General features: G+C 71.1%; 363 protein-coding genes, 1 tRNA gene and 1 pseudogene (2 of these 365 running past the window's edge). 190 read left to right on the forward strand and 175 right to left on the reverse strand.

From position 1 onward, the window contains the following. Positions 1-1,160: the 5' portion of a short-chain fatty acid transporter gene (locus NR792_RS30275; protein ID WP_375756177.1), read on the reverse strand. It extends 187 nt beyond the left edge of the window; the window shows 1,160 of its 1,347 coding nt (coding positions 1-1,160); the start codon lies at positions 1,158-1,160; its stop codon lies beyond the left edge, outside the window. An 82-nt stretch (positions 1,161-1,242) separates the two neighbouring features. Between NR792_RS30275 and NR792_RS30280 the strand changes: the two genes are divergently transcribed. From NR792_RS30280 to NR792_RS30315, 8 genes are all read left to right on the forward strand, one after another. Next, positions 1,243-2,715 (forward strand): RAD55 family ATPase, encoded by a 1,473-nt coding sequence (locus NR792_RS30280; protein WP_375756178.1) that lies wholly within the window; start codon positions 1,243-1,245, stop codon positions 2,713-2,715. 14 nt (positions 2,716-2,729) lie between these two features. Further along, positions 2,730-3,119 carry a response regulator gene (locus tag NR792_RS30285; RefSeq protein WP_375756179.1) on the forward strand — a complete coding sequence of 130 codons (390 nt, stop codon included), beginning with the start codon at positions 2,730-2,732 and terminating at the stop codon, positions 3,117-3,119. Positions 3,120-3,147: 28 nt separating this feature from the next. Next, complete coding sequence (locus NR792_RS30290; protein WP_375756180.1) at positions 3,148-3,969, forward strand: hypothetical protein; 822 nt, start codon at positions 3,148-3,150, stop codon at positions 3,967-3,969. 126 nt (positions 3,970-4,095) lie between these two features. Further along, positions 4,096-4,500, forward strand: a complete 405-nt coding sequence (locus NR792_RS30295; protein WP_375756181.1) for a hypothetical protein — start codon at positions 4,096-4,098, stop codon at positions 4,498-4,500. Continuing rightward, complete coding sequence (locus NR792_RS30300; RefSeq protein WP_375756182.1) at positions 4,493-4,750, forward strand: DUF5985 family protein; 258 nt, start codon at positions 4,493-4,495, stop codon at positions 4,748-4,750. Before NR792_RS30295 ends, NR792_RS30300 begins: the two co-directional genes overlap by 8 nt. Position 4,751: 1 nt before the next feature. Continuing rightward, positions 4,752-5,027, forward strand: coding sequence for a DUF5985 family protein (locus NR792_RS30305; RefSeq protein WP_375756183.1), 276 nt, complete (start codon positions 4,752-4,754; stop codon positions 5,025-5,027). Between the two features lie 40 nt (positions 5,028-5,067). Then, on the forward strand, positions 5,068-6,021 hold the full coding sequence (locus NR792_RS30310) for an aldo/keto reductase (RefSeq protein ID WP_375756184.1): 954 nt from the start codon (positions 5,068-5,070) through the stop codon (positions 6,019-6,021). A gap of 156 nt (positions 6,022-6,177) precedes the next feature. After that, positions 6,178-9,024 (forward strand): GAF domain-containing protein, encoded by a 2,847-nt coding sequence (locus NR792_RS30315; RefSeq protein ID WP_375756185.1) that lies wholly within the window; start codon positions 6,178-6,180, stop codon positions 9,022-9,024. Here NR792_RS30315 and NR792_RS30320 read toward each other — a convergent pair. Continuing rightward, positions 9,005-9,394 (reverse strand): DUF779 domain-containing protein, encoded by a 390-nt coding sequence (locus NR792_RS30320; RefSeq protein WP_375756186.1) that lies wholly within the window; start codon positions 9,392-9,394, stop codon positions 9,005-9,007. The genes NR792_RS30315 and NR792_RS30320 overlap by 20 nt on opposite strands. Positions 9,395-9,403: 9 nt before the next feature. Continuing rightward, positions 9,404-10,930, reverse strand: a complete 1,527-nt coding sequence (adh, locus tag NR792_RS30325; RefSeq protein WP_375756187.1) for an aldehyde dehydrogenase — start codon at positions 10,928-10,930, stop codon at positions 9,404-9,406. Between the two features lie 230 nt (positions 10,931-11,160). On the opposite strand from adh, the gene NR792_RS30330 reads away from it, so the two are divergent. From NR792_RS30330 to NR792_RS30340, 3 genes are read left to right on the forward strand one after another with little or no spacing between them, the layout of a single operon-like run. Continuing rightward, positions 11,161-11,832, forward strand: coding sequence for a phosphoribosyltransferase (locus NR792_RS30330; protein ID WP_375756188.1), 672 nt, complete (start codon positions 11,161-11,163; stop codon positions 11,830-11,832). After that, entirely contained in the window at positions 11,829-12,530 is a 702-nt protein-coding gene (locus NR792_RS30335) for a dienelactone hydrolase family protein (RefSeq protein ID WP_375756189.1), read from the forward strand. Before NR792_RS30330 ends, NR792_RS30335 begins: the two co-directional genes overlap by 4 nt. Beyond that, positions 12,527-13,477 (forward strand): ribokinase, encoded by a 951-nt coding sequence (locus tag NR792_RS30340; RefSeq protein WP_375756190.1) that lies wholly within the window; start codon positions 12,527-12,529, stop codon positions 13,475-13,477. The genes NR792_RS30335 and NR792_RS30340 overlap by 4 nt, the downstream gene beginning before the upstream one ends. 34 nt (positions 13,478-13,511) lie before the next feature. Here NR792_RS30340 and NR792_RS30345 read toward each other — a convergent pair whose 3' ends face one another. Continuing rightward, complete coding sequence (locus NR792_RS30345; protein ID WP_375756191.1) at positions 13,512-13,865, reverse strand: hypothetical protein; 354 nt, start codon at positions 13,863-13,865, stop codon at positions 13,512-13,514. A gap of 176 nt (positions 13,866-14,041) precedes the next feature. On the opposite strand from NR792_RS30345, the gene NR792_RS30350 reads away from it, so the two are divergent. The 4 genes from NR792_RS30350 to NR792_RS30365 all read left to right on the forward strand — a co-directional run bounded on the left by NR792_RS30350 (position 14,042) and on the right by NR792_RS30365 (position 19,077). Continuing rightward, complete coding sequence (locus tag NR792_RS30350; RefSeq protein WP_375756192.1) at positions 14,042-14,686, forward strand: hypothetical protein; 645 nt, start codon at positions 14,042-14,044, stop codon at positions 14,684-14,686. 4 nt (positions 14,687-14,690) lie between these two features. Continuing rightward, a complete protein-coding gene (locus NR792_RS30355) occupies positions 14,691-15,173 on the forward strand; it encodes an SMI1/KNR4 family protein (protein ID WP_375761719.1) in 483 nt (160 codons plus the stop codon). Positions 15,174-15,837: 664 nt separating this feature from the next. Beyond that, positions 15,838-17,691, forward strand: coding sequence for a protein kinase (locus NR792_RS30360; protein WP_375756193.1), 1,854 nt, complete (start codon positions 15,838-15,840; stop codon positions 17,689-17,691). 75 nt (positions 17,692-17,766) lie between these two features. Beyond that, on the forward strand, positions 17,767-19,077 hold the full coding sequence (locus NR792_RS30365) for an ABC1 kinase family protein (protein ID WP_375756194.1): 1,311 nt from the start codon (positions 17,767-17,769) through the stop codon (positions 19,075-19,077). Positions 19,078-19,108: 31 nt separating this feature from the next. Here the strand turns inward: NR792_RS30365 and NR792_RS30370 are convergent, their stop codons facing one another. Together NR792_RS30370 and NR792_RS30375 are read right to left on the reverse strand one after the other, a co-directional pair. Then, on the reverse strand, positions 19,109-19,504 hold the full coding sequence (locus NR792_RS30370) for a response regulator (RefSeq protein WP_375756195.1): 396 nt from the start codon (positions 19,502-19,504) through the stop codon (positions 19,109-19,111). A gap of 162 nt (positions 19,505-19,666) precedes the next feature. Further along, on the reverse strand, positions 19,667-20,527 hold the full coding sequence (locus NR792_RS30375) for a sensor histidine kinase (protein WP_375756196.1): 861 nt from the start codon (positions 20,525-20,527) through the stop codon (positions 19,667-19,669). A gap of 594 nt (positions 20,528-21,121) precedes the next feature. Between NR792_RS30375 and NR792_RS30380 the strand changes: the two genes are divergently transcribed. Continuing rightward, positions 21,122-21,811, forward strand: a complete 690-nt coding sequence (locus NR792_RS30380) for a response regulator transcription factor (RefSeq protein WP_375756197.1) — start codon at positions 21,122-21,124, stop codon at positions 21,809-21,811. Positions 21,812-21,836: 25 nt separating this feature from the next. On the opposite strand, the gene NR792_RS30385 is transcribed toward NR792_RS30380, so the two are convergent. From NR792_RS30385 to NR792_RS30425, 9 genes are all read right to left on the reverse strand, one after another. Further along, a complete protein-coding gene (locus NR792_RS30385; protein ID WP_375756198.1) occupies positions 21,837-22,499 on the reverse strand; it encodes a dienelactone hydrolase family protein in 663 nt (220 codons plus the stop codon). Between the two features lie 295 nt (positions 22,500-22,794). Further along, positions 22,795-23,835 carry a methyltransferase gene (locus tag NR792_RS30390; protein ID WP_375756199.1) on the reverse strand — a complete coding sequence of 347 codons (1,041 nt, stop codon included), beginning with the start codon at positions 23,833-23,835 and terminating at the stop codon, positions 22,795-22,797. Further along, positions 23,832-24,971 (reverse strand): aminotransferase class V-fold PLP-dependent enzyme, encoded by a 1,140-nt coding sequence (locus tag NR792_RS30395; protein WP_375756200.1) that lies wholly within the window; start codon positions 24,969-24,971, stop codon positions 23,832-23,834. The genes NR792_RS30390 and NR792_RS30395 overlap by 4 nt, the downstream gene beginning before the upstream one ends. Positions 24,972-24,973: 2 nt before the next feature. Next, the gene (locus NR792_RS30400; protein WP_375756201.1) at positions 24,974-26,356 is read right to left on the reverse strand and encodes a tryptophan 2,3-dioxygenase family protein; all 1,383 of its coding nucleotides are present in this window, start codon (positions 26,354-26,356) and stop codon (positions 24,974-24,976) included. 273 nt (positions 26,357-26,629) lie between these two features. After that, the gene (locus tag NR792_RS30405; RefSeq protein ID WP_375756202.1) at positions 26,630-27,049 is read right to left on the reverse strand and encodes a response regulator; all 420 of its coding nucleotides are present in this window, start codon (positions 27,047-27,049) and stop codon (positions 26,630-26,632) included. Further along, positions 27,042-30,008 carry a response regulator gene (locus NR792_RS30410; RefSeq protein ID WP_375756203.1) on the reverse strand — a complete coding sequence of 989 codons (2,967 nt, stop codon included), beginning with the start codon at positions 30,006-30,008 and terminating at the stop codon, positions 27,042-27,044. Before NR792_RS30410 ends, NR792_RS30405 begins: the two co-directional genes overlap by 8 nt. 6 nt (positions 30,009-30,014) lie before the next feature. Then, positions 30,015-31,178, reverse strand: a complete 1,164-nt coding sequence (locus tag NR792_RS30415; RefSeq protein WP_375756204.1) for an FIST signal transduction protein — start codon at positions 31,176-31,178, stop codon at positions 30,015-30,017. A 27-nt stretch (positions 31,179-31,205) separates the two neighbouring features. Next, complete coding sequence (locus NR792_RS30420; RefSeq protein ID WP_375756205.1) at positions 31,206-33,068, reverse strand: cytochrome C; 1,863 nt, start codon at positions 33,066-33,068, stop codon at positions 31,206-31,208. Positions 33,069-33,336: 268 nt separating this feature from the next. Next, positions 33,337-35,193, reverse strand: coding sequence for an ATP-binding protein (locus tag NR792_RS30425; RefSeq protein WP_375756206.1), 1,857 nt, complete (start codon positions 35,191-35,193; stop codon positions 33,337-33,339). 341 nt (positions 35,194-35,534) lie between these two features. On the opposite strand from NR792_RS30425, the gene NR792_RS30430 reads away from it, so the two are divergent. From NR792_RS30430 to NR792_RS30450, 5 genes are all read left to right on the forward strand, one after another. Further along, positions 35,535-38,594: a helicase-related protein gene (locus tag NR792_RS30430; protein WP_375756207.1), complete on the forward strand. Its 3,060-nt coding sequence runs from the start codon at positions 35,535-35,537 to the stop codon at positions 38,592-38,594. A gap of 103 nt (positions 38,595-38,697) precedes the next feature. Next, positions 38,698-39,495 (forward strand): TadE/TadG family type IV pilus assembly protein, encoded by a 798-nt coding sequence (locus NR792_RS30435; RefSeq protein WP_375756208.1) that lies wholly within the window; start codon positions 38,698-38,700, stop codon positions 39,493-39,495. After that, complete coding sequence (locus NR792_RS30440) at positions 39,474-41,015, forward strand: pilus assembly protein (protein WP_375756209.1); 1,542 nt, start codon at positions 39,474-39,476, stop codon at positions 41,013-41,015. The genes NR792_RS30435 and NR792_RS30440 overlap by 22 nt, the downstream gene beginning before the upstream one ends. Beyond that, on the forward strand, positions 41,015-41,998 hold the full coding sequence (locus tag NR792_RS30445; RefSeq protein WP_375756210.1) for a hypothetical protein: 984 nt from the start codon (positions 41,015-41,017) through the stop codon (positions 41,996-41,998). The genes NR792_RS30440 and NR792_RS30445 overlap by 1 nt, the downstream gene beginning before the upstream one ends. Before the next feature lie 23 nt (positions 41,999-42,021). Continuing rightward, positions 42,022-42,717, forward strand: coding sequence for a hypothetical protein (locus NR792_RS30450; RefSeq protein WP_375756211.1), 696 nt, complete (start codon positions 42,022-42,024; stop codon positions 42,715-42,717). Between the two features lie 111 nt (positions 42,718-42,828). Here the strand turns inward: NR792_RS30450 and NR792_RS30455 are convergent, their stop codons facing one another. Together NR792_RS30455 and NR792_RS30460 are read right to left on the reverse strand one after the other, a co-directional pair. Next, positions 42,829-43,383 carry a hypothetical protein gene (locus NR792_RS30455; RefSeq protein ID WP_171435580.1) on the reverse strand — a complete coding sequence of 185 codons (555 nt, stop codon included), beginning with the start codon at positions 43,381-43,383 and terminating at the stop codon, positions 42,829-42,831. A 2-nt stretch (positions 43,384-43,385) separates the two neighbouring features. Beyond that, a complete protein-coding gene (locus NR792_RS30460; protein ID WP_375756212.1) occupies positions 43,386-44,147 on the reverse strand; it encodes a hypothetical protein in 762 nt (253 codons plus the stop codon). 144 nt (positions 44,148-44,291) lie between these two features. Between NR792_RS30460 and NR792_RS30465 the strand changes: the two genes are divergently transcribed. Continuing rightward, complete coding sequence (locus NR792_RS30465) at positions 44,292-44,978, forward strand: hypothetical protein (RefSeq protein ID WP_375756213.1); 687 nt, start codon at positions 44,292-44,294, stop codon at positions 44,976-44,978. Here the strand turns inward: NR792_RS30465 and NR792_RS30470 are convergent. The 3 genes from NR792_RS30470 to NR792_RS30480 all read right to left on the reverse strand — a co-directional run bounded on the left by NR792_RS30470 (position 44,947) and on the right by NR792_RS30480 (position 48,238). Continuing rightward, positions 44,947-45,915, reverse strand: coding sequence for a hypothetical protein (locus tag NR792_RS30470; RefSeq protein ID WP_375756214.1), 969 nt, complete (start codon positions 45,913-45,915; stop codon positions 44,947-44,949). The two genes, NR792_RS30465 and NR792_RS30470, sit on opposite strands and share 32 nt — an antisense overlap. Before the next feature lie 49 nt (positions 45,916-45,964). Continuing rightward, on the reverse strand, positions 45,965-46,360 hold the full coding sequence (locus tag NR792_RS30475) for a hypothetical protein (RefSeq protein ID WP_375756215.1): 396 nt from the start codon (positions 46,358-46,360) through the stop codon (positions 45,965-45,967). A 114-nt stretch (positions 46,361-46,474) separates the two neighbouring features. Continuing rightward, complete coding sequence (locus NR792_RS30480; RefSeq protein ID WP_375756216.1) at positions 46,475-48,238, reverse strand: ABC transporter ATP-binding protein; 1,764 nt, start codon at positions 48,236-48,238, stop codon at positions 46,475-46,477. A gap of 159 nt (positions 48,239-48,397) precedes the next feature. Between NR792_RS30480 and NR792_RS30485 the strand changes: the two genes are divergently transcribed. The 4 genes from NR792_RS30485 to NR792_RS30500 all read left to right on the forward strand — a co-directional run bounded on the left by NR792_RS30485 (position 48,398) and on the right by NR792_RS30500 (position 54,065). Then, complete coding sequence (locus NR792_RS30485) at positions 48,398-48,838, forward strand: hypothetical protein (RefSeq protein WP_120523638.1); 441 nt, start codon at positions 48,398-48,400, stop codon at positions 48,836-48,838. Positions 48,839-48,963: 125 nt separating this feature from the next. Next, positions 48,964-50,085: a molecular chaperone DnaJ gene (gene dnaJ / locus NR792_RS30490; protein ID WP_375756217.1), complete on the forward strand. Its 1,122-nt coding sequence runs from the start codon at positions 48,964-48,966 to the stop codon at positions 50,083-50,085. Positions 50,086-50,274: 189 nt separating this feature from the next. Then, positions 50,275-52,419, forward strand: a complete 2,145-nt coding sequence (locus NR792_RS30495) for an ABC transporter substrate-binding protein (protein ID WP_375756218.1) — start codon at positions 50,275-50,277, stop codon at positions 52,417-52,419. Continuing rightward, positions 52,416-54,065, forward strand: a complete 1,650-nt coding sequence (locus tag NR792_RS30500; RefSeq protein WP_375756219.1) for a WD40 repeat domain-containing protein — start codon at positions 52,416-52,418, stop codon at positions 54,063-54,065. Before NR792_RS30495 ends, NR792_RS30500 begins: the two co-directional genes overlap by 4 nt. Here the strand turns inward: NR792_RS30500 and NR792_RS30505 are convergent. Further along, positions 54,059-54,751 (reverse strand): NAD-binding oxidoreductase, encoded by a 693-nt coding sequence (locus tag NR792_RS30505; protein ID WP_375756220.1) that lies wholly within the window; start codon positions 54,749-54,751, stop codon positions 54,059-54,061. The two genes, NR792_RS30500 and NR792_RS30505, sit on opposite strands and share 7 nt — an antisense overlap. A 56-nt stretch (positions 54,752-54,807) precedes the next feature. On the opposite strand from NR792_RS30505, the gene NR792_RS30510 reads away from it, so the two are divergent. Then, a complete protein-coding gene (locus tag NR792_RS30510; RefSeq protein WP_375756221.1) occupies positions 54,808-55,593 on the forward strand; it encodes a transglycosylase domain-containing protein in 786 nt (261 codons plus the stop codon). Between the two features lie 7 nt (positions 55,594-55,600). On the opposite strand, the gene NR792_RS30515 is transcribed toward NR792_RS30510, so the two are convergent. From NR792_RS30515 to NR792_RS30535, 5 genes are all read right to left on the reverse strand, one after another. Further along, positions 55,601-56,083, reverse strand: a complete 483-nt coding sequence (locus NR792_RS30515; RefSeq protein WP_375756222.1) for a hypothetical protein — start codon at positions 56,081-56,083, stop codon at positions 55,601-55,603. Beyond that, entirely contained in the window at positions 56,080-57,783 is a 1,704-nt protein-coding gene (locus tag NR792_RS30520; protein ID WP_375756223.1) for a serine/threonine-protein kinase, read from the reverse strand. Before NR792_RS30520 ends, NR792_RS30515 begins: the two co-directional genes overlap by 4 nt. A 139-nt stretch (positions 57,784-57,922) precedes the next feature. Then, complete coding sequence (locus NR792_RS30525; protein WP_375756224.1) at positions 57,923-59,671, reverse strand: hypothetical protein; 1,749 nt, start codon at positions 59,669-59,671, stop codon at positions 57,923-57,925. A 14-nt stretch (positions 59,672-59,685) separates the two neighbouring features. Then, complete coding sequence (locus tag NR792_RS30530; protein ID WP_375756225.1) at positions 59,686-60,657, reverse strand: hypothetical protein; 972 nt, start codon at positions 60,655-60,657, stop codon at positions 59,686-59,688. A gap of 178 nt (positions 60,658-60,835) precedes the next feature. Further along, positions 60,836-62,557 carry a CpaF family protein gene (locus NR792_RS30535; RefSeq protein ID WP_375756226.1) on the reverse strand — a complete coding sequence of 574 codons (1,722 nt, stop codon included), beginning with the start codon at positions 62,555-62,557 and terminating at the stop codon, positions 60,836-60,838. 139 nt (positions 62,558-62,696) lie between these two features. On the opposite strand from NR792_RS30535, the gene NR792_RS30540 reads away from it, so the two are divergent. The 5 genes from NR792_RS30540 to NR792_RS30560 all read left to right on the forward strand — a co-directional run bounded on the left by NR792_RS30540 (position 62,697) and on the right by NR792_RS30560 (position 67,958). Beyond that, the gene (locus NR792_RS30540; protein WP_375756227.1) at positions 62,697-63,449 is read left to right on the forward strand and encodes a hypothetical protein; all 753 of its coding nucleotides are present in this window, start codon (positions 62,697-62,699) and stop codon (positions 63,447-63,449) included. Positions 63,450-64,126: 677 nt separating this feature from the next. After that, positions 64,127-64,807 carry a uracil-DNA glycosylase gene (locus NR792_RS30545; protein ID WP_375756228.1) on the forward strand — a complete coding sequence of 227 codons (681 nt, stop codon included), beginning with the start codon at positions 64,127-64,129 and terminating at the stop codon, positions 64,805-64,807. 40 nt (positions 64,808-64,847) lie between these two features. Beyond that, the gene (locus tag NR792_RS30550) at positions 64,848-65,477 is read left to right on the forward strand and encodes a hypothetical protein (protein ID WP_375756229.1); all 630 of its coding nucleotides are present in this window, start codon (positions 64,848-64,850) and stop codon (positions 65,475-65,477) included. Beyond that, positions 65,474-67,132: a TIM44-like domain-containing protein gene (locus NR792_RS30555; protein ID WP_375756230.1), complete on the forward strand. Its 1,659-nt coding sequence runs from the start codon at positions 65,474-65,476 to the stop codon at positions 67,130-67,132. Before NR792_RS30550 ends, NR792_RS30555 begins: the two co-directional genes overlap by 4 nt. 22 nt (positions 67,133-67,154) lie before the next feature. Continuing rightward, on the forward strand, positions 67,155-67,958 hold the full coding sequence (locus NR792_RS30560) for an acyl-CoA thioesterase (protein ID WP_375756231.1): 804 nt from the start codon (positions 67,155-67,157) through the stop codon (positions 67,956-67,958). A 3-nt stretch (positions 67,959-67,961) separates the two neighbouring features. On the opposite strand, the gene NR792_RS30565 is transcribed toward NR792_RS30560, so the two are convergent. Beyond that, positions 67,962-68,702 carry an endonuclease/exonuclease/phosphatase family protein gene (locus NR792_RS30565; protein ID WP_375756232.1) on the reverse strand — a complete coding sequence of 247 codons (741 nt, stop codon included), beginning with the start codon at positions 68,700-68,702 and terminating at the stop codon, positions 67,962-67,964. 228 nt (positions 68,703-68,930) lie between these two features. Between NR792_RS30565 and NR792_RS30570 the strand changes: the two genes are divergently transcribed. Next, positions 68,931-70,133: a tetratricopeptide repeat protein gene (locus NR792_RS30570; RefSeq protein ID WP_375756233.1), complete on the forward strand. Its 1,203-nt coding sequence runs from the start codon at positions 68,931-68,933 to the stop codon at positions 70,131-70,133. Between the two features lie 25 nt (positions 70,134-70,158). Here the strand turns inward: NR792_RS30570 and NR792_RS30575 are convergent, their stop codons facing one another. Both NR792_RS30575 and NR792_RS30580 read right to left on the reverse strand, forming a co-directional pair. Further along, positions 70,159-70,518, reverse strand: coding sequence for a response regulator (locus tag NR792_RS30575; RefSeq protein WP_375756234.1), 360 nt, complete (start codon positions 70,516-70,518; stop codon positions 70,159-70,161). A gap of 145 nt (positions 70,519-70,663) precedes the next feature. Then, positions 70,664-72,007 carry a M24 family metallopeptidase gene (locus NR792_RS30580; RefSeq protein WP_375756235.1) on the reverse strand — a complete coding sequence of 448 codons (1,344 nt, stop codon included), beginning with the start codon at positions 72,005-72,007 and terminating at the stop codon, positions 70,664-70,666. 273 nt (positions 72,008-72,280) lie between these two features. On the opposite strand from NR792_RS30580, the gene NR792_RS30585 reads away from it, so the two are divergent. The 3 genes from NR792_RS30585 to gyrA all read left to right on the forward strand — a co-directional run bounded on the left by NR792_RS30585 (position 72,281) and on the right by gyrA (position 77,007). Further along, positions 72,281-73,126 carry a class I SAM-dependent methyltransferase gene (locus tag NR792_RS30585; RefSeq protein ID WP_375756236.1) on the forward strand — a complete coding sequence of 282 codons (846 nt, stop codon included), beginning with the start codon at positions 72,281-72,283 and terminating at the stop codon, positions 73,124-73,126. Positions 73,127-73,186: 60 nt separating this feature from the next. Next, positions 73,187-73,924, forward strand: a complete 738-nt coding sequence (locus tag NR792_RS30590; protein WP_375756237.1) for a tetratricopeptide repeat protein — start codon at positions 73,187-73,189, stop codon at positions 73,922-73,924. A gap of 263 nt (positions 73,925-74,187) precedes the next feature. After that, positions 74,188-77,007 carry a DNA gyrase subunit A gene (gyrA, locus tag NR792_RS30595; protein WP_375756238.1) on the forward strand — a complete coding sequence of 940 codons (2,820 nt, stop codon included), beginning with the start codon at positions 74,188-74,190 and terminating at the stop codon, positions 77,005-77,007. Between the two features lie 92 nt (positions 77,008-77,099). Here gyrA and NR792_RS30600 read toward each other — a convergent pair whose 3' ends face one another. Further along, positions 77,100-77,741, reverse strand: coding sequence for a nuclear transport factor 2 family protein (locus NR792_RS30600; protein ID WP_375756239.1), 642 nt, complete (start codon positions 77,739-77,741; stop codon positions 77,100-77,102). Positions 77,742-77,921: 180 nt separating this feature from the next. Between NR792_RS30600 and NR792_RS30605 the strand changes: the two genes are divergently transcribed. Together NR792_RS30605 and NR792_RS30610 are read left to right on the forward strand one after the other, a co-directional pair. Further along, entirely contained in the window at positions 77,922-78,977 is a 1,056-nt protein-coding gene (locus NR792_RS30605; protein WP_375756240.1) for an ABC transporter ATP-binding protein, read from the forward strand. A 93-nt stretch (positions 78,978-79,070) separates the two neighbouring features. Then, the gene (locus NR792_RS30610; protein WP_375756241.1) at positions 79,071-79,364 is read left to right on the forward strand and encodes a YkvA family protein; all 294 of its coding nucleotides are present in this window, start codon (positions 79,071-79,073) and stop codon (positions 79,362-79,364) included. 3 nt (positions 79,365-79,367) lie between these two features. Here NR792_RS30610 and NR792_RS30615 read toward each other — a convergent pair whose 3' ends face one another. From NR792_RS30615 to NR792_RS30630, 4 genes are all read right to left on the reverse strand, one after another. Then, the gene (locus tag NR792_RS30615) at positions 79,368-80,003 is read right to left on the reverse strand and encodes a phospholipid scramblase-related protein (protein ID WP_375756242.1); all 636 of its coding nucleotides are present in this window, start codon (positions 80,001-80,003) and stop codon (positions 79,368-79,370) included. 41 nt (positions 80,004-80,044) lie between these two features. Further along, on the reverse strand, positions 80,045-81,232 hold the full coding sequence (locus NR792_RS30620; protein ID WP_375756243.1) for a hypothetical protein: 1,188 nt from the start codon (positions 81,230-81,232) through the stop codon (positions 80,045-80,047). 101 nt (positions 81,233-81,333) lie between these two features. Then, a complete protein-coding gene (locus NR792_RS30625; RefSeq protein WP_375756244.1) occupies positions 81,334-84,051 on the reverse strand; it encodes a VIT domain-containing protein in 2,718 nt (905 codons plus the stop codon). Further along, on the reverse strand, positions 84,048-84,536 hold the full coding sequence (locus NR792_RS30630) for a MerR family transcriptional regulator (RefSeq protein ID WP_375756245.1): 489 nt from the start codon (positions 84,534-84,536) through the stop codon (positions 84,048-84,050). Before NR792_RS30630 ends, NR792_RS30625 begins: the two co-directional genes overlap by 4 nt. 116 nt (positions 84,537-84,652) lie before the next feature. Here NR792_RS30630 and NR792_RS30635 point away from each other — a divergent pair, with 116 nt between their 5' ends. Then, the gene (locus NR792_RS30635) at positions 84,653-85,144 is read left to right on the forward strand and encodes a DUF2721 domain-containing protein (RefSeq protein ID WP_375756246.1); all 492 of its coding nucleotides are present in this window, start codon (positions 84,653-84,655) and stop codon (positions 85,142-85,144) included. Between the two features lie 139 nt (positions 85,145-85,283). Next, positions 85,284-85,799 carry a peptidylprolyl isomerase gene (locus tag NR792_RS30640; protein WP_375756247.1) on the forward strand — a complete coding sequence of 172 codons (516 nt, stop codon included), beginning with the start codon at positions 85,284-85,286 and terminating at the stop codon, positions 85,797-85,799. Positions 85,800-85,867: 68 nt separating this feature from the next. Here the strand turns inward: NR792_RS30640 and NR792_RS30645 are convergent, their stop codons facing one another. Beyond that, positions 85,868-86,689, reverse strand: a complete 822-nt coding sequence (locus tag NR792_RS30645; protein ID WP_375756248.1) for a slipin family protein — start codon at positions 86,687-86,689, stop codon at positions 85,868-85,870. Continuing rightward, positions 86,686-88,041: a nodulation protein NfeD gene (locus NR792_RS30650; protein ID WP_375756249.1), complete on the reverse strand. Its 1,356-nt coding sequence runs from the start codon at positions 88,039-88,041 to the stop codon at positions 86,686-86,688. Before NR792_RS30650 ends, NR792_RS30645 begins: the two co-directional genes overlap by 4 nt. Before the next feature lie 225 nt (positions 88,042-88,266). Here NR792_RS30650 and NR792_RS30655 point away from each other — a divergent pair, with 225 nt between their 5' ends. Further along, complete coding sequence (locus NR792_RS30655; protein ID WP_375756250.1) at positions 88,267-88,488, forward strand: hypothetical protein; 222 nt, start codon at positions 88,267-88,269, stop codon at positions 88,486-88,488. A gap of 11 nt (positions 88,489-88,499) precedes the next feature. Then, on the forward strand, positions 88,500-90,098 hold the full coding sequence (locus NR792_RS30660) for an amidohydrolase (RefSeq protein WP_375756251.1): 1,599 nt from the start codon (positions 88,500-88,502) through the stop codon (positions 90,096-90,098). A 3-nt stretch (positions 90,099-90,101) separates the two neighbouring features. On the opposite strand, the gene nhaR is transcribed toward NR792_RS30660, so the two are convergent. Continuing rightward, positions 90,102-91,001, reverse strand: coding sequence for a transcriptional activator NhaR (gene nhaR, locus NR792_RS30665; protein WP_120551277.1), 900 nt, complete (start codon positions 90,999-91,001; stop codon positions 90,102-90,104). Between the two features lie 124 nt (positions 91,002-91,125). Between nhaR and NR792_RS30670 the strand changes: the two genes are divergently transcribed. Both NR792_RS30670 and NR792_RS30675 read left to right on the forward strand, forming a co-directional pair. Further along, positions 91,126-91,926, forward strand: coding sequence for a sigma-70 family RNA polymerase sigma factor (locus NR792_RS30670; RefSeq protein ID WP_375756252.1), 801 nt, complete (start codon positions 91,126-91,128; stop codon positions 91,924-91,926). 90 nt (positions 91,927-92,016) lie between these two features. Then, positions 92,017-92,089, forward strand: a tRNA-Phe gene (locus tag NR792_RS30675). 62 nt (positions 92,090-92,151) lie between these two features. Here the strand turns inward: NR792_RS30675 and NR792_RS30680 are convergent. After that, positions 92,152-92,610 (reverse strand): hypothetical protein, encoded by a 459-nt coding sequence (locus NR792_RS30680; RefSeq protein ID WP_375756253.1) that lies wholly within the window; start codon positions 92,608-92,610, stop codon positions 92,152-92,154. A 74-nt stretch (positions 92,611-92,684) separates the two neighbouring features. Next, positions 92,685-93,026: a hypothetical protein gene (locus NR792_RS30685; protein WP_375756254.1), complete on the reverse strand. Its 342-nt coding sequence runs from the start codon at positions 93,024-93,026 to the stop codon at positions 92,685-92,687. Positions 93,027-93,488: 462 nt separating this feature from the next. Between NR792_RS30685 and NR792_RS30690 the strand changes: the two genes are divergently transcribed. The 5 genes from NR792_RS30690 to NR792_RS30710 all read left to right on the forward strand — a co-directional run bounded on the left by NR792_RS30690 (position 93,489) and on the right by NR792_RS30710 (position 103,016). Continuing rightward, the gene (locus tag NR792_RS30690) at positions 93,489-94,031 is read left to right on the forward strand and encodes a hypothetical protein (RefSeq protein WP_207052810.1); all 543 of its coding nucleotides are present in this window, start codon (positions 93,489-93,491) and stop codon (positions 94,029-94,031) included. A 136-nt stretch (positions 94,032-94,167) separates the two neighbouring features. Further along, complete coding sequence (locus NR792_RS30695) at positions 94,168-98,118, forward strand: DEAD/DEAH box helicase (protein WP_375756255.1); 3,951 nt, start codon at positions 94,168-94,170, stop codon at positions 98,116-98,118. 91 nt (positions 98,119-98,209) lie between these two features. After that, entirely contained in the window at positions 98,210-99,616 is a 1,407-nt protein-coding gene (locus NR792_RS30700) for a M16 family metallopeptidase (protein ID WP_375756256.1), read from the forward strand. 80 nt (positions 99,617-99,696) lie between these two features. Next, on the forward strand, positions 99,697-101,217 hold the full coding sequence (locus NR792_RS30705; protein WP_375756257.1) for an insulinase family protein: 1,521 nt from the start codon (positions 99,697-99,699) through the stop codon (positions 101,215-101,217). Positions 101,218-101,375: 158 nt separating this feature from the next. Next, positions 101,376-103,016: a fibronectin type III domain-containing protein gene (locus tag NR792_RS30710; RefSeq protein WP_375756258.1), complete on the forward strand. Its 1,641-nt coding sequence runs from the start codon at positions 101,376-101,378 to the stop codon at positions 103,014-103,016. A 21-nt stretch (positions 103,017-103,037) separates the two neighbouring features. Here the strand turns inward: NR792_RS30710 and NR792_RS30715 are convergent, their stop codons facing one another. Continuing rightward, positions 103,038-104,237, reverse strand: a complete 1,200-nt coding sequence (locus NR792_RS30715) for a DUF1615 domain-containing protein (protein ID WP_375756259.1) — start codon at positions 104,235-104,237, stop codon at positions 103,038-103,040. A gap of 258 nt (positions 104,238-104,495) precedes the next feature. Here NR792_RS30715 and NR792_RS30720 point away from each other — a divergent pair, with 258 nt between their 5' ends. Next, positions 104,496-106,715 carry a M4 family metallopeptidase gene (locus tag NR792_RS30720; RefSeq protein ID WP_375756260.1) on the forward strand — a complete coding sequence of 740 codons (2,220 nt, stop codon included), beginning with the start codon at positions 104,496-104,498 and terminating at the stop codon, positions 106,713-106,715. A gap of 122 nt (positions 106,716-106,837) precedes the next feature. On the opposite strand, the gene NR792_RS30725 is transcribed toward NR792_RS30720, so the two are convergent. The 3 genes from NR792_RS30725 to NR792_RS30735 all read right to left on the reverse strand — a co-directional run bounded on the left by NR792_RS30725 (position 106,838) and on the right by NR792_RS30735 (position 110,340). Next, on the reverse strand, positions 106,838-107,623 hold the full coding sequence (locus tag NR792_RS30725) for a hypothetical protein (protein ID WP_375756261.1): 786 nt from the start codon (positions 107,621-107,623) through the stop codon (positions 106,838-106,840). Between the two features lie 94 nt (positions 107,624-107,717). Then, positions 107,718-108,527 carry a hypothetical protein gene (locus tag NR792_RS30730; protein WP_375756262.1) on the reverse strand — a complete coding sequence of 270 codons (810 nt, stop codon included), beginning with the start codon at positions 108,525-108,527 and terminating at the stop codon, positions 107,718-107,720. Between the two features lies 1 nt (position 108,528). After that, positions 108,529-110,340: an acyl-CoA dehydrogenase gene (locus NR792_RS30735; RefSeq protein WP_375756263.1), complete on the reverse strand. Its 1,812-nt coding sequence runs from the start codon at positions 110,338-110,340 to the stop codon at positions 108,529-108,531. Between the two features lie 382 nt (positions 110,341-110,722). Between NR792_RS30735 and NR792_RS30740 the strand changes: the two genes are divergently transcribed. The 3 genes from NR792_RS30740 to NR792_RS30750 all read left to right on the forward strand — a co-directional run bounded on the left by NR792_RS30740 (position 110,723) and on the right by NR792_RS30750 (position 112,284). After that, a complete protein-coding gene (locus NR792_RS30740) occupies positions 110,723-110,920 on the forward strand; it encodes a hypothetical protein (RefSeq protein WP_375756264.1) in 198 nt (65 codons plus the stop codon). Positions 110,921-110,964: 44 nt separating this feature from the next. Continuing rightward, complete coding sequence (locus NR792_RS30745) at positions 110,965-111,714, forward strand: hypothetical protein (protein WP_375756265.1); 750 nt, start codon at positions 110,965-110,967, stop codon at positions 111,712-111,714. A 135-nt stretch (positions 111,715-111,849) separates the two neighbouring features. After that, positions 111,850-112,284, forward strand: a complete 435-nt coding sequence (locus NR792_RS30750) for a hypothetical protein (protein WP_375756266.1) — start codon at positions 111,850-111,852, stop codon at positions 112,282-112,284. On the opposite strand, the gene NR792_RS30755 is transcribed toward NR792_RS30750, so the two are convergent. Together NR792_RS30755 and NR792_RS30760 are read right to left on the reverse strand one after the other, a co-directional pair. Continuing rightward, complete coding sequence (locus NR792_RS30755; protein WP_375756267.1) at positions 112,241-113,032, reverse strand: FRG domain-containing protein; 792 nt, start codon at positions 113,030-113,032, stop codon at positions 112,241-112,243. The genes NR792_RS30750 and NR792_RS30755 overlap by 44 nt on opposite strands. Positions 113,033-113,218: 186 nt before the next feature. After that, complete coding sequence (locus NR792_RS30760) at positions 113,219-113,455, reverse strand: hypothetical protein (protein ID WP_120530553.1); 237 nt, start codon at positions 113,453-113,455, stop codon at positions 113,219-113,221. 274 nt (positions 113,456-113,729) lie between these two features. Here NR792_RS30760 and traC point away from each other — a divergent pair, with 274 nt between their 5' ends. Next, positions 113,730-115,544: an outer membrane exchange accessory lipoprotein TraC gene (gene traC / locus NR792_RS30765; protein WP_375756268.1), complete on the forward strand. Its 1,815-nt coding sequence runs from the start codon at positions 113,730-113,732 to the stop codon at positions 115,542-115,544. Positions 115,545-115,555: 11 nt separating this feature from the next. Here the strand turns inward: traC and NR792_RS30770 are convergent, their stop codons facing one another. After that, positions 115,556-116,809, reverse strand: coding sequence for an MDR family MFS transporter (locus tag NR792_RS30770; RefSeq protein ID WP_375756269.1), 1,254 nt, complete (start codon positions 116,807-116,809; stop codon positions 115,556-115,558). Between the two features lie 250 nt (positions 116,810-117,059). Here NR792_RS30770 and NR792_RS30775 point away from each other — a divergent pair, with 250 nt between their 5' ends. Next, positions 117,060-117,965, forward strand: a complete 906-nt coding sequence (locus tag NR792_RS30775; protein ID WP_375761720.1) for an AEC family transporter — start codon at positions 117,060-117,062, stop codon at positions 117,963-117,965. Between the two features lie 31 nt (positions 117,966-117,996). Here the strand turns inward: NR792_RS30775 and NR792_RS30780 are convergent, their stop codons facing one another. After that, entirely contained in the window at positions 117,997-118,206 is a 210-nt protein-coding gene (locus NR792_RS30780; protein WP_375756270.1) for a hypothetical protein, read from the reverse strand. A 268-nt stretch (positions 118,207-118,474) separates the two neighbouring features. Between NR792_RS30780 and NR792_RS30785 the strand changes: the two genes are divergently transcribed. Continuing rightward, positions 118,475-118,690 (forward strand): hypothetical protein, encoded by a 216-nt coding sequence (locus NR792_RS30785; protein WP_375756271.1) that lies wholly within the window; start codon positions 118,475-118,477, stop codon positions 118,688-118,690. Continuing rightward, the gene (locus NR792_RS30790; RefSeq protein WP_375756272.1) at positions 118,683-118,979 is read left to right on the forward strand and encodes a hypothetical protein; all 297 of its coding nucleotides are present in this window, start codon (positions 118,683-118,685) and stop codon (positions 118,977-118,979) included. Before NR792_RS30785 ends, NR792_RS30790 begins: the two co-directional genes overlap by 8 nt. An 85-nt stretch (positions 118,980-119,064) precedes the next feature. On the opposite strand, the gene NR792_RS30795 is transcribed toward NR792_RS30790, so the two are convergent. Further along, positions 119,065-120,252: a hypothetical protein gene (locus NR792_RS30795; protein ID WP_375756273.1), complete on the reverse strand. Its 1,188-nt coding sequence runs from the start codon at positions 120,250-120,252 to the stop codon at positions 119,065-119,067. Between the two features lie 104 nt (positions 120,253-120,356). Between NR792_RS30795 and NR792_RS30800 the strand changes: the two genes are divergently transcribed. From NR792_RS30800 to NR792_RS30815, 4 genes are all read left to right on the forward strand, one after another. Continuing rightward, positions 120,357-123,467, forward strand: a complete 3,111-nt coding sequence (locus NR792_RS30800; protein WP_375756274.1) for an MG2 domain-containing protein — start codon at positions 120,357-120,359, stop codon at positions 123,465-123,467. Continuing rightward, positions 123,464-125,830, forward strand: a complete 2,367-nt coding sequence (locus tag NR792_RS30805) for an alpha-2-macroglobulin family protein (protein ID WP_375756275.1) — start codon at positions 123,464-123,466, stop codon at positions 125,828-125,830. The genes NR792_RS30800 and NR792_RS30805 overlap by 4 nt, the downstream gene beginning before the upstream one ends. Before the next feature lie 209 nt (positions 125,831-126,039). Further along, entirely contained in the window at positions 126,040-127,077 is a 1,038-nt protein-coding gene (locus NR792_RS30810; protein ID WP_375756276.1) for a trypsin-like peptidase domain-containing protein, read from the forward strand. A gap of 58 nt (positions 127,078-127,135) precedes the next feature. Beyond that, the gene (locus NR792_RS30815) at positions 127,136-129,505 is read left to right on the forward strand and encodes a hypothetical protein (RefSeq protein ID WP_375756277.1); all 2,370 of its coding nucleotides are present in this window, start codon (positions 127,136-127,138) and stop codon (positions 129,503-129,505) included. A gap of 2 nt (positions 129,506-129,507) precedes the next feature. Here the strand turns inward: NR792_RS30815 and NR792_RS30820 are convergent, their stop codons facing one another. From NR792_RS30820 to NR792_RS30830, 3 genes are read right to left on the reverse strand one after another with little or no spacing between them, the layout of a single operon-like run. Continuing rightward, positions 129,508-130,308 (reverse strand): SDR family oxidoreductase, encoded by an 801-nt coding sequence (locus NR792_RS30820; RefSeq protein ID WP_375756278.1) that lies wholly within the window; start codon positions 130,306-130,308, stop codon positions 129,508-129,510. Positions 130,309-130,336: 28 nt separating this feature from the next. Continuing rightward, on the reverse strand, positions 130,337-131,122 hold the full coding sequence (locus NR792_RS30825; RefSeq protein ID WP_375756279.1) for a ZIP family metal transporter: 786 nt from the start codon (positions 131,120-131,122) through the stop codon (positions 130,337-130,339). Continuing rightward, the gene (locus NR792_RS30830; RefSeq protein ID WP_375756280.1) at positions 131,122-131,901 is read right to left on the reverse strand and encodes an alpha/beta fold hydrolase; all 780 of its coding nucleotides are present in this window, start codon (positions 131,899-131,901) and stop codon (positions 131,122-131,124) included. Before NR792_RS30830 ends, NR792_RS30825 begins: the two co-directional genes overlap by 1 nt. A gap of 88 nt (positions 131,902-131,989) precedes the next feature. Here NR792_RS30830 and NR792_RS30835 point away from each other — a divergent pair, with 88 nt between their 5' ends. The 3 genes from NR792_RS30835 to NR792_RS30845 all read left to right on the forward strand — a co-directional run bounded on the left by NR792_RS30835 (position 131,990) and on the right by NR792_RS30845 (position 133,527). Further along, complete coding sequence (locus NR792_RS30835; protein ID WP_375756281.1) at positions 131,990-132,526, forward strand: nuclear transport factor 2 family protein; 537 nt, start codon at positions 131,990-131,992, stop codon at positions 132,524-132,526. Between the two features lie 134 nt (positions 132,527-132,660). Further along, the gene (locus NR792_RS30840) at positions 132,661-133,062 is read left to right on the forward strand and encodes a hypothetical protein (protein WP_375756282.1); all 402 of its coding nucleotides are present in this window, start codon (positions 132,661-132,663) and stop codon (positions 133,060-133,062) included. Between the two features lie 54 nt (positions 133,063-133,116). Continuing rightward, on the forward strand, positions 133,117-133,527 hold the full coding sequence (locus tag NR792_RS30845; protein WP_375756283.1) for an SET domain-containing protein: 411 nt from the start codon (positions 133,117-133,119) through the stop codon (positions 133,525-133,527). A gap of 18 nt (positions 133,528-133,545) precedes the next feature. On the opposite strand, the gene NR792_RS30850 is transcribed toward NR792_RS30845, so the two are convergent. Next, the gene (locus NR792_RS30850) at positions 133,546-135,222 is read right to left on the reverse strand and encodes an amidase (RefSeq protein WP_375756284.1); all 1,677 of its coding nucleotides are present in this window, start codon (positions 135,220-135,222) and stop codon (positions 133,546-133,548) included. Positions 135,223-135,303: 81 nt separating this feature from the next. Here NR792_RS30850 and NR792_RS30855 point away from each other — a divergent pair, with 81 nt between their 5' ends. Both NR792_RS30855 and NR792_RS30860 read left to right on the forward strand, forming a co-directional pair. Further along, positions 135,304-136,431, forward strand: coding sequence for a BMP family protein (locus NR792_RS30855; RefSeq protein ID WP_375756285.1), 1,128 nt, complete (start codon positions 135,304-135,306; stop codon positions 136,429-136,431). Between the two features lie 105 nt (positions 136,432-136,536). Further along, positions 136,537-137,022 carry a VOC family protein gene (locus NR792_RS30860; protein WP_375756286.1) on the forward strand — a complete coding sequence of 162 codons (486 nt, stop codon included), beginning with the start codon at positions 136,537-136,539 and terminating at the stop codon, positions 137,020-137,022. A gap of 15 nt (positions 137,023-137,037) precedes the next feature. On the opposite strand, the gene NR792_RS30865 is transcribed toward NR792_RS30860, so the two are convergent. From NR792_RS30865 to NR792_RS30875, 3 genes are all read right to left on the reverse strand, one after another. Beyond that, positions 137,038-137,592, reverse strand: a complete 555-nt coding sequence (locus NR792_RS30865) for a hypothetical protein (RefSeq protein WP_375756287.1) — start codon at positions 137,590-137,592, stop codon at positions 137,038-137,040. Between the two features lie 29 nt (positions 137,593-137,621). Further along, positions 137,622-138,002, reverse strand: coding sequence for a hypothetical protein (locus NR792_RS30870; protein WP_375756288.1), 381 nt, complete (start codon positions 138,000-138,002; stop codon positions 137,622-137,624). A 210-nt stretch (positions 138,003-138,212) separates the two neighbouring features. Next, entirely contained in the window at positions 138,213-138,740 is a 528-nt protein-coding gene (locus NR792_RS30875; protein WP_375756289.1) for a YkgJ family cysteine cluster protein, read from the reverse strand. A 96-nt stretch (positions 138,741-138,836) separates the two neighbouring features. Here NR792_RS30875 and NR792_RS30880 point away from each other — a divergent pair, with 96 nt between their 5' ends. Beyond that, the gene (locus NR792_RS30880) at positions 138,837-140,975 is read left to right on the forward strand and encodes a DUF4038 domain-containing protein (RefSeq protein WP_375756290.1); all 2,139 of its coding nucleotides are present in this window, start codon (positions 138,837-138,839) and stop codon (positions 140,973-140,975) included. A gap of 7 nt (positions 140,976-140,982) precedes the next feature. Here the strand turns inward: NR792_RS30880 and NR792_RS30885 are convergent, their stop codons facing one another. From NR792_RS30885 to NR792_RS30910, 6 genes are all read right to left on the reverse strand, one after another. Beyond that, on the reverse strand, positions 140,983-141,267 hold the full coding sequence (locus tag NR792_RS30885; RefSeq protein ID WP_375756291.1) for a hypothetical protein: 285 nt from the start codon (positions 141,265-141,267) through the stop codon (positions 140,983-140,985). 126 nt (positions 141,268-141,393) lie between these two features. Next, the gene (locus tag NR792_RS30890; protein ID WP_375756292.1) at positions 141,394-142,125 is read right to left on the reverse strand and encodes an SDR family NAD(P)-dependent oxidoreductase; all 732 of its coding nucleotides are present in this window, start codon (positions 142,123-142,125) and stop codon (positions 141,394-141,396) included. Between the two features lie 781 nt (positions 142,126-142,906). After that, positions 142,907-144,043, reverse strand: coding sequence for a cysteine desulfurase family protein (locus NR792_RS30895; RefSeq protein ID WP_375756293.1), 1,137 nt, complete (start codon positions 144,041-144,043; stop codon positions 142,907-142,909). Then, positions 144,040-145,308, reverse strand: a complete 1,269-nt coding sequence (locus NR792_RS30900; RefSeq protein WP_375756294.1) for an MFS transporter — start codon at positions 145,306-145,308, stop codon at positions 144,040-144,042. The genes NR792_RS30895 and NR792_RS30900 overlap by 4 nt, the downstream gene beginning before the upstream one ends. Next, a complete protein-coding gene (locus NR792_RS30905; protein WP_375756295.1) occupies positions 145,305-146,045 on the reverse strand; it encodes an MBL fold metallo-hydrolase in 741 nt (246 codons plus the stop codon). The genes NR792_RS30900 and NR792_RS30905 overlap by 4 nt, the downstream gene beginning before the upstream one ends. Then, complete coding sequence (locus NR792_RS30910; RefSeq protein WP_375756296.1) at positions 146,042-146,743, reverse strand: ArsR/SmtB family transcription factor; 702 nt, start codon at positions 146,741-146,743, stop codon at positions 146,042-146,044. Before NR792_RS30910 ends, NR792_RS30905 begins: the two co-directional genes overlap by 4 nt. A gap of 325 nt (positions 146,744-147,068) precedes the next feature. Between NR792_RS30910 and NR792_RS30915 the strand changes: the two genes are divergently transcribed. Further along, a complete protein-coding gene (locus tag NR792_RS30915; protein ID WP_375756297.1) occupies positions 147,069-149,459 on the forward strand; it encodes a hypothetical protein in 2,391 nt (796 codons plus the stop codon). 32 nt (positions 149,460-149,491) lie between these two features. On the opposite strand, the gene NR792_RS30920 is transcribed toward NR792_RS30915, so the two are convergent. Both NR792_RS30920 and NR792_RS30925 read right to left on the reverse strand, forming a co-directional pair. After that, the gene (locus tag NR792_RS30920) at positions 149,492-150,259 is read right to left on the reverse strand and encodes a glucose 1-dehydrogenase (RefSeq protein ID WP_375756298.1); all 768 of its coding nucleotides are present in this window, start codon (positions 150,257-150,259) and stop codon (positions 149,492-149,494) included. Between the two features lie 33 nt (positions 150,260-150,292). Beyond that, complete coding sequence (locus NR792_RS30925; protein WP_375756299.1) at positions 150,293-151,279, reverse strand: zinc-dependent alcohol dehydrogenase family protein; 987 nt, start codon at positions 151,277-151,279, stop codon at positions 150,293-150,295. A 283-nt stretch (positions 151,280-151,562) separates the two neighbouring features. Here NR792_RS30925 and NR792_RS30930 point away from each other — a divergent pair, with 283 nt between their 5' ends. Next, positions 151,563-152,645, forward strand: a complete 1,083-nt coding sequence (locus NR792_RS30930) for a lysylphosphatidylglycerol synthase domain-containing protein (RefSeq protein WP_375756300.1) — start codon at positions 151,563-151,565, stop codon at positions 152,643-152,645. A 291-nt stretch (positions 152,646-152,936) separates the two neighbouring features. On the opposite strand, the gene NR792_RS30935 is transcribed toward NR792_RS30930, so the two are convergent. Next, complete coding sequence (locus NR792_RS30935; protein WP_375756301.1) at positions 152,937-155,123, reverse strand: molybdopterin oxidoreductase family protein; 2,187 nt, start codon at positions 155,121-155,123, stop codon at positions 152,937-152,939. 167 nt (positions 155,124-155,290) lie between these two features. Between NR792_RS30935 and NR792_RS30940 the strand changes: the two genes are divergently transcribed. The 7 genes from NR792_RS30940 to NR792_RS30970 all read left to right on the forward strand — a co-directional run bounded on the left by NR792_RS30940 (position 155,291) and on the right by NR792_RS30970 (position 164,767). Beyond that, positions 155,291-158,290 carry an ATP-binding protein gene (locus tag NR792_RS30940; RefSeq protein ID WP_375756302.1) on the forward strand — a complete coding sequence of 1,000 codons (3,000 nt, stop codon included), beginning with the start codon at positions 155,291-155,293 and terminating at the stop codon, positions 158,288-158,290. 135 nt (positions 158,291-158,425) lie between these two features. Continuing rightward, positions 158,426-159,022, forward strand: a complete 597-nt coding sequence (locus NR792_RS30945) for a chalcone isomerase family protein (RefSeq protein WP_375756303.1) — start codon at positions 158,426-158,428, stop codon at positions 159,020-159,022. A 117-nt stretch (positions 159,023-159,139) separates the two neighbouring features. After that, positions 159,140-159,952, forward strand: a complete 813-nt coding sequence (locus NR792_RS30950) for an OmpA family protein (RefSeq protein WP_120593056.1) — start codon at positions 159,140-159,142, stop codon at positions 159,950-159,952. Positions 159,953-159,982: 30 nt separating this feature from the next. Then, positions 159,983-162,604 (forward strand): TonB-dependent receptor domain-containing protein, encoded by a 2,622-nt coding sequence (locus NR792_RS30955; protein WP_375756304.1) that lies wholly within the window; start codon positions 159,983-159,985, stop codon positions 162,602-162,604. A 4-nt stretch (positions 162,605-162,608) separates the two neighbouring features. Beyond that, positions 162,609-163,502 carry a hypothetical protein gene (locus NR792_RS30960; protein ID WP_375756305.1) on the forward strand — a complete coding sequence of 298 codons (894 nt, stop codon included), beginning with the start codon at positions 162,609-162,611 and terminating at the stop codon, positions 163,500-163,502. 98 nt (positions 163,503-163,600) lie between these two features. After that, positions 163,601-164,233: a hypothetical protein gene (locus NR792_RS30965; protein ID WP_375756306.1), complete on the forward strand. Its 633-nt coding sequence runs from the start codon at positions 163,601-163,603 to the stop codon at positions 164,231-164,233. A 15-nt stretch (positions 164,234-164,248) separates the two neighbouring features. Then, on the forward strand, positions 164,249-164,767 hold the full coding sequence (locus NR792_RS30970) for a hypothetical protein (protein ID WP_375756307.1): 519 nt from the start codon (positions 164,249-164,251) through the stop codon (positions 164,765-164,767). A 39-nt stretch (positions 164,768-164,806) separates the two neighbouring features. Here NR792_RS30970 and NR792_RS30975 read toward each other — a convergent pair whose 3' ends face one another. The 3 genes from NR792_RS30975 to NR792_RS30985 form a co-directional block, all read right to left on the reverse strand. After that, complete coding sequence (locus tag NR792_RS30975) at positions 164,807-165,256, reverse strand: hypothetical protein (RefSeq protein WP_375756308.1); 450 nt, start codon at positions 165,254-165,256, stop codon at positions 164,807-164,809. Between the two features lie 138 nt (positions 165,257-165,394). After that, entirely contained in the window at positions 165,395-165,844 is a 450-nt protein-coding gene (locus NR792_RS30980) for a hypothetical protein (protein WP_375756309.1), read from the reverse strand. Positions 165,845-165,892: 48 nt separating this feature from the next. Then, positions 165,893-167,149, reverse strand: coding sequence for an Hsp70 family protein (locus tag NR792_RS30985; protein ID WP_375756310.1), 1,257 nt, complete (start codon positions 167,147-167,149; stop codon positions 165,893-165,895). Between the two features lie 159 nt (positions 167,150-167,308). On the opposite strand from NR792_RS30985, the gene NR792_RS30990 reads away from it, so the two are divergent. Next, positions 167,309-168,175 carry a hypothetical protein gene (locus NR792_RS30990; RefSeq protein WP_375756311.1) on the forward strand — a complete coding sequence of 289 codons (867 nt, stop codon included), beginning with the start codon at positions 167,309-167,311 and terminating at the stop codon, positions 168,173-168,175. Positions 168,176-168,274: 99 nt separating this feature from the next. Here the strand turns inward: NR792_RS30990 and NR792_RS30995 are convergent, their stop codons facing one another. Beyond that, a complete protein-coding gene (locus NR792_RS30995) occupies positions 168,275-169,165 on the reverse strand; it encodes an RNA polymerase factor sigma-32 (RefSeq protein ID WP_207052718.1) in 891 nt (296 codons plus the stop codon). Between the two features lie 325 nt (positions 169,166-169,490). Then, positions 169,491-171,638 (reverse strand): DUF4114 domain-containing protein, encoded by a 2,148-nt coding sequence (locus NR792_RS31000; RefSeq protein ID WP_375756312.1) that lies wholly within the window; start codon positions 171,636-171,638, stop codon positions 169,491-169,493. An 89-nt stretch (positions 171,639-171,727) separates the two neighbouring features. On the opposite strand from NR792_RS31000, the gene NR792_RS31005 reads away from it, so the two are divergent. Then, positions 171,728-172,057, forward strand: coding sequence for a hypothetical protein (locus NR792_RS31005; protein ID WP_375756313.1), 330 nt, complete (start codon positions 171,728-171,730; stop codon positions 172,055-172,057). Here the strand turns inward: NR792_RS31005 and NR792_RS31010 are convergent. The 10 genes from NR792_RS31010 to NR792_RS31055 all read right to left on the reverse strand — a co-directional run bounded on the left by NR792_RS31010 (position 172,054) and on the right by NR792_RS31055 (position 182,550). Next, positions 172,054-174,183, reverse strand: coding sequence for a DUF4114 domain-containing protein (locus tag NR792_RS31010; RefSeq protein ID WP_375756314.1), 2,130 nt, complete (start codon positions 174,181-174,183; stop codon positions 172,054-172,056). The two genes, NR792_RS31005 and NR792_RS31010, sit on opposite strands and share 4 nt — an antisense overlap. A 75-nt stretch (positions 174,184-174,258) precedes the next feature. Beyond that, positions 174,259-175,146, reverse strand: coding sequence for a CHAD domain-containing protein (locus NR792_RS31015; protein ID WP_375756315.1), 888 nt, complete (start codon positions 175,144-175,146; stop codon positions 174,259-174,261). Positions 175,147-175,152: 6 nt separating this feature from the next. Continuing rightward, on the reverse strand, positions 175,153-175,692 hold the full coding sequence (locus NR792_RS31020) for an inorganic diphosphatase (RefSeq protein ID WP_375756316.1): 540 nt from the start codon (positions 175,690-175,692) through the stop codon (positions 175,153-175,155). 90 nt (positions 175,693-175,782) lie between these two features. After that, the gene (locus tag NR792_RS31025) at positions 175,783-176,736 is read right to left on the reverse strand and encodes a hypothetical protein (protein WP_375756317.1); all 954 of its coding nucleotides are present in this window, start codon (positions 176,734-176,736) and stop codon (positions 175,783-175,785) included. 49 nt (positions 176,737-176,785) lie between these two features. Continuing rightward, positions 176,786-177,286: a hypothetical protein gene (locus tag NR792_RS31030; protein WP_375756318.1), complete on the reverse strand. Its 501-nt coding sequence runs from the start codon at positions 177,284-177,286 to the stop codon at positions 176,786-176,788. A 92-nt stretch (positions 177,287-177,378) separates the two neighbouring features. Then, positions 177,379-178,845 (reverse strand): YdiU family protein, encoded by a 1,467-nt coding sequence (locus NR792_RS31035; RefSeq protein ID WP_375756319.1) that lies wholly within the window; start codon positions 178,843-178,845, stop codon positions 177,379-177,381. Between the two features lie 18 nt (positions 178,846-178,863). Then, entirely contained in the window at positions 178,864-179,481 is a 618-nt protein-coding gene (locus tag NR792_RS31040) for a glutathione S-transferase N-terminal domain-containing protein (RefSeq protein WP_375756320.1), read from the reverse strand. Continuing rightward, a complete protein-coding gene (locus NR792_RS31045) occupies positions 179,478-180,350 on the reverse strand; it encodes an SDR family oxidoreductase (protein WP_375756321.1) in 873 nt (290 codons plus the stop codon). The genes NR792_RS31040 and NR792_RS31045 overlap by 4 nt, the downstream gene beginning before the upstream one ends. A gap of 101 nt (positions 180,351-180,451) precedes the next feature. Then, positions 180,452-181,015 (reverse strand): DNA starvation/stationary phase protection protein Dps, encoded by a 564-nt coding sequence (dps, locus tag NR792_RS31050; RefSeq protein WP_375756322.1) that lies wholly within the window; start codon positions 181,013-181,015, stop codon positions 180,452-180,454. A gap of 164 nt (positions 181,016-181,179) precedes the next feature. Next, positions 181,180-182,550 (reverse strand): flavin monoamine oxidase family protein, encoded by a 1,371-nt coding sequence (locus NR792_RS31055; protein ID WP_375756323.1) that lies wholly within the window; start codon positions 182,548-182,550, stop codon positions 181,180-181,182. Positions 182,551-182,629: 79 nt separating this feature from the next. Between NR792_RS31055 and NR792_RS31060 the strand changes: the two genes are divergently transcribed. Then, complete coding sequence (locus tag NR792_RS31060) at positions 182,630-183,121, forward strand: DUF4442 domain-containing protein (protein ID WP_375756324.1); 492 nt, start codon at positions 182,630-182,632, stop codon at positions 183,119-183,121. Between the two features lie 80 nt (positions 183,122-183,201). Continuing rightward, complete coding sequence (locus tag NR792_RS31065) at positions 183,202-185,118, forward strand: DUF4365 domain-containing protein (RefSeq protein ID WP_375756325.1); 1,917 nt, start codon at positions 183,202-183,204, stop codon at positions 185,116-185,118. Between the two features lie 24 nt (positions 185,119-185,142). Here NR792_RS31065 and NR792_RS31070 read toward each other — a convergent pair. From NR792_RS31070 to NR792_RS31080, 3 genes and pseudogenes are all read right to left on the reverse strand, one after another. After that, positions 185,143-186,060: pseudogene (locus NR792_RS31070) on the reverse strand (esterase/lipase family protein); the annotation flags it as partial. Between the two features lie 136 nt (positions 186,061-186,196). Beyond that, the gene (locus NR792_RS31075; protein ID WP_375756326.1) at positions 186,197-186,967 is read right to left on the reverse strand and encodes an N-acyl homoserine lactonase family protein; all 771 of its coding nucleotides are present in this window, start codon (positions 186,965-186,967) and stop codon (positions 186,197-186,199) included. Positions 186,968-187,102: 135 nt separating this feature from the next. Next, positions 187,103-188,245, reverse strand: coding sequence for an esterase/lipase family protein (locus tag NR792_RS31080; protein ID WP_375756327.1), 1,143 nt, complete (start codon positions 188,243-188,245; stop codon positions 187,103-187,105). Between the two features lie 129 nt (positions 188,246-188,374). On the opposite strand from NR792_RS31080, the gene NR792_RS31085 reads away from it, so the two are divergent. Further along, positions 188,375-190,453 carry a S46 family peptidase gene (locus NR792_RS31085; RefSeq protein WP_375756328.1) on the forward strand — a complete coding sequence of 693 codons (2,079 nt, stop codon included), beginning with the start codon at positions 188,375-188,377 and terminating at the stop codon, positions 190,451-190,453. A 52-nt stretch (positions 190,454-190,505) separates the two neighbouring features. Here NR792_RS31085 and NR792_RS31090 read toward each other — a convergent pair whose 3' ends face one another. After that, positions 190,506-191,375, reverse strand: a complete 870-nt coding sequence (locus NR792_RS31090) for a hypothetical protein (protein WP_375756329.1) — start codon at positions 191,373-191,375, stop codon at positions 190,506-190,508. A gap of 306 nt (positions 191,376-191,681) precedes the next feature. On the opposite strand from NR792_RS31090, the gene NR792_RS31095 reads away from it, so the two are divergent. Then, positions 191,682-192,293, forward strand: a complete 612-nt coding sequence (locus tag NR792_RS31095) for an adenylate/guanylate cyclase domain-containing protein (RefSeq protein ID WP_375756330.1) — start codon at positions 191,682-191,684, stop codon at positions 192,291-192,293. Positions 192,294-192,331: 38 nt separating this feature from the next. Then, positions 192,332-192,982: a glutathione S-transferase family protein gene (locus NR792_RS31100; RefSeq protein ID WP_375756331.1), complete on the forward strand. Its 651-nt coding sequence runs from the start codon at positions 192,332-192,334 to the stop codon at positions 192,980-192,982. A gap of 5 nt (positions 192,983-192,987) precedes the next feature. Here NR792_RS31100 and NR792_RS31105 read toward each other — a convergent pair whose 3' ends face one another. From NR792_RS31105 to NR792_RS31125, 5 genes are all read right to left on the reverse strand, one after another. After that, positions 192,988-194,220: a type II toxin-antitoxin system HipA family toxin gene (locus NR792_RS31105; protein WP_375756332.1), complete on the reverse strand. Its 1,233-nt coding sequence runs from the start codon at positions 194,218-194,220 to the stop codon at positions 192,988-192,990. Next, positions 194,220-194,495 (reverse strand): helix-turn-helix domain-containing protein, encoded by a 276-nt coding sequence (locus NR792_RS31110; protein WP_375756333.1) that lies wholly within the window; start codon positions 194,493-194,495, stop codon positions 194,220-194,222. The genes NR792_RS31105 and NR792_RS31110 overlap by 1 nt, the downstream gene beginning before the upstream one ends. Positions 194,496-194,590: 95 nt before the next feature. After that, positions 194,591-195,199, reverse strand: a complete 609-nt coding sequence (locus tag NR792_RS31115; RefSeq protein ID WP_375756334.1) for an HAD family hydrolase — start codon at positions 195,197-195,199, stop codon at positions 194,591-194,593. 16 nt (positions 195,200-195,215) lie between these two features. After that, positions 195,216-197,108: a methyl-accepting chemotaxis protein gene (locus tag NR792_RS31120; RefSeq protein ID WP_375756335.1), complete on the reverse strand. Its 1,893-nt coding sequence runs from the start codon at positions 197,106-197,108 to the stop codon at positions 195,216-195,218. Positions 197,109-197,184: 76 nt separating this feature from the next. Beyond that, complete coding sequence (locus NR792_RS31125) at positions 197,185-197,622, reverse strand: host attachment protein (protein ID WP_375756336.1); 438 nt, start codon at positions 197,620-197,622, stop codon at positions 197,185-197,187. 406 nt (positions 197,623-198,028) lie between these two features. Here NR792_RS31125 and NR792_RS31130 point away from each other — a divergent pair, with 406 nt between their 5' ends. Both NR792_RS31130 and NR792_RS31135 read left to right on the forward strand, forming a co-directional pair. Continuing rightward, positions 198,029-199,546, forward strand: a complete 1,518-nt coding sequence (locus tag NR792_RS31130; protein WP_375756337.1) for a serine/threonine-protein kinase — start codon at positions 198,029-198,031, stop codon at positions 199,544-199,546. Then, positions 199,515-200,249, forward strand: coding sequence for a tetratricopeptide repeat protein (locus NR792_RS31135; protein WP_375756338.1), 735 nt, complete (start codon positions 199,515-199,517; stop codon positions 200,247-200,249). The genes NR792_RS31130 and NR792_RS31135 overlap by 32 nt, the downstream gene beginning before the upstream one ends. Before the next feature lie 111 nt (positions 200,250-200,360). On the opposite strand, the gene NR792_RS31140 is transcribed toward NR792_RS31135, so the two are convergent. From NR792_RS31140 to NR792_RS31150, 3 genes are all read right to left on the reverse strand, one after another. Continuing rightward, on the reverse strand, positions 200,361-200,897 hold the full coding sequence (locus NR792_RS31140) for an FHA domain-containing protein (protein ID WP_375756339.1): 537 nt from the start codon (positions 200,895-200,897) through the stop codon (positions 200,361-200,363). 89 nt (positions 200,898-200,986) lie between these two features. After that, positions 200,987-201,841, reverse strand: coding sequence for a RimK family alpha-L-glutamate ligase (locus NR792_RS31145; protein ID WP_375756340.1), 855 nt, complete (start codon positions 201,839-201,841; stop codon positions 200,987-200,989). 76 nt (positions 201,842-201,917) lie between these two features. Continuing rightward, positions 201,918-203,525: a serine/threonine-protein kinase gene (locus NR792_RS31150; RefSeq protein ID WP_375756341.1), complete on the reverse strand. Its 1,608-nt coding sequence runs from the start codon at positions 203,523-203,525 to the stop codon at positions 201,918-201,920. 238 nt (positions 203,526-203,763) lie between these two features. Here NR792_RS31150 and NR792_RS31155 point away from each other — a divergent pair, with 238 nt between their 5' ends. Continuing rightward, on the forward strand, positions 203,764-208,395 hold the full coding sequence (locus NR792_RS31155; RefSeq protein WP_375756342.1) for a lamin tail domain-containing protein: 4,632 nt from the start codon (positions 203,764-203,766) through the stop codon (positions 208,393-208,395). Between the two features lie 138 nt (positions 208,396-208,533). Here the strand turns inward: NR792_RS31155 and NR792_RS31160 are convergent, their stop codons facing one another. From NR792_RS31160 to NR792_RS31185, 6 genes are all read right to left on the reverse strand, one after another. After that, the gene (locus tag NR792_RS31160) at positions 208,534-209,178 is read right to left on the reverse strand and encodes a TetR/AcrR family transcriptional regulator (protein WP_375756343.1); all 645 of its coding nucleotides are present in this window, start codon (positions 209,176-209,178) and stop codon (positions 208,534-208,536) included. A gap of 19 nt (positions 209,179-209,197) precedes the next feature. Then, a complete protein-coding gene (locus tag NR792_RS31165) occupies positions 209,198-210,457 on the reverse strand; it encodes a metallophosphoesterase (RefSeq protein WP_375756344.1) in 1,260 nt (419 codons plus the stop codon). Positions 210,458-210,549: 92 nt separating this feature from the next. Further along, entirely contained in the window at positions 210,550-211,158 is a 609-nt protein-coding gene (locus tag NR792_RS31170) for a hypothetical protein (protein ID WP_375756345.1), read from the reverse strand. A 259-nt stretch (positions 211,159-211,417) separates the two neighbouring features. Then, entirely contained in the window at positions 211,418-212,470 is a 1,053-nt protein-coding gene (locus NR792_RS31175) for an alpha/beta hydrolase-fold protein (RefSeq protein WP_375756346.1), read from the reverse strand. Between the two features lie 84 nt (positions 212,471-212,554). Continuing rightward, positions 212,555-213,463, reverse strand: coding sequence for a TIGR01777 family oxidoreductase (locus NR792_RS31180; RefSeq protein ID WP_375756347.1), 909 nt, complete (start codon positions 213,461-213,463; stop codon positions 212,555-212,557). After that, on the reverse strand, positions 213,460-214,023 hold the full coding sequence (locus NR792_RS31185) for a peroxiredoxin family protein (protein ID WP_375756348.1): 564 nt from the start codon (positions 214,021-214,023) through the stop codon (positions 213,460-213,462). The genes NR792_RS31180 and NR792_RS31185 overlap by 4 nt, the downstream gene beginning before the upstream one ends. A 120-nt stretch (positions 214,024-214,143) precedes the next feature. Here NR792_RS31185 and NR792_RS31190 point away from each other — a divergent pair, with 120 nt between their 5' ends. The 11 genes from NR792_RS31190 to NR792_RS31240 are packed head-to-tail and all read left to right on the forward strand — an operon-like array spanning position 214,144 to position 224,513. Further along, positions 214,144-215,232 (forward strand): polyprenyl synthetase family protein, encoded by a 1,089-nt coding sequence (locus tag NR792_RS31190; protein ID WP_375756349.1) that lies wholly within the window; start codon positions 214,144-214,146, stop codon positions 215,230-215,232. Between the two features lie 10 nt (positions 215,233-215,242). After that, entirely contained in the window at positions 215,243-216,787 is a 1,545-nt protein-coding gene (locus NR792_RS31195; protein WP_375756350.1) for a phytoene desaturase family protein, read from the forward strand. Continuing rightward, complete coding sequence (locus tag NR792_RS31200; RefSeq protein ID WP_375756351.1) at positions 216,784-217,824, forward strand: phytoene/squalene synthase family protein; 1,041 nt, start codon at positions 216,784-216,786, stop codon at positions 217,822-217,824. The genes NR792_RS31195 and NR792_RS31200 overlap by 4 nt, the downstream gene beginning before the upstream one ends. Further along, positions 217,821-219,272, forward strand: a complete 1,452-nt coding sequence (locus NR792_RS31205) for a phytoene desaturase family protein (protein ID WP_375756352.1) — start codon at positions 217,821-217,823, stop codon at positions 219,270-219,272. The genes NR792_RS31200 and NR792_RS31205 overlap by 4 nt, the downstream gene beginning before the upstream one ends. Then, the gene (locus NR792_RS31210; RefSeq protein ID WP_375756353.1) at positions 219,269-220,228 is read left to right on the forward strand and encodes a carotenoid 1,2-hydratase; all 960 of its coding nucleotides are present in this window, start codon (positions 219,269-219,271) and stop codon (positions 220,226-220,228) included. The genes NR792_RS31205 and NR792_RS31210 overlap by 4 nt, the downstream gene beginning before the upstream one ends. Then, the gene (locus NR792_RS31215) at positions 220,225-221,343 is read left to right on the forward strand and encodes a glycosyltransferase (RefSeq protein ID WP_375756354.1); all 1,119 of its coding nucleotides are present in this window, start codon (positions 220,225-220,227) and stop codon (positions 221,341-221,343) included. Before NR792_RS31210 ends, NR792_RS31215 begins: the two co-directional genes overlap by 4 nt. Then, a complete protein-coding gene (locus tag NR792_RS31220; RefSeq protein ID WP_375756355.1) occupies positions 221,340-221,723 on the forward strand; it encodes a lycopene cyclase domain-containing protein in 384 nt (127 codons plus the stop codon). The genes NR792_RS31215 and NR792_RS31220 overlap by 4 nt, the downstream gene beginning before the upstream one ends. After that, positions 221,720-222,067: a lycopene cyclase domain-containing protein gene (locus NR792_RS31225; RefSeq protein WP_375756356.1), complete on the forward strand. Its 348-nt coding sequence runs from the start codon at positions 221,720-221,722 to the stop codon at positions 222,065-222,067. The genes NR792_RS31220 and NR792_RS31225 overlap by 4 nt, the downstream gene beginning before the upstream one ends. Then, the gene (locus NR792_RS31230) at positions 222,064-222,741 is read left to right on the forward strand and encodes a lysophospholipid acyltransferase family protein (RefSeq protein WP_375756357.1); all 678 of its coding nucleotides are present in this window, start codon (positions 222,064-222,066) and stop codon (positions 222,739-222,741) included. The genes NR792_RS31225 and NR792_RS31230 overlap by 4 nt, the downstream gene beginning before the upstream one ends. Beyond that, a complete protein-coding gene (locus NR792_RS31235; RefSeq protein WP_375756358.1) occupies positions 222,738-223,598 on the forward strand; it encodes a MerR family transcriptional regulator in 861 nt (286 codons plus the stop codon). Before NR792_RS31230 ends, NR792_RS31235 begins: the two co-directional genes overlap by 4 nt. Positions 223,599-223,610: 12 nt before the next feature. Beyond that, complete coding sequence (locus NR792_RS31240; protein ID WP_375756359.1) at positions 223,611-224,513, forward strand: MerR family transcriptional regulator; 903 nt, start codon at positions 223,611-223,613, stop codon at positions 224,511-224,513. A 109-nt stretch (positions 224,514-224,622) separates the two neighbouring features. On the opposite strand, the gene NR792_RS31245 is transcribed toward NR792_RS31240, so the two are convergent. The 10 genes from NR792_RS31245 to NR792_RS31290 all read right to left on the reverse strand — a co-directional run bounded on the left by NR792_RS31245 (position 224,623) and on the right by NR792_RS31290 (position 233,774). Then, positions 224,623-225,219: an imm11 family protein gene (locus tag NR792_RS31245; protein WP_375756360.1), complete on the reverse strand. Its 597-nt coding sequence runs from the start codon at positions 225,217-225,219 to the stop codon at positions 224,623-224,625. Positions 225,220-225,231: 12 nt separating this feature from the next. Next, entirely contained in the window at positions 225,232-225,705 is a 474-nt protein-coding gene (locus NR792_RS31250) for an imm11 family protein (protein ID WP_375756361.1), read from the reverse strand. A gap of 293 nt (positions 225,706-225,998) precedes the next feature. Then, positions 225,999-226,628 (reverse strand): imm11 family protein, encoded by a 630-nt coding sequence (locus NR792_RS31255; protein ID WP_375756362.1) that lies wholly within the window; start codon positions 226,626-226,628, stop codon positions 225,999-226,001. Positions 226,629-226,631: 3 nt separating this feature from the next. After that, entirely contained in the window at positions 226,632-227,933 is a 1,302-nt protein-coding gene (locus NR792_RS31260) for an AHH domain-containing protein (protein ID WP_375756363.1), read from the reverse strand. A gap of 183 nt (positions 227,934-228,116) precedes the next feature. Beyond that, positions 228,117-228,593, reverse strand: a complete 477-nt coding sequence (locus NR792_RS31265) for a hypothetical protein (RefSeq protein ID WP_375756364.1) — start codon at positions 228,591-228,593, stop codon at positions 228,117-228,119. Between the two features lie 206 nt (positions 228,594-228,799). Further along, a complete protein-coding gene (locus tag NR792_RS31270; protein WP_375756365.1) occupies positions 228,800-230,275 on the reverse strand; it encodes a DUF2252 domain-containing protein in 1,476 nt (491 codons plus the stop codon). 123 nt (positions 230,276-230,398) lie between these two features. After that, a complete protein-coding gene (locus NR792_RS31275) occupies positions 230,399-231,274 on the reverse strand; it encodes an alpha/beta fold hydrolase (RefSeq protein WP_375756366.1) in 876 nt (291 codons plus the stop codon). Between the two features lie 89 nt (positions 231,275-231,363). After that, positions 231,364-232,725: a cytochrome P450 gene (locus NR792_RS31280; RefSeq protein ID WP_375756367.1), complete on the reverse strand. Its 1,362-nt coding sequence runs from the start codon at positions 232,723-232,725 to the stop codon at positions 231,364-231,366. Between the two features lie 91 nt (positions 232,726-232,816). Next, positions 232,817-233,341, reverse strand: a complete 525-nt coding sequence (locus NR792_RS31285; RefSeq protein WP_375756368.1) for a hypothetical protein — start codon at positions 233,339-233,341, stop codon at positions 232,817-232,819. A 34-nt stretch (positions 233,342-233,375) separates the two neighbouring features. Then, positions 233,376-233,774 (reverse strand): hypothetical protein, encoded by a 399-nt coding sequence (locus NR792_RS31290; RefSeq protein WP_375756369.1) that lies wholly within the window; start codon positions 233,772-233,774, stop codon positions 233,376-233,378. Positions 233,775-233,854: 80 nt separating this feature from the next. On the opposite strand from NR792_RS31290, the gene prpE reads away from it, so the two are divergent. After that, complete coding sequence (gene prpE, locus NR792_RS31295; RefSeq protein WP_375756370.1) at positions 233,855-235,834, forward strand: propionate--CoA ligase; 1,980 nt, start codon at positions 233,855-233,857, stop codon at positions 235,832-235,834. Between the two features lie 65 nt (positions 235,835-235,899). On the opposite strand, the gene NR792_RS31300 is transcribed toward prpE, so the two are convergent. Together NR792_RS31300 and NR792_RS31305 are read right to left on the reverse strand one after the other, a co-directional pair. After that, positions 235,900-237,693, reverse strand: a complete 1,794-nt coding sequence (locus NR792_RS31300; protein ID WP_375756371.1) for a M4 family metallopeptidase — start codon at positions 237,691-237,693, stop codon at positions 235,900-235,902. A gap of 231 nt (positions 237,694-237,924) precedes the next feature. Then, the gene (locus NR792_RS31305; RefSeq protein WP_375756372.1) at positions 237,925-238,563 is read right to left on the reverse strand and encodes a TetR/AcrR family transcriptional regulator; all 639 of its coding nucleotides are present in this window, start codon (positions 238,561-238,563) and stop codon (positions 237,925-237,927) included. A 149-nt stretch (positions 238,564-238,712) separates the two neighbouring features. Here NR792_RS31305 and NR792_RS31310 point away from each other — a divergent pair, with 149 nt between their 5' ends. Then, the gene (locus NR792_RS31310) at positions 238,713-239,348 is read left to right on the forward strand and encodes a hemolysin III family protein (RefSeq protein ID WP_375756373.1); all 636 of its coding nucleotides are present in this window, start codon (positions 238,713-238,715) and stop codon (positions 239,346-239,348) included. Positions 239,349-239,420: 72 nt separating this feature from the next. Here the strand turns inward: NR792_RS31310 and NR792_RS31315 are convergent, their stop codons facing one another. Continuing rightward, a complete protein-coding gene (locus NR792_RS31315) occupies positions 239,421-243,011 on the reverse strand; it encodes an Ig-like domain-containing protein (protein WP_375756374.1) in 3,591 nt (1,196 codons plus the stop codon). Positions 243,012-243,107: 96 nt separating this feature from the next. Beyond that, positions 243,108-243,473 carry a winged helix-turn-helix transcriptional regulator gene (locus NR792_RS31320; protein WP_375756375.1) on the reverse strand — a complete coding sequence of 122 codons (366 nt, stop codon included), beginning with the start codon at positions 243,471-243,473 and terminating at the stop codon, positions 243,108-243,110. A gap of 87 nt (positions 243,474-243,560) precedes the next feature. Here NR792_RS31320 and NR792_RS31325 point away from each other — a divergent pair, with 87 nt between their 5' ends. From NR792_RS31325 to NR792_RS31335, 3 genes are all read left to right on the forward strand, one after another. Continuing rightward, positions 243,561-244,580, forward strand: a complete 1,020-nt coding sequence (locus NR792_RS31325) for a zinc-binding alcohol dehydrogenase family protein (RefSeq protein ID WP_375756376.1) — start codon at positions 243,561-243,563, stop codon at positions 244,578-244,580. Positions 244,581-244,595: 15 nt separating this feature from the next. After that, positions 244,596-245,762: a sensor histidine kinase gene (locus NR792_RS31330; protein WP_375756377.1), complete on the forward strand. Its 1,167-nt coding sequence runs from the start codon at positions 244,596-244,598 to the stop codon at positions 245,760-245,762. A gap of 98 nt (positions 245,763-245,860) precedes the next feature. After that, the gene (locus NR792_RS31335; protein WP_375756378.1) at positions 245,861-246,643 is read left to right on the forward strand and encodes a LytR/AlgR family response regulator transcription factor; all 783 of its coding nucleotides are present in this window, start codon (positions 245,861-245,863) and stop codon (positions 246,641-246,643) included. 431 nt (positions 246,644-247,074) lie between these two features. Here the strand turns inward: NR792_RS31335 and NR792_RS31340 are convergent, their stop codons facing one another. Next, positions 247,075-248,595 (reverse strand): hypothetical protein, encoded by a 1,521-nt coding sequence (locus NR792_RS31340; protein WP_375756379.1) that lies wholly within the window; start codon positions 248,593-248,595, stop codon positions 247,075-247,077. 223 nt (positions 248,596-248,818) lie between these two features. Between NR792_RS31340 and poxB the strand changes: the two genes are divergently transcribed. The 4 genes from poxB to NR792_RS31360 all read left to right on the forward strand — a co-directional run bounded on the left by poxB (position 248,819) and on the right by NR792_RS31360 (position 252,299). After that, positions 248,819-250,558 (forward strand): ubiquinone-dependent pyruvate dehydrogenase, encoded by a 1,740-nt coding sequence (gene poxB, locus NR792_RS31345; RefSeq protein ID WP_375756380.1) that lies wholly within the window; start codon positions 248,819-248,821, stop codon positions 250,556-250,558. A gap of 128 nt (positions 250,559-250,686) precedes the next feature. Further along, on the forward strand, positions 250,687-251,205 hold the full coding sequence (locus tag NR792_RS31350) for an RNA polymerase sigma factor (RefSeq protein WP_375756381.1): 519 nt from the start codon (positions 250,687-250,689) through the stop codon (positions 251,203-251,205). A 30-nt stretch (positions 251,206-251,235) separates the two neighbouring features. After that, complete coding sequence (locus NR792_RS31355; RefSeq protein WP_375756382.1) at positions 251,236-251,751, forward strand: hypothetical protein; 516 nt, start codon at positions 251,236-251,238, stop codon at positions 251,749-251,751. Between the two features lie 83 nt (positions 251,752-251,834). Beyond that, entirely contained in the window at positions 251,835-252,299 is a 465-nt protein-coding gene (locus NR792_RS31360) for a DoxX family membrane protein (protein ID WP_375756383.1), read from the forward strand. A gap of 78 nt (positions 252,300-252,377) precedes the next feature. On the opposite strand, the gene NR792_RS31365 is transcribed toward NR792_RS31360, so the two are convergent. Further along, entirely contained in the window at positions 252,378-253,853 is a 1,476-nt protein-coding gene (locus tag NR792_RS31365) for a S28 family serine protease (protein ID WP_375756384.1), read from the reverse strand. Positions 253,854-253,960: 107 nt separating this feature from the next. Between NR792_RS31365 and NR792_RS31370 the strand changes: the two genes are divergently transcribed. After that, positions 253,961-254,974, forward strand: a complete 1,014-nt coding sequence (locus tag NR792_RS31370; RefSeq protein WP_375756385.1) for an NAD(P)-dependent alcohol dehydrogenase — start codon at positions 253,961-253,963, stop codon at positions 254,972-254,974. Here the strand turns inward: NR792_RS31370 and NR792_RS31375 are convergent. Together NR792_RS31375 and NR792_RS31380 are read right to left on the reverse strand one after the other, a co-directional pair. After that, positions 254,961-255,362 (reverse strand): TonB family protein, encoded by a 402-nt coding sequence (locus tag NR792_RS31375; protein WP_375756386.1) that lies wholly within the window; start codon positions 255,360-255,362, stop codon positions 254,961-254,963. The genes NR792_RS31370 and NR792_RS31375 overlap by 14 nt on opposite strands. A 20-nt stretch (positions 255,363-255,382) precedes the next feature. Continuing rightward, on the reverse strand, positions 255,383-255,994 hold the full coding sequence (locus NR792_RS31380) for a DUF2378 family protein (RefSeq protein ID WP_375756387.1): 612 nt from the start codon (positions 255,992-255,994) through the stop codon (positions 255,383-255,385). Positions 255,995-256,229: 235 nt separating this feature from the next. Between NR792_RS31380 and NR792_RS31385 the strand changes: the two genes are divergently transcribed. The 3 genes from NR792_RS31385 to NR792_RS31395 all read left to right on the forward strand — a co-directional run bounded on the left by NR792_RS31385 (position 256,230) and on the right by NR792_RS31395 (position 258,909). After that, entirely contained in the window at positions 256,230-256,613 is a 384-nt protein-coding gene (locus tag NR792_RS31385) for a hypothetical protein (RefSeq protein WP_375756388.1), read from the forward strand. A 33-nt stretch (positions 256,614-256,646) separates the two neighbouring features. After that, on the forward strand, positions 256,647-258,341 hold the full coding sequence (locus NR792_RS31390; RefSeq protein ID WP_375756389.1) for a sigma 54-interacting transcriptional regulator: 1,695 nt from the start codon (positions 256,647-256,649) through the stop codon (positions 258,339-258,341). A gap of 76 nt (positions 258,342-258,417) precedes the next feature. After that, positions 258,418-258,909, forward strand: coding sequence for a hypothetical protein (locus NR792_RS31395; protein WP_375756390.1), 492 nt, complete (start codon positions 258,418-258,420; stop codon positions 258,907-258,909). 34 nt (positions 258,910-258,943) lie between these two features. Here the strand turns inward: NR792_RS31395 and NR792_RS31400 are convergent, their stop codons facing one another. Beyond that, positions 258,944-259,579, reverse strand: coding sequence for a TetR family transcriptional regulator (locus NR792_RS31400; protein ID WP_375756391.1), 636 nt, complete (start codon positions 259,577-259,579; stop codon positions 258,944-258,946). 80 nt (positions 259,580-259,659) lie between these two features. On the opposite strand from NR792_RS31400, the gene NR792_RS31405 reads away from it, so the two are divergent. Further along, positions 259,660-260,565 carry an SDR family oxidoreductase gene (locus tag NR792_RS31405; protein WP_375756392.1) on the forward strand — a complete coding sequence of 302 codons (906 nt, stop codon included), beginning with the start codon at positions 259,660-259,662 and terminating at the stop codon, positions 260,563-260,565. Positions 260,566-260,788: 223 nt separating this feature from the next. Here the strand turns inward: NR792_RS31405 and NR792_RS31410 are convergent, their stop codons facing one another. Together NR792_RS31410 and NR792_RS31415 are read right to left on the reverse strand one after the other, a co-directional pair. Further along, positions 260,789-261,130, reverse strand: coding sequence for a VOC family protein (locus NR792_RS31410; protein WP_375756393.1), 342 nt, complete (start codon positions 261,128-261,130; stop codon positions 260,789-260,791). 659 nt (positions 261,131-261,789) lie between these two features. Then, on the reverse strand, positions 261,790-265,311 hold the full coding sequence (locus tag NR792_RS31415; RefSeq protein ID WP_375756394.1) for a protein kinase: 3,522 nt from the start codon (positions 265,309-265,311) through the stop codon (positions 261,790-261,792). 118 nt (positions 265,312-265,429) lie between these two features. Between NR792_RS31415 and NR792_RS31420 the strand changes: the two genes are divergently transcribed. The 4 genes from NR792_RS31420 to NR792_RS31435 all read left to right on the forward strand — a co-directional run bounded on the left by NR792_RS31420 (position 265,430) and on the right by NR792_RS31435 (position 269,425). After that, positions 265,430-266,236, forward strand: coding sequence for an alpha/beta hydrolase family protein (locus tag NR792_RS31420; protein WP_375756395.1), 807 nt, complete (start codon positions 265,430-265,432; stop codon positions 266,234-266,236). Positions 266,237-266,287: 51 nt separating this feature from the next. Beyond that, entirely contained in the window at positions 266,288-267,601 is a 1,314-nt protein-coding gene (locus NR792_RS31425; RefSeq protein ID WP_375756396.1) for an AAA family ATPase, read from the forward strand. Then, positions 267,598-268,449 (forward strand): hypothetical protein, encoded by an 852-nt coding sequence (locus NR792_RS31430; protein ID WP_375756397.1) that lies wholly within the window; start codon positions 267,598-267,600, stop codon positions 268,447-268,449. Before NR792_RS31425 ends, NR792_RS31430 begins: the two co-directional genes overlap by 4 nt. 127 nt (positions 268,450-268,576) lie before the next feature. Then, positions 268,577-269,425, forward strand: coding sequence for a DUF1206 domain-containing protein (locus NR792_RS31435; protein WP_375756398.1), 849 nt, complete (start codon positions 268,577-268,579; stop codon positions 269,423-269,425). Here NR792_RS31435 and NR792_RS31440 read toward each other — a convergent pair. Then, complete coding sequence (locus tag NR792_RS31440) at positions 269,422-270,861, reverse strand: glutamine synthetase family protein (RefSeq protein WP_375756399.1); 1,440 nt, start codon at positions 270,859-270,861, stop codon at positions 269,422-269,424. The genes NR792_RS31435 and NR792_RS31440 overlap by 4 nt on opposite strands. 240 nt (positions 270,862-271,101) lie before the next feature. Continuing rightward, positions 271,102-272,361, reverse strand: a complete 1,260-nt coding sequence (locus tag NR792_RS31445) for a C39 family peptidase (RefSeq protein ID WP_375756400.1) — start codon at positions 272,359-272,361, stop codon at positions 271,102-271,104. Between the two features lie 494 nt (positions 272,362-272,855). Between NR792_RS31445 and NR792_RS31450 the strand changes: the two genes are divergently transcribed. Then, entirely contained in the window at positions 272,856-275,210 is a 2,355-nt protein-coding gene (locus NR792_RS31450; protein ID WP_375756401.1) for an NACHT domain-containing protein, read from the forward strand. Here NR792_RS31450 and NR792_RS31455 read toward each other — a convergent pair. Further along, positions 275,173-276,764, reverse strand: a protein-coding gene (locus NR792_RS31455) for an IS3 family transposase (RefSeq protein WP_375756402.1) whose coding sequence is annotated in 2 segments (ribosomal slippage) — positions 275,173-276,273 and positions 276,276-276,764 — 1,590 coding nt in all. Because the reading frame shifts where the segments join, the coding sequence is not laid out codon by codon here. The genes NR792_RS31450 and NR792_RS31455 overlap by 38 nt on opposite strands. Here NR792_RS31455 and NR792_RS31460 point away from each other — a divergent pair. Together NR792_RS31460 and NR792_RS31465 are read left to right on the forward strand one after the other, a co-directional pair. Further along, a complete protein-coding gene (locus NR792_RS31460) occupies positions 276,754-278,886 on the forward strand; it encodes a hypothetical protein (RefSeq protein ID WP_375756403.1) in 2,133 nt (710 codons plus the stop codon). The two genes, NR792_RS31455 and NR792_RS31460, sit on opposite strands and share 11 nt — an antisense overlap. A gap of 133 nt (positions 278,887-279,019) precedes the next feature. Continuing rightward, complete coding sequence (locus tag NR792_RS31465; RefSeq protein ID WP_375756404.1) at positions 279,020-279,409, forward strand: helix-turn-helix domain-containing protein; 390 nt, start codon at positions 279,020-279,022, stop codon at positions 279,407-279,409. 14 nt (positions 279,410-279,423) lie between these two features. Here NR792_RS31465 and NR792_RS31470 read toward each other — a convergent pair whose 3' ends face one another. The 3 genes from NR792_RS31470 to NR792_RS31480 form a co-directional block, all read right to left on the reverse strand. Next, positions 279,424-280,110: a hypothetical protein gene (locus tag NR792_RS31470; RefSeq protein WP_375756405.1), complete on the reverse strand. Its 687-nt coding sequence runs from the start codon at positions 280,108-280,110 to the stop codon at positions 279,424-279,426. Next, complete coding sequence (locus tag NR792_RS31475) at positions 280,107-281,435, reverse strand: ferritin-like domain-containing protein (protein WP_375756406.1); 1,329 nt, start codon at positions 281,433-281,435, stop codon at positions 280,107-280,109. Before NR792_RS31475 ends, NR792_RS31470 begins: the two co-directional genes overlap by 4 nt. Positions 281,436-281,566: 131 nt before the next feature. Then, positions 281,567-282,379, reverse strand: a complete 813-nt coding sequence (locus tag NR792_RS31480) for a TetR/AcrR family transcriptional regulator C-terminal domain-containing protein (RefSeq protein WP_375756407.1) — start codon at positions 282,377-282,379, stop codon at positions 281,567-281,569. A 91-nt stretch (positions 282,380-282,470) separates the two neighbouring features. Between NR792_RS31480 and NR792_RS31485 the strand changes: the two genes are divergently transcribed. The 6 genes from NR792_RS31485 (at position 282,471) to NR792_RS31510 (ending at position 290,970) form a co-directional block, all read left to right on the forward strand. After that, entirely contained in the window at positions 282,471-282,878 is a 408-nt protein-coding gene (locus tag NR792_RS31485; RefSeq protein ID WP_375756408.1) for a VOC family protein, read from the forward strand. Positions 282,879-282,885: 7 nt separating this feature from the next. Continuing rightward, positions 282,886-283,401, forward strand: a complete 516-nt coding sequence (locus NR792_RS31490; protein ID WP_375756409.1) for a class I SAM-dependent methyltransferase — start codon at positions 282,886-282,888, stop codon at positions 283,399-283,401. Positions 283,402-283,483: 82 nt separating this feature from the next. Beyond that, positions 283,484-284,569, forward strand: a complete 1,086-nt coding sequence (locus NR792_RS31495; RefSeq protein ID WP_375756410.1) for an AAA family ATPase — start codon at positions 283,484-283,486, stop codon at positions 284,567-284,569. Then, entirely contained in the window at positions 284,569-286,887 is a 2,319-nt protein-coding gene (locus NR792_RS31500; protein ID WP_375756411.1) for a DUF5682 family protein, read from the forward strand. Before NR792_RS31495 ends, NR792_RS31500 begins: the two co-directional genes overlap by 1 nt. Next, entirely contained in the window at positions 286,884-288,101 is a 1,218-nt protein-coding gene (locus tag NR792_RS31505; RefSeq protein WP_375756412.1) for a VWA domain-containing protein, read from the forward strand. The genes NR792_RS31500 and NR792_RS31505 overlap by 4 nt, the downstream gene beginning before the upstream one ends. Beyond that, positions 288,094-290,970: a HEAT repeat domain-containing protein gene (locus NR792_RS31510; protein ID WP_375756413.1), complete on the forward strand. Its 2,877-nt coding sequence runs from the start codon at positions 288,094-288,096 to the stop codon at positions 290,968-290,970. The genes NR792_RS31505 and NR792_RS31510 overlap by 8 nt, the downstream gene beginning before the upstream one ends. Before the next feature lie 4 nt (positions 290,971-290,974). On the opposite strand, the gene NR792_RS31515 is transcribed toward NR792_RS31510, so the two are convergent. Beyond that, positions 290,975-292,003: a linear amide C-N hydrolase gene (locus NR792_RS31515; RefSeq protein ID WP_375756414.1), complete on the reverse strand. Its 1,029-nt coding sequence runs from the start codon at positions 292,001-292,003 to the stop codon at positions 290,975-290,977. Positions 292,004-292,246: 243 nt separating this feature from the next. On the opposite strand from NR792_RS31515, the gene NR792_RS31520 reads away from it, so the two are divergent. Further along, positions 292,247-293,008 carry a class I SAM-dependent methyltransferase gene (locus NR792_RS31520; protein ID WP_375756415.1) on the forward strand — a complete coding sequence of 254 codons (762 nt, stop codon included), beginning with the start codon at positions 292,247-292,249 and terminating at the stop codon, positions 293,006-293,008. 62 nt (positions 293,009-293,070) lie between these two features. Next, positions 293,071-293,634 carry a TetR/AcrR family transcriptional regulator gene (locus NR792_RS31525; protein ID WP_375756416.1) on the forward strand — a complete coding sequence of 188 codons (564 nt, stop codon included), beginning with the start codon at positions 293,071-293,073 and terminating at the stop codon, positions 293,632-293,634. A 25-nt stretch (positions 293,635-293,659) separates the two neighbouring features. Here NR792_RS31525 and NR792_RS31530 read toward each other — a convergent pair whose 3' ends face one another. Then, complete coding sequence (locus NR792_RS31530; protein WP_375756417.1) at positions 293,660-295,054, reverse strand: M20/M25/M40 family metallo-hydrolase; 1,395 nt, start codon at positions 295,052-295,054, stop codon at positions 293,660-293,662. A gap of 96 nt (positions 295,055-295,150) precedes the next feature. Between NR792_RS31530 and NR792_RS31535 the strand changes: the two genes are divergently transcribed. The 10 genes from NR792_RS31535 to NR792_RS31580 all read left to right on the forward strand — a co-directional run bounded on the left by NR792_RS31535 (position 295,151) and on the right by NR792_RS31580 (position 311,443). Next, positions 295,151-296,170, forward strand: a complete 1,020-nt coding sequence (locus NR792_RS31535; RefSeq protein ID WP_375756418.1) for a dipeptide epimerase — start codon at positions 295,151-295,153, stop codon at positions 296,168-296,170. Further along, positions 296,167-297,369: a DUF819 domain-containing protein gene (locus NR792_RS31540; protein ID WP_375756419.1), complete on the forward strand. Its 1,203-nt coding sequence runs from the start codon at positions 296,167-296,169 to the stop codon at positions 297,367-297,369. Before NR792_RS31535 ends, NR792_RS31540 begins: the two co-directional genes overlap by 4 nt. A 12-nt stretch (positions 297,370-297,381) precedes the next feature. Beyond that, positions 297,382-298,326, forward strand: coding sequence for a serine hydrolase (locus NR792_RS31545; RefSeq protein ID WP_375756420.1), 945 nt, complete (start codon positions 297,382-297,384; stop codon positions 298,324-298,326). Positions 298,327-298,585: 259 nt separating this feature from the next. Continuing rightward, positions 298,586-299,662 carry an NAD(P)H-dependent flavin oxidoreductase gene (locus NR792_RS31550; RefSeq protein WP_375756421.1) on the forward strand — a complete coding sequence of 359 codons (1,077 nt, stop codon included), beginning with the start codon at positions 298,586-298,588 and terminating at the stop codon, positions 299,660-299,662. A gap of 117 nt (positions 299,663-299,779) precedes the next feature. After that, entirely contained in the window at positions 299,780-301,081 is a 1,302-nt protein-coding gene (locus NR792_RS31555; RefSeq protein WP_375761721.1) for an AHH domain-containing protein, read from the forward strand. Positions 301,082-301,098: 17 nt separating this feature from the next. After that, positions 301,099-301,686 (forward strand): imm11 family protein, encoded by a 588-nt coding sequence (locus NR792_RS31560; RefSeq protein WP_375756422.1) that lies wholly within the window; start codon positions 301,099-301,101, stop codon positions 301,684-301,686. Between the two features lie 364 nt (positions 301,687-302,050). Then, the gene (gene rnk / locus NR792_RS31565; RefSeq protein ID WP_375756423.1) at positions 302,051-302,467 is read left to right on the forward strand and encodes a nucleoside diphosphate kinase regulator; all 417 of its coding nucleotides are present in this window, start codon (positions 302,051-302,053) and stop codon (positions 302,465-302,467) included. 220 nt (positions 302,468-302,687) lie between these two features. Then, positions 302,688-304,460, forward strand: coding sequence for an OmpA family protein (locus NR792_RS31570; RefSeq protein WP_375756424.1), 1,773 nt, complete (start codon positions 302,688-302,690; stop codon positions 304,458-304,460). Between the two features lie 60 nt (positions 304,461-304,520). Continuing rightward, positions 304,521-307,709 (forward strand): DUF4215 domain-containing protein, encoded by a 3,189-nt coding sequence (locus tag NR792_RS31575; RefSeq protein ID WP_375756425.1) that lies wholly within the window; start codon positions 304,521-304,523, stop codon positions 307,707-307,709. A gap of 128 nt (positions 307,710-307,837) precedes the next feature. Further along, complete coding sequence (locus NR792_RS31580; RefSeq protein ID WP_375756426.1) at positions 307,838-311,443, forward strand: protein kinase; 3,606 nt, start codon at positions 307,838-307,840, stop codon at positions 311,441-311,443. A gap of 23 nt (positions 311,444-311,466) precedes the next feature. Here the strand turns inward: NR792_RS31580 and NR792_RS31585 are convergent, their stop codons facing one another. The 3 genes from NR792_RS31585 to NR792_RS31595 all read right to left on the reverse strand — a co-directional run bounded on the left by NR792_RS31585 (position 311,467) and on the right by NR792_RS31595 (position 314,027). Further along, positions 311,467-311,847, reverse strand: a complete 381-nt coding sequence (locus tag NR792_RS31585) for a hypothetical protein (RefSeq protein ID WP_375756427.1) — start codon at positions 311,845-311,847, stop codon at positions 311,467-311,469. Positions 311,848-311,985: 138 nt separating this feature from the next. Continuing rightward, complete coding sequence (locus NR792_RS31590) at positions 311,986-312,357, reverse strand: hypothetical protein (RefSeq protein WP_375756428.1); 372 nt, start codon at positions 312,355-312,357, stop codon at positions 311,986-311,988. 26 nt (positions 312,358-312,383) lie between these two features. Continuing rightward, the gene (locus NR792_RS31595; RefSeq protein WP_375756429.1) at positions 312,384-314,027 is read right to left on the reverse strand and encodes a sigma 54-interacting transcriptional regulator; all 1,644 of its coding nucleotides are present in this window, start codon (positions 314,025-314,027) and stop codon (positions 312,384-312,386) included. Positions 314,028-314,237: 210 nt separating this feature from the next. On the opposite strand from NR792_RS31595, the gene NR792_RS31600 reads away from it, so the two are divergent. Beyond that, complete coding sequence (locus tag NR792_RS31600) at positions 314,238-314,951, forward strand: HAD family hydrolase (protein WP_375756430.1); 714 nt, start codon at positions 314,238-314,240, stop codon at positions 314,949-314,951. On the opposite strand, the gene NR792_RS31605 is transcribed toward NR792_RS31600, so the two are convergent. Together NR792_RS31605 and NR792_RS31610 are read right to left on the reverse strand one after the other, a co-directional pair. Beyond that, a complete protein-coding gene (locus NR792_RS31605) occupies positions 314,923-315,675 on the reverse strand; it encodes a hypothetical protein (protein ID WP_375756431.1) in 753 nt (250 codons plus the stop codon). The two genes, NR792_RS31600 and NR792_RS31605, sit on opposite strands and share 29 nt — an antisense overlap. A gap of 40 nt (positions 315,676-315,715) precedes the next feature. Continuing rightward, positions 315,716-318,919 (reverse strand): TonB-dependent receptor domain-containing protein, encoded by a 3,204-nt coding sequence (locus tag NR792_RS31610; protein WP_375756432.1) that lies wholly within the window; start codon positions 318,917-318,919, stop codon positions 315,716-315,718. A 220-nt stretch (positions 318,920-319,139) separates the two neighbouring features. Here NR792_RS31610 and NR792_RS31615 point away from each other — a divergent pair, with 220 nt between their 5' ends. After that, positions 319,140-319,634: a hypothetical protein gene (locus NR792_RS31615; protein ID WP_375756433.1), complete on the forward strand. Its 495-nt coding sequence runs from the start codon at positions 319,140-319,142 to the stop codon at positions 319,632-319,634. A 7-nt stretch (positions 319,635-319,641) separates the two neighbouring features. Here NR792_RS31615 and NR792_RS31620 read toward each other — a convergent pair whose 3' ends face one another. Continuing rightward, complete coding sequence (locus NR792_RS31620) at positions 319,642-320,223, reverse strand: hypothetical protein (RefSeq protein WP_375756434.1); 582 nt, start codon at positions 320,221-320,223, stop codon at positions 319,642-319,644. Continuing rightward, on the reverse strand, positions 320,220-320,699 hold the full coding sequence (locus NR792_RS31625; RefSeq protein WP_375756435.1) for a hypothetical protein: 480 nt from the start codon (positions 320,697-320,699) through the stop codon (positions 320,220-320,222). Before NR792_RS31625 ends, NR792_RS31620 begins: the two co-directional genes overlap by 4 nt. 136 nt (positions 320,700-320,835) lie before the next feature. Here NR792_RS31625 and NR792_RS31630 point away from each other — a divergent pair, with 136 nt between their 5' ends. Beyond that, positions 320,836-321,339 (forward strand): hypothetical protein, encoded by a 504-nt coding sequence (locus NR792_RS31630; RefSeq protein ID WP_375756436.1) that lies wholly within the window; start codon positions 320,836-320,838, stop codon positions 321,337-321,339. 3 nt (positions 321,340-321,342) lie between these two features. Here the strand turns inward: NR792_RS31630 and NR792_RS31635 are convergent, their stop codons facing one another. The 7 genes from NR792_RS31635 to NR792_RS31665 are packed head-to-tail and all read right to left on the reverse strand — an operon-like array spanning position 321,343 to position 328,137. Continuing rightward, positions 321,343-322,068 (reverse strand): SDR family oxidoreductase, encoded by a 726-nt coding sequence (locus tag NR792_RS31635; RefSeq protein ID WP_375756437.1) that lies wholly within the window; start codon positions 322,066-322,068, stop codon positions 321,343-321,345. Continuing rightward, positions 322,058-323,449 carry an FAD-dependent oxidoreductase gene (locus NR792_RS31640; protein ID WP_375756438.1) on the reverse strand — a complete coding sequence of 464 codons (1,392 nt, stop codon included), beginning with the start codon at positions 323,447-323,449 and terminating at the stop codon, positions 322,058-322,060. Before NR792_RS31640 ends, NR792_RS31635 begins: the two co-directional genes overlap by 11 nt. Next, positions 323,436-324,713 (reverse strand): kynureninase, encoded by a 1,278-nt coding sequence (gene kynU / locus NR792_RS31645; protein ID WP_375756439.1) that lies wholly within the window; start codon positions 324,711-324,713, stop codon positions 323,436-323,438. The genes NR792_RS31640 and kynU overlap by 14 nt, the downstream gene beginning before the upstream one ends. Next, positions 324,710-325,726 carry an amidohydrolase family protein gene (locus NR792_RS31650; protein ID WP_375756440.1) on the reverse strand — a complete coding sequence of 339 codons (1,017 nt, stop codon included), beginning with the start codon at positions 325,724-325,726 and terminating at the stop codon, positions 324,710-324,712. Before NR792_RS31650 ends, kynU begins: the two co-directional genes overlap by 4 nt. Then, positions 325,723-326,247 (reverse strand): 3-hydroxyanthranilate 3,4-dioxygenase, encoded by a 525-nt coding sequence (gene nbaC / locus NR792_RS31655; RefSeq protein WP_375756441.1) that lies wholly within the window; start codon positions 326,245-326,247, stop codon positions 325,723-325,725. The genes NR792_RS31650 and nbaC overlap by 4 nt, the downstream gene beginning before the upstream one ends. 1 nt (position 326,248) lies before the next feature. Beyond that, complete coding sequence (locus NR792_RS31660) at positions 326,249-326,677, reverse strand: RidA family protein (protein ID WP_014393721.1); 429 nt, start codon at positions 326,675-326,677, stop codon at positions 326,249-326,251. Positions 326,678-326,694: 17 nt separating this feature from the next. Then, complete coding sequence (locus NR792_RS31665; RefSeq protein ID WP_375756442.1) at positions 326,695-328,137, reverse strand: aldehyde dehydrogenase; 1,443 nt, start codon at positions 328,135-328,137, stop codon at positions 326,695-326,697. A gap of 186 nt (positions 328,138-328,323) precedes the next feature. Here NR792_RS31665 and NR792_RS31670 point away from each other — a divergent pair, with 186 nt between their 5' ends. Then, complete coding sequence (locus NR792_RS31670; protein WP_375756443.1) at positions 328,324-329,112, forward strand: 2-keto-4-pentenoate hydratase; 789 nt, start codon at positions 328,324-328,326, stop codon at positions 329,110-329,112. Positions 329,113-329,115: 3 nt separating this feature from the next. Here NR792_RS31670 and NR792_RS31675 read toward each other — a convergent pair whose 3' ends face one another. From NR792_RS31675 to NR792_RS31695, 5 genes are all read right to left on the reverse strand, one after another. Next, entirely contained in the window at positions 329,116-330,261 is a 1,146-nt protein-coding gene (locus tag NR792_RS31675; RefSeq protein ID WP_375756444.1) for a bestrophin family protein, read from the reverse strand. A gap of 160 nt (positions 330,262-330,421) precedes the next feature. Continuing rightward, positions 330,422-332,653, reverse strand: a complete 2,232-nt coding sequence (locus tag NR792_RS31680; RefSeq protein WP_375756445.1) for a hypothetical protein — start codon at positions 332,651-332,653, stop codon at positions 330,422-330,424. Between the two features lie 219 nt (positions 332,654-332,872). Next, complete coding sequence (locus NR792_RS31685) at positions 332,873-334,159, reverse strand: hypothetical protein (protein WP_375756446.1); 1,287 nt, start codon at positions 334,157-334,159, stop codon at positions 332,873-332,875. A 342-nt stretch (positions 334,160-334,501) separates the two neighbouring features. Continuing rightward, positions 334,502-336,016: an FAD/NAD(P)-binding protein gene (locus NR792_RS31690; protein WP_375756447.1), complete on the reverse strand. Its 1,515-nt coding sequence runs from the start codon at positions 336,014-336,016 to the stop codon at positions 334,502-334,504. A 139-nt stretch (positions 336,017-336,155) separates the two neighbouring features. Next, positions 336,156-337,007, reverse strand: a complete 852-nt coding sequence (locus NR792_RS31695; RefSeq protein ID WP_375756448.1) for a sterol desaturase family protein — start codon at positions 337,005-337,007, stop codon at positions 336,156-336,158. Between the two features lie 142 nt (positions 337,008-337,149). Here NR792_RS31695 and NR792_RS31700 point away from each other — a divergent pair, with 142 nt between their 5' ends. Beyond that, positions 337,150-337,860, forward strand: coding sequence for a TetR/AcrR family transcriptional regulator (locus tag NR792_RS31700; protein ID WP_375756449.1), 711 nt, complete (start codon positions 337,150-337,152; stop codon positions 337,858-337,860). Positions 337,861-337,873: 13 nt separating this feature from the next. Here the strand turns inward: NR792_RS31700 and NR792_RS31705 are convergent, their stop codons facing one another. From NR792_RS31705 to NR792_RS31715, 3 genes are all read right to left on the reverse strand, one after another. Beyond that, positions 337,874-338,863 (reverse strand): sensor histidine kinase, encoded by a 990-nt coding sequence (locus NR792_RS31705; protein WP_375756450.1) that lies wholly within the window; start codon positions 338,861-338,863, stop codon positions 337,874-337,876. 330 nt (positions 338,864-339,193) lie between these two features. Next, the gene (locus NR792_RS31710; protein ID WP_375756451.1) at positions 339,194-340,066 is read right to left on the reverse strand and encodes a hypothetical protein; all 873 of its coding nucleotides are present in this window, start codon (positions 340,064-340,066) and stop codon (positions 339,194-339,196) included. 358 nt (positions 340,067-340,424) lie between these two features. Further along, positions 340,425-341,813 carry a serine/threonine-protein kinase gene (locus NR792_RS31715; protein ID WP_375756452.1) on the reverse strand — a complete coding sequence of 463 codons (1,389 nt, stop codon included), beginning with the start codon at positions 341,811-341,813 and terminating at the stop codon, positions 340,425-340,427. Positions 341,814-342,073: 260 nt separating this feature from the next. Between NR792_RS31715 and NR792_RS31720 the strand changes: the two genes are divergently transcribed. Both NR792_RS31720 and NR792_RS31725 read left to right on the forward strand, forming a co-directional pair. Continuing rightward, positions 342,074-344,338, forward strand: coding sequence for a PAS domain S-box protein (locus tag NR792_RS31720; RefSeq protein WP_375761722.1), 2,265 nt, complete (start codon positions 342,074-342,076; stop codon positions 344,336-344,338). Then, positions 344,335-346,146: an OPT/YSL family transporter gene (locus tag NR792_RS31725; RefSeq protein WP_375756453.1), complete on the forward strand. Its 1,812-nt coding sequence runs from the start codon at positions 344,335-344,337 to the stop codon at positions 346,144-346,146. Before NR792_RS31720 ends, NR792_RS31725 begins: the two co-directional genes overlap by 4 nt. 49 nt (positions 346,147-346,195) lie before the next feature. Here NR792_RS31725 and NR792_RS31730 read toward each other — a convergent pair whose 3' ends face one another. Next, complete coding sequence (locus NR792_RS31730; protein WP_375756454.1) at positions 346,196-350,116, reverse strand: serine/threonine-protein kinase PknK; 3,921 nt, start codon at positions 350,114-350,116, stop codon at positions 346,196-346,198. Positions 350,117-350,481: 365 nt separating this feature from the next. Between NR792_RS31730 and NR792_RS31735 the strand changes: the two genes are divergently transcribed. Together NR792_RS31735 and NR792_RS31740 are read left to right on the forward strand one after the other, a co-directional pair. Then, positions 350,482-352,071 (forward strand): Tox-REase-5 domain-containing protein, encoded by a 1,590-nt coding sequence (locus NR792_RS31735; RefSeq protein WP_375756455.1) that lies wholly within the window; start codon positions 350,482-350,484, stop codon positions 352,069-352,071. A 12-nt stretch (positions 352,072-352,083) separates the two neighbouring features. Beyond that, positions 352,084-352,839: an immunity 52 family protein gene (locus NR792_RS31740; RefSeq protein WP_375756456.1), complete on the forward strand. Its 756-nt coding sequence runs from the start codon at positions 352,084-352,086 to the stop codon at positions 352,837-352,839. A 54-nt stretch (positions 352,840-352,893) separates the two neighbouring features. Here NR792_RS31740 and NR792_RS31745 read toward each other — a convergent pair whose 3' ends face one another. Then, positions 352,894-354,423: a trypsin-like peptidase domain-containing protein gene (locus tag NR792_RS31745; RefSeq protein WP_375756457.1), complete on the reverse strand. Its 1,530-nt coding sequence runs from the start codon at positions 354,421-354,423 to the stop codon at positions 352,894-352,896. A gap of 411 nt (positions 354,424-354,834) precedes the next feature. On the opposite strand from NR792_RS31745, the gene NR792_RS31750 reads away from it, so the two are divergent. Continuing rightward, positions 354,835-355,296 carry a response regulator gene (locus NR792_RS31750; protein ID WP_375756458.1) on the forward strand — a complete coding sequence of 154 codons (462 nt, stop codon included), beginning with the start codon at positions 354,835-354,837 and terminating at the stop codon, positions 355,294-355,296. A 62-nt stretch (positions 355,297-355,358) separates the two neighbouring features. Next, positions 355,359-356,162, forward strand: coding sequence for a glutaminyl-peptide cyclotransferase (locus tag NR792_RS31755; protein WP_375756459.1), 804 nt, complete (start codon positions 355,359-355,361; stop codon positions 356,160-356,162). A 20-nt stretch (positions 356,163-356,182) separates the two neighbouring features. Here NR792_RS31755 and NR792_RS31760 read toward each other — a convergent pair whose 3' ends face one another. Next, the gene (locus NR792_RS31760; protein WP_375756460.1) at positions 356,183-356,719 is read right to left on the reverse strand and encodes a metal-dependent hydrolase; all 537 of its coding nucleotides are present in this window, start codon (positions 356,717-356,719) and stop codon (positions 356,183-356,185) included. An 84-nt stretch (positions 356,720-356,803) separates the two neighbouring features. On the opposite strand from NR792_RS31760, the gene NR792_RS31765 reads away from it, so the two are divergent. Next, entirely contained in the window at positions 356,804-365,479 is an 8,676-nt protein-coding gene (locus NR792_RS31765; protein ID WP_375756461.1) for an amino acid adenylation domain-containing protein, read from the forward strand. A gap of 25 nt (positions 365,480-365,504) precedes the next feature. On the opposite strand, the gene NR792_RS31770 is transcribed toward NR792_RS31765, so the two are convergent. Beyond that, positions 365,505-365,738, reverse strand: a complete 234-nt coding sequence (locus tag NR792_RS31770) for a hypothetical protein (RefSeq protein ID WP_338265483.1) — start codon at positions 365,736-365,738, stop codon at positions 365,505-365,507. A 41-nt stretch (positions 365,739-365,779) separates the two neighbouring features. Between NR792_RS31770 and NR792_RS31775 the strand changes: the two genes are divergently transcribed. The 4 genes from NR792_RS31775 to NR792_RS31790 all read left to right on the forward strand — a co-directional run bounded on the left by NR792_RS31775 (position 365,780) and on the right by NR792_RS31790 (position 370,405). Further along, positions 365,780-366,883 carry a glycerophosphodiester phosphodiesterase family protein gene (locus tag NR792_RS31775; protein ID WP_375756462.1) on the forward strand — a complete coding sequence of 368 codons (1,104 nt, stop codon included), beginning with the start codon at positions 365,780-365,782 and terminating at the stop codon, positions 366,881-366,883. A 130-nt stretch (positions 366,884-367,013) separates the two neighbouring features. After that, a complete protein-coding gene (locus tag NR792_RS31780) occupies positions 367,014-367,520 on the forward strand; it encodes a MarR family winged helix-turn-helix transcriptional regulator (protein WP_375756463.1) in 507 nt (168 codons plus the stop codon). Positions 367,521-367,567: 47 nt separating this feature from the next. Continuing rightward, on the forward strand, positions 367,568-368,848 hold the full coding sequence (locus NR792_RS31785; protein WP_375756464.1) for an HlyD family secretion protein: 1,281 nt from the start codon (positions 367,568-367,570) through the stop codon (positions 368,846-368,848). A 6-nt stretch (positions 368,849-368,854) separates the two neighbouring features. Then, positions 368,855-370,405, forward strand: coding sequence for a DHA2 family efflux MFS transporter permease subunit (locus tag NR792_RS31790; RefSeq protein WP_375756465.1), 1,551 nt, complete (start codon positions 368,855-368,857; stop codon positions 370,403-370,405). 87 nt (positions 370,406-370,492) lie between these two features. Here NR792_RS31790 and NR792_RS31795 read toward each other — a convergent pair whose 3' ends face one another. Together NR792_RS31795 and NR792_RS31800 are read right to left on the reverse strand one after the other, a co-directional pair. Then, on the reverse strand, positions 370,493-372,028 hold the full coding sequence (locus NR792_RS31795) for an RICIN domain-containing protein (RefSeq protein ID WP_375756466.1): 1,536 nt from the start codon (positions 372,026-372,028) through the stop codon (positions 370,493-370,495). Between the two features lie 193 nt (positions 372,029-372,221). Then, positions 372,222-373,301, reverse strand: coding sequence for a polysaccharide lyase (locus NR792_RS31800; RefSeq protein WP_375756467.1), 1,080 nt, complete (start codon positions 373,299-373,301; stop codon positions 372,222-372,224). 514 nt (positions 373,302-373,815) lie between these two features. Here NR792_RS31800 and NR792_RS31805 point away from each other — a divergent pair. After that, positions 373,816-376,572 carry a CHAT domain-containing protein gene (locus tag NR792_RS31805; protein WP_375756468.1) on the forward strand — a complete coding sequence of 919 codons (2,757 nt, stop codon included), beginning with the start codon at positions 373,816-373,818 and terminating at the stop codon, positions 376,570-376,572. An 8-nt stretch (positions 376,573-376,580) separates the two neighbouring features. Here NR792_RS31805 and NR792_RS31810 read toward each other — a convergent pair whose 3' ends face one another. After that, positions 376,581-377,588 (reverse strand): cupin-like domain-containing protein, encoded by a 1,008-nt coding sequence (locus NR792_RS31810; protein WP_375756469.1) that lies wholly within the window; start codon positions 377,586-377,588, stop codon positions 376,581-376,583. A 146-nt stretch (positions 377,589-377,734) separates the two neighbouring features. On the opposite strand from NR792_RS31810, the gene NR792_RS31815 reads away from it, so the two are divergent. From NR792_RS31815 to NR792_RS31830, 4 genes are all read left to right on the forward strand, one after another. After that, complete coding sequence (locus NR792_RS31815) at positions 377,735-377,908, forward strand: hypothetical protein (protein WP_375756470.1); 174 nt, start codon at positions 377,735-377,737, stop codon at positions 377,906-377,908. Between the two features lie 112 nt (positions 377,909-378,020). Beyond that, positions 378,021-378,578, forward strand: coding sequence for an RNA polymerase sigma factor (locus NR792_RS31820; RefSeq protein WP_375756471.1), 558 nt, complete (start codon positions 378,021-378,023; stop codon positions 378,576-378,578). Beyond that, positions 378,575-379,408 (forward strand): tetratricopeptide repeat protein, encoded by an 834-nt coding sequence (locus tag NR792_RS31825; protein WP_375756472.1) that lies wholly within the window; start codon positions 378,575-378,577, stop codon positions 379,406-379,408. Before NR792_RS31820 ends, NR792_RS31825 begins: the two co-directional genes overlap by 4 nt. A gap of 129 nt (positions 379,409-379,537) precedes the next feature. Next, complete coding sequence (locus NR792_RS31830; RefSeq protein WP_375756473.1) at positions 379,538-381,175, forward strand: acyl-CoA synthetase; 1,638 nt, start codon at positions 379,538-379,540, stop codon at positions 381,173-381,175. Between the two features lie 36 nt (positions 381,176-381,211). On the opposite strand, the gene gndA is transcribed toward NR792_RS31830, so the two are convergent. Genes gndA through zwf form a run of 3 tightly spaced genes read right to left on the reverse strand, consistent with a single transcriptional unit; the run spans position 381,212 to position 384,865 of the window. Next, positions 381,212-382,639, reverse strand: coding sequence for an NADP-dependent phosphogluconate dehydrogenase (gndA, locus tag NR792_RS31835; RefSeq protein ID WP_375756474.1), 1,428 nt, complete (start codon positions 382,637-382,639; stop codon positions 381,212-381,214). A 22-nt stretch (positions 382,640-382,661) separates the two neighbouring features. Further along, complete coding sequence (gene pgl, locus NR792_RS31840; protein WP_375756475.1) at positions 382,662-383,327, reverse strand: 6-phosphogluconolactonase; 666 nt, start codon at positions 383,325-383,327, stop codon at positions 382,662-382,664. Then, positions 383,324-384,865, reverse strand: a complete 1,542-nt coding sequence (gene zwf, locus NR792_RS31845) for a glucose-6-phosphate dehydrogenase (protein WP_375756476.1) — start codon at positions 384,863-384,865, stop codon at positions 383,324-383,326. The genes pgl and zwf overlap by 4 nt, the downstream gene beginning before the upstream one ends. Positions 384,866-385,113: 248 nt before the next feature. On the opposite strand from zwf, the gene NR792_RS31850 reads away from it, so the two are divergent. Both NR792_RS31850 and NR792_RS31855 read left to right on the forward strand, forming a co-directional pair. Continuing rightward, complete coding sequence (locus tag NR792_RS31850) at positions 385,114-385,836, forward strand: lysophospholipid acyltransferase family protein (RefSeq protein ID WP_375756477.1); 723 nt, start codon at positions 385,114-385,116, stop codon at positions 385,834-385,836. A gap of 29 nt (positions 385,837-385,865) precedes the next feature. Continuing rightward, positions 385,866-386,999 (forward strand): hypothetical protein, encoded by a 1,134-nt coding sequence (locus NR792_RS31855; protein ID WP_375756478.1) that lies wholly within the window; start codon positions 385,866-385,868, stop codon positions 386,997-386,999. A 26-nt stretch (positions 387,000-387,025) separates the two neighbouring features. Here the strand turns inward: NR792_RS31855 and NR792_RS31860 are convergent, their stop codons facing one another. After that, a complete protein-coding gene (locus tag NR792_RS31860) occupies positions 387,026-387,709 on the reverse strand; it encodes a hypothetical protein (RefSeq protein ID WP_375756479.1) in 684 nt (227 codons plus the stop codon). A gap of 453 nt (positions 387,710-388,162) precedes the next feature. Between NR792_RS31860 and NR792_RS31865 the strand changes: the two genes are divergently transcribed. Together NR792_RS31865 and NR792_RS31870 are read left to right on the forward strand one after the other, a co-directional pair. Continuing rightward, positions 388,163-389,407, forward strand: a complete 1,245-nt coding sequence (locus tag NR792_RS31865) for an exonuclease SbcCD subunit D C-terminal domain-containing protein (protein ID WP_375756480.1) — start codon at positions 388,163-388,165, stop codon at positions 389,405-389,407. Further along, positions 389,404-393,204, forward strand: coding sequence for an AAA family ATPase (locus tag NR792_RS31870; protein ID WP_375756481.1), 3,801 nt, complete (start codon positions 389,404-389,406; stop codon positions 393,202-393,204). The genes NR792_RS31865 and NR792_RS31870 overlap by 4 nt, the downstream gene beginning before the upstream one ends. A 4-nt stretch (positions 393,205-393,208) precedes the next feature. On the opposite strand, the gene NR792_RS31875 is transcribed toward NR792_RS31870, so the two are convergent. Both NR792_RS31875 and NR792_RS31880 read right to left on the reverse strand, forming a co-directional pair. Next, on the reverse strand, positions 393,209-394,156 hold the full coding sequence (locus tag NR792_RS31875) for a serine/threonine-protein kinase (protein ID WP_375756482.1): 948 nt from the start codon (positions 394,154-394,156) through the stop codon (positions 393,209-393,211). Continuing rightward, the gene (locus NR792_RS31880) at positions 394,153-394,983 is read right to left on the reverse strand and encodes a TIGR02266 family protein (RefSeq protein ID WP_375761723.1); all 831 of its coding nucleotides are present in this window, start codon (positions 394,981-394,983) and stop codon (positions 394,153-394,155) included. Before NR792_RS31880 ends, NR792_RS31875 begins: the two co-directional genes overlap by 4 nt. Positions 394,984-395,245: 262 nt before the next feature. Between NR792_RS31880 and cglD the strand changes: the two genes are divergently transcribed. Further along, positions 395,246-398,656, forward strand: a complete 3,411-nt coding sequence (cglD, locus tag NR792_RS31885; RefSeq protein ID WP_375756483.1) for an adventurous gliding motility lipoprotein CglD — start codon at positions 395,246-395,248, stop codon at positions 398,654-398,656. Positions 398,657-398,739: 83 nt separating this feature from the next. Here the strand turns inward: cglD and NR792_RS31890 are convergent, their stop codons facing one another. Together NR792_RS31890 and NR792_RS31895 are read right to left on the reverse strand one after the other, a co-directional pair. Beyond that, positions 398,740-400,551, reverse strand: coding sequence for a M14 family zinc carboxypeptidase (locus tag NR792_RS31890; protein ID WP_375756484.1), 1,812 nt, complete (start codon positions 400,549-400,551; stop codon positions 398,740-398,742). A 31-nt stretch (positions 400,552-400,582) separates the two neighbouring features. Then, complete coding sequence (locus tag NR792_RS31895; protein ID WP_375756485.1) at positions 400,583-401,518, reverse strand: MBL fold metallo-hydrolase; 936 nt, start codon at positions 401,516-401,518, stop codon at positions 400,583-400,585. A 166-nt stretch (positions 401,519-401,684) separates the two neighbouring features. On the opposite strand from NR792_RS31895, the gene NR792_RS31900 reads away from it, so the two are divergent. Further along, positions 401,685-403,139: an ATP-binding protein gene (locus tag NR792_RS31900; RefSeq protein WP_375756486.1), complete on the forward strand. Its 1,455-nt coding sequence runs from the start codon at positions 401,685-401,687 to the stop codon at positions 403,137-403,139. Continuing rightward, complete coding sequence (locus tag NR792_RS31905; protein WP_375756487.1) at positions 403,136-404,542, forward strand: sigma-54-dependent transcriptional regulator; 1,407 nt, start codon at positions 403,136-403,138, stop codon at positions 404,540-404,542. The genes NR792_RS31900 and NR792_RS31905 overlap by 4 nt, the downstream gene beginning before the upstream one ends. A 6-nt stretch (positions 404,543-404,548) precedes the next feature. Here the strand turns inward: NR792_RS31905 and NR792_RS31910 are convergent, their stop codons facing one another. Further along, positions 404,549-405,013: a hypothetical protein gene (locus tag NR792_RS31910; protein WP_375756488.1), complete on the reverse strand. Its 465-nt coding sequence runs from the start codon at positions 405,011-405,013 to the stop codon at positions 404,549-404,551. 120 nt (positions 405,014-405,133) lie between these two features. Between NR792_RS31910 and NR792_RS31915 the strand changes: the two genes are divergently transcribed. Both NR792_RS31915 and NR792_RS31920 read left to right on the forward strand, forming a co-directional pair. After that, complete coding sequence (locus tag NR792_RS31915) at positions 405,134-405,709, forward strand: hypothetical protein (protein ID WP_375756489.1); 576 nt, start codon at positions 405,134-405,136, stop codon at positions 405,707-405,709. Positions 405,710-405,724: 15 nt separating this feature from the next. Next, a complete protein-coding gene (locus tag NR792_RS31920) occupies positions 405,725-406,303 on the forward strand; it encodes an RNA polymerase sigma factor (RefSeq protein ID WP_375756490.1) in 579 nt (192 codons plus the stop codon). A gap of 18 nt (positions 406,304-406,321) precedes the next feature. Here the strand turns inward: NR792_RS31920 and NR792_RS31925 are convergent, their stop codons facing one another. After that, complete coding sequence (locus NR792_RS31925; protein WP_375756491.1) at positions 406,322-408,376, reverse strand: hypothetical protein; 2,055 nt, start codon at positions 408,374-408,376, stop codon at positions 406,322-406,324. Between the two features lie 296 nt (positions 408,377-408,672). Here NR792_RS31925 and NR792_RS31930 point away from each other — a divergent pair, with 296 nt between their 5' ends. From NR792_RS31930 to NR792_RS31940, 3 genes are all read left to right on the forward strand, one after another. Beyond that, on the forward strand, positions 408,673-411,141 hold the full coding sequence (locus tag NR792_RS31930; protein ID WP_375756492.1) for a heavy metal translocating P-type ATPase: 2,469 nt from the start codon (positions 408,673-408,675) through the stop codon (positions 411,139-411,141). A 108-nt stretch (positions 411,142-411,249) separates the two neighbouring features. Next, entirely contained in the window at positions 411,250-411,663 is a 414-nt protein-coding gene (locus NR792_RS31935) for a four-helix bundle copper-binding protein (RefSeq protein ID WP_375756493.1), read from the forward strand. Between the two features lie 41 nt (positions 411,664-411,704). Continuing rightward, positions 411,705-412,796: a Rieske 2Fe-2S domain-containing protein gene (locus NR792_RS31940; RefSeq protein WP_375756494.1), complete on the forward strand. Its 1,092-nt coding sequence runs from the start codon at positions 411,705-411,707 to the stop codon at positions 412,794-412,796. Positions 412,797-412,800: 4 nt separating this feature from the next. Here NR792_RS31940 and NR792_RS31945 read toward each other — a convergent pair whose 3' ends face one another. Further along, entirely contained in the window at positions 412,801-413,760 is a 960-nt protein-coding gene (locus NR792_RS31945; protein WP_375756495.1) for a PLP-dependent cysteine synthase family protein, read from the reverse strand. Positions 413,761-413,935: 175 nt separating this feature from the next. Between NR792_RS31945 and NR792_RS31950 the strand changes: the two genes are divergently transcribed. After that, positions 413,936-415,396: an ATP-binding protein gene (locus NR792_RS31950; protein ID WP_375756496.1), complete on the forward strand. Its 1,461-nt coding sequence runs from the start codon at positions 413,936-413,938 to the stop codon at positions 415,394-415,396. 84 nt (positions 415,397-415,480) lie between these two features. Beyond that, the gene (locus NR792_RS31955) at positions 415,481-416,089 is read left to right on the forward strand and encodes a DUF2378 family protein (RefSeq protein ID WP_375756497.1); all 609 of its coding nucleotides are present in this window, start codon (positions 415,481-415,483) and stop codon (positions 416,087-416,089) included. Here NR792_RS31955 and NR792_RS31960 read toward each other — a convergent pair. The 4 genes from NR792_RS31960 to NR792_RS31975 form a co-directional block, all read right to left on the reverse strand. Then, positions 416,080-417,015: a pirin family protein gene (locus tag NR792_RS31960; RefSeq protein ID WP_375756498.1), complete on the reverse strand. Its 936-nt coding sequence runs from the start codon at positions 417,013-417,015 to the stop codon at positions 416,080-416,082. The genes NR792_RS31955 and NR792_RS31960 overlap by 10 nt on opposite strands. 93 nt (positions 417,016-417,108) lie before the next feature. After that, positions 417,109-417,846 (reverse strand): double-CXXCG motif protein, encoded by a 738-nt coding sequence (locus NR792_RS31965; RefSeq protein WP_375756499.1) that lies wholly within the window; start codon positions 417,844-417,846, stop codon positions 417,109-417,111. Between the two features lie 106 nt (positions 417,847-417,952). Continuing rightward, a complete protein-coding gene (locus NR792_RS31970; RefSeq protein WP_375756500.1) occupies positions 417,953-419,440 on the reverse strand; it encodes a PAS domain-containing protein in 1,488 nt (495 codons plus the stop codon). Positions 419,441-419,573: 133 nt separating this feature from the next. Continuing rightward, positions 419,574-419,762, reverse strand: coding sequence for a DUF1778 domain-containing protein (locus NR792_RS31975; RefSeq protein WP_375756501.1), 189 nt, complete (start codon positions 419,760-419,762; stop codon positions 419,574-419,576). Between the two features lie 397 nt (positions 419,763-420,159). Between NR792_RS31975 and NR792_RS31980 the strand changes: the two genes are divergently transcribed. From NR792_RS31980 to NR792_RS32005, 6 genes are all read left to right on the forward strand, one after another. Further along, a complete protein-coding gene (locus NR792_RS31980) occupies positions 420,160-424,503 on the forward strand; it encodes a DEAD/DEAH box helicase (protein ID WP_375756502.1) in 4,344 nt (1,447 codons plus the stop codon). A 65-nt stretch (positions 424,504-424,568) separates the two neighbouring features. Continuing rightward, complete coding sequence (locus tag NR792_RS31985) at positions 424,569-424,943, forward strand: hypothetical protein (protein WP_375756503.1); 375 nt, start codon at positions 424,569-424,571, stop codon at positions 424,941-424,943. A gap of 12 nt (positions 424,944-424,955) precedes the next feature. Next, positions 424,956-425,339 (forward strand): hypothetical protein, encoded by a 384-nt coding sequence (locus NR792_RS31990; RefSeq protein WP_375756504.1) that lies wholly within the window; start codon positions 424,956-424,958, stop codon positions 425,337-425,339. Positions 425,340-425,551: 212 nt separating this feature from the next. Continuing rightward, a complete protein-coding gene (locus NR792_RS31995; protein ID WP_375756505.1) occupies positions 425,552-426,943 on the forward strand; it encodes an ammonium transporter in 1,392 nt (463 codons plus the stop codon). A 273-nt stretch (positions 426,944-427,216) separates the two neighbouring features. After that, entirely contained in the window at positions 427,217-429,424 is a 2,208-nt protein-coding gene (locus tag NR792_RS32000; RefSeq protein ID WP_375756506.1) for a hypothetical protein, read from the forward strand. 255 nt (positions 429,425-429,679) lie between these two features. Beyond that, on the forward strand, positions 429,680-431,893 hold the full coding sequence (locus NR792_RS32005; protein ID WP_375756507.1) for a hypothetical protein: 2,214 nt from the start codon (positions 429,680-429,682) through the stop codon (positions 431,891-431,893). Positions 431,894-431,957: 64 nt separating this feature from the next. Here NR792_RS32005 and NR792_RS32010 read toward each other — a convergent pair whose 3' ends face one another. Beyond that, positions 431,958-433,418, reverse strand: a complete 1,461-nt coding sequence (locus NR792_RS32010; RefSeq protein ID WP_375756508.1) for a glutamate synthase subunit beta — start codon at positions 433,416-433,418, stop codon at positions 431,958-431,960. Between the two features lie 3 nt (positions 433,419-433,421). Beyond that, complete coding sequence (gene gltB / locus NR792_RS32015; protein ID WP_375756509.1) at positions 433,422-437,993, reverse strand: glutamate synthase large subunit; 4,572 nt, start codon at positions 437,991-437,993, stop codon at positions 433,422-433,424. A 276-nt stretch (positions 437,994-438,269) separates the two neighbouring features. On the opposite strand from gltB, the gene NR792_RS32020 reads away from it, so the two are divergent. The 4 genes from NR792_RS32020 to NR792_RS32035 are packed head-to-tail and all read left to right on the forward strand — an operon-like array spanning position 438,270 to position 442,771. Further along, positions 438,270-438,878, forward strand: a complete 609-nt coding sequence (locus NR792_RS32020; protein ID WP_375756510.1) for a biliverdin-producing heme oxygenase — start codon at positions 438,270-438,272, stop codon at positions 438,876-438,878. Further along, complete coding sequence (locus NR792_RS32025; protein ID WP_375756511.1) at positions 438,859-441,123, forward strand: ATP-binding protein; 2,265 nt, start codon at positions 438,859-438,861, stop codon at positions 441,121-441,123. Before NR792_RS32020 ends, NR792_RS32025 begins: the two co-directional genes overlap by 20 nt. Further along, positions 441,120-441,557: a response regulator gene (locus NR792_RS32030; protein ID WP_375756512.1), complete on the forward strand. Its 438-nt coding sequence runs from the start codon at positions 441,120-441,122 to the stop codon at positions 441,555-441,557. Before NR792_RS32025 ends, NR792_RS32030 begins: the two co-directional genes overlap by 4 nt. After that, entirely contained in the window at positions 441,554-442,771 is a 1,218-nt protein-coding gene (locus tag NR792_RS32035; RefSeq protein WP_375756513.1) for an ATP-binding protein, read from the forward strand. The genes NR792_RS32030 and NR792_RS32035 overlap by 4 nt, the downstream gene beginning before the upstream one ends. A 22-nt stretch (positions 442,772-442,793) precedes the next feature. Here the strand turns inward: NR792_RS32035 and NR792_RS32040 are convergent, their stop codons facing one another. Then, positions 442,794-443,363: a DUF420 domain-containing protein gene (locus NR792_RS32040; RefSeq protein WP_375756514.1), complete on the reverse strand. Its 570-nt coding sequence runs from the start codon at positions 443,361-443,363 to the stop codon at positions 442,794-442,796. Between the two features lie 175 nt (positions 443,364-443,538). On the opposite strand from NR792_RS32040, the gene NR792_RS32045 reads away from it, so the two are divergent. The 5 genes from NR792_RS32045 (at position 443,539) to NR792_RS32065 (ending at position 453,019) form a co-directional block, all read left to right on the forward strand. Beyond that, positions 443,539-445,503, forward strand: coding sequence for a DUF1585 domain-containing protein (locus NR792_RS32045; protein WP_375756515.1), 1,965 nt, complete (start codon positions 443,539-443,541; stop codon positions 445,501-445,503). After that, the gene (locus tag NR792_RS32050; RefSeq protein WP_375756516.1) at positions 445,503-446,174 is read left to right on the forward strand and encodes a hypothetical protein; all 672 of its coding nucleotides are present in this window, start codon (positions 445,503-445,505) and stop codon (positions 446,172-446,174) included. Before NR792_RS32045 ends, NR792_RS32050 begins: the two co-directional genes overlap by 1 nt. 17 nt (positions 446,175-446,191) lie before the next feature. Continuing rightward, complete coding sequence (locus tag NR792_RS32055; RefSeq protein WP_375756517.1) at positions 446,192-447,628, forward strand: DUF1501 domain-containing protein; 1,437 nt, start codon at positions 446,192-446,194, stop codon at positions 447,626-447,628. Between the two features lie 54 nt (positions 447,629-447,682). Next, on the forward strand, positions 447,683-449,197 hold the full coding sequence (locus NR792_RS32060) for a hypothetical protein (protein WP_375756518.1): 1,515 nt from the start codon (positions 447,683-447,685) through the stop codon (positions 449,195-449,197). 87 nt (positions 449,198-449,284) lie between these two features. Continuing rightward, a complete protein-coding gene (locus NR792_RS32065; RefSeq protein WP_375756519.1) occupies positions 449,285-453,019 on the forward strand; it encodes a VCBS repeat-containing protein in 3,735 nt (1,244 codons plus the stop codon). 9 nt (positions 453,020-453,028) lie between these two features. Here the strand turns inward: NR792_RS32065 and NR792_RS32070 are convergent, their stop codons facing one another. Continuing rightward, entirely contained in the window at positions 453,029-453,982 is a 954-nt protein-coding gene (locus tag NR792_RS32070) for a DMT family transporter (protein WP_375756520.1), read from the reverse strand. 74 nt (positions 453,983-454,056) lie between these two features. Continuing rightward, the gene (gene ligD / locus NR792_RS32075; RefSeq protein ID WP_375756521.1) at positions 454,057-456,666 is read right to left on the reverse strand and encodes a DNA ligase D; all 2,610 of its coding nucleotides are present in this window, start codon (positions 456,664-456,666) and stop codon (positions 454,057-454,059) included. A gap of 254 nt (positions 456,667-456,920) precedes the next feature. Between ligD and NR792_RS32080 the strand changes: the two genes are divergently transcribed. The 4 genes from NR792_RS32080 to NR792_RS32095 all read left to right on the forward strand — a co-directional run. Further along, positions 456,921-457,412, forward strand: coding sequence for a DUF2383 domain-containing protein (locus tag NR792_RS32080; protein ID WP_375756522.1), 492 nt, complete (start codon positions 456,921-456,923; stop codon positions 457,410-457,412). A gap of 44 nt (positions 457,413-457,456) precedes the next feature. After that, the gene (gene hutF, locus NR792_RS32085) at positions 457,457-458,839 is read left to right on the forward strand and encodes a formimidoylglutamate deiminase (protein WP_375756523.1); all 1,383 of its coding nucleotides are present in this window, start codon (positions 457,457-457,459) and stop codon (positions 458,837-458,839) included. Positions 458,840-458,908: 69 nt separating this feature from the next. After that, a complete protein-coding gene (locus tag NR792_RS32090; RefSeq protein WP_375756524.1) occupies positions 458,909-460,375 on the forward strand; it encodes a hypothetical protein in 1,467 nt (488 codons plus the stop codon). Positions 460,376-460,448: 73 nt separating this feature from the next. Then, positions 460,449-461,373: the 5' portion of a hypothetical protein gene (locus NR792_RS32095; RefSeq protein WP_375756525.1), read on the forward strand. Its footprint extends 521 nt past the window's final position; the window shows 925 of its 1,446 coding nt (coding positions 1-925); the start codon lies at positions 460,449-460,451; the stop codon falls past the right edge of the window.

The raw sequence follows: 461,373 nt of genomic DNA on the forward strand, positions 1-461,373 counted from the left end.
ACGCCCAGCCTCCCCGCCGCGTCCAGCAGGTAGGGCGCCTCGATGGCCCACTTGGAACCTCCAGAGGGCACGAAGTAGTTCACCACGCCGCTGTAGAGGTACACGATGGCGGGGAAGGTCTCCCGCGTGGACAGCGACACGAAGAGCTCCCCGAAGCGGTCCGTGAGCCCCGTGGCCTTGAAGATGCCGTAGATGCCCGCGTACAGCGGGAACTGCAGCACGATGCCGTGCAGCACGCTCGCGGCCTCCTCGCTCGCCTTGAGCAGCCGGGCGGGCGTGCCGTGCAGCAGCACCGCCAGCGTGAGGAAGGTGAAGTTCACCACGTTGAGGTTGAGCGCCTTCCAGCCGCCGTGCAGCCACAGGTGCCGCGCGAACCACACCAGGCCCAGCACGCCGAAGACGGCGTTGAGCAGCCACGCGTGGTCCAGCCACTCCGCGGGGCTCAGGCGGCCCTCTGGCTTCGTGGGCGGGACGAAGTCCCCCAGCTTCTCCAGCACCGCGGGCTCCACGCGCACGGTGCGCTCGGGTGACGGGTGCAGCGCCCACGCCAGCGCCGTGAGCAGCGCCACCGCGGCCAGCGTGAGACCCACGTTGAAGGGGGAGAACAGCGTCCGGTCAATGGGGATGACCCCCAGCTGCTTCTCCAGGAAGTGCCCCGGCGTCGCGACCAGCAGCGGGGCGGAGGCGGACAGGCCCGCGTGCCACGTGGCGCCCAGCCCGAAGTAGGCGCACGCCACCAGCAGCCGGTAGTCCACGTCCGGGCGCCTGCGCGCGATGAAGCGCACCAGCATGGCGCTGGCGACCAGCGACAGGCCCCAGTTGAAGTACGCGAGCGCCATGGACACCGCCGCCATCAGCGCGGTGGCGCTCCGGGGGCTCCGGGGCAGGCGGGCGACCCATTCGAGCAGCGCCTTGACCGGGGCGGTGAGCGCGAGCAGATAGCCAGTGAACATCACCAGGGCCATCTGCATGGAGAAGGTGAGCAGCTCCCAGAAGCCGCCGCCCCATGCGTCCAGCACCACCGGCGGCGCGGCCCCCACCCAGCCCAGGGCCAGCGCCATGGTGAGCAGGGTGAGCAGCACCGCGATGGCGAAGGCGCTGGGGACGAAGCGCGCGGAGAAGCGGCCCAGGCCTTCGGCGAACCGGACGAGGGTTTCCACGTTGAGGGCTCCAGGCGGTCAAGGAGGCCCCGGTGCAAACTCCCAGGGCGACACCCCGGCTTTTACGGTATGAGCGGTCGCCATGTCCCCTAGCGAGCAGCACTCCCCCGTCTTCGAGCGCATCGCGACAGGCGTGCCCGGACTGGACCCCATCCTGGGCGGTGGCCTGGTGGCGTCGGGCGTCTACATCGTGGTGGGGGAGCCGGGCGCGGGGAAGACCATCTTCGCCAACCAGCTCTGCTATTCGCAGGCCCAGCAGGGTACGCGCTGTCTGTACGTGACGCTGCTCGCGGAGTCGCACTCGCGCATGCTGGCGAACCTGCGCAGCATGGCGTTCTTCGACGCCTCCCAGCTTCCGCAGCGCATCTACTACGTCAGCGGCTTCCGCATGCTGGAGGAGCAGGGGCTGCCGGGCCTGCTGGAACTGCTTCGCCGGGAGATGCGCAACCACGGCGCGGGCATCCTGGTGCTGGACGGGCTGGTGCAGGCGCAGGAGGCCGCGGGCAGCAGCCGCGACTTCAAGAAGTTCATCCACGAGCTCCAGGTGTCCGCCGGCCTGTCGCGCTTCACCGCGCTGCTGCTCACGAGCAGCGTGGGCCCCGCCGTGCACCCGGAATACACCATGGTGGACGGCATCCTGGAGCTGCGCGAGCGCACGGCGGCCATGCGTTCCTGGCGCGAGTTGCAGGTGCGCAAGTTCCGGGGCAGCGCCAGCCTCAATGGCTCGCACCACTTCCGCATCTCCGAGGCGGGCCTGGAGGTGTTCCCCCGCCTGGAGTCCATGGCCAGCCGCGCGCAGCCGCCGGACTGGGGCACGCAGCGGGTGCGCTTTGGCGTGCCCACGCTGGACGCCATGATTCCGGAGGGCATCGCGGCGGCGTCCACCACGCTGGTGATGGGGCCGCCGGGCTGCGGCAAGACGCTGCTGGGCGCGAGCCACCTGGCCGAAGGGCTGCGCCTGGGCGAGCCCGGCCTGATGGTGAGCTTCTACGAGGGGCCGGACCGGCTGCTGCACAAGACGGCCAACGTGGGGCTGTCGCTGGGCTCCGCGGTGAAGGACGGCCGGCTGGCGCTCCAGTGGAACATGCCCGCCGAGTGCAACCTGGACCTGGTGGCGCACACCATGCTGGAGGACGTGCGCAAGCGTGGCGTGAAGCGCCTGTTCGTGGACGGCCTGAGCGCCATGGTGGAGACCACGAACGAGCCGGCGCGCATCAGCCCCTTCTTCGCCGCGCTGACGCAGGAGCTGCGACGCCATGGGGTGACGACCGTCTTCACGCTGGAGACGCCGCGCCTCTTCGGCCCGGACATGGACGTGCCCCTGGGCACCGGCCTGTCCGGCGTGGCGGAGAACCTGCTGTTCATGCGCCACCTGGAGCTCAATGGCCGCCTGAGGCGGCTGCTCTCCATCTTCAAGCTGCGCGACGCGGACTACGACCCGACGCTGCGCGAGTTCCTCATCACCTCGCAGGGAATTGAGATCCAGCCGCCGTTCCAGCCGTCGCCCGAGTTGCTGCTCACCGGCATCGCCCGCTTCCCGGGTAACCACTCCTGACCCCCAGAGGACCCGTGGTTCCCGCGACCGAGACAGTGCTGGTGGTGGACGACGAACAGGGCATCCTGGAGGCGCTCGCGGACCTCCTGAGGGAGGAGGGCTACCGCGTGCTCACGGCGTCCCATGGCCGCGAGGCCCTGGAGCGCATGGCGGAGGTGAAGCCGGACCTGGTGCTGACGGACTGGATGATGCCCGTGCTGGACGGCCCCGCGCTCATCGAGCGCATCCTCCAGGACCCGACGCTGCGCCACATCCCCGTGCTGGGCATGAGCGCCGTGGACGTCAACGGCCTCAAGCGCCTGCACCCGGCCATGGAGTTCCTCCAGAAGCCGTTCGACATCCGCGCCCTGATGAAGCTGGTCCGCAAGTCCCTGGACGCGAACACCCGCGTCCGGGGAGGGTGAGGCGCCGCGCGTGCCCGGAGGGTCCGCCATGTTCCACCTGCTGAAGCTGGGTCCGGTGCCCCTCTCCGTGGGCACCACCGGTGTCTACCTGCGCATTGGAGAGACGGGCGAGCCGTCCGCCCCCGTCTTCGAGCAGACGGACGCCGCTGGCGTGCGCGCCCTCATCGCCGGCCTGGAGCCGTCCCAGGTGTCCTGCGAGCCCGCGCTGGCGGACGCCGCCTCCGAGCTGGGCCTGGCCGTGGCGCCCCCGTCCCCCGCGGCGCTCTCCGCGCGGGCGGCCATCGCCACCTTCCTCGCGTGGGGGCAGCTGGGCGTGTCCGGGCTGGGCAGCGACAAGGCGCTGCTCTTCGTCCAGGCCGCCACCGAGTTCTGGGAGGCCCGGCCCTGGACGCACTGGGATGACAGCCAGGCCTTCGTCGTGGACGTGACGGGCGCGCACGAGCACACGTACGAGGGCTGCGTCTTCCACGGCGATGACGAAGGCCCGTCCGGCCTGGCCCTCTACCTGTCCCCCGGCGCGCTGGGGCGGCTGCTGGAGCTCCAGGTGCATGGCGCGGAAGCGGAGGCGAAGGCGCTGCCCGCCATCACCGTGTCGCTGGAGGCCCGCCCCGCCTACGCCGTGGAGGCGCTGTCCGCCGCCGGCCGCCTGCCCCGGCTGCCCCTGCCCGTGAAGGCCGGGCCCCAGGGGCTGGCGGTGCCCTCCAGCCTGGAGGCCCTCATCCTGGTGGCCGCCCTGCGCGCCGTGGCCCGCCTGTCCCCATCCCAGCCGGAGGCCCTGAGCAGTATGGTGGCCGGCGATGCCCGCATGGACGTCCGCGTCCGCGCCCCCGCCCCGCGTGTCCGCAACTAGGCGGAATCAGGAACCCCCTGCCGTGACGCACCCGGACCAGGCAGGGGACCGCTGGTGTGAAACTGTTAACAACCGCCATGAATAGAAAGGTTGATTCACAAAGTATCTGGGTTCATAGGTGGAGACGTGACTGACGCCGGCCTTTCATCACGGGTCCAGCGCTTCATCACGACGCACATCGATTCCATCGAGAAGCTGGAGGTGCTCCTCCTGCTTCGCGCCCGGACGGACCGGGCGTGGTCCGCGTCGGCGGTGGCCCTGGAGCTGCGCATCACCGAAGCCTCGGCGGCCCGCCGCATGGCGGAGCTGAAGACGGGAGGGCTGTTGCTCCAGGATGGGGTAGCGGACGCCTACCGGTTCAGCCCCGGCCGGTCGGACGACGTGCAGGACACGGCGGAGCTGGCGAGCGCGTACGCGGCGCGCCGCGTGAGTGTGATTTCGTTCATCTTCTCACGCCCGATGGACCGGGTGAGAGGCTTCGCGGACGCGTTCGTGCTCAAGAAGGACAAGGACGGCGACGGACATGGCTGAGGCGGTCTACATCCTGTGCGCGTTGACGAGCGCTGCGTGCGCGGTGCTGCTGTTGAGGGCCTGGCGGCGCACGCGGATGAAGCTGCTGCTCTACAGCGGCCTGTGCTTCTCCGTCTTGACGGTGAACAACGTGCTGCTCTTCGTGGACCTGGTGCTCATCCCGGCGGGAGACCTGTCGCTGGCGCGCACCGTCACGTCGCTCGTGGCGAGCGGCGTGCTGCTCTTCGGCCTCATCTGGGACGTGTCCTGAGATGTTGAAGACCTTGCTCGATGGCGCGGTGATGATGGCGTACCTGGCGTGCGCCCTGTTCTTCCTGCGCTTCTATCTCCAGTCGAAGGACCGGCTGTTCGCGCTGTTCTCGCTGGCCTTCACGTTGATGGGTTTGCACAACGTGCTGGGCACGGTGGTGGGGCCGGACCTGGACACGGAGCGCATCCACTACCTGTTCGTCGTGCGCCTGGTGGCCTACCTGCTCATCCTGGGGGCCATCTGGGACAAGAACCGCGCGGGGCGTGGAGCGCGGTGAGAAGCTGTTCTCCTCCTGGGCCTTTGGGAGGACCTTCTTCATGACCCCGACCTCGCTTCCCCGCTTCACCCCGCGCCGCCCGTTGGGGCGCACGGGCTTCACCGCGACGGCGGTGGGCATTGGCGACCTGGCGGACCGCACGGTGCCGCGCGAGGCGCTGGTCGCCACGCTGGTGCGCGCGCTGGACGCGGGGCTCAACGTCATCGACACCGCGCCGGGCTACGAGGACGGCCTGAGCGAGGAGGTGGTGGGCGAGGCCCTGCGCGGCCGGCGGGAGGGCGTGTTCGTCATCGACAAGGTGGACGTGCTGGACGCGCCGGTGGCGCCGCAGGTGGAGGAGTCCCTGCGGCGGCTGGGATTGCCGTCCGTGGACCTGTTCGCGCTGCACGCGGTGAAGTCGCTGGCGCAGTGGGAGGAGCTGGCCCGGCCGGGCGGCGCGCTGGAGCAGCTGGAGGCGTGCGTGGCGAAGGGGCAGGCGCGCTTCCGGGGCATCTCCTGCCACCACCCGGACGCGCTGGTGGCGGCGGTGCGCTCCGGGCGGTGTGACGTGGTGATGTTCCCCCTGGGGCCGTTCGTGGACGCGCGCTACGTGGAGCAGGTGCTGCCCCTGGCGCGTGAGAGGGGCGTGGGCGTGGTGTCCTTCAAGACGTTCGGCGCGGGCAAGCTCCTGGGGGACACGGAGGGCTATGGCCGGCCGCTCCAGGCACGTCCGCGCGGCAAGGTGGGCTCCGGCGGCGAGGCGCGCGACACGCCGGTGCTGCCGCACCTGTCGGTGGCGGAGTGCGTGCAATACACGCTCACGTTGGATCCGGACGTGATGTTGATGGGGATGGGCTTCCCGAACGAACAGGACGCCGCGCTCCAGGCGGCCGCGGCCTTCCGGCCCCTGGACGCGGCGGAGCTCCTGGCGGTGCGGGAGCGGGCGCACGTGGCCATCCAGGGCAAGGGCGCGGTGTGGTGGAACCCGCCTTCACTGGAAGTCACGGCGGGCTGAGGCGCCGGGCGCAGGCAGCCGGGCACCCGCGGGTTGCCTGGAGGACACTCGTCCTGGATCCCCGGGCCGGGGAGCCTTGTGGCCCCTGGGGGACCGTCATTATCGGAGCGTCCCTTTGGTGAGGCGCCATCCCCATGGCGCCGTGGCCCGCGCTCCATGCCCGAATCCTCCATCGAGCCTTCGACCGAGCCTGCCGGTGAGCCACCGCCGCCGTCCGCTGTCCTGACGAACGGCGTGGTCTCCACGCCGCCTGAAGCCCTGGCGGGCGCGGCCGTCACCCCTGCCGCCGTGGAGGTCGTGTCGCCCGAGGCCCTGGCCCGGGCCCGGGAGGCGTCGCGTGCCGCGGAGGAGGGCCGCTTCGCGTTCCTGGCCCGCGCGGGCGAGGTGCTGGCGTCGTCGCTGGATGAACCCACGGTGCTGCGCCAGCTGGCGGAGCTGGTGGTGCCGGGGCTCGCGGACTGGTGCGCGGTGGACGTCGTCACGCCTTCGCGCACGGTGGTGCGAAGGGCCGCGGCACACCGGGACCCCGCGCTCGTGTCCACCGTGTATGCCCTCGCGGAGCGCTGGCCCCATCGGACGGAAGGCCCCGAAGGCGTGGCCCACGTGCTGGGCACCGGCCAGCCCCGCCTCATTCCGGACGTGCCCGAGCAGGCGTTCCTGGAGGCGGCGCGCGGGAACGCGAGCCTGGAGGAGACCTGGCGCCTGGGCTGCCGCTCCGTGATGCTGGTGCCGCTGGAGGCGCGGGGGCGGGTGCTGGGATGTCTGTCATTGATGTCCGGCACCGCCGGCCGCTTTGGCGAGTGCGACCTGGAGCTGGCGCGCGAGCTGGCCCGCAGGGCGGCGCTGTCGCTGGACAACGCGCTCTTGTACGGCGAGGCCCGTCAGGCCCAGGCGCGCACGGCGCGGCTGCAGGCGGTGACGGCGGCCCTGTCCCGCGCGGCCACCGAGGACGCGGTGGCGCAGGTGCTGGCGCGCGAGGTGTGGGAGGCGAGCGGCGCCTCGCGCGTCGCGGTGCTGGCCCTGGAAGAGGACGGCCAGCTGCGCCCGCTGCGGGTGCTGGGCTACTCCGAGGAGGCGCTGGCCTCGTTCACCCGGCCGCCGGACCGGCCCGCCTCCAAGGGGTTCCCGGACATCCGGCGCGAAGCAGGGTGGTTCGGCACGCTGGAGGAGTTCATGGCGTGCTACCCGCAGGACGCGGAGCTCGCGAGCCGTCAGGGGGCTGGGGCGCGCGCGGTGGTGCCGCTGTGGGGTGAGACGCGCGTGCGCGGCCTGCTGCTGCTCGCGTGGCCGGAGCCGCGCGTCTTCCCGGCCGCGGAGCGCGCGTTCCTGGAGGCGCTGGCGCACCAGTGCGCGCAGGCGCTGGAGCGGGCCACGCTCTACGAAGCGCTGCGCGAGCGCACGGAGCGGCTGCGGCAGGCGCTGGTGACCGGCGACATGGGCACCTGGCGGTTGGACCTGGTGCGCGGCAGGGAGCTGCGCGACGCGTCGCTCAACCACATGCTGGGCCTTCCGGCGGTGGACTCGGTGGCGCCGGTGGGCGACATGCTGCAGTTGCTGCATCCGGAGGACCGGCCGCACGTGGAGGCGGCGTTCCACCGCTACCAGCGCGAGGCACCGGGCTTCTTCGAGCTGGAGTTCCGCGTCCTGCGCCGCGACGGCGCGCGCTGGATGCACAGCGTGGGGCAGTCCTTCGCCGGCTCGGACGGGAAGGTGACGGAGCTCACCGGCGCGATGGCGGACATCACCCGGCGCAAGGAGGCCGAGGAGCGTCTGCAATTGCTGCTGGACGCCAGCCGCGTGCTGGCGCTGCGCCTGGACGACGTGGAGGAGGCGCTGCCGGAGGTGGCGAGGCTGGTGGTGGACCACGTGGCCACCGGCTGCCTGGTGGACCTGGCCGCGCCGGACGGCAGCCTGCGCCAGGTGGCGGTGGCCCACCGCATGGCCGGACACGACGTGCTGCTGAGGTCCCCGCCGGGGAGGGCCCGGAGGGCCTCGCACCCGGCGCTCCAGTGCTTCCGGACGGGCGAGGTCTGCTTCCTGTCGCGCCTGGACGTCCAGCTCCGCGACGAGGTCTTCGCGACCGACGCGCCCCGGCCGCTGGTGGAAAGCCTGTCGCCCACGTCGGCGCTGTCGGTGCCGCTGCGCGCGCGGGGCCGCACGCTGGGCGTCATCACGCTGTTCACCGCCGACCCCCAGCGCACGCTGGTGGCCGCGGACGTGACCATGGCGGAGGAGCTGGCGCTGCGCGTGAGCGTGGCGCTGGAGAACGCGCGCCTGTTCCACGACGCCCAGTCCGCGGTGCGGCTGCGCGACGAGTTCCTCTCCGTGGCGAGCCACGAGCTGAAGACGCCGCTCACCAGCCTCATCCTCCAGCACAACCTCATTGGCCGGGCGCTGGAGAACGCGGGCACGCCAGGCCCGGTCTCCGGGAAGCTCAACACCGCGCAGCGGCAGGTGCTGCGGCTGACGGCGCTGGTGGACAACCTGCTGGACGTGAGCCGTCTGTCATTGGGCAAGCTGGCGCTGGAGCGCGCGGAGGTGGACCTGGCGCAGCTGACGCGCGACGCGCTGGAGCGGCTGGAGGACGTGTTCGCCCAGGCGCGCTGCCCGCTGAGGCTGGAGCTGCCGCGCACGCTGACGGGTCAGTGGGACTCGCTGCGGCTGGACCAGGTGCTGGTGAACCTGCTCACCAACGCGGCGAAGTACGGCGCGGGCCACCCGGTGACGGTGCGCGCGGGCGTGGACGCCAGCGACGAGGTCTGGCTGGAGGTACGCGACGAGGGCATCGGCATTGAAGCGGACGCGCTGCCGCGCCTCTTCGGCCGCTTCGAGCGCGCCGTGAGCGAGCGGCACTACGGCGGCATGGGGCTGGGGCTCTACATCAGCCGCCAGATTGTCGAGGCGCTGGGCGGCCGCATCGACGTGGACAGCCAGCCGGGGCAGGGCGCCACCTTCACGCTGCGGCTGCCCCGGAACATGGCCTTCAGTGCCGCGGCCCCTTGAGCGGGGGCCCTTCCTGCTCCAGCGCGCGGTACTCGTCGTCGGTGAACAGGCGTGAGCGGATGAGGAAGCGCACGCCTTCGGGGGCTTCGACGGAGAAGCCGCTGCCGCGACCGGGCACCACGTCCACGGTGAGGTGGGTGTGGCGCCAGAGCTGGAACTGCGGGCCGGACATGTAGAAGGGCGTGCCGACGATGTCGCCCAGGTACACGTCCTCCTGTCCCACGCGGAAGTCGCCGCGCGGAAAGCACATGGGCGCGCTGCCGTCGCAGCAGCCGCCGGACTGGTGGAAGAGGAGCGGGCCATGGAGGCCCTGCATCTTGCGGAGCAGGGCCTCCGCGGCCGGCGTGACCTCGACGCGCGGCACGGACATGGGTGGGTCCTAGAAGAAGCCCATGGGCTTCGGGTCGTAGCTGACGAGCAGGTTCTTCGTCTGCTGGTAGTGATTGAGCATCATCTTGTGCGTCTCGCGGCCGATGCCGGACTGCTTGTAGCCGCCGAACGCCGCGTGCGCGGGGTACAGGTGGTAGCAGTTCACCCAGACGCGGCCCGCCTGGATGCCGCGGCCCATGCGGTACGCGGTGCTGTTGTCACGCGTCCACACGCCGGCGCCCAGGCCGTAGAGCGTGTCATTGGCCAGCGCGAGCGCGTCCTCGGCGTCCTTGAACTTCGCCACCGCGACGACGGGGCCGAAGATCTCCTCCTGGAACACGCGCATCTTGTTGTTGCCCTCGAAGATGGTGGGCTCCACGTAGTAGCCCTCCGCCAGCGCGCCGGGCAGCGCCTTGCGCCCGCCGCCGGTGAGCACCTTCGCGCCCTCCTTCTTCCCGATGTCCAGGTAGCTGAGGATCTTCTCCAGCTGGTCGTTGGACGCCTGCGCGCCAATCTGCGTGGAGACGTCCAGCGGGTTGCCCTGCACGATGCGCTTCGTGCGCTCCACGGCCCTGGCGATGAACTCGTCGTAGAAGCGCTCGGCGACGAGCGAGCGGGACGGGCAGGTGCAGACCTCGCCCTGGTTGAGGGCGAACATGGCGAAGCCCTCCAGCGCCTTCTGGGCGAAGTCGTCGTCCTTGGCGAAGACGTCCTCGAAGAAGATGTTGGGGGACTTGCCGCCCAGCTCCAGGGTGACGGGGATGATGTTCTCGGAGGCGTACTGCATGATGAGGCGGCCGGTGGTCGTCTCACCCGTGAAGGCAATCTTCGCGATGCGCTTGTTGCTGGCGAGCGGCTTGCCGGCCTCGATGCCGAAGCCGTTCACGATGTTGAGCACGCCGGGGGGAAGCAGGTCGCCCACCAGCTCCGCGAACTTGAGGATGGTGACGGGGGTCTGCTCCGCGGGCTTGAGCACGACGCAGTTGCCGGCGGCGAGCGCGGGGGCCAGCTTCCACGCGGCCATGAGCAGCGGGAAGTTCCACGGGATGATCTGCCCCACGACGCCGAGCGGCTCGGTGAAGTGGTAGGCGACGGTGTTGTCATCCAGCTGGCTGAGCGACCCTTCCTGCGCGCGGATGCAGCCGGCGAAGTAGCGGAAGTGGTCGATGGCGAGCGGCAGGTCCGCGGCGAGCGTCTCGCGGATGGGCTTGCCGTTGTCCCACGTCTCGGAGACGGCGAGCATCTCCAGGTTCTGCTCCATGCGGTCGGCGATCTTCAGCAGGATGTTGGCGCGCTCGCCGGCGGCGGTGCGGCCCCACGCGTCCTTCGCCTTGTGCGCGGCGTCGAGCGCCTTCTCGATGTCCTCGGCGGTGGAGCGGGGAATCTCGCAGAAGGGGCGGCCGGTGACGGGGGAGATGTTCTCGAAGTACTGGCCCTTCACGGGCGGGACGAACTCACCGCCGATGTAGTTGCCGTAGCGGCTCTTGTACTCGACCTTGCTGCCCTTCTGACCCGGAGCTTCATAGACCTTCGACATGGGGGACTCCCTGCGTTGGGTTTTGACGCACGCGTGTGGGGGTTTGACGCGGAACAGACGATAGGCAGGTAACGCTCCGCGTTATGCGCGAAGGGTCGGAGGTAAATGTTTGTTAATGGTTGATCGCTGAATCGGGCGCGAAGTCACTCGGGCGTGATGCGAGCGGGCGGGCAGGGTGGCCTTGCTGCCGCCCGTCATGTCTTCCACCTCAAGAAGGTGGGGGACATGGCATGCAAATGTTCAGAGATCGCTTCGACGCCGGCCGTGCGTTGGGGCAGCGGCTGCGCGTCCTGCTTGGGGACAGCACGGATGTGTTGGTGCTGGCGCTGCCGCGCGGCGGTGTGCCCGTGGGATTCGAGGTCGCTCGGATACTGGGGGTGCCCCTGGACGTGTTCGTGGTGCGCAAGCTGGGCACGCCAGGGCACGAGGAGCTGGCCATGGGAGCGATCGCCACGGGCGGCGTCACCGTCCTCAACCAGGGCGTGGTGCGCAGGCTGGGGATCCCCCAGGCGGCCATCACGGCGGCCGCCGAGCGTGAGGCGCGGGAGCTGATCCGCAGGGAGCAGCTCTTCCGCGACGGCAGGCCTCCGGCGCGCGTCGAAGGGCGCACGGTGATCATCGTGGATGACGGGCTGGCCACGGGCTCCACGATGCGGGCGGCGCTCCAGGCGGTTCGCCACCAGGAGCCCGCGCGCCTCGTGGTGGGCGTTCCGGTGGGTTCGCCGGAGACGTGCGCGGCGTTCAAGCGAGAAGCGGACGCGGTCCTCTGCGTCCACACCCCTGCGCCCTTCTATGCGGTGGGTCAGTGGTACGAGGACTTCACCCAGACCACCGACGACGAGGTGCGCGAGCTGCTGGCGCGCGCGGCGCACGGTGGGGAGACTGCCCTGGAGGCGCCATGAGCAGGCGGAGAGTGTCGGAGCACGCGGTGCAGCTGGAGGCGGAGCCCGGCGTCTGGCTGAACGGGACGCTGAGCATCCCGGAGGCGGCTTCAGGCGTGGTGCTGTTCGCGCACGGCAGCGGCAGCAGCCGGTTCAGTCCGCGCAACCAGTACGTCGCGGGAGTGCTTCAGCAGGCGGGGCTGGCGACGCTGCTCATGGACCTGCTCACGCCGGAGGAGGAGGAAGCCGAGCGCCAGACGCGGCACCTGCGCTTCGACATCGAGCTGCTGGCGCGAAGGCTTCAGGGCGCGGCGCGGTGGTTGATGCAGGTGCCGGGGTTGGGAAGCCAGCCGCTCGGGCTGATGGGTTCGAGCACGGGGGCAGGGGCGGCGCTGGTGGCCGCCGGGCGAGCGCCTGAAGCCATCCATGCGGTGGTGTCCCGGGGCGGCCGGCCGGACCTGGCGGGCTCCGTCCTGCCGGCGGTGCGCGCGCCGACGCTGCTCATCGTGGGCGGTGATGACACGCAAGTGATTGCGCTCAACCGTCAGGCGCTGGCGGCGCTGCGTGGTGACAAGCAATTGAAGATTGTTCCCGGGGCGACCCACCTCTTCGAGGAGCCGGGGACGCTGGAGCATGCGGCGATGCTGGCCCGGGACTGGTTCCTCCAGCAGCTGGTCACGGCGGCACGGGAGGGTGCGTCCACCGGGGCTCCGCCATGAGCCCGCGCCCGGGCATCGTGGTGGTGGGAGGCGTGGCCACGGACTACCTCGTGCGCGGGAAGTCGTTCCCGGAACTGGGAGGCAGCGCCGAGGGCGACGTCTTCCAGGAAGCGCTCGGAGGGAAGGGGGCCAACGGCGCGGTGGCCGCCGTGAGGTTGGGAGCGGAGGCTGCGTTGGTGGCGAGGGTCGGGATGGACAGGCGCGGCCTGGAGCAGTTGGCGCGGCTGACACAGGAAGGTGTGTCGGTGGATTCGGTGGTGTCGGACCCGGAGCCGCCTTCGGGTGCGGTGCTGGTGATGGTGGACGGAAGCGGGAGGAAGCAGACCTTCTTCGCGCCGGGCGCCAATCACAGACTGACCCTGCGGGATGTGCTGCGAAGCGCGGAGCGGATCGCCGCCGCGGATGTGTTGCTCGTGCAGTTGGAGGTGCCCCTGGACGCGGTCCAGGCAGCGGTCCGCCTGGCGCGCGCCGCCGGAGTGCGGGTGGTGTTGGATCCCGCGCCGGCCGTGCCGCTGCCGGAGGTCCTGCTGGAGGATGTCCACGTCATCCGGCCGAATGCCAGGGAGGCCCGGACGCTGACGGGCATCACGGTGCATGACCGTGCCTCCGCGCGACGAGCCGCCCGCAACCTGCTGCTGCGAGGCGTGGGGGCAGCCATCATCGCGGCGCCCGGTGGAAGCCTCCTGGTGTCACGGGAGGAGGAGGCGTGGCTGCCCGAGCTGCCGGTGGACACCGTGGATACCACCGGAGCGGGGGATGCATTCGCGGCGGCGCTCAGTGTCGCCCTGGCCGAAGCCCAGCCGCTCCTCACCGCCGCGCGCTTCGCGCACGCCGCCGCCGCCATCGCGACGACGCGGCTGGGAGCGCAGGCGGGGCTGCCCTACCGGGACGAAGTGCTCGGAGTGCTCGCGGACGTGAGGCCAGACGTCCAGCCCGCGCCGCTGTAGCAAGGGCGTGCTGTGACGTCTTTGGGGTAGGGCGTCATTTCTTGGTCTGCTGCCGCTCCAGTGCCCGCCGTACGCGAGCTTCCTTCTCCTGCTTCTTCCGCAGCTTCTGCCGGACCTCGCCCTCGAACATGAGCTGCTCCAAGAACACGTTCAGTTCCTGCCGCGACAGGACCGGGCACTTCCAGTTCAGGTCCCGCATCCGCTGGAGGAATGCGTCCGGAAGCGCGACGCCGTAGCGCAGGACGTAGTACGGAAGGTCGGCCCGCCAGTGCCAGACGCCGTCCGTCCACGCGTGGTGGGGCGCGATGTTCTTCTCGCCCGTGAACCAGTCACTCAGCGCTCCCGAGCTGACCGCGAAGACGACGCCCGTCGTGAGATAGCGCGCCACCTGACTGCGCTCTGCCTCCGGAATCTTCCCCCGCGCTTCCACGATGGAAGGTCCTTCGTCGGATCTGAGGCCGAGCTCACGGAAGTTCCCTGCGGACTGGAGCAGCATGCCTCTTCCCTACCAGGGAGGCGGCGGTGGCGCACCGCAGTCGCCCGGCCTCGGCGTAGGGTGTATCGATGACCCTCAAGAACAACGAACCCGTCTGGCAGTTCAGGAGACTGCTGGTGGGGGCCTTGCTCATCACGGCATGTGCCGAAGGACCGACGCCCAATCCCACCAGCACGGCCCGGAAGTGGGTCGGCCCGTTGGTGAACGTGCCCGGTGGCGGCCAGTTCCGTACCGTCATTCATTACGGCCCATGGCAGTGCAGCGCCCAGATCATGGACTACTGCCGGGAGAAGTGCTCCGGAAGCGGCCATGTCCTCCAGGGCTGCATGTGGCTCGCCGACGTGAAGATGGACTTCGAGGGAACGATTGTGCGGGCGGGGAGCCGGTTCGGCATGACGCACTGTTGCTGCAACTACGGGACGCTCACCGCGGCCCAGAACGCCGCGGCCCGCGACCGTTGGGACAACATCCGTGACGGGTTCCGAGGCCGATGGGCTGAGCGCTTCGGCGCATGGCCAACCGAGGCCAATGGGAAGCCCTATCAGGGCCACCACATCCGGGACCTCAGCCATGGTGGCAACCCCACGGATTGGGACAACATCATCCCGTTCCCCAAGGACATCCACCAGACGCTGAATGGGCTCTATGCCCAGTGCTACGCGAACGAACCACCATGGACCGGCGTGGGCCCGAGCTATCCCTATGGCGAGTAACCCCCTGTCGATGACTGCCCTGCTCGAAGAGGTTTCACGCCTCCACCACGCACGTCCTCCCGCGACGCCCGCGCAGGTTGATGCCTTCGAGCAGCGCGTCGGATGGCGGTTGGACCCGGACCTCCGCGCCTTCTACCTGCACTGCGATGGCGCGGACCTGTTCGACCGCGTCGACCCCGCGTTCTCCTTCCCTCCACTGTCCGAGCTCCTCCGCGCGCGGGTCGTCATGAGCCAGGACGACACGGACAAGTCAGGCCCCGCGTCCTGGTACGCCATCTGTGAGGTTCGCGATGGGAACTACGTCCTGCTCGACGTGAGCCAGCAGCACGATGGCCGCTACCCCCTGCGCGACGGCTTCCGCGAAGGCTTCCCGGACCCAACGCAGTGCCTCCAAATCGCCAGCTCCTTCTCCGAGTTCCTGGCGGGCGCGCTCCGCTCCAACGGGCGCTGGTTCTGGCTGAAGAAGCTGATGCAGGACGAGCGCTGACCCGGGCCCCGCGACCGCGTCCCCACCGCACGCAGCCGCGTTCCGCCAGCAGCCTCGAAAGCCCCGCCATCCTCGCAGGCCGCTTCAATCCGGCCCCATTTGTCGCCGTTTCAACACCATGCGGATCCGCATGTCCCTCGCGCGGCCGCTGTGCCTTCCCGGCACCCGCAGGGAGAGTCGCAATCTCGGCTTTCTTCGAGAGCGGACGAGATGTTTTCCAGCCTGGGTGTCCAGGTCGCTGCGCACTGGAAACCCGCACGGCGTGCTGGCATCGTGAAGGGACTGTGCGTCGCGGCAGGAATGTTGGCGGTGAGTGGGCGGAAGTGGCCCAAGGTCTGGCGGACCAAACGTATTGGGATGTGCAGGGCGGAAAACGTTTCCGTCTCGGGGCTGTAAAAACTCCCCGAAACCAAGGGGTGTCTGCTGATGAGCTGGGACCCAGGACGCATCCGAGTGTCGCAAAAGCGAAGCGGATCAACCGGTTGGCGTGGCCGGCCGCGCAAGCCGGAAAACCCCGGCTCCTGGCACACGGCTCGCATCGGCCGCTGACGCTGTTCCACCCCCGCATCGCCTTCCCTGGTTCCGGTCCCTCGTGCTCGCCCAGTCGCCTCTCCTCTGTTCCTGCGGTCAGCCCCACTCGGACGCGGAGGCGTGTCCCACGCTGATGCGCGGGCTCGACCTCAACGGCGGCACGATGCTCTACGCCGGCACGCCGCCGCCGGGACCGGCCTTCGCGCAGCCCGTCACGCCCTCGCCCATGTCGTCTCCCACGCCCGTGGTGCCCTCCCTCGTGGGCCAGGAGTTCGGCCGCTTCCGTGTCGTGCGCGAGCTGGGGCGCGGGGGCATGGGCACCGTGTTCCTCGCGGAGCACACGCTCATCCAGAAGCGCGTGGCCATCAAGGTGCTCCACGCGCACCTGGCCCAGGCCCCGGAGCTCGTCGCGCGCTTCCTCTCCGAGGCCCGCACGCTCACGCTGGTGCAGCACGAGAACGTCGTCACCCTCTACGACCTGGACTCGCGCGACGGGCGCCCGTACCTCGTCATGGAGTACCTGGAGGGGGACAGCCTGGCCAACTTCGCCCGCGGCCCCATGGCCCCGGCGCTGGTGGTGGACCTGATGACGCAGGTGTGTGACGCCCTGGGCGCCGCGCACGCGCACGGCATCGTCCACCGCGACCTGAAGCCCGCCAACGTCTTCCTCGTCCCCAGCCCCAGCGGCAAGCAGCGCGTGAAGCTGCTCGACTTCGGCATCGCCAAGCTCTTGTCCCGCCCCGCCGGGGAGATGACCACGGAGGTCGGCGTCCTCCTGGGCACGCCGGAGTTCATGGCCCCCGAGCAGTGCGGCGACGGCGTCGTGGACGCGCGCAGCGACCTCTACGCGGCCGGCGTGCTCGCGTACCTGCTGCTCACCGGCCAGGTGCCCTTCTACGGCCGCACCGCCGCCGAAATCCTGGTGGGCCACCTGCAGAAGGAGCCCGTCCCGCCGCACGAGCTGAGCCCCGCCGTGCCGGAGGCCCTGTCGCGCGTCCTCCTGCGCGCGCTGGCCAAGCGTCCCGAGCACCGCTTCGCCTCCGCCGCGGAGCTGCGCTCGGCCCTGGAGGCGTCGCTCGCGCCGCCCCCCGCGCCCACCGCGCCGCCGCTCACCGCGCTCCTGCGCGGCAAGGGAACCCAGGCGGGCGTGGAGCTCAAGGGCGAGTGGGTGGGCCGCTCCGGCCTCTTCTTCCAGCTGGCCACCCCGCCTCCCGCGCTCCTGTCGGACGTGGCGCTGGTGCTGCGGCTGCCCGGCGGCGAGCTGCCCTGCACCGCGCAGGTGGTGCGCCACGTCACCGCCGAGCAGGCCCAGGCGTGGAACATGTCCCCGGGCTTCGGCGTGCAGCTGCGCGACGCCAGCCCCGCCTTCCAGGCCCAGCTGGCCCAGCTTCGCAACGGCACGCGCCCGGCGCCCACGGCCGCCACCGCCGCCATCCCCACGCCCGAGGACGCGCAGGCGGAGGCGGTGTTGCAGGGCTTCCGCCGGCGGCTCGCCGGGGACCCGTACGCCGTGCTGGAGCTGCCGCGCGACGCCACGCTGGAGGCCGTGCGCACCGCCGCCCAGCGCGCTCGCGGGGCGCTGGAGCTGCTCAAGGCCCGCCCGCTGTCGGAGGGCCAGCGGGCCCAGGTGGACCGGGCGCTGGAGCGCGTGGCCGGGGCGCTGCACACGCTGGGACACGTGGAGCGGCGCGTGGAGTACGACGCCACGCTGGGCAACGTGGAGGGCATCGAGCGGTGCCTTGCCGCGGGCCTCACCGCCACCATGCTGGAGCAGTGCCGCCGCCGCTTCCTCGCGGGCAACACCGGCCGCGAGGGCCGCGCCGCCGTGCACCGGCTGTCCGGAGACGCGCTGGCGTCCGTGGGCCGGCTGGAGGAGGCGCTCGCCGCCTACGAGCTGGCCGTGCGCGCGGACCCCCTGGACCTGGAGGGGCTCAAGCGCTGGCGCTTCCTCCGCGCCCGGGTGCGTGGCTCGGCCGCCCCCCGGTAGGGGAGCCGGGCTCGCATCCATCCGGGGGCCGTCTTGCGTATGGGAGAGGAGACCCCGTTAACTCTCTCCTCTTCCATGGCCTCCGAACCCGACGACAAGCTGCCGCCCCAGGGGCGCTTCAACCGCCTGCGCAAGCTGGCGGGCCTCTCCATGCACGTGGGCACGGAGGTGCTCAAGGCGGGCGCCAAACAGCTCTCCGGGAGCAGCCCCACGGACCTGCTCAGCCTGGGCACCGCGGAGAAGCTGGTGGCCACGCTGGGGGAGATGAAGGGCGCGGCCATGAAGCTGGGCCAGGCGCTCTCCATGGACCCGGACCTGCTCACGCCGGAGGTGCGGCAGATGCTGGCCCGGCTGCAGAACCAGGCCCCGGCCATGTCCTACGCGCAGGTGTCGCGCGTGATTCAACAGGAGCTGGGCGCGCCGCCGGAGGCGCTGTTCCAGGAGTTCTCCCCGGACGCGCTCGCCGCCGCGTCCCTGGGCCAGGTGCACCGCGCGGTGATGCACGACGGCCGCCCCGTCGCGGTGAAGGTGCAGTACCCCGGCATCGACGCGTCCATGGGCCACGACATGGACAACCTGGGCCTCGTCGTGAAGACGGTGTCCAAGACGTCGCGGATGATGGACGGCACCGCCTACTTCCAGGAGTTCCGCGACGAGCTCATGCTGGAGCTGGACTACCGCCGCGAGGCGAAGCTCGCCCAGGGCTTCGCCAGGAGCGTGGCGCGGCTGCCGGACCTGTACGTGCCCCAGGTCATCGAGGAGCGCAGCGCCCACCGCGTGCTCACGCTGGAGCTGCTGGAAGGCCAGACGCTCAAGGACTGGGTGACGACGTCGCCGGACAACGACGCGCGCTTCCGCGTCGCGCGCCAGCTCATCCGCGCCACCTACGGGCCGTTCCTGGACGCGGGGGAAATCCACGCGGACCCGCACCCCGGCAACTTCATGGTGATGCCGGACGGGCGCATGGGCCTTCTGGACTTCGGCTCCATCAAGCGCTTCAGCCCGGGCTTCGTCGCGGCCAACCGCCGCATGTTCCAGCAGGCGCTGCGGCTGGAGACGCTGGACGTGCTGGGGCTGTGCCGCGAGGTGGGCTTCTCCGTGGAGCTGCCGGAGGCGGAGGCGGAGGTGCTCTTGCGCGAGGTGCTGCACATCGCCGGGCGGCCCATGCGCAGCGCTCCGTATGACTACGGCACCTGCGACATCAACCGCGACATGCGCAACCACTTCACGCGCAACGCCGCGCGCATCATGCGCATCCGGCCGCCCCCGGAGGCGATGATGTTCTTCCGCGCCACCGGCGGGCTGGCGCAGAACCTGCGCCTCGTGGGCGCGCAGGGCGACTTCCGGCAGGTGTTCCTGGAGGTCGGCGCGCTCGTGGGCGAGTGAGCCCCCGAGGCGCGGGCGGGGCAGGGCGGCGCTACGTGCCCGCGGCGACGCGCGGGCGCTTGTGCAGCCGCTCCAGCTTGCGCGCCAGGTCCGCGCCCTGCGTGCTCTTGGACAGGTAGCCGTCCGCGCCCGCCGCCAGCGCCAGCGCGCGCAGCTTCGACTCGTCGGAGGCGGAGTAGAGGACGAAGCGCGTGTGCTCCGGCGCCTGCTGCCGGGCCAGCGTCAGCACCTTGTCGCCGCTCAGCGCGGGGATGTTCACGTCCAGCAGCACCAGGTCCGGCGCCGTGGTGCGCACCAGGTTGGAGACCCCCAGCGACGAGCGGTGGGTGCGCACCTCGAAGTTGTACGAGGACAACGAGCGCTCCGTCAGCGCGAGCTGGTCCGGGTCATCGTCCACGATGAGGACGCGAATCTTCGACTCCGACATGGTGGCTCCCCCTGGAACCGACAGTTGGGTGCCCCGGCCGGCAAGATGCCGCCCCAAGGAAGACAGTGGCCCGGGCACGTCCCGAGTATGACCCACCCCCTCCCTCCTTGCCAGCCTCCCTGGAATTTTACGGGTTTACTCTGCGCGAAATCACACCCTGTCTCAGCGGGCCTTGCGGCGCGTAGGGGCCTTCAGCGCCGGGAAGGTGATGCTGAACACCGCGCCCCCTTCCGGACGGTTGGCCGCGCCGAGCTTTCCGCCCGCGTGCGTCACCACGCCATGGGCCATGGACAGCCCCAGGCCCGTGCCCTTGTCGCCCTTGGTGGTGAAGAAGGGCTGGAAGAGGTTCGCCAGGTGCTCCTCGGGGATGCCGGTGCCCTCGTCCTCCACCTTGAGCCAGACGGTCTTCGAGCGGTGGCCCGCGCTCACGCGGATGGTCCCGCCGTGAGGCATCGCGTCGCGTGCGTTGATGAGCAGGTTGATGACGACATAGCGCAGCTCCATGGCGGAGCCCGCCACCAGCGGGAGCGCGTCCGGCAGCGCCAGCTCCAGGACGAGGGGGGCGCTGGTGCTCCGGGCCCGGTACTCGATGCCGCCTCTCGCGATGTCCACCGCGTCCCGGACCACCTCCACGAGCTGCACGTGCTCGACCTGGTGCGTGGGCTTCTGGCGCGTGAAGTCCTGGAGGCGCCCCACGCGGCCGCTCGCGTCGGACACGATGCACGCCAGCGCGTCCAGGTGGCGCTGGCTGGTCTCCGCGATGGCCGTGTCGCGCTGGAGCATCTCCAGCCGCAAGCGCATGGCGTTGAGCGCGTTGCGCAGGTCGTGCGCGATGCCCGCCGCCAGCTCTCCCAGGGCCCGGATGTGGGCCTGCTCCAGGGCCCGGATGTGGGCCTGCTCCACGCCCGCGTCGCGCGCGCCCACCCGCTCCTCTTCCGCGTGGGCCCGGGCCGGCGGGGTGCGCTCCTCCAGCTTGCGCACCAGCGCGGCGTGCTTCGACTCCAGCTCGCGGTCCTCGCGCAAAAGCCCAGGGCTCTCCACAAGCGCGGCATCCGGCGGCGCTGGCGGCTCCAGGGGGGGACGGCGGGCCCTCAATGGTTTCACCCGGCTCTTGAGCAGGCGGTTCTCCTCCGCGCTGTCACGGGAGGGCTTGGACGGCATGACCTACGAAGTAACGCAGCCCTCCTGGAGCATCAAGCCCGCATGCCCGGGAGCGGAGCCGTGAATCTCAAGGGTTGGAATGCGCCCCCTCTTGGCCCCGGGTCCAGGTCCGCGAGCCAGGGCCGCCCCCGGTTTTCAATCCGGGAGCACGTCTGTTTCTCCCCGTCGTGAAACCCGTGGCTGTGGGTCCATGCACTCGGGCGGGTGGTCGTCCGGGCGGGGGCCGTGACTCAATGCGCCAGCCCAAGCGTTGTCTTTCCGAGCCCCTGGAGGCGGTGAGGGTTTCCGCTCCTTGAAACGGCTGCTATGCATGTCCTCTGCCGAGGCATTCCTGCCTTGGGAGGCCGCGCTCCCGGGGGGGAGTCGGCTCGCGGGGGACGGAAACCAAATCCATTTGGGTGAAGCTCTTCGCCGGGAGGGACGGCAGCCGCTCCCCGGGAAGACGAGGCTGGCATCATGGATATGAGTTCGATGGGGGCGGAGATACGCGTGGCATTGCTGGAGGATCAGCTCATCTTCCGGGAGAGCCTGGTGGCCCTGCTGGAAGGCGCGGGAATGAAGGTGGTGTCCCGTTGCGCGGAGAGCAGCTCGTTCCTGTCCCAGGTGCGCGGTGCCGCCCCCCACGTCGCCCTCGTGGACCTCCGGCTGGAGCACGTGGGCCGGACCGAGGCGGAGGACGGCCTCGCGGTGCTGAAGCACCTGCACGACTTCCATCCCCACATCCGGTCGCTGGTGCTGTCGGGCATCCAGGCTCCGTCCACGGTGGAGAGCTGCTTCCAGGCGGGTGCGGCGGGCTACCTGTGCAAGCTGAACGTGAGCTGCGATGAGCTCATCCAGGCGGTGCGGCGCGTGGCCCAGGGCGAGCGGCTGCTGCCCGTGGAGATGCTCAACCCCAATGCCTTGCAGTTGAACGAGCTGTCCTCGACGGCCCCGGCCCTGTCGCGGCTCACGCTGCGCGAGCGCGAGGTGCTGGGCTACGTGGCGGCGGGCGCGGACAACCTGAAGATCGCCGCGCACCTGGGCATCACCGAGCGCACGGTGAAGGCGCACCTGACGAGCATCTACCGCAAGCTGGGGCCGGAGAACCGCGCCCAGCTCGCGGTGCTGGCGTGCGAGCTGGGCGTGCCGCGCCCCGTGCTGGCCTGAGGCCCGTGGGCCTCGGGCCCGGCCTTCAGGGCGCCGCGGCTTCCTCCCCGGCGTCCCGGGGAGCGCCCAGGTGCTGGAGGAACCACTCCCCGGCGAGCTCCGCCACCTGCTCCAGTTCGGAGTCCTCCTGGAAGTGGTGCGTGGCGCCCGGGATGACGTCCATGCGCTTGTCGGCGCGGAGCGCTTCGTAGGCCCGGCGGTTGATGTCCAGGCCCAGCGTGTCCGCGCCGCCCACCAGCAGCAGCGTGGGGGCCCGCACCTTGGGCAGCACCGCGCCCGCGAGGTCCGGACGGCCGCCGCGCGACACGACGGCCTCCACCTGGTCAGGCCGGAAGGCCGCGGCGGACAGCGCCGCGCCCGCGCCGGTGTGCGCGCCGAAGTAGCCCACGCGCAGGCCCTGGGTGGGGCCTTCACGCTGGAGCCACCGCGCCGCGCCCGCCATGCGCATGCCCAGGAGGCCCACGTTGAAGCGCAGCTGCCGCGTCCTGCGCTCCTCCATCTCCTCGCTGGTCAGCAAGTCCATGAGCAGGGTGCCCAGCCCCATCGCCTGGAACAGGCGCGAGGTCTGCGCGAGCCGGGGACTCTGGAGGCTGCTGTCGCTGCCGCGCGCCAGCACCACCACGCCCCGGGCGCCCGCGGGCACCGCCAGCCGTCCCCGGACGAGGACGGCGTCATCGACCGGCACCATCACCTCGCGCTCCAGATGGGTGCGCGCCGCCGATCTTCCACCACGCCGCGCTGGTGACTCCCGCGCTTCTTCCCACCCGTGGTCCTGCCCTACCGCCTTCAACCCCGTTCGTGACCGGGGACCTGTCATACAGGCTCCTCCCGTCTGCGTTTGGCTGTTTACAGCGTCTGGCTGAGACACAAGTTGACCACTGCCCCCGCCGCTGTGACCTGTCGGAAGGTGCAGGGTGTCCAGCGTAGGACAGGGCCGTGGGCGACGGGGAGGACGCCCCGGGGCGGGCGCCCGGGGCAGGACTTCAGGGCTTCGTGGCCACCACCAGCTCGAAGGGACCGGGGAGCACCTGCGCGTGCGTGAAGCCCGAGGCGGTGAGCGCCTCCAGGTAGAACTCCACCTCGCGCAGCCGGCTCACGCACGTGTCCACGCCGATGAGGAAGTAGGACCAGAAGAACTGGGCCGCCAGCCGCTCCGGGGTGCGGAACTCCTCGCAGATGAGCACGCGCCCGCCGGAGGGCAGGGCGGTGAAGGCGGCCTGCATGAGCGAGCGCGCCACCTCCGCGGGCCAGTCATGCAGCACGCGCACGAACGACAGCGCGTCGTAGCCCGTGGGCAGGGGCTCCTTCAGGAAGTCGCCACCCACGAAGCCCAGGCGCTCTTCGGACAGGCCCGCGCGCTCGCGCGTGCGCGTGACGAGCGCCTCGGTGGCGGGCAGGTTGTAGACGTCCACGGCGAGCGCCGGGTGCTGGCGCAAGAGGTGCTCGGCGAGCGTGCCGTCCCCGCCGCCCACGTCGAGCAGCCGCGCCCCGGAGGGCCACAGCGTGCCCGCGTGCGTGCGGAACGTCTCCAGGATGGGGCCCAGGCCCGCGGCCATGCTGGCCTCGAAGCCCTCCACCTGCTCGGGCGTGCGCGGGGGCCAGTCGAACGACGTGGCGGACATGGAGTGCTGGCCGCGCAGCGTCTCCGGCAGCCGGCCGTGCAGGGCCTTCCAGTCGTACTTCTCGCGGTCGCGCTCCAGCGAGTTCGCGCCCAGCACGGCCTCCGCCGCCGCGCGCAGGCCAGGGACGCCGCGGTAGCTGGCCGCCTCCAGCGCGTCCTGGGGCTGCTCGCGCTGCACGAGCCCCAGGCTCTCCAGGCAGTCGAGGAACTTGTAGAGCCGCTTGGGCACCAGGCCGTGCTTCGCGGACAGCTCGCCCAGTGTCACGGGCCCCGGCTCCAGCGCGTCCAGCAGGCCCAGGTTCAGGGCCGTCTGCACGACGTCCAGCGCGCGGGCGCCGTTGAACAGCAGGTGCAAGAGGGCGCGGGGTGACGGGGCCTCGCGGGTGAAGGGGGCCGGGCTCATGCGGACTCCTGGCGCTGCTCTTCGATGAGCGCGTCCATGAAGGCGTCGACTTCCTCGGGCGAGTTGTAGAAGTGCGGCGCGGCGCGCAGGTATCCACGGTGGCTGCAGATGAAGCCGCGCGCCACCAGCCGCTGGGTCACCTGGGCATCGCCCTGGAAGCGCAGCGCCACCACGCCGCCGCGCCGGTGCGGCTCGCGCGGCGTCACCACGTGCAGGCCCGCTTCGTCCGCGCGGGCCATCAGCCGGTCCGTGAGCTTCAGCGAGTGCTCGCGCACGGCGTGGATGCCCACGCCCTTGAGCAGCTCCAGGCCCGGACGGGACAGCAGCACCATGAGGGGCGCGGGCGTGCCGCCCATGAGGCGGCGGGCGTCCGGGGCGTAGTCCGTCGTCTGCTGGAAGCCGAGCGGGGACGCGCCCGCCAGCCACCCGGTGGCCGCGGGGCGCAGCGAGGGGAGCAGGTCCGGGCGCACGTACATGAAGGCGGCCTCGGAGCCGCCCAGCCACTTGTGCGCGCCGCCCATGAGGAAGTCCACGTCCAGCTGCCGCACGTCCACGGGGACGGTGCCCACGGTCTGGTACGCGTCCGTGGCGATGAGGGCCCCGGCCGCGTGCGCCGCCTTCGCGATGCGCGCGACGTCCAGCACGGCGCCGGTGGCGAAGGCGCCGTGGGCGACGCAGACGATGCGGGTGCGCGCGTCGATGGCCGCCTCCAGCGCGGCTTCATCCACGCGGCCGTCCTTCGACGGGACGACGACCAGCTCCGCCCCGTAGCGCGCGAAGCCCTTCCAGATGAAGGGCACCGTGGGGAACTCCAGGTCGGTGACGACGACGCGGCGGCGCTCTCCGGTGAACTCCAGGCACGAGGCCAGGCGCGACAGGTGCGCGCTCAGGTTCGTGTCCAGCGCCACGGAGCCGGCGGGCGCGCCGATGAGGCCCGCCACGCCGTCCGCGTACGCCTGCATCTGGGACAGCCACGCGTCCCAGGTGTCATCGCGCCACGCGCGCATCGTGTTCCAGTACTGCGCCAGCACGCCCTCCACCGCCCGGGGCAGCGCCCCGGTGGAGTTGCTGTTGAGGTACGTGCAGGTCTGGAGCAGCGGGTACTCCGCGCGCAGGGCTCCCGGGAGTGCCGCCACGGTCACGGCAGTCTCCGCAGCTCCTGGGCGTGGGCGTACGCCGAAGCATGCGCGGCGTGCGAATGCGAGTGCGGCCCGTGGGGCGTCGGAGCGTGGGCGGCCGACGCATGCGATGCCGGCGCGTGAGGCTGGGCGTGGGCCACCGGGGCATGCGGCACCGGCGTGTGATGCTGGGCGTGAGCCACCGGAGCATGGGCCGCCACGTGGGCCGGAGCGTGCGGAGCATGGGCCGCCACGTGCGCGGGAGCAGGCTGGGCGTGCGCCGCCACGACGTGCGCCGGAGCCGGCTGCGTGTGGGGCACCGCCGCGTGCGCCACGTGCGCCGGAGCCGGCTGCGCGTGGGCCACCGGGGCGTGCGCGGCGTGGACGGTGGACGCGTGCGCCGCCGAAGCGTGCTGCCCGTGCATCGCGTGCATCGGGCAGCCGCCACCGGTGCGCGCTTCGTGCGCCCCAGCCGCGTGCGCCGCCGAGGCGTGCTGCGCGTGGGCCATGGGCGCGTGGTGCATGTGCGGCGCCGGAGCGTGCTGGGCGTGGGCCACGGGCGCGTGCGCCGCCGGAGCCGGCTGCGCGTGGGCCGCGGCGTGCGCCTGGGCCACCGGCGCGTGCACCGCCGCGTCGTTCATCGCGTTGATCGCGGCCATCGGGCAGCCGCCACCGGTGCGCGCCTCACCCGGCGCGTAGCCACCCTCGCGCTTCCAGCCCGCGGTCAGCTCCACGCGCACGTCCCACAGCGCGCGGAACAGCGGCAGCGTCATCCGCGCCTGCAGCACCTGCGAGGGCAGCCCGTCCAGCGCCTTCACCGTGCGGTCGATGCCAATCGTCCGGCGCACCAGCTGGTAGTGCGCGTACAGCCATCCCTGGAAGCTCTCATCCACCGTCACCAGCTGCTCGCAGACGTGCTGCAGGTCCTTCGGCCCCCCAGCCGAATAGACCTGGAACAGCGTCAGCCCGCGGCGCTCCAGCATCCGCTCCATCGCGGCTTCCAGCCCGTCCGCCGCGTGGCGGAGCGTGTTGTAGCCCGGCGACTCCTGCCCGCTGCCGTTGCCCAGGCTGCGGCGGATGACCTGGTACTCCGCCGGCGTCATCGTCTCCAGGATGGCCATCTCCGAGCTGATGCCCGCGATGATCTTCTGCACCCGCGCCAGCCGGGCCACCACCGCCCACAGCGCGTCGCGGTCCATCTCCGCCACCACCTCCACCATCTCCCGCGACGCCAGCTTCAGGTACAGCTCCTGCGACTGGTGGACGATCTGGAACATCAGCTCGTCGTGCGACACCAGCTCGCCCTCCGGCGACTGCAGCGACAGCAGGGTGTCCGTGTGCAGGTAGCGCTCGTAGTCCAGCTCGCCCTTGCCCACCCACTTCTTCAACATGACGTTGAACATGGGTTGAGTCAGCTCATGCTTCAGCTTTTCCGCGTGGCTGTAATCGGTCGACGTATGCAAGGTGCCTCCGGGGGGACGCAGGCAGGTTCGTGGTGGGTGAGGCGCGCCCCAGCAGGGAAGAACAGTGAGCGCGTAAATCTCTAGAAGCGACTACCTTACAGCCCTTTTGGTGAACTTCAAGTCATACCAGGGTTGCAGGTTATCGATTCTTGAGATTCCCATCGTCCCGGAGGGAGGGGGTAGCCCGAGGGGTCGGGCGTACCCGGGGGTGAGTCAGTTCTCAACCGGTGAGGGATTCCGGTTCTGCGACGCCGGCCGCGGCTTCAGGCGCATGGCGTGGAGCTTCTGGGCCAGGTCGGCGCCCTGGACACTCTTGGAGATGTAGCCGTCCGCACCGGACGCGATGGCCAGCGAGCGCAGCTTGGCCTCGTCGGAGGCGGAGTAGAGGATGAAGCGGGTGCCGGGGGGCGCGTACTGGCGCGCCAGCCCCACCACCTTGTCCCCCTTGAGGGCGGGGAAATTCACGTCGATGAGCACGAAGTCCGGCTCGGAGGCGCGCACGATGTTGGACACGCCCAGGGCGGACGTGTGGGTCTGCACATCGAACCCGTACGCGCTCAGCGAGCGCTGCACGAGGTCGAGCAGGTCCGGATCGTCGTCCACGACAAGGACGCGCGGTTTTGCTTCAGCCATGGCTTCTCCCTAGGTACTGACGAATCGTCTCGATGAGCTGATCGCGGTCCAGGGGCTTGGTCATGTAGGCCGTGCAGCCGGCCGCCTGCGCCTTGTCCTGGTATTCGCGACCCGCGTGCGCCGTCACGGCGATGACGGGCACATTCTGCCCATCCGGCAACGCGCGGAGCCTGCGGGTGACTTCCCAGCCGTCGAGCCGCGGCAGGGACAGGTCCATGAGGATGAGGTCCGGCGCGTCGTTGCGGGCCCGCTCCAGCCCCTGCTCGCCGTCCTCCGCCTCGATGAGATCATACAGTCCGCCCAGGTAGCGGCGGACGATGTCGCGGTTCTGCTCGCTGTCCTCCACGTACAGCACGCGGGGCAGCTTGCCCGCGCTGGCCGCCCGCTGGGACATGAGCAGCCCCTTGGCCTGCGCGATGACGTCCTCCAGCGCGTGGCCGCCCTTGCGCACGAAGCCGGCGAAGCCGTCGCGCAGGAGCGTCTCCTCCTCGTTGGAGAGCGTCTTGCCGGTGAGCACCACCACCGGCACGGACAGCTTCTCCGCGCGCAGCCGGCGAAGCACTTCGAAGCCGTCCAGGTTGGGCATCATCAGGTCCAGCACCACCAGCGACGGCGGCGACACGCGCGCCTTGAGCAGCGCGTCCTCGCCGTTGCGCGCCTCGTTGGTGCTGAAGCCCGCGCGGCGCAGGTTGCGGCTGACCAGCTCGCGCGTGGCCGCGTCGTCGTCCACCACCAGCACGTCACCCGTGGAGGCGGAAGCGCCCGCGGACGCCAGGCTCTTCTGCACCACGTCCACCAGGCGCTCCGGCTCCACCGGCTTCACCAGGTACTCGCACGCCCCCAGGCTGAAGCCGCGCGCGCGTTGCTCCTCCACGGACACCAGGATGACCGGGATGGCGGCGAGCGCCGGGTCGCTCTTGAGCTGGCTCAAGACGGACCAGCCGTCCATGCGCGGCAGGTGGATGTCCAGCAGGATGGCCTGCGGCTTCACCTCGCGGGCCAGCTTCAGCGCGGCGAGCCCGTCATTCGCCGTCACCACCTTGAAGCCCGCGGGCTCCAATTGGCCGGTGACGAGCTGCTGGATGAGCACGTCGTCGTCCACCACCAGCACCGTGCTGCCCGGCCGCGCCATGGGCGCCAGCCGCTGGGCCACGTCCTGCACGGGCACCAGGCGCTCCGTGGCGTGCGGGCTGTCCGCGCCCACCGTCGTCGCCAGCACGTCCGGCAGCCGCACCGTGAAGGTGGAGCCGCGGCCCAGCGTGCTCTTCACGTCCACCGTGCCGCCCAGCACGCGGGTGAGCTCGCGCACGATGGCCAGCCCCAGCCCCGTGCCGCCCACCTTGCGCGTGGTGGTGCCGTCCACCTGGCGGAACTTCTCGAAGATGAAGGGGAGCTGATCCCCCGGGATGCCCACGCCGGTGTCCTCCACCGTCATCAGCAGCTCGCCGCTCCCCGCGGGCACCACCGTGAGCGCGACCTCGCCCGTGTCGGTGAACTTGGCCGCGTTGCTCAGGAGGTTGAGCATGATCTGCCGCAGCTTCAGCGCGTCGGTGCGGATCTCCTTCGCGTCGTTGTCCACGTTCACGGTGAGGGCCACGTCCTTGCCCTTCAGGTACTCCTTCACCGTGGCCATGCACTCGTCGGCCAGCTCCTGCACGTCCACCGGCTCGGTGACGACCTCCACGCGGCCCGCTTCAATCTTGGACAGGTCCAGGATGTCGTTGATGAGCGCCAGGAGCGTCTTGGCGTTCGTCTTCACCACGTTGAGGTCGCGCCGGCCGTGCGGCGTCAGGCGGTTGCCCTCCTCGCGCATGAGCAGGTCGCAGTAGCCGATGATGCCGTTGAGCGGCGTGCGGATTTCATGGCTGAAGTTCGCCAGGAACTCGCTCTTGAGGCGCACGGCGCCTTCCGCCTCGCGGGCGCGCTCCTCTTCGTTGCGCTTGGCGACGGAGAGCTCCTGGGCCAGCCGGTCCAGGTCCTCGTTCTGCTGGCGGATGATCTCCATCTGGAGCGCGCGCTGCTGGTAGCTGGCCAGGGAGCGGGCGGACACCGCGCGCGTCTTCTTGATCTCCTCCAGGCTGGCGGCCAGCTGCTTGTTGGCGGCCTCCAGCTCATCCCTGGAGGCGCGCAGGGCCTCCTCGTTCTGCTTGCGCTCGGAGATGTCCTCCGTGACGCCCATCACGAAGCGCGCGACGCCCTGGTCGTCCAGGAGCGGAATCTTGCGCGTGGCGAAGATGCGGTCCACGCCGTCCGCGCGGGCCACCTCCTCGAACGTCTTCATCCGGCGCGTCTCGAGGATTTCGGTGTCGATGGCGACGAACGACTCCGCCTGCTCCTTGGGGAAGTAGTCGTGGTCCAGCTTCCCCAGCAGCCACTCCTTGGTGACCTTGAAGGCGTCCGCGAACGTCTTGTTCACCACCACCAGCCGGCGCGTCTCCGCGTCCTTCACGAACAGCACGAAGGGCAGCGCGTCGATGATGTTGCTGAGCAGGTAGTTGGTGCGCTTGAGCTCCACGCCCGTCATCTGGTGCTGGGCGCGCTCGGCGTGCAGGCGCAATTCGCGCGCCACCACGAAGGGCAGGTGGCCGTAGCGGTCCTCGGTGACGTAGTCGCGCGCCCCGGCGCGCATGACGGCGGCGAGCGCGTCCGCGCTCCAGGTGGGCGCGCTCACCACGAAGGCCGTCTCCTGGCCGCGCTTCACCCACTCCGCCTGGATGTCCTCCCAGCCCATGCCGGGGAGCTCGGACCCCACCAGCACCAGCGCCCAGGGGCGCTCCAGCGCCTGCTCCAGGGCCTCCCGCGTGCTGACGGGCTCCAGCGTGAGCATGGAGAGGATGTCCTCCTTCTCCAGCGCGTCGCGCATGGCGCGCGTCTCACGCTCGCTACCCACCAGGAGCAGGGACAGGGTGTAACCGAGGGGCGCTTCCGCGTGGGCCACGTCGAACGGGTGGTGGGCCATGGTCTTTTAGTTGGAGCCGAACGCGAGCACGGTCAGCGTGGTGTTGATGTGGAACCCCGAGTAGATCTCGAAGTGCACGTTCATCCCAACGGCGGAAGGCGCGAGCTTCATGGCCTCGGAGAGCTTCGGCACCGTGCCAGTGGCTCCCGCGTACCACATGCGTCCGCTGCAGTGGAACAGGAGGGCGGCCTGGGGGTTCTGCACCCGCCTGGGCAGCTCCTCCTGGAAGAAGTCCCGCGTCATGCCCGCCAGGTCCCCGGCCTTCATCAGGTCCAGCTCGCTGCCCTCCTCCAGGAGGTTGGCGAAGAGGATGGAGCCGTCCTCCAGGGGCCGCCAGGCGGCGCGGATGAAGTATTCGCGGCCCACCTTGAGCGCGGTGGGGCGCGACGCGAAGCCGCCCGGCCGCCCGAACTCCAGGTCCGCGATGTTCTCCACGCCCAGGATGTCCGCGTAGCGCCGCGCGGCGGGCTTGCCGTCGATTTCGAGCGCGCGCGTGTGCGTCTCGTCCACCTTGGTGATGGTGAGCCGCTCGCCGGTGGGCACGTACCAGTGCGAGCGCAGCGCGGCCCAGGGGGCGTTCGTCTTGAACAGGGCCACCAGCACGCCGTCGCCGGCCACCTCGCCATCCACGTGGATGAGCGCGGACTGGCGCGCGGGGTCCGTCTCCGAGTCGCTGGCGCCGCCGCCCACGAGCACCAGGGTCTGGTTCTTCTCCAGGATGCCCAGCAGCAGCTCTTCCTTCTTGTAGCGGAAGCCGTCGTCAATCACGAGGCCCACGTACCGGCGCGCGTCCAGGTCCTGCTGGCGCACGCCCAGCTCCTCGCACGCGCGCTTGATGGCCATGGCGCCCGCGGCGATGGCGTCCCCGGCGAGCCCGCTGCCCAGGCCCAGGCCCACCTCGAAGTCGCCGGAGAGCGCGCCCAGCACTGCGCTGTTCTCGTGGATGCCGTTGTTGTCCAGCTCGCCGGCGGTGGTGGCGCCCACCAGCCGGGTGTCCTTGGGCAGCCGCTCACGCACCGCGCGGTTGAGCGCGCGCTGGTCCAGCTGGCGGGCCGCGAACAGCGTCACCAGCTTCGGCGGGGGACCGTGGAGCTGGCGCAGGAGGTCCTCGGCGACGGCGACCGGATCCGTGAGGGTGGAACGAGCCGTCTGCATCTTCACGTGCGCCATGAGGACCTCCGTGCGAACCGGCGGCGGCTAGAAGCCGGCGCCGGGGTGTGTCTTGTGACAACTGCCGGTGCACTGCTGGAACGACTCGCGGCCCCCGCCGACGTACATGCTCTCGATGGGGCCGAACTTCTCCACGTGGCTGTCGGGGTAGCTCTTGTGGCACGACAGGCAGGCGGCCTTGCTGGTGCGCTGCGTGGTCTCCTGCTTCAGGTGGCAGGACGAGCACTTCTCCAGGGGCGCGTCGAAGCGGTTGGAGCGCGAGTGGATGAAGTGCGTGCGCACGAAGATGGGACCTTCCAGTTCGAAGCCCAGCGGAGCATGGCACGACGCGCACGCGGCGCGGTTGTCGTTCGCATGCAGCACCTCGCTCAGCTCGCCGCCCTTGCTGTGGCAGGTGTTGCAGGGGCCGGTGGTGAGCGCCGTCTCCGTGTGCGTCTTCGTCCCCACCTGGATTTCGATGGTGCGCGACGCCGGCCGGTCCTCGCCCAGGTACACGCGGCGCGCCTTGGCGGTCACCAGGTAGGTGCCGGGCTTCGCGTTCGCGGGCAGGTGGTAGGTCCAGGTGTCGCTCACGGGCGCGTCCCAGCGGCCCTCGTTGGGGAAGAAGGCGCCGCCGAAGAGCTTGTTCGACGGGGGGAAGGTCATGAACTGCGCATAGACGCCGTCGCGCTCCGGGGTGGCGATGGTCTGCACGTCCTGCGAGTCATCCAGGAAGGCCTCCAGGTCGACGATGCTCCGGATGGGCTGGATGTCCTGCGCCGGCCCGATGAGCTGCGTCATCATCATCCGTTCCTGGTGCTTGCGGCGGTAGTAGGTCGTCGTGGGGTTGAAGAAGGCCTGATAGTACTGGATCCCCGCCGGATTGCCGGGAGCGCCCGGAGGTGCGACCTCATTGTAGGTTGGCAGGCTCCCGGCCGGGTGCAGCCGCTTGCCCTTGCCGTCCTTCAGCGTCATCTGGAAGGTGACGTCCGACCCGGGGGCATACGTGCCGTCCTTGCGGGGCTTCGTCACGGGCTTGATGTCGATGCCGAACCCGTAGCCGTACTCCGGCTTGGAGACCTGCGTGACAGGGATGTAGTAGGGGGCGAACGGGCGCAGGCTCCAGCGCAGGCGCAGACCCACCGTGCGGGAGGTGAAGGTGAGCGTCTTCTTCTTCGCGTGGTCGTACGCGTTGCGCAGCTCCACCAGGGCCTCTTCCTCATAGGCCCGGGCGCCCGTGCAGTCCGTGAGCGAGCGGCAGTCGCGCGTCCACTGGATGGCGCGCATGCGGCGGATGAAGAAGTCGTCACGCTCCGTGCGGCGGGTGTCGTCGCTGCCGATGTTCAGCAGCACCGGCGCGCCCGTCAGCACGCCGCGCGCGTCCACCGGCTCCACCGTGAAGAGGCTGGTCGCCTTCATCCACGCCGCGTCCCGGTAGAACCGGCGGCGGGTGAACGTGCCGTCCGGGTTCGACAGGCCGACGAACTCCTGGTCCGCCAGACGCACACCGCCCCACCCGATGGCCAGGAAGTCGCTGTTCTGGCGCAGGCCGTCCACGCCCTCGTCCTGCGTGGCGAGGATGGAGGCGCGCAGGTCAATCTGGTTCACCCAGAAGGTCTGGCCGGCCTTCACCTTCAGGGGGACGCCCTCGCCGTTGTCCACCTCCAGCGCCAGGCCCACGGGAGCGGAGGCGCCGTTGCTGCCACCCCTGCGGGCGTCGTCGTCGGAGAGCGCCTGGTCCTGCACCGCGAGCTCCGGCTCCAGGCCAGCGGGGGACGCCAGCTCCTCGGACTCCGGACCGCCGCACGCCACCGTCAGGCTGGCCAGGGTGGCCAGCAGGCTCGCGCGGCCCGCCGTGAACAGGCGGGGAGTGCGCGTACACCGCTCCTGAATCTTGTCAGCTCCACCCATGAGGGGACTCCTCCGAACGCGTATGTGCGGACGGCTGCCGGAGCAGCGTCGCGGCCAGTGGACCCGGGTGCCCTTGCGTCGGGGGGACGCTGGCGGAGGGTCGCGCTCAAATCCGGCTTTTGCCGAAAACGAGCAGTTCTAGCCGCACGGAGAATATCCACAATCAACAGAAGGATTCAACTTCTGAGAATAATTCTAGTCAGAGGCGAACTCGGACTGTTGGTGACTGGATGGGACGGGGTGCTGGGGCGCAACCCACCCGGGAGGGTCATGCGCGAATCGAGGAAACGATTTCTGACGGGGTTTCCGGGGTGAAAGGGAGTTCGACCGTGAACTCCGCGCCCTCTCCCAGCCTCGAGTGGACGCGGATGGTGCCGCCGTGGGCCTCGACGAGCTGGCGGACGATGTAGAGGCCCAGTCCGAAGCCCGGCGCGCGGCTGTCCGTCGTGACCCGCTCGAAGCGGGTGAACAGGCGCTGCTGGGCTTCCTGGGGGATGCCGGCGCCGTGGTCCCGCACCGACATGCGGATCCGGTGTGCGTCCTCATCCACGTCCACCTGCACCTCCACCGGCTGGCCCCGGCCGAACTTGAGGGCGTTGGAGACCAGGTTGGTGAGGACGCGGTCCAGGCGCTGGCGGTCCCAGCGGCCGCGGGCGCCGCTGGGGGCGTGGACGGTGAGGGCGCAGCCGGCGGCGGCGGCCTGGTCCTCGTGGCGGGCGGCCACCTCGTGCGCCAGCTCCGCCAGGTCCATGGGCTGGGCCTCCAGCACCAGCCGGCCGCCGGACAGGCGCGACAGGTCCAGCAGGTTGTGCACCAGCCGCCCCAGCCGCTTCGTCTCCTCCTCGGCCAAAAGCAGCCCCTCGCGCAGGCGCGAGTCCTCCGCGTGGGCGGGCGCGCACTGCAGGCGCACGCGGCGCAGGCGCAGCTGCAGCGAGCTCAGCGGGGTGCCCAGGTCGTGCGCCGCCACGCCGATGAGCTCCAGCGCGTTCTGCGTCGCCGCCATCAGGCGGGCGTTGTCCAGCGCCAGCGCGGCGCGGGCGGACAGCTCCTCCAGGAAGGCCTGGTCCACCGCGCCGTAGTGCCGGTGCGGCCGGGTGGACAGCAGGCACAGCGCGCCCAGCACGCGGTTGTCCACGATGAGCGGCACGCTCAGCGCGGAGCGCACGCCCAGCGCGCGCCACAGCCCCGCGTAGGGGCTGTCGCTGACGGAGGGCGGCAGCCGGTCCGGGTCCACCTCGGCGAAGCGCTCGGCGCGGCCGGTGTGGACGACGCGCGCGGGGCCGGACTCGTCCAACGACGGCCGGCGCATCAGGGGCTCCCACAGCCGCGTCTGGGTGGCCGAGTCCGCGCACGCCACCGCGCCGGGGCGCACGTCGCCGTTGCCGTCCGGCAGGTACAGCACGCACGCGTCCGCGATCTCCGGCACGCACAGGCGCGTGAGCGCGTTTCCCAGCTCCTTGGCCCCGGCCTGGGGCTGGAGCACGCGGCCGGCCTCCGCGAGCAGCGCCTGCATGCGCTCGGTGCGCTTGCGCTCGGTGATGTCGCGCGTCACCTCCGCGAAGCCCTGCAGCGTGCCCCCTTCCGCGTACAGCGCGGTGAGCAGCGTCTCCGCCCAGAAGCGCGAGCCGTCCTTGCGCAGCCGCCAGCCCTCCGACTGCAGGCGCCGCTCGCGCGCGGCCCGCTCCCGGTGGGACGCGGGCAGGCCGTGCGTCACCGCGTCCGGCACGTGCAGCACCTCCGAGCGCTGGCCCACGATGTCCGACGACGTCCAGCCGGTGAGCCGCTCCGCGCCCGTGCTCCAGCAGGACACCGTGCCGTCCGGCTCCAGGAAGCACAGCGCGTAGTCGCTCACGCCATCCATGAACAGGTGCAACCGCTGTTCACTCTGCAGCCGCTCCGCGTGCATGGGGCCCAGCGCGTTGCGCAGCACCATGACCAGCGCGACGAGGGCGCCCAGGCCCAGCAGGCCGACGAGGATGTCGGAGGCGTGATGGAGGAAGGCCCCATCGTCCACCGCCAGCGTGTGGGTCGCGGACACCAGGGTGGCGAGCAGGATGAGTCCGGCCAGAAGGCATACGGACAGACCCGCACCTACCCTCTGCGCGAAGGTCCAACGTCGCAACATGTGGCACTCCCCCCCGACGGCACCGAGCGCTTCTGTGCAGAAGGACCCTCAACATCACCGAAAAGGTGGGGTGAGCGACATCGCACTGCCGGGCAGGGTATCCTATAACCCGGTTTTTACCCGTTTGTCATGGAATCATGGAGCCTACCTGACAGGAGGGGAAGTTTCCGGCCGACAGGACGCGGCGGGGCTGTCTGGCGGAGGACAGGGCTCCGGGGCTGCCGGGAACTCGGGCCTGGAATCAAGGGGTTGGAGGGGGAGGAGGTGCTCGTGAAATGGCCTTCCGGGCGCCGGGACGTTATGCAGCGCCCCCCTCCTCGCATCCGGGTGTTGCACGGCATATGGCGTCTCTCGTCGAAGGTCTGAAGGTCCGCTACCTCCCGCAGCCCGAATGGGGCGTGGGGCATCTGGTGTCGCTGCAGGAGCAGGGGGCCAAGGCCCTCATCGCCTTCCCGTCCCGCGAGGATGCGCCGGTGCTGGTGTCCACGCGCGGCGGCGCGCTGGTGCCGTACCAGCTGCCCAAGGGCGAGCCCATCCAGACGCCGAAGGGGCGCAAGGCCACCATCCTGGGCGAGGAGCCGGGCGCGCGCGGGCTGCGCCGCTACGTGGTGCGCTTCGAGGACACGGGCGAGGAGGACGAGCTGCCGGAGTCCGAGGTCCGCGCGCTGGCGCCGCGCTCCGACCTCCTGTCCACGCTGCGCGACGGGCGGGTGGGGGACGCGAAGGCGTTCATGCTGCGCAAGCAGGCGCTGGTGCTGGACGACGAGCGCCGCGGTGACGCGCTGGGCGCGCTGCTGGCCAGCCGGGTGATGGTGAAGCCGCACCAGGTGGGCGTGGTGCAGCGCGTGCTGTCCGCGCGCCGGCCGCGCTTCGTGCTGGCGGATGAAGTGGGCCTGGGCAAGACGATTGAAGCGGGCATGGTGTTCAGCGCGCTGCGGCTGGTGGGCCTGGCGCGCCGCTGCCTGGTGGTGGCGCCCAGCCACCTCACCGTGCAGTGGCTGGTGGAGCTGTTCCACAAGTTCAACCAGCTCTTCACGCTGATGGACTCGGACCGCTACGAGCAGTCGCTGAAGGAGGCGCCGGACGTCTCCCCGTGGGCGCGCTTCCCGCTGGTGGTGACGAGCCTGGAGCTGCTCAGCCGCACGCGCGAGCACCGCGAGGAGGTGGCGGCCGAGGACGCCTTCTGGGACCTGGTCATCATCGACGAGGCGCACCACCTGAAGGGCGAGAAGGCCTTCGCCGCCGCGAAGGGGCTGGCCGCGAACTCGTGGGGCCTGTTGCTGCTCACCGCCACGCCCATGCAGCTGGACCCGGCGGAGTACCACGGGCTGCTCACCCTCATCGACGCGGCGACCGCGCCGTCGGTGAAGGGCTTCGAGGCGCGGCTCCAGCGCCAGGAGGAGCTGTCCACCGCGGTGCGCGCCCTCATGGAGGGCAAGGCCGACGGCAAGGACGCGAAGGCCGCCGTGGCCTCGCTGGCGAAGCGCTTCCCGGAGGACGCGCGGCTCCAGACGCTGAAGGAGAAGGAGGCGCTGCTCTCACACCTGGCGGAGACGTACAGCCTGTCGGACCGGCTGGTGCGCAACCGGCGCGCGGTGGTGGGCGGCTTCTCCACGCGCAGGCTCCACCGGCACCCGGTGCAGCTCACGCCCGAGGAGCTGAAGGCGCGCGATACGGCCCTGGCCACGCTGGCGCAGGGCAGCTTGCGCGGCGCGCCGCTGGCCAATGTCTTGCGCCGCCTGGAGTCCAGCCCCGCGGCGTTCATGGGCGCGGTGAAGTCCAACCCGGCGCTGAAGGGCGCGGACCTCAAGCTGACCGGCCGCGACGCGAAGCTCATCGCGTTCGTGGGCGTGCTGCGCGGCATCTGGAAGGCGGAGCCGCGCGCGAAGGTGCTGGTGTTCACGGAGAGCCGCGACACGCTGGACTCGCTCCAGTCGGAGCTGTCGCGCGAGGGCGTGGAGGCGCTGGGCTACCACGGCGACCTGCCGCTCGTGGAGCGCGACCGGCAGGTGGCGCGCTTCCGCGACCCGGAGGGCCCCCAGGTGCTGCTGTGCACGGAGGTGGGCGGCGAGGGCCGCAACTTCCAGTTCGCGCATCACCTGGTCCACTACGACCTGCCATGGAGCCCCTCCACGGTGGAGCAGCGCATTGGCCGCCTGGACCGCATTGGCCAGACGCACCCGGTGGAGATCCACGTCTTCGACCCCGCGGGCACGCTCGCGTCGGACGTGCTGATGCTGCTGGCGGACGCCGTGGGCGTCTTCGGTGAGACGGTGGGCGGCCTGGACGCGGTGCTGGAGGAGGTGGAGGACCGCATCGCGGACCTGGCCCTGCTGCCCCGCGAGGCGCGCGTGGACTACGCCTCCGAGCTGAAGGCCCGCGTGGAGGCGGCGCGGGAGCAGGTGAAGCGCGCGTACGACCCGCTCCTGGACGTGCGCAGCTTCGACAAGCCCGCCGTGGCCCGGCTGGTGGCGCGCGCGCAGGAGCGCATGGGCGAAGAACCTCCAGACGAGGACTCCGACGAGGAGGCTCCGCCGCTGGAGGACGGGCTGTGGAGCGTGGCGCGCGACCTGGACGAGCGCCTGGAGGAGACCGTCACGGAGCTGGCGCGCCGCGTGGGCATTGGCGTGGACACCGACGAGCAGGTGGAGGCCTTCCAGGTGGCCTTCCAGTTCGGCCACGCGCTCAACGTCGAGGGCCTGCCCGGCATCGACGTGATGCAGGACCGCACCGTGCTGGGCACCTTCTGGCGCGACACCGCCGTGGAGGCGGAGGAGCTGGAGTACTTCGCCACCGGCCACCCGCTGGTGGAGGCGCTGTTCGGCTTCCTCAAGGACGGCCCCTACGGCCGCAGCGGCTTCCGCCACATCGAGAAGCGCTCGGTGAAGAAGCCCGCGCGCGGCCTGGAGCTGCTCTTCCACGTCCAGCTGCCGGAGCCCCAGGACACGACCCCCGGCGCCCGCGTGCCCAGCCGCCAGCTGGCGCGCTTCCTCGCGCGCTCGCTGCTGCCCGTCGCCGTGGTGGACGGGCCCCAGGGCCCCGTGGCGGACGCGGCCGTGCTCCCCGCGCTGGAGGCGGACGGCAAGGCCCTGAAGGGGGACGAGGTCCACCAGGCCTTCCCCGGCTTCGGCGCCTTCGTGGACGCCGCGCTGCCCGTGGCCCAGGCCGCCGCCGAGGCGGAGCTGGGCCGGTCCGCGAAGAAGGCCCGGGCCGCCATCGAGGCGGAGCGCGACGCGGCCGCCAGCCGCCTGCGCCTCTCCCTCTCCCACCAGGGCCTGCCCCCGGAAGAGGTGGAGGCCCAGGTTGACGCGGAGCGCCATCACTATGAACGCCTGCTGGGGGCGCTCGCCGGGGCGAAGGTGGTGCTGGACGCGGCCTGCGGGTTCACCCTCAACAAGTGAACCAAACAGTCCTGTTGTAATGGAATGGGTCCTGGGGCGGCTCCGGCCATTTGACCGATTCCCCAATCATCGAGAATCTAGGAGGAAGGCAGCCTCCCCCTCTATGGCCTTCCCCCGTCCCCAACGTCGGCAGCACGAGTCCGGTCAGGCCGCCGTGGAAGCGGCGTTGTGCATGCCGCTGGTGGTGTTCATGGTGCTGGGCTCGCTGCAGCTCTTCATGCTGCTGCAGGGCCGCATCCTGGCGCAGGTGGCGGTGTACCGCGCGGTGCGCGCGGGCAGCCTCAACCACGGCAGCTGCGAGGCGATGACGCACGCGGCGCTGGTGACGATGCTGCCCACGGTGGAGCACACCCGGACGCCCGCGCAGCTGGCCAATGCCTTCGACGAGCGCAAGCGCAACTACCTGCGCGTGCGCGGCTCCAAGGGCACGCTCTTCACCGAAGGGCCCATGGTCGAAATCGTCCGCGAGTCCCCGGACGTGGGCTGGGTGCGCAGCCTCGCGGGCGACGAGGACCTGCTGTTCGACGCGCCCACGGACTCGGCCGCGGAGCTGCAGCGGCGCACGCTCGAGATCCGCATGGTGGCCTGGTACTACATGCGCATCCCGTTCGCGGACTGGGTGATGAGCCGGATGTTCCTGGCCCAGTTCCACCTGAAGAACTACACGAACGCGAACCCGCTCAACCCGGCGCAGAAGGAGTCCGACTGGTGGGCGGACACCGACGTGGAGCTGGGGCCGGATGACTGGCCCGGCGGCGACCTGGGCGAGCGGATGGTGCGCTGGAACGCGCAGGGCCACTACCTGTTCCCCATCCAGGTCCACGCGGCCATGCGGATGATGACCCCGGTGAAGGCGTCGAACTTCAATGGAGGTGCCGGATGCAGCCTGCACGGCTTCTGAAGTCCGGCGCGCGCGGCCAGGCGCTGGTGCTGTTCTCGCTGACGTTCCTCCTGTTGACGCTGATGGTGCTGCTCACGCTGGGCTTCGGCATGCGCGCCAAGGAGCGCGTCGAAATCCAGATGGCCGCGGACGCGGCGGCCTACAGCCAGGCGGTGTCCACGGCGCGCACGTTCAACGCCATCGCGGTGATGAACCGCGCGCAGATTGCCCACATGGTGGCCATGGCGGGCACGCAGTCGATGATCAGCTACGGCAGCCAGATGTACGCCGCGCGGCAGACGTCCGCGTGCCCCATGCCCGACCCGGCGTGGTCCGCCCTGGACCAGGCGGCGGCCATGCAGACGCTGTCCCTGCAGGGGCGCGCGGGCGACATGTTCCGCTCGTCGCTGGCCATCTACAACCAGCTCATCGGCACGCACCTGGCGAACCAGGGGCTGACGAACCTCATCGCCAAGGAGATCAACCCGGAGCTGTTCGCTCCGCCCGAGGGCGCCAACAAGTCGCTGGCGGAGGTGTCCGGCGGCGCGGCGGCCGGCTCCAGCTACGACGACCTGATGCAGCAGGAGAAGACCGGCACGGTGCCGGAGACCGCCGGCGCGGTGATGCCCACCGGTGGAGGCCAGGGCAACGCCACGCGCAACGCCACCATGGGCAGCCTGGGCTGGACCTGGGTGCACAACCGGCCCACCGGCAGCGCGGGCTTCGGCTCGGGCGCCGCCGCGCACAACCCGGGCTTCCAGCACTACGCCAGCGCGGCCGCGATGGACTCCTCCACCTACGAGACCATCTCCGGCCGCAACTCGTGGGCGCACGACCACGGCCGCGCCATCACGGAGACCTGCCCGGACGGCACCCCCATCACCGCCACGGCGACGGACGCGTGGGTGATGTCCGACGAGCGCCAGTCCAACGAGGACCAGCACGTCTACGGCGCGAACAGCCCGCCGCCCGGCCAGGGCGCGGAGAACAACACCACCGTGGACGAGCGCCACACGCTGGGCGAGTGCGTGGTGTGCCCCGGCATCTGGCCCTATTCGGTGGGCTTCAACGCGGCGCTCCTGCACGGCAACGCGGATGAGAACGACTACGGCCAGCCCAAGCTGTACGCGATGCTCCTGCGCGACTACGCCAGCGACGCGCGCCGTGCGAAGCCGGATCCCTGGAACCTGCTGTTCACCTTCAAGTTCGCGAACCAGGAGACGGAGTTCGACAACGCCGCGCCGCTGGGCCGCATCCAGCCCACGGGCCGCGAGGACGTGCAGCGCAACCAGGTGGCGCTGGCCGCGGGGCTCGCCTACTACCACCGGCCCCGGCCGGCGGCGGCGGGCGGAGGCTGGGAGGAGCCGCCCAACTTCCTCAACCCCTTCTGGCGCGCCACGCTGGTGAGCACCGAGGGCGCCCGCGACGACAAGCCCGCCCACCGCCTGCAGCAGGCGGGCTTCTCCGAGCACGCGGAAACCCTGCGCCGGCTGGACAGCGCCGGCTACCGGGGCGGCAGCAGCACGGGCGGGAGGTACTGATGCGCGCGCACGCTTCCAGGTCGCGCCGCGGACAGGCGCTCGTCGAGACGGCGCTCGGGTCCATGGTGTTCGTCACCATCCTCCTCTTCGGCATCTATTTCGCGGAGGTGGGCGCGCTGACGCTCAAGGTGCAGGAGGCCGCCAACTTCGCGCTGTGGGAGGCCACCGGGCACGTGATGCACAACCCGCAGAACGGCGTCTTCCAGCGCTCGAACGCGGAGGCGCTGGCGTCCTCGGAGGCCTCCGGGCGCTACCAGGACTTCGACGGCCGGGCCAGCCAGACGAGCAGCAGGATGACCTTCCAGCTGGCCATCGCGCGCGCCACGCGGGTGGAGGTGGACTGTGAGCCCACGCGGCCCACGGGCAGCCCCGTGGGCATCCTGGGCACCCGTCCGGAGGACGCGGATCCGGGCTCGGCGGCGCTGGGGCTGGCCATGGTCACCCAGTCCGACGGCATCTCCTGCAACGCGTCCACCACGCTGCGCGCGGAGCGGCTGGGCAACTTCATGGAGCCGGAGTTCTTCAAGGTGTCGCACCGGCTGGCCAGCGACCAGTTCCGCGTGTGCGCCGCCGGGCGCGCGTCCGGCGGGCGCTGCACGCGGCGCTTCTTCATGCTGCTGGACGACTGGGGACTCGGGGGCGTGGCGGAAGGGCGCGAGTGCCCGCTCAGCACCAACACCGGTGGCCCCTGCGCGAACGTGGACTACTACGGGTGGGCGGAGCGGGTGTACCGCGAGAACGGCGGCGGCGGGAACGCGGGCACCGCGCTGATGGCCGGCGTGGGCGCGGAGGGCGGCGTGAACGAGGACCAGTTCTTCATGAGCTTCCGCGGCGCGGAGAGCAACTACGAGCAGAGCATCGGCGCGTCGCACGCGGGCAACCAGACCGTCTGGGAGACGACCCCCTTCGTGGCGCCCAACGTCACCCCGAACTACCGGAGTGAAGGCCGGCGCAACAAGTGGCTGGGAGGCGTGCCGCATTGAGCCGGGCGGATGTCCGCGGGCGCGTGGCGGGCGGAGTGCTGGCGCTGATGATGGCGCTGTCCGCCGGGGCCCAGGTCCCGGACGCGGGCGTCCCGGACGCGGGCGTGCAGGCGGCGCCGCGCTTCGCGTGGCCCAGGCTCCAGGTCATCGCGCACGTGGAGTCCAGCGACATCGTGGAGGCGGGCGGCATCCCCGTGGCGCTGCGCGCGGTGCACGTGAAGGAGAACATCCGGGACCTGGTGCAGCGCTTCGCGGATGCGTTCCGCGACGGCGGGCTCTACGTGCCGCCCGGCAAGGAGCAGGCCCAGTACGCGAACAACGCGGCCATGCTCACCGCGTTGGATCCGCGCCGCCGCATCACCTACACGGTGGTGATGATGCCGCAGCCGGACGGCACCACCACGCTGTACCTGGGCGAGGCGAACCACGCGCTGGCGCGTCCACCGGAAGCCGCCGGGGACTTCGCGCCGCTGCCGCCGCGGGCCAACGGGGTGCTGCGCGTGAACGCGGAAGGGTCGCGCACGCTCAGCTTCCAGGTGCCGCTCACGGGCCCGGAGGTCCAGGCCTTCTACGACGACGCCCTGGCGAAGGCCGGGTGGAAGCGCGGCGACGAGGCCGGCCTGTACTCACGGCCCGGCGCGGAGCTGCGGCTCACGCACCAGCCCGGCAAGGACGGCCAGCGCGGCGTGGTGCTCGTCCACCAGCAGCGCGCACGCTGACTGCGTCAGGCGCGCGGGGCAGCAGCGCGCACGCTGACTGCGTCAGGCGCGCGGGGCAGCAGCGCGCACGCTGACTGCGTCAGGCGCGCGGGGCAGCAGCGCGCACGCTGATCAGGCGCGCAGCTTCTCGCGCAGCGCCTTCGCGCGGCCCTGCATGTCGGGGTCCAGGCCGGTGAGCTCGATGGACTTCAGCCGCTGGTCCAGGCTCTTGGGCAGCTTCTTCTGGAGCGTGCCCGCCTCCTGGAGCGCCTCCAGCTTCGCCAGCGCCTTGTCCACGATGCGCTCGCGCGGGTGGTCCAGCAGGCTGTCGAGGAAGTACGCGTCCTCGGGCATGTCCGGATACTTCTCCAGGTAGTCCACCACGCCCTTCACCCAGTCCGCGCGCGTCTCCGACTCCTGCACCTTGCGCAGCGCGTCCTTCTGGGCCTTGCGCTTGCCCTCGGGGTCGAAGGTCTTCGCCAGGCCTTCGGGCAGCTCGCCGCCGGTGAAGAGGGCGTCCGCGGCCGTCTTGTATTTCTGGTAGCTGGCGCTGCGCTCCAGCTTCTGCTGCGCCGGGTCGTCCTGGCGCGAGTGGTACTTGCTCTTGCCGCGCTGCGCGTCCAGCTCGCGGTAGGACTTGTTGCGCTTGCCGGTGAAGCCACCACCGTCGTTGTCGTCTCGGGCCATCTTCATCTCCCCTTGCGGGCGCGCCACAGCGCCGCCAGTCCCCGCCGGACGAGGGTGCGCACCTGCGCCAGCTCCTCGGGGGCGAGGGGGTGCTCCTCGTCCTGCTCCGCCTCGAACAGCGCCTCCGTCACGTATTCCTGGAGGGTGTCCGGCGCGGGCGGCGCATCCGGTTCCCTGTCCAGGGCCCTGGCATCCACGGCCGAGAGCCCCGGCGGCCAGCCCAGCTCCAGCATGGCGTGCAGCTCGAAGAGCAGGTGACGGGCGACCCCGTAACCTTCGTCCGTGAGGCCAGCGGCGTCAAGCGCACCCAGCAAGCCGTCCTGCCGGTTCTCGTAGGCATGCATCAGCCGCGTGCGCGCCTTGTCGTCGTCCTCCAGGTAACGCCAGGCGGCTTCGACGAATTCGCCGGAGGGCTCGCCGGGATGGAAGGGCGCGGGCGGCTGCAGCCGCTCCTTCTTCGGGCGCGGCGGACGGGGGCCGTCCTCCAGCCGCACCTCCTTGCCCTCCAGCACCAGGTCCCAGAGGCCCAGCAGGTTCTGGTACAGGCGGCGCGCCAGGTCCGGGTCCCGGAAGCGGGGCTCGCCGTCGAAGAGGGTGGGAATCACCTCGGTGTGGTCGGCGCCGTCGGCACGCGCCTCGCGCATGCGCTCGAGCACGTCGGCGGTGTCGCAGGGACTGCCGGCCAGCTCCAGCAGTCCGTCGAGCGTCTGTGCACCCTCGAACTGGCGGACGAAATCGGGGCCTCGGTTCTTGGAGCGGCTCATCGTGAAATGGACGGTAGGCACAAGGCGGGCATCCGCGCACGGGGCATTCACGCCTGGACGGCGCGGCTTCCGTTTCGGGCGCGGCGCCCCTACTCTGCGGCAGTCATGGCCGTGGAACCTTCGTCCGACCCCTTGAAGTCCGCGATGCAGGAACTCTATCGCGCGCGCGCGGTGGAGGGGCCCCTGGGGGAGAACGGCCTGCGCACCGTCTGGCACCTGTCTCCCCAGGGCGCGGAATTGATGTCGCTGGTGGACGAGGACGGCCGGGTGCGCCGCCAGGAGCTCACGCTGCTGGATGAGCACTGCATCTGGGCCAGCGGCCAGGGCGTGCGCACGGGCCGGGTGGAGGGCGGCGAGGCGCGCCCCGTGTCCACGGAGGTGCGCGCGGACCCGGAGCTGGTGCCGCAGCGGCTGGTGCGCGCCGCGCAGGCGCTCGCCACCTACGAAGGGCAGGACCGTTACATCCTGCACATGCAGCGCGTGCTGGCGTTGGCGCGCGAGGGGCTGGAGATGTCCAGCGTCACGTCGTCGGAGCTGCTGGGCCGGGGCCCTGGCTCGACGCGGGACACCGTGCCCACCCGGGCCGTGACCGTCACGCCGGTGGCGCCGCCGTCGCGGGAGGTCATTCCCGCCGCCGCGCCGGAGCCCGGGCCCCCAGCGGCCCCGGAGCCGGAGGAGCAGCCCGTGCTGCTGCGGTACGGCCAGCCGCTGCCCAACGAAGTCCTGCCTCCCGTGGTGCGCCGCTCGGAGGGGCTGGTGATGGTGGCCGTCTTCGGCTTCGCCGTCGTGGTGGGGCTCATCATGCTGTACGTGCTGACGCGGGGAAGCTGAGGCGCACGGGCGAGTGCTCGCCCATCAGGTGCGTCACGTCCGCGTCGGTGGGCACGGGGCCGGACGTGCGGCGCCCGGCGGTGACGCGCTCCGGGCCCAGCGTGGTGTGCAGCGGATGCGCGTCCAGCACCAGCAGGACGGCCACCGCGACGGTGAGCACCAGGCCGCCCACCCACTCCAGCGCGCGCGTGCGCCGGGCCTCCCGCGCGCGGTACGTCATCAGCCAGGTGAAGCCCAGCACCAGCAGGCAGGAGAAGCAGCTCCAGCGCACCGTGCGCAGCCGCGCCGCCTGCGCCATGCCCTCCGCCATCAGGTCGGGGCGCAGCGCGCCGGGGGCCCGCGACAGCCGGGACAGCAGCGTGAAGAGCTGGTGCGCCTCCAGCGTGCCCACCACCGCCATGCCCGCCAGCGCCGCGGACACCAGGCTGCCCAGCAGCAGGCTCCGGCGCGTGTTGGCGTCCTGACCCGAGCTCGCGTGGCTGATGCGCGCCACGCCCAGCGCCACCGACAGCGCGCCCAGCAGCACCGCGCTCGTCCAGGCGCCGAGCAGCCGGGGGGCCATCGCCTTGCCCATCCCCGCCGTGAGCGCGACGCCCGCGTCGGTCGCGGACACCAGGGGAAGCGCCGCCTGCATCCGCTCCAGCAGCATCTCCGTGCCCAGCAGGCCCAGCGTCCAGGGCACCGTCGCCATGCCCACCATGACCGCCAGCGGCACCGTCCGGCCCAGCAGGGTGGAGCCCGCCGCGAAGGTGAGCAGCGGCACCTCCACCAGCAGCGCCAGCCCCAGCAGCACCGCGAAGGGCCCCGCGGAGGTCACCACGCTCAACAGGCCGGAGGGACTGCCCAGCAGCGCGGGCAACGTGCCCCCCAACACGCACACCGTGGCGGGGACGGCCAGCGCCACGACGAACAGTCCGGGCGCGACGTGGGGTCTCACTGGAACAAGCATTTCCAGTAAGAATAGGGTGTCATCGATTCCTGGTAATTCAGACGGGGGGACGACCCACGAGCCAGTACACGACAGAGCAGACGGCGCCGGCCACGGGAGCCAGCACGATGCCCCAGAGGAGTGTCTGGCCGCAGTCAGGACCGTCGCAGCCGATGCGGCCGTAGGCGAGCACGCCGCCCGCGAGCATGGGCACGTGCATGCCGGCGATGAACATGCCCAGGCCGCGCAGCACGAGCCCCCGGTACCAGGGCCGCGTCCACAGCCGGAAGACGAGCGGGACGAGGACGAGGGTGCCGGTGAAGGCCGAGGCCAGCGCGAAGTGCCGGGCGGCCACCGCGACGCACGCGCCCGCGGCCAGCAGCAGGGCGGGCACCAGCAGAAGCGCGTTGAGCGACAGCGGCTCTCGTTCGCGGGGCGGCGGCGTCGGAGGCATGGGCCAGGGCGGAAGGGTCGCAGGGCATGCCCGGTCGCGCAAGGCCAGGAATGGGGGCACGAGGCAGGCGGACATCGACCCGGGGTCGAAGGGCATGGTCCCCCGGGGCGGCGTTCAGGCGGCGACGGCGCCTTCGCCCAGCAGCCGCGCGTAGCGGCCTCGCAGCGCGAGCAGCTGCTCGTGCGTGCCGGCCTCCACCACCTGGCCACCCTCCACCACGGCGATGAGGTCCGCGTCGCGCACGGTGCTCAGCCGGTGCGCGATGACCAGCACCGTGCGGCCCTTCATCAGCGCTGCGAGCCCCGCGCCCACCGCCGCTTCACTGGTGGCGTCCAGGGCGCTCGTGGGCTCATCCAGCAGCAGCAGTGACGGGCGACGCAGGAAGGCACGCGCCAGGGCCAGCCGCTGCCGTTGTCCGCCGGACAGCCGGCTGCCCCGCTCGCCCACGGGCTCATCCAGGCCGCCGGGCAGCGCGCGCACGAAGTCCTCCGCGTGCGCCAGCCGCAGCGCCTCCCACAGCGCGTCGTCCGTCGCGTCCGGCTGCCCCAGGCGCAGGTTGTGGCGCACGGTGCCGGAGAAGAGCACCGGCTCCTGCGGCACCCAGGCGACCTGGCCGCGCACGCTGGATGCCTTCAGCGACGACAGCGGCAGGCCGTCCCACTTCACCTCGCCGCCGCTCGGGGGCAGGAAGCCCAGGAGCACGGAGAACAGCGTCGTCTTGCCCGCGCCGGACGGGCCCACCAGCGCCACGCGCGAGCCCGCGGGAATCGTCAGGTCCACGCCGCGCAGCGCTTCCCGGCCGTCCGCGTAGGTGGCGCGCACGCCGGACAGCTCCAGGGCGCGCGACAGGGGCGGCGCCTCCGCGCCCACGTCCGGCGGCACCGGCGCATCCGCGAGCGCGAAGAGCCGCTCCGCCGCCGCCAGCCCCGTGAGCACCTGCGACAGCGTGCCGCTCAGCGACTTCACCGGTTGGTAGAGCAGCAGCGCCGCCGCCATGAAGGACAGGAGCCGCCCGGCGAGCGACGGATCCATGGACACCGCGCGAGCCCCCCACGCCACCGCCGCCGCCACGCCCACGATGCCCAGCAGCTCCACCGTGGGGCTGAACGCGCCGCGGATGAAGAGCGAGCGGCGCATCTCCGACAGGTACGCTTCCGCCTCCTGGTCGAAGGACTCCAGCGCGCGCGGCACCGTCCCGTACGCCTGCACCACGGGGAGGTTCTGGAGCTGCTCGGCGGTGATGGCGCTGAGCGCGCCCAGGTTCGCCTGTGAGCGGGTCGCCACCTTCTTGAGCGAGCGCGCGAACCGGTTGACCGGCAGCACCGTCACGGGAACGACGACGAAGGTGAAGAGAAAAAGTTTCGCGTCGATGAGAAAGCAGGTCGCCAGCAGTGCGCAGATCTGCAGCCCATCCCTTACGTACGATGACAGCGCCTGGGTGACGGAGAACTCCACCAGCGGTACGTCCGAGGTGAACCGGGAGACAAGCTCTCCCGAGTGCCGCTGCTCGAAGAAAGACGGCGGCTGGGCGAGCAGGCGGCCGTAGAGAAAGCCCCTCAGGTCGGCCATCACGCGCTGGCCCAAGCGCTGCATCAGGCCGCCCTGGAGGAACTGGGCGGTGGCCTTCACCAGCGCCACCGCGACGACCAGGAGGGGCAGCCGGGACAGCAGGGCCTCCGGCGACAGGGTCATCCCCGCGACGGTGACGGGGGCGCCGGTGAGGACGGCGCGCAGCAGGGGGCCGACGATCCAGGCGTACGCGGCGGTGGCGGCCGCGGCAGTCAGCGAGGCCAGCGAGCCCGCGAGGAGCAACCGGCGGTACGGGCTCAGGTAGCCCAGGAGCCGGCGATAGACGTGCGCGGAGGGACGGGGGGCCACGGGAGGGGGGGCACTCTGTCACCGAGGCGACGGTGCCGTCCAAGCCAAAGGGACGTGGGTCGCGGGCGTGCATGGCCGCCTGCCCCACGGCCGGTCAGGGAGCGCCCGCGCCCGCCTGCGTTGCCGCATCCCACACATGCGGACAGCTTGAGAGGCGCCATGGAAACCAACTCCGAGAAAGAAGTCCTGTTCAATCCCGGCTGCGAGTCGGTCGTGGATGACGAAGAGCGCCGCCGTCTGCTCTGGCTGATGGCCGAGTATTTCCGCACCATCGGTTACTCGGACATCAAAGCCCGGCTCCCTGGCTTCATGCCGCCGCCCGTGCTCTCCGGCACCATCGAGGATCACCGGCCGGACTTCACCTGTCGCCAGTCCGACTCCGCCCGCACGCCCATCATCCTGGAGATCGTCACCCCGGGCATGGTGGATGATCCCACCGCGGAGAACCGCTGGAGCCTGCTGGCGAGCGCCGCGAAGCTCTACAACGCGGAGCTGCACTTCGTGGTCCCCAAGTGGTCCATCAACGGCCCCGTGGACCCGGCCCTCAAGCGCCGGCTCGCCCGCATGGAGCTGACCGTGAACCGCGTCTGGACCGTGTAAGCACGGCTCCCTGCTTCACGTGGGTTGGACCCGGGCCTGGATTGCTGGCGAGTTTCGCTGCGTTATAGTGACTCCGATTCTCTACGCAGCTTGAAAACGCCAGCAAATTCCAGGGGTTCGATTCAATGGCAGGGGCCGCAGGGCAGAAGCGCGACTACTACGAGGTCCTGGGCGTCCAGAAGAATGTCTCGGCGCAGGACCTGAAGAGCGCGTTCCGGAAGGTCGCGTTGCAGTACCACCCGGACCGCAACCCCGGGAACCACGAGGCCGAGGAGAAGTTCAAGGAAGCCTCGGAGGCCTACGAGGTCCTGAGCGATCCAGACCGGCGCACGAAGTACGACCGCTTCGGACACGCGGGCAACCCCTTCGGGGACGCGGGCGGCGGCTTCCAGGGCGTCAACATCAACGACATCTTCGGAGAGATTTTCGGCGACATCTTCGGGGGTGGCGGCGGGCGTGGCCGGCAGCGCAACAGCCGGGGCGCGGACCTGCGCTACAACCTGGAGATCTCCTTCGAGGAGGCCGCGTTCGGCTGCCGCCCGAAGGTGACCATCCCCCGTCCGAAGAAGTGCGACACCTGCTCCGGCTCCGGCAGCAAGAGCGGCGCGGCCCCACGGCCCTGCGCGGCGTGCGGCGGCAGCGGGGAGCTGCGCTACTCGCAGGGCTTCTTCGCGGTGTCCCGGCCGTGCGGCGACTGCGGCGGCACCGGCGCCACCATCCCGGATCCGTGCGGCAAGTGCCGGGGCTCCGGGAAGACGCCGTCGGAGGAGGTCATCGAGGTCGCCATCCCGGGCGGCGTGGACAACGGCACGCGCGTGCGGCTGGGCGGCATGGGCGAGCCCGGCGACCGGGGCGGGCCTCCGGGTGACCTGTACGTGACGGTCATCGTGCGCGAGCACCCGCTGTTCCAGCGCGAGGAGTACGAGGTCTTCTGCGAGGTGCCGGTGTCCTTCACGCAGGCGGCGCTGGGCGCGAAGATCGACGTGCCCACGCTCGACGGCAAGGTGAAGATGACCATCCCGGCGGGGACCCAGTCCGGGAAGGTGTTCCGGCTGCGCGGCAAGGGCATCCCGCACCTGCACAGCCAGCAGCGCGGAGATCAGCACGTGCGCGTCATCATCGAAACGCCCACGGAGCTGACGTCCAAGCAGCGCGAGCTGCTGGAGCGCTTCGCGGAGGTGTCCGGCGAGGAGACCCATCCCCAGTCGAAGACCTTCTTCGACAAGGTGAAGGAGCTCTTCGGCTAGGAGGCCGGGCGTGCGTCCGGGGCCGCGCGAAGGCGTGGCTCCGGGGCCGCACGCGGTGGGGGAGGGGAGAGGGCTCCCCCTCGGTGACGCACGCGGGCATGCGCGGTGCACTGAAGCGGACGTTCCAGGGGAATCTTCCCCCCGCTCAAGTGTCGACGGAGCCGCACCCGCGCTGCTATGCACCTCGCCATGGAAGTCCTCTCCGCATCGCGCCGCGCGCTCGTCGCCGCGCTGGCCCTGACGTTGACCGCCTGCCCCAAGTCGCCCTCCCGCACCGACAGCCGGGACGACACCTCCGGGGGCGACTCCACCCAGCCCAACCGCCCGCGCGTGGAGGCGAAGCAGGACGCCACCGCGAACGCCGCGCTCGCGCAGGCCCGCACCCAGGCGCAGGCAAACCCGGACAAGAAGCAGGCCGCGGAGGCCTACCTGGCCGTGCGCAAGGCGTACCCCGCCACCACCGCCGGCCAGGACGCGCTCTACAACGCGGGCGTCCTCTACTTCGAAGCGAAGGACTACGCGAACGCGCGCAGGACCTTCAACGAGCTGCTCTTCGAGAACCCCCTCTACGCCCAGGCCGAGGACGCCAAGCACAAGCTGGCCGTCTCCGCCATGGAGGTGGGCGCCTACCGCGACGCGTACCAGACGCTCACCAGCCTGGCGGAGCGCGCGGAAGGGGCGGAGAAGGAGCAGCTCCTGAAGGAGGCCGCGCGCGCGGCCGAAGGCGCGGGCCTGTACTCGCAGGCGCTGTCGTCCGCCGTGAAAGAGGCCGGCGACGCTCGGACGGCGGAGGAGAAGGCCGCCGCGGTGGCGAAGGTGGAGCAGCTGGTGGAGGGCCGCGCCAGCTTCCTCGACATCGCGCGCGTGCAGGAGGGGCTGTCCACGTCCAACCCCGCGTGGCCGGTGCTCCAGTTCAAGCTGGCGCGCATCTACTACCACCTGCGTGACTGGACCCGCCTGGAGGAGACGCTCCAGACGTACCTGCGCGAAGCGCCCAACAGCACCTTCGCGCCGCAGGCGAAGGAGCTGCTCGCGCGCGCCACCCGCCGCGTGGAGGTGCGTCCGCGCACCGTGGCGGTGCTGCTGCCCATGACGGGCCGCTACCAGCCCATCGGCGAGGCGGTGCTGCGCGGCGTGAAGCTGGGCCTGCAGGGCAGCGACATCGAGCTGGTGGTGAAGGACACGCAGGGCGACGTCAACAAGACGGGCACGGCGATGGAGCAGCTGGCGTTCGACGACGGCGCCATCGCGGCCCTGGGCCCGCTGCTGGTGGACGACACCAAGCGCGCGGCGCTGCTGGCGGAGGAGCTCCAGGTGCCGCTGCTGACGCTGAGCCGTCAGGAGGGCATCACGGACATTGGCCCGTACGTCTTCCGCAACATGCTGACGAACTCCGCGCAGGCGCGCGCCATCGCGGACTACGCGATGAACGTGAAGGGCTACAAGCGCTTCGCGGTGCTCTACCCGAACATCCCCTACGGCGTGGAGCTGGCGAACGAGTTCTGGGACGACGTGGTGTCGCGCGGCGGCGCGGTGCGCGGCGCGGAGTCGTACTCCTACGACCAGACGACGTTCACCGGCGAGGCCAAGCGCCTGGTGGGCCGCTACTACCTGGAGGACCGCGGCGACTACGCGGAGGCCGTGCGCGACGTGCAGGACGAGAAGTTCACCGACGCGTACCGCCGCCGCAAGGCCATGGAGAAGGCCCGCAGCGGCGTGGAGCCCATCATCGACTTCGAGGGCCTCTTCATCCCGGACGACTGGCGCCGGGTGAGCCTGGTGACGCCCGCGCTCGCGGTGGAGGACATCGTCACCAACGCGTGCGACCCGCGCGACCTGGAGCGCATCCGCAAGACGACGGGCAAGAAGGACCTGAAGACCGTCACGCTCTTCGGCACCAACCAGTGGTCCAGCCCCAAGGGCCGCTCGGGCCTGCCGGAGCTCCTGGAGCGCGGCGGCAAGTTCGTCACCTGCTCCGTGTACGTGGACGGCTTCTTCGTGGACTCGCAGCGGCCCGCGACGCAGAAGTTCGTGAAGACCTACCGCGACGCGTACAAGGAGCTGGGCCGCGACCCGGGCCTGCTGGAGGCCATCGGCTACGACTCGGCGCGCATGGTGCGGCAGGTGATTGACAAGCAGCGCCCCAACTCGCGCGCGGCGATGCGCGAGGCCCTGGCGGGGCTGAAGGACTTCGACGGCGCCACCGGCCGCACCTCGTTCAACGACAAGCGGGAAGCGGACAAGCAGCTGTTCCTCCTGTCCGTGGACAACAAGGGCGTGAACGAGATCAACGTGGACAAGGAGAAGGCCGCCGTCCGCGGCTCGGGTTCATGAGCCTGCGTGCCGGGGGCTTCGTCCTCGCGGGCGCGCTGACGCTCACGGGCTGCGCGCACACGGGCGCGGGCCTTCCGCCGGACACGGCGACGCGGTTGGAGTCCACGCCCGGAGCCTTCCTCTCCGGCGCGGTGGAGGGCTTCGACGGCGCGCCCACGGTCCTCAACCGCAAGGACTTCATCTGGGCGTTGGACTTCGCGCCGAAGGGCCACCGCGTGGCGTACACGCGCCTGGGCGACAAGGCGTACCACGTCTCCGTCTGGGACCTGGCGCCCCCTTCCGCGAAGTCGGGTGACGCCAGCGCGCCGGTGCTGCGCGCGGATCCCCAGGTCAACGCGCAGCAGTACGACCTGGAGGGCGTGGCCTTCTCGCCGGACGGCGCGAAGGTGGCCACGGTGAGCCGCAGCGGCGCGGTGCAGCTCTTCGACGCGGCGACGGGCGCGCAGCTGGGAGCGCTCGCCACGGAGGAGCCGCTGGTGTCGGTGGCCTTCCATCCGGATGGCCGGTGGCTGGCGGTGGGCAGCGCGCAGGGGCTGGTGTCCCTGCTGGCCGTGCCGGAGCTGGCGTTCGGCGCGGAGGCGCGGCTGCACTCGGGGCCGGTGAGCGCGCTGGCGTTCGCGGCGGACGGGACGCTGTACTCGGGCGGCTGGGACGGGCACGTGCGCGCGTCGGACACGCCGGAGCAGGCGCTGCGGCCGGACGTGGCGCGCACGCACTTCGAGCGGCGCGGCGGCTTCGCGGCGGTGCAGGGGCGCGTGGACAGCGGGCCGCCGGTGGTGCTGGCGCTGGACTCGCGCACGCCGGTGGTGGTGCTCACCTCCGCGGCGGCGGCGGCGTCCGGCATCGACGTGGTGCTCCTGAAGGACACCGTCACCGTGCCGGGCGCGCTGGGCAACACCGTGGCGCGGCTGGCGCGAGGACGCACGCTGCGCTTCAAGGCGATGACGCTGCCGGGCGTGGACGTGGCGGTGTGCGACGCGTGCGTGCCCCAGGGCAGCCAGGGCGTGCTGGGCGCGCCCTTCAGCGAGCGCGTGGACACGGCCTTCGACGAGACGACCGCGGAGGCGGTGCTCACGCTCAAGGGCGGCGCGCCGGAAGGGGCCACCCCGGTGACGGGGCGGGCGCTCACGCCGCGCCTGGACTTCACCTTCCCGGCGCACGTCAACGACGTCACCGTGGACGCGCGCGGCAAGCGCCTGGGCGTGGCCTTCAGCCAGGAGAAGGCGGAGCGCAACCGCACGGTGTACGAGCGCGAGCGCAAGGGCGTGGAGGAGCCCCAGGGCCCGTGGAACGCGGGCGCGCTGGTGGACGCGGCCTCCGGCCAGGTCCTGCGCAAGTGGGAGCTGCACCACGGCGTGGTGTCCACCGCGGCCATCGCGCCGGATGGGCGCTCGCTGGCCTCCGGTGGATGGGACCGGCGCGTGTACCTCTTCGCCGACGGTGCGCCGGAAGCGAAGGGCGAGCTGGAGTTCGGCTGGTCCGTGCGGCGCGTGCGCTTCACGCCGGACGGGCGCCAGGTGGGCGTGGCCGCGTGGACGCCGCAGAAGGTCACCGGCAGCCAGGAGAGCGACCCGGCGGCGGTGGTGGTGGGCGTGCGCTACGCGTCTCCCACCGTGGAGCCGCGAGCGGCTCCGGCGGCTCAGTAGTTGAGGAACACGGCGCTCCTCGGGACGCCGCGCCGGGACAGCTGGGCCATCACGTCCTGCACCATGTCCGACGGCCCGCACACGAAGGCGATGGACTGCTCCAGCTGCTCCTCGCCCAGGTGGGCCTGCACGTAGCCGACGAGCCCCTGCCAGCCGCTGGCGCCAGGGCGGCTCACGGTGCACAGCACCTTCACGCCGTCCGCCTGCCACTGCTCCAGCTCATGCTGGTACGCGAAGCCGCCCGCCGTGCGCGCGCCGAAGTACAGCGTCACCTGGCCATACGCGCCGCGGTCCTGGCGCACGGCGGCGATGACGGGGCGGATGGCGGAGATGCCGGAGCCGCTGGCGAACAGCAGCAGGTCGCGGCCGCGCGCCTTCTCCATGGGGAAGCCCGGGCCCTGCGGACGCTTCACCTCCACACGCGCGCCTGGCGGCAGGCCCAGGAGCGCGGCCGGCAGCGAGCCGTCGTCCTTGAGCAGGAACTCCCACTGCGTGCCATGGGGGGCGGGCGGCGAGGCGATGGCGAACATGCCCGGCTCCCCACCGGGAAGGCGCAGCTGGACGTACTGCCCCGGGTGGGTGTGCGAGCCCACGAGCGGCGTCCCGCCGATGTCGAGCACCCAGTCGGTGAGTCCATCCGCCGCGGGCTTCCGGGCGGTGACGGTGGCGGTGTGCCAGTCGCTCATGAGGGCTTTTTAACCGGTCCTCCTGGCGCGTGCCTCCCCCTGCTAGAGTCGGCCCCGTGAAGACCGTTTTCTGGCTGTTCATGTTCCTGGTCGGCCTGGCCGGCGTGGTGATTCCGCTCACGTACCTGTACACGGCCAGCAAGCTGCCGCGGCTGGAGAGCGAGTTCGACGTCGAGAGCCAGCTGCGCCATCGCATCGAGGGCGACCGGATGAGCGTGCTGGCCGGCCGGATGGACCAGGGCGGCCGGGAGCGCACGGCGGTGACCTTCACGCGGCCGGACTTCTCGCGGATGCCCAAGGACCTGGTGGCGCTCTACATCCGCCAGATGGAATGCCCCACCTACTTCCAGACGCCGCGCGAGGACGGGCGCGCGTGGGCGTGGCGCCTGTTCGCCGGCGTGACGCTGGGCTCGTCGCCCCCCGGGGACGGGTCCTGCGAGCGGTGGCTGGCCATGCGCATCGCGCGGGAGATGGGCATCGAGGGCGACCTGCAGCTGTCCGTGGCGGCGCACCGGCTGCACGCCTTCTTCCAGAAGGACCAGCTCGTCGCCTACGACCTGTCCACCATCCGCTTCGAGCGCGGCGTCATCGGCGTGGAGGACGCGGCCCGCCAGCTCTTCGGCCGTGAGCTGGGCGAGCTCCAGCTGTCCGAGCTGGCGGAGCTGCAGCTCGCGTTGCCGCCGTACGGGTTCTACAGCGACCTCAAGGCCTGCAAGAACGCGAGCCTCATCCGGCAGAACCGCGACCTGCTGCTGCAGGACCTGGCGGGCTACGCGCTGGTGAGCGAGGAGCGCGCGCGCAACGCCATCGCGCAGCCGGTGGCGTGCCTGTCGGTGAAGTAGCGGGCCGTCAGCGCCGCACCTCGGCGGGGACCTGGGCAAGCCAGCCCACCTCCAGCGCGCCCCACAGGCCCAGCAGGATGGCCTCCGCGGCGTCGTGGCGCAGCGAGGTGGGGCGCGGCGCGCGGGACCAGTCGATGACCCGCCGCGCGAGTCCATCCGCGGCGTCCTTCGCCAGCGAGCCGCTGCGCTGCTCCCGCGCGTAGAGCAGCCGGTGGCGCCAGTCCTCCGCGGCCACGCGCAGCACGGGCAGGGCGCGGCGCAGGGCCTCGCGCTCCCAGACGTCCGCGATGGGGCCACCGCCCTCCAGCACGAGCCAGGCGAGCGGGGATGCGTCCTGGAGCACGGCGGGCACCGCGCGCTTGAGCCGCGCGTGCGTGCCGAAGTTCTGCGAGCGGTACCACCGCAGCCGCCCGTCCGCGCCGAAGCGCGCGAGCCCGCTGCGCAGTCCCAGGTCCACCGCGAGCAGCGCAGGGCCTGGGGGCGCGGTCATTGCGCCTGGAGGGCTTCCTTCTTGACGTCGTTGAGGTCCCGGACGATTTGCGCCCGCTCCTCGGCGGTGGATTCCTCGGCGTCCTGCTGGAGCTGATAGAGGAACCCGGCGAAGTGCTTCCGCTCCGTCTCGCCAAGCCGGGTGTTGTTCTTGATCCGGGTGGCGACAGCGCGGATCTCCGCCAGGAGCTCCTCCTCGGACGGAGCCCGGTTGCCACGGGGCACCGAGCGGCCCGTGCCAGAAGGGGTGGCCTTCGACGCGACCTTGGGGCTGGGCTCCGCCTGCTTCGGGGGTTCCTCCACGACGGGAGGGGGCGGCGGGGTCGCTTCCTGCACGGGCGCGGCGACGACCTCCGGCGCGGGCGGAGGCGGCGCGGGCTCGACCTTCGGAGCGGGAGGCGGCGTCGGGGCGGCGACGGCGGGCGGAGGCGTCTGTCCGCCACCGCGCGTGGCGGTGACGACACCCACGGCCGCGAGCAGCACGGCCGCGCCCACGGCGATGGGCACGAAGCGCCGAATCGACCGGGGCTCTTCCTCCTGCGGCACCATCAGGTCCTCGGGAGGGACCGGCGGCGGCACCTGGGTGGTGGGGCGGCGCGCGTCCGCGTCGCTGACGGCGACAGGGGCGGGCTTGGGCGGAGGCGCGGGCTCGACGGGGGCGGGCGCGGTGGGGTTGGTGCGCGTGGCGCGCAGGGTGCGGCGCAGCTTGGCCAGGTGCTGACGCAGGGCATCCGCGGAGTTGGGGCGCGTCTCCGGGTCCTTGGTGAGCATCTGCAGGATGAAGGCGTCCACGGCGGGCGGCAGGTCGGGGACGAACTCCGACGGCCGGGGCGGGCGTGCCTCCACGTGCTTCATGAGCAGGTCCACCGGGGAGCTGCCGATGAAGGGCAGCCGGCCGGTGACGATTTCGAAGGTGACGACGCCCATGGCGTACAGGTCCGTCATGGGGCCCACGGACTGGCCGCGGGCCTGCTCGGGCGCCATGTATTCCGGGGTGCCGACGACCATGTCGGTGCGCGTCTGCGCGGTGCGGCCGGTGGGCCCTTCGCCGCGCTTGGCGAGCCCGAAGTCCAGCAGCTTCACGTAGCGCGAGCCGTCCGGCTGGCGCACGAGGAAGATGTTGCTGGGCTTCAGGTCGCGGTGCACCACGCCCGCGCCGTGCGCGGCGCCCAGGGCGGCGAGCACCTCATCCAGCAGCGACAGGGCCTCCGGGACGGGCAGGCGGCCCTTCTCCGCGAGGATGGCGTCCAGCGGCTGGCCTTCCAGGTACTCCATGACGATGTACTGGCGACCGTCTGGGAGCTGGCCGAAGCCGAAGATGTCGATGATGCCGCGGTGGCGGATGGCGTTGACGGCGCGGGCCTCCGCGAGGAGGCGGGCCACCTGTTCGGACGAGTGCGCCAGCTCCGGGCGCAGCACCTTCACGGCAACGCGCTTGCCGATGAGGGGCTGGATGCCGTCGTAGACGAGCCCCATGCCGCCCACGCCGATGCGCGAGCGCAGCTCGTACTCGCCCAGCTTCAGGCCGATGAGGGGGTCGGTGATGGCGATGCCTTCGTTACCGGGGTGCTCCACGATGACCTTCGGTTCCGGTGGAGTCGGCTGGAACGACGACAGCACGACGGTGCCATCGCGAGGGCACACCGCCGTCTCGGACGGAACGGTGAGGCCGCAGGTTTCGCAGATCAGCTCGGAAGACATCTCCACCACGGGAGAGCGTAACAGGTGAAATCCCGGGAAGCGAAGTCACGGCCCGTGGATGCAGGGCAAGCAAACAAGCACCTGCCCCCGGGTCGCGTTTTCTCACCCGCCGCTGTCCAGCAGCGGGCGATGCAGTGGGTCAGGGCGTTCCGGCGTCGACGAAGGTGCAGTCGATGGACTCCGTGGAAAGCCCTGTTGCGGCACCTGCATCGCTACTACCGAGGCCGCCAAGTCCTCCTGGCGAGAGTTCCGTATCGAAGGATTGCTGCCGGGTGATGGTCGTGTTGACGCACCAGGTACCGACGGAGGGCCCGCCACCGCCGCCACCACCGCCACCCCCATTCCCGCCCTGACCACCATTGCCACCGCGGCCTCCGCTGCCGCTGGTGATGATGTAGACCTCCGTCGTGCCTGTTTCGCTGTTGGTGGTGGTGGAGGTGAGCAGCAACTGTTCTCCCCCTCGCCCGCCATTGCCGCCCTGCCCGCCATTGCCCCCGGCTCCGCCGCGCCCACCCTGGCCGCCGCCCCGGACGATGAGCTTCAGCTTGTGGTCGACGATCACTTGCGAGTTTGTGGCCAGGAGCCCGATGGATGCTCCACCCCCTCCACCGCCCTGGCCGCCAGTTCCACCGCATCCACCGCTGCCGCCACCACCACCGGCCGCACCTGTAGGATTCTTGATGTTGGTGTCGTTGAGGCCACCGCAATTGCCACCACCACCACCGCCGCCGCCTCCCTGACCGGGACCTCCAGGCTTCCCTTCTCCACCCTGCTGATTCGCCTCCCAGAGTGTCTCGGCCAGGATTCGTCCCGAGCCCTCTCCAGGAGAGCCACCGGTTCCCGCATCGCCGACGTTGCCAGAGGTGCCGACGCCGCCATCTCCACCCGTGCAGCTACAGATGTTGTTCGGGCAGGAATCCTTGGTGCCTGCGGCTCCCGCAGCGCCTCCGCTCGTAGCGGGCCTGCCGGAACTGCCCATGTTGCCGGTGCCGTTGCCGCCGCCAAGCCCACCGAGTCCGCCTGCGTAGCCACCGGAGCACTGAGGTTGAGCGCCATTGCCGCCCAGGTTGACGCCCGAGTCCGAGTTGGAGCCTGCGTTGCCATTTCCGCCGTCCGGGCCGTCAGAACCCCGCTGCCCATCAGGGCCAGGCGCGCCACGCCCCGCCTCTAGGACTACGTCGCGCAAAACGAGTTCGCGGACGTTTCGGACACGTAGCGCAATGGACGGCTCACCAGCGTCCTGCCCATCAGCGGATGCGACGTGGATCGCATCCAAGAGGATGCCTGCATCTTGAGTGGTGACGTCCTGGACCAGGAACCCGCGCGGGCTGCTGGCGAAGAACGTGCTGCCTCCGCCATCCTTGAACCGGTCCCAGAACGGGTTCCCGTTCTGGCGCCACGTGTATCCGCCGTAGAGCGAAACGGGCATGTCCACCGCGGGCGCCGGCTCGTTGTACGTGCCGGTGCCCAGGTACACGATGTTGCGTCCCGTGCCACCGTCGCGGATCTCCTGGAGCGCGCGAGCCAGGGTCTTGAACGGCTTCTCACGGGTCCCGTTGAAGTCGTCGTCCTTGCCGCCCACCGGATCCACGAAGAAGCCCGCGTCCGCGACACCGTCGATGCCGTCGCAGTCGTTGTCGAAGCCGGTCAGGTCGGGGTAGTCCACGCCGCCATCGCCGCAGGGAGGAGGCGTGATGTCTCCGCCGTCGCCCGCGTCCCCGGCGTCACTGCCACCGTCCTCGCTGCCACCGTCCGTGTCCACCTGCGGTCCGCAGCGGCCCTCGTTCTCGCAGTCTTCATAGGCCGCTTGGAAATCACTGCAGCCGCCCACGCCGAGCACCGCACCGAACACCGCGCTCAGCGCGCCAACCTTCCAGAGGTTCCGCATGGCTTTCCCCGTGCTCACTGCCACGTCCCGGCGAAGCTCAGACCACCGCCCTGCGGCGTGAGCGTCACGGACGGCTGAACGTTCGTCTGCTTCACCGGCAGGAAGTACATCAGCGCGCCCGCCGCGATGGCCGCCGCGCCCACGCCGATGCCCACCACGCCAATCGTCTGCGAACGCTTGCCGGAGTCGCGGACCTCTTGCGCCTCCTCCAGCGTGGAGAACTCGTTGTTGTTCAGGTCGTTGAGCTTCCCGCGCGACTGCACGAAGAACACCGTCCCCACGCCCGCCAGCACCACGCCGCCCGCCGCCGGCACCCACGCCCACTTGCGCCGTCCTGGCGTCTCCACCGTCGGCGTGTCACTCAGGCCCAGGTCCGTGGGCGGCTGCACGCCCGGCGTCAGGTCCGGTCCCGGCACGGGCTGCCTCTCTCCCGGCGTCACCTGCGGCGTCTGCTGCGCCACGGGCGGCGTCACCGGCGGCGGGGCCACCGGCTCCGGACGCAGGACCCGCATCGTGATGGGCACCACTTCATCCAGGGACCGCGTCAGCGCGTCCATCACCTGGTCCTTCTTCACCTCCGGCACGGAGTGCTCCGTGAGGGGCGCACCGTCCTGTGCCGTGTACACGCGCACGCCGGCCTTGTAGCCGTTGAGGTAGGGCAGCACCTCCGTCACCATCACCACGTCCGTCTTCGCCGCCGCGCCCAGCGACGCGATGCACGCCGGCTGCGTGCGCTTGCAACGCATCATCGCCGTGCGCTGCTTCTTCGTCAGCGTGCGCGTCACGTCCTCCACGCGGATCACCTCCAGGCCCCGGGCCTTGAGCTGCTCGGCCACGTGCTCCTGGGCGATTCCGATGAGGTAGCGCGGCGTTCCCCGCGTCACGTCCGTCGGCGCCAGCAGCACGGTGACGGGCTTCGCGGAGGAGGAGGGCGCGGGCGCCTGGGCGACCACCAGGGTGAGCGCGGCGAGGAAGGGGATCAACACGGGAGCACTTTCTCCCTGACCCGTCCTCCTCGCAAGGTCAGGATTCGCCGACCCGCGTGGTGGGACAGGGCCCCACCCACCCGGGGGCGACACCGGTGTCCGGCGCCGGGCGCCCCGCGCGGATGCGACACGTCACCGGTGCGCGAAGGACCCGGAAGGTCCCCACGCCACGGCGCGGCTAGCGGCGCGGACGCTCCGGCACGGGGCGGATCTGCGTCTTCTCCGACGTGTTCAGCTCCGTCTTCGGCCGGTCGTCGTCCTCGTCCTCGTCCAGGTCGTCGGAGGGCGGTGGCGGCGGACCCGGCGGACGGCGCGTGGGCGTCGCACCCGCGCGCAGGGTGTTGGACGGCGCGCCGGGGCGGGCAGGCGCGGGCGGCGGACGGCGCGGCGGCGGTGTGTTGCGCGGGGGCGGCACCTCCGCGAGCAGGTCCTCGGACACCTGCACCAGCGGCTCGGAGGCCGGAGTGGCGCGGGTGTCCTCCTGCTCCGCGAACGGGTTGCGCGTAGGCGGCGGCGTCTTGTCGTCGTCCTGCGGGGGCGGCGGGCGCGGCGGCAGCGAGGGGCGCAGCGCCGGGGCGGCCTTCGCGGGCGGCGGCGCGGCGGCGGGCTTGGGCGGGGGCGCCGCCGGCTTGGGGCCACCGACCGGGCCGTCCGGGGCCGCGTTGCGGAGCAACTGCTCGAACTTCGCCCAGTCCTCCTTGAAGTGCGCCGGGTCCGGCAGCCCCTGCTCGCGGTGCTTCAGGGACGGGGCCCAGCGCAGGGCGTACGCCTCGCCCACGTGGAAGCTGGGCGGGGGCGGCACGCCGTAGGTGGCGGGGTCGAAGAAGGCGTCGTCCAGGTCGTCGAAGCCGTACGCGCGCGCCTTCTGGATGAAGTTGGGGATGATGCCGGTGGGCGCGTGGTAGCCCAGGATGTTCTCGTGCTCGTCCTTGGCGACGGGCGTGAAGACGAAGATGTCCTGGGTGCGGTACTCGCCCTTCTCCGTGAGGGGCAGCACCTCCGACAGGGCAATCGTCTTGCGGCTGCCGTCGTGGAGGCGCTCGCAGCAGATGATGAAGTTGATGGCGCTGGCCACCTGGGCGCGCACGGCGACCATGGGCATTTCCACGGACGACATGAGGCACAGGGACTCGATGCGGCGCAGCGTGTCCGTGGGGGTGTTCGCGTGCGTGGTGGCCAGCGAGCCGCCGTGGCCGGTGTTCATGGCCTGCATGAGGTGGAAGGCCTCGCCGCCGCGCACCTCGCCCACCACGATGCGGTCCGGGCGCAGACGCAGCGCGGAGTGCAGCAGGTCTCCCATGTTGATCTCGCCCTTGCCGAACTTGTCGGCGGGGCGGGATTCGAAGGCCACGATGTGGGACTGGTTGAGCTGGAGCTCGGCGGAGTCCTCGATGGTGAGGATGCGCTCCTCGTCCGGGATGAGGGACGAGACGATGTTGAGCAGCGTCGTCTTGCCGGAGCCCGTGCCGCCGGCCACCAGCATGTTGAGCTTGGTGGCGATGCCGGCCTCGATGAGGCGCGCCATGGGCTTGGTCAGCGACTTGAACTTCAACAGCGAGTCGATGGTCAGCTTGTCCTTGAAGAACTTGCGGATGGAGATGGTGGTGCCGTTGCGCGCGATGGGCGGAATCACCACGTGGATGCGGCTGCCGTCGGGCAGGCGCGCGTCCAGGCGGGGGCGCTCCTCGGACAGGGGGCGGCCCACGAACTGGGCCATGTTGCGCGCGGCGCCGAGCAGACCTTCTTCGGAGAAGGCGGCATCCGTCTTGGTCAACCGGCCCTTGCGTTCGATCCACACATCGGTGGGGCCGTTGATCATGATTTCCGACACCGACTCGTCGTCCAGGTAGGGGAGGACGGGCTTGAGGAAGGCGCGGAGTGACTCGGTGTACATCGTCATGGCGGGCGCGAGGCTAGCGCGCCCCGGCCCGGGCCCCAAGCTCCCGCCCTGACTGCCTGCTCGCTTTCCAGTGCGGCGTTCCGGCACGATGCCCGCCCATGGGGGCCATCCGCCCTCCGTCTCCGAGGAAGGGGAGCCTATGCGCGGTCCCTGGTGGTGCTGTCTGGTGTCCTGGCTTGGGGGCTGTGCGTCTTCCTCCGCGCTCGATCCGGACCTCGTGCGGCCTGAGCCCGGTGCCCCCTTCCTGGAGGAAATTCCGGGACCCCTGCTGGGGCCATTCGAGTCAGCCTCGGATGCGCTCCTGGCCGCGTGCGGGAAGATCCTGTCGAAGCCCCACGCAAGCGCGGGCCGCCCGGATCACCCCAGCTTCAGCACCCACTGGCGCGTCTCCAGCGAATACTGCGCATGGCTGTACTACACGCCGGAGCATCAATACGTCGTCAGCCGGCTCACCGACCAGTCGCGGATCGATCCCGTGCAGCGGAGCAAAAGCTGCCTGCTGCCCTCCCGGGTCGCGGATGCGCGGTATCCCACCGACGCGCTTCGCTACATCTACGCCCTTCACAACCATCCCTACGGGAGTGCGCTGTCCCCGAATGACCTGCGCTTCATCGTTTCCGAAGGCAGGGTGCATGGCTTCGAAACCGAGACGAAGGGTGGACGCGTGAGGCTCTCCATCGTTGCGTTCTTCTCCAACGTGATGGAGCCGGCTTCGTGTGACGGCTTCCATCAGTACATTCCCCTTACGGGGCAGTTGCTGAAGTGGACGCGCACCGCATCGGCAGGATGGCGGTGCGAGCAGACCGGGCGCGTCACATGGCACGATGCGGAGGCATTGGACTTCACCATCCAGAAACTCCAGGGCCCTTGCATGAGGGGAGCGGGGCCATGAAGCGGCTGCTGCTCGTGGGCGCGCTCCTGTGCGCCGGGTGCGTGCGGCGCGAAGCGAATCCGCCCGACGCGCTGGTGTCGGAGGACCGCTCCATCATCTTCCCGGAGCTGTTCACGCAAGAGGCGCTTCCCGTCGGTGCGCCGGGGCAGCCGTATGCGTTGGAGGGAAGTCTGCTTCGAGCCATGGTTGTGGCGGCCGATGACTTCCTTCCCCGGGAGCAGGAAGGCCGCTCCTGCTGGAACAGGAGGGAGGCCCATCGCTTCCGGATCCTCCGTGAGGGAGACATCGCCTTCATTCGCATGGACCTGGACCCGCATGCCTGTGGCTCCGGTGGGCCGCCGCTGGACGGAGGCGCCACCTACGCGGTCCGCCTGTCGGATGGACGCATCCTGCGACGGCTCCATGATGGCGAGCCGGATGGAGCACTCGCACCTGGCAGCCCTGATGCGGGTGTGCCAGGGCCTTCAGACCCCACCATCCCCGTGGGCGATACCTCCTGGGGAGAGCCGCTCCCCTCATTTCCATCCCAATGGGTGGACGCAGGGAGTCCAGCACCCGTCCCTGCACCCTGAGCGGCCCGCCTCCGCTACAACGTTCGCCGTCCGGCACCTGGGTGCACACGCTTGCGCCTCCGGGCGCGCGCCCTGGTCTAGGGTGCGGCCCCACGGAGGGATGCAATGAGCCTGGCGGACGGGTTGCCCGAGGACTGGAAAGAGGTGCTGCATGACGCCATCCACGCGCCGTCGTTCAAGGAGCTGGAGAAGTTCGTGCGGCAGGAACGCAAGGAACACACCGTGTTCCCGTCGGAGGAGGACCTGTTCTCCGCGTTCCGCCTCACGCCCTACGCGGACGTGCGCGTGCTGCTCCTCGGCCAGGACCCCTACCACGGCCCGAAGCAGGCCCACGGCCTCGCCTTCTCCGTCCAGCCCGGCGTGCCGCCTCCGCCCTCGCTCGTGAACATGTTCAAGGAGCTCCAGAGCGACGTGGGCGCGCCGAAGCCGCGCGACGGGTCGCTCATCCCGTGGGCGAAGCAGGGCGTGCTGCTGCTCAACACCGTGCTCACCGTGCGCCAGGCCACCCCCAACAGCCACGCGAAGCACGGCTGGGAGCCGTTCACCGACGCCGTCATCCGCGCCGTCAGCGCCAAGGAGGACCCCGTCGTCTTCCTGCTCTGGGGCAAGCCCGCGCAGAAGAAGAAGGCCCTCATCGACGCGGACCGCCACATCGTCCTGGAGGGCGTGCACCCCTCGCCCCTGTCCGCCAGCAAGGGGTTCTTCGGGAGCAAGCCCTACAGCACCACCAACGCCGCGCTGAAGAAGCACGGACAGCACCCCATCGACTGGGAACTGCCCGCCTAGGAACGGGCCGCCGGTGGGTTGGCTATAGTGCCCGCCCACGATGGCCACGACCCTCCTCGAAGACGCCGCACGCACCCAGGCCGCCGAAGCCGTCGCGGCCATTGAGTCCCAGACCGCCGCCGAGGTCGTCGTGGCCGTGCGCCGCGCATCCGGCGACTACGCCCACACCGATGCCTGGCTGGGCGCGTGCATCGCCTACGTCAACCTGATGGTCCTCCTGTTCATCCCGCAGGAGATCCACCTCCTCGCCTTCCCGCCCGTGGTGGCGCTGTCCTACTTCGGCGGCGTGCTCCTGGGCCGCGCGCTGCCGTCGCTGCGCCGCGCGCTCACCTCGCGCAAGCGTCAGGAGGCGGCCGTGCGCACCGCCGCGCGGGCCGCCTTCACGGAGCTGGGCGTGTCACACACGTCGCGCCGCACCGGCATCCTGGTGTTCGTCTCCGTCCTGGAGCGCCGCGTGGAGGTCGTCACCGACTACGGCGTGGACCCCTCGCTCATGGGCGCGGAGTGGCAGGACGCGCTCACGCAGCTGTCCGCCGCGGTGGCCACGTCCACCGCGCCCGAGCCCTTCTTCCAGGCCCTGCGCCGCCTCCAGGCACCGCTGGCGCGCGCGCTGCCCCGCCTGGAGGATGACGTGAACGAACTGCCGGACATGCCCGGAGCCGCGGCGTGAGGCGCTCCCGGTCCGTCCTCCTCCTCCTCGCCGTCGCGCTGTTCCTGGGACTGAGCGTCGCCACGCTCCCCGAAGCGGAAGCGCGCCCCGGCGGTGGCAGCACCTACCGCGGTTCCAGCCGCAGCTCGTCGGGCAGCCGCAGCTCATCGAGCAGCAGCCGCAGCTCATCGAGCAGCCGCAGCTCCTCCAGCAGCCGCAGCTCGTCGTCCTCCTCCTTCGGCTCCGGCAGCAGCCGGTCCTCGTACAGCTCCGGCAGCCGTTCCTACAGCTCCGGCAGCTCCGGCGTGTCATATGGCCCGGAGGTGAGTGCAGGGCAGTTCGGCGGCTTCTGCCTGTTCATCGTCGTCGTGGGTGTGGGCGTGCTCGTGCTCATGAGCGTGAACAAGGGCTCGGAGGAGCAGGACTGGAGCACCCTCGCGCCGCACGCCCCGCCGCCGCCCCAGCGCCAGGGCTCGCTGCGCACGAAGCTCGCGGGCCTGGCCCGTATCGGGCCCAAGGGCTCGGACGGGTCGATGCAGCCGCTGGACCCGGAGTTCTCCATCGTCCTCTTCGAGGACTTCGTCTATTCGCTCTTCGCCCGGGTGCACGAAGCGCGCGGCGGCGACCGCCTGGACACGCTGGGCGGCTGGCTGTCCGACGAGGCCCTGGCCTCGCTGCGCGCGCTGGGCACGCCGGACGCGGTGAAGGCCGTGGTGGTGGGCGCCGTGACGTACGAGGACGTGAAGGGCGTGAACCCGACCAGCCGGCGCGTCCGCGTCGTCCTGCGCTTCGAGGCCAACTACACGGAGGCCTCCTCCGGCTCCGAGCAGAGCTGGTACGTCGCGGAGGAGTGGCAGCTGGAGCGCGACGCGTCCGCGAAGTCCCGGGCGCCCGAGGACGCGCGCGCCTTCAAGTGTCCGAACTGCGGCGCGCCGCTGGAGTCCGTGCACGGCCACAAGTGCTCGCACTGCGACACGGTGGTGAACACCGGCGAGTTCGACTGGGTGGTGACGCGCGTGTCGTCGCAGGAGCGCGAGCGGCGCGGCCCCCAGCTCACCGGCACCACGGAGGAGCAGGGCACGGAGCTGCCCACCGTGAAGGACTCGCGCGCGCAGGAGCGGCTGAACGCGCTGCTGCACGACGACCCGGAGGCGACGCCGCTGGCCCTGCGCAAGCGCCTGGAGTTCATCTTCCACGAGATGCAGACTGCGTGGGCGAAGCGCGAGTGGCAGGGCATGCGGCCCTTCCTCAGCGACAACCTCTTCCAGACGCAGCTGTACTGGATCAACGCCTACCGCCAGGCGGGCCTGCGCAACATCACGGAGAACGCGCACATCACGAACATGGTGCTCGCGCGCGTGACGCGGGACGCGTACTTCGACGCCGTCACCCTGCGCGTGTTCGCCGCCAGCCTGGACTACACGGTGCGGGATGGGGACGGACAGGTCGTGGGCGGCAGCCGTTCCCGCGAGCGCGCCTACAGCGAGTACTGGACGCTCATCCGCGGCCGGGGCGTGCACGGCAAGCCCTCCACGCGGAAGCAGTGCCCGTCGTGCGGCGCCCCGCTGTCCATCAACATGGCCGGCCACTGCACGCACTGCCAGGCGAGGGTGACCACCGGCGAGTTCGACTGGGTGCTCAGCCGCATCGAACAGGACGAGTCCTACCAGGGCTGATGCGACTAGGATGCGGTGCATCATGACCGCGCCCTTTCTCGCCGCCACCGTCGTTGAACCGCTGGAACCCGGGCACTACCGCTCGCGCTACGAGGCGGCCTGGTATCAGGGCCGGGGCGCCTACGGCGGCGTGGTGGCGGGGCAGGTGCTGCGCGCGCTGGAGCACCACCTGAACGACGCCCAGCGGGCGGTGCGCTCGTTCACCGTGCACTTCTGCTCGCCCGCGGCGGAGGGCGTGGCGGACCTGCACACGCGCATCGAGCGCGCAGGCAAGTTCGTCACCCACGCCACCGCGCGGGTGGAGAGCGGCGGCACGGTGGTGGCCGTCGCCACGGCGACCTTCGGTGCCGCTCGCGGTGGGGCGCCCGGGTACATGGACTTCGTCATGCCGGAGGTGCCCGCGCCGGGGACGCTCGCGCCCGTCCCCGACGACGCGCCCATGCCGGACTTCTGCCGCTTCTTCGAGTACCGCTACTGCGTGGGCTCGCCGCCGTACTCGGGTGGGCCCGAGGCGGAGGTGGGCGGCTGGCTGCGGCCTCGCGTTCCCACGGCGCTGGACCCGGCGCTGTGCGTGGGGTTGATGGACGCGTATCCGCCGTCCGTGCTGTCGCGGATGGAGGGCTTCCGCGCGGCGGCGTCGGTGGACTTCAGCGTGCAGTTCTTCCAGACGTTCCCGGTGAAGGGCATCGCGCCGGACGCGCACTACCTGCGCACCGGTCGCTCGCGCCACGCGGCGGAGGGCTACACGGAGGAGACGCAGCTCCTCTGGGCCCAGGACGGCACGCTGCTCGCGCAGTGCCGTCAGCTCGTCGCCGTGCTCGGCTGAAGGTCAGCCGTCGGTGGCCGTCAGCTCGGCCACCACGGCGTGGTGGTCGGAGACGGTGTCGGGCAGGCGCTCGTAGCGCGTGAAGCGCAGGGCGTGGGAGATGAGCACCCCGTCCAGGCGCTGGCGCGCGTTCGGAGCGGGATACGTGGGCTCGGCTCCAGCGGGCGTGTGCAGCCCCAGCTCCGCGCACAGGCGGGCCACGGGGCCCTGGCCCTCCACGTCCTCCGCGTTGAAGTCACCCATCACCACGCGAGGCCGCTCCGGCCGCTGGCGCAGGGCGTGGATGAGCTGGTCCACCTGCCGCTGTCGCACCGGCGCGGAGAACGGATCCAGGTGCAGCGACACGACCTCCGGCCCGCGCTCCCCCGCGAGCGTGGCGACGACGTAGCCCTTGTCCACCCGCCGGTCGCGGCCGAAGTGCGCCGTGTCGCGCGACTCCAGCGGATGCCGGCACAGGAGCGCGGTGCCCTGCGCGAACAGCCCCGGGACGCCGGAGTGCACGCCGTGATGCACGTGCGGATAGCCGGCCTGCTCCGCGATGCGCGCCACCTGATCCACCCGCCCGCTGAAGAGGCTGGACCGGTCCGCCTCCTGGAGCGCCACCACGTCCGCGGCCTCGCGGGAGAGCAGCGCCGCCACCCGGTCCAGCGTGCCCAGCAGCGCCGCCCGCCGGCGCAGGAAGGGCATGGGCACGGCGAACGGCGCACCGTGGGCCACGTTCAGGGTGAGGACCTTGAGTCGCACGCCCCCAGTGGGACCACGGAGTCCCGCGCGCGGGCAAGCCCGTCGTCTCGGTGCGCCAACCGAACCTGTCCGACAGTCGGACAGGTTTGGACCCCCTCGCGCCGGGCAGGCGGAAGGCTGTCCGCCTGTCTGCTACCCTGAAGGTCACGGACGGGCCGGGGGGCGGCGTCGTTCAACGTGAATGGGCCCCCATGCATCGCCCGGTGGGGTGCGCATCTTCCGTGGGGAGTGTCCGTCCTGAATCCTGTTCCGCGCCATGAAACGCTGTTCAAGGCGGGTGACCTGGAAGGAGCCCGTCGCGAGGCCCTGCTGGCACACGAGCGCGGTCCCTCCGACTGGCGCGCGATGCTCACGCTGGCGCGGCTGGCACTGGTGGACGGAGAGGAGGCGCTCGCGGAGTCCCTGTTGCTCGGCGTCACCCGGGCCGGCGCCGCTTCCCAGCCCGAGGCCCGGCTGGTGAGCGCGGCGCTGCACACGCGGCGCGGCGAGTGGCCCCAGGCCCTGGCCCTGTACCGCGCGCTCACGGAGGAGCCCGAGCCGCCCACCGAGGCCTTCTTCGGCCTGGGCTACGTGTGGATGGAGCAGGGGGACGCGACCGCCGCGTACCCGGCGCTGTCCCAGGCCGTGGCTCGCGAGCCGCGCGTGGCGCTGCACCACTTCCAGCTCGCGCGCGCCCTCTTCCTGCTGGACCGGCTGGAGGAGGCCTTCGCGCACCTGGAGCGGTCCCTGCACCTGGATCCATGGCACGCGCCCAGCTACCTCGTGTTCGCGCGCGCGCTGGAGGCGGGCGGGGAGCTGGAGGCGGCGGAGGACCTGCTGCGCCAGGGCCAGAAGGCGGTGCCGGATGACGTGGGCCTGCTCAAGGCGCTGTCGGACGTGCGGCTCGCGCGGGGCAACGTGCGCGGCGCCGTGTCCGCGGCGGAGGCGCGCGTGCGCGTGGAGCCCGAGGGCGTGGCGGCGCTGGGGCACCTGGCCCGCCTGCGCGTGACGGAGCGGCGCTTCCGGGAGGCCCTGGAGCTGTGTCACCAGCTGGAGGCGCGAGGCCTCTCCACCGGCCTCAGCCGCTCCGTGGAGGCGCTCGTCTTCGAGTCCCTGGAGCCGCCGGACGTGGAGCGCGCGCTCGCCGCGTGGCGTGAGGCCGTGCGGCTGTCCCCGGAGGACTGGATGCCCGCGTGGCGCCTGGGGCTGCTGCTCCTGCGTCAGGTGGAGGCCGGGCCCCCGGAGGCCGCGGCCCCCGCGCGAGCGCCCCTGGCGGAGGCCCACCGCCGCGCGCCCCACCGGCCGGAGCCCGTGCTGTCCCTGGCCCGCGTGGAGGCCCGGCTGGGCGCGAGTGACGCCGCGAAGGCGCGGCTGACAATGCTTCTGCGCGGACCCTCGCTGGAGCCCGAGTGGCGCGAGCGCGCGCAGGCCCTGCTCGCCGAGCTGGGCTGATGAAGACCCGCGCGAGGAGGTCCGCTCAGGCGGCGATCTGCTTGTGCAGCAGCCGCGTCAGCTCGGACGGATCCACCGGCTTGGGCAGCAGCTCCGCGCCGTAGCGGATGGCCACGGGCAGCAGGTCATCCAGCTCCGAGTGGCCGGTGAGGAAGATGAACGGCGCCCGGCACTCCTGCAGCTCGCGCATGGCGACGAGCACGTCGGAGCCGTTCATGTCCGGCATGTTGTAGTCGCACAGGATGGCGGCGACGCCGGAGAGGTCCAGGTGGAAGGCCTCGGCGGGGGACTGCACAGTGAGCACCGTGAAGCCCGCGCCCCGCAGGACATCCCCCACGGTCGCGAGCACGAAGAGGTCATCGTCGATGACCAGCACGGTTGGCATGGGCGGTCCTCCAGCGCCTGGGCGGCGCGGCGATACCGCCAAGTGTATCCGAGCCCACGCGTCCGCGCGCCACACCCCACCGGCCGGGTCTCCGGGGTCGGGACCACCCCCGTCGTAGGGTGTGGGCGCGGGGTGCTCAGGGGCCTCAGGGCTTCGCGGGCGTCGCGGTGGCGGCCGGGGATGGGATGAGGATGAGCTGCTCCTGGGGTGGGTTGAGGTACTCGGCGCCGGTGTCGGTGATGACGGCCATCTCCTCCACGGAGAGGATGCGCAGCGCGTCCGGGCTGCTGCCGTCCTTCCACGCGAAGAAGCCGTCGAAGGCGAACACCTGGCCAGGCTGGAGCTTGCGCAGCGCGGAGCCCGAGGGCGGCTTGCCGGACGCCGCGCCGGACAGGGCCGGGCCGGCGTCATGGGCCCAGTAGCCCACGGGATGGCCGGTGCCCCACATCACGGGCTCGGAGCCCGCTTCGCGCATCCAGTCGCGCTGGGCCTTGTCCACGTCGTAGCCGCGCACGCCGGGCTTCATCGCCGCGAGCGCGATGCGGCTGCCCTTCTTCGACTTCTCCCACTTCGCCAGCGCCTCCGCGGGCGGCTGCTTCTCACCCGGGGCCAGCACGTACGCGAAGCGCTGGATGTCCGTCACCCACGTGCCGCCCACGCGGATGCCGAAGTCCGTCTGGATGAAGTCCCCCGGCTGGATGACGCGGTCGGTGGCGTTCGAGTGCCCGCGCGTGGGGCCGCTGTTCACGTTGGGGTTCTGGTCCGGCTGCCACCCGTCCCCCACGCCCAGCTCCGCGATGCGCTTCTTGAGGAAGCGCGCCACGTCTGAGTCGCGCGTCTTGCCCGGCACCACCGTGCGGTACGCCTCCTCCTCCAGCTTCGCGGTGATGTCCGCGGCCTTGCGCATGATGTCCACCTCCTCGGGCGTCTTCACGGACAGCCACTCGGAGACGAGGTCCTCGGAGGACACCAGCTTCTTGCGCAGCGCGGGGGACAGCGCCGCCTCCAGCTTCGCGCGCTGCGTGGCGGACAGCCCGTCCGCGATGGACATCCGCTCCGAGGAGTTGATGGCCACCTTCGTCACCTTCGCCTTGGACAGCCGCGCGGCGACGAGCGCGTGCACGTCCGCGCCGCGCTCGAAGGCCACGACTTCATCCACCACGCGCATGTCCCGGAGCGCGGTGGCTTCACCTTCGGGAGAGAGCGCGGTGGAGCGCACCTTGTCGCCGTCGCGCAGGAACAGGAACGCGGCGGTGCCGCCCGCGTTCTCCCCGCCGACGTGGCCCGCGAGCGGGTCGTTGTCGTTCTCGCGGCAGAGCACCACCCACGCGTCCACGCCCGCGCGGGCCATGGCCTGGGGCAGCAGCTTCTGGAGCCGCTCCTTGCGCACGCGCGGCCAAGCCCCTTCCGCGGCGGGCACCGCGGGGGCCGCATGGGCGAAAGAGGCAAACAGCAGGGCGGAGAGGAGGACGGGCCGGACACGCGTCATGGATGCGCTCTTCCTGGTGGGGAGGTCGCGCGGATTGTTTCACGGCCGCGCCGCGCGACAACCCACCTGCCGTGCACCGCGTGGATGCTTCACCGGGAAGTCCCGGAATCAAGAGCCATGGCCGGGACGTAGGCCTGTCCGGCGATGGACGCGGCCCTGCCTTCCGGTCGCGGACGCGGATGGCTGTCTGTCATTGCCCCGGGACCGCCGGGAGGGCGCGCGGAACGCCCAGGCTTGCGAGCGTGCGCGCTGTCTCCAACCCCGGAGTCGCACATGCGCGTCGAGGAATCGGTAGCCACCGCGGACCATGCCCTGGGCCACGAGGACCGGGAGCTGCACCGGCTGATGCTCCAGGCGCAGGTGTACGCGCCGCTGACGGAAGGAGTGCTGCGCGGGGCCGGACTCAAGCCCGGCATGCGGGTGCTGGACGTGGGCTGCGGCGTGGGGGACGTGTCCTTCCTCGCCGCGGAGCTGGTGGGCCCCACGGGCGAGGTGGTGGGCGTCGACCGCGAGGCCCGCGTCCTCACCTGGGCCCGGCGCCGCGCGGAAGCGCAGTGCCTTGCCCACGTGCGCTTCCGGCAGAGCAGCCTGGAGTCCCTGCCCGTCGAGGGCTCCTTCGACGCCATCGTCTGCCGGCTGGTGCTGATGTACCAGCCGGACCCCATCTCGTTCGTGCGGCGCATGGCGGAGCACCTGCGCCCCGGGGGCGTGATGGCCCTGCACGAGCTGGAGCTGGCGGCCATGGGCCTGACGCACCCCAAGCTGCCGCTGTTCTCCCGCATCTGGGGCTGGATGCTGCCCACCTGCGAGCGCCTGGGCATCAAGGTCCACATGGGCCTGGAGCTGGCGTCCACGCTGCGCAGGGCCGGGCTGGTGGTGGATGACGGCGTCGTCGGCGGACGGCTGGGCGTGACGCCGGACTCGGAGTCCACGCAGGCCCTGGTGGAGACGGTGCGCACGCTCTTGCCCCACATGGAGCGGCTGGGCGTGGCCCTGGCCATGGAGGTGGACATCGACACGCTGGCCGCCCGCCTCACCGCCGAGCTTCGCGCCAACGGCGGCGTGCTGGTGCCCAGCCTCATGGTGGGCGCCTGGGGCCACCGGCCAGGCCCCGTCTAGCAGGGCCGTCTTCGCACGACTTCACGAGCGGCGGGGGAGTGGGTCGCTTAGAGTGGCCCCATGGCAAAGACGGCTCCCCGCAAGTCCCCGGCCAAGGCGAAGAAGCAGCCCTCGCGCCCGGCCGCTCCCGCGAAGGCCCCGGCCCGGCCGGTGAAGGCGAAGGTGGAGAAGGTGGACCCCCGCCGCGCCTCGGCGTCCCCGAAGCCCCCCGTGCTGGAGGCCGAGCCCGTCTTCGAGGAGGCCGCGCCCAAGAGCCTGCCCGCGGGCGAGCCGCAGGGCCGCGTGCTGCCCTTCGAAATCGACCCGGCCCAGCTGGAGGCCGGCTTCAAGAAGCTGCGCGGCGAGCTGGTCCACTGGACGAACAAGGGCCGCTACACCAAGGTCCGCTTCAAGTTCCGGGGCAAGCAGCTGCTGCCCGACCTGCCCCTGGCCGCCGTTGTCGCCGCGGAGGGGCTGTCGTTCTACTGGGGCGGCATCCTGCGCGTGCTCGTGGCCAACGTCGTGGGCAAGAGCGTGTTCGAGGTGGAGCTGGTCAACGACGCGGACAAGCGCGTCCAGGCGGGCCGCGAGGCGCTCTTGTCGGGTGACGTGGACCAGGCGCTCACGTTGTTCCGCGAGGCGCTCGCCATGGACCGCGACAACGCGTCCGCGCACCTCAACGTGGGCGTGGCGCTGAAGCTGCGCGGGGACCGCGAAGGGGCGCTCGCCGCGTTCGAGACCGCGAAGGCCAAGGACCCCGAGGGCGGTGTGGGCGCGGAGGCCGAACGGCTGGCCGCGAACCTCCGCCCGAAGGCCTGAAAAACGGGCTGGAAACGGCCTGGAAACGGGCCTGGAAGACAGGTCCGAAAAGGGCCTCCGGTGGGGCTGAAAACGCACCGCCCGGATGTTCCATCCGGGTGCCCCGGAAAGGGCCCTTCCGACCCCTGGAACCGGGCGGGCGGGCAGCCGTGGCGAATCCCCCCTGTTTCCCTTATTGACTGAGGGAAATCCGGGGGTTACGAACACTCTCCCATCGGGCGGAGCCCCCCACGTGAGGGGCCCGTCCGCACCTTCCAGAGCCCATGGCTGACGACACCACCGACACGCCGGCAACGCCCCCCGCGCCTCCTCCGTCGAGCGGCGCCGGAGAGCTCATTCCCATCAACATCGAAGACGAGATGCGCCGCTCGTATCTCGACTACTCGATGTCCGTCATCATCGGACGCGCGCTGCCGGACGTGCGCGACGGCCTGAAGCCCGTCCACCGTCGCGTCCTCTTCGCGATGAACGACCTGGGCAACCTCCACAACCGCGCCTACAAGAAGAGCGCGCGCGTGGTGGGTGACGTCATCGGTAAGTACCACCCGCACGGCGACTCGTCCGTGTACGACGCCATGGTGCGCCTGGCGCAGGAGTGGAGCCTCCGCTACCTGCTGGTGGACGGCCAAGGCAACTTCGGCTCGGTGGACGGCGACTCGCCGGCGGCCATGCGCTACACGGAAGTGCGCATGGAGCGGCTGGCGGAGGACCTCCTGTCGGACATCGACAAGGAGACCGTCGAGTTCGGCCCCAACTACGACGACTCGCTCGAAGAGCCGCTCGTCCTGCCGGCCAAGTTCCCCAACCTCCTCGTCAACGGCAGCAGCGGCATCGCGGTGGGCATGACCACCAACATCCCGCCGCACAACATGACGGAGGTCGTGTCCGGGACGCTGCACCTCATCGACAACCCGAACTGCACCGTCCTGGACCTGATGGAGTTCATCGAGGGGCCGGACTTCCCCACCGCCGCCATCATCACCGGCCGCGAGGGCATCCGCCGCGCCTACGAGACGGGCCGCGGGTCCATGACCATCCGTGCGCGCACGGAGATCGAGACGAACAAGAAGGGCGACCGTGAGGCCATCATCGTCACGGAGATCCCCTACCAGGTGAACAAGGCCCGGCTCATCGAGAAGATCGCCGAGCTGGTGCGTGAGAAGAAGCTGGAGGGCATCAGCGACATCCGTGACGAGAGCGACCGTCAGGGCATGCGCATCGTCATCGAGCTCAAGCGCGACGCCATCTCCCAGGTGGTGCTCAACAACCTCTTCTCCATGACGCAGATGGAGACGACGTTCGGCGCGGTGATGCTGGCCATCGACGGCGGGCAGCCGCGCACGCTCAACCTCAAGGAGCTGCTGGACCGCTTCATCGCGCACCGCCGCGACGTGGTGACGCGCCGCACGCGCTACGAGCTGCGCAAGGCGCTGGCGCGCATGCACATCGTGGAAGGCCTGCTCGTCGCGCAGGACCTCATCGACCTGGTGGTCAGCCTCATCCGCGCGTCGCGCGACCCGGATGAAGCGCGCTGGGGCCTGATGAACATCCTGTCGCCGGAGCTGTACACGCGCGAGCGCTTCCAGAACCTGGACCGCATCGACTACGCGAAGGCCAAGGCGCAGATGGAGCTGCTGGTCAGCCGCGCGCGCAACGAGGAGCCGGCCTACGGCGGCCTCGAGCACAAGTACGAGGGCGCGGGCTTCAGCGAGGACCAGGCGCAGAACATCCTGGAGATGCGCCTGCAGCGCCTCACCGGCCTGCAGCGGGAAGAGCTCTTCAAGGAGCTGATTGGCCTGGTGCGCGACATCGCGCGCCTGCGCGACATCCTCGCCAACGAGAAGAGCCTCCTGTCCGTCATCAAGGCGGAGCTGATGGAGATCCGCGAGCGCTACGGCGACAAGCGCCGCACGGAGATCACCGGCGCGGTGGATGACCTCACCAGCGAGGACCTCATCGCGGAAGAGACGATGGTGGTCACGCTGTCGCACACGGGCTACGTGAAGCGCTCGCCCCTGTCGGAGTACCGCGCGCAGAAGCGCGGCGGGCGCGGCAAGACGGGCGCGGGGACGAAGGAGGACGACTTCGTCACCAAGGTGTTCGTGGCCAGCACGCACGCGTACCTCATGCCCATCACCACCAAGGGCAAGCTGTACTCGCTGAAGGTGCACCAGATTCCGCAGGGCAGCCGCACGTCGCGCGGCAAGGCCATCGTGAACCTGGTGCAGTTCGGGGAAGGGGAGCGGCTGGCGCAGGTGCTGGTGACGCGCGACTTCCCGGAGAACCGCTACGTCTTCTTCGTCACGAAGAAGGGCGTGGTGAAGCGCACGGACCTGAGCGCGTTCGAGAGCGTCCGCGCCAGCGGCATCATCGCGTTGGGCATCGACGAGGGCGACGAGCTGGTGGGCGTCATGATCACCGACGGCACCAAGGACATCCTCCTGTCCACGGCCACGGGCATGAGCATCCGCTTCAAGGAAGAGGACGTGCGCTCCATGGGCCGTCAGGCCTACGGCGTGAAGGGCATCACGCTGGAGGACGGCGACGAGGTGGTGGGCGCGGACCTCCTGGACAAGGAGCCGGAGGAGGGCCAGGCGCCCGCGGAGCAGGGCAGCGCCATCCTCACCGTGACGGAGAACGGCTACGGCAAGCGCACGCAGGGCGCCGAGTACCGGCAGCAAGGCCGTGGCGGCAAGGGCATCATCGACATCAAGACCACCGAGCGGAACGGCCGCGTGGTGGGCGTGGTGCAGGTGAAGGACAGCGACGAGGTGATGCTCGTCACCAACGGCGGCATGCTCATCCGCATGAAGGTGAAGGAGATCTCCGTCATCGGCCGCAACACGCAGGGCGTGCGCCTCATCGCGCTGGAGAACGGCGAGGAGAAGGTCATGGCCATCTCCAAGCTCCCTGAGGGCGAGGAGTCCGAGGAGGAGACGGAGGCCACCTCGCCGGTGGAGGCGGCCGGCGCCGAGGGTGCGGAGGCGGAGGCGTCCTCGACGGAGGCTCCCGCGGACGAGGCTGGCGCGGAGGACTCCGCCAGCTCCGAGGGCGCTGAAGGCGAGCCCGGCTCGGAAGGCTGAGCCCAGGCGGTAGAGACACGGGAGGGCCGGGCACGGGACGCGGGATGCGCGCTCCGGGACCCGGCCCTCTTCGTGTGTGCGCAGCGGAGTGGCTACTTCTGGGTGAGGTCCTTGGGCACCTTGAGGCCGGCGGTGTTCTCGTCGATCCAGAAGATGTTCATGACCCACCAGCGCTGGCCGTCGTTGAAGAGCTGGATGCTGTTGACGCCCTTGGCGATGAGCGGCCCGTCCTGCGTGCCGCGCGCCTCATAGGTGCTCATGACCTGCACCAGCGCGCCGAAGGCGTGCGTCTGGCGCGCGGTCTCCTTTTCGAAGAAGCCGTGCGTCGCGGTGCTCTCCTGGCCCCACGTCACGTAGTCCTCCGGGGTGATGGGGCGCGCCGAGACCGTGGTCGCGCCCGGCGGCTTCACCAGCGGGATGAGCTGGGCGCCCGGGTAGAAGAGGGCGCGGAAGCGCTGCCAGTCGCGAGGCGTCCCCGCCGGCCCGCTGATGACGTCGTAGAGGGCCTTGAGGATGGCGTCCTGGGACTTCACGTCCTCGGGCTTCGCCTTGGGCACTTGCGCGAGCGCGGCCTGGGTGCGGTCCGCGGCGGCCTTCAGCGGGTTCGGCTTCGCCGGCGCGGCGGGGGCGGCCGGCGCGGTCGCGGCCTTGGGCTGCGACGGAGGAGCAGCGGGGGCCTGGGCGAAGGACGTGGCTCCCAGCAGGACGGCACAAGCGATGAGCAGGCGCGACATGGGGACTCCCGGACGAGGGAAAGAACGGGGCGGGAGCCTAGCCTCGCGGCGGGAAGCGCCGCAGCCGCTTCGGAGCGCCTGTCCAAACCTGTCCGACTGTCGGACAGGTTCCGGCAGTTCCCCTGCGCTGGGGCTCGGTGCTTGGCCCGGCTGGTGCCGCACCGTAGTGTGCCCGTCGTCATGGCCTTCCTCTCGCTCGATGCCCTCACCCTGAAGTTCCTCGGCGCTCCTGCCCCGGCGGTGCGGGACGTCTCGCTGGCGCTGGAGCCGGGCGACGCGGTGGCGCTGATGGGCACCTCCGGCTCCGGGAAGACGGCGCTGCTGCGGCTGGTGGCGGGCCTGGAGCAGCCGACGTCCGGCACCATCACCCTGGATGGCCGCGTGGTCGCCGGGCCGGACACGTTCGTGCCCCCGGAGCAGCGCCCCCTGCGCCGCGTCCTCCACGACGCCGAGCTCGAGTCCGGCCTCGCCGTGCGCGACGTGGTGATGGGCGTGCAGCCGAAGGGCGAAGGCCTGGCGCACGCGCGCGGCCTGCTGGCGCTGTTCCAGCTGGAAGACCTGGAGGCGCGCTCCTGCGGCACGCTCTCCCGCGGACAGCGGCAGCGGGTGCTGCTGGCCCGAGCGCTGGCCTCCGGCACGAAGCTGCTGGTGCTGGATGAGCCCTTCGCCGGAATGGACGCGGGCCTTCGCGCCACCGTCCTCGGGGAGTGGCGCCGCGTGCTCAAGGCCCGAGGCACCGCCGTGCTCTTCGCCACGCACGACGTGGGGGACGCGCTGGCCTTCGCGGACCGGCTGGTGCTGCTGCGCGCGGGCACGGTGGAACAGCAGGGCACTCCCGAGTCCGTCTACGAAGCGCCGCGCACCGCCTTCGCCGCGTACTTCCTGGGCGGCACCAACCTGCTGCCCGGCTCCGCCTTCGGCCGCGTCGCGCGCACGGCCCTGGGCAACCTGCCGCTGAGCAGCGATGCGCGCGGCGAGGTGATGCTCTCCCTGCGCCCGGAAGCGCTGCGGCTCGTCCCCGACACGGACGGCGTCGCGGTGGGCGGCGCGCTGCGAGCGGAGGTGCTGGAGCGCGCCTTCCGGGGCGCGCACGTGGACCTCACCGTGTCCTGCGCGGGCATGGCGCTGGTGGTGCGCACCGCCACCGCGTCCCCCTTGCGCGAGGGCAGCCGCGCCCGCCTGGAGGTCTCAGGCCGCGCGGACGTGCTGGAGGAGACACCCGGGCAGGCCCGCTAGCACACCGGGCGTGCAAGCGCCGGGCCGGGGTGATGCAATCACCCGCGTCCGCCATGCGTAGGGAGGGGTATGAACATCGCAGGCCTTCGAGGAATGGGGACCCGCTTCTTCCACTACGTTCGCGACCCCCGGGTGGCGACGTGGCGCAAGCTGTCCGGGCTGCTGGCCGTCCTGTACTTCGTGTCGCCCGTGGACGCGATTCCGGACTTCATCCCCCTGCTCGGCTGGCTGGACGACCTGGGCGTGCTGTCCGCCGCGGCGTTCTTCATGGTGCGCGAGGTCCAGCGCTGGCGCCCCGGCACGCTGGCCGGCGAGCCGGAGCTCGACGGCCTCCCGCGCGACGAGCAGGGCCAGCCGCGAGTGCCCACGCTGCGCCGGCACTCCTAGCCGTCACTCAGCGCCGCGACTGTTCTCGAAGTGCACGAAGTCGATGAGGAACGTCGCGGCCACCACCAACGTCCGCACGTGCGGGTCGTGCAGGCCGTCGAACCGGACGCCGAAGTTGTCGGCGTCCGTGAACATCTCCTTGCCGAACCCGCTCCAGCGCTTCGCGATGGTGCCCACCTCGCGGCCCTGCTGCTCCACGTTGAACGTCCACGGCCGGAAGAACGGCCCGCTCAGCCGGGCCAGCTCCTCGTCGCGGGGCCCCAGCACGTCGTAGGCGCGGGTGAAGAAGCGGAAGCGCTGCTGGATGGCGCCCAGGTGCCGCCCCTCGCCGTCCTCCACCTCCATCCGGGACAGCCAGAAGCGCCACGGGCGGCGCAGCCTCAGCAGCGTCTCTCCGCTCGCGGACTTGAGCTCCATCGTGAAGGGCCGCTTCGCCTTGAGGAAGCTGCGCAGGATGAACAGCCCCACGCCGCTGCCCACCTCGCCCGCGAAGAAGAGCGGGCCTCCGTCGTTGCCCACCACCTCGTAGCGGTTGCGGCCCTCGAAGCCGGTGAGGATTTCGCCCCACTCCTTCACCTGCCGCACGCGCAGCGTGTGCTCATCACGCAAGAGGGTCAGTGCCTGGGACTCGACGGGCATGGGCGGCTCCGGGACGGCGGAACGAAGCGGGCAGCTTAAGGCTAGAACTGGCCCAGCACCGCCAGCCCCAGCCCACCGTGGCGTCCCAGCGTCGCCGGGACGACGGAGACGGCCGGAGCATCGTCATCGGACGCATCGAAGTCGCGCGTGAGGAAGGTCGCGGTCCCCAGGCCGGCCACCACGCCCACGGCGGTGCCCACCAGCAGGGCGTCTCCGTGGTCGTCGTCGAATGCCAGGAACAGCGCGCTCAGGCCCACCAGTCCGCCCAGGAGGCCGCCCGCGTCGATGAGCAGCACCCGGCCCCGGGAGATGTCCAGGTTGCGCGACACCAGCGCGAACGTGAGCAGGCCCGCGCCCACCACGCCCTGCTCGATGCCGAAGAACGCGCGCGTGTCGCTGTCGTTCTGCGTGCCCATGAGCAGCGCCGCCACCACGCCCGACCACAGGCCGCCGGAGTTCGCCAGGGACACCTGTCCCGCGGTGGGCCGCGCCAGCTCCGCCACCAGGATGCCCAGCCCCGTGAAGCCCAGCGCCCCCGCCATCACCGCCCCCGTGGAGGCATCACCGTCCAGGTCGAACGACCCAATCGACGCAAGGCCGAACCCGAAGCCCCACACCGTGCCGGAGTTGATGGCCGCCGCCTGGCCCTGCGTCAGTCCGCTCCGCGTGGCGAGCAGGGAGATGGCCGCCCCCGCGCCGCCGCCCAGCAGTGACACCGCCACGTACGCGCGCGTGTCCTGGCAGTTGGAGATTTCACACAGCAGGATGCCCTGCGTGATGCCGTGCAGTGTCTGCACGATGGTCAGCGACGCCCGCGCCCCCTTCGACGGGCCCTCCACCGACGACACCACCGGCCGCGCCAGCGTGTCCTGGGCCAGCCGCGCGCCGGGCTCCAGCCGCGTCCGCGCCAGCCGCGCCAGCTCCGGCGCGTACGGATGGCGGGGGCACACCAGCAGCACCCGCTCCAGCAACTCCAGCGCCCGGGTGTCCTCGCCGCGCACCAGCGCGTCGAAGCCCGCCGCGTAGTCGGACTCGGCGGCGCACGCCTCGTCGCTCGCCACGAGCGGCGGCGCGGACACGGAGCCCGAAGACGTGAGGGCAGGGGCGTCAGCGGAGGGCGCGTTAGGAGCAACAGGCGCCGCGGCGCCAGGAGAGGCCGGGCCTCCCCGGGGAGGAGGCCCGGGCTGCGCGGCGACGAGGACGGCCAGGACGAAGGGCGCGAGGAACATGCGGGCGCCACCCTAGTCGACCCCCGTGAAAAGACGGGAGACCCGGGACCCCGGTCCTCCAGGAAGGGAGGCACGGAGCCCGGGTCACGCCACGCGGCGGCCTACCGCGTCGCCAGCGTCTCCAGGTGCTGCCGGAGCGCGGCCGAGTCCCCCATCCGCCCGCCCAGGCCGGGGAGGGGCTTCGCGGCCTGCTCGATGCGGCCCCGGGTGCGCGGGCCCGCGGCCACCAGCCACGCGACGCCCAGCGCCAGCTCCGCCACGTCCGGCGCCTGGGTGAGCTGCGCGGCCAGCGCGAGCAGCGCGTCCACCGCCTTCTTCACCTGCGCGCCGTGCAGCGGATGGCTGCTGGTGATGCCCTCGCGCAGGAGCACCAGCAGCACCCGCGCGGTGGCACGGGCCTGGCGCACCGGCTCCGGCCCTTCACCCGCGCCGGCCCACAGCCCGTTCGCGAGCTGCTGGCCCAGCAGGGAGCCCACGTCCTCGGCGGCGATGGGCGCTTCCGCCACGGACAGCGGCTGGACCTCCTCCTGCTCGTAGACCACCTCCGCCTTGTCCTTCCGCGGGCGCGGCGCGGCCTGGGAGGAGGGCCGCCCCTCCAACTCGGGGGCAGTGAGCAGCTTCGACGAGGCGGACATCAGCCGGCCGAAGAGGCCGCCCTTCTCCTTCTTCGCGGCCTCCTGCTCCCTGCGCTCCATGGGCGCGGCCCTGCCTCCCATGGGCCCGGCGCCATCCGCGAACTCCGCCTGGAAGGAGGACCCGGTGGTGGGCTCTGGCGCCAGCGCGGGGGCGGGCGCGGGCGCGGACATGCTCGGAGGAGACGGAGGCACCGCGCCGCCCCGGGAACGGCCCACCGCACCGGGCATCGCCCCAGGTGCGGGCATCGGCTTCGAGGCCATCCGCTTCGCCTTCTCCATGGGCATCCGCATTCCCGTGGGCGCCTTCATGAGCCCGCCCTCCAGCTCGTCGTCCGTGTCCCCCGGGGCCTGGCTGAACATGCTCCAGCCCGCGGGCGCGTTCACCGGCACCACGCGCGTCTCCGGCGTGCCCGACGCGCGACGGTCGCCCTGGCGCTCCTCCACCACCACGAAGGACGTGTACTGCGTGGCCAGCTGGTGCTCGATGGCCAGCCGCACGATGCGCTCCTTCATCGCGTCCGCGCGCCGGCCCACCAGCCCCGCGTCCATCCAGCCCCGGATGCGCTCGGCGGCCCACAACTTCTCCACCACCGGCCGGTCCGACAGCGAGGGCAGGTCCAGCCGCACCGTGAGGGAGAAGGGCTCCCGGCCTGACTTCCCCTTCAGCGTCACGCTGCCCGTGCCCGCCTGCGCATAGCGCCCGAAGAGCGTCCACGGCGTGCCGTCCACCAGCGGCGGCAGCGTGGCCGGAGCCAGCTCGCTGGCCTCCACGCCGTCGAAGCGCACCTCCAGGTCGGTGACGCGCGGCGCGAGCGCCCGAGAGAACTGCGCCACCACCTTCTCGTCGATGCGCTCCCCGGGGTGGATGAACTCCACCGCGCCGTCCGTGCGCCGCGCCAGGTCGCGCAACAGCGCGTCGCTCACGTTGGTGCCGATGCCGAACGAGAACACCCGCCCCGTTCCCCGCGCCGCGAGCACCGCGTTGAGGATCTCCGTCTCGTTGCCCACCTGGCCGTCCGTCAGCAGCACCACCACGCCGTCCGGCGCGGCCTTCATCGCGGTGACCATCGGCTCCAAGAGCTCCGTGCCGCCGTAGGCCTTCAGCCCCGCGACCCACGCGTCCGCCTGCTCCAGCGTGCGCTGGGTGAACGGCACCGTCTGCGCGGAGAAGGACCGGAACGCGTTCTCGAACGCGATGACGTTGAAGCGGTCGCCTTCACGCAGGTGGCGCAGGCACAGCCGGAGCGCGGCCTGGGCCTGGGGCAGGCTGTCCCCGGCCATGGAGCCGGACGTGTCCACCACGAACACCACCTCCTGCCGGGGCGGCGCCGCCGCCAGGTTCAGCAGGTCCGGCACCACCGTGAGCGCGAACGTGCCCGGCCCTTCCGCCTTGCGGTGGGTGACGACGGGCGTGAGCATCACGTCCGGGTTGGCGTTGCGCAGCGTGAGCACCACGTCCCGGTTCAGCTCCACCTCGTCGCCCGCGAGGTTCCTGAGCAGCGAGTCCCGCTGGAGGTTCACCCGCGTGCGCGTGCCCTCCTTCGTGACGGTGAGCCGGTGGGAGGGGCTCTCCACCACCACGTCACGGCCCACGTCGATGAGCAGGTCCATGCGCAGCCCGTAGTCCACCGGGCCCTGGGGCGGAGAGATGCGGTCCGCGTCCGGCACCCGCGTCGTCGGGGCCGCGCTGCCGTGGCCCGTGCGGTCGCCGTGCACCGGACCGGGGATGTACCGGGGCGCCACCAGCGTGGGCAGCATCCAGCGCACGCTGCCCTCCTCGGAGGTGAGCGTCTGGAGGAACTCCACCTCCACCAGCGTCTCCTCGCCTGGCAGCAGGTTGCCCACCTGCGCGGTGAAGACGTTGGCGCGCTCCTGGTCCAGCAGCGCCGCGCCGTGCCCTTCGGTGATGGCGTCGTCGTAGGCGCGGAAGGCCGCCTCGCGCTCCTTCACCACGCCGGCCACGCGCCGGCCCGCGCACGTCATGGAGAAGGCGCTGAGCGTCGCGTCGGAGGGCAGGGGGAAGGTGTAGAGGGCCTCCACCGGCTTCTTCTCTTCGTTGCGGTAGCGCTGCGCCACGCGCACCCGCGCGTGCCCCCCGAGCAGCTCACCGGAGACCTCCACCCCCTGCAGGGGCACCTGGGCCCCCTCACGCGTGAACAGCCCACACTTCGCCTGCTCGTTCATGACGGCGTTCCTTCCTGGGACTCCTCGATGAGGGCGCGCACCCGCTCCGCCAGCGCCCGGACCTTCGCTTCCGCCTGCTCCGACACGTGCAATTCCAACCCCGGCGCCAGGAGCCAGCGCTGGTAACGCGCCACCTCCACCGTCGGGTCTTTTCCCGGCCGCTTCGGGGGCATCCGGGGGACGTCCTCCGGGACTGGCAACGTCCCCGGGCCCACCGGCGTCTCCGCCAGCCGGCGCAGCTCCTCCGGCGACAGCCGCAACAGCTCCGCCTGGATGGCGTCCAGGGGCAGGAACCTCGCCTGGAGCACCCGGATGGCCTTGAGCCGCGCCCGGTGCTCCTCTCCGTAGACCGTGTCCGGCCCCTTGAAGGGCGGCGCGGGCAGGAGGCCCCGCTGGACGTAATAGCGGACCGTGCGAGGCGAGACGCCCACCTCCTCCGCCAGCGCGGCCAGCTTCCACTCCGTCTGTGTCTTGGGCGTGCTCACGAACCTGACAGTAGGTTGCGACAGTTCAAGTGTCAAGAAGTCGGTGGCGATTCGTCAGTGCCGGTGGCGGGATGCGGGGAGGTGGCGGCCGGGCGGGCGGTGGGACAGAAGGGGGCATGAACGTCGGCGTGGACGGCCTGGACCTCTCCTCCATCCAGCTCATCGGCACGGCGGTGACGCCCGCGGTGATGGTGTCCGGGTGCGGCATCCTGGCCACGGGCCTGGACAATCAAATCTCGCGCATCACCGCGCGCATGCGGGACATGGTCCGGGAGTGGCGCACGCTGCCGGAGGGCCATGCGCGCCGCTCGCTCCTGCGCGAAGAGGTGGCCATCATGGACCGCCGCCACGCCATCCTCGCGCGGGCCATCGGCTTCACCTACGCGGCGCTCTTGTCCTTCGTGGTGACGTCGCTCCTGTACCTGCTGCGCCGCAGCGTGCCGGTGCCGGAGGGGCTGCCGGTGATGTCCTTCTCCCTGGGCGTGGGACTGCTGGGTTCCACGGCGGTGCTGGCCCTGGCGTCGCTGCGGTTGAGCCGCCGCGCCATCACGCTGGAGGGCGCGGAGCTCTTCCGGGACGGGCAGCCGGGCGGCCCACCGAAGGCCTGAATTTGTTCCGCAGCGCACGCGAAGGTGCTAGCGGGTGCCTCCGAGACGCGCGGGTCTGGTACGTCCCGGCCCGCGCGCCTGGTATCGCGCTGGATTCCGCAGCCTCTGTGGCTCAACCCTCACCGTGGAGCACGTGAACATGGCAAACACCAAGGTCTTCTTCGACATGTCGATTGGTGGCCAGCCCGCCGGCCGCATCGTGATGGAGCTGTTCTCCGACGACGTTCCCAAGACCGCCGAGAACTTCCGCGCCCTGTGCACGGGTGAGAAGGGCGTCGGCAAGAGCGGCAAGCCGCTGCACTTCAAGGGCACGCCCTTCCACCGCGTCATCCCGCAGTTCATGTGCCAGGGCGGCGACATCACGCTCGGCAACGGCTACGGCGGCGAGTCCATCTACGGTGAGAAGTTCGCGGACGAGAACTTCAAGCACAAGCACACCGCGCCGGGCTTCCTCTCCATGGCGAACGCCGGTGCCAACACCAACGGCTCGCAGTTCTTCCTCACCACCGTCGCGACCCCGTGGCTCGACGGCAAGCACGTCGTCTTCGGCAAGGTCGTCGAGGGCATGGACGTGGTGAAGAAGATTGAAGGCGTGGGCAGCCAGTCCGGCGCGACGCGCCAGCCCGTGAAGATCGAGGACAGCGGCCAGCTGTAATCCCGCCGTCGCCGCGTCTCACCCGGAAGGTCCATCCGTGCCTCGCGCGCGGGTGGGCCTTCGTCGTTTCAGGACAGGCCGTGGGACGCGTCCTCGTCCTCCTCCTCGCGCGTCTCCTCCGGCCGGGAGGGCCGCGCGGGGATCGCGCCGAACGCGCGCAAGAGCTCCAGGGGAATGGGCAGGATGGTGTGGTTGCCGCCGCCGGTGATCTCCACCAGCGTCTGCAGGTAGCGCAGCTGGAGCGTGGCGGGGTTGCGGCTGAGCACGTCCGCGGCCTGGGAGAGCTTCTCCGCGGCCTGGTGTTCGCCTTCCGCGGCGATGATCTTCGCGCGGCGCTCGCGCTCGGCCTCGGCCTGCCGCGCGATGGCCCGCTGCATCTCCAGCGGCAGGTCGATGTGCTTCACCTCCACGTTGGAGACCTTCACGCCCCAAGGGTCGGTGCGCGCGTCGAGCACCTGCTGCAGCTCGTGGTTGATGCGCTCGCGCTGGGACAGCAGCTCGTCCAGCTCCACCTGGCCCAGGATGGCGCGCAGGGTCGTCTGCGCAATCTGGCTGGTGGCGTAGAGGTAGTCCTCCACCTGGAGCACGGCCTTGTCCGCCTGGATGACGCGGAAGTAGACGACGGCGTTCACCTTCACGCTGACGTTGTCCTTGGTGATGACGTCCTGCGGGGGCACGTCGCGCGCCACGGTGCGCAGGTCGATGATCACCATGCGTTCAATGAAGGGGATGAGCCAGCGGAAGCCCGCGCGCTTGAGGCCCACGTAGCGGCCCAGCCGGAACACGACGCCGTTCTGGTACTCGGTGACGATGCGCACGCCGGAGATGAAGAGGAAGAACAGCAGGGCCAGGGGGATGAGCCAGCCCAATGCGCCGAACAGCTCGTTCATGGCATCGACTCCGCGACGGTGAGGGTGAGCCCTTCCACGGCGCGCACCACGACCTGCGCGCCCTCGCGGATGGGAGTGAAGGAGACGGCGCGCCAGCGCTCGCCGTGGACGAACACCTCGCCGCCCGAGGGTGTGACGGGGCCCAGCGCCGTGCCCGCCTCGCCGACGAGCCCCACGTCTCCGCCCCGCTGAGGCAGCCTGCGCGTCTGGGCGCTGCGGTACGCGATGAAGGCCGCGGCCCCCGCGAACACGAGCGCCGTGGGCAGCATCACGCCCCATGACAGGCGGAAGGACGGCTCCACGAACCAGCCCGGTTCGAAGCGGTCCACCAGGAACACGCCGCCCAATATCAGCAGGCCCACGCCCGCGGCCCCCAGCAGGCCACTGGTGACGAACAGCTCCGCGAGGATGAGCCCCACGCCCACGAGCATCAACACCAGCGCGCCCGTGCGCACCGGCAGCGTCGCCGAAGCCATCAACGCCAGCACCAGCGCCACGCCGCCAATGAGCCCCGGCGCCACCGCGCCCGGATGGGACAGCTCCACCACCAGGCCCAGCGCCGCGGTGAGGAACAGCAGGTAGATGATGGAGGGCTGCGCGAGCGCATGCACCACCTGCTGTGACAGCCCCGGCTCCAGGGACACCACGTGGGCATCGCGGGTGGCGAGCGTCACGGTGTCACTGCCCGCCACCTCCACGCGGCGGCCATCGACGGCGTCGAGGAACGCGGCCTCGGTGGGCGCGACGAGCTCCACCACGCGAAGCTCCACGGCGCGGTCGGCGGGAACGCTGGCGCTGTCACGCACGGCGGCCGCGGCCCACTCCGGATTGCGGCCCCGCTGCCGTGCGATGCCCTCCGCGAAGGCGACCGCGTCGTTCTCCACCTTCCGGGCGAGCTGCTCGCCTCCGCTCTTCTCCACGTCCTCGCCCCCCAGCCCCACGGGGTGCGCCGCGCCGATGTTCGTCCCCGGCGCCATGGCGCTCACGTTCGAGGCCAGCGAGATGAACACGCCCGCGCTGCCAGCACGCGCGCCGGAAGGCCCCACCCACACGAGCACGGGGACGCGCGAGCCCAGGAACGCTCGCACCACGGCGCGGGTGGCCTCCAGCGAGCCGCCCGGCGTGTCCAGCCGCACGAGCAGCGCCGTGGCCCCTCCGTCCTCCGCGCGCTTCACGCAGTCCGCGAGGTACGCGCCCGACCCGGCATCCACCACGCCTTCCAGTTCGCATCGCGCGACGAAGGGCGTGGACGCGGGAGCCGCTGGAGCGACGAGGCCCGTGAAGAGGAACGCCAGGAGCCAGCCCCACAGGACGTGACGGCGCCAGAACCTCCTGTCGACGTGCTCCCGCATGTCCGCCCCCGGTGCGCGCCCCTCGCGCACACGCACTCGGACAACGATGTGCATCGCGCTTTGGGATGACCGGCGCCTGAAGCCGGGGGCCTGGAGGGCATGCGGGCAGGAAGGGCCCGGCGCCCTGCTTGTGCATCCAATGTTGGACGTTGCAGGGGATGCGCGTTGCTGGAGGAAGACGCACCTCCCTAGGGTCGGCCTCTCGATTTTCTCCCAGGAGGTTTCATGCGCCGTGCCGTGCTGCTCATCGCTGCTCTGGGCCTGTCCGCTGCTGGAGCGGTGGCCTGCAAGACCACCCAGCCCCCGGGGACGGAGGACCAGCGTCCCATCCAGGGCCCGGACACGGCCCGCGAGCCCATCCAGAACGTGCCCAACGACCCGGGCGGCCCCGCGGGCCCCATTGAAGCGCCCGGCGTGGACGGTGGCTTCCCCGAGGGCGGCGGGTAGTCTTCCGCGCCATGACGGCGGAGACCACGGTCTACAGGGCGGAGCGCGTCTGGACGTTGGATGCGGCGCGTCCGCGCGCGGAAGCATTGGCGGTGCGTGACGGGCGGTTGCTCGCGGTGGGCACGCTCGCGGAGGTTCGCGCCGCCGCGGGGCCCAGCGCGCGCGATGTGGACCTTGGCCGGGCCACGGTGGTGCCCGGCCTGGTGGACGCGCACGCGCACCTGCACGGCCTGGGGAAGAGCCTGACCACCGTGCGCCTGGAGAAGGCGCCCTCGGTGGAGGACGTGGTCCAGCGTCTGGCGAAGGCGCCCGCGTCGAGCTTCCAGGGGGACTGGTTGCTCGGCAAGGGGTGGGATCAGAACGAGTGGCCCGGCGCCGCGTTCCCCGGCCGCGCGGAGCTGGATGCGCGCTTCCCCACGACGCCGGTGTTCCTCATGCGAGTGGATCACCACGCGGCCTGGGTGAACGGCGAGGCGCTGCGCCGGGCGGGCATCACGCGGGACACGCCGGATCCGCGAGGAGGCCGCATCCTCCGCGACGCGAGGGGCGAGCCCACTGGCGTCCTCGTGGACAACGCGATGGACGTGGTGGAGGCCGCCATCCCCACGCCCACGCGCGAGCAACTGGAGATCCGGCTGCGAGCCGCGCTGGAGCGCTGCGCGCAGGTCGGGCTCACGGGCGTGCACGACGCGGGCATGGACCTCCACGCCTTCCGCACGTTGCAGGCATGGGACGCGGCGGGAACGCTGCCCCTGCGCGTGTACGCGATGGCGGCGGGGCAGGGCGAGCAGCGCCACACCTATCTGGAGCAGGGCCCCTGGCAGGGGCGTCACCTGGCGATGCGCTCGGTGAAGTTCCTGGCGGACGGAGCGCTGGGCAGCCGGGGCGCGGCGCTGCACGACGACTACAGCGACGAGCCCGGCCAGCGCGGCCTGTTGCTCCTCTCGCCGGAGGAACTCGAGGCCCGGGCACGGGCCTTCATGGCCCGGGGCTTCCAGGTGTGCATCCATGCCATTGGAGACCGTGCCAATACGTTGGTCGTGGACGTCCTCTTGCGAGGCGCGGAGCGGACGGGCACGCAGGCCCTGCGCCACCGCGTGGAGCACGCGCAGATCCTCCGGCTGGAGGACATCCGGAGGCTGGGCGCGGCGGGGCTGGTGGCCAGCGTGCAGCCCACGCACGCGACCAGTGACATGCCCTGGGCGGAGACGCGGCTGGGGCGCGAGCGGCTGAGGGGCGCCTATGCCTGGCGCACGTTGAAGGACGCGGGCGCGCACCTGGCGCTGGGCAGCGACTTCCCCATCGAGAACCCGGACGTGCTCGCGGGGCTCTACGCGGCGCGCACGCGGCAGGACGCGAAGGGTTGGCCGGAAGGTGGCTGGTATCCGGAGGAGCGCCTGAGCGCGGCGGAAGCGCTGGAGGGCTTCACGGTGGGGCCCGCGTGGGCGTCCTTCGAGGAGGCGCGGCGCGGAAGGCTGATGCCCGGCCTGGACGCGGACTTCGTCGCGCTGTCGGAGGATCCGCTGGAGGGGCCCGCGGCCGCGCTGGTGGACGCGCGCGTGCTGGCCACGGTGGTGGCGGGCGCGGAGGTGTTCCGGGCGGCGGGGTGAGCCTCAGCCGCCGAAGATGTGTGAACGCGCGGCCTCCGCGATGGCGACGACGGCGGGGTGGCGCAAGCGGCGCTCCACGGTGATGGCGTAGAAGCACTGCTCGATTTCGTCGGTGTGCCCGATGGCGGTGACGTTGAACTGCCGTTGCACCTCGGCGTCGATGATGGAGGGCATGGCGAAGATGCCGTGGCCCTTCTGGCCGAAGGCCTGGAGCAGCGCGCTGTCATCGAAGTCGCCCGCGATGAGAGGCCGGATGCCCAGCCGCTCGAACCACAGGTCCAGCGAGCGGCGCACCGAGGACTCCTCCGACGGCAGCAGCATGGGCGCGCCGTCCAGCGAGCGCGGGAAGTCCTTGCGCAGGTGGGCGAGCGGCTGGGCCGCGAAGAACGTCACGCCGCACTTGCCCAGCAGGTGGTTGAAGGAGCGGACGCTGACGGGCTCGGAGCCGGGCGCGTCCGCGAGCACCACGTCCAATTCATGCAACGCCAGCTGTGCAAGCAATTGGGGCAGGGGGCTCTCACGGCAGATGATGCGCAGCGAGGGGCCGGCCTCCAGCGCGGGCTTGAGCAGCTGCTCGGCGACGAGCTTGGGGATGACGTCGAGCACGCCCACGTTGAGGCGCAGCTGCTGGCCGGTGGGCAGGCCGGAGACGACGTTCTTCAGCTCGTTGCCCAGGCGGAAGATCTCATCCGCGTAGCGCATGACGGTGCGGCCCACGTCGGACAGGACGAGCTTGCGGCCCTTGCGCTCGAAGAGCTGGTGGCCCAGCGACTCCTCCAGCAGCTTGATCTGAGCGCTGATGGTGGGCTGGGCGAGGTGCAGCTCTTCACTCGCCTTGGCGATGCTGCCCGCCCGCGCAACCGTCCAGAAATACAGGAGATGGTGGTAGTTGAGCCACGCCATGACTTAGGTTTAATCGAAGGTTTTCATCCAAACTAGCTTATTTTTTTAAGAGTCGCCTCCGCTTATCTCTACCCCCGTCACCGCGCGATGGATGCGCGGGGGACTGATTGGGGAGGTTGCGTTCATGGAAGCCATCTACGAGGAGCGCGAGTCCACGGTGGAACTGGTGGAGGCCGAGGTGGACTCCGCGGAAGTGGAGAGGCGGGTGCGGGGGCACCTGGAGCTGGTCCGCCGGCTGGCCTGGAAGTACCGCTGGACGGGCCTGTCGTTGGAGGAGCTGATGTCGGAGGGCAACGTCGGCCTGGTGGAGGCGGCGCGCCGGTTCGAGGAGCGGGGCGTGCCGTTCGGCGCCTACGCGCAGCAGTGGATCCGCGCGCGCATCCGGGCGTACGTGTCCCGCACCTGGAGTGTGGCGGGGGGCCGCGCGCCGTGGATCGTCTTCCAGCTGAGGCGCGAGCGTGCGCGGCTGGAGGCCCGGTGGGGGGAGGGCCACCCGGAAGTGACGAAGCGGCTGGCCGAGGCGCTGGGCAAGCGGGAGGAGGAGGTGGCGCGGGGGACGGACGCCCTGGCGAAGGACGTGTCGTTGAACGCGCCCCTGGGGTGGGAGGGGGACGTGACGCGGCTGGACATGCTGGAGTCGGACGAGGACTCGGTGGAGGAGCTGGCGGACCGGGGGGCCTGGGCGGAGAAGCTGCGCCAGAGCGTGGCGGAGGCCTGGCCGGAGCTGGACGCGAGGGAGCGGGCGCTGGTGAAGGAGCGGATGCTGGCGGAGGACGGGGTGAGCGCGGAGTTCCTGGCGAAGCGCTTCGGGGTGACGGCGGTGCGCATCCGGCAGATCGAGCAGGGGCTGCGCCAGAAGCTGCGCCAGCGGCTGACGGCGGGGTGCACGGCCTGGGACAGCGAATCGCCCCGGCTGGCGGCCTGAGTGTCGGGCGAGGGGGAGGGTTGGTGGAAAGAGGTTGACGGCGCGGGCAAGTGACCGTAAATCGGCGCTGCCGCTCGCGGTGCGCGGTTCGCCCAAGTAGCTCAGTCGGTAGAGCAGGGGACTGAAAATCCCCGTGTCGGTGGTTCGATTCCGCCCTTGGGCACACCAGTACGAAGAATCTGAAGGGCGTCGGACTCCGGTCCGGCGCCCTTCTGCTTTTTGCGCTTACTTCGCGGCGCCAATGCGTGACGCGAACAGGCCGAACTTCTGGCTGTGACGCTCGCGCCGGCACCAGTCCTCGATGACGTTCAGGTCCACTTCCTTGCTTCGAGCATGGAAGACAGCGATGGCCTGCTCCAAGCCACTGAAGTCGTTCCAGAAGAGAAAGGACGCGAGTCGGTCACGGCAGGAGTCGGTCGGCGACAGGACGTGCAGCACCTCGTTGTCACGACGGACCGTGCTCCAGCTCTTGATCAGGTCGTCCCCTACCGCCAGTGGCCCAGGCGGAAACTCCAAAAGGAAGTGCGAGCGCGGGTGACGGTAGAAGTCTCCCTTCCGGGTAAAACCGAGCGCCGCAAGCGCCGCCTCGCCTCCTGTCCCCCTGAGGGTGATCACGAAATCGAGGTCTCCTGATTGGTAGGCCTCCGGCGCGTAGTAAGTCGCCGCGCTTCCACCCGTGAGCACTGCATGGAATCCCTTGCGATCCAGTGCCGTGCATACGGTGAAGGCAACGTCCGTGAGCGACGACGTGGGCCCGATCACAAGAGCCCCGGCTTGCCAGCGCGGCGGGGACGGCGCCGTCGCGCGGCGAGCATGGACTGAAGGTCCTTGTCTCGCTCCCCGAGTTTCCAAAGCAGCGCACTGAGTTCTGCGTGCGCGAAGTACCGAGGATTCAGGGAAACCATCCGCGTTCGCCCCATCAGCCGACTGACGATGACGGCTTCCCGTTCGAGCGACGCCAGAATGGATTGGACGGTGTACGGGCGTACGCCGAGCAGATCGGCCAACTCGCTGGGATAGGTTTCTTCGAGGAGACGAAGGGCCACAAGCAAGGTAGTCCGGATCTGACTGCCAAAAAGCTGAGAAGCTTCTTCGAGCACACATCGAATCTACCAATGCTTTTGGCGATATTGCCAAGTATCTTGGCGATATCGCCAAAATTCTTGGCGATATTGCCAAGATACTTGGCAATAAGAGGGAGCCGGTTGCGTCAGGACGTCTCATTGAACAGCCAGATGGCAAGCGCCTGCATCCTTTGTTGCAGTAGCTGAGTCACCAACAACGAGAGTGCGTGCCCTGACGTAGCTCGAGAGTGGGATGTGGGCTTGATTGTTCATCGTGAAGTCCGCGTCGTTAACGGGCTTCATCTTGAAATGATGTGAAAGCTCTTGGCTTTGGCGTCGTCTCAGTCATTGCCCTTGCGGCTTGCTTACTTCCACCAGCCGCTCATGACCGTCCTGCCTGTGGTGAACAGGCACGCCTCGCCTACTGGGAGGCCGACGCACCGGGTGCACATCCGGGCGCGACGCGGTAGATGGGTGTCCCGGAGGAACATCAACGCAATGGACGCGAACGTGGTGGCGGAGCTGGAGAAGGCGGGCGTGAAGGTGGAGGACCCCATGCGCCTGTTCATCCCCGTGGAACGGGACGAGCAGGGCCAGGTGAAGCCCGTGGGCGACGAGGTGCCCGTGCGCTTCGGCGACGTCACCGCCCACGTGCGCCTGCAGCCCATCGCCGCGCTGTGGACCGGGAACAAGCAGCCCCCCGACTTCACCCGGCCTCCCTTCCCCGAGTACGAGCCGTTCTTCTTCCTCGTCGAGGCCACCGCCGCCGGCTTCTGCCGCGACACCCGCCACGCGGAGGTCGACCAGGAGTTCTCCCAGCTCTACCGCCACCTCGCGCGCCGGCCCGACGGCCACCACAAGAACCCCCTCTTCTCCTACCTGCGCGCCGCCGCCCGCCTGTACCTGTCCCTGCGCGACGTCAGCCAGGCGGAGTTCGAGGCCGTCGCCCAGCGGCTCCACCAGTCCGCCAAGCTGCACGCGGGCCACATCGGCAGCACGAACTACTTCCAGTCCGTGCTGCGGCAGGTGCTGGGCGCGTAGCGGCCGTCCGCTGGGCGCGCATGCTGGCCTCCCTGGCAGTCGCGGCGAGAGGGCGCCCTGGGCTGCTTGAGACATGCGGGACATCCTGAGAGAGGGGCTCGTCGGCATCCCACTCCGTGGGTAGTTTTCCGGTTCCATGCCTCCGGCCCATTCCGCTCGCCCGTGGCCTTCCCTCCAGCAGCGACTGACGCTGTCGCATCTCCAGGAGGTCGCGGATGCGGCGCTGTTCGTCCAGGCCAAGAAGTGGCTCGCGAAGGGCGGGGTGACACTCGGGCCCGCCCGCCAGGACCGCGTCCAGGGAGCCGTGTCCGAAGGCCACGGGCATGTGTTCGATGCGGCCCTCCGCGTGGATCCCGACTCGGAGGGCCTCCTGCTGGATTGTGGATGCGGTGCGTACTGGGACGAAGGCGTCTGCGCACACGCGGTCGCTGTCGGGCTTGCATGGCTCCGGTCCACCGCCCCCCGCGCGCAGGGGCGCTCTCCCTCGACCGGTCGCAAGCCTTCATCCGCCCCTGCCCGCCACGCCCGAGCCTCCTGGCGGCCCTCCACGCCCGAGGACCTCCAGGCCTGGCTCGCGAAGCACCACGTGGGACGCGCCCGGACCGTCCCCGTGGCGGTGCTGGCGTCGCTGTTGCCCGGGACTTTCTCGCGACACACACTCCATGCGCTGCGCAAGACTTCCGTGGTGGACGCACTGGAAGGCACTTCGAAGCTCCGGCGCCTGAGGGGACATGAGCCGGACCTGCTCTCGGAGGCTGCATGGCAATGGGTCCAGCACGAGGCTGAGCGCGTGGCGCGGGGGCTGGCCCGCGAGGCTTCCGCGAAGCCTCGGCCTCCCACGGACGCACGCCTCTCGCCGCTGCGGGATTCGCTCGTGCGGACCCGTGAGGGCATTCGAGCCCAGTCCCTGCCGCGGCTCCTGGCGCCCGCGCCCATCGCCATCCTCCAGGAAAGTCCGCTGCGGCTGCTCGTGGCGGATCCAGAGCTGGCGGCATGGCGCCCCTCGCACCCTCACGAGCGCTTCGAGGACGCAAGCCACGTCGTGGTTGACCCTCGTGCCCTGTTGGAAGGACGGCCGGGAGTGTCCTGTCCGTGCAGCCCCGGGACCGCCGAGGCTTCCTGTGTCCATGCCCTGACCGCCGTGGACGCGGCGTTGGAGTTGCTGGTCCTGCGGAAGCGGGCCTCGCGCGCCGCACGGCTGGCGGAGCTGGTACTCGAAGCGCCTGGCCGCGAACTGCTCTCCGCGCTGACGACGTCGCTCCGAGACCCCGTGCCGCCTCAGGACAGTGCCGCCGTCATGGCGGCCGACGTCACCTTCCGGCTGGAGCCATGGAAGTCCAGCGGTTGGCGGCTGCGGCCCTTCCTCCACCTGCCCTCGAAGCGGGGCGGCCTGAGCGAGGGCCGCGCCGTCACCTGGTACGACCGCGACAAGGCCCTCCGGACGCTCACCCTTCCCGAGGAGCGGCATGCCTTCTCTCTTCTCGGCGCGGAGCAACGGATGGAGATGGGAGACGTCTACTACGACAGCGGCTCCCAGATGACGGAGGTGGCGTACGCCCTGGTGCTCCAGGCCCTGCGCTCGCTCTCGCGCAGCTCCCGGCTCCGCCTGGAGGGCCGGCCCGTCACCCCCGTGCGTGTGCAGGAGGCACCCCTGGGGTTCGCATTGAAGGAGGAGGGCCGGGCCCTGCACCTGAGGCCCGCGGTGGATGGACGCCCGGTGGCCGCGGAGGACCTGACGCCGCCGCCCGGTGGCCCGCGGACGTCCCAACCCTGGCTGCTCGTGGAGCCCGACGCCTCCTGTGTCACGTTGGTGTCCATTCCCTCGGAGGGGGTCGGCCTGCTTCACTCGCTAAGAACGCACGGCACCTACGTTTCCGAGCGCCAGCGCGACGCGCTCGTGGGTCACCTCTCCGCGCTGGAGGCGGCCTTCCCCGTGGCGCTGCCACCGTCCCTGGAGCCCCGCCCCGTGGAGGCCAGCCCGGGCCTGCTGGTACGGCTTCGCGCGGTGGAGGACTCCTCGTTGGAGGTTTCGCTCCTCGTGAGGCCCCTGCCGGAAGCGCCGCCCCAGCCCGTGGGCGAAGGCGCTCCCGTGCTCCGGGGCCAGCGCGGCAAGGAGCGCGTCATGGTTCAGCGAGGCCTGGAAGCGGAGCGCAAGGAGGCGGATGCGCTGCTCTCACGTCTGTCATTGCCGGCCGGGATGTATCACTTCACACGCGACACGGCGGAGGACGCGCTCCAGCTCCTGGAGGCACTGGAGCCGCTCGCGGGCCCGGACGTGCGCGTGGAGTGGGCGGAAGCGCCGTGGACGGTGACGCGCGTGGAGACCTCGAACGTCCGGGTCCAGGTCCTGCGGGAGCACGACTGGTTCGGCGCGAAGGGGGGCGTGGAGCTGGACGGCACGCGCGTGGAGCTGGCGGTCCTGCTGGAGGCCGTGCGCCGCCGCCAGCGCTACGTCCCGCTGGGGAAGGGGCGCTGGATGCGCCTCACGGAAGGACTGCGCGAGCAGTTGACCCCGCTCGCGGACGTGGCGCATCCGGGACGCAAGGGGCTGGAGGTGAGCGCCGCGGCGGCGCCCGTGCTGGACACGCTGGAGAAGGCCGGCGCGCGCGTCCAGGCGCCTCCGGACTGGCGCCGGTTGGCGAAGCGCATCCACGACGCCCACGCCCGTCCGGTGCGCGTGTCCCGGGGCTTGAAGGCGGAGCTGCGCGACTACCAGCGCGAGGGCTTCACGTGGCTCGCACGGCTGGCCTCGTGGGGCGCTGGCGCATGCCTCGCGGATGATATGGGATTGGGCAAGACGGTCCAGGCGCTGGCCCTGCTGCTGACCCGCGCGGCCGGAGGCCCCGCGCTGGTGGTGGCGCCCACGTCCCTGCGCGGCAACTGGGTGCGTGAGACCGCCCGCTTCGCGCCCTCGCTGCGTGTGCACGTCTGGCAGGACGCGGACCGGGACGCCCTTCCTGCCCGGCTGGGGCCCCGGGACATGCTGATCATCAGCTACGGGCTACTGGCGAGAGACGCCGCGAAGCTCGCGGACGTGACCTTCGCCACGCTGGTGGTGGACGAAGCACAGGCGGTGAAGAACCCGGACACGGCCCGGGCCCGCGTGCTGCGCGGCGTGAAGGCCGAGGCCCGCGTGGCCCTCACCGGCACGCCGGTGGAGAACCGCCTGTCCGAGCTGTGGAGCCTCTTCCACCTGCTCTTCCCCGGCCTGCTGGGCGGGCGCGAGTCCTTCCATTCGCGGTTCGCCGTCCCCATCGAGCGGGACCGGAACGCGGACGCGCGTGCGTCCCTGGCCCGGCTGGTGCGCCCCTTCCTCCTGCGCCGCACCAAGGCCCAGGTGGCGCGCGAGCTGCCCCCGCGCGTGGAGCCAGTGGTGCCCGTCACCCTGTCGGATGCGGAGCGGCGTCTGTATGACGACGTGCGGCTCGCGGCCCTGGCCCGGCTGGGCGAGGGGACTCCTGGTGGGGACCAGCGCTTCGAGATGCTGGCCGCGCTCACCCGGCTGCGATTGGCCGCCTGTCATCCGCGCCTGGTGGATCCGGACACGGGCTTGTCCTCCTCCAAGCTGGAGCGCGTGCTGGAGCGGGTGGAGGAGTTGATGGCGGAAGGGGGCCGCGCGCTCGTCTTCAGCCAGTTCGTGCGCCACCTGGCCCTGGTGCGCGAAGCGCTCGAGGCGCGGGGCATCGTGTTCCAGTACCTGGATGGGCGGACGCCCGCGGCGGAGCGGCAGGCCCGCGTGGAGGCCTTCCAGCGAGGGGAGGGCGCGCTCTTCCTCATCTCGCTCAAGGCGGGCGGCACCGGCCTCAACCTCACCGGCGCCGACCACGTGCTCCACCTGGACCCGTGGTGGAACCCCGCGGTGGAGGACCAGGCCTCCGACCGGGCCCACCGCATCGGGCAGACGCGCCCCGTCACCGTGTCGCGCTTCGTCTCCGAAGGCACCATCGAGGAGGCCATCCTCGCCCTCCACGCGGAGAAGCGGGAGCTGGCCGACAGCCTCCTCTCCGAGGCGGACGGCGCCGCCGCGCTGTCCCCCGCGCAGCTCCTGGGCCTGCTGCGTTTCGGCGCGGGGACTCCCGAGGACTGAACCGGAGCCGCACACCCCCGCGGCGTTTCTGGAATAGGGTGCACTGGCGCCCGTTCCCGGGCGCCGCCGTGGCCCCTCCCCAGGAGCAAGGATGTTCCGTCCGCCGTTGTCGTGGTTCGCCTGTCTGGCCCTCCTGGGTGCGCCCCAGGCCGGGGCCCAGGCCGCCTCCGAGCCGTCCGCGAAGCCCACCGCCGCCTCCACTCCCGCCGCGAAGCTGGGCTCCGACATCCAGGCCCGCACGCTGAAGAACGGGCTCACCGTCGTCGTCTGGCCGGACCACGACATCCCCAACGTGGCGCTCGCCAACTGGTTCCGCGTGGGCAGCCGCAACGAGCGCCCCGGCATCACCGGCCTGTCCCACTTCTTCGAGCACATGATGTTCAACGGCGCGAAGAAGTACGGCCCCGGTGAGTTCGACCGCGTCATGGAGGCCAACGGCGGCGCCAACAACGCCTTCACCTCCGAGGACGTCACCGTCTACCTGGACTGGTTCCCGGCTTCCGCGCTGCCCCTCATCCTGGACCTGGAGCACGACCGGCTCCAGTCGCTCGCCTTCGACCCCAAGGTCATCGAGTCCGAGCGCGGCGTCGTCTACTCCGAGCGCCGCTCCGGCGTGGACAACGACAACGGCGGCGCGCTGCAGGAGCAGATGCAGGCCACCGCCTTCGTCGCGCACCCGTACCAAATCCCCGTCATCGGCTGGCCGTCGGACATCGAGTCCTGGCGCATGGAGGACCTCCAGCGCTACTTCAAGACGTACTACGCCCCCAACAACGCCACGCTCGTCATCGCGGGCGACGTGGAGCCCGCCCGCGTCTTCGAGCAGGTGGAGGCCACGCTCGGCACCATCCCCTCGCAGCCCGCGCCGGAGCCCGTGCGCACGAAGGAGCCCGAGCAGCAGGGCGAGCGGCGCATCGTCGTGAAGCGGCTGGCCCAGTCCCCGCTGCTCCAGGTCGCCTACCACGGCCTCGCCGCCAACGACCCGGACGCGGAGACGCTGGAGCTGCTGGGCCTCATCCTCACGCACGGCGACTCGTCGCGCCTGCACCGCAAGCTGGTGGATGAAACCCGCACCGCCATCCGCGTCCGCGGCACCACCGCCGGCGGCTTCGACCCGACGCTCACGTGGTTCTACGTGGACCTGCCGCCGGGCGGTGACCTGGCGAAGACGGAGGCGCTGCTCACCGCGGAGCTCAACCGCGTGGTGAAGGACGGCGTCACCGACGCGGAGCTGAAGAAGGCGCGCAACGTCGCCCTGGCCACCTTCTGGCGCAAGCTGGAGACCAACGACGGCCGCGCCCGCGAGCTGGGCAACGCCGCCACCTTCCGAGGCGACTGGAAGGCCCTGCTCGACGCGCCCACGCGCTACGAGAAGGTCACCCGCGACGGCGTGAAGGCGCTGGCCGCCCGCATCTTCAACCCCGACCACCGCACGGTGGGCTGGCTCGTCCCCACCACCGGCTCCGCCACCCCGGCCCGCCAGGAGTCCGCGCGATGAGTGCCTCCTTCCGACTTCGTTCCGCGAAGCCTCACGCGACCCGCGTCTCCCTCCGTCCCGACCCGAGCAGCCCTCACCCGATGCTGACACCCCGCCCGCTGCGCTCCGCCCTCGCCGCGCTGCTGTTCGTCTCCGCGTGCGCGACCACGCCGGCGCCCGCTCCCGACTCCGCGCCCGTGCAGCCTCCGCCGGCACCGGAAGCCTCGGCGCAGGCTCCGGCCACCCCGGCCCCCACTGCCCCGCTGTCCACGAAGGGCGTGACGCTTCCGGAGGCGACCGCCGTCACGCTGAAGAACGGCGTGCGGCTGCTCCTCGTGGAGAAGCACGAGCTGCCGCTGGTGTCCTTCAGCGCGTGGCTCAAGGGCGGCGCCGTCACCGACCCCGCCGGCAAGGAGGGCCTGGCCGCGCTCACTGCCGAGCTGCTCCAGAAGGGCGCGGGCTCCCGCAGCGCCCAGCAGTTCGCCGAAGCCGTGGACGGCGTGGGCGGCGAGCTGGAGGTCGTGCCGGGCCGCGAGGCCCTCATCCTCAACGGCAGCTTCCAGTCCCGCGACACCGCGCTGATGGTGGAGCTGCTGTCGGACATGCTCGTGCGCCCGCGCTTCGACGCGCAGGAGCTGGAGAAGGCCCGCGCCCTGCGCGTGTCGGAGATCGCCTCCGCCAAGGACGGCGACCCGCGCGCGCTCATCGGCGTGTACTTCAATGCCTTCCACTTCCCCTCGCATCCGTATGGCGGGTCCTCGGTGGGCAGCGAGGCGTCCCTGCCCACGATTGGCCGGGGCGACGTGCTCGGCTGGGCGAAGGCGAACCTGGGCGGGGACCGGCTCATCCTCTCCGTGGTGGGGGACTTCGACGCGAAGCAGCTGGCCGCGAAGCTGGAGGCCGCGCTGGGTGGGTGGGCCCCCGCGGGACAGCCGCTCCCCACCGTGCCCGCCACCGCGCCCTCGAAGGGCCGGCACGTGCTGCTGGTGGACAAGCCGGACGCCACCCAGACCTACTTCGCCATTGGCAACACCGGCATCCGCCGCACCGACCCGGACCGCGTCGCGGCGGAGCTGGGCAACACCGTGCTGGGCGGCCGCTTCACCTCGCTGCTCAACACCGAGCTGCGCGTGAAGACGGGCCTCACCTACGGCGCCCGCTCCTCCCTGCAGCAGGCCCGCCAGCCCTACACCGTCGTCCTCACCTCCTATACCCAGACGGCCACCACGGGCCGTGCCATCGACCTGGCACTGGAAGTGCTCTCACGCTACCGCCAGGAAGGCATGGATGACGCCATGCTTGCCTCCGCCCAGGCCTACGTGCTGGGGCAGTTCCCCCCGACGCTGGAGACGGGGGACCAGCTGGCCATGAAGCTGTCGGAATTGGCCTTCTACGGCCTGGACGCCCAGGACGTGAACGGGTTCGCGGGCGCCGTGTCCGCCGCCACCCGCGACAGCGTGCGCACCGTGCTCCAGCGCGTCCTGCCCGCCCCGGAGGACCTGACGTTCGTCCTCATCGGCAAGGCGGAGGCCCTGCGCGACGTGGCCCGGAAGTACGGCCCCGTCACGGAGATGAAGATCTCCGACAAGCGCTTCACCCCGCCCTCGGCTCCGGGCCGTTGATGACAGACGGAGGTGGGCGCAAGCCTTGAAGCGCGCCTACCGGAATCAACCGTCGAAAAGCAAGTAGCCAGGAAGTCAGACCCTTCGCGTATAGATGGTGTGTCTGGTCGGGCCGGGACCGGACAATCATTGCCAACCACCTGTCACGAAGGGTTCTCATGTCCTTGCGACGTCTGTCGTTGTTGCTCGTCCCCACCTGCGCGGCCTGGCTGGGCTGCGGGGAAGCGCCTCCCACCGAGGAGGTGAACCCTCCCGGATTCACCCTGGACCCCCGAGAGGGAACGGCGGTCATCACGAACGAGGACGTCCTGCCGGGCTGCGGTGAGCCTGACGCGGGCTCCGGGCCGGTGGACGCGGGCTCCGGGCCGGTGGACGCGGGCACGTCCGTGCTGGTGACGGCGGACACCCGCTTCCACTCCAGCGCGGGGGTCACGGTGGTGCCCCAGAGCCTGGCCGGCCGCGACGTGGAGATCCTCATCCCCAACGGCGTCGACTTCGACCGTCGCACGGGCACGCCGGTGGCGGGAGGCCTGCGCTTCGACAACGTCCCGGACGGCGAGTACTTCCTGCGCTCGAGCCGGTACTACTACCTGACGCGCACGCGCCACTTCGACCTGGGCGTCAACCGCATCGGCCGTCCGGACGCCGTCTACGTGCCCCTGGCGGAGTCCCCCACGTCGGCGGAGCTCTTCAACCTGGCGCCCTGGCAGTACTACACGTCCATCTCCGAGCAGGGCACCTCGCTCCAGCTCATCAGCGCGGACGTGGACCTGTACAGCACGGTGTCCTACTCGATGGAGCCCGGAGAGGGCGACACGTCCTACGTCGATCCGTACGCCTTCACGTTCATCAGCACCGGCTACGGGGCGCCCGTCCTGGACGCGTCGAAGAACGACCGCATCTACGTGAACCAGCTCAACTCCGTGCAGGCCGGGACGCTGCCGAGCGGCGGGCCCCTGGCGTACCAGACGCTGGTGCGCAGCGCCCACCTGCCGTCGTTCTCGTTCACGCCGGACGGCACCACCTCGCTGCCGCTGGCGGCCACGCTGGCGCCCGTGACGCAGAAGCCCTTCTCCCTGGAGTGGCGCCTGAACGAGTTCACCCGCTGGCGCTCGGACTCGAACCCCACGGGCACGCTCAACTATCCCTCGCTGTCGCTGGTGCCCGCGCCGTTCGGCTACCAGGACGGCTGGGTGGGCTACCAGGGGGAGCTGTTCAACATGTGGCTGCCGCGCGGTGAGGACGGCGTCATCGCGCGCCGGCTGGCCTACGGCAATCCCTATCCGTCCAGCTGGGGCGTGGTGGGCACCGCCACCTATTCGTTCCGGTCCGCGGCGCCCGTCTTCGTGGGGAGCCGGGCCCACTATCCCAGCGGCAACATCTACGTCACGGACCGGCTGGACCACCTCGTCGCGGGCCCCATCCAGCCGCCGGTCTCTCCGCCTCGGGAGCTGCGCATCGACGGCGTGGACGCCTACGTGTCGCGCGTGGTGGGCTCCAACCAGCCCGTCATCAGCTGGCGCCCGCCCGTCCTGGGCACGCCCCGGCACTACACGGTGTCCGTCATCCAGTTGATCGACACCTACGCCGTCAACCCGACGCTGCGCTTCTACGTGCCCGGTGACCGGACGCAGGTCCGCCTGCCGCCGAACCTGCTCCTGCCCGGCACGACCTACTACGTGCGCGTGGCGGCGGACGTCTCGCCGCACTACGAGCCGGCTCGCGCTCCGTATGTCACCGCGGAGCTGCTGCCCGCGTACAGCGCGGACACGTTCAGCGCCGTCTTCACCACGCCGTAGTCCCAGCCGGAAGCAGGCCCGCTACCGCGCCGGCTGGCGGTGGCGGGCCATGCAGCGCTGGTAGCGGGCGTCCACCGACCTGGCGAACCACGCGGTGGAGCGGTCCCCGCTCAGCTTCACGCTCTTGAGCGTCACCTGGGGCAGCTGGGCGTAGGCGGGCGCCTCTCCCGTCTGCTTCGCGTAGACGCGCTTCACCGCGAGGTACGTGTCCGTCTTCTCGAAGTCCGCCGTCTTCTCCTCCTCCACGTCCCGGCGCACCCGGCGCTCGCTCAGGTCCGGCGCGTGGCGCTGACGGAAGAGGAGCAGCGCCTTGAGGGTCTGGCTGTCCTCGCCGCGGGGCTCGCCCTCCTTGTCATACAGTTGCAGGTCTCCGTCGGTTGCAAGTGCAACACCGGTGAGCCGGCTGACCTGGGCCTGCAGGGCGGCGTTGCGGGAGCTGTAGACGCCGGCGTTGTAGTCCGCGAAGCGGTAGAGCGGCGCGTCGTACGCGGCCTCGAAGCCCAGGAGCCGCGCGGTGCCGTAGCGCACGCCGCCCGCGCGCGTGTAGAGCGACTCGCGCACCGCCACCGGATCCGCGTCCGGGCCCGCCTTCTCCACCGCGTAGCGCACGCTGACCTGCATGGAGCCCGCGGTGGTGACGGGATTCTGCCCCGCGAACGAGGACGGACCGAACAGCGAGCTGGCCAGGTCCGCGGCCGCGTACGCCGCCGGGTACTCCTCCTCGTAGTACGCCAGCATGTCCCGGAAGAGCCGGTCCAGGTCCCGCTCCGTGCGCAAGGTGTCCAGCCGCGCGCCGAAGCTGCGCTTCGCCCCCTTCGCCTTCGCCGCGAGCACGTCATCCAGCAAACGCCGCCCCAGCGGGCCCAGCCGCCCCGCGGTGCTGTCCAGCTTCTGACGCACCAGCTTCGGGAGGCCCGGCACCGCGGGGTCCGCCTGGAAGCCGGACTCCTGTTCGATGATGGCCAGCACCTGACAGACCACCGGCGCTGAAGCAGGAATCGCCTCCGCGTCCAGCGCCGCCAGCACGTCGCGCGCCCAGCCCTCGCGCTCCGCGCCTCCCTTCACCTTCGCCGGCAGCAGGCGCGCCACCTGCGCCACCGACAGCGTGGGCGGCGCCGGCACCTCCGCCGCCACCGGCGCCCGCGACGCGCAGGCCGTAAGCGCCAGCAGTACCCCCACGCACAGCGCCCCCGCCCACCGGCGGCCAGCACCCCGCGTCATGTCAGCCTCCCCGCTCATGCTGCCACCCGTCTCGTGAAACATTTTTTGAGACATCCCCGGGGCAGGTCCGTTCACCTCGGAGACCCGCTGAAGAAGCGGAAGCAGCATGAAGTGAGATTAAGCTGCAATTCCAGATGTCCTGGCTTGGTCTGTAGGGCGTGGGAAAGTGACTAAACGTACTTTCTCTAAAAAGTAGTTGCTCTGATGATTTCAAGTGTGTCACGTATCATCCCGCTGTTTCTTCATGGAGGTATCGCGTTGGCTCATCGACTGTTGAAGACGATTGGCGCGGCCTGGCTCGGCGTGGCTCTGACGGCGTGCGGTACGCAGGGTTCCACGGGAGAGGAGACGCAGGCGCCTGAGCAGGAGAAGTCGGGCGAGGACATCCAGAGTTCGCTGAACGCGCTCGCGGGTGCCCAGGTGGTGGGCGTGCACGCGGACGGCATCCCGGACAACATCCGTGGCGAGCTGGGCCGGGTGGAGCGGACGCTGAGCACGCTGGCCGGCAGCCGTCAGGCCCTGGCGGGCGTGGCGCCGGCGTTCCGGCTGAACCCGGACGACATGGTGCTGCGCAAGTCGAGCATCGACGAGCAGGGCAACCAGCACCTGCGCTTCAAGCAGACGAAGAACGGCCTGGAGGTCATCGGCGGTGAGCTGGTGGTGCACGTGCGTCCGGACGGCACGGTGTTCCGCGCCAACGGCTCCGCGCGCGACGGCCTGAACGTTTCCGCGCTGCCGCGCATCGCGGCCGCTTCCGCGCGCGACGCGGCGCTGGGCGCGACGGTGGGCACGGGCCTGCAGGCCCAGGGTGCTCCCCGCCTGGTGTACGTGCGCACCGACGACGGCGCGCTGCGCCTGGCGTACGAGGTGACGGTCACGGGCGAGAACGACCTGATGCCCCTGCGCGACCGCGTCTACGTGAGCGCGGTGGACGGCTCCATCGTGCTGCGCGCGCCGGAGATCCACACGGCGCTCAACCGCAGGGTGTACAGCGCGAACAACGGCACCAGCACCCCGGGCACGCTCAAGCGCAGCGAGGGCCAGGCGGCCATCGGTGACTCGCACGTCGACACCAACTACGACATGCTGGGCTACACCTACAACTGCTACAAGACGCTGTTCAACCGCGACTCGCTGAACAACGCGGGCGCGACGCTCATCAGCACGGTGCACTACAGCACCAACTACGTGAACGCCTACTGGGACGGCACCCAGATGGTGTACGGCGATGGCGACGGCGTGAACTCCATCGAGCTGGGCAAGGACGCGGACGTCACCGTCCACGAGCTGACCCACGCGGTGACGGAGTACGAGTCCAACCTCACGTACTCCGGCCAGTCCGGCGGCCTCAACGAGGCGATGTCCGACACCTTCGGCGCCATCTGCGAGAGCTGGGCCTCCGGCACGTGGAGCACCGCCGCGGCCATCTGGATGGTGGGCGAGGACGTCTGGACGCCGGGCACGGCGAACGACGCCTTGCGCTACATGGACGACCCGGCGAAGGACGGCGTGTCCAAGGACTGGGCGGCCAACGTGACGTCCGGCACGGACGTGCACTACAGCTCCGGCGTGCCCAACCTGGCGTTCGCGCTGCTCTCCAAGGGTGGCGTGCACCCGCGCGGCCGCAGCACCATCAACGTGCCGGCCATCGGCGTCGAGAAGGCCGGCCGCATCTGGTACAAGGCCAACACCGACCTGTACACGGCGAGCACGAACTTCGCGCAGGCGAAGACGCTGACCATCCAGGCGGCGGCGGACCTGGGCTACGACCAGGCCACGCAGGACGCGGTGAAGGCGGCCTGGGAAGCGGTGGGCGTGGGCGTCGTGACGCCTCCCCCGACCTCCACCCCGCTGACCAACGGCACCGCGGTGACGGTGTCCGACACCACGGGCAACAACAAGTACTACTCGCTGGTGGTCCCCTCGGGCGCCACGGCGCTGTCGTTCACCATCTCCGGTGGCACGGGTGACGCGGACCTGTACGTGCGCTTCGGCGCCGCGCCGGACGCGTCCACCTACGACTGCCGTCCGTACGTCGGTGGCAACGCGGAGACGTGCACCATCACCAACATCCAGGCGGGCACGTACTACGTGATGCTGAACGCCTACGCCTCGTACTCGAACGTGTCGCTGAAGGGCAGCTACACCCCCGGCGGTGGCGGTGGCGGCAACGTGCTGCAGAACAACGTTCCGGTGACGGGCATCTCCGGCGCCTCCGGCTCCTTCACCAACGAGTGGATCACCCTGGACGTGCCGGCGAACAAGCGGGTCACCATCACCACCTCGGGTGGCACGGGTGACGCCGACCTGTACGTGAAGTTCGGCTCCTCGCCGACGACCACCTCGTACGACTGCCGTCCGTACGCCGGCGGCAACGCGGAGACGTGCAACATCACCAAGACGACCGCGGGCAAGTACTACGTGAAGATCCGTGGCTATTCGGCCTACTCGGGCGTGACGCTCAAGGCCGTCTGGTAGTCGCACCCGCATCCAGCCCGGCTCCCTTCGCGTGAAGGGAGCCCGGGACGAAGACAGGCACCCGGGGAGCCGCGAAGGCTTCCCGGGTGTCGTCGTTTCAGGCATTGGAAGCGCCGCGCGGGTTAGCGCCGCACCTGCACGTCGCGCGCGACGGTGCGGCCGCCCATGAGGACGAACTGAGCGCGCACCGGGGTGCCCTCCTGCAGCTCCTTGAGCGGCACGCGCTGGCCCTGGCGCAGGCCGCGGCTGCGCTGGTCGAGCTGGAGCTCGTAGACGGTGCCCTCGCCGTCGCGCACGTGCAGGGTGTCCCTGCCCACGCGCGTGACCCGGCCGTTCACCGTGCTGGACGCGATGACGACCTGCTCCAGCGGCCGGTTGGAGGAGTTGTTCGTCACAGCCGCCTGCGCCGCCTTGGCCGCGCCCTCGTACCAGGACTCGTCCTCGCTGGCCTGCACGGCCTGCGCGCCAATCATCACCCGGCCCTCGGCGGGCGCCTGCGTCGCGGGCGCGCCGTCCGGGTTGGCCTGGGCCTGCTGCCGGGCATTCGCGTTCGGTGCCGCCGTGCCCTGACGGGCCGGAGCATTCGCGGGGGCCTGCGCCGTGGCGCCCCGCGCGGGTTCATTCACGCGGGGCCTTGGAAGTGGCCGGGCGCCGGGGGGCGGTGCCGTGTCCGGGGGCACCTGCGCGTTCGTTGCCGGCAGCGCATCGCCGCTTCGGGGACGGTCGCCGTCCACCGTGCTCTGTGCCAGCGCGGGCGTGGCGGGCACCATCAGCCCGCCGCTCGCGGAGTCCCGGGCCTGCATGGCCGCCGGCGTCTCCGTCATCGTGTCCGCGGTGTCATGCTCCTGACAGCCGGAAGCGAGCGAGCACAGCCCCACCATCCCCATCCACATCCAACGTCCACCCATCCGCCAACCCTCCCGCAGGCGAACCTGCGGACGACCCTCTGCCGTTGCAAGCGCCCGGCCTCTGGATGGGTGTTGGCTTCTGGATGGCGGGGGCTTAAGCGGGGAAGGTGGCGGCCACGGCGCGCACGTGGTCGCGCACCAGGGCGCGGGCGGCGAGCAGCGCAGGCGCGTCCGAGGGCGTGTAGCCCAGGCACAGCACCACGTCGTCCTCGGGGGCGGCGCGCGTGCCCAGCGCCGCGTAGTCGAGCGAGCGCGGGGTGGGTTCGCCTTCCGGGTCATGGGCGAAGCGGCCGAACACGGTGGCCTGCCCGTCGCGGCCGGGGGCCGTCTCCTTGAGGGCGAAGAGGCGGCGCACGGCGGCGAGCGACTCGGGGCGCTCGCGCAGGACGTCCGGGGACGCGGGGCCTCCGAGCTCCCATTCCAGGAGCTTCAGGCAGCCGCGCACGAACTCCACGTCGGTGATGACCAGTCCGTAGAGGTACCAGTCCGCGCACGCGGCCTGGACCAGCCGGGCCTGCGCGTCGGTGAGCCAGCCGAAGGACGGACAGGTGAAGGTCTCACAGATGGTGGCGCGGTAGACGCCGCAGTCGCGCAGGTCCGTGCCACCCGTCACCAGGGGATGGCCCAGGCAGCCCACGCGCTGGTGCTCCGCGTCCAGGAAGCCCAGTAGGGGACAGACGCGCACGATGGGGAAGAGGGCCGGGGCGTCGCGGTTCGCGGTGAGCTCGCGCGCGGCTTCACCGTAGGCCTCGGGCGTGTGGGGCGTGCGGGAGAGCCGTTCCGTCTGCGCCGTGAGCCTGCGGGTCAGCGCCGCGCGCGAGTGGTCCCGGAAGTTGTAGAGGCCGCAGCAGGCGCCGCACGAGGCGCCCCCGCCGGGCTGGCACAGGTGGAAGGAGACGGACATGTCAGAACCAGTCCGGGCGCATGCGCGCGTAGGAGTCCTCGCCCGTGCGGCACAGGTGGGCGAGCAGCGGCACGCGCGGCACCTCCACCGCGAACCAGTACTGCGCGGCGGCGAGCTTTCCCTCGTAGAAGGCGGTGTCCTCCGCGTTCGTCGTGCGCGCGAGCCCCTCCTTCGCGGCGGCGGCCTGCGCGAGCCAGCGCCACGCCACGGCCACCACGCTGAAGAGCTCCAGGAAGTCCGTGCTGTGGCGGAGCATCACGTCCACCTCGCCCGCCATGCCTCGCGCGCCCAGCTCCAGCGTGAGGCCCGCGGCCTGCTGGAGCGCGTCCTCCAGCGCGTCGCTCCACGCGGGCTCCACGCCGGCGGCGCGGGCGCGGGCGGTGGTGGCCCGCACCTCCTCGTCGAGCGCGTGGAGCGCGGCGCCGCCCTCCGCCACCGCCTTGCGCCCGAGCAGGTCCAGCCCCTGGATGCCGGTGGTGCCCTCGTGGATGCTGTTGAGCTTCTGGTCGCGCAGCCACGCTTCCGGGAGGTACTCGCTGGAGTAGCCGTAGCCGCCGTGAATCTGGAGCGCGAGCGCGTTGGACTCGAAGCCCTTCTCCGCGGGGAACGACTTGGCGATGGGCGTGAGCAGGTCCAAGAGCAGGTGCGCGCGCTTGCGCGTGGCTTCCTCCGGGGCGTGGCTGGCGAGGTCCGCCTGCGTGGAGGTGGTGAGCAGGAGCGCGAGGCCGCCCTCCACGATGGCCTTCTGGCGCAGCAGCATGCGGCGCACGTCGGCGTGTTCGATGATGGGGGACTGGGCGCGCGTGGTGTCGCGGATGCCCGCGGGGCGGCCCTGGGGCCGTTCACGCGCGTAGGCGAGCGACTCCTGGTAGGCGACGGCGGCGGTGGACACGCCGTTGAGGCCCACCATGATGCGCGCCTCGTTCATCATCTGGAACATGCAGGCGAGGCCGCGGCCGGGCTGGCCCACGAGCCAGCCATGACAGTCATTGGCCTCGCCGAAGTTGAGGACGAGGCTGGGCAGGCCGCGCCAGCCAATCTTGTGGATGACGCCGGCCACCTGGACGTCGTTGGGCACGAGCGCGTCTCCTTGCGGCCTGCGCGCGGGCACGGCGAAGAGGGACACGCCGCGCGTGCCGCCCTCCGCGCCCTCGATGCGGGCGAGGGTGAGGTGCACGACGTTGTCGGTGAAGTCCTGGTCGCCGCCGCTGATGAAGATTTTGGAGCCCTGGAGGCGGTAGGAGCCGTCCGGCGCGGGCGTGGCGCGCGTCTTCACGTCCGCGAGGCTGCTGCCGGCCTGGGGCTCGGTGAGGGCCATGGTGCCGGTCCACTCACCGCGGTACAGCCGGGCCATGAAGGTGTCGCGCAGGAAGGGCGTGCCGAAGACCTCCAGCAGGTGCGCGGCGCCGAGCGTGAGGCCCAGGTAGCCATAGGCGCTCAGGTTGGCGGCCATGAGGTAGGCGCTGGCCACGGCGTGCACGGTGAGGGGCAGCTGCTGGCCGCCGACGTCGGGAGGACGGGTGGCGGTGAGCAGGCCCAGGTCGACCATGCCGGCGTAGAGCGAGCGCATGGCGGGATGCACGCGCACGCGGCCGTGTTCGAAGACGGGCGGGGCGGCGTCCATGGGCCGGTAGGTGGGGGCGAGCACCTCGCGGGCGAAGCGGCGGGTGCTGTCGAGGAGGAGCGCGAAGGTGTCGCGCGAGTGCTCCTGGAAGGCGGGCAGCGCGCAGAGGGCGGTGGTGTCCAGCGCCTCGTAGAGCTGGAAGTCCACGTCGCGGTCCGACAGCAGGGGGTTGGGGCGGGGCACGCTCATGCCCCGATTCCCTACCAGGACGCGATGGGGTCGTCGAAGTCGTCGTACGGCGGGCATTCACCGCCGGACGTGGGCGGGGCGGTGTCCGGGCGGGGGGCTTGGGGGTGGGGAGCAGGCGGGGGCTGCGAGGGCTGGTGCTTCCAGGCAGGGGGAGGGGTGTCGTGTCGCCCGTTGCCGGCGTCTTGCATTGGCGCACCTCCATGTGGGGCGTTCCGGCGGCGCTCCGACGAAGGTGCGTCTCTTGTCGGTCCATTGCCAGGCGGGGGGACCGGGGGCACGGGCAGGCGGGGACGGACGGGGAGGCAAGGTCCCGCAGGGTGTGTCGGCCCCGGCCTGCGGGAGGGGCGGGCGCGACGCACCGTTGGGAGTGGAGGTGGTGCACATGCTCATCGTCGGCGCGATGTTGGTGGGAATCCTGGTGATGTTGTTGCTGATAGGCGCGGTCATCTTCGGAGGCATGCTCGCGCACAAGGGCTTCCGCGCGGATGACGCGCGCTGGGCAAGGGACGCCGCGGAGCGCGAGGCCCGCCGTGACCGGGACCGCTCCGGCCCCATGGGTGGGGAACCCGTGCATGCGTGAATGCGTGGGGTGCTCTCCTCGCGTCGGTGCGAGGATGCCGCTCCGTGCGATTCACGCTGACGTCATTGCTGGTGCTGCTGGTGGGGTGCGCGGGGGCGGTGTCTGCTCCCACTCCCTTCGCGGCCGCGAAGACCGTTCGCGGCCCCTGGGCGGAGGTGCCTGCGGTCCCGATGCCCGCCGGGGACAACTCCATCCCCATTGAACTGATTCGGGATGTCGCGGACGCCTTGCTCAAGCGTCCCGGTGCCCGGACGTGCGACCCCGCGACGCTGCGCCCCATCCGGGGACTGTCCACGGAGTACTGTGCGACCGTCTACGTCACCGGCGGGCGAAATGCCTTGTCCTGGCGCGTGTCCGAGCCTGTTCGTGGAAGTCATGACCAGTGCTCCGCGCCATTACAGGTCGAGGATGAGGATCATCGGGCCTCGCAGGTCTGGGTGGTCGGGTTCATCCACAACCATCCATGTGGCAGCCCACCCTCTTCGGTGGACCTGCTGGCCTGGCCAACAGATGCGTTCGATCCGCTGACCGCCATGGCGGTGGTGCGCCTGGTTCCCGGCAACCCCGCCCCCGCCTTGTTCAAGGAACTGGCCATCGAGATGGCCTCCGCCCTGGTCGCGGAGCGCATGGACGGCAGCCGGGTCTACCTGCGCTATTTTCCCACGGGTGAGGTCGAGCAATGGAGTGAACGGCGGCGAAGGTGGACCTTCCTGGGCGCCTGCGCGCCGACACGGAGTCACCTGGGGTCGGCGCCCCAGTGCGCGAATGGGCCACTGCGGCTGCTGCGTGAATAGGGAGCATGGATGAGGGGCAGGGCACTGGCAGCGGGATGCATCGCGGTGCTCGCGGGATGTGCCGCGAGGCCAACGGCGTGGAAGACACCCATCGAATGGCCCGACGAGACCTCCGCCACGCTCGTGGGGCAACCCATGGAAGCCGGAGCCGCGGTGGCCGCGGCAGGCGCGGTGCGGGAGTTCGTCCGCACGAACCCCGACCCCACGTTGTTCCAGGGCTGCTCCAGCCCGGAGCAGGGCCTGGCGGTCGCCGTCTTCACCGGGGCGACCCAGGGGCTCTACTTCGTCGCGGTGCACCAGGACTTCGGTCGGTGTGGTGGGCCTCGCATCCGCGTCCTCGATGCGTGGGATGCCTATGCGGTCACTCCCCAGGGAGAGGTGATCGCCAAGGCTCCTCCACCGGCGGGAGATGCCTCCTTCGCGGTTCCCCCGCCAGCACCGGCTCCGGATACCCAGCCCCCTGTGACGCCTCCCGCACAGGAGGCTCCGCCACCCGCTCCTGCTCCGGAGCCGCAGGTGCCTGTGCCTACCGGGGACGGGGGGCGTAGTAGCGGCGCAGCCAGCGGCTGAGGCCGTCCAGGCCGGGGAAGAGGACCCGCTCGGTGATGTTCGCCTGGTCCAGCTTGTCGCGGATCTCCCACTTGAGCTTCGCCGGCACCACGAGCCTGCGCACCCCTTCGTGCTGGTGCCCCAGGAAGTCGTTGAGGCTCAGGTCCGGCCCGTTCATCACCGAGAACAGCGCGAACTGGTTCACGATGCGCGCGTCCAGCGACGGCGGCTCGAAGAACAACACGAAGGGTTGCTCCCCCAGCCCGTCGAACGTCGTCAGGTCCCCCGCCACCGACGCCAGCATCTCCGCCGTGAACACGTCCGCGCCCTCCAGCCGCAGCTGCTCCCGCAGCGGCCTGGGCAGCTGCTGGTTCGTCTGGTGGTAGTCCACGCACCAGATGGCGCCGTCCTGCTCCAGCAGGTCCATGCGCTCCGTCATGAAGTGCAGCGCCACATAGGGGCTGAACGTCCAGTCCAACAGCCGCGTGGGCATCCCGTGATGCTGCGCCAGCGCCAGCCAGTCCCAGATGGACGTCAGCCGCTCCGTGCCCGGTACGCCCCGCGCGTACTTGCGGAAGGCCCGCAGCAGGTCCCGCTCCTGGCGCACGAACGCACCCTGGCGGTTGAGCGTCGCCGTCAAGTCCAGCTTCGCGTCCGGAACCCCCCGGAACACGAAGCTCGTGCGGAACCGGCCCAGCGGCTCGTTCCACGAGCCCGCGAACAGCAGGTCCTGCAACTCCAACCACGATGTGACACGCCGCTCCTGCATCCGGTGTCCCCTCACCGCCTGACAAGGTGGGCCCTGTCCGTCAGGGAGGCAGTGTCCAGGGGTACAGGAAGCGGGGCCGGACGACGGGCGTCCCTCCAGCCCGCTCCCCCTCCCAGCAAAGAGGCGCGGAAGAGGGCAGGACGCCCGGCCGTCTCAATCACAGACCTTGAAACAAAGACGCCATGGCTACGGCTGCCCGAAGTTCGCGGGCTGGGTGAAGGCATACGAGCTGGCGCCTGGCGCCTTGTCCTGCTGGAACAGGGGGCACTTGGCGCAGGTGAAGCTCTCCCAGTCCTGACGGACCGCCACGTCGATGCAGCCGCCGTAGAAGCGGCAGTGGACGTTGCGGTACTCCTCGATGGAGAACGAGTCGGCCCGCAGCGGGAGGTGGAACTTGGTGGGACGCGGCTGTGGACAAGGCATTGGATTCCTCTAGCCCCCCTCGTGGGTGCTGATTCCCTCTACTGACTGGTGCGTCGCGTCATTCCCGGGCTCCCGCTGTCCGGACACTGAACGCCCGCACCCTGTCTCATTGCTGCCAGCAGAAGACGGTGTGGGTGTGACACATTCAAAAGGCACAACAGCCTAATGACGTCGGGTGTCCTTGGCCCGTCCCGCCAGGATGTCTGCCTTCACGAGGGCCAACCGGCCGGGCGGGCCGTCGGAATCTTCACGCCCGGCGCGCTTTCCCGCGAGAATGCGGCGCGTGAGCTCCCCCGCCCGAATCCCCCCTGCCCCCTCCCGCTGGCTGAGCGCCCTGGCCCTGCTGTCGCTGGTGCTGCTCAGTGGCTGTTCCGCTTTCTCCCGCGCGGTGCGCGAGGGTGACGGCGCCGTGAAGGAGCGCCACTGGGCGGAGGCCGAAGCCGCCTACCTGCGCGCCCTCGCCGCGGACCCGGAGGCCTCCGAAATCACCGTGAAGCTGCGCGCGGTGCGCAAGGAGTGGGGCGCGGAGGTGTACCAGGAGGCCGGCGCCGCCCACTCCTCCGGGGACCTGCCGTCCGCCACCAAGCTGCTGGTGCGCGTGCTGGAGCTGGACCCCGACCATGAGGGGGCTCGCGCGCTGCTCGCCCAGACGCTGGAGGCGCGCGTGGGGGTGGCCCTGGGGCTGCTCAAGGAGGAGAAGCTCCAGGATGCTCGCGCGGAATTGGACGCGGTGCTGGCCGTGGCGCCGGACCACGTGAACGCCCGCAGGGGCGTGGACGCGGTGCAGGTGGCGTGGGCGAAGCGCTTCTTCTCCAGCGCGGACACGCTGGAGAAGGCCGGCAAGCTGGGCAACGCGCTGGTGGCCTACGTGCGCGCGGACCAGGAGCGCGTGGGCGCCACCGCCGCCCGCGAGCGCGCGGAGGCCGTGCGGCAGCGGCTGCGCGACGAGGTGGCCTTCCTGGTGGTGGCCACCCCCGTGGAGGACAACGCCCAGGCCCCCGACGTGGCCCAGCGGCTGAGCGCGGGACGGCTGGCCGCGGCGCTGCCCACGAAGCTGCCCCTGAAGGTCGTGACGGAGGCGCCCCCGGGCCGCGTGGGCGTGAAGCTGGACCTGGCCCTGGAGCGCGTGCTGCCGCTCAAGGCGGTGGAGGACTCCCAGCGCAGCCAGCGCTACCTCGCGGGCAACCGCTCCGTGCCCAACCCCAAGCGCGGCGACTACGAGAAGAAGCTCCTGGAGACGGAGCGGACCCTGGAGGGCGTGGAGCGCAAGCAGGCCGCCGTGCTGCGCGAGTACCTCAAGGCCCAGGTGGAGCTGGGCACGCTGCGCGACGCCGCGGAGCGCTGCCGCGAGCGGGAGAAGCGCGAGTGCCGCGAGGCCATCCTGGAGTGCGGCGAGGAGGCTCGCGACGCGAAGAGCCCGGGGAAGATGCCCAGCGAGTGCGACCCGGAGCGGTGCTCGGGGCAGTGCACGCAGGACGAAGGCCTGATGGTGCAGAAGGCCAAGGCGGCGCGCGTGCTGGAGGTGGCGGTGCAGGCGGCGCTGGACAAGGCGGAGCTCCAGCGCGCCGAGGTGCAGCGCAACCGCGACGCCGTCTTCCGCGAGCCCATCACCGTGGAGGAGCCCATGTATTCGGACTTCGTCTACGACGTGCAGCTGCACCGGCTGACGGTGACGGCCACCGTGACGGCGGTGATGCGCGACCTGGTGGCGCCCCAGCAGGTGGCCGCGCCCAACACGCAGGACTACGCGGTGCTGCACGAGGACCTGGCGCACAAGGGCTATGACCGCTACGGCGTGCTCGCGGACCCGGTGCAGCTGCGCAACGAGCTGGAGCTGCGCGTGGACGCGGGCGACAAGGCCGTCGCGGACGTGGCGAAGCACGTGAAGGAGCGCTTCGACCTGTACCGCGGCAAGCGCGTGGCGGACGCCCGGCGCGGCATGGTGCGCCCCGGCGCCGAGGACGTGGTGGAGACCGCCGTGCGCGCGCTGCTGCTCACCGCGGACGCGCCCCCGCAGGACATCCTCCAGCCCGTCGCCCGCGCGCGCGGCCTCACGAAGCCCGAGGCCCTCCTCGGGTTCGGGCAGTAGGCGCCCGCCCTTCAGTCCAGGCTGGCGCTCATCTCCGGGCGCTCCAGGCGCAGCGTCTCCACGCGGCGCCTGCGCGCTCCCGCGATGGTGAGGTGCCACGCGGCCGCGGCCAGGCCCACGCAGAAGCAGCCCGCCCACAGCGCGGTGGCGCCCACGTGGCCCAGCATCGCGCCGCCCAGCGCCGGGGCGACGCTGGACGCGAGCCCCCACATCATGTGGTACGCGCCCTGGTAGCTGCCGCGCAGCTCCGGGGGCGCCAGGTCCGCCACCACCGACGGCGCCACCGGCGAGTGGACAATCTCCCCCAGCGTCCACACCGTCACGGCGGCCATCGCGAGCGGCACGCTCGCCGGCAGCGCGTGCAGCCCGAAGCCCACGCCGGTGAGCACGCCCGCCACCGCCAGCGCGGTGGAGCGCCGCACCCGTCCCACCCCGCGCACGACGAACGGCTGGAGCGCGACGATGAGCACCCCGTTGACGGACATCACCAGCCCGTACTCGGCGGGCGTCAGGCCCTGCTGGGTCAGCGTCAAGGGCAGGCTCAGGAAGCTCTGGTGGAAGAGCAGGGCCAGCGCGAACACCGGCAGGCAGAAGGCCAGGTACACCCCGTCGCGGAAGGGCGACAGCACCGCCCCCAGGGGGGAGTGGGACGCGTGGGCCGCTCGCGCCTCCGGGGGCCGCGTCTCCGGCACGAACACCCAGACGCAGCAGCCGTAGAGGAACGTGGTCACCGCGTCCGCGATGAAGAGCATCCGGTAGCCCAGCCCCGCCAGCAGGCCCGCCAGGGGCAGCGCGATGGCGAAGCCCAGGTTGATGACCCAGTAGAGCATCCCGTACGCGCGCGCCCGGTCGCGGGGCGGCACCACGTCCGCCACCGCCGCGGACACCGCCGGCCGGTACAGGTCCCCCAGGATGCCCAGCAGGAAGGCCGCCGCCGCGATCCTCCCCGGCGTCTCCGAGAAGCCGATGAACAGCATGGCCCCGGACCCCAGCCACAGGCCCCCCGCGAGCGTCAGCCTGCGGCCCACCCGGTCCGCGAGCATGCCCCCCAGGGGCGCCGCCATCACCGCGCCCGCGCCGTTGAGCGCCACGATGAAGCCCGTCTGCTCCACGCTGAAGCCGCGCTCGCGCGTGAGGTAGAGCGCCAGGAAGGGCGCGACGAAGGACCCCAGCCGGTTCACGAAGGTGCCCACCCACAGGACCCAGTACGTCCGTGGCAGGCCACCCCCGCCCAGCGCTCTCAACACCGTGGCAACGGGATTCATGGCGGATGCCCGACGGACGTGGGGAGGAAGGTCTGACCGCGGGCGCGCGACAGCATGCGCCCGCGCCCGGCGCGTTTCCATCCGCGCTCCGTCACGGGCAGGCGGTGGGTGCTGGTTGGAGCCTCATGCATTCCAGCCGCGCGCGAAACGCGACTTCCCCGCGTGTGCCCTCATGGCGCTGGACATCGCTTGCGGGCTCCTCCAGGTTGCCGCGCCAATCCACACCTGGGAAGGCGGGCGCGAGGCGGGCATGGGGCAGGTCATCGGACTTCTGGGAGTGTGCCTGGTGCTGGGCGTGCTGGCGCGCGGGAGCGGCCGGTTCCCCGAAGGGACGGCGCCCGCGTTCAACGCCTTCCTCCTCAACGTGTCCCTGCCCGCGCTGGTGCTGCGCTCCATGCACCGGCTGGAGTTCACGTCCGGGCTGATGGTGGCCGCCGCGGCGCCGTGGCTGCTCTTCGCGGGGGCGGTGCTGTTCCTGCGGCTGCTCGGGCCGCGGCTGGGCCTGCCGCGCGAGTCGGTGGCGGCGCTCATCCTCACCGCGGGGCTGGGCAACACGGCGTTCGTGGGCCTGCCCATGGCCACCGCGCTGCTGGGCCCGGCCAGCGTGCCGGTGGCGGTGGTGGCGGATCAGCTGGGGTCGTTCCTGGTGATGGCGACGCTCGCCACGCTGACGGCGGCGAAGGCCCGCGCCCAGGCGGCGGTGTCCGCGGGCACGCTCGTGCGCAAGGTGCTGGTGTTCCCCCCGTTCCAGGCGCTGGTGGTGGCGCTGGTGCTGCGGCCCTTCGCCTTCCCGGACTGGCTGGAGGCGGTGCTGCAACGGCTGGGCGACCTGCTCACGCCGCTGGCGCTGTTCATCGTGGGCTTCCAGCTGCGGCTGCGGGGCTTGCGTCCGCGCGCGCCGGCGCTCGTGCTGGGGCTGTCCTACAAGCTGGTGCTCGCGCCGCTGGCGGTGCTGGGCCTGCTGACGCTCGTGCCGGGGCTGTCGCTGGTGGTGAGGCAGGCGACGGTGCTTCAAATCGCCATGGCGCCCATGGTGACGGCGGCCATCCTCGCCGCCGAGTACGAGCTGGATCCGGAGCTGGCGGTGCTGATGGTGGGCGTGGGCATTCCGCTGTCGTTCCTCAGCGCGCCGCTGCTCCTGTCCCTGGTGCACTGACGCTCAGTGCACCAGGAAGGGACGCCCGGGTTCAGGCGAGCGCCGTGGTCTCGAAGGAGAGCTCGACGCCGTTGGGCTTCACCCGCATCTGCGGGCGCGACAGCACGTGGCAGTGGGGGCAGTAGCCATGGGCCCCCGCTGGCGTGGCCCGGATGGAGACCGCGCCGCCACACATCATGCAGCCCTCGGGAAGATCGAAGTCCGCGAACCGCTCTCCGTTCTGGGTCTCGAATTGGGTCATGCCATTGAGTTAACGCAGGATCCGCCCGACACAAGCAGACCGGCATCACCCCGCGAGGACCCGGTGTGGCGCCCCGCCCCACCTCTGGGGGACAGAAGGCGGCCCTCCAGGGCAGGCTGCAATCGTTACCGGTCCCCCTCCGACTGCTCACACGCTGACACCGCAACCCGTTGGGCGGGCTTGCAGGCGATGGCACGGAGATCGCACTTCCTCGGACGACAACGGGACGGGGGAGGCGTGGATGGGCGCAGGGAACACAGTGAAGGTCATGTGCGACCCGAAAGGCTGGCGGGTGGAGGTGGCCCACGCGGGGGGCGTGCGGCGGTACCGGTACGGCAGCGAGTCGCAGGCGCGCTACTTCGCCGCGGTGTTCGAGCTGGGGCCGAGCGTGCTGCCTCCCAAGAACCATGCGCGAAGGCGGCAGCAGCCCAGCTTGGCTCTACCCAATGAGGTCTCTTTCGGAGAGGCTTGGCTGCATGAGTGATGCTCCCAAGACCAAGCCCTTCATCCTCCCCAACCGGCAGCACGTCACCAAGGAGCCGGATCCCGGCGGCCGCTGGTCCGCGCAGTTCCCGGACACCATCGGCTACACCAGCCAGGGCGGCGGCAAGGTGCCAGCCGACTTCGGGTGGAACACCAACCCCAAGCAGTGGCAGGAGGAGATGACTCCGGACACGCTGGCGGCACGCTTCGAGGAGCTGCGCGTGCTGCCTCCGAAGAAGGACGTCCCCGTGCTGCCCGCGCCCACGCCGGCGTCGCCCACGAAGCCCTGAAGCTCCGGTGCAGCTCTGGTGAAGCGCCCGGCCGTTCGCTTCCAGGGCCCGGTGGCTCACCGGGCCCTGTCGAAGCCCTGGCCCGCTAGCTGAACGGCAGGCTGGCCAGGCGCTCGCGGAAGCGGGCCAGCAGGTCGCGCGCGCCGGCCTCGTTGAGCCCCTCCGCGGCCTCCTGACGGCCCTTGCGCAGGAAGGCGTCGAAGGGCGCCGAGCGGCCGGAGAGCGCGCCCGCCGCCGCCACCGCCTCCTCCAGGACGCGCGCCGCGCCCGGGGAGCCCAGCTCCAGGTGCATGTCCACCTGCTCCAGCCGGACGCCGCTCGCGGCCCACACGGCGCGGTCGTGCACGGTGAGCCACGTGCGCGTCAGCTCCTCCATCGCCTCGTCCAGCAGCGCGAGGAAGGGCTCCACGAGCCCGGGCAGCACCTCCGGCCCCAGCTCGGGCCGCGTGCCCGCCGCGCGCAGCCGGCCCCGCGCCGCGACGATCTCGCGCTTGGTGGGCGTCTTCAGCGCGAGCGACGCGGGCAGGGACACGAACGCGGCCAGGCTCTCCTCGGCCTGTCTGGCGAGCGCGGGGCGCTGCGCGTCCGTCGCCTTCGCGGCGCGCTCCAGCCGGCCCTGCAGTGAGCGGCGCAGGTCCGCCGCCGCGCCCCTGAGGGCCACGCGCGCGCCCACCTGGTTGGCGTAGCCGGGCACCACGTCCTCGCGGCGCACGTCCGCGAAGGCCGCGGCGGTGAGGTACACGAGGTCGCCGATGCGGTTGCGGAAGTCCGCGCGCGACGCGGCCAGTTCAGACATCAGCGTCCAGCGGTCGCTCACCACCTCCGGCCGGCGCATCTGCACGCCCAGCTCCTGCACGCGCCTGGCCAGACGCTCCGCGCTGGCGTGCAGCACGGCCTCCGCTTCCTGCGACAGGCGCTCGTCGGAACTCGCGGGGGGCGGGGCCCAGCCGCCGTCGTTGGACACGGCGGGGCGCGTGGGCGGGGGGAAGGCGTCGCGGATGGCGACCACCAGCCGGTTGACGTCCACCAGCGTCTCGCCGATGGCGGGCGCCATCGTCTCCCAGAGCGACAGGTCCGCGGCGTCGTCGGGCTCGGCGGTGGTGGGCTCGTACTTCACGATGCTCAGGTGTCCCAGCCGGTCGATGGCGACGGCGGCCGCCTGGTAGACCTTGCGCAGCCGCGTCGCGAAGTCGCGGTCCATCAAGGCCTCGAGCAGGGCATCGAGGCGGGGCGGCAGGGCATCCTGCGGAGGGCGGTTCTTCGGCGCGGCCATGGCGCGCCACCCTAGCCCAGCCACCCCGTGGATACGTCAACGGGGGGAGGTGGGGACCGGCTCCCGGCGTTCCGGCGTACAGTGGACAGACGGGGAGAAAACGCATGACAGGTGGCATCCAGCGCCGGCGATGGGTGGCCGGGGGGCTCGGGCTGTTGCTTCTGGGGGGAGGCCTGGCCTTCGTGGCTTCCGGGCGGTGTCTGTCCGCCTGGATGTTCCAGGGCGTGGACGTGGCCGCGTGTCCGGACGGCGAGTTCCGCCAGACGGTGGGCGTGTCCGCCACTGGCCTTGCGCGAGGCGCCTCCAGCCAGGTGAGTGTCTGGGCGGAGGCGCACGGGGTCGACGCGAAGGGCCGTGAGCTCGAGTCCCCCGTGGGCCGGGGCACCGCGGCGCTGTTCCTGGTGGACGCGGCCGGCCAGGAGACGCCGCTGCCGCTGGACGCCAAGGGCCGCTGGGCGCGTGACGGCTACGGTCCTCTGACGGCGCCGGTGACGCTGCCCCAGGTGCCGGATGGCGACTACCGGCTGCGCGCGCGCGTCACCACGCCGCTGGGCACCGACACGGTGGACGCGGCGCTGCCCCTGTACGCGCCCGCGCGGGTGCGCGTGCTGACGGACCGGCCCCTCTATGAGCCCGGGCACCGGGTGCGCTTCCGCGCGGTGGCCCTGCGCGCGAAGGACCTGTCGCCGCTCGACGGACGGCCGGGGACGTGGAAGGTGACGGACCCCGACGGAGAGGTGGTGCTGGAGGAGCGCGCGCCCGCGGGCCCCTGGGGTGTGGTGGCCGGGGAGTTCCCGCTGGACCGGGGCGCGCCCACGGGCACGTGGACGGTGGCGTGGACGAGCGGCGGCGCGGAGGGCTCCGAGTCCTTCACGGTGGAGCCCTTCACGCTGCCGCGCCTGCGGCTGGAGGCGCAAAGCCCCCGGCCCTTCTGGCGCGCCAACGACACGCCGGAGGTGACGGGGCAGGTGTCGTACGCGTCCGGCGCGCCGGTGGCGGACACGGACGTGACGCTGGCGTGGAGCCACGCGGGCGCATGGCCGCCGCCGACGGAGTGGCTCCGGGGCGAGCTGCCGACGAAGGCGCGCACGGATGCCTCCGGCCGCTTCCGCGTGACGCTGCCGCGCGTGCCCCAGGACCTGCGCGGCCAGGCCACGCTGAGCGCGAGCGTGGAGGCGAAGGACGCCACGGGTGAGCCGGTGCGCGGCGCCGTGTCGCTCCTCCTGTCCGAGGACGCGCTGGCCGTGTCCTCCGTGACGGAGCTGGAGGACGGGCTGGTGGCGGGCTTCAGCAACCGCGTCTACCTGCGCGCCACCACCGCGTCGGGCCAGGTGCTGCCGGGCGCGGAGGTGACGGTGACGCGCGCGTGGGACCCTCGCGACCAGGGCGTGAGCGCGGTGGCGGACGAGGACGGCGTGGCCGCCTTCCAGCTGGACCCGGGCCCCGCGGTGAACGTGGTGGTGCCGCCCCTGCCGGTGCGCGTGCAGCCGCGTCCGCCGCCCGTGTCGCTCGTGTCGTCCCGGGACCTGCTGGGCGCGCAGGGCGGACAGGCGTCGCTCGAGGACCAGGTCGCGCTGGAGGGGCTGCTGCCCGTCCTGCATCCCTGTGCGCGCTTCGTCGCGCCGAACTCCGGTGCCTCCCTGGCGGAGTTCGCGGTGCGGGTGGGCGCGTCCGGGCAGGTGCTGGACGTGGCCGGCGCGGAGGACGGGCTGGACGCGTGCATGGCGTCCGCGGTGCGCGCGAAGGGACTGCCGGCGGGCCGGGAGCGGATGCTCCAGCTGCGCTTCCAGGTGGTGGATGCGGGCCTGCCCTCGCTCCGCTGGAGCACCCAGGCCGCCTCGGGTGAGGAGCGGGGCGTGAACGACGGGCTGACGGTCGCCGCGCTGGATGCGCGGGCGTGTCTGCCCCCCGCGCTGGAGCGCGTCGCGACCGTGCCCGCCGTGCTGACGTGGCGGCGGTGGGCGGACCGTCCGGAGCTGGCGCTGTCCTGGGTGCAGGAGCCCGCGGGGGACGACGCGCTCCCCGCGGCGGTGCTGGCGTGCGTGAAGGAGCGCTTCGCGCGCATCCGCGTCCCGGCCTCGACGCAGGCGGAGCTGCTGGCGGGACGGAGGCCGGCGGAGGCCATGGGTGTGGTGCGCTTCACCGCGCAGCCCACGTATGGCGGCAACGGCGTGCCCCGTCCGCCGCGGGCCACCACGTTCCTGGGCTACGAGCTGAAGGTCCGGGCGAAGTGGGACGGCCAGGACATGGGCGAGACGAAGTTCGTGCTGCGCCCCGCGAGCCTGCCGCCGCTGCGCCTGCGCGCGACACCGGTGCTGGCGAAGGCGGGCGAGTCCGTGAAGGTGGAGCTCTTGCGCGGCCCGGGCTTCGAGGGCGAGCTGCCCCGGACGCTGGTGCTGGTGGCGGGGCAGGCGCGGCTCAAGGAGATGGTGGATCCGGCCACGCGCTCCGTGCGCTTCACGCTGCCCCAGGACTTCGAGGGCTGGGCGGAGGTGGAGGGCGTGGACGCGTCCGCGCGCGTGTACGTGGCACCGCGCGCGGCGCTGTCGGTGGAGGTGTCGCCGGACAAGCCCGCGTACGCGCCCGGGGAACTGGCGCACCTCCAGGTCCACACGCGCGTGGACGGCAAGGAGGGCCAGGCGGCGGTGGGCCTCTTCGGCGTGGATGAGACGCTGGCCCAGCTGGCGCCGCTGCCGGGCGCGGATGCGCTGGACGGGCTGCGGCCCTCGCCGTCGGTGGCCACGCCGGCCTTCGGCGTGCTGGACGGCCAGGCGCTGGCCATGGGCCGCATCCGGGGCGCGAACGCGGCCGCGGCGGCGCTGCTGCGCGTGACGGCGGTGCCCGCGCGGGAGGACCTGGAGACGCCGCTGACGGCGAGCGCCACGAGCCCCTTCTCGCCGGACGCGGAGCTGACGGAGCCGTTCTACGCGGTGCTGACGGAGCTGCACGCGCGCACGCGCAAGTGGGAGGAGACCGCGCCCGCGGGCGAGACGTTGGATCCGGCGGGGCTCGCGCGGCTGTGGGCGGAGTCGCTGGCCGCCTGTGAGCAGCGCGGACAGAAGGTGACGGATGCGTTCGGCCGCAAGCTGCGGTTGTCGCGGCTGCCGGAGGACCTGCTGGCCCTGACGGATCCGCGCGCGGTGGTGGTGAATGGAACGCGGTTGCCGGAGGACGTCGTGAACTGGGGCGCGTGGGTCGCCCGGGAGGCGCCATGAAGCAGCGCTCGTGGATGTCCGGGGCCGTGGGCCTCGGGGTGGGATTCGTGCTGGGCGGGATGACGCTCGCGCTGGTGGCGGGGGACATGCTCCGCCGCCTTTCGGGGAGTTCCGCCGCCGCGCTCGCGGGCGATGCGAGCTTCGACGGGATGGCGTCAGGCTCCCTGCAACGCAAGAAGATGAGCAGCTTCGGCTCGGCGAACTCGTACGACGACGAGGGGGGCGCGCCGCGAGGAGGCGGCGGCCGGGCCGAGCCCCCGATGCCCGCCGCGGCGCCCGTGGCCGAAGTGGCGGCACCTCCGGAGCCGGAGATGGAGGAGGCGCCGGGGGACGCCCTCGCGGACAAGGGGGGAGCGGCCGCGCCCACCCGCGCGTGGTTCCCGGAGACGTTCCTCTTCGAGCCCCTGGTGGTGACGGACGCGAACGGTCAGGCGACGGTGCCGGTGCGCGTGCCGGACCGGCTGACGCAGTGGCGGGTGCTGGCGCTCGCGCACTCGCGCTCCGGCGCGCAGGCGGGGGCGGTGACGTCCTTCGCGGGCACGCTGCCCACGTACCTGGATCCGGTGCTGCCGCCCTTCCTTCGCGCGGGCGACACCGTGCGCCTGCCGGTGCAGGTGGTGAACACCACCGACAAGGCCGTGGAAGCGGCGCTGAAGGTGGACGTGAAGGGCGCGCAGGTGGAGGCCGGCGCGCGCACGGTGCGGGTCCCCGCGCGCGGCAGCGTGGTGGAGATGGTGACGGTGAAGGCCGGAGACGCGGGGCCGGTGACGGTGCGCGCCTCGCTGGGCGACACGGACGCGGTGGTGCGCGACTTCGACGTGTGGGCCACCGGGCAGCCCGTGGTCCAGACGCGCGGCGGTTCGCTGGCGGCGCCGCGCACGCTGTCCCTGACGGGCCCCTCGGACGCACAGGCGGGCAGCGAGCGGGTGCGGCTGCAGGTGTACCCGGGCGCGCTGGGCGTGGTGCGCGCGGAGTTGGCGGCGGTGGAGCGCCGGCCGGTGGACGTGGCCGGAGACGCGTACGCGCTGCTGCTCGCGGGCCAGGCGCCGGAGCTGCTGAAGGCGCTGGGCGAGACGGCGGACCCCGCGGCGCTGAAGGCGCTGGCGCTGGTGTCGACGCAGCGGGTGCTGCGCGCGGCGCGGGCACCGTCGGTGGACGTGGCGACGCGGCTGGCGGAGGGCGCGCTGGCCCACCCGGACAACCCGGTGCTCGCGCGGCTGGGCGAGCGGCTGGTGGCGCAGGTGGCCCAGGCGCAGCGGCCGGACGGCACCTGCCAGGGCGGTGACGGCTGGACGCTCCAGCGGCTGCTGGTGGCGACGGCGGACTGCGCCCGCACGGTGCGCGCGGCGCAGGGCACCCCCGAGGGCAAGCAGCGCGCGGCGGCCTTCACCGTGCGCGCGTCGGGCGTCGTCGAGCGCTACCTGCCGCAGGTGAAGGACGGCTACACGGCGGCGGTGCTGCTGGCGGAGGGCGGGGCGGAGGGCAGCGTGGCGGACACCCTGCGCGCCCGCGTGCGCGAAGCGCTGAAGTCCGGCCCGGACGGCACCGCGTGGCTGCCGGTGGAGCCGGACACGGTGCGCGCGGACGGCCAGGTGCCCTCGGAGGCGGAGGCCACGGCGATGGCGGTGCTCGCCCTCCAGGGCGATGCGAAGGCGCCGCTCGCGGACCTGGGCGCCTGGCTGCTCGCGCACTACACGCCGGGCCTGGGCTGGGGGGATGGGCAGGCGAACCGCGTGGGCCTGCGCGCGGCGCTGGCCCTCTTCAAGGCCCCGCTGCCGGCCCAGGTGCGCGTGACGGTGGCGCGCGACGGACAGGTCGTCACCGAAGGCACCTACGACACGAAGGCGCTGCGCGAGGTGCTGGCGCTGGAGGCCGCCGCGCCGGGCTCGGCGGGGACGCACGCGTGGACCGTGCGCGCGGAGCCCGCGGTGCCGGGGCTGGGCTTCTCGCTGGCGCTGTCCGCGGCGGTGCCGTGGAAGAGCGAGGCGAAGGGCGGCCTGCAGCTGGCCGTGACGGGGCCGAAGGAGGCGCGCGTGGGACAGCTGACGAACGTGCGCGTCCAGGTGGGCGCGCCGTCCTCGCTGCCGCTGCGCTTCCAGCAGGACCTGCCCGCGGGCGTGCAGGTGGATCCCGCCAGCCTGGACGCGCTGGTGTCCTCCGGACAGGTGACCGGGTGGGACGTGCAGGACGGGGCGCTGAGCTTGAGCCTCGCCCCCCGGGAACAGGGCGCGCCGGTGCAGGTGGAGTTCCGCGTGCTCCCCACGCTCGCCGGGACGTTGCAGGCGGGCGCGGCGCGGCTGGGCGTCCCCGGCCGGCCGGACATCACCGCGTCGCTGCCGCCCTCCACCTGGGCGGTGCGCTGACGCACGCTGGCGCCGTGGGGTCATTCTCCACTCACGGCGCCGGTGCAGGCCCCTTCCGTCTGGCCGTGGGGGCGAGTGGAATGCGCGCGGGAAGCGCGGCAGGGGCCCGGCCCGCCAAGCGCTCCACGCCCGGTGCAATCGCTGCCCGCATGCGTACACTGCAAGTCACACAGCGGGTGTGAACATCGCGCGGCCGCGAGAGGAAACGGATGGAGCTTGAAGGCTCCGAACAGGAGGAACTGACCCACGCCCTCCTGGGCGCGTTCACCTCGGTGGAGGACCTCCACCGGATGGTCGAGGTGAAATGCGGCCGCAGCCTGGTGCCCCCCGTCGAGCGGGAGGGGGCGGCGCGGGCGCGGGCGCTCGTGCGCACCGCGGAGGCGGAAGGGTGGACGGACGTGCTGGTGCGCGGCGCGCACGCGGCGGCGCCGGGCCATCCGCGCATCCGCCGCTTCCTCCAGAGCTACCTGTCCTCCGTGCAGCGCAGCGTGTCCGGCAGCGCGCTGGCGCGCATCGTCCAGCAGTCCAGGCTGGCGTTGACGCCGGAGGTCTGGCGTGACCGGCTGACCACGCTGTCGCGGCGCGTGTGCCGCGTGGAGCTGGAAGGGGGCCGCGCGCTGGGCACGGGCTTCCTGGTGGCGCCGGACGTGGTGCTCACGAACTCGCACGTCATCGAGAACCGGCTGCTGGAGGCGCTGCGCGTGCGCTTCGACCTGAAGGTGCTGCCGGACCGCATCGCGGTGCACCCGGGCCGGGTGTACGCGGTGACGGCGTGCCTGGCGCAGAGTCCGCACAGCCCGGCGGACCTGATGCACCCGCGTCCGCGCGAGGCCACGCGCGACGAGCTGGACTACGCCTTCCTCCAGATTCAAGACGCCCCGGGAGAGGACCAGCTGGGGGACCGGCCGCGCGGCTTCATCCCGCTGGCGCCATCGGCGCCCACGGCGTTCGCGCCCGGTGCGCTGGCGCTCGTGGTGCAGCATCCCAAGGGCCGGCCCATGACGGTGGCGCTGGACACGTTCCAGGCGGTCAACCGTTCGCACACGCGCGTCACGTACTGTACGAACACGCACCCGGGTTCGTCGGGCTCACCGTGCTTCACGCCGGACCTGGACCTGGTCGCGCTGCACCACAGCGGAGATCCGCGCCCGGGCCACGAGTCCGCCGAGGACGACGAGGGCATCCCCCTGGACACCATCCGCGCCAGCCTGTCCTCCAGCGTGCTGCGCCGTCTGGGCTGGGACTGAGCTGTAGCGCGCGGTCGAACATGCGGGGCCAGGGGAGGGGGCTGCTATCGTCCCGCGCATGAGCCTTCCCGCTCGAAGCAACAGGGCCGCGAAGGTCCTGCTCCACACGGGCACGACGTTGGCGTGCGCCGTGCTCTGCCTGCTGCCCATGCTCGCGAGCGCCGCGCCACGCTTCGGCCTCGCGGGTCTGTCCTCGAACAACGAGGTGCGCCTGCGCACGTCCACCACGCACCTGGAGACGGTGCTGCGCGTGGACCTGCTGCCCGCGTCCACGGATGCGTCTCCGGACGCGGGCGTGGAGACCACGCGGGTGACGGTGCTGGTGGATCCGCTGCTCGCGGCGGACGGCACGCAGGTGCCGGTGACGGTGCGCGTGGGGACGACGGACGGCGCGGCGGAGGTGCCCATCTCCGTGCGGCAACCCGTGACGGTGACGCTGTCCGCGGACCTGCCCGTGCCCGGTGACTACCAGGGCCGCGTGGTGCTCCTGGGCGACGGCGCGCGGGAGGTCACCCCGCTCGTCGTGCAGCGCGTGGCGTCCGCGCCCACGGTGCAGTTCTATCCGGTGGCGCCCGCGCGTGGCTGGACGCTGGGGCCGTTCTCCGGCAAGGCCACGGTGCGGCTCACCTTCCGGGAGACGGCGGGCGTGGGCGGCGCGGTGGGGCCCGCGGCGGTGGTGCAGCTGGACCGCAAGGCCGGTGGCGCCGGGGATGGCGCGGCGCCCGTGCAGGCGCAGGATGCGAAGTGGTTCTTCCGCGGACCCGAGGGCCAGCCGCTGGGGCCGGGCGGAGAAGGCGTCCTCCAGGTGCCCGCGTATGGCACCGGCCTCCTGAGCCTGGACGTGGGTGACCTGCCGGAGTCCGGCGAGTACACCGGCACGGTGCGGCTGCTCGTGCCGGAGGGCGGTGCGGTGGAGCAGGCCTTCACCGTCTGGGTGAAGACGCCCGCGATGTTCGGCGCGTTCCTCATCTTCCTGGGCGTGGTGACGTCCGCGGCGGTGCGCTTCTACGTGCAGCGCGTGCGCCCGCGCGTGAACCTGCGCAGCCGCGCGGAGGCCGCGCGCCAGAAGCTCCAATCCCTGGTGCCCGCCCGTCCGCTGGAGCGCGAGGCCGCCGTGGCCGCGTCGCTGCGCCGCCAGGTGGACGCGCTCCTCGCGGACATCCAGCGGCCGCTGAGCGGGCTCGTCGTGCAGGACTCCGTGCTCGCCCTCTTCGAGGCGCGCCTCCAGCTCTTCTCCCTCTGGTCCGTGTTGCTGCGGCAGCTGGAAGGGCTCAAGGACGTGGCGCTCCTGGACGCGGAGCGCAAGCTCAAGGCGGTGGAGACGCTGCTCCAGAATGATCAGGCCACGGCCGCGGACTTCAGCGAACAGGCGCAGCTGATGCGCACGCTCGACCTGGAGGCGGTGGCCCGCGCGGTGCTGGAGTCTCGGCTGACGGAGCTGGAGCAGCAGTCGCGGACGCTGGCCTCGCAGCGCGGGGATGATCCGGTGAGCCGCCGGCTCCAGGGCGAGCTGCCCCTGTACGTGCTGCGGGCGCGTCAGCAGCTGCCCGGCCCCGACCTGGAGGCGTCACGCCGCCTGGTGGAGACCGCGCGCGAGGCCTTCCTCGAAATCCTCCTGACGGACCTGGAGGACGCCCTCTCCGCGAAGGAGCTGCCCGGCGGCTTCACGCAGGAGGAGTGGGCGGCGCTGCGCCTGCGCGTGAGCGAACAGCTGGCCCGGGCGCGGGCCCGCATGCACGCCAGCGTGGACGAGGCGTTCCTCTACTACCAGTCCGCGCACGCGCTGTACCTGCGCGAGCTGGTGGACAACCTGGAGAAGGCGCTGACGCAGCTCCAGGCACAGGCCGGCGGCGACCTGCACGCCCTCGCGGACTGGCAGACGGCGGTGGACGCGCGGCTGGCGGCGGCGCGCGCGCACCTGGACAAGGGCGAGGCGAACCTGGCCGCGCCGGAGTACCGCGCCGCGCACGACGACTTCGCGCGCCACGTCACGCCCGCGCCGCCCCCCGTCGCCATGGGCGGCCGGATGGCCCTGGAGCGCGTCCCCTCGGCCGTGACGTTGGATCCGTTCTCGCAGCCCGCCGCGCCGTCGCCCGCGCCGCCACCGCCGCTGCCCGGCGGGCCCGCCAGCGGGAACCTCTCCCCGCTGCCGCCGGCGTCCACGAAGGCGAGCACCGACGTGCTGGTGCACCTGGACTGGATTCCCCTGCCGCGCTCGCGCGACCTGTGGAAGGTGGAGCTCGCGGTGCTGGGGATGATGTCCATCATCGCGGTGCTGCTGGGGCTCCAGGTGTTGGACGTCTTCGCGCCCACCTGGGGCGGCTCCGGCGCGTGGATGACCGCCTTCCTCTGGGGCTTCGGCCTGCACCAGGTGGGCAACGCCACCTTCGACGGCCTGTGGGGCATGGTGTCGCGGATGGAGAAGTAACGTCAGGCCTGCTTGCCGCGGATGGCGCGCGCGGCCAGCCGGTCCACCAGCGCAGGTGCCACCAGCTTGAGCACCTGTCCCACGCGGCCGGTGAGCGTCATCACGACTTCACGCTCGCGGCGCTCCATGCCGCGCAGGATGAGGTTCACGCAGGTGTCCACGTCCATGGTGGGGCCCGCCTCGTCGCGGGGGCTCTGTCCCAGGGGCCGGCCCTCCGGGCCCAGCGCGTGCGCGCGGATGTCCGTGGCCACGAAGCCCGGCGACACCACGAGCACGTCGGTGCCGGTGCCCAACAGTTCGATGCGCAGCGAATCGAAGAAGCCCTGCATGGCGTGCTTGCTGGCGGCGTAGCCGGTGCGCATGGGCACGCCCGTCTTGCCCGTCAGCGACGACACGGCGACGAGCAGCCCCTTGCGCGCCTTGATGTGCGGCAGCGCGTGGAAGGTGCAGTGCACCGCGCCCAGGTAGTTGATGCGCATCAGGCGCTCGTAGAGGCCCAGGTCCTTCACGTCCTCGAAGCGCGAGTGCATGGTGATGCCCGCGTTGTTGACGAGCACGTCCACGCCGCCGAACGCCTCCACCGTGCGCTCCACCAGCCGGCGGCACGCCTCCGGGTCGCCCACGTCGGTGGGCACCGCCAGCGCCTTGCCACCCGCGGCCTCGCACCGCGCCTTCACGCGCTCCAGCGCCTGGGCATCCCGCGCCGCCAGCGCCACGTTCGCGCCCCGGCCGGCCAGGGCCACCGCCAGCGCCTCGCCGATGCCCGCCGAGGCACCGGTGACAATCACGGACTTTCCTTGCATGGCCCCATCCTCTCAAGGGCGCCGTCCTTCAGCCATGGCCTCCCGTGAACCGCTCCGCGAAGTGCAGCCCGCCAATGAGGAGCAGTCCACAGAGGAAGCCCACCACGCGCTGGCGCGAGTCCGGGCCCCGGCGCAGCTCCGGCAGCAGGTCCACCGCGCCGATGTAGAGGAACGAACCCCCGGCGATGGCCAGCACCGTGCCCTGGAGCGAGGGCAGGTATTCCGTGCCCAGCAGCACGCCCGCCGCGCCCACCGCCGCGGTGAGCTGCACCGCGCCCAGCGCGACGAGCGCCCGCGCCCGGGACCAGCCCGCGGCGCGCAGGAGCGCGTAGTCGCCCACCTCCTGCGGGAGCTCGTGGACGATGACCGCGAACGCGGTGGCGAAGCCCGCGTGCGGAGACACGAGGAAGGCCGCCGCGACCGCCGCGCCGTCGCCCACGTTGTGCAGCGCATCCGATGCGAGCAGCGCGCTGGGGAGCGTGGGCGCGCCCGGATGCGCATGATGATGGACGTGGCCGTGCGCGTGTCCAGCGGCGGCCTCCGCGTCGTGGTGGTGATGGCCCAGCGCCCACTCCACGAGCGCCAGCGCGACGAAGCTGGCGAAGGCCCACGCGAAGGCGGCCTCGCCCCGCGCCTCCACCGCCTCCGGGAGCACCTCCAGGAAGACGGTGCTCAAGAGCGTGCCGGCGGCGAACGCCACCAGCGCGGGCAGCCGCCGTTGCAGCCAACGCTCGGACAGCACGCCGCCCGCGAGTCCGGCCAGGCCGTCCAGCCCCACCGCGAGGAAGACGAGCAGGACGGTCCCTGAATCCATCAGGGGGCCATCAGCCACGCGAGCACGGCCTGGAGACCGTCCACGTGCACGAAGTGGCCGGCCTCCGGGAGGACGGCCACGGGGCAGCCGCCGGCCTCCAGCCGCCGCGCGCTCTCCTCCGACACGTACCGGCTGCGCCCACCCCGGATGCAGCGCAGGGGCGGGTGGACGGGGCGCTCCACCGCGGGCCACAGGTCCTCGCCGTTGACGCGCCGGTGCAGGCGGTGGAGGGCGTCGCGGTCGAAGCGCCAGCGCACGCCGTCACCGTCGGGCGTCAGGTTCATCAGGAGCCAGTCGGACAGTCCCTCCGACAGGCCGTTGCCGGTGAGGTTCGCGCGCAGGTCCTTGCGGCTGTCCGCGCGCGGCGGGGCCTTCAGCAGGATGTCGAGCACGTAGCCGCTCTCCGACAAATCCAGCGGCACGGGGCCGGGCGCGATGTCGAGCAGCGCCACGCTGCCCACACGCTCGGAGGCCTCCAGGCTCGCGGCCAGTGACACGCGGCCGCCCAGCGAGTGGCCCACCCAGTCCACCGCGCCGGTGAAGCCCTTCGCTTCGAGCGTGTCCACGACGTCGCGCGCGAGCGTGGTCAGGTCCGCGTCCGGGGGCAGGGCGGGGGAGGTGCCGTGGCCGGTGAGGTCCGGCAGGAGGATGCGGCGGCGCGGGTCCGCCTGGGTCCACGCGACGGCCAGCGAGCGCAGGTTGCGGCCCGTCCCGAGGAAGCCGTGCAGCATCACCGTGAGCACGTCGCCCGTGCCCACCTGGAAACTTTCGAGCACCACGCCACCACCGCCTTGTGTCGCATGCCTTGACCTGGGGGCACGCCTGCCGCTTCATACCGCGAACCCCCTTGGCGTCGAGGTGAACCCGATGGCTTCCGTCTCCTGGTTGTTGCTGGCGCTTGGCGCAAACCCCGTCGCGGCCCCGGCCCAGGCCGCCCCGGCGGACCCGAAGGTGGCGGTGGCCACCGTGCTGGATGACTGGCACCGCGCGGCGGCCGTCGCGAACGAGCCGCGCTACTTCTCCTTCTTCACGCCGGACGCGGTCTTCATGGGCACGGACGGCACGGAGCGCTGGACCGTGGACCAGTTCCGCGCGTGGGCGAAGCCCTACTTCACCAAGGGCAAGGCGTGGTCCTTCAAGTCCGTGTCCCGCAACGTGTTCCTGTCCAAGGACGGCCAGGTGGCCTGGTTCGACGAGGCGCTGGACACACCCAACCTGGGCCCCGCGCGCGGCAGCGGCGTGCTGGTGAAGGATGCGGCCGGCTGGAAGATTGCCCAGTACAACCTCTCCGTCCCCATCCCCAACGACTTGATGGGCGAGGTGACGAACCGCATCGCCACGTACTCGAAGGCGAAGCCCGCCACACCGCCCGCCCCAGCGCAGCCGCCCGCGAAGAAGCCCTGAGCGCTTGCCTGCCTGCGTCATGGCCGGAAGCCATGACAGAACCATGACAAACGCATGGCGGAGCTGAGGCCCTCCGCCATTTCCTACGCTGTAGGTTGGTGTCCTTCGCCGCTCTGCACCGGAGGCCTCAACCCATGCGTGTCATCACCCCCGACCTTCTCGTCGCGGCCGTGACGGAACTCTCCCGGGGAACGAAGCTGGTCCGACTGAAGGACGTGCTGGCCTGGTGTGAGTGGAACGGGGTGGATGCCCATGGCGACGGCCTGAAGAACCAGGCGCTCTTTGACGCGGAGCGAGCCGAGGCCCAGACGCAGCGCCGGCTGCTGAAGTTCAAGAGCGGCGAGTGCAAGCAGTCCCGGCTGGGCTGGGCGCTCGTCGCCCACGGCGCCAAGGCTCGCGAGCTGGCCACGGAGCTGCGCTGGTGCGAGCAGCTGTGGAATGGCGTGGACTGGGTCTGGCTGGGCGGCATCGCCCCCGTCCCCGAGCGCCGTCCCAACCGCGTCCGGGACGTGGAGCAGGCGCCCGCCTCCCCGTGACCTGGGGGCGTGCTTAGGTTCGGGCAGGCACCCTCCTTCCGGGAGGGTTTCTCCATGAACAATCCCGAACTCGATCGCCTGATCTCCGAGAACCAGTTCCATCCCAACATCGAATGGCGCCTCATCCCTGGAAAGGGACGGGGCGTCTTCGCGCGCCGGCTCCTGCCGAAGGGGACGCTCGTGGAGTGGGCGCCCATCAGCCGCTTCCCCGCGAGCGACCTGAAGCCGGCGGACCACCGCGACTGCCAGGCGCACCACCATGTCTTCACCTGGGGCACGGAGCCCGGGCGGGAGAAGGCGTACGCGTGGGGAATGCTGGCGCTCTACAACCACTCGAAGACGCCGAACGTGGAGCTCATCGACGGGCCGGTGCCGGACACCGGCGCCGCCGTGGCGCTGCGTGACATCCAGCCCGGCGAGGAGCTCTGTCTGGACTACGGCCTCACGTGGTTCGAGGCGCACTGAAGGCGCGCCCCGCGGGCTTCAGGGCAGAAGGTGGACGTGGATGCCCGGCGTGCGGCGCTCCGTCGCGCGCTCCACCACGCGCCCCAGGCGCAGCAGCAGGTGCTCTTCGTAGGGTCGCCCCATGAGGTGCACGCCCACGGGCAGGCCCGCGCGGTCGAAGCCCGCGGGGACGGAGAGGGCAGGGCAGCCGGTGAGGTTCGCCAGGCGGATGAAGCGCATCAGCGCGTCCACCACCGGCAGGTTGGACTCGCCCGCCGGGAGCGCCGCTTCGGGAATGGCGGGGGCGGTGCTGGCCGTCGTCGGCGTGACGATGACGTCCACGTCCGCCATGAGCGACAGCAGCTCCCGCGTCAGCCGGTGCCGGTGCCGCAGCGCATGGATGAGGTCCGTGGCCCGGAAGTGACGCCCCAGCGCCAGGTTGGTGCGCGAGTCGAGCCCGAACACCGACGCGCGGGCCTTCACCTGCGGCAGCATCGCCTCCGCCATCTCGCTCAGGATGATGCAGCTGTGCGTCCAGAGAATCGTGTTCAGGTCCGGCGCGGGAAGCTCCACCACCGTGGCGCCCGCGTCGGTGAGGGCGCGCACGGCGTCGCGGCAGCGCGCCACCACGTCCGGGTCCGCGTCCTCGAAGTAGGGCGTGCAGAGGCCCAGACGGAGGCCCTTGAGCGCCCCGTCCTCGTAGCCCGACAGGTGGTGCGGGGGCTGCTGCCGGGAGGCGACGTCGTGTCCGTCCGTCCCCGCGACAATCGCATACACCGCCGCGACGTCATCGACGGTGAGGCCCAGGGGGCCCACGTGCGCCACGTTCCAGCACAGCGGCGGCACGCCCGTCTCCGGGATGCGGCCCCAGGTGGCCTTGAGCCCGACGAGGCCGCACAGCGCGGCGGGGATGCGGATGGAGCCGCCGCCGTCCGCGCCGATGCTCGCCGGACACAGCCCCGCCGCCACCACGGCGCCGGAGCCGCTGGAGCTGCCGCCGGTGATGTGGCCCCGGTTCCACGGGTTGCGCGCGGCGCCGTGGTGCGGGTTCAACCCGATGGGGTTGATGCCAATCTCATGCATGTTGGCCTTGCCCAGGATGACGGCACCCGCGGCCTTCAAGCGCGCGGCGACGGTGGAGTCGGTCCGGGCCGGCTCGGTGCGGAACGTGGTGCCCAGCGTCGTGGGGAAGCCCGCCAGGTCCAGCTCGTCCTTGATGACGACGGGCACGCCGTCCAGCACGCTCAAGGGCGCTCCCGCGCGCAGCCGCTCCGCGGACGCCTCCGCCGCCCGCAGCACCTCCTCCGGCTTGCGAGCGATGAAGAGGCCCAGGCGGTCCGCGCCGCCGTCCAGCCGTTCAATGGCTTCGTGGGCCTTGCGTGTCACGGCCACCGGATCCGTGCTCCCGTCCCGGTAGGCACGAGCGAACGCCGCCACCGTCTCCCGCTTCGGCTCCACGGGCGAAGCGGCGGCCGCGCGCGCGGCCTGTTCCACGGGTGTCTGTGATTCGGTGGCGGGCGCCCCCGGTGGCAGCGGGTACTGGATGGGCGGGGCATCGCCAGCGGACAGCTCGCGCCACTGCTCGACGCCGCTGTCCCGCATCAGCTTCTCCACCAGCGCCGGACCCACGCCGCCCCGCTCCAGCGTGTTCACCATGGCCTTGAGGGCCATGCCAGAGAGTCGCGGAGCCTTCACCGGAGCGCGTCGGTAGGTCATGGCGGGCAGCCTACCTCCCTGTCACGTCTCGAGGGGCCGGTCCGGAGGCGGTCCCGGCGGCGTGATACACAAGGCAGTGTCATGAGCCCGCACCGCCGAATCATCTCCGTCGCCCTGTGTCTGCTGGCCGCCTCCACCGGTTGCAAGAAGGAGGCGCCCGCCGCGCCCTCCAAGCCCACCATCGGGCTGGTGCTGGGATTGGGAGGCCGTGGCGACCACGCCTTCAACGACTCCGCCCTGCGAGGGCTGGAGCTGTGGGCCGCGGGGGTGAAGTACGAGAAGGCCGGCTACCAGGAGGCCTCCCTGTCCGAGCGGCAGTCCTCGCTGGGGCCCGACCTGGCGCCCCGCGCGCAGGAGCTGGCCCCGCTGGGCATCACGCCGGTGGTCCTCCAGAGCCGCGTGGCGGAGGACTACGAGCCGAACCTCCAACTGCTCGCGGACCAGCACGTGTCCATGGCGATGGGCGTGGGCTTCATGCTGGAGAACGCCGTGGAGGCGGTGGCGCGGCGCAATCCGTCGCTGCCCTTCCTGCTGGTGGACAGCCCGCTGCTGGACGCGCAGGGCCGGGTCCTCACGCTGCCCAACGTGCGCACGGTGGTGTTCCGCGAGGAGGAGGGCTGCTTCCTCGCGGGAGCCCTGGCGGGACTGGCCACGAAGACGGGCCGGGTGGGCATGGTGGGTGGGATGAGGATTCCCCTGGTGGAGCGCTACGAGGCGGGCTTCCGGGCCGGCGTGGCCGCGACGAACCCGAACGCCACGGTGCTGGTCAACTACACCGGCAGCTTCACGGACTTCGCCCTGGGCAAGCAGGTGGGGCAGGACCTGCTGCTCAAGAACACGGACGTCGTCTTCGCCGCGGCCGGCGTGGACGGCCTGGGCGCCATCCAGGCGGTGAAGGAGGCGCGCGAGGCCGGCAAGACCGTGTATGTCATTGGCGTGGACTCCGACCCGTCCCACCTGGCGCCGCAGGCGGTGCTGTCCGCCGTCGTGAAGCGCGTGGACCTGGTCGTGTACGAGGCCATCCGCGAGCAGCGCCAGGGGCGCCTCCAGGGAGGGAACGTCTCGCTCGGCCTGAAGGAGGGAGGCGTGGGGCTGGCTCCCGTGCGGCTGGACTTCCCTGGCAAGGAGGACGCGCTGCGCACGGTGGACGCGCTCCGGGCCCGCATCATCTCCGGGGAGCTGAAGGTCCCCACGCAGCCTGCTCCCTGAACACAAGGCAGGGCTCGTACGACTGGGAGGGGGGAGGGCGGTCCGGCTTCGTGCTACTGCCTGGGGCCGGCACGGCGTCCACCGTAGCCCCAGGAGGAGTCCCCCATGGCCGTTCCCCAGAAGATCGTCACCTGCCTGTGGTGCAACTTCAACGCGGAGGAGGCTGTCGCCCTCTACACGTCTGTCTTCAAGGACTCGAGGGTCCTGAACGTCACCCGGTACACGGACGCGGGCCCCGCGCCCAAGGGCACGGTGCTGACCATCGACTTCGAGCTCGCGGGACAGCGCTTCATCGCGCTCAACGGAGGACCCGGCGTCCCCTTCACGGATGCCGTGTCGTTGAGCGTGGACTGCGACACGCAGGCGGAGCTGGATGAGCTGTGGGACAAGCTCATCGCGGGCGGAGGCAAGCCGGTGCAGTGCGGCTGGCTCAAGGACCGCTTCGGGCTGTCCTGGCAGATCGTCCCCACCTATATGCAGCAGGTGATGCTGGACCCGGACGAGGCGAAGCGGGACCGCGTCATGCGGGCGATGATGAAGATGGTGAAGCTGGACATCGCCGAGCTGAAGCGGGCGGCGGAGGCGCGGTAGCCGCGCCGCCTCCGTCTAGAAGGCGAAGAGCGGCCCGCGCGTGTCCACCTTCAGCTGGCCCTGGTTGATGGCCATGATGAGCCGGCGCAGCAGGTCCTCGCGCTGCTGCATCGTGAGGGAGGGGACGGACGCGGACAGCTCGCGCGCCTGGGCCTCACCCCACTTGCGGCCGGAGAGGGCCCGGTCCACCACCTCGTTGCCGCGAGCCCAGGCCGCGGCGTTCTGCGCTTCCGGCACGGGCGGCTCCTGGGACGGCCGGTCGTCGTCCTGGGGCCCGGGTCCGGAAGCCTGGGCCTGGGCCTGGGCCTGCAACGCGCGGGTCACGGCCTGCTCCAGGCGGGCGTCCAGGTCCGCCGGCAGCTCGGGCGCCCGGGCCGGCGCACCGGGCAGCGCGGCCACGGGTCCCTGGCGCTGCGCGAGCAGCTGGTTGAGGCGCCCCTCCATGCGCTCCAGCCGGGCCTCCAGGTCCTGGGCGCTGGCGGAGGCGCGCTGGCCCTGCACGAACAGGGCGAGCCCCGCGCCGAAGAACATCAGGTTGAGCACGACGAGCGTGCGGCTGGGTGAAGACATGGCGCGGGGCTGCCTCCAGGGAACGACGCTCAGGGCTGCTTGGGGTCGTGGTGGGAACCGGTGCCCACCAGGATGCTCGTGCAGGTTCCCGCGCTGTCGTAGGAGATCTGCACGTACGAGTCCGAGTTCAGCGAGTTGATCACCGACACCATGCCGGCATTGTTGGTGAAGCAGCTCGCGTTGGTGCCAGCCGCGTCCGTCGCCATGCACACGCCGTAGCCGGACGAGCTGATATAGCAATACAGGTTCTGATTGGAGTCCGCGCTGTTGCGGGCCGTCCCCATGCTCCCGTTGAAGTGGCGGTTCACGGTGTCAACGTAGACGGACATGCCGCCCTTGCTGCCGGCGAAGCTGGCCGTGGACAGACCCATGGCGACGCACAGACCCAACATCATTCCCGACTTCTTCATGTGGATTCCCCCTGCTCGATGAATGGTTGTCCTGGGCGCTCCAGGCGTTTCCAGGCGCGCGCGAGGATATGCCAGGGCACTGACGACTTCCAAGCTTTCAGGTGTAGTCCGGAAGCACGAAACCGGTGGCCGCGTGGGTGACGAGCCTCTCGACCACGCGCTCCAGCGGCTTCGTGGTGAGCAGGCCATGGATGTGGTTGCGCCAGGGGCTCACGGCTCCTGGCGCTGCCTCCGCGCGAACCACTCGGAGAGCGGGCGCATGGGGCCGCTCAGCCGCGCCACCGCATCCTCCAGGGCGTCCTGGTTGGCCCAGACGATGTCCGCGTCGCCGTGCTGGCCCACGAGGTCCAGGATGAAGTGGCAGAAGAGGCCGCCGTCGCGCGCGGCGGCGAAGCCATACGAGCGGCACGCCAGCGGCCGGTGCGCATAGACGCGGCACGCGCCCGTCTCGCGGTCCAGCAGCGGGCAGGCGTATGGGCGGGCCTCCTGCCGGGCCAGGGCTTCGACGCGGGCGCGGATCTCCTCCCGCGCTTCCGCTGGGAGCTGCTGGAGCCCTTCCTCCAGGTAGCGCCACTCCAGCTCCGTGAGGGGCAGGGGCGCGGCCAGGTGGCGGCAGCAGTGATCACAGCCACGGCGGCAGGGCCACCAATCGTGGGTGCCGGAGATGTCGGCCGCGCGTGCCTCCACGCGCTGGTACACGGCCTCCAGCGCGCGACGCGCTTCATCTGGCGTGCTCATCGGAGTTCCCTTCTTACCGCTGCCCGGGATCCGGCGCATCGGTCCGCACTGTCTGTGTTATGGCGCGCGGCTCCCCCTCTTCCAAGGAACCTCATCGTGAGACGCGCCTGGATGTCCCTGCTGTGCTTGTCCCTCCTGTCGGCGTGCGGGCCGGAGCCCGTGGTGGCCGGGCCGGACGCCCCCGTCACCGCTTCCTCCTCCCTGACCCTGTCGAAGCTGCGCGTGAGCAGCAACGGCCGCTTCCTGGTGAAGGCGGACGGCACGCCGTTCTTCTGGATGGCGGACACGGCCTGGCAGCTCATCCCGTACCTCAACCGCGACCAGGCGGCGACGTACCTCCAGAACCGCGCGGACCAGGGCTTCACCGTCGTGCAGGCCGTGGTGCTGGGGCCGCTCACGGGCCTGTACTCCAACGCGCAGGGCGACGTGCCCTTCCTCAACAACACCTTCACGACGCCCGCGGTGACGCCGGGCAGCGACCCGGCCAACGCCACCCAGTACGACTTCTGGGACCACGTCGACTTCGTCGTCGACCAGGCGGAGGCGCGCGGCCTCTACGTGGCGCTGCTGCCCCTGTGGGGCACGCTCGTGCAGGACGGCCACCTCACGCTGTCCAACGCGCAGGCGTATGGCCAGTTCCTGGGCAGCCGGTACGCGGGCCGCTCCATCATCTGGGTGCTCGGCGGTGACGTGAGCCCGGCGGGCTACGAGTCCGTCTGGCGCGCGCTGGCGAAGGGCATCGCCATCGGCACATCGGGTTCGGAGGACTACAGCCAGGTGCTGATGACCTTCCATCCGAAGGGTGGCGCCAGGTCCTCCACCTGGTTCCACAACGAGGCGTGGCTGGACTTCAACATGCAGCAGAACGGCCACTGCACGGACACGGACGTCTACAACCGCATGGCCAGCGACTACGCCCTGTCGCCCGCGAAGCCGTCGCTGGACGGAGAGCCGCTCTACGAGCAGTTCCCCATCTGCTTCAACGCCGCCAACGGCTTCTCCAACGACTACGAGGTGCGCAAGTACGCGTACTGGAGCGTGTTCGCGGGCGCGCTCGGCCACACCTACGGGCACAACGCCGTCTGGCAGATGTACGCGCCGGGCCGCTCGCCGCAGTTCAGCCCACAGAGCTTCTGGTACGACGCGCTCAACCACGCGGGCGCGGGCCAGATGCGCCACCTGCGCCGGCTCATCGAGTCGCGGCCCATGCTGGAGCGCACGCCGGACCAGGCCCTGCTGGCCTCCAGCGCGGGGACGGGCACCCAGCGCATCCAGGCCACGCGCTCCTCGAACGGCTCCTACGCCTTCGTCTACAGCGCGTCCGGGCTGGCCTTCACGGTGAACATGGGCCGGCTCTCCGGCGGGACGGTGCGCGCCACCTGGTACAACCCGCGCACGGGCGCGACGAGCGTGTCGGGCACCCATGCCAACACGGGGACGCGGCAGTTCACGCCCCCCAGCAGCGGGGCGGGGAATGACTGGGTGCTGGTGCTGGACGACACCACGCGCAACTTCCCGCCGCCGGGCGGCACGACGCCTCCGCCGGTGAACGAGGCCTACGCCACGCAGTCCGCGTCGGCGTCGCCTTCCACCGTGGCGCCGGGGCAGACGGTGAACCTGTCGGTGTCCATCCAGGCGGCGGGCGCGGCGTCGGGCCGCAACGTGAAGCTCAACGTGCGGGACGCGGCGGGCACCTACCTGGCCGGCGTGCCGTTCGCGAACCAGGCGTTCGCGCAGGGCGAGCTCAAGACGTACACGATGGCCTACGCGGTGCCGTCCACCCTGGCCAACGGGACGTACTGCCTGACGTCGGGCGTGGCGGATGCCACCTGGGCGACCTGGCTCTACTGGGACAACTGCGCGGCGTCGTTCACGGTGTCCAACGCGCCGGCGCCGCAGGTGGGCTTCACGCTGCTGTCCGCCTCCACGGCACCCACGACGGTGGCGCGGGGCGGCACGGTGCGGCTCACCAGCACCTTCCGGGCGGCGGGCGCGGCGAGCGGCGTGAACGTGAAGCTGGACGTGCGCAATCTGGCGGGCACGACCACGGTCGCCAGCAACCCCCTGGCCAACCAGGCGTTCACGCAGGGCCAGACGCGCACGTTCCAGGTGGACTACGCCGTCCCCACGACGCTGACCCCGGGCGGCTACTGCCTGGCGACCGGTGTCTCCACCGGGGACTGGTCCAGCTGGTACGTGTGGAACGGCTGCGCCGCGACCTTCACGGTGCAGTAGGAGCGCGTCAGTGGACGCGCTTGGAGGCGGCGCGTCCGGGGGTCTTCCGGGCCTTGCCGGCGGGCTTGCCCTTGGCGAGGGCGCCCGTCGCGCCCTTCTTCGGCGCGGCGGCCTTCCGGGCCTGCCGCGCCGGAGAGGCCGACGTCTTCGCGCTCTTGGTGGTGGCCTTGCGCTTCTTCTGCTGCGCGACCTTCTGGGTGTCCTCGTCGTTGCCGAGGCGCGGCCCCGACCCCTGCACACCCAGCATCGGTTGCTGTTGATGGAACGGATGTTCGCTGTAGCTGCGGCCCATGTCCGGTCTCCCGAGAAGCTCTCAGACCAACATGAAGTCGCTCTGCGTCCCTGAGGAGTGGGACGAGGGTCCAGGTCGGACGCCCGCCCACTCCGCATGCGGAAGTGCTTGCGGCGCGCGGGGGCTTCAGGCCCCGGCGGTCCAACCCCCGTCGATGTCGATGACCTGCCCGGTGGCGTACGCGCACGTCGCGAGGAAATACGCCGCGTCCGCCATGTCGTGCACCGTCCCCGGCTTCTTGAGCGGGACCTTGCTCACGAGCGCGTCCAGGAACGCACCCACCTGCTCCGGAGGGACGCCCCAGTCGATGGCCGTGTCGCGCGTCAGCCCAGGGGACAGCACGTTGACGCGGATGCCCCGGGGCGCGAGCTCCACGGACAGCGAGCGGCCCATGGCGTTGACCGCGCCGCACAGCCCCGCGCCGCCCGAGTAGTTCACCAGGGCCGTGTGACCCGCGATGCCGGAGCACAGGATGATGGCGCTGCCCGGAGCCATCTTCGGCACCGCGTGGTGGCAGGCGGAGAGCTGACCGAAGAACCGGTCGTTGAAGAGGGACCGCCACGACTGCGACGGCACGCTCTCCACCGCGCCGAACACGGCCCCCCCCGCGCACGTCACCAGCAGGTCCACGCGCGGCACGGAGTCGATGAGCCGCTTCACCTGCGCGTCGTCGCCCACGTCGGTGACGACGCCCCGGGCGCCCCGGCCAATCCTCGCCGCCGCGTCCTCCAGGCGCTGCTGGCGGCGCCCGGCGATGACCACCTCCGCGCCCTCGCGGGCGAAGCGCTCCGCGATGGCGAAGCCAATGCCCGTCCCACCGCCCGTCACGACCGCGATCTTCCCGTCCAATGCGCCCATGTGTGTGTCTCCCTGAAAAGACATACGGATGCTATGGGCACAGCTGGCAATAGGGCTGGTGCGCCTCGGTGAAAAGGAACGCTTGGGTGAAGAGGCTTGTAAGGCGTCTACCGCGTCGCCCCCAGCGCGGTCCAACTCGGCGGAGGCGGCGTTGAGCTCCCTGAGCGCCTCGATGTAACCGCGCCGGGCCTCCAGGCTCTCCCTGCGGAGGATGAGCAGCTCACCTTGCCGGCGCGGTAGGCCTCCGTCGACAGCTCCAGGTTCTCCTCCAGGGCTTGGAGGACGTCGCCAGCGTAGAGCTCCGCGGCGACCTCGCCTCGCGCCGACTGATGCTGGTTGAAGAGCGGGAGGGTGAGCCCGCCCATCCCCTGGACGATGGGCCTTCCGTCGTCACGCGCGTAGCTCGCGCCAATCGTCGGCGTGGGCAGCACCTCCGGGAGACGCGCTGCTGACTCTGACTCGCGCGGGCGGCCTCCAGGACTGACAGAAGGCCCGGAGGACCGCACGCCGCCCCAGTGCCTGGGCCTCGGCGTCCTCGGGCACCGGCTCCATCGCCTTTGGGAGCGCCAGCTGCCCTGCGCGCGCCAGCGGGGCTTCCGGCGGCATCCCCGGCAGCAGGCGCACCTCCGCCAGCGCCGCCACGAGCGCCTGGCTTGCTGGGGACCGGATGGCCGGACATCGCGGTGGGCGTGGCCATCTCCGCGCTCTTCCTCAAGGCCGCCGCGGCCGCCCTGCGTGACGCGAAGGCGGACCTCCGCGCCGCCTGGCTCCGGTGCGGCGTTCAGCGGGTCAGCTGCCGCCAGGATTGGAGGAGCGCGGCTGCGGCCTGTCGCACCTCCTCGGGCGTGGTGGTTCGGCCCAGCGTCAGTCGGACGGAGCCCAGCGCCTCCGCGGCGGGGACGCCCATGGCGAGGATGACCGCCGACGCCGTCTCATGCCCCGCGTGGCAGGCGGACCCTGTCGAGGCCGCCACGTCGGGCACCACCTCGAGGAGCGCCGGGCCCGAAACGCCCGGGAACCGCACGTTGAGCGTGTTGGGTAGGCGCAGCTCGCGGTGCCCGTTGAGCGCGAGCCCCGGGATGCTGCTCGCGAGCAGTTCCCACAGCAGGTCGCGCAGTCCCTTCATGCGCGAGGCCGCGGCGTCCAGGTCCCGGCCCACCGTTTCACACGCGGCGCCGAGCCCGACGATGGAGGCGACGTTCTCGGTGCCGGGCCTCAGCCCGCGTTCGTGGCTCGCGCCCAGCGCGAAGGGGGCGAGCGGAGTGCCGCGCTTCACGTAGAGCGCCCCGACTCCCTTCGGTGCGTAGAGCTTATGTCCCGCGACGGAGAGCAGGTCGACTCCCAGCTCACGCACCTGCACCGGCACCTTGCCCAGGGATTGCGCGGCGTCGGTGTGCATGAGGGCGCCAACGCCGTGGGCCAGCCGTGCGAGCGCCGCGATGGGCTGGAGCACGCCCGTCTCATTGTTCGAATGCATCACGGTGACGAGCGCGGTCTCACGGCCCAGGGCCTCGCGCGCCTCGGCTTCACGGGCGACGCCCTCGGCATCCACGCCGATGCGCGACACGCGGTGTCCCTTCTTCTCAAGCCACTCGCAGGGGACCGCCGTGGCGGGATGCTCGATGCGCGTCGTGACGACATGGCGCTCGCGGCCGAGGGCCTCGAGCACGCCGCGGATGGCGAGGTTGTTCGCCTCGGTGCCGCCCGACGTGAAAAGCACCTCGTCCGCGTCGCAGCCGAGCAGCGCGGCGACCTGTTCGCGGGCACGGGCCACGGCGCTGCGGGCGCGAAGCCCGTACACATGGCCGCTGGAGGGGTTGCCGAAGTGCTCGCGCAAGTACGGCAGCATCGCGTCGACGACCTCCGGGAAGAGCGGCGTCGTGGCGTTGTGGTCCAGGTAGATGGGGTCGCTCGTCATGAGAGTGCGGGCCTGTCCTCGGAAGCCGGGGCCGCAGGCCGGCGCAGCGTCTCCCGCATGCGCACCGCGACGGCGACCCCGGAGATGAACGTGATGGCCGGACCGAGCCACATGGCGCGCGATACGCCAACCGCGTCGGCGATTCCTCCCGCGACGACAGCGCCGACCGCGTAGCCGATGTCCCGCCAGAGACGATAGACGCCCACCGCGGAAGCACGCCACGTCGCATGCGCGACATCCCCGATGGCCGCGAGCAACGTTGGATAGACCATCGCGGTGCCAAGCCCGAGGAGGGCGGCGCCCAGCGCGAACCCTGGGAAGCCTCGGGACAGCAGCAGGCTGACGAGGGCGAAGGACTGGAGCCACTGCCCTCCGACAATCAGCCACTTGCGGCCCAGCCGGTCGGAGAGTGCACCGGTGAAGAGCTGCCCCATGCCCCAGGTCGCGGGATAGAGCGCCGCCAGCACGCCAATCTGGTCGAGCGACATCCCCGCCTCCGCGAAGAACAGCGGGAAGATTCCCCAGGCAATGCCGTCGTTCAGGTTGTTGACGAGCCCCGCCTGGCTGATGCTCGAGAGATTCCGGTCGAGAAACGAAGTGCGCCAGAAGACCTCGCGCTGGGTGGGTCTGTCTGCCGGAGGAGCCCCGTCCTGGAGCTTCGATTCGGCGGCGACGTGGTGCTTCGTCTCACGTACGGCGAACACGGAGAGCAGAAGCCCGCAGGCGACATAGCCGACACCGAGATAGAAGGGCTCGGGACGCAGGCCGTGGCGCGCGGCGACAAAGCCCGTCGCGAGGGCGCTCCCCGCGACGGCGAAGTAGCCGGCGAACTCGTTGAGCCCCATCGCGAGCCCGCGCTTCGCGGGTCCCGCGAGGTCGATCTTCATGATGACGGTCGTCGACCACGTGAGCCCCTGGCTGACGCCGAGGAGCGCGTTGGCGAACAACACCCATCCCCAGCCCGGCGCCCACATCAGGAGGAACGGTACCGGCGCGGCCACGAGCCAGCCTCCCACCAGCACGTGCTTGCGTCCCCAGCGGTCCGACAGGCGCCCGGCCAGATAGTTCGTGAGCGCCTTCGTGATGCCGAACACGACGATGAACGAGAGCACGGCGCTCTTCGCCACAAGGTGGAACTCGTGCTCGGCGATGGGCGGTAGGAGGGTGCGCTCCATGCCGACCATCGCGCCCACGAAGGCGTTCACGACGACCAGCAGTGAGAACTGGCCCAGGTTCTCGCGCAGCCCCAGGCGGACGGGCCTCACGGAGTGTCCTCTTCCCGTCCCTGGTTGACGCGGAGGATCCGCTCCATGGCCGCGGGCTTCGGCTGCACGTCCGAGAGCGCGTCGACGAAGTCGCCTCGCGACATCGAGAGCAGCGGGTTCCAGCGCTTCTCGAAAGCAAGGGTGCTCGACGGCTTGCCGCTCATGCCGGCGCCGCAGGCCGAGCCCGCGTAGTGGCCTGGATAGAGTTCCAGCTCGTCCGGCAACGTGAGGAGCTTCGTGTGGATGCTGGCGTAGAGCTCGCCCGCGTTCTCCCGGGCCCGGCCGGGAAGGTCCGGGCGGCCGACAGCGCCAACGAACAGCGTGTCTCCCGTGAGGACGAACCACGGTGCGGTCCCCCGCCGCAGGTCGGTGACGACCAGGCTGATGCTCTCGGGGGTATGGCCCGGCGTGTGGAGCACCTGAATGCGCGTGTTGCCGAGCTCGACCTCCTGCCCGTCGTGAAGCGGCTCGAAGGGGAGGGCCACGCGGGCGGACGCGTGCAGGCAGTAGGCGGCGCCGGCCTTCCTGGCCAGGGCGGGGCCGCCGCTCTTGTGGTCGGCGTGCACATGCGTGTCGATGACGTGCGTCACTCGCATGCCCTTCGACGAGGCGAACGCGAGATACGTGTCGACGTCCTCCTCGTGGGCATCGACGACGGCGCACCTGCCGAGGCCGCCACAGCCGAAGAGGTACGCGGCACAGCCAGTGGCGTCGTAGTGGTAGGGCTTGAAGATCATGCTGGCGGTCTCCTGCTCGTGTGGCGGGGGAAGAGGGGAGAAGCGTTGACGGGGAGGCCCGCGGCGTGCCACTCGGGGAAGCCCTCATGGAGCCGGCGTGCCTTGCGGCCGGAGGCGCGAAGCAGCTTCACAGCCTGGTCCGCGTAGACGCAGTAGGGGCCACGGCAGTACGCGACCACCTCGCGCCGTTTGGGAAGGTCCTTGAGGCGCTCCTCCAACTCGGCGAGCGGAATGGAGAGTGCCCCGGTGATGTGCCCGGCCGCGTACTCCTCGGCGGGGCGGACGTCGAGCACCACCACCTCGTGTGCACGGGCGCGCTCGAGGAGCTCCTCGCGGCCCACCGGCGCCATGCCGTCCCGGTCGCCCAGGTAGGTGTCCACCACGCGCTGGACGTCCGCCAGCTGCGCCTCCGCCACGTTCCGGACGCTCGAGAGGAGCATGAAGACGGCGGGGCTCGCCAAGCGGTAGTGCACGAAGACGCCTTCCTTGCGCGTCTCCACCAGACGCGCCTCCCGCAGCACCTGGAGGTGCTGGGAGGTGCTGGCCACGCTCATCCGCGTTTCCCGGGCGAGCCATTCCACGGTCCGCTCGCTTTGGGCGAGCAGGTCGATGAGCTCCAGCCGCTTCGGGCTGCCGAGCGCCTTGGAGACCCGGGAAAGCTGCTCGTACAGCGCGTCCTTGAAGGCTCGGCTACCCATGGATGACATCCTCAATAATTCAATTGAACATTTCTATATTGGGCAGGGGCTGTCCCGTCAAGGCAGCTCGTGCCCGATGGGGCCGTGTGCGCTGGGGACTGCGTCTGGCGTTGACATCCCGCGCGCCCGGACAGCTGATCCCTGGATGGAATCCGAATCGAGGAGTGCCGGCATTCCGTCCGGCAGCGGCGTGCGCCAGGGTGCGGAGGCACGCTGCCCCGGCTGCATCCGCTTCATCCCTCTTGACGCCGCGTGCCCGCATTGCCTGTGTGGTGCCATCCCGCCGGAGCGTTATGGCTCCGCGCGGGCGCTGCTGAAGTCCGGGGTGGACCGCTTCGCCCTGGCCGCGCGCACCGCCGCGCTGGAGCCCGCCCAGGTGGCGGTGCTGGAGGCGCGCTACGCACGGCAGTGGGGCGCGGTGCAGCGCCTCTCCGAGGACGCGCGGCGCATCGAGCCCCTCCTCGTGCAGCGCGGCTTCACGCGGGAGCTGGAGGACGCGTGGGCGCTGATATTGCCCATCGAGGAGTCCGCCCTGGAGGAGATGCTCGCGCCCTTCAGCCCCATGCCGGACTCGCTGGAGTGGCTGGCGGACAAGTCCCCGGATCCGACCCTGCGCCTCCTGGCCGCGCTCGCGTTGGTGCACCAGGGCAACGGGTCGCGGGAGGCCCGCTTCGCCGTGAGCAACCAGCTGCTGCACGGCGAGGGCCGCATGGCGGTGGAGGCCATGCTCGCCATGACGCGCTGGCGCCACGGCCTCCCCCCGCGGCTGGGCTCCGGGGAGCGCGAGCGGATCCGCGGCCTCGCCCTGGGCGTGCTCGACGTGCCGGAGCTGTCCTCGCGCGCCGCCGTCGCCTGGTCGCGGGTGTCACAGGCGGTGACGCCGGAGAGCGTCTCCGCCGCGCTGCACCGGGGCCTGTATGGCCATGACGCCGACGTCCGCTTCGAGTGCGCCCTGTGCCTTCACGATGAGATGGAGGTCGCCCAGGCGCTGGACTCCGCTGACGCGGAGGTCGTCCGCTTCGCGCGGCGCATCCTGAGCCAGTGGGGCTCGCGCCGGCTGCTCGCGCGGCTGCGGCAGGACGGCGACGCGGCCTTCGCGAAGGAGGTCCTCCGCGAGCTCCCCTCGCAGTTACCCGAGGACGCCCTGGAGGCGGCGCTCACCGTGTCCCTGCGCACGGTGGGTTCGCTCGCGGGCGAGCTGTTGTCCTTCGCGAGGCGGCGCCCCTTCCGCGCGTGGGGCCTGGAGGGCCAGCGGCAGTGGGCCCGCTGGGCGCGCTCGGTGCTGCGCGACCTGCCCGCGAAGACCGCGCTGGACTTCTTCGAGTGGGCCGCCACGCCTCTCCATGACGACCCCGAGGCTCCCGAAGAGGAGGAGTCCGAGGCGATGTGGGCCTTCCTGGAGGAGACGGTGCACGCCATCGACCGGGGGACGGCGAAGGACCGCACCGCGTGCTTCGGTGACTCCGCGTTCGCGCGTGTCCTGCACCACTCGGGCGTGGACGAACAGCGGCGGCTGAACGACTGGGCCCGTGACACGTACAGCGGAGAGGCCCTGCTGGAAGCGTTGATCATGTTCCCCGCGCGGGCGCGGAACCTGGGCCTCGTCCCGGACACCCGGCACGTGGAGAAGCACCCCGACCCGGGGCACGCGGGACGGCTGCTGATGGCCGTCTGGGAAGGGCCGGGCCAGCACCTCCTGGTGCCGCCGCTGTCCCGCGCGGTGCACTCCTGGAGCTCCCTCTCCGGCCGGGAGGTGCTCGTCGAAGCCGTCTGGCGCCGCTTCCAGTCCCATCCCGCCGAGCGCGGTGCCCTGCTCGCCGCCTTCGCGCCCTGGCGCGATGCGCTCTGGGAGCACCAGTGCGAGGTGGAGCCGGATGCCCTCGCGCGCTTCCAGTCCTGGTGGCGCGTGGACCCCGAGGGGCTCTTCCAGCAGACGACGCGACTGCTGGACGACGTGCCGGTGGACGCGCTGCCACGGCGGCTGCGCGCCCTCTGGGACGCGGCGGAGGAGCTGGTGGGCACTCGCCCGCGCACCGCGTCCCTCTCCGTGTCGAAGGGCGCCATGGCGCTGCGCAACGGCCTGGAGTCCCGCGACGCGGCCGCCCTCCCGGTGCTGGACGCGGAGCTGGACCACTTCGAAGCGTGGCTGCCCGCCTTCGAGAAGCGCGTGCTCGCCACGCCGTCCCCGGCGGAGGAGTCGAACATCCACCGCGACTTCCTGGACGACACGCACGGCGCGCTGCGGATGATGCGGGAGCGCCGCGAGCGCAGGCGCGAGAACGAGGAGCACGCGCGCCAGCGTGAAATCGACCGTCAGGTGGCCGAGTCCCGCCGCCGCGACCAGGAGCGCCGCGCCGAGGTTGCCCGCCGCGACGCCGAAGCGCGCGAGGCCCAGCAGGCCGTCGAGCGCGAACGGCAGGAGACGCTGGCCCGCGTGGAGGCGCAGCGCCTGCTGGTGACGCTCCAGCCGCGCGTGCCGCTCAAGCCCGTGGACCGGGAGGTGGTCTTCCCGGAGACGGCCTTCCCCACGCTCGTGGACTACGCGCGGATGATCAAGGCGATGCAGCGGGGCGGGGACGTGATGAAGCTCTTCGACACGCTGGGGCTCACCCCCGCCACCTGGGCCGCGCAGGCGACCGCCTGGGGGCAGGCGATGGTGGGCCGCATGGAATTGGGGATGCGCTTCGGGGAGCTGCTGACGGCGCCCTGGGAATGACTGCCCGGGCGCCGCCGTGAATGCATGCGGCGCTACTGCGCGGTGGCGCCGCCGTCGAGGACCATCTCCGCGCCGGTCATCAGCTTGGACTCGTCCGACGCCAGGTAGACGACGGCGTTGGCCACGTCGTCCGGCTCACCGAAGCGGCCCGCGGGGATGCCCTTGAGCATGCGCGCGCGCGTCTTGTCCGCCTGGCCGCCGGCCTGGGCCAGCGCCTCCACCATGGCCGTCTCCACGTAGCCGGGGTGGATGGAGTTGCAGCGGATGCCGTAGCCCTTGTACGCGCAGTGCAGCGCCACGGACTTGGACAGCATGCGCACGCCGGCCTTGCTGGAGCAGTACGCGGGGAACTGCGGCACGCCCACGAGCCCCGCGATGGAGGAGATGTTGATGATGGAGCCGTTCTGGGACTTCGACTCCCGCATCACGCGGATGCCGTGCTTGCAGCCCAGGAAGACGCCGTCCAGGTTGACCGAGTGCACGAGCTTCCACTCGTCCAGGGACATCTCCTCCACGTCCTTCACGATGCCCATGCCCGCGTTGTTCACGAGCACGTCCAGCCGCCCGAACTTCTCCACCGTGCGCGCCAGCGCGCTCACCCACTGGTCCTCGCGGGTGACGTCCAGCGGGACGAACAGGCCGGCCTCGCCCAGCTCCTCCGCCACCGCGCGGGCTTCGGCCTCGCGCCGGTCGGTGACCACCACCTTCGCGCCCTCGCGCGCGAGCATCCGCGCGGACGCGGCGCCCAGGCCCCCCGCGCCGCCGGTCACCAGGGCCACCTTGCCTTCGACTCGCTTCATGGTCGTCGTTCCTTCACGTGAGCGGCGGGTGCTTCACGCCGCGGGGTTGGGGGTGAGCAGGACCTTCCCGTTGCGGCCCGGCTCCAGCGCGCGCTTCACCGCGTCCTGGATGCGCTCCAGCGGATAGGTGCCGTCCACGGGCGCCTGGAGCGTGCCCACCGCCATCAGCTCCGCCAGCCGCGCGAGCGTGGCGTTCTGCTCCTCGCGCGGGGCATCGCGCAGCCAGCGCGTCAGCCAGAAGCCGCGCAGGGTGACGTCCTTGAAGATGCTGGCCGCCGCGGACAGCATGGGGCCCTTGCCGCTCATGGCGCCGTAGTTCACCAGCACGCCGCCCGTCGCCAGACAGTCGCCCACCCTGCGGGCGGAGTCGCCGCCCACCGCGTCGATGCCCAGCCGCACCTTCGCGCCGCCCGTGGCCGCGCGCACCTGCTTGGGCAGCTCATCCGTGTCCAGCAGCACCACGTCCGCGCCCTGGGCCTTGAGCTCGTCGGCCAGCTCCTGGCGGCGCACGACGTTGACGGTCTTCAGGCCCATCACCTGCGCCAGCGTGATGAGGTAGCGCCCCACCGCGGAGTTGGCGGCGTTCTGCACCACCCACTCACCCGGCTGGAGCGTCACGAACTGACGCAGCATCAGGTAGGCGGTGGGCGGGTTGATGAGCAGCATGCTCGCCTGGAGCAGGTCCAGGCCCGGCGGCACGGGCAACAGCTGCGCGGCGGGCGCGACGAGGTGGGTGCGCCAGGTGCCCGCGCCCAGCGGCAGGAACACGAGGTCCCCCACGGCCACGGCGTCGGTGCCGGCCACCTCCACCACGCGGCCCACGCCCTCGTTGCCGGGCGTGGCGGGCAGCTTGGGCAGCACGCCGTATTCGCCGGAGAGGGTGAGCAGATCAGAGGGGTTGATGGGCGTGGCGAGCACGGCCAGCCGCGCCTCGCCGGGCTTCAGCGGCATAGGCGACTCCTCCACCACCTGGGCGACGTCGGGGGGCGGCCCGAAGGCCGAGAAGCGCACTGCTTTCATGGCATTGCTCCCGCGCTGTGAAGGCGGCGCCACCCTAACCGCCTTCGGCGCTGCTGCCGAGCGTGCGCTGTCGCTCCACGCGCGGTGTGCATCCCTCGGGTGGAGGGATCCGCCCGGCCTGCATTCGTCGCCCGGGGGGCGCGGTGCTCTGTCCACCCGAGGACGCGAGGGGAAGGAGGCTACCGGCCGTCGACGATCGGGCCTCGCCATGAAGGTGGGGGCTGCACAGGTTCTGAAACGGACCCCTCGGTGGGGCGGGTGGGAACGGGCGAGGAGGGCGAGTGTGAGCAACGTGCACCGCGAAGGGGCCCTGGCCGGGCCGGGGGCCGTCGTCGGGGAGGGGCTTTCCGCCGCACCGTGCGTCTGGCGACGCAGGCTGCTCACGGTGCTCAAACCCGTGTTCGCGATGGCGGGCCTGGGCATGCTGGCCACCCTGGTGCACAAAGCCGGCGCCGGTGAGCTGAAGGCCACGCTCCTGGACGCGCTGCCGCTGCTCCCCTGGGTGGTCCTCATCGAACTGGGACGGCAGACCTGCGACGCCACGGCGACGCGCCTGTCCTACGGCGCCCGCTCGGGACAGGTGCCCCTGTCGGTGTTGGTGCGAGCGCAGCTGATTGGCACCGCGGTGTCGAGCATGGCGCCCGCGGGCCGGACGGCGGCGGAGGCGACGAAGGCGACGATGCTGACGCCCTACACCGGAGGCGCGGCTGCTGCCGCGGCGGCGGCCACGTCGCAGTCGGCGTCGCTGGGGGCTGGAGGGCTCATCTCCTTCCCGTGCGCGCTGGCGGCGTACGCGATGACGGGCTGGAGCGCCTTCACGGTGGCGATGCTGGTGCACGGCTTCGTGTTGCTGCTCGCGTCGTTGGGCGTGCGCGTGGCGCTCCGGGCGAAGCGGCTGGGCGCGTGGATGCGCAGGCGGTGCGGGAAGTGGGGCACGCACGCGGAGGCATTCCAGGCGTCGGTGTGCGCCGGAGGGCTGTGTCCGTGGCGGCCGATGCTGGCGTTCCTGGGCAGCCGTGTGTTGCAGGTGATGCAGTACGCGGTGCTGGCGCACGCGGTGGGCATCGACGCGACGGTGGTGCAGGCGCTGTTCACGCAGGGGCTCTACCTGGTGGCGCTGGCGATGGGCTCGCTGGTGCCCGGGCAGGTGGGCGTGACGGACGGGATGTTCTCGCTGGCGGCGGGCGTGATGGGGACCACGGCCGCGAAGGCCATGTCCATCGCGCTGCTCGCGCACACGGTGCAGGCGGTGTTCGTGCTGGTGGGGGCGCTCACGCCGCTGGTGTGGCGCGCCAAGACGAAGGTGACGGTCACGGTCGCCACGCCGGTGGTGCCGCCCGTGCTGCCCGCCCCGGTGTACCGCTAGGCCCGCGGACATGAAGCCTGTCCACATGGATTGAGAAGGTGAGAACCCCTCAGGGGACCGCCCATCGGCGGAGCACCGCACGAACCTGTCCGACAGTCGGACAGGTTGGGAGGACCGGGGCAGAGGGGGCGCCCGTTCCATCCGAGGCGCGGAAACCTGTCCGACAGTCGGACAGGTTGGGAGGACCGGGGCTGGGGCGCTGGCGCCGTCCGGGCAGCGGAAACCGGTCCGACAGTCGGACAGGTTGTGACCGGGCAGGGCCGGAGGTGGGCCGGACCGGGGTCCGGGAAATCAGGCCGGGCGCACCTGGACCGGAGTTCCGCTGAACGCGGCGTTGCCGCTGACGACGTCCAGCGCTTGATCATCCGTCAGGTCGTTGATGCTGGCGCCCGCATGCGCGCCGGCCACCTGGAGGCGGATGCCCGGACGCTGGTGGCCGTAGCCGTGCGGCAGGCTGACGACGCCGGGCATCACGTCGGCGGTGACGGCGACGGGCACGGTGACCTCTCCCACGCGCGAGCGGACGGTGGCGTTGGCCCCTTCGGCGAGGCCCAGGCGGGAGGCGTCATCCGGGTGGATCATCAGCGTGCAGCGGGGCCGGCCCTTCACCAGCCCCGGCACGTTGTGCATCCACGAGTTGTTGTCGCGCAGGTGCCGCCGGCCGATGAGCAGCAGCTCGCCCTCGCGAGGCGCCGCGTCGTCGGGGAACGCGGCGCGAAGCCGGGCCACGTCCGCGACGAGCAGCTCCGGCGCCAGCTGGATGCGCTTGGCGCGGTTGCGGAGCCGGCCGGGCAGGCTGGGCTTCAACGGGCCCAGGTCGATGCCATGCGGCGCGGCGCGAAGCTTCGCGAGCGACAGGCCGTGCTTCTTGAGCGGATGGAAGCGCGAGCCATAGGGCCCCATGCGAAGGCCCAGGTCGAGGATGCGCTCCGGCCCCAGCCGCTTGAGGGCCTGGTGCTGGAGCAGCGCGCGGACGCTCCGCCCCTTGCGCAGGGTCTCCAGCCGGTGCTGGAGCTCCAGGACAATCTCCCAGTCCTGCCGTGAGTCCGGAGCGGCGGGGAACACCGGCGGCGAGTACTTCGCGGTGTTGCGCACGGCGAGCACGTGGAAGACGAGGTCGTAGTGCCCACGCTCCAGCAGGGACGCGGGCGGCAGGATGTAGTGCGCGTGGCGGGTGGTCTCGTTGAGGTAGGGGTCCACGCTCACCATGAAGTCGAGCTGTCCCAGCGCGGTGTCCAGCTGGGTGCCATTGGGCGTGGACAGCACGGGGTTTCCGGCCAGGGTGATGAGCGCGCGGATGCGGCCCTCGCCCGGGGTGAGGATCTCCTCCGCGAGCGCCGCGACGGGCAGCTCCCCGGAGGACTCCGGCAGGCCGCGGACCCGGCTCTTCCAGCGGCCATGGCTGCCGGGGCTGACGCCAAACGCGCGAGGCCCGCCGATGAGGTCGAAGGCCGGAAGCGTGAAGAGGGCGCCGCCCTCCCGGTCCAGGTTGCCGGTGACGATGTTGAGGACGTTGATGAGCCATTGGCAGAGCGAGCCAAAGGGCTGCGTGGACACGCCGACGCGCCCGTAGCAGACGGCCCCGTCCGCGGCGAGGAAGTCCCGCGCGATGCCGCGAAGCACGTCCGGCGCGATGCCCGTGTGCGGGGCCGTGCGCTCCGGGGGGAAGTCCCGGACGAGCGGCACCACGGTGTCCAACCCGTCCACGAACGCCGCCAGCCGGCCCATGCGGTGCGCGTTCCCTTCGTTGCCCTCCAGGACGACATGCAGCAGGGAGAAGAGGGCGAGCGCGTCGGTGCCGGGCCGGATGAAGACGTGCTGGTCGGCGATGCCCGCCGTCTCGGTGCGACGCGGGTCGATGACGACGACCTTCCCGCCGCGCTCCTGGATGGCGCGCAGCCGGGCGCGCACGTCCGGCGTCGTCATCAGGCTGCCATTGGACGCGAGAGGGTTCGCGCCCAGCACGAGCATGTACCGCGTGCGATCGATGTCCGGGATGGGCACCAGCAGCTGGTGGCCGAACATGAGGTGGGCCGCGAGCTGGTGGGGCAGCTGATCCACCGAGGTGGCGGAGAACCGGTTGCGCGAGCGCAGCGCGCGAAGGAGCTGGGGCCCGAACATCATCGCGCCCAGGTTGTGGACGTTGGGGTTGCCCAGGTACGCGCCCACGGCGTTCGGCCCGTGCTCCTTCTGGAGGTCATGGAGCCGCTGGCTGATGTCGCGGAACGCGTCCTCCCAGGACACGCGCTCCCAGCCGGAAGCGGTGCGCTTCATGGGATGGCGCAGCCGGTCCGGGTCCTCGTGCAGGTCGCGGAGCGCCACGGCCTTGGGACAGATGTGACCCCGGCTGAAGGGGTCCTCCGCGTCCCCCTTGATGGACGTGATTCGCCCGTCCGCCACTTCAATGCGCACGCCGCACATGGCCTCACACAGATTGCAGGTGCGGAAGTGGACCTGGGGCGGGCTGGAAGCGCTCATGGGCGCGGAGCCTACGTCGGCTTCCCGGAGCGCGGGACCGTTGGATGAAGGACGGTCCAAACGCCCGGGAATCGGTCTTTCTCCTTGATGGCTCATACCGGGGTACTTATCTCCTCACGATGGCGCCGCTCCCCGGGAAGCTCGAATGGCTTGCAGGCGGGGGCGAGATGGCTGCCCTCATTGCCTCACTCGACTGGTCGAAGTCCCCCCTGGGGCCCATCGAGTCCTGGCCCCAGAGCCTGCGCACGACGGTGAGCCTCTGCCTCGCGTCGAACTTCCCCATCAACATCATCTGGGGCGAGGGCCACAACCAGATCTACAACGCCGGCTACCGCGTGGCATGCGGCGCGGCCCACCCCCGCGCCATGGGGGAGAGCTACCGCATCACCTGGGCGTCGGCCTGGCCAGCGATTGGCGAACCGTTCGAGCGCGCGCTCGCCGGAGAGACGTCCTATCTCGAGAACCAGCGGATGTTCCTCGAGCGCAACGGCTACCCGGAGGAGGCCTTCTTCACCTTCTCGCTGAGCCCCATCCGCGACGAGTCCGGCAAGGTGGTGGGCCTCTTCCACCCGGTAACTGAGACAACCGCCACGATGCTCGCCGAGCGGCGGACGCGGGCGCTGAGGGACATCGCCGACAGCGCGGGGCAGGCGCTGGTGTTCAGCGAGGCGTGTGCCCTGCTCCTCGCGACGCTGGGGGAGTACGCCCTCGACCTGCCCTTCGCGCTGCTCTACGTCACCGCTCCGGGCGGCACCGAGGCCCGGCTCCAGGGCCTGTGCGGGACGAAGGCGGGAAGGCCGTTCGCGCCGGACGTCATCCGCCTCACGGACACCGCCGACGATGAAACGTGGCCGTTGGCGCGGGCGGCGCAGAGCGGACGGGTGGAGCCCGTCCTGGACCTGGAGGCCCGCTTCGGCCCGGTCGTCGCGGGCCCGTATCCGGAGCCCGTGAAGGCGGGCTTCGTGTTGCCGGTGCGCGTCGCGGGCGTGGACGCACCGCTCGGATACCTGGTCATCGGCGTGAGCCAGCGGCTGCCGCTCGATGGCACCTATCGCGCCTTCGTGGAGATGCTGAGTGGGGCGGTGAGCGCGGCGCTCGGCAACGCACGGGCCTACGAGGCGGAGCGGCGCCGGGCGGAGGCGCTCGCGGAGATTGACCAGGCGAAGACGGCCTTCTTCAGCAACGTGAGCCACGAGTTCCGCACGCCGCTCACGCTGATGCTCGGGCCGGTGGAGGACCTGCTGGCGGGGCTGCGCGGGACGCTGCCGGAGTCAGCGCACGGCGAGTTGCAGGTCGTGCACCGCAATGCCTTGCGGCTGCTCAAGCTGGTGAACGCGCTGCTCGACTTCTCCCGCATCGAGGCGGGCCGCGCCCAGGCCACCATGGAGCCCACGGACCTGTCCGCCCTCACCCGCGACGTGGCGAGCGCGTTCCGCTCCGCCATCGAGCGCGTGGGCATGCGGCTGGTGGTGGACGCCGAGCCCCTGGGAGAGCCGGTCCACGTGGACCGGGAGATGTGGGAGAAGATCGTCCTCAACCTCGTGTCGAACGCGTTCAAGTTCACGCACGCCGGGGAGATCCGCGTCGAGCTGAAGCGGGAGGACGGCTTCGCGCGGCTGTCCGTGCGGGACACGGGCATCGGCATCCCGGAGGCGGAACTGGGGAAGGTGTTCCAGCGCTTCCACCGGGTGAAGGAGGCCCGGGGGCGCACGCACGAGGGCAGCGGCATCGGGCTCGCGCTCGTGCACGACCTGGCGAAGCTCCACGGGGGCTCGGTGGAGGTGGAGAGCGTGGAGGGGCAGGGGGCTGCTTTCTCCGTCCGCGTGCCGTTCGGGCGTGCCGTCTCCATGGGGGCGCAGGGGCCGGAGGCGGAGCGGCCTCCCGCCAATCCCATCCGCGTGGAGGCGTTCGTGCAGGAGGCGCTGCGCTGGTCCTTGGAGCAAGCGGCGGACGCTCCGGCACCGGTGGCGGCGGCCGGACCGCGACCGCGCATCCTGCTCGCGGACGACAACGCGGACATGCGCGACTACGTGCGCCGCCTCCTGTCGCAGCGCTACGCCGTGACGGCGGTGGCGAACGGGGCGGAGGCGCTCCGCTCGGCGCGGGAGTCGCGGCCGGACCTGGTGCTGTCGGACGTGATGATGCCGGTGATGGACGGCATCCAGTTGGTGAAGCAGCTGCGCGCGGACGAAGCGCTGCGCACGCTGCCGGTCATCCTGCTGTCCGCGCGCGTGGGTGAGGATGCCACGGCGAGCGGGCTGGAGCTGGGCGCGGACGACTACCTGACGAAGCCGTTCGCGGCGAAGGAGCTGCTGGCCCGCGTACAGACGCAGCTCACCATGGCGGCCATGCGGCTGCGGGCGTCGGAGCAGGACGCGCACGCGAAGCAGCTGGAGCAGCAGCAGCGGGGGTTGGAGTCGCTGCTCAGCGCCCGTGACGAATTCCTCTCCATCGCCTCACATGAATTGAAGACGCCCATCACGTCGCTGCTGCTGCAATTGCAGATGGCGGAGCGGTACGTGAAGCCGGTCGAGGGGCGTGTCGTGAGCCCGGAGCGGCTGCCGCGAGCGCTGAAGGTGTCACTGGCCCAGGTGGACCGGCTGACGCGCCTGGTGGAGGACCTGCTGGACGTGGCCCGCATCCGGACGGGCACGTTCGCGCTCGACGTTCAGCAGGTGGACCTGGCGCAGCTGGCCTCGGACGTGTTGGAGCGGCTGTCCGGGCAGCTCGCGCAGGCGGGGTGCCCGACGCGGCTGGACGCGCCGCACCAGCTGCCGTGGCACGTGGACCTGCACCGGTTGGAGCAGGTGTTGACGAACCTCCTCACGAACGCGATGCGGTACGCGCCCGGTGGGCCGCTGGTGGTGCGGTTGCAGGAGCAGGGAGACCTGGCGCGCATCGAGGTGCGCGACCACGGCCCCGGTGTTCCGGAGGCGCAGCGGGAGAGCATCTTCGACCGGTTCGACCGGGGGCTCGCGAACCGCAACACGGGCGGGCTGGGCCTGGGCCTCTTCATCTCCAAGCAGATCGTCGCGGCGCACGGCGGGACCATCTCCGTGGAGGCGCCGCCGGAAGGGGGCGCGTGCTTCGTGGTGCTGCTGCCCCGGAGCACGGCGCGAACGCAGGCCTCCGCGGACGTCGCGACGCTCGCCGGAAGCGGGGCCTGACGCTCCGCGCCATCCATCCTGTAGGCTTGCCAACCGGGGTGTCGCTTGTACCCCCAACGGCCTTGCCTTGGACGTCCGGTTGCCGTCCAATGGTGCACAAACCAATGATCGCGGCCGGTGGCGGTTTTGTAGAGCATGCGCACCGTTGCGATCACCGACTCAGGGGTGAAGGGGAAGGCGATGACGGGGACGGCGTGGAAGAAGGGGGCGCGAGGGTTCGCGCTGGGGATGCTCCTGCTCGTGGGCGCTGCCGCCCATGCGGGACAGGCGGGCGGGGTCAACATGCCGGATTCCCTCCAGGTGGAGGGGCGCACGCTCGCGCTCACCCACATGGAGCTGAAGAAGAAGCTCTTCTTCAACGTCTACGTCTGGAGCCTCTACATGGAGGAGGAGCCCTCCTGCTTCAAGGAGGCCGTGGCGTCCAACAGCCTGAAACGCCTGCACTTCCGCTTCCTGCGCACCATCACCAAGGACCAGCTCGTCGGCAGCTTCCGCGAAGGCCTGCGCCAGAACCCGGCCATGCGCGAGGACGCCCTCAACCAGTCCCTGGAGAAGCTCCTGTCGTCCCTCCATGACGTGCGCAAGGGGGACGACCTCGTCCTCACCTACCTGCCCGGCTCCGGCCTCCACGTCTCCGGCGGCGCGTCCGGCGGTGTCCACATCCCGGGCAAGTCCTTCGCGGACGCCCTCTTCAGCTCCTGGCTGGACACCCACCCCATCTTCCCCAAGTAGGCCGCTCGTCCAGCGGGGAAGTTTGGCCTCAAATTGGATGCGCGTTTCTCCTAGGCGGCGGGCCTGAGAGCGGTAATCTCAGACCCACCAACATCCTTGTCAGGAGGAATCGCACATATGCGGACACGTCTGGTTCTGGCTGCCCTCGTCGCCCTCTCCACGGGCTGCGTCTCGCAGGGGAAGTTCAACGAGAAGGCCCTGGAGGCGGAAGGGCTGACGAAGAACCTCACGGATGAGAAGGCGGCCCGCGCGGCGGCCGAGGCGAAGATCAAGGAGCTGGAGGAGAAGCAGGCCGCGCTGGAGCAGGAGAAGACCGCGCTGCAGACGCGCCTGGACGCCTCCGAGAACCGCCTCACCGGCGCCGCGGCCGAGCGCCGCGCCCTGGAGGAGAAGAACGCGCAGCTGGCCGCGCTCAACGACGAGCTGGGGCGCAACGCCAAGAAGCTGGCGCAGGCGAAGGAGGAGCTGGAGAAGAAGAGCTCCGAGTACGAGAACCTGGCCCAGTCGCTCAAGCAGGAGATCTCCGACGGCAAGATCGAGCTGTCGGAGATGAAGGGCCGGATGACCGTGCAGCTGAAGGACAAGATCCTCTTCGCGTCCGGCTCCGCGCGCGTGGGCAAGGAAGGGCAGGAGGCGCTCGTGAAGATCGCCGACGCGCTCAAGACGGTGAAGGGCCGCATCGTGCGCGTGGAAGGCCACACGGACGACGTGCCCACCGGCGGCGGACAGTTCGCCACCAACTGGGAGCTGAGCCTGGCGCGCGCGATGGCGGTGGTTCGTTCGCTGCAGGACTCTGGCGTGGATCCGACGATGCTGTCCGCGGCGGGCTACGGGCAGTACCAGCCGCTCGTGCCCAACGACACGCCGGAGCACAAGAGCCAGAACCGGCGCATCGAGATCGTGCTCGCTCCCAGCCTCGGAGGGCGCTAGGACGGCGCGCGGGAGACCCGCGCACCCGTCATGAGAACGCTCCTTTGCGTCGTCTGTGTATTGCTTGCGACCGGAGCCGTGGCACAGGCTCCGGACGCAGGAACCCTCGCCGGCGATGCTGGCGCTCCCACGGGCGTGCTGACGAAGCCGCCCGCCCTCCTGCGCCAGGTCGAAGCGGCCTACCCGCCGGACGCCGCTGCCCAGCAGCTCGAGGGCACGGTGGTGATGTTCATCGACATCTCGGAGACGGGCGCCGTCACGAACGTCGAAATCACCCAGCCCGCGGGCCATGGCTTCGACGAGGCCGCCACGGAAGCGGTGAAGCAGTTCCAGTTCGAGCCCGCGGAGGTGGACCACGTCCCCGCGCCGGTGCGCATCCAGTACGCCTACCAGTTCGTCTTCCGCGCGCCGGAGCCGCCACCGGAGCCCCCGTCCGCGGACGGCGGCGTGCAGGAGCCGCAGGGCCCGGTGAACTTCAGCGGCCAGGCGCTGGAGCGCGGCACGCGCAAGCCGCTGGTGGGCGCGGAGGTGGTGCTCACGGAGCTGGACCGCTCCGCCGTCACGGACGGCGACGGGCGCTTCTCCTTCCGGGGCGTCCCCGTGGGCACGCACCCGGTGGTCGTGGTGATGGGCAACTACGACCGCTTCAAGACGCAGGAGACCATTGAAGAGGGCAAGCTGACGCAGGCCACGTACTACGTGCAGAAGCGCATCTTCAGCCAGTACGAGACGGTGGTGCGCAGCGACCGCGAGCGCAAGGAGGTGACGCGCACCACCATCACGGTGGCGGAGGTGCAGCGCGTCCCGGGCACGCAGGGAGACACGCTCAAGGTGGTGCAGAACCTGCCGGGCGTGGCGCGGCCCGCGTTCAACGGCGGCGCGCTGGTCATCCGAGGCACCAGCCCCCAGGAGTCCGGCGTCTTCCTGGACGGCCTGCGCATCCCCATCCTGTACCACTTCGGTGGCCTCACCTCCGTCTACAACTCGGACCTGCTGGAGGCGGTGGACTACCTGCCCGGCAACTTCTCCGCGTACTACGGCGACATCACCGGCGGCGTCATCAACGTGCGCAGCCGCGAGCCCCGGACGGACCGCTACCACGCCACGGTGGGCATCAGCCTCATCGAGTCCAACGCGGTGATTGAGGGCCCCATCACGGACACGCTGAGCTTCGCGATTGGCGGCCGGCGTTCGTACATCGACCTGGTGCTCAAGGCGGTGCCGTTCGACGACGACAGCCTCCAGGTGGCGCCGCGCTACTACGACGCGCAGGCGAAGCTGGTGTGGAAGCCCAACAGCCGTCACACCTTCACGCTGCAGGGCCTGACGTCGCGCGACCGGCTGGCGCTGCTGTTGGACCAGCCGGCGGACGGCGACCCGTCCGTCAATGGCAGCCTGGACGTGACGACGGGCTTCAACCAGCTGCGCCTGCGGCACCAGTTCCGCGAGGGCAAGCTGACGCTCGACACGCACGGGCTCATCGGCAACACGCTCCTGGACTTCCAGATTGGCGAGCGCGGGCTGCGCATCGCGTCCACGGACCTGTTCCTGCGGCCCACGGTGGAGTACGCCTTCAACGACAGCGTGACGGTGGCGGGCGGCCTGGACGTGGTGACGAACCTGGCGAAGGTGACGGCCAGCATCCAGCAGCCGCCGCGTGAAGGCGAGCCGCCGTCGCCGCTGGTGACGGAGGACCTCATCAACATCGACGGGAAGTTCACCCAGTACTACCCGTCCGCCTGGGCGGAGGTGCGGTGGCGGCCCATCAAGGACCTGCTGGTGGTGCCGGGCGTGCGCACGGAGAGCTACATCTTCACGGAGCAGCAGGAGGTGAAGCGCAGTGTGAACCCGCGGCTCGCGGTGCGCTACGCGCTCACGGAGGCGCTGACGCTGAAGGGCGGCGCGGGCGTCTACCACAGCCCGCCGGTGCAGGATGAGCCGTCGCCGGGGTTCGGCAACCCGGACCTGGGGGCGAAGCGGTCGCTCCAGTACAGCGTGGGCGCGGAGTGGCAGGCGCGGCCGGAGTGGTTCGTGGGGACGGAGGTCTTCTACAACGACCTGGACGACCTCATCGTGCGCTCGGACGCGCGCGTCGAGCGCAATGGCGAGTCGGTGCCGGAGAACCTGAAGAACGGCGGCGTGGGGCGCATCTACGGCTTCGAGCTGCTGGTGCGCCGCGCGTTGACGGACCGGCTGTTCGGCTGGATTTCGTACACGCTCAGCCGCAGCGAGCGCCGGGACGCGCCGGGGGCGCGCTGGCGCCTGTTCGACAACGACCAGACGCACGTGCTGACGGCCATTGCCAGCTACAAGCTGCCGAAGGGCTGGGAAGTGGGCGCGCGGTTCCGCTTCGCGTCCGGCAACCCGACGACGCCGGTGCAGGGCTCCCGGCGCGACGACACGACGGACGTGTTCATCCCGTACTACGGCCTGGTCAATTCGCAGCGGCTGCCGTCGTTCAACCAGCTGGACATCCGCGTGGACAAGAACATCGTCTTCGACACGTGGAACCTGGACGTCTACCTGGACCTGACGAACGCCTACAACAACCAGTCGGTTGAAGGCGTGGCCTACAACTACAACTATTCAGAGCGCGAGTTCTTCAAGGGCCTGCCCATCCTGCCCGTGCTCGGCCTGAAGGGAGCCTTCTGACGCCATGCGCACTCCCGTCCTCGTGTGTGTCATTGCCTTGCTGGGGTTGAGCGCGTGCGGTGGCGCCGACTTCGATGAGCAGAGTGAGATTCGCAGCGTGCGGGTGCTGGCCATCAAGGCGGAGCCGCCGGAGCTGGCGTTGGACCCGGCCGCCTCCACGCTGCCGCCGCCGGTGACGTTCACCGCGCTGGCGGTGACGCCGGACGCGCGGCCGGTGACGGTGACGTACGCGCTGTGCCGGCCGGACGTGAACCCCTACGGGGACACGGCGTGTCCGGGGGACAGCGGGGTGGCGCTGCCGGCCGGCGTGCTGTCGTTGAGCGACCCTGCGGTGCAGGCGCTGCTCATCGAGTCGTTCCAGCAGGCCACGGGCAACACGGGGGGCGGGGACGGCGGCACGTTCGACTTCAACGACCCTGCGGTGCAGGAGGCGCTGCGGGTGGGGCTGCCGCTCTTCGTGGGGTACGAGGCGACGGACGGCAGCGGGACGCCGGAGGGCGTGGAGCGGGGCGTGCGGCGCATCACGCTGCGTTCGACGGACGCGCCCAACCAGAACCCGGTGATGCAGGACGTGCTGTGGAACGACGCGCCGCTGGCAGGGCCGCTGCCGCTGGACACGGAGGTGACGTTCACGCCGGTGCTGGGGGAGGGCAGCGAGGAGGTCTACGCCACGGAGGACGGGACGCGGACGGAGCAGGTCTTCTACAGCTGGTTCGCGACGGGCGAGGGCGAGGTGGGCGCGTTCCGTTCGCTGGAGCCGGTGGACGGCAAGCCCGGCGACCCGACGACGACGTACACGACGGCCGCGACCCCGGAGCGAATCACCGTCTGGGTGGTGGCCCGGGACGGGCGTGGAGGCACGGACTGGACGACGCGCACGGTGGACGTGGGGCCCTGAGGAACCGGGCCTTCATGGGGGCGTTGTGGGGCGCCCTGTCTCTGGGAGCGTGTGCTTCGCCGCCGTCCCCGGGCGTCGTGCGCTTCGATTCCTCGGGAATGCCTGCCCGACTGGAAGGCCCGATGCCGGGGACGCCGCTGTTCGAGAGCGCCTGGGATGCGCTCCTGGCGGCCTGTCCCCTCATCCTCTCCCAACGCAACGCCACGGCGGGGAACGCGGCGGCAGCGAACTTCGATGTGCGTTGGCGCATGTCGAAGGAGTATTGCGCCTGGCTGTATTACGTCCCGGATGACCGGTATGCGTTGAGCAAGCTGGTGGAGAGCTCCGATGCCACTCGGAGCCAGTTCGAGCAGGGCTGCCGGGCCCCCGCGTTCGTCGAGGACTCGCGGTATCCACCCAATAGCCTCAAGTACCTCTACTTCCTCCACAACCACCCCGCGACGCCCACCAACCTCTCGGAGCGGGACCTCGCAGCGCTGGCGAAGATGGTGCGGATCCACGGGGGATACGTCGAAACGAAGGCAGGACGGCTTCCCATTGGAATCGTCGCCTTCTTCTCCGAGGGTTCCTCAGGAAACTCCACGGGCTGCGACGGCTTCTACGAGTACACCTACGGAAGCACGGAAGTGGTGCGATGGACGCCCGATGCAGAAGGCCATTGGCGCCGGACGCGGGCAGGCTCCGTCACCTGGGACAGCGAAACGGAGTTCCGGTTCGTCCCGACACGCTAGGCAGGAGCACCGCGGATGCCACGACTGACGAGCGCGATGCGTTGCGGAGGGCTGACCCTGGTGGGCGGGGTGCTGGTGCTGGCGGGGTGCCTGCGCGGGCAGGGAACCCGGCCTCCTGACTGGGAGGGAGACCGGAGCCTCGCGTTCCCGTCGTTCTACGCGCAGTCCGCGGTGCAGGTGGGGGCCGACGGGAAGGCCTATGAACTGGACGGCCGGTGGCTTCATGCCGTCCAGGTCGCGGTGGCGGACTTCTTTCCTCCCCGGTCCAAGGACACGCCGTGCTGGGGAACGCCGGAGGCTTATCGCTACCGTGTCATCCGTCAGGGAGACCTCTTCTTCATTCTGATCCACGAGGCCCCGGACGCATGTGGCGACGCCTTCATCGGCGTGGACACCGGCGCTCGCTACGCGGTCAGCCTGGACGGTCGAATCCTGCGGCGCAGCGTGGGCGCGGAGCCGGAGCCCCCACCCGTGCCACCGGCCGAGGATGCGGGAGTCCTGGACGGGGTGGCGCTGGACGGTGGCACCCCGTAACCGGCCTCACCCTTCCGGTGGACGTGGGGCCCTGAATCGTCAGGGGACGATGGTTGGCTCACTGTCGAAGAGCGCGTCGAACAGGGTCGTCTGGGGTGGACGCGTCCACTCCACGGCGACGGGGACGGGAAGGGCTGCGACTTCGGGCGGGAGCGCCGTGACGTGGAAGTGGGCCTCGAGTTCCCGGGCGATGATGCGCGCGGTGTCACTCATGGCCGCGGGCAGGGGCGGCAGGTGCAGGTGGGCCTTGCCGCGCTTGCGTCCCTCGTAGTCGAACGTCAGTCCATACACCGTGTAGACCGGTGCCAGGATGCTCAGGCAACCCACGAGTACCCAGGGCACGGGGTGCATGGGGATTCCCTTCGCGGGATAGACGGCGCAGCGCAAGGAGGCCTGGGAGGTCGTGCTTGCTTCCGCCAGCGTGAAGTCTGGAAGCCGCATGCCCAGCTGCCGCCGGAAGTCCTCCCAGCGCTCGTCCTGCTGTCGCATCTGCGCCCATCGCTCTCGGCGACGCTGGAGCTCAGGGTGGGCGTCGTCCAAGGACTCCTCGTACGAAGCAGGCCAGTAGTGGCGAACGAGGGTCAGCAGTTCATTCGTGCTGGGTGGCATGGCGCGATGGCTCCAGAGTCAGAGATTCACGTTCCCGAACAGCACCGGAGGCGCCCGCTCATCGCATTGCGCCCTGAATCGGGCTCCGGCAAGGGACGCCTCGAAGGTCGTTCGCAGCTGTGCCTTCATCAACTCACAAAGCATTCCGAGCAGTGAGTCGATGGTGGCGGAGCTGAAGACCGCCTGGGAGGCTTCATTGATACGGTCCGCCGCGATGCGCTGCGCCAGCGGTAGGGAGATGACGCCCTCGTGGGTTCGCAGGGGCGTTTCAACGCCGAACCTGCACAGCACGGACTCGCTTGTGTTAGCGCGAGTAATCCGGATGTGGATGCATGCGGAGCGCTGACCGCCTTCTTCCCCTGGCGTCGCTTGCCTGAGCGTCACGAAGCGGATCTGCTTCGGGAGGATCCTCCCCGTGACCAGTGTCCGGTCCGTGGGCCCCACACACGCCAGGGACAGCGACAGCACGACCGCGACTTGAAGCCACCGTCGCCGTGCTGCCTGTCCTGGCATGGTTCACCCCGTCAGCCACGCGGACGCGCGGCCCAGGCCCTCCGCCACGGAGGTGAAGGCGTCCGCCGTGCGCACCCGCTCCTCTCCGAAGCGCTTCACGTACAGCTCGCGCACCGCCGGAATCTGCGACGAACCGCCCGTCAGGAAGACCGCGTCAATGTCCCTGGCCTCCGGGTACTTCGCCAACAGCCCTTCCGTGCACTGCGACAGTTCATCCAACAACGTGCGGCTCGCCGTCTCGAACTCCCCGCGCGTCATCGGCTCGTGCAGGTGGATGCGCGCCTCGTCGAAGTCGATGGTCGCCAGGTCCTCGCTGGACAGCTTCACCTTCGCCGCTTCAATGGACCGGAACAGCCGGTAGCCCAGGTTGTCCATCACCAGGTCGTAGAGCGCCTGGATCTCCGCCGGGTGGTCGCTCGTGTCGAGCATCACCTCCAGCAGCTCCTGCGTGGACTTCTCCCGGATGAAGGACATCTCGTGCCAGTTGAGCAGCTTCGCCAGCACGTGCTGCGGAATGGGCAGCCGCTTGTGGCTGAAGCCCTTCACCTTGTACGTGGACCCCGCCCCGAAGCGCGGCAGCAGCTTGTGCCGCATGATCTCCGCGTCGAAGCGGTCACCACCGATGCGCACACCCGTGGAGCCCACCACGTCCGGCCGCCGGTCCAGGTTCCCCCGCCGCGACGGCCCCAGCCGCATCAGCGTCAGGTCCGTCGTGCCGGCGCCGAAGTCCGCCACCAGCACCAGCTCGTCCTTCTCAAGCCGCGCCTCGTACGCGAGCGCCGCCGCGATGGGCTCGATCAGGAACTGCACGTGCGTGAAGCCCGCCAGCTCCGCCGCCTTGCGCAGGCGCTTCTCCGCCAGTGCGTCCGCCTCCGGGTCGGGCGTGAAGACCGCGGGCCGGCCCAGCACCACCGCGTCCGGCGCCTCGCCCAGGTGGGCCCCGGCCGCCTCGCGCACGCGGCGCAAGAGGATGGCCACCAGGTCCTCGATGGTGAACGTGCGCCCCTTCACCTGCGTGGCCCGGAAGGACGAGCTGTGCAGGAAGGACTTCACGGACTGGATGAACCGGCCGTTGTTGTCCTCCAGGTAGCGCTGGATGGCGTCCGCGCCCGTGAAGACCTCCCGCTCGTCCTCCGCGAAGAAGAGCACGGAGCGGAACAGCCGGGGCTCCGGGGTGTGGGGCTGCAGCGGCAACACCGTGCCGTCCGGCAGGGCCAGGGCGGTGTTGCTGGTTCCGAAGTCGAGTCCGCAGGCGCGCATGGGGGGGCGCCCCTTATCGCCATTCCTCCGGACGCGGTAGCCCCAAAGTGAGCGCCTGCCGCAGGGCGGGCGGACGGGCGGGCGCTCGCGGCGCCCCGGGTTGGCGCCCCGCGAGCCCTCGCCATCTTTGCCCTGTCATCCCTTTGACAGGAGAACCCCATGAAATCGCGCGCAGCATGGCTGGGTGCCGGAGTCGCCGCATTGCTGGTGGGCACCACCGCCTGCCAGGACCAAGACCGCTCTCGCCAGGACCAGGCGGAGAACACCCCTGAACACCAGGTGGAACAGGCCCAGGCCCAGTCGGAGAAGGCCTTCGACGACGCGCGCGACGCGCAGAAGCAGGCCTCCAGCGAGCAGCGCGAGGCCGCCCGCGCCCAGGAGGACGTGCAGCGCAAGCAGCAGGAGCTCCAGGAGGCCCAGGCCAAGGCCCAGAAGGAGGCCCAGGAGGCCCAGTCCAGCCAGCAGCAGGCCCAGGCGCGCACCCAGCAGGCCCAGTCCGTGGCCCAGCAGGCCCAGGCCAGCGCGCTGCAGGCCCAGCGCCAGGCGCAGCAGAACTTCGCCGCCCAGCAGCGGCAGGCCTCCAACGAGAGCGCCGCCGCGAACCAGCGCATCGCCCAGGAGAGCGCCCAGCAGCAGCAGGCCGCGAACCAGAACGCCGCCACGCAGCAGGCCGCCATCGCCCAGAACTCGCGGCAGGCCGCCCCCGCGCAGAACACCCAGGCGGTGCAGCAGGAGCAGCAGATCTCCGGTGACGTGCTGAGCGCCAGCGCCCAGGAGGTGCTGGTGAGCCAGTCCGGTGAGCCGCAGCTGCGCTTGAAGGTGGGCCCCAGCACGCAGGTGCAGGTGGACGGCCGGGCCGCGAGCGCGGCGGACATCCAGGAGGGCGCGCAGGTCCGGGCCTCCTACCGCACGGACGCGAGCAGCGGCGAGCCGCAGGCCCTGCGCATCGACGCCACGTCCCGCACGCAGCCGGCCACGCCCGCCGCGCCGGAGAGCGGCGAGTCCTCGCCCGGCGTGCCCCGGTAATACAGACGCCGGACATGCCACGGCCCCGTGCCTTCGCGCTTCCCAACGCGAGGGTCCGGGGCCGTGAAGTTGTCGCAGCCTTGAAGGCGCTCCCTGGGACTACGCGGCCAGCTCGGCCTGGTCCAGGCCGGCCTCGGCCATCAGGTTCGCCAGCTCCGCCTTCAGCTTGTCCTTGGCGCGGATCTCCAGCTGGCGGGCGCGCTCGCGGGAGAAGCCGAAGTGCTCGCCCAGCTCGCTCAGGGTCATCTCGGAGTCGCTCATCACGCGCTGCTCGATGATGAAGCGCTCGCGCGGGTCCAGGCGCATCAGCGCGCGCTGCACCAGCGTGCGGGTGAGGCCCGCCTGCTGCCGGTCGGCGACCTCGTCCGCGTGGGAGGCGCTCTCCGACTCCACGAAGTCCAGGTGCGTGGCGTCGCCGTCCTCGCCCACCGGCGCGTCCAGGGACAGGTCCCGGCCGCCCATGCGCTGCTCCATCTCACGCACTTCCGCGGGCTTCACGTTCAGCTTCTTGGCGATCTCATCCGCGTTGACGATGTGGCCACCCTCGCCGGCGCCCAGCTTCTCCAGCTCGCGGCGCGTGCGGGCCAGGCTGAAGAACAGGCGGCGCTGCGCCTGCGTCGTGCCCAGCTTCACCAGGCTCCAGTTGCGCAGCACGTAGTTCTGGATGTACGCGCGGATCCACCACACCGCGTAGGAGATGAGGCGGATGCCCTTCTCCGGGTCGAACTTCTGCACCGCCTTCATCAGGCCGATGTTCGCCTCCTGGATGAGGTCGGACATCTTCAGGCCGTAGGAGCGGTACTCGTAGGCGACCTTCACCACGAAGCGCAGGTTGCTCGTCACCAGGCGGTGGCCCGCGGACAGGTCGCCGGCGCGGAAGGCGCGGGACAGCGACTGCTCGTCCTGCGGGTTCAGCAGCGGGTACTGGTTGATCTCCGAGAGGTACGTGGAGAGCGAGTCAGCGGAAGAGAAGGAGTTGGAAGCCTGCATGGGGGTCTCTCTCGGGGAAGAGGGCGGGGTGTGTGACCGCCGTTTGCTGCGACGGGGAGACCTTTAGCAACGCACGGGCCAATGCCAGCCGACAGGCAACCTCAATGATTTCGCGCCGTTGCGCGAAACGGCTTCAATGCTTAGGACGGAACCCGGCAGTTTTTACAGCGGGGGGTTTCGACACTTCTTCCGGGTGCCCTGAAGGGAGGGTTGCCTGCCCTCCGACCCGGGCACAGGGCGGATCACATCTCCCAGGGATGTGGGCACGCCCCGGCCCCCACACCAGGGGACCGGGGCGGCGGGTGTGCGGAAGACGGCGCTTGGGTCAGGGCGCCACGGACGTGAGCTCGTAGCCCACGCTCACGTTCGTCACCGTGGGCAGGCAGGCGGGGGTGCCCCCGATATGGGACAGCCGCCAGCAGAGCTGGTTGCCGGACAGGTCGGAGACATCCACGGTGACGGTGTCCGTGCCGCGAAGCAGCGGCAGCGGGCGCCACGTGGGATTGGGGTTGGGCGCGCAGAAGCCGGGGCCACACACGTTGCAGTCGGTGGCCACCTCATAGGAGGGCGTCGGCAGGCCCTCACAGCCCGGGGGCAGGACATCCGTCTTCTGGAAGCGCACGCGGGACACGGCGCAGCCCGCGTCCGGGGGGTTCAGCACCTTGGAGCGCGCGGTGCTCCCCGCCAGGCCCTGGAACAGGACGACGAAGTCGTTGAAGTCGCGGTCGCCGCCGCCGTTGAGGTCCTCGAAGCCCAGCATCCACGGGGAGGGCTGGGTGCTGGGGGCCACCAGCAGCGCGTGCGGCATGTTGCCGTTGCCCGGCGCGGGGACGCTGGCGGCCTCCAGGGGCAGGGAGACCCCGCCATACGCGGGCGTCGTCAGGCGGTCGCGCACCTCCGAATCCAGCCAGCCACACAGCTTCTGGGAGGTGCCGTACACGGTGCAGGCCGTCGCGGAGGTCTGGGGCGAGTCCGCGCGGCACGAATCCGAATAGTTGCAGCCGATGTTGCGCTGCGCGGTGGGCACCGTGCCCAGGGGGTCCTGGTCCAGGTTCCACTTCGCCTTGGAGAAGAAGACGGACAGGGGCGTCTTCAGGTGCAGCGTGCACTGGCCGTTGGCCGCCTTGCGCAGGCAGGGGAAGACGGTGCCGTTGTCCACGTTGTGGGACATCTCGAAGGCGGTGACGAGGAAGAAGACCAGCTCCCTGCCACCCGGGATGACCCCCAGGTCCACGGTGCGGTCCGCGGCGGTGATGCCCGGATCCGGGTTGACGGCGCGCACCTGGCCCCGCAGGTCGTAGCGGGACACGTCGTAGTCCGGGATGCCGTTGGGGTCGGCGCTGGTCGCGTCCGGCACCAGGCCCAGCGCGCGATAGGTGTCCACGTTGAAGTCGTCGTCGGTGTTGAGGAAGACCAGCGAGCCCAGGCCCATGAAGTTGTTCGCCGCGTCGCGGGGCTCCAGCAGGTTGGGCAGCCGCCCGAAGAGGCCCTGGTCGGAGAAGCCCGCGCTCGGGGACGTGGCGGAAGGGGTGAAGGCCCCCACGACGTCGACCATGTAGTACTCGAAGGTGTGGCCGGGACGGGCGTCCGTGAGCTCCTGCCGGAGGAAGGCGGAGGTGCAGTTCGCGTTGAGCGCCAGCTCGGGCTGGCTGTACTGGAAGCCTCCCGAGGTGAAGGACGACGTACAGCGGCGGCTCACGCCGATGTACGGGCGCGCCTGGGGACCGGAGGTGGGGGCCAGGCCGTAGAGGTCCTCATGCAGGTCCAGGATGCCGTTGCCGTTGGCGTCCACCAGCGTGTCGTCCGCCGAGTCCGGCGTGCCCTGGGTGTTCACGTAGCCGCGCGCCACGAGGTCGTCGTAGTAGACGTACCCGAACGCGTGCGTGGCCCCGGCGTACTTGTCGACGAAGGTGACGCGCAGCAGCTGGTCCTGCGCGAACACGATGCGATCCGCGGACGTGGGCACCGAGGGCGCGGTCATCCGCAGCGTCTGCTGGGGCGTGACGGCCACGTTCACCAGGGACTCGAAGCCGGACGGGGTGAAGGGCGGCTGGCGGTTCACTGACAGGTCCTGGGGGACGCTGAAGGGGAACAGCGCGGACGTGGACAGGCCGTAGGCGTTGGTGACCGTGGCGGCCACCGGCGTGTCATCCGGTGCCAGGCACTGCGGCGCGGTCCAGGTCTGGCTGCTCGAGTTGCCCGTGTTCACGGGCGTGCCCAGCGTGCCCGCGCTGGCGCCCCAGGAGAACGTCAGCGGACTGCCCTGCGGATCCGTGGCCTGGATGGACAGCTGGGCGGTGCCGCCGGGCGCCAGGACCTCCGCGGACTGCGACGCGCCGGTGAGCTGCGGCGGCAGGCGGATGAGGTTGGCGGAACCGCCAGGCGTGGCGGCATGGGCCGCGCGGGGGGAAGGAATGACAGACAGCAGGCCCCCGGCCACGAGGGCCAGGAGGCGGATGGAATGGGAATGCAAGGACAGACTCCTCGGGATGGAGACGGCTCCGAAGGTCTATCAGAATTTGCCAGGAAGACGGTTCTGGCGGGGTGTGTCAGGCTCTGGCCATGAAGACGACCCGCATGCCCCTGTTCCTGGCGCTGTCCCTGGTGGTTCCGCTCTCGGCCTGTCTGACGACGGCGAGCCCGACACAGCTCCCGCTGCCCAGGGAGCGGGCCCAGGAGTGCGGCCAGCTCTGCGAGCAGATCGGCATGAAGCTGAGCGCGGTGGTCATCATCATGAACTCCTCCGGCTGCGTGTGTGAGCCGAAGCCGGAGGCGGGAACGAACGCGGCGGTGTCGGGCACCGCCGCGGCGTCGGGCGCCGTCATCCAGGCCGCGGCGAACGCGGCGCAGCGGTCGAACAACGCATCGGGGAGCCGCTCCTCAGCCCGTTAGGGCGTGACGGGCTCCGAGAGGTAGCCCACGTCCACGGAGCGGATTTCGGGCAGGCAGGTGGGGTTCGCCCCCTGCGTCACCTGGGCCTTCCAGCAGAGCTGCTGGCCGGGCGTGCCGGAGACGTCCACGACGGTGCTGGCCGAGCCCCGGGGCAGCGTCAGGGGGTGCCAGGTGGGCGTGGGGTTGGGGAAGCAGGTGCCCGCGCCGCACACGTTGCAGTCGGTGGCCAGCGAATAGGTGATGGCGGCCTGGGCGTCGCAGCTGGCCGGCAGGACGTCGAACTTGTTGAAGGACACCTGGGCCATCCGGCAGCTCGCGTCGTCCTGGCTGAGCACGCGCGAGCGCACGCGGCCCTCCGACTGCGCCGTGCCGCGCAGCAGGAAGACGACGTCATTGAAGTCGCGGTCGGCGCCGCCGGGAAGGTCCTCGAAGCCCATCAGCCACTGGCCCGAGGTGGCCGGCGGGGTGTTCATCATCAGGTGCGGCATGTTGCCATTGCCCGACGCGGAGACCGAGGCGGCGGTCTTGGGCAGGAAGAGGTTGCCGTACGTGGGCTCCCGCAGGCGCATGAGGACCTCCGAGTCCAGCCACCCGCACAGCCGCTGCGTGGAGTTGGCCACGGTGCAGGCCGTCGGGGAGCCCTGGGGATAATCCGGGTCGCACATGTCGTCGTAGGCACAGCCGATGTTCCGCTGCGCGGTGGGCGCCGTGCCCACGGGGTCCTGGTCCAGGTTCCACTTCGACTTGGAGAAGAAGACGTTGATGGGCGTCCTCAGGTGCAGCATGCACTGGCCGTTGGCCGCCTTGCGCAGACACGGGTAGACCCACTTCTGGTCCACGTCGTGGACCGCCTGGAACTGGGTCACCAGGAAGAAGACGAGCTCCCTGCCCGCCGGGAGGGTTCCCAGGTCCACGGTGCGGTCATGGGGCGTGATGCCCGGATCCGGGTTGACGGTGCGCGGCAGACCGTGGGCGTCGTACCGGGAGACGTCGTAGTCGGGGATGCCATCCGTGAAGTCGTCGATGTCCGCGACGGTGCCCAGCTGGCTGAAGGTCGCCCGGTCGTCGTCGTCGTCCGCCAGGAGGAACAGCAGGTGCCCCAGGCCGCGCTGGTTGTTCATCGCGTGGGCGGGCTCCAGCAGGTTGGGGATGCGCGGATGGAGTCCCAGGTCCGACCAGGCGCTGCTGTTGGGCGCGGTGCTCGCCGTGGGCGCGGTGCCGACGACGTCCACGGCGATGAACGGGTGCGCGCCGGGCCGGGCGTCCGGGAGGGTCTGGCGGACGAAGGCGGACGCGCAGGTGGCGTTGAGCGCCAGGTCAGGCTGGCTGTAGGTGATGCCCTGCGAGGTGAAGGGCCGGTTCGCACAGCGCCGGGTCGTCCCGACGTACGGGCGGGCCTGGGCGCCGGTGGCGGGGGCCAGGTTGTAGAGGTCCTCGTGCAGGTCCGCGATGCCGTTGCCATTGGCATCCACCAGCGTGTCATCCGCGGGGTTCACGTAGCCGCGCGCCACGAGGTCGTCGTAGTACATGTAGCCCAGCGAGTGGCTGGCGCCTGCGGACTCGTGGACGAACGTGACCGTCAGGTGCTGCTCGCTGGGGAACATGATGCGCTCGCTGGACAGCTGTCCCACGTGGGGGTTCAGGCGCAGCGTCCCCTCGTTCGTGAGCATCATGTTGGTGAGCTCATCGAACCCCGACGCCGTGAAGTCCGGCTGGTAGTCGAAGTCCAGGGACTGCGTGAAGCCGAAGTCGAACAGCGCCTGCGTGGCCAGCCCGTACGCGTTGATCACGGCGCCCGTCACCTGGGGCGGGCCGTTCGTCAGGCACTGCGGCGCGGTCCACGCCAGGGTGCTGGAGTTCGCGTCCGACACCGGCTTGCCGGTCGTGCCCGCGCTGGCGCCCCAGGAGAAGGTGAGCGGGCTGCCCTGGGGGTCCGTGGCCTGGAGCCGCAGCCACGACGTCTCACCCGGATGGACGGTGGCCGCGGACTGCGTGGCGCTGGTGAGCTGGGGCGGAAGGTAGACCGCCGTGGGCGTGCCCTGCGCGTGGGCGGAAGGGGACGGGGCAATGACACACACGGCGCTCCCGGCCACGAGGGCCAGGAGCGGGAAGCGATTCAGGTGCAAGGGCAGACTCCTCGGGTGGAGACAGCCCCGAGGGTCTACCAGAGCGGCCTGACAGGAGAAGGGGCCCCGGGTGCGTCAGGTCAATGCCTTGCGCAGACGCTTGGGAATGGCCTCCGCGTGCCAGCGCTGCACCTCGCGGGCAATCTCGGCGGACCGCTCCGCGCGCTCGTCCCGGGCCTGGGGTAGCAGCTTGCGCGCCACCTTGCGCTGGCCGGGCGGGGCCTCCGCGGCGGCGCGCTCGAACAGCTCCAGGCGCACGTCCGCGTCGTGCAGCTCTCCCAGTCCGTCCTGCAGGGGCACCAGGACCTCCAGCAGCGCGCCCACGGTGCGGCGGAAGGCGGGCTGGAAGATCTCCAGCTCATAGCGCAGCTTCTTCAGGTCCTTGCGCAGGGCGTGCGCGGACGTGGCGTCGGGCGCGTCCGCGTAGCGCTCCAGGCGCTTCTCCACGCGGCGCAGGCGCTGGCGCAGGTGGCTGCGCACGCGCTTGCCGGCGAAGCGGTGGGCGTCCTCCAGCGTGTCCAGCTTCTTCAAGAGCCGCGGCACGGTGCGCTCCGTCCAGCGCTCCAGCTCCTTGCGCAGCGTCTTCTCCTTGTCCTTCAGGCCGGACAGGTGGGACTCGCGCAGGTCGGTCAGGGCCTTGCCCGCGTCCTTCGAGTCCTTCGCGGCGGCGTCCAGCCACTTGTCCTGGACGTGCAGGTCCCTCACGTCGCCCAGCGCGTCCTGGAGGCGCTTCACGTCCGCCTCCAGCCGGGAGAGCTTGCCGGTGGCCTGGAACACCTGGAGCGCGGCGCGCAGGCGGCGGGTGGCCACGCGCATGTCGTGCACGCCGTCCTCGCCCAGCTCTCCGTCCAGCTGGCTTTCCGGATGGCGCACGTCGGCGAGCCGGCCGGCGAGGATGCGGCGTGCGGCGTCGCCCAGCGCGGTGTCGGGGCCCAGGCCCCGGATGGGAGTGGGAGGGGGCATGGCGTGTCAGTCCTCCTTCAGGGCGTACTGCTGGACCATGCGCTCCGCGGCGTCCGGGCCCGCCCAGCCGAGGATGCGCGCGTCCTTGTCCGCGAAGTGCACCACCGCGAGGAAGAAGTGCTCCAGCTCCTGGCGCTCGCGCTGGGACAGGTCTTGATAGGAATTGAGGTGGTCCGAACGGATGGCGTTCACCGGCACGAGCAGCAGGCGGTCATTGCGCTCGCGCTCGCCCTCCTTCCCGTTCTTCTTCTTCTGGTCCACCTGGAGCACGCCCAGCGCCCGGCAGGGCAGCACCACGCCGGGCCAGGTGGGCACGTCCCAGTACACCAGCGCGTCCAGCGGGTCCCCGTCCGGGCCCTTCGTGCTGGGGATGAAGCCCCAGTCGAACGGGTAGCGGAAGCCTCGCGTGAGCGGCCGGGACAGCGTGAAGGCCTGGAGCTTCGGGTCGTATTTGAGCTTCACCGTCGAACCGCGGGGCGATTCGACGACGACGTGCAACGCATCCTGTTCGCCGCGCAGCGGCAGGCGGGTGAAGTCGGTGGCCATGGACCCTCAGGCTGGGGTCGCCCTTCCGCCTCCGGCAAGTGCCTTTCCGCCCGGGCTTTCACTCGCCAACCCTGGAGGCGCGTCCGGCCGTCAGGGCCTGGAGCCCAGGCCGTACAGCGCGACGGTCAGGACCGTGCCCAGCCCGGTGAGGATGAGGCTGGCAATGGCCTTGCGCTGGTCGGCCCGGGATCCGCCCTCGCGCCGGGCCTTCACCAGGTTCACGACGTTGAGCACCAGTGACACGGGCTGGAGGATGAAGCAGAAGGGGAGGAGCGACACGAGCGCCAACTGCAGGCCCACGTTCGGCGCCGTGAAGACGGAGGCCGGGGGCTTCTCGATGGAGCGGATCCGCAGCTCCCAGCAGCCCGGGCACATCGGCGTCGCCTCCCGGCGGCTGCGGCGCTCACACCGCGGGCACATGAACGTGCCGCAGCGGAGACACGCATGGTTCGCGACGATGCCTTCGTGCCTCGCGCAGACGGCGCGAGCCGGAGCGTCGTTCGCGTCCAGGCCCGCCGCTTCATCCCCTGCCGGGGCGTGCAGCCCGGTCAGGAAGTGGCTCGTGAAGGCATGCGCGGCGAGGCCGTTGGGGATGGCGATCGAGAGGGTGTCCTTGTCGATGCGCCGCACCTGGGGCCCCCGGTTGCGCAGGAAGAACACCCAGGCGAGCACGGGGAGGGCCACGCTCGACGCCATCGCGACCAGGCCCTGCCACTCCGGCGCGTCGGACGCCAGCAGGGAGAACGACAGGATGAGCAGCGCGATGGCGACCACCACCGACACGGCCATGAGGACCTGTCCACGCCTCCACCGGCTCCAGGCCTCCTCCGTGAAGGGCAGGGTGCCCTTCACCCGCTTCGTCATCACGGACGCGACGATGATGGCGATGAGCAGGTTGAGGATCGCGAGAAAGCCAATCCAGCGCGGATACCAGGAGAAATGCACCGGCTTGAAGACCACGCCCTGCCGCTCACCCGTGACGATGCAGATGGGTGGCAGGTCGAACTCGTTCAGCTCCCCGGCAGGGATGTCGATGGGATGCATCGCGGGGATTTGTAATCCACCGCGTGCAACGCATTCCAGTCACCGGCCGCTAATGCAGGGGCCGGCCCAGGGGCAGCTCCGGCTGACGGCGCGCCATCAGCTTCCGCGTGGCGCGCGCCGCGGCCAGGCCTCCCAGCGTGTACCAGGCCACGGTGAGCAGCGACGTGGACGGACGCGCCTGCGAGGGCGCCCGGCCCAGGCCCAGCTTCGGGGGCAGCACCACCGCGCCCAGGCCGGCGAGCAGGCCCAGCATCGCGCCGCGCAGGTACGGGCGCTTCGGGCGCCCCAGCGCCACCAGCGAGAAGAAGAGGCCGTTGGACAGGAGGTCTCCCGCCAGCGTCTGGCGGTGCAGCCGGCGCCCCTTCGCGGGCTCGCCGCCGAAGAAGCGGATGCCCCTCTCCAGGGAGCGCATGCCCAGCACGTCCATGCGCGGCGGGTGCTTCAACACGCGCCGGGCGCTCTCGTGCACCAGCGTGAGCGCGACGGCGCCGTAGAGGCCGGGACCCAGGGCCCGGAACACGATGCGGGGGGGAGCGAGAGGTTCAATCATGGCCTCCAAGCTAGGCACCCCGCGCCGGGGATTCCCGTCCGGGTCCGCTTGCCCGCCTGCCCCCCTGTCCGGTGACCCGTTGTGCCCGTGCATCAGGAGCTGCAGCTCACCACGAGGTGCCGTCCCCACGTGGGCGGGGCCTCCGCGTAGGCCTCCTGGCCGGGGTGTTCGTCGAAGGGCGCGGACACCAGCGCGAGCACGCGGTCCACCTCCGCGAAGTCCCCCTCCTGCGCGCGGGCGATGGCCTGCTGCGCCACCCAGTTGCGCAGGACGTACTTGGGATTCACGCGGTCCAGGCTCGCCTGGCGCTCGCCGTCCACGCTCCCTTCCGCCGCCAGCCGCTCCCGGTAGCGCACGGCCCACGCGTCGAAGCCCTCCGGCGGGAGGAAGTGGTCGCGCAGGGCGTCGTTGCGCGCGTCAGGACTGGAGTCGAACCGGTTCAGCGCGCGGAAGAAGCGCGTGTAGTCCACGTGCGAGCCGGCCATCAGCCCGAACAGGTCCTGCACGAGCTCGCGGTCCTCGTCGCGCGCTTCCATCAGGCCCAGCTTCTCCCGCATGCGCGAGAGGAAGTGGCGGGCGAAGGTGGGCTGGAAGAGCGTCAGCGTGGCGCGCGCCTCGTCCTCGGAGATGAGCGTGAGCAGCGCCTCACCCAGACACGCCAGGTTCCACAGCGCGACGCGCGGCTGCTGGTCGAACGCGTAGCGGCCCTGGTGGTCGGAGTGGTTGCAGATGAAGCCGGGGTCGAAGTCGTCCAGGAACCCATAGGGGCCGTAGTCCAGCGTGAGCCCCAGGATGGACATGTTGTCGGTGTTCATCACGCCGTGCGCGAAGCCCACCGCCTGCCACCGCGCCACGAGCTGCGCGGTGCGCTCCACCACCTCCGCGTAGAAGCGCGCGTAGCGGCCCTCCTGGCCCACGAGCTGGGGGAAGTGCCCGGCGATGACGTGGTCCGCGAGCGTGGCCACGTGGCCCGGCTGCTCGGTGTGGTGGAAGTACTCGAAGGTGCCGAAGCGCACGTGCGACGGGGCCAGGCGCACCAGCATGGCGCCGGTCTCCACCTCCTCGCGGTACACCGGCTGCTGGCTGCCCAGGATGCACAGGGCGCGGGTGGTGGGGATGCCCAGCGCGTGCAGGGCTTCTCCGGCCAGGTACTCGCGCACGGTGGAGCGCAGCACCGCGCGGCCGTCACCGCCGCGTGAGAAGGGCGTGGGGCCGCCCCCCTTCAGGTGCAGGTCCCACTTGCCGCCGTCCGGAGCGCGCACCTCGCCCAGGAGCAGCGCGCGGCCGTCTCCCAGGCGCGGCACGTACACGCCGAACTGGTGTCCCGCGTAGACCATGGCCAGGGGCTCCATGCCGGGCAGCGGCGTGGCCCCGCCGAACACGCGCGCGAACTCCGGGCGCGCGGCCTCTTCCGCGTCCAGCCCCAAGAGCCGCAGGGCCGCCGGGTTCACGCTCACGACGCGCGCGTCCGGGAAGGGCGCGGGGGCCACCCGGGCGGCGAACCCGGGGGGCAGGCGGGCGTAGGTGTTGTCGAAGACGAGCTGTTCGAGCGAGGCCATGGTCTGGAAGAACAACCGTCAGGGGATCTGCATGCCCCGCTGGACCGCGGGGCGGCTGCCCACGCGGTGCAGGTACTGGGTGATGTTGTGCGTGTCGTTGAAGAGGTCCGGGAAGAAGTCCCGCGAGCCCTTCAGCCACGGGTACGTGGCGATGTCCGCGATGGAGTACGTGGTGGCCAGGTAGTCCCGCGACGCCAGCTGCCGGTCCACCACGCCCAGGATGCGCTTGGCCTCCGTCTGGAAGCGGTCAATGGCATACGGGACCTTGGTGGAGGCGAAGCGCCCGAAGTGGTTGAGCTGGCCCAGGATGGGCCCCAGGCCGCTCATCTGGAACATCAGCCACTGCGTCACCTCCGCCTTGCCGCGCGGGTCGGTGGGCATCAGCGAGCCCGTCTTCTCCGCCAGGTACAGCAGGATGGCGCCGGACTCGAAGAGGGCCAGGGGACGGCCTCCCGGCGCGTCGTGGTCCACGATGGCCGGAATCTTGTTGTTGGGATTGATGGCCAGGAACTCGGGCTTGAACTGGTCCCCCTTGGAGATGTCCACCGCGTGCGTCTTGTACGGGATGCCCAGCTCCTCCAGGGCGATGGAGACCTTGCGGCCGTTGGGGGTCTTGAACGTGTACAGGTCGATCATGCCTTCACTCCCGTGAGCTGTTCGCTCACCTGCCAGAGCCGCTCCGCGAGCACGTCATCCCGGGCGGCGGACGACGGCTTCGCCTTGCGGCATTTGATGAAGTACTCGCCGCTGACGCCCGCCACCTCCGGCGACGACGCCAGGTAGATGGACGTCCTCGCGCCCTTCTCCGGGGAGAGCATGAAGGGCGAGGCCAGCTTGATGAGGTGCTTGAAGAAGCCCTGGCTGTTGTGGCCGAAGCCCGTGGCCACCGCGCCGGGGTGCAGCGCGTTCGCCGTCACCTGCGTGCCGGCCAGCCGCTTCGTCAGCCCGCGCGAGAAGAGGATGTTGGAGAGCTTGGCGTTGCCGTAGACGCGGATGCCGTCGTAGCGGCGGTTCGCCGTCTGCGGGTCGTCCAGGAAGTCCCTGCTCGCGAAGCGGTGGCCTTCGGAGGACACGTTGATGATGCGCGCCTGTCCGCTGGCCACCAGCAGGTCGCGCAACAGGTGCGTGAGCAGGAAGTGGGACAGGTGGTTCGTGGCGAACGTGGCCTCGTAGCCGTCCACCGTCACCTGGCGCCGGTCGATGATGAGGCCCGCGTTGTTGAGGAGCACGTCCAGCCGCGAGTGGCGGGCCTTGAACGCCTGGGCCAGGTCGCGCACGGACTGGAGGGAGGACAGGTCCGCGAGCAGCGACTCCACCTGCGCACCGGGGGCGGCCGCTCGCACCGCGGCGACCGTGGCCGCCGTGCGGGCCTCATCCCTGCCGGACAGCACCAGCGTGGCTCCCCGCCGCGCCAGCGCCTTCGCCGTCTCCTGGCCAATGCCACCGGTGGCCCCGGTGATGAGGCACACCTTGCCGTCCAGACGGTCTTCGGGAAGCTCTGCCATGCGACGCGTCCTCCTGGAATCCGGGGACGCGTTCTATACGCTCCCAGCCTTCCCCGCGCAGGAGAACCTGCCCGGGGAAGGGGAGTGTGTCTTGGCTTGCGTCAGGTGGTGACCTGGCTGATGTCCTCGGCGGCGCGGCCCCGGCGGCTGCCGCCCTTGGTGGGCATCGTCATCCCGGCGCGCGCGTCGCCGTTGAGGTGGCTCTCCAGGAACCAGAGGTCCTCCTCCGTCTCTCCCAGGGTCTGGGTGAGGATGTCCGCGGTGACGGGGTCGTTCGCGTCCTCGGACTTGGTGATGCCGTCGCGGAGGCTGGCGGCGTAGCGGCCCACGCGCTCGACGAGCGCGCGGATGTGGGCCTCGCCGTCCACGGCCTGCAGGTCGTACTCGGGCAGCTCGCTGTTGTTGGTGGCCAGGCGGATGGTGCCCTGGGCGTAGCCGCCCAGCGCGCCCGCGCGCTCGGCGTAGGAGTCCGCGTGCTTGCGCGCATGCTTGGCCACTTCGTCGAAGAGCAGGTGGCGGCTGTAGAAGTGCGTGCCCCGGATGTTCCAGTGCGCCTGCTTCACCTGCCAGTGCAGGTCGATGGCGTTGGCGAGCAGCGTGTTGAGCATGTCGATGAGCCCTTCGCGCGCGTCCTGGGGAAGGTTCACGTGGCTGGTCGTGTACATGGTCCTGCTCCCTCGTAAGTGGTTTGCGCGCGGCAGGCCGTCGGCATGACGTCTCGGCGCTTCCCACAGGGTGGGGATGCAGGGGGCCGTTGGCCACGGCGCGGCACATGCCGCCTGGCTGCACGGCTGGCTCGGAGGGCAGGCGGCCGGGCCGCCGCGTGCGCTCAGCTTGCGTCAGGGGCGGTCAGCCGGGCGGCGACCTCCGTGGCGGCGCGCTCGCCGGACTCCACCGCGCCGTCCAGGTAGCCGCACCCCTCGATGGCCGTCTCGGTGCCCGCCCAGTGCACGCGGCCGAAGGGGGCCCGGAGCGCGTCGCCGATGGCGGTGAGGGCGCCGGGGCGGGGCAGGCCCACGTAGCAGCCGGTGCTGAACGCCTCCTGCTTCCAGTCCAGCGCCGTGATGGCCACGGGCGTGAGGGCCTGGGGGCCGAAGAAGCGGGCGAAGTCCGCCAGGGCCACGCGGTGGAGGTCCTCGGCGGGGCGGCCCGTCCACGCGCGGGCGGTGTCGCCCAGGAAGAAGCCCACGAGGGCGGGGTGGTGCCCCTGGGGGCCGCAGTCGTCGTAGCACAGGCGCACCGGGCCCACGTCGCTGAAGGCCTCGCCGGACAGGCCTGCTTCGCGCCAGAAGGGCGTGGCGTAGGTGGCCACGACCTTGATGACGCTGCCCATGGGGATGTCCGCGTGCGCGCGGCGGCGGCCCGCGGGGAGGTCCGCGCCAAAGTCGATGCGCTCCGCGAGCGCGGGCGGCGTGGCCACCACCGCGTAGCGCGCGCGGAAGGTCCGGCCATCCTCGGTGGTGGCGGTGACGCCGCGACCCTCCTGGAGCAGGGCCTTCACGGGCGCGGAGAGGAGGACGCGCTCCGGGGGCAGCGCCTCCGCCAGCCGCCGTGAGAGGGATTGCGCGCCGTCCACGAAGCGCTCCGCCTGGGCGCCGCCTTCGACTTCCGTCAGCGGCATGAGGCCGCCGTTGGAGTGCACGTAGGAGAGGAAGTGCAGGAAGGACAGCTCGGAGGGCTCCGCCGCGAACACCGCGCGCGTGGCGATGTCCAGCGCGGCGCGGGCGCCCCAGGTGGGCACGTGGCGCTGCTTCCACTGCTCCACGGTGAGGGCGTCCCACTCGGCGGCCTTCGGCGCGGCGGAGGGCTGCTCCCGGGGGACGCGCTTCGCCAGGCCATCCAGCTTCCAGACGATGCGCTGCAAATCCAGCAGGGACAGGAGGGGCAGGGACGGGACCTTGCCCTGGTACGTGCGGCGCTCGCCGCGCACCTCCAGCACCTTGGTGCCGTGGTGGTGCTGGGGGAAGCGCTGGAGGCCCAGGCTGTCCGCGAGCTTGAGCACGTGGCGCTGCCGGGGGCCCACCCACTGGCCGCCCAGGTCCACGAGGCCGCCGCCCACGTCGCGCGTGAGGGTGCGGCCGCCCACCCGGTCGCGCGCCTCCAGCACGGCGACGGTGGCGCCGGTGCGAGCGATGTCCCGGGCCGCGGTGAGTCCCGCGACGCCCGCGCCGATGACGAGCACGTCCACGCTTGCGTCCATAGGGCCGCGGACTCTACGCCGGACGCAGCGGGTGGATAGGATGCGCGCCGGAAGTCAGACGGGAAGGGTGGAGGACCGGATGTTCGCGTTGGAGCTGGTGGAGAAGGTGCGGCGGGTGTCACCGGGCGCGGCGAACGCGCTGACGACGCTCGCGGTGAAGAACATCGTCCCCCTGGCGGCGGCCATGGGCTACCGCATCGACGAGGTGACGGACGCGCGCGTGAAGGCCACGGTGCCGCTGGACCGCAAGACGAAGAACCACGTGGGCAGCGTGTACCTGGGCGCCCAGGTGACGGTGATGGAGTTGACGATGGGCGTGATGCTCTTCCGCCGCTTCCCGCCAAGCCAATACAAGATGCTGGTCAACCGCATGGAGGTCGCCTTCCACGCGAAGGCGAAGACGGCGGTGAGCGCGGTGTGCGAGCCCCCGGAGGAGCTGCTCGCGAAGCTCGCGTCGGAGCTGCGCGCGACGGGGGACAAGGCGGAGGCGTGGATTCCGGTGCGCCTGCTGGGCACCGACGGCCAGTGCGTCGCGGAGTCACGCTTCCTGGCCGTCTTCAAGCGCGGGTAGCTAGCGCGGTGTTTGTGTTTAGGTGTGGTGCTAAGCGCTAAAACTTGGGAGTGTTGATGCCAACCAGAAGCAGGCAGCATGTGATTGAAGAGGAGTCTAGGCGGGCATTTGAGAATGCCACTCCCGCTGAGTGGGTGGTTAGGTCTCAGGAGAGTGATTATGGGATCGATTTGCAGGTGCAGATTTTCGAGGATAATAAGGCGACAAATTTATTTTTCTTCGTCCAGTTGAAAGGTTCTGACTCACTCGATGTTGATGGTGAGGTCGCTGGTTATCGGTTCAAGACCGAGCGCTTGCGACACTATCTGGATTTGACAATCCCAGTCATGTTGGTGGCGTATGATGCCAAGAGTCGAAGGCTGTTTTATGATTGGGTTCATGCCGTCTGGGCCGGCTTGGACGCCGAGGGAGTAGGCAAATGGCACATGCAGGACAGTGTTGCCGTGAGGTTGTCGCATTTTCTGAGTCTTGAGAGTCAAAAGACAGTTTCGTCTGAGGTGAGGCAGTTTTATCGTGAGCGGGTTGGGGAAACGGCTGTCCTAGGGCCAGTTACAATACAGATTGTCGTGAACGGAGGAGCAACGACCGATGAGTCTCGTAGAGCCACTGCTGATTTAGCCTCATGGGCTGCGAAAAAAGATCGCAGTGGGAAACTTAGATTTGTGGAGCGTGATGCGGAAGTGGAGCTTGCCGTTGGGGTCGAAGAGCGCTGTTTGATATGGAGACGCCTTCGGTCATCCGGACGAATTGAGCTTGGTTCCGTGCGAAATGACCTCTCTGAGCCAGCTTTTATTGCGTTCGTTCGAGTTTATTTGTGTTTGATGCTTTCGGCTGCGGGGCTGAGAGATCTTGCGCTGGAACTGCTCCGCAGCATTGTTCTTGAAGAGAGCGGAGTCTTCTCCGAACCGTTGCTGGTTTTGATGCAGCCGCAGATCTCCACGTTGTTTGCCAAGGCGCGACGCTCCTATGAGGGGGTGGAATTGGCGGAATTTCTAATCGAGAAAGGGCATGTCGATGCTGCTGTCACTCTTGCTGTTGCCGTGGCGGCAAAAGGTACTGAGTACGTCCGGCAGACGTACAGGGGATTGCTTAAGAGAGCCTTAGGGTTGGTCGTTGAGGAGAGGAGAAAGGCGACCATTCTATATGGATTGGCTAATAGTCTGAGGTGCTCCGGTTGTTGCAGGGAGGCCTTTGTCACCTATCTTGCGGCCGCTCAGTCAGATCCGGACTACTACAGGAGAGAGTATTGGTGGTCAGAGACAGCAGGGAGCTTGTTTGTCTCAGGGCATCATCGGCTGTCTCGTGTTTATTACGAAGTAGCAGTTGCTCTTGCTGGCGAAGGAACTGCCGAGGGGCGAAGGATTGGCGCTCTCTTGGCTGATGTCTTGCTCGCGTTGGGAGATTACCCAGAAGCGCGACGTGTATTCGATGCGGCATTGAAGGATGAGGAGCGCCCAATCGCAGAGTTTGTGTTGAAGAGGTGGATGGCTGGATTTTTCGCCGAGAGATTCGGTCGGCAATTTCGGCGCAAAGGAGTCGCGTTGCGTATGGCGCAAGAGGCGTATAGGCGGCCGAATGAGCAGCAGGAAGAACTTTTGAGTAAAGTCTTGCCTGTGGATGCACTGTGCAGCTTTGCGTGGTTTAACTACGCGGAGGCTCTTGTGCAGCGCGGTGGCGAGGATGGGACTGGCGCCAGATTGGTTACGGCTATACTTAATTGGGACTGGGACTGTGAGGCGTCGGCACTCGCTGTTTTGATGCTGTTTCTAGCTGGAAGTGTTGGTGATTTGTGGCTGATGAGTGCGCTCCTCGATGAATCGGTGAGAAGGCAGGGAGGCGGCTTCTGGCATGCTCTTGAGAAGGCTATCCGGGTCCCGGCAGGTCGAGAAGGCCAAGCTCGTGAGATTGTGGAGAAGCTGCGGGAATTTGCAGAGAAGAGCACGCTGATGTTTAGGCATCCGTCTGATGACGCCGTTACGTTTAGGTTGATTGCGTAGGTCGTTGGCTATTGCTTTGGAAGTCTCCAGGAGGAAGTCGCCAATGGTCTTCCACATCGCCTCGAACTGGGGGCGGCGGAAGCCGGAGCCGGAGATGAGCCAGTCCACGTGCGGGGGCTGGTGCGCCGGCTGGTCGAAGTGGCCAATGGCATCCAGGTGGTCCGCGCGCACCGCGGCCAGCACGCGGCCGTACACCTGCGAGCGCGTGGGCACGATGCCGTCGCACGCGGTGGGGCCGGGCATGGCGCCGTAGGCCTGCACCAGCGCCGCCGTCTGCGCGGGCGTGTGCAGGGGCAGCTGCGTGAGCGGCATCCGCTGCGTCTGGCCGTACACGAACGCGTAGATGGTGTGCGTGAGCTGCGCGTACGGGTCCAGGCCGGCGGCCAGCCGCGTGCGCAGGGAAGGGGGCCGGGCCTGCGTCACCACGGAGCCGTAGCGCACGCCGGGCCGGTCATGCGTGCCGCCGTTGAACAGGTCGATGCCCTCCGGCGTGAGCTGCGGGATGAGCGACGTGTCACGGCCCACGTCCCACAGGAACTTCGTCACCGCGTCGCGCCGCTCGCTGGAGAAGTCCCCCAGCAGCTGGTCGAAGAGCTGATCCAGCAGCGTCGCCTTCCACCCCAGCTGGTTGTCCGCCCGCGCCATCAGGTGCCCGAAGCGGAACACCACGCTCAGGGGCAGCCGGCCAAAGCGCAGCACGTACATGGTGAACAGCGACAGGAGCTTCAGGAGCTGCTGGCCGAAGAGGCCCAGGAAGAACGTGGCCAGCGGGGTGCCCGCGTGGGGCGCGGACAGCGTCACCACCGAGCGCACGCGGCGCGCGAAGGGCTCCAGCTCCAGGGACTCCGACACCTGCGCGCCGGGGGAGACGAACAGCCGGGCATCCAGGCCGCCGGTGGAGTGGCCCACCAGGTGGATGGGGCCGTCGTCCCCGGAGGAGCTGCTCCAGAAGGTCGCGTCGGAGCTGCGCGCGACGGGGGACAAGGCGGAGGCGTAGATTCCGGTGCGCCTCTTGGGCACCGACGGCCAGTGCGTCGCCGAATCGTGCTTCCTGGCCGTCTTCAAGCGCGGATAGGGCCTACTCCAGCGGCGTGGGGAACGCGGGCAGCGCGGCGAAGTCCTCGGGCACGTGCTCGCGGATGACGCGGGCGTTGGAGTCCCTGGCCAGCGCCTCCACGCGCTTCATGGACTCCAGCGTCTGCTCGCGGTTGAAGTTGTACACGGGCACCAGCTGCCGCTCGCGCGACTGGGGCAGCGGCCACAAGTCACCCGTGAGCAGGACGGCGCCGGACTTCGCCGTCTTCACCAGCAGCACGGTATGGCCGGGCGTGTGCCCGGGGGCCTGGTGGATGGTGACGGCGCCGTCGCCAAACACGTCGTAGGGGGCGTCGCCTTCGATGCGCACGGTCTTCGCGTGCTCCAGCGCGCTGTAGTGGGGGACCTCACCGCGCTGCACGGCCTGCTCGGAGAAGGCCGCGTCGCGTTCCTCCGCATCCACGATCCACGTCGAGCCCGCGAACAGGTTGGCGTTGCCCGCGTGGTCGAAGTGCAGGTGGGAGAACGACACGAGCTCGATGTCGGCCGGCGCCAGTCCCAGCTCGCCCAGCGACGCGGTGAGCTTCTTCTTCAACTCGAAGCGCACGGGCTGGCCCTGCGGACGCAGGCCCCCCGGCAGGTCCGCGATGCTTTCGGAGAGGCCGCTGTCCCAGAGCAGGTCGCCCTTGGGATGGCGGATCAGGTAGCACGGGACGATGCCCTCGTTGGACACGCCCTTCAACGAACCGTCGTCCGCCATCATGCTGGCATCACCGAGCTGCACGTGGCCGCAGTCGATGGCGTAGAGCTTCACACTGGCCGGGGCTTCGGCGGAGGAGGGGCTCGAAGCGGTGTTCGTGCTGGCGCAGGCGGTGAGCGCGAGACAGGCGGACCACAGACGAAGGGTCTTCAGGGGCAGCTCCAGGGGTGGTGCGGCGGGCGAGGCTGGCTACCGCGGCGGCTCTTCCTCCAGGAGGAAGTCGCCAATGGTCTTCCACATCGCCTCGAACTGGGGGCGGCGGAAGCCGGAGCCGGAGATGAGCCAGTCCACGTGCGGGGGCTGGTGCGCCGGCTGGTCGAAGTGGCCAATGGCATCCAGGTGGTCCGCGCGCACCGCCGCCAGCACGCGGCCGTACACCTGCGAGCGCGTGGGCACGATGCCGTCACACGCGGTGGGGCCGGGCATGGCGCCGTAGGCCTGCACCAGCGCCGCCGTCTGCGCGGGCGTGTGCAGGGGCAGCTGCGTGAGCGGCATCCGCTGCGTCTGGCCGTACACGAACGCGTAGATGGTGTGCGTGAGCTGCGCGTACGGGTCCAGACCGGCGGCCAGCCGCGTGCGCAGGGAAGGGGGCCGGGCCTGCGTCACCACGGAGCCGTAGCGCACGCCGGGCCGGTCATGCGTGCCGCCGTTGAACAGGTCGATGCCCTCCGGCGTGAGCTGCGGGATGAGCGACGTGTCACGGCCCACGTCCCACAGGAACTTCGTCACCGCGTCGCGCCGCTCGCTGGAGAAGTCCCCCAGCAGCTGGTCGAAGAGCTGATCCAGCAGCGTCGCCTTCCACCCCAGCTGGTTGTCCGCCCGCGCCATCAGGTGCCCGAAGCGGAACACCACGCTCAGGGGCAGCCGGCCAAAGCGCAGCACGTACATGGTGAACAGCGACAGGAGCTTCAGGAGCTGCTGGCCGAAGAGGCCCAGGAAGAACGTGGCCAGCGGGGTGCCCGCGTGGGGCGCGGACAGCGTCACCACCGAGCGCACGCGGCGCGCGAAGGGCTCCAGTTCCAGGGACTCCGACACCTGCGCGCCGGGGGAGACGAACAGCCGGGCATCCAGGCCGCCGGTGGAGTGGCCCACCAGGTGGATGGGGCCGTCGTCCCCGGAGGCCGTCTCGCTCACGACCTTGAGCAGGTCCGCGGTGCGCTGGCGGATGGAGGCCGTGGGGTGGGAGATGATCGTCACCACCTCCGCGTCGACTCCCCGGCGGGCGAGGTCCTGCTTCAGGAACTCGTACGCGTGGCCGAAGTAGAGGAGCTCGCCCAGGTTGGTGAACCCGAAAAACCCGGGGACGAGGTACACGTGGTGCTTCACGGACATGGGCCCGCGAGCATAGCCCACGCTCCCGGGATGGGCTTGGAATACCCGGCGTCCCAAGCGGTTGACGCGCGCCCGGCCGCATTGACAAAACCGGCTGCCCGTTTCCCCTCCCACGAAGGAAGACTCCCCGTGTACCGCAGACTGCTCGCGCTTGGCCTGCTGTCGTCCCTCCCCGCCGCGGCGGAAGAGGGCATGTGGACCTACGACGCCTTTCCCGCCGCCCAGGTGAAGAAGGCCTACGGCTTCGAGCCGGACCAGGCCTGGCTGGACAAGGTGCGCCTGGGCTCCGTGCGGCTCGCGGGCGGCTGCTCCGCGAGCTTCGTGTCGCCGGACGGCCTGGTGATGACGAACCACCACTGTGTGCGCAGCTGCATCGAGGAGCTGACGACCGCGAAGGACGACCTGCTGGCGAAGGGCTTCCAGGCGAAGACGGCGAAGGAGGAGCGGCGCTGTCCCAAGATTGAAGCCAACCAGCTGGTGGAGATGACGGACGTCACCGAGCGGATGAACACGGCGACGAAGGGCCAGTCCGGCGCGGCCTTCAACACCGCGCTCAAGAAGGAGATGGCCGCGGTGGAGGCCGCGTGCACCACCGGCGCGGACGTGCGCTGCGACGTGGTGACGCTCTACAACGGCGGCAAGTACCAGCTCTACAAGTACCGCCGCTTCCAGGACGTGCGGCTCGTCTTCGCGCCGGAGTTCTCCATGGCCGCCTTCGGCGGCGACGCGGACAACTTCAACTTCCCGCGCTACGGCTACGACGTGGCCTTCATGCGCGTGTGGCAGGACGACGCGCCGGCCAAGAGCCCGGACTACCTGCCGTGGGCGAAGGAGGGCGCGAAGGAGGGCGACCTCGTCTTCGTCTCCGGCCACCCGGGCGGCACGGAGCGCAAGAGCACGGTGGCGGAGCTGGAGTTCCAGCGCGACGTGGCGCTGCCCCAGACGCTGCTCCAGCTTTCGGAGATGCGCGGCGCGCTGCGCGAGTTCACCAGCGCGTCGCCGGAGCGCTACCGCGTGGCGCGCTCCAGCCTGCGCGGCGTGGAGAACGGGCTCAAGGCGCTGAAGGGCCGGCAGGAGACGCTGGCGGACCCCGCGGTCCTCGCGCGCAAGCGGCAGGAGGAGGCGGAGCTGAAGAAGCGCATCGAAGCGAACCCCCAGGCCAGGGCCCTGACGCAGGGCATGTGGGAGGAGACGTCGCAGGCGCTGGATGCGTGGCGCCGGATGATGAGCGACTACCGCATGAAGGGCGCGGGGGACGCGTTCCGCTCGGATCTGTTCTCCTACGCCCAGGCGCTGGTGCGCGCGGCGGACGAGCTGCCCAAGCCCAACGGGGAGCGCCTGCGCGAGTACACCGACGGCCAGCTCCCGGCGCTGAAGCAGCGGCTGCTGCGTGAAGCGCCCATCCCGGCGGAGCTGGAGACGCTGACGCTGACGTTCGGCTTCAACAAGCTGCGCGAGACGCTGGGCGCGGACGACGCGTTCGTGCGGCGGGTGCTGGAGAAGGAGGCCCCGGCGGACCTGGCGAAGGCGCTGGTGCGTGGCTCCAAGCTGGGCGACGTGAAGGTGCGCCAGGCGCTGCTGGAGGGCGGCAAGGCGGCGGTGGACGCGTCGAAGGATCCGATGATCGTCCTGGCGCGCAAGGTGGACGCGGAGACGCGCGCGTCGCGCAAGCGCTACGAGGACACGGTGGAGGCGGTGCTCAAGCGCAACGGAGAGCGGCTGGCGAAGGCGTACCTGCTGGTGAACGGCACCGCGGGCGCGCCGGACGCGACCTTCACGCTGCGGCTCAACTATGGACAGGTGAAGGGCTGGGACGACAACGGCAAGGCCGTGCCCGCGCTGACCACGTTCGGCGGCGCGTACGGGCGCGACACGGGCAAGGAGCCCTTCAAGCTGCCGGCGCCGTGGGTGAAGGCGAAGGGGGAGGTGCCGGACGCGACGCCGCTGGACATGGCGACGACCAACGACATCATCGGCGGGAACTCCGGCTCGCCGGTGGTGAACCGCGACGGGCAGGTGGTGGGGCTCATCTTCGACGGCAACCTGCCGTCGCTGGGGGGCCGCTACCTCTACGTGCCGGAGACGAACCGCGCGGTGGCGGTGCACGGCGACGGCATCCTCGCCGCGCTGGAGCACGTCTACGGCGCCACCCGCGTGGTCAACGAGCTGAAGGGCGCGCAGGCGGCGTCCGCGGCTCCGGCCCGCTGAGGCGTCGACGCGATCCCGAACCTGTCCGACAGTCGGACAGGTTCGGGAGGATTCAGCGGTCCGGGGGCTTTCGGAGCCGGGCCGCCGCGGCTCTTCCGGTGTGGAACGCCGAGAGGTCGCTGCTCAGCAGTCCTTCCGCCTCCAGCGCGGCGCGCACGGAGGGGATGTGGCCCCGGTGCGCCTTGAAGCGCTGGAGGAACAGGCGCACCCAGTGCGCTGGCGGTTCCTGATGTCCCCAGTTGCGGACGACGTTGCCCCAGGGAGGCCTCGTCAGGGTGTCCAGGAAGGGAAGCACGTCATGCAGGCCCATGAGCGGCCGGTGCGGCGGAATGCCTCCACAGGGGCGCGACGCCGCGGTGCGCGGTGACGATGCCCAGGTGTGGCGTTCGCGCAGGAAGCGGTTGAAGGTGCGGTGGCCGTCGGGCTCCTGGAGGAGCGCGCGCAGAAGCCGCGCCTGCTCACCTCGATCCAACAGTGCCCCCTTGCGCCGCGCCTGCCTGAGCAGCCAGTAGTGATTGCGCCACGCCTTCTCGATGGGGTCCTCGAACGCGGTCGTGTACTCCACGTGGCCCAGCGCGTGCTCGCCAATGACGCCCCTGGGCAGCAGGCTGCGCACATGGCTCAGGCGATCCTCCCGGCGCATCTCGCGCGTGCGAGCGGTGGCCCAGCGAATGAACGGCATCACCTTGTCGCCGTCGCGCCGCCACCGCACCTCCCTGCTGATCTCCTTGCGCTCCCACGGCGCGAAGGAGGGCAGGTCGTGCTCCATGTCTCCGGCCTTCATCCACACCGCCAGCTCCTGACGGGCCTCCTGGCGGGCCGAGCGGTGGATGCGCGCCTTCGCGGAGCGCGCGGCCTCCCGGTTCTTCGACGGCAGCAGCGAACGCGCCATCTGCCGGACCTTCTCGTCTGAGTGGATCATGGCCCGCGGGCCCTCCGTGGCCGCCGCGGACGGGGCGCGCACCCATCACCTGACGCGCACTGGACGTCTGCCACCGCGACGCGTCGGGTGCCGGACAGCCGCGACCCAGAACCTCGTGGGTACTTGGTGCGCCGCGTCAGGAAGGCACTACCGTGGGAGTGCGGAACTTCAGTCCGCCTCTGTCTTCGCACGGTTGCGTTCCCCGGAACGTCGCCGTCCGGGCGCCTTCCCGGGGTGGTTGGGAGCCGGCGCCCGTCGTGCGGTAGCATCTCGGTTGTCTCACGCCGGGGGGAGGGAGGATGCACGATGGTGGTGGAGGCCCCGGAGCCCCGGACGATGTCGGCCATCATGTTCACGGACATGGAGGCCCCTGCAGGTCAACGCTGGCGGGATGAGTCGCTACAACAGGCGCTGCACGAGGAGCACGGTCAGCTGGTGCGCGGGTTGCTCGCGCGCCACGGTGGCCGCGAGGTGAAGCGGCTGGAGGAGGGTGGCTTCCTCCTGGAGTTCGAATCCGGCCTGCCCGCGGTGTCGTTCGCGCAGGAGTGGCGCGCCGCCGTGGATGCGCGCAACCGCGCCGTCCCCACCGAGCAGCGCGTGTCCGTCCGCGCCGGCGCGCACCTGGGCATGGTGGTGCACCGCGACGGCGACGTGTTCGGCGAGGGCGTCAACCTGGCGGCCCGCATCGAGTCCCTGGCGCGTCCGGGCACCGTCTACGTCAGCGAGACGCTGGCCGCGCAGCTGGAGGGCCGGCTGAAGGCGCCGCCCGTGCGGCTGGGCCGCAACGAATTGAAGAACATCCGGCTGCCGGTGGCGGTGTTCCGCATCGATCCGCCGGCGGAGCCCCGGAACGGGCGTGCGCTGCTGTCGCGCGTGCGTTCACTGCTGGGCCGTAAGCGCGCTCCCGCGGACGGTTGAGGCTGACGAACGGACGCGCGGCGGTAAGGTGCCGCGCCATGTCCGAGCTCACCCTGGTCGTTGGTTCCAAGAACTTCTCATCGTGGTCGCTGCGCCCCTACCTGGCCCTGGCCCACACCGGCCAGCCGTTCCGCGAGGTGCTGGTGCCGCTGGACACGCCGGAGACGGCGGCGCTCATCGCCATGCACTCGCCCAGCGGCCGGGTGCCGGTGCTCAAGCACGGCGACACCGTGGTGTGGGATTCGCTGTCCATCTGCGAGTACGTGGCGGAGACCTTCCCGGAAGCGAAGCTGTGGCCGGAGGACCGCGCGACGCGCGCGATGGCGCGCTCGGTGACGTCGGAGATGCACTCGGGCTTCACGGCGCTGCGCACGAACCTCCCCATGGACATCACCGCGCGCAAGACGGTGCCGGGCGTGGACGCGCCGGGCGTGCACGCGGACATCGCGCGCATCCAGGGGCTGTGGGCGGGCTGCCGCGAGCGCTACGGAAAGGGCGGGCCCTTCCTCTTCGGCGCCTTCAGCATCGCGGACGCGTTCTACGCACCCGTCATCACCCGCTTCATCACCTACGGCGTCCCGTTCCGTCCGGAGATCGCCGAGTACCGCGACGCGGTGCTGGGCCTGCCCGCGATGCTCAAGTGGACGGAGGCCGCCCGGTCCGAGCCGCCCCTGGCGCGCTACCGGTAGCAGGCCTATGGCTCGCGGAGTTCACGCAGGCGCTTGTGCATCGTCCGCCGCAGGAAGTCCGTGCGGCGCGCGTCGAAGCCAATCTCCTCCAGGCGCTCCAGCCAGGGCTCCGCGTGGGTGCACAGCTTGTCGAGCATGACGCTGACGGCTTTCGCATTCACGCCGTAGCGCTCGCCAAAAGCGATGAAGTGGGCGCGCCGGAAGTTGTCGTCGCGCCCCTCGAACTTCAGGGCCATGCGGTGATCGCCGTAGGGCAGGGTGGTGAGCAGGTCGTAAGCGGGTGACAAACGGAAGCCCCCTCCTGGGCCATCCGCCAGGATGCTCACGTTCTTCGCGTGCAGGTCCCCGTTTCCAATCAGGTAGCTGAACGCGAGGAGCTGGAGGAAGCGCGCAAGCTCGGGAACGGGCGCGGCGCAGTTCTCGCGAAGGCCCTCGGCAATGGCCGCGCACGTGATGCGGTACTTGTCGCTGGTATAGCGATCCAGGAACTGGCAGGCATCCTCCTGGTGCACGCGGCGCAGGCGTTTCTCCACCTTCATCCACCCGCGATCAAAGCGCTCGACGAGCAACCCGTCGTTCCCCTCACGGTCCTGGACGCGCCTCGTGGTGGCGACGCGCAGGCCGCACTCCTTCGCCATGCCCATGAAGAAGGATTCGTTGCGCACGAGCTCGGGCTTGTCGCGCGGGTTGAGCTTCAGGATGTAGTCGCGCTGTCCCGAGGACGAGACCGGAAAGGAGATGGTGGACGCGGAGAGCTTCTCCTGGACGCCTGGAATTGTCGGCTCGGTGTTCGCTGTCCCCAGGAGTGGGAGGCTCTGGGCAAAGAGTTCGGCGAAGAGAACGGACTCGGGCTTCCATTTCGCTCTTCGGGGGGCGGGTTCAGGGAAGGAGTCCCCTCGGGGAATGACGGAAAGGTCCCCAACGGTATCGGCCCCCGCCGCCACCAGCAGGCTGAGCAGATCGTCCTCCGACGTCTTGACGTTCTGAAGGAGGACCCGCAGGCGAAGTCCTTCGGGGAGGAGTCCCGCGAAGTAGGTGTGGAGATTGGTGCCCAGGGTCTCGGTGCGGCGCCTCGAATAGGGAAGGTGGACCGCGATGCCACCAGGCCTTGCCTCGTGTTGTTCGAAGAAGTCCGCCGTGTACTCGAAGATGGAGCCGTGAGCCGTTCGGGTAATGGAGCCGACGTGGGTGGATTCACGCCACACCTCCGCGACCTCGATGTCGGTCGGGCGGATCATCACGTTGGCTGGCTCACCCGCAGGCGGTGCTGGCCTGGCTCGAGTGACAGTTGAAGTCCCAGCACGTGAAGGACGTCCAGGAGCTTGTCCAGGCGCAGGGTGGCCTTCCTGCCGCTCTCCACGTCGTAGATGAAGACGGGGCCACATCCCGCCAGGACGCTGACCTCCTGCTGGGTCAACCCAAGCTTCGTCCGTTGGGTCCGGACCGCTTCCGCAAGGGGCTGAAGCCAGGAGGTCTCAGGTCGAGCCATGTGCCGGGAACTCCCAAAGTCCATGCGAACGGATGGATTCCAGACCGTGATGTATCGACATGGCCGGCTGTCATGTCAATATCCATGCGAGCGGATGGATTCTGCTCCCGCTTCGAGGCTCACAGCCCCAGCGACTTGAGCTGCGCGTCGAACGTGGGCGCGTCCGTGAAGAGGTGCCCGCGGATTCCCAGCGCCCGGGCCGCGTCCACGAACTCCGGCAGGTCGTCGAAGAAGGCGGCCTCCTGTGGCGCGCAGCCCGCCTTGTCCAGCGCGAGCCGGTAGATGGCCGGCTCCGGCTTCACGTGCCCCACCTCGCAGCTCATCACCCGCGCGTCGAAGCGCTGGAGCACGGGCAGCAGGGGCTTCAAGTAGGCCACGTGCAGCGCGTTGGTGTTGGACACCAGCACCAGCTTCACCCGCCCGACGAGCCCCTCCACGCGCGGCAGCACCGCGTCGTGCACCGTGAAGTGGCTGCTCCACAGCGGCGCGAACTCCGCCATGGGCAGGTCCACGCCGAGCGCGCCGCACACGTCCTGGCGGATGCCCTCCGCGTCCAGCAGGCCCCGGTTCGCCGCCGTCCACCCCGCGCCGGTGAGCCGCCGCGCGGCCTCCTGGGGCTCCAGCCCCGCCCGCGCCGCCAGCCTCGCGAAGAGCAGCGCGTTGTCGTGGAACACCAGCACGTTGCCCAGGTCCAGCAGCACGGCCTTCACGGCGGGGACGGCGGACACGAGGGGGCTCCCAGTCTCAGATGCGGTAGGACCGCGCGACGCCCTCCATCTGGCCCGCGACTTCCTGCAGCCGCTTCGCGGCGCCGGTGGTGGACTTCAGGCTGGTCTGCGTCTCCGTCATCATGGAGGACAGGTCCGTCACCGCGCTGAAAATCTGCGCGATGCCCGCGTTCTGCTGGTTCACCGCCCCGGCGATCTGCCGCGCCGCCGCGGCGTTGTCCTGGACGATGGTGGCCAGCTCCTTCAGGTGCTCGCCGCTGGTGCGCACCTGCTCCAGGCCCTCCGCGACGCTGGAGTGGCTCTGCTCGGTCATCTTCGCCGTGGAGATGATGGCGTGGCCCAGGTCCCCCAGGATGTCGCGCACCTTCTCCGTGGCCTGGATGGACTGATCCGCCAGGTTGCGGATTTCGCGCGCCACCACGCTGAAGCCCTTGCCGTGCTCACCGGAGCGGACCGCTTCGATGGCCGCGTTGAGCGCGAGCATGTTGGACTGGTCCGCCAGGTCCTTCACCGTCTGGGTGATGCCGCCAATCTGCTGCGTGCGCTCGTTGAGCTGCACGATGCGCATGGCCATCTCGCCGGACTGCTCGTGCAGGCCCTGGAAGCCGCCCAGGCTGTCGCGGATGGCGACCTCGCCCGCGCGGCCCACCTCCTCCGCGCGCGCCGCCACGCCCAGCACCGTCTCCGCCTTCTCCGCGGCCAGGAGCGACGTCTGCTTGATCTCCTGCGCCGTCACCTGCGTCTCCTGGAGCGCGGCGGCCTGCCGGGCCACGTTGCGCTCCTGGACCTCGGAGGCGAGGTTCAACTCCGCCACCGTCTCGCTGAGGACGTGGGTGCCCTCCTGGAGGCTGGTGGCCGTCTCGCGCAGGTTCTTCATCATCTGCCCGAAGGCCTGGGTGAGCTCGCCCACCTCGTCGCGTCCCGCCTGGACCTCCATCACCTGCGTGAGGTCGCCTTCCTTCACCACGCGGCGGACCACCTCGCTGAGCGCGCGCAGCGGCCGGGTGATGCCGCGCGCCAGCACCCACGAGCCCAGGCCCACCGCCGCCACGAGGAGGGCGGCCAGCCCCAGCACCAGCCGGCGCATCCCGTTGAGCGGCCCGTAGGCCTCGTCCGGGTCCAGCTGGGCCAGGAACCTCCACCCGTCCCCCACGTCGCGCACCTCCGCGCCGTTCACCGCGACCATGGCCACGCGGCCCGTGTCGTCGTGCTCGCCCTTGCGCGTGTCGAACAGCGTCCGGCCGTCCGCGCGCTGCAGCTCCAGGGAGAAGGAGGGGTGGCCGCGGTGCTGGGCCCGGGCGAGCGCGGGCTTCACCAGCTCCCCCACCTGGCCCCAGTCGAACGCCGCGAGCAGCACGCCCAGCCGCTGGCCGCGCTCGTCCATCACCGGCACCGCCAGGGGCAGCACGTGCACGCCGTAGATGGGGTCCTCCACCTCCACGCCCTCGGCGGTGGTGGCGCCGGCCTGCGCCTGGCGGAACCACGCCGCCTGACGCACGGCTTGCGCGCGCCCCGCGTACGCCCCCTTCAGGTCGGGCCTGCTGGTGGAGACCACCGCGCCGTCGTCGCTGAAGAGCACGATGCCGTTGAGGGTGAGATAGCGCCGCTGCAAGAGCGCCAGCATCGCGTCGCTGTCCGAGGCGTCCTTCGTGCGCAGCGCCTGGCGCAGGACCGGGTCCTCCGCCCAGCTGTGGGCGCTCGCCTCGCGCTCCGCCAGGGTGGACTCCAGCAGGTCCTTGAAGCCCTCCGCCTCCATGCGCAGCGAGGCGTCCAGCTGCGCCTCCGTCTGCTGGCGCATCAGCCGGTCCTGCAACCCGGTCAGCGCCAGGAGCGGCACGCACGACACCAGGGTCATGTACAGCAGCAGCCGCCCACGCAGCGTCAGGGCCGGCAGTTTGAAAGAAGGCATGGCACGCCGCGCGAAGAAGAGGACCCGGGTTCCTATACCAGAACCCGGGCCCTGAACCCCCCGGACGACTGGCCGCCTACAGCACGGGCACCCGGTCAGGCAGGTCCCGCGCGGGCAGGTTGGAGTAGTCCGCGTCCAGGTCCAGCCGCACCCGCTGCTTCACGCGCGTGCTCAGGAGCCCCCGGAGCAGCCCCAGGAACCCCGGCGGCGCCGCGATGACCAGCTGATCGAACAGGTGCGAGTCCACGCCCCGGTCCAGGCGGGCGGACAGCTCCCGCGCGAAGCGCTCGTGCTCCAGCTGCCGGCGGGCGTCCGGCTCGACCTCCGTCACCGGTTTGTGCAGCGTGCCCGCGTTGGGGTTGTCCGGCTGGTTGTACAAATCGATGGGCTTGGCCCGGCTCTCGTCATGCTGGAACTGCTCGATGAGGTCCCACTTCTCCGCCTTCGCATCCGTGGCGAAGAGCCGGGCGCGACTCGCGTTGGCCACCAGGATCCAGAGCCTCTTGTCCGCCATCTTCACGCCTCCTTGTCTCTTGAGGAGTGCGGACCCCCCCGGCCCCCGGCAAGCTTCCCCCAGCGAGCCGGCCCCCTGCCGCGTGCAGGCCAGGCAGCCCGCCCTCCGCCCCCTAAAGGAACGGGAACACTCCCCGTGCCCCCCGGTGCTGGCGACCTCCGCGCACGTTGACCAACCGCATCCAAGCGGCGACCATCCCCCGCCGGGGGAACAGGACGGGAGTGGGCTGTATGGAGAAGTATTTCAATGTCCGTGGACAAGAGGTGCGCGGTCGCCGCACATGCCACCTGTCCACGCGGCGCACGGCGGGTGAATCGTCACGTGCCGAAAGTTTTTCCGTCTCTCGCGCGATAGATGCCCTCCCGTGGGTTGCAGGGTCGCTCCGCCATGGAAACCTGATCCCCCCATGGGCACCGACGATCTCCTCGCTCACACCGTGCTGTCTGACTCGGGTGATGCCGTGACCGACAGTGGCGGGATGCCGGCTGTGATGTCGCCCCCTGGACAGGAGGTCCAGGAGGGCACGGTGCTGGGGAACTACCAGCTGGAGAAGCTGCTAGGCGAAGGCTCCATGGGGCGCGTCTTCCAGGCGCGGCACGTGCGGCTGGGACGCCAGGTGGCGCTCAAGGTGCTCAAGCCGGAGCACGCGCGGGACAGCTCGTTCGTGCAGCGCTTCTTCCAGGAGGCGCGCACCGTCAATCAGATCAACCACGAGCACATCGTGGAGGTCTTCGACTTCGTGGACGAGTCGCCCGACGGGCACGTCTACTGCGTGATGGAGCTCTTGCGCGGGCAGAGCCTGGCGGCGCTCCTGAAGGAGGAGGGGCTGACGCTCGAGCGCGTGCAGCGCATGGGCGTGCAGGTGTGCGCGGCGCTGGGCGCGGCCCACCAGGTGGGCGTGGTGCACCGGGACATCAAGCCGGACAACCTCTTCGTCACGCAGCGCTCCGGGCAGCAGGACTTCGTGAAGGTGCTGGACTTCGGCGTCGCGAAGCTCATCACCACACAGACGGGCGTGAGCCTCACGGGCACGCTGGACGGCACCATCATCGGCACGCCGGCGTACATGGCGCCGGAGCAGGCCGCGGGGCTGCCGGTGGACGCGCGCGCGGACATCTACGCGGTGGGCAACATCCTCTACGAGATGCTCTCCGGCCACCCGCCCTTCCAGGCGTCCGCCTTCGGGCAGCTGGTGGTGCAGATCATCACCCAGCCGCCGCCGCCGCTGCCCTCGCACCTGCCGTCGGGCGAGCGCGTGCCGCCGGAGCTGGCGGAGCTGGTGATGCGCTGCCTGGCGAAGGAGCCGGAAGGAAGGCCGCAGCAGCTGGCGGAGGTCACCACGGCGCTGCTCTTGATGCCCACCTCCGCGGCCGGGGCGCCGCGCATGGAGGCGCTGGTCGAGGAGGCGGAGCGGCCCACCCTGCGCATGAAGGTGCCGGGCATGCTGCGCGACCGGCGGCTCCAGGTGTCCGTGGGGCTGGCGGCGCTCGCGCTGGTGTCCGGCATCACCACGTGGACGGGGCTGCGCTCGATGCGCGCCTCCCAGGCGGAGCAGGCTCCGGCGGTGGCGGTGGCGGCCGCCCCGCAGCCGCCGGCTGCGGGCGCGATGGACGCGGTGACGCTGACGGTGCACTCGTCGCCGCCGGGCGCGAAGGTGGTCCGCGTGGACACGGGCGAGGAGCTGGGCACCACGCCGCTGACGAAGGCGCTGACCCGGCAGGCGGTGCCGCCACAGTTGCGCGTCGAACTGACGGGCTACGTTCCGCTGGAGCGGACGGTGGAGCTGAAGCAGGGTGCCGCCGCCGCCGAGCTGTCCGTGCCGCTCGTGAAGGCGAGCGCGGGGCCGCGCCGCGCCCCCGCGCGCGCGCCAGGCCGCAAGGGAGGAAGCAGGGATGCGGTCATTGATCCGTTCACGTCGCAGTGAGCACAAGGCGCTGAGCCTGGGGCTCGCGCTCGCGCTGGGGACGCCGTTCCCGGCGGTGGCGGCGGCGGAGAACGCGACGGCCACCGCCGCGGCGGAGGAGCAGGCGAGGGAGAAGTTCTCCGAGGGCAACCTGGCGTACGACCTGGGCGAGTTCGACCGGGCGCTCAAGGCCTTCAGCGAGGCGTACCGCCTCAAGCCGCTGCCCGCGTTCCTCTTCAACATCGCGCAGTGCCACCGGCAGCTGAACAACCCGTCGCGCGCGGCCTTCTTCTACCGGCGCTACCTGGCGCTGTCGCAGGAGGAGCCGGCGAACGCGGACGTGGTGCGCGAGCTCGTCGCGGAGATGGACACGAAGGCGCGCGTCCAGGAGGAGCAGCGCCGGGAGCGTGAGCGCTTCGCCCGGGACCGCGACCTGCAGCGGGCGCGGGAGCAGGCCGCGCTGGCGGAGGCCCGCGCCAACGAGGCGAGGCTCGCCGCCGCGAGCCCCGCCGCCGCGCCGGAGAAGAACGGGGCCTCGGAGGCCCTGGCCATGCAGGTGCCGGACGCGTCCGTGACGACGGAGGTCAGCCCGTCCAAGCCGTGGACGCGCCGCTGGTACGTCTGGGCGGGGGCGGGCGCGGTGGCGCTGCTCGCGGGCGGCGCCGTGTGGATGGCCACGGCGCCGAATCCCCGGGACACGACGCTTGGCACCGTGGGGCGGTAGGCGCCGCTCCGGCGCTTCCGCGGCGGGCGTCAGCGCGGAGGCGTGCGCCGGCATCCGCGCCACGCGATGCGGTGGCGGATGCGGCGCGTGCTCGGCGCCGGCGTGGCTGCTTCAGCGCGGCGGGGGCGGTGTGGCGGCCTGCGCCAGCACCTGCGCGGCGATGCGGCCGATGCGCGCGTGGAACGACGGGGCGTCGTGGAAGGTGAGGCGCACGTCGCCCACCTTCAGCTCGTCGCCCGTGCGCAGGAGGCGGTGCTGCTCGGCCTCCAGGGGCTCGCCGTTCACCGTCACCGGCCGGGACTGCGCCAGCCGCTCCACCTTCCAGCCGCCTTCCGGCGTGGGGTGCAGGGCGAACTGCTCGCGCGACACCGTGGCGTCGTTGACGACGAAGGTGTTGTGCGACGCGCGCCCCAGCTTGAGGGGGCCTCGGTCCGCCACCCCCATCAGCTCGAAGCACAGCGCGTCGCCCGCGGGCAGGCAGTCGCGCAGGTCCATCATGGGCAGCCGCGTGGCCGCCACGTTCTGCTCCTCGGGGACGTTCCACGCGCCCGCCTCCCACACCAGCCACGCGTGCGGGTACTTGGCGTTGAACTTCTCCTGGAGTGCCATGTGCTGCCGGATGAGCAGCGAGAGCAACAGGGCTCGCATATCTCCCGTCATAACCCCATCCGCCGCCTCCGCGTCGCCCTGATGGCCTCCCAGGTGTCCACGAGTGGGCGAAACGCCCCGTCCACTGACTACAACCGGGCGGCGACCGCCTTCGCCATCCGCTCCGGCGCGCCCGCGTCCATGGGCAGGAAGAGGCACGGCTCCGTCACCTCCACCTCCTGCAGGCGCGTGCGCCCCGCGTTGTCCGTGGCCACGTCCACGCGCGCGTACAGCAGCCGCGCGCCCCCGGACGCCTCCATCACGTCGTGCGCCACCTGCTGCTCCTCCGCGTTGTCCGGCGTGAAGCCGTGCGGCTCCGCGAAGCCCCGGGGCGCGGTGGACAGGGTGGGCGGACGGCGCACCGCGTGGCTGAAGACGCCGTTGAAGAAGATGTAAGAGCGCTCGCCCTCCGTCTCGAAGGCGCGCAGGTAGGGCTGCACCATCACGTCCCCCTCCTTCGCCAGCTCCGCCACCTTCGCGCTCGCGTCGTCCCACTGCTCGCGCCGGACGATGAAGACCTTGAGTCCGCCCGCGGCCACCGCGGGCTTGAGCACCACCGCGTCCCAGCCGCGCTCGCGCGCCGTCGCCGCCACGTCCAGCGTCCCGCCGGGCGGCACCCAGACGGTGGGCGTCAGGGGCAGGCCGCGCGCCTCCAGCGTCTTCAGATAGCCCTTGTGCGTGTTCCACCGGAGCACGTCCGCCGGGTTGAACAGCCGCGTGACGCTGCCCACGCGGTCCGCCCAGGCGAGGAACTCCTCGCGGCGCAGGTGGCTGTCCCAGGCGTTGCGCACCACCGCCGCGCGCACGCGGCTCCAGTCCACGGAAGGGTCGTCCCAGATGACCGGTTGTGCGTCCAGACCCAGCGCCCGCAGCGCGGGCACCAGCGGCGCGTCCAGCGGGTGGAGCTGCGGCAGTCCGGTGTAGGTGATGACGGCGATGTCCAAGGCGGAGGGCTCCAGGCGGAGGGAAACGCGCCGCGTTCTAACGCGCTCCTCCGTCCCGCGCAGCTGGAGTCCCGCGTCAGGCCGAGCGCACCACGGACGGCTTGTCCATGGCCACCGTCTCCACGGTCTCCAGCGTCAGCTGCTCCGCCAGCGTCTTCGTCTCGCGCACCACCCGCGCCAGCTCCGCCTGTCCATGGGGGAAGGGGGCCGCGGGGCCGTCCAGCGCCAGCAGCTGCTGACGCAGCGCCGCGCCGTTGGGCGTGCGCTTCCGCGGGTCCTTCTGGAGCAGCTGCATGACGATGAGGTCCAGCGCCAGCGGCACCGCGGGGTTGAGCTGCGAGGGCGGGACGACCTCCTGGTCCACCGCCGCGCGCAGCAGCACCTCCTCCGAGTGGCCGCTCAGCGCGCGCCGGCCGGTGAGGGCCTCGTGCAGCGTGAGCCCCAGGGCGAAGAGGTCCGCCCGCCCGTCGATGTCGTGGCCCAGCGCCTGCTCCGGCGCCATGTAGCCCAGCTTGCCGCGCACGCTGCCGGCCACCGTGAGGTTCGCGCGGACCGCGTCACGCGCGATGCCGAAGTCCGACAGCTTCACCTCGCCGATGCGCGACACCAGGACGTTGGGCGGGTTCAGGTCGCGGTGGACCAGGCGCAGCGGCACGCCGTCCGCGCTGGTGCGACGGTGCAGGTAGTCCAGCGCGGACGCCAGCTCCGCGGCCAGGAACGTCGCGGCGGACACGGGCAGCGGCCGGCGGCTGCGCGGCTTGAGCAGCGCGCTCAGGGGCATCCCGTCCACGTACTCCATCGCCAGGAAGTAGGTGCCGCCGTGGCGGCCCAGGTCGAACACCTGGACGATGTTGGGGTGGTAGAGCGACGAGCACAGCTCCGCCTCGCGCCGGAACATCGTCACGAAGGCCGCGTCGTCCGCGTACGACGGCAGGATGCGCTTCAGGGCCACCTGCTTCTCGAAGCCGCCCTCCGGGGAGTACGTGGCCCGGTACACCTCCGCCATGCCGCCGGCGCCCAGCCGCTCGTGCAGCACGTACTTGCCCATGACCTCCTGCTCGCGCAGCGCCGCGAGCGCGCTCTTCGTGCGCTCCAGGAAGTGCCGCGCCAGCGTCGCCGTCAGCGCCCCCGTGGCCACGAAGAAGAACGCGCGCACGCAGATGAACAGCGGCGCCAGGGTGACCAGGGGTTCGTCCGGTAGGAGCGGCCGCACGAAGCCGAAGTAGAGCGCCAGGTACTCCGCCGCCACCAGCGCGCCCGCGGCCAGCCCCAGGCGCGGGTTGCTGCGCAGGCCCGCCAGCGTCACCAGCGTGCCCCAGATGACCAGCGTGGGCGCGGTGAGCGCGTAGACGGGGCCCTGGTAGCGCAGGTCGAAGGTGAGCACCACCGCCGGGATGCTCACTTCAATGAACACGTTGAGCCACGGGATGGCCGGGTGGAACGCGCCGGAGCGCAGGACCCACCACATGCACGCGTAGTAGCCCGACAGCACCGTCGACAGCCCCATCAACGCGAACGTCAGGTCCCAGCCCATCGCGGGGCCCAGCGCCGCGGCCACCACCACGCAGATGGCGGACAGGATGCTCATGAAGCGCGCCACCGACAGCTCGCGCGCCTGCGCATCACGGCGCAGGTGCGCGTCCAGGAAGCGCGACACGGTGCTGGATGGATTCCGGGTGATCATGTCCCCCCCACTCTAGAACGTGGCAGGACGCGTCATCCGCCTGCTCCCCCACACGTTGGGTGCGCTCCTACCACACCTCCCGCCCTACGGTAGACCTTTGGAGCCCCATGAAGTGGACTTCATGGGTCAGGTATCGCTGAAATGTTGCACCCCCGCCCCACGCTGCGTGCGAGGCACGGGGGGCTTTCACGCCACACCGTCTCTTCCTTCACGGCACTGCCTTCGGGCAGGAGGCTTCATGCGCAGCTCCCGTTTATGGCTGGCCGCCCTGGGCGCGGTCCTAGTGTTGGGCAGTGCCTGTGGCTCGGAGGAACCCGAGGTTCGCGCGGTCTGCGGAGACGGAAAGAAGGAAGGCGCCGAGCAGTGCGACGACGGCAACACCACCGGCGGCGACGGCTGCGAGGCGGACTGCACCACCGCGGCGGCGACGTGCAACGGCAGCCCCGCGGGCAAGTGTGGCGACGGCATCAAGGACGTCAACGAGGCCTGTGACGACGGCAACACCACCAGCGGCGACGGCTGCGAGGCGGACTGTGCCGTCTCGCCCTCCAGGACGACGCAGTGTTGGGCTGCGGCCCCCGCGCCGCTTCCGGATGGCGCCACCTGCGCGGTGACGAAGCCGGGCACGGCGGGGAAGCTCTTCACCGGCGTGGTGCTCAAGGACGGCGAAACGCTGATGGGCGGCCAGGTGCTGGTGGACGCCCAGGGCATCATCCAGTGCGCCGCGTGCGACTGCTCGCAGGCGGCTGGCGCCGCGGAGGCGACGGCGGTGGTGTGCCCCACGGGCGTCATCTCCCCGGGCCTCATCAACCCGCATGACCACCTCACCTTCCCGGGCGCGCCCGTGGCGCGCATCAGCACGGAGCGCTACGAGCACCGCCACGACTGGCGCACGGGCGCCAACGACCACACCCGGGTGGGCAACTCCGCCAACTCCAAGACGGACGCGGTCCGCTGGTCGGAGCTGCGCCAGGTGATGGCGGGCACCACCTCCATCGCGGGCGCGGGCGGGCAGGGCGGCTTCCTGCGCAACCTGGACGTGTCCAACACCTCGCAGCAGGAGGGGCTCGCGGAGGGCTACGCCGAATCGGACACCTTCCCGCTGGGCGACAGCGGCGGCACCACGCTCGCGGAGGGCTGCGGCTACGCCTCCTTCCCGTCGTCCTCGAAGTTCGCGTCCCGCGCGTCCGCGTACCTGCCGCACATCGCGGAGGGCATCTCGGACACGGCGCTCAACGAGTTCCGCTGCCTGTCCACGGGCCCTGGCGACGTGCTGTTCCCCCGCTCGGCCATCATCCACGGCGTGGGCCTGACCGCGACGGAGATCTCCCAGATGGCGGCGCATGGCACCGCGCTCGTGTGGTCGCCGCGCTCCAACGTGTCGCTGTATGGCGACACGGCGATGGTGACGGCGTACAAGACGCTGGGCGTGTCCATCGCGCTGGGAACGGATTGGCTCCAGTCCGGCTCCATGAACCTGCTGCGCGAGCTGCGCTGCGCGGACCACCTCAACGCCACCCGCTACGCCAGGACCTTCACGGACGAGGAGCTGTGGCGGATGGTGACGGCCAACGCGGCGGACGTGGTGGACGTCCATGAGAAGGTGGGCCGCATCGCCCCGAAGAAGGTGGCGGACCTGGCCATCTTCCGGCTGGGGACCCACCAGGCGTCCCCGCACCGCGCGGTCATCGCCGCGGAGCCCCAGGACGTGGTGCTGACGATGCGCGGCGGCAAGCCGCTCTACGGCGACCAGGGGCTGGTGGACGGCCTCAAGGGCGCGGACGCCTGTGACGCGCTGGACGTGTGCGGCACGACGAAGGCCGCGTGCGTGCAGTCGGAGATCAAGATGAGCCTGGCGGCGTTCCAGGGCTCGTCGGACACGAAGGGCCTCTACCCGCTGTTCGCGTGCGGCACGCCGGACAACGAGCCCTCCTGCGAGCCCGCGCGCAACGCGGTGGGCACCGCCTTCCCCATCGCCGCCGTCAACGGCTCCACCGTCTATTCGGGCGTGGCGAGCGCGGAGGACGCGGACGCGGACGGCATCGCGGACGCCACCGACAACTGCCCCACCATCTTCAACGCCGTGCGTCCCATGGACAACGGGCGGCAGCTGGACACGGATGGCGACGGCATGGGGGACGCGTGCGACCCCTTCCCCCTCCAGGCGGGCGACAGCATCTGCGCCATGCCGCGCGGCGAGGACGACGACCACGACGGCGTGCCCACGTGGCGCGACAACTGCCCGTTCCTGACCAACGCGGACCAGAAGGACACCGACGGCGACGGCAAGGGCGACGCGTGTGACGGCTGCCCGGCGGACGCGACCTCGTGCTCGGCGGAGGACCGGTCCGACCTTGACTACGACGGCGTGGTCACCCCCGGCGACAACTGCCTGACCGTGGTGAACCCCGACCAGAAGGACGCCGACGGCGACGGCGTGGGTGACGCGTGCGACCCGTGCCCGGTGGCCAACCCCGCCGGCGCCGCGTGCAACATCTCCGTCTACGACCTGAAGACGACGCCGGCCTTCGGCAACAACTCCCTGGTGAACACCCAGGTGGTGGTGGACGACGTGGTGGTGACCGCGCTGGATGCCAAGTCGGACCGCGGCTACTGGGTGCAGGTGGCGCACTACCCGGCGGGCAAGGGCGCGGACGACTCCGGCCTCTTCATCTACAACGCCAAGGCGGAGGTGGCGGTGGGTGACAACCTCCGCGTGGAGGGCACGCTGATCAACTACTTCGGCCTGCTGGAGGTGGTTGACGCCACGGTGACGAAGCACAGCAGCGGCAACCCGCTGCCGGAGCCGGTGGTGGTGCGCACGGAGGCGATTCGCACGGGCGGCCCGCGGGCGAGGGCGCTGGAGGGCGCGCTGGTGGAGGTCCGCAACGTCTTCAACACCCGCCTGGAGAACCCCAAGCGCGAGTTCATCGTCGACGAGAACAAGGCCGGCGACCCGGCGGCCGCGGGCCTGATGGTGAGCGACCAGGGCTTCAACTACCCCACGCAGGTGCTGGGCACGGAGTACACCGCGCTGCGCGGCGTGCTGACGTTCGGCTTCAGCAACCACAAGCTGGTGCCCCGGAGCGCGGCGGACATGGCCATGCCCCTGCCGCCGCTGCCGGCGCTGACGGCCTTCGCGTCCGGCGGCTTCGTGCGCGTGGGCGGCACCCAGGCGATTCCCCAGCCCCTCACGGTGACGATGGCGAACGCCTACCCGGTGGACGTCACGGTGACCGTCGCCTCCAGCAACGCGGCGGCCCTGGTCGCTTCGGGTGGGCAGGTGGTGATTCCCGCCGGCCAGACGAGCGCCACGGTGGCGCTGGAGGCCAGGGCGGAGGCGGAGGCGGTGGAGCTCACCGCGACGCTGGGCACGTCCTCGCGGAAGGCCGCGCTGCGCGTGCTGGGCACGAACGAGGCGGCCAACGCCACGGACCTCACCCCGGCGACGGTGGGCGTGGCGCGGGGCGGCACGGCGCGCTTCACCGTGACGTTCGACCGGCCGGTGCCGGCGGGCACCACGCTGGCTCCGGAGGTGACGCCCGCGGGCTTCGGCACCCTCACGGTCCAGGCCGTGACGGCGGATGCGCTGACGGCCACCTTCGACCTGACGGTGGCTGAGGCCAGCACCGGCTCCGGCACGGTGACGCTGGGCACGCTGAGCGCCACGGTGAACGTCATCACGGACGTGCCGCGGCTCTTGTCGCTCACCCCGTCCACCGCGACGGTGAACGCGGGCGCGCCGCAGGTGTTCACGGTGACGCTGGAGTCCGCTCCGACGACGCCCGTGCAGGTGCTGCTGGCGCTGGCCGCTCCGGCCACGCCTTTCGGCGCGCTGTCCGCCACGTCGGTGACGGTGGGCGCGGGCGAGCTGTCGGCGACGGTGACGTTCACCGCCGCCGCGGAAGGGGAGGGGGGGGGCTCGGTGTCCGCTTCGCTCAACGGCATCACGCGCCAGGCGTCGCTGACCGTGCTGCCTCCGCCCGCGAAGCTCGCCAGCGTCACGCCGGGCGTGGCGACGGTGACGGTGGGCAAGACGCAGGCGTTCGTGGTGACGCTGGACCGCAAGGCCCCGGCGGGCGGCGCGACCGTGGACGTGGCGTTCTCGCCCTCGGAGCTGGGCTCGCTGTCGGCCGCGACGGTGACGGTGCCGGAGGGCCAGACGACCGCTTCCGTCGTCTTCACCGCCACGCAGGAGACGGGCACCGGCCAATTCACCGCGTCCTATCAGGGCGTGACGAAGCAGGCGGCCGTCACCGTGGCCGAGGTGGAGGGCCACGTCGTCATCAGTGAGATCGCCGGCCAGGGCCTCACCGTGAACGCGGACGACTACATCGAGCTGTACAACCCGACGGACAAGGACGTGACCCTCACCGGCTGGAAGCTGCTCTACCGCACGGGGAACACCGCCAGCACGGCGACGAACTACACGGTGCTGGCCACGCTGCCCACCGCGACCATCAAGGCCCACGGCTACTACCTGGTCGCGGCCGACACCTACTCCACGGCGGCGGTCCCCGCGGACCACAAGTGGGGAGGCACGGACATCTCCGGCAACACAGGCAACGTCCGCCTGGGCACGGCGGAGGTGACGCTGGACCCCACGGTCCTCACGGGCGTGGTGGACACCGTGGGCTTCGGCACCGGCCGCACCGTGGTGGAGGGCGCCGCTGCCCCCACGCCCGGGGGCAGGGGTGGCAGCCTCGAGCGCAAGGCCCGTGCGACGTCCACCGCCGCGACCATGGGCGCGGGCGGCGAGGACGCGCTCGCGGGCAACGGCCACGACTCCGACAACAACGCGTCGGACTTCGTGCCCCGCACCGAGCGTCAGCCGCAGAACTCGCAGAGCCCCATCGAGCAGCTGCCGTAGTCCCGGCTCCGCACCCCGCTCCCTTCACCCGGGAGCGGGGCGCTGAAGCCTCCCGCTGGAAATGAAAACGCCCGGTCCCTCATGCGGGGGACCGGGCGTCTTTCGTTCCGGGCCGCCCGGCCCGGTGGGGTCAGCGCATCAGCCCAGGGGGCCGCGCACGTGGAGGCCGCCGGAGAGGATCTGATCCAACGACGCCATCAGCGGGTCGTAGTTCACGGTGGCGCGGTACAGGTTGTGGTGCAGGAGGATGCCCAGGTAGCCGCCCATCATCGTGTGGGCCATGTGCACCGGGTCCACCTCCTGGCGGAACTCCTGCCGCTTCTGGCCGTAGCGGATCATCCCCGCCAGCACCGCCACGTAGAGGGAGATCTTCTCGCGCAGGGCCTCCGCCACGCGGTCGTTGGAGTCCGCGGACTCCGCGGACAGCATCCCGAAGAAGATGCCGTATTCGCGGTGGTAGCGCAGGAACTGCGACGTGCGCGACACGACGAACACCAGCTGCTCCCGGCCGGACAGGATGCGCCGCTCGGCGAGCAGCGGCGCGAACTCCATCAGGTAGCGGTTGTGCAGCTCCTCGATGGCCGCCAGCAGCAGGTCCTCCTTGGTGGGGAAGTGCCAGTACAGCGCGCCCGGAGTCATCCGGATGGCCTTCGCCAGGTCCGACATCGTCGTCGACAGGTAGCCCCGCCGGGCGAACAACGTGATGGCGGCCTCCAGGATTTCGACCCGCGTTCGCGCGGCCCGCTCCTGTTTGATTTCCCGCTTCGCTGGTTCCTTGCCCATTTCCGGGTAAATCTACACCTCACACTGCCAGTAGCGTCACCTTAACGATTTCCGAAGGCGCGGCGACGCGCAGGGGCGGGCCCCAGAAGCCGGTGCCACGGCTGACGTAGAGGGAGCTGTCGCCCTCCTGGAAGAGGCCGGCGTCGTGCTTCCAGATGGTGGAGACGGCGATGGTGAACGGGAAGAACTGTCCACCGTGGGTGTGACCGGACAGCTGCAGTCCCATGCCCGCCTTCGCGGCGGCGTCCCAGTTGGAGGGCTGGTGCGCGAGCAGCACCGCGGCGCGGTCGGGGTTCCTGCCCGCGAGCGCGGCGTCCAGGTTGTAGCCCCTGGGGCCGTTGCGCATGGACCAGTCATCCACGCCCACCACGTCGAACGCGCCGCCTGCGTCGCCCACGGTCACGTGACGGTTGCGCAACACGGTGACGCCCAGGCCGGTGAGCGCGTCCGCCCACTTGCTCGCGTTCCAGTAGTACTCGTGGTTGCCGGTGATGAAGTGCGTGCCCGCTCTGGCCTGGAGGTTCTGGAGCGCGGCGACGGAGTGGCGCAGGTCGTCCACCGTGCCGTCCACCAGGTCGCCGGTGATGGCGACCATGTCCGGCTTGAGCGCGTTGGCCCGCCGCACCAGCTCGTCCATGAAGCGGCGCTGGATGATGGGGCCCACGTGGATGTCGCTCATGTGGACGATGGTGAAGCCGTCCAGCGCCTTGGGCAGGCCGGGCAGCCGCACCGCGACCTCGTTGACCACGGGCGGATGGAACGCGCTCCAGATGCCGTAGCCGGTGAGGCCACCGGCCGCGAGCACCGCGCCGCCCGCGGTGGCCCGCGCGAGGAACCGGCGCCGGTCTTCATCCACCGGGGGCACGGCGGGAGGCGGGGGCGGCACGGTGACGGCCAGGTCCGCCAGGGACGGCGGCGCGGCGGGGTCCGGCGCGGGCGTGGCGAGCGGCGCGACGACGCCCCGGTGGCCCCGCGTGCGCGCCACGAGCCAGCGCACCCCGCCCAGCAGCGCCAGCGCGAGCAGCAGGTACACGGCCACGCCCATCCACGTCCACGCGAACACGGCGACGATGAACGCGGAGGGCACGATGCGCGTCACCACCCAGGACAACAGCAGCGGCAGGCACAGCGCCGTCAGCAGCACCTTGCCGGCGGTGCGCCAGGCGCGGCTCGTGGACGTGTCGCGGAAGAGGCGCCGGTACAGGTAGACGTGGACGTAGACCGACGCGACGCTGACGAGGAGGATGAACAGGATGATGCGCAACGGGCTTTCCACCATGGGAGGCCCATCCTGGCGCGCGCGCGTCCAGGCGCAACCGGCATGCGCGTGAAGAAGCGTGAAGCCGTGGGGGCCGGGGGCCTGGCGGGCGGCTACTTCCGGGCGTCACCCAGCGCGGCGCCAATCTGCTGCCACTCCTGGGCGTAGGTGCCACGGGAGAAGGCGCGCAGGTCGTCGCCGGTCACCGTGCCGCGAGAGAGCGCGGTGTCGAGCGCCTGCACGATGGCCTTCTTGTGCGGCTGCTCCACGTACGGGTTGTCCTCGCGGAACACCTCGCCGAAGAGCGTCTCCAGGCGGCCGTCCTGCTTCAGCCGCTCCACGATGCGGTTCTGCGACGCGGGCGCGTCCGAGTGCGCGTGCAGCATGGCGGACGCGATGCCGCTCTGCGCGTCCGCGTCCGGGAACTCCGCCAGAAGCCCCAGCTCCATGTCCGCCTGGGCAATGGACTCCGCCTCCGCGGGCGACGGCGGGGGCTTCACGGCCTGCGCCTGCGGGGGCGTGGGGCGGGAGGGCGCGGGGGCGGGGCGCGCGGGCTCGAAGTCGCTGCGGCCCTGGAACGAGCGCACGTTGGCGTTGGCGGCCGTCCGGCCCTGGGCCGTCCCCGGCTTGCTGTCGCGCGTGACGTCGCTCCGCTCGGACCGCTCGAACTCCGAGCGCTTCGGGGGAATGGACGGGCGGTTGCCACCATCGACGCGAGACATGAGGGGACTCCAGGAGCGGGGGAAGGGGCCCGTCGCGGTACTCGCGCCGGGTTGCGCACCTACATCCGTTATCGGATCGGCCTTCCCCCAGGTTGCGTGGCCTGGCGGTCCACAACCCCCGCCCGGCTGGCCGCCTGCCGCGTCAAGTGCCCCTCCCAATCCTGGATCATCCAGCCTTGGCCGCCTTCCTCCCGAGCCAAACCCTTGAATCCATGGGGCTTTCATCCCAGACGGAAATCCGGGGCTTCGCCGCGCCGCGTCACCCGGCGGTCGAGAAGATTTCTTCGAGGCCGGCCGGGAGGCTGGTCTGCCACGCGGGGTAATTATGGCCCCCGCTGTAGGGCCGGTACGTGACGCGGTGGCCGGCCGCATGGAGGACGGGCAGCAGGCGCTGGTTGCCGTCCTGGAGTCCCTCGAAGCGGCCGCAGTCCATCCAGACGTGCAGGGGCGGCTGGTTCGTGCGCCGGGCCAGGTCGAAGACGACCATGTCGGTGCCCTCGATGGAGAAGGCGCCGGACTGGGACAGCACGCGGCCGAAGACGCGCGGCAGGCGCTGGGCCGCGTAGAGCGCCATCAGGCCGCCCAGGGACGAGCCCAGCACCGCGTGCGCGCCCGGCGTGCGCTGCTCATCCACCAGCGACAGGTGCTCGCGGGCGAGCGGCAGCACGCGCTGCTCCAGGAAGGCCACGGTGGCCTCGCTGCACGCGTACTCGGTGGTGCGGGCCGGGCCGCCGTTGGCCACGAAGGCCATGGCCACCGGGCGCATGCGGCCCGCGGCGACCAGGTTCTCCACCAGCGTGGGCAGCTGCACGCGCTTGAGGTAGTCGTCGCCGTCCAGCACCACCATCAGCGGCACGGGGCCCTTCACGGGCGGCGCGTAGAGGGCCACCGCGCGCTTCCTGCCCACGGCCCACTCGTGCGTCTCCAGCTGGTGGCGCGTCACGCGGCCCTTCGGCACGTTCCGGATGCGCCGGCCCAGCGGCGTGGCTTCCCCCTTGGGCATCCAGAAGCAGTGGTTGAAGTCTCCGAAGCCGTTGTCGGAGCGGCGCGGGTTGAGGACGTCGCGCACGCGGCGGCCCTTCGCGTCCTGGAGTGCGTACTCGACGTAGGCGTCCTCGGGCAGCGCCAGGGAGCGCGCCCACAGCCCCTTGCCCACGCGCTCCAGGGGCAGCGGCGTGCCGCGCCAGTCCTGGAAGTCCCCCTGGAGGAAGACGGGGCGGGGCCCCTTCCACACGAAGGTGGCGGTGTCTCCGTCGATGAGCGGTGTGCCCTCGCGGCGCGCGCGGGCTTCCAGCGTCCGGGTGTCGTCCATGCGTGGCGCGCACTGTACGCACCCGCGCTCGGCGCCCGGGACCTGGCGCGGCGTCCCGTCCACCCGCCGACAGAGGATTGATGTTCAGGAGGGCAGCAGGTCGCGCAGCGCGCCGGCCAGCTCGGGGTAGCGGAACTGGAAGCCTGCCTCCAGCGCGCGGCGGGGCATCACCCGCTGGCCCTCCAGCGCCACGCGCGCCATCTCCCCGAAGCGCGCCTTGAGGACGATGCCCGGCACCGACAGCGCCGCGGGCCGGTCCAGCACCGCGCCCAGCGTGTGCGCGAAGGCCGCGTTGGTAACGGGCTCCGGCGACGTGGCGTTCACCGGGCCGGACAGCGTGGGGTGCTCCAGCGCGAAGCGCATCAACCCGAAGAGGTCCTCGCGGTGCACCCAGCTGACGTACTGCTGGCCGTTGCCCACCTTCGCGCCCGCGCCCATGCGGAACACCGGCAGCATCCGGTGCAGCACGCCGCCCTCCGGGTGCAGCACCACGCCAATGCGCAGCCGCACCGTGCGGATGCCGGACTCCTGCGCGCGCAGGGCCTCTGACTCCCAGCCCTGGCACACGTGGGCGAGGAAGTCGTCGCCGGGCGGGTCCTCCTCCGTCAGCGTCCGAGCCGCCCGCGCGCCCCCGTAGAAGCCCACCGCCGACGCGCAGACGAAGTGCCGCACGCAGCCCGCCTGCTTCATCGCCTCCACCAGCACGCGCGTGCCCTCCACGCGGCTGAAGTGGATGCGGTGCTTGGCCTCGTGGGTCCAACGCTGGTCCACCGGCTCCCCGGCCAGGTGCACCACCCCTTCCGCCCCCGCGAGCGCGTCCGGCGACAGCGGGGTGCTCCCGTCGAAGTAGGAGCCCGTCACCCCGGAGGGCAGCCGGCCGAGCGCGTGTTCCACGTTCCGGCTGAGCACGTGCACCGTGTGGCCGGCCTCCAACAAACCCTGGACAAGGCCTGGACCGAGGAAGCCGGTGGCGCCCGTGCAGGTCACCCTCATGGGAGGGCCTCCGCCTCACGCCCGGCCGTCAGGTCCTGGCCCACCAGCTCCCCCAGGGTGGCGAAGAAGCGGGCCTGGTCCTCCGGCTTCATGCGGCCGGAGTACCGGAAGACGAGCGCGCCCTCCGCGTCCAGCAGCATCACCGTGGACGTCTTGGTGGGCAGCTTCCACGGCGCCTGGCCCAGGGTGCCCTTCAGGTCCACCAGGATGGGCACGCCGGCCTTCTTCTCCTCGTCGCGCACGTACGACAGGGCAATCTCCCGGGCGGGGAAGAAGTCGTACTTCTCCAGGTTGGCCACGGCGACCACGAAGGCGCTCTGGAGCAGCCCCCGCTCCCGTCCCCGGGCGAACAACTCCGCCTTCAGAGGGGCGTTGAGTGTCGTGGAGTCCTTGTCCTCGTAGAAGAGGATGACGGGTTTCCCACGCCAGCGGGCCAGCTGGACGCGCTCACCCTTCGAGGTGCTTAACGTCGCGTCCACCGGCTCCGGATCCGGGGCGGCGCCACCCGCGCTCCCCGCCGCCAGGGTCACCGTCAACGCACCTGCGATCCATGCCTTCACCCGGAGCCTCCTGTGTACAAGGTTTTTGCAAACCTTAGACATAGCCTTGACAATCTCTGGACGCAAACGCTACCTCTAGGTGGAAAGGCTGCCGTGCTCCCGCCTTCGGAGATCCGCTGTATGGCCACCCTGCTTCCCAACGTGCAGCAGACCTCCTCCGGAGCGGCATACCCCGAGCAAGCCTGGCTGCAGCTCGTGCAGGCACAGGTGGAGGCCGCGCTCGCCCAGCTGTTCGAGCTGCCGGACGAACAAGGCCTGGACGCACGTTGGACACAGGCGCAGGCGCAGGCGCGGGCCTACGCGCTGCGGCCGGCGAAGCGGCTGAGGCCCGCGCTGGTGCTGGCGGGGCACGGGCTGGCGCGCGGGAGCACCTCGGTGCCGCCGGGGCTGTGGCGCTTCGCCGCGGGGCTGGAGCTGCTGCACACGTTCCTGCTCATCCACGACGACGTGGCGGACCAGGCGGAGCTGCGCCGGGGCGGGCCGGTGCTGCACCGGATGCTGGCCCCGGGCCGTCCGGGGGAAGACCTGGCCGTGGTGATGGGGGACCACCTCTTCGCGCGCTCGCTGGAGGCGATGCTGGAGTCGGGGCTGCCGGGCGCTTCCAGCGTGGCGCGCTACTACCTGGGGGTGTGCCGGCACACGGCGGCCGGGCAGTACCTGGACCTGGACCTGGCGCGCGTGCCGCTGGCGGAGGTGACGCTCTTCCAGACGCTGCGCGTGGCGCACCTCAAGACGGCGCGCTACGGCTTCTGCGCCCCGCTGGTGTGCGGCGCGATGCTGGGCGGCGCGGATCCGCTGCTCCAGCAGGGCCTGGAGCGGGTGGGGCGCTCGGTGGGCATCGCGTACCAGCTGCGCGACGACCTCATCGGCCTGTTTGGCGACGCGTCCGTGGCGGGCAAGGCCTCCGACGGCGACTTCATGCAGGCCAAGCGCACCTTCCCGGTGGTGGCCGCGTACGTGCGCGCCACGCCCGAGGGCCGCGAGGAGCTGGAGCGGCTGTGGGCGCTGCCGGTGGAGTGCAAGGACGACGCGGCGCTGGCCCGGGCGCGCGAATTGGTGGAGCACTTCGGTGGCCGGGCCGCGTGTGAGCGCGCGGTGGAGCGGGCGTCGCGCGCGGCGCGGCGGAGCCTGCAGACCCTGCCCAACCCGCATGGCATGAGGGACCTGCTGGACGCCCTCATTGGCCGGCTCGCGCGTCGCGCTTCCTGAGGACACCGTCATGAGCGCACAGGGCAAGCGGGTGGTGGTGGTGGGCGCGGGGGTGGGAGGACTGGCCGCGGCGGCGAGGCTCGCGCGGCAGGGCTTCGACGTCCAGGTCTTCGAGAAGACGCACGGTCCCGGCGGCCGCTGCAACCAGCTCCAGGTGGACGGGTTCACCTGGGACGTGGGCCCCACCATCGTGCTGATGCCGGAGGTGTTCGAGGCGACCTTCCGCGCGCTGGGCCGCCGCATCGAGGACTACCTCACGCTCATCCGCTGCGACCCGAACTACCGGGTGCACTTCCGGGACGGCTCCGACGTCACCTTCACGTCCGAGCTGTGCACCATGGGCCGCGAATTGGAGCGCGTGGAGCCGGGCAGCTTCCAGCGCTACCTGGCCTTCATGGCGCAGGGCCGCGACCAGTACCGCATCAGCCTGGACCACTTCGTGGGCCGCAACTTCAACGGCGTGAGCGACTACTTCTCCCCCGGGGTGCTGGCGAAAATCTTCAAGGCCCGCGCGCACCGCCGCATGTACGCGGACGTCAGCCGCTACTTCCAGGACGACCGGCTGCGCGCGGCGATGACGTTCCAGACCATGTACCTGGGCGTGTCTCCCTTCGAGTCGCCCGCGGTGTACGGCCTGCTGCCCTTCACCGAGCTGGGCGTGGGCATCTGGTTCCCGAAGGGCGGCCTGTATGCCATTCCCCTCGCGCTGGAGCGGCTGGCGCGCGAGGAGGGCGTGACGCTGCACTACGGCCAGCCGGTGGAGCGCATCCTCACGGAAGGGGGACGCACCACGGGCGTGCGGCTGGTGGGCGGCGAGGTGGTGGCCGCGGATGCCGTCCTGTGCAACGCGGACCTGCCCTATGCATACGAGAAGCTGCTCGACCCGAAGGACGCGCCGTTCAAGCGCGGGGAGAAGCTTCGCTTCACCTCCAGCGGCTACATGCTCTACCTGGGCATGAAGAAGCGGGTGCCGGGCCTCCTGCATCACAACGTGATGTTCGGCCGGGACTACGCGGGCTCGTTCGACGACATCTTCCAGCGCTTCCGCGTGCCGGAGGACCCCAGCTTCTACGTCAACGTGCCCACGCGCACGGACCCGTCGCTGGCGCCGGAGGGGAAGGACTCGCTCTACGTGCTGGTGCCCGTGCCGCACCAGCACCCGGGGATGGACTGGAAGGTGGAGGGCCCCAAGGTGCGCGCGAAGGTGTTCCAGCGGCTGGCGGAGCTGGGCTACCCGGACCTGGAGGCGGACATCGAGGTGGAGCGCGTCTTCACTCCGGATGACTGGGCGGGCACGTACAACCTGGCGCGCGGCAGCGCGTTCGGGCTGGCGCAGAACTTCTTCCAGATTGGCCCCTTCCGCCCGGCCAACGTCGACCCTCGCGTGAAGAACCTCTTCTTCGTGGGGGCCTCCACGCAGCCGGGCACGGGCCTGCCCACGGTGCTCATCTCCGCGCGGCTCGTCACCGAGCGGCTGATGGCGTGGGCGAACAAGCAGGGCGTGACGCTGTCTCCGCGCGAGGGTGTTCCCTCGGCGGTGGAGGTGGCGGCATGAGCGTCACCGCCTCTCCCGAGCTGATTGCGCAGGGCTACCAGCGCGCCCAGGTCGTCACGCGCCACCACGCCAAGAGCTTCTTCTTCGCGTCGTACCTCCTCTTCGGACAGCGGCGGAAGGCGGCCTTCGCGCTGTATGCCTTCTGCCGGCGGCTGGACGACCTGGTGGACGCGGGCGAGAGCGCGCTGCCGGGCGAGGCGCCCATGTCCCTGGCGACGCGGCTGGCCCGGGCGCGCGAGCGCGTGGCGGAGGTGTACCTGCCGCTGCCGGAGCTGGCGTCGCAGGAGCTGGGGCCGCCGTCCGCGCGGCAGCCTTCCGGGGATGCGCCGTCGCCGTGGGACCCGAGCGAGTTCGCGGCGCTGCGCCACACCATCCATCACTACCGGATTCCGGAGCAGCCCTTCCAGGACCTCATCTCCGGCATGGAGATGGACCTGACGAAGCAGCGCTACGACACCTGGGAGGAGCTGGACCTGTACTGCTACCGCGTCGCGGGCGTGGTCGGGTTGATGCTGACGCCGGTGCTGGGCTGCGAGGACGCTCGCGCGGTGGAGCCGGCGGCGGACCTGGGACGCGCGATGCAGCTCACCAACATCCTGCGCGACGTGCGCGAGGACCTGGAGCGCGGACGGGTGTACCTGCCCTCGGAGGAGCTGCGCGCGTTCGGCATCAGCGAGGACGACCTGCGCGCGGGCCGGGTGGACGCGAAGTGGCGTGACTTCATGCGCTTTCAAATCCAGCGCGCGCGGGCGTACTACGCGCGAGCGGCGGCGGGCGTGCACTACCTCACCGGCTTCGGCAGCCAGCGCATGGTGCGGCTGATGGGCGCCATCTACGGCGACATCCTGCGAGACATCGAGGCGCGGGACTCCGACGTGTTCAGCGGCCGCGCGCACACGACGACGGGGCGCAAGCTGGCGCTGACGGCGACCGTGTTCCTCCGGCCCCGGGCCGCGTTGCCGGAAGCCCCGCTGGCGCTGCCGGTTTCGCCCGCGCGGGCGCCGCTGCTGCCCACGGGCACGGGAGGTCCGCGATGAAGGCCTCGCGCGTGGCGGTGATTGGCGGCGGCATTGGCGGGCTGACGGCCGCGGGCCTCCTGGCGAAGGAGGGCCACGCGGTGACGCTGTTCGAGGGCAGTCCGTCCCTCGGCGGCAAGGCGCAGGCGGTGACGGTGGAGGGGCTCACGCTGGACACGGGGCCCACGCTGCTCACGTTGCCGGCGCTGGTGCGGAGCACCTTCGAGCAGCTGGGCGCGCTGGACCTCCTGCCGCCGTTCACGGAGCTGGAGCCGCAGTGCACCTACCACTTCACGGACGGGTGCGGCTTCACGGCGTACAAGGACCTGGAGCGCATGGCGGACAGCGCCGCGGAGCTGCGCCCCGTCGAGCGCAAGGGCGTGCACTCCTTCTACGCGGAGGCCGCGGCCATCTGGCGCGCGGCGGGAGAGCCCTACCTGGAGGCCCCCTTCGAGGGCATGGCCGGCTTCATGGCGCGCGTGGCCCGCCGGGGCATCGGCGCGATGCTGGCGGGGATGAAGCTGGACACGCTGCACACGCTGGCGGCGAAGCACTTCCAGACGCACCACCTGCGGCAGTACGTGGGCCGCTTCGCCACCTACGCGGGCGGGTCGCCATACGCATCCAGCGCGGCGTTCGCGCTCATCCCGCACATCGAGCATGCGTATGGCGTGCACCACGTGCGCGGCGGCATCGGCGCGCTGGTGGAGGCGCTGGGGCAGGCGGTGCGGCGGCTGGGCGTGACGGTGCACCTGGACACGCGCGCCCGCTTCGAGCGCATCACCGAGGGCTACCGCGTGGAGCCGGTCGCGGAGGTGTTCGACAGCGTGGTGGTGAACGCGGATCCGCTGGCGTCGCTGCGCCGCGAGTCGGAGCCGCTGTCGCTGTCCGGCTTCGTGCTGCTCCTGGAGGTGGAGGGGCGCACGGCGGTTCCGCACCACGCGGTGATGTTCGGCGGGGACTACCGCAAGGAGTTCGATGAGCTCTTCGCGGGCCAGCTCGCGGCGGACCCCACGGTGTATGTGTGCAACCCGTCCGCCACGGATTCGAGCATGGCACCGCTGGGCCGCACGGGGCTGTTCGTGATGGTGAACGCGCCGGCCATGCCGCTGGAAGAGGGCCGGGCGGAGCAGGCGCGACGCGAGTGGGAGTCCAGCGCGGAGCGCGTGCGCGAGCAGATGTTCGAGAAGCTCGTGCGGCACTACCCGGCGTTGAAGGGGCGCGTGCGCGTGGTGGGGCAGCGCTCGCCGGTGGACCTGGCGGCGCGCGGGGCCCCGGGCGGCTCCATCTACGGCTTCCTGCCGCACGGCCGCTTCGGTCCGTTCCGGAGGCCTCGCATCCGGGGCGGGACGCCGGGGCTGTTCTTCGCGGGCGGCGGCACGCATCCGGGCGGCGGGGTGCCGCTGGTGATGTTGTCGGGCCGGTTCGCGGCCCAGATGGCGTCCGCGCACCTGAAGGAGGGCGCATGAAGTCCGTCCTCGCGCAGAACGTCCTGTCCGACGCGGCGGAGTCGTGCGCGCTGCCTGCGTTGCCGGACAGGGCAGGGGCGTACCGCTGGTTCTACGCGGACGTGACGGCCGGGCCGTACAGCGCGGTGTGCATCTTCATGCTGGGGTCGCTGTTCTCGCCGCGCTACTCGGTGGCGGCGCGGCGCGGAGGGCATCCGCTGGCGTACAGCGCGGTGAACTTCGCGCTCTACCACCAGGGTGTGCGCAAGTTGTGGGTGCTGAGCGAGTACCCGCGCGTGGAGCTGCAGGGGCCGGGACGGCTGCGCATCGGCCGCTCCACCCTGACGCACGCGGTGGATGGCACGGTGCGCATGGACGTGGATGACGGGACGGCGCCGTGGGGCCGCTCGGTGCGCGCCAGCCTGACGTTGCGGCCGATGACGGGGCGGGGCACGGAGGTGCAGCTCATGCCGGGCCTGCCGCACTACTGGCAGCCGCTGGCGCCGCGCGCGGAGGCGACGCTGGAGGTGTCCTCGGTGGGCCTGAAGGCCGAGGGGCTGGGCTACCACGACACGAACCACGGCCACGAGCTGCTGGGCGCGCGGCTGTCCGGCTGGCACTGGGCGCGCACGCACCACGCGAACCACACGGTGGTGGACTACCACCTGCCAGACGGCGTGGCGCCGCTGCGCATGATGGCGGGGCCGAACGGCGTGGTGTGCGAGCGCGGCCCGAACCCCGAGGCGCGTCCGACGAGCCTGACGGGCTGGGGGCTGCGGGTCCCCGCGAGGCTGCACGCGGGCAACGAGGTGGTGGGCGAACCACGTCTGCTGGAGTCGTCGCCCTTCTACGCGCGGCTGGAGTCGAGGCGCGACACGCTGGACACGATGGGCGAGGTGGCGGACTTCCGCCGCTTCCACTCCCCCTTCATCCGCTGGATGGCGCACTTCCGCACGCGCGTGGGGCGGACGCCATGAACGCGCTCGGCTTCTTCACGCTCGGGTGGGCCGCTCTGGCCGGAGGCTTCAGCGCGGTGGCGCTGGCGCGGCTGTCCCGCCGTGCTCCCGTCGCGGCCACGGGCCCGCTGCCTTCCGTGCTGCTCCTGCGTCCCGTGGATGCGCCCACGCCGCTGGAGCTGGACAACCTGGAGCTCCCCATCAACTACGCGGGGCCGCTGGAGCAGGTGGTGCTGTCGCCCTACCGGCCGCGCCTGGCCGAGGATGTGCGCTGGCTTCCGAGCGACCCGGTGTGCCCCAACCGCAAGGTGGGCCACCTGCTCTACGCGCTGGAGTCGCTGGACGTGCGCGGCCGCGTGGTGCTCGCGGTGGACGCGGACGTGGCGGTGACGGGGGCGCTGGTGGAGGGCCTCGCCTCTCCGCTCGTGGCGGGCGCCGCCTTGAGCACCGCCGCCCCCACGCCCGTTGGCGCGGTGGACGCGGCCGGCCGTGCCATGGCGGGCCTGCTTCGCTACACGCACCACAGCTTCCGCGCGCTGCATGCGATGAGCGCGGGCGCGCAGGCCGTGTGCGGCAAGGCGCTCGGGCTGTCGCCGCGCGCGGTGGAGGAACTGGCCGGACTGTCGGACCACATCGGCGAGGACCTGGAGCTGGCGAAGCGGCTGCACGCGCGCGGCCTGGACGTGGCGCTGAGCCCCGCGCCCGCGTGGGTGCCCGTGGCCAACGGCACGTCCTGGCGCGTGCCGCTGGAGCGCTTCACGCGCTGGATGCAGGTGCTCGCGAGCCACCGGCCCGGCCTGTACCCCACCGTGCCGCTGCTCTTCACGCCCACCGTGCCGCTGGTGCTCCTGGCCGCGTGGCTTCACCAGCCCGCCGTGTGGCTCGCGGTGGCGGCCCTCGTCGCCGTGCGCACGCTCTTGTCGCTGCGCCTCGCGGCGCTGAGCCGCGTGCCCGCGGAAGCGGACTCGGGCCACGCGCTGACGGACTGGGTGCAGGGAGAACTGCTGCTGCTCGCGGCCTTCGCGGCCTCGCTGACGCGGCAGGGACGGGTGACCTGGCGCGGCCATACCTACGCGTTGGAGGCCGGAGGACGCATGGTTCGCGTGGCGCCGCAGTGGAGTGGAGGCCCGGGATGACCTACGCGCGCTTCCTGGGCATCTTCGTCGTGCTGCCCATCCTGTTCCTGCTCGTGCGCTACCGCCGCACGCTGTCGTGGCGGGGCCTGGCGCCCATGGGCCTGCTGCTCATCGTCGTCTACGCGGCCACGTCGCCGTGGGACAACATGGCCGTGAAGTGGGGCCTGTGGGGCTTCGACCCGGAGCGCATCTGGGGCGTGAAGCTCGGCTACCTGCCGCTGGAGGAGTACCTCTTCTTCGGCCTCCAGACCCTGCTCGTGGGCCTGTGGGCGCGCGACCGGCTGGAGCGCGTGCTCGCGAAGAAGCCCCGCCCCGTGTCGCAGGAGCAGAAGCCCGTCCGTGCGGAGCGGACCCTGGAGCCCCGCGAGGTGTCGCCATGATGGAGACTCGCTGGGCGTACCTCATCCACCTGCTGGCGTGGACGCTGCCGGTCATCGCCCTCCAGCTGGCGGTGCTCGTGAACCACTACAAGGCCCGCGCGGGCGAGGTGCTGCGCGCGGTGCTGCCCCCCGCGCTGGTCGTGGGCGTGTACCTGTCCATCGCGGACCACCTGGCCATCTCCACCGGCATCTGGAACTTCGGCGAGGGCCGCCACGTGGGCGTGTACATCGGCGCCGTGCCGCTGGAGGAGGTCCTCTTCTTCCTCATCACCAGCATCCTGGTGTCGCTGGGGCTCGCGCTGTTCACGGCGCTCCTGCGGCTCAAGGAGGCTCGGGCGTCTTGATTCGCGCGGCCAAGGGTGGGCCCTTCGGGTGGGCGGTGGACCGGTATATCGGGTGGAAGGTCCGCTCGACGTTCCGCGGCCTGTGGGTGCGCGGCGAGCTGCCCTCCGACGGCGTGGGCCGGCTCGTCTACCTGAACCACGCCAACTGGTGGGACGGCTTCGTGCTGCACCAGCTCTGCCAGGTGGCGGGCTGGGACGGCTACTGCCTCATGGACGAGGAGAACCTGCGCCGCTACCCCTTCCACACGAAGATGGGCGCGTTCAGCATCCGCAAGCAGGACGCGATGTCGTCGCTGTCCTCGCTGCGGTACGCGAAGGAGCTCTTGCGCAAGCCGCGCGCGGCCGTGTGTGTCTTTCCGGAAGGGGAGCACCGCCCCTTCGGCGTCTTCCCGCTCCAGCTGGAGCGCGGCGTGGAGCTGCTGGCTCGCGCCGCGAAGGCGGAGTGCGTGCCCATTGCCATCCGCTACGCCTTCTTCGAACACGAGCGGCCGGACGTGTTGCTGGAGGTCGGCACGCCGCACGAGGCCGGGCCGCTCGCGCGCTTCCAGAGCGGCCTGGAGTCGGTGGTGCGGCGGGTGTCCGAGGCGACGGGCCTGGAGGGCTTCACGCAGAAGGTGTCGGGGGCGCGAGGCGTGGCGGAGCGCTGGGACCGCGCGCGAGGCCTGGGCCCATGAGCCTGCGCATCCGCACCATCGCCCGGCTCACCGGCATCCGCGAGGCCACGCTGCGCGCCTGGGAGCGCCGCCATGGCTTTCCGCGCCCGGAGCGCAGCGAGAACAACTACCGCGTCTATTCACGCGACGAGGTGGAGGCCGTCCGCCGGGTGGCGAAGCTGATGGAGGAGGGCCTCTCGGTGAGCGAGGCCATCGCCCAGGTGCGCGACGAGCCCGCGCGGTCCGTCCCTCCGGAGTCGCGGCGGATGGAGCGCTTCTGGGCGGCGGTGATGGTGCTGGACGCGGAAGGAGCGGACGCGGTCCTGTCCGAGGCCCAGGTGGGCCTGGATGCCACCACCTATTGCGACACCGTCCTCATTCCGCTGCTGCGCGAGATGGCCTCCCGCCTGGACGTGGCGCGCGAGCACCTGGCCTCCGCGCTGGTGCGCCAGCGGCTGCGCCTGCTGCTGTCGGGGATGGAGCGGGTGGGCGAAGGGCCCCGGGCGCTCCTGGCGTGTCCGGCGAGGGACCACCACGAGGGGGGGCTCTTGGCGCTGGGCGTGCACCTCAAGGCGCGGGGCTGGCGGGTGACGCTGCTGGGGGCGGACACGCCCGCGGAGGCGTTGCAGGGGGCGTGCATGCAGCTGCGCCCGGACCTGGTGGCGCTGTCGTTCATCCGCCGGCGGGATGCGGAGGACTTCGTCGCGGTGTTGTCCGGAGCGATGCAGGCGTGCGCGCCCGTGCCGGTGGTGGTAGGCGGGCCGGGAGCGCGGGAGCACCTGAAGACGTTGTTCACGCTGGGTGCGCAGTACGCGGAGTCCGCGGAGGAACTCATCGCCGTCTGGCAACAGGCGCGAAACGCGCAGAACCGACCGTGAAGCACGCACACCATGGCTGAGCGCACCTATCGCATCCACATCGCCGCGGAGCTGTCGGGGGTCCGCGTGGAGCTCATCCGCGCCTGGGAGCGCCGCTACGGGGTGCTCGTGCCCGAGCGCACGCCCGCGGGCTACCGCGTCTACACCGACCGTGACGTGGCGCTGCTCAAGCGGCTCAAGGCGCTGACGGACGAAGGCGTGGCCATCAGCGAGGCGGCGAAGCTCCTGCCCCAGCTGCGCGCGGAGCTGGACGCGACGCCCCCACCGGCCCCCGACAGGTCGGAGGACCGGCTCGGGTCGCGGCCGGAGGAGTGGCGCGCGGAGGTGATGGCCGCGGCCGAGGCGTATGACCAGCCCCGCGTCGCGCGCGTCCTGGACGAGGTGCTGGCGGCGCTGCCGCCGCTGAAGGCCTTCGAGGACGTGCTGGTGCCGGTGCAGCGCGAGGTGGGCGATGCCTGGCACGCGGGAGTGCTGTCGGTGGCGCAGGAGCACCTGGTGACGCAGGTGGTGCGCGAGCGGCTGGTGAGCCTGCTGCACGGCGCGCCCCGGGGAGGGCACAAGCACGCGGTGCTGGCGTGCTTCCCGGAGGAGGAGCACGAAATCGGCCTGCTGGGAGCGGCGCTGCGGCTGCGCTACGCGGGCCTGCGCGTAACGCTGCTGGGACAGCGCGTACCGGCGCACGACCTGGGGGAGACGGTGGCCCGGGCGAGGCCGGACGTGGTGGGCCTGTCGGCGGTGATGAACCGGGGCGCCACGGTGTTCGAGGACGTGCTCACGCGCCTCAGGGACGCGCTGCCCAAGGGGCTGCCCCTCTGGGTGGGAGGCCCCGCCGCCCAGTCGCACGCGGACATCTGCGCGCGCCTGGGCGTGAGGCTCTTCACCCACGAGGACGACTGGACGCGGCTGGCGGGCTGAAGCACGCGGATGCCGCTCCAGGGCAATCCCGGTCTTGGTAGCCGCGGCCGTTCAGGGACGGCCATCCCCAAGAGAGGTATTTCAGGCCCTCTGGCCCGTGGAGTGCTTCTCACTCAGGGGGCGCGTCGCGTGGACCCGTCACGCGTTCGAACGACACGCCCAGGTTCCCCACCGCTTCGAGGGCGGCCTTGATCTCCTCGGAGACAATGAACGCGGTCTTGAACTTCTTGGGCCGCAAGACATGCGCGCCCCCAGTCTTCGAGGGGTCGATCCTCAGGCCGTAGATCCAGCGGTACTCCCCTGCATACTCAGGGAAAGGGTCGCCTTCGGCGTAGTGGTGCACTTCTCGGCACCTCGCTTCATCAATGCAATCCACGACCCGGGTTGCATTGACGACGAAATACAACTCGGGCTTCCCCTCTATCGACACCGGGAACAGTTGAACATCGCCTGGAGCGATGGTCCTGAAGGCATTCGCGATGGCTTCGCTGACGATGGGGGCCTGCTCTATCCCAGAGAACACAAATGCGCGCTTCTCACCCGGGTGCGAAATCTGGGCTCTGATGGGCCCAGGGTCCGGAAGAGGGTGGCCTTCCCCGAAGAACATCCAAGGCTCCTCGAACGCACCACCGCCCGCGGGTTCAGGAGTCCTGACCACCCACTGCGGTACGTCAGCGATACCCAACCAGTAGAAGTGACGCGCCATCTCACCCCTCGCCTATTCAGGGTGCGCGCTGCGCGGTCCCGTCACGCGGTTGAAGAACACTCCCGTGTTGCCGACTCTCTCAATCCCCTCCTTGATCTCCTCGGAGACAATCAAGGCCACCTCCCAACCCATTGGGCGGAAGACACGCGAATCTTCAATTTTCGAAGTGTCGATCCGCAGGCCAGAGATTGAGCGGTACTCGCCTACCTGCTCGGGTACGGCCCCGTCCGGAGGATAGATCTGGACCTCACGGCAATTGGCTTCGTCGATGCACTTGAAGCGCCGGGTCGCGTTGACGACGTAGTATCGCTCAGGCGTCCCCTCAATCTCGACCGGGAACAGCTGCACGTCGTCCGGCGCAAGTTCCCGGAAGACGCTCGCGACCTGCTCATTGGCAATGGGCGTGCGGTCCGCATTGGCTACTGAAAAAGTACGCTTCACATCAACGTGAAAGGGGGTTGTCTTGAGCGGCCCCGGGTCAATCATCGGCCTACCCTCCACGAACATCCAGGGGTCCTCCAGCACGCCTCCTTCCACGGGGACAGGTGTATCAAGGCACCACTGAGCTACATCCCCAATCTCCACTGCGTAGAACTCTCGCGCCATCTCAGCCCCCATGCGGCCCTTGATGGGCTTTCAAAGGCAACAACCCAGCTCATGGACTCCCCGAAGGTGCCCCCCGGAGAGTCGGGAGGCGCGGCATCCTGGGCCCCAGGACGCGACGACTTCAACGGAGCCCTTTCCTCGGGAGGGCATGCCGCCTCGCGTGCGTGCCCGGCTCAGGACCCTCCGCGCGCGGCTGGAACCTCTCGCGGTGGGGTCAATGGCTCATGCGGGCCCGTCACACGTTCGAATGACACTCCCAGGTTCCCCACCTCCTCAAGCGCCCTCTTGATCTCCGCAGATACGATGAGCGCGGAGGAATAGCCTTGTATCCGGAAGACCCGAGCTCCTTCTGTCTTGGCAAGGTCGATGCGCAGACCGTGGATTGCGCGGTACGTTCCAACTCTCTCAGGTGCAACTCCATCTGGAGGATAGATTTGCACTTCTTGGGATTTTTCTTCATCAACACATTTGAAACACTTTGTTGCATTGATGACGTAGAGACTCTTGGCTGCCCCTTCAACCTTGATGGGGAATGTCTGGACGTCGTCGGGCGCCAGCTTGCGAAAGGCATTCGCAACCTGCTCATCCGCGACAGGGGTTCTCCCTGAGTTCGCTACCGAGAAGGAGCGCTGCGGCCCCTCACGGAAAGGTCTGCTCGTGAGGGGGCCGGGGTCTGGCAGGCGCCTTCCGTCCCCAAACATCCAGGGGTCATCCAGCTCACCGCCAGATGCCGGAGCAGGCAGTTCCAGGACCCACTGATGAACGTCCGCAATCCCTATGTCGTAGAAGTTGTCATCAGACATCCATTAGCCCTCGTTGGGAGCAATCAGGCGCCGAAGCCCGGAATCCGGCGTCAGAAGGTCATCTGCGATCTTTGCAAGCTCCTCGACCAGCCGCCCTCGGCACACGTCTTTGTTCCTGCATTTTCCTAGCGCGTCATTCAGCCTCCGCAAGACAGCCTCATGGTACTCGCGCGGATGTGGCCCTTGGTGTCCGCCGAGACGAACTTTGTTGGCGACATCTTCCAAGGACAACCCAGCCCGGGCGAAGATTTCCTCACACGCTGGTGTCCAAGGCCCTCCGGATACAGCCGAAACCAGGTTCTTGTTCGTGCAGATGTGATGAACCGGCCCCTCGGCGTCACCTGGAATCTGGTTGTTCGAATACATCGCGAGCGCGGCAGCGGCCCCCGGCGCGAGCGCGACGTTGAGCACGCCCGCGGCGGGCAATGAGATGGAAGTCACGCCACCGTTCAGCGCCGCCCCCAGTGAGAATCCCGCCTCGGCCTGCCCCCGGAGCACGGCCTGGGGGAAGCCCGGGAGCTTGGGGCCCTGGGCGGCCATCGCGTTCTTGCCACCAAGCGCCGCCGTGACGAGCAGCACCAGGACGCGCGTTCCATTCGTGCCGAGCACCTTTCCGAAGCGGTGCCCGATGTCCTGGAGCTCGATGACGCTCGTCGCCGTCCCTGCCTCGTCCCAGAGCCGGACGAAACCTCGCCCCATCTCCCAGACCGGCACGATGCCCAGGTAGGCCACCATGGCGGCCGTCAGCATCACCGCGATGGCCTTCGTGACAGGCTCGGGCAGCGTCATGGTGAGAAGGACGCTCAGCGCGGCCGACGTCACCATGGCCTTGAGCGCCGCCGGGTTCAGCAGCTTGCCCACCTCGGCCGCGATGCCCTCCCACACGCTGTCGAGCGCGAAGGACAAGGCCATGAGCGTGCGGTCCTTGCGCGAGAACGTCAGCCCCGTGCCCCCCACCAGGGACAGGCAGTCCTCCGCGGCGGGACAGAGGCGCGCGTACAACGACTCAGGGGAGCTCCCCGAGCCGGAGTCCGCCAGTCCCGCCGAGGAGGCGAGCAGCGTCCTGGAGCGCACCCACCCTCGCGCATCCGCCGCTTCCGCCTCCCGGAACGCAACGTCCATGCGCAGGTCCAGGAGGAGCTGCGTGAGGGCGGACCTGAACGCGTCCTCGCCCACCTGGACCGGGGCAACCTCTACCGGCTCGTGGGCAACCCACTGACCGTTCCCGGTATCCAGCTGGACCACACGGGAGGTCGCACACCCTGACATCAGGAACAGCAGCGAAACGGCTACGACCCATCTCATGGCGTCCCCGAGGGCGCCTCCCGGAAGGTCGGGAGGCGCGGCATCCTGACCTTGGGGAATGACGACTGCAACGGAACCCCGGGCCGCCCAGGCGCACGCGGCCGTCCGCGTGCGCCTGGGCGTGAGGCTCTTCACCCACGAGGACGACTGGACGCGGCTGGCGGGCTGATGCGCCCGCGGGCGTCACGGCTGGCAGAGCGGCGGCAGCGAACGGGCCGCGCCCACCGCCGAGTCCACCTGCCCGAGCGCCACGGTGAAGACCTGCTGCGCGGCCCCGGGGTTCCCCGCCAGCAGCAGGGTGGTGGCATCGCGCAGGTTGTTGACGCCGGAGGTGGCCGTGGCGAGCGGCGCGCGCAGGTCCGTCGTCAGCGCAGAGGGCGTCAGCAGCGCCACCGCCGCTTCGGCCTGGGCGACCGCCACGAGCGCGGAGGCGTTCTGCTGGGTGGCCGCGAGGATGGTGAACAGGTTCAGCGTCGTCAGCGCATTCCGGGTGGTGGCCGCCGCGGTCTGCGCCGCGTTCACCGCCGTGGTGACCGCCGTGATGGCCACGGCCTCGGTGGAGTCCGCGTTCACGCACTGCAGGGACTGCGCGGAAGCCGGCACGACGTAGAGGGCCACGGACAGCACGGCGGCGGACAGCCAGTTCGTTCGGGTCGTCATGGGTTCGGTTTTCGCGCGACGGCGGACACCGCCCCTCCCTCCGCGACCGCGGGACGGGTTCCACCAGCCCGCGCGGCGAGTGGGGGTTGAGGGTGCTGTGGAAAATTACAGCCGGAGGGTGATGAATAACTGGGGCTGACCCTCGCATCCGTCAATCAATGGCAGACCTCGGGGCGAGTGGCTGTGCTCCGGGGACGCCTGTTTTCTCAATGTGCGAGGGCCCCGGCTGCCTTTGCCTGCGCGTCGATGAAGTTCCCGTAATCGGACTCCACCTGGTCCGAATAGGCACAGGCGAACTCCGCGATGGCTTCATCGAAGTGGTCGTTGCTGCCCAGGTATCCCGCGATGAGCGCGGCGTCGCCGGTGCGCGCATGCGCGCGGGCCAGGGTGGCTCCACAGGCGTCCGCGTAGTCCTGGAACACCGGTGCGTCCATCTTCTCCGCGTCCAGCGCCCCCTTCATGTCGCGCAGCTGGCGCACGTAGAAGGCGCCCATGCCCTCCACCTCCGTCCAGCCCAAGAACAGGTCGGAGAAGGCCTGCATGCGCCGCTGGCCCACCACCACGCGCTCGCCGGCGCTGCGGAACTCGCTGGGGCCCAGGTAGGGCTCCAGCACGGAGGACTTCGCCTCCTTGAGCTGCAGCACCAGCGGGTCCTCCCCGCCGTTGCCCTCACACAGCACGACGTAGGCCTGGAGCCCCACGCTGCCCACGCCCACGACCTTGAAGCCCCACTCCTTGCGCTGGTAGCGCAGACACAGGTCGCGCACCGCGCCGTCTAGCGACTCCAGGTAGCCCACCGTGAGCCGCTTGATGCGCCGCTCCAGCTCCGCTGGCGACACGTCCATCCTCACCGCCGTGAGCGGGAAGAGCAGGGGCGGCTGGTAGGCCAGGTGCCGCTGGCCGTTGCGCTCCACGGTGAGCTTCTCCACCGCGTGCGCGCTGGTGTGCCGCCGGGCCTTCTCCACCGCCTGGGCGGCGAGCCTCGCCGTGTCGCCGGAGTCCGAGTGCTTCAGCTCCTTCGCGTCCACGTGGAGCGACCAGACCTCCAGCAGGCTCTTCGTCGTCAGCTCCCGCATGGTGAGCCGGTAGGACTCCACGGCCTTGCGCGCGGCCTTCTTCCCGCAGCGGGCGCCCAGGCCGTTCTGCTTCGCCGCCATGACGAAGCTGGCGGCCAGGCGCTTCACGTCCCATTCGAAGGGGCCGGGCAGCGTCTCGTCGAAGTCGTTGAGGTCGAAGACGAGGTTGCGCTCGGGCGTGCCGAACAGGCCGAAGTTGGCCAGGTGCGCGTCGCCGCAGATTTGACTGCGCAGGCCGCTGTGCGGCGTGTGGGCCAGGTCGCGCGCCATGACGAAGGGCGTGCCGCGCAGGAAGGCGAAGGGGGACTCCGACATGCGCTCATGGCGCACGGGCACCAGCCACGGCAGCCGCGTGGCGTCGGACTCCTTGAGCTGCGCGAGCGGGTCGCGTCCCCGGAAGGGCTTCCAAGCGGCATGGCTGCCACGGGGGCAGTGCTTGCGCAGCGCGCGGCCCGCATCCATGCGCTCCTCCACGGAGCGGAAGTCCACCGCCTGGAGTCGCGAGGGCTTCAGCTTCCGGGGCGTGCGCCGCGTGCGCTGCTGCTTCTGGGTGGACACGAGGGGAACCTTCGCGGCTCCCAGCTCCGATGTGCCGTCCGCATCCATGGGGTGTGTGACTCCTCACCCCCAACGGTGGATCCGCCCCCCGGGAACCGGAAGCGGTCAGTGCCGGAAAATCGCTCGCCCCTGGAGACAGGGACAGATGCAGTGTTCACCCGTGAGCGCGCTTCAGGCCGCGGCGGACAGCAGGTCCCGGAGGATGTCCCGGGCGCGCGTCCAGAGCAGCGCGCCGCCCTCGTCCGGCAGGAAGTGGCGGACCGCGCGGGGAAAGCGCGTGGCGAGCAGCGCGCCCCCGTCCGGCGAGTGCACCGGGCTGGTGTCGCGCCCGCCGTACCACAGCCGCACGGGCACGGTGATGGCTTCGGGCGGGACGGGCCACCGGCCCATCGCCAGGGTGAGGTCGCGCGCGTAGCCCGCGGCGCCTTGCGCGAAGCCCTCGCGCAGCGCCTGACGATACGCCGACGCGAAGGCGGGCTCGCGGTAGCGGGCGCGGTCCTCCGGCCCGCTCATGCCGTCGACGAGCGCCCACATGCCGTCCGCGTCCGCGCGCGCCGCGAAGCCCGCCTCGAAGCCCTCGCGGTCCGCCTCGATGGCGGCGACCATCCCCGCGACCTCCGGCGGGAGCAGGGCCCGGGTCGCGGGATGGGCGAGCTCGTCCTGGCCCGCCACGAGCGCCATCGCGGACACCTGTCCCGCTCCCGCCAGGGCCACCGCGAACGGAGCGCCCTGGGAGAAGCCCACCACGGCGGGCCGAGACACACCCGTGGCCTCCAGCACCGCCGCGACGTCCGCCGTCCAGCGGGAGAAGTCCTTGAGCGGATCCGGCTGGGAGAGGCCCAGCCCCGCCCGGTCCACGCAGAGCAGCCGCACCCCCAGCTCGCGCACCGCCTCCGCGCCAAAGCCCAGGGAGCTGCTCGTCGCCGCACCCGTGCAGAAGAGGACCGGCACGCCGTCGGGCGAGCCCCACTCCGTCCACCCCACCCGCCGTCCGTGCTCACGCTCCAGGTGGTGACTGCGCTCCGGTGCCGTCAATGCAAGCGTCATGGACGCAAGCCTGGGAAACGCGCACGCAGACGTCCAGCGGATTCCCTCGCCCCCAAGGCACGAAGACCCTTGCGTGTCTGGAGCGCGGGTCACTGCTGGGGGAACACCTTCCTCGGCGTGAGCAGGATGCCGCCCTTCGGGCGCAGGGTGATGGCGGGGAGGACCTCCGGCGCGGGGCCTGGCGCGGCGTCGAAGTGGAAGCGCTGGAGCACCGTGGCCAGCACCAGGCGGATCACCATCAGCGCGGAGCCCGCGCCGATGCAGAGCCGGGGGCCTCCTCCGAATGGACAGTACGCAAAGCGCGGGAGGCGCCGCTCCAGCCCGTCCGCCCAGCGCTCGGGACGGAAGGACTCCGGGTCCGGGAAGTGGCGCGCGTCCCGGTGCAGCGCCCACTGGGACCACGCGACCACCGTGCCGGCGGGGACGTGGACGCCGTCCATCCGGTCGTCCTCCTCCGCCACCCGGCTCATGCCCCACGCGGGCGGATACAGCCGCAGCGACTCCTTCACCACCTGCTCGCAGTACGGCAGCGACGGCAGGTCCGCCACCGTGGGCTCGCGGCCTCCCAGCACCGTGGCCAACTCCCGCCGCAGCGCGGCCTCCGCCTCCGGGTGGTGCGCCAGCAACCACAGGCTGAGCGTCAGCGCGGCGGCCGTCGTCTCATGCCCGGCGATCATCAATGTCAGACATTCGTCGCGCAGCTGCGCGTCCGTCAGGGGCTCGCCGTCCCCGGCCTGCGCCTCCAGCAGCAGGCCCAGCAGGTCGTCTCCGGGGCCTCCCTGCCTCCGGCGGCGCTCCACCACGTCGTCCACGACGGCGTGCAGGGCGCGCATGGCGGCCTGGAAGCGCCGCTGTCCCGGAGTGGGCAGCCACGCGGGCAGCGGGATGGGGGTGTCGAAGAGGAACTGGGCATGCAGCATCACCGCCTCCATGGCCCGTCCCAGCTCCCGCGCTCGCGCGGAGAGGTCCGTGCCGAAGAGCGTCTCCGCCACCACCTCCAGCGTCAGCGCCATCATCTCCGGGTAGGCGTCGAAGGCCTCTCCCTCGCGCCGCGACCCGAGCCAGGTGTTCGCGGCCTTCACCGCGACGCTCCCGTGCGCGGCCAGCAGCTGCTTGTGGAAGGCCGGCTGCATCAGCCGCCGCCGCCGCATCCAGACGTCGCCATGGCTGGTGAACAGCCCCTGGCCCACCACCGCCTCCAGGGCGCGCTTCTGGAAGGCGTCCTTCGGGTAGTTGCGGAAGTTCTTCACCAGCACGTGCTCGATCGCATCCGACGTGTTGAGCAGGTAGATGGGCGTCCCCACGAAGCGGGTCCGCACCACCGCGCCCGCGCCCGCGTAGCGCAGGAAGAAGCCCAGCGGATCCCTCCGGTACTCCAGCCCCTGGCCCACCCACGGCAGCCCCGGGGGAAGCCGGGGAGGAAGGACCACGGAGTCAGAAGGGGCGTGCATGCGGCGGCTCCTGGATGGCGCGGAAGGGCCCTCCCCGAAGCCGCGACTGTACCTTCACCCCCCAGGTGGAGGGCCAGACGCTCACCGCGCGTCAGCGCTCGCCGTCGAAGACGGGGCGCAGCCGGCCGCTGTTGATGGCCAGCGACAGGCTTCGCTCCCGGGCCTCCACCTCCTCACGCGGGCCGGCGTGGATGGCCTGGTGGAAGCGCCGCTGGTCCTCTTCCGTCCAGCGGCCCCGGGCGATGGCGTCGTCCAGCACCCGCTGTCCCTGGCGGGAGGCCTCCACCTGTTCGGGCGTGGGGGCGGCACGCGACTCCGCGGGGGGCTCCATGGCCGGGGCCGCCGCGGGCTCCCTCGCCGCGAGCACCGCGAGCTGTTCGCGCAGGAGCCGCAGCTCCTCGCGGGTGTCCTGCGCCTGCACCACGACGGGCGCGGGCGCGGATGCGGGAGGGGCGTGGAGGAGTCCGCGCAGCTGGCGGGACTGCGCTTCCAGCTTCTGGTCCAGCATCCGCTCCACGCGGGCTTCCAGGGTGGCGAAGGTCAGCGCCACGCCCCCGGTGATGCCGAGCGCGATGCCCGGGACCTGTGACAGGAGTGTCTGGAGGAAGGTCTTCATCGTGAGTCTCCGGGGGCGTGACGCAAGGGCGTGCCTACGGCGCCTTCGGCTCCAGGTGCGAACCCTTGAGCACGTCGAAGGTCTGACAGACGCCGTTCACGTCCCAGCTGAAGGCGACGTAGGACTCATCCCCCGCGGCCTGCACGCTGCGGATGAGCACCGGCGAGCTGGAGCCGCAGGTCACCGTGACGTTCGCGGCGTTCGTCGCGTAGCAGCGCATGGACTCGCCATAGGTGGCGTCGGCGAAGGTGCGGCAGTAGATGCGCTGGATGGTGTCGGCGCTGTTGCGCGCGGAGCCCATCGAGCCCTCCGCGTAGCGGCTCGTCGCGCTGACGTTCAGGTTGAACGTCGTCTTCGAGCCCGCGTACGCCACGGGAACGGCCAGCAAGACCAACGCCACGGACATGCCCGATGCCTGCGTGAATCGCTTCATGTGGGAACTCCCCTTCGGTGGAATGGCTGAAGGGGTTACGCCCGGCCCCGCGTTTATTCCCGCGTGGCTTTTGGGCCCCTGTGCTTTCCACCTCCAAGGGCCCGCCACTATCGTCAGGGGACATCCCCTCCCGAAGGAGCGTCCGCATGGGCAGCTATCTGGACTTCTACCGCCGCTCCATCGAAGCGCCGGAGGCGTTCTGGGCGGAGCAGGCCCGCCTCATCGACTGGGAGCGGCCCTTCGACCAGGTGCTGGACGCCTCCCGCCCTCCCTTCGCGCGCTGGTTCGTCGGCGGGCGCACCAACCTGTGCCACAACGCCGTGGACCGGCACCTGGCCACCCGCGCGGACCAGCTGGCGCTTGTCTTTGAATCCTCCGAAACGGACCAGCGCCGCCAGTACACGTACGCGCGGCTGCACGCGGAGGTGAACCGGGTGGCGGCCATGCTGCGCTCGCTGGGCGTGAAGCGCGGCGACCGCGTCATCGTCTACATGCCCATGGTGCCGGAGGCCGTCTTCGTGCTGCTGGCCTGCACGCGGCTGGGGGCCATCCACTCGGTGGTGTTCGGCGGCTTCGCGGCGCACAGCCTGGCCATGCGCATCGACGACGCGAAGCCCGTCCTGCTGGTGACGGCGGACGCGGGCATGCGCGCGGGCCGGGTCATCCCCTACAAGCCGCTGGTGGACGAGGCCCTGTCGCTGGCCCGGCACCCGCCCGCGCACGTGCTGGTGCTGGACCGGGGGCTCGTGCCCGGCAGTCCCGTCACGCCGGGGCGCGACGTGGACTTCGCCACGCTGGGCGCGCGACATGAAGGCGCCCAGGTGCCGGTGGAGTGGCTGGAGTCCTCCGAGCCCAGCTACATCCTCTACACGTCCGGCACCACCGGGAAGCCCAAGGGCGTGCAGCGCGACACGGGCGGCTACGCGGTGGCGCTGTCGGCGTCCATGCGCCACATCTACACGGGCCAGCCCGGCGAGGCGATGTTCACCGCCTCCGACATCGGCTGGGTGGTGGGCCATTCGTACATCGTCTACGGCCCGCTCTTGAATGGCATGACGACGGTGCTCTACGAGGGCCTGCCCATCCGGCCGGACGCCGCCGTCTGGTGGCGCCTCATCGAGCACCACAAGGTGAGCGTGATGTTCACGTCACCCACCGCCATCCGCATCCTGAAGAAGCAGGACGCCGCGTTCCTCAAGCGCCACGACACCTCCAGCCTGCGCTACCTGTTCCTCGCGGGTGAGCCCCTGGATGCGCCCACGCACGCGTGGATTTCGGACGCGCTGCCGTCCACGCAGGTGCTGGACAACTACTGGCAGACGGAGACGGGCTGGCCCATCCTGGGGCCCGTTCCCGGGGTGGAGCCGCGCAAGCGCAAGCTGGGCTCACCGGGCACGGCCATCTACGGCTACCGCGTGAAGCTGGTGGACGGGCTGAGCGGGGAGGAGGTGACGGCGCCCAACCAGAAGGGCGTGCTTGTGATTGCGCCGCCGCTGCCACCGGGATGTCTGTCCACGGTGTGGGGCGACGACGCGCGCTTCGTCTCCACGTACTTCACGAGCTTCGACACGCCCCTCTACAACACCTTCGACTGGGCCACGCGTGACGAGGACGGGGACTACTTCATCCTGGGCCGCACCGACGACGTCATCAACGTGGCGGGCCACCGGCTGGGCACGCGCGAGATCGAGGAGGCCATCAGCGGCCACCCGGCCATCGCGGAGGTGGCGGTGGTGGGCGTGAAGGACGAACTCAAGGGCCAGGTGGTGATGGCCTTCGCCGTGCCCAGGGACCCCGCGCGCCTGCACCGCGAGGAGGACCGCGCCGCCCTCGCCCTCGAGGTGATGGACACGGTGGGCCGGACGCTGGGCGCCGTGGCCCGCCCCGCGGCGGTGTACGTGGTGGCGAACCTGCCCAAGACGCGCTCCGGCAAGCTGCTCCGCCGCAGCATCCAGGCGGTGGCGGAGGACCGCGAGCCGGGGGACCTCACCACCATCGAGGACCCGGGCGCCCTGGAGGGCATCCAGGCCGCCATGAAGGCGAGGCCCCTGAAGGCTTGAAACAGGAGGAGCCCCCGACGCGGTCGCCCGGGCCGGGGCGACCGCGCAGGGAGCTCGGGGACGGCCTACTGCCCGGAGCTCACCGTGAAGGTGGTGCCGGAGAACGCGCTGTAGCCACGGATGAGCACGTAGTACGTGCCCGACTGGGCGGCGTTGATGGTGCAGGACTCGTCGCTGGTGGCGCCCGCGGAGCGGCAGTCGTAGGTGGTGGTCGTGGGCGCGCTGCCGAACTTCACGTACAGGTCCGCGTCACCCGTGCCGCCCGCGAGCTGGAAGCGCATGGAGGTGGCGCCGGTGGGCTTGACGTAGCTGAGGTTCGTGTTGCTGTTGCGGGCGCCGGAGACGTTGGTCAGCGTCGTGAGGGTCGTCCAGACCGGCGGCGCGGCCACGCCCACGGCGGTCCACGCCTCGTTGACGGAGGCGACGGCGCTGGAGCCGTACAGGTCGGCGGCGGCCTGCGCGGTGGCGGCGCGCGCGTCGGAGAAGGTGCTGCCCGGCGTCAGGTAGACGGTGTTCGCGCGGTAGAAGATGGCCGCGCCCTTCTGGATGCTGGCGTAGCTGCTGGCGTCCAGCGCGGGCACCACGTTGCTCGTCTTGCCGCGCGGGTGCGTGCCGCCCTGGACCATCAGGTGGAACGCCAGGTTCGCGATGCCGGAGTTCCAGTGCACGCCGCCGCTGTCGGACGTGCCGGTGTAGCGCGTGGGGTAGTAGTCGTAGTCCCCCGCGATGGCCGGGTCGTTCATGTAGCGGAGCGCGTCGCCCGCGGTGCCCGGCGTCCAGCACTCCTCGCCAATCTTCCAGGTGTTGGCGTTGACGGCGCCGTCCCGGTACGCCTCGATGGAGGCGCCGAAGATGTCGGACATGGCCTCGTTCAGCGCGCCGGACTCGTTGGCGTAGATGAGCTCCGAGGACGTGTCGGTGACGGCGTGGGTCAGCTCGTGGCCGACGACGTCCAGCACCGTGAGCGCGTTGGACTGCGCGCCGTCGCCGTCGCCGTAGACCATCTGCGTCCCGTTCCAGAACGCGTTCACGTAGTTCTTGCTGTAGTGGACGCTGGAGGTGAGCGGCGTGCCCATCCCGTCGTAGCTGTCCCGGCCGAACACGTTGGCGTAGAAGTCATACGTGAAGCCCGCGTTGTCGTGGGCCTGGTCCAGCACCGCGTCGCCCGACGCGCCCTGGCCCTCGCTGCGCACCAGCGTGCCCGGCAGCGTCGTGCGGTTCTTCGCCGTGTACGTCTTGCGGTTGCGGCTGGTCTGCAGGTTGTCGAAGCCCCAGACGGTGTCGCCCGTCCGCGCGTCGATGAAGACGTTCGGCATGGAGGGCAGGCCGTCCACGTCCACCGTCTCCAGCTGCACGCGCCACGTCAGGCGGGTGTTCTTCGTGTCCGCGAGGATCTGCAGGTCCGCCCGGGGCGCGCCCGTGAGCACGCTGCCCGTGGCCTCCTGCGCCGCCACGGCGCGCTGGATGGCCTCGTCCGCCTTGAGCCGGGGCGTGGTCTCCACCTTGAGGTCGCGCACCAGCCGGTCCGTCACGCCCTCGACCGCGCCGTTCACGCCCAGGTGCACGATGGCCGCGGCGCCAAAGACAGGCACGCCCTGGAACGTCTGCGTGAGGCGCTCATGCGCCTGGCCCCGCGCATCCACGTGGAAGCGCCGCGAGGACAGCTCCCCCGCGCCCTTGAGGAAGCCGGGGCGCTCCGCCTGGAGCCGGCGCAGGCCGTCGCCGCGCACGGGCTTCGCCGCCAGCGCGCTGTCCTGCTGCGCCTCGGCCTTCGGGGTTTCGTCCACGGTTTCAGTCGGACCGCAGGCGCTTCCCAAGAGCAGGAAGGAAGCGAGCGAGGCGTAATGACGGATGCGCATGGGGGACTCCGGTTCGCGCGGTGAGCGCTTTCCAGGGGGTGTGATTTCACCCAGAAAGTAAAATTCCTGGGCAATTCAGGAGACTCGGGGAGCCGTGAAACGGCCACGGTCGCGACCCGAGGGCCCTGCTCACGCACGGGGTGTCCCGGTGAGACGCATCCTGAAACACGCGGTGTCTGGAATCCGGCCGGAAGGCTTGCAGGGGGAGATGGATGCCATTGCCCCGCGACTTCAGGCCCGGCGCTTCGGCTCGCGCTTCGCGCCGGGCGGGACGGGGTCCTTGGGCAGGTGGCGCAAGCCCATCCACCCGAGCGCCGCGACGTGGCGGGCCACGTTCTCCGTGGAGAAGGCCTTGCCCTCCGCGGCCCACCAGTGGCCCACCTGCGTCACCATGCCCACCAGCGCGTTGGCGTAGATGGGCGCCACCTTGGACGGGTAGCCGGCGCGCTCGAATTCGCTGCGGAAGACGTCCCCCACGCGCTGGGCCAGGTCGTCGATGACGCGCGTCAGCCCGCGCCGCGCCGCCGCCGTGGGCGAGTCCCGGGTGAGCACCGCGAAGCCCGCCGGTTCGTCCTTCACGTAGGCCATGAACGCCAGCACCGCGCCCTCGAAGCGCTGCCGGGGCGTGCCCTGCGCGATGCTCGCCGACACGCGCGCCACCAGGTCGTCCATCTCCCGGTCCACGATGGCCGCGTACAGCCCCTCCTTCGCGCCGAAGTGCTCGTAGACGATGGGCTTGGACACGCCTGCCTGCTGGGCAACCTCCTCGATGGAGGTCGCCTCGTAGCCCTTCGACGCGAAGGCCGCCCGGCCAATCTCCATCAACTGGACCCGGCGCTCGGCGCCCGTCAGCCGCTGTTTCTTCTTCAAGTTGACCTCGAACCTACCCACCGGTAACTTACTGAACCGAAACCTACCATCCCGTAGGTATGGCGAGGAGCCGGCACCGTCATGAAATGCTTCGTTTCGAAGGGTGTCGAGTCCACGCCGGGGTGCGCGTGAGGGAGGCGGTGCTCGGGATGGAGAAGCCGAAGCTGCGGGGCGTGCTGCACCAGTGGGCGGCGGCGTTCGCGGTGGGGGCGGGGGTGGTGCTGGTGGCGATGGCGCCCACGCCACGCACGGTGCTGGCGTCCGCGCTCTACGCGCTGAGCCTGGTGGGGCTGTTCACCATCAGCGCGACGTACCACCGGGTGAACTGGTCCCCGAAGGCCCGCGCGTGGATGCGCCGGGCGGACCACGCGGCCATCTTCCTGCTCATCGCGGGGACGTACACGCCGGTCATCCTGCTGGGGTTGCCGCCGGAGGTGGGCAACACGCTGATGGCGTGGCTCTACGCGGGCGCGCTCCTGGGCATCCTGCAGTCGCTGTTCTGGGTGGCCGCGCCCAAGTGGGTGACGGCGCTGCTGGCCATCGCGGTGGGGTGGACGATGATGCCTTACTTCGGCGACGTCTTCCGGGCGCTGGGCACCTCCGCCATCGTGCTCATCATCGGCGGAGGGCTGGCGTACACGCTGGGCGCGCTCGCGTATGCCTTCAAGCGGCCCAACCCCCGCCCCGGCGTCTTCGGCTACCACGAGGTGTTCCACGCCATGACGCTGGTGGGCGCGGGGCTGCACTTCGTGCTGGTGCTGCGCATGGTGCGCGCGGCGGGGTAGGGCGCTCGTCCTTCAGCGCCCCGCGACGGCCGGCTCCGCCTGGCGTGGGCGAAGCCGGCCTCGAGCCGGGACTCAAGGCTCCACGGCAAAGACCAGGTCGTCGTGGTCGTCGTAGCCGCCGGTGCTGCAGGGCGACGGGGCGCCTCCGTAGCGGAAGTTCGCCCGCACGGCCTGCAGGGTTCCTTGAGGCAGGGTGAAGGTGGTGGACAGCGTCTGCGACCCGGCGACGGTCGGGGCCAGCGTTCCCAGGAACACCCAGCTGGGGGCGTTGGCGTTGGCGGCGGTGTACAGGTCCAGCTTGTCCGAGCTGAAGCCCGAGTAGGCCCAGACCTTCACCTCCACCCGCACCGTCTTGCCCGGGGCGATGGCCGTGCCGTCCAGCGTGGAGACGGTGATGGCGTCGCTGGACTCGTCGGAGTGGTAGCCGCCAGCGGTTCCATCCGCGCAGCTGTTGTTCAGGGTGTTGGGCGCGTTCAGCTCCGGGCCCAGGCCCCCGCGGCCATTGAGCAGCGTCCCCGAATCACAGCGATTGAACCGCCCCGTGCACTTCGGCGCCTTCAGCGTGGCGTCATACGCGGCGGTGGCGGAGATGAGGGACGTCACCGTGACGGTGGCCGTGGCCGGGGTGGACGCGTTGCCAGCCGGGTCCCAGGCCCGGACCGACACCGTGTGGCTGCCGGTGAGGCCCGTGGTGTTCCAGGCCACCGCGTACGGGGACGTGGTGTCCGTTCCCAGGAGCACGCCGTCCACGGAGAACTCCACCCGCTCCACGGTGCGGTTGTCCGTGGCGGTGGCGCTCAGGGTGACGGTGCCCGCGACGGTGCCGCCCTGGGCCGGCGAGGTGAGGACCACCGTGGGCGGCGTGGTGTCCGGCGCTGACGGCTGGACCGGGAAGACCAGGTCGTCGTGGTCGTCGTACACCGTGTTGCCGCCGCAGGGCAGGTTGGCGGTGTTGGCGAAGTAGTAGCGGGCGCGCAGGGCCTGACGGGTGCCGGTGGGCAGGGTGTACGTGGCGGTGAGCGTCTGGAGGCCGGACGCGGTGGGCAGCACGGTGGCCACCCGGGTCCAGACGGGGGCCGTCGCATCCGGGGCGGAGTACAGCTCCAGCTTCTCCGAACCGGCGGTGTTGCTCACGAAGACGCGCGCCTCCACGCGCACGGACTTGCCCGCCTCCAGCCACTGGCCGTCCAGCGAGCGGACGAGCAGGGCCTCATTGGAGCCGTTCCCGTAGTAGCCGCCGAAGTTGCTGTCCGGGCACGCGTCCAGCGTGTTGGGCGCGTTGCGCTCCGGGCCCACGGTGCCGTGGCCGTTGAGGAGGAAGCCGGACTCGCAGCGGTCGGACGGCGTGTCGCACGCGGGCACCTTCAGCACGGCGTCGTAGCGCGCCATCCCGACGTTGTTCACGGTGACGGGGATGGCCGTGCTGAGCGTCGTGTTGTCCGTGCCGTCGTAGGCCTTGATGGTGAGCGTGTGGCTGCCGTCGGCGACGGTCTGCGAGTCCCACGTCACGCTGGTGTTGAAGGTCGTCGGGTACGGCGAGGACCCGGTGCTGTTGCCGGCGAGGACGCCGTCCACGTAGAGCTCCACCTTCTTCACGCCGCCCGCGTCCTGGGCGGATGTCTGCACCCCCAGCCTGCCGCGCACGGTGCTGCCCGCCGTGGGGGACGTCAGGGCGACGGTGGGCGGCGTGGTGTCCGGGATGAACACCGTGCGCTGGACGGTCGTCTCGTTGCCCGCGCCGTCCACCGCCTTGAACTTCAGCACGTGCGGCCCGGGCGTGGCGGTGCTGGCGTTCCAGATGACCTGGTAGGGCGGCGCGTACTTCGTGCCGAGCAGCATGGCGCCGTCGTAGAAGGCCACCGACCCCACCATCGTGTCATCCGTCACCTGGACTCCCACGATGACGTTCCCCGCCACCGCGCTGCCCTCCGTGGGGGAGACCGAGGTGAACACGGGGGGCGTGGTGTCCGGCGGGCCGTCCGCCACGGTGAGGACCAGGTCGTCGTGGTCGTCGTAGTAGTTGCTCGTGTAGCAGGAGGCCCCCCCGGCGTCGCCCGCGTGCACGCGCAGCACCTGCTGCTGCCCCGCGGGCAGGACGAACTGCGCCGTGAGCGTCTGCGCTCCGGAGGAGGTCATGTCCATCAGGGCGACCCGCCGCCAGACCGGCGCGGAGGCCGAGGGCGAGATGAAGATGCCCACCCCGCCGTAGATGGGCCCCCACACCCTCACGTCCACCCGCGCGGGCCGGCCCACCGTCAGCGGGCTGCCATCCAGGCTGGAGATCCGGACCTGCTCCACGGAGGCGCTCTGCTGGTAGGCCCCCAGCGAGCCGTCCACGCAGCCATCCACCGTGTTCGGCTGGTGGAACTCCGAACCCAGCGTGCCCCGGCCGGCCGTGAGGCCGCCGGAGTCGCACACGGCGCGGACGGTGTCGCACAGGGGCGCCTTGAGCGTGGCGTCGTAGCGGGCCAGCTCCGGGCCGTTGGCGATGGTCACCGTCACCGGGCTGCTGACGCCCATGTTGCCGCTGACGTCATACCCGCGCAGCTCCACGGTGTAGGTCCCGTTGGGCAGCGCGGTGGAGTCCCACTTCGGCATGGCCTGGTTGGCCACGAGCGTGCCGTCCACGTAGTACCCCCGCTCCTGCGCGATGCCGTACTCGTCCCAGACGGAGCCGGCGAACGTGACGACGCTGGAGACGGTGGCGCCCTGGGCGGGCGCGGTGAGGTACACGGAGGGCGGCGTGGTGTCCGGAAGGACGGTGAAGACCACGGGCGCGCTGGTGCCCACGTTGTTGGCGGAGTCGTAGGCCTTCGCCGTGAGGGTGTGGCTGCCCGGCGTGTGGAAGCGGGCATCCCAGGTGACGGAGGCGACGGGGTAGGGCGTCGTGTCGGTGGCGACCCGCGTGCCGTCGACGAAGAACTCCACCTTGGTGACGGAGCCGCCCACGTCCGTGGCGCTGGCCTCCAGGATGGCGTAGGTGCCTCCCACTCCGCCGCCAGGAGCGGGCTGGGTGATGGACACGGTGGGCGGCGTGATGTCTCCGGGGCTCACGCCGAAGACGAGGTCGTCATGGTCGGAGTTCGAACCGCAGGGGCCCGCGGTTCCCATGCCCGCCACGCGCATGCGGGCCCGCACGGCCTGCTGCGCTCCCAGCGGGAGGACGAAGGTGGCGGACACCGGCACGATGTTGGTGGTGGCCGGCGTCACCGTCTTCAGCAGCGTCCACTGGGGATTGGTGATGTTGGCGGTGTGGTACAGCTCCACCTTGTCGTAGCCCATCCCCCAGCCCGTGACCCAGGCGTCCGCGGTGACCTTCACCGTCTGGCCCTTCTCGAAGAAGCTGCTTCCGGACGTGGGCTCGATGCTCAGGGCGATGATCTGATCGCCCCCCAGGTACGAGTACCCCTGGGTATCCGCGCAGGACGCGTTCAGCGTGTTGGGCGCGTGGAGCTCGCCGTAGCCGCTGCCCCGGAGCTCGTCATAGGTGGCGCACGCCTCGGTGCCCGGGCAGGCCGGGACCTGGAGCGTGCTGTCGTAGCTCGCGAAGGCGAGCGGTTGGGATGTCTGGGCCAGCTCCGGGCCCAGGTCGTCTCCCTCTGGCGCGCCGCAGGACAGCAGCAGGCCGGTCAGGGAAAGACCCCAGAACAAACGGTTTCTCAAGATGGATGCCCCCTCGAAGACGCGCGAGCGCTCCCCGCGCGCCACGCCATCCACTGCCAGGAAATCCTCTTCCTGACAAAGGGGCTCCGCCGACTTTCAGCGCCCCGCGACGGCGAGCCTGCGCTTGGGGCTTTTCTGTCCCAGGTAGACCTCACCCCAGGACTTGAGGGCGGCAATCACGCCTCGCAGTGTCTGGCCTTGCGGCGTGAGGCTGTATTCGACGCGCGGAGGGACCTCCGCGTACACCTGCCGGTGCACGAGCCCGCTCTCCTCCAGCTCGCGCAGGTGCTGCGTCAGCATCCGCTGCGTGACGTCCGGGATGCGCTTGCGCAGCTCCCCGAAGCGCAGCGTGCCTTCGAGCAGGTGGTAGAGGATGAGCCCCTTCCACTTGCCCCCAATCACGTCCAGCGTCGCGGACACCGGACAACCGGAGGAGCAGTCATAGGTCTTGTGCCGGGCCATGGTTCCCTTTTTGTACGTATGGGCTGAAATCCTGCGTACTTGTCCGCTTCAACCTTCGGGACGATGTTGCACGCAAAGGAGCCCCCCATGCGAGCCGTCGCCCTCACGAAGTACCTCCCCAGTGACCACCCCGAAGCCTTCGTCGACGTGGAGCTGCCCGACCCCACGCCCGGCCCCGGCGACCTGCTGGTGCGCGTCCGCGCCGTGTCGGTGAACCCCGTGGACGTGAAGGTGCGCGCGCCCAAGGACAAGGTGGAGGCTTCACCGCGCGTGCTCGGCTGGGACGCGGCGGGTGTGGTGGAGGCCGTGGGCCGGGACGTGAAGCGCTTCCGTCCCGGAGACGAGGTCTTCTACGCGGGCTCCATCGCGAAGCCCGGCACGGACTCCGAGCTGCACGTCGTGGACGCGCGCATCGTGGGCCGCAAGCCGAAGGGGCTGACGTTCGCCCAGGCCGCCGCGATGCCGCTCACGTCCATCACCGCGTGGGAGCTGCTGTTCGAGCGCCTGGGCGTGCCCCGACAGAAGACGGGCACTCCGCGCGACGCGCTGCTCGTGGTGGGCGGCGCGGGCGGCGTGGGGTCCATGGCCATCCAGATTGCCAGCAAGCTGACGGACCTCACGGTCATCGCCACCGCGTCGCGGCCGGAGACGGTGGAGTGGTGCAAGTCATTGGGCGCGCACCACGTGGTGGACCACCGCCAGCCGCTGGCGGCGCAGGTGCAGGCGCTGGTGCCGGGCGGCGTGCGCTACGTGATGGCGCTCACCGCGACGGAGCAGCACTTCGCGCAGCTGGTGGAGCTGATGGCCCCGTTCGGGCACCTGGGCATCATCGACGACCCGCAGACGCCGCTCGACGTGAACGCGATGAAGCGCAAGAGCCTGGCGCTCCACTGGGAGCTGATGTTCACCCGCGCCCTCTACGACGCGGATCCGCTCTCCCAGCAGCGCCTGCTCGACACCGTGGCGGACCTGGTGGAGGCGGGGACGCTGCGCACCACGATGACCCAGGACTTCGGGCCGCTCACCGCGGCCAACCTGCGGCGCGCGCACGCGGCGGTGGAGACGGGCCGCACGCTGGGGAAGATCGTGCTGAGCGGCTTCCCTTGAGCGCTCCCGGAGGCCGTGAAGTCCGCCGCGCCCGCCGGTAGACTCGCGGTCCTCTTGGGCTTCGTGGAAGACACCTCCGGACAGACGTGGCGCGCCTGGGCGAAGCGGGCCGCCGCGTGGTCCGCGCCCGCGCTCTTCTCCGCGCTGGAGACGTACACCTTCACCCGGGGCATGCCCGAGCCGCCCGCGCTGTGGCGGGTGTTCGCCGCGCAGATGCCCGCCTGGTACGTGTGGCTGCCGCTCACGCCGTGGCTCACCCGGCTGGCGGCGCGTGAGCCCCTGAGCCCGCCGCGTCCGCGTCCGGTGCTCGTGCACCTGGCGGCGTGCCTGGGCGTGGGGGCCCTCTTCGCTGGCGTGTACGCGGTGACGACGGCCGGGTTCATGCCTACGCCCGGAAGGGACGCGGCCTGGGCAGAGCGCTGGCTGCGTGCGTGGTGGGGCTGGCTGCCGATGATGGGCATGGCCTACGCGACGGTGCTGGCGGTGGCCTCCGCCACCCGGGCCTCCCAGCGGGCGCGGGACAGCGAGCGGCAGGCCGCGACGCTCGCGGTGCAGCTGGCCGAGTCCCGGCTGCTCGCGCTCCAGACGCAGCTACAGCCGCACTTCCTGTTCAACACGCTCAACGCCATCGTGGTGCTGGTGCGCGACCGGGAGACGGAGGAGGCCGCGCGCATGCTGGTGTTGCTGAGCGACCTGCTCCGCCAGTTGCTCCAGCAGGGCGCCACCCAGGAGGTGCCGCTGCGAGACGAGGTGGCGGTGCTGTCGCGCTACCTGGAGCTCCAGCAGCTGCGCTTCGCGGACCGGCTGCGCGTGGAGTGGGCCGTGGAGCCGGACGCGCTGGAGGCCCGAGTGCCCCACCTGGTGCTCCAGCCGCTCGCGGAGAACGCGCTTCGTCACGGCATCGGCATGCGCTCCGCGGCCGGGGTGCTGCGCATCGGCGCGCGGCGGCGCGGTGACGCGCTGGAGTTGACCGTGCACGACGACGGTCCGGGACTGCCCGGGGACTTCAACCTGGAAGCGGCCCAGGGGATTGGCCTGTCGAACACGCGCGCGCGCCTGTCGCAGCTCTACGGTGAGGCAGGGCAGCTGCGCGTCGCCAACGCGGAAGGGCAGGGCGCCGTGGCCACCGTACTATTGCCGTGGCGCTCAGCGCCGAGCACCGCCAGGGTGGCGCATGGCTGAGCCGAGGGTGATGCGGGTGGACGACGAGCCACGGGTGCAACAGCGCACCGTGACTATGGGCCTCCTTCCGTGGCCCTCCAGTACGGCCAGGGTGGCGCATGGCTGAGCTGCGGGTGCTGCTGGTGGATGACGAGCCATTGGCCCGTAAGGGATTGCGGCAGGCCCTGGCGCGCCATCCGGACGCCGTGGTGTGCGGCGAGTGCCGTGACGGCCGGGAGGCGGTGGAGGCCATCCGCGTCCAGCGTCCCCACCTGGTGCTGCTGGACGTGCAGATGCCGGAGCTGGACGGCTTCGGCGTGCTGCGCGAGGTCGGCGCGGAGCACATGCCCGCCGTCATCTTCATCACCGCGTTCGACACGTTCGCGGTCAAGGCCTTCACCGTGCACGCGGTGGACTACCTGGTGAAGCCCTTCGACGACGCGCGCTTCGATGAAGCCCTGGCCCGGGCTCGCCAGCGGCTGCGCGCGGGCGAGGCCGCGGAGCTGGGACGGCGGCTGGCGGAGCTGCTCGCGGACGCGGGCCCGGCGCCAAGGCCCGCCGAGCCCCCCGCGGACCGGCTACTGGTGCGCGTGGGCCTGCGCTCCGTGCTCGTCCCGGTCACGGACATCGAGTGGATCGAAGCGGACGACTACTGCGTCACGCTGCACGCGGACGGCAAGGCCCACGTGCTGCGCGAGAGCCTGGCGGCACTGGAGGCGCGGTTGGATCCGGAGCGCTTCGTGCGCATCCATCGCTCCGCCATCGTCAACGTGGAGTGCATCCAGGAAGTGCACCGGCCCTCGCCTACGGAGCAGGTGGTGGTGCTGCGAAGTGGCCAGCGCCTGCGCGTGAGCCGCAGCCGCCGTGAACACCTGGACCGCCGGCTGGGGCGGGCCCGCTAGGCCCCCGGCCATGACCTCTGTCCACAGGGATTGAGAAGGTGAGAACCCGGCGGGGCTCCCCCGTCGGCGGCGCACCGCACGAACCTGTCCGACAGTCGGACAGGTTGGGAGAGCCGAGCCTGGGAGCCCCCGCCCCATCCGAGCCCTGGGAACCTGTCCGACAGTCGGACAGGTTGGGAGAGCCGAGGCTGGGAGCCCCCGCCCCATCCGTGCCGCGGAAACCTGTCCGACAGTCGGACAGGTTGGGAGAACTGGGGCCGGGAGCCCCCGCCCCATCCGAGCCCTGGGAACCTGTCCGACAGTCGGACAGGTTTGGAGAACCGAGGCTGGGAGCCCCCGCCCCGTCTGAGCCGCACGAACCTGTCCGACAGTCGGACCGGTTTGGACCGCCGTGTCGGGCGGGAGGTATCCCGCTGGGATGCCCGGTGGGTTCAGGGCGCGCGGGCCTTCTCCACGGCGGTGGTGAGCGCGCTCCAGTCCGTGGGCTTCAGGTGCATGCCGAACACGCGGGCCACCGGCAGCTTCTCGCGCGTGGCCACCTCCACGGTCTCGTCCACCTGCTGCACGTTGAAGAACGGGCCGTCCGGGTGGGGCTGCACCAGGTCCGACGTGTAGAGCAGCCGGTGCTCCGGCAGCCACGCGAACACCATCCGCTCCCCCGTCTCCGTGCGCACCGGGACGAGCTCCAGCCGGTTCTTCCCGCTGCCCAGCACCCGCCGCCCGTCCACGACCTGGAGCTTCGCGGCGCGCGGCTTCCGGGCGAGCACGTCCGGCAGCAGCGTGCGCGGCGACGCCACCAGCCGCTCCACCAGCGCGCGGTTGAGGTCCAGCACGTACACCGGGATGCCCCGCGCCACGTACTCCCGCAGCCCGCCGACGTGCGGCCAGGCGTCGCTGGTGGACACCACGGCCTTTACCTTCAGGCCCGGGAAGCGCTTCGCGGCCTCCTCCATCACGCGCGCCGAGTAGCTCGAGGCGAGCGGACCCTCCACCACCACCACGCCGTCGTCCTGCGCCACCAGCGCCACGTTCCACGCGCCCGGCAGCTGCACCACGCCCGGCGCCAGCTCCACGGGCGGCGCGTCCGGACGGAGCGCGGGCGTGTCGTCCAGCTTCCTCGAGCGACGTGCCTCGAAGCCCTGCTTCACGTCTTCCGCCACGGCGAAGTCCGCGTCCACGAGCGGCGGATCCACCGTCACCGCCGTCACCGTGACGGAGTGGTGCGGCTGACCGTTGCGCGCCCACTCCCAGTGGCGCGGATAGCGCAGGCCGCCGGACTCCAGGGACCACGCCTGGAAGGACAGCACGGTGCGCACGTCGCCCCAGACGCTCCAGAAAGGGTCTTCCGGATGCGTGTCCACCGTCTCCACCGCGGTGGGCAGGCCCGTGCGGGCGTTGAGGAACAGGCGCACGCTCGCGCGGTCCAGGTGGAAGGCGACGACGTGGTGGGGCACCTCCTGCAACACGGTGTCCGCCTGCGCGCGCAGGTCCTTCGCGTCCAGCGCCGCGAGCAGCACGTGCTCCGGCGCGAACGCCAGCCGCTCCCGCAGGTCCTGGAGCTGTGCGCCGCCCAGGGGCCGCCACTTCCCATCGAGCTCCGCCGCCGCCACGCCGTCGGCCAGCAACATCGTCACGCGCTTCCATGCGTCCATCACGATGCCGCGCCCTTCGGACTGCTGACGCAGGCGGCCCTGGCGCAGGTCGCGCACCTCGTCGAACTGCTCGTACATGACGAGGAAGGGCGGCGTGGGGCGCTCGGACTGCTCCAGCAGGTTCCAGTGGCCCACGCCCCGGAGGCGCAGGCCCGTGAGCGCGCGGAGCCAGGCCTCTCCGCCCATGGCCTCGGCGGCGGCGCGGACGTGGGCGCGGCCGGGATCCTCGGAGGCGGCGGTGGCGGGCAGGCTGAGCAACAGCAACGCGGCGACAGCGGACAGCAGCAGGGGTCTTCGCATGGACCCAGGATGTCGCGGCCGGAGACTGCCCTCGGGGGCCATGCCGCCAGTGACGCGAACGGCGCGGCGAACGGTGGGCGGAGCGCGGCGAATGGTGAAGGCCCGGCCGTCCCTCCCGCACCGGGCAGCCAGCCTGACACGGGGCCCGGCCGCACGGCCGGTCGCAGGGCGGTGGGACGGTGCACATCTTCGCCCCGGGTGAAGACGCCCAGGCCAGGGGTGGATGATGAAGCGGACGGCGGCGGATCAGTTCGTGGAGGTCCTCGCGCTCGCGGGGGTGAAGCGCATCTACGGGGTGGTGGGCGACAGCCTCAACGCCATCACCGAGTCGCTGCGCAAGCGCGGCGACATCGAATGGGTCCCCATGCGCAGCGAGGAGGCCGCCGCCTTCGCGGCCGGCGCGGAGGCGCACCTCACCGGGCAGCTCGCGGTGTGCGCGGGCAGCTGCGGCCCTGGCAACACCCACCTCATCAACGGCCTCTATGACTGCCACCGCAGCCGGGTGCCGGTGCTGGCCATCGCGGCGCAGATTCCCTCCGTGGAGCTGGGCACCGGCTACTTCCAGGAGACCCACCCGGAGAACCTCTTCCGCGAGTGCAGCCACTACTGCGAGCTCATCTCCGCCCCCAACCAGATGCAGCGCACCGCGGAGATCGCCGTGCGCAACGCCCTGGGCAAGCGCGGGGTGTCCGTGGTGGTGATTCCCGGCGACATCGCGCAGCAGAAGGAGGAGGAGGCCCGGCCGCCCACCGCGGAGTCCCTGCGGCTCTCCGAGCCCCAGGTGATGCCCTCCGCCGCGTCGCTGGACCAGATGGCCGCGCTGCTCAACGCCGGGGGCCGCGTGACGCTCCTGTGCGGCGCGGGCTGCGAGGACGCGGGGCCCCAGGTGGTGGAGCTGGCGAAGCGGCTCCAGGCGCCCGTCGTCTCCGCCCTCCGGGGCAAGGAGTTCGTGGAGAAGGACAACCCCCACTTCGTGGGGCTCACGGGGCTCATCGGCTACGCGTCCGGGTACTGGGCGATGATCGACTGCGACGTGCTGGTGATGCTGGGCACGGACTTCCCCTACCGTCAGTTCTACCCGGACGGCGAGGACACGCGCGTCATCCAGGTGGACGTGCGCCCGGAGAACATCGGCAAGCGCACGCGCGTGGACCTGGGCGTGGTGGGCAGCGTGGCCCCGACGCTCCAGGCGCTCCTGCCCAGGCTGGAGGCCCGGCGCGACGCGAAGCACCTGGAGCGCGCGCTCGAGCACTACCGCAAGACGCGCGAGGAATTGGACTCACTGGGGCAGGGCACGGTGGGCCGCAAGCCCATCCACCCGCCGCAGGTGGCCCGAGCGTTCGACCTCCAGGCGTCCGACGACGCCATCTTCACCTGCGACGTGGGCCTGCCCACGGTGTGGGCCGCGCGCTACGCGACCATGAAGGGCCGCAGGAGGCTGGTGGGCTCCTTCAACCACGGCTCCATGGCGAGCGCGCTCGCGCAGGCGATTGGCGCGCAGAAGGCCTTCCCGGACCGGCAGGTCGTCTCCTTCTCCGGCGACGGCGGCTTCACGATGCTGATGGGGGACGTCCTCACCCTGGTGCAGCTGTCGTTGCCCATCAAGATTGTCGTGTTCAACAACAGCTCCCTGGGCTTCGTGGCCATGGAGCAGCAGGTGGGCGGCATGCTCAGCGTGGGCACCGCGATGCACCCCACGAACTTCGCGAAGCTGGCGGAAGCGCTGGGCATGAAGGGCCTGCGCGTGGAGGACCCGGGGCAGGTGGATGAAGCCGTCCAGCAGGCGCTCGCGACGCCGGGGCCCGTGCTGGTGGACGCCGTGGTCAGCAAGGCGGAGCTGGTGATTCCACCGCGCATCACCGCGTCCATGGCCGCGGGCTTCACCCTGTTCGGCATCAAGGCCCTGCTCAACGGCCGCACCACCGAGGTGCTGGAGCTGGCGCGCACGAACCTCTGGCGGTGAGCTGAAAAGCCCTGTCGTTCCTGGAGGTTGGAAGGCCCCGGAGAAAAATCAGCAGGGCCGCGAATCCATTCGCCCCGTGGCCGCCTCTTAGCTCGCGAATGGGGATTTTCCCCGCCGCACGAGGTCCCATGGGTACCACCACCACCCCCGACGCGTTGCTGCTCGCGGCCCACGCCGGTGACCGCGACGCGATGGTGCACCTGCTCCAGCTCCAGCAGCCAAACCTGCGGCGGTACGCGCAGAAGCGCTGCCTCATCAGCGACGTGGACGACGCGGTCCAGGAGGCCCTGCTGGTGATGTCCCGCCAGCTGGCCGCCGTGCGCCAGCTGGCGTCGTTCTCAGGGTGGATGTTCCGCATCGTCCAGCGCGAGTGCCGCCGCCTGGCCCGCACGGTGCTGAAGCAGGACCCCTACGAGGAAGCGCTCGCGGACCAGTGGATGTCCGCGCACACGCCGGACTCGCTGCGGCTGGACCTGGCGTCCGCGCTGGAGTCGCTGCCCCCGCAGTACCTGGAGGTCGTCGTGCTGCGCGACTTCGAGGTGCTGTCCATCCGCGAGATGTCCGAGCGCCTGTCGCTGGACCCGGCGGCGGTGAAGAGCCGCCTGCACCGCGCCCGCGTGATGATCCGCGAATACCTGCTGGCCTGAGTTCCAAACCCTCTCATCCGGAGTCCTGTCATGGCGAACCCAATGTCCACCCTGGGCATCATCCACACGCTCGTGAGCGTGCCTCCCATCGTCTTCGGCGTCTGGGCCTTCGTGCGCGACGGGCGCATCGACCCGGGGACGCGCGTCGGCAAGGCGTACGTCGCCAGCATGGTGACGTCCATCGTGACGTCCTTCGGCCTGTCGAGCACGGGCGGCTTCAACCCGGGCCACGCGCTGGGCCTGCTGGCGCTGCTGCTCATGGCGGTGGGCGCGGCGGCCCCGGGCCTGGGCGTGTTCGGCCGCGCCACGGAGTACGTGCGGACCCTGACGTACTCCGCCAGCTTCATGGTGCTGATGGTGCCCGGCATCAACGAGACGCTGACCCGCCTGCCCGCGGACAAGCCCCTGGCCGACAGCCCCCAGTCCCCGCTGGTGCAGGCGGCCCTGGCGACGTGGCTGGGCCTGTTCCTCTGCGGCGCCACGTACCAGGTGCTCCGGCTGCGCGCCCGGGCGTACGGCCATGTAGGCGGACTGCAGCACCGATAAAAGCGGGGGGCGTGTCGATTCGTGGGCCCCTGATTCGACGTGGGAGTAGAAGCCCCGCGCTCTTACCCGCCACGGAGTACGCCATGAACGCCGCCCTGACCTCCTCCACCCCCGGGGTGGAGGCCACCCCGAAGAAGAAGTCGTTCGCCCGCCACCTGCCGACGGCGGCCCGCGTGTTCATGGGGCTGGTGTTCTTCGTCTTCGGCCTGAACGGGTTCCTGGAGTTCATCCCCATGCCCAAGGACCTGAACCCGGCGGACCCGGCGGTGGCCTTCGGTATCGCGATGAAGGCGACGGGCTTCCTGTTCGTCCTGGTGAAGGGCACGGAGACGGTGGTGGGGCTGCTGCTGCTGGCCAACCGCTTCGTCCCGCTGGCGCTGGCGCTCATCGCGCCGGTCATCGTGAACATCTTCCTGACGCACGCCTTCCTCGCGCCGTCGGGCCTGGGCATGGCGGTGATGCTCCTGGCGGCGGAGCTGTTCCTCGCCTGGTCCTACCGGGCGGCGTACCGCCCGATGCTCGCCATGCGCGTCAGCCCAAACTCCTGAGGTCGAGGACGAAGCGGTACCTCACGTCGCCCTTCCCCAGCCGCGTGAACGCTTCGAGCCGAAAGGAAGACCTGAGGCTCAGTCGCGCGGCGGGCCGTGGCGGCGGTCCACCACGCCCGTGGTGACGGGCAGCTCCGCGACCTTCGCGGTCCGGGCGCGCAGGCCCAGGGCCGCGGTGTCCTCCGCGGGCAGGCCCGCCCAGGTGCGCAGCCGCTCCAGCGCCACGGCCCGGTCCGCCTCCGGCAGGCCGGTGATGCTGGCGCCGTGGTTGCCGCCTGGCTGGAAGAACCGGTACGAGTCATTGCGCGCGCTCACGCTGAACGCGCCCGTGGACCACGGGTCGTTCTCTCCGTAGACCAAGAGGATGCGCTCGCCGAACGCCTTCACCCAGCCCTCCACGAGCGGCATGGCGAAGGGGTTGAAGGGGTACGGCCGCATGTCGAAGGGCACGAGCGCCCGCGGGTCGTAGCCCCGGGGATAGCGCTGGACGCCGCGCAGGTGGCTCTCGTCGGACGCGTAGCTGCCCAGCTGCGTGGCGGCCTGGAAGTCGTAGGGCGCGTAGTAGTCCAGGTCCGAGTCGCTCATGTACGTGAGGCCGACGACCGTATCCAGCGTGTCCACCAGCGCCTGCGCGGGCGCACCCTTCGGCGGAATCACGTCACACAGCGACGCGTCGCCGTACTGCCAGAAGGCGAAAGCGAACTCGAGCGCGGTGAACTCCAGCGCCTTGTCCACGCCCAGGAAGTCGTAGGTCCGGCCAGACGCCGCGCCCATCGCCTGGAAGAGGGGCTCCGTCTCCGCGCGCCGCTCCAGCACCTCGCGCTGGAAGACGCGGATGCTCTCACGGCACTCCGGGGTGCCCAGCTTGCTCAGGAACCGCACGTAGCGCGGGTCCTGCGTGCCGTAGCTGTTGGGCGCCACGTAGGCCACGGTGGCGTCCACGTCGCGCGGGAAGAAGGCCCGGTGGTAGAGCGACGTCATGCCGCCCTTGCTGCCGCCGGTGCTGATCCACTTGCCGGGGAAGAGCGGCTTGAGCGCCTGCACGATGCGGTGGTGGTCCGCCGCCGCCTGCTCGATGCTGAGCAGCTTCCAGTTCGCGGGCTGCGGGATGGAGGGCGTGAAGAAGCGGTGCTCCACCAGCAGCTGGTTGCCCTGCGTCAGGTAGGTGGGCTCCGTCTGGTACGGGAACGTGCTGATGCCATAGCCGGTGCTGGCCAGCACCGTGGGGGCCTCCGCGTTCCGGTAGAGCAGCGTCACCCGCTGCTGGAAGCGCGTGCCATTCGGGTGCAGGTGGTCCGCCGGCTGGTCATAGCTCAGCACGAAGAACCGGACGCCCGGCGCGGGCACCGGCCGCTCCTGCACCACCGTGAGGCCGGGAATCGCCTGCAATTGGGCCAGGATGTCCGGCGCCGCGTCCTGTGCAAGGGATTGCGCCTGGACCTCCGGCGCGCTCGAAGCCGCCGCCTCCGAGGGAACCTCATTGCCGCCACACGCTTGCAGCCCCAGCGCCATTGCACACGCGAGCACCAGGGGACGACCAAAGAAACGCGTCATATGGGAAATGCCTCCTGTCTTGGAAAGACGCTACGAAGATGCCGGGGTCGCATTTCATGAAGAAGGACTTCCCAGGTGCCCTGGATGCGGCCCTAAGTTCAGCGGCCATGAACGTCCATGAGATTCGCGGTGCCTTCGGTCTGGAGAACCTGGTGCGCGCGGAGCGGCCGGACCCCACGCCCGGACCCTTCCAGGTGCGCGTGCGGGTGAAGGCCACGAGCCTCAACTCGCGGGACCTGATGATGGTGGAGGGCCGCTACAACCCGCGCCAGAAGCTGCCGCTGGTGCCCAACTCGGACGGCGCGGGCGTGGTGGACGCGGTGGGCCCGGGCGTCACCCGCGTGAAGCCGGGCGACCGGGTGATGACGCTGTTCGCGCAGGGATGGCAGGCCGGTGAGCCCACGAAGGCCATCACCGCCACCACGCTGGGCGGCCCGCTGGACGGCGCGCTCGCGGACACGATGCTGCTGCACGAGGACGGCGTGGTGCCCACGCCCGCGTACCTCACCGACGAGGAGGCCGCCACGCTGCCGTGCGCGGCGGTGACGGCGTGGAGCGCGCTCGTCACGCAAGGAGCGCTCAAGGCCGGCGACACGGTGCTGGTGCAGGGCACGGGCGGCGTGTCCATCTTCGCGCTGCAGATTGCCCGGCTGTTCGGCGCGCACGTCATCGTCACGTCCAGCCGCGACGACAAGCTGGAGCGGGCCCTGAAGCTGGGCGCGCGGGAGGGCATCAACTACGTCACCACGCCGGACTGGGAGAAGGCGGTGCGCACGCTCACCGGCGGCGTGGGCGTGGACCACGTGGTGGAGGTGGGCGGCTCGGGCACCTTCGAGAAGTCACTCAAGGCGGTGCGCGTGGGCGGCACCGTGTCCGTCATCGGCGTGCTGTCCGGCGGGGCGGGCTCCGTGTCCCTGGTCCCCATCCTGATGCAGAACCTGCGCGTGCAGGGCGTGTTCGTGGGGCACCGTCAGTCCTTCGAGGCCCTCACGCGCGCGTTCACGCTCAATGACATCCACCCGGTGGTGGACCGCGTCTTCCCCTTCGCGGAAGCGCGCGCCGCCTTCGAGCACATGAAGCAGGGCGCGCACTTCGGGAAGATTGTCATCAAGGTGAGCTGACCCACGCGAAGTGGAAGTGCGCCTCCACCGTGGGCGTGGTGGTGCTCTTGGGCAGGGGCGGGAAGGGCGCCGCCTTCTTCACCGCGGCGAGCGCGGCGGCGTCCCACGCCTTGGAGCCGGACTCCGTGAGGATGGCGGTGGAGACCAGCTTGCCGTCCTTGTCGAGCACGGCCTGCACGATGGTCTTCTTCCCCAGCGCTGGCGTGCCCCTGGCGCCCGGCTGCTTCCAGCCCTTCGCGACGCGCTGGAAGGCCTGCTGCTGATAGGCGGGGCTGTCCACCGAGCCCTGGAAGTAGGTCTGCAACTGGGGACTGCCACCCGCGGCCAGCGCCCCGGAAGCGAGGGCCAGCGCGAGCACCACCACGGCGGTTTTCGTCAGACGGAGCATGGGCCGAATATAGGGCCCGTTCAGTTCCTCGGCTCGGGGCTCCGGGGCGGCGCCGCCTTCGTTTCGGGGGGCTTGCCCGCGCCCTTCTCCGGGAGCCAGGACAGGTCGTACACGGCCGCGTCGCCCGCGCTGCGCATCAGCACCACGGAGGCGCCGCGCGCGCCGCTCATCTCCAGGCCGGCCGCGAACAGGCCCCGGTAGAAGCCCGCCACCACCACCGGGCGGCAGGTGAGCACGTAGCGCGTGGGGCCCGTCTGCTCCAGCCGCGCCTCCAGGTAGTTGGTGCCCGTGCGCAGGTTGCGCGTCATCCGCTCCAGCATCCGGTGCGGCCCCAGGAGCCGCACGCCCGCCAGGAGCGCGCTGCCGATGAGCGTGGCCCCGTAGCCCTCCAGGAAGCGCCGGCCCACCACCTCCGCGCCGTCGTCCAGCGTGGCCGCGGGCGCGAGCACGGACGCCGCCAGCTTCAGCGACTCCACCCACACCTCCAGGGGATAGGCCACCGACAGCTTTCCACGCGGGTCGATGCCGGCCTCGCGCAGCTGCCGCGCGCAGGACTCGTCCAGGTGGTCACCCAGGGCGCGAATCAGCCCTTCGAAGCTCTGCTGGAACACGAGGCGTTCGGGACTCGGCATGCCCTCCCACGCTACCCGTGTGAGCGGGGCTCTCTCAACCCGGGAGGTTCCCAGACTTCAAGAACCTGGCGCGGATTGTTCGAAAACGCAGTGCGGCATGGGGCCCGACGGGTCGGTCGACGGGGTTTCGACGCGTCGAAGAGGGGGCCGGGGTGGCTCCTCCGAGGGAGGAGGGCGTGGCATCGCGGTTGCTCTGGGAGGGAGGCGTCACCTCACCCACCTCAGGAGCAAGACCATGGGCACTCCCTCCGTGATTTTCGTCGCCAACAACACCAGCGGCGCCAACTGGCTGCCGGGCACCCCCACCATCGACCATGGCGCCATCAGCCCGTCCACGCCGCCCAACGTGACGTCGCAGGCGGGCACGCAGAACCTGTTCACCGCGGAGCCCAACTGGGGGCTGATGGGGGATGAGGGGGCCGTGACGTACTCGTGCGGCGCCAGCCCGTCCACGGACCAGTTCGTGCTGTGGTGGGACAACCGCTGGTCGCACGCCTCCGGCCCGGGCGTCATCGCGAAGAGCGCCAACTACGACATCTCCTCCACGGTGTCGTTCAACCAGGGCTCCGGCAACTACACCGTCACGGTGAGCCTGGCGCCGAAGCCGGCGCGCCGCTGAGGTCCGCGGGAGGGTGGGGTAGGGTCGTGGGCCATGCCGCACGACCTCCTCGCTGACATCTCCACGGCCGCGATGCAGGAGCGCGGAGCCTCCCGGGGAGCTCCCCGCGTGGTGCCCGCGCTGACGGTGGTGTCCCATCCGGTGCCCCGGCGCGTGGGGGACCGGCGGCTGCTGGATGCGCTGGCGGCGGGCCGTCCGGTGGCGCTGTCGCGCAACGCTCCGGACTTCGCCAGGCCGGGCAGCTCGCTGGGGCTGCCGCTGGCGGATCCGTTCGTGAGCCGCAAGCCGCTGGAGTTCTCCGCCCTGCCGGACGGCGGCGTGCGGCTGACGGTGCCGGAGGACGGCACGCACGTGGTCGCGGCGGGCGCGCCGCTCCAGGGGGCGCGGGACTTCGGGCCGTCGGAGTGGAGGGACGGCGTGGCGCTGGAGCTGTCGGGCCGCGTGGTGCTGCTGCTGCACCCGGTGGAGCTGGACGGCGAGGGCGCGGCGGACACGCTGGGCATGGTGGGGGAGAGCGCGGGCCTGCGGCGGCTGCGCAAGCACATCGAGCGGGTGGCGGACCTGGACGTGTCGGTGCTCATCCGGGGCGAGACGGGCACGGGCAAGGAGCTGGTGGCGCAGGCCATCCACCGGCTGGGGCCGCGCAAGGCGGGGCGCTTCGTCAGCGTCAACCTGGGCGCCATCCCCAAGGAGCTGGCGGCGGCGGAGCTGTTCGGCTCGCAGAAGGGCGCGTACTCGGGGGCGACGCGGGACCGCGAGGGCTTCTTCCGCGCCGCGCACGGGGGCACGCTGTTCCTGGACGAGGTGGGCGAGGCCCCGCCCGAGGTGCAGGTGATGCTCCTGCGCGTGCTGGAGACGGGGGAGCTGTACCCCGTGGGCGCGAGCCATCCGGTGACGGTGGACGTGCGGCTCATCGCCGCGACGGACGCGCACCTGGAGGAGCAGATCCGCGACGGGCGCTTCAAGGCGCCGCTGCTGCACCGGCTGGCGGGCTACGACCTGCGCGTGCCCGCGCTGCGCGAGCGGCGTGAGGACGTGGGCCGGTTGTTCTTCCACTTCGCGCGCGAGGAGCTGGCGGCGCTGGGAGAGGAGGCGCGGCTGGACACGGAGGATCCGCACGCGGAGCCGTGGCTGTCCGCGCCGCTGGCGTCGAGGCTGGTGCGCGCGGCGTGGCCGGGCAACATCCGGCAGCTGCGCAACCTCACGCGGCAGCTCGTGATTGGAAGCCGGGGACAGGCGCGGCTCCAGGCGGACGCGCAGCTGGATGAGCTGCTGGGGATGCCGGAGGTCGCGGCGCCCGCGCCAGGGGCGAGGCCTCTGGAGGCAGCATCCGCGGTGGCTCCCGCCCGAGGGGCAGGGGCTCTGGAGGCGATGTCCGCGGCGGCTCCGGCGCGAGGGTCCGGTGCCTCGGAGGCACGCGAGGCGGCGGTGCCCCGGCGCAAGCCCTCGCAGGTGACGGAGGCGGAGCTGCTGGCCGCGCTGCGGGCGAGCGCGTGGGACCTCAAGGCGGCGGCGGACGCGCTGGGCATTCCGCGCCCCTCCGTCTACGACCTCATCGAGAAGAGCCCGAACCTGCGCACGGCGGGGGACCTGGGCGCGGATGAAATCACCCGCTGCTTCGAGGCGTGCGGCGGCGACCTGGACGCGATGGTGCGCACGCTGGAGGTGTCGAAGCGCGCGCTGGGGCGGCGGCTGAAGGAGCTGGGGCTGGTGGCGAAGGGGACGTGAGCGGGCGGCCGCGTCGCGTGGCACGCTGGCTGCTGAGTCATTGCGCCGTCAGTGCTCATCCTCCTGGAGGTTCCCCATGCGAAGCCGCGTCCTCTTCCCGCTGTGCCTCACCGGACTGCTGCTGGCCTGTGCCAGCGGCCCCCGTTCTGGTCCTGAAGCCCCGCTGACCGACACCGGCCCGGTGCAGCCCTGCACGTCGGGCGCGCCCACGCGGACCGAGGGCGGGACGGTGGTGGACATCACCGCCAGCTCGGACGGCAAGGTGCACTTCAGCTCCAATACGGTGCGGGTGCAGGCCGGTCAGCCGGTGACCTTCGTGTCCCAGGTGCAGCAGGACCGGTGCATCGGTGTGTCGCGCGGCTCGCTCCTGAAAGACGGCTCCCAGAACCCCCTGCTGGTGCCTGCCTGTCAGAGCGCCTCGTGGACGCTGAAGTCCGGGGATGAGCCGGGAACGACCACCCAGTGGTGGTCCTGCCCGACGAGCGATTGCTCCAAGTGCACGCAGCCCCAGGGCATCACCGAGACCATCAACGGCACGCTGGAAGTCACCGGTCGCGGCGAGGACTGAGCACGCGGCGCCTGCTTCCCCGGGGTGGGGCCCGTCAGCGTCTGGGGGCCTTCGCCCTGGCCGGCCTGACGGGCTGCCGCGGCGTAGCAGTCGGGGCCGCGGTGTCCATGCTCGCGGTGATGGCCTTGAGCGCGTCGAGGCCGGCCCGGATGTGCCGCGCGAGGTCCTGTGCCTTCGGGTCCTCGAGCCAGCGCTCGAACGCGACCTTGAAGACCGCGATGCCTGCCTCCGCGGCCAGGCTCGCCTCGGGTTCGGTGACGCCGCGCTCCCGCAGGGCTCCCGCCGCGGCCGAGGCGAGGGAGGCCAGCTTGATCAGCTCACGCTCCCGAAGCTCGGCGTAGGCGACGAGGAGCGCCTGGCGCGCCCGGGCATGGTCACGCCGGTCCTTGAAGACCGGGGCCATGGCCTCGAGGGCGGCGGCGACCACGTCGAGCGGCGCGGTCCCCTGGGGCGCCTCCGCGATGGTGGTGACGATGAGCTTGTGGAGGTCGTCCGAGCCTCCGAACAGGACCTCCCGCTTGTCGGTGAAGTAGCGGAAGAAGGTCCGCTCGGTGAGCCCCGCGCGCGCGGCGATGTCCTCCACCGTCGTCCGGTCGTACCCCTTCTCCTGGAAGAGGCTCATCGCGGCCTCCGAGAGCCGTCCACGCGCGTTGGGTTCCCAGCGGCCCATGGACGCCAGCATACCTGATTGCAGTCACTGACATCACTTGTTAGAGCTGATGTCAGCAGCTGACATCAAGGGGTTTTTCAATGCGCGTATTCGTCACGGGTGCATCGGGTTTCATTGGCTCGGCGGTCGTCCCTGAACTGCTGGGAGCGGGGCATCAAGTGGTGGGGCTTGCCCGCTCGGAGGCTTCGGCCCGGGCGCTGGAGGCGGTGGGGGCCGAGGTGCAGCGCGGCTCCCTGGAGGACCTCGACAGCCTGCGCGCCGGGGCGGCGAGGGCGGACGGGGTCATCCACCTGGCGTTCATCCACGACTTCTCGCGGTACCAGGACTCAATCCGTGCCGACACGCGCGCGATTGAAGTCCTCGGCGGTGTGCTCGAGGGTTCCCAGCGGCCGCTCGTCATCGCGGCGGGGCTGCTGGGCCTCGCGCCGGGACGCATCGCCATGGAGACCGACGCGGCGTCCCCGTCGGGGCGCGGCGTGTCGGAGGAGACGATGCTCGCGCTGGCGACGCGTGGCGTGCGCACGTCCATCGTGCGGCTTCCGCCGTCGGTTCACGGCAAGGGCGACCATGGCTTCGTGCCGCACCTCATCGCCTCCGCGCGCCAGAAGGGGGTGGCTGTCTACGTGGGGGAGGGGGCGAATCGCTGGCCCGCCGTGCACCGGCTCGACGCGGCCCGGCTGTTCCGGCTCGCGCTGGAGCGAGCCCCCGCAGGCGCGCGGCTCCATGCCATCGCCGACGAGGGCGTGCCCACCCGGGACATCGCGAACGTCATCGGCCGCCGGTTGGGGGTGCCAGTCGTCTCGAAGGCGCCAGCGGAAGCGAGCGACTTCCTCGGCTTCCTGGGGGCGTTCTTCGCGCTCGATGCCCCTGCGTCGGGGGCCCTCACGCGCGAGCAGCTTGGCTGGCGTCCCGTCGAGCCCGGACTCCTCGCCGACCTCGACAGCGACCACTACTTCGCGGTGGACGCCGGCGCGCAGGTGTCGTGAGCACGGCGAAGGCACGCTGGAGCCCCGGTGCCACAAGCCGGGGCTGAAGCGCGGTCGTCCGGGGGACTGAGGTGTCCATGACGCGTTGGCGCGCGAAGCTGGCGCGAACGCGCTGCTCGAAGGCGGCGTCCGCTGGCGTGAAGACCTGCGGTCCGAAGGGCAGCCTGGCAGCGCTCATCGAAGTGCTCCCATTCGAAAGGGTTCGGAACGCTCGAATGTACGGTCAGAGCGGGATGCTGCCGAAGCCGATCTCGTTCCCGTCGGGATCGCGATAGGCGGCCCTCCGGACGCCGTTGCCATACGTCTCCTGTTTCTCCGCGTTGATTCCCCGTTCGGCGATCGCGGCCACGAGTCCATCCAGGTCGTCCACGAAGATGGAGTGGTTCGCGTGGCCCGCGTGCTCGGGGCGCTCGTCGATGAACACGGAGCGGTGCTCCGCGAGATCCCACACCGCCTTCGTGGGGGTGGCGACGAACATGGGTGGCCCGCCGAACAGCCGGGAGTACCAGTCACGAGCCGTGGCGAAGTTCGAGACAGCGATCCCGGCGTAGAGGGCAAGGGGCATGCGCCGATGCTAACGCCCCGAACTTCCATGCCGCACACCTCCACCCGATGCGGCCCAAACCTGTCCGACAGTCGGACAGGTTTCCGCTGCCCGGCCGGAGCGGGAGCACTTCCAGCCGCGTGCGTCCAAACTGGTCTGCTTGTCGGACAGGTTTCCGCTGCCCGGCCGGAGCGGGAGCACTTCCAGCCGCGTGCGTCCAAACTGGTCTGCTTGTCGGACAGGTTTCCGCTGCCCGGCCGGAGCGGGAGACCCCAGGCCGCGTCTTTCCCAACCTGTCCGACAGTCGGACAAGTTTCCGCTGCCCGGATGGCGCGGGGCCCCCGGCTGCGTTCGTCCCAACCTGTCCGACAGTCGGACAGGTTCGTGCGGTTCGCCCTCGCCGCGGAGTCCCAGGAGGGTTCTCTCTTTCTCAGCGCGGAAGGCTGAGGTGCGTCGCGGTGGACCCGCAGCCACTCGGACGTTGCAGGTCCGTGCCCTCCACCGCGACGGCTCGTCGAGCGAGAGTCCGCGATGCCGTGCGGTGCGCCGGTGCGGTGGAGCCCCTCCCTCCATCGGCTGACGCTTCGAGCCACGAGCCGTGTCGGGTCTCGTGCCTCGGTTCCTTCTCGCCAGCTCACTCCACATGAAGTGGGCCAGCGAAGGTCGTTCATCCGGTGCGGTCAGTCCGGCGGCAGCTTCGCGAGGGCGCGCCGCAGGGCCTCGCGCAACCCACTGGCGTCCTTCCACCTCGGGCGTGCGGTGAGCACGGCTTCGGTGAGCGACAGGCCCTGCTGGAGGTGGGCACGTGCTTCCGGGCCGGAGGAGGTCGCGCCCCATTCACGCAGGAAGGCGCCGTAGGCGAGGCGTTGGTCCAGGTTCTCGGGCTCCAGCTCCAGCGCCTTCTGGAAGTCGCTCGCCGCGGCCTGGAAGGACGCGTCTGGCTTCACGCCCCGCCGGGCTTCCTCGCGAGCCTGGAGCGCCCGCGCTTCGCCCCGCCAGCGCCATGCCTGCGCGAGAGACGGGTTGAGCTTCAGCGCGCGCTCCAGCGCCTCCGTGGCCTGGGCGAGCACCGGACGTGGATCCCTTCCCTGCTTCAGGGTGTACGCGGCCACGGTGTGATGGACCTGTCCCAGGTTGGCCCACGGCTCGGCGAGTCCCGGCAGCAACGTGGTGGCCTGCTGGAGTTCAACCTGGGCCTCCTTCGCGCTCGCGCTGGGATCCTGGTCGCGCAGCAGCCGCCAGGTCGCGCGCCACATGCGCACCTCGCCCAGGTTGTTGTGCGCGAAGCCCACCTTGGGCGCGATGGCGATGGCCTGGATGAAGGCCTGCTCCGCCTGGTCCAGCAGGGGCTCCGGCGCGTCTCCCCGGTCCCACGCCTCACGGGCCTGGTCGAGCAGGACGGTGCCTACGCCGTTCCGCAACGGGGGCAGCTTCGGGTTGATGGTGATGCCGTGACGGTAGGCCTCCAGCGCGCGGGCAAGTCCCGGACCCGCTTCACCTCCGCGGTCGCGCAGGCGCAGGGCGAGCGCGCGATGCACCTCCGCCAGATAGAACCACGCGACGACGTGGCCCGGGTCGAGCGTGCTCGCGCGCTCCAGCGCAGTCCTCGCCTCCTCCAGGTCCGCGTCCTTCGACGGGGCACGTGGATGGTTGGCGCGGTTCACGTAGGCCGTGCCCAGGTTGATCCATGCATCCGGCCGCTTCGCATCCAGCGCCAAGGCGTGTCGATAGGACGTGATGGCCTGCCGCCGGAAGGGCAGCGAGTCCCCGCCGCGTCCGTCCTCGGAGTCCGCCCACACCTTGAAGACGAGTCCCAGGTCCAGGTGGAAGTCGTAGTCGCGCGCGGCCTCCGGAATGGACTCGAAGGCGGCGACGGCGGCGCGCAGGTGTTCGCGCGGATCCTCGTTCCGGTCTTGCCGGTAGCGGGCCCACTGCCACCAGCCCATGGCCAGCGCGTGGCGTGCCTCCACCTTGGACGGTTCGAGCCTCAGCGCCTCCTTCGCCGCGTCCAGCGTCCGGGTGAGGAGCGGCTCCACGTCGCCCCCGCTGCTCAAGCGCACCTGGGCGAGGCGCCGGTGGAGCCGGGCCTCCAGCACCCACGTCTCCGCTTCATCGGGAGCCGCCGTGCGCGCGCGTGACACGGCCTCCAGCCCGCGCGTGTACGCGGGCAGCACGTCCCCCTTGCCGGACAGCTCCAGCAGCAGGGCCTCCTGCTCCAGCTCCGCTCGAGCACGGTGCACAGCGGACACGCTGCGGCCAATCTCCGCCGCTGCCGCGTAGGCCCGCCGTCCGGCCTCCAGGTCGTCCCGGGCCGCGTCGCGTTCACTCGCCAGGGCATGGCGCACGGCGCGGGCGAGCAGGATGTCGCCCCGGAGCTGCGGCGCTTCGTGGAACCACGGCAGCCGCGTGCCCAGCGCATCCAGGGACTTCAGCGCGTCCTCGAAGCGCTCCTGGTGGAAGGCGCGAAGGGCCTCCGCGTATTCAGGGGCGGGCACCTCCGCGCCACGGCCCTGCTCCAGGAACGCCAGCGCCGGTTCGCGTGAGTGCGTCTGGGCTTCGCGGCGCTTCACCTCGCGGCTGGCCGCGTCCGGGTTGCGGTCCGCCTCCAGCCGTTCACGCTGATAGCGGTGGCCCAGCACCAATGCGAGCGCGTACGCCACACGGGGCTCGCGGAAGCCCTTCGCCCAGGCGGCCTCCAGGTGCGTGCGCGCGGCCTCCTCGTCTCCCAGCGCGAGGAACCCGCGTCCCAGTGCGTAGTGCCCCGGGCCCTCCGCGACGGGACCTGCGTCGCGCATGGAGGCTTCGATGTCGCGCATGCGGGCGCGCATCGCCTCGCGGTCCGGCCGCGTGTCGTGCAGGGGCGCCTGGCCGGAGTAGCGCGCCTGGGCCTCGATGCGTTCAACGCCTTCGGTGAAGCGCCGGGTCAGGGCCTCGCGTTGGGAGACCTCGCGCCGGGCCATCACGCCCTGGCCCACGGTGCCCGCGACCGCGAGCCCGGTGATGCCCGCGACGACGACCGCGACCCGGTGACGGGCCACCCACTTGCGCACGCGGTACGCGGGGCCGGTGCGCGCGAGGACCCGGTCGCCTTCGAGGAACCGCGTGAGGTCGTCCGCCAATGCCCGCGCGGAGCCGTAGCGCCGCGAGCGCTCCTTCTCCAGGCACTTGAGGACGATGGCCTCCAGGTCCGCCGGAATCTCCGCATCCAACTCGCGCGGACGGCGGGGCTCCTGGGTGGCGATGCGGCCGAGCACCTCCAATGCATTGGCACCGGTGACAGGCGGTTGGCCGGTGAGCAGGTGGTACAGGGTGGCGCCCAGGCTGTAGACATCCGCGCGCCGGTCCAGGCGGGACACTTCACCCCGGGCCTGCTCAGGGGCCATGTACTGGGGTGTGCCCAGCACGGTGCCGGTGGCGGTGGCGGCGTCGTCGCTGGTCCAGTCGCGCGCCAGACCGAAGTCCATGACGTAGGGGCGCAGGGCGCCGTCCTCGCCTTGCTCCACGAGGATGTTGGAGGGCTTGAGGTCGCGGTGCACGAGCCCGGCCAGGTGGGCCGCGTGCACGCCCAGCGTGGCGTCGCGCAGCACGAGCGCCTTCTGCTCCACGGACAGCGTGCCGGCCAGGGTGTGCAGCGGCGCTCCCGCGATGTACTGCATGGCGATGTACGCGCGGCCCTGGACCTCGCCGACCTCGTACACGCGGCAGACGCGTTCGTGGTCCACGCGAGCCTGGGCACGGGCCTCGGAGATGAAGCGACGAGACAGCTCCGGGTCCTCGTCGCGAACGAACTTCAGCGCCACGTCGCGGTGCAGCCTCAGGTCCCGGGCCAGGAAGACGCGACCCATGCCGCCCTGTCCCAGGAAGCGCACGGGCCGGTAGAGCGTCCAGTGCGGCACCGGGAACGCAGGCCCGTCCGTCACGGCAGCTGGCACCGCGCCCGGAGGCAACGTGTCGTCACCCGTGCCCTTGTGCGGAGGTGCGCCATCGGACACGGGCAGAGGCGGCGTCTCCGCCTCTGCCTCCATGCTCCGGCGCAGCGACCCGAGCGAACCCGGGCTGATCCGCCCCTGCTCCACGAGGAGCTGGAGCGGAGAGACACCGCGCCGCGCGGCCTCCTCGCGTACGGCCTCCACGTCCTCGCGGGAGAGGAGGCCTTCGGCCACGGCCATGCGCAGCTCCGCTTCGTTCGCCTCAACAAACACGCCAGGACGCTCCCATCACCCGGGGAAGCGTAGCGGAGCCCCCCGCTTCCACGCACTTCGCCACACGGCGGCGCGGCGCGACTTGCGGTGTCCGCCCGCCCGTTCCCAAGATGCGCGCATGAGCTCCATGTGGGTCCTGGAAACGCCGCAGCCGAAGCCGGACGCGCGCATCGCCTATGGCGAAGCCCCGCAGCAGTTCACCGAGCTGCGCAAACCCAAGGGCAAGGGCCCGCACCCCGTGGTCCTCTTCGTCCACGGCGGCTTCTGGCGCGCCGAGTACGGCCTGGAGCACGCGGGCCACCTGTGCGCGGACCTGACGAAGCGCGGCTTCGCGACGTGGAGCCTGGAGTACCGGCGCGTGGGCCAGGACGGCGGCGGCTTCCCCGGCACCCTGGAGGACGTGGCCTCCGCGGCGGACCACCTGGTGGACGCGGCCCCCTCACTGGGACTGGACCTGTCGAACGTCGTGGCCATGGGCCACTCCGCCGGCGGACACCTGGCCATGTGGCTGGCCGCGCGGCACCGCCTCACACCGAAGCAGGCGCTGTACCGCGATGCACCGCTGAAGCTGAAGGGCGTGGTGTCCCTGGCCGGCGTGCTGGACCTCGCGCAGGGCGCGGCGCTGGACCTGGGCAAGGGCATCGTGAAGACCTTCATGGGCGGCACCCCGGAACAGGTCCCCGAGCGCTACGCCGTGGCCTCGCCCGCCGCGCTCCAGCCGCTGAAGCTGCCGCAGGTCCTCCTCCACGGCACCGAGGACGACACCGTCCCCCTGAAGGTCAGCGAGGGCTTCCACGCCCGGGGCGTCCAGCAGAAGGACCCCGTGCACCTGGTCCCCCTGAAGGGCGCGGGCCACTTCGAGCTCATCGACCCGCGCTCCAAGGAGTGGCCCCGCGTGGTCCAGGCCGTGCGCACCCTGCGCTAGGCGCCGTCTCGTGGCACCGCTGCCGCCGCAGTCGCTGGTATCGTGTTGTTCATGTACCTGACCCGAATCTCCATCCGGAACTTTCGCGGCATCGACGCGCTCGATTGGGAGCTGCCGCCCAAGGCACCGCGGGCCGGGTGGCATGTCTTCATTGGCGACAATGGGGTGGGCAAGAGCTCCGTCCTGCGGGCCGCGGTGCTCGCGCTCGTCGGGCCAGAGGAGGCACCGATGCTGCGCCTCAACTGGGACGACTGGGTGCGTTTCGGGGCCAGTTCGGCTGACATCGACCTCCTGGTCGAGACCGATCCCAAGGTAGATCGGCCTGTTGGCCGACCCGCAGTGAAGGGGCCGCTGCGTGTAGGCGTCGACGTGTTCCGTCGCCCGAAGCCGCGGGTTGTCAGGTCATTTAAATGGAGAACGCGAGGCGCGCCGCCCGAGTCGAATATCTGGGGAAACCCGCACGGCTGGTTCGCGGCGTCCTACGGGCCATTCCGCCGCTTCACCGGAGGTGACCGGGAGTGGGAGAAGCTCCTGGAAACGCAGTCGCGCGTGGCTCGCCACCTCTCGATTTTCGGCGAGTCAGTAGCGTTGACGTCCGGTCTCAAGTGGCTGTGCGACCTCGCGCTGCTTGAGTACACCTCGGATGGACGAAAGAAGCCACGCGCCGCACCCGTCACGGTGGAGAAGGTGCGCAGGTTCGTGAATCAGCGCGGGTTTCTTCCCCACGGGATGCAAATCGAAGAGGTCACTCCGCACGAGGTCGTGTTTCGCGGTGCCTCCCAAGCGCGTGTGCCTGCCGAGAACCTGAGCGACGGCTATCGCGCCGTCCTCAGCCTCACGTTCGAATTGCTCCGGCAACTCTCGCTCGCGTATCCCAAGCTCGCGCTCTTCGATAGGTCAGGGCTCGTCGTGTCCCGTCCCGGCGTTGTGATGATTGATGAAATCGATGCACATCTTCATCCGACATGGCAGCGGGAGATTGGTCCGTGGTTCTGCAGGCTCTTTCCGAACATCCAATTCATCGTCACGACTCACAGCCCGCTGGTCTGCCAGGCAGCGGAGTCTGGCACCGTGTTCAAGCTCACAGCGCCGGGCGCTGACGAGGAATCGCGGTTCCTCACCGGCATCGAGCTGGAACGTCTCGTCTTCGGCAATGTGCTTGAGGCTTTCGGAACGGGTGCTTTTGGGCTGCAGCGGACGACCCGCTCGCGCACGTCGCAGGCGCGCGTCGACGAGCTTGCGGGCCTGAACGCCAAGGAGCTGACGGACGGACTGACGAAGAAGGAGATGGCGCGGCAGCAGGAACTCCGGCGGTCCTCCCCGACCGTCGCGTACGTCTCGGAGCTGCGGGAGCCGAAGGCATGATCCGGCTGCCCCCATTGCGCCTCGACACGAAGGTCGCGAAGCAGCTGAAGGCGTATCAGGGCGAGGTCCTGGGCCTTCGCGGCTACACCGCCCGCGTCGCGGAGGCGAAGCGGCTCTTCTCCCGGTACAATGCGAAGAAGAACGCGACCTTCACGAGCGTGAAGGAGGTTCTTACGCGGATGTGTTCTGGCGCGCGGCGCTGTTCCTACTGCGAAGACTCCGTGGCCGACGAGGTCGAGCACATCTGGCCGAAGGACCTCTATCCGGAGCGCGTCTTCGTCTGGGACAACTACTGTTACGCGTGCGGTCCCTGCAACGGTCCGAAGAACAACCAGTTCGCGGTCTTCGTCGGCACGAGCCGCAGCCCCACGCTGCTCGCCCATCCCAAGCGCAAGAAGGGCCAACCCGCGCCCACGCTCAAGAAGCCCGCCGCCGGCAAGCCGGTGCTCCTCGACCCGCGCAAGGACGATGCGACGCAGTGGCTGACGCTCGACATCCTCAACACCTTTGAATTCGTCGTGACAGCAAAGGGTGGAACGCGCGACGCGGCCCGGGCGCAGTACACGCTGGATGTCCTCGGACTCAATCGCACGCCCTTGCCGACTGCCCGCAAACAGGCCTTCGATGGGTATCGCGCAAGGCTGCGCGAATATCGCGAGGAGAAGCGCTCCCGCGCGCCTGCTGCACGCCTGACCCTGCTGCGAGACGCGCTCCTGCGGATCAGCCACCCGACAGTGTGGGTCGAGATGAAGCGGCATCACGCGAAGGTTCCCGAGTTGAAGTCGCTCTTCGCCGAGGTCCCCGAGGCGCTGTCCTGGGTGCCAATCCCGGGCGCTGGCGCTCCCTGAGCAGCCAGCCAGCCGGGCCCTCTGCTCCCCGTCCGGACGGGGAACCGGGGGAAGCGCCTTGCGCCCGCCCGCGCCGCCGGATGCGCACCCTGTCCTTCGGTCCAGGAGGCCGGGAGGAGCAGACCGCATGGCGACGATGGACGTGATGCGTGGGCCGGGCATGGAGCGGATGTCGCGCGGCGCGAAGGAAGCCGCGAACCACCCGTGGGCGAAGAAGCTGGGCCGCATGGGCTATGCGGCGAAGGGCGCCGTCTACGCCATCATCGGCGTGCTCGCGCTGAAGCTCGCGGCGGGGGAGGGCGGCCGCGCGACGGACAGCCACGGCGCGGTGGCCACCGTGGCGCAAGGCCCCTTCGGCATCGCGCTGCTGTCGCTGCTGGCGGTGGGCCTCGTCGGCTTCGTCATCTGGCGCTTCGCGCAGGCGTTCGCGGACACGGAGGACAAGGGCTCGGACGCGAAGGGGATTGCCGCGCGCGCCATGTACTTCATCAGCGGCGCCATCTACGGCTCGCTGGCGCTGTTCGCCGTGAAGACCGTGGTGGGCGCGTCACAGGACAAGGGCAAGGGCACCCAGGGCTGGACGGCGACGCTGATGGAGCAGCCCTTCGGCCGCGTCCTGGTGGTGCTGGTGGGGCTGGGCATCATCGGCTTCGCGCTGAAGCAGTTCCACTCGGCGTGGAAGGCGAAGTTCCGCGAGAAGCTCACGCTCACGGGCCTGGCGGCGGCGCATCAGCACCGGGTGGAGCGGGTGTGCCAGTTCGGCATCGCCGCGCGCGGCGTCGTGTTCACCGTCATCGGCGGCTTCCTGGTGCTCGCGGGCGTGGACGCCAACCCGGGTGAGGCCAAGGGCCTGGGAGAGGCCCTGGCCGTCGTCGCCCGCCAACCCGCGGGCGACGTGCTCCTGGGGGTGGTGGCGGCGGGCCTGGTGGCCTACGCCGCCTACCTGTTCCTCCAGGCGCGCTACCGGCAGCTCTAGAAGAGGTTCCAGAGGTACTGGTTCGTCACCTCATGGTGGAACTGGATCTCCGCGTCCTTCACGCGGGTGCCCAGCTGCTTGGGGCAGCGGTCCGCGGAGGCCACCTTCAGCTCCGCGTACTTGACCTGCACCTGCTCACCCAGCGTCTGCGCGATGAACTGGCTGCCCTTGAAGAAGCGCACCGCGTCGTAGATGTTGTCCGGCAGGAAGCGCGTGCGGCTGCGCTTGGTCTCCGCGTCCTCCTGCGGCTGCGGCCCCTCCAGGCCCGTCTTCAGGAGCGTGTAGAGGACCATGTACGGGTTCGCGTCCGGCGCCACGGAGCGGCACTCGACGCGCGCGCTGCGCTCGTTGCCGAACGGGATGCGCACCATGGCGCCGCGGTTGTTCGCGGAGGCCTTGATCTGGTTGGGCGCCTCGTAGTGCGGATCCAGCCGGCGGTACGCGTTCACGCTGGAGTTGAGCACCAGGCAGATGTCGTTCGCGTTGGTGAGGATGCGGTCGATGAAGTCCCAGCCCATGGCCGACAGGCCGTCCTGGCCGCCCTTGTCGTAGAACAGGTTCTTGTTGTTCTTCGACAGCGACATGTTGATGTGCATGCCGTTGCCGTTCACGCCCGTGACGGGCTTGGGCAGGAAGCTGGCCGTCAGCCCCTGCTGCGCGGCGACCTGACGGCAGAGCAGCTTGTAGAGCTGGATCTGGTCCGCGGCGACCAGGGCCTCGCTGTACGAGAAGTTCATCTCGAACTGGGAGGGCGCCACCTCCGGGTGGTCCTTCTCGTTCTGGAAGCCCATGGCGCGCTGCGCTTCCGCGGCCTTGTCGATGAAGGCTCGCAGCGCGTCGCCCGGCAGCGCGTGGTAGTAGCCGCCGATGGAGATGAACTCGAACTTGCCCTCTTCGTGGTAGTGGCGCTCGGCGTCACGGTTCTTGAAGAGGAAGCCTTCAATCTCCGGCGCCGCGTGGAACACGGTGCCGTCCTTCTGGAACAGCTGCTCGGTGGCGCGCTTGAGCTGCCCGCGCATGTCCGAGTGGTACGGCGTGCCGTCGCGCTCCAGCACCTCGCAGAACGCCAGCACCTTGCCGGGGCCGAAGATGTCCGAGGGCAGCCAGTAGAACGCGCTCCAGTCCACGTTCAGGCGCAGGTCGCTCTCCGCCTGCGCGGAGAAGCCGCGGATGGACGAGCCGTCGAAGGTGAGGTTGTCCGCGCTCTTGAGGAGGAACTTCTTGTCGTAGTCCAGCATGTGCAGCCGACCTTCCAGGTCGGTGAAGCACACGGTGATGGCCTTGATGCGCTTCTCGTCGGCCAGGTACTTGAGGCGCTCCTCGCGAATCTTGTCCGGCGACTCGCGGCGGAGGCGCTGTTCCTTCACCCGGAGGTTGAGCTCCTCCAGCTCGTCGTAGGGAATCTCCAGGAAGTCCCGCAGCGGCTTCTGCTCCATGGTCCTGCCTCCAGGCGTGTCCCCGGTTCCGGAATACCGGCGGAGACATCAAATGCACGGGCGCAGGTATTTACATTCCGCGACCCGAAATCAAGCCTAAATTCTGCGGACTGAAGGCTAAAGGGCTTGTCGGGTCGCTCACAGGGGACCAAACGTCAAGGGACGGGAGGCCTGATGCCCCGGCCAGTGGACACTGCGCGCCGCGCCGCGTTGGCCGCGTGTCCGCATCTGGACGGGGGGCTACGGGAGGGGCACGAGCCCCTGGGCGGGCAGGGGCGTGCCGGCCGGCCAGAGCACGTACGCGGCCCCCCGGGAGTGCTGCCAGGCACGCCACAGCGCGGCGCGGGGGTAGGTGGTGCTGGTGGTTTCGTTGGAGCCGAAAGCAGGGTCGTTGACGACGACGTCGCCTGTATCGGTGAAGCCCTTCACGACGATGAGGTGGCCGTCGGTGCGGCGGGAGGCGCCGCCGGGGAGCTCGCCGGGTTCGTAGGCGATGCTGATGCTGACGGGGATGCCGGCGGCGATGAGGCGCTCCACGGGGGCGAAGGAGTCGAAGCGGGCGACGAGCCCGTGCAGCGCGCCGTTGGCCATGCTGGCGGCGTAGGCGGTGTTGAAGCTCCAGTTGCCGGTGCCCTTGTAGACCCAGTCATAGGTGTGGGTGGCGGCGGTGGGCACGGGGTGTTGCAGGTCCGCGCGGCCCAGCTTCCGGCTCCAGTACCCGAGCAGCATGGTGGTGGACGTGGGGGAGCACCAGACCTCGCCGCCGTCGGGGTAGATCATCTGCGAGTAGCCCGGCACGTCGAGCACGACGCCCCACGCGGTGCGGTCGGACGTGGCGTCCTGGGGTTGGAGACGCGTGTCGGTGACGGCGGCGGCGAGCGCCCGGACGCGGGGGCTCGCGTCCGCGCGCTCGGAGAAGAGGTGGACGGTGACGCGCAGGGCGTCCGCGCGGCGCTTCAAGTTGAGGGTGTCGGTGAGGACGTTGCCGTCGGCGTCGCCCTGGCCCTCCACGCTGTGGCGCGCGACGGTGGTGGTGTCGAAGGCCCAGACGCCCAGCTCGTAGTCCTTGGTCCAGGTGCCCTCGAGGCGGGCGGAGACGGTGAGCTTCACCCAGGTGCCGGGAGGCGTCTGCGCGTCGAAGGACGGCACCACGCTGTCGAAGCCGCCGGGGACGGACTGGACCTCGGAGGTGGCGGTGCCGAAGCGGAAGGCGCCACCATTATAGAAGCTGCCGCCATCCAGCCAGCCGCCCGCGGGGAACGGGTCGGTGCCCTCCTTCGCGGTGGAGGGGTCCAGCTCCAGCGCGCCCTCGGCGGTGACGCGGGTGCCGTCGCGGGAGAAGCGCGCGAGGTCCCCCGCCACGGACGTCTTCTGCCACAGGCGCGCGGGCGAGCCCGCCTCCGGAGTCGCGTCCGGCGAGGCCGACGGCGGCGAGGAGGCGCAGGCCCAGATGCAGGAGGCCAGCAGGACGGCGGAGAGGACGCGAGCGCGGGCGTTCACGCCCGCGATTCTCTCAAACGCGGGTGCGCGGCCTCAAGGTGGATTCCTGGGAAGTCTGGTTGCGTCAGGGCACTAGCAGTGGCTGCCGGTCTGGATGCGCCGTAGATGGCCAACTCAGGTCAGAGGTGTACTTGCCCCCGCGCGGGCTGAAACGGGGTTGGTGCGACTTCGGTCTCTCAGACCTATGCGATATGAAAACAGATGCTTGCTTGCCTCCTCACAATTCTTTCAACGCTGGTGGGGCATCCACTTAGCGGAAACCAATCAAGTGCATTCTGGAATAGTCCCCGAGACTTAAGTACAGTGGGGTTCTCTAGTGTCTTTGCGCTCACAAGGTGGAAAGCATGCCTTTGCCCGGCGGAGCATCGGATAAGTTTGGTAATCGGTATGAAGGGTATTGGACGTCTCTATGCATGTGTGAAGTGCTAGGCGGTCGTGCAACGAGTATCCGACTGGAGCCACCGGGCGTAGAGGGAGAAGGCATCGAGTTCGTTGTGCGAGAAGGCGGAATTTTGGTTTGTCATCAAGTCAAACGACAGCGTTCAAAAGGAACGTGGAGTATCCAAGGGCTTGGAAGCTCTGGAATCCTGAAGAATTTCCTTGTGCATCTGAAAGCTGGTTCTCGGTGCGTATTTGTCTCAATGGAGGCGGCGAGTGACCTGCGTGAACTCACAGAGCGCGTTGCGAGCAGCACCTCATGGTCAGAGTTTGATCGCGAATTTCTGAAAGCTAAGGAATGGCGAACGCAGTTTGATAACTTGATTGAACAGTGGGGTGGCCTGCCGGAGGTTGAGGCTTATCAACTGCTTAAGCGCGTGGAAGTCCGTACTCTGGATGAGCGGTCTTTGAAAGATACTGTCAAAGATCGGTTGGCGCTCCTTGTAAAGGGAGACGCCTCGAACGCTATGGATATTTTGGCGCAGTTTGCGTTGGATTCCATTCATAAAGAGTTGAGTTCGGAGGCGTTATGGACTCACCTCCAGGGTAGAGGAGTTGAAGCTCGAGCCTGGAATGATGATCTTGAGCTGCGGAGAAAGCTTTTTGAAAAGATAGAAGGTGACTTGGCAGCCTTGGAGGGGCGTGGGATTACAGGGGAAATAATTCCTAGGCCTGAAGCTGAGCGAGCAATGGAGCACCTGCGAGCGGGGCGCCAAGTACTGCTAACGGGAGGGGCTGGCTCTGGAAAAAGTGGGATTCTTGCTCAAGTGATACGGAAGGCTCGTATCGAGCACTGGCCTGTGCTGGTTCTGCGCGCAGATCGCTCAATTGAGGGAGAGTCGCCCGAGCAGTATGGAGCTGCTCTTGGCTTACCTGGTCCTCCAAGTGCGGTTCTAGCAGGTGTTGCTGGAGAGGGAGATGCACTGCTGGTGGTTGATCAGTTGGATGCGGTAAGCCGGGCGTCCGGTCGGCACCCCGAGCGATTCGAAATTCTGTTGGAAATTATTCGACGCACCAAGAACTATTCGAGAGTTCATGTTGTGGTTGCGTGTCGAAAGTTTGATGTAGACAATGACGAGCGATTTCGTGATTTTTCGAAAAATAAAGATGTGACTGTTGTTGATGTCGAGAAGTTGGACGAAACCTCTATCGAACGCGTGCTTGGCGCCACGGGTGTCAAACTCGCCACTCTTGCTTCAAATCTTAAGTCGTTGCTTGAAGTTCCGTTGAATCTTAGGCTCTTTGTTGAGTTGGCTCGAGCCCAGGTTTCTGATGTGGGAAGGGTTCGAACCACCAAGGACCTATACGATAGATTTTGGGACCTAAAGCAGCAAGTGCTGAGAGAGAAACTGAGAGAGCCGGGCGACTGGAATAAAGTTATTGAGACTCTCTGTGATACGATGAGTGAGAGGCAGGAACTTTCAATACCATTGGCTCGGCTTGATGCGGCTGAACAAGCGTGGAAAGCAATGGCTTCGGAGGGTGTCCTGGTTAGGGACGGTCAACAGGTTCGGTTTTTCCATGAGAGCTTGTTTGATTATTCCTTTGCGAGACTTTTCGCTCGGCGAGGCAACTCGCTCAAGACGTTGCTGCAAACTGGTCATCAGGAACTCTTTCTGCGTGCCCAGATTCGCCAAATTTTGCTGCACGAGCGTGCTGCTGAACCGGGGCGTTACCTGGAAGATGCTCGCATGTTGTTGTGTGAAAACTGGGTGCGTCTCCACTTGCAGCTTGCAGCTCTGGCTCTTGTCTGTGCGATGGAAGACCCGACTGCTGACGAGTGGGCACTGGTTGCTTGTTTTGCGGAAAAGTCGGGCGATGTAAGAGGCTCAAAAGTATGGGGGGCTCTAGGTGGGAGCATCGCTTGGTTTGGCCTTGCGAATGCTGAGGGAGCTTGGGCTCGCTGGCTCAGAGCTGAGGCTAAGGATGTTGCGCAATCCGCGCTGGCGGCCCTTTTCAGGGCATACAGTCATTCGCCAGCCAAGGTGATGCCGTTAATTTTGAGTGGTCGTGAGACTGTTGATGGTTGGAGCAAAGAGGTTAGTGGGTTTTTGTACTTGAGTGGTGAGGCCTTGGCGCGTAATCGAGACCTTGGAACCCTTCTTTACCAAGCGTTAGAGGCAGGGGCGTATGATGGAGAGAGCCTAGAAGCCGGTGGAATGCTTTGGGAGCCGCTGGGCAAATTGGTACGGGTTGCTCCTGAAGAGGCAGTGAATTTCTTTGCAATTTGGCTGAAGAGGTTGAACGAGCTTGAGGATGTAAATGGGCAGGGAGATGCGGAGGAGCAGCGAGGCTTCATGAATTGGGGGAAGGGGCAAGCCGGTAGCGAGGACGCTATCGGTGAGCGTCAAGGTAGTTGTCGCGTGAGAGGGTTCAGCCGATGCGCTTCATCTCCTGCACTGCCGGGGTGAGGTTCGGAGAGGGGCCGAGACGGACAGGGCCCATCGGCGTCCAGTCGCGCGTGTCTCGGCTCCAGCGCTCGGGGTGACGGTCGCGAGCGCGTTGGTACACCTCGCGGCGTCGGGCCAGCAGCGCGTGCTCGCGGCAGAAGTGCCTGTCGTCGGGCGTGACGAAGCGAATAGCGGAGTGGCGGTGCTCGGTGTTGTACCAGGCCACGAAGCGCGTCACCCACGAGCGCGCATCCTCGACGGACGCGAAGGGGCGCCGCGGGAAAGAGGGGCGGTACTTCAGCGTACGGAAGAGGGCTTCGGAGAAGGCGTTGTCGTCCGAGACGCGGGGCCGGCTGAAGGAGGGCGTGACGCCCAGCCATTGCAGCGTCGCGAGCATCGTGGCGCCCTTCATGGGGCCGCCGTTGTCCGAGTGCAGCACCAGGCCCTCCGGGCAGCCGGCCTGCTGCCAGCAGCGGCGGATGAGGGCCGCTGCATGCTCGGACGACTCCTCCTCGTGCACCTCAAAGCCCATGATGCGCCGGCTGAAGACGTCCACCACCAGGTACAGGTAGAGGAAGGCTCCCTTCACCGGGCCCTTCAAGTAGGTGATGTCCCAGCTCCACACCCCGTTCGGCTCGGTGGCGGTGTGCTCGGCCCGGGGCCTGGGCGTGGGGGCCTTGGCGTGGCCTCGGTGGGCCAGCTGCCCTGCTTCGCGCAGCACCCGGTAGAAGCTTGCCTCGCTGGCCACGTACTCGCCCCGGTCGGCCAACCTGGGGACAATCTGCTTGGGCGAGGCGTCGCGGAACTCCTCGCTGTTGGCCACCGCCAGGATGCGGCGCCGCTCCAGCTCGGAGAGGCGGTTGGCCGGCTGGGTGCGTGGGCCGCACCGCCCGTCCTGGGCCGTTTCCGGCTTCCTCCAGCGCTGGATGGTGCGAGGGGCCACCCCGAGCCGCTCGCACACGGCCTCCAGGCGCACGCCCTTCTCCAGCGCCTCGTCGATGAGGGCGAGCCTCATTTCTCGCTCTTCTCGTCCGCTGCGTCGTCCTCGTCTTCCAGGGGCCGCTCGTCCCAGCCCAGCGCCTGAAGTTTTTTTTCGAGCACCAGCAGCGCCGCCGTCTCCGCCAGCGCCTTCTCCTTGCGGCGCAGCTCGCGCTCGAGCTCCTTCACCCGTTTCTCCGACGAGGCCAGCCGCCGACGCTGGCTGGCCGTTAGAGCTGCGGAGGAGGCCGTCTGCGCGCCTTGGGAAAGTGCTCCAGCGGCCGCGGCCCGCCACTCCCCCAGCTGCTCTTCATGCAGCCCTTCCCGGCGCAGAAGTGCTCCCAGCGCCTCGCCCTCCAGCCCGTGCGCTTCCGCCAGCACGCGCAGTTTCTCCTCGGGCGTCCACTTCTTCGGACCGGCAGGCTTCTTCTCCTCGGGCGGGGGCGTCATCGCCGCCAACTTATTCGCCTCCCGCAGCCACTGCGACAACGTCGGCTGCGAGACGCCCACCTGGCGCGCCAGCGCCGCGGCACTCACCGCGCCCGGGCCCACCATCCGCTTCACCATCTGAGACTTGAATGCATCCGTGTACGGCACTGCGTCCTGCCTGCTCTCGCCCCCAAGGCGCGGTCATCCCGGCCATTCAGCCGAGGCGACAACTTCCCTGACACAGGGGGCTATTGCGCTGTTGGACCCTATGGCAGAGAGCGCTCCTGAGGTCTTCCTGAAGCGCATTCTTCCATTTTTCTTCTCAGCCATGGCTGAGGGGGGGGCTGCACATGGTTACTGGCGATATCGTTCCACTCAAGTTGATTCGTTCGAAGGGGGGATACTTCGTGGTTTAGAAGTGGCAATGCGAAAAATGTCACTTCTGTCGGTGGAGAAGTTTCGTGTATTTGTTGATGAGCTTGTCGACAGTAAGCAAGAACCCGCGCTCTTCTTGGTCGCGCGCGCTTACTTAGGGAATCCTCAGCATTTTGCTGATGAAGCGGCTCAATGGCTGATCGACATGCCGAGCGCTCTCAAATTGGGATATTCTGCGTCGCCGCGATGGGCTTCGCGGGAACTCATTGAGACGATTACTCCATACTGTAGTGAAGAGGTGTTGGAACGATTGGTTCGAGTGCTCATGAGTGTTGACCCTTTGTGGGAGCGACAGCGTGAGGCTCGTAGCATGCGGGGAAGTGCGCAGCAGTTTCTCTTGAGTGCGGTTGTTGAATCTAGGCGAAGTATGGCTGTTAAGCAGCGACTGGGTGAGCTTCAGCGCAAATTGGGATTGGCAGATATAAGTCCGCCCAAGCCGCCGGAATTATTTTTTGTTGATTCGCCTATTGATGCGCGGCAAGCAGTGAAAATGTCGGATGAGCACTGGTTGAGTGCTATGCGGCAGTATGTGAGTAGCGGGAAGTGGCTACAGCGGGGTGATGCCCTCATTGGCGGCGCTGGAGAGTTGGCTCGTGTTCTGGAGAGCAGCGCAGGCCTAGAGCCTGTTCGATTTGCACATCTATTGCTCAGGATCCCGCAGGGGGTGGCTCCACGATATGTTGATGCTATTCTCCTGGGGTTGGTGAATGCGAAGTTGGATCCGGAGTTGTTGTTGCGTGTGTGCGTGTATGCACGGGCCGTTGGTGGTGAAGAGACCGGGCGATGGCTGTCTGATTTGGTGGGAAAGCATGCTGAGCTTGCGCTTCCTGGTGGTGTGATTTGTGTAATTTTGAGTTGTGCTGTTGATGACCCTGAGCCTTCTCGGGACGTGTGGAAGGACACTGCTCCGCGCGGTGGTACTTATTATGGCGGAGAGATAGATACGTTTGCTCTCAACTGTAATAGAGGACGGGCGGCCTCTACTATCGGTGAGTTGATTCGAGAGTCGCCGTCTCGCCTTACTCTGCTTCTTCCGGCACTGGAGAAGCTTGTTTTGGACCCAGTGCTCGCAGTTAGGGCTGCGACAATAGAGGCCCTTAAGTTCGTTATTGAGCCAAATCTGAATCTTGCGATTCGGCTGTTTCTTGAGGCGCTGGATGAGCAGGATGAGGTGCTGGGTAGTCACCATGTGGAGCAATTCATCTATTATGCTGCACGTCGTCGATATGAGTCGTTGAGTTCGGTAATACTTCGAATGGTGGATTCTCCAAATCCTAAAGTGGCCAAGGCTGGCGTTAGGCAACTTGCGTTGGCGGCTTATGACCGTGAGGAGCTTGATCCCCTTGTCGATCGTTGTATGGCTGGCTCGAAAGCTCAGCGACTGGCTGTTGCTGAGGTTTTTTCGACCAACTTAGTGAGGGGGCCAAGGCTAGAGAGAAGTTCTGAAGTTTTGGCTCGACTTTTTAGTGATGAGGACGAGGAAGTTCGCCGTGTTGCGTTGCGCAGTTTGTCTATGCTGCAAGATGTTTCGCTTGAGCGATATGGGGCGGTCGTTGACGCCTTGGCGGGCAGTCGGGCTGCCGAGGACGATATTGGTTTTTCGCTCAAAATGATTTTGCGGGCGCCCTCTCGACTTCCAGTCTCTGTGCTTGGTGTTTGTGAGCGTTGGGTTGAAGGTGGGTCGTCTAAGAGGAGTAGAGGCGGGAGAACTCGGGGTATTGTGGATGTTGTGTTGAAGTTTTATGCGCAGAATCGATCTGTTGAACTCAGAGGGAGATGTCTTGACTTGGTTGACCGCATGCTCTTGATGGGTAACTACGAGCTGGAGGGAGAGCTTGATTCCGTGTTCAGGTAGGTTGGGAGATGTGTCGTGGGTGCTACGTTGAAGGAGTTGGTTGTGCTTGTGCGTCCCTCCGCAGGGTTCTGTGCGGCCGAAATTGGGAGTGCACCGTCTTGGTTGTGGATGAAGTGAGATTCTGTGTCATCTCATGCGCACCCTTAAGAACCTGACTGCTTTCGTGGAGAAGGAAGCTGAGGCTGACGGGCCTGCTGCTCAAGCGGAACTGCAAGCCCAACGCGACTGTTTCCGCATCGCTCGGGAGTTGGCCCTGCTACGGAAGGCGCAGGGCCTGACGCAGGCGCAGCTTTCCGCGAGAGCGGGAGTGCCCCAGAGTGAGATCAGCAAGATTGAATCGGGAAAGGCGAACGCCACCGGGCTGACGCTCTTCCGGATGGCCCATGCGATGGGCCATGCGTTCCGGCTGGAACCCGTGGCGAGCGCCGTCACTCCCAGGAGTCCCCGCCGTCCCGCACCCGCGAAGCAGGGCCGCCCCGTGCGGAAGCGTGCGACCCGTTCACGCGAGCTTGAGCCCGCGTGAACGGCGGTGCTGGCTCAGGGAGGCGCGCCGGGCGTATCGCACGCATCCTTGCCCTCTTTCAGCACGTGGCTCTCCGTCTCGCGGACCTCTCCGGACGTGGACACGTGGAAGACGTGCTGCGTGATGGGGAGGTCCCGGTCGCACTCGATGCCCCGGAAGCCGATGACGTCGAAGCTGCCGTCCGCGTTTGTCTTCACGCCCCCCTGGTCCACGTCGTAGCAGATGAAGTCGTACCCCAACGCGTAGACCATGAGGACGGCCTCCTGCTCCGTGTCGATGGTCCCCAGCACCTCCCCGACAGAGGCCGGCGTGGAGTGGGTCCGCACCTGGTCCCCCTGTGTCGTGAGCAGGAAGCGGTAGGAGCAGGTGTCCGAGTAACAGGAGGAGTGGAAGCCCTCGGAAGGTCGCGCCGCATCCACGGCGGTCTGACAGGCAGGGACGTCGGTGGCGGTCGTGCAGGCCTGCCCCCAGGAGGCGATAGCGCCGGAGACCGGGCCCTCGGAAGGAGCCGGCTCGCGCGTGCTGCGAACCTGGACCGCATCCAGCCCCGCCGCAGGACGAAGGTCATCGAAAAGCGGATGGCGGCTCCACCAGTACTCGCAGTCGACCTCCCTGAAGCCGTCCGTGTCCGCCCTGGAGTCGCAGCCGGCCAGCAGGAGCGCCGCCACGCCCATCAGGGCTTTCGGGAAGAGGCCGCTCATGCCCAGAGGTCCTGCTCCAGCGTGTCCAGCAGCGCCAGGGCCGCCTCGGGCGTCGGCATGCCCGCCTCCGTGATGATGCTCGCGTCCAGCGGCACCGCGACCTCCTCCCGCAGGAGCGCCACCGCGCGCTTCTGCGCCTCGCGCAGGGCCTCACGCTGCTGCTCGGAGAGGCGCGGACGGGCCCACTGGTCGATGTCCCACGACAGCGCCGCGTGCCGCGTCTCGTCCTCCGCGATGCGGACCATGGCCTCGCGCACCTCCAGGTCGCGCGCATGCAGCGCCTGATGGTGCGCGAGCAGCGCGCCGTACGTCTCCCGCACGCAGCCCTCCACCGCGTTCTCCAGCGCCACTTCCACGAGCGAGCGCGGGGGCAGCTCCGCCACCACCGGCCGCTGGGGCGTGCCACCGAAGCGACGCGCCAACCGGTCCGTCACCCGGGCGTGCTGGACCTCCTCCATGGCGCTGCGGCGGGCCGCGTCCTGGAGGCCCACGTCCGCGCCGTGCAGCTCCAGCTCATCGCGCAGCCGCAGGAACGCATGGACCGACGCCGCCTCCAGGTGCGCCGCGTCCGCGAAGTAGCGCCCCAGCGCCTCCGGCGCATCGCACGCCTCGGCCACCTGGAGCCCCACCGGCCGCCGGCCGATGTTGCAGTTGGGGTCCCCCTTCTCCAGGACGCGCTTCTCCAGCTCCTGGACCTCGCCGGAGGCGGTCACCTTCACCACGTGCTGCGTCAGCTCCGTGCCCGGACCGCACGCATAGCCCTTCGTGCTGATGACGTTGAAGCTGCCGTCATCGTTCCGCTTCACCGCGCCCTGCTCCTTCTTCCCGCAGAGGAGGGAGTAGCCCGCCGCGAAGGTCTTGAGCACCGCCTCCTGTTCGGTGTCCACGGTGCCCAGCAATCCCTGGAGCTCCGCGAGCGTCGCATAGGTCTTCACCTCGTCACCCCGGGTCGTCACCAGGAAGGCGTCCGTGCAGAAGTCCAGGCAGACGTGATGGAAGCCGGCGGTGACGGTCGCGTCCTCCAGCGCCTCCTTGCACGTGGGGACGTCCGTGGCCGTCGCGCACGCCTCACCGGAGGACGATGACGGGGAGTAGGCCCCCATGGGCTGGCCCCCATTGGTGCCGATGTAACGGAGCTGCACGAAGTCCGGCGCCGGGGTCAGCGTGAGGTCGCTGACGGCAGGGCTGCCGTCGGTGCACTCAATCTCCGAATAGTCCTTCGTGCCCACGCTCCCTTCCGTGCCACAGCCCGCCAGCACCAGGGGCGTGGCGAGCGAGGCGTGCAGGGCCCGCGAGAAGAGACGGCGCAGTCGATGGCTGTTCACGGACGACTCCGAGGCAAACGGTGTGTCCGGGCCCTGAGCAATGCGGATGCCAGCGGCTCTTCCGAGGAGGGTCCCCTGTCCGTGCCGCTTGGAAAGCCGAGGAGGACTCGGAAAGTTGAGGGGGACAGGACCTAGCCGCCGCGCTTCCGGGGCGTCTTCCGGGCCGGGGCACGAGGGGCGCGCGGCCGTTCGATGAGCACGGCCAGTCCGTCCAGGATGCGCTCCAGGCCGAAGGCATAGGCATGGTCCGGGTCGTACGCGGCACCGTGGGCCGCGCCCGCCGCGGAGCCCACCCGGGACGCGGTGGGGTAGCGCTCGGCATCGAACATGCGCGTGAGCAGGGGCGCGTTCGCTTCCCACCAGGCGCCGTCACTCATCCGTGACCCCAGCCGCGCGGCGCGCTGGTCCGAGGCCGCCCGGGCGGAGGACTCCACGAAGCCCAGCACGAACGTCAACGCGGCGTCCTGGGCCACGTCGTCCAGGCCCACGCCTTCCAGCGCCTGGAGCTCGTACTCGTACTTGGCCAGCTGGCCCGGGCCCAGGGGCGGGCGCGTGGTGGACACGTCCGCGAGCCACGGGTGCTCGGTGAACAGGGCGCGGTTGTCATGCGCCACGGCCTCCAGGCGGGAGCGCCAGTCCCGGGCCTTCGGCTTGCGCCGGGCCATGCCCGCGTAGAGGGTGTCGAGCATCACGTCGATGAGCTCCGCCCGTCCCGGCACGTACGTGTAGAGCGCCATGGGCGCGATGCCCAGCTTCCCCGCCAGCGCCCGCATCGTCACCGCGTCCAGCCCTTCTGCGTCCGCCAGCGCCACCGCCGCCGCGACGACGGCGGTGACGGTGAGCGCCTGCTTCGGACCGCGCTGGCCCTTCGCGGGCAGGGACTCCCGCCACAACAGCTCCAGCGTCCGGGTGGGGTCTCCCATGCTGCTGCGATGCGATGCCATGCGCCGGATTCTTCCAACGCCGCGACCTTGACGTGCAACTCCGTACGTCGTACGTAGATTGAGCCATTGAACCCGTGGGGAGGAGCCGTCCATGCGAGTCACCGCTTCCGCCGTGTCCCTGAACGTCGATGACGTGGAGGCCTCCGCGTCCTTCCTGAAGCGCCACTTCGGCTTCACGGAGGCGATGTCCGCGGACGGCTTCGTGTCGTTGGCCCGGCCCGACGTGGGCTTCAACGTCTGCTACCTGCGCACGGGCCTGAAGTCGCTCAAGCCGGAGTCCCTGAAGACGCGCCGGGCGGACGGGCTCATCGTCGCGTTCGTCGTGGACGACATCGACGCGGAGTACGCGCGCATCCAGGCGGAGGGCGTGACCATCCTGACGCCCATCGAGACGGAGGCGTGGGGCGAGCGCTACTTCCAGGTCGCCGACGCGAACGGCGTCATCGTCCAGCTCGTCCAGTGGATGCACGCGCCGGGACAGCCCGAAGGCGTTGCATGATGCGCGCATGAGCACGGACCGCGTCACGCCCCGGTTCCTCTGGGCGATGGAGGTGCTGCCCCTCGCCCCGGGCCTGCGGGTGCTGGAGGTGGGGTGTGGCCACGGCATCGCGCTGGAGCTCGTGGCCTCGCGGCTGGGCGACGGATGCGTCCTGGGCATCGACCGTTCGGAGAAGATGGTCGCCCAGGCGCTGCGGCGGAACGCGGACGCGGTCCTCGAGGGCCGCGTCCTGGTGCGCACCGGGACGCTCGCGGAGGTGGACCTGGGGCGCGAGGCGTTCGATGTCGCCTTCGCCATCAACGTCAGCCTGTTCGCGGATGACGCGCACGCGGAGCTTTCGCGGCTGCGGGAGCGGCTGCGGCCCGGAGGGTCGCTCTTCCTCTTCCACGAAGCGCCCGTCGCCGCTCACGCGAAGCGCTTCGCCACTGCGGCGTCGCGGAACCTGGAGGCGCACGGCTTCACCGTCCAGACCCTGCCGGCGGCGCCGTCGCGCGCGTGCGTCGTGGGGCAGGTGCCTGGGTAGGAAGGCGCGGGGTTTCCAACCCGATGTGGGGAGGGGCCAAGGCGTTTGCCGGATGTCAGACCGAGTGGATAGCGTGCAGCTCATGCCGGACATCCGCCTGCCTGCCGAAGCGAAGTACAAGAACGAGCTGGACGCACTCGCAGCGCATGACGACAAGCCCCGCCCACCGGGTTGGGCGCTGTCGCCTCGCGCCGTGGAGACGTACATCCTGGGCAGCCCCAAGCCCGTGGGCGGCGTGGCCATCACGCCCAAGTACGTGGGCGACAAGGGGCTCATCCAGGTGTGCATCGCGACGCTCGCGTCGGACCGCGCGCTGATGCTCGTGGGCGAGCCGGGCACCGCGAAGAGCTGGCTGTCGGAGCACCTGTCCGCGGCCATCAGCGGCACGTCGGCGCTCGTGGTCCAGGGCACGGCGGGGACCAGCGAGGACCACATCAAGTACTCATGGAACTACGCGCTGCTGCTCGCGCAGGGGCCCACGCCGGAGGCGCTGGTGCCGTCGCCCATCCTGCGCGCCATGCGCGCGGGCAAGTTCGCCCGCTTCGAGGAAGTGACGCGCACGTCGCCGGAGATTCAGGACTCGCTCATCTCCATCCTGTCGGAGAAGCAGGTGTCGGTGCCGGAGCTGGGGGAGGTGACGAGCGCGCAGCGCGGCTTCAACCTCATCGCCACCGCGAACACGCGCGACCGCGGCGTCAACGAGATGAGCGCCGCGCTCAAGCGCCGCTTCAACTTCGTCACCGTGCCGGTGGTGGAGGACCTGGAGCAGGAGATTCAAATCGTCACCAAGCGTGAGGCGGAGCTGCGCACGGACTACCAGGTGGGCGTGCCGCCGCCGGAGGAGCTGTCGCGCGTGCTGCTGACGCTCTTCCACGAGCTGCGCAAGGGCGTGACGAAGGACGGCAAGACGAAGGTGCGCACGCCCGGGGCGGTGCTGTCCACGGCGGAGGCCATCAGCGTGCTGTTCAACAGCTCCATCCTCGCGCAGCAGTTCGGCTCCGGGACGGTGACGTCGCAGGAGCTGGCGGCGTCGCTGGTGGGCGCGGTGGTGAAGGAGCAGGAAGACGACGTGAAGGCGCTGCGCGAGTACATGGAGACGGTGGCCAAGAGCCGCACGGGCCCGTGGAAGGAGCTGTACACCGCGAGCAAGAAGCTCCTGAGGGGCTGATGGACTTCGCCCTGCTCTCCCGGGTGCGGCACTTCCCGGTCCGTCACCACTCGCCGCGCACCACCGCCGTGCTCCTGAAGTGGCTGGAGCGGGTGAAGCCCTCCGTCGTCCTGGTGGAGGGGCCCTGTGATGCCACCGCGCTGGTGGACGTGCTGTGCGACGCGCAGACCCGGCCGCCCGTGGCCATCCTGGGGTACCGCACGGATGGCACCCCGTCCTCCTCGCTGTGGCCCTTCGCGGCGTACTCGCCGGAGTACCAGGCGCTGAAGTGGGCCCGGGCGAACGGCGCGCGGGCGGAGTTCATCGACATCCCGGTGGGCGTCAGCCTCGCGGTGGACCGCCAGGCGCCCGGCCTGGGGGTGGAGTCGGAGTCGGAGTCCACGGAAGGGAGCGCGCCCGTTCCCGACGAAGCCATGCCGCTCACGGAGGCGTTCGCGCGCTCGCAGGGGCACCGCTCCTTCGAGGAGTTCTGGGAGGCGGCCTTCGAGGCGCCGGACTGGAGCCCGGAGCAGTTCCAGCCGCTGCTCGTCGCCTGGGCGGACGTGGTCAACGCAGGGCCCCGGTCGGCCTACCACCGCCAGCGCGACGCCTTCATGGCGCGCAAGGTGCTGGAGGTGGTGGCGGGCGGCGTGGCGCCGGAGAAGGTGGCGGTGGTGGCGGGCGCGGCGCACACCGCGGCGTTCCTGGCGGGGGACGTGGATCCGGCGGAGGAGGCGAAGCTGCCTGCGGCCGGGCCGTGCGCGGTGACGGTGATTCCGTACAGCTTCCCGCGCCTGTCGGAGCAGCTGGGATACGGCGCGGGCAACCGGGCGCCGCACTTCTACCAGAAGGCCCATGACGCGAACTGCGACTTCCGGCGCGCCACGCTGGAGGTGCTGCTGGACTTCGCGGCGCACCTGCGGATGCGCGGCTTCTCCGCGTCGCTGTCGGACGTGCTGGAGGCGTACCGGTTGGCGGTGACGCTGTCGGACCTGCGCGAGAAGAGCGCCCCGGGCCTGGATGAGCTGCGCGAGGCCACCGTGGCCACGCTGTGCCGCGGGGACGCGACGCACGTGGACGGCTTCCTGTGGAAGAGCGTCATCGGCCACGAAGTGGGGCAGGTGGCGAGCCGCATCGGGCAGAACTCGCTCCAGGCGGAGTTCTGGCGCGAGGTGGGCGAGCGGCGGCTGCCGCGCACGGACAGCCCGGAGACGTTCACGCTGCGGCTCAACAACCCGGTGGAGGTGGGCTCCTCCGTGTTCCTCCACCGGCTGCGCGTGGCGGGCATCCCGTACGCCACGCTGTCCGGCACGGGCGCGTCGCGCAAGCAGGGTGGGGAGGCGGAGGCCGGCGGCTACGCGGCGCTCACCCGCGTGCGCGAGGCGTGGCAGGCGCAGTGGACGCCGTCCACGGACGTGGCGCTGGTGGAGAAGATCGTCCTGGGTGACTCGTTGGAGGCCGTGACGACGCGCGTGCTCCAGGAGCGGCTGACCCAGGCGAAGACGACGGCCGGGGCGGCGGACGTGCTGCTGGAGTCCGTCATCACCGGCTGCTCCCAGACGGTGGCCCAGGCGCTCAAGGTCTGTGACGCGCACGCGGCCACGGACGCGGACCTGCCGTCGCTGGCGTCCGCGGCGCGGGCGCTGTCGGGGCTGATGGCCTATGGCACCTCGCGCGCGCACTCGGACGTGGGCGACGAGGCGGTGGCGGCCCTGGGGGAGAAGACCTTCAACCGGGCGCTCCTGCGCGTGCGCGACGCCAGCGCCTGTGCCCCGGAGGCGGTGCTCGCGGTGCTGGACGCGCTGCGCACGCTGCACGAGGTGGCGCTGTCCCAGCCGCGCGCGGACAAGGAGGGCTGGTTCGTGGAGGCGCGCGGGTTGATGGAGAGCCACGCGGTGCACCCCGCGACGTCGGGACTGGCCACGGGCCTGCTGTACCTGGCGCGCGAGCTGCCGGAGGCGGACGTGGCGCTGGAGGTGGGCCGGCGCCTGTCGGCGGCGGTGGAGCCCTCGGACGCGGCGGCGTACCTGGAGGGCTTCCTCCAGGTGAACGCGCTGGTGCTGGTGAAGAGCCGCGACGTGGTGAAGGCGCTGGATGACTTCCTCACCAGCGTGGAGCCGGAGCGCTTCCGGCAGACGCTGCCGGTGCTGCGCCGGGCGCTGGGCGCGCTGGGGGCCACGGAGCGCCGCTACCTGATGGAGAACGTGATGGGCGTGCGCCAGCTGAAGGACAAGGGCCGCGCGGTGAAGGCGGTGCTGGAGGAGAAGGACAAGGCGACGCTGAAGGACCTGAGCGCGGACCTGGGCAAGGCGCTCGACGACCTGGATGACCTGCTATGAGCGTGGACCCCAAGGACCTGGACCCGAAGGACCGCGACGCGCTCTTGCGCTGGCGGCTGGCGCTGGGCCCGGAGGCGGAGAAGACGGGCTCCTGCCCTTCCCTGGGCGCGCTGGGCTTGAGCGCGGACACCGTGGACCTGAAGGGCGACGACCTGGAGGGGCTGGATGACGCGCTCTCCTTCGTCTACGGCGAGCGCTCCGCGGGGCGGGGCGGCTCCAAGCCCTACCTGCCCAAGTGGCTGGGCGCGCTGCGCGACTTCTTCCAGGACGACGTCATCGCGCTGGTGCAGAAGGACGCCATCGAGCGCAAGGGGCTCACGCAGCTGCTCTTCGAGCCGGAGACGCTGCCCTTCCTGGACAAGAACCTGGAGCTGGTGACGACGCTGGTGAGCGCCCGGGGGCTCATCCCGGAGCAGGCCAAGGACACCGCGCGCGCCATCATCCGGGAGGTGGTGGAGGACCTGCGCAAGAAGCTGGAGTCCCCGCTGCGCACGGCGGTGCTGGGGGCGCTGAGGCGCGACCGGACGAGCCCCATCCCCATCGCGCGCAACATCGACTGGCGCCGGACCATCCGCTCCAACCTCAAGGGCTGGGACTCGGAGCGGAAGCGGCTCATCCCGGAGCGCTTCTACTTCTGGCCCAACCAGCGCCGTCACCACGAGTGGGACGTGACGCTGGTGGTGGACCAGTCCGGCTCCATGGCGGAGAGCGTGGTGTACAGCTCCGTGATGGCGGCCATCTTCGCGTCGCTGGACGTGCTGAGGACCAGCCTGGTGCTGTTCGACACGGAGATCGTCGACATGACGCCCGTGCTGGCGGACCCGGTGGAGGTCCTCTTCTCCGCGCAGCTGGGCGGCGGCACGGACATCAACCGGGCGGTGGCCTACGCGCAGGAGCACTACGTGCGCCGGCCGGAGAAGACGCTCTTCATCCTCATCACCGACCTGTACGAGGGCGGCAACGCCGAGGAGCTGGTGGCCCGGCTGCGGCAGCTGGTGGACTCGCGCTCCAAGGTGCTGTGCCTGCTGGCGCTGTCGGACAGCGGGCGGCCGTCATACGACCACGCGATGGCGGAGCAGCTCACCGCGCTGGGGATTCCGTGCTTCGGGTGCACGCCCCGCAAGCTGGTGGACGTGGTGGAGCGGGTGATGCGCAACCAGGACCTGGCGCCGCTGCTCGCGTCCGGCGACACGAAGGGGGAGCGTCATGGCTGAGGTACGGCCCGTCATCGGGATGGGCGGAATGACGGAGATCATCAGCGACAAGGCGGAGCTGCAGAAGGGCACGGAGCTCTTCGACGGCAAGCAGCTGACCAACCTGTCGCGCTACGAGAACCGGCTCTTCGCGGACGCGGCGGGCTCCGGGGCGACGCCGTACAAGGTCTCGCTGGTGTTCGGCGAGGCGCGCTCGGACGTGAAGGGGCGGTGCTCGTGCATGGCGGCGCGCTCGCGCCCCTTCTGCAAGCACGCGGCGGCGCTGCTGGTGGCGTGGGCCCGGGCGCCGCAGGCCTTCGTGACGGCGGAGTCGGCCCCGGCGGCGCCCGCGGGCTCCGGCGGCGCGAGGAAGAGCGTGAAGAAGGGCAAGGCGGAGACCGGCGACCTGATGAAGGCCGGCGTGGCGCAGGTGTCCACGCTGGTGCGGGAGCTGGGCCTGTCGGGCGTGGCGTCGCTGGGCGCGGAGCGGCCGGAGCAGGTGCGTGCATTGGGTGAAGCGCTCCGGGCCAACGGCCTGCGGCGGCTGTCCGCGCGGGCGGTGGAGCTGGCGGGCCTCCTGGACGCGGCGGCCTCGCGCACGGGCACCTTCGAGGCGCCGGTGTACACGGACCTGGTGGCGGACATGCTGCTCACCGCGCGCAAGGTGGAGAAGCACCTGGGCGGCGACGCGCTGGAGCCCCGCCACGTCGAGGAGCTCATCGGCAAGACGTGGACGAAGAAGGACCGCGCGCCCGTGGAGGGGCTCAAGCTGGTGGAGTACGCGTTCTCCTCGAAGGTGACGCCGGACCGGTTCATGGTCCGCGAGAGCCGCTTCGTGGACCTGGAGTCGGGCCGGCACTACAGCGAGAAGCAGATCCTCCCCGCCACCCTCAAGACGGTGGCGCCGAAGAACAGCCACGCGGGCGCCGTGCTCCAGGGCGCGCACGGCGGGCAGTACCCGGGCTTCGCGCCGCACCGGCTGGACCTGGAGTCGTGGAAGGACGCGCCGTCGGTGGACCGGGCGGCGCTGGAGCGGCTGGTGGAGGTGGCGCTGCCGGACGTGGGCGCGGTGATGACGGCCTTCCAGGAGCACCGCAAGGACGTGTTCGCGCCGGACCTGCTGCCGGTGTCCGTGCGGGTGGAGACGCTGCTCGCCAGCGGGGCCCGCTCGCAGTTCGTGGACGGCACGGGGCGCGGCCTCTTCCTGCCCGTGGACCCGTCGCTGGAGGAGCCGCTGGCGAGCGCGCTGGAGGACGCGAAGCTCCTGGTGGTGCTGGGCGACGTGGGCCTGGAGGCGGCGCTGCCGACGTTGTTCCCCTCGGCCGTCGTGGTGAGGACGCCGGAAGGGTTGGACCTGCGTCCGCTGGCGCGCGCCTCGGACGTGCCCGTGTCGCCCCGGCGGCGCGGCCGGGTCCGGGCTCCCGTGACGCCGAGCGCGCTGCCCCGCAGCGGGTGGGCGGACGCGGCGCGGGCGGCGGGTGCGTCGCGGGCGGCCATCGCGCTGGCGGAGGTGCGCGATGAGCTGGCGGATGCGTTCGCCAGCGGCCTGGCGGCGCTGGGCCCCCGGACGGTGGAGCCGCTGGTGTCGCGGCTGAAGGAGCTGGGGCTGGAGAAGCCGGGCGCGCTGCTGGAGGCGCTGGCGCAGCGGGCGGACCCGGCGGAGCGGCTGGACGACTTCATCAAGGTGTACCAGGTGCTGGGCATCGCGCTGGTGCGGCTGGCGGGCGCGGTGCAGGTGGACATGGCCGGATTGGAGTCCGTGCCCACGCACCCGAGCATCCACGTGCACCGCCCGGAGGAGGTGCTGAGCCCGGGCGAGGCGATGGTGCGCCGGGCGCGCGGGGAGCTGACGCGCTACGAGGCGGCGGCGCACGCGGCGCGCTACTACGCGGGCCTGGGGCCGGACGCGCTGATGCGGGAGCTCTACCCGGCGTGGAGCGATGGCTCGGCGAGCGCCTTCGTGGCGCGTGCGGTGGCGGCGCGCGGAGAGGAGGCGCTGGTGGTCGTGCGGGGCGCGCTGAACGAGCGCCACAGCCGCATGGTGCGCCGCACCGCCATCCGCGTGCTGGGCGCGATGGGCGGGGTGCAGGCGCGGCGGGAGCTGGACGCGTTGACGCGCGCGGGGCACGACATGGGCCTGCGCCTGTTCGCCCGGGAGACGCTGGAGGACGTGCAGGCCCGGGAAACAGGGGAGAAGGCCGTGGCGGAGCTGGCGCGGCGCCGCAAGGACAAGGCGGTGCCGCTGATGCAGGCGGCGCTGTCGGAGACGACGAAGGACGCGCGTGCCGCGGCCGTGGCCATGCTGGCGGACCTGGGCACCGTGGCGATGCCCGTGCTGCGCCAGGTGCTGCACTCGGACCCGGCGCGCGAGGTGCGGCGCGAGGCGGCGGAGGCGCTGGCCCGGATGGGGGACGCGGACGTGCTCGACCGGTTCGTCGACATGGTGCAGGGCCGCGGCCACGACGACACGGAGGCGAAGCACGCCGTGTACGCGCTGGGCATGCTGGGCGACGTGCGCGGCGCGGAGGCCCTGCTGCTGGCGTTCGCGGACGGGTGGAAGCCCGGCGTCGTCGCGGAGGCCATGCGCACGCTGGGGCTGGCCCTGCTGCGGCCCGCGCTGAACTTGGCGGAGACGCGCCCGGAGCAGGCGGACCGGCAGGCGCTGCGCGGCCTCTTCGACGCCTTCGACCCGCCCATCCTGGCGAAGGAGCTGCTCGACCGCGTGGTCAGGTCCAGCGGACACGTGGACCTGCGCACGCGCGCGGAGGCGTACCTCAAGGTCGCGTCCGTGAACCCCGCGGTGGGCAAGGTCGTGGCCGCGCGCCTCCTGGAGCTTCCCACCGTGGCCGAGGACAGGGCCCTGGCCAAGGCGGCGAAGAAGCTCCTGTGACGCTTCAGCTCGCCAGCTTCGCGGTGAGGTCGATGCTGGTGGGGGAGGACGGCACGGGGAAGGGCTTCCCGGCGGCGCCGCTGAAGTCCAGCGTCTTCAGGTTCACCGAGTACACGCAGGGGTTGGCGTAGAAGCGCACGGACAGCGTCTGGGCGACGAGGTCCTTCACGACGACCCACTGCGTGTAGTCCAGCTCGTCCTTGCCCAGCTTGTTCGTGGAGCGGCTGGTCCCCGCCGGGATGTCCACGGTGTTGAGGATGTGGAAGGCGAGCGTGGTGGCGTCCGCCGCCGTGATGAGCGGCTGCGAGTACTGCTTGAGGTACGCGGCGCGCACGAAGCGCGCGGGCGGCGTCGAGTCACCCGGCAGGCCGCGCATGCCGCTGCCGTGGCCGGCGGGCGCGAACGACCCGGAGCCCAGCTCCGTGGGCTTCGCGTCCCAGGGCGTCAGGTTCGCGTAGCCGCCCAGGTTCTGCAGCTGCTGGGGGAACGGCGGGTCGTTGGTGCAGACGCCCACGGGGTTGTCGTAGACGTTGAGCTGCCCGTTGGTGAACTCCACCACGATGCTGTTGCCCTTGGCGTCGTGGATGGGGAAGTGCAGTGGGAGCAGCTTCGCCAGCAGGTCGCCCTCCCAGACCTGCACGTTCGCCAGCGCGCTCTGGACGTCCGCCACGCTGCCGCACGTGCCCAGCGCCCAGCTCACGAAGTCCACCAGCGCCAGGGCCTGCGCCGGCTGGGTCACCTTCGGGTAGGAGGAGCCCGGCAGCCACAGCGCGCCCACGGACAGGCCCTGCGTGTTGAGGCCGTCCACGATGACCTTGTCCGTGAGCGCGGTGAGGCCCACGAAGCCATACGTCGACGTCCACTTCAGGCCCGGCTTGCCGCTGGGGCCCATGGACTGGAAGGACTCGCCCGAGGCGTGGACCATCAGCCGCGAGTCCAGGTCCAGCCCGAACTCCATGCTGCGGCCATTGACGGCGATGGGCCCGGAAGCGACGCGGGTGTCAGTGCCGGTGATCAGGAAGTCGGTGCACATGGGCGTTCCTCACTGCGTGGACTGCGATTCCTCCCACGATGGTGGGAGCGGTCCACGGTGCCGGGAGGCCATTGCACGGCGCGCACCAACTCCCCGTTAAACCTGGAACCCGCCAAATTCCAGGGGATTGCGTGAGGGCCCTGCGCGAAGGGGCCCCACGCGCGTCCGGACGGGAGGCAGGCGCGTCCCTGTCAGACGCGGGGCATTGCGCGGGCCCCGGAATCCAGCAAGCCTCCGCGCCGCATGACGGAACCCGCGCCGCCTCCCCAGCCCCCGCCGCGCCGCGACGACGCGCTGGACGAGTTCGAACTGCCGTTCCTCCAGCGGCTGTCGCTGCAGCTGCAGGGCATCGTCATCGCCGTCGTGCTGCGCGTCACCGACCTGCTGTTGCTCCTCGTGCGTCCCCGGCTCCTGAAGCCGTACCTGGGGTTGTGGTGGCAGCGCATCCTGCGCACGCCCTACAGCGCGCGGCGCACCTTCGAGATGGCGCGGGCGCTCCAGGCCACGGGCCAGTCATTCCGCGAGCTGATGTACGGCGAGACGCCGCTGGTGACGGCGCTGGCGTTCCTCAAGAAGGCGGGCGTGGAGCGCGGCAGCCGGGTGGTGGACCTGGGCGCGGGGCGGGGCCGCGTGCTGCTCGCGGCGCGCTGGTGGGGCGCGGGGGCACATGGCGTGGAGCTGCTCGCGGACCACGTGGCGCGCGTGGCGCCGTGGCTCGGGCCCGCGGGCATCACGTTCACGGTGGGTGACATGACCCGCGAGCCGCTGGCGGACGCGACGCATATCTTCTGCAACTGGGTGGCGTTCAGCCCGGAGACGAAGGCGCGGCTCGTCGCCCACCTGCGCTCATGCACCCCCGGCACGCGCATCATCACCGTCACCCGCCCCATCCAGGCGGAAGGCTTCACCTGCCACACCTCCCACTGGATGCTCTTCACCTGGGGCTTCGAGAAGGTCTGGCTCCAGGAGTTCCGCCCGGAGCCCATCACGGCACCGCCTGCTTGACGTCACTCGTGATTGGATGGGAACGACAGGCAGCGGCGTTCCCGTTGCGAGAGGTGATGGAGATGTCCCAGCGGAGCAACATGCAGCCTGACGTGACTCGAGAGCAGCTGCTTCGGGCGGCCGCGGACCTCATCCTGGCCCAGGGGCTTCAGGCCGTGACGCTCGATGCCATCGCCAGGCGAGCAGGCGTCACGAAAGAGGACCTGCAGCATCATTTCCAGACCAAGCCCATCCTGCTCGATGCGCTGTTCGACGACGCGACCCAGCGCTTCGCCGCGGCCGTCGCCGCCGAGATGGAGAAAGATCCGGACGCCAGGGGCCGGGGCACCCGCGCCTATCTCCGGGTGACGGTCTCCGCTCCCGCGGATGACGGCGACGCCCACGTCATGCGCTCGCTCATCGGGCTGATGCTCTCCGACCCGGAGGTCCGGGAGCTCTGGAGCTCCATCTGGGACGAGGCCCGGGAGGCGCAGCTCAGCCCCGAGGAGCAAGCGTCGCCGGAGCTCACGCTCTGCCGTCTGGCCATCGACGGGTTGTGGATGTCAGACCTGCTCGAGCACCGCACGGTCTCGAGCCAGACGCGCGCGGCGGTCATCCAGCGAATCGAAGAACTCACGCGCAAGTAGTCCTGGGGCTCACCGTGCCCCAGCGTCAGCGCGTCAGGTGCTTCAGGGTGAGATAGACGAACTCCGCGCCGGGCTGGAGCGACGCCACCGGGACGCGCTCGTTGGGGGCGTGCGCGGTGCGCGCGTCGTCCGGCGTCAGCGCGAAGAGGTCGATGCCGTACGCGTGGATGCCCGCGCGGCGCAGCGTGGCGGACTCGGTGGTGCCGGTGGACATGCGGGGAATCACCGGCGCCTTCGGCCACACCTTCGCCGCGGCGGCCTTCACCGCGCGGAACATGGCGTTGTCCCCCACGGGCGACATGGGCGAGTCCGGCGGTGACACGTCCATCTCCACCTGGAGGTCCTGGTCGTTCACGGCCGCGACGATGCGCTCGCGCACGGCCTTCGCGTCCGCGTCCGGCAGCAGGCGGCAGTTCACGGTGGCCTCGGCGGTCGCGGGAATCACGTTGGAGCGCGTGCCCGCCTTGAACACCGTGGGCACGCAGGTGGTGCGCAGCACGGCGCCCAGCGCGGGCTCCAGCCGGGCCACGGTGGCCACCGCGTCCTCGGGCGGCGCGTCCGGCGCGGCGGCGATGCGACGCAGCGCTTCTCCCAGCTCCCCGGGCGTCGCCTTCGCCCGGCCCTGCACGTGGAGCCGCGCGGCGGGCGTCAGGTGCGCGGGGAAGGTGAGGGCGCCCACTCGGGCCACGGCCGCGGCCACCCGCACCAGGGGCCCCGCGTCCACGGGCGGCGCGGACGAGTGGCCTCCAGGGCCCGTGGCCTTGAGCGTCACGTTGCGGGACACGCGCTCCGCGGCCTGGAGCGCCACGAAGCGCACCTCCTTGCGGTCCGGCGACAGCTCCGTGAGGCCGCCCTCGTTGAGCGCGAACTCCGCCTCCTTGAGCTCCGGGCGGTGCTCCATCATCCAGTCCAACCCCTGCCCGGCCCCCACCTCTTCATCCGCGCCCAGGTACAACAGGATGTCGCGCGAGCGCGCGCCGCCCTCCTGCTTCAGCCGGCGCAGCGCGAGGATGCTCGCCGCCGCCATGCCCTTGTTGTCCTGCACGCCGCGCCCGTAGAGCAGGCCGTCCTTCTCCGTGAGCGTCCACGGGTCGGTGGCCCACTCGGCCTTCACCGCCGGCACCGTGTCCAGGTGCGCGAGCACGAGCACCGGCTTCCCCTTGCCGTTGCCCTTCAAGCGCACCAGGAGATTCCCGCGCCCGGGGGAGGGCTCGATGAGCTCCGACTCGATGCCCGCCTCGCGCAGCCACCTCGCCGCCACCTGGGCCGCGGCCGTCTCGTTGCCGGGCGGGTTGGACGTGTCCGCGGCGACGAGCTCCGCGAGCAGCGTCCGCAGCTCATCCTTGGGCGCGGGACGGGATGACGCGGCGTGGCTTGGACCCAGCGCGAAAAACACGGCGAGAAGGGGCAGGAGACGCATGACCCCGAGGCTCGCGCCTTGGGCCCCGGAAGGCAACGGAAGCGGTGTTTGCCGGGAGTGCCGTGTTAAGGGTGGAGCCCTGGAGGGATTCCGCCCATGGCCTCGCCGTTGAGCTTTCGCACCGTGGAACTGCCGCTGCGTCACGCCTGGACCATTGCCCGGGGCACGAGCACGGTGAAGCGCAACGTGTTCGTGGAGGTGCGCTCCGGCGGGCACGTGGGCTACGGCGAGGCCGCCCCCAACGTGCGCTACGGCGAGTCGTGGGAGACGGTGGAGGCGGCGCTCCACACGTTGTCCCCCGTGCTGGAGGGCCGTGACCTGCGCCACTTCCGCGACGTGTCCGAGGCCGTGGACGCGGCGCTGCCGGACAACCCCGCGGCGAAGGCGGCGGTGGACCTGGCCCTGCACGACTGGGCGGGCAAGGTGATGGGCGTGCCGCTGTGCCGGATGCTGGGCGTGGACCCCCGGCGGCAGCCGGTGACGTCCATGTCCATCGGCATCGACGTGCCGGAGACGCTCGCGGTGAAGGTGCGCGAGGCGGCGGACTTCCCGGTGCTCAAGGTGAAGCTGGGCGCGGACCGGGTGCAGGAGGTGTTCGGCACGGTGCGCGCGTTGACGGCGCAGACCATCCGCGTGGACGCGAACGAGGCGTGGAAGCCGGACGAGGCGCTGGCGCACATCCAGTGGTTGTCCACGCAGGGCGTGGAGCTGGTGGAGCAGCCGCTGCCCGCGGCGGACGTGGAGGGCGCGAAGTGGCTGCGCGCGCGCTCGCCGCTGCCGCTGGTGGCGGACGAGTCGCTGACGAAGGCGTCGGACGTGCCGAAGCTGGCGGAGGGCTTCCACGGCATCAACGTGAAGCTCCAGAAGAGCGGCGGCATCCGCGAAGCGCTGCGCATCATTGAGACGGCGCGCGCGTGCGGCCTGAAGGTGATGCTCGGCTGCATGGTGGAGACGGGGCTGGGCATCGCGGCGGGCGCGCACCTGGCGCCGCTGGTGGACTGGGTGGACCTGGACGGCAACCTGCTGCTCGCGGAAGACCCGTACCGCGCGCACCCGGTGGTGCAGGGCCGCATCCAGCTGGGGGACGGCGCGGGCCTGGGCGTGGAGCCCCGGTGACGCCACCGCTCATCCAGGATCCGATGGCGGTGCTCGCCGTGCTGCTCGCGGTGCTGGCGGGGCTGTATGCCTTGCAGCGCTACCCGGCGGTGGAGCGGTTCTTCAACGTCGTGCCGCTGCTGGTGTTCGCGTACTTCGTGCCGACGCTGCTGTCGAACACCGGCGTCATCCCCACGCAGTCGGAGCTGTACCGCTTCACGCGCGTGTACCTGCTGCCCGCGAGCCTGGTGCTGCTGGTGCTGTCCGTGGACCTGCCCGCCATCGCGAGGCTGGGCCGCAACGCGGTGGGCGTGTTCCTGGCGGGCACGCTGGGCATCATGGTGGGCGGGCCGCTCGCGTATCTGGCCCTGGGGTGGCTGGTGCCGGCGGAGCTGGGGGACCAGGCGTGGAAGGGATTGGCGGCGCTCAGCGGGTCGTGGATTGGCGGCAGCGCGAACTTCGTGGCGATTGGCCAGAGCGTGGGCGCGCTGGACAGCACGTTGAGCATGCTGGTGGTGGTGGACGTGGGCGTGTCCAACGTGTGGACGGCGGTGCTGCTGTCCTTCGCCGGGCGGGAGAAGGCGATGGACGAGCGCATCGGCGCGGACCGGACGGCGCTGGACCGGGTGCGTGAGGAGTCCGCGCGGCTCCAGGCGGCGTCCGCCCGGCCCGCGAGCCTGTCGGATCTGCTGTCGATGCTGGCGGTGGCGTTCGGCGTGACGGTGGCGTGCACGGCGCTGGCGAAGCTGCTGCCGGACCTGGGCAACGTGGTGACGGGCTTCACGTGGGTGGTGCTGCTGGTGACGACGGTGGGCGTGGTGCTGTCGTTCACGCCGGTGCGCAGGCTGGAGGGCGCGGGGGCGAGCCGCCTGGGCTCGCTGTTCCTGTACCTGCTGGTGGCGACGATTGGCGCGCAGGCGGAGTTCCGGCGGCTGTGGGACGCGCCCGCGCTGGTGGCGGTGGGGGCGGTGTGGATGTGCATCCACGCGGCGGTGACGATGGGCGCGCGGCGGTGGCTGAAGGCGCCGGTGTTCTTCGCGGCGGTGGGCTCGCAGGCGAACGTAGGCGGGACGGCCTCCGCGTCCGTGGTGGCGGCGGCCTTCCATCCCGCGCTCGCGCCGGTGGGCGTGCTGCTCGCGGTGCTGGGCTACGTGCTGGGCACGTACTGCGGGCTGGTGACGGCGCTGATGCTGGAGCAGGTGTACCGGCTGATTCACTGAAGGGAGTCACGGATGCGGACGGTGCTGCTCTGGGCGGGGCTCGTGGCGATGAGCGGTTGCGCGACGGCGCCGGAGGCGAACGCTCCTCGTGAGTCCCTGAAGGCGGTGGTGGAGTCACTGGCGGGTGAGGCCGCGCGCCTGTCCCCCGGGACGGACCTGTCGCTGGCGGTGGTGGACCTGCGCACGGGGGAGACGGCGAGCGTCTCCGGCACGGAGCCGCACATCTCCGCGAGCTCCGCGAAGGTGTTCTGGGTCGCGGCGGCGCTGGGGCAGCGGGACCTGGCGACGGTGGCGCCGCTCGCGGAGAAGGTGTTCCGCACGTCGGACAACGAGGCGTCCGGAGAGGTCATCGACCTGGTGGGCGGGCCGGATGCCATCAATGTCTATCTCCAGAAGCTGGGGCTGGAGCACACTGCGCTGACGAAGTGGAACTACGGCCGCGAGCGCTGGGCGACGAACTCTCCGCGCGTGATGGGGAGGGACAACTACTTCTGCGCGGACGACATGGTGTCCTTCCTGGCGCGGCTGGAGCGGCGGGAGGTGTTGGAGGCGGAGCCCACGGCGCGGCTGCTGAAGTGGATGGAGTGGACGCCTCGCGACGGCTGCGGCGGTTGGCTGGGAACGCGCCTGCCCGCGAGCGCCCGCGCATCGCTCCAGCACAAGGGCGGATGGCTGCCGCCGGGATGCTGCGGGGATGACGCGCGCTACAACGTGCTCAACGAGGTGGGCCTGGTGACGCTGCCGGACGGTGGGCGGTACGCCGTGGCCATCCTGGCCTCGCGAGGACCGGACTGGCCGAAGCAGGCGTTCTTCGTGGAGCGCGCGTCGTGTGTCCTGTACCGGCACCTGGCGAAGGACGCGACGCTGGACTGTGGAGAGGCCCTGGCCCGGGCGGGCGGTCCTGCGCCCGTGGTGTTGGAGCCGGGAGCGCCCGCGCCGAACTACGACTGCGAATGAGAAGGTGAGAATCCGTCAGGGCTCCCCGTCGGAGGCGGACCGCAGAAACCTGTCCGACTGTCGGACAGGTTCGGGCAACGGAAACCTGTCCGACAGTCGGACAGGTTTGGACCCTGCCGGGTGGCGAGGGTCGGTCTGGATGCCCCTGACGCCTGGCATGGAGTGTGAAAGCAGGACTGATGCCTCCGGAGCGCTCGGCGCTCTCATGTGAAGCCGGGCCGTTAATGCTGTCCGACGTGAATCACGGGGAGGTGTAGCCATGATGGATCCGCGGGCGTGGCGCAGGTTCTCGGAGCGGCTTGGGGTGGCGCATTCGATCATCCAGGCTCCGATGGCGGGCGGCCTGACGCCGCCAGAGCTGGTCGCGGCGGTGTCCGAGGCCGGGGGCCTGGGCTCGCTGGGCGCCGCGTACGTCCAGCCGGAGGACATCGCCCAGCAGGCCCGCGCGGTGCGCTCGCTGACCTCACGGCCCTACGGCATCAACCTCTTCGCTCCACAGCCCGCGGTGGCTCCCGCGGACCCCGGGCCCACGCTCGCCATCCTTGAGCGATTCCATGCGGCGCTGGGGTTGCCGCCTCCCGTGATTCCTGCGGCCGCGATGCCGGACTTCGCGAAGCAGGTGGAGGCCGTGCTCGACGCGGCGCCCACGGTGTTCAGCTTCACCTTCGGCATTCCGCCCGCGCCAGTGCTGGAGGCGTTCCGGTCGCGAGGCATCCTCGTCGTGGGCACGGCGACGAACGTGCGCGAGGCCCAGGCGCTGGAGGCCGCGGGCGTGGATGCGATTGTCGCGCAGGGCTCGGAAGCCGGTGGACACCGGGGCTCCTTCGGCGGTTCGTTCGAGGCGGGCCTGGTGGGCACGATGGCGCTCGTGCCTCAGATGGTGGACGCCGTGCGGGTGCCGGTCATCGCCAGCGGCGGCATCATGGATGGACGCGGCATCGCGGCGGCCCGGATGCTGGGCGCGGCGGCCGTGCAGCTGGGCACGGCCTTCCTGCGGTGCCAGGAGTCCAGCGCGGCGGCGGCCCACAAGGTGCTGTTGCGCGAAGCCCGGGATGAGTCGTCACGCATCACCCGTGCCTTCTCCGGCCGCCCGGCCCGCGCGATTCCCAACGAGCTGACGACCACGCTGGAGGAGGCCGGGGCCATCCTGCCGTTCCCGCAGCAGCACGGTGCCACGCGCACGCTGAGGGCCGCGTCGTCGAAGCAGAACGACACGCGCTTCATGGCCCTGTGGGCGGGGCAGGGCATCGGCCTGTCGCGAGAAGGCCCCGCGGCGGACCTGGTGCGGGCCCTGGTCGCGGAGACAGACGCCGCACTGTCCGCCGTGCGCGGCTGACCCAGGACGGCGAGGGGGGCCTCGGCTCCGGGTAGGCTTTGCTCATCCATGCCACGCCCCTCCGTTCCGGATAACCCTCCGCGATTCACCGGCACTGTCGCTGTCATCATCGCGTGGATGCTGCTCGTGGGGACTGGCTGTACGGCGTCCCGGAGCGTGCGGCTCGACACGGGTCGGGGACCCACCCGTGTCCACACGCCCCAGCGGGACGTCCGGCCCGCGGCGCTGGATGAAGACGCCTTCGTGTCCGCGGTCGCCGAGCTCGCACGCGCCGCGCCTGTCTCCATGCACCCGATGGAGACGGCTCGAAGGCTGCTGGCGGCGTCGCTCCCATCACGCCCCTACGCCCACGTGCGTGGGCACCTGGGGCTCGTCTCCGTGCAGGAGCCAGGACGCGGGCACCTCCGGCTCAGGGATGCTCCGGATGCGGAGCTGGCGGCGGCGTATGGCCGGTGGTGCAAGCGCAAGGCGCTCTCCGGCGATTGTCTCCACCTCCTGGAGCGCGGGTCCACGCTGGACGAGGACGGCAAGCGCACACTGGCCTTCTCCATCGCGCTGGACTCGGTCTGGGACGAGACGGAGACCGCGCTGCGGGGCATGACGGATCGCGAGGCGGTGCTCTCGATGATCGTCACGACCAGTGCGTTGTATCTGGGCCTCTGGCTGTTGCCGGAGCCCGTGTCCAAGGGCGTCGCGGCGACGATGACGGCGGTGCTCATCGCCTACCTGGGCATCGACACGGTGTGGAGTCTCATCCATGGATGGATGCGGCTCTCGGAAGCGGTGGCGGAGGCGACGACCTTCGACGCGCTCCGGGACGCGGGCGAGCAGTACGGCAAGGTGATGGGAGAGAACGCCGCGCGGGCCTTCGTCATGCTGGCCACGGCGGCGCTGGGAAGCACCGCGGAGACGCTGGCCGCGAAGGTGCCCACGCTGCCCGGTTCGGCGCAGGCGTCACTCGTGGGCGTGGCGGAGGGGGGCTTCCGGCTGGGCGCGGTCGCGCAAGTGGAGTCCGTGGCCGTGTCCACGACGGGGGACATCCTCATCACCTTGGCGCCGGGCGCGGTGGCGACCGGTGGGCCCGTGGAAGTGAAGGGGCCGAAACACCACATCGCGTCCGACAAGTTCAGCACGTCCACCGCGAATGGAGGCCCGTGGACGCCGCGCTACGAGAAGATCTTCAGGCGTGCAGGGATGTCCCTGGATGACCCTGCGAATCAGGTCGATGTGCCTGGCCACCGAGGTCCGCATCCTCGCGAGTACCATGAGCGGGTCCATGGGGCGCTTGAACTGGCGACAGAGAGCTGCGAAACCATCGCGCAGTGTCGGGAGTCGCTGACGCGCACATTGCGTGTTCTGGCGGATGAAATCCTCCAGAAGGGAAGCCTCCTGAACAAGCTGGTGACTCGCACGGAGTGAGTCCAGGAGCTCGACCCATGTCTTCGCGATACTTCGATCTCAGCGACGACGTGTACCTGGAAGGACGTTGGGAACTGGGGCATCCACAAGATGCTCAGGGAAACGAACTCAAGAATCCCTGGCAGATTTTTAGAAAGGGCAGGCCGAGTTCCTGGGCAGGACGCGTGCGCATCCCCATTGATATTCCAGGCAGCGTTCTCGACTACTCTCACGCGTCAGGCAGCATCCCCGTGGTCACCTCGCGGGTGGCGGCCATCTTCGAGCGCCTGGCCCCGAATGACGTGCAGCTCTTCCCCGTGGACATCGAGGGGCAGCAGCCCGACGAGTTCTTCATCCTGAACGCCATTCGCCGCGTGAACTGCATCGACGACGTGGCTTCGGAGCAGGTGCGTTACTGGACGCCCGAGGACGGGCTCGCCGAAAAGGTAGGCACCTACACCTTCGTCTGGGGCATGCGCATCGACGCCACACGGCTTGGCAGCGCGCGGGTCTTCCGGCCCTTGCACTGGGAAGTGGTCCTCGTCATCCCGGAGGACATCAAGCTCGCGCTCGAATCCATCGGAGCCACGGGCGTGTGGTTCAAGGATGTGTCCCCGCTGCGCTGATTCCTCGCCTCCGGGCGTCACGGCGGCTGTTTGCCAGGCCGCCTGTTCTCCGAGGGGCGGTTGCAATCAGGGCTGGCACGGCTACATTCAGCACTTCACCGCAGCCGCAGCCCCCGGGTCCCTCGTCAGATGACGGTTTCGCTCACAGCCTGCATGCAGCGTGCTCCGCGACGGACGTCCGTCCGCCGGACGCTGCCCGCGCATGGCCGAGCCACCGCCTGGCTTGTCACCCACGCCGCCCGTCTCGCGTAGCTCACGACGGACGGCGTCCGCTCCACCCCCACTGAACCCCCACGCCACGCACTCCCGCCCTGTCGGGAATGCGCTTCGCCCCCATTCCTTTCCACGCAGGAGGCCACCCGCCATGACCCACGACCATCCCCTCATCGTCACCGACACCGACCTCCAGCGCCTGGAGCGCGTCGTCGAACAGTACGGCAACGCCCGCAACGCGGAGCTCGTGGAGCAGCTGGAGTCCGAGCTCGCCCGCGCCACCGTCACGTCCTCCACCGCCATCCCCCGCGACGTCGTCACCATGAACAGCACCGTCGTCTTCGAGGACGAAGCGGTCGGCGAGACGCGCGAAGTCACCCTGGTCTATCCCAAGGACGCCAACAGCGACGCCGGCCGCATCTCCATCCTCGCCCCCGTGGGCAGTGCCCTCATCGGCCTGTCCGTGGGCCAGACCGTGGAGTGGCCCCTCCCCAACGGCCGCACCCGGCGCCTGCGCATCGTCGCCGTGCCCTACCAGCCGGAGGCCGCCGGCGACTTCCACCTGTAGGTCCTGCGTCCTGCCCTGACGCGTCAGCGCCGTGTCCGCGTCCTGCCCTGACGCGTCAGCCGCCCGGGCCCGGCCCGGGTCCGGCTCGCATCCCCGCGCCATTGCTGAAAGTCGTGCTTCCGACACATCCTGGCCCCTCGCGTGCAACCGTCCGCGCACCCTTCGCCCCGCGAGGGGGCGCGGGCATCCCTAGAGCCCGCGAGTGCATGTGGAGGAACGCTTGTTCGCACGAAGGCATCACCTTGGGCTCGGAGGACTGGCCGTCCTCTGCGCCTTCAGCAGCGCCCAGGCCCAGAGCACCATCCCGGGCATCGAACTGGAGCGCCTGCAGCTCAACCCCGGCATGCGTGACAGCCTCGTGCTGTCCACCGGCGACCTGCTCCCCGCGGGGCAGTTCCGCGTCGGGCTGACCGCGCACTACGAGAACCGGCCCCTCGTCCTCGTGGAGGACGGCGACCGCCAGGCCGACGTCATCTCCAACCGCGTGACGGCGCACCTGAGCGCCGCGTACTCCTTCACGAACTGGCTGGAGGTGGGCGCCCAGGTGCCCATCGTCGCCCAGTGGGGCCCGGAGACCGCCAGGCTCGGCGTGTCCCGCCCCACCACCAGCGCGCTCGGCACCCCGTGGCTCCAGGCCCGCCTGGGCTTCCTCTCCGAGAACCGGGGCGGACCGCTGGACCTCGGCCTGCACCTGGGCGCGGCGCTGCCCCTGGGCAGCAAGGCCGCCCTCACCCGCGACGAGGGCTTCACCTTCTCCCCCCGCCTGGGCGCCGGCAAGCAGCTGGGCGGCACCTTCCGCGTGGGCGCGGACGTCGGCGCGCTCGTGCGCACGAAGACGTACGCCCTGACGCCGCAGACGCAGCCCTACCAGGATGAGATGGGCGTGGAGCTCAACGGCGGCGTGAACCTGTCCGCCGGCCTCTGGGGCCTGCGCGAGGAGATCCTCGTGCGCGGCACCGTCCCCACGCAGGACTCGCCCAGCTCGCTGGAGGCGCTGCTGGGCCTGCGCGTCCCCACCGCCGACGGCACCGAGGTGTACGTCATGGGCGGCCCGGGCTTTGGCCAGACGCCGGGCACGCCGCGCTTCCGCGTGCTCGCGGGCGTGTCCTTCGGCACGCCTCCCGCGCCCAAGGGCCCCGTCTGTATCGCGGGCCAGCCCCACGTGGCCTCCGAGTGTCCCGACCTGGACGCCGACGGCGACGGCGTGAAGAACCGCGACGACCAGTGCCCCACGACGGCGGGCCTCGCGCAGCTCCAGGGCTGCCCGGACAAGGACGACGACCAGGACGGCATCCCCAACCTGGCGGACAAGTGCCCCGCGCAGGCGGAGAACAAGAACGGCTTCCAGGACGAGGACGGCTGCCCGGACGACCCCGACTCCGACGGGGACGGCATCGTGGACTCCAAGGACGCGTGCCCCAAGGAGCCGGAGACGGTCAACCGCTACAAGGACAAGGACGGCTGCCCGGACGTGGAGCCGGACCGCGACGGTGACGGCGTGGTGGACCGCCTGGACAACTGCCCGGACGAACCGGGCACCGAGTCCAACGGCGGCTGCAAGGAGGCGCCCGTCGCGCGCATCGACTCCGGCAGCATCCGCATCATGGAGGCCGTGTTCTTCGAGAACAACCAGGCCGTCATCCAGAAGCGCAGCAACGCGGTGCTCGACAAGGTCGCGTCCATCCTCGTGTCCCACCCGGACATCGAGAAGGTGCGCGTGGAGGGCCACACCGACAACACCGGCAAGGCCCAGTACAACCTGGACCTGTCCCAGCGGCGCGCCGAGGCGGTGGTGGACTACCTCGTGGGCAAGGGCGTGCAGCGCGAGCGGTTGGAGGCGAAGGGCTTCGGGCCCACGCAGCCCATCGCGGACAACGCGAAGGCGGACGGCCGCGCGAAGAACCGCCGCGTCGAGTTCAAGATCGTCGGAGAGGCCGAGGGCGTGCAGACGGCGCCGGCCTCCTCCTCTTCCCCCGACACCCTTCAGAAGTAAGGCAGACCCTTCATGTTCATGACCCAGATGCATTCCTTCTTCCGGGGAGATTCACCCCGCATGGCCCTGCGCGCGGGCTTCCACGCGCTGGCCCTGTGTTCGCTGTTCCTCCTCGCTGGCTGCGAGCCGGCCAGCACCCACACGGAGCCCGTCCTCACGAGCCAGTCCTCGTCGCTCGTGGGCGACGGCCGGCTCCAGCCCGGCGAGCAGTGCGACGACGGCAACACGGTGAGCGGCGACGGCTGCTCGGCCACCGGCACCGTGGAGGCGGGCTACCTGTGCAACGTGCCCGGCAACGCGTGCTCATTGGCCAGCCTGTGCGGCAACAACACGGTGAACACCGGCGAGCTGTGCGACGACGGCAACACGACCAACGACGGCAACGGCTGTTCGGCCACGTGTGACCTGTCGCTGTGTGGCAACGGCGCGTTCAACAACCAGCAGTACCCGTCCTACGCGCAGGAGGTCTGCGACGACGGCAACCGCTTCGAGGGCGACGGCTGCAGCCGCCAGTGCGAGGTGGAGCCCGGCTTCGCCTGCGCGGGCAGCCCCAGCCGCTGCGTGGGCGCGGGCGTGGCGGTGTTCAACACCGGCGTGGACGCGCAGAACCGCCGCCTGCCCGAGGGCGCGGTGGATCCGCACTGGTTCTACGCCGGCACCACCACCGGCGCGGACACCGGCATTCGCGACGCGAACGACTGGCCGCTGGAGATGCAGACCGCGCGCTTCATGGCGGCCCAGGGCGCCGAGACGTGCGTGTACCAGGACTTCCTCATCCCCTCGACGACGAACATCGGGCAGTTCCGCCTGCGCCTGGCCACCTTCAACGACAATGAGTTCAGCACCGCGAGGGTGAACGGCGTGGCCATCATGCCCGTCACCGTGAGCGAGCCCGCTGGCCAGCCCTGGCAGAAGAACATCTTCCGCGAGTTCGGCACCAACGCGGCCTGGCACGTGGGCCTCAACCGCATCGAGCTGTGCAACGAGAACGACGGCAGCCCGCCGAACGCCTTCCGCTACCTCTTCGTGGACGCGTACGACGACCGCTGCGGTGACGGCGCCATCTCCCCGCGCGAGGAGTGCGACGACGGCAACACCACCAACAACGACGGCTGCAACGCCACCTGCGGCATCGAGCCCGGCTATGGCTGCACCGGTGCGCCCAGCACCTGCGCCCAGACGTGCGGCAACGGCAACCTGAACCCCGGCGAGCAGTGCGACGACGGCAACACCACCGCGAACGACGGCTGCAACGCCAGCTGCCGCGTGGAGGACGGCTATGCCTGCCCCACGCCGGGCCAGGCCTGCGCGGCCACCTGCGGCAATGGCGCCATCAACGCGGGTGAGCAGTGCGACGACGGCAACGTGTTCAGCTCCGACGGCTGCTCCGCGGCATGCCGCATCGAGACGGGCTACACCTGCTCCGGCGCCCCGTCCGTCTGCGCCCCGCTGTGCGGCAACGGCGTGCTCAACGCCGGCGAGCTGTGCGACGACGGCAACACCGCCCTGGGCGACGGCTGCTCCAACGCCTGCACCCTGGAGCTGGGCTACGCGTGCGCCACGCCGGGCCAGCCCTGCGCGAAGACGTGCGGCAACGGCAACGTGAACCCGGGCGAGCAGTGCGACGACGGCAACCTGACGTCCGGCGACGGCTGCGCCACCGAGTGCCGCGTGGAGGACGGCTACGCCTGCTCCATGCCGAGCACGGGCCCCTCCGTGTGCGACGATACGTGCGGCAACGGGGCGCAGGACCCGAACGAGACGTGTGACGACGGCAACGACACCTCCGGCGACGGCTGCTCCAACGGCTGCCAGGTGGAGACGGGCTACAGCTGCTCCGGCACGCCCAGCACCTGCAAGACCCTGTGCGGCGACGGCATCCGCACGGGCACCGAGGCGTGTGACGACGGGAACACCACGGCGGGTGACGGCTGCAACGCCACCTGCGCCGTGGAGCCGGGCTACAGCTGCCCCACGCCCGGCAGCGCGTGCGCCAGGACGTGCGGCAACGGCACGCGGGAGCCCGGCGAGCTGTGCGACGACGCCAACGCCGCCAACGGCGACGGCTGCTCCAGCGTCTGCGCCGTGGAGCCGGGCTACACCTGCAACGGCGCGCCCAGCGCCTGTGGCACCACGTGCGGTGACGGCATCCGCGCGGGCACGGAGGTGTGCGACGACGGCAACCTGGTGGGCGGTGACACCTGCTCGCCGCGCTGCCTGCTGGAGGTGGGCCAGACCTGCAACGCCTCCAACGTCTGCGAGGGGTTCTGCGACCCGTCCACCCAGAAGTGCGTGGCCCAGGACCCGGGCCCCGTGACGCCCACTCCGGTCATCACCGGCCCCGTGGCGAACACCACGGTGACCACCGCCACGCCCCCCATCACCGGCACCGGCGAGCCGGGCGCCACGGTGACGGTGCGCGAGGGCACCACCGTGGTCTGCACCGCCACCGTGGACGCGAGCGGCAACTGGACCTGCACGCCCACGACGCCCCTGGCGGACGGACCGCACTCCGTGACGGCCACCGCCCAGTCGCCCGGGAGCGCCACCAGCTTCCCGTCCACCGCCGTCCCGTTCGTCGTGAACACCCAGGTCCCGGCGCCGCCGGCCCCGGTCATCACCGGCCCCGTGGCGGACTCCACGGTGACCACCGGCACGCCCCCCATCACCGGCACCGGCACGCCGGGCGCGCAGGTGACGGTGCGCGAAGGCACCACCATGGTCTGCACCGCCACCGTGGACGCGAGCGGCAACTGGAGCTGCGTCCCCACGACGCCGCTTCCGGACGGTTCGCACACCGTGACGGCCACGGTCCAGACGCCCGGGGGCGGCACCAGCCCCGCGTCCACCCCGGTCCCCTTCACCGTGAACACCCAGGGCCCGGACACCCAGGCCCCGGACACCTCCATCGTGAAGGGGCCGCCGTCCTCCACCTCCAACCACACCGCGGACTTCGAGTACGCCTCCACGGAGGAGGGCTCGACGTTCGAGTGCCGCCTGGACGGTGGCGAGTGGGGCCCCTGCCAGGACCGCTACACCGTCGGCACCGGGGACCATGTCCTGGAGGTGCGCGCGGTGGACGGCAGCGGCAACCGGGATGAGTCCCCCGCGGAGTACACCTGGACGGTGGTGGGCGCGCGCGCCTTCGCGGGCGGCGGGTGCAGCACCGCGCCGGATGCCTCCTGGCTGGCCCTCCTGGGCCTGATGGGAGTGCCGGGCCTGCGCCGCCGTCAGCGCCGGACCGCTTAAGCCACGTCTCGCGGAGCCCGCCGGAGGGGCTGGCCTTCCCCCTTCCGGGAGCGGCCCCTCGCTCCCTCCCATGGCGCCCTTCCGGCGGCGCTCCCGCGTTCCCCCGCCTTCCCCGTATGCTCCCGTCCGTGAGCGGGGCAGGCCATCCAGAGGTCTATGAGGAGGAGGTCCTGCTCGCGCTGGACGAGGGGCTGCTGTCCTCCGACGAGGCGGCCGCCCTGCGCGAGGAGGCCCTCCGCCTGCAACGCGGGCCCCTGGAGCTGCTGAAGGAGCGGGGCCGGCTGACGGAGAACACCCTGGACCTCTTGCGGCAGGACCTGGTCCGAGGTCGCACGGACCGGGGTGAAGCCCCCATCCAGGAGGCCGCCACGCTGTCGACGGCGGTCCCGTCCTCGCTGGCCGTCGAAGGCGTGCCCGCCTTTCCGGTGCCCGGCTGGGACCGCTACGAGCCCGTGCGCTTCCTGGGGCAGGGCGGCATGGGGCAGGTGTTCCTGGCGTATGACCCGCTCTTGCGCCGCAACGTGGCCCTCAAGTTCGTGCGCGACGGGGACCCGGAGCTGGCCCGCCGCTTCCTGTCCGAGGCCCGCGCCCAGGCCCGCGTGCGCCACGAGCGCGTGTGCGAGGTCTACGAGGTCGGCGAGGTGCGCGGGCACGCCTTCATCGCCATGCGCTACGTGGAGGGCCCGTCGCTGGGACAGCTCTCCCACTCGCTCACGCTGGAGCAGCGCGTCTGGGTGCTGTGCCAGGCCGCGCAGGGCGTGCACGCCGCGCACCGCGTGGGGCTGGTCCACCGCGACCTGAAGCCCGGCAACATCCTGGTGGAGCGCACGGAGGACGGAGGCTTCCTCCCGTTCGTGATGGACTTCGGGCTCGCGCGCGACTGGCGCGAGGGCACCACCACGCCGAACGCGGTGCTGGGCACGCCGCACTACATGCCGCCCGAGCAGGCCCGGGGCGAGGGCCACCGCCTGGACCGCCGCGCGGACGTCTACGCGCTGGGCGCGACGCTGTACGCGCTGCTCACCGGCCAGCCCCCCTTCACCGGCGGCACGGAGAAGGAGGTGCTCGCGAAGCTCCAGTCGGAGCCGCCGCCGCGCCCGCGCCTGCTGGAGCCGGACATCCCGGAGGACCTGGAGGCCGTCGTCCTCAAGTGCCTGGAGAAGGAGCGGCCGCTCCGCTACGACTCCGTGCGCTCGTTCACCGAAGACCTGGAGCGCTTCCTGGCGGGAGAGCCGGTGCGGGCCCGCCATGGCGCGCGCTACTGGCTGGGCAAGAAGGTCCGCAAGCACCGCGCGGCGCTGGCGCTGGGCGGCACGGTGGTGGCGGTGGTGGCCGGCGCGCTCACGCAGGCGCAGCTCGCGCGCGGCGAGGTGGCCGAGCGCGAGCGGCTGGCCCGCGCCTTCACCGAGCGCGTGGAGCGCATCGAGTCCTCGGCGCGCTACTCCGCCCTGTCGCGCCTGCACGACACGCGCAAGGACCGCGAGGCGCTGCGCGCGAGCATGGCCGCGCTGGAGGCGGACATCGCCCGCGCGGGTGCACAGGCGGTGGGCCCCGGGGAGTACGCGCTGGGCCGCGCCCTGTTCGCGCTGGACGACCTGGACGGCGCGCGCGCGAAGCTGGAGTCCGCGTGGGCGCACGGCTACCGCGAGCCCCGCGTGGCGTGGGCGCTGGCGCAGGTGATGGGGCACCTCTACCGCGAGCAGCTCCTGCTGGACATGGAGCGCCGTGCCCCCGCGCAGCGCGAGGCCCGTCTCAAGGAGTTGAACGGGCGCTACCGCGACCCGGCGCTCGCCTACCTGCGCCAGGCGGAAGGGCCGGACGTCCCCGCGCCGCCGTCGTTCGTGAAGGCCCTGTTCGCCTTCTACGAGGACCGGCCGGAGGACGCGCTGGCGCTGCTGGACGCGCCGGGCTCGCAGTCGCCGTGGTTCTACGAGGCGCCGCTGTTGCGCGGGGACATCCTGCTCGCGCGCTCCATGCGGCGCTGGAACGGCGGGGACCGCGCGGGCTCGCAGGCGGACCTGGCGCTGAGCCGCGAGGCCTACGCCGCCGCGGTCGCCACGGCGGAGAGCCAGCCTGTCGTGCACTCGGTGCTGGGGCGGCTGGAGATGGCCGCGCTGGTGATGGAGCTGTACGGCGAGGGAAACATCCTGCCGCACTACGAGCGGGGCCTGGAGGCGCTGTCGCGCGCGCTCGCCGCCGCGCCGGACCACGCCCGTTCGCTGGCGCTGGTGGCGCGCTTCCACTGCCGGCTCGCGGAGCAGCGCACGAACCAGGGCGGCGAGGGGGTGGAGGCGCTGCTGGAGAAGTCCCTGGCCGCGCTGCGCGCCGCGGAGGCGGTGGCCACGCCGAGCGACCGCATCCCGTTGATTCGCGCCCTCACGCACCGGCAGTGGGCGCGCTACCAGCAGCTGCACGGGGAGGATCCGCGCGGACAGCTGAGGCTCGCGATCGCCTCCTTCGAACAGCTGCGCGCCGAGGACCGCGACTACGTGTTCCACGCCAACCTGGGCCTTGCGTGGCAGGGGCAGGCGGACGCGGAGGCCGCGCGAGGCGGAGACCCGGTCCCGCTCCTGGACAAGGCCATCGCCGCGTACCAGACGGCACTCCAGCTGAGCGAGCAGCAGCCGTACTCGTGGATCAACCTGGGCGTCGCGTACCGCAAGCGGGCGGACGTCCCGAACGCGCCGGATGCGGCGGGCGACCTGCGCCGCGCGAACAGCGCGCTGACGCGGGCCCTGTCGCTCAATCCGGACAACTTCGGCGCGTGCTTCAACGGCGCGGAGGTGGCGGAGCAGCTCGCGCGTGCCCGCTACCTGAAGGGCGAGGACGTGAGCGTGGACCTGGAGCGGGCCCTGGCGCTGTACCGGCAGGGGCTGGCGCTCAACGCGAAGCAGCCCGCGCTCCACAACGCGCTGGGCTCCGCGGTGTTCTGGCAGGCGGAGCTGCGCGCGGAGGAGGGCGGTGACACGAAGGCCCTGCTCGACGAGGCGAAGGCCTCCTTCGAGAAGGCCCGGGCCCTGGCGCCCACGCAGGGCTTCGCCTTCAACAACCTGGGCGAGTGGGAGGTCTTCCGCGCCGAGCTCCAGCTCCAGAAGGGCGAGGACCCCAGCGCCGCGCTGCGGGCCGCGGTGGACGACTACACGGAGGCGCTGAAGCGGCTGCCGGACGACGCGGACCTGCTGGCGAACCAGGGCAAGGCCTGGGTGCGCCGGGCGGCATGGGCGCTGTCGCGGGCGCACGACCCGGCGGTGGACCTCGCGAAGGCGGAGACGGCGCTGAGCCGGGCAAGAGCGCTCAACCCGAAGCTGGGCAATGCCTGGCGCTACCTCGCGGAGGCCGCGGGCATCCGGGCGCGCTGGCTGTCGCAGGGGCACGGCGCGGCGGGGCGGTCCACGCGCCAGGCGGAGGCCACGGGAGGAGGAGCGCAAGCGCTGGACGCGGAGGGGGAGTTCACGCGCGCGGCGCAGGCCTTCGAGGAGGCGATGAAGCTCGACCCGAGGCTGGAGTACCGGCTCGCGGCGGCGGACCTCCACGGTGCCTGGGCGCGGTGGCGCCTCCGTGAAGGGCAGGACGCGGCGGCTGGCGTGAAGCGCGGGCTGGAGCTGGCCGACGCGGTGGTGGCGGCCCGTCCCCGATGGATCCGGGCGCGCGAGCTGAGGGAAGGGCTGCTCACCCTTCGCGCCGGACCGCGCGCCCCGGCAGCGGGCCCCGTGGCCGACGCACCCGGGCCCTGAACGGGGCCCGGGCGGAGGCGGCCTTACCGGACGGCGGGGTCCTCCGGCGGCTCACTGGTCACGTCGATGCCGCCGTTCTTCCGGTCCCGCTCCTCGGGACCGCGAGGGGCGGTGCCCCGGTCGCGCGTCCCGTCGTCGATGACCGCGTTGAAGTCGTAGACGCCCTTCGCCGCCGTCATCGAGACGGTCAACGGCGAGGTCGAGGCCGTCAGGGGACTGCCTCCCAGCGTGTACGGGTACGGGACGGAGGTGGTGAGGCAGTTTCCGTCGGGGAACGTGACGGTGGCGGTGTAGGACGAGGGGTAGCTGCCCATCGAGAAGGTCACCGTGTCGCCGTGCTTCACTTCCGGGCCGGGGCTGTAGCTGATGGGATTCGTGGAGAGGTCGACTGTGATGTTGGCCATAGGTCCGCACAGCATTGCAGCCCGTGGGCCAGGGCGCATGTCCTGAACGCGCCCCTCGGATGTTTCACGGCTGCGACAGGAGACGCCCCCCGGACGCGTCAATGGCACGTCACGCCCAGGGGTTGACGTGTCCGGAGCCTACCGGCGGACCTGCTCCGGCGGTTCGCTGGTCACGTCGATGCCGCCGTTCTTCCGGTCCCACTCGTGGCCCTTGCGGGCCTGGGACTCATGGCCGCTGTTGAAGTCCACGTCGAAGGCGTAGACCCCCTTCGCCGCCGTCATGGATACGACCAGGGGCGCGGTCGACAGGGTGGGGCCTCCCAGTGTGTATGGCCCGGTCGTCGTGAGGCAGGTGCCGTCGGGGAACGAGACGGTGGCGGTGGCGCTGAGGGCGTCGCCCAGCGTGAACACGACCGTATCGCCGTGCTTCACATCCGGGCTCGGGTCGTAGCTGACAGGGGTCGTGGAGACGTCAATGGTGACGGTGTTGGTCATGGTGCCGGTGGGCATTGCAGACGCCGTACCATCGTGCCCGCTCAGCTCGCGTCCAGCCCCAGCTCGCGCACGCGGCGCTGGAGCGCGCGGCGGGACACCTCCAGCTTCTGCACCATGCGGTCCAGGTCGCCCTCGCACTCGTGGAAGCAGCGGGTGATCTCCTCCGGGCTCAGGTCGCGAGCGGTGCGCAGGAGCGAGCTCTTGTCGATGAGCACGTACACGGACGAGCGCGGGATGCCCAGCCAGTCCGCCGTGGCCTTCAAATCCCACGCGCAGGCGCGCAGGGCCTCCAGCACCTCCTGCTCGCTCACCTCCGACGGCTTGCGCCGCGCGGGCGCGCGAACCTCCGAGGGCGCGGGCGTGTCCTCCGAGGCAGGGGAGGGCGCCTGCGCCGTGAGGGGCTGGCCCGGGATGGGCAGCGCGCCTTCGTCCAGCGACTGCTCCAGCCGCGCATCCACGCGCAGCCCGGGCAGTCCCCGGCTCCCGATGACGAGCTGCCGCGCGACGTTGCGCAGCTGGCGCACGTTGCCCGGCCACGCGGAGCGCACCAAGCGCGCGGCGAGCGAAGCCGGCAGCCACGGCTCCGCGCGCGCGTCCGAGGAGTTGAGCCGCCCCGCCTCGCCCGTGGACTCCAGCTCCTGGCGGGCGAAGTGGAGGAACAGCGGCGTGATGTCCTCGCGGCGCTCACGCAGCGGCGGCACGGTGATTTCAAAGCCCGCCAGCCGGTGCAGCAGCGGGGCCTTGAAGTGGCCGTCGCGGATGCGCGCCTCCAGGTCCGCGTCCGTGGCGGTGACGAGCCGCACGTCCACACGCACCGGGGCCTGCCCGCCCACGGGGTAGACCTCGCTCGTCTCCAGCACGCGCAGGAGCGCCGCCTGGACCTCCGGGGGCGCCTCCGCCACCTCGTCCAGGAAGAGGGTGCCGCCGTGCGCGGCGCGGAAGAAGCCCTCCCGGTCGCGCGTGGCGCCGGTGAACGAGCCCCGCAGGGCACCGAACAGCTCCGAGGCGATGAGGTCCTTCGACAGGGCGCCCAGGTTGACGCTGACGAAGGGGCCCGCGCGGCGCGGGCTCCGCTCATGGAGCGCCCTGGCCACCAGCTCCTTGCCCGTGCCCGTCTCGCCCCGCACCAGCACGGGGACCTGGAGGTCGGCCACGCGCAGCACGTCCTCGCGCACGCGGACGATGCCCTCGCTGTCGCCCACCATGCCCAGCGCCGCCAGCTCCGACGGGGCACCTCCGCCGCGCACGGTGGCCTGGTGCAGCAGCAGCGCCACGCGCCCGGCGAGCACCAGCGGCACGCCCGCCACCAGCGCCTCCGCGGGGAACTCGCGCCCGCCGCGCACCGGCTCGCTGCCCACCCACACCGGCGTCCCACCCTCCGGCACCCGGAGCCGCACCCCGCCGCGCTCACCCGCCTCGAAGCGCACCGGCGTGCGGCTGAGGAACGGGTCTCCCAGGGGCAGCGCCAGCACGCCGCCCGGACGGCTGAAGTCCGGGGCGTTGCGCGACAGCGCCACCGCGCGCTCGCCGGAGAGCAGCCCCTCCAGCAGCAGCCGCTCCCCGATGCGCTGGGGCTGGGCGTGGCCAATGAGCGTCAGCGCCGGCATCACCTGGGCTGCCTGCGAGGGCGCGCCCTGCGTGCGGACGGCGGTCGTGGAGAAATCCGTGGAGTTCTTGGGCGACATGGATCTCCGAGAAAGCCTACAACGGGCGGGTCCCACCTGGGCCTGGCAGGCGGTTCCCCTCCTTACCTCCCATACCCCTGGCCGGGAACCAGTCCCACGGCTGCCCGCATGGTGGGCGGCGGCAGTGGGGCCAGAAGCCACGCCCGCGACCCACCTCGTGAATAGTGTTGAGACGCGTGCCGTGTGGATCTTCGAGAGAGCCCGACCTTCATGTTCCCTTCGACCTCGAACATCGCTTCCTTCGGCGCCGTCCTCTTCGACCTGGACGGCGTCGTCATCGACACGACGGAGCTGCACTACCGCGTCTGGGAGGAGTTCGCCCGCGAGCGGGGCTACGTGCCCACGCGGGAGGAGCTGCTCGAAACCAATGGCCGGCGGGCGGGGGAGACGCTGCGGGCGTGGTTCGGCGAGGAGCTGGACGACGAGCAGGTGGCCGCGCTCACGGATGACCGCGAGAAGGCCTTCCACCGGCTGCTCGACCACGAGCCGGTGTCCGCCGTCCCCGGCGTGGGCGCCTACCTCATGTCCCTGAAGCAGGCGGGCGTGCCCTGGGCCCTGGGCACGAGCGCGCTGGCCCAGAACGCGGAGCGGGCCCTGGAGCGCGTGGGGCTGGAGCACCTGTTCCCCGTGCGCGTGACGTCCACGGACGTCGTCCAGGGCAAGCCGGATCCGGAGGTGTACCTCAAGGCCGCCGCCGCGCTGGGCATCCCGCCGCACGCGTGCGTGGTGTTCGAGGACGCGGTGGTGGGCCTCAGGGCCGCGCGGGCGGCGGGCGCGGCGTGTGTCGCCGTCGCCACGTCCTTCCCGCGCGAGGTCCTGGTGCGCGAGCGGCCGGACTGGCTGGTGAAGGACTTCCGGGACCTGCCGCAGGCGCTGCGTCCCGGAAGTCACGGCCTCACGGCGCTGACGGCACCTCACCCGTGAGCACGCAGATGAGCGCGTCCGGGTCGCACTTCACGGGGAACAGCGGGTTGATGCCGGAGCCGCGCAGCCGCCCCGCGTCGTAGTCCGCGTACGGGTCGCACAGCGCGTCGTCCGGCAGCTTCGTCTTGCTGTTCTGGCACTTCACCACCGGCCAGATGCCCTTCACGGCGTACTCGGCGGCGCAGCCGTTCTCCGTGTAGACGAGGTCCGCGGTGAACTGCGTGCCCGGAATCTCCGGCGTGTTGTAGATGCGCAGGTTGCTCCACGCATAGCCGTAGTCCTGCGCGGGCAGCGCGCCGCCGTCGGGCGCCTGGCCCGCGGCCACCTCCAGCCGCGTGGGCGTGAGCTCCGGCACCGAGCAGAAGTGGTCCGCCCCTGGCGTCACGGACGCGAAGGGGCCCACCGCCGTGGCGGAGGCCTTCGAGTCCGCCGACAGCCGGGACGCGAAGTCCTCCAGCAGCTTGCCCAGCCGCGCGCTGCGCACGCCCACGGTGTCGGGCGCGGCCGGGTCCTGGCTGAAGAACTTCTGCAGGCCCAGCGGCTCCGGCTTGAGCCGCGCGCAGACGCTGTCCGGGTTCTGCCCGGACTTGAGCTGGTACGTCGCGGCGAACGAGCCGGTGGAGCCGTCCGACACGGCGCGCGCCACCACGCACTCGGGCTCCGGTTCGCTGCCGCACGCGCCCACGGCGACGGCCGCGGTCGCGATTCCTGCACTCACTGCCATCCAACGAAGCTTCATCGCGGGAGTCCTCATGGCGTCGGGCCTAGAAGCTGAGCTTCGCGCCCAGGCGGATGGAGCGCGGGGCCTGGTAGGCGGTGGGCCGCTTGAAGTTGGGGTTGATGTCCGTCACGGCGATGGGCAGCCCCGTGGCGGTGGAGATGACCTTGCAGTCGGGGTTGTTCGCGCTGAGGCAGGCGGTGAGGTCGTCCGGCTTGCCGCCCTGCTCGATGGGGTACACGCGCGCGGTGCTGAAGGTCTGGTCCACGTCCGTGTACTGCTGGAAGTTGAAGAGGTTGAACACGTCCAGGGACACCGTGAGGACGTAGTCCTTCACCAGCCGCTGGTTGACGCCCACGTGCCCGTCCACGCCGTGCACCCAGGGCAGCCGGCCCGCGCTGCCGCGCGGCAGGATGAACGTCTCCGAGCCGCTGCGGCGCGGGTGCGCGCCCAGGTAGTTGAGCGGCGTGCCGGAGCGCGCCCGGTAGTTGCCGCCCACGTTGATGCTGGTCCGAGACCCCAGCATGAACTCCTTCGCGGCGAACACCTTGAACGCGTGCGTGCGGTCCCCGGGCAGCTGACCCTCGCGGTTGACGGTGAGCGACACCAGGTCGAAGTCGCGCGTGAGGTTGGGGGACAGCTGGCCGGTGTCCGCGCGGAACAGGCCGGAGTAGTTCCCGCGCAGGCTGGACCAGGTGTAGCTGGCCTGGGCCAGCCACCCGTTGGTGAAGGCGCGCTGGAAGTAGAGGTTGACCGCGTCGTACTCGCGCTTCGCCAGCGGGAAGTCCGTGGAGTAGCCCTTGCCCGGGTTGCCCAGGAAGAAGGTGCTGCCGTCGTCGCGGCTCATGTCCTCGATGACGTCGTTGAGGTAGCGCCGGGTGTACGTGGCACCCAGGCGGCTCGCGGTGAAGAGCTCGTACTCACCGCCCACGACGAACTCGTCCGCGGACTGGGCGCGAATCTTGGGGTCCACCGGCACGCGGTCACCGCCCTGCGCGTCCCACAGCTGGTTGGGGCTCTCGCGGTTGCCAATGGGCTGGCGGTTCGCGTCCAGGGTGCAGTCCACCAGCAACGACCCCTCGCGCGACGGGTTGCACGGGGGCGCGTCGTAGGTGGCGGACAAGAGCTGCTGCTGCGGGAAGGACAGGTCCGCCATGTCCAGGGGGACGTTCTCGAAGAAGCGCGCGTAGTTGGCGAAGACCTTGGCGCGGCCGCTCTGCGTCGGGTCGTAGATGACGCCCAGGCGCGGGGACCACTGGTTGGGCAGGTGCAGGCCCACCTCGCCGTCCAGGCCGTAGAGCGTCTGCACGTCGTAGCGCAGGCCCACGTTGACGGTGACCTTGTCCATCACGGACCAGCTGTCCTGGATGAAGCCGCCCACGGTGGTGGACGTGGAGGTGCCCTCCTTGCTGTCCAGGAACACCGGCTGGTCCGGGCCCTCCAGGTAGCCGTACTGGTTGAGGGTGAAGAAGCAGGTGCCGTTGCCGCACTCCTGCCAGGGCGCGAGCCCCGTGCGCGCGCGGTTGTTGTAGAAGCTCATCCGCTCGATGTCCGCGCCGGCCTTGAGGATGTGGTGGCCCAGGGCCTCCAGCAGGTAGGTGCCCATCACCTTGCCCTGCACGCGGTCCAGCCGCTGGATGCTGATGGTGCCGGGGCCGCCGGTGGAATAGGCCGTCACCGGACAGCGCAGCATCTGCTCCTCGGGCGTGCTGCCACAGGCGTCCGCGTAGGGGAGCGGCTCGAACTCGTTGATGGTGTGGGGGCCCGGGTTGCTGGTGCGGCGCCAGGCGATGTTGGACTTCGCGGACAGGCCCTCGCCGGAGCCCAGGCCCGAGCCGTCCGACGGGAGGATGGAGTCGGCCTGGTGGTGCCAGCCGAGCGTCGCGTCCACGAGCAGCTTCTTGTCGAAGAAGGACGACGCCTGCTTCGCCACGATGTCCATGGCGCTGTTGCTGCGGCGGGTGGCGATGGCCTCATACGCGCCCTGCACGAAGCCGGTGCACGACAGGCTGGAGCACACCTCCGGCTCGCCGTCGTCGCTGAAGGAGTACCTGCCGCTGCCGCCGGACGAGCGCGGCGTGCCGAAGACGGACACGGACAGGCTGTGGTCCGGGTTGAAGTTGTAGGTGAGCTTGCCCAGGTACTGCACGCTGCGCTCGTCCGCGAAGCGGGACACGCGGCTGCCTTCGATGGGGGACACCTGGGAGAAGCCGGTGGTGGGGTCCTTGCGGCGGGCGCCCACGGCGCTGCAGCCGTTGGCGGGGTCCACCTCCGAGCACAGCTGATAGCTGCTGAGCTGGCGGTCCACCTGGATGCGATTGAAGGACGGCGCGACGCCCACGTAGAACCAGAGCTTGTCCTTGAGCAGCGGGCCGCCCAGGTCGAAGCCGAAGTCGCCCAGGTTGTGGGCGCTGCCCTGCGCGGAGATGACGCTGCCCTCGCGCAGGATCTCCTTGCCGGACGTCTGGAACGCGCCGGGGGCGTAGTTCGCGAACACGGAGCCGTGGAACTCGTTGGAGCCGGACTTGGTGACGACGTTGAGCACGCCGCCGGTGGAGCGGCCGTACTCCGGCATGTAGCCGCCGGTGATGATGTTGACCTCCTTCACGAACTCCACGGACAGGGGCGTGCCCAGCGTGCCCACGCCGGGGTCGTTCACGGACAGGCCGTCCACGACGTACTGGCTCTCCGGGGAGGAGCTGCCGCTGATGCTCACGCCGTAGCGGTCCTCGGTGGCGCCGGGGGCCAGCTCCGCCAGGCCCTCGAAGGAGCGGGACGCGGAGCCCTTGGTGCCGGGGCGGATGACGGCGATGTTGCGGATGAAGTCCTGGTCCACGGTGACGCCCGCGGCGCTGGAGCCCACGTCCACGCTGGGCGGCGTGCCCACGACCTCGAAGTCCGAGCTCATGGTGTCCGGCGCCAGCTCCGCGTTGAAGCGGATGGTGCGGTCGATTCTCAGCAGGACGCCGTCGCGGACGTAGGGCTGGAAGCCCTGGGCCTCGAAGCGCAGCGTGTACATGCCCGGCGGCAGCTGCGGGATGCGGTACAGGCCGCTCTTGTCGGAGAGGACGGTGCGCTCGCCCTGCAGCTGGGGCGAGGTGGCGGTGACGACCACGTTCTCCAGCCGCTGCTTGTCGAGCGCGTTCGCCAGGGTCCCGGTGATGACCGAGTTGCCCTGGGCCCACGCCCCGGCTCCCCACAACACGACCATGAGCCACAGCCCACGGATGAAACGGATTCGTCTGAGCACGTCTGCGCCCCTCCCGGAGAAGGCGGCGAACTTTGTCGCAAAACGTGAGAAATCCACCAGCCCAAATCAAAAAGACATTGCCGTCAGACGGGAAAACCCCTGACCCGCTGCGTCAGCAGACTGTGTCCGCACGGAGGGGCGGGGGCGGTGTGGTCCTGGACGGGGTGGCTTTGTCACTCTGCGCGTGGACGCGGTTTCCCTCCCCGCGCCATCGACCTGAATGAACTCACGACTCGTCCTGTTCGCGGCCCTGCTCTCCTGTGCTGTCGCGCTCATGGCGTGCGCCCTGGCGGGGCTGCGCGGAGTGGGGGGCGCCTTCGTGCTGGGGTTGGTGCCGGCCGGGGTCCTGCTGGGGCTGCTCATCGCGGTCCGCCAGCGGGCGTCCCAATGGCGGCGGGATGGATTGTTCCGGCTCTCCTCGGGCGCCTGGTGGAGCGGCTCGATTGTCGGAGGGCTGCTCGTGGCGCTCTGGGCGGTGAGCGAGGTCATCTCCTATCTCTTCGCGCCGGGAGGCTGCGATGGCGGCGCCTGCGGCGTGGCCATCGTCCTGGTGCCCGCGGCGTTCGTCGGCGGACTGCCGTTGGGGATGCTGGTGTCGTCCGCGGTGCTGGGGGCGGTCGGGATGGTGAAGGGGTTGAAGCCGGTGGCCGTGCAGGGCGTGCTCGCGGGCACGGCCGTCTTCGGGTTCGTGCTCTTCATGATGCTGGGGCGCTGAGCCGGGGTCAGAAGATGTTTTCGGGTTCGGAGGTGAAGAGTGCGTGGAAGAGGGTGGTCTCCGGCGGCCTCATGAAGTTGACGTAGAGGGGGACGGGGGTCTGCGCGACGTCGAGCGGCAGCGCGGTGGCGCCGAACTCGGCTTCGATGTGCTGGGCGACCGTGCTCGCGATGTCTTGCAACTCGAGCGGGATGGGGCCGAGGAAGGCCTTTGCTTCCAGGAGGTTCTTCCCCAGGAAGACCCGGCGAACACAGTGCACGGTGTAGAGGGGGGCCAGGATGCTGAGGTACCCGGAGACCGTCCAGCACGTCTGGGGACGCATCATGTCCCGCTCCTGATGCGGGTAGACCAGCACGCCGAAGCTGGGGTTCGCCAGGCCCGGCGCGTAGTCCCAGGCGTCGCACCCGGGAAGCGCTTCTCGAAGCCTCCTGACAAAGGCCCCCCAACGAGGCCTTTCCGCGTTCTTCTCCTCCCAGAGGGCCTGGTAGCGAAGATCCTCGGGACTGGGCTCCTGACGGAAGACATAGGCCTGGTCGGCACCCCAGTAGAGGCGGGCAATCGCGAGCAACTCCTCGGTGGAAGGCGTCATGGCTTCCTGGGCTCGGACTTGAGGGAAAGGGTTGCCGGGTGGCACGTCTGCCTGACGCGTGAGCCGAAAATGGCCCCGTCGAGCGCGGTCGTGAAGGTAGCCCTGAACTCCTCGCACGCGAGCCCGAGGGCCGTCACCGGAGTGGTCGAACTGAACACGGTCTGGGCCGCCAGATTGGCGCAGTTCGCCGAGATGCGTTGGGCCAACTCCACCGGCATCGGTTCCGAGCCTGTTACCTGAACGGGAACGCCGGCTCCCAGCGTGCACTTGAAGACCTCCCCCGTGTCACGCCGCAGCGGAACATGGACACAGGCTTCTCTCCAGCCTCCCGGCCCGGGCTCTGTCTGTTCAACGACCGTGACGAACCGGAAGTGCCGTGGCTGGAGGCTGCCCTCAACCACCGTGCCCGTACCCGTCGCGCAGCCTGTGAGCAGCCACGCCAATCCCAGGCATACCGCCCGCTTCGTCGCGTCCATGGCCTTCCCCCAGGAAGGCCACCGACGTCATCGCAAGGTCCTCTCAAGGCTCCATCGTCTCAGGGGGTGGTCTGTCCGCTGATATACTGGGAGTGAAGGCAACACCGTGCTCCCGTCCTCCGCGTCACCCTCCCTGATGACCTCTCGTCTCGCGCTCTTCGCGGCCCTGCTTCTTGGCTCCGTCCTCTTCGGTCTGTCGATGCTGGCGACGGCGCTCAGCCACGGCACCGCGCTCCCGGTGACGCTGGTCTTGGGCCTGGGCCTGCTGGCCCTCGTCATCGTCACCGTGCGCCGGGCACCACGCTGGCGGAGTGAGGGCGCCTTCACGCTCTCCGGAGGGGCCTGGCGGTGGCTGTCGTTGGCGGGGGCGCTGATCTCGGGGGTCGGCGCGACGGCCATCGTCCTCGACGCGCTCGCACTGCCACTGCCGTTCGGCGAGTGCCTGGGCTCGAGCTGCGAGGTGTCGTACGCGCTCACGCCGCTCGTGTTCGTGTCCAGCTTCCTCGGAGGATGGCTCGTGTCCGCGGCGCAGCTGGGCGTCTACGGACTGCTGCGAGCCATCTCTCCGAAGGCCGTGTGGGGCATCGCCGCATCCATGGCCGTCCTCACGTACCTGGTCGTGGCGGTGGTGTTCGTCTGACCTTCAGAACCCCTTCAGCGCTCCGCCGTCACAGGCGATGGACTGGCCGCTGATGTACGCGGCCGGCTCCGACGCCAGGAACGTCACCAGCGCCGCGAACTCCTCCGGCCTCCCCAGCCGCCTCGCGGGGATGTTCGGCGCGACCTTCTCGTCGGACAGGCCCAGGTCCTTCATCCGGTCCGTCGCGTGGTAGCCCGGCAGCGCCGCGTTCACCGTGATGCCGTAGGGCGCCACTTCATTGCTCAGGCTCTTCACCAGCCCCAGCAACCCCGCGCGCAGGCCGTTGGACACCGTGAGGTTGTTCATCGCCTCGCGCGCCGCCGTGGACGTCACCAGCACGATGCGGCCCCAGCCCTGCGCCTTCATGCCCGGCAGCGCTTCCTGAATCGCATCCACCGTGGCCAGCCACAGGCTCTGGAACCCTGTCTGCCATTGCTCCACCGTGATGGCCTCGAAGCCTCCGGACGGCGGGCCTCCCGCGTTCACCACCAGCACGTCCAGGCCGCCCAGCTTCTGCGTCACCTCGCGCACCAGCCCGCGCGCGGCTCCCGGCTGCGTCAAATCACACGGCACGGCGAGCGCCGCGCCCAGCTCCTTCGCCGCCTTCTGGAGCTTCTCCCCGCCTCGCGAGGACACCGCCACCGTCGCGCGCTCCTTCACCAGCGTGTCCGCGATGGCGCGCCCCAGCCCCGACGACGCGCCCGTCACCAGCGCCCGCCTACCCTTCAAGCCGAAATCCATCCGCGTGCTCCTCCATGAAAGGGGTCAGCCGGCCGCGAATGAGCTTCGCCGCCCGGTCCAGGTCCACGTCCTCCGGCCGCTTCAGGTCCTTCGCCAGCTCGGACACGATTCCGCCCGCGATGGCGCCCACGCCGTACGCCAGCCGGTAGGGCACGCGGCTGAAGCTCACCAGCGTGTAGCGGCTGACGAACTCGCCCGGGAAGGCGTTGAGCAGCACCTTCTCCACGCCCTTCTCCAACAGGAAGCGCGGATCCGCCGTGCTGTCGCGCATCTCGATGAAGTTCTCCACCGCCATGTCCGCGATGGCGTCCGCGTTCGTCTTGCGCAGCCGCTCGAACTCGCGGAACGCCTGGCCGAAGTCCGGCTGCTTCTCCAGCAGCGCGTCCAGCGCCACGCAGTCCTCGAAGCCGCAGTTCATGCCCTGCCCGTAGAACGGCACGATGGCGTGCGCCGCGTCGCCGAGCAGCAGCGTGCGTCCCCCCGCGTGCCACGGCGCGCACTTCACCGTCACCATGTGCCCGGTGGGCCGGGAGAAGAACTCCTCCACCAGCCCGGGAATCAGCGCCTTCGCGTCCGGGAACTGCTCCTGGAAGAACGCCTCCAGCGCGGCGGGCGTCTGGAGCGACGCGAAGCTCACCGGCCCCTCCCACGGCAGGAACAGCGTGCAGGTGAAGCTGCCGTCTTCATTCGGCAGCGCGATGAGCATGTACGTGCCGCGCGGCCAGATGTGCAGCGCGTGCTTCTCCATCTGGAAGCGCCCGCCCTCGCCCGGAGGAATCGTCAGCTCCTTGTAGCCATGCCCCAGCGTCTCCGAGTCCGACTGGGAGCCCGCCTGCGCTTGCAGCGCCTGCCGCACCGCCGAACCCGAGCCGTCCGTGCCGAACACCACCGCGTCGCGCACCTCGCGCGTCGCGCCCGTGGCCTCGTCCAGCACCGTGAGCGCCCCCGCCGCCGGGTCCGCCTGCGTCACGCGCTGGCGGAAGCGGATGGACACGCGTCCCGTGGCCTCCGCCTGCGTCATCAGGAACTTGTTCAGCCAGCCGCGCGACAGGGAGTTGATGTGCTGCGAGTCGTCCTTGCCATACGGCTGGAAGGCCAGCTCGCCCTTCACCGGGTGGATGACCCGCCCGCGCATGGGGATGGCGTGCTTCAGCGCCTCCTCCTCCAGGCCCACCTGTCGCAGGGCGTGCAGGCCGCGCGTGGAGATGGCCAGGTTGATGGAGCGCCCCGCGTCCAGCGTCTCGCGGCGCATGTCCGCCCGGCGCTCCAGCACCTCCACCGTGTGGCCCCGGCGGGCCAGGTACAGCGCCAGGAGCGAGCCCACGAGGCCCGCTCCCACCACCGTCAGCTTCGACTCATTCGAGGGCATGGGCTTCCAGCGCCTTCACGAAGCGGAAGACGTCCAGGTACGTGTTGTAGAGGGGCGCGGGCGCGGCGCGGATGATGTCCGGCTCGCGGAAGTCGCAGATGATGCCCGCCGAGGCCAGCCGGTGCAGCAGGCGCTTCGGCTCGCCCTTGAAGCGCAGGGACAGCTGCGCCCCGCGCTGCTTCAGGTCGCGCGGCGTGGTGATGGTGACGTACCCCGCGGGCAGCCGGTCCAGGAGGAACTCCAGGTAGCCCGTCAGCTGGTCGCTCTTGGCGCGCAGGGCCGCCATGGTCGCCTTGTCGAACAGCTCCAGCGACGAGCGCAGCGCCGCCAGCTGGAAGATGGGTGGGTTGGACAGCTGCCACCCCTCCGCGCCCGGCAGTGGGTCGAAGGTCGGGCCCATCTCGAAGCGCGTGGCCTTGTTGTGCCCCCACCAGCCCTCGAAGCGCGGAAGCTCCGGGGAGTGCGCGTGCCGCTCGTGCACGAACACGCCGCCCAGGCTGCCCGGTCCGCCGTTGAGGTACTTGTACGAACACCACACCGCGAAGTCCGGCCCGTCGTCGTGCAGCGACAGCTTCAGGTTGCCCGCCCCGTGCGCCAGGTCGAAGCCCACCTTGCAGCCCTGCGCGTGCGCCACGCGCGTGATCTCCCGCAGGTCGAACGCCTGCCCGGTGAGGTAGTTCACGCTGCCCAGCATGACGAGCGCGATCTCCTTCCCGTGCCGCTCGATGGCTTCGAGGATGTCCTCGGGGCGCAGCGTGTCCTCGCCCTCGCGGGGCGTGAGCCGGACGATGGCCTCCTTCGGGTCGTAGCCGTGGAAGCGCGCCTGCGACGCCACCGCGTACTGGTCCGACGGGAAGGCGCCGCCTTCAATGAGGATTTTGAAGCGCTCGCGCGTGGGCCGGTAGAACGACACCATCATCAGGTGCAGGTTCACCGACAGGGTGTTCATCACCACGACTTCCACGGGCTGCGCGCCCACCACGCGCGCCACCTGCTCGGTGAGCAGCTCGTGGTAGGGCAGCCACGGGTGGCGGCCGTGCACGTGGCCCTCCACGCCCAGCCGCTCCCAGTCCTCCATCTCCATCTGCACGTACTTGCGCGCCTTGCGCGGCTGCAGCCCCAGCGAATTGCCCGCCAGGTAGATGGTGGGCGCGCCGGAGGCGGCCGGGGGGAAGAGGAACTCGTCGCGCAGGGGGCGCAGCGGATCCTTCGCATCCAGGCCGTAGGCGAACGCGTCGGTGTTCTCGTAGACAGGGGCCGTCATGGTGCGAAGTCCTCGTGCGAGCGCCCCAGCCACTCCAGGGCGTTGCGATAGAGCAGCCGCTCGCGCACGGAAGGCGCCAGGTCCGTCAGCGACTCGATGAGCGTGCCGGGCCGCTCCTCGCCCAGCGGGAAGGGGTAGTCACTGCCCAGCGCGACCTTGTCCGCGCCGAACAGCTTCACGATGGCGCGCAGCGTCTCCGCGTCGTGCACCAGCGAGTCCACCCAGAACCGTCCCAGGTAGTCGCGCGGCGCGACCTTGTTGTCCACCGCCACCAGGTCCGGGCGCACCTCGAAGCCGTGCTGGATGCGGCCCAGCGTGCCGGGGAACGCGCCGCCGCCATGAGCGAAGGCGAGCCGCAGCTTGGGCAGCCGCTCCATCACCCCGCCGAAGATGAGCGAGCAGATGGCCAGCGACACCTCCGCCGGCATCCCCACCAGCCACGGCAGCCAGTACTTCGTCATCTTCGCCTCACCCATCATGTCCCACGGGTGCACGAAGACGGCGGCGCCCAGGTCGCTCGCCGCCTGGAAGAAGGGGAAGAGGGCGGGGTCGGAGAGGTTCAGGTCGTTGACGTGGCTGCCAATCTGCACGCCCGCGAACCCGAGCGTGCGCACGCAGCGCTCCAATTCCTTGACCGCGAGGTCGGTGGATTGGAGCGGCACCGTGCCCAGGCCCACGAAGCGCTTGGGCGCCGTCGCCACCGCGCCGGCCAGGTGGTCGTTGAGGAAGCGCGCCACCTCCAGGCCGTCCTGCGGTTTTGCCCAATAGCTGAACAGCACCGGCACCGTGGACAGCACCTGCACCTGGACGCCGTGCGCGTCGCACTCCGTCACGCGCTGCTTCGGGTCCCAGCAGTTGCTTTCAATCTCGCGGAAGAACTTCCCGTCGTCCCGCATCATCCGCGCGCGGCAGGGCGCGTGGTGGTCCAGCGTGATGAAGCCGCCGTAGCCGAAGCGCTCGGCGAAGCGGGGAAACTCCGGGGGGAGGAGGTGCGTGTGGATGTCGACCTTCACTGGGGCGCACCACCCCGTGTCACCTTCGTGCCGCACTTCTTGCACGTGCAGTTGTCGGCGTTGCCGTAGAAGTGCTCGAACACGGGCGGCAGCTGCGTCACCAGGTTGGTGACGTGCAGTGATTCTTCATAGAGCTTCTCGCCGCACTTCGGGCACAGCCACAGGAAGGAGTCCAGCTCCTGGGGCTGGCGGCGGCGCTCCAGCACCAGGCCGATGGTGCCCGCGGGCCGCTGCGGCGAGTGCGGCACCTTGGGTGGCAGCAGGAAGATTTCGCCCTCGCGGATGGGGACGTCCTGCACCTGCCCCTCGTCGATGACGCGCAGGGTGATGTCGCCCTCCAGCTGGTAGAAGAACTCCTCGCCCTCGTTGACGTGGAAGTCCGTGCGCGAGTTGGGCCCGCCCACCACCGTGACCATGAAGTCCCGGTCCGCCCACACCTGCTGGTTGCCCACGGGCGGCTTGAGCAGGGAGCGGTGCTCGTCGATCCACTTCTTGAAGTTGATGGGGGTCAGTCGGCCCATGTCACTCGTCTCCAATGGTGGCGATGCACTTCAGTTCAATGGCGATGGGCGTGGGCAGCGCGTTGATTTCCAGCGTGGTGCGGCACGGCGGGTTGTCCTTGAAGTACTCCGCCCACAGCCGGTTGTACGTGGGGAAGTCCCGCTTCATGTCCGTGAGGTACACCGTCACGTCCACCAGCCGCTCCCACGACGAGCCCGCGTCCTCCAGGATGTAGCGCACGTTGCGGAACACGGAGTGGCACTGCGTCTCGATGTCGTAGGAGACGATGTTGCCCGCCGCGTCCAGCTCCACGCCCGGGATGGCCTTGCTGCCGCGCTCGCGCGGGCCCACGCCGGAGAGGAACAGGAGGTTTCCCACCCGGCGCGCGTGGGGGTAGAGCCCCACCGGCTCCGGGGCCTTCTTCGAATCGATCCGCTCGCCAGCGCTCACGTGTGGCTCTCCAAAGCTCAAAGCTTGATGCAGACGTTCTTGGGCTCGGTGAAGAAGCGCAGCGCGTCCCAGCCGCCCTCGCGGCCCACGCCGGACTCCTTCACCCCGCCAAACGGCGTGCGCAGGTCGCGCAGCATCCAGGTGTTCACCCAGACGATGCCGCTGTGCAGCCGGGCCGCGAACCGGTGCGCGCGCGTCAGGTCCTTCGTCCACACGCTGCCCGCCAGCCCGTAGCGCGTGGAGTTGGCCCACGACAGCACCTCCTCTTCGTTGTCGAAGGGCATCAGCGTGGCCACCGGGCCGAAGATCTCCTCCTGGTTCGTGCGGCACGTGGGCGGCAGGCCCTCCACCAGCGTGGGCTCGATGAACCAGCCGTTGGCGCAGCGGCCGGGCACGCTCGCGCGCTGGCCGCCGGTGAGGAGGTTGCCGCCCTCCTGCTTCGCGAGCGCGATGTAGCCCATCACCTTCTCGAAGTGCTCGCGCGACACGAGGGCGCCCTGGTCCGTGCCCTCCACCAGCGGGTCCCCCACCTTGAGGGCCTTCGTGCGCGCGACCAGCGCCTCCTTGAAGCGCGGATACAGCGAGCGCTGCACGAAGATGCGCGGGCCGCACAGGCAGATCTGCCCCTGGTTGGCGAAGGACGAGCGCAGCGTGGTGGCCAGCGCCTCGTCGAAGTCGCAGTCCGCGAAGATGACGTTGGGGTTCTTGCCGCCCATCTCCAGCGACAGCTTCTTGAACGCGGGCGCGGCCACGCGGGCAATCTCCGCGCCCGTGCGCGTGCTGCCGGTGAAGGAGATGGCGCTCACGTCCGGGTGGCGCGTGAGCGGCCCACCGACGTGCGGCCCCAGGCCGTGCACCAGGTTGAGCACGCCCGGCGGCAGGCCCGCGTCGCGGCACACCTGCGACAGGAGGTAGGCCGTCATCGGCGTCACCTCTGACGGCTTGGCCACCACGCAGTTACCGGCCGCCAGCGCGGGGGCAATCTTCCACGTGAGCAGGTACAGCGGCAGGTTCCACGGCGAGATGCAGCCCACCACGCCCAGCGGCGAGCGCAGCGTGTAGTTGAGCGCCACGCCGTCCATGGGGTGCGCTTCGCTGGAGAACTGCGTCGCCGCGTCCGCGAAGAACTCGAAGTTGAGCACGCTGCGCGGGATGTCCACCGTGCGGGCCACCGCCAGCGGCTTGCCCGTGTCGATGGACTCCGCCCGCGCGAAGGCGTCCAGGCGCTCGTGGATGAGGCCCGCGATGCGGCGCAGGAACCGCGAGCGCTCCATGGCCGGCAGGGCGGCCCACGCGGGGAAGGCCCGGCCCGCGGCCTCCACGGCGGACTGGACGTCCTCCTCGCGCGAGTCCGGCACGTGCGCGTAGAGCTGGCCCGTCGCGGGCTCCGGCTTGTCCAGCCACTGCCCGCCCGCCGCAGGCACCAATTCGCCACCGATGTAGTTGAGGACCTTCTCCAAGGCAGCGCCCTCCTGAGGGGAGACGCGGCAATGTATGTCGCGGCCGTCCGCCGCCTCCAGGATTCCGAACGGTGGGCGTCGGATGGCGCTCGCTTGCGCGGCCGTCCGGCGCCCGGCGTCTCCGGGACCCGCTCCAGCGGTGAATCCTTGGTGGAATTGCGGGCCGGGCATGGAAAAGATTCGCGCATGACCTCGACAGTGGACGTAGCGGCCCTGGCTGGAATCCTGGACGCGGCGCGGCGCGAGCGGCGCGAGGTGCCGCCCCTGACGCACGCGCACCCGCAGCTGACCGTGCCGGACGGCTACGCGGTGCAGGCGGAGGGCATCCGGCTGCGCGAGGCCCAGGGCGAGCGGGTGGTGGGCCTGAAGATGGGCTTCACGTCGGAGGCGAAGCGCCAGCAGATGAACCTGGGCTCGCCCATCTTCGGCGTGCTCACGGACCGGATGCGCGTGCAGCCGGGCGGCGTGGTGCGCGTGGGCGCGGGCATCCACCCGCGCATCGAGCCGGAGATCGCCTTCCGCACGTCGAAGGAGCTGAAGGGCACCGTGACGCGCGACGAGGTGCTGGACGCGTGCGAGGCCGTCTTCGCGGCGATGGAGGTGCTGGACTCGCGCTTCGTGGGCTTCAAGTACTTCAGCCTGCCGGACGTGGTGGCGGACAACGCGTCGTCGTCGCTGTTCGTGCCGGGCACGCTGGAGCGCGCCCCGCGCGAGCTGGACCTCACGAAGCTCCAGATGCGCATGGAGGTGAACGGCAAGGTGGAGGGGGAGGCGCGCTCGGACGCCATCTCCGGCGACCCGGTGGTGTCCCTCATCCAGCTGTGCGCGCTGCTCGCGGAGCGCGGCCAGGTGCTGCCCGCGGGGAGCCTGGTGCTGTCGGGCGCGGCCACCGCCGCGTACCTGATGAAGCCCGGCGACCACGTGCGGCTCACCGTGGACGGCCTGGGCACCGTGGAGGTCACGGCCGCGGAGTAGTCCTCAGTACAGCAGGCCGTCCTTCGGCTGGACGGGCGGAGGCAGCTCGGATTCGCCCAGCATCTGCCGCAGGTTGATTTCAATGGTGCGGCACAGCGCCGTCATGGGCGTGTCGCTGACGGCGTCCTCGAAGGGGTTCTCCACGTCGCGGCCCACCGCGTCCAGGGCGATGAAGAGGAACGCGATGATGGCGGTGACCAGCGGCGTGAGCACGCCCAGGTCCGCGACGACGCCCAGGGGCAGCATGGCGAGGTAGGCGCGCACCATGGCGTGCGGAAGGATGTCGTACTGGCGGGGCAGGGGCGTGTTCTTGATGCGCTCGCACGCGCCCAGGTAGTTCGTCAGCTCGGTGAGCGTCTCGTCCATCGACACGCGCATGTAGACCTTCTCCGGATGGTCGATGTCGCTGTAGACGCGGCGCATGCGCACGCCCATCCACAGGAGGATGGCGGCGGGCACGTTCTGCTCGTCGCGCAGGGCCTCCAGCACGGACGGCCGGAAGAACGGCGTGATTTCCGGGAAGGGGTCCTGCCGCCGCAGGTGGCACCGGAGCGCGTTCACGAAGCCCACCTGCGCGTAGACCAGCTCGCGCGCGTCCTCGGTGATGCCCCCGAACATGCCGGTGATGCCTCGGGGAGACTCCATGGCCGGATGGATGAACGTGGCCAGATGCGCGGGCGGTGCACCCGGGCCGCGCAGGTCGCGCGCGTGGCCGAACTGGTCCCGCACCGCGCCGTCCCCCACCTTGGACCAGGCCGGCGCCAGCGCGGGCCCCTCCGGCTGCACGGCCATCTGGACCAGGCGGGACGCGGCGGTGGGCGTCTCCGGCGTGCCGTCGCTGCGCTGCGCCCGGGGCGCGGGCAGGAAGGTGAGCACCTGCCGGGCGAGCGTCCGTGACGCGTTCACCAGCCCGCCCCAGATGGTGCGCGCCTCCCACCAGCGCTCGTAGGCGGAGTTGTTGCGGAAGCCGAGCAGCACGCCCAGCGCCGCGGCCAGCAGGGTCACCGGCAGCGCGGGCACCGACAGCCACTTCGCGTCCATCACCTCGTAGCCCAGGGCGATGGCCAGCGCGATGGCGATGTGGACGACGACGGGGCGCCCCGTGTAGCGGATGATGATCCGCCAGGACAGCATCCGACCGACGATCATCTCCCGGGGCCTCTTTCGCGTCGCGCGTGCTGCGTGAGGAGCCGGATGTAGTGATGCCCCCGCGTCGGGGCAATGCAGCGCGTTACCTTCGTCCGCCGTCCGTCCGGAAGCCCGGTCCGCACGCCGGGTGAGCGTGCGGAACCGGACGGAAGCGCCGCCTTCAGGCCCGCGACTTGGAGAAGACGATGCTCGCGCCCGTCCCCGGCACCGTCACGGTGAAGGTGCGCTCCACGGTGGCCAGGCCGTTGCCGCCGCGCGCCGCCAGCTCCAGGAAGAACGCGCCCGTGGCCTTCAGGTGGAAGGACTGCGCCCACGACTGGGACAGCGCCTTGAACGCGTCCTTGAAGACGGTGGCCGAGCGCTGCTCGCTGTTGCGCAGGTCCAGGAGCCCCGCGCGCAGGTCGCGCCACTTGGACACGGTGCCGGGGTTCTTCTGGATGACCTCCGCGAACGTCAGCATGCCGTTGCCCAGCTGCCCTTCGGTGTACGCGAAGTGCCCGACGAGCGGGTTGTTCTTCAGGTTCGCGGCGGCCGTCCGGGCGGCGTCGGCGGCGGACCAGTTCTGCTCCAGGTACGCCTTCCACAGGGGGGCGTAGACGGACTCGCGCACGGCGGGACGGTCGCGGCACGGCACGCCGTACCAGGGCAGGGCCCGGGCCAGCGCGCGGGCGAAGGCGGAGTGGGCGTCCGGGTCCGCCGCGCGAGCGATGACGTCGCGCAGCGTCCGGTTGTCCAGCTTCAGCTCCACGCGCGTCTCCACCTCCTTGCCGCCGGACGCGTCGCGGATGCGCTTGAGGACCTCCTCCTCCTCCGCGTCGTCCAGCGCGCCCCAGATGATGGCCTCGTCCACGGCCTGGCGCAGCTCGTCGCCGGACAGCTTGCGCGCGTCACGGGCCAGGAGCAGGTACAGGCCCAGGTCGAAGTCCGCCACGGTGGGCGACTTGCGGAACTCCGCCATGTCCGCCTTGAAGTCCGCCGTCCAGCGCATGTACGGCGTGAGCAGCGTGCCGCTGTAGCTGCGCACCCCCAGGAACGAGATGCGCTGGGGCGCCTCCTTCTCCAGGCTGTTGCGCTGCACCACCTGGGTGAGCTCGCGCGTGTCGTTGCCGCCCAGCGCCCACTTGCCCAGCTTCAGGGAGAAGCCCCAGGCCTTCGACTCCTTGTTGACCTCCTTGAGCAGGCACTGCTCCAGCACCATGCCCTCGGCCTGCATGCGCTGCATCGCGCCGTCCATCCGCCCCGACACCAGCAGCGGGTGCAGGGCGCGGGCCTGGGCGTCGGTGCACACGGTGGACAGCAGCGTGGTCTGCTCGCGCAGGCGCAGGTATTCGTAGCGGAAGCCCAGCTCGAACTTGGACTCGGCCAGGGTCTGGATGCGCGTGCGCAGGTCCGTGCGGAGCTTCTCCCACTGCGTGCGCAGCGCCGTGGTGTTGGCCTCCAGCTCCCCGAAGCCCAGCCGGTCGAGGATGAGGCGCAGCACCTTCGCCTCGTTCTCCGACAGGGTGTGCGCCTCCAGCTTCGTCATCAGGGACTCGAACTGGGACAGCGGCACCGACAGGAGCCCTTCGAGGACGTGCTCCACCTGGGTGGCGACGGCGGCCGGGTCGGTGAGGCTCGCCTCCACGTGGAGGCTGGCCGTCACGCCGGCCTCGCGCGCCACCGCCTTCTTCACCTGCACGCGCACCTGGCCTGGGGCGGGGCGGGAGAAGACGACGGCGTAGTCGTCCACCACCTTCACCCTGGCGGACACGGTGGCGCCCGCCTTGGCCTCGAAGGCGAGCAGGGTGCTGGCGGACAGCAGCTTCGTCAGCGCCTGGAGGTTGGAGGTGTAGACGTCCGTCCAGTCCAGCGTCGCGGTGACGGACAGCTCGCCGCGCGCCTGGAAGGCGAAGGCGTCCCCCACGTCCAGCTTGTCCAGCGACGACGTGAGCAGGGGCAGCCGCAGGTTGGGCGCGTCCTGCTTCAGCGCGTCGCGCGCCTTCATGTCCTGGGGGTGCCGGTGGTAGTCCGCCATCAGCACGCGCACGTCGCCGTTGGCCGCGAGCGCCACGTAGGGCAGCGGGAAGCCGACCTCCGCCTTCACGCGCGCCTCCACCCCGTACTTGAGCCACGCCTGGTCACCGCCGTAGACGAGCGCCGGGGCCAGCTGCGTCGCCGCGTCGCCGGGGGACTCGCCCACCACGCCCGCCGCGTCCACGTCCGCCGGGGCGTCATAGCCCTCCACGAAGCCTCGCGCGGACACGTCGAACGCGAACGTCAGGGGGCCCAGCTTCTCTCCCGCGGGCAGCGCGTAGCTGGCGGTCGGCAATTCCACGCGGATGTCCGAACCCTTGAGGGGCGCATCCGGCAGCACCTTCGACACTTCGTCCAGCAGCGCCAGCTTCCACGACATGACGGCTCCCTCCCACGACGTCCACGGAAAGGCTGCATCCTACATCGCCGGTCCGACGTGGGAGGCTGGACGTGAAGCGGGCACGCGCGACCCACCAGGGAGGCGCCTACGCCCGCCGTGCCGGCGGCGCACCGCGGAAACCTGTCCGACAGTTGGACAGGTTTGGACAACCGCGTCGGGCTCCTCTCCGCTGACGGGCCCGGCTCCCGCGGCACCGGGTCAGGGCACGTCGAGGACCTGCCGGAGCGCGGGCGGACCGTCCGCCTTCACGACCAGGGGGTCGGGCATCAGGCCCTGCACGCACGAGCGGATGTGGACCTGGTTCTCGTCCACGGGCTTGAGCACCAGCGACGTCGTCCGGGTGGGGAGCACGCGCGGCCACTGGCCCTTCTCCGCGCGGGCCACGTCGACCTCCGCCAGGGCGATGAGCGCCTCGGAGCGCAGCGCGCGCAGGTCCAGGGCCTCCATGTCCTCGGGCGACAGGCGCACCCCCGGGGCCTCCGCCTGGCGGAAATACTCCCCGCCCTTGCGGGCCTCCAGCGCCGCCAGCGAGCGGCGGCGGTCCTCGGCCGGTTGATCCGCCACGGCGAGCAGCCGGTCCGCGTCCTCCACCCACTGGCGCCACTGGAGCTGGCGCGACAGGGCCCCGGGCAGCGCGGGCGCGTCGGACCACGAGGGCGGGAGCCCGGCGCGGGCTTCGTCGGAGAGCAGGTCGCGGAAGGCGTGGAGCTGCGCGGCGACGGCCTCCTCGTGCAGCGTCAGGGACACCGGCGGGAAGCCCTCCTGCAGCCGGGTCAGCTGCGAGATGGCCTGGCGCTTGCGGGCGAGAGAGGCCGCGTCGAGCGCGTCCGCGCAGGCCCGCCACGCGCGGGAGTAGCCGGTCGCGGACAGGCGCTGTCCCAGGAGCCCACCCCCCAGGGCCAGCTCCCGGCTGAGCGCGAGCGTGTCCACGCACGTGTCCACCGCTGCGTCCGCTTCACCCCGCGAGACGAGCAGCCGCGTCTCCAGCGCCGCTTCCTCCACCACGTGGCGCAGGGACTGGAGCAGCACGTCCCGCCGTGAGGCCTCCGGCCCGGACAGCGGGCGCAGGTCCTCCGGGAGGCCACCAGACTCCGCGTGGGTGGCGGCGAGCACCTGTCGCATCAGCGGACGGCCCTGCTCCAGGGCTTCACGGCTGGCGGCGGGGAGGTCCGTCACCGGAGCGCGTCCCTCCGTCACGGCCTCGCGGGTCGCGGCCTCCGCCGCGCTGGGGGCCGGGGTCTCGCGGGCCCGCTGGATGAGCGCGGGCCGCAGCGCCTCCACGGCCTCCCCGAAGGTGCCGGGCCGCGCGGGGGTGACGTGGACCGGACGCGGGTGTTCCGCGTGCGTCAACGTGTTCACCTCGCGCAGGAGCCGTTCCTCCAGCGCGTCGGTGCGCAGGTGCTGGTACGCCAGCGCCCCAAGGCTCACGAGGGCGGACAGGGACACGCCTCCCATGAGGGCGGGGAGGGGGCGCTTCAGGGCCATCAGGAAGGGACTCCAGGAGGGGGACCCGGAATGTCGCACGAAACACCGGGACCCCACAGCCTCCCCCGAAGCGGAGCCGTTGTCTGGCGGGCAGGAGGTCCCCGCCTCGGTCATCGGGCCTGTCAGGTCCGCTACCAGGCAAGCACCCCGGAGGGCACGCAGCAGAAGACGACCCGGTGGGCGGACGTGACCTGCGCGTCACCGCGCGACACACGGACGGCGCGGGACTCGCGGAAGGTGCGCGTTCCAAGGCGCCAGCGGCACGGGGCCTTCACCCCCGGTGGGACACCCCGCGAGCACGCGGGCCCCGGGGCCTTCGTCCTCCCGGTCAGGCGCCGTGGCTCAGGGCGACGCGGTGGAGGCCGTCTCGGACGTCGCGGTCCGGGACACGCCCAGCCGGCGCAGCAGGAGGTCCGCCAGGTCCCGGGCCTGGGAGCGGATCTCCGGCACGGCGGTGGTCTCCCAGAGGTCGCCCCGGCGCGGCGGGCCCAGCGTGAAGAGGTGGGCGGACGGCTGGCCGCGCGCGTCCAGCACCGCGCCGTCCAGCGCCGTCGCCAGGCCAATGCCCAGCGAGTCCGCGCGCGCCTGTCCCGCCTCCAGCAGGCCCCGCAGGACGGGCTGGCTGCGCGAGGCGGGGCTCGCCTCGGGGCCGGTGCAGTTGATGACGTGCTGCACGCGCAGCACCTGGGGTTCGCGCTCGCCCCGGCGCCGCAGGCGGACCGCCACCGCGTCCGGCTCCAGCTCGAAGCCGAGCACGCGGGCCGCGTGGAGCACCAGCCGCCCGTCGCTCCGCCACGCGTCCAGCGCGTCGTGGATCTCCGGCGCCATGCGGTGGCGGTGCACCTCCCAGTACGCCCGCAGGTGGCGCAGGAACCGCCGCCGCTCCGTCTCCGACAGCCGCTGCCACAGGGGCGTCGTCACCGGCCGCAGCGCATCCACCGCCGCGCGCCAGTCCGCGCCCGCGGCCGCCTGTGCGTCCACCTCCTGGCGCATCGTGCGCAGCACGTCGCGGATGCGCAGCGTGCTGAACGGCACCACGCCCTCCGGGGAAGGGGACGCGGTCTCCGCGTCGCGACAGCGGTCCATCTCCCGGCGCACCGAGCGCAACAGCTCGCGGATGCGCAGGGGCTCCGCCGCGGCGGGCGTCTTCGCTCCGTGCGCGCGGTGCGGGTGCGGCAGCAGGCCGTGCCGGGACAGCGCGTGCACCGGGCCCTGGTGGCCGCGCTCGCCCAGCGACAGCACCGTGTCCACCATGGTGAGCGCCGTGCCGATGAGCAGCACCGACTCCCCGGCGCCGATGCCCTCCAGCGCCCCGGGCATCCACGGCGAGCGGTGGTAGCGGGGGCTTGCGTACAGCCCGCCGTCCGGCACGCGCAGGTCCGCGGGCAGCGCGTTGCCCAGCGCCAGCACCACGCTGCGCGCCTCCAGGCTGGCGCCGCTCGCGAGCGACACCCTCACGCCGTCCGCGGTGTCCACCACCGCCGTCACCTCGTCGCGCGGCGTCTCCAACTGGACGCCCGGCGCGGCCCGCGCGGCGGACTCCTTCAGCACCGACTCGAGATACTGGCCGTAGCGGCGGCGCTCGACGAAGGCGGACGGCGGCGTGTCCGGCGCCTCCACGCGCAGCCAGCGCAGGAAGTGCTCCGGGTCCTCGACCCAGGCGCTCATTCGGCCGGCCGGCACGTTGAGCAGGTGACGCGCGCTGGTCGTCGAGTACGCGATCCCCCGCCCCAGGCGCTCCCCCCGTTCCACGAGGGCCACGCGCAGGGGCGAACGGGCGCCCCGCAAGAGACAGGCCGCCAGCAGCGTTCCGCTGGCGCCCGCGCCGATGATGATGACGTCCTGCCGGGAGTTCACCGCTCGATTCTAGGTCCGGCCCCCCCGGATGCCATCCCTCCCGGGTGTCGTCCCCCGCGTGGAGTGTCCGTCGGCCCACGGCTCCAGCGCCGCTCCAGCGCCTCGGGGCCCACCCTGGGACGTCGGGGTCCGGCGGACCTCAGAGCGCCTGGCGTACGTCGGGCACCTGGGGCACCACGGAGACGGCAGGGGCGGGGGGAGCAACCGCCAGCCGCTCCCCGATGCGCGTGAGCCCCTCGCCAGCGCGGGCGCGCGCATGCACGAGCGGATAGTCGGCGAACGCGGTGCCCAGCCACCGGTCCAGCACCACGGTGAAGAGGCCGTAGTGCCCCTGGTAGCGCGCATGGTGCAGCGCGTGGAACGTGGGGGTGAAGAAGACGCGGCCCACCCAGGACGTCACGAAGCGCTTCGGCAGCCACTCCGTGTTGCCGTGCCCGAAGGCGTTGAGGAGGTAGTTGGTCAGCATGTAGGCCAGGACACCCACCTGCGAGCCCGGCAGCAGGTGCATGGCCGCGAAGTGCAGGCTGAGCCCGCCGCCCATCAGCACCAGCCGCTCCGCCACGGAGAACGACAGCGCGGTGAGCGGCTCCGTCACCTGCGCCACGTGGTGCTGCGCGTGGAAGCGGTAGAAGCGCGGCAGGTGCAGCAGCCGGTGCGTCACGTAGAACCACACCTCGAAGCCCACGAACATCCACGCGTACGACCAGAGCGCCCTGGACAGGTTGAACGGCGCCACCAGCGGCCCGGTGAAGTGCCGGAAGGTCGCGAGCACCACCGCGTCCGTCAGCACCACGCCCACCGCCGCCAGCGCCTCGCTGCGCAGCTGCCCCTTCGCCAGCTCCCGCCGGAACACCCGGAAGCGCTCCGCCAGCCGCGTGCGCCACGCCAGCCACCCGCCCACCACCGTCAGCAGCTTGAGGGTCCCGCTGATCAACAGCACCAGCAGGAACAGCAGGGGCAGGGACGAATCCTGGGGCAGCAGCATCAGCATCACGGACCTCGCGAAGGCCAGCACACCCCCGGGCCAGTCACGCCCGGACACCCCATTGATAGTGACGACCCCAGCCCATTGTCAAATCTGACAATAGTGGCGCGCGTTGAAGGACGGAGCACGGTGGCTAGGATGCGCCGCGATGGCACCCAAGCGTCCCCAGGGCCGGGCTCCGGCCCGGCGCACCCCGGCTTCCCGCCGTCCCGCGAAGCCCGCCGCGCCCCGCAGGCGGCGCACCCCGGAGGAGGCGCGCGAGGCCATCCTCCAGGCCGCCGAGCCGCTGCTCGTGGAGCAGGGGCCGGACCGGGTGGGGCTCCAGGCGGTGGCGAAGGCGGCGGGGGTGAGCCACGCGCTGGTCACGCACTACTTCGGCACCTACGAGGCCCTGGTGCGCGAGGTGCTCCTGCGCCGCAACGAGCTGCTGGCGGCGTCCTTCCGGGAACAGCTGCTCACGCTGGACACGCCGCCCAGCGCCGGAGCGCTGCTCGAGCGCTTCTTCACCATCGTGCAGCAGGGGCAGCACAGCCGGCTGATGGCCTGGGCGCTGCTCACCGGGCGCACCGAGCACATGCCGCTGGCGAGCGCGCAGGGCCTGCGGCTGTTGGCGGACGCGCTGGAGTTCCAGGCGGGCCGCGTGGCGGAAGCGCAGGGCACGCCGCCGCCGTCGCGCGACGCGGTGGACATGACGCTGGTCGTGGCGCTGTGCGCGTCGCAGTGGTTCATGCTCGGGCGGGAGGTGCTGCTGCCCGTGCTGGGCCGCCCCGTGGACGCGGCGTCGGACGCGCTCTTTCGCGAGGTGCTGGGCGGGATGCTCCAGGGGGCCCTGGGGGTGAAGCTGCCCGGCGGAGGCTGAAGACGGCGCCGCTTCAGGTCCAGTCGGCCTGGGAGCGCGGCGACTGCACGAAGGCGCCCGCCACCGGCAGCGACACGCGGAAGACGCTGCCCCGGCCGGGCGCGCTCTCCATCGTCAGCGTGCCGCCCAGCGAGGTGACGATGCCATGGCACACCGCGAGCCCCAGCCCCGTGCCCACGCCCAGCGGCTTGGTGGTGAAGAAGGGGTCGAAGATGCGCTCGCGGTGCTCCGGCGCGATGCCGCAGCCGGTGTCGCGCACCTCCACCAACACGTGACCGGGCTCTCCGGGGCGCGCCACCACGCGCACCTCGTTGCCCTCCGCGTTCCCGGGGGAGATGGACTGCGCCGCGTTGAGCAGCAGGTTGAGGAACACCTGCCCCAGCCGCGAGCCGTTGCCCTGCACCGGCGGCACGCCGTCGCACTCCACCACCAGCCGCGCGCGGTGCCGCAGCTCGTGCATGGCCATCTTCGCCGCCGTGCGCACCACCGCGGCCAGCTCCGCGGGCCCGCTGCCCACGTCCTCCGCGCGCGACAGCGTCTGCAGGTCGCGCACGATGAGCCGGATGCGCTCCGCGCCGTCGCGCGTCTCCGCCAGCGCTTCCAGTATCTCCTGCCGGTCCTGCTCCGACAGGCGCTCCTTCTGCTGCAGCTCCTGGTGGATGTACTCCAGGTTGCTCAGGATGAAGGCCAGCGGGTTGTTGATTTCATGGCCCACGCCCGCCGCGATACGCCCCAGCGCGATGAGCCGGTCCGCGAAGAGCAGCTGGGTCTGCGTCGCGTGCAGCTGCTCCAGGCTGCTGGACAGCTTCGCGTTGGCGGCCTCCAGCGCCGCGGTGCGCTCGCGCACCGTCTCCTCCAGCAACCGGTTGTCCGCGCAGGGCGTCTCCACGGCGCACCGGCTCTTGGCGCCAGGGCCGGGGCCCAGGCGCTCGAAGGCCTGGCGGAGCATGCCCCGCCGCCGCGTCATCGCCGCCAACCGCCCGACCTTCGCTCGTAACGTCATCGCGGCCCGCTCCACCCGACTCCATCCGCGGCCGTCACCGCTCCTCGCAGCGGTGGTCCCTACCCCCGGGCCCGGCCTGTGCTGTGGAGGGCCATCCAACACCGCCGCCTCGTGCCCGGCAAGGTGCGCGCGAGTACGTGATGCCGTCGAGCGGACACCGCCCGGATTCACGTCCCGGCTGTCATTTTCCACTGGGGATTCGGGCGCGCGGAGGAGCACACCGCACGCCCGGATGCTTCTGGACACGCGGCCCGAGGTGGGGGCCGAGGCCGTCCATGTCCAGCACTTCACCGCCGGTCCGAACCGCCGGTCCGACAGGTGCGTCCTGCTTCAGGCACCGCAGTCCGCGCGGCAGCTGTCCGCCGTGGTGCCGGAGCCCGCGCGCTCGGTGAACTGGCACACGCCGTCGCCGCAGCGGAACAGCTCCGTGGGCTGCACGCGCGTGGTGATGGCCGGGTACGTCTTCCCGTTGTAGGTGCACTGCGTGTAGTAGGGCTGGCTCGGGTCGCCCTTCGTGCAGAACTGCGCGCAGCTGCCAACGTTGGTGATGGGCGCGCAGGTGTTCGCGTTCAGCGTGAGGCCGCACGCGCGCGTGGAGCTCTCCGCGGCGCTGAAGTCGCGATCACGCGCCGCGAACAGGCCCTCGTTGGTGAAGAGGTTGCCGAAGAAGCAGCCCTCCTTCGCGCTGTACTGGGACAGCTCCTCGGCGGAGTAGGGCACCACCGCGCCCTGCGCCGTGCGGCCCAGCACGGACAGCGCGACGTGCAGGCCGTACTTGTTCGCGTGCGCCGCCAGGCACGCGCTCACCGCCTGCTGCTCCGTCAGCGTCGCGGGGCTGCCCGACGCCCAGCCCGGCGCCAGACCCAGGCTGCCCTGCCACGTGTACTTCGCCCCCGTCGTCGGGGACAGGAAGGTGCGCGTCTGGCCCGAGGGCACCGCGCACTTCACGATGTACGCCATCAACGTCGGCGCCGTGTCCGCGTTCTGGTTGAACCAGTCGTTGAAGCCGTTCGTGGACAGGCCGTTGGTGGACAGGCCGTTGGTGGACAGGCCGTTCGTGGACAGGCCGTTCGTGGACAGGCCGTTCGTGGAGAGGCCGTTGTCCACGTGCTGCGCCTGATCCACCGACGCCAGGTCCGCCCCCAGGGCGTCCTCCGGCATCGCGCCGCCACAACCCACGAGGGCCAGCAGCGCCCCCGTCATCAACGCCGCCTTCAGGGGTTGGCGTGAGGCAACTCGGTTCCACCACTCGCTGCATCCACTTCCAGGCCGAAAAGCAGGGGTGAGGCGCATGTAGGGGGCTCCCGCTCGAGGGGAAGTCGGAGGACCGACTTCCAGAATGTCAGGCAGTCCAGGCTTTCAGCTAGAAAGGTGCTGAAACTGTCAGACAGGGGAATCGTGACGGATTCAGGATTGAAAATAAATACCGCTTCGTCAAAAAATTATTGTGTGGGTCCAATTCTCACGGAGGCAGACGTAGTCCAGTGAAGGGCGTGGAACCACAGGCTCAGGCGGGGTGCGACAGGGGGAGGAGGAGTGAAGAAGGGACGGCGGGGACGGCTCACTGCGGGGGAGGACCTTCAAGCAACTGTGCGGCGGGACGGGTGATGGCGAAACCACCGGGGTCCCTTACGTTCCAGGTTGCCACATGCGTGACCGGGCCGCCTACCACCTCGGCCTCACCGGACTCGCCGCGTGTCTCCGCCTCGCCATGGTGGATGCAGAGGTGGACGCGGGCGTGGGCGGACTCCGCCAGCCGCTGGGCCTCCGCGTGCAGGTCGCGCAGGGCATGGAGGGTTTGAGCGGGCGCGGTGTCGGCGGACAGGGGCCGCACGCCCAAGAGCGTGGTGCCCGTCTGGAGCGCCAGGAGGAAGCCCTCCGCGCGCAGGCCCTGCTCCAGCGTGTCCAGCACGCCCGCGAGCGCGGCGTACACGGTGTCGTCGTCCTGGTCCGTGGCGGGCAGCACCACCTCCGCGTTCACCGCGAGCACGGCGCGCGTCTGGCCCTCCACCTGGCCGGGCTCCTCGGCGGCCTCGCGCAGGGCGGTGAGGAAGGCGTTCACGCTGGGGTAGCGGCGGGTGGCGTCCTTGTCCAGGCAGCGCAGCACCACCGCGTCCATGGCGGGTGACACCGGCGCGCGCACGCTGGGGCGCGGCGGCGGGGCCTCCAGGTGCATCCGCTCCAGCTCCAGCCGGTCATCGGACTGGAACGGATAGCGGCCGGTGAGCAGCTGGTAGAGCAGCACGCCCAGCGCGTACACGTCCGTGGGCGGCCCGATGCGCCCGCCCCGGAACTGCTCGGGCGCCATCGCGTGCGCGGTGCCCAGGCGCTGGCCCGCGGTGGTGAGCCCCTCCTGCCCGGGCTCCTGTTGGATCAGCTTCGCGATGCCGAAGTCGAGCAGCTTCAGCCGGGGCTTCTCCCCCTCCTCCACGACGAGGATGTTGCTGGACTTCAGGTCGCGGTGCACGACGCCCGCGCGGTGCGCCGCCTCCAGCGCGCCGCAGATGGGCTCCAGGTACGCCAGCGCGCGGGACGCGGACAGCCGCCCGCGCTCCTGCACCACCTGGCTCAGGGTGCGCCCGGAGAGCAGCTCCATCACGTAGTAGGGGCTGCCGTCCGGCATCAGCCCGAAGTCGTAGACGTCCACGATGTTCGGGTGGTGGATCTGATTGACGACGCGCGCCTCGCGCACGAAGCGCTGGAGCATCTCCCCCTGGTCCGCCAGGTGCGAGTGCAGCACCTTCACCGCCGCGTGCCGCCCCAGGATGCGGTGCTCCGCCTCGTAGACGCTGCCGTGGCCACCGGCGGCCAGCATGCCCTTGAGCACGTACTCGCCCGCGAGCGTGCCCGGCCCGCGCTCGGGACGGAGGGGTGTGTCGTGCGCCTTGTCCTGGGCGTTCGCGGCCGCGCGCGCCTGGATGCGGAAGGTGCTCTCGGAGTCCGCCGCCATGAATGCCCCGCACCCTACCATCCACGGGGTGGGTCGCGAGTACCCATGCCTGGTGGCTCCCCTGCCTGCCTGTCTGCCCGTTCACCAGGAGTCACGCTGCCTGTCCTGGAGGTGTAGGGACGTTCATTGGAAGCCGTTGGGGTATGGTTGGGGTCCGGGCCAGGACTTCGGGCCTGCACGGAGCACGGCGTCATGCACGACAGGCGGCGAGGACATGGCCGGCCCGAGCGCAGGGGAACGCCAGGGGGCTGGCATACATGATGACGTTGGTGGACGAGCTCACGACCTGCGCGGGCCAGTCGATGACGGCCCCGTCCTCGACCGGGGCGTGCCTCATCCTCATCAGCACCACCACGCCGGCGGCCATCGGCAAGGCGTACAAGCTGGAGCCGGGCGAGCACGTCATCGGGCGCGGCTCGGAGGCGGAGGTGCGCATCGACGACCACGGGGTGTCGCGCAAGCACGCGCGCATCCTGCGCAAGCCGGATGGCTCGTGCCTCGTCACGGACCTGGAGTCCACCAACGGCACGTTCCTCAACGGGCTGCCGGTGTCCACCGCGGAGCTGCAGGAGGGCGACCGGCTCCAGGTGGGCACGGTGACGGTGTTCCGCTTCTCCCGGCGCGAGGTGCTGGAGCAGCGCGAGGAGCAGCTGCGCCAGGCGCTGTCCGCCGCGCGCGTGGGCATCTGGGACTGGAACGCGAAGAGCGGGCAGGTGACCTGGAGCGAGCACGTGGACCGGCTCCTGGGCCTGGCCGTGGGCAAGCTGTCCGGCCGCGCCATGGACCTGGAGGAGGTGGTGCACCCGGCGGACCTGCCCAGGCTTCGCGCGGGGCTGGCCACGGCGCTCCAGCAGCGCTCGCAGGTGGACGTGGAGTACCGCATCGAGCCCCCGGGCAGCGGCTTCCGCTGGATTTCGTGCAAGGGCGACGTGCTGCTGGACGCGGCGGGGCAGCCCGCGCGGGTGACGGGCACGGTGATGGACATCACCGCGCGCAAGCAGGCGGAGCAGGAGCTGCACCGCCAGGCGCTCATCTTCGAGAGCATCTCCGACGGCGTCGTCATCACGGACCTGGCGGGTGGCGTGATTGACTGGAACACCAGCGCGGAGCGGATGTTCGGCCGCAGCCGCAAGGAGGCCATGGGGCAGACGCTCTTCAGCGTGCTGCACCCGGGTGAGCCGGACCGGCTGACGGGCGCCATCCTCACCGCGCTGGAGGTGCACGGGCGCTGGAGCGGGGAGCTGGAGTTCCGCCGCGCGGACGGCATGGCGTGCGTCTGCGAGTCCGTGGTGGTGCCGCTGCGCGACGCCGAAGGGCGCGTCATCGCGAACATCATGGTGCACCGCGACCTGAGCGAGCGCCGGCAGCTCCAGGCGCGGCTGGTGGTGGCGGACCGGCTGGCCAGCGTGGGCACGCTGGGCGCGGGCGTGGCGCACGAAATCAACAACCCGCTGGCGTACATGCTGGTGAACCTGCACCTCATCCGCGAGGGGCTGGAGAAGCTGGAGGCTCAAGGCGCCCCGTCGCAGCCGGTGGCCTCCATCCAGCAGCTGGTGCGCGAGACGACGGAGGGCGCGGAGCGCATCGCGACCATCGTGCGGGACCTGAAAGTTTTTGCGCGGGGCGAGCAGGAGTCGCGCCCCATGCCGGTGGACGTGCGCCGCTCGGTGGAGCTGGCGTGCAAGATGGCGGACAACGTCATCCGCCACCGCGCGCGGCTGGTGACGGAGTTCGAGCCCGTGCCCGCGGTGGAGGCGAGCGAGGCGCGGCTGTGCCAGGTGTTCCTCAACCTGCTGCTCAACGCGGCGCAGGCCATCCCGGAGGACCCGTCCTCCGTCACCGAGCACGAGATTCGCGCCATCATCCGTCCGGGCGAGCCGGGCAAGGTGGTGGTGGAGGTGCGCGACACCGGCGTGGGCATGACGCCGGAGGTGCTGGGGCGCATCTTCGACCCGTTCTTCACCACGAAGGCGGTGGGCGTGGGCACGGGGCTGGGGCTGTCCATCTGCCACGGCATCGTGGAGTCCATGGGCGGCTCCATCCACGCGGAGAGCACGCCGGGCCAGGGCAGCACCTTCCGCGTGGTGCTGCGGTCGGCGGCGCACGAGGTGGACCTCTACCCCCGGCTGTCGGCGACGGCGCCGGCGGGGGCGCGGGCGCGCATCCTGGTGGTGGATGACGAGCCCAACGTGACGGTGGCGCTGCAGCGCTCGCTGGCGACGGAGCACGAGGTGTCCACGGCGAACAGCGCGCAGGCGGCGCTGCGGCTGGTGAATGAGGGCAGCCGCTTCGACCTCATCCTCTGCGACGTGATGATGCCGGGGATGACGGGGATGGACCTGTACTTCGAGCTGGGGCGCTCGGCGCCGGAACAGGCGGGGCGCATGGTGTTCATGACGGGTGGCGCGTTCACGCCGCGCACGACGTCGTTCCTGCGCGACGTGCCGAACCTCAAGCTGAGCAAGCCGCTGGACCTGGCGCAGCTGCGCGAACTGGTGGGACGCTCGGCGGAGGCGTCTCGATGAGCGCCTCCTCCGGCCACCCCGCGGCTCCTCCCGAGGTCGCGGTGGGGCCGGTGGACCCGGTGCCCGTGACGGAGCTGGGGCTTACGGGGGCGGCGGCCTCCCAGGGCCGGGAGTGGACGGCCCGGTCGCTGGGGATGGGGCTGCTCATCGGCGCGTTGCTGGCCGTCACCAACCTCTACATGGGGATGAAGACGGGCTGGTGGGACTCGGGTTCCATCACCGCGACGGTGCTGGGCTTCAGCGGCCTGGCGGCCTATGGGCGCAGGCGGGGCGTGCCGTACACGCCGCTGGAGAACAACCTCACGCAGACGGCCGCGTCGGCGGTGGGCGCGATGCCCGCGTCGGCGGGGTTGCTGGGCGCGCTGCCGGCGCTGGCCCTGCTGGGCACGGGCCTGCCGGGCTGGGGCATCGCGGCCTGGGGCCTGGTGCTGGGCGTGGTGGGCGTGCTGGTGGCGGGGTTGTTGCGGCGGCGCCTGCTGGAGCAGGAGGCCCTGCCGTTCCCCACGGGCATCGCCACGGCGGAGCTGATTTCGACGCTGCACGCGGCCACGCCCACGGAGGCCCAGGGCTCGCCCGCTGGCAGGGGCCGGACGCTGGTGGGCGCCGGGGTGGTGGCGATGCTGCTCACGTGGATGCGCGATTCGCGCGGGTGGCTGCCGGGGATGGTGGCGCTGCCGGGCCGCGTGGGCGGCGTCACGCTGGAGTCGCTGACGTGGGGCGTGGGGATGAGCCCCATGCTGCTGGCGGTGGGGATGATGACGGGCCTGCAGCTGGCGCTGAGCATGCTGCTGGGCTCGGGGCTGGCGTGGGGCGTGCTCGCGCCGGGGCTCGTGGACGCGGGCGTGGTGGCGGGCGCGGCGTACGAGCCGCTGTCCTCGTGGCTGATGTGGCCCGGCGTGGGGTTGATGGTGGGCGCGGCGGTGGTGTCGCTGGCGGCGCAGGCGCGGGACTTCCTGGGCGCGGCGAAGGACCTGCGCTCGGTGGGCGCGAGCCGGGGCGGGCTGCCCCGGTGGAGCCTGTGGGTGGCGGCGGTCGCGTGCGTGCTGGCGGTGGTGCTGGGCGGGGTGCTGTTCGGGCTGGGCGTGCCGTCGATGCTGCTGGCGCTCGCGCTGCTGGTGCCGCTGTGCGCGGTGTGTGCCCGGGGCGCGGGGCAGACGGACGTGTCGCCGGTGAGCCAGATGGGGAACCTCACGCAGGTCGTCTTCGGCGTGGTGCGGCCCGGGGAGCTGTCGCCCAACGTGGCGGCGGGTTCGGTGGTGGCGGGCGCCGCGGCGCAGACGGGCGTGAGCCTGTGGTCGCTGAAGGCGGGGCACCTGCTGGGCGCGTCCGCCTCCCGGCAGCTGGCCGCGCAGCTGGTGGGCGTGGCGGTGGGCGCGGTCGTGGCGGTGCCGGCCTACCTGCTGCTGGTGAAGGCCTACGGCCTGGGCACGGCGGTGTTGCCGGTGCCCGCGGCGGCGCAGTTCCGCGCGGTGGCGGAGGTGTCCGTGCGAGGCCTGGCCGGCCTGCCGCCGTACGCGGGCTGGGGCGCGCTGGTGGGCTGCGCGGTGGGCGCGGTGCTGACGATTGCCGCGAGGGGCCGGGCGGCGCGGTGGCTGCCGTCGCCGGTGGCGATGGGCATCGGCTTCATCACGCCCGCCTACTTCGCGGTGACGCTGTGCCTGGGCGCGGGGCTGGCGGCGCTCGCGCGGAAGTGGTCGCCCAGGACGACGGATGCGCACGTGCCGTCGTTGGGCTCCGGAGCGCTGGTGGGTGAGTCGCTGATGGGGCTCATCATCGCCGCGACGACGGCGCTCTCGCGGTCGGCGTAGCGCCCGTCAGGGCCTGGACGCGGTTCGCGTGCGGTGCGACGCCGGCGGGCTACGCCGCGGGCGTGAGGTCCCTCACCCGCTCCAGCGAGCGGCGGATGCGGTCCTCCATCAGGTTCGGCACGTGCGCCGCGCGGGCCAGCGCCTCTCCGAGCGCGAGCATCGCCTCCGCGAAGTCGCCCCGGCGCCAGGCCGCGAGGCCCATCATCTCCAGCACCTCGAGCGGCTCCTGCTCCACGGACGCCTGGGCGGAGCGCTCCCGCAGGGCGTGCCACTCCTCGGCCGTCGCGTCCCTGGCGGACAGCTCCACCATGGAGAACAGCACTTCCTCCGACGGGCTCAGGTTCACGCCGTGGCGGTTGTTCGCCATCGTCTGCCGCACCTGCTCCAGCAGGTCGCGCGCCCGGTCGTGCCGGCCCGTCCATGCCATGGCCCGCGCCTGGAGCAGCAGCGCCCACGGACGGTGCGCCACCTCCGGATGCCGGCGCTCCAGCACGATGGCCCGCGCGATGTGCGGCGCCGCCGCCTCCACGTCGCCCGCCTGGTAGTACAGCTCGCCCATGTTGTGCTCGGCGAAGTACTCCCAGCCCACCACGCCCAGCTCGCGCCCCAGCTGCATGAAGCGCTCCTGGTCCTTCAGCGCGTGCGTCAAATCCCGGCGTGCCACCCACAGGTTGCGGCGGTTGTTGATGGCCGAGCCCAGGTGGAAGCGGTCACCGCGCTCCGTGCACGCGCTGATGACCTCGTCCATCACGCGCTCGGCGCCGTCGATGTCGCCCAGGTTCGGCAGGATGACCGCCATCAGGAGCAGCGCCACCACCAGCGTCTCGTAGCCCGCGTCGCCCAGCTTGCGCGCCCGCTCCGCCGCGGCCTCCAGCGGCATCAGCGCGTCCAGCCACTCACCCTTGCGGAACTGCGCGCGGCCCAGCGCCAGCAGCAGCCGCGCCTGCACGTAGGGCGACGTCACCGTCTCCGCCAGCTGCTGCGCCTCCTGGGCCCGCGCCTCGCTGCGCGCGTAGTCGTTCACCCAGTCGAGCGCCATCGCCTCGTCGAGCAGCAGCTCCACCTCCGCGCGCGAATCCCCCAGGCCCCGCGCCCGCTCGCGCGCGATGGCGAAGTCCGTGAGCGAGTCCTCGTACCGGCCGATGCGGTAGCGCATCAGGCCGCGGCCCCGCAGCGCCGTGAGGCCGCGCAGCTCGTCCTCGGGCTCGATGAGCTCCAGGGCGCGCGTGTACATGGCCTCCGCGTCGAGGAACGCGTGACGGCCCCGCGCGGACTCCGCCAGGTCGATGGTCAGCGCCGCCGCCTCGTCACGCAGGCCCGCCGCCGCCGCGTGCAGCGCGAGCCGGGCCAGCCGCTGACGCTCCTGCGCGCCCGCCGGGCTCAGGTAGTGGCGGTACGCGGCGCGGTGGATGCGCGCCTTCTCCTCGGCGGGCAGGCCCGCGACCACGGCCTCGCGCACCAGCTCGTTGCGGAAGCTCAGCCCCTCCAGCCGGTGCTCCACCAGCAGCCCCGAGTCCAACAGCCGCCGCGTCGCGTGTCCCACGTCCAGCGGGAACTGCGCCGCGGCGCCGTCGCGCTCCAGCTCGCGCACCACGCCGTCCGCCGCCGTGGCGGTGAAGGTCGCGCCCAGCAGCGCGCACAGCCGGGCATGCGCGGCGAGCGCCGGAGGCAGCGCGCCCAGCTCGCGGTCCGCCAGCCACTCCACCAGCCGCAGCTCCGGCACGCGGTCCAGCTCGTCCGTGACGAGGTACCAGTTGCCGCCCGGCGACCGCTGCCGCACCAGCCCCTGACGCTTGAGGCCGCGCACCAGCTCCACCAGGAACAGGGGCACGCGCTGCGCGCGCTCGACGATGCGCTCCACCGCCTGCGCGGGCACGTTCTCCACCGGCTTGAGCAGCGTGCGGCACAGGGCCTGCGCGTCGCCCGGAGACAGGCCGGACAGGGGCAGGTCCAGCTGGCGCGCGGCGCGGGCGCCCCATGCGGGGCGGCTCAGCTCGAAGCCCGGACGCACCAGCACGCAGACCCACAGGGGGACGCTCGTCTCCGCGAGCGCCGCGTACTCCAGCGCGTCCAGCGCCGTCTCCTCGGCGAAGTGCGCGTCGTCCACGATGAGGCACAGCGGCCGTTCGCGGGCGCTCGCCGCCAGCAATTCACCCGTGGCGCGCAGGGCCAGTGAGCGCAGCGCGCCCGGGGCCGCGGCCCAGCTGTGCAGCTCCGGCCCGCCCGGCGCGTACCACCCGAGCGTCGCGGCCACGCCCGGCCACAGCTCCATGCCCAGCCGCGTCCCCAGCCGGTCGAGGATGGCGGTGCGGCCGTCCTCCTGCGTGTCGGTGTCGTCGCGGTCGAAGCCGTGCAGCGCCACGCGCAAGAGCGTGCGCAGCGTGCCTTCCGGGTCGCCCTGCACGGGCTCTCGCGAGCGCATGGAGTAGACGCGCGCGTGCGGCAGCGCGGCCCTCAGCCGCAGGCTCAGCGTGGAGGACAGGTGGCTCTTGCCGTGGCCCCGGTCGCCGCGCACGGTGACGATGGTGGGCGCCGCGTCCGACACCGCGGTGCGAGCGCTGTCCAGCAGCTGCTCCAGCTCCGCGTCGCGGCCCACCAGCATCGCGCTGCCCAGCTGCAGCACGGTGACGTCCGGCCGGGGCGCGGCGCCGGAGGGCGCGGGGCGCATCAGCCCGGAGCGCCCTGGCACCGGCAGGCACGGCACCTCCGGCACGGCCTCCGCGGCGGCGGGGGAGAGCAGGGGGCCTCGCAGCTCCGGCACGTGGGGATAGCGGTCCTCGCGCGCGAAGATGGCGCCCAGGTAGCGGGGCGCGCCGTCGCGGCGGCGCTGCACGGTGACGGTGGCCACGTCCACGAGCGCGGCGGGGGCGAGTCCCCGCTCGGCCAGGCCTTCGGCGGCGCGCAGCGCGCGGCGCACGGGGTTCTCCCCCACGTCGGGGTCGAAGACGCCCGCGAAGCGCTCGCCGTCCGTGAAGGCCATGTGGCCTCCGTAGGCGGCCAGGGCCTTCTGCACGGCGACGGGGTTCGCGCGCGAGGAGGTGAAGAACAGCACCGCTACCGAGCGGCGCGTCTGCGCGGGGCGCACCTCCGGCAGCAGGGTGAGCCGGGGCGCGGGCTGCACCGCGGACTGGCCCGCGTGGTCCAGCGCGGCGCGCAGCGCCTGGGCCACGGTGGCCGCGTCGCGAGGACGGCGCGCGGGCTCCTTGGCCAGACAGCGCAGCACGACCTCCTCCACCGGCGGCGCCACCGGGGCGAACTCCGACGGAGGCGGCGGCCGGAGCGACAGGTGCGCCTGGAGCACCTCCGTGAGCGAGCCGAAGAAGGGTGGCCGGCCGGTGATGAGCTCGTAGAGGATGATGCCCAGCGCGTACACGTCCGTGCGCGCATCCAGGGCCGCGTGGCCCGCGCACTGCTCGGGGGCCATGTATTCGGCGGTGCCGGCGAAGGAGGACGGGTCGCCGGGCGTGCCGTCGTCGGCGAGCGCGTCGGGGGCCGGACGCTGCACCAGGCCGAAGTCGAAGACGCGGGCGCGGCCGTGGGCGTCGTCCAGGAAGACGTGCTCGGGCTTGAGGTCGCAGTGCACCAGCCCGTGCGCGTGCACGATGGCCACCGCCTCCAGGAGCGCGCTGGCGCGAGGCCCGAACTCCTGCGGCGACATGGGGCCGGACACCTGGGCCAGCCAGTCCGCCAGCGTGGGCAGCGGCACGTACTCCATGGCGACGAAGCGCTGTCCGCCGGGCAACGTGCCGGTGTCGTGGAGCGCGGGCACGGTGGGCGGCCCGATGACGCGCAGGGCCTCCGCCTCGCGGGCGAGCTGCGCCTCCGCGAGCGCGATGCCGGGACGCGCCAGCTTCAGCGCGATGCGTTCACCCTCGGTGCCGTCGGCGGAGCGCTTGTGCGCGGCCAGGAGCACGCCGAAGCCGCCGCGCGCGATGACCTTCTCGCAGCGGTAGCCCGGAACGTCGGGCACGAGGAGCGAGGCATCGGACGGCGGAGCGATGGGAGGCGGGACGCCGGGCGGGCACGGCGCGTGAGAGCCCTCCCAACGCCGCCCGCATGTGAGGCAGCGCGGCACGACCGCCACTCTACGCCACCGCCGCCGTGATTTTCGAACCCCCGGAGTCGGTCAAATGACGGACGCGTGAAACACCCGTCAAAAGTCCTCCCCCTGCCCGGGGCTTCCAGGCGCCACGTCATGTGAACCGCGTGACACCGGACATCCGGGGCAGCCAGCGGGTCAGCGGGTCGCCCGCGCACTGGCCACGTCATTTCGCACCGCGTTGCGGCCAGGATGTCAGGACTCCCTGCTAACCCTGTTCACCAGGAGGAACGGGGATGAGAGGGATTCAGGCACTGCGTGGCAGGGGAGGGGACCGGCGCGCATGGCTGGGTCTGGTGCTCATCGCGGGTCTGGTGGGCTGCGCGGGGGGACGCGCCCGTTCCTTGCCGGTGGGGTTGCAGGGCTACGCGCGCTACCACAGCGCATCGCCCGCGCCGCTGCATGGGGATGTGTCCGCGGGGGCAGGCGGCACGGTGGGGGATGACGTTCCCGTGCGGCTGCCTCCGGGAACGGTGCTCCTCGGGAGCGCGGAGGAGCAGACGCGGCAGGCCGTGGAGCTGGGCCTGCTGGAGGTGGACGCGTTCGAGAAGCTGCTGCTGCGCGCCGGGCTGGAGGGCCTGGAGGAGCTGCCGGTCCGCCGCAATCCCTTCACGCCCGATGACGCGGCCGAGGTGCTGAACCGGCTGATGGAGAAGCCGGTGACGCCAGGCACCTATCCGCCCCGCATGGCGGCGGGCTTCCTGCTGCGCGAGGTGCTGGAGCGCGGCGAGGTGTCCCGCGATGAGCTGGTGCGCCGGATGGAGCGGTTCGTCCGGGAGCAGGTGGCGGTGCTGCGGCCGGATGGGTACCTGGCCTGGGCGCTCGATGGACGAACGCAGCAGAAGGTGGCGCCCGTGCAGTGGAAGGACGGGACCTTCCGCGCGGGCAACTTCGAGCTGGGGCGCTTCTACAGCGGCAGGGGCGGTGTCTTCCGCCACGTCGATGCGCGGCTGCGTGCAGTGGATTGGCGACCGCTCGCGGAGGTGTACGACGACGCGGACGTCCTCAGCCGCTCACTGGATGGCGCGGAGGATGCGTTCGCGGAGCTGTACCACGGCATGGGGCAGCTCCTGTCCCATCCCACGGACAGCATCGCGAGCCTGCGTCATCTCCCCGCGGGCGTCACAGCGCTCATCGCTTCATCGCCCGCGTACTGGGAGCGCTTCCGCTACATGACGGAGGGCGAGCAGATCCGCGAAGCGGCGCGGCTGACCACGAACGTCCTCATGCTGTGGGGCACGGCTTCCGCGACGACGCGCACGTTGACGCGAGCAGCGGCGGGAGTGGAGGCCACGGTGCCCGTGCTCGCGGTGTCCGCGGAGGGACTGCTGAGTGTCGAGCGCGTCGCGGTGCCAGTCGGACGCGCGGCGGCGGTGCTGAGCGGAGGACCTGGCGCGGCCCTCATCCTCCAGAAGGCCAACGTGGCGCCGGCTCCGGACGAGCCAGGGAAGTGGGGGCCCGCGAAGGAGTCGATGTCCCCACGGGCCCGGCGCTACCAGGAGCAGATCTCCGGGCACTCAGCGGACGAGGCGTACTGGGTGGGCGATGTGAAGTTCGACGGGTTCCGGGACGGGAGGCTACTCGATGCCAAGGGACCGGGCTATGCGAACAAGTTCTTGGATCACTTGGATCCGAAGCCGTGGTTCGAACGCACGGGAGCAGAAGCACTCGCTAAGCAGGCGAGACGGCAGCTCGAAGCCGTTCAAGGACTGGGGGTTCGCATCGAGTGGCATGTCGCCGAGGAGAAGGCCGCGAACGCAATCGAGATGCTCCTCAAAAACAAAGGCATTCAAGGGATCCGGATCGTGCACACTCAAGCACGCTAAGGAGGGAACGCTGTGACCGCCACGGACAGGCCCTGGACTCGGATCGAGACGTACTACGCAGGTGCCTATTGGGGTGTGCGCAGGGAAGTACCTGAAGACTGTGGACGGCGGACCGCGAGGCTCCTGGAACTGTTGGCTCCGTGCGACCCGTTTTTTGCTCACTGGTACAGGCCCACGCGGTCGCTCAAGGACGAGCGCAAATTTCCCCTGTCGTCATCGGACATGTCGACGCTCACCGAGATGTTCCGGCGAGGCGTCAACCGCGAGAAGGGGAAGCCGGTCATCGAGGAGCTGGGCTTCAATGTCTCCTTTGGTAATGGCGGAGGGGATTACGATAGATCGGCCCTGGGCATCCTCTGTGGGTGCTACTCCGAAGTCATCCCCAATAGCTGCGTGCTGAGCCTGCCCACGCTCGGGCGAAGTCCGAACGCGGAGCGGGTGATCTCCGCCCCTGTGCTTACGGAGGCTGTACGCAGCATGGCACTGGCCATGGACCCTGACTGGGCCGTTGCCATGTCCCATGCCCACCGGGACATGGATGACAATGACCAGCCAGTCCCCTGGGTCGGCTGGCTGACCTACTTCTCCAAGCAGCGCGGCACCGTGCCGCCGCTGCCCGCACCCGTGCGCATCGAACCGGTGGAGGACAAGGGCACCCTCATCGTCCTGACCCCGGAACGCTTCACCGTGGCCAACCCCGAACACGTGGCGCTGGCCCGGCGCGTGCGCGAGCTGCTCACCCGGGCCGGGCTGATCACCACCCGCTGAAAAACAACGGCGCGCTCACACCCGGCCGGTGGAGCGCGCCATTACAAATCCAAACTACCGCTGCGGCACTTCAATCGCGCGCAAGAGCGCCCCGTCCTGTCCAGGCACCCGCGCGCGCAGGAGCAGCGCGGCTCCTGGCTCCGCGGACGTCAGGGCCTGCGCCGCCTCCGCGACGCCGGACACCTTCTGGTCGCCCACCTGCGTCAGCACCATCCCGGGCACGAGCCCCGCGCGCTCCGCGGCGCTGCCGGACTCCACCGACACCACCTGCGCGCCACCGCTGCCGTCCTGCGCCTCCGACAGCCGCAGGCCCAGCCGCTTCGACAGGGGCGCGGGCGTCGCGTCCCGGGGCGTCACTTCCTCTTCACCCCGCTGCGTGGGCCGGGTGCCCAGCTTCACCGGCACCTCCATCGCCTTGCCGCCACGCACCACGCTCACCTTCACCTCGCTGCCCGGCTTGAGCAGCGCCACCGCGCGCGTCAGCGACCCGGCGGAGTCCACCGCGCGCTCGCCCACCGACGTGATGATGTCCTCCTCGCGCAGGCCCGCCCGCTCACCCGGCCCGCCCGCGGTGACGCCGGCCACCACCGCGCCCTTCGCCGCGTCCACGCGCAGCGCGCGCGCCAGCTCCGGCGTGAGGTCCTGCACCGCCAGGCCCACCCAGCCCCGGCGCACCACGCCCGTCTCCTGGAGCTGCGGCAGGAGCGCCTGGATGAGGTTCGCCGGCACCGCGAAGCCGATGCCCGTCGCGCCGCCGATGATGGCCGTGTTCATGCCCACCACCTCGCCCCTCATGTTGAAGAGGGGGCCGCCAGAGTTGCCCGGGTTGATGGCCGCGTCCGTCTGCAGGAAGTCGTCATACGGACCCGCGTGGATGTCGCGCGCCCGGGCGGACAGGATGCCCGCGCTCACGCTCGACGCGAGCCCGAACGGATTGCCAATGGCCATCACGGGGTCGCCCACGCGCAGGCCATCCGAATCCCCCAGCTTCACGAACGGCAGGTTCCCGGACACGCCCTTCAGCTGGAGCAGCGCCACGTCCGTGAGCGAGTCGCGGCCCAGCACCTCCGCGTCGAACGCGCGCCCGTCCTCCAGCTTCACCCGGACGACGTCCGCGCCCTCCACCACGTGGTTGTTCGTGAGCACCAGGCCGGACGGGTCGATGACGAAGCCCGACCCCACCCCCTGCTTCGCGGGCGCGCCGCCCTCGCCGAAGGGGTTCTGTCCGCCCGGCATGCCGAAGCGCTCGGCGAGGCCGGGGGGAAGGCCCTGCATCCTCCCGCCCATCGCGGGCCGGGCGCGGGCCTGCACCTCCACGTTCACCACCGCGCCCTTCACCGTGTCCACGAGCGGCGCCAGGGACATGAGCGCGCCGGGCGACCCCGGCGTGGGTGAATAGACCGCCGGCTCCACCTTCGCGCCCGAAGGCGTCGTGGCCGTCGGCGTGGGGGCTGCCCTGAGCGGCAGCGTGGGGCGGGAGGGAGGAGCCACGTCCGCTGCCGGCTTGCAGGCCCCCAGGGCGACCAGGGGCAGCAGCGTGAGCGCGCGGGCAAGGTGGCGGCGGGACGGAAGCGTGCGGACCATCGTGCGTTCTCCTTGGTGGCGGCCGGAAGCAGGCCTTCCGGACGGAGCGGGTAAAAGAGTCGAACCGGATGCGGTGGGCACCCTGGGAAGGAGGCAGCGGTCCCGTTCCACCAGCGACACCGGGAGCCACCGGTGGCCCAGCTGCCTGAAGGGAGCTCGTTGAGGAAGCCCCGCATCCGGTCCGACGCCCGGACTTCATTGCAGCCCGTGGGCCAACCCCTCCAGAACCCCCCTTCAGAGGGGAGCCCGGCCCCGGAAGACCTCCAGGCGCGGGGCAAAGTGCCCCAAGCGGGGCATTTCGCCCGGGGGCGGCATGCCCCAGGCCCCACCGCCACGGCGCCCTCCGGGCATGGCACGGCGGATGCTCATGGAGCCGGAGGTCCCCTCTCAACCCTTCAGGAGTCCACGCCCATGGTGCACGAGCAGACGGAAGGGGTCGCGCGCGGCGCGGCCTGGGAAGACCCCCACTCCGAGCCCGCCCGGGCCCCGCGCATCCTGGTCGCGGATGATCAGCTGGAGATGCGCACGCTCATCCGCAAGATGCTCGTGCGGCGCGGCTATGAGGTGGTGGAGGCGTCGGACGGGCCGGGCCTGGTGCGCGTCCTCATTGAAGGGCTGACGGCGGAGGAGTCGCGCGCGCCCGACCTCATCATCACCGACGTGCGCATGCCGGGCTTCACGGGCCTGGAGGTGCTCGCCCGGCTGCGGCGCGAGCAGTGGAACACGCCGGTCATCCTCATCACCGCCTTCGGCGACGTGCAGCTGCACCGTGAGGCCCTGCGCCTGGGGGCCGCCTGTGTGCTCAACAAGCCGTTCGATATGGATGAGCTGCGCGGCGCGGTGGAGGTGGCCCTCGGGGTGACGCGCGAGTGACGCCGTCCCGCTGGCTGGCGCGCTAAGGTGGCGGGGCCAAGCCGCTTGTCGCAAGGAAGCCCATGCGCCGCCTCTCCTGGACCCTGTCGTTGCCGCTCCTGTGCCTGGCGTGCGCGCCCACGCAGCGCCAGACGACGGACGCGGGCACTCCAGAGGCCACGCCCCAGCGGCTGGTGGCGAGCATCCTCCACACATATCCGCACGACCCCACGGCCTTCACGCAGGGGCTCCAGTTCCACCAGGGCCAGCTCTACGAGAGCACCGGTGAGAAGGGCGACCTGCGCCGCATCTCGCTGGAGCAGGCGGCGCCGCTGTGGAAGCAGTCCCTGCCGGGCGTGTTCCCGGAGGGGCTCGCGAGCGACGGCGAGCGGCTGTACCAGCTCACCTGGCAGGACGAGACGCTCTTCGTGTGGAACGGCACGCCGCCCGCGCAGGAGAAGCAGGTGTCGTACGACGGCGAGGGCTGGGGTCTGTGCTACTGGCGGGGCCAGCTGGTGCGTAGCGACGGCACGTCCACGCTGCGCTTCCACGACCCGAAGGACTTCCGCGTGAAGTCCCAGGTGCAGGTGACGTTGCAGGGCGTGCCGCAGGAGCTGCTCAACGAGCTGGAGTGCGCGGAGGACGGCGTCTACGCCAACGTCTGGCATTCCAACAACATCCTGAAGATCGACTACGCGACGGGCCGCGTGCTGGCGGTCATCGACGCGTCCTCGCTGGCGCAGGCGGTGCGCGGGCGGGTGCGCAGCTATGAGGCGGTGCTCAACGGCATCGCGCTGGAGCCCGGCACCGGCCGCCTGTTCCTCACCGGCAAGCTGTGGCCCGACCTCTTCGAAGTGACCCTGGTGGGGCCCGCCGCCACGCCGTAGGCCAGTCCAGCCCGTCCACTTCAGGCCGGGCCGGAATCCCCCTCTCGCAAGAAGCGCCGCCGCACCGTGCGGACCACCTCCGCGTCCCAGCGCGGTGACAGCAACTCCAGCACGGTCCGCCGGAAGGGCAGGGCGCACGCCAGGCACGCCAGCGTCGCGGCCAGTCCAATGAGCGAGTTCTGCCACGAGGCCAGGTTCCACTGGCCGGACCAGGACCACGCCTCCAGGCTCTGCGGCCACAGATAGTGGATGGGCCAGCCGGGACCGCTCCCGGCGAGGTCGCACAGCAGATGACCATGGAATGCAGCCACCGACAGCAGGGCCACGGCTGCTCGCTGCCGTGCCAACGCGGTGCAGACCGCCAGCGTGACGAGCGCTCCCACGTAGCCATGGAAAATCACGTGGTGATAACGCGAATAGAACTCTTCACCCGCCAGCAATGACAAACCATCCAAGTCCGGCGCCAACCCCGCGCAGGTGACCAGGAGGCGGTCACGCCGCTCGCGCAGGCCTTGCGCCAGAAGCCAGGACAGTTCGGCGTGCACGATGGGGCTCATGGCACTCCAGCGTACGTCATACCGGGGCCGGGGGCGAAGGTTCCCGGCCCTGTGCGTTGAGAAGGTGGGGGGCAATGACTCGTCATGAATTTCATCACCGCGCGCCCGGGGCCGGACCTCGCCACGTTGTTTGAGTCACACGCACGAGACACACCGGAAGCCGTGGCGGTGCATTTCGAAGGGGGCGTGGTCCGCTATGACGCACTCAACCGTCGCGCGAACCGGCTGGCCCGGCGGCTCCAGGCCCTGGGCGTCGGGCCCGACCAGCCCGTGGGCATCCACGTCGACCGCACACCGGAGACGCTGGTGGGATTGCTGGGCATCCTGAAGGCAGGAGGCGCCTATCTGCCGCTGGACCCAGGCCATCCCTCGGAGCGGCTCGCCGCGATGGTGGAGGACTCCGGGATGCGGGTCCTCGTGGGACGGCGCGAGGCAATCCAGGGGCTGCGCTTCCAGGGACACGTCGTCGCAGCTCCCACTCCGGATGAGCCTCCGGAAGAGCTGGATGCCGTGAACGTGAAGGGCGGGGCGGGGCCGGACTCGCTGGCGTATGTGCTCTACACGTCGGGCTCCACGGGCAGGCCCAAGGGCGTGTGCATCCCGCACCGGGGCGTGGCGCGGCTGGTGCTGGATGCGGGCTTCATGGGCTTCCGGCGCGAGGACCGCGTGCTCCAGGCCGCGTCGTATGCCTTTGATGCCTCGACGCTGGAGGTCTGGGGCGCGCTCCTGAATGGAGCGACGCTGTGTCTGGTTTCACGGGAGACCCTGCTGTCGCCTCCGCTCCTCGCGGAGAAGCTCCGGCGTGATGCCATCTCCGCCGCGGTGCTGAGCACGTCGCTGTTCCATCAACTGGCGGAGGCCATCCCGGACGCATTCGGCCTGCTCCGCGTCTTGATGGTGGGCGGTGACGTGCTGGACCCCAAGTGGGTGGCGCGAGTCATGGCGCGGGGAAAGCCCCAACGACTGCTCAACAGCTACGGACCCACCGAGTGCACCACCTCCGCGACGGCGTATGAGCTCCACGTGCCTCCAGAACCGGGGCGGTCCATTCCCATCGGCAGGCCGCTCGCGAACCTCCGGCTGCACGTCCTGGATGACGCGGGGAGGCCGCTGTCCGCCGGTGAGGCAGGCGAGCTGTACCTGGGCGGAGAAGGGCTCGCGCGGGGCTACCTGAACCGGCCTGCCCTGACCGGCGAGCGGTTCCTCCCGGATCCGTTCAGCGACGTGCCCGGAGCGCGGATGTACCGGACGGGGGACCGGGCGCGGTGGCTGGCGGACGGCAACCTGGAGTTCCTGGGGCGGGTGGATCACCAGGTGAAGATTCGCGGCGCGCGGGTCGAGCTGGGAGAGCTTGAAAGCGTCCTGCGCGCGCATGCCCGGGTGGGTGACGCCGTGGTCCGGGTGCACGAGGCGTCTCCCGGCGACAAGCGGCTCGTCGCGTATGTCTCACGGCGTGAAGGCGCGGCCCTGGAGGACACGGAGCTGCGCGCGTATCTGGGCTCGAAGCTGCCGGACTTCATGCTCCCGCATGCGGTCATGGTGCTGGACCGGCTGCCGCTCAACTCCAGTGGCAAGGTGGAGTCCCAGAAGCTTCCGGCGCCGCGCTTCGGGAGTGGGGACGGGGAAGCGCCGAGCACGCCGCTGGAGCGGGAGATCGCGCGCGTCTGGTCGGAGGTCCTGGGGACGCAGCAGGCCGGAAGGCAGGACCGCTTCATGGAGTCTGGTGGGGACTCGCTGCTCGCCATCCGCCTCATCGAGCGGCTGGAGCAGGCGGTGTCGGTCCGCCTGCCCGTGCGGACGCTCTTCGACAGTCCGAACATCGCGGAGCTGGCGCGGCTGGTGGAGCAGGAACGGAAGGAGGGGCGTCGCCTCGCCCTGCCGCCCATCGTCCCGGTGGACCGGACGCGGCCCCTGCCCCTGTCCGATGCCCAGCGGCAGCTGTGGCTGCTGGAGCAGGTGGCTCCCCGAAGCGCCGTCTACAACGAGCCCTTCACCCTGTACCTGCCCGGTGACCTCCAGCCCGATGCGCTGGAGCGTGCGTTTCTTTCCCTCATCGCCCGGCATGAAGTGCTGCGAACGACCTTCGGCTCCACGCCGGAGGGCCCCTTCCAGCGGGTGGAGGCCGGGGTGCCGTTCCACCTGCGACGCGTGGACCTGCGCGCCGTTCCCGTGAGCCTGCGGAGCGCGAAGGCGTCGCTGCTGGCCACCCAGGAGGCGCGTGCGCCCTTCGACCTGGAGCACGGGCCGCTGCTGCGGGCGACGTGGATCCGGCTGAGCGCGATGGAGAGTCGTCTCGTCCTGGTGATGCATCACCTCATCGTGGATGGCTTCACGATGGCGGCGTTCCTCCAGGAACTGCATCGGTTCTGCCTGGCGGAGGCCCCCGCGCTACCGCCCCCACGGCTCCAGTACGGCGACTTCGCCGTCTGGCAGCAGGGGGCTGGCTACCCGCAGGCCATCGCACCGCACCTCGGATGGTGGAAGCAGGCGCTCGAAGGGGCGCCGCACCTGGAGCTGCCCACGCAGCATGCGCGGCCTCCGGTCCCGACCTTCCGGGGGGCGAAGCACGTCGTGCGGATCCCCAGGGACCTGCTGGAGTCGGTGAAGGCGCTGGGACGCGGTGAGGACGCCACGCTCTTCATGACGATGCTGGCGGCGTTGGGGGCGTTGCTGCACCGCTACTCCGGCGCGGAGGACCTCCTGGTCGGAGGCGCCTTCTCCGGACGGAGCCGCGAGGAGTCGCAGGCCATCTCCGGGCACTTCGTGAACCTGCTGCCGCTGCGGCTGCGGTTCCCCCAGGGGCTGAGCGTCCGGGACCTGCTGGCGCAGGTGCGCCACGTCTGCCTGGAGGCGCTCGAACACCAGGACGCGCCGCTCCCGCGCATCGTGGAGGCGGTGAACCCGCCGCGCATCCCCGGCGCCAATCCGCTGTTCCAGGTGTGCTGCACGCTGGAGCCGCGCATCGCGGTGCCGGAGTCGGGCTGGCGGGTGGAGCCCCACGACATCGACACGGGGACGTCGAAGCTGGACCTCTCCATCGAGCTGGATGAGCGGCCGGACGGCATGTCCGTGCGGTGGGAGTACGCGCTGGACGTCTTCGAGCCCTGGATGATCCACCAGCTCAGCGACCACTTCTTGACGCTGCTGCGCGAGGCCGTGCGGACCCCGGAGCGGCCGGTGGCGACGCTGCCGCTGCTCTCCGAAGCGGAGCAGACGCGGCTGCTCGAATGGGCACAGGGACCCGTGGAGGACGTGCCGCACGCGGACTGCCTGCATCACCCGTTCGAAGCGCAGGTGGAGCGCACGCCGGACGCGCCGGCCCTCGTCTTCCAGGGCCGAACCCTGAGCTACCGGGCGCTGAACACGGAGGCGAACTGGCTGGCCCATCACCTCCTGTCGCAGGGCATCGGGCCCGGAGACTTCGTGGGGGTGTGCCTCCAGCGGTCCTTCGAGCTGATCATCGCCATGCTGGCGACGCTGAAGGCGGGCGCGGCCTACGTGCCGCTGGACCCCGCGTATCCGCGCGCGCGGCTGGAGTTCACGGCGCGAGACGCGGGACTGAAGTGCATCCTCGCGCAGGAGGCGACGCTCGCGCTCATGCAGGGCGCGGGCGTTCCGGTGATCGCGCTGGAGCAGGTGCGCGGTGGCTCGGAGGAGAATCCCCGGGTCCACGTTACCGGGGATGACCTCGCGTACGTCATCTACACCTCCGGTTCGACGGGCCAGCCCAAGGGCGTGCGCATCGGTCACCGGAGCGCGGCGCACCTGTCCGGGACCGTGGCTTCCGACTTCGGCTTCGCACCGGGGCTGCGCGTGGCGCAGTGCTCCCGGTTCGGCTTCGACTTCTCCGTGGGGGAGATCTTCCCGACGCTCTCCTCCGGCGCCACGCTGTGCCTGCTGGCCCAGGAGGACGTGGCCGCCGGTGAGGAGCTGGCGGACTTCCTGGAGCAACAGCGCATCCACATCGCGATGTTCACGCCGGCGGCGCTGGGTTCCATGGCGTGGCGGGCGCTTCCGGACCTGAAGACGCTCGCGATTGGTGGCGAGGAGCTTCCCGCGCGGCTCGTGGACACCTGGGCTCCGGGCCGCCGGTTCCTCCAGGTGTATGGGCCCACCGAGGCCACGGTCTTCACGACGAGCATGGAGTGCACCGCGGGCCAGGGCCCGTACGCCATCGGGACGCCGCTCCCGGGCTACGAGGTCTACCTGCTGGATGAATTCCTGGCGCCCGTCCCCGTGGGCGTGCGCGGCGCGCTCTACATCGGGGGCAAGGGGCTGGCGCACGGCTACCTGAACCGGCCCGAGCTCGACGCGGAGCGGTTCATCCCCCATCCCTTCAGCGCGGAGCCGGGCGCCCGCCTCTACAAGAGCGGCGACGTCGCCAGCCACCGGCCGGACGGCCGCATCGACTTCCATGGACGGTCGGATCGCCAGCTCAAGCTGCGCGGCTTCCGCATCGAGCTGGGCGAAATCGAGGCGGCGCTGCGCAAGCATCCCGAAGTTCGGGACGCCGTGGTCGAGCCCCGGCTGCTCGCGGGAGAGCGGCACCTCGTGGGCTACGTCATCCCCCGGGATGCCGCCACGGCGTCACGGTTGCTGACGCCCGCGTTCAGGGACTCGCTGGGCGAGACGCTTCCCCCTCACATGGTTCCCCGGGAGCTGGTGCTGCTGGAGGCCTTCCCGCTGGGGCCCACGGGGAAGCTGGACCGCGACGCGCTGCCGCTGCCCTCCGTCAGGGGCCGGGCCATTCCCGAAGCCACTCACTCCTCGGAGCGGGAGCAGGCGCTGGAGCGCATCTGGTGCCGGATTCTCGGCGTGGAACGCGTCGGCAGGCAGGAGGGCTTCTTCGACGCGGGCGGGAACTCGCTGCTGCTCGCGCGGGTCCAGTCCGCGCTGGCCTCGGAGCTGGGCATCCGCGTGAGCATGGCCACGCTGTTCCAGTTCCCGACCCTCGAAGCCCTCGCGCGCCACCTGGACGCGGACTCCAGCCCACGCCCGGTCCCAGTGGCTCTGGAGCCGGCACCGGAGCCCGAGCGACGCCCCGCGCGTTCGGAGCACATCGCCGTCATCGGCAGTGCGGGGCGGTTCCCGGGAGCCCCCAGCGTCGATGCGCTGTGGACGTTGCTGGTGGAGGGACGCGAAGGGCTCTCACGGTTCAGCCGGGAGGCGCTGCTCGCGGCGGGCGAGGATCCCCAGCTCCTGGACGACCCCGCCTATGTCCGGGCCTCGGGCCTGCTGGAGGACGTGGAGTCCTTCGACGCCGCGTTCTTCGGCTACAGCCCGCTGGACGCGCGGCTGATGGATCCGCAGCTCCGCGTGTTCCTGGAGTGCGCCTGGGAGGCGCTCGAGACGGCGGGCTACGACCCGAAGCGGCTGCCCGGCAAGGCGGGGTTGTTCGCGGGCTCGGGGGTGCCTCGCTACTGGCTGGACCAGGTGCTGCCTCGCTTCCGCTCCATGTCCGTGGCCTCGGAGTCGTACCGGTCCAGCCTGGGCAATCCGTGGCAGTTCCTCGCTACCGCGACGGCGTACCAGCTGGGCCTGCGCGGGCCCGCGCTCACGGTGCAGACCGCCTGCTCCACGTCGCTGGTGGCCGTGCACCTGGCCTGCCAGAGCCTGCGCACGGGCGAGTCCGACGTGGCCCTGGCGGGGGGCGTCTCCCTCTTCGCGTCCGGCCCGTCCGGCTATCTCCATGAGCAGGGCGGCATCACGTCTCCGGACGGCCACTGCCGTCCCTTCGACGCGAAGGGGCAGGGCACGGTGCCCTCCAGCGGTGTCGGCATCGTGGTGCTCAAGCGGCTGGAGGACGCGCTGCGGGACGGGGACTCCATCCAGGCCGTCATCCGGGGCTCGGCCATCAACAACGACGGCAACGCCAAGGTCGGCTTCACCGCTCCGGGCGTGGAGGGACAGCGGGACGTCATCACGCGGGCCCACGCCGACGCGGGCGTGGCCCCTCGCCACATCACCTACGTGGAGGCCCACGGCACGGCGACGCCGCTGGGCGACCCGCTGGAGGTCCAGGCGCTGCGGCTCGCCTTCGGAGCGCGGGAGGCGTCCGAGCCCGCGGTGGTCCTGGGGGCGCTCAAGAGCAACGTGGGGCACCTGGACTCGGCGGCCGGGGTGGCGGGGTTGATCAAGACGACGCTGGCCCTGGAGCACCGCTTCCTTCCGGGAACCGTCCACTTCGAGCACGCGCATCCGGAAGCGGGCCTGGAGCGTTCGCCCTTCGTCGTGAGCCGGGAAGGGCGGCCGTGGGCCGTGCCCGAGGGCTTCCCGCGCCTCGCGGGAGTCAGCGCGTTTGGCATTGGCGGGACGAACGCGCACGTCGTCCTGGAGGAGGCACCGCCCGCGAGAGTCCTCGCCGCGGGCACGGCGATGGAGGTGCTGACGCTCTCGGCGCGGAGCGGGGAGGCGCTGGGCGCGGCCTCGCGGCGACTCGCGGAGCACCTGGAGCGGCATCCGGGGCAGTCACTGGCGGACGTCGCATACACGTTGCAGGAGGGCCGGACGGCGTTCGGATACCGGCGCGCCGTCACGTGCGAGACACCCGAGGAGGCCATCGCGAAGCTCCGGCGGGACGGCTCCGCGCAGCTCGCTTCCACTCCGCTTCCGGAGGTGTGCTTCCTGTTCCCGGGGACGGGCACGCAGGAGGCGGGCATGGGCGCGGCGTGGTACCGGCGCGCTCCGGCGTATCGCGAAGCCTTCGACGAATGCGCCGCGCACTTCGGCCGGGAGCTGGAGCGCGACCTTCGCGCCGCGCTGCTCACGGACGAAGGCGGGACGCGAGCGGAGGAAGCGCTCCGTGCGCCCTCGCTGGGCATGGCCGCCATCTTCACGACGGAGTACGCGCTGGCGAAGCTGCTGGTCGCCTGGGGCCTCCACCCGGCGAGCCTCCTGGGCCACAGCCTGGGCGAATACGCCGCTGCCTGCCTCTCCGGCGTCCTGTCGCTGGAGCAGGCCGTCTCGCTGGTCGCGCTGCGCGGCCGGCTCTGCGACGCACTGCCGCCCTCCAGCATGCTGGCCGTGCCCCTGTCGGAGGCCGTGCTGACGCAGGAGCTGCCATCCGGCCTGTCCCTGGCCGCGGTCAATGGGCCGGGTCAGTGCGTGGTGGCTGGGACGCTGGAAGCGTTGGAGGGCTTCGCGGCGCGGTTGCTGGAGCGGGGCGTGAAGACGAAGTGGCTGCCGCGCACGAAGGGGTTCCACTCCGCGCTCGTGGAGCCGGCGATGCAGCCGCTCACGGAGCTGGCCCGGACGATGCGCCCGAAGTCCCCGGCGATTCCCCTGGTCTCCAACGTCACGGGCACCTGGCTGACCGGGGACGACGCGCACGACCCCACGTACTGGGCCCGCCACCTGCGACACACGGTCCGGTTCTCCACCGGCCTGGAGCTGCTGCTGGAGGACCGTGAGCGGATCCTCGTGGAGGTGGGGCCGGGCCGGACGCTCTCCACGTTGGCGCAGCTGAACCCCCGGGTGGGACGGGAGCGGCTGGTGCTGCACACGCTCGGCGCGCACGCGGGACGGCGTCACCCGCCGGAGAGCGATGAACAGGCGCTGCTCCAGGCCGTGGGACAGCTCTGGTCCGTGGGCTTCCCCGTGGACTGGAGCCAGGTGCGCGGAAGCGGACCGCGCAGGCGCGTCGTGCTGCCGACGTATCCCTTCGAGCGCAAGCGGTACTCGCTGGCGGAGAAGGCGCCACGGCCCGTGCAGCCTCCCGTCACGAGCAAGCCCCGGGCCCTGAGCCGCGAGGAGGTGCGGGCCGCCATGGAGGCGCTCTGGAAGGAGCTGCTCGGCGTGGACACGCTGACGCCGGACAGCCACTTCTTCGAGCTGGGCGGCACGTCCCTCCTGGTCGTGCAGCTCAACCGCGAGCTCAAGTCGCGGCTGTCGGTCAGCCTGTCGCTGCACGCGGTGCTGGAGCACCCGACGCTGGGCGCCTGGGTGCATGCGGTCCAGGAGGAGCTGGAGCGGACGGGGAGGCCGCTCCTCAAGGAGGCTCCGCTGCGGATGGAGCTCCAGGCGGGACGGCGTGGACGGACGCCGCTGTTCCTGGTGCAGCCCATTGGAGGCACCGTCTACACGTACCTGCCGCTGGCGAAGCGGCTGGGCACGGACACGCCGGTGCACGCGTTCCGCGCGTCGGGGTTGGAGCCTGGTGAAGTGCTCTACCGCGACGTGCCGGCGATGGCGCGCGCGTATGTGGACGAGCTGCTGGCGTTCCAGCCCCAGGGGCCCTTCTGGCTGGGCGGCCATTCGTCGGGCGGCGTCATCGCGTACGAGATGGCGGCCGTGCTGCTGGAGCGGGGCCACTCCGTGGCGGGCGTCATCCAGATCGACACGGTGACGGTGGATGACTCGCGCAGGCTGGGCATCCGGAGCGTGGGGGACGTGCTCCGGCTCATCGATGCGTTCCAGGAGATCTCCCCGCGCGCGGCGGAAGGGCTGCGCACGGCGATGGAGCTCGACGCGCGGCTGCGCGACGTGGTGCTCGCGACCAACGAGGCCATCGCGGCGTACGCGCCGGGACGTCACGCGGTGCCGCTCGTGTACCTGCGGGCCACGGAGCGGGACGCGGTGCTGGATTCACACGCGGCGGAGTGGTGGAAGGCGCTGACGACCGCTCCGTTCCAGGCCCACGACGTGCGAGGCAACCACTTCACCGTCATGGAGGAGCCCTCGGTGGCGGAGGTGGCGCGACTCATCCGGGAGCAGCTGACGGCGGGAAGGGACGCGGGACGCGATGACCTCGACGCGGGATGAAGGGAAGACGGGGCCGCACGGCTGATCACCCCGGAGGCAGGGGCGAGCGTCGCGGCGTGCCCAGCAGCTCCAGCGTGCGCAGCGCCACGTCCGCCAGTGTGGACGTGCACGGCATGCAGCCTCCGCCGCAGCACGGAGGCCAGTCACCCTCCGGGTCCCGCAGCAGCGGATACACGCAGCCGCGCAGGGACAAGGGCAGGCCCGCGTCGTCGCACGCCTGACGCAGCGCTGCCTGCACGGTGGCATCCTTCACGTCCATCGCTTCAGCTTCCTAACCGACCCCACGAGGGAAGGCAGCCCATGCGCACGGCATCGTTCACCCGGTGGTTTCCTCTCGGGATGCTCGCGGCGTGTCTCGCCGGCGCATGCACGCGGAACGGCCGCGCCTCCAGCACGCCAGCGGACGACCCCACGGTGCGCCTCATGGACACCTTGCGTGCGCACGCTCGCGGCAGGCCTCCCGTCTGCTCTCCAGATGCCCGGCTGCTCCAGCGCGGAGGCGGCATCGACCTGGAACGCCTCCGCGCCGCTGGTCATCCCGTCATCGTCTGGACCGTGAACGACCTGCCCACGATGCAGGCCCTGCTCCAGCGCGGCGTGGACGGCATCATCAGCGACCGGCCGGACCTCCTCGCTCAGGCAGTACGCGACTTCGACGCCAACGGGGATGGCACCCCGGGTGACCTGCTGGACGCGGACGGGCTCATCGACCCGAAGCGCTTTGATGCGCAAGGCCACCGGGGCGCGCGGAACCTGCGGCCGGAGAACACGCTGCCTGCCTTCGAGGCCGCGCTCGACCACCGGATGACCACGCTGGAGCTGGACACCGTCCTCACCGCCGACGGCGTCCCCGTGCTCTCCCACGACCCGGACCTGTCCCCGGCGAAGTGCCGCCACGCGGATGGAAGCCCGCTCACGGCTCCCATTCCCATCGCGACCCTCACCGTCGCGCGGCTCCAGACCGGCTTCGTCTGCGACCGGCTCCTCGCGGACCGCCCGGAACAGACGAACGACCGCGCCCGCTCGCCCGAAGCCGTCGCGTTCGCCGCCCGCACAGGACTTCCGCACCCCTACAGCGTCCCCACGCTGCGCCAGGTGTTCGCCTTCGCGGCGGACCAGGCGGACGCCGCGCACGAAGCCCGTGATCCGCTCCGCGCCCGGAACGCCCGGCGCATCCGCTTCAACGTGGAACTCAAACGGACGTCCGCGATGGCCGCCGTCAGCCCGGCGCACGGCGACGCGGTCGCCCGGGCCATCCTGGAGGCAGGGCTCGCCGATCGGGCCGACGTGCAGTCCTTCGACCTGCGCGCCGTGCGCTCCATGCAGCAACGTCACCCGGAGCTGCGCGTCGCTCTCCTCCTGGAGAGCCTTCCCACGGACGCGGAGTCGAAGGCAGCCGAGTAGCCAGACGGTCCATCTCCCGGTTGTGAAATCAAGGATTTAGTCAGGCGACGAAATCACCTTGCGCAAAATCGTTAGGGGCCTTACTAGACGTCGTGTCTTGGCTCCTCCCCGTCCCAGAAACGCCACGCCGATGAAGCTCGTGCCCCGGTACGAGCGGCTGAAGCAGATGGCCAGGCGGTTTCCCGCGCTCGACCCGAGCGCCATCGAAACCTGTCTGACGATGCTCCGTCTCTCCAATGAGCTGACCGAGGCCTATGAGGCGCACTTCGCGCGGCATGGGGTGTCCCACGGACGCTTCGTCGTGCTGGTGCAGCTCTTCGCGGCGGAGGACGCGGGGGAGACGCTGCGGCCCGCGGACCTCGCGGAGCTATCGCAGTGCAGCCGCGCGACCATCACGGGGCTCCTGGACACGCTGGAGAAGGACGGCTTCATCTCCCGCAGGGACCACCCCGAGGACCGGCGCATGTACTCCGTGCACCTCACCTCGAAGGGCCGCGAGTTCATCCTGAGCATGATGCCCGACCACTACCGCCGCATCGCCGCGCTCATGGCTCCCTTGAGCCTCGATGAGCGGGACACCCTTCGCGCCCTGCTCGCCAAGGTGTCCTCCGGCATCCCCGCCCTGCGGGACCCCTGAGCAGCCTTCCCACACCCCATCTTCCACAGCCGTCCCGAGCAACAACCATGACGACCCGTACCGCCTCGAACCTGGAAGCCGCTCCCGCCCCTGAAGCCCCCGCCGCGAAGCCCGCGAAGCGCTCCCGCGCCAGGCAGGTGCTGCCCATCCTCGTGGGCGTGGCGGTGCTGGGCGGCGGCGCGCGCTTCCTGCTCACCCACGGCCACGAGTCCACCGACGACGCCCAGGTCGAAGGCCGCATCGCCAACGTGTCGCCGCGCGTGGCCGGGCAGGTGGCCCGCGTGCTGGTGAAGGACAACCAGGCGGTGAAGGCCGGCGACGTGGTGGTGGAGCTGGACCACGCGGACCTGGACGCCCGCCTGGAGGTCGCCCGCGCCGACGTGATGAGCGCCGAGGCCCAGCTGTCCAACGCCCAGGCCCAGCTCACCCTCACGGAGGCCAACGCGGGCGCCAACCTGCGCCAGGCCCGCGCCGGCGTCACCCAGGCCTCCAGCGGCATCAGCTCCTCCAAGGCCGCGCTGGACCAGGCCCGCGCGGACGTGACCGCGTCCGAGGCACGCTTCAAGCTGGCGGAGACGGACCTGGGCCGCATCAAGCAGCTGCGCGAGCAGGGCGCCGTGGCCCAGGCGGACCTCGACGCCCGCCAGGCCTCCTATGACCAGGCCAGGGCCGCGTTGGACCAGTCCCGCGCGCGGCTGACCTCCACCGAGGCGGGCATCCAGAGCTCCTCCGGTGGCCTGGAGGCCGCGCAGGGCAAGCTCTCCGCCGCGGAGACGGCCCCCGTGCAGGTGCAGGCCGCGCAGGCCGCGCTGAAGCTGGCGGAGGCCCGCCTCAAGCAGACGCGCGCCGCGCTGACGCTCGCGGAGCTCAACGTGTCCTACGCCCAGGTGCGCGCCCCGGTGGACGGCGTGGTCAGCCGCCGCACCGTGGAGGTGGGGCAGATGGTGGGCCCGGAGCGCCCGCTGATGGCCGTGGTTCCGCAGAACGACATCTGGGTCGTCGCCAACTTCAAGGAGGACCAGGTCGGTGAGATGCGCCCGGGCCAGCCGGTGGAGCTGGAGGTGGACGCCTTCGGCAGCCACTCGTTCAAGGGCCACGTGGACAGCCTCGCGGGCGCCAGCGGCGCGCGCTTCGCCCTGCTGCCCCCGGACAACGCGTCCGGCAACTTCGTGAAGGTCGTGCAGCGCATCCCGGTGCTCATCCGCTTCGACGGTGACCTGAAGCAGCTGCCCATCAAGCCCGGCATGAGCGCCTACGTCACCGTGGACACGGACGCGAAGCCGGAGCCGCGGAAGACCGCGGCGGTGGACACCCGGAAGGCGGAGTAACCCCCCGTGGACGCACGCCGCGACGTCATCCAAGGTTCCAAGACGGGCATCACCATCGCGGCCATGGCCGCGGCGCTGATGTCCGTGCTGGACATCTCCATCGTCAACGTGGCCCTGAGCGACATCCGCGCGAGCTTCGGCACGCCGTTGGATCAGATCGCCTGGGTGTCCACGGGCTACATGATGGCCAACGTGGTGGTCATCCCGATGACGGGCTGGCTGCAGCGCCGCTTCGGCTACCGGAAGTACTTCACGTTCTCCATCCTCCTCTTCACGGTGGCCAGCGTGCTGTGCGGCCTGTCGTGGAACCTGCCCTCGCTGGTGGCCTTCCGCATCCTCCAGGGCATGGGCGGCGGCGCCATCATCCCCACGTCCCAGGCCATCCTCTTCGCCCGCTACCCGCGCGAGGAGCACGGCATGGCGGGCGCCCTCTTCGGCCTGGGCGCCGTGACGGGCCCGCTGCTGGGGCCCACTGTCGGTGGCCTCCTCATCGAAGCGGCCAGCTGGCACTGGATCTTCCTCATCAACGTGCCGGTGGGCCTCTTCGCCGCTTACATGGCGTGGCGCTCCATCGAGCAGCCCCACTTCGAACCGTCCACGGAGAAGGTGGACCGGAACGGCATCGCGCTCCTGGCGGTGGGCATGGCGTGCCTCCAGTACGTGCTGGAGGAGGGCAACCGCGAGGACTGGTTCGACAGCCGGCTCATCACCCTGCTGGCGGTCATCGCGGGCATCGCGCTCATCACCTTCGTCATCCACGAGCTGGAGACCCCCAGTCCCGTGGTGGACCTGCGCGTGTTCGGAAACCGCTCCTACTCCGCGGCTACGGGGGTGAACTTCCTCGTGGGCACGGCGCTGTTCTCCGGCTCGTTCCTCTTCAGCCTCTTCTGCGGCTCCGTGATGCGCTACGAGGCGTTGGACATCGGGCTCATCTTCCTCAAGGGCAGCGCCATCCAGGTGCTGCTGATGCCGCTCATCGGCAAGTTCGGCGGCAAGGTGGACGGCCGGTTCCTCATCGGCTTCGGCGTCCTGGGCGTGAGCCTGTCCCTGTGGACCAACGGCCACCTGTCCACGCGCGTGGATGAAATCACCCTCATCACGCCGGTGTTCATCCGCGCCTGTTCGCTGGGCTTCATCTTCGTGCCGCTGTCGGTGATGGCGCTCAGCAACCTGCGCCCGGAGCAGCGAGGCAACGCCGCGGGCCTCTTCAACCTCACCCGCGAACTGGGCGGCTCCATCGGCACCGCGTGGATGAGCAGCGCGCTCAGCCGCTCCACCCAGGCCAACGTCACCGCCATCACCTCGCACGTGGACGTCTACGGGCAGGTGGCCCAGGAACAGGTCGCCTCGATGACGGGCGCCATGGCCGCGAGGGGCGTGCTCAACCCCACGGGCGCTGCCTACGGCTTGTTGAGCCAGCGCATCAGCGCGCAGGCGCTGGTGCGGGCCTTCAACGCGAACTTCCTCATCCTCGCCGCGCTGTTCGTCTGCGCCCTCGTCCTGGTGTTCATGCTCCAGCGGGCGGACCCCAACGTGAAGGTGGAAGGCGCGCACTAGCCACACGGCCTCTGAAAACGACAAAGCGCGGGTCCCCGGTTGCGTTGGGGGCCCGCGCTTCTTCATTTCAGCAGGAGCAGGGGACGACTACCGGCGCCACTTCTGCGCGGCGGTGCCGTTGCACTCCCAGAGCTGCAGCGGGGTGCCGCTGGCGGAGTTGCCGCCCGTCACGTCCACGCACTTGTTGGCCTGGGGGTTCACCAGGTCACCGGCGCCGGAGAGGATGAACTGCTGCGCCGGGTTGCCGTTGCAGCTCACCAGCTGGATGGCCGTGCCGTTGGCGCTGGAGCCCCAGGCCACGTCCATGCACTTGCCGAAGGCGCGCACGGTGCCGTCCGACATGAAGGTCCACTTCTGCGCGTTGGTGCCGTTGCAGTCCCACAGCTGCAGGCGGGTGCCGTCGGCCGTGTTGGAGTTCGGCACGTCGATGCACTTGTTCGCCAGGCCGATGATGGGGCCGCCGGAGCCGCCGCTGCCGGTGGTGGTGAGCGACAGGCCGTAGGCGCCCAGGATGGGGTTGAGCGGCTGGAAGACGGTGTTGCCGCCGGAGGTGCAGTTGCCGCCCGCGCCGGACGTCACGCCCTGCGCCTGGTTGCCGGACAGCCACGAGCCACCGGAGTCGCCGCCCTCCGCGCACGCGCTGGACGCCGTCAGGCCGTACACCGCGCCCGCCGAGTAGTTCACCGTGACGTTCTTCTGCGTGATGACGCCGCAGCGCCAGCCGGTGGTGGAGCCCGAGCGACAGACGGACGCGTTGATGCCCGCCTCCTGCGACCCGTACACCAGCACGTTGCCGCCCGCGTAGTTGTTCACCCACGGCTGGGACCCCCAGGAGCCGTTGGTGCGCACCCAGGCGTAGTCGGCGCCGGGCCAGCTGGCCGCCACCACCGTGCCCTGCGCCACGCCGTTGAAGCCGCTGGTGGCCGTGCCCGGCCCGCCACAGTGGCCCGCCGTCACGAAGCCGCCCGCCACCGGGAAGCCGATGGAGCAGCGCGAGCCCCCCGGGTAGTACGCGTCACCGCCGCGCAGGTCGTACACCGGCTTGAACTCCTCGCGCGACGGCACCGTGCGCACCGCCGCGTGCTTCACGCCCGCCTTCGCCACGAAGTCCGTGCCGCCCGTCAGCGCGGAGTCCTGCGCCAGCACGACGACGCTGTTGGTCATCACGTCCACGTACCAGGCGTGCACCGTGCGGCTCGCCTCGCCACCATGCACGTCCAGCCGGGCCTTCACCGCCTCCAGCTCCGCCTGCGTGTACTTCACCTTCTGGGGCACCGCCCCCGCGCGGCGAACGGCCTCCGCGTCCGCGTCCGTCGTCACGCCCACCACCAGCGCGCTGCCGTCCGCGTTCATCCACGCGCCGCCAAAGCGCTCGCCCAGCTCCGCGCGCAGCGTCCCCTCCACGCGCACCGCCGCGGCCTCCGACGCCAGCCGCCGCTTCGCCCCGTCCGCCGTCAGCCCCAGGTCCCGCTGCATCGCGGAGAGCAGCTCCGGCGACACGTCGTGCGCGCGCGCCGCTTCATCCTGGGAGGCAGCCGCCAGCGCCAGCGAGGGAACGACGCTCAACGTGGCGCCGGCGAACAGCGCCGTCGCGGTGGAGAACAGACCGAGGGTCCGCTTCATCGGGTCCTGCCTTTCGTGCTGCGGGGAAGCCCGGAGCGAAACCCGACTGAGCCGCGAAGGTCAATCAATTCAAGAATTGCTTAAATTCTCCGACATTTTTGCGTGGCCGAAGAAAGTCCCTGGAAACAAGAAGGCCCGGTGCGTCACGAGGACGCACCGGGCCAGGAGAACTTGCTTCGGTGACGGGCGGAAGTCAGCGCTTCGCGCGCGGGGCCAGCGCGCGGGCGGGGGCCCGGCGGCGGCGCAGCACGGCGGCGCCCAGCATCAGCAGAGCGGCGGCGAAGGGCAGGGTGCCGGACGTGCCGGACGCGCTGCAGCCCCCCGCCATGGCGTCGGACGAGTCCGGCAGGCCATTGGGGTTGTTGGACACGGGCGTGGTGGGGACGCCGGGGGTCTTGCCGCCCACGGTGGGCAGCTGGGTGGTGGGCACGTCCGGCGTGGTCGTCGTCGGGGTCTCCGCCACCGGAGGCGTGGTGGGGCCCGGGGAGGTCGTGTCGCCCGGGGGAATCGTCGTGTCGTCCGGCACGGGAGTGGTGGGCGCGGGCTCCTCCACCGGCGCGGGCGCGGGCGGCATCACGTCCTCGAGCGTCGTCGCCATGGTGAAGCCGTCGTGGTAGATGAACCCTTCGGGCTTGATGGCGTCGTCGCGGTACAGACCCATCTTCAGGTAGTTCAGGTCCTTGCCGAACTGGTTGGCGCCGTAGGTCTTCGGCAGCACGTGCTGGCCGTTGTGCCACAGCTCCACGAAGCCGGCCTTCTTGTCCGAGGACCACTTCACGTGCAGCACGAAGTCGTGCCAGTTGCCCTTGTCGATGGACGTCTGCCACAGCACGGGCGTGGTGTTACCGCCCACGCGCAGGTTGATCTTGTCCCCGCGCACGAAGAACTCCAGCGGCGGCGAGCCACAGCAGCCTTCCTGGTGCCACTGGGTGATGACCTGCCACGAGTCATGCACCGGGTAGTTCGACGGGAAGAGCGTGCTCCACTTGTAGTAGTACTCCTTCCCCTGCGTCTCGTGGGTCAGGTAGAGCAGCTCGTTGCGGTTGCCGCTGGCGTTGATGGGATCATCGCCCTGCTTCACGGTGGCCTTGAGCGCGTACCTGCCGTCACGCACCACATCCGTCACGACCTGCAAGCGGCTGTTGGCAACACTCTGCTGCCGCGTCCACTGGGACGTGTTGCCGGTCTCGAAGTCGCCCTTCCAGATGATGCTGGCGGATGCGAGAGCCGGCATCAGGGAGGCCGCGGCAACGAGCTGAAGGAGTCGCTTCAAACAGGGGTCCTTTCGGTCCGGGTTGGGCCACGAGGACACGTGACGGAGAAAAAGCCTTCCCGCCCCGTCCCGCCTGCCAAGCCCCTGCCGCACGCGCGCTCGGCGGGACGCCCGCCGGGGCATGAGGGAGACAGGCCCCTGTCGCCCGCCACTTCCCCAGGCATGCCGAAGCATGTGATTCCGGGTGGATGCGGGCGCTCAAACCATCAGGTGAAGGCAGCCGTGCAGCCGAGCCCCCGAGCGTCATCCCCCCAACAACCTGACGTCCCGGCGTCCCGTCCCCCTCTTGCGGCCAACGTGGGAAGTGGCGCCTTTTTTCAAGATCGGCGGTGCAGCCCGTCTATTGGAGCGTGTGTCACCCAAAACATCCGATGCGCCTGTTTTCCCACCGGCTTGCTGCCCACCGCGTCATGGGACGCCTGGAGGCAGGACGCGAGGCCAGGTCGGCGTTCGTCGGAGGTTGGTGTAGAACGTCCCGGAAGGGCGGCAGGGGGGAGACGCCCGAGGGGACCGCATGGTGAAGCCGGCGAAGAAGAGTCTCTGGGCGCTGGCGCTGGCCATCCCCCTCCTGGCGGGGGGCATCGCGGCCGTGAAGCCCCGGGCGCAGCCGCAGTCCGTTCCCGACACCTTCTGGGCGGACCGCCGGGCCGCGGCCCGCATCGAAGCCCGCCTCACGCATCCAGAAGCGGACCGCTACCGCTCGCGCGCGCCCGCGGGCGGCTGCCCGGTGCCCGCCGAGCCGATGCCCCTGGGCCCGCTCGCCCGCATGGAGGCCCGGGAGGACTGGGGCGGCATCTCGGCGGCCTATGCCCTGGAGGGTGAGTGGAGCCAGGCGGCGTCCTTCCTGGAGCGCCTGCCGGCCTCCCCGGAGCGCGACAGCGACCTGGCGGCGGTGGCGCTCGCCCGGGGCGACCATGAGCGCGCGCTGCGCCTCTTGGACGGCGCGCTGGCCGCGAAGCCCGGCCTGACGCAGGCCCTGTGGAACCGCGCGCTGGTGTTCCGCGAGATGGGGCTGACGCTGCGCGCGTCGGAGCTGTTCGAGCAGGTGGCGAAGCGCAACGAGCAGGGCTGGGGCCGTGAAGCCCACGCCCAGGCGCTGGCCCTGCGCGAGGCCACGCTGGAGCGCCAGCGCCAGTGGAAGGCCGCGCGCGAGGCGACGCTGGCCCTGGTGGAGGACCCGAAGGCGCCCCTGCCCCTGGACGCGGCCCGGCAGCTCCCGGGTACGGTGCGCGGCGTCTTCTATGAGGCCGTGCGCGCCGCGCCGTCGAAGGAGCGCGTGCTGGCGATGCTGCCCCTGGCGAAGGAGCTGGACCGGGTGCAGGGCGGCAGCGTGCTCACGGACTACGTGCAGCGCGTGGCGAAGCGCGACTTCTCCCGCCGGGCGGACCTGGCGCGGCAGTACGCCGAGTCGCTGCGCGCGGGCCACGCCGTCCCGGAGGCGCTGCTGGACCGGGCGCGGCTGTCCGGCGACGAGGACATCTACCTGGGCGCCCTCATGCGCACGCGCAAGGGGACCCTGAACCACCTCAAGGACACGCTGGAGCGCATCAAGCGGATGGAGGACCCCTGGTTCACCTACGTCGCGGACCGCGACCAGGCCCTCAAGGAGATTTCGGACGGTGCGTGGTGGAAGGCCGAGCAGCGGCTCTTCGGCGCGCTCCAGCGCTGCCGCGAAAGCGCGCTGTCGGTGCGCTGCCTGGAGCTGGAGAAGCGGCTGGCCATCTTCTATTACGACATGCAGCGCGTGACGGAGTCCGAGCAGCACGCGCGCGTGCTCTGGGCCGGCGCCCGGCAGCTGCGCGAGTGGGAGCTGGAGTTCAGCGTGCTGGAGGTCTTGAGCCAGGTGGCGCGCTCGCGCAACGACCTGGGCAGCGCCCGCGCCTACCTGGAGGAGTGGATGGCGCGCGGCCCCACGCGCAGCTGCGCCTGGCCCCACGTGCAGCTGGCGCACCTGCACTACCTGGACCTGCGGCCCCAGGACGCGCGGCGCGAGCTGGACATCGCCGCCGCCTGCGCGGACAACCCCATGGAGCCGGTGTTCGGCGCCACGCTCGCGGAGCTGACGCGCTCCAGCTCCGGCCCCAGCGACGCGGAGTGGCTCTCCCGCGTCACCGCCAACACGCTGTCGGGCCCGGTGGTGCAGGGCGGCGACCGCGTCTACGCGGACTATCTCGAGGGCCGCTTCCACCTGGACCGCGACCGCGCGAAGGGCGAGAGCCACCTGCGCAACGCCATCAAGGAAGCGGACACCCTGCCGCGCGGCGACGCGCTGGGGCGCGAGTCCTGGGCGCTCAGCTACTCGTCGCTCGCGGTGGACGCGGGCCGCGCGGGCGAGTTCCCCAAGGTGGTGGGGCTGATGGCCGCGCAGCTGGGCACGCCCGTGCCCACGCGGTGCGCGCTGGCCGCCAGCGTCCACGCCGAGCGCACCGTGCTGGTGGCGCTGGGCCCCCAGGGCGAGGTGAAGGGGCACTACGACGACACGCGCAAGGAGCCCTTCGCCCGCGCGGACTCGTCCCGCCTGGTGCCGGAAGGCCTGCGCAAGACGCTCGCCAGCTGCGACCACGTGGACGTGCTCGCGTGGGCCCCTGTCTTCGGCCGCACGGACCTGTTGCCCTCCGACATCGCGTGGAGCTTCCGCCTGGGCCGCGCCCAGGGCCCACGCCCGGTCGCCAGCGCCCAGGCGGCGCGCCGGCTGGTGGTGGCCGGCGTGGAGGCCCCGTCGCTGTTGCAGCTGCCCCGGCTGCCCACGTGGACGCCGGACGCGGAGCCGGGGAGCGCGCCGCCCAACGTGCTGTCCGGTTCGGACGCCACGCCCTCGCGCGTGCTGGAGAGCATGGCGGACGCCACGGAGATTGAAATCCACGCGCACGGCATCACCGACCCCAGCATCTCCGGCGCGTCGCTGGTGGTGCTGTCCCCGGAGGTGAACGGCCGCTACGCGCTCACCGCGGACGTGGTGCGCGAGCAGAAGCTCAAGGGCGAGCCCACCGTGTTCCTGGCCGCGTGCAGCGCGGGCCGCACCACGGCGCTGCAGAGCACGGAGCCCTTCAGCCTGCCGGCGGCCTTCATCGACTCGGGCGCCCGCGCGGTGCTGGCCTCCACGGTGGACATCCCGGACGCGGCGGGCCGCTTCTTCGACGGCGTGCGCCGGCGCATCCACGCGGGCTCGCCCGCGGCCGTCGCGCTGCGCGACGAGCGCCAGGCGTGGCTCGCGCGCGACGGCCGGGCCGGGTGGACACGCTCGGTGCTTCTGGTGGAGAAGGCGGACTGAGGCGCTTGCTACGGGGGGGCATCCAGGTGCGTGTTGCCGCCGGGGACGACGAAGTGGTGGAAGGTGACGCTGGCGCTCACGTCCAGCGCCTTCACCCAGTGCCACCAGCCCACGGGCAGGAACACCATGTCCCCGGGCTCCAGCACCGTCTCCAGCACCGTGGCCTCCGCGAACAGCGGGTGCGCCACCAGGTCCGGCGCGCCCGCGTCCACGTGGCTGAAGGTGCCCCGGTGCGGGTACACCCGGTGGCGCTCGTAGGACGGCACCAGCTTCACGTGCTTCCTGCCCATCACCTGGCCCAGCAGGATGTTCATGTTGTCGTGGTGCAGCGGGGTGACGGTGCCCGCCGGGCCCAGCAGCAGCGTCATCTGATCCGCCAGGAGCGACGGGTCGATGATGCCCTCGGGCGCGCGCAGGTCCTCGCGCAGCGCGGACAGCCCCTCGCGGCTCCAGTTGTCGTTGCGCGGAACCATGTAGTAGTCGTTCGTCCGCCGGCCGGACTCCACCATCGCCAGGAAGTCCGTGAAGGGCATCCGCGAGCGGTGCCGGTCCTGCTGGGCCGCGTGCTCCGGGTTGGCGTCGCGCCCCGTCATCACCTCCACCTCCACCCGCCCGAAGTGTTCGCGGAAGTACGGCACGGACCACTTCTTCATCGCGGGCCAGTCCTTCATCGCCCCCTTGAGCACCACCGGCCGGTGGCCGAAGTAGTAGCGGCGGAAGAACTCCTCCGGGGTGAGCCCCTCGCGCACCTCCAGCTCGCGGCCCCCGTCCTGGGCCCGGAGCGCGCTGTAGGTCTCCATCAGCGACTCCAGCCACCCGAAGTGCCGGGCCACCTGGCGGCACGCCTGGAAGTAGGGGTGCTGCTCCGCCGCGGCAATCTCCGCGCGCGCGACCTCCTGGGACACGCCCGCTCCCACCAGCACCCCCTCCACCTCCTCCACACCCACCCCCAGGGCCAGGTTCTCCGCCAGCCACTGACGCCACTCCGGACGCAGCAGGGACTTGTCCTCGTTCATTCAGAACTCCTTGAAATCCTTGAAGGATTGGCCCGGGGGGGCCCCTCCTGCCGGTGCGGCGGGGCGTGGTATGGACAGCCCCGTCCGTCTTTTTCCACCCATCCCATGCTTACGCTGGACTTCCGTCGTACCAGGAGAAGCCATTCATGACCCCCGGAGACCTGTCCTCTCCCCGTTCTGGCGCGTTCGAGCCGGACCACAGCGCCCCACACGTGAAGGGCTCGTACGTCAACTGCGAGAACCGGGCGCCGCGCCGCCGCCGGCCGCTGCCGCCGCCGTCGGTGCCTCCCCTGCTGGAGGGGGCGCAAGCCGCTCGCTGAGCGGCCTGGCCCGGCAGGCCTGTCTGCCCTTCCGGGCATTTTTCTCTCAAGAAACGAACCGCTCGGCGTCTTTAGTCAGGAAAGCCCACCAGTCACTTCGGGGCCTTGTGTCATGGCCAACCTCTTCAACCGGGAAAAGCGCCACTTCGAGGCGTTCATCCAGCGACACCGGCCCAGCCTGCTGGCGGTGGCGCGGCGGTTGTGCGCCCGCGGCATCCTGGACCCGGAAGACCTGGTCCAGGAGGCCTTCGAGCGGGCGTTGCCGGAGTACGGCCACCTGAAGGACCGGACGGAAGCGGCGTGCGCGGCGTGGCTGTGCACGACGATGACCAACCGGTTCCTGGACCACTGCCGGCGGCAGCGCACGGAGAGCCGGGGGCTGCCGCACCTGGCGCTGGTGCAGGACCTGCCGGTGACGGGGGACGGGGACCGGGAGAACTGGGAGCTGGTGGGCAACGACGCGTTCCAGGCGGCCATCGAGCAGCTCAAGCCGCACCTGCGGGACGCGTACAAGCTTCACGCCGAGGGTCGCCGCTACCAGGCGATCGCCGAACATTTCAACGTTCCCGTGGGAACCGTGGGCAGCTGGCTGACGCTGGCGCGCCGGGACCTGAGGGAACTGCTGCTTCCGAGCGTCGCGGTAGCCCGGGAGCGGGGAGTCCAGTCATGAACGCGCATTGCACCCGGCTGCACCTCTTCATGGACGGCGAGCTGTCCGAGTCCGACGCCGAGGGGTTCCGCAACCACCTGCCACGCTGCGCCGCCTGCGAGGGCGGCCTGCGCGACCTGCTGCAGCTGGAGCTGCTGGCGGCGCGCGCCCTGGGCACGGGCGTGGTGGAGCAGCCGGCCGTGAAGCCGGAGGGCAACGTGGTGGCGCTGGGCGCGTGGGTGCGCCGCAACGCGCGCGTGGTGGCGCCGCTGGCCATGGCCGCCAGCCTCTGCGCCATCTTCGTGCCGCGCATGATGCCCGCCTCGGAAGTGCCGGCGGTCGTCTTCCTGGAGAACCACACCACCCGCGAGCTGGAGGCGCGCCTGTCTGATCCGCGCGCGGACAAGCACCGTCCCTACAGCCCCATGCGCGGTGGCGCGGACGGCGCGGAGGCGGGGAAGGTCACGCTGCCCCTGCGTCCGCTGGCGGAGATGGAGGAGCGCAAGGACTTCCGCGGCATCGTCGCGGCCTACGTGCTGCACGGCCAGTGGCAGCAGGCGCAGGCGGTGCTGGCGCGCGAGCCCGCGTCGCTGGCGCGCGACATCGACCTCTCGGTGGTGGCGCTGCAGGACGGCCGCTACCAGGACGCGCTGGCGCTGCTGGAGCCGGTGGTGCGCGCGGATCCGCGCAACCCCCAGGCGCTGTGGAACCGCGGGCTCGCGCTGCGCGCCCTGGGCCAGAAGGAGCCCGCCGCGCTCGCCTTCGAGCAGGTGTCCGCGCTGGGTGAGCCCGGCTGGAGCGACGAAGCGCGCAAGCTGGCGAAGGACCTGCACGACGAAGCTGCTCGCTGAAGAAGCATCCTGGCTTCCCCCGCGCGTCACGAGCGTCCACCACCGGGCGCTCCGCGCGGGGTTTCCGCCTCACCGCTCGGGATGACGTGACAGGCTGCTGGGGTTGTCGGAACTCCCCAGGAGCCGCCCATGCCCGAGTCCCCGCCCCGCGCTTCCGCCGACTACGCGTCCACCCGCCGTGACTTCCGGTGGGAGCGGCCGGCGCACTTCAACTTCGCCACGGACGTCATCGACCGGCACGCGGCCGAGCGGCCCCAGGCCCCCGCGCTCCAGTGGTCCGACGAGTCCGGGCGCTCGCGGCGCTTCAGCTTCCAGGAGCTGAGGGAGCGCTCGCTGCACGCGGCGCGCTTCCTCACCGGGCTGGGCCTGAAGCGCGGCGACCGGGCCTTCATCCTGATGCCCCGCGTGCCGGAGTGGTGGTTCCTGGTGCTGGGCTGCATCCGCGCGGGCATCGTCTTCATGCCCGGCACGCCCATGCTCACGGCCAAGGACATCCGCTACCGGCTGGAGGTGTCCGGCGCGAAGGCCGTGCTCACCGACGGCAGCTGCCTGGACCGCTTCGAGGGCGTGCTGGGCCAGGCCCCCGGCGTGACGACGTGGGTGTCCACCGGCGACGCGCCTTCTCCGTGGACCCGCTACACGTCGGAGGCGCTGGCGGAAGGCGGGGCCCCGGCGTTCCCGCCCACGAAGGCGGATGATCCGCTGCTCATCTACTTCACGTCCGGCACCACGGGCATGCCGAAGATGGTGCTGCACACCCAGTCCAGCTACGGCCAGGGGCACCTCATCACCGGCCGCTACTGGTTGGACCTGACGCCGGAGGACCGGCACCTCACGCTGAGCGACACCGGCTGGGCGAAGTGCGCGTGGGGCAAGCTCTTCGGCCCGTGGAGCGTGGGCGCGTGCAACGTCGTCCACGACTTCCGCGGCCGCTTCGACCCCGTGGCCTTCCTGAAGGTGCTGGAGCGGGAGAAGGTCACCACCTTCTGCGCGCCGCCCACCGCGTGGCGCGCGCTGGTGCTCCAGGACTTGAAGGCGGTGGACCTGTCCTCGCTGCGCCACTCGCTGAGCGCGGGCGAGCCGCTCAACCCGGAGGTCATCCAGACGTGGAAGGAGGCCACCGGGCTGCACATCCGCGAGGGCTACGGCCAGACGGAGACGGTGGTGATTGTCGGCATCTTCCCCGGGATGGAGCCGCGCGTGGGCTCCATGGGCAAGCCGTCCCCGGGCTTCACCGTGGGCGTCATCGACGAGCACGGCAACGAGGTCGCGGACGGGCAGGAGGGCGACATCGCCGTGCGCGTGAAGCCGGAGCGGCCGGTGGGCCTGTTCGCGGGCTACCTCAACGACGACGCGGCCAACGCCGCCAGCAGCCGGGGGGACTGGTACGTCACCGGCGACCGCGCGGTGCGCGACGCGGACGGCTACCTGTGGTTCGTGGGGCGCTCCGACGACGTCATCAAGACGTCCGGCTACCGCGTGGGCCCCTTCGAGGTGGAGTCCGCGCTGATTGAGCACCCGGCGGTGGCGGAGTCCGCCGTCATCGGCGTGCCGGACGACAAGATTGGCCAGCGCATCAAGGCGTACGTGCTGCTCACGCCGGGCCACACCCCGTCGCCCCAGCTCGCGCAGGAGCTGCAGGACTTCGTGAAGAAGACCACGGCGCCCTACAAGTACCCGCGCGAGATTGAGTTCGTCACGGAGCTGCCCAAGACGGTGAGCGGGAAGATCCGCCGCGCCGAGCTGCGCGCCACCCAAAGAAAGTAGGCGGCGAAGTGAGCGGCGCGCAGACGGGGCAGGGGACTACTTCAGCCAGTCCGAGTGCACGAAGCCGGCGTCGGGCTTGTCCCGGCGCTGGTACGTGTGCGCGCCGAACGCGTCGCGCTGCGCCTGGGTGAGGTTCTGCGGCAGCTCCGGGCTGCGGTAGCTGTCCATGTACGCCAGGCTGCTGCTGAACACCGGCACGGGGATGCCCGCCGCCGTCGCGGCGCCCACGAGCTTGCGCCACGCCGGGGCCATCTTGTTCAGCACCGGCGCGAAGGCCTCCGACACCATGAGGTTGGGCAGCGTGGGCTGCTGCTGGAAGGACTCGCGCAGCGGGGTGAGCAGCTTCGCGCGGATGATGCAGCCGCCCCGCCAGATGCGCGCCATCTCCGCCAGCGACACGCCCCACTTGTACTCGTCCGACGCCGCCTGGATGAGCCGCATGCCCTGCGCGTACGTCACCACGCGCGCCGCGTAGAGCGCGTCGTGCGCCCATTGGGCCAGCTCCTTCTGCTCCTCCGACGAGAGGGAGATGGCGGGGCCGTGGAGCTTCTTGCTCGCGGCCACGCGCTCCTCCTTGCGCGAGGACAGGTTGCGCGCGTCCAGCGCGGCCGCGATGGAGGGCACCGGCACGCCCAGGTCCAGCGCCACCTGCACCGTCCACTTGCCCGTGCCCTTCTGTCCGGCCTTGTCCAGCACCAGGTCCACCAGCGGCTTGCCCGTCTCCGGGTCGCGCTTGCGCAGCACCTTGATGGTGGTCTCCAGGAGGAACGACTCGGCGATGCCCTCGTTCCACTTGCTGAAGAGGTCGGCGAGTGTCGCGGTGTCCAGGCCCAGGCCGCGGTGGAGCACGTCGTACGTCTCCGCGAGCAGCTGCATGTCCGCGTACTCGATGCCGTTGTGCACCATCTTCACGAAGTGGCCCGCGCCCTCCGGGCCCACGTGGGTGACGCACAGGCCCTCTTCGCTGCGCGCGGCGATGGCCTCCAGCACCGGCTGCACCAGCGCGTACGCGTCCTTGGGGCCGCCGGGCATGATGGACGGGCCGTGGCGCGCGCCCTCTTCACCGCCGGACACGCCGATGCCCAGGAAGTGGAAGCCCTTCTCCTTGCACAGCGCTTCACGGCGGCGCGTGTCCAGGTACCAGGAGTTGCCCGCGTCCATGATGACGTCGCCGGGCGACAGGAGCGGGAACAGCCGCGCCATCATCTCGTCCACGGGGGCGCCGGCGGTAATCATCAGGAGGATGCGGCGCGGGCGCTCCAGGCCGGCGACGAACTGCTCCAGCTCCGGGAAGCCCGCCAGGGCCTGCTTCGGGTTCTCCTGCTGGACCTGCTGGAGCTTCTCCGGGTGGCGGTCCCATACGGCGACGCGGAAGCCGTGGTCCGCGATGTTGAGGGCCAGGCTGGCGCCCATGACGCCCATGCCCGCCACGCCGAACTGCGCCGGCTTCGTCTGTGTGCTCATCGTTCCCTCCAGAGGATCCGCCTCACCCGTGGGCGGAGGGGTCCAGCATCCACTGCGTGTTCGTCACGTGCGCCGCGGGCAGGGACATATCGCCCGCGAGCACCCGCCGCATGGCGTCCCGCTTGCCCTCGCCCGCCACCAGCCCCAGCACCGCCCCCGCGCCCTGGAGCACGGGGAACGTCAGCGTCATCCGCCACGGCGGCGGCTTGGCGCTCTGCTCCACCGCCAGCACCCGCCGCGTGCGCTCCTGGAGCGCGGGGTGGCCGGGCATGAGGCTCGCGGTGTGGCCGTCCTCGCCCACGCCGATGAGCACCACGTCCAGCTTCACGGGCAGCGTCTTCTCGTAGTCGCGCGCGGCGGCGTCGCGGTCCGTGCGCTCGCCCTGCATGCGGAACACCTGCGCGTCCGGCAGCTTCAGCGGCTGAAGCAGCGACTCCTTCACCAGCAGGTAGTTGCTGTCCTGGTGGTCGGGCGGCACGAAGCGCTCGTCCACGAAGTACACGTCCACGCGCTCCCAGGGGAGCTTGTGGTCCGCGAGCATCCGGTACGCGGGCTTGGGCGTGTTGCCACCCGACAGGGCCAGGCTCACGCGGGCCTTCGTCGCGAGCGCCTTCTCCAGCTCGCGCGCCATCCAGTCCGCGGCCTCGCGGGTCAGTTGCTCGGAAGGGACGATGAGGGGCTGGCTCATAGCGTGGACCACCTTCGGCCGTTCTTCGCGGGAACCGCGTCCGCGGCCTCGGGGCCCTTGCTGCCCTTGGCGTAGGTGTGGACCGTGCCGCCGGCTTCCGTCTCCAGCGCCTGGAGGATGGGCGTGATGTAGCCCCAGGCCTGCTCCACGCTGTCCTGGCGCGCGAAGAGGGTGGCGTTGCCGCGCATGCAGTCCAGGAGCAGCCGCTCGTAGGCCTCCGGCACGGGCTTCTTGAAGCTCTCCGCGTAGTCCATGTCCATGGTGACGCCGCCGATGTTGACGTCCTCGCCGGGAATCTTGGACTCGAAGGACAGCGCGATGCCTTCGTGCGGCTGGATGCGCAGCGTGAGCACGTTGGGCTGCAGCCGCTGGCAGGTGGCGCCGCCGCCGCTGAACAGGCCGATGGGCACCGACTTGAAGTGGATGGACACCTCCGTCAGGCGCCTCTTCAGGTTCTTGCCCGCGCGCAGGTAGAAGGGCACGCCCTGCCAGCGCCACGAGTCGATGTTCATCTTCATGGCCACGTAGGTGGGCGTGCGCGAGCCCTTCTTCACGCCCTTCTCGTCCTGGTAGCCCTCGTACTGGCCCACCACCACGTGCTGGGGCACGTCGCCGCCTTCAATGGGGCGCAGCGCGCGGAAGACCTTGTTCTTCTCGTCGCGGATGTCCTCCGCGCCGAAGGACACCGGCGGCTCCATGGCGCACAGGGCCAGCACCTGGAGCAGGTGGTTCTGCACCATGTCCCGGATGACGCCCGTCTCGTCGTAGAAGCCGCCGCGGCCCTCCACGCCAATGGCCTCGGCCGCCGTGATTTCGACGTGGTCGATGTGCTGGCGGTTCCAGAGCGGCTCGAAGATGGCGTTGGCGAAGCGGAACACCAGGATGTTCTGCACCGTCTCCTTGCCCAGGTAGTGGTCGATGCGGAAGATCTGCCGCTCGTCCAGGACCGCGCCCAGCTCCCTGTTGAGGGCCTTCGCGCTCTCCAGGTCATGGCCGAAGGGCTTCTCGATGATGAGCCGCTTCCAGGGCTTCTGGCCGGGCTGCTCCTCGCGCTTGAGCAGCCCCGCGCCCGCGAGGCTGTGGATGATCTGCGGGAACGTGGAGGCCGGCGTGGCCATGTAATAGAGCTGGTTGCCGTCCGTCTTGTGGCGCTGGGAGACGTCCTTGAGCTTGGCGCTCAGCCGCTGGAAGGTCTCCGGGTCGTCGTAGCCGCCGGAGACGCACTCGATGGTGTCCGCGAAGCGCTTCCAGGTGGCCTCGTCCAGGGGCTGCGTGCGGGCGAACTTCTGGAGGCCGTCCTTCACGTGCTCGCGGAAGGCGGCGTCGTCCAGCTTGGAGCGGCTGAAGGCGACGATGGCGAAGTGCTCCGGGAGCAGGCCGGAGCGGGCGAGCTCGAAGAGGGCCGGGAATAGTTTGCGTTCCGCCAGGTCGCCCGTGGCGCCGAAGAGGACCAGGGTGCAGGGGTCCGGGCGGCCCGCGCTGAACACCGGTTCGCCCTCACGGGGATGGGTTTCGATGTGCACTCCCTGCGCGTCCATGCGGTGTCTCCCTCCGTGTTACCGACCGGGCACCTTAAGGCGCTAATCTGGCGGCCCTGCAAGCGCATTGCAGGAGAATGATGCGGGCCCGACGTCTTGCCTGCCTCGCGCGGGGGCCGAGGCCGGGCTCTGCCCAGGCTTCTTCGGAGGGCACGCGGGCGGCCGGGCGTGAGCGGGGTCGTGGGAACGTGGTACTCCTGACGGCCCTGACGCCTCCGGGCTCGCGCTGGACAGGGCCTCCCTCACGCATGCGCTACGTCGTCTCGCTGTGGTTCTTCGCGCTGTTCCTCGTCACCGCGCCCATCCTCTTCACGCTGGGCGCGGTGTTGTTCGTGGTGGCGTACCCGCTGGACCCTGACCGCCAGTGGCTGCACGTGCTGGTGTGCCGGTGGTGCTACGGGCTGTGGCTGCACGCCTCGCCCGGCTGGCGCGTGCGGGTGGAGGGGCGGGAGCTGTTGCCCAAGGGGCCGTGCGTCTACGTCGTCAACCACCAGTCGTTCGCGGACATCCTGGCGGTGATGGGGCTGTTCACGCCGTACAAGTTCGTGGCGAAGGCGTCGCTGTTCCGCACGCCGCTGGTGGGCTGGATGATGACGCTCTTGGGCTACGTGCCCATCGTGCGCGGCAGCTCCACGTCCATGGAGCAGCTCTTGGGCCCGTGCCGCCGGTGGCTCCGCAAGGGCATCCCGGTGCTCATCTTCCCGGAGGGGACGTACTCACCGGGGGAGCTGCTGCCCTTCAAGCGCGGCGCGTTCCAGCTGGCGCTGGAGGAGCACGTGCCGGTGGTGCCGGTGCTGGTGCGCGGCACGCGGGAGCTGGTGGATGGGGACGGGCCGTGGATGAGCCCTCGCGCCACCGTGACGGTGCAGGTGATGCCGGCGCTGCCGCCGGAGACGTTCGGACCGGACTCCGCGGCGCTGGCCACGCACGTGCGCGAGCGGTTCGTGGAGGCGCTCGCGCGGGTGGGGTGAAGGGGCACGGACGGGGTAGCGTCAGGGGCATGCGCCACCTGCTCCTGTGCTGGCTCGGGGTCTGTCTGTCTTCCTCGGCGTGGGCCGGGACTCCTGCCCTTCCCACCCCCTTGCCGGAGGCGGGAACCTACGACCCCTTGCGCCTGGTGCTGTTCGTGTCGTCGGTGAGGGTGGTTGAGGGGGGCACGGCGTCCTTCAGCGTGGCGTTGTCCGGCCCTCCGGGTGCGGAGCCGCTCACCGTCGGCGTGGCGCGGACGGACGGCGACGCGGACCTCACGGTGCGGGAAGGGCCGTGGCTCACGTTCGAGCCGGCCACCTGGAGCGCGCCCCAGCAGGTGGTGCTGGAGGCCGCGAAGGACGCGGACACCGAGGACGGCACGGCCACCTTCACGCTGTCCGCGCCGGGCCTGGAGTCGCGCACCGTCGTCGCGACGGAGGCGGATCAGGACCCCATGGCTCCGGTCTTCACCACCGTGCCCATCACCCAGGCCGTGGTGGACATCGCCTATCGGCTCACCGTGCACGCGCGGGGACGGCCCGCGCCGACGTATGCCTTGCGCACCGCGCCTCCGGGCATGAACCTGGATGCCATGGGCAACCTCACGTGGACGCCTTCCCAGCTGGGGGAGGTGGACGTGGCGGTGGTGGCGAGCAACGGGCAGCAACCTGATGCGGAGCTGTCCTTCCGGCTGGTCGTGGGGCGGGATCAGCCCCCTGTGGCGCGCATCCTCGCCCCGCTCCACGGCAAACGGCTGTCAGGGCCCCGGGTCGACTTCACCTGCGAGTGCATCGACGACGTGGGGTGCGCGCGCGCGTGGTTCCGGGTGAATGGTGAGACTCTGGCGACCCTGGAGGGCCCGGGCCCCGTCTATTCCGTGAGCGACTGGGACCTCACGGGGCTCGTCCCTGGAGCCCATGTCCTCCAGGTCCATGTGACGGACCTGGCAGGACACCAGGTCGAGGCGGAGCCCATCCTGGTGTTCGTGGACGGTCCCGCTCCGGACGCGGGAGCGGCGGTGGATGCCGGGCCCGTCGGGTTCGGGGACGAGGGCGACGACATCATCGACCCCTGGAGCTGTGGCTGCGCGACCACCGGGTTGGCTCCGGCGGTGTGGATGGGGCTGGGCCTGCTGGGGCTGCGCGCCCTGCGTCGCCGGACCTGAGCGGGGTTTCCGCGCGGGGCGAAGGCTCAGGCGTGCTCGGAGCCGGGCAGCTCTTCGTCCAGCGGGGCCCCCGCGTGCGGCGAGGCCTCCATCGCGTTCGATGCGGGCAGCGCGGGCGCGGCCTCGGTGATGGCGCGGGCCAGGTCGTGGGGCGCGCGGATCAACGCCTCCAGCGCGGCGGCGCTCGCGGGGACGCCGCGCTGCTCCACCTGGAGCCAGCCGCCCTTGAGGCTCACGCGGCGGTGGCCCTTCAGGCCCAGCAGGCGCTGACGCACGCCGGGATCCAGGATGACGGGGCGCGCCTCCGGGGCCAGCCCCTCCACCTGGAAGGCCGCGTCCAGCTCCGCGTCGCCCAGCATCTCCTCGCGCGGGGTGGCGGCGCCGGGGAGCTTGTCCTCGGGACGCTCGTGCTCCAGCAGCAGGTCCGCGGGCAGCGCGCCCTCCAGGTCCAGCCGCAGCACCGTCACGGTGTGGCGCTTCTTGCCGCCCACGCCGCCGCGCTTGCCCGTGGCGAGCAGCAGCGGCCGCCCCTGGTAGCGCCCCTGCACCTCCATGCGACGCTCCGCGATGGAGAGGCCGTGGGCCTTCGCGAACGCCTCCCACGCGGCGCGCTGACGGCGCTTGAGCTGGAACAGCGTGGCGAGGACCAGGGCGCCCAGGACGAGCAGGGACGCGAGGATGCCGAGCGGGGAGAAGACACCGGAAAGCATGGCGGCGCATTGTGCACGGGCCCCGCGACGCGGGAACCACAATCCGATCGCGGATGCACCGCCGCGCGCCGGGCAAGCTTGCTGCATGGGGTACGCGGACCTGGGGAAGGGACGCCGCGCGCATGCAAACGTGTGGAATCCCGCGTGCCTCGCGCCGCTGTCGCGCGGGGACCCGCGGCAGGTGCACGGATGGCGCACGCGTCCCCACTCCGCCGGTGTGCCCTCACGGATGGCGGGGTTCGCGCACGTCAGGCTCCGTGGCGCGTGGGGTGGGGAGGACGGGACGCGTCGGGCAGGCCACGGATGCAAGCGCGCGGAATGACACCCTTTTTCGACAATGTCAGAGGGGGCGGGTAAGGGAGCGAGGGCTCGCCGCTTGGAGTCGGGGTTGGGACCGGGGGAGGCTGCCCGGCCCGCACCCGCCACCGGGCCACGAGGGAGGGTGAACGCTGGATGCGCCTGCTGCACACGTCGGACTGGCACCTGGGCCACACGCTGTATGACGTCTCACGCGAAGCGGAGCACGCCGCGTTCCTGACGTGGCTGTTGGACACGCTGGAGTCCCAGGAGGTGGATGCGCTCCTGGTGGCCGGGGACATCTTCGACACGGCCAACCCCAGCGCGGAGGCGCAGGCGGCCTGGTACCACTTCATCGCCCGGGCCCGGCGCACGCTGCCGAAGCTGGACGTGGTGGTGGTGGGCGGCAACCACGACTCCGCCGCGCGGCTGGACGCGCCGGATCCGCTGTTCCACGCGCTGGGCGTGCGCGTGGTGGGCGGACTGCCGCGTCACCGGGGCGGCTTGGAGCTGGAGCGGCTGGTGGTGCCGGTGCACGACGCGCGCGGGAAGGTGGGCGCGTGGGTGGCGGCGGTGCCGTACCTGCGGCCCTCGGACCTGCCCTCGGTGCCGGACGGGGAAGGGGACCGGCTGGTGGAGGGCGTGCGCTCCGTCTACTCGGACGTGCTGGAGGGCGCGCGGCGGCGGCGCAGGTCCGGGCAGGCGCTGGTGGCCATGGGCCATTGCTACATGACGGGCTCGGAGCTGTCGGAGCTGAGCGAGCGGAAGATCCTGGGCGGCAACCAGCACGCGCTGCCGGTGGACCTGTTCCCGGAGGACGTCGCGTACGCGGCGCTGGGACACCTGCACAAGGCGCAGCGCGTGGGCGGCCGCGAGGGCGTGCGCTACAGCGGGTCGCCGCTGCCGCTGTCGCTGTCGGAGGCGCACTACCGGCACCAGGTGCTGGTGCTGGACCTGGAGGACGGGGCGCTCCAGCAGGTGCGTCCGCTGTCGGTGCCGCGCACCACGGACATGATGCGGGTGCCGGCCCGGGACGCGGCGCCGCTGTCGGAGGTGCTGGAGCTGCTGGCGGCGCTGCCCGCGTGCGAGGCGGGAGCGCCGGAGTCGATGCGGCCGTACCTGGAGGTCTGCGTGTCGCTGCCCCGGCCGGAGCCGGCGCTGCGCCACAAGGTGGAGAAGGCGCTGGAGGGCCGGGCGGCGCGGCTGGTGAAGCTGACGCCCTTCTACACGGGCACGGGCGGGGCGCTGGCGGACGTGCGGCCGGGGCTGTCCTTGCGTGAGCGCACGCCGGAGGACGTGTTCCTCGCCCGCTACGCGCGGGACTTCAAGGAAGCACCGTCGCCGGGGTTGCTGGAGTCGTTCCACGCGCTGCTCACTCAGGTGCAGGAGGACGCGTCGTGAAGATCCTCGCGATTCGCGGCAGCAACCTCACGAGCTTCGCGGGGGACTTCGCGCTGGAGCTGGACCGGGCGCCGCTGGACCGGCTGGGGCTGTTCGCCATCTCCGGCGCGACGGGCGCGGGGAAGAGCACGCTGCTGGATGCGCTGTGCCTGGCGCTGTTCGACCGCACGCCCCGGCTGGGCGGGCCCAGCAAGGTGCTGGTGGGCCGGGCGGACGAGGACGAGGAGGCACGGCTGTCCGCCTACGACGTGCGCGGCATGCTGCGGCGCGGGGCGGGCAAGGGCCACGCGGAGGTGGACTTCCTGGGCAAGGACGGGCGGCGCTACCGGGCGCGCTGGAACGTGTGGCGGGCGCGCGAGCGCGCGGAGGGGAGATTCCGGCCGCAGGAGCTGAGCCTGACGGACGTGGCCTCCGGGCAGGTGTTCGGCCGCACCAAGGGCGAGGTGCTCCAGGCGATTCAAGAGCGGCTGGGCTTGTCGTTCGATCAGTTCCGGCGCTCGGCGCTGCTGGCGCAGGGCGAGTTCGCGGCGTTCCTGCGCGCGGACGCGAACGAGCGCGCGGAGCTGCTGGAGCGGATGACGGGCACGGAGGTGTACAGCCGGCTGTCCATCGCGGCCCACGAGAAGAACGCGAAGGAGCAGGAGGAGCTGAAGCGGCTGTCGCAGGGGCTCGCGGCCATCGCGCTGATGTCGGACGCGGATCGCGAGGCCGCGCGCGTCCAGCTGGGCGACGAGGAAGCGGCGCGGATCCGCGAGGAGACGCGGCTGCGCGAGGCGGAAGCGGCCCGGTCCTGGTTCGCGCGGCTCGCGGAGTTCGTGGCGCAGGAGCAGCAGGCCACGAGCGCGGTGACGCGGGCGGAGGCGGAGCGGGAGGAGGCGGCGCCCCGCGAGGCGCTGCTGGAGTCGGTGCGCGCGGCGGAGGGCTTCCGCGCGGTGGTGTCCGCGGTGGAGACCGCGGAGCAGGGCTGCGTGAGGGCGGAGGCCGAGCAGCTGGAGCGGGCCTCGCAGGCGGAAGGCGCGCTCGCGGCGGCGGCGGCGCAGCGGCAGGTGCGGTTGCAGGCGGAGGCCGCGCGGGCGGCGGCGCTGGACGCGGAGGCGTCGGTGCGTCCGGCACTGGAGGAGGCCGCGACGCTGGACACGCGCCGCGCGGAGGCGGAGCGCGAGGCCCGCGAGGCCGCGGAGCTGGCGAAGCAGGCGAAGGCCCAGGAGGATTCGGCGCGCGACGCGCTGGCGCTGGTGCAGGCGGCGGAAGGGAAGGCCCAGGCGGTGGTGGACGCGGCCGAGGCCTGGCGCGGGTCCCATGCGAGCTGGGAGTCCCTGGCGACGGAGTGGCCCCGCTGGCAGCGCGAGCTGGAGCGCTTCGCGGGGGCGCTGAAGGAGGAGCAGGCGGCGGGCGCGGACGCGGACCGGCTGGGGAAGGACGCGGACCGGCTGGGCAACGAAGCCCAGGCGCGCCGTGAGGAGCACCAGGACGCGGCCGAGTCGGAAGCGCAGGCGCAGGCCCTGGCGACGCACGCGGAAGCGGCGCTGGGTGAGGATGGCGGCGCGGCCCGGCGGGCGCTCCGGGAGGCGCTGCTGGCCCGGCAGGAAGCGCTGGGAGCCCTGGCGCTCGCGGGCGAAGGCGCGCGGGCGGAGGGCACGGCGGAAGGCGACGCGGCGGCGGAGGTGAAGGCGCACCGCGAGGCTTCGCTGCGCGCGGCGGAGGAGGCGAAGGACGCGGCGGCGCGACGCGCGACGCAGGAGGCGATGCTCCACGAGGCACGCCGTGCGCAGTCGCGCGCGGAGGCGACGCAGGGGCTGGCTTCGCACCGGGCCGCGCTGCACGACGGTGAGCCGTGCCCATTGTGTGGAGCGCTCGAGCATCCGTACGCCCGGGAGGGCTCCGCGCTGGAGGGACTGGTCGCGGAGGCCGCGGCCCGGGTGCTGGAGCTGGAGTCGGCGCGCGATGCCGCGGCGAAGCAGGAGAGCGCGGCGAGCGTGCGGCAGGCGACGGCGGACACGGCCGCGACCCAGGCCGAAGGTCGACGAGACACGGCGGCCCGCAAGCGCACGGGGCACCGCGAATCCTGGCGCGCGGCGCGCGAGCGGTGGACCCGTGCCGTGCTCCCGTCGAACGATGACGTGGCCCTGGAGCCCCCCGAGGACGCGGAGGCCCCCACCGCCCAGGCGTGGATCCGTGCGGCCCAGGAGGACGTGCGCGTCCGGCTGGCGACCCTCCGTGAGGAAGAGGCTTCCGCGGAAGCCCGGGCCAGCGCCGCGCGCGAGGCCCGGGCCCTGCTGGAGACCCGGCGCACCCGGCGCGAAGGCGCGGCCGAAGCCCTTCGCAAGGCCGAGGACGCCCTGTCCCGCGCGGCCCAGTCCCACCGGGATGCACTCCTCCGCCGGGACACCGCCCGCGATGCCCGGCAGCGCGCGCTCACCGAGGTGTCCCCTCCCTTCGCCAGCGAGGAGGTCACCTGGAAGGACAAGCTCGCCGCGGATCCCGTGCGCTTCCAGGGCCAGTGCCTGGCGCGCGTGACGAAGTGGCGCGAGAAGCTCGCGGAGCTGGAGGCCGCTCGCAAGCGCCTGGAGGAGGAGCAGGGCCGCCGCGCCCGTGAAGAAGTCCGGCTCCAGTCCCGTCACGAGGACGCGGAGACCGCTACCCACCGCGCGAGCCTCAAGGACGCCGCCTTCCAGGACGCCTCCAGGGCCCGCGCCCGGCTGCTCCAGGGCCGCTCCACGCAGGAGGTGCGCGCGGAGGTCCAGGCGCGGCTCGACGCCGCCCAGGCCGCCTACGAACGCGCCCGCGAGGAGTCCGAAGCCCTCCAGCAGGCGGAGAAGGTGGCCACCGCCCGCGCCGAGGACGCCGTGCGCCTTCGCACCGAGGCCGCCCGCGTCCTCGACAGCGCCCAGGCCGTCCTCGCGGAGCGCCTCGCCGGACACGGCACCACCTTGGATGAGCTCAAGGCCCTGCTGTCGCGCGGCGCCGCCTGGTGCGACGCGGAAGCCCGCGCGCTCAACGCCCTGCGTGAGTCCGTGGCCCAGGCCCGCGCCATCCTCGTGGAGCGCCGCGAGCGCCGCGTCCGCCACGAGTCCTCCGGGCTCCCCACGCTCGCGGAAGCGGACGTCGCGGACCTCTGCGAACGCCTGCGCACCGACGTGGAGGTGCGCCGCCGCGCCGAGGCCCTGCTGCGCGCGAAGCTGGACACGGATGACGCCGCCCGCGCGCGCCATGGCGCGGAGGCCCGGGCGCTGGAGCTGCGCCGCGCCGACGCGGAGGTGTGGAAGACGCTGGGCGACCTCATCGGTTCGCACGACGGGAAGAAGTTCAAGGTCTTCGCCCAGAGCCTCACCCTGGACGCGCTGCTCCTGCACGCCAACGCGCACCTGCGCGAGCTGGCGCGCCGCTACCGCCTGGAGCGCGTGCCCGGCCACGACCTGGACCTCCAGGTGGTGGACGGCGACATGGGCGACGAGGTGCGCAGCGTGGCCAGCCTCTCCGGTGGCGAGAGCTTCCTCGTGTCGCTGGCGCTCGCGCTGGGCCTGGCCTCGCTGTCGTCGGAGACGACGCAGGTGGAGACCCTCTTCATCGACGAGGGCTTCGGCACGCTGGACCCGGAGACGCTGGAGGTGGCGCTGGCCACGCTCGACGCGCTCCAGGCCACCGGCCGCCAGGTGGGCATCATCTCCCACGTCAGCGGGCTCGCCGAGCGCATCGGCGTGCAGGTGCGCGTGGTGAAGCAGGGCGGCGGCCGCAGCCGGCTCGTCGTCGAAGGTGACGCGGGGCTCGTCGTGCCCTCGGATCAGCAGGTGGCGTGACGGCTCAGCCCGTCACCGGCTCCGCGCCCATCAGGCCGCGCACCACCGCGGCCACGGCCAGCGGCGTCGCCACGCGGTCGTCGCTCAGCGCCGCCAGCGCCCGCGCGAACTGCTCCGCCGAGGAGAAGCGCTGCGACGGGTGCGGCGCGAACGCCCGGTCCAGCACCAGCGCCAGCGGATCCGACACCTCCGGCGCCACCATGCGCACGGGCGTCACCCGCAGGCCCCGGATGGAGGCTTCAATCTCCTCGGCCGTCCCTTCCGCATAGGGCGACTCCAGCGACAGCAGCTCGTACAGCAGCACCGCCGCCGCCCACAGGTCCACCGCCACGGAGACCTCGCCCGCCAGCAGCTCCGGCGAGCGGTAGTTCTGCTTGCCCACCCGGCGCGGATCCAACGCCAGGCCCGCGCGCGAGCGGGCCACGCCGAAGTCCGCCAGCTTCACCTCTCCGCCGCGCGACAGCAGCACGTTGTGCGGGGACACGTCGCAGTGCACCACCGCCAGCGGCCGGCCCTTGGAGTTGGTGGCCGCGTGCGCGTACGCCAGCGCCTCCAGCACGTGGCGCACCATCATCACGGAGATGTCGATGGGCAGCTCGATGCGCCGGCGCCGGCACTGCGCCAGCACCCGCCCCAGGTCCGTGCCGTCCACCAGCTCCAGCGCTAGGTAGGGCCCGTCCGAAAGCTCGCCGTACTCGCGGAAGCCCACGATGTGCGGATGCACCAGGCACCGCGCCAGCTCCGCTTCGTGCAGCAGCTGCTCGCGCGCCTCCGCATCCCGCAGGCGCTCCGGCCGCACGCGCTTGAGGGCCACCTCCTCGCCCGCCAGCGGGCCCTGGAGCATCCGCGCGCGGAACACCTCCGCGTTGCCGCCGCGCCCCAGCCGCGACAGCAGCTGGAAGCGCCCCAGGTCGCGCGGCCACTCCGGCGTCTGGTTTTCCTCCAGCGTCACGCCTTCTCTCCCACCAGGCTCGCCAGGTATTCGTCCAGCGTCGCCGCGAAGGTGGCGTCGTCGCTCAGGAAGGCCAGCCCCACGCCCCCCGTGTACGGCGCGTCCACCACGTGCACCACCAGCGCCTCGCCCTGCAGCCGCTGGCCGTTGGGCAGCTTCACGTCCACCGTGACGACGCTGTCCTGCGGCGGGCGGTGCGCGGTGCGCACGAAGAGTCCGCCGTTGCTGATGTTCAGCGCGTGCTCGCGCACGAAGTCCAGCTCCGTGCGGAACTCCATCTCCAGCTTCACGGCGAAGCGCCGGGCCCGGCGCTGGGGCTCGTCTCCGGAGCCTGGGGGGGAACCCGAGGGGGAGCCTGAAGGGGAACCCGCGGGTGCGCCCGGCGATGACGGATCCGCGGACGCCGCCGTCTCCAGCGCGCGGTACGACTCGCCTCCGCTCGCGGTGGGGGCGGCCGGCGGCGCGGGCGGCGCTTCGGCGGGCGGCGGGGACTGGGGCGCGGGCACGGCGGGCAGGGGACCTCGCGCGGACAGGGCCTCCAGGTGCTGCCGCAGCTCCTGCGCGGCCTGCGTGCGCTCGGTGCCGGAGAACGACGTGCCGCCCGCCAGCGTGCGCGAGCGCAGCGCGTCCCGCTCCGCCTTGGGCAGCCGCCACAGCTCCACGAACGTGCCGCCGCTCTTGCGCACTTCCTCGCCCAGCCGCTCCACCGCCGCGCGCGGATAGCCGGGCACCTCCACCTTCACCTCCAGCGCGCCCGCCTCGTCGCGAAACGCCACCACGAGCTGAATGGACTGCGCGGACGGCAAGAGCGCGCCCAGGCCCTCCACCACGGCTGCCGCCTTCTCAGGCGAAGCCGCTCCCCCCCATACCGCCGCAAGACCGAAGACAGGCACGGGGCGGACGATAACCGAGCCCTCCTGGCCTCCGTAAAGACAGTGCAGTCGGAAACAGGCGGCAGCGTTGGACGCGAAGTTTACGAATCGTGATTCACCCTCGGCCCAAGGGCGTACCTACATCGGCATCGGCCGCGCGTCCCTCTATGCTGTCCGGTGTTCTCCGTTACCCCCCTTTCCGGAGTGCAGACCCCGTATGCGCAATTGGATCCGACTCTTCTCCGGCACGCTGCTGGCCGCCACGCTCGTGGCGGGCTGTGGTGGCACCGAACCGGAGCCCGACGCTGGCACTGACCCCAACCCCCCCACCGACGGAGGCTTCGACGCGGGCTTCGACGCGGGCTTCGACGCGGGCTTCGACGCCGGCTACGTCGAGGACGCGGGCGTCATCGTCGACCCCGACCCCGACCCCGGAGAAGTCACCACCGACCCGTATGATCCGACCAACGCCACGAAGGACTCGGACTGCGACGGCCTGTCGGACCAGGAGGAGTTCGCCACCGTCTACTTCGGCACGCTGAGGACGAACCCCGGCCTGCGCGACACGGACGGCGACGGCATCCGCGACGGTGTGGAAGTGGGTCGCACCACGAGTGTGAATCCCGCGTGCTCCTTCTACCCGGATCTGGACCCCGCCTCGCGCACCTCGCCGGTGAAGGCGGACACGGACGGGGACGGGCTGCCGGACGGCCTGGAGGACTCCAACCGCAACGGCAAGCGCGACCTCACGGAGACGGACCCCAACACCGCGGACTCCGACGGTGACGGCCTGGCGGATGGCGTGGAGGACGCGAACAAGAACGGCTCGGTGAGCCCCGGCGAGACGGACCCCCGCCTGCGCGACTCCGACGGCGACGCGCTGCCGGACGGCCTGGAGAAGCAGACCAGCACGGACCCGCTCAAGCCCGACACCGACGGCGACACCTGCTCGGACGGCGCCGAGGACGTGAACAAGAACGGCCAGTTCGACCCGGGTGAGACGAACCCGCGCGTGGCGGACTGCGCCGCGTCCGTGCCCGACGCGGACTTCGACGGCATCCCCGACTCGGTGGAGACCACCACCGGCACCGACAAGAACAAGGCCGACACGGACGGCGACGGCGTGGCGGACGGCGTGGAGGACGAGAACAAGAACGGCCGCGTGGACTCCGGTGAGTCCGACCCGCGCCAGCGGGACACCGACTGCGACGGGCTCCAGGACGGCGCCGGCCGCGACGGCTTCCTCGGCGAGGACTTCAACTCCAACGGCAAGGTGGATCCCGGCGAGTCGGACCCCACCAACCCGGACACCGACGGCGACGGTCTGCTCGACGGCGTGGAGCGGGGTGTGACGACGGCCGCGGCCCCGCGCACCAACTGCGGCTACGTGGGCGACGCGGACCCCGCGACGACGACGGACCCCAACAATGCGGACACCGACGGCGACAAGATCCCCGACGGCGCGGAGGACTCCAACCAGAACGGCCGCGTGGATCCGGGTGAGTTGAACCCGAAGGACCCCAAGGACGGCGCGGCCAGCACCCCGGCGGGCAAGGCGTGCAGCGAGCAGAACCTGCGCACGGTGACGTTCAAGGAGGACAGCGGCGCGGACCTGCGGCTCGCGCTGCCCAACACCTTCAAGAACGCCAACCTGATCAACCTCACGGCCAACGGTCAGACCGTGGGCGTGATGGGCTGGGACGACACGAAGCAGGTGACGTTCATCGCGTACAAGCGCGGCCAGGTGGGCGCTTCCACCACGCCCGCGGGTGACGAGGCGGGCATCCGCGCCGGCGCGGCGCTGCTGGCGCCCGCGGACGTGGAGTTCACGCAGACGTTCACCACCTGGGACGGCTTCCCCGCGGCGGTCGCCCGCTACGGGGTCACCGGCACGACGGAGCTCAAGGCCTTCACCAACTCGCTGGCGCGGCAGCTGGCGCCCTCCAGCGCGGGCGCCTTCACCGGCGGCACGAACGTCACCGGCCCGTTCAAGATCCAGGCGCAGTACGTGCACCGCTCCAACGGGAGCGTGGTGGCGGTGCTCGCCATCACGTCGGCGGCCCGCTACAACGAGGCGGGCAGCCTCTTCACGATGGCGGACACGGCGGGCGGCTCCGCGCTGGCGCAGTTCGGCGACGCGGACGCGGTGCAGTGCGAGGTCTTCACCGGCAACACCGCGGTGGTGGACTTCCTCTTCGTGGTGGACGACTCCGGCTCCATGGCCTCGTCGCAGACCTTCCTCGCCGGCGCGGCGGCGGCGGTGGCCAACAAGCTGGCCAACGCCACGCTGGACTGGCGCCTGGGCATGGTCACGACCGCGTACACGGGCAACGGTCCCAACAACGGCGTGCTCCGCGCCTTCACGCAGAACGTCGACCAGTTCAAGTCGTGGCTGACCCAGAACGCGGTGTGCAACAGCAACGTGTGCGCGGTGAGGGGTGGCACCACCCAGAACCCCACGTACACGCCGCTGCCCAACACCACCTGCGCCAGCGACAAGGAGTGCTGGGTGGGCCTGGGCGGTGACGGCGCCGAGCGCTCGCTGGAGGCGGCGCGCAAGGCCATCAACGACCTGACCGCGGCGGGCGGCACCACGGCGACGCGCATCCGTCCGGGCGCCAAGGTGGTGGTCGTCGTCCTCACGGACACGCGTGACCAGTCCGGCAGCACCGTGGCGGACTACACGGCGTACTTCCTCAACACGGGCACCGTGGCGGGCTCGACGAAGAACCCGGTCAACGCGCCCATCCAGATGCACGGCATCATCTGCCCGCCGGACGGCGCCCGGTGCAACTCGGACGAGGACAACAAGAACCCGCGCCACCTGGACGTCATCCAGGCCACGGGCGGCGTGTCCGGCAGCATCCGGGACAACACCTCCATCACCAACACCATCAACGCCATCGTGGACAGCGTCATCGCGTCCGTGGGCTACAAGACGCTCAAGCCGCCGATTGGCGCCTCGATGAAGGTGGCGGTGGCGGAAGTGGCGGACTCCGTCGCGTGCCCCAGCAGCGGGGACCTGCCGCGCAGCCGCAGCAACGGCTTCGACGTGGACGGCATCAACCGCACCGTGTCCTTCTACGGCGCGTGCCGCCCGAAGGAGTCCGGCAAGACGCAGGCGGCGGTGTCGTACCGCTACTGGATCGACCGCACGGCCAAGCCGGACGGCAACCCGCCGCCGTGCTCGTCGGACACGGAGTACTACAACCCGAACGACCCGGATTACTGCGACGGCAAGCTCGTCTGCAACCGCACGACGGACAAGTGCGAGTGCCCGGCGGACTGCGGTGGCACGGCGCCCGCGGGCCAGGTGTGCAACACCGACCGCGCGGTGTGTGACTTCACCTGCGCGCAGGACTGCGGCGGCACGTGCGGCACGTTCGAGACGTGCAACACGGCCTCCTGCTCGTGCAGCTGCGTGCAGTCCGCGACCTGCGCGGCGGGCTTCAAGTTCGACGCCAACGCCTGCGGCTGCGTCTGCGACACGGGCGCGCTCAACTGCGGCACTGGCTTCGGCGCCGACCCGGGCCTGTGCGCCTGCGTCTGCAAGCCGGACTGCGGCGGCTGCGGCCCGGGCTTCACGTGCAACGTCAGCACGTGCGCCTGCGAGAAGCCCATCGGCTAGGCGTGAATGAAAACGCGCTCCCGGTGCCTCATGGACCGGGAGCGCGGCGGTGACTTCCGAAGCCCCCGCTCCGCGACGCCCCTTCAGGGGGAAGCGGGCCGGGGGCTTCTTCCTGCCCGCTCCTTCACCGGAGCAAGGCCTCCCAGGTTCGGAGGCGCGCTGGCGGCGCGGTAGACGGGGTAGAGGCCCAGGCGCTCGTCCCAGGTCGGGTGGCGCTCGGCGAAGAAGCGCAGGCGGGCGCGCGGGTCCTTGGCGAAGCCAGCGTCCTTCAGGCGCTCCTGGAAGGCGGCCTTCACGCCCGCGTCCTTCGCGAGCAGCTCCCGGGCCCAGGGCTCCAGCACGTAGTCCTCGATGTATTCCTTCTGCTCGAAGTGGGCGTTGAAGAAGCCCCACGCCAGCAGCGAGTCCGGCCCCGCGGGCTCGAAGAGGTGCGCCACCAGCTGCACCTTCTTCTGCGCCACCGGCACCCAGAGCGTCCCCGCGGGCAGGTCCTGCGTGTCCGGCTTCCACTCGCCCTTCGCGGTGAGGCCCTGGTGGGCTTCGTTGGAGCGCGCCTGGAACTGGAAGTCCTTCGAGCGGAACGACTCCACCTTCGCGGCGGGCACGGCGCGGGTGAGGCGCTGGAACGCGATGCCGTGCGCGGCCAGCTTCGGCGCGACCCACGCGGCGTGCGCGGCGGACACCAGGTAGCCGCCCGCGGGCAGCGTCGCGGTGACGGCGGGCTCCACGTCCGGCAGGTACGGCACCTTCCACGTCTGGGGCTGCGTGTCGTCGTAGCGGATGTACGGCTGGCCGGAGATGTCCGACGGCAGGCGCTCGTAGGCGTAGCCCTTGAACGCAATCGCCTCGCGCTTGGACGTGTTCTTCCAGCCGAGCACCACCTCGCGCACCTGTCCGGCCACGGCCTTCTGGTCCTCCGCCTTCACGGCGGCCAGGAGCGCGGCGCCGTCACGGGACACGAGCTTGAGCAGGCCCTCCAGCACGTCGCGGGTGGCCTTCACGCGCTGCGCGTAGTTCTTCCAGGAGTGCGTCTCCACGAGCACGCCGAAGCGGTGGTGGACGGACCAGAAGGCGTGGCTGAAGCGCGGCGGGGGGACGCCGTAGGCGAAGCCGCTGGTGGGGTCGTCGTCCTGGAGGAAGGACGGGTAGAAGCGCAGCGGCTGGTGCCCCTGGGCGGTGAGGCCGGCGAAGAGCTCGTCCACCAGCTTCGTGCCCAGCGCGCGCAGCGCGGGCGGGCCGGACTTCTGGGGCTCCACGCCCACGGACACGTCGGGTTCGAACTTCGCGCCGTCCGTGACGTGCAGGTCCACGTAGACGAGCGGATCCCACGCGTTGAGGTACTTCAGCAGCAGCACCATCTCCGGCGCGTCCGCCTTCACGTAGTCCCGGTTGAGGTTGAGGTTCTGCGCGGTGACACGGAAGCCCATCTCCTCCGGGCCCACCTGGTTGGGGCGGTGGTTGGGGTTGAAGCGCTCATGGCCGTCCACGTTGAAGACGGGCACGAAGACGGCGGTGACGCCCTTGAGCAGGTCCGGCACGGACGCCCGGTTCTGGAGCGCGTCGCGCAGGAGCCAGTAGCCGGCGTCCTTGCCGTCGATTTCACCCGCGTGGATGCCGCCCTGGAAGAAGACGACGGGGCGCCCCTTCTTGCGCGCGGCGTCCGCGGTGAGGGTGCCGTCCTGGCTGACGACGAGCGCCACCATGGGGCGGCCCTCCGGCGTGGTGCCCAGCGTGTCGCAGCGGGCCTTGCCGGGGAAGGCCTTGGGGAAGGCGCGGCACAGCGCCTCTGCTTCCGCGTAGCGGCCGGTGCGCTTCCAGCCGCTCTGTTCGGAGACGGTGGTGAGAGGGGGTGGAGCCTGCGTGAGGACCAGGGCGGCGAGGGTGGGCAGGAGCATGCCCGCTTGAGACCACAAGCCCCGCCAGCGCTCAACCGTGCCGCACGGTGTGTGTGCCGCCCACGGGCAGCACATGCACGCGGTCGCGCGGCCAGCCCCGGCGCAGCCACTCCGCGTCCAGGCGGACGGGGGGCTCGTCGAGCGGCTCGTCCGTCAGCTTGAACGTGCCCCAGTGCATGGCGAAGAAGGCCAGCGCGCCCAGGTCCTCGAAGGCCTGCACCGCCTCCTCCGGGTTCATGTGCTGCAGCCGCATGAACCACGCCGGGTCGTAGGCGCCAATGGGCAGCAGCGCCGCGTCCAGCTTGGGGAACCGGGCGCCAATCTCCTTGAAGCCCTGGAAGTAGGCGGTGTCGCCGGAGTGGTAGACGCGCGCGCTGGAGCCCTCCACCACGAAGCCGCCCCAGAGCATCTCGTTGGCGTCGTTGAGGCCGCGGCGGCTCCAGTGCTGCGACGGGACGTAGTGCACGCGCACGGGCCCCACCTGCGTGCACTCCCACCAGTCCAGCTCATGGAAGGACAGGCCCTGGCCCTGGAACACCGGCGCGTGGCCCAGGCCGGTGATGACGCGGGCGCCCACCTGCTTGAGCGTGGGCAGGTCCAGGTGGTCGTAGTGGTTGTGGGACACGAGGCTCGCGTCGATGCGCGGCAACTTCTCCACCGGCACGCCGGGCGGCACGTTGCGGCGGATGACGACGTTGATGGCGTCGCGCAGCACCGGGTCGATGAGCAGCGACAAGCCATCCAGCTGCACCAGCCAGCTCGCGTGGCCCAGCCACGTCAGGCGGGCGCCCTCGCCCGGGGCGGGCGGGGTGGCGAGCACGGCCAGGTCCGGCTCCACGTGCGGCACGACGGCGCGCGCGGGGGAGCCGCGGCGCTTGCCCATGAGCTTGTCCGTGACGGCCCACTTGAAGACGCGGGTGAAGGGGTGCGGCCCGCTGCCATCCAGGTTCTTGAAGCGCAACGCCATGAGTGGCTCCCGGCAACGGGTGTCCCCCAAAGATGGGCCCGCGCCTCCTCTGGCGAGTCATGCTCGGCTGGAGGGGAGGGGCGCAAGGGGAATGCGGCGCCGGACGGTGCGCGGAGGACACGGGCCGGGCGCGGGCCCGGGTCCGCGCCGTATAAGAGGGCTTCCCATGGGACCTGTCTCCGGCACCACGACCCGCAGGGTGTTGCTCGCGTTCGGCGCGCTGGTGGCGCTGTTCGCGGCGGCGTCGGGCTATGCGCTCGGCCGGCTGTCGGACATCCACGCGGGCACGCATGCGCTGCGCGAGGCGGGCGGCCGGGCGCGGGAGGCGCGCGAGCTGGCCACGGCGGTGCGGGACCAGTACGCGCACCTGGCGCACACCATCATCCTGGGCAACGACAGCCACCGGCGCTTCCACACGGAGGCCCGCGCGCGGGTGGAGGCGCTGACGCTCAGGCTGGCGGAGCAGGCGCGCGACGCGGACGAGCGCGCGGCGGTGGCGGACATCCAGGCGTCGGGCGACGCGCTGGACACGCTCTACCGGGACACGCTCCTGCCCGCGGTGATGGCGAAGGACGCTCCCGCGGTGGAGGCGGCGCATGGGCGGGCGCTGGAGTGGGTGTCGCGCATCCAGGCGCGGGTGGACGCGCTGACGGCGGACTCAGACGCGTCGATGGCGGCCTTCGAGTCACACGTGGGCGCGGTGGAGCGCGACAGCTTCCGCTGGGCGCTGCTGCTCTTGGGCGGGGCCACGCTGTTCGCGGCCGGGGTGGGCGTGTACATCGGCAACTCGGTGGCGCGGCCGGTGGCGCGGCTGTCGGAGGGCGCGGCGCGGCTGGCGCGCGGAGACCTGGACGTGCGCATCCCGGAGGATGACCCGGGGGAGCTGGGGCACCTGGCCGCGCAGCTCAACCGGATGACGGGCGCGCTGCGGGAGCACCAGGCGCGGCTCGTCCAGCACGAGAAGCTGGCGGGCATCGGCCGGCTGGCGGCGGGCGTGGCGCATGAAATCAACAACCCGCTGGGCGTCATCCTCGGGTACGTGCGGCTGTTGCAGCGGCGGGCGGAGGGCGCGCTCGCGGAGGACCTGCGCGTGGTGGAGGAGGAAGCGGTGCGCTGCCAGGACATCGTGGAGGGGCTCCTGGACCTGGCGCGGCCAGGGCGCGGGCCGCTGGAGCCGGTGGCGCTGCGCGACGCGTGCGAGGAGGTCGTCTTGCGCCTGCGCGAAGCCACGCGCCTGGGCGCGGCGGCGGTGGAGGTGCACGGCGAGGGCACCGCGTGGGCGCAGGCCTCGCGGCTGCGGCAGGTGCTGCTCAACCTGGTGAAGAACGCGGCGGAGGCGGCGGGGGAGGGAGGACGGGTGGAGGTGCGCATCGCGGTGGACGCGGACGGAGCCTCGCGCGTGGCGGTGTCGGACTCCGGGCCCGGGGTGCCGTCCGACGCGCGGCTGTTCGAGCCGTTCTTCACGACGAAGCCCTCCGGCACGGGGCTGGGGCTCGCGGTGAGCCAGGCCATCGCGGAGGCGCACGGCGGCCGCATCGACGTGGACGCGGGGCCCCTGGGCGGCGCGCGCTTCACGCTGTCGCTGCCCGCCCCGTCGCGCGAACAGGAGGCGGCGGCATGAGCGACGCGAAGCCCTCGGTCCTCGTCGTGGACGACAAGGAGAACATGCTCAAGCTGTTCGCGCGCATCCTCGGGGACGCGTACGCGGTGACGACCGCGCCCGACGGTGTCCAGGCCCTGGCCCTGCTCTCCGCGCGCGCGTTCGACGTGGTGGTCACCGACATCCAGATGCCGGGCGCGGATGGCTTCACGGTGCTGCGCGAGGTGAAGCGGCGCGCGCCGGACACGGAGGTCCTCCTCGTCACCGCCTACGCGAGCATCCCCAAGGCCGTGGAGGCCATCAAGGACGGCGCGTACGACTACCTGTCCAAGCCCTTCGACCCGGACGACGTGGCCCTCGTCGTCGCCCGCGCCCTGGAGCGCCAGCGCCAGCGCCGCGAGGCCCGGGGGCTCGCCGCCCGCGTGGCGCGCATGCCGGACTTCCACGGCCTCTTCGGCACCAGCCCCGCGCTCCTGAAGACGCACGCGCTGCTCGCGCAGGTGGCCTCGCGCGACCTCACCGTGGTGCTCACCGGCGAGACGGGCACCGGCAAGGAGCTGGCCGCCCGCGCGCTGCACCGCGAGAGCCCGCGCCGCGACAGGCCCTTCGTCGCGGTGAACTGCGGCGCGCTGCCGGCGGAGCTCGTGGAGAGCGAGCTCTTCGGCCACGCGCGCGGCGCCTTCACCGGCGCGACGGGCGCGAAGGCCGGCCTCTTCGAGGAGGCCCACGGCGGCACGCTCTTCCTGGACGAGGTGGGGGACCTGCCCCTGCCCGTGCAGGTGAAGCTCAACCGCGCGCTCCAGGAGAAGGAGGTCCGCCGCGTGGGCACCACCACGCCGGTGACGGTGGACGTGCGCGTGGTCGCGGCCACGCACCGGGACCTCGCGGAGGAGGTGGCGCAGGGACGCTTCCGCGAGGACCTCTACTACCGGCTGGGCGGCGTGACGGTGCGGATGCCCGCCCTGCGCGAGCGGCGCGAGGACATCGCGCTGCTCGCCATGCACTTCCTCGCCGCCGCGAACCGGCCGGAGCTGGAGGGCTTCACGCCCCAGGCCCTCCAGTCCCTCTCCGCCGCGCCGTGGCCCGGCAACGTGCGGCAGCTCCAGAACGCGGTGGCGCGCGCGGCGGCGGTGGCGGCGGGCCCCCGCATCACCCCGGAGGACCTGCCGCCCGAGCTGGGCACGGCGCGTGCCCCCGCGGCCCCGGGGCCGCTGCCCGCGGAGGCACTGGCGAAGCAGCCCTACCGCGAGGCGGTGGACCGCGTGCGCGACGCCGTGTCGCGCGACTACCTCACCGCGCTGATGCAGGAGTTCTCCGGCAACGTCACCCACGCGGCCGAGCGCGCGGGCATGGAGCGCGAGAGCCTGCACCGCCTGCTCAAACGCTACGGCGTGCGCACGGAGGACTTCAAGCGCGGGGACTGAAGGCCGCTAGCGGGGCTCGTGCTGCGCGAGCACCTTGTCCAGCGCCTCCGCCTGCGCGCGGACGTCCGCGTCCGTGTCCTTCATCGCCTTGGCGGCGTGCGTCCGGGCCCTGGCGGCCTCAGTCTTCGCCAGCGCCATGGCCATACACAGGTTCGCCTTCGGGTGGTCCGGAGAGGCCGCCAGCGCGGGCTTGAGGACGGCCGCGGCCTGTTCATCCTCCTGCTTCTCCAGGTGGAACATGGCCAGGACACAGGCCGGCTCCGCCGCCGTGGGCTGCTGCCTCAGCGCCTCCTGCAAGAGCTCCGTGGCGAAGCCGCGCTGGCCGTGGCCGTCCATCGCGAAGGCCATCGCGTGGAGCTCCTCCACGGAAGCGTCCCCCTGCTTCTTCGCCTGCTCCACCAGACGCTGCGCGTTCTCGAAGTTGCCAGCGCGCAGTTCCTTGATTCCTTCGGAATACAGGTAGTTTCCCACGGTGTCCTCCAGTGCACCACGCGGTGCGTTGCACGCATTCTGCGCGACTTCAGGCGATGATCCGCAACTTTGGGGAGGCGGTTTCCGAAAAATCGAGAAGACTTCTCCCCCCAGGCTCCCATGATCATCCGCAACAACCCCGTCCGCCAGCCGCTGACCTCCGGTACGGAGTCCACCGCCGCGCGCCCCGCCCCCACCGCGCGCAACGTGGTGAAGGACTCCTTCTCCTCCGGCACCACCGCCGCGCAGCGCACGGGCGCCGTCACCGGCGCGCCCCCGGGCGACCACGGCAAGCTGATGAGCGAGTACCTCACCGGCGCCCGCCCGCCCCCGGCGGACTTCGAGAAGGTCATGGGCTACAAGCCCTACCCCATCCAGACGAAGCACGGCCAGCGCATGCAGGATCCGCACGGCTACGCGTCCGTCCCTGGCAAGATTGGCCCGGACAAGGAGTTCGACCCGGCCGCCAAGACGCACGACTACGGCTACGACCTGCTGCGTTACTACGACCGCAAGGGCACGCCGCTGAAGCCGGAGGCCCGCAAGGCCGCGGACGCGCAGTTCCGCAAGGACATGTTCGACTACGCGAACGACCAGAAGGGCACGATGGACAAGTTCAAGTACCGTGCGTGGGCGCAGATCTACGCCACCGCGGTGGAGCTGAACTCGCGCGTGCAGGGCTACGGCCCTCCGTAGTCGCGAAGGAGCCGCATGCAGGCTGAAGGGCCAGACGCCGCGGGGCTGCCCCCGGACTGCGAGGAGGTGGTGGCGGCGCTCCTGGCCCACCAGCGCCGCTTCCTCGCCTTCGTGGAGCGGCGCGTGGGCAGCAGGGCCGTCGCGGAGGACCTCCTCCAGACGGCCTTCGCCCGCACCCTGGAGAAGGGCGGGGCGCTGAAGGACGGCGAGGGCGCGGTGGCGTGGTTCTACCGCCTCTTGCGCAACGCCCTCGTGGACCACCACCGCCGGCAGGCCGCGGAAGGACGCGCGCTGGAGGTGGAGGCGCGCGACGCGGACGGCGCCACCGACGACCTGGAGCTCAAGGGCGCGGTGTGCGCGTGCCTCACGGACCTCTTGCCCACGCTCAAGCCCGAGTACGCCCAGCTGGTGCGCCAGGTGGACCTGGAAGGCCGCGCGGTGCCGGACGTGGCGCGCGAGGTGGGCATCACCGCCAACAACGCGGGCGTGCGGCTGCACCGCGCGCGGCTGGCGCTCAAGCGTTCGCTGGAGCGCGGCTGCGGCGCGTGCGCGGCGCACGGCTGCCTGGACTGCTCCTGCAAGCCCCGCCGCTGAGCCGGCCGGCCGCTCAGCTCAGGGGCAGGTCGCCGCGTCGTCGTTGGCGTCGATGTTCACGCCCGCCACCGGGTCGCCCTTGAACACGCTCGCCGCGAGCGCGGTGGCCCGGCACGTGGGCAGCTTCGGGTTGTCCACGACGACGAAGGCGAGCGTCACGCGCGCCAGCTCCGGCAGGCCGAAGTCCGTGAGCGCCGTGTTGCCCTGGAGGCTGAGGAAGTCCAGCTCGCGCAGCAGCGCCAGGTCACCCAGGTTCGTCAGCGACGGGTTGCCCAGCGCCTCCAGGGTGGTCAGCCGGGTCAGCTGGCGGAAGCCCTCCAGGGACGTCAGCGCGGCGTTGCTCACGGAGGACACCGTGGTCGCGCTGCGCAGGCGGGGCAGGTGGTGCACGCGCCGCAGCTTCTCGTTGGCCTTCACGATGAAGCCGTCACCCACCCGCTCCAGCGCGGGCATGTCCCCGGCGCTCACCAGCTCCTTGTTGCCCTGGATGTAGATGCGGTCCGCGGAGGCAAGGTGCTCCAGGCCCGTCGTGTCCGGCAGCCGGGGGTTGCCGACGAGCTCCAGCGTGCCCACGGAGGTGAGCTGGGCCAGCGGGTGGAGCACCTCCATCAGCGCGTTCGCGCTCAGATTCAGCGTGCCGTCCACGCGCGTGAGGTGCTCCAGGCCGAAGGGGCCCCCCATCGCGGAGTTGTTCGTGAGGTGCACGTCCCCGTGGACCTGGGCCAGGTTCACGAACGGCGTCCGGTCCATCCGCAGGTGGTTCTCGATGAAGAGCGACCCCCGGAGCACGGTGACCTGGGGCAGCAGGCCGGGTTCCACCATCGCGTTGTTCGCGCGGAGGGAGACGCTGTCGCGGGGCATCACCGCCGCCAGCCCCTCCAGCGTGGGGAGCATGGGGTTGTCCTCCACGAGGAGGCTGCGCTCGACCCACAGGATGGCGCCCGACGCCGCCGTGCCCAGCGCGAGCGCGTCCAGCCGGGCGTTGGAGCGCACCGCCACGTCGCCGCCCACGAAGCGCAGGGCGGGCAGGGACAGCCGCCGCAGGCTGGCGTTGCCCCGCGCCGTGAAGCTCCCCTGGATGACGGCCAGCGAGGGGAGGGAGGCGTCGGCGAGCGTGGGCGCGGAGATGGTCAGCTCGCCCCGCAGGTGGGTGACGCCCTCCAGCGCGACCAGGTCCGCGGGGTCCGCCACCACGAAGTTCCCGTCATGCACGCGCGTGGCCTGGCACACGTACACCGCCGACGCGTAGCCGTCGCGATCCGGCTCACCGTCGTCGTCGCGGTCCAGGAAGACGTCCACGCGCGTGCCACCCCGGGAGCAGTTCGGCCCCGCGGGCTCGGCCTGCTGACGGAGCTTCAGGTCGGCCGCGTCCAGATTGCAGACATGGTCGGTGGCCTCGATTTCGGATGTCGTGAGCGCGGAGTCGCCGTCCAGGTCGAGGCCGGCTTCCAGCACGGCGCCTCCACCGTCGTCGCCGTCGCACGGCGCGGTGAAGGCCGGCAGCGCGCGCACGCGCGCCAGGACGGGGGCGGACTCGTCGCAGGCGTACACCTCCTGGGAGATCTCCGCGTCCTCCAGCAGCCCGTTGGCGTTGGCGTCATGGCCCGCGTGCGACAGCTGACCGCCCTGGGGGCACCGCGCGCCCGGGGCCACCGGCCGCACGCGCAGGAGCACGTTGGCGACCGAGGTGGCGCAGACGAAGTCGGCGAGGGCGACCTCTCCGTCGTCGAGCTGGCCGTTGCCGTTCCGGTCCAGCCCGGACTCCACGGCCTGGCCCCCCAACTCGCAGTTCACGCCGTGCGGCTCCGCCCGCGCGCGGGTGCGGACCTTGGGGAGGGCGGCGTCGCAGACGTACTCGGTGGCGGTGACCTCCGCGTCGTCCAGCTGCCCGTCGCGGTCCTTGTCGAGGCCGGTCAGGACCGCGTCCCCGCCAAACTCACAGTGCTCGCCAGGGGGCTCCGGGCGCACCCGGGTCTTCGCGTCGCGCTGGGTGATGTCCGACAGGTCGATGGCGTCGCAGCCGCTGACGAACAGGGCCATCGCCACCCCCCACGTCCCCCACATGCGTCGCATTCGATGCCCTCTCTGGTCGGGCCCCGACCGTGCCTCCCAGGCCATACGGAGGGAGTGGATTTTTCTGGCTGTTTCGCCGCGGGTCCCATGCGGCCGGCCGCGCAAGCTCCCGGAACTCCAGGCTGCCGGGGCTGCCTCCTACCGGAAATGCCCCCGGCGGACAAACCCTCCCGGCCGCCTGGTGCCCTGCCTTCCAGTGGAAGGAGCGGGGCCGCGCGGGGGGCGTCAGGGGGCGGGTTACGCATGTGTAAGAGCGCACCGGGTGCCGCGTTGGCCCGGGGAAAGGAGGCTCCACCATGACGCATTCCCATCCCCATTCCCCTGCCGCCCCCTCTCCCCAGCCGCCCCCCGCGACGGAGGGAGGGCCGGCCATCGACCCCGTGTGCGGCATGGAGGTGGACCCGCGCGCCCCCCGGGGCGGCAGCTGGGAGCACGAGGGCCACACCTGGTTCTTCTGCGGGCAGAAGTGCCGCCAGCGCTTCCAGGCGGACCCCGGGCACTTCCTCCAGCCCCGGACGCCGCCACCTCCGGCCGCGCCGGGCGCCGTGTACGTGTGCCCCATGGATCCAGAGGTGCGCCAGGACGCGCCAGGGGCCTGCCCGAAGTGCGGCATGGCGCTGGAGCCCGAGGCGCCTCCCGTCCTCCAGACGCGCGTCGAGTACACCTGCCCGATGCACCCGGAGGTGGTGCGCGATGGGCCGGGCACCTGCCCGAAGTGCGGCATGGCGCTGGAGCCGCGCACGGTGACGGTGGAGGAGCCGCCGGATCCGGAGCTGCGCTCGATGACGCGGCGGTTCTGGGTGGGGCTGGCGCTGAGCGTGCCGCTGATGCTGCTGGGCATGTCGGACATGCTGCCGGGCCAGCCGGTGCAACACGCGCTGTCGCCCGCGGCGCTCGTGTGGGCGCAGCTCGCGCTGGCGACGCCGGTGGTGCTGTGGGTGGGTGCGCCGTTCTTCCAGCGGGGCTGGGCATCGGTGCGCAACCGGCACCTGAACATGTTCACGCTCATCGCGCTGGGCGCGGGCGCGGCCTACGTCTTCAGCGTGGCGGCCACGCTGTTCCCGCACCTGTTGCCGGAAGGCGCGCGCACGGGGCACGGCGGCACCGTGCCCGTGTACTACGAGGCCGCCGCCATCATCCTCACGCTGGTGGCGCTGGGGCAGGTGCTGGAGCTGCGCGCGCGCCACGCGACGTCCGGCGCGCTGCGGGCGCTCCTGTCCCTGGCCCCCACCCTGGCGAGGCGCATCTCGGACGACGGCCACGAGGAGGACGTGCCGCTGTCCCAGGTGCACGTGGGATGGCGCCTGCGCGTGCTCCCTGGCGGCAAGGTGCCGGTGGACGGCGAGGTGCTGGAGGGCGCGAGCGCGGTGGACGAGTCGCTCGTCACCGGAGAGCCCGTGCCGGTGGAGAAGGGGCCGGGCGCGAAGGTGACGGGCGGCACGGTGAACGGCACGGGCACGCTGGTGATGCGCGCGGAGCGCGTGGGCCAGGACACGCTCCTGTCGCGCATCGTCCAGCGCGTGGCCGAGGCGCAGCGCACCCGCGCGCCCATCCAGCGGCTGGCGGACCGCGTGGCCGGCGTCTTCGTGCCCGCGGTCATCGCGGTGGCGGTGGTGACGGCCGGGGTGTGGGCGGTGTGGGGCCCGGAGCCGAGGCTCGCGCACGCGCTGGTGAACGCGGTGGCGGTGTTGATCATCGCCTGCCCGTGCGCGCTGGGGCTGGCCACGCCCATGTCCGTGATGGTGGGGACGGGGCAGGGCGCGCGCATGGGCGTGCTCATCCGCGACGCGGCGGCGCTGGAGCGGATGGCGGCGGTGGACACGCTGGTGGTGGACAAGACGGGCACGCTGACGGAGGGCAAGCCGCGCCTCGTGACGGTGGAGCCCGTGCCGGGCGTGGACGCCTCCGCGCTCCTGCGCCAGGCCGCGAGCCTGGAGCGCGGCAGCGAGCACCCGCTGGCCGCCGCCCTGGTCGCGGGCGCGAGGGAGCGGGGCGTGTCCCCTTCAGGCGTGGAGGGCTTCCAGGCCGTGCCGGGGCAGGGCGTCCGGGGCCGCGTGGACGGACGCGACGTCGCGCTGGGCAACGCGGCGCTGATGCGGAGCCTGGGCGTGGAGGTGGCGGCGCTGATGGAGCGCGCGGAGGCGCTGAGCGCCGAAGGCCAGACCGTGGTGCTGGTGTCGGTGGACGGCCGCGCGGCGGGGCTCCTGGGCGTGGAGGATCCGCTGAAGCCGTCCACGCCGGAGGCCCTGGCGAGGCTCAGGGCCGAAGGCCTGCGCGTGGTGATGCTGACGGGCGACAGCCCGACGACGGCGCACGCGGTGGCGCGCAGGCTGGGCATCACGGAGGTGATTGCCGGCGTGCAGCCGGACGCGAAGGGCGACGCGGTGAAGGCGCTGCAGGCCCAGGGGCGCGTGGTGGCCATGGCGGGCGACGGCGTGAACGACGCCCCGGCGCTCGCGCGGGCGGACGTGGGCATCGCCATGGGGACGGGCACGGACATCGCCATGGAGAGCGCGGGCGTGACGCTGGTGAAGGGCGACCTCCGGGGCATCGCTCGTGCGCGCGGGTTGAGCCAGGGGGTGCTGCGCAACATCCGGCAGAACCTCTTCTTCGCCTTCGTCTACAACCTGCTGGGCGTACCGCTGGCGGCGGGCGTGCTGTACCCCGTCTTCGGCCTGCTCCTGAGCCCGCTGTTCGCGAGCGCGGCGATGAGCCTTTCGTCGGTTTCCGTCATCGCCAATGCCCTGCGGTTGCGGCGGCTGTAGACCTGGTCAGGGGCTGTCGGCCAGCCGTGCGCGGGGGACGGGATGGTGGCGCACCGGCGCGTGCCCACTGTCAGGCCCGAAGTCCCACGGCCCGAAAGGAAGCCCACCATGGCGAACGCCGAAGCGACGCGAAGCAAGGACGAGATGCGCGAGTGCATCGACCACTGCATGGCCTGTCACCGCATCTGCATGGAGACGCTGGCGGACTGTCTGAAGCGGGGAGGCAAGCAGGCCGAGCCGAAGCTCCTCCGGATGCTGATGGACTGCGCGGACATCTGCGAGACGAGCGCCCGCTTCATGATGCGGGGCTCGAACATGCACTCGCGCACCTGCTTCGCCTGCGCGGAGGTGTGCGCCGCCTGTGCGACCCTCTGCGAGCAGATGGGCAACGACGCGATGATGAAGGCCTGCGCGGAGGCCTGCCGCCGCTGCGAGGAATCCTGCCGGAGCATGAGCGGCGGGGTGATGGCCCAGCCCATCAACCCGGAGGCCGCCCAGCGCGCCGCCGACCTGCCCGCCTGAAGGGGGCGTGCACGGAAGCCCGGGCCCATTAGACTGGGCGCATGAATGCCCGCGAGGAGGGGCGCGCCCCGGGTGCGCCCCCCAGTCACATCTCCGTCGTCCGGCTTCCCCACTCCTGGTTCATCCTCTGCACGTCGCGCGAGCTGGGGGACAAGCCGCTCGCGCGCACGCTGCAGGGCACGCCCCTGGTGCTCTTCCGGGGCGAGGGTGGCAGGCCCGGCGCCCTGGTGGACCGCTGCCCGCACCGCAACGTGCCCCTGTCGCTGGGGCGCGTGAAAAACGGGCAGCTGGAGTGCGGCTACCACGGGTGGCGCTTCGACACCGGCGGCCAGTGCCGGCTCATCCCGGGCCTGGTGGGCGAGCCCGAGGCCCGCTCCCGCTGCGCCGCTTCCCACGCGACGCGCGAGCAGGACGGCTTCGTCTGGGTCTACTCCTCGCCCGGCGTGGAGCCCACGACGGAGCCCTTCCGCTTCCCGCTGCTGGACGCGGCGGACTACACCACCGTGCGCCGGGTGCTGCGCGCGCCCGGGTCGCTGCACGCGGTGCTGGAGAACACGCTGGACGTGCCGCACACGGCCTTCCTCCACGGCGGCCTGTTCCGCACCGCGGAGAAGAAGAACGAGATCGACGTGGTGGTGCGCCGGAGCGCGGACCGCGTGGAGGCGGAGTACCTGGGCGAGCCCGCGCCCAAGGGGCTCGTGGGGAGGCTGCTCGCGCCGGGCGGCGGGGTGGTGCAGCACTTCGACCGCTTCCTGATGCCCTCCATCGCGCAGGTGGAGTACCGCATCGGGGAGAAGAGCCACATCGTGGTCAACTCCGCCATGACGCCGGTGAGTGACTGGGACACGCTCGTGTACGCGGTGGTGACGGTGAAGCTGCCCGTGCCGCGCTGGCTGCTCAAGGCCGCGGTGCCCTTCGTGCTGCCGGTGGGCCTGCACATCTTCGGGCAGGACGCGCGCATCCTGGAGCGGCAGACGGACTCCATCCGCCGCTTCGGCACGGAGGCCTACGCCTCCACGGAGATTGACGTGCTGGGGCCCAGCATCCTGCGCCTGATGCGCGCCCAGGAGCGCGAGCGCACTTCTCCGCCCCCCGACACGGTGCACGAGACGCGCGTGCGCATGCGCACGTGAGGCTTCAGCTGGCCTTGGGCGTGGGCCGGGGCTGCACGAGCTCCGTGGAGAAGTAGCGCTCCATGCGGTCCGGGAACACCGTCACCACCTGGGCCTGCGGGCCCAGGCGCTTCGCCGCCTCCACCGCCGCCGCGTAGTTGAGGCCGGAGGACGGGCCCACCGGGAAGCCCCGGCGGATGAGCGCCCGCGCGGTGCGCATGGCCAGGTCGTCCGACACGTCCAACTCCACCCGGCCCGGCATGTCCGCCTCGCGGTACAGCCGCGACAGGCCGTCCACCACGCCCGGCACGCGCGCGCTGAAGCTGCAACACTCGATGTCGCAGCCCAGCCCGGAGATGGGCCGCGCCACGAAGGGCGTCACCGGACAGCCCGCCTCCGCGAACGCCTGGTACAGCCCCACGATGGTGCCGCCCGTGCCCACGCCGCTCACCACGCCGTGCACCAGGCCGCCCGGCACCTGCGCGAGGATTTCCTGCCCCGTCCACACGCGGTGCGCCTCCGCGTTGTCGGGGTTCTCGAACTGGCGGGGCGCGTAGCCGCCGCGCTCCTTCGCCAGGGCCTCCGCCCGCGCGATGGCGCCCCGGATGCCCTCCGCGCGCGGCACCAGCTCCACCTCGCCGCCGTAGGCGCGGATGGCGATGAGCCGCTCCTCCGTCACGCCCTCCGGCATCACCGCCGTGAAGCGGCACCCCATCTGCGCGCTCGCCAGCGCCATGGCGATGCTGGTGGAGCCGCTGGACGCCTCCACCACGTCGCCGCCCGGGCTCAGCTCGCCCAGCCGCCACGCCTTCTCCAGCATGTACCGGGCGATGCGGTCCTTGGTGGACCCGCTGGGGTTGAGGAACTCCAGCTTGCACCAGATGGTGGGGCCTTCCGGGTCCAGCCGCACGGGGACGAGCGGCGTGGGCCCCACGGCCTGGAGGAAGCGGCCATCAGCGGGGAGCGGGCGGCAGGGAGGGCGCATGGGATATCCCTATCGCGAAAAGCGCTGGCGGGGGAGTTGCCCTGTCGTCCAGCGAGCTTCGGCGGACGCCCGTTCCCCTGGCTGTTCCGTCGGAGAAGACATTTTCCCGTGTGCGACACTTGGCGCGCCGTGAGCCAGCCATTACGAAGGAGGCCACGGCTTCCCTTCCGCACGCATGCCTTCCGCACCCATCATCCTCAACGTCAACGACGACCTGGCCAGCCGCTACGTCACGTCGCGCGTGCTGTCCCTGTCGGGCTTCCAGGTCCTGGAGGCGGGCACGGGCGGGGAGACGCTGGCGCTCGCGGACGAGCAGACCGACCTGGTCATCCTGGACGTCCGCCTGCCGGACATGAGCGGCCTGGAGGTGTGCCGGCGCCTGAAGGCCTCCCCGCGCACGCGCAACGCGCTGGTGCTGCACCTGTCCGCGCAGGCGGTGGGCCCCGGGGACCGGGCCCAGGGGCTGGAGCACGGCGCGGACGCGTACCTCGTGGCGCCGGTGGACCCGGAGGAACTGGTGGCCCAGGTGCACGCGCTCTTGCGCCTGCGCCGCGCCGAGCGCGAGGTGCGCGTCCTCTCCGACCAGGTGCAGCAGCAGCGCCGCCTCCTGGAGCTGGCCATGGCGTCGGCGGCGGACCCCATCGCGCTCTATGACGGGGACGGGAAGCTCATCTACGCCAACCAGGCGGTGGCCGCGTCGCGCGGCTCGCACCACGTGCACATCCCGGGCAGGAGCATGGACGCCATCCGCGTGATGGATCCGCAGCTGGAGCCCTACGCGAAGTCCCTGGACGCGGCTCGGCGCACGGGCCAGGTGCAGCGCGGCCGCGTCACCCTGTCCTCGGACAAGGGCACGCGGCACTTCGAGTACACGATGTCGCCCGCCACCGGGCCCACGGGCGCGGTGGAGGCGGTCATCGCCACCGGCCAGGACGTCACGGAGCTGCGCAACGCGGAGGACTTCCGCGAGCAGTTCCTCGGCATCCTGGGCCACGACCTCAGAAACCCCCTCAACGCGCTGTCCATGTCCGCGCAGCAGCTCCAGCGCCAGGGCGAGCTGTCCGACCGCCAGCGCGTCTTCACCGAGCGCATCCTCACCAGCGCCGAGCGCATGGAGCGGATGATCCGCCAGCTGCTGGACTTCGCCCGGGCGCGGCTGGGCGCGGGGCTGCCGGTGGTGCGCTCGCGCTGCGACCTGTTCGACGTGGTGCGCGGCGCGGTGGACGAGTCGCGCGCCAGCCAGCCCCACCGCGAGGTGATGCTGGACATGCGCGGCGACGGGCGCGGCGCGTGGGACGCGGACCGGCTGGAGCAGGTGGTGACCAACCTGGTGTCCAACGCGCTCAAGTTCAGCCCGCCGGAGACGCCCGTGCGCGTGAGCGCGGAGGGCCTGGCGTCGGAGGCCGTGCTGCGGGTGCACAACCTGGGCGTGCCCATTCCGGCGGATCAGCTGCCGCACGTCTTCTCCGCATGGCGCCGCGCCGGCCGCAGCGACCGGGAGCGCGGTGCGGCCGGAGGACTGGGGCTGGGGCTCTACATCACCGACCAGCTCGTGAAGGCCCACGGCGGCACCGTGCAGGTGAGCTCCACGGAAGCCCAGGGGACGACCTTCACGGTGCGGCTGCCGCGAGGCTGAAAAAGCTACGGGTTTGACGACTCGTGGACGGAAGCGTTGCGTCGACCCTTCCGGATGCGCAGGGGCGCCCCCACCCTGGGGGGCATGGTCCCATCCGAAAAGCAAATCTTCGCCCAGAGCGTGGAAGCCCTCTTCGTGCGTGCGTTGGGGCCGTACCTGACACGTGACGGACGCCAGAAGCTCAAGGCCGCCGGCCTGAACCTCTCCGAGCCGCTGCGCCCCCACTACTCGCTGGAGCAGTGGCGCGCCTTCCTGGACGTGGCCGCGCGGGACGTCTTCCCCGGCCAGCCCCTGGAGACGGCCTACCTGGAGCTGGGCGCCCGCTACCTCAAGGGCTTCCAGCAGACGTCCGTGGGGCGGGCGAGCATGCAGCTCGTCACCCACCTGGGCCCGCGGAAGACGCTGGAGCGCGTGCCGTACAACCTGCGCGCGGGCAACAACTTCAACGAGGTGCGGGTGGAGGAGCTGTCCACGGAGGACGCCACCCTGTGGGTGAAGGACGTGCTGGCGGACAACCCCTTCTTCGCCTGCGGTTTCCTCGCGGAGACGCTGCGCGCGTCGGGCGCGGGCTCACCGGAGGTGAAGCCCATCGCCTTTGACGGGACGGCGGCGACGTACCGGCTGACGTGGTCGCAGGCGAAGTCGCAGCGCCCCGCGGGCACGCTGGCGCCGGTGCGCCGGCTCTACGGGTAGCGCACGGGCGCGGGCGGATCATCCGGCGGCAGGGGGATGAACTCCGTCTCCTGCGGCACCGCGGCGAAGCGCCCTTCCTTCCAGTCCGCCTTGGCGGCCTCCAGGCGCTCCTTGGAGGACGACACGAAGTTCCAGAAGAGGTAGCGCGGGCCGTCCATGGGCTCGCCGCCCAGGAGCATCATCCGCGCGGAGGACTCCGCCTTGAGGATGATCTCGCTGCCCGGCTTGAACACCAGCAGCTCGCCGGGCTGGAAGCGCGTGCCCTCCACCTCCAGGGTGCCTTCCACGAGGTAGAGGCCCCGCTCCTCGTATTCCGCCGGGAGCTTCAGGCGCGCTCCCGCCTCCAGCTTCGCGTCCGCGTAGAAGAGGTCGGAGTGGGCGCGCACGGGGGACCTGCCGCCGTGCACCTGGCCCGCGATGACGGTCAGGTGGACGCCCTCGCCGTCGATGACGGGCAGCGTGTCCGCGGGGTGGTGGACGAAGGCGGGGGCGACCTCCTCGTGCTTCTTGGGGAGCGCGACCCAGGCCTGGATGCCGAAGAGGCGGCCACCGGCGGCGCGCGTGTCCGGGGCGGTGCGCTCCGAGTGGGCGATGCCCTGGCCGGCGGTCATCCAGTTCACGGCGCCGGGGCGGATGGGCTGCACGAAGCCCAGCGAGTCGCGGTGGAGGATTTCACCCTGGAAGAGGTACGTGACGGTGGACAGGCCGATGTGCGGATGGGGGCGCACGTCCAGGCCGCGGCCCGGGTCGAAGTCCGCGGGGCCCATCTGGTCCAGGAAGATGAAGGGGCCGACCATGCGGCGGCGCGCGGAGGGAAGGGCGCGGCGCACGTGGAAGCCGTCGCCCAGGTCGCGCACGCGCGGGACGATGAGCGTCTCCAGCGAGGGCGGGGGCTCACGGCCCTGCAGGTCTTCTTCCCAGCTCATGGTGTGGCTCCTTTTCGAGAGGGGCAGTGTGCCCCAGTTCCAACCGGGGCGCGCGGCTCCCATTCCGATGATGGGAGTGGCCTCGAACCCACTTCAGTGAACCGAACCCAAGGGGGAAACTGGCGCGACCCTGACTTCGCGCAACGTCACGTCCGATGGGCCCAGGGCCTGGATTGCTTCGACGAAGCGTTCGGTGACGAAGGTGTACGTGGTTCCGTTCGTGGGTCGGAAGAGGTCCACGTCATGGGGAAGGGCATCTCCATCCAGCCAGGGCTCCGGCGAGATTCGCACCTCGTACCATCCGCAGGTCGGGCATTGGGGACCTGTCATGACTGCGTCCCGGTGCAGAAGCCCGCGCACGGGAAGCTCCAACTCGTACAGCACGACCCCGGCATTGAGCCCCTGGAGCTCCGCGCGCACGGGAACGAGCCCCCGGAGCCCCACGGCCCTCAGGTGTCGCAACGCCTCCTGCGTGACCAGCACCTCCCAGCCGACACGAGCGCTCACGGGGCCCCAGCTTCCGCATGACGTGCCTCGAAGCGGGCCGAATTGCATGCCGGGTTCCGGGGACAAGCCGGATGGGAGGAACGGCTGCACATGGGACGCAAGGCGCGTGTATTCCGCGTAGGGCTCGACCCGTGGTTCCTGCAGCAGCTCGTGTTCGGACAGCGAGGACAGATCGACGCTGGGAAGCGTGAACTGGCCACTCCAGGTCTCATGGCAGGTGGGGCACTCCACACCGGGCAGGCTCCAGAGGTGCTCGGCGGAAAGGCTGCCGTTCCAGTGTCTCGGAGCGGAAGAGGCCGGACGTTGGAGTTGGTAGAAGCGCATCGGCATCACGTGTGGCTGGAGGTCTGTCACATCTGGAGGCCTACCGGACGGACTGGCCTGGGCGGTCCGGCGCTGAACTTCCAGAGGCGGCCCGGGCCGCTTCGACCTACGCGGCCACCTCGGACGGCGGCGCGAGGGTCCGCCGGGTCATGTCCACCAGCACGCCGGAGATCCGCTGCTCCCGCGCGTCCCCGGCGTGGGCCTCGCCCCACAGCGTCAGCCGCCGCACCTCGCCGCGCGCGCCCACCACGCGGAAGTCGAGCGCCAGCTTCACCGGGGGCCGCGTGGAGGAGGCCAGCCGCGCGGCCACGGCCATCCGGTCCTCCGGGTGCAGCCGCGCCAGCAGCGCCGCCAGCGGCTCCTCGGGGGGCAGGGAGGGCTGGCCCAGGAGCTCCGCCGCGCCGGGGCCCCAGCGCAGGAGCCCCTCCGGCATCCGCAGGTCGAACAGCGTCACGGACGCGGCGCGGAGGGCTTGCTGGAGCCGCGCCTCGTTCTGGTGCAGGGCCTCCTCCATCCGCTTGCGCTCGGTGATGTCGCGGCTGATGCCGAACAGGCCGAACACCCGGCCCTGCTCGTCCCGCAGCACGCCCTTGGTGGACAGCCACACCCGGCCCGGCTGGCCGGACTGCGCCTCCTCGTAGGTGAGCGTCCTGCGGAAGGCCAGGACCTCCCGGTCATGGGCCACGCTGGCGCGGGCCTCGGCGGGCCACAGCTCCGCGTCGGTGTGGCCCACCACCTCCTCCACCTTGCGGCCCATCAGCTGCGCGCCCGCCGCGTTGATGCGCGTGTACTGGCCCTCCAGGTTCTTCGTGTAGATGGCGTCGGTGGAGCCGTGCATCACCGCATGGAACAGGGCGCTCGCGTGGCGCGGAGACTCCCCGACGCGGCGCTGGGGCGAGGTGTCCTCCAGATACAGCAGCAGTCCGGAGGCCACGGGGATGCCCCGCACGCGAACGAAGCGCCGGGAAGGCGCGAGCGCCGCCTCGAACTCCGTGGACTGGCCCGTGGCGAGCGCGTGCAGCAGCGGCTGGCGCAGGGGGAGGTCCTGCTCCTCCTCCACCATCTCCCACAACACCCGCCCCTCCAGCCGGTCGTGAGGCTGGCCAAGCAGCCGTTCCGCGGCGGGGTTGGCCATCCTCACCTGGAACCGTCCATCCAGCGCGATGCACGCGTCGGGCAGGTGCTCCACGGCCGCCGCGCACAGGTCCAGCTCGGACATCGCGCCCGGGGTCGCATGGGGCTCCAGGGCCTGCTCGGTCAACCAGACGTACAGCCGTCCGTCCCGGGCGCGCGCGGCCCGGACGCGCAGCGTGTGCATCCGGGAGCCCGTGTCCCAGTGGACCCACTGTTCCGAGCGCAGGCCCGTGGCGAGCGTCATCCCCCACGCGGCGCGCAGGCCCATCCAGGTCCGCCGCGTGGCGAGGAACGGCGCATCCTCCAGGCCGTCCCCCAGCAGCGCCTGCGCGGCGGGGTTGGCGTACTCGCAGAGGAAGTCGTCGGGCGCATCCGGCCTACCCCCTTCCGGCCGCAGCACGAGGAATCCATCGGGGTTGAGCGCTTCAATCGCGAAGGGGGACGCGGGGGACGAGGACATGCCGGGGCCTGGAGCAGGGCGGGGGATGGGCGGAACGGGGCGCCTGCGATCATCTTGCCCGCGGGCGGCGCGCTCGGATCCGTCCCCCGGGTCGCACGCGCTGTCGTCCGCGAGACGCATCGCTTTCAGGACGTCAGCGGGACTTCTTGCGCGCGAGCTTTCGCAACCGGGGCAGGGGCTGCGCCGGCTTCTCCAACGCGTCCACGAGCCGGTCGAAATCCTTGTCGGGCAGCACGACGCGGCCGTCCTCCTGTGCAGTCCACTCCGCCCGAGTGATGGAGTGCGAGCTGTCCTCTGGGCGCATCTGATGCTTTGGGGTCATGAACGTGACGCGCTGGCTTGGAGCGGCTGTGAACGCCGCCTTGGAAACTCCGTAGAAATCGACTGACGCCCTGGTGGCTCGCACCCTGCCACCCGAGCAATGCCTGGAGTCAGGCAGCAACGTGCACGCGGTGCCCTGCGGCAACGCGAGCCCCGCCCGCCTGAGTGCCCTACGTCCTGCGTCCTGCTGGGGAGACGAAGCCGTCGCGATGCAGGCGGTATACGCCGGGCCTCCGACATCCCCCCTCACCTGGGCGGTCGGATGCTCCGGAAACCTGTCCGACAGTCGGACAGGTTTGGACCTCCGGCCGCCCCGGACCCGGGCGGTCGGAGCGGGCACCCGCCGTCCGTTGACGCCGCGCTGTACCTGTGTTCAGGCTGGCTGCTGGGAGCCCGCCATGTCCCCTCAAATCGCCCTCGCCTTCGCGTCCGAGTCCGCCGCCCATCCGGCGCTCGCCGCCTTCCACCCGGTGGTGCGGCGCTGGTTCGCCTCACGCCTGGGCGAGCCCACCCGGCCGCAGATTGAAGGCTGGCCCCTCATCCACGCGGGCCATGACGTGCTCATCGCCGCGCCCACGGGCAGCGGCAAGACGCTCACGGCGTTCCTCGCCGCGCTGGACTCGCTGTTCCGCCTGGCGCTCGACGGCACGCTGCCCGACCACACCCAGGTCCTCTACGTGTCGCCCCTGAAGGCCCTGGGCAACGACGTGCAGAAGAACCTCCTCCAGCCGCTGGAGGAGCTGATGGCCCTGGCGCGCGAGGAGGGCTACGAGCCCCAGCACCTGCGCGTGCAGGTGCGCACCGGCGACACGCCCGCGGGCGAGCGCGCCCAGATGGTGCGCCGCCCGCCGCACATCCTCATCACCACGCCGGAGTCCCTCTACCTCTACCTCACCGCCGAGCGCGCCCGCGCCACCCTGCGCCACGTGCGCACGGTCATCGTGGACGAAATCCACGCGCTCGCCCGCGACAAGCGCGGCAGCCACTTCGCGCTGTCCATGGAGCGCCTCAAGGCCCTCACCGACGTGCGCCCCCAGCTCTTGGGCCTGTCCGCCACGCAGAAGCCGCTGGACGCCATCGCGGGCTTCCTCACCGGCACCTCCCTCACCGAGTGCAAGCGCGTGGAGGTGGGCCACCAGCGCCCGTGGGACCTGAAGGTGGAGATCCCGGACGCGGAGCTGTCCTCCATCGCGAGCCACGACATGTGGGGGCAGGTCTATGACCGGCTCATCCAGCTCTCCAGCGAGCACCGCACCACGCTCATCTTCGTCAACACGCGCAAGATGTCCGAGCGCGTGGCGCACGACCTGGGCGAACGCCTGGGCCAGCAGTGGGTGGCCGCGCACCACGGCAGCATGTCCCGCGAGATGCGCCTGTCCGCCGAGGAGCGCCTCAAGGCCGGCCAGCTGCGCGTGATGGTGGCCACCGCGTCGCTGGAGTTGGGCATCGACGTGGGCAACGTGGACCTCGTCGTGCAGCTGGGCACCACCAAGGCCATCTCCGTGCTGCTCCAGCGCGTGGGCCGCGCCGGCCACCACAAGGCGGGCATCTCCAAGGGCATCCTCTTCGCGATGACGCGCGACGAATTGGTGGAGTGCGTCGCGCTCCTCAACGCCGTGCGCGAGGGCGACCTGGACGCGGTCCGCATCCCGAAGAAGCCGCTGGACGTGCTGGCGCAGCAGATTGTCGCCGCGTGCGCGTGCGAGGAGTGGGACGAGCGCGCCCTCTTCAGCGTCTTCCAGCGCGCGTACCCGTACCAGGACCTCACCTGGGAGGAGTACCAGCAGGTGCTGGAGATGCTGTCGGAAGGCGTGGCCGAGCGCCGCGGCCGGGGCAGCATCCACCTGCACCGCGACCGCGTGAACCAGCGGCTCAAGGGGCGCCGGGGCGTGCGCATCACCGCGCTCACCAATGGCGGCGCCATCCCGGACACGTTCAACTTCAGCGTCACCGCGCAGCCGGAAGGCAAGGTGGTGGGCACGCTGGACGAGGACTTCGCGGTGGAGTCCTCGCCGGGGGACATCTTCCTCTTGGGCAGCACCGCGTGGCGCATCCAGCGCGTCATGGGCAGCACGGTGATGGTGGAGGACGCGAAGGGCGCGCCGCCCAACGTGCCCTTCTGGCGCGGCGAGGCCCCGGGCCGCACGGACGAGCTGAGCCTCCAGGTGGGCCGGCTGCGCGAGGAGCTGCTGCGCCACGACGACCCGGCGGGCTTCCTGGAGAAGCTCCTGCGCGTGCCGCCGCCCGCGGTGGATGCGCTGCTGGGCTACCTGCGGCTGGGCAAGAAGATGCTGGGGGACGTGGTGCCCAGCCACACGCAGATTGTCGCCGAGCGCTTCTTCGACGAGGCGGGCGGCATGCAGCTCATCATCCACGCGCCGTTCGGCAGCCGCATCAACCGCGCGTGGGGCATGGCGCTGCGCAAGCGCTTCTGCCGCTCGTTCGACTTCGAGCTGCAGGCGGCGGCCACGGAGGACGGCATCCTCCTGAGCCTGGGGGAGCAGCACTCGTTCCCGCTGGCGGACATCTTCGACTTCCTGCACCCGGACAACGTGGAGGAGGTGCTGGTGCAGGCCATCCTCCAGGCGCCCATCTTCGGCACGCGCTTCCGGTGGGTGGCGTCGCGGGCGCTGACGCTGCACCGGATGATGGGCGGCAAGCGCGTGGCGCCGAACCTCCAGCGCGCGCGCAGCGAGGACCTGCTGGCGGCGGTGTTCCCCGCGCAGGTGGGCTGCCAGGACAACCACGGCGGCGGCGACGTGGAGCTGCCGGACCATCCGCTGGTGAAGCAGACGATGGACGACTGTCTGCGCGAGGCGATGGACATCGACGGGCTGCGCGAGGTGCTCCGGCGCATGAAGGACGGGCGCATCCAGCTGGTCGCGCGCGACGTCCCGGAGCCGAGCGTCTTCGCGCACGCGCTCATCAACAGCCAGCCCTACACCTTCCTGGACGACGCGCCGGCCGAGGAGCGCCGCGTGCGCAACGTGGCCCTGCGCCGCGCGATGCCGGCGGAGGACGCGGCGGCGTTCGGCGCGCTGGACGCGAACGCCATCCGGCAGGTGGTGGAGGACGCCGCGCCGCCGATGCGCGACGAGGACGAGCTGCACGACGCGCTGTTGCAGCTCGTGCTGGTGCGCGCGTCGGAGGTGCCGCGAGGGCTGGAGGCGGGGCTCTTCAAGCAGGGCCGCGTGGCGTGGCTGGAGCGGCAGGGCGGGCGGTTCCTGGTGTCGGCGGAGCGGGGCAACGCGGTGCGCGCGCTCTTCCCGGACGCCGTGACGCAGCCGGTGCTGCCGGTGCTGGAGTACGACCGGCCGGTGGAGCGCGACGCGGCGGTGCTCCAGGTGGTGCGCGGGCGGATGGAGATGGTGGGGCCCACCACGGTGACGGAGCTGGCGCGGCTGACGCTGTTGGAGCCGGACGACATCAACCTGGCGCTGCACAACCTGGAGAGCCAGGGCAGCGTGCTGCGCGGCCAGTTCCGCGCGCGGGAGGACGTGCCGGTCGCGCAGGATGCGGATGGAAGCCCGGTGCTGGAGTGGTGCGACCGGCGGCTGCTCCAGCGCATCCACCGGCTGACGGTGGGGCGGCTGCGCCGTGAGATCGAGCCGCTGAGCCCGCAGGACTTCATGCGCTTCCTCTTCCGGTGGCACCACCTGGAGGACGTGGACGCGCTGCGCGGCTCCACGGGGTTGCTCAAGGCGGTGCGGCTGCTGCAGGGGTACGAGGCGCCGGCCTCCGCGTGGGAGCGCTTCCTGTTGCCCGCGCGCATGCGGGGCTACACGCCGGACCTGATGGAGCGCGCGTGCTACGCGGGCGAGGTGGCGTGGGGGCGGGTGACGCTGAAGGATCCGCCGAAGCCCGCGGGGCCGCGCCGGGGTGCGCCGGTGGAGCCGCCGGAGCCGGTGGTGGCGAAGCGGTCTTCTCCGACGCGCAACGCGCCGCTGACGTTCACGGTGCGCGAGGATCTGGAGTGGATGCTGGCGGCGGCGCGTCCGCACGCGGTGCTGGCGGACGGAGGCGTGTGGACGCCGCCGGACCTGAGCGCGGCGGCGAAGGACGTGGTGGGCGTGCTGGAGCGGCGGGGCGCGTGCTTCTTCCAGGACCTGGTGACGCGGGCGCGGCGGCTGCCGGCGGAGGTGGAGGACGCGCTGTGGGAGCTGGTGGCGAAGGGGCTCGTCACGGCGGACGCGGTGCAGAACCTGCGCATCCTGCAGAGCCCGGCGCACCGCAAGCGGCAGAAGCTGCTCAACCGGGGCGGCCCGGGCCGCTGGAGCCTGCTGGCGCCGTCGGAGCCGAAGTCGCAGGAGGAGGTGACGGAGTCGCTGGCGAAGCTGTTCCTCCAGCGCTACGGCATCGTCTGGCGCGACCTGGTGATGCGCGAGTCGCTGGCGCCCACGTGGCGCGAGCTGCTGTTCGTCTACCGGCGCATGGAGGCGCGAGGCGAGCTGCGAGGCGGGCGCTTCGTGTCGGGCTTCGTGGGGGAGCAGTTCGCGCTGCCCGAAGCGGTGGACATGGCGCGAGGCGTGCGGCGCGCGGCCCCCTCCGGCGTGCGCATCCAGCTGTCCGGCGTGGATCCGCTGAACCTCACGGGCGTGGTGACGCCAGGGCCCCGCGTAGCCGCGCTGCCGAACAACGTGGTCACCTACGTGGATGGCATTCCGCAGGGCGTGGACGCCGTGGAGGACGCGCCGGAGAACGAGGACGCGGAAGTCGATGGGCCGCTCGCGCAGGTGAACTGACCGGCGCAGGACAGGGGCCCGTCGCGACTTGAAGACGTTTTGGGTTCGGGGGTGGAGTGACTCCCATGAACCCCAGCGTCCGGCACGGCACGGGCGGCTCCGGCGCGGAGGTCTACTGCGGCGAGGTGCAGAAGCAGTGCTTCCAGAAGTGCTGGAGGCGGAAGCCGACAGTGAAAGACCTGGAGAAGCACTCGGAAGGCCACCACCGGCTCTGCACAAGCCAATGCCTTGAGGCGTTCATGAAATGCATCAAGGAGCAGGAGGCACTGGAACAACAGGGCGCGAAACGGGAGCTGCGATTCCCCGATATGGCTGTCGCGTTGGACTGGCTCCGGGAACACAAATCCGAGGTGGCATTGGGGACCGTGGTCGTCGTCGCGGGAGTGGCTTTCTCGCTCGCCGTGGCTCCAGCGGGGCTCTTGGTGTTGAGCCCCATCTGAAAGGACGCATCCGTGAGCAAGGAGCCGGAAATCGATGTGGAGGATGTGCTCGCTGTCTTGAATGCTGAGACCCAGCGCCACGAGAAGGGCTCACGGGAATGGAAGGCCCTTCAACTCGCGGCGATCTGCCTCGTCTACGTCCGGCACATGAACAAGCTGGACGACTTCACAACCTATTACCGTGAGATCCTCGACCCCAACTTCAAGATCAAGGTCGAACGGGACTTCGCGACCCGGGACGAAGCGGAGGCATGGCTCAAGACTGGTGAGGCCCTCCACCGCATGCAGATCCGCATCGACGGTAAGGGCTTCCTCGTGGTCCAGCTCCCGGGGCGGCTCACCCTGATGAACAACCCACTGCCCGAAGAACTCGGCACCGACGATTCCGAGGATTGAGCCGGTCGGACCTTTCGATGCGATGCGTCATGGCCGAAGAGGCCGCCGGGGACTCGGCCTGGTGGTTGCTACTGAAAGGTTATTTACCAGGTTAGTGGGTCATTGTGTGGTCATTTTAGACTTAATCTGAAGGAATCTAGCCTCCACTGGCTTGAAATTAGTCCATCCAGGACTTACGATGCGTTGCGTCAGCTCTCTGGAGAGGTGCGGCGATGCAGAAGTGGATGGCGATGGTCCTGCTGGTGGCGGTGGGGGTGGCGGGCCTGCTGGTGACCCCGGCGGCGCAGGTGAAGCAGGGCGGCCCCATCAACGCGGCGGACACCGCGTGGCTGCTCACCGCCACGGCGCTGGTGCTGCTGATGACGCCCGGCCTGTCGTTCTTCTACGGCGGCATGGTGCGGCTGAAGAACGTGGTCTCCACGCTGATGCAGAGCTTCATCGCCATGGCCGTCATCAGCGTGCTGTGGGTCGTGGTGGGCTTCAGCCTGTGCTTCGGCGACAGCTTCCACGGCTTCATCGGTGACCCTCGCACCTTCTTCATGTTCAGCGGCGTGGGCGGTGAGACGCACCCGGAGCTGGCGCCCACCGTGCCGCTGCTGCTCTTCGCGCTCTTCCAGCTCAAGTTCGCCATCATCACCCCGGCGCTCATCACCGGCGCGTTCGCGGAGCGCGTGCGCTTCAAGGCGTACCTTCTCTTCATGGTGCTCTTCAGCATCTTCATCTACGCGCCGCTCGCGCACTGGACGTGGCACCCGGAGGGCTTCCTGCGCCAGTGGGGCGTGCTCGACTTCGCGGGCGGCACCGTGGTGCACATGTCCGCGGGGCTCGCCGCGCTCGCGGGCGCCATCGTCCTGGGCCGCCGCCAGGTGCACCTGACGCACGCCACGCACGCTCCCGCCAACGTGCCCTTCGTGATGCTCGGCACGGGCATGCTGTGGTTCGGCTGGTTCGGCTTCAACGCCGGCTCCGCGCTGTCCGCCTCGTCCCTGGCCACGCTGGCCTTCGCCACCACCAACACGGCCTCCGCCGCCGCGATGCTCGGGTGGATCGCCTTCGACTGGCTGCGCGGCCGCAAGCCCAGCGCCATGGGCGCCTGCGTGGGCGCGGTGGTGGGCCTGGTCGCCGTCACGCCCGCCGCGGGCTTCATCACCGTGGGGCAGAGCATCGTGGTGGGCCTCGTCGCCAGCTTCGTCAGCAACGCCGCCGTCCACTTCAAGAGCCGCACCGCGCTGGACGACACGCTCGACGTGTTCCCCTGCCACGGCCTGGGCGGCATCGTGGGCATGGTCCTCACCGGCGTGCTCGCCAAGGACGTGGGCCTGCTCTACGGCACCACGCGCACCTTCCTCATGCACCTGCTGGCGCTGGCCGTCGTGTCCGTCTTCTCCTTCGTGGGCTCGTACCTCCTCTACAAGCTCGTGGACCGCATCGTCCCGCTGCGCGTCACCCCGGAGCAGGAGGAGCTGGGCCTGGACCTGAGCCAGCACGGAGAGACCGTGGGCGAGGTCCCCACCATGGCGCTCGCCGTGCCCACGCCGCCCGCGCCCGCCGCGAGCACGTCCACCGCGGCGGCCACCGCCTCGTCGCAACCCGTGCCCGCGTAGCGTCTCCGGTCGTGCCGGTGACACGGGGCCCTTCGCCTCTCGCGAGTGGGCCCCGGGGTGCGTTGGGGCTCCAAGCGTGTGGACCCCGCGAGGCCGGAACCTGTCGGGAAGGGGATGGGCGCGGCCCTCGCTGATCATTCGCGTGGGCAGCTCCCTGTCCGGGGCGTGACTTCGCCTGTCCCTGTATCGGACGCTTGTTCATGCACGAGCGCCCTCGGCGTTGAGCCAATGCCAGCCATGGATGGAAAAGGCTGGAAACGCCCGGGGGAATGCATGTTGCGGAAGTGCAAGGAATTGAGAATCGCTTTATTGGGAACCGCGCTGGCGCTTGGCGGATGCTCGAAGGAGCCGGCGCCCGCGCAGGCGCCGCCGGTGCGGGACACCCAGGATGACGCGCAAGCCGGCCCGGGGGGCACCGTCTCCAGCATCGGCGAGCTGCCCTTCGTGTCGGGCCTGTCCGTCGCGGAAGTCTTCGCCCAGAAGCTGGAGAAGCCCACGCCGCTGGGGGAGACGACGGCCGTGCACGTGAGGCTGCCGCCCCCGGCCAACCGGCAGCTCGCGGACAGCCTGGTGCGCGTGGTGGGGGACCCGGACCGTCCCACGGTCCTGTTCCGCTCCGACACGCTGGCCCGGCTGGGCAGGATTCCCTCGAGCCCCGGCCCGGAGTTCTTCACCCTCTTCGCGCAGCTGCCGGACTCGGAGCTGCAGCGCCGCAAGGAGAGCGAGCGCCGGCTGGCCTCCGGCGAGTTCGGGACGCCCACCCGGGAGACCGTCCTGTTCAACGGCCGCCACCCGGCTGCCCGTTACGAGGGGCTCCCCGTGGACGCCGACGCCTTCGGGCAGGGCGCGCTGGTGCCGTTCACGAGCTGCCCCCAGATACCGGCCTCCACCCAGGCCCAGTGGGAGCGGACGCAGCTGATCCGCGACCCGGCCGTGGTGCTGGACCCGGCGCGCACGTGGGACCCGTGCACCGGCGCGGGAACGAAGGGCGGGGTGTGGACCTTCGCGCACCTCATGCGGGAGATGGCCCACGGGTCCGGCTCGCGCCCTGAAGCCTTCGTGTTGACCTGGCTGTCGCTCTGGCTCAATGACTTCCAGGCCAACGGCGACACGGTGCCCGCGCGCCGCAAGATGTATGACGAGGTGATTGCCCCCTGGGCCGCCGCCAGCGGCGCGTCCTCGTCCCTCCAGCTCAACGCCTCCACGGGCCGCTGGGAGGTGACGCTCAGCAAGCCGCTGGACCTGGACATCGCGCCCTTCCGGCTGCTGGCCATCATCAACCGCATCGACCTGTCCGGCACCGAGGACGACTCCGGCCGGCCGTCCGACCCGGGTGAGCTGCGCTTCCTCTTCGGGCTGACGCGCCCCTCGCCGTGGGGCACCGGCGGCACGGAGGCGACCTGCAACCTCAAGCCGTTCACCGTCATCTTCGAGTACGGCGTGCCGGGCGAGGGGTGCCCGGCGGTCATCGCCTGGGCGCGGCAGTGGGCCGCGCTGGGGAGCTACTCCACCTTCAACGTGACGTATCGCGCGCGGCTCGCCTTCATGACGGAGAGCGTCGTCCAGCGAGGCCGCGCTCCGGGAAAGGGCAACGGGAACGCGCTGAACCAGCTTCGCACCAACGAGGCCGCCCTGGGGCTGCCCTGGGAGCTGCGGGAGTTCCGGCTGGCGGACGAGAACCCTGTCACCGGCAGGGACAAGCCCTCCAACGGGTGTCTGCGCGTCCACACGATGGCGAGGACCCCCGATGACGCGGCCCATGACTTCCGGACGGACCCCGACGTGGACGCCTTCGTGCGCACGCAGGTCAAGAACGGCGTCGAGCAGCCGGTGACCGTGCCCACCCAGTGCGCCGCGCACTTCGTCGTGCCCCGCGCCCTCAATGGCAGACCCTTCGTGGGCGCCAACTCCCAGGTGGCGCCGCCCACGCACTGGGAGGGGCTCACCGTGGTGCCCACCGACGCCACGGAGGTCTGCGCGCGGAAGGAGTTCTCCGCCAACACCTGCAATGGCTGTCACTTCAAGGAGACGGGCACCAACGACTTCTCCGGCGTGGACAACCTGGCCTTCACGCACGTCAGCCCCACGTCGGGCATCCCGGCCCGGCTGTCGAAGTTCATGACGGGCGGGGGCAGCGGCTTCATGTACGTCGTGCCGGACGCCCAGTTCGGGGCGCAGGTGACGTCGTGGCCGTTCGCGGACCTGCTGCGCCGGCACCAGCGGCTCCATGATCTGGCCGGCTGCACCTCGTGCGGCTGGTTCATCGACCTGGACCTGGGCTACCTGTCCCGGATGGAGGCGCTCGCCGGGAGCGTGCCCCTGGACGTGCCGCCCGGCTCTCCGACCCCCTCGCTCACCGTGGGCCCCATCCGCGACGTCGAGGTGGTGAAGCAGCTGCTGGAGCTGCGCCCTGGCTTCAGGACGCGGCTCCGGGAGAGGCCGCTCGACTTCCTCCAGCCGCCCGCCGCCCGCGTCCACTGACCCCCACGTCCGGTGAGCCCGTACCCCCGGGCTCACCGCGCGGTGGGGCGGGTCGCCCCTGCATGGCCCTGCGGGATGCGGGCCCTGTCTGGAGCCCGACAGGGATGGATGGTGAAAGCAATCAGATGGAAGGCTTTCCTGTGCTGTGTCTGACTTTGACTCAGTGTGTGAAGGCATTGTCCGCTTCCTCCCTTGCGCCTCGTCCCCAGGGTGCACGCCAGCCATCTGCCTGGATGGCGTCACGACGGGGCGGGCATGTTCGAAAAGCGCAAGGGATGGAAGGGCCGGTCGGTCTGGCTATTGGGGGCCATGCTGGCGGCCGGTGGTTGTTCCAAGGCGACGGAGCCCACGGGAGCGTCACCAGGAACCATCACCCAGCGGGCGGAGCAGGAGACCTCCACCTCCAAGCTCGGTGAGCTGCCCAAGGTGGAGGGCGAGTCCGCCGCCCGGGTCTTCGCCCAGAGGCTGGAGAAGCCCACGTCCCTGAAGGAGACGACGGCGGTGAACGTGAAGCTGGCCCCGCCCGCCAACAAGGAGCTGTCCGACAGCCTGGTGCGCGTCGTGGGCGGCCTGGAGGAGCCGGTGGTGCTGTTCCGCTCGGACGCGCTGGCGGAGCTGGGGCTCATCCCCAAGAGCCCGGGCCCGGAGTTCTTCACCCTGTTCACCGAAGTGACGGACGAAGCCCTGGACCTGCGGACGGAGCGCGAGAAGGAGGTGGCCGAGGGCAAGTTCGGCGAGGTCACCCGGGAGACCATCCTGTTCAACGGGCGCCACCCGGCCGCCCGCTTCGAGGGACTGGAGTTCCAGGCGCAGGCCTTCCGGAGCGGGGCCCTGACGCTCATGGACAGCTGTCCGGCGAGGCCCGCCAGCACCCAGGCGCTCTGGGAGAAGGTGCTGCTCATCCGGGATGCGCAGGTGGTGCAGGACCCGGCGCGCACCTGGGACCCCTGCACGAACCAGGGCACGCGGGGCGGCGTGTGGACCTTCGCGCACCTCATGCGGCAGCTGGCCACGGGCTCGGGCAAGTCGGCGGAGGACTTCACCCTCGAGTGGCTGTCGCGCTGGCTCAATGACTACACCGTCAACGGGGACGTCGTGCCCCAGCGCCGTCAGGAGATGTTCGACCAGGTCATCCGGCCCTGGGCCATCGCCAGCGGCGGGGACGCCACCCTCATGCAGGTCGGCACCCAGTGGCACGCGGCCATCATCGGCGACCTGGACCTGGACATCGCGCCCTTCCGGCTGCTCGCCATCGTCAACCGCATCGACCTGGCCAGCAACACGGGCGGGGGTTACGGCGGCTCGTCCTCCGCGGGCGAGCTGCGCTTCGTCTTCGGCATGACCCAGCCCCAGTCCTGGGGTGTGCCCGGCGGCACCGAGGCGACGTGTGGCCTCAAGCCCTTCACCACCATCGTGGAGTACGGCGTGCCGCGGTCCGGCTGTCAGCAGGTCATCGACTATGCCCGGCAGTGGGCCGACCTGGGCACCCACGCCGGCTTCGACGCGGCCTACCTGTCCAAGCTGGAGACCCTCACCCAGGGCGTCGTCCTGGCCGGCAAGGCGCCCTCCAAGGGCAATGGGAGCGCCCTCAACCAGCTGCGCACGAATGAGATTGCCCTGGCCCCCGGCGGGCAGTGGGAGCTGCGGGAGTTCCAGCTGGCGGACGAGGACCCCAACGCAGGCACCACCACGCCGGGCAACGGCCCGCTGCGCCCGCACACGGTGGCGCTGACGCCGAACGACGCGACCCACGACAGCCAGGTGGATCCGGATGTGAACACCCACGTGCTGGGCCCCGTCGAGAACGGCCTCAATGCCGCGACGACCGTCGTGCCCAGCTCCTGCGTGTCGTCCTTCACGGTGCCCCACAAGGTGAACGGCAACCCCTTCCTGGGCGGCCATGCGCTGGTGGACCCACCCACCCACTGGGAGGCCTTCGGGGTGAACCCGGGCGTCGCCACGGAGGTCTGCGCGCGCAAGGAGTTCTCCGGCAACACCTGCAACGGCTGCCACTTCGGGGACACGGCCCTGGACGGCACCAACGGCAACAATGCCTTCATGCACATCAGCGCCACGTCGGGCATCCCGGCGACGCCGTCGAAGTTCCTCACGGGCGGCGGCTCGGGCTTCATGTTCAGCGTGCCGGATCAGCAGTTCCCCGGGCTGACGTCGTGGCCGTTCGCGGACCTGATGCGCCGCCACCAGCGGCTCTACGACATCGCCACGTGCAGCACGTGCAGCCGGTTCTTCGTCCTCGACCCGGGGCTGCTGTCGGAGATGGAGGCGCTGGCGGGCGTGGTGCCCTTCGACGGGCTCGCGGGCGGCGTGAAGGAGCCGCCGTTCAAGGTGGGCCCCATCCGCGACCTGGAGACGGTGAAGAAGCTGTTCGAGTCGCGCGCCAGCTTCGCCAAGGAGCCGCGTGACCTGCCGCTCAACTTCCTGCGCCCGCCGGAGACCTTCGTCCACTGACGAAGGGGCGGCGGCTCCCGGGGCTCCTCTCCGCGCACGGGAAGGGGCCCCGGCCTGTTTCCTCTCAGAACGCGCAGTCCTGGCCGCGCGTGGGCAGCGCGGAGGTGGTGCCGGACAGCCAGGAGTCCAGCGCGCGCGCCGCCTCACGGCCGTCCGCGAGCGCCCAGACGATGAGGCTCGCGCCCCGGCTCGCGTCACCCGCGCAGTACACGCCCGGCGCGGAGGTGGCGAACTTCGCGTCCACCTGCACCGTGCCGCGCGGCGACAGCGTCACGCCCAGCTCGTCCGCCAGCCGGTCCGTCCGGGGGCCGGTGAAGCCCATGGCCAGCACCAGCAGGTCCACCTCGAACACCTGCTCGGAGCCCGGCACCTCCACCAGCTTCGGCGCGCCGCCCGGCTCGCGCTGCACCTCCACGCGCACCGCGTGCAGCCGCCGGAGCTGGCCGTCCTCGCCCTCCAGCCGCTTCGTCATCATCGCGAAGGCGCGCTCGCCGCCTTCCTCCTGGCTGGAGGACGTGCGGAACACCAGCGGCCAGCGCGGCCACGGGTTCTCCTTCGCGCGCACCTGCGGCGGCGCGGGGAGCAGCTCCACCTGCATCACGTTCACCGCGCCCTGGCGCAGCGCCGTGCCCAGGCAGTCCGAGCCCGTGTCGCCGCCCCCCAGGATGATGACGCGCTTGCCTTGCGCCTCCAGGCGCGCGTCCGGTGGCGCGCCCGCCGTCACCACCTGGTTCTGGTGCTCCAGGTAGTCCATGGCCTGCACCACGCCGGACAGCTCGCGGCCCGGCACGTCCAGCTCGCGGGCCTTGCGCGCGCCCAGGGCCAGCACCACGCCGTCGTACCGCTCGCGCAGCGCGCGCCAGCCCGGCGTCACCGCCACGTCCTCGCCGACGCGGAAGACGATGCCCTCCGCCTCCATCAGCGCGATGCGGCGGTCCAGCACCGCCTTCTCCAGCTTGAAGTCCGGGATGCCGTAGCGCAGCAGGCCTCCGGGGCGCGCGTCCTTTTCGTACACCGTCACGCTGTGCCCGGCCGCGTTGAGCTGCGCCGCCGCCGCCAGGCCTGCGGGGCCGGAGCCCACCACGGCCACGCGCTTGCCCGAGCGCCGCGCCGGAGGCCGGGCCTTCACCCAGCCTTCCGCGAAGGCGCGGTCCGAAATCTCCTTCTCCATCTGCTCGATGGTGACCGCGTCCCGGTCGATGGCCAGCACGCACGCGGCCTCGCACGGCGCGGGGCACAGCCGTCCGGTGAACTCCGGGAAGGTGTTGGTGCGGCTGAGCACCTGGTACGCCTCCTTCCACTGCCCCCGGTACACCGCGTCGTTGAAGTCCGGGATGAGGTTCCCCAGGGGACAGCCCTGGTGGCAGAAGGGGACGCCGCAGTCCATGCAGCGCCCCGCCTGCCGCTTCGCCTCGTCCGCCGCCAGCGGCAGGTGCAGCTCGCGCCAGTCCTCCAGGCGCTCCGCCTTGTCCCGCTTGGGCGCGTGGACGCGCTGCCACTCCATGAAACCCGTGGGCTTGCCCATGGCTCAGGTCCCCCCGCCAACGACGTGGAGTTGCTGCACGCTCGCGGTCGGTGGCGGCCTGCGGGCCGCGCGCCGGGCCTGGAGCACCCGCTTGTAGTCGGAGGGCATGACCTTCATGAACTGCGGCACCATCAGCTCCCAGTTGTCCAGGACCCGCCGCGCCAGCGCGCTGCCGGTGTGGTGCAGGTGGCGCTCAATCATCCCGTGCACGAGCCAGATCTCGGACTCGTCCACCAGCGACTCCAGCTCCACCATCTCCAGGTTGCAGCGCTCGCGGAAGGTGCGCTCGCGGTCCAGCACGTACGCGGTGCCGCCGCTCATGCCGGCCGCGAAGTTGCGGCCCGTCTGGCCCAGCACCACCACCACGCCGCCCGTCATGTACTCGCAGCCGTGGTCGCCCACGCCCTCCACCACCGCCTGCGCGCCGCTGTTGCGCACCGCGAAGCGCTCGCCCGCGAGGCCCCGCAGGTACACCTCGCCGGCCGTGGCGCCGTAGAGCACCGTGTTGCCGACGAGCACGTTCTCCTCGGGCGCGAAGCGGCTGCCCTCCGGCGGGTAGACGATGATGCGTCCGCCGGACAGCCCCTTGCCCAGGTAGTCGTTGGTGTCGCCCTCCAGCTCCAGCGTCACACCCGCCGCGAGGAACGCTCCAAGGCTCTGACCCGCGGAGCCCTTCAGCTTCACCCGCAGCTTGCCGTCCGGCAGCCCCTGCGCGCCGTGGCGGCGGGCAATCTCGCCGGACAGCATGGCGCCCACCGCGCGGTGCGTGTTCGCCACCGGCAGCGACAGCATCAGCGGCGGTCCGCCCGCGAGGACGGACTGAGCCTTCGACAGGAGCTCGTGGTCCAGGTGGTCCGACACGTCCTTGCGGTGCGGCGTCTGGCAGTGGCGTGGCTCGGTGGCCGGCGCGGCCGGCGCGGCGAGCAGCGAGGACAGGTCCACCTTGCGCGCCTTCCAGTGGTCCACCGCCGCGCGCTGGCGCAAGAGGTCCACGCGGCCCACCAGGTCGTCCAGCTTGCGCGCGCCCAGCTTCGCCATGTGCCGGCGCAGGTCCTCCGCCAGCAGCAGGAAGAAGCTCACCACGTTCTCCGGCGTGCCCTGGTAGCGCTCGCGCAACGCCGGGTCCTGCGTGGCGATGCCCGCCGAGCAGGTATTGAGATGGCACTTGCGCAGCATGATGCAGCCCACGGACACGAGGCTCGCCGTGGCCAGGCCGAACTCCTCCGCGCCCAGCAGCGCCGCCACCAGCACGTCGCGCGCGGTGCGCAGGCCGCCGTCCACCTGCACGCGGATGCGCGAGCGCAGGCCGTTGTGCACCAGCACCTGCTGCGTCTCCGCCAGCCCCAGCTCCCATGGCAGGCCCGCGTGCTGGAGGCTGGAGAGGGGAGAGGCGCCCGTGCCGCCCTCGTAGCCCGCCACCACCACGCAGCCCGCGCCCGCCTTGGCCACGCCCGCGGCGATGGTGCCCACGCCCACCTCGCTCACCAGCTTCACGCTCACGCGCGCCTTCGCGTTGACGGACTGGAGGTCGTAGATGAGCTGCGCCAGGTCCTCGATGGAGTAGATGTCGTGGTGCGGCGGCGGGGAGATGAGCGTCACGCCCGGCGTGCTCCAGCGCACGCGGGCGATTCTCTCATCCACCTTGTGGCCCGGCAGCTGGCCGCCCTCGCCGGGCTTGGCGCCCTGGGCCATCTTGATTTGGAGCTCGTCCGCGTTGACCAGGTACTCGGCGGTGACGCCGAAGCGCGCGCTGGCCACCTGCTTGATGGCGCTGCGGCGCGAATCGCCGTTGGCGTCCTTCGTGTAGCGGCGGGCCTCCTCGCCGCCCTCGCCGCTGTTGGACCTTCCGCCCAGCCGGTTCATCGCGATGGCCAGCGTCTCGTGCGCCTCCGCGCTGATGGAGCCGAAGGACATGGCGCCGGTGACGAACCGCCGCGCCAGCTCCAGCGCGGGCTCCACCTCCTCCAGCGGCACCGGCGTGCAGCCGTCCGTCACCACGTCCAAAAGGCCGCGCAGGTTGCTGTGCTCGCGCGTCTCGTCGTCCGCCAGCTTCGAGTACTCCTGGAACTGCGTTGCATCATTGGCGCGCACCGCCGCCTGGAGCTTCGCGACGGTGGCGGGGTTCCACTTGTGCCGCTCGCCCTGCCGGCGCCAGCGGAACTGCCCGCCCACCGGCAGGAGGTGCTCCTCGCCGTCCGCGCCGGGGCCGAAGCCGCGCGCGTGCCGCTCCGCCACCTCGCGGCCCAGCTCCGGCAGGCCCACGCCCTCCACGCGCGACGACGTGCCGGTGAAGTGCTTCTCGATGAGGCTTCGCTGCAGGCCCACCGCCTCGAAGAGCTGCGAGCCGCGGTACGACTGGAGCGTGGAGATGCCCATCTTGGACATCACCTTGAGCAGCCCCTCCTCCAGGCCGTGGAGGTACTGGGCCTGCGCCTTGTCCGCGTCCGCCTTCAGCTCGCCCGCGTCCGCCAGCGCGCGCAAGCTGTCCAGCGCCAGGTACGGGTTCACCGCGGACACGCCGTAGGCGAACAGGCACGCGAAGTGGTGCACCTCGCGCGCCTCCGCCGTCTCCAGGACGATGCCCGTGTACATGCGCGTGCCGTCGCGGACCAGCCGCTGGTGCACCGCGGACACGGCCAGCAGCGCCGGAATCGCCGCGTGCGCCGCGTCCACGCCCCGGTCGCTCAACACGAGGATGCTCGCGCCCGCGTCGACGGCATCCACCGCCGCCGTGCACAGCCGCTCCACCGCGACCTCCAGCGCCGTCGCCGCGCCGCCCGCGTGCGGGTACAGCAGGCTCAAGGAGCGCGGCTCGAAGAGGCCCGTGTCGCCGCGCAGGTTGGCCAGGCGCGCCAGCTGCCCGTTGGTGAGGATGGGGCCGGGCAGGGACAGCCGGTGGCACTGCTCCGGCGTCTCCTCGAAGGTGTTGCCCTCCGGGCCCAGCGCGGTGGCCAGCGTCATCACCAGCGCCTCGCGCAGCGGGTCGATGGGCGGGTTGGTGACCTGCGCGAAGAGCTGGTGGAAGTAGTTGAAGAGGGTGGGGGCCTGGTCGCTCAAGACCGCGAGCGGCGTGTCCGTGCCCATGGAGCCCGTGGGCTCCTTGCCCGTCTCCGCCATGGGCACCAGCGTGGTGCGCACGTCCTCGTCCGTGTAGCCGAACGCGCGCTGCAGCCGCCACAGCGCCTCGCCCTTCAGGCGCGCGGGGGCGGGGACGGCGGGCAGGTCCTCGAAGGTGAAGACGTTGCGCTGGAGCCAGCGGCGGTAGGGCCAGCGCGAGGTGATGTCATGCTTCACCTCCTCGTCCTCCAGGATGCGCCCCTCCGTCGTGTCCACCAGCAGCATGCGGCCCGGCGTCAGCCGGCCCTTGCGGCGCACCTGCGACGAGGGCACGTCGATGACGCCCGTCTCCGACGCCAGGATGATGCGGTCGTCCTCCGTCACCAGGTAGCGCGCGGGGCGCAGGCCGTTGCGGTCCAACGTCGCGCCAATGAGCTGCCCGTCCGTGAACGCGATGGCGGCGGGCCCGTCCCACGGCTCCAGCAGGGACGCGGAGTACTCGTAGAAGGCGCGGCGCTCGTCGCCCATCTCCTTGTTCCCCTCCCACGCCTCCGGAATCATCATCATCATCGCGTGGGGCAGGGTGCGGCCGCCCAGGTAGAGCAGCTCCACCATGTTGTCGAACTGCGCGGAGTCGCTCTTGCCCGGGACGATGATGGGCCACAGCGGCTCCAGGCTGCCGCCCAGCTTCGCCGTCTGGAGCAGCCCGCGCCGCGCCGTCATCCAGTTGCGGTTGCCACGCAGGGTATTGATTTCACCGTTGTGCGCGATGAAGCGGAACGGCTGCGCCAGCTCCCACGTGGGGAACGTGTTGGTGGAGAAGCGCGAGTGCACCAGCGCCAGCGCGCTGACGAACTCCGGGTGCCGCAGGTCCGCGTAGAAGCGCGGCAGCTGCCGGGGCAAGAGGAGCCCCTTGTAGATGAGCGTCTCCGACGAACAGCTGGCCACGTGGAAGCGCCCCTGGGGGTCCACGCCGCGCGCCAGCACGCGGTTCTCCACCAGCTTGCGGATGCGGTAGAGCTTGCGCTCGAAGGCGCTGGGCACCACGCGACGCCGCGCGATGAAGAGCTGCCGGATGACCGGCGCGGCCTCACGCGCGAGCGGCCCCAGCTCCTCCGGCGCCACCGGCACGTCGCGCCAGCCGAGCAGCCGCTGCCCCTCCTCCTCCACCACGTCCTCGAACAGCGCCTCGCACGCGCGGCGCGCCTCCGGCTCCGGCGGCAGGAACACCTGCGCGACACCGTACTGGCGGCGCGGCGGCAGCTCGAACCCCAGCCGCGGCGCCTCGTGGTTGAAGAAGCGGTGCGGCAGCTGGACCAGGATGCCGGCGCCGTCCCCCGTCTCCGGATCGCGCCCTGCCGCGGCGCGGTGGCTCAGCCGGTTGAGCAGCTCCAGCGCGTCCTCCACGATGCCCCGCGAACGCTGTCCCCGGAGGTGGGCCACGAAGCCCACACCGCAGGCGTCGTGCTCGGTCTCCGGCTCGTACAGCCCGTAGCGCGGAGGGAGGGTGAACGGCATCGTGGGGACCCCTTTCCCGCATGACGCGGGAAGCCAAGCTGTTGAGCATGCAGGCTAACGCGCTGTGTCGCACCCCGTAAAGACAGGGTGGTGCGTGGGGTCGAGTCACCGCGTGGAGTGGTGCCGGGGAAACAGGCCCCACGTGAAACCTCACGCCCGGTGCTCCCGGCGCCGCGTGCATGGATGGATGGACAACAGTCGTCTGCGATGAACGGCCAACATTCAGCGCAATTGGTTCTTTCCACGCGACGCGCCGCTTCCCATCCTCCGGTGACCTTGGCCCTGCTGCAGCGGTTGAAGACGGAGACGCGCCCGCACCACGAGCGCACGGAGGGCGTGGTGCGTCTGATGGACGCGCACCTGACGCCCGCGGACTACCAGCGCCACCTGGAGGACTTCTACGGTCTCTACGTGCCCCTGGAGGCGCTGCTCGCCGGGCCCCTGTCGGCCCTGGAGCCCGCGCTGAACCTGGAGGCGCGCTGGAAGGCGCCGCTCCTGGAAGCGGACCTGCGCGCCATGGGACACGACACGGCCTCGCTCGCGCGGCTGCCGCGTGCGTCCCCGCTGCCGGCCCTGCCGGGACTGGCGGAGGCGCTGGGCTGCGCGTACGTGCTGGAGGGCTCCACGCTGGGCGGCCAGCTCATCCTGCGCCACCTGACGCGCCACTTCGGTCCGGACGCGCGCGTGGGAAGCTTCGCCTTCTTCCGGGCCTATGGTGACCAGGTGGGCCCCATGTGGCGCGCCTTCGGTGACGCCGTCACCCGGGCGTCCGAACGGGCGTCCTCCGGGTCCTTCGACGCGGCCGTCGTGCAGGGCGCTCGCGATACCTTCGACACCTTCGCCGCCTGGCTGATGCGAGAGCACGATGTCCCCGTCCGTCTCTGATGCCGACCTCAGCGTCTGTGACCGTGAGCCCATCCACCTGCTGGGCGGCATCCAACCCCGGGGCGTGCTCGTCGCCTTTCACCAGGACACGGAGGCCATCGCCGTCGTGAGCGCCAACACCGACGCGCTGCTCGGCGTCGGGCCGGACGCGCTCCCGGGTCAGCCCCTCTCCCGCGTGCTGCCCCGCGGGCTGCTCGCGCGCGTGGAGGTGGGCGCGGGCCCCGTCACCGTGGAGGTGTCCGGACAGCGCTGCTCCGCGCTGCTGCACGACAGCGACGGGCTGCGCGTGCTGGAGCTGGAGCCGCTGCCGGACGGGGACGCGGGCGCGGAGGACTCCGCGCTGAGCGCGGTGCAGCGGCTGGTGTCGCCGCTGGCGCGCGCGAAGGGGCCGGTCGCGCTGCTCCAGGAGGCCGCGGACGCGGTGCGGGAGCTCATCGGCTACGACCGCGTGATGGTCTACCGCTTCCACGCGGACTTCCACGGCGAGGTCGTGGCGCAGAGCGTGCGCGAGGGCGTGGACTCCTTCCTGGGCCTGCACTTCCCGGCGAGCGACATCCCCGCGCAGGCGCGCGCCCTCTACACGCGCAACCCCGTGCGCCTCATCGCGGACGTGGACGCGAAGGTCGTGGGGCTGGTGCCTCCGCTCCTGCCCGGCACCCAGCGCCCGCTGGACCTGTCCGGCTCCGCGCTCCGCGGCGTGTCGGAGGTCCACCTGGAGTACCTGCGCAACATGGGCGTGGGCGCGTCCTTCAGCGTGTCGCTCCTGAAGGACGGGCAGCTCTGGGGGCTGATGGCCTGCCACCACCTGGCGCCCCGCACGGTGTCCGCGGCGCGGCGCCAGGCGTGCGAGGTGCTGGCGCGGCTGCTGTCGCTCCAGCTGGCCGCCGAGGAGCGGGGCCAGGAGGCCGCCGCGCAGGCGCGCCGCGCGTCGCTGCTCAACGTGCTGGTCGTGCCGGACCTGGGCGAGCGCAGCCCCGCGCGGGCGCTGGAGGCCCAGGCCCCGCTGCTGCTGGAGCTCACGGGCGCCCATGGCGTGGCGCTGGTGCTGGGCGCGAGCGCGGGCCCCGAGGCGTCGCCGCTCTTGCTCGGCACCACGCCGTCGGCGGAGGAGGTGCGCGCGCTGGTGGCGTGGCTGGCGGCGCGGGAGCTGCCGGACGACGTCCTCTCCGTGGACCGGCTGGGGGACGTGTACCCGCCGCTGGCCTCGCGCGCGGACGTGGCCGCGGGCCTGCTGGCGGTGCGCCTGGATCCTTCCGTGCCGCACTTCGCGCTGTGGTTCCGTCCGGAGGTGGCGCGCACCGTGGCGTGGGCCGGCAACCCGCACAAGCCCGTGCGCCCGGAGCCGGGCCATGAGCGGCTGCGCCCCCGCGCGTCCTTCGACGTGTGGCGCGAGGAGACGCGGGGCGCGTCCCTGCCGTGGTCCTCGCAGGACCTGGAGGCGGCGCGCGCGCTCAAGGGCGCGCTGGTGGGCGTGGTGCTGCGGCACGCGGAGGAGCTGGCCCGGCTGTCGCGGGAGCTGGCCCGCTCCAACGCGGAGCTGGACGCGTTCGGCGGCACCGTGGCGCACGACCTGAAGGAGCCCCTGCGCGGCATCCTCCAGTACAGCTCCTTCCTCCAGGAGGACTTCGGCCCCGCGCTGGGCGCGGACGGATGCGCGCAGCTGGAGGCCCTGACGTGGCTGGCGAAGCGCACGCACGGCCTGCTCGATGACCTCTTCGAGTACAGCCGCCTGGGCCGGCTGGAGCTGTCGTGGGAGGAGACGGATCACCAGGCCCTGGTGGAGGACGTGCTGAGGACGCTGGGCTCGCGGCTGGAGGAGGGCAGGGTGGAGGTCCGCCTGCCCCGCCGCCTGCCCACGGTGGCGTGTGACGCCGTCCGCATCCGCCAGGTGTGGGCCAACCTCATCAGCAACGCGGCCAAGTACCAGACAGCCGAGCCGCGCTGGGTGGAGGTGGGCTTCCTGGGGCCGGGAGAAACGCGGCCGGAAGCGGCGCGGCACGCCCCCGCGCCCTACCTTTTCTACGTGACGGACCCCGGCATCGGCATCGCACCGCAGTTCCATGAAGCCATCTTCGAGCTGTTCCGCCGCCTGCACCCCGCGCAGGCCTATGGCGGCGGCACGGGGGCGGGGCTCGCCATCGCGCGCCGGCTGGTGTCGCTGCACGGCGGCGCGCTCTGGGTGGACTCCGCGCCGGGCAAGGGCTCCACGTTCTACTTCTCGCTGGGCGAGGGGCCTCGCTCATGAAGCCGCTCCTGCTGGTGGAGGACAGTGATCCGGACGCGGAGGCGCTGATGCGCATCGCGAAGCGGCTGCCGCTGCCCGTGCCGGTGGTGCGCGTGCGCGACGGCGAGAACGCCCTGGACTACCTCTACCAGCGCGGCGAGTACGCGGACGCGGAGCGCCCGGTGCTCATCCTGCTGGACCTGCACATGCCCGGCATCAGCGGGCGCGAGGTGCTCTCCACGCTGAAGGCGGACCCCGGCCTGCGCTCCATTCCCGTCATCATCTTCTCCTCCTCCGTGGAGGCGGGGGACGTGGACGGCGCCTACGCGGACGGCGCCAACAGCTACCTCTTCAAGCCGGAGGTCGGCCCCCAGCTGCAGGCCACCGCCGAAGCGCTGCACGCCTTCTGGTTCAAGGCCGCGCGCCTGCCGGCGGCCCAGGAGCCGGAGGCATGAGCCTGCGCGTGCTGCTGGTGGATGACGGCATGGCGGACCGCCTCGCGGTCAGCCGCGCGCTGGCGCGTGACCCGGACATGCAGTGGGACGTGGTGCCGGTGTCCTCCGCGGAGGATGCGCTGGCGTACCTGGCCGCCAACGCCGTGGACGCGATGCTGCTCGACTACCACCTGCCCGGCATGAACGGCGTCACCCTGCTCCAGAAGCTCGCGGAGCTGGGCCTGCCGAAGGTGCCCGCGGTGGTGGTGCTCACCGGCAGCGGCAACGAGCGCGTGGCGGTGGACGCCATGAAGGCCGGCGCCCAGGACTACCTGGTGAAGGAGGCCTTCAGCCCGGAGCGCCTGCGCCGCAGCCTGCGCGCCGCGGTGGAGACGCTGAACATGGCGCGCGAGCTGGAGGAGCGCCGCCTGCGCGCCGAGCGCGCCGAGGCCACCGCCCGCGAGGCCCTGGCCGTGCGCGACGAGCTCTTCTCGCTGGCGACGCACGACTTGAAGGGCCCGCTGCAAATCATGACGCTCAACGCCCAGGTGCTGCGCCGGCAGATCCCCGCCGCCGCGATGTCGCCCGCGCTGGAGACGCGCCTGGGCCACATCGTGCGCGCGGCGCACCGCATGGGCGAGCTCATCGACCACTTCCTGGAGGTGACGCGCGGCCAGGAGCGCCCGCTCAAGCGCGAGCCCCTGGACCTGCTGGCCATGGTGCGCGGCAAGGTGCGCGAGCTGGAGGCCAACGCGTCGCGCCACCACTTCGTCCTGGAGGCCCCGGACGGGCGCGACTTCACCGGCGACTGGGACGCGCACGCCCTGGAGCGCGTGCTGGAGAACCTGATGGGCAACGCGGTGAAGTACAGCGCCGCGGACTCCACCGTCACCGTGCGCCTGACGGTGGAGGAGGCGGACTCGCAGCAGTTCGTGCTGCTGGCCGTGACGGACCAGGGCATCGGCATCCCGGCGGCGGACCTGCCCTTCGTCTTCGAGCGCTTCCACCGCGGCCGCAACGTGTCCCGGGACGTGTCCGGCAGCGGCGTGGGCCTGGCCAGCGCGCGCCGCATGGTGGAGCTGCACGGCGGCACGCTCGCCGTGGCCAGCGTGGAGGGCCAGGGCTCCACCTTCACCGTGCGCCTGCCCCGGGGCATCCCGCTCTCCGCGGGCCCCACCCAGGCTGCGCCAGGGCCGGCCTCCACGGGCGGCGGCCCCGAGTACACCGCGTCGTGACACGCCCGGAGGCGCGAAGTCCTCAGGGCACCGCGGGCACGCCGCCGCGCAGCATGAAGAACACCACCACGCCCGTCACCGACACGTAGAGCCACATGGGCGCCAGCCACCGCGTCACCTTGCGGTGCCGGGCGAACTGCTGCCGCCAGGAGAAGTAGAAGGCCACCAGCGCCAGCGGCAGCACCGGCATGGACAGGAGCACGTGGCTGGCCAGCAGCGTCAGGTACAGCCCGCGGAAGTCGCCCACGTAGCGCGTGTCCCCGTGGACGAAGTGGTAGGCGAGGTAGCCCACCAGGAACAGCGCGGACGCGAGGAACGCGCTCACCATCAGGTTCTGGTGCACCCGCCGCGCGCCGCGCTTGATGGCCACCCACCCGCCCAGCAGCAGCGCCGCCGCCGTCGCGTTGAGCCCCGCGTTCACCGCCGGCATGAAGCGCAGGTCCACGCCCAGCCCCGCGCTTCCGCGCCGGATGAGCAGCAGCCACGCCAGCAGCGCCAGCGCGCCGGCGGACACCACGCCGATCGCGATGAAGAAGGAGCGGTCCTGGGTGGACGGGGACGACGGGGTCAGCCCGGAGGCGGCGTTGGACATGCCCCCTTGTGGCCCGCGTCAGGCCCGGCTTGCAACAGCGCCTCAGAGTAGAGGCCTACAAACACCGATATGTCGGTTGAATGGAATCGGTTAGGTCGGCTGGATTACAAACCGGAAATCCCCTCATACTCCCAGGCACTGCGTCACCCCCGACCCCCCCTCTCGGAGGTTCCCCGTGTTCAGCGTGCGTTGCCTTGCCCCCCTGGCGGGCGCCGCCCTCCTGCTCGCCCTGCCCTCGGCCGCTGAAGAAGCGGTGTGCGCGCCTGTGGCGAAAGTTCCCCTGGAGCGGCACCTGCGTCAGCTTTCTCTCGACTTGCTGGGACGTCCTCCGACCATGGAGGAGTACAAGGCGTTCCAGGCCAAGGGCTCCGTCACCGCGGAAGACGTCCGCAAGATGATGGGTGACGAGTCCTTCTACGCGCGGATGCGCAACTTCCACCGCGCCCTGCTGCGAGCCAACATCAGCGGCAGCGTGCAGGGCAACGGCGACTACCGCGTGTCCGGCACGCCGCTCTCCTTCGCCAGCAACAACTCCAACGCGCTGCGCGGCGGCCAGAGCCAGCGCTGTGACGGGGAGATTGCCCAGGACAGCTGCAAGGCGAACCCGCAGGACCCGCACCAGGACAACTCCACGGCCCCCGCCTGCCGCGACGCGCAGGGCGTGCCGCTGCCGGTCAGCTACGACTACGACACGAACTTCTACGAGTGCCGCCCGCTGGACGTGAACGCCACGGAGCCGGAGCTGAAGTTCGCGGACTGCAACGCGCTGAAGGCCCACGCGACGTACGGCAAGTACGTGAACTTCTGCGACAACCGCTACAACGGCACCGCGGGCAAGTCCGTGGGCTACCTCTGCCTGCCGGACCCCGACAAGAACACCACCAAGGTGCTGGTGCCGTCGCCGGCCACGGGCGTCATCACCGCCTGGGTGCAGCCGGCGGGTGGCACGGGCACCCTGACGCTGGAGCGCTGCGGGTTCGACATCTCCACGAGCCAGGCCGGCGTCTGGAGCCCGAAGCGGGGCTGCGTGCACCGCGAGGGCTACGTCACCACCACGGTGCAGCCGTACTGGTCCACCACCACGGAGCCCGTGAAGGTGTGCGCCATCGAGGCGCAGAACCGCGCGACGAACCCGTACAACGGCCAGTCCTGTGAGACGGGGCGCTTCAACGGCGACCGCAGCTGCGGCTGCGGCGACAAGATGCGCCGCTGCGAAATCTCCGACGTGCACACCGCGCGCGTCACGTCCTTCAGCGAGGAGCCGCTCTACATCACGGACGCCGTGGTGCGGAACGACGAGCCCTACTTCAACATCCTCACCACCCGCCGCTCCTTCGTGAACGGCCCGCTGTCGGAGTTCTACCGGCAGCGCCAGGGCGTGGGCGTCTTCAGCATCAAGGCCCCCGCGGACAACGCGGTGCTGCCCGCCGTGACGTACGCCAGCACCACCGAGTGGAGCGAGTACACGCGCGACAGCACCCACTCCGGCGTGCTCACCACGCCCGCGTTCCTCTACCGCTTCCCCACCCAGCGCGCCCGCGTGAACGAGTTCTACGAGGCGTTCCTCTGCAAGCACTTCGCCCCGGCCGCGGACGCGAACCTGCCGCCCCCGGACGACGCCTGCAACCGCGAGAACAACCTGGCCAAGCGCTGCGGCTGCAACTACTGCCACGCCACCATCGAGCCCACGGGCGCGCACTGGGGCCGCTACGCGGAGCGCTCCGCGCTGTTCCTGTCCCCGGAGCAGTTCCCCCGCCTGGACGTGAAGTGCCGCGACTGCGCCCTCGCCGGCAACACCAACTGCGACGGCGAGTGCAGGGAGTACGTGATGCAGGCCTTCGACGGCGACGGCGCCAACTCGCTGGGCCTCTTGAAGACCTACCTCTACCGCAGCGCGGACGAGGAGAAGAACATCGAGGGCGGTCCGCAGGCGCTGGTGAAGCGCATGATGGAGACGGGCGACCTGGAGCGCTGCACCGTCAAGCGCATCTGGAACGAGTTCCTGGGCCGCGCCATGACGGCCGAGGAGCAGCGGATGTACCTGCAGACGCTGTCGCAGGACTTCGCCAAGAACAACCACAGCCTCAAGGGCCTCATCGAGCAGGTGGTGATGTCCGACGCGTACCGGAGGATCGACTGATGCGCCGCCTTCTGCTGACCGCGCTGCTCGCGCTCGCCACGGGCTGCACCCAGGGCTCCGTGGACGCCCCCGCCAAGCCCGTCCCGCTGGACGCCCAGCTGGACCCGGTGCCCAACCCGCACGGGAACACGGACTCCATCGACCCCTTGCCGGACCCGGAGGCCCAGGGTGGCAGCGTGGGCCGCGCGCCCCGCCGCCTCACCGTCGCGCAGCTCAAGGAGTCCATCCGCATCGCCGTGGGCATGGAGTGGGATGAGCTGGAGGCGCGCGCCCAGTCGCTGGGCCGCGCGGACTACGCGCTCATCACCACGGAGAACACGGAGCCCAACCTCGTCTTCGCCCGCTTCCTGGACGACGGCGCGCGCAAGGTCTGCATCGCCCAGGCGCAGAAGGACATCGCGCAGGCGGACGTCACCCTGCGCACGCTGGGGCGCACGCTGCCTTCGCCCATGAGCGACCTGACGAAGCTCACGGACGCGCAGGTGAGCGAGACGCTCGTGTACCTCTCCACCCGGTTCTGGGGCGCGCCCCTCGCCGGTGACGAGCTCACGCGCTACGCGACGTTCTTCCGCAAGGCCGCCGCCCGGGCCGAAACCCTCAAGAAGCGCGACCAGGCGCTGGCGGTGGTGTGCATCGCCATGCTGACGGACTCGCGCTTCATCACCTACTGACCTTGACGGTGCCTGCGATGAAGAAGACACGCCAAGACGACCTCGTCAGCTGCCCCGAGCGCCGCACCTTCCTCAAGGCCGGAGCCGGCTTCATGGGCTCCCTCCTCTTGGGAGGCATCCCCTTCAAGGCCGTGGCCCAGGCGACGAACCTGGCCGCGCCCGACCGCTGCTTCGTGTTCGTGTATTTCAGCGGCGGGTGGGACCAGCTGCTCGCGTTGGATCCGCGGGACCCGGCGGTGTTCACCGCCGACCGCGTCTCCGAGACGCGCATCATGCCGGGCTACAACCTGCTCACCGACTCGCGCTTCCAGCAGGTGCCCATCGTCCCCAAGGAGAAGGCGGGGGTGGGCCCGTCGAACATCCTGTTCGGGCCGGCCATTGGCGACACGAACCCGAGCACCAGCCCCAATGGCAGCCTGTCGGACCACTACGACCTGATGACGGTGGTGCGCGGCATCAACATGAGCACGCTCACCCACGAGGTGGGCTACCGCTACTTCCTCACCGGGAAGATGCCCATTGGCAGCGCGGCGCGCGGCTCCTCCACCGCCACGGAGATCGTGGGCCAGATGAAGCCCGCGGTGCCCATCCCGTCCATCGCCCAGGGCGTGGAGTCCTACAACGACCGCTACGGCGGCTACGCCAACGCGCTGCGCGTCAGCGGCCTGGCGGACCTGGTGCTCACGCTGGACCCGCCCAGCGCGGCGCGCCAGCTGGACAGCGAAATCGAGAAGAGCCTCATCGACCTCAACGGCCAGCCCATCACCTGCGAGGAGCAGGCGCTCACCGCGCGGGGCGTGGGCACGGCGTATGAGAGCAGCCGCGGCCAGATGCAGACGGTGATGGAGAACAAGCTGTCGGACTCGTTCCGCTTCCAGCTGGCGGCCAACCAGTCCGTGCGCGAGTTCTACGGGCTCACCAACCAGTCCTACCCGTACAACAGCGCCGCGGGCCGCGCGGCCATGGTGGCCACCGCCCTGAAGAAGGGCATCAGCCAGTGCGTGTCCATCAACCTGGCCGGCGGCCTGGACACCCACTTCGGCACGCAGCAGACGCACGCGACCAACCAGCGGGCGGGCTTCGACGCGCTGAACCTGCTGGTGAAGGACCTGCGCGCGACGGACCACCCCTCCGGCGGCAAGTTCATGGACCACACCACCATCCTGGTGTTCAGCGAGTTCGCTCGCACGCCCACCATCAACGCCACGGGCGGGCGCGACCACCACCTGTCCAACAGCTGCCTGCTGATTGGCGCGGGCATCAAGCACAACCTGGTGGTGGGCCGCAGCGGTGACATCGGCATGTCGCCGGGCCTGGTGGACCTGCGCACGGGCGCCATCGATCCGAACGGCTCCAACATCTTCCCCGAGCACATCATCGCCACGGTGCTGGCCTCGGCGAAGCTGGACTACAGCATCACGCGGGTGGACCCGCTGCGGTTCATCCTTGCCTGAACCTTGATGAGCACTCCCCTCATGCGTCCCCGGCCGCGCCACGGTTCCCCCACCGTGGCGCGTTTCCTCCCCCCCTCGCTCCTGCTGTTGTCCGCGGTGCTGTTCTCCGCGTGCGGCGAGGACGCACCGCCGGGCAGCGACCCGGCGAAGCCCGCGGCATTCACGGCCACCCAGGTCACCACGGCGCAGTCGCTGGCCGCGGTGCCCGGCTTCGCGGACCAGTCCGGCGGCGGCATCTTCGCCACCGCTGGCGGTGGGGCCGTGCGCCTGCGGTTGGACGGCACCCAGGCCGCGCTCGCCGCCCACCCGCGGAACACCGCGGCGCTCGGCTCCGTGCGCGCCACCTTCCGCCTGGGGCCGCACAGCGCCCTGGTGGAGACGGACAGCGGCCTGTTCCTCGCGGACCAGGGCTGGCTGATTGAGCCGCTGTGGCAGGAGGTGCTGGGCACCGGCATCGTCGCCACCGCGCAGACGGCGGACGGCGCCGCGTGGATTGCCCACCCCACGGGCCTGTTCCAGATCCAGGGCGGCGTGCTCGCGTCGCTGAAGCTGTCCGGACAGCCGCTCACCGGCATCACCACCATGACGGCCGCGCCCGCGGAGGACGGCCTTCCGGGCCTGTGGTTCGCGCGCGAGGGCAAGCTGAACGTGGTGGTGGCGTCCGCGCCGGGCGTCTACCAGGTGCGCGGCTCGGACGCGCCGCTCGCCGGCGGTGAGACGGTGCAGGCGCTGGCCGGGCTGAGCGCCGGCACGGGCACGGCGGGCGAAACCTGGGTGCTCACCAGCACCCGCCTGCTGCGCCGGAACACGGACGGCTGGGGCACGGTGTCGCTGCCGTCGCGGCCGGAGCAGCTGCTGGGCGCGGGGCGCTACCTCTGGGCCCGCGCGGGCGAACGGCTCTACGTCTACGACGCGGACGCGAAGGTCTGGGGCGTGGCGGAGGGGCTGCCTTCCGGGGCGGTGACGCTGCTGGCCTCGGACGAGAGCGGCTGCGCGTGGGTGCGCGTGGGTGACAAGGCCCTGGCCATCAGCCAGACGCCGGCGCCGCGCGTGACGGGGATGCACCAGGGCATGCTGGTGGTGGAGGACGGGCTGGTGGTCCAGGCCCACCTGCCGCCGGGCAGCACGCCCAAAAGCGTCCACTTCCAGCTGCAGGGCCAGGAGGTCGAAGCGACCGGGCCCGCGTACAGCCTGGGAGGCCTGGAGGCGGACGGCGAGACGCTCAAGGCGTTCTCCTTCGCCAGCCTGACGCCGGGCGGGCACACGCTGGGCGTGGTGGCCCGCTTCGAGGACGGCACGGAGGCGCGGCGCCAGCTGCCCTTCGTCTACCAGCCGCTCACCACCACCCCCAGCTACGCGCGCGACATCCGGCCCATCCACGAGGCCCGCTGCGCCAAGTGCCACACCACCAGCCCCGGCCGGCCGCTGAACACCTACGAGCTGTGGAAGTCCAACGCCCAGCTCATCAACGCGGCGGTGCGCGACCTGCGCATGCCCGCGGACGGGCCGTTGGATCAGCAGGGCATCGCCCTCATCCAGCGCTGGGTGTCGTCCGGCGCGCTGCCCTGAAGTCCCTGCTTCACGACTGCTTCCCCTTCCGTGCATGCGCCCGTCCTCCTCCCCGGGAGGACGGGCGCCCCCTTCCGAGGCACCCCCATGAAACGCTTCATCCGCGCGGCCCCCCTCGCCGCGCTGCTGACCCTGGGCTGTGACGGTGAGCTCAAGCCCGCGGAGCAGCTCCCCTACGTGGGCCCCTGCGAAGGGCTCGCGCCGCTGACGCTGTCCGCGGAGCCCACGACGGTGCGCTCCGGCAGCGTGGCCACGCTGACGGCCGGCGGCGGCAGCGGCCGCTACAGCTTCCGCGCGGAGGCGGGCGGCTCCTCCGGCGACATGCGCGGCAACCGCTTCGTCGCGGGCGCCACGCCCGGCGAGGACACGCTGACGGTCGTGGACGACCAGTGCGGCGGCTCCACCAGCGTGCGGGTGAAGGTCATCGCGGGCTTCGGCGTCGCGCCCGCGCGCGCGATGCTGCGGCCGGGCACGTCCTTCCAGATTGCCCTCGAGGGGCTGGTGGGCACGGCGACCTTCACGCTCAACACCAACGGCTCCGGCGCCACGCTCACCGACACGGGCGTCTACACGGCGGGGCAGGTGGAGGCGCAGGACGTCATCACCGTGCGCGACACGAAGTCCGGCGATACGGCGGTGCTCCAGTACACGGTGAGCAAGGCCGCGAAGCTGGTGGGCGACCCGCCGTTCCTGGGCGTGCCGTCGGGCGCGTCCGCGCCGCTGGGCACGGCGGGCGGCACGGACCGCGTGACGTGGACGAAGAAGTCCGGCCCCGGCGCCATCGTCAACGGCCGCATCGTGGTGGAGGCGGGGGCGACCGGCACCATCGTGCTGGAGGCGAAGGACGCCTTCACCTCCGACGTGGCCACGGTGTCGGTGCGCGTGCTGGACGAGCTGACGCGGCCCCTCCTGGCGCACGGCAAGCTGTCGGACGTGGCCACGCTGGTGACCGCGGACTTCGACGGCGACGGCATCCAGGACCTGGCGGTGGGCCAGCGCGAGAGCGAGCTGGCGCGCCCCACGGGCGGCGCGGTGTTCGTCTACAAGGGCAGCGCCTCCGGCCTGCCCGCGAAGCCCACCTGGGTGCTGACCGGTGAGACGGAGGGCGCGCTCTTCGGCGACATGCTGGCCGCGGGCGACCTGGACGGCGACGGGCACGCGGACCTGGCGGTGTCCTCGCCGGGCGCGGACGTCACCATCGGCGACTCGGGCGCGGTGTACCTCTACACGTTCAAGGCGGGCCAGGCGCCCGCGCTGCTGAGGCCCGCGCTCACCGGCCTGGGCCGCGGCGGGTTCGGCACGGGCATGGCCATCGCGGACGCGGACGGCGACGGGGACATGGACCTGTTCGTGGGCTCGCCCGGCGGCGACCTGTCCACGATCTCCGGCATCAGCCGGCGCGGCGTCGTCGACATCTTCATCCTCGCCAAGGGGCAGCCCGTCCCGGACCTGCCGGCGGTGCGCCTGGGCGGCCAGGACATCGACAAGGACGGCAAGTTCGTGCTGCGCGGCAGCACGGAGCTGGGCCGCGCCCTCGCGGTGACGGACCTCAACGACGACGGCCGCCCGGACCTGGCGGCGCTGCACCGGCTGACCCGCTACAACGCGGACGGCACCACCAACGGCCAGCAGATGGCCGTGGCGGTGTACTTCGCGCGTGCCGCGGGCGCGCGCTACCGCTCCGCCGCGGACCTGTACGTGCTGGCGTCCAACACCGCGGTGGAGACGCTGAACAACGAGGGCACCTGGCGCCTGGGCACCATCCCTGGCGAGGGCAGCCGGCCTCCGTTCCTCGTGGTGATGGCGGACAAGGCGGACTCGCCGGACCTGCGGACGTCGGACGGCGTGGCGTCGCAGCAGGACGCGGGCGGCGCGTACCTCTTCGACCTGCGGAGCGCGAAGCTGGTGGACGACCCGGCGGCGGTGAACCCCCCGACGGTGCCGCTGGCGAACGCGTTCGCGCGCTTCTACGGCGACGCGCGCGGCATCACCGCGACGCGCAGCTGGGCGGTGATGGACGTGGACGGCACGGCGGGGCCGGAGCTGCTGCTGGGCGCGCCGTACGCGTCGGTGACGGTGGGCACCACGACGCTGGGCAACGCGGGCAAGGTGCTGGTGTACCCGCTCACCGGCCTGTCGAAGGACACGGTGATGAACAAGCCGCTCGCGGCCCTGGGCGGCGCGGCGAAGGCGGAGGTGCTGGGCGCGGGGCTCGCGGCGTGGACGCTGCCGTCCGGCCCGGTGCTGGTGGGCTTCTCCGGCCGCGCGTCGTCGCCCACGGGCGCCTTCACCGGCCGCGTGGACGTCTTCACGAGGGCCGGCGCGACGGTGGCGGACTGGACGCGCAGCGGCCTGGAGGTGACGACGAGGGCCAGCGTGGAGCGCTTCGGTGAGACCGTGGCGGTGACCCGGCTGGGCAGCCGCGTGATGGCGCTGGTGGGCGCGCAGGGCTTCTCCGGCCCGGGCCCCAACAACGACGGCGCGGACATGACCGTGGGGCGCGCGTACACCTTCGACACCGCGGAGCCCGGCAAGGCCACCGTGGCGGGGGAGGGCGCCAGCTCACCGTGGTACGGCGGCCGCAACGTGGGCGTGGACGTGGCGTTCACGGACTTCAACGGCGACGGCCGGCCGGACATGGTGGCCAGCGCCACGGGGCTCGTCATCCCCGCGACGAACTCCGCGGCGGCGGAGCGCGACCCCTACGTGCAGAACGCCTGCATGACGACGGCCACCCAGTCGCTGGGCGGACTGCTGGTGTCGGCGGGGCAGGCGGACGGCACCTTCAAGCCGGCCTACCGCGTGTTCGCGCCATCCGTGGTCGCCACCTGTGACGACCCGGCGGCCACGAAGTGCAAGCGCACCACCATCGGCCGGGGCGTGGTGGGCGGCTTCGACTTCAACAACGACGGCAAGGAGGACGTGGCCGTGCTGCGCGACCGCGGCATGGACGTGTTCCTGGGCCGGGCGCCGGAGGACGCGACGCTCGCGAAGCTCACGCTGGCCTGTGACCCGGCGTACTCCTGGCCGTCCACGCCCATCGTCTGGCCGCCCGCGCAGTGGAACACCACCTCGTTGCCGCAGACCTCCGCCATCGCCTCCGTCGGCGACCTCAACGCGGATGGCTGCGACGAGGTGGCGTGGCGCTACTCGGACAACACGCACTCGGGCATCGTGATTGCCTACGGCTACGACGCGGGCGGCACCCGGTGCGGCGCGCGCACGACGGGGGCCACCGTGCGCATCGCCGGGGACACGGAGGTGTCACGTGCGCTGATGAACCTGGGCGTGGCCACCACGCGCGCGGGGAAGTTCCTGGGGACCTCCGGGGCGGACTACCTCGCGGTGAGCGCCAACAACTACCTGGTGGACGGCGTGAGCCAGCCGGCGGTGCTGCTCATCCAGACTTCCAAGCTCACCCCTCCCGCCTCCGGTGAGAAGCTGCTGGACGTGTTCGACCTGGCCCCGCTGAACCTCACCTACCGCGCCCGCGCGGTGAGCTTCGGCACGTCGCTCGCGGGCGGCAAGGACCTGAACGGCGACAGCGTGCCGGACCTCTGGGTGGGCGCGCCCAACGCGTCGGTGGCCTCGGACGGCGACGGCGCGGCGTTCCTCTTCGCCGGCGGCGCGAAGTCCACGGGCCCGCTGTCGCCCTTCCTGCTGGTGGTGGGCGACGGCGCCGAGCGCTCCTTCCTCGGCCAGTCCATCTCCGTCGTCCCCGGGAGCGGAGGCTCGCCGCCCACGGCCGTCATCGGCGCGCCGAGGAGCTACCGCACCGGCACGCAGAACGGCACGGCGTACGCGCTGCCCCTGCCGTTCTGAGTCACGGCCTCACACCGGGGGCGAGGCTTCCGGAGGCACCTTCGCCTCCGGGGCCTCGTCGCGGTTGGCGAGCGCCGCCGCCGTGAGGATGAGCGCGCCGCCCGCCAGCAGCGACGGCGTGAGCGGCTCGCCCAGCAGCGCCACGCCCAGCGTCACCGCCACCAGCGTGTCCAGCAGCGCCATGGCGCCCAGCGCCGCCAGCGAGATGCGCGGCAGGAGCCAGTACAGGCACTGGTAGGTGAGCACCGTCCCGCCCAGCGCCAGGTACAGGAGCGCGCCTATCGCCTTGGGCGTCCAGTGCGCCGGCTGGTTCCACTCCAGCAGCGCGGACGCGGAGAGCAGCAGCACCGCGCTGCTCAGCGTCTGCACCAGCGTGAGCAGGTGCGGCGGCACGTGCGTCATGTGCCGGCGCACCAGCACGTTGGCCACCGCCACCACCGACGCCGCGAACAGCGTCATCGCGCAGCCCAGCAGCACCTGCCCGGAGAAGCTGAGCGACACCAGCTCCTGGTGCTGGAGCGCCACCACGCCCGTCAGGCCCAGCGCCGCCGCGAAGAGCTTGCGCCCGGTGAGCGGCTGATCCGGGAAGACGACGCGGCCCACCAGCAGCAGCCACACGGGGAAGGTGGAGAAGAGGAGCGCGGACCAGCTGGAGGGAATCCACTGCTGCGCCACGAAGAGCAGGCCGAAGGGCACCGCGAGCTGGAGCACGCCCAGCCCCGCGATGCGCCACCCCGTGCCGCCCCCCAGCGCCGTCCCGCGCGAGCGCGCGAAGGGCAGCAGCGCCACCCCGGCGACGAGCATGCGCGTGCCCACGAAGCGCAGGGGCGGCAGGTCCTCCAGCCCCACCTTCACGGCGGCCCAGGTGGAGCCCCAGAGGACGAAGCAGGTGGCGTACGCCAGGGACACCTTCCACCGCGGCGCGGGCTTCGCGACGGGGCTCACGACGGTCACGGACGACATGGCGGCGCGGGCAGTAGCACGCGCCGCCCCCTTGGGGAAACATCCCTCCCGGGAGCGGCGGGTCAGCCGCGGGCTCAGTCGTCCGGCAGCACCTGCTTCACCCGGAGCACGGGCGCGAACAGGTCCCCCACCGCGTCCAGGCGCTTCTTCAGCGTCTCCAGGCGGAAGCGGTGCGGGTCCAGGCGGCCGTTCACCTCGCTCCATTCAAGGGGCGCGGAGAAGGGCGCGCCCTCCACGGCACGCAGGGAGTAGGGCGCCACCACCGTCTTGCCGCGCGCGTTCTGGCCCGCGTCGATGTAGAGCCGCCCGCCGCGCGCGCGGATGGAGCGCTCCGTGGTGGCGATGTCACCCAGCTCCTCCTCCAGCTCGCGCGCCAGCGTGTCCGCGAACGCCTGGGTGCGCGCGTAGGTGTGGCCCGGCGCCAGGGGCACCAGCACGTGCAGGCCGCGCTTGCCGGACGTCTTGGGGAAGGACTTGAGGCCCAGCTCGTCCAGGCGCGCGTGCAGCAGGGTGGCCACCTTCACCACGTCCTTCCAGCCGCCCTTGCCGGGGTCCAGGTCGAACACCACGAAGTCCGGCTGCGCCAGCCGGGGCGCGTGCGACAGCCACATGTGCAGCGTGAGCGCGGACTGGTTGGCCAGCCACAGGAGCGCGGACGTGTCCTTCACGTTCACGTGGCGCAGCGTCTTGTCCTCATGGCGCACGCGCAGCGTGGGCATCCACGCCGGGATGCCGGACAGCTCGTGCCGGAAGAAGCCCGGCGCCTGGATGCCCGCGGGCCACTGCTGGTGGGACAGCGGCCGGTCCGCGAGCACGGGCAAGAGCAGCGGCGCCACCTGCTCGTAGTACGCGAACACGTCCGCCTTCGTCAGGCCGGAGCCGGGGAACAGCACGCGGTCGCCGTGCGTGAGGGCCACCTCCGGCGCGCGTGCGGACTTCGCGCGCGTCGCCTTCGCGGCGGGCGCCTTGCTCGTCGCGGTGCGGGCGGAGGCCTGGGCCGGCGCGCGGCGCGAGCCCCGGCGCGCGGCGCCCTCGATGGGGGCCGGGTGTTCCCGCACGACCTCCTTGGGCACCTTGTCGCTGCGCAGGCCCTGGAACACGGGGTGGCGCAGGCGCCCGTCCTTCGTCCACTCCGTGAAGTTCACCTGGGCCACGTACTTCGGCTTCACCCAGACGGTGTCCGTGCTCGTGGGCGCGCCCACCGCGGACGGCTTCTTCACGCGCGTGGCGTCCAGCAGCCAGCGCAGCTCGCGGCGGTCCTTCGAGCTGTAGCCCGTGCCCACCTTGCCCACGTCGTGGAAGCCGTCCTTGCCGCGCACACCCACTCGCAGCGCGCCAATCTCCGACTTCGCCCGCTCGTTCTTGATGGGCAGATAGCCCAGGATGACGACCTCCTGGCCCGCGACGACCTTCAGCTTCAGCCAGTCCCCGGAGCGCGTGCCCGTGTAGGGCGAGTCCTTGCGCTTCGCGATGAGGCCCTCCCACCCCTTGCGCCGCGCCTCCAGCAGCGCGCGCGACAGCGGCAGGTCCACCTTCTCGGAGAGCTGCACTGGCAGCTCCACCTTGGCCAGCAGCTTCTCCAGCCGCGCGCGGCGCTTTTCGTAGGGAAGCTCGCGCAGGTCCTCGCCGTCCAGCCACAACAGGTCGAACACGATGAAGCGCTGCTCCGCGCCCTCCTCCGTGTTCTGCAGAATCTGGAAGCGCGAGCGGCCCTTCGCGTCGAGCGCGACAATCTCCCCGTCCACGACGACGTCCTTCGCGGGCAGCTCGCGCAGCGCGGCGGCGAGCCGGGCGAAGCGGCCGGACAGGTCGTTGCCCCGGCGGCTCTGGAAGGCGAGCTTCCCGTCCGTGACGGCGCACACGGCGCGGAAGCCGTCGTACTTCACCTCGTAGGTGTGCGTCTCGTCGTGCACCTCGTCGGACACCGCCAGCCGCGCCAGCATGGGCGGCCACACGCGCTCCAGCAGCTTCTCCGGCGTCGCGGGTGGGCGGGCCGCCTTCGAGCCCTTGCGCACGGTCTTCTGGAGGCGGGCCCTGGACACCGCGCGCACGGGCGCCGCGGGCTTCGCGGCGGGCTTCCGGGTGCGCAGCACCCCGGGCTTGCGCGGGCCCTGCGTCTCCACCTGGCCGCTCTTCACGGACTCGGGGCGCTCCACGGTGACGTCGTAGCCGGCCTTGGCGTATTCGTCCTTCGCCTTGAAGAAGAGCCACTGCGCCTTGCCGCCGCGCGGACGGGTGCGGATGAGGTGCCAGCGCCCCTTGAGCTTCGCGCCGTGCAGCAGGACCTCCAGGTGCCCGCGCTTCAGCTGCGCCTCGGCGTCGCCGGGGGGCACGACCTCGAAGGTGCCGGACTCCCAGAGCAGCGAATCGCCGCCGCCGTACTGGTCATCCGGGATGTGCCCCTCGAAGTCCGCGTAGGAGCGCGGGTGGTCCTCCGTCTGGACCGCGAGCCGCTTCACCGCGGGGTCGTGGCTGGGGCCCTTGGGGATGGCCCAGCTCACCAGGACGCCGCCAATCTCCAGCCGCAGGTCGTAGTGCAGCCGGGTGGCGTCGTGCTTGTGGATGACGAAGACGGGAGCGCTCGACTTCGGGGCCACCACGTCCGGGGACGGCTCGGGCGTGAGCTGGAAGTCTCGCTTCGTCCTGTATCGGCGCAGACGCTTCTGGGTGTCGGAGGTCTTCACCCTCCAACGCTCTGCACAGGAGAGCGGGCGCGCAATTCCTCACATCGGCTGGTGGGCAGGCAGGAAGGCAGGCGCTCCCCACGCGGACCCCGCGCCTGATTTTCCGGCCACAGCCCCGAAATGGGCCCCAGGTCGTCCGCCCGCCCTGGGCTCGAAGGAGGGATGAGCCAGGGGACGGTGCTTGGTTCGGGGAAGAGCCATCCCCACATTGTTCGGGCCCGAGCATTCACACACCCGGTTGGAGGAGGCACCCCATGGCCAACAAGTCCGAAGTGGATCGCCTGCACAGCCTGGCCCAGCTCGATGCCGACGCCGTGGGCGCGTACGACGTGGCCATCGCCCGCATCGGGCCGGCCCTGGTGCGCGAGCGCCTCAACAGCTTCCGCGCGGACCACCTGCGCCACGTGCAGGACCTCAACACGCTCATCCGCCACCTGGGGGGCGAGCCGGTGACGCTGCGCCCGGACCTGAAGGGCTCCGCGATGAAGGGCCTGACGGCCATGACGGGGCTGATGGGGACGGAGGCCACGCTGTGGGCCATGCTCGGCAACGAGGAGCTGTTCGACCGGGCCTATGAGCTGGCGCTCCAGTTCGAGTGGTCCCCGGAGGTGAAGGCCCTCATCCGCCAGCACCGCGAGGACGAGCGGCGCCACGGCACGTGGATCCGCGACGCGGTGCGTACCCGTCCGTGGGCGGAGAGCCGTCTGCCCTCCTTCATGGGGGACGTCGCCGAAATGGGCGCCTGAAGCCGCTACCGCGCGTCGCGGCGAACTGGCATACGCTGCCGCGCGTGAGCGACATCACTGTCTACCAACCCGACTTCCTCTTCGTGGACGGGCGTTTCCACGAAGGCCGTGCGCTGGCGGTGGGCGCGGATGGCCGTGTGCTCGGCGCGGTGCCCGAAGGCGCGCGCGTGGAGCGGCTCGCGGGGCGGGCGCTGCTGCCGGGGCTCGTCAACGGCCACTCGCATGCGTTCCAGCGGCTCATCCGCGGGCGCACCGAATACGTGGCGTCCGCTGGCGGGCAGGACGACTTCTGGTCCTGGCGCGAGGCGATGTACCGCGCCGCGGAGGCGCTCACGCCGGAAGAAATCCATGTCGCCTCCCGGCAGGTGTTCCTGGAGATGGTGCTCGCGGGCATCACCACGGTGGGCGAGTTCCACTACCTGCACCACCAGCCGGACGGGACGCCCTACGCGGACCGCAACGCGCTGGCGCACGCGGTCATCCGCGCGGCCACGGACGTGGGGCTGCGCATCTGCCTGCTGCGGGTGGGCTACGCGCGCGCGGGCTTCAACGTGCCCGCCAACCCCCGCCAGCGCCGCTTCATCGACGCGGACGTGGACGCGTTCCTGTCCACCACGGAGGCGCTGTCCCACGCGGTGCGCGGTGACGCGCGGGTGAGCGTGGGGCTCGCGCCGCACAGCGTGCGCGCGGTGTCGAAGGACTGGCTGACGCAGGTGGCCCGCACGGCGCCCGCGAGCATGCCCATCCACATGCACGTGGCGGAGCAGCCCAAGGAGATTGAAGCCTGCCTCGCGGAGCACGGCCGCCGTCCGGTGGAGCTGGTGGCGGACGTGGGCCTCCTGGGGCCGCGCTTCACGGCGGTGCACGGCGTGCACCTGACGGACGCGGAGGTGACGCTGCTGGGCCGCGCGGAGGCCACGGTGTGCGCGTGCCCGTCCACGGAGCGCAACCTGGGCGACGGCATCGTGCCGGCGGACGCGCTGGTGAAGGCCGGGGCGCGCGTGAGCTTCGGCTCGGACAGCCAGACGGTGGTGGACCTGCTGGACGAGGCGCGGCAGCTGGAGCAGCACCTGCGGCTGGTGCGGCTGCGCCGGGCGGTGCTGGACCCGGGGAAGGGGACGCTGGACGGACTGGCGGCGCGGCTCTTCGACATGGCGACGGTGCAGGGCGCGCGGAGCCTGGGGATGGGCACGGGCAAGCTGTCTCCGGGGTCGCAAGCGGACTTCTTCACGGTGGACCTGCGGCACCCGTCGCTGGTGGGCGCGGGGCCCGCGTCGCTCCTGCCGGGCATCGTCTTCGGGGCGGCGGGAGGCGCGGTGCGCGAGGTGGCGGTGGCGGGCCGGCTCCTGGTCCGCGACGGCCGGCATGCGCTGACGGAGGAGAGCGGCCGGGCCTTCCAGCAGCTCGCCCAACGCCTCTATCCCTGAGGGTGGGCGCGGGGTTCGATATGGCGGGCCGGCCCGGGCGTTGATGGGATTTCCCGTGGGAGGATGTGGATGCGTGCAGGGGTCTGGCTGTCGCTGGTGATGCTGGTGGGGCTGGCGGCGGGGGGCTGTGCCGGGCGGCAGGACCTGGAGACGCCGGACCACGAAGCCATCTACGACCTGCCCCTGGAGGAGATGTGGCCTTCGGTCCGTGAGTACTTCACGGATGCGAACCTGCCCTACCGTGAGGACCGCGGCAGCCTGGTGCTGGAGACGGACTGGAAGCAGGAGTTCGGCGGCTCGAAGATCGCCGGCTACTGGCACCGCTACATGGTCATCGGCAAGCGCGAGACGCCGACCCAGAGCAAGCTGTGGATCATCCGCATCACCAAGACGGTGAACAAGGCGCTGGCGGCGCCCGGCAGGCAGCTGGACTGGGGCACGAAGCGGGGACTCGGAGGGGACCCCTCGCAGCGGGATCAGTTCGCGCTCGGGAACGGTGAGTACTCCATCTCCGTCGAGGACGAGGGGGATCGGCTGGCCTTCCCGGTGGGGGAGAACGCCTTCTACGTGGACTCCGGGCAGGGCACGCGCGACCTGACCATGGAGTGGCGCGTGTTCCGGGGCATCATGCCCAAGCTGGCGAAGAAGCAGCAGCAGGTGAGCGCGGCGCAGCAGGTGGCGAAGGCGCCGGGCGCGAAGGAAGCCCCCGCGTTCACCGAGTGCGGCCAGTCCATCCTCGGCCTGAGGAAGCAGGCGAAGGCGGGCGGGCTGATGCTGCTCGGAGAGCTGCACGGTACGCAGGAGGTGCCGCGCTTCATCGCGCAGTCCGTGTGTCAGCTCATCACGTCGGGCATGCCGGTGACGGTGGGGCTGGAGCTGCCGGTGGAGAACGAGGAGCGCATCACGACGTTCCTCCAGAGTCAGGGCGGTGAGGTGGACTGGCTCAAGCTGATGGAAGCCCCCTTCTGGCGCAGCCCGTATCCGGATGGACGAGGCAGCGCGGCCGTGGCGAACATGCTGGAGCAGCTTCGCCAGCTGCGCGCGCAGGGCCTGGACGTGGCGGTGTTCGTCTACGACCACCCGAAGCTCTCCGGGCAGCAGCGCGAGGACGCGCTGACGCGGACGGTGTTGGCGCAGGTGAAGGCGACACCGCGGCGCTTCCACCTGGTGGTGAGCGGCAACGTCCACTCGCGCACGGCGAAGGGCCTTCCGTGGGACAAGCAGTACCGTCCCATGGGCTACCTGCTGAAGGACCAGCTCGACGACGTCACGGCGCTGGACATGGCCTACGACAGCGGCACGGCGTGGATCTGCGCGGCGGATGCGCAGGGGCGCAAGCTGGACTGCGGCGTGAAGAGCGCGAAGGGCAAGGACAACGGCGACCGCTTCTTCGTGCACACCTGGAGCTCGGCGAACAAGGAGGGCTACCACGGGGTCTTCTACGTGGGGCACGTGAGCGCGTCCGAGCCCGCCATCCACAAGGGGCTGGGGAATCCGAACGCGGCGCCCGTGCCGGAGTCCACGCCGGGCCTGTAACCAGCGCGGCGATATGCCCGAGGCGCGCGCGGCGTTGTTCATCACATCGCGGAACGTGATGGAGGCACTGCGAATGCGCTCGATGCTGAAGATGGGATGGCTGGCGTTGCTCCTGGCGGTGGGGTGCGCCGGACGGCAGGACCTGGAGACGCCGGACTACGATGCCGTCTACGACGTGCCCCTGGAGGAGATGTGGCCGTCGGTCCGTGAGTACTTCACGGACGCGAACCTGCCCTACCGCGAGGACCGGGGCAGCATGGTGCTGGAGACCGAGTGGAAGCAGGAGTTCGGCGGCTCGAAGATCGCCGGCTACTGGCACCGCTACATGGTCATGGGCAAGCGCGAGACGCCGACCAAGAGCAAGCTGTGGATCATCCGCATCACCAAGTCGGTGAACAAGACGCTGTCACAGCCCGGCAAGGAACTGGATTGGAGTGTCAGCCGCGGCATCGGGCTCAATGGGTCGGAGCCCACCCTCGAAGACGGAAGCAGTGTGGAGGATGACGAGGACCGGTTGTCTTTTCCGGTGGGCGAGAACGCCTTCTACATGGAGTCGGGGCAGGGGACGCGAGACCTGACCATGGAGTGGCGCGTGTTCCGGGGCATCATGCCCAAGCTCGCGAAGAAGCAGCAGCAGGTGAGCGCCGAGCAGCAGGTGGCGAAGGCCCCGGGCGCGAAGGACGCACCGGTGTTCACTGAGTGCGGCCAGTCCATCCTCGGCCTGAAGAAGCACGCGAAGGCGGGTGGGGTGGTGCTGCTCGGAGAGCTGCACGGTACGCAGGAGGTGCCGCGCTTCATCGCGCAGTCGGTGTGTCAGCTCGTCACGTCGGGCATGCCGGTGACGGTGGGGCTGGAGCTGCCGGTGGAGAACGAGGAGCGCATCACGACGTTCCTCCAGAGTCAGGGCGGTGAGGTGGACTGGCTCAAGCTGATGGAAGCCCCGTTCTGGCGCAGCCCGTATCCGGATGGACGAGGCAGCGAGGCCGTGGCGAACATGC

The organism is Corallococcus exercitus (assembly GCF_042231735.1).
GTDB classification, from domain to species: Bacteria; Myxococcota; Myxococcia; order Myxococcales; family Myxococcaceae; genus Corallococcus; species Corallococcus exercitus_B.

Bases quoted from the DNA above. Each gene is read 5' to 3' on its own strand.
- NR792_RS31530 (WP_375756417.1), bottom strand. From the start codon at position 295,054: ATGCGTCTCCTGCCCCTTCTCGCCGTGTTTTTCGCGCTGGGTCCAAGC.
- NR792_RS31245 (WP_375756360.1), bottom strand. From the start codon at position 225,219: ATGGCGCGTCACTTCTACTGGTTGGGTATCGCTGACGTACCGCAGTGG.
- NR792_RS30300 (WP_375756182.1), top strand. From the start codon at position 4,493: ATGGCTGAGGCGGTCTACATCCTGTGCGCGTTGACGAGCGCTGCGTGC.
- NR792_RS30305 (WP_375756183.1), top strand. From the start codon at position 4,752: ATGTTGAAGACCTTGCTCGATGGCGCGGTGATGATGGCGTACCTGGCG.
- NR792_RS31805 (WP_375756468.1), top strand. From the start codon at position 373,816: ATGGTGAAGCCGGCGAAGAAGAGTCTCTGGGCGCTGGCGCTGGCCATC.
- NR792_RS31240 (WP_375756359.1), top strand. From the start codon at position 223,611: ATGGCTGAGCGCACCTATCGCATCCACATCGCCGCGGAGCTGTCGGGG.
- NR792_RS30390 (WP_375756199.1), bottom strand. From the start codon at position 23,835: ATGAGCCCGGCCCCCTTCACCCGCGAGGCCCCGTCACCCCGCGCCCTC.
- NR792_RS30780 (WP_375756270.1), bottom strand. From the start codon at position 118,206: ATGACCCAATTCGAGACCCAGAACGGAGAGCGGTTCGCGGACTTCGAT.
- NR792_RS31310 (WP_375756373.1), top strand. From the start codon at position 238,713: ATGGAGAAGCCGAAGCTGCGGGGCGTGCTGCACCAGTGGGCGGCGGCG.
- NR792_RS31430 (WP_375756397.1), top strand. From the start codon at position 267,598: ATGATCCGGCTGCCCCCATTGCGCCTCGACACGAAGGTCGCGAAGCAG.
- NR792_RS31110 (WP_375756333.1), bottom strand. From the start codon at position 194,495: ATGGACTTTGGGAGTTCCCGGCACATGGCTCGACCTGAGACCTCCTGG.
- NR792_RS31735 (WP_375756455.1), top strand. From the start codon at position 350,482: ATGAGAGGGATTCAGGCACTGCGTGGCAGGGGAGGGGACCGGCGCGCA.
- NR792_RS30610 (WP_375756241.1), top strand. From the start codon at position 79,071: ATGGGGACCCGCTTCTTCCACTACGTTCGCGACCCCCGGGTGGCGACG.
- NR792_RS31090 (WP_375756329.1), bottom strand. From the start codon at position 191,375: ATGATCCACTCAGACGAGAAGGTCCGGCAGATGGCGCGTTCGCTGCTG.
- NR792_RS31435 (WP_375756398.1), top strand. From the start codon at position 268,577: ATGGCGACGATGGACGTGATGCGTGGGCCGGGCATGGAGCGGATGTCG.
- NR792_RS30860 (WP_375756286.1), top strand. From the start codon at position 136,537: ATGGCCGTTCCCCAGAAGATCGTCACCTGCCTGTGGTGCAACTTCAAC.
- NR792_RS30340 (WP_375756190.1), top strand. From the start codon at position 12,527: ATGAGCCCGCGCCCGGGCATCGTGGTGGTGGGAGGCGTGGCCACGGAC.
- NR792_RS31605 (WP_375756431.1), bottom strand. From the start codon at position 315,675: ATGGCAGTGAGTGCAGGAATCGCGACCGCGGCCGTCGCCGTGGGCGCG.
- NR792_RS31865 (WP_375756480.1), top strand. From the start codon at position 388,163: ATGCGCCTGCTGCACACGTCGGACTGGCACCTGGGCCACACGCTGTAT.
- NR792_RS31505 (WP_375756412.1), top strand. From the start codon at position 286,884: ATGAGCGTGGACCCCAAGGACCTGGACCCGAAGGACCGCGACGCGCTC.
- NR792_RS30800 (WP_375756274.1), top strand. From the start codon at position 120,357: ATGACAGGTGGCATCCAGCGCCGGCGATGGGTGGCCGGGGGGCTCGGG.
- NR792_RS30500 (WP_375756219.1), top strand. From the start codon at position 52,416: ATGAGCCTGCGTGCCGGGGGCTTCGTCCTCGCGGGCGCGCTGACGCTC.
- NR792_RS30600 (WP_375756239.1), bottom strand. From the start codon at position 77,741: ATGTCGCGCCTGCTCATCGCTTGTGCCGTCCTGCTGGGAGCCACGTCC.
- gndA (WP_375756474.1), bottom strand. From the start codon at position 382,639: ATGAGCACACAGACGAAGCCGGCGCAGTTCGGCGTGGCGGGCATGGGC.
- NR792_RS30635 (WP_375756246.1), top strand. From the start codon at position 84,653: ATGAACGTCGGCGTGGACGGCCTGGACCTCTCCTCCATCCAGCTCATC.
- NR792_RS31920 (WP_375756490.1), top strand. From the start codon at position 405,725: ATGCAGGCTGAAGGGCCAGACGCCGCGGGGCTGCCCCCGGACTGCGAG.
- NR792_RS30960 (WP_375756305.1), top strand. From the start codon at position 162,609: ATGCGCACTCCCGTCCTCGTGTGTGTCATTGCCTTGCTGGGGTTGAGC.
- NR792_RS30545 (WP_375756228.1), top strand. From the start codon at position 64,127: ATGAGCCTGGCGGACGGGTTGCCCGAGGACTGGAAAGAGGTGCTGCAT.
- NR792_RS31040 (WP_375756320.1), bottom strand. From the start codon at position 179,481: ATGATCGACCTGTACACGTTCAAGACCCCCAACGGCCGCAAGGTCTCC.
- NR792_RS30380 (WP_375756197.1), top strand. From the start codon at position 21,122: ATGGATATGAGTTCGATGGGGGCGGAGATACGCGTGGCATTGCTGGAG.
- NR792_RS30710 (WP_375756258.1), top strand. From the start codon at position 101,376: ATGTCCTTGCGACGTCTGTCGTTGTTGCTCGTCCCCACCTGCGCGGCC.
- NR792_RS31400 (WP_375756391.1), bottom strand. From the start codon at position 259,579: ATGGGCCGCTGGGAACCCAACGCGCGTGGACGGCTCTCGGAGGCCGCG.
- pgl (WP_375756475.1), bottom strand. From the start codon at position 383,327: ATGAGCCAGCCCCTCATCGTCCCTTCCGAGCAACTGACCCGCGAGGCC.
- NR792_RS31350 (WP_375756381.1), top strand. From the start codon at position 250,687: ATGGGTACCACCACCACCCCCGACGCGTTGCTGCTCGCGGCCCACGCC.
- NR792_RS30740 (WP_375756264.1), top strand. From the start codon at position 110,723: ATGCTCATCGTCGGCGCGATGTTGGTGGGAATCCTGGTGATGTTGTTG.
- NR792_RS30620 (WP_375756243.1), bottom strand. From the start codon at position 81,232: ATGTTCCTCGCGCCCTTCGTCCTGGCCGTCCTCGTCGCCGCGCAGCCC.
- NR792_RS32040 (WP_375756514.1), bottom strand. From the start codon at position 443,363: ATGTCCAACGCCGCCTCCGGGCTGACCCCGTCGTCCCCGTCCACCCAG.
- nbaC (WP_375756441.1), bottom strand. From the start codon at position 326,247: ATGGGCCGACTGACCCCCATCAACTTCAAGAAGTGGATCGACGAGCAC.
- NR792_RS30560 (WP_375756231.1), top strand. From the start codon at position 67,155: ATGACCGCGCCCTTTCTCGCCGCCACCGTCGTTGAACCGCTGGAACCC.
- NR792_RS31120 (WP_375756335.1), bottom strand. From the start codon at position 197,108: ATGCCTTCTTTCAAACTGCCGGCCCTGACGCTGCGTGGGCGGCTGCTG.
- zwf (WP_375756476.1), bottom strand. From the start codon at position 384,865: ATGGACGCGCAGGGAGTGCACATCGAAACCCATCCCCGTGAGGGCGAA.
- NR792_RS31670 (WP_375756443.1), top strand. From the start codon at position 328,324: ATGACCTCGACAGTGGACGTAGCGGCCCTGGCTGGAATCCTGGACGCG.
- NR792_RS30465 (WP_375756213.1), top strand. From the start codon at position 44,292: ATGCAGGAACTCTATCGCGCGCGCGCGGTGGAGGGGCCCCTGGGGGAG.
- NR792_RS31200 (WP_375756351.1), top strand. From the start codon at position 216,784: ATGAGCGTCACCGCCTCTCCCGAGCTGATTGCGCAGGGCTACCAGCGC.
- NR792_RS30440 (WP_375756209.1), top strand. From the start codon at position 39,474: ATGCAGCCTGCACGGCTTCTGAAGTCCGGCGCGCGCGGCCAGGCGCTG.
- NR792_RS31780 (WP_375756463.1), top strand. From the start codon at position 367,014: ATGAAGCTCGTGCCCCGGTACGAGCGGCTGAAGCAGATGGCCAGGCGG.
- NR792_RS30310 (WP_375756184.1), top strand. From the start codon at position 5,068: ATGACCCCGACCTCGCTTCCCCGCTTCACCCCGCGCCGCCCGTTGGGG.
- NR792_RS31425 (WP_375756396.1), top strand. From the start codon at position 266,288: ATGTACCTGACCCGAATCTCCATCCGGAACTTTCGCGGCATCGACGCG.
- NR792_RS31015 (WP_375756315.1), bottom strand. From the start codon at position 175,146: ATGCCCCCTCCCACTCCCATCCGGGGCCTGGGCCCCGACACCGCGCTG.
- poxB (WP_375756380.1), top strand. From the start codon at position 248,819: ATGATGAAGCGGACGGCGGCGGATCAGTTCGTGGAGGTCCTCGCGCTC.
- NR792_RS31100 (WP_375756331.1), top strand. From the start codon at position 192,332: ATGTCCGAGCTCACCCTGGTCGTTGGTTCCAAGAACTTCTCATCGTGG.
- NR792_RS31465 (WP_375756404.1), top strand. From the start codon at position 279,020: ATGCGCACCCTTAAGAACCTGACTGCTTTCGTGGAGAAGGAAGCTGAG.
- NR792_RS31520 (WP_375756415.1), top strand. From the start codon at position 292,247: ATGACGGAACCCGCGCCGCCTCCCCAGCCCCCGCCGCGCCGCGACGAC.
- NR792_RS31725 (WP_375756453.1), top strand. From the start codon at position 344,335: ATGAGCGCCTCCTCCGGCCACCCCGCGGCTCCTCCCGAGGTCGCGGTG.
- NR792_RS31250 (WP_375756361.1), bottom strand. From the start codon at position 225,705: ATGATTGACCCGGGGCCGCTCAAGACAACCCCCTTTCACGTTGATGTG.
- NR792_RS31685 (WP_375756446.1), bottom strand. From the start codon at position 334,159: ATGGCCCTGAAGCGCCCCCTCCCCGCCCTCATGGGAGGCGTGTCCCTG.
- NR792_RS30535 (WP_375756226.1), bottom strand. From the start codon at position 62,557: ATGACGATGTACACCGAGTCACTCCGCGCCTTCCTCAAGCCCGTCCTC.
- NR792_RS30850 (WP_375756284.1), bottom strand. From the start codon at position 135,222: ATGACCTACCGACGCGCTCCGGTGAAGGCTCCGCGACTCTCTGGCATG.
- NR792_RS30625 (WP_375756244.1), bottom strand. From the start codon at position 84,051: ATGAACGAGCAGGCGAAGTGTGGGCTGTTCACGCGTGAGGGGGCCCAG.
- NR792_RS30955 (WP_375756304.1), top strand. From the start codon at position 159,983: ATGAGAACGCTCCTTTGCGTCGTCTGTGTATTGCTTGCGACCGGAGCC.
- NR792_RS30320 (WP_375756186.1), bottom strand. From the start codon at position 9,394: ATGTCCGTGCCGCGCGTCGAGGTCACGCCGGCCGCGGAGGCCCTGCTC.
- NR792_RS30725 (WP_375756261.1), bottom strand. From the start codon at position 107,623: ATGGGTGGACGTTGGATGTGGATGGGGATGGTGGGGCTGTGCTCGCTC.
- NR792_RS30485 (WP_120523638.1), top strand. From the start codon at position 48,398: ATGGAAACCAACTCCGAGAAAGAAGTCCTGTTCAATCCCGGCTGCGAG.
- dps (WP_375756322.1), bottom strand. From the start codon at position 181,015: ATGTACACGACCAGCCACGTGAACCTTCCCCAGGACGCGCGCGAAGGG.
- NR792_RS31810 (WP_375756469.1), bottom strand. From the start codon at position 377,588: ATGAACGAGGACAAGTCCCTGCTGCGTCCGGAGTGGCGTCAGTGGCTG.
- NR792_RS30415 (WP_375756204.1), bottom strand. From the start codon at position 31,178: ATGGCGCACGTGAAGATGCAGACGGCTCGTTCCACCCTCACGGATCCG.
- NR792_RS31820 (WP_375756471.1), top strand. From the start codon at position 378,021: ATGGCCAACCTCTTCAACCGGGAAAAGCGCCACTTCGAGGCGTTCATC.
- NR792_RS31555 (WP_375761721.1), top strand. From the start codon at position 299,780: ATGCTGCTCGTGGGGACTGGCTGTACGGCGTCCCGGAGCGTGCGGCTC.
- NR792_RS30790 (WP_375756272.1), top strand. From the start codon at position 118,683: ATGAGTGATGCTCCCAAGACCAAGCCCTTCATCCTCCCCAACCGGCAG.
- NR792_RS30405 (WP_375756202.1), bottom strand. From the start codon at position 27,049: ATGGCTGAAGCAAAACCGCGCGTCCTTGTCGTGGACGACGATCCGGAC.
- NR792_RS31135 (WP_375756338.1), top strand. From the start codon at position 199,515: ATGCGGTCATTGATCCGTTCACGTCGCAGTGAGCACAAGGCGCTGAGC.
- NR792_RS31375 (WP_375756386.1), bottom strand. From the start codon at position 255,362: ATGCTCCGTCTGACGAAAACCGCCGTGGTGGTGCTCGCGCTGGCCCTC.
- NR792_RS31025 (WP_375756317.1), bottom strand. From the start codon at position 176,736: ATGCATCCCATCGACATCCCTGCCGGGGAGCTGAACGAGTTCGACCTG.
- NR792_RS31960 (WP_375756498.1), bottom strand. From the start codon at position 417,015: ATGAGCTGGGAAGAAGACCTGCAGGGCCGTGAGCCCCCGCCCTCGCTG.
- NR792_RS31285 (WP_375756368.1), bottom strand. From the start codon at position 233,341: ATGAAGACCTTCCTCCAGACACTCCTGTCACAGGTCCCGGGCATCGCG.
- NR792_RS31045 (WP_375756321.1), bottom strand. From the start codon at position 180,350: ATGGCAGAGCTTCCCGAAGACCGTCTGGACGGCAAGGTGTGCCTCATC.
- NR792_RS31495 (WP_375756410.1), top strand. From the start codon at position 283,484: ATGCCGGACATCCGCCTGCCTGCCGAAGCGAAGTACAAGAACGAGCTG.
- NR792_RS30995 (WP_207052718.1), bottom strand. From the start codon at position 169,165: ATGCAGGCTTCCAACTCCTTCTCTTCCGCTGACTCGCTCTCCACGTAC.
- NR792_RS30965 (WP_375756306.1), top strand. From the start codon at position 163,601: ATGCCTGCCCGACTGGAAGGCCCGATGCCGGGGACGCCGCTGTTCGAG.
- NR792_RS31205 (WP_375756352.1), top strand. From the start codon at position 217,821: ATGAAGGCCTCGCGCGTGGCGGTGATTGGCGGCGGCATTGGCGGGCTG.
- NR792_RS31905 (WP_375756487.1), top strand. From the start codon at position 403,136: ATGAGCGACGCGAAGCCCTCGGTCCTCGTCGTGGACGACAAGGAGAAC.
- NR792_RS31195 (WP_375756350.1), top strand. From the start codon at position 215,243: ATGAGCGCACAGGGCAAGCGGGTGGTGGTGGTGGGCGCGGGGGTGGGA.
- NR792_RS30280 (WP_375756178.1), top strand. From the start codon at position 1,243: ATGTCCCCTAGCGAGCAGCACTCCCCCGTCTTCGAGCGCATCGCGACA.
- NR792_RS31535 (WP_375756418.1), top strand. From the start codon at position 295,151: ATGGCCTCGCCGTTGAGCTTTCGCACCGTGGAACTGCCGCTGCGTCAC.
- NR792_RS31860 (WP_375756479.1), bottom strand. From the start codon at position 387,709: ATGCTTTCCGGTGTCTTCTCCCCGCTCGGCATCCTCGCGTCCCTGCTC.
- NR792_RS31970 (WP_375756500.1), bottom strand. From the start codon at position 419,440: ATGTCCTCGTCCCCCGCGTCCCCCTTCGCGATTGAAGCGCTCAACCCC.
- NR792_RS31030 (WP_375756318.1), bottom strand. From the start codon at position 177,286: ATGATTGAACCTCTCGCTCCCCCCCGCATCGTGTTCCGGGCCCTGGGT.
- NR792_RS30890 (WP_375756292.1), bottom strand. From the start codon at position 142,125: ATGGGCGCATTGGACGGGAAGATCGCGGTCGTGACGGGCGGTGGGACG.
- NR792_RS31945 (WP_375756495.1), bottom strand. From the start codon at position 413,760: ATGCGCCCTCCCTGCCGCCCGCTCCCCGCTGATGGCCGCTTCCTCCAG.
- NR792_RS31190 (WP_375756349.1), top strand. From the start codon at position 214,144: ATGGCCACCCTGCTTCCCAACGTGCAGCAGACCTCCTCCGGAGCGGCA.
- NR792_RS31770 (WP_338265483.1), bottom strand. From the start codon at position 365,738: ATGGACGTGAAGGATGCCACCGTGCAGGCAGCGCTGCGTCAGGCGTGC.
- NR792_RS30690 (WP_207052810.1), top strand. From the start codon at position 93,489: ATGGACGCGAACGTGGTGGCGGAGCTGGAGAAGGCGGGCGTGAAGGTG.
- NR792_RS31720 (WP_375761722.1), top strand. From the start codon at position 342,074: ATGACGTTGGTGGACGAGCTCACGACCTGCGCGGGCCAGTCGATGACG.
- NR792_RS30525 (WP_375756224.1), bottom strand. From the start codon at position 59,671: ATGCGGAACCTCTGGAAGGTTGGCGCGCTGAGCGCGGTGTTCGGTGCG.
- NR792_RS30315 (WP_375756185.1), top strand. From the start codon at position 6,178: ATGCCCGAATCCTCCATCGAGCCTTCGACCGAGCCTGCCGGTGAGCCA.
- NR792_RS31930 (WP_375756492.1), top strand. From the start codon at position 408,673: ATGACGCATTCCCATCCCCATTCCCCTGCCGCCCCCTCTCCCCAGCCG.
- NR792_RS31385 (WP_375756388.1), top strand. From the start codon at position 256,230: ATGGGCACTCCCTCCGTGATTTTCGTCGCCAACAACACCAGCGGCGCC.
- NR792_RS30350 (WP_375756192.1), top strand. From the start codon at position 14,042: ATGACCCTCAAGAACAACGAACCCGTCTGGCAGTTCAGGAGACTGCTG.
- NR792_RS30695 (WP_375756255.1), top strand. From the start codon at position 94,168: ATGCCTCCGGCCCATTCCGCTCGCCCGTGGCCTTCCCTCCAGCAGCGA.
- NR792_RS30885 (WP_375756291.1), bottom strand. From the start codon at position 141,267: ATGGGCCGCAGCTACAGCGAACATCCGTTCCATCAACAGCAACCGATG.
- NR792_RS31640 (WP_375756438.1), bottom strand. From the start codon at position 323,449: ATGCCCTCGAATGAGTCGAAGCTGACGGTGGTGGGAGCGGGCCTCGTG.
- NR792_RS30990 (WP_375756311.1), top strand. From the start codon at position 167,309: ATGAAATCGCGCGCAGCATGGCTGGGTGCCGGAGTCGCCGCATTGCTG.
- NR792_RS31365 (WP_375756384.1), bottom strand. From the start codon at position 253,853: ATGACGCGTTTCTTTGGTCGTCCCCTGGTGCTCGCGTGTGCAATGGCG.
- rnk (WP_375756423.1), top strand. From the start codon at position 302,051: ATGACCCACGACCATCCCCTCATCGTCACCGACACCGACCTCCAGCGC.
- NR792_RS30650 (WP_375756249.1), bottom strand. From the start codon at position 88,041: ATGCGGGAGCACGTCGACAGGAGGTTCTGGCGCCGTCACGTCCTGTGG.
- NR792_RS31985 (WP_375756503.1), top strand. From the start codon at position 424,569: ATGAACCCCAGCGTCCGGCACGGCACGGGCGGCTCCGGCGCGGAGGTC.
- NR792_RS31695 (WP_375756448.1), bottom strand. From the start codon at position 337,007: ATGCTGATGCTGCTGCCCCAGGATTCGTCCCTGCCCCTGCTGTTCCTG.
- NR792_RS30975 (WP_375756308.1), bottom strand. From the start codon at position 165,256: ATGCGACAGCAGGACGAGCGCTGGGAGGACTTCCGGCGGCAGCTGGGC.
- NR792_RS30845 (WP_375756283.1), top strand. From the start codon at position 133,117: ATGAACAATCCCGAACTCGATCGCCTGATCTCCGAGAACCAGTTCCAT.
- NR792_RS31260 (WP_375756363.1), bottom strand. From the start codon at position 227,933: ATGAGATGGGTCGTAGCCGTTTCGCTGCTGTTCCTGATGTCAGGGTGT.
- NR792_RS31280 (WP_375756367.1), bottom strand. From the start codon at position 232,725: ATGCACGCCCCTTCTGACTCCGTGGTCCTTCCTCCCCGGCTTCCCCCG.
- NR792_RS30365 (WP_375756194.1), top strand. From the start codon at position 17,767: ATGGCCTCCGAACCCGACGACAAGCTGCCGCCCCAGGGGCGCTTCAAC.
- NR792_RS31935 (WP_375756493.1), top strand. From the start codon at position 411,250: ATGGCGAACGCCGAAGCGACGCGAAGCAAGGACGAGATGCGCGAGTGC.
- NR792_RS30435 (WP_375756208.1), top strand. From the start codon at position 38,698: ATGGCCTTCCCCCGTCCCCAACGTCGGCAGCACGAGTCCGGTCAGGCC.
- NR792_RS30895 (WP_375756293.1), bottom strand. From the start codon at position 144,043: ATGACGAGCGACCCCATCTACCTGGACCACAACGCCACGACGCCGCTC.
- NR792_RS31745 (WP_375756457.1), bottom strand. From the start codon at position 354,423: ATGGTCCGCACGCTTCCGTCCCGCCGCCACCTTGCCCGCGCGCTCACG.
- NR792_RS31355 (WP_375756382.1), top strand. From the start codon at position 251,236: ATGGCGAACCCAATGTCCACCCTGGGCATCATCCACACGCTCGTGAGC.
- NR792_RS31265 (WP_375756364.1), bottom strand. From the start codon at position 228,593: ATGACGACCCGAACGAACTGGCTGTCCGCCGCCGTGCTGTCCGTGGCC.
- NR792_RS32035 (WP_375756513.1), top strand. From the start codon at position 441,554: ATGAGCCTGCGCGTGCTGCTGGTGGATGACGGCATGGCGGACCGCCTC.
- NR792_RS31235 (WP_375756358.1), top strand. From the start codon at position 222,738: ATGAGCCTGCGCATCCGCACCATCGCCCGGCTCACCGGCATCCGCGAG.
- NR792_RS32010 (WP_375756508.1), bottom strand. From the start codon at position 433,418: ATGGGCAAGCCCACGGGTTTCATGGAGTGGCAGCGCGTCCACGCGCCC.
- NR792_RS30715 (WP_375756259.1), bottom strand. From the start codon at position 104,237: ATGACGCGGGGTGCTGGCCGCCGGTGGGCGGGGGCGCTGTGCGTGGGG.
- NR792_RS30825 (WP_375756279.1), bottom strand. From the start codon at position 131,122: ATGGATTCAGGGACCGTCCTGCTCGTCTTCCTCGCGGTGGGGCTGGAC.
- NR792_RS30935 (WP_375756301.1), bottom strand. From the start codon at position 155,123: ATGAGCGCTTCCAGCCCGCCCCAGGTCCACTTCCGCACCTGCAATCTG.
- gltB (WP_375756509.1), bottom strand. From the start codon at position 437,993: ATGCCGTTCACCCTCCCTCCGCGCTACGGGCTGTACGAGCCGGAGACC.
- NR792_RS31500 (WP_375756411.1), top strand. From the start codon at position 284,569: ATGGACTTCGCCCTGCTCTCCCGGGTGCGGCACTTCCCGGTCCGTCAC.
- NR792_RS30515 (WP_375756222.1), bottom strand. From the start codon at position 56,083: ATGACCGCGCCCCCAGGCCCTGCGCTGCTCGCGGTGGACCTGGGACTG.
- NR792_RS31380 (WP_375756387.1), bottom strand. From the start codon at position 255,994: ATGCCGAGTCCCGAACGCCTCGTGTTCCAGCAGAGCTTCGAAGGGCTG.
- NR792_RS31615 (WP_375756433.1), top strand. From the start codon at position 319,140: ATGAACTCACGACTCGTCCTGTTCGCGGCCCTGCTCTCCTGTGCTGTC.
- NR792_RS31020 (WP_375756316.1), bottom strand. From the start codon at position 175,692: ATGGCCACCGACTTCACCCGCCTGCCGCTGCGCGGCGAACAGGATGCG.
- NR792_RS31480 (WP_375756407.1), bottom strand. From the start codon at position 282,379: ATGGCATCGCATCGCAGCAGCATGGGAGACCCCACCCGGACGCTGGAG.
- NR792_RS30785 (WP_375756271.1), top strand. From the start codon at position 118,475: ATGTGCGACCCGAAAGGCTGGCGGGTGGAGGTGGCCCACGCGGGGGGC.
- NR792_RS31125 (WP_375756336.1), bottom strand. From the start codon at position 197,622: ATGGCGGACAAGAGGCTCTGGATCCTGGTGGCCAACGCGAGTCGCGCC.
- NR792_RS30835 (WP_375756281.1), top strand. From the start codon at position 131,990: ATGGCTTCCGTCTCCTGGTTGTTGCTGGCGCTTGGCGCAAACCCCGTC.
- NR792_RS31750 (WP_375756458.1), top strand. From the start codon at position 354,835: ATGGTGCACGAGCAGACGGAAGGGGTCGCGCGCGGCGCGGCCTGGGAA.
- adh (WP_375756187.1), bottom strand. From the start codon at position 10,930: ATGTCGAAGGTCTATGAAGCTCCGGGTCAGAAGGGCAGCAAGGTCGAG.
- NR792_RS31335 (WP_375756378.1), top strand. From the start codon at position 245,861: ATGGCTGAGCTGCGGGTGCTGCTGGTGGATGACGAGCCATTGGCCCGT.
- NR792_RS31510 (WP_375756413.1), top strand. From the start codon at position 288,094: ATGGCTGAGGTACGGCCCGTCATCGGGATGGGCGGAATGACGGAGATC.
- NR792_RS31160 (WP_375756343.1), bottom strand. From the start codon at position 209,178: ATGGGCAAGGAACCAGCGAAGCGGGAAATCAAACAGGAGCGGGCCGCG.
- NR792_RS31370 (WP_375756385.1), top strand. From the start codon at position 253,961: ATGAACGTCCATGAGATTCGCGGTGCCTTCGGTCTGGAGAACCTGGTG.
- NR792_RS30455 (WP_171435580.1), bottom strand. From the start codon at position 43,383: ATGGCCCGAGACGACAACGACGGTGGTGGCTTCACCGGCAAGCGCAAC.
- NR792_RS31525 (WP_375756416.1), top strand. From the start codon at position 293,071: ATGTCCCAGCGGAGCAACATGCAGCCTGACGTGACTCGAGAGCAGCTG.
- NR792_RS31390 (WP_375756389.1), top strand. From the start codon at position 256,647: ATGCCGCACGACCTCCTCGCTGACATCTCCACGGCCGCGATGCAGGAG.
- NR792_RS30795 (WP_375756273.1), bottom strand. From the start codon at position 120,252: ATGGCCGCGCCGAAGAACCGCCCTCCGCAGGATGCCCTGCCGCCCCGC.
- NR792_RS31405 (WP_375756392.1), top strand. From the start codon at position 259,660: ATGCGCGTATTCGTCACGGGTGCATCGGGTTTCATTGGCTCGGCGGTC.
- NR792_RS31170 (WP_375756345.1), bottom strand. From the start codon at position 211,158: ATGTCTCGCGTCGATGGTGGCAACCGCCCGTCCATTCCCCCGAAGCGC.
- NR792_RS31360 (WP_375756383.1), top strand. From the start codon at position 251,835: ATGAACGCCGCCCTGACCTCCTCCACCCCCGGGGTGGAGGCCACCCCG.
- NR792_RS30755 (WP_375756267.1), bottom strand. From the start codon at position 113,032: ATGCAGGAGCGGCGTGTCACATCGTGGTTGGAGTTGCAGGACCTGCTG.
- NR792_RS30910 (WP_375756296.1), bottom strand. From the start codon at position 146,743: ATGGGTAGCCGAGCCTTCAAGGACGCGCTGTACGAGCAGCTTTCCCGG.
- kynU (WP_375756439.1), bottom strand. From the start codon at position 324,713: ATGACGGCCCCTGTCTACGAGAACACCGACGCGTTCGCCTACGGCCTG.
- NR792_RS31035 (WP_375756319.1), bottom strand. From the start codon at position 178,845: ATGGCCTCGCTCGAACAGCTCGTCTTCGACAACACCTACGCCCGCCTG.
- NR792_RS31700 (WP_375756449.1), top strand. From the start codon at position 337,150: ATGGCACCCAAGCGTCCCCAGGGCCGGGCTCCGGCCCGGCGCACCCCG.
- NR792_RS31215 (WP_375756354.1), top strand. From the start codon at position 220,225: ATGAACGCGCTCGGCTTCTTCACGCTCGGGTGGGCCGCTCTGGCCGGA.
- dnaJ (WP_375756217.1), top strand. From the start codon at position 48,964: ATGGCAGGGGCCGCAGGGCAGAAGCGCGACTACTACGAGGTCCTGGGC.
- NR792_RS30425 (WP_375756206.1), bottom strand. From the start codon at position 35,193: ATGTTGCGACGTTGGACCTTCGCGCAGAGGGTAGGTGCGGGTCTGTCC.
- NR792_RS32080 (WP_375756522.1), top strand. From the start codon at position 456,921: ATGGCCAACAAGTCCGAAGTGGATCGCCTGCACAGCCTGGCCCAGCTC.
- NR792_RS30940 (WP_375756302.1), top strand. From the start codon at position 155,291: ATGGCTGCCCTCATTGCCTCACTCGACTGGTCGAAGTCCCCCCTGGGG.
- NR792_RS31850 (WP_375756477.1), top strand. From the start codon at position 385,114: ATGCGCTACGTCGTCTCGCTGTGGTTCTTCGCGCTGTTCCTCGTCACC.
- NR792_RS31855 (WP_375756478.1), top strand. From the start codon at position 385,866: ATGCGCCACCTGCTCCTGTGCTGGCTCGGGGTCTGTCTGTCTTCCTCG.
- NR792_RS31830 (WP_375756473.1), top strand. From the start codon at position 379,538: ATGCCCGAGTCCCCGCCCCGCGCTTCCGCCGACTACGCGTCCACCCGC.
- NR792_RS30700 (WP_375756256.1), top strand. From the start codon at position 98,210: ATGTTCCGTCCGCCGTTGTCGTGGTTCGCCTGTCTGGCCCTCCTGGGT.
- NR792_RS31825 (WP_375756472.1), top strand. From the start codon at position 378,575: ATGAACGCGCATTGCACCCGGCTGCACCTCTTCATGGACGGCGAGCTG.
- NR792_RS31950 (WP_375756496.1), top strand. From the start codon at position 413,936: ATGCCTTCCGCACCCATCATCCTCAACGTCAACGACGACCTGGCCAGC.
- NR792_RS30645 (WP_375756248.1), bottom strand. From the start codon at position 86,689: ATGAACGAGCTGTTCGGCGCATTGGGCTGGCTCATCCCCCTGGCCCTG.
- NR792_RS31955 (WP_375756497.1), top strand. From the start codon at position 415,481: ATGGTCCCATCCGAAAAGCAAATCTTCGCCCAGAGCGTGGAAGCCCTC.
- NR792_RS31890 (WP_375756484.1), bottom strand. From the start codon at position 400,551: ATGCTCCTGCCCACCCTCGCCGCCCTGGTCCTCACGCAGGCTCCACCC.
- NR792_RS31165 (WP_375756344.1), bottom strand. From the start codon at position 210,457: ATGGTGGAAAGCCCGTTGCGCATCATCCTGTTCATCCTCCTCGTCAGC.
- NR792_RS30430 (WP_375756207.1), top strand. From the start codon at position 35,535: ATGGCGTCTCTCGTCGAAGGTCTGAAGGTCCGCTACCTCCCGCAGCCC.
- NR792_RS30970 (WP_375756307.1), top strand. From the start codon at position 164,249: ATGCCACGACTGACGAGCGCGATGCGTTGCGGAGGGCTGACCCTGGTG.
- NR792_RS31965 (WP_375756499.1), bottom strand. From the start codon at position 417,846: ATGCGCTTCTACCAACTCCAACGTCCGGCCTCTTCCGCTCCGAGACAC.
- NR792_RS31005 (WP_375756313.1), top strand. From the start codon at position 171,728: ATGAAGACGACCCGCATGCCCCTGTTCCTGGCGCTGTCCCTGGTGGTT.
- NR792_RS31595 (WP_375756429.1), bottom strand. From the start codon at position 314,027: ATGTCGCCCAAGAACTCCACGGATTTCTCCACGACCGCCGTCCGCACG.
- NR792_RS30290 (WP_375756180.1), top strand. From the start codon at position 3,148: ATGTTCCACCTGCTGAAGCTGGGTCCGGTGCCCCTCTCCGTGGGCACC.
- NR792_RS30945 (WP_375756303.1), top strand. From the start codon at position 158,426: ATGCGCACCGTTGCGATCACCGACTCAGGGGTGAAGGGGAAGGCGATG.
- NR792_RS31925 (WP_375756491.1), bottom strand. From the start codon at position 408,376: ATGCGACGCATGTGGGGGACGTGGGGGGTGGCGATGGCCCTGTTCGTC.
- NR792_RS31080 (WP_375756327.1), bottom strand. From the start codon at position 188,245: ATGTCCGTGAAGCACCACGTGTACCTCGTCCCCGGGTTTTTCGGGTTC.
- NR792_RS31060 (WP_375756324.1), top strand. From the start codon at position 182,630: ATGTTCGCGTTGGAGCTGGTGGAGAAGGTGCGGCGGGTGTCACCGGGC.
- NR792_RS31915 (WP_375756489.1), top strand. From the start codon at position 405,134: ATGATCATCCGCAACAACCCCGTCCGCCAGCCGCTGACCTCCGGTACG.
- NR792_RS30330 (WP_375756188.1), top strand. From the start codon at position 11,161: ATGCAAATGTTCAGAGATCGCTTCGACGCCGGCCGTGCGTTGGGGCAG.
- NR792_RS30770 (WP_375756269.1), bottom strand. From the start codon at position 116,809: ATGAATCCCGTTGCCACGGTGTTGAGAGCGCTGGGCGGGGGTGGCCTG.
- NR792_RS31995 (WP_375756505.1), top strand. From the start codon at position 425,552: ATGCAGAAGTGGATGGCGATGGTCCTGCTGGTGGCGGTGGGGGTGGCG.
- NR792_RS30705 (WP_375756257.1), top strand. From the start codon at position 99,697: ATGCTGACACCCCGCCCGCTGCGCTCCGCCCTCGCCGCGCTGCTGTTC.
- NR792_RS30400 (WP_375756201.1), bottom strand. From the start codon at position 26,356: ATGTTCAACGTCATGTTGAAGAAGTGGGTGGGCAAGGGCGAGCTGGAC.
- NR792_RS30985 (WP_375756310.1), bottom strand. From the start codon at position 167,149: ATGCGCGCCTGCGGACTCGACTTCGGAACCAGCAACACCGCCCTGGCC.
- traC (WP_375756268.1), top strand. From the start codon at position 113,730: ATGCGGCGCGTGAGCTCCCCCGCCCGAATCCCCCCTGCCCCCTCCCGC.
- NR792_RS31220 (WP_375756355.1), top strand. From the start codon at position 221,340: ATGACCTACGCGCGCTTCCTGGGCATCTTCGTCGTGCTGCCCATCCTG.
- NR792_RS31325 (WP_375756376.1), top strand. From the start codon at position 243,561: ATGCGAGCCGTCGCCCTCACGAAGTACCTCCCCAGTGACCACCCCGAA.
- NR792_RS30950 (WP_120593056.1), top strand. From the start codon at position 159,140: ATGCGGACACGTCTGGTTCTGGCTGCCCTCGTCGCCCTCTCCACGGGC.
- NR792_RS31620 (WP_375756434.1), bottom strand. From the start codon at position 320,223: ATGACGCCTTCCACCGAGGAGTTGCTCGCGATTGCCCGCCTCTACTGG.
- NR792_RS31180 (WP_375756347.1), bottom strand. From the start codon at position 213,463: ATGAGGGTGACCTGCACGGGCGCCACCGGCTTCCTCGGTCCAGGCCTT.
- cglD (WP_375756483.1), top strand. From the start codon at position 395,246: ATGCGCAATTGGATCCGACTCTTCTCCGGCACGCTGCTGGCCGCCACG.
- NR792_RS31440 (WP_375756399.1), bottom strand. From the start codon at position 270,861: ATGGAGCAGAAGCCGCTGCGGGACTTCCTGGAGATTCCCTACGACGAG.
- NR792_RS31485 (WP_375756408.1), top strand. From the start codon at position 282,471: ATGCGAGTCACCGCTTCCGCCGTGTCCCTGAACGTCGATGACGTGGAG.
- NR792_RS30805 (WP_375756275.1), top strand. From the start codon at position 123,464: ATGAAGCAGCGCTCGTGGATGTCCGGGGCCGTGGGCCTCGGGGTGGGA.
- NR792_RS30750 (WP_375756266.1), top strand. From the start codon at position 111,850: ATGGAAGCCGGAGCCGCGGTGGCCGCGGCAGGCGCGGTGCGGGAGTTC.
- NR792_RS31710 (WP_375756451.1), bottom strand. From the start codon at position 340,066: ATGACGGGGGCGCTGCTGGCCCTCGTGGGTTGTGGCGGCGCGATGCCG.
- NR792_RS30815 (WP_375756277.1), top strand. From the start codon at position 127,136: ATGAGCCTTCCCGCTCGAAGCAACAGGGCCGCGAAGGTCCTGCTCCAC.
- NR792_RS30385 (WP_375756198.1), bottom strand. From the start codon at position 22,499: ATGGTGCCGGTCGATGACGCCGTCCTCGTCCGGGGACGGCTGGCGGTG.
- NR792_RS31410 (WP_375756393.1), bottom strand. From the start codon at position 261,130: ATGCCCCTTGCCCTCTACGCCGGGATCGCTGTCTCGAACTTCGCCACG.
- NR792_RS31210 (WP_375756353.1), top strand. From the start codon at position 219,269: ATGAAGTCCGTCCTCGCGCAGAACGTCCTGTCCGACGCGGCGGAGTCG.
- NR792_RS30655 (WP_375756250.1), top strand. From the start codon at position 88,267: ATGCGCCGTGCCGTGCTGCTCATCGCTGCTCTGGGCCTGTCCGCTGCT.
- NR792_RS31515 (WP_375756414.1), bottom strand. From the start codon at position 292,003: ATGTGCACCGACTTCCTGATCACCGGCACTGACACCCGCGTCGCTTCC.
- gyrA (WP_375756238.1), top strand. From the start codon at position 74,188: ATGGCTGACGACACCACCGACACGCCGGCAACGCCCCCCGCGCCTCCT.
- NR792_RS31150 (WP_375756341.1), bottom strand. From the start codon at position 203,525: ATGATCACCCGGAATCCATCCAGCACCGTGTCGCGCTTCCTGGACGCG.
- NR792_RS31765 (WP_375756461.1), top strand. From the start codon at position 356,804: ATGAATTTCATCACCGCGCGCCCGGGGCCGGACCTCGCCACGTTGTTT.
- NR792_RS30660 (WP_375756251.1), top strand. From the start codon at position 88,500: ATGACGGCGGAGACCACGGTCTACAGGGCGGAGCGCGTCTGGACGTTG.
- NR792_RS30855 (WP_375756285.1), top strand. From the start codon at position 135,304: ATGAGCCCGCACCGCCGAATCATCTCCGTCGCCCTGTGTCTGCTGGCC.
- NR792_RS30820 (WP_375756278.1), bottom strand. From the start codon at position 130,308: ATGCAAGGAAAGTCCGTGATTGTCACCGGTGCCTCGGCGGGCATCGGC.
- NR792_RS31155 (WP_375756342.1), top strand. From the start codon at position 203,764: ATGCGCAGCTCCCGTTTATGGCTGGCCGCCCTGGGCGCGGTCCTAGTG.
- NR792_RS30875 (WP_375756289.1), bottom strand. From the start codon at position 138,740: ATGAGCACGCCAGATGAAGCGCGTCGCGCGCTGGAGGCCGTGTACCAG.
- NR792_RS30585 (WP_375756236.1), top strand. From the start codon at position 72,281: ATGCGCGTCGAGGAATCGGTAGCCACCGCGGACCATGCCCTGGGCCAC.
- NR792_RS32005 (WP_375756507.1), top strand. From the start codon at position 429,680: ATGTTCGAAAAGCGCAAGGGATGGAAGGGCCGGTCGGTCTGGCTATTG.
- NR792_RS31270 (WP_375756365.1), bottom strand. From the start codon at position 230,275: ATGGATGCGGACGGCACATCGGAGCTGGGAGCCGCGAAGGTTCCCCTC.
- NR792_RS31275 (WP_375756366.1), bottom strand. From the start codon at position 231,274: ATGACGCTTGCATTGACGGCACCGGAGCGCAGTCACCACCTGGAGCGT.
- NR792_RS31600 (WP_375756430.1), top strand. From the start codon at position 314,238: ATGTTCCCTTCGACCTCGAACATCGCTTCCTTCGGCGCCGTCCTCTTC.
- NR792_RS30640 (WP_375756247.1), top strand. From the start codon at position 85,284: ATGGCAAACACCAAGGTCTTCTTCGACATGTCGATTGGTGGCCAGCCC.
- NR792_RS30735 (WP_375756263.1), bottom strand. From the start codon at position 110,340: ATGAGCGTGCCCCGCCCCAACCCCCTGCTGTCGGACCGCGACGTGGAC.
- NR792_RS32070 (WP_375756520.1), bottom strand. From the start codon at position 453,982: ATGTCGTCCGTGACCGTCGTGAGCCCCGTCGCGAAGCCCGCGCCGCGG.
- NR792_RS31550 (WP_375756421.1), top strand. From the start codon at position 298,586: ATGATGGATCCGCGGGCGTGGCGCAGGTTCTCGGAGCGGCTTGGGGTG.
- NR792_RS30360 (WP_375756193.1), top strand. From the start codon at position 15,838: ATGCGCGGGCTCGACCTCAACGGCGGCACGATGCTCTACGCCGGCACG.
- NR792_RS30920 (WP_375756298.1), bottom strand. From the start codon at position 150,259: ATGAAGCGAGTCGAAGGCAAGGTGGCCCTGGTGACCGGCGGCGCGGGG.
- NR792_RS31105 (WP_375756332.1), bottom strand. From the start codon at position 194,220: ATGATCCGCCCGACCGACATCGAGGTCGCGGAGGTGTGGCGTGAATCC.
- NR792_RS31320 (WP_375756375.1), bottom strand. From the start codon at position 243,473: ATGGCCCGGCACAAGACCTATGACTGCTCCTCCGGTTGTCCGGTGTCC.
- NR792_RS32030 (WP_375756512.1), top strand. From the start codon at position 441,120: ATGAAGCCGCTCCTGCTGGTGGAGGACAGTGATCCGGACGCGGAGGCG.
- NR792_RS30550 (WP_375756229.1), top strand. From the start codon at position 64,848: ATGGCCACGACCCTCCTCGAAGACGCCGCACGCACCCAGGCCGCCGAA.
- NR792_RS30905 (WP_375756295.1), bottom strand. From the start codon at position 146,045: ATGATCTTCAAGCCCTACCACTACGACGCCACTGGCTGTGCCGCGTAC.
- NR792_RS31785 (WP_375756464.1), top strand. From the start codon at position 367,568: ATGACGACCCGTACCGCCTCGAACCTGGAAGCCGCTCCCGCCCCTGAA.
- NR792_RS32025 (WP_375756511.1), top strand. From the start codon at position 438,859: ATGTCCCCGTCCGTCTCTGATGCCGACCTCAGCGTCTGTGACCGTGAG.
- NR792_RS31490 (WP_375756409.1), top strand. From the start codon at position 282,886: ATGAGCACGGACCGCGTCACGCCCCGGTTCCTCTGGGCGATGGAGGTG.
- NR792_RS30590 (WP_375756237.1), top strand. From the start codon at position 73,187: ATGGCAAAGACGGCTCCCCGCAAGTCCCCGGCCAAGGCGAAGAAGCAG.
- NR792_RS31775 (WP_375756462.1), top strand. From the start codon at position 365,780: ATGCGCACGGCATCGTTCACCCGGTGGTTTCCTCTCGGGATGCTCGCG.
- NR792_RS32050 (WP_375756516.1), top strand. From the start codon at position 445,503: ATGCGCCGCCTTCTGCTGACCGCGCTGCTCGCGCTCGCCACGGGCTGC.
- NR792_RS31290 (WP_375756369.1), bottom strand. From the start codon at position 233,774: ATGAAGCGATTCACGCAGGCATCGGGCATGTCCGTGGCGTTGGTCTTG.
- NR792_RS30445 (WP_375756210.1), top strand. From the start codon at position 41,015: ATGCGCGCGCACGCTTCCAGGTCGCGCCGCGGACAGGCGCTCGTCGAG.
- NR792_RS31225 (WP_375756356.1), top strand. From the start codon at position 221,720: ATGATGGAGACTCGCTGGGCGTACCTCATCCACCTGCTGGCGTGGACG.
- NR792_RS31340 (WP_375756379.1), bottom strand. From the start codon at position 248,595: ATGCGAAGACCCCTGCTGCTGTCCGCTGTCGCCGCGTTGCTGTTGCTC.
- NR792_RS30505 (WP_375756220.1), bottom strand. From the start codon at position 54,751: ATGAGCGACTGGCACACCGCCACCGTCACCGCCCGGAAGCCCGCGGCG.
- NR792_RS31585 (WP_375756427.1), bottom strand. From the start codon at position 311,847: ATGGCCAACATCACAGTCGACCTCTCCACGAATCCCATCAGCTACAGC.
- nhaR (WP_120551277.1), bottom strand. From the start codon at position 91,001: ATGGCGTGGCTCAACTACCACCATCTCCTGTATTTCTGGACGGTTGCG.
- NR792_RS31560 (WP_375756422.1), top strand. From the start codon at position 301,099: ATGTCTTCGCGATACTTCGATCTCAGCGACGACGTGTACCTGGAAGGA.
- NR792_RS30370 (WP_375756195.1), bottom strand. From the start codon at position 19,504: ATGTCGGAGTCGAAGATTCGCGTCCTCATCGTGGACGATGACCCGGAC.
- NR792_RS30495 (WP_375756218.1), top strand. From the start codon at position 50,275: ATGGAAGTCCTCTCCGCATCGCGCCGCGCGCTCGTCGCCGCGCTGGCC.
- NR792_RS30670 (WP_375756252.1), top strand. From the start codon at position 91,126: ATGGAAGCCATCTACGAGGAGCGCGAGTCCACGGTGGAACTGGTGGAG.
- NR792_RS31590 (WP_375756428.1), bottom strand. From the start codon at position 312,357: ATGCCCACCGGCACCATGACCAACACCGTCACCATTGACGTCTCCACG.
- NR792_RS30475 (WP_375756215.1), bottom strand. From the start codon at position 46,360: ATGCCTCCGACGCCGCCGCCCCGCGAACGAGAGCCGCTGTCGCTCAAC.
- NR792_RS31300 (WP_375756371.1), bottom strand. From the start codon at position 237,693: ATGCGCATCCGTCATTACGCCTCGCTCGCTTCCTTCCTGCTCTTGGGA.
- NR792_RS30580 (WP_375756235.1), bottom strand. From the start codon at position 72,007: ATGACGCGTGTCCGGCCCGTCCTCCTCTCCGCCCTGCTGTTTGCCTCT.
- NR792_RS30520 (WP_375756223.1), bottom strand. From the start codon at position 57,783: ATGTCTTCCGAGCTGATCTGCGAAACCTGCGGCCTCACCGTTCCGTCC.
- NR792_RS31395 (WP_375756390.1), top strand. From the start codon at position 258,418: ATGCGAAGCCGCGTCCTCTTCCCGCTGTGCCTCACCGGACTGCTGCTG.
- NR792_RS30730 (WP_375756262.1), bottom strand. From the start codon at position 108,527: ATGTCCGTCTCCTTCCACCTGTGCCAGCCCGGCGGGGGCGCCTCGTGC.
- NR792_RS31175 (WP_375756346.1), bottom strand. From the start codon at position 212,470: ATGGACGACACCCGGACGCTGGAAGCCCGCGCGCGCCGCGAGGGCACA.
- NR792_RS31940 (WP_375756494.1), top strand. From the start codon at position 411,705: ATGAATGCCCGCGAGGAGGGGCGCGCCCCGGGTGCGCCCCCCAGTCAC.
- NR792_RS30925 (WP_375756299.1), bottom strand. From the start codon at position 151,279: ATGAAAGCAGTGCGCTTCTCGGCCTTCGGGCCGCCCCCCGACGTCGCC.
- NR792_RS30865 (WP_375756287.1), bottom strand. From the start codon at position 137,592: ATGTCTTCACCCAGCCGCACGCTCGTCGTGCTCAACCTGATGTTCTTC.
- NR792_RS31975 (WP_375756501.1), bottom strand. From the start codon at position 419,762: ATGACCCCAAAGCATCAGATGCGCCCAGAGGACAGCTCGCACTCCATC.
- NR792_RS31140 (WP_375756339.1), bottom strand. From the start codon at position 200,897: ATGCGAGCCCTGTTGCTCTCGCTGCTCATCCGGCAGCACATGGCACTC.
- NR792_RS30335 (WP_375756189.1), top strand. From the start codon at position 11,829: ATGAGCAGGCGGAGAGTGTCGGAGCACGCGGTGCAGCTGGAGGCGGAG.
- NR792_RS30410 (WP_375756203.1), bottom strand. From the start codon at position 30,008: ATGGCCCACCACCCGTTCGACGTGGCCCACGCGGAAGCGCCCCTCGGT.
- NR792_RS30605 (WP_375756240.1), top strand. From the start codon at position 77,922: ATGGCCTTCCTCTCGCTCGATGCCCTCACCCTGAAGTTCCTCGGCGCT.
- NR792_RS31675 (WP_375756444.1), bottom strand. From the start codon at position 330,261: ATGATCGTCGGTCGGATGCTGTCCTGGCGGATCATCATCCGCTACACG.
- NR792_RS31255 (WP_375756362.1), bottom strand. From the start codon at position 226,628: ATGTCTGATGACAACTTCTACGACATAGGGATTGCGGACGTTCATCAG.
- NR792_RS31630 (WP_375756436.1), top strand. From the start codon at position 320,836: ATGACCTCTCGTCTCGCGCTCTTCGCGGCCCTGCTTCTTGGCTCCGTC.
- NR792_RS30575 (WP_375756234.1), bottom strand. From the start codon at position 70,518: ATGCCAACCGTGCTGGTCATCGACGATGACCTCTTCGTGCTCGCGACC.
- NR792_RS31470 (WP_375756405.1), bottom strand. From the start codon at position 280,110: ATGAGCGGCCTCTTCCCGAAAGCCCTGATGGGCGTGGCGGCGCTCCTG.
- NR792_RS30840 (WP_375756282.1), top strand. From the start codon at position 132,661: ATGCGTGTCATCACCCCCGACCTTCTCGTCGCGGCCGTGACGGAACTC.
- NR792_RS32090 (WP_375756524.1), top strand. From the start codon at position 458,909: ATGCGTGCAGGGGTCTGGCTGTCGCTGGTGATGCTGGTGGGGCTGGCG.
- NR792_RS30775 (WP_375761720.1), top strand. From the start codon at position 117,060: ATGGGGCAGGTCATCGGACTTCTGGGAGTGTGCCTGGTGCTGGGCGTG.
- NR792_RS31900 (WP_375756486.1), top strand. From the start codon at position 401,685: ATGGGACCTGTCTCCGGCACCACGACCCGCAGGGTGTTGCTCGCGTTC.
- NR792_RS31760 (WP_375756460.1), bottom strand. From the start codon at position 356,719: ATGAGCCCCATCGTGCACGCCGAACTGTCCTGGCTTCTGGCGCAAGGC.
- NR792_RS31055 (WP_375756323.1), bottom strand. From the start codon at position 182,550: ATGGACGCAAGCGTGGACGTGCTCGTCATCGGCGCGGGCGTCGCGGGA.
- NR792_RS32065 (WP_375756519.1), top strand. From the start codon at position 449,285: ATGAAACGCTTCATCCGCGCGGCCCCCCTCGCCGCGCTGCTGACCCTG.
- NR792_RS31545 (WP_375756420.1), top strand. From the start codon at position 297,382: ATGCGGACGGTGCTGCTCTGGGCGGGGCTCGTGGCGATGAGCGGTTGC.
- NR792_RS31420 (WP_375756395.1), top strand. From the start codon at position 265,430: ATGAGCTCCATGTGGGTCCTGGAAACGCCGCAGCCGAAGCCGGACGCG.
- NR792_RS31575 (WP_375756425.1), top strand. From the start codon at position 304,521: ATGGCCCTGCGCGCGGGCTTCCACGCGCTGGCCCTGTGTTCGCTGTTC.
- NR792_RS30420 (WP_375756205.1), bottom strand. From the start codon at position 33,068: ATGGGTGGAGCTGACAAGATTCAGGAGCGGTGTACGCGCACTCCCCGC.
- NR792_RS30870 (WP_375756288.1), bottom strand. From the start codon at position 138,002: ATGAAGAAGTCGGGAATGATGTTGGGTCTGTGCGTCGCCATGGGTCTG.
- NR792_RS31095 (WP_375756330.1), top strand. From the start codon at position 191,682: ATGGTGGTGGAGGCCCCGGAGCCCCGGACGATGTCGGCCATCATGTTC.
- NR792_RS32055 (WP_375756517.1), top strand. From the start codon at position 446,192: ATGAAGAAGACACGCCAAGACGACCTCGTCAGCTGCCCCGAGCGCCGC.
- NR792_RS31895 (WP_375756485.1), bottom strand. From the start codon at position 401,518: ATGGCGTTGCGCTTCAAGAACCTGGATGGCAGCGGGCCGCACCCCTTC.
- NR792_RS31625 (WP_375756435.1), bottom strand. From the start codon at position 320,699: ATGGACGCGACGAAGCGGGCGGTATGCCTGGGATTGGCGTGGCTGCTC.
- NR792_RS30615 (WP_375756242.1), bottom strand. From the start codon at position 80,003: ATGCCCGTCGAGTCCCAGGCACTGACCCTCTTGCGTGATGAGCACACG.
- NR792_RS31715 (WP_375756452.1), bottom strand. From the start codon at position 341,813: ATGGCGGCGGACTCCGAGAGCACCTTCCGCATCCAGGCGCGCGCGGCC.
- NR792_RS31815 (WP_375756470.1), top strand. From the start codon at position 377,735: ATGACCCCCGGAGACCTGTCCTCTCCCCGTTCTGGCGCGTTCGAGCCG.
- NR792_RS31680 (WP_375756445.1), bottom strand. From the start codon at position 332,653: ATGTCGTGGAAGCTGGCGCTGCTGGACGAAGTGTCGAAGGTGCTGCCG.
- NR792_RS31980 (WP_375756502.1), top strand. From the start codon at position 420,160: ATGTCCCCTCAAATCGCCCTCGCCTTCGCGTCCGAGTCCGCCGCCCAT.
- NR792_RS31130 (WP_375756337.1), top strand. From the start codon at position 198,029: ATGGGCACCGACGATCTCCTCGCTCACACCGTGCTGTCTGACTCGGGT.
- NR792_RS30460 (WP_375756212.1), bottom strand. From the start codon at position 44,147: ATGAGCCGCTCCAAGAACCGAGGCCCCGATTTCGTCCGCCAGTTCGAG.
- NR792_RS30760 (WP_120530553.1), bottom strand. From the start codon at position 113,455: ATGCCTTGTCCACAGCCGCGTCCCACCAAGTTCCACCTCCCGCTGCGG.
- NR792_RS31705 (WP_375756450.1), bottom strand. From the start codon at position 338,863: ATGACGTTACGAGCGAAGGTCGGGCGGTTGGCGGCGATGACGCGGCGG.
- NR792_RS30540 (WP_375756227.1), top strand. From the start codon at position 62,697: ATGCGCGGTCCCTGGTGGTGCTGTCTGGTGTCCTGGCTTGGGGGCTGT.
- NR792_RS30810 (WP_375756276.1), top strand. From the start codon at position 126,040: ATGGAGCTTGAAGGCTCCGAACAGGAGGAACTGACCCACGCCCTCCTG.
- NR792_RS31755 (WP_375756459.1), top strand. From the start codon at position 355,359: ATGCGCCGCCTCTCCTGGACCCTGTCGTTGCCGCTCCTGTGCCTGGCG.
- NR792_RS32000 (WP_375756506.1), top strand. From the start codon at position 427,217: ATGTTGCGGAAGTGCAAGGAATTGAGAATCGCTTTATTGGGAACCGCG.
- NR792_RS31795 (WP_375756466.1), bottom strand. From the start codon at position 372,028: ATGAAGCGGACCCTCGGTCTGTTCTCCACCGCGACGGCGCTGTTCGCC.